288 protein-coding genes, 7 tRNA genes, 6 rRNA genes, 13 pseudogenes and 1 riboswitch (1 of these 315 running past the window's edge) are annotated in these 352,323 nt (G+C 63.4%); of the genes and pseudogenes, 182 read left to right on the top strand and 132 right to left on the bottom strand.

From position 1 onward, the window contains the following. Positions 1 to 859: 859 nt before the first annotated feature. Both BJG93_RS28705 and BJG93_RS28700 read left to right on the top strand, forming a co-directional pair. Entirely contained in the window at positions 860 to 1,048 is a 189-nt protein-coding gene (locus BJG93_RS28705) for a hypothetical protein (protein WP_154671737.1), read from the top strand. Between the two features lie 754 nt (positions 1,049 to 1,802). Next, the gene (locus BJG93_RS28700; RefSeq protein WP_027195434.1) at positions 1,803 to 3,032 is read left to right on the top strand and encodes a DNA-binding protein; all 1,230 of its coding nucleotides are present in this window, start codon (positions 1,803 to 1,805) and stop codon (positions 3,030 to 3,032) included. Between the two features lie 70 nt (positions 3,033 to 3,102). Here the strand turns inward: BJG93_RS28700 and BJG93_RS28695 are convergent, their stop codons facing one another. The 3 genes from BJG93_RS28695 to BJG93_RS28685 all read right to left on the bottom strand — a co-directional run bounded on the left by BJG93_RS28695 (position 3,103) and on the right by BJG93_RS28685 (position 5,483). After that, the gene (locus BJG93_RS28695) at positions 3,103 to 4,185 is read right to left on the bottom strand and encodes a tyrosine-type recombinase/integrase (RefSeq protein WP_027195433.1); all 1,083 of its coding nucleotides are present in this window, start codon (positions 4,183 to 4,185) and stop codon (positions 3,103 to 3,105) included. 115 nt (positions 4,186 to 4,300) lie between these two features. After that, positions 4,301 to 4,711 carry a DUF2471 family protein gene (locus tag BJG93_RS28690; protein ID WP_027195432.1) on the bottom strand — a complete coding sequence of 137 codons (411 nt, stop codon included), beginning with the start codon at positions 4,709 to 4,711 and terminating at the stop codon, positions 4,301 to 4,303. 124 nt (positions 4,712 to 4,835) lie between these two features. Continuing rightward, a complete protein-coding gene (locus BJG93_RS28685; RefSeq protein WP_027195431.1) occupies positions 4,836 to 5,483 on the bottom strand; it encodes a helix-turn-helix domain-containing protein in 648 nt (215 codons plus the stop codon). 137 nt (positions 5,484 to 5,620) lie between these two features. Here BJG93_RS28685 and BJG93_RS28680 point away from each other — a divergent pair, with 137 nt between their 5' ends. Together BJG93_RS28680 and tdh are read left to right on the top strand one after the other, a co-directional pair. Beyond that, positions 5,621 to 6,826, top strand: a complete 1,206-nt coding sequence (locus BJG93_RS28680) for a glycine C-acetyltransferase (protein WP_027195430.1) — start codon at positions 5,621 to 5,623, stop codon at positions 6,824 to 6,826. A 27-nt stretch (positions 6,827 to 6,853) separates the two neighbouring features. Continuing rightward, entirely contained in the window at positions 6,854 to 7,885 is a 1,032-nt protein-coding gene (gene tdh, locus BJG93_RS28675) for an L-threonine 3-dehydrogenase (RefSeq protein ID WP_027195429.1), read from the top strand. Between the two features lie 42 nt (positions 7,886 to 7,927). Here tdh and BJG93_RS28670 read toward each other — a convergent pair whose 3' ends face one another. Next, positions 7,928 to 8,578: a YceI family protein gene (locus BJG93_RS28670; RefSeq protein ID WP_027195428.1), complete on the bottom strand. Its 651-nt coding sequence runs from the start codon at positions 8,576 to 8,578 to the stop codon at positions 7,928 to 7,930. A 122-nt stretch (positions 8,579 to 8,700) separates the two neighbouring features. On the opposite strand from BJG93_RS28670, the pseudogene BJG93_RS28665 reads away from it, so the two are divergent. From BJG93_RS28665 to BJG93_RS28640, 6 genes and pseudogenes are all read left to right on the top strand, one after another. Beyond that, positions 8,701 to 9,356 (top strand): annotated as a pseudogene (locus BJG93_RS28665) (TetR/AcrR family transcriptional regulator); the annotation flags it as partial. A gap of 23 nt (positions 9,357 to 9,379) precedes the next feature. Beyond that, positions 9,380 to 9,859 carry a nuclear transport factor 2 family protein gene (locus BJG93_RS28660; protein ID WP_027195427.1) on the top strand — a complete coding sequence of 160 codons (480 nt, stop codon included), beginning with the start codon at positions 9,380 to 9,382 and terminating at the stop codon, positions 9,857 to 9,859. A gap of 241 nt (positions 9,860 to 10,100) precedes the next feature. After that, entirely contained in the window at positions 10,101 to 10,619 is a 519-nt protein-coding gene (locus BJG93_RS28655; protein WP_027195426.1) for a hypothetical protein, read from the top strand. Positions 10,620 to 10,918: 299 nt separating this feature from the next. Then, entirely contained in the window at positions 10,919 to 11,821 is a 903-nt protein-coding gene (locus BJG93_RS28650) for a LysR family transcriptional regulator (RefSeq protein ID WP_027195425.1), read from the top strand. Positions 11,822 to 12,028: 207 nt separating this feature from the next. Continuing rightward, a complete protein-coding gene (locus BJG93_RS28645; RefSeq protein ID WP_034478076.1) occupies positions 12,029 to 13,237 on the top strand; it encodes a CaiB/BaiF CoA transferase family protein in 1,209 nt (402 codons plus the stop codon). Further along, positions 13,234 to 14,010, top strand: coding sequence for an enoyl-CoA hydratase (locus tag BJG93_RS28640; protein WP_027195423.1), 777 nt, complete (start codon positions 13,234 to 13,236; stop codon positions 14,008 to 14,010). Before BJG93_RS28645 ends, BJG93_RS28640 begins: the two co-directional genes overlap by 4 nt. Before the next feature lie 135 nt (positions 14,011 to 14,145). On the opposite strand, the gene BJG93_RS28635 is transcribed toward BJG93_RS28640, so the two are convergent. The 4 genes from BJG93_RS28635 to BJG93_RS28620 form a co-directional block, all read right to left on the bottom strand. Then, positions 14,146 to 15,792, bottom strand: coding sequence for an NRAMP family divalent metal transporter (locus BJG93_RS28635; RefSeq protein ID WP_027195422.1), 1,647 nt, complete (start codon positions 15,790 to 15,792; stop codon positions 14,146 to 14,148). 40 nt (positions 15,793 to 15,832) lie between these two features. Then, complete coding sequence (locus tag BJG93_RS28630) at positions 15,833 to 15,982, bottom strand: hypothetical protein (protein ID WP_167544169.1); 150 nt, start codon at positions 15,980 to 15,982, stop codon at positions 15,833 to 15,835. Positions 15,983 to 16,652: 670 nt separating this feature from the next. Beyond that, entirely contained in the window at positions 16,653 to 17,033 is a 381-nt protein-coding gene (locus tag BJG93_RS28625) for a BON domain-containing protein (protein WP_027195421.1), read from the bottom strand. A 939-nt stretch (positions 17,034 to 17,972) separates the two neighbouring features. Then, positions 17,973 to 18,731 (bottom strand): SDR family oxidoreductase, encoded by a 759-nt coding sequence (locus BJG93_RS28620; protein ID WP_027195420.1) that lies wholly within the window; start codon positions 18,729 to 18,731, stop codon positions 17,973 to 17,975. A 176-nt stretch (positions 18,732 to 18,907) separates the two neighbouring features. Here BJG93_RS28620 and BJG93_RS28615 point away from each other — a divergent pair. Together BJG93_RS28615 and BJG93_RS28610 are read left to right on the top strand one after the other, a co-directional pair. Continuing rightward, positions 18,908 to 19,102: pseudogene (locus tag BJG93_RS28615) on the top strand (SAM-dependent methyltransferase); the annotation flags it as partial. Positions 19,103 to 19,257: 155 nt separating this feature from the next. Next, positions 19,258 to 19,662, top strand: coding sequence for a nuclear transport factor 2 family protein (locus tag BJG93_RS28610; protein WP_027195418.1), 405 nt, complete (start codon positions 19,258 to 19,260; stop codon positions 19,660 to 19,662). 320 nt (positions 19,663 to 19,982) lie between these two features. Here BJG93_RS28610 and BJG93_RS28605 read toward each other — a convergent pair whose 3' ends face one another. Continuing rightward, a complete protein-coding gene (locus BJG93_RS28605) occupies positions 19,983 to 20,975 on the bottom strand; it encodes an adenylate/guanylate cyclase domain-containing protein (RefSeq protein WP_231337545.1) in 993 nt (330 codons plus the stop codon). A gap of 1,361 nt (positions 20,976 to 22,336) precedes the next feature. Between BJG93_RS28605 and BJG93_RS28600 the strand changes: the two genes are divergently transcribed. Continuing rightward, positions 22,337 to 23,794, top strand: a complete 1,458-nt coding sequence (locus tag BJG93_RS28600) for an NCS1 family nucleobase:cation symporter-1 (RefSeq protein ID WP_027195417.1) — start codon at positions 22,337 to 22,339, stop codon at positions 23,792 to 23,794. A 550-nt stretch (positions 23,795 to 24,344) separates the two neighbouring features. Here the strand turns inward: BJG93_RS28600 and BJG93_RS28595 are convergent. The 4 genes from BJG93_RS28595 to BJG93_RS28580 form a co-directional block, all read right to left on the bottom strand. Then, positions 24,345 to 24,698: a DUF1428 domain-containing protein gene (locus tag BJG93_RS28595; RefSeq protein ID WP_027195416.1), complete on the bottom strand. Its 354-nt coding sequence runs from the start codon at positions 24,696 to 24,698 to the stop codon at positions 24,345 to 24,347. A 173-nt stretch (positions 24,699 to 24,871) separates the two neighbouring features. Next, positions 24,872 to 25,276, bottom strand: coding sequence for a VOC family protein (locus BJG93_RS28590; protein ID WP_027195415.1), 405 nt, complete (start codon positions 25,274 to 25,276; stop codon positions 24,872 to 24,874). A gap of 601 nt (positions 25,277 to 25,877) precedes the next feature. After that, complete coding sequence (locus tag BJG93_RS28585) at positions 25,878 to 26,186, bottom strand: hypothetical protein (protein ID WP_456095374.1); 309 nt, start codon at positions 26,184 to 26,186, stop codon at positions 25,878 to 25,880. Between the two features lie 293 nt (positions 26,187 to 26,479). Continuing rightward, positions 26,480 to 27,265 (bottom strand): IclR family transcriptional regulator, encoded by a 786-nt coding sequence (locus tag BJG93_RS28580; protein ID WP_027195413.1) that lies wholly within the window; start codon positions 27,263 to 27,265, stop codon positions 26,480 to 26,482. A gap of 187 nt (positions 27,266 to 27,452) precedes the next feature. On the opposite strand from BJG93_RS28580, the gene BJG93_RS28575 reads away from it, so the two are divergent. From BJG93_RS28575 to BJG93_RS28560, 4 genes are all read left to right on the top strand, one after another. After that, positions 27,453 to 28,736 carry an MFS transporter gene (locus tag BJG93_RS28575; protein ID WP_027195412.1) on the top strand — a complete coding sequence of 428 codons (1,284 nt, stop codon included), beginning with the start codon at positions 27,453 to 27,455 and terminating at the stop codon, positions 28,734 to 28,736. A 4-nt stretch (positions 28,737 to 28,740) separates the two neighbouring features. Further along, positions 28,741 to 29,187 carry a type II 3-dehydroquinate dehydratase gene (locus BJG93_RS28570; protein WP_027195411.1) on the top strand — a complete coding sequence of 149 codons (447 nt, stop codon included), beginning with the start codon at positions 28,741 to 28,743 and terminating at the stop codon, positions 29,185 to 29,187. A 334-nt stretch (positions 29,188 to 29,521) separates the two neighbouring features. Then, positions 29,522 to 29,875, top strand: a complete 354-nt coding sequence (locus BJG93_RS28565; protein WP_231337613.1) for a GNAT family protein — start codon at positions 29,522 to 29,524, stop codon at positions 29,873 to 29,875. Next, positions 29,791 to 30,093, top strand: a complete 303-nt coding sequence (locus BJG93_RS28560; protein ID WP_322786938.1) for a GNAT family N-acetyltransferase — start codon at positions 29,791 to 29,793, stop codon at positions 30,091 to 30,093. The genes BJG93_RS28565 and BJG93_RS28560 overlap by 85 nt, the downstream gene beginning before the upstream one ends. Before the next feature lie 128 nt (positions 30,094 to 30,221). Here BJG93_RS28560 and BJG93_RS28555 read toward each other — a convergent pair whose 3' ends face one another. The 5 genes from BJG93_RS28555 to BJG93_RS28535 form a co-directional block, all read right to left on the bottom strand. After that, positions 30,222 to 30,611, bottom strand: coding sequence for a VOC family protein (locus tag BJG93_RS28555; protein ID WP_027195410.1), 390 nt, complete (start codon positions 30,609 to 30,611; stop codon positions 30,222 to 30,224). A gap of 158 nt (positions 30,612 to 30,769) precedes the next feature. After that, positions 30,770 to 31,246, bottom strand: coding sequence for a GNAT family N-acetyltransferase (locus BJG93_RS28550; RefSeq protein ID WP_027195409.1), 477 nt, complete (start codon positions 31,244 to 31,246; stop codon positions 30,770 to 30,772). Positions 31,247 to 32,620: 1,374 nt separating this feature from the next. Beyond that, entirely contained in the window at positions 32,621 to 32,995 is a 375-nt protein-coding gene (locus BJG93_RS28545; RefSeq protein WP_154671736.1) for a hypothetical protein, read from the bottom strand. 27 nt (positions 32,996 to 33,022) lie between these two features. Continuing rightward, entirely contained in the window at positions 33,023 to 33,433 is a 411-nt protein-coding gene (locus BJG93_RS28540; protein WP_082194523.1) for a GFA family protein, read from the bottom strand. Between the two features lie 286 nt (positions 33,434 to 33,719). Beyond that, the gene (locus BJG93_RS28535; RefSeq protein WP_051374258.1) at positions 33,720 to 34,136 is read right to left on the bottom strand and encodes a MerR family transcriptional regulator; all 417 of its coding nucleotides are present in this window, start codon (positions 34,134 to 34,136) and stop codon (positions 33,720 to 33,722) included. Between the two features lie 103 nt (positions 34,137 to 34,239). Between BJG93_RS28535 and BJG93_RS28530 the strand changes: the two genes are divergently transcribed. Further along, positions 34,240 to 35,160, top strand: a complete 921-nt coding sequence (locus BJG93_RS28530; protein ID WP_027195408.1) for an alpha/beta fold hydrolase — start codon at positions 34,240 to 34,242, stop codon at positions 35,158 to 35,160. A 289-nt stretch (positions 35,161 to 35,449) separates the two neighbouring features. Further along, the gene (dcm, locus tag BJG93_RS28525) at positions 35,450 to 36,730 is read left to right on the top strand and encodes a DNA (cytosine-5-)-methyltransferase (protein ID WP_027195407.1); all 1,281 of its coding nucleotides are present in this window, start codon (positions 35,450 to 35,452) and stop codon (positions 36,728 to 36,730) included. 449 nt (positions 36,731 to 37,179) lie between these two features. Here the strand turns inward: dcm and BJG93_RS28520 are convergent, their stop codons facing one another. Next, positions 37,180 to 37,911 (bottom strand): GntR family transcriptional regulator, encoded by a 732-nt coding sequence (locus BJG93_RS28520; RefSeq protein ID WP_027195406.1) that lies wholly within the window; start codon positions 37,909 to 37,911, stop codon positions 37,180 to 37,182. A gap of 171 nt (positions 37,912 to 38,082) precedes the next feature. On the opposite strand from BJG93_RS28520, the gene BJG93_RS28515 reads away from it, so the two are divergent. The 4 genes from BJG93_RS28515 (at position 38,083) to BJG93_RS28500 (ending at position 44,579) form a co-directional block, all read left to right on the top strand. Then, entirely contained in the window at positions 38,083 to 39,303 is a 1,221-nt protein-coding gene (locus BJG93_RS28515; RefSeq protein ID WP_027195405.1) for a pyridoxal-phosphate-dependent aminotransferase family protein, read from the top strand. Positions 39,304 to 39,459: 156 nt separating this feature from the next. Continuing rightward, a complete protein-coding gene (locus BJG93_RS28510; RefSeq protein ID WP_027195404.1) occupies positions 39,460 to 40,746 on the top strand; it encodes an MFS transporter in 1,287 nt (428 codons plus the stop codon). A 3-nt stretch (positions 40,747 to 40,749) separates the two neighbouring features. Beyond that, a complete protein-coding gene (locus BJG93_RS28505; protein ID WP_027195403.1) occupies positions 40,750 to 41,499 on the top strand; it encodes a 2-keto-4-pentenoate hydratase in 750 nt (249 codons plus the stop codon). A gap of 47 nt (positions 41,500 to 41,546) precedes the next feature. Further along, entirely contained in the window at positions 41,547 to 44,579 is a 3,033-nt protein-coding gene (locus BJG93_RS28500) for an FAD-binding and (Fe-S)-binding domain-containing protein (RefSeq protein ID WP_027195402.1), read from the top strand. A gap of 25 nt (positions 44,580 to 44,604) precedes the next feature. Here BJG93_RS28500 and BJG93_RS28495 read toward each other — a convergent pair whose 3' ends face one another. Further along, complete coding sequence (locus BJG93_RS28495; protein ID WP_051374257.1) at positions 44,605 to 45,522, bottom strand: helix-turn-helix domain-containing protein; 918 nt, start codon at positions 45,520 to 45,522, stop codon at positions 44,605 to 44,607. Between the two features lie 205 nt (positions 45,523 to 45,727). On the opposite strand from BJG93_RS28495, the gene BJG93_RS28490 reads away from it, so the two are divergent. From BJG93_RS28490 to BJG93_RS28480, 3 genes are all read left to right on the top strand, one after another. Continuing rightward, positions 45,728 to 46,630 (top strand): DMT family transporter, encoded by a 903-nt coding sequence (locus BJG93_RS28490; protein WP_027195400.1) that lies wholly within the window; start codon positions 45,728 to 45,730, stop codon positions 46,628 to 46,630. Between the two features lie 239 nt (positions 46,631 to 46,869). Further along, a complete protein-coding gene (locus BJG93_RS28485) occupies positions 46,870 to 49,053 on the top strand; it encodes an NHL repeat-containing protein (protein WP_027195399.1) in 2,184 nt (727 codons plus the stop codon). A gap of 94 nt (positions 49,054 to 49,147) precedes the next feature. After that, complete coding sequence (locus tag BJG93_RS28480; protein ID WP_027195398.1) at positions 49,148 to 49,405, top strand: hypothetical protein; 258 nt, start codon at positions 49,148 to 49,150, stop codon at positions 49,403 to 49,405. A gap of 76 nt (positions 49,406 to 49,481) precedes the next feature. Here the strand turns inward: BJG93_RS28480 and BJG93_RS28475 are convergent, their stop codons facing one another. The 4 genes from BJG93_RS28475 to BJG93_RS28460 form a co-directional block, all read right to left on the bottom strand. Continuing rightward, positions 49,482 to 51,212 carry an FAD-dependent oxidoreductase gene (locus BJG93_RS28475; RefSeq protein ID WP_027195397.1) on the bottom strand — a complete coding sequence of 577 codons (1,731 nt, stop codon included), beginning with the start codon at positions 51,210 to 51,212 and terminating at the stop codon, positions 49,482 to 49,484. Between the two features lie 116 nt (positions 51,213 to 51,328). After that, positions 51,329 to 52,321, bottom strand: a complete 993-nt coding sequence (locus tag BJG93_RS28470; RefSeq protein WP_027195396.1) for a DedA family protein/thiosulfate sulfurtransferase GlpE — start codon at positions 52,319 to 52,321, stop codon at positions 51,329 to 51,331. Between the two features lie 409 nt (positions 52,322 to 52,730). Then, entirely contained in the window at positions 52,731 to 52,982 is a 252-nt protein-coding gene (locus BJG93_RS28465) for a hypothetical protein (RefSeq protein WP_027195395.1), read from the bottom strand. A gap of 464 nt (positions 52,983 to 53,446) precedes the next feature. After that, positions 53,447 to 54,847, bottom strand: coding sequence for a GntP family permease (locus BJG93_RS28460; protein WP_027195394.1), 1,401 nt, complete (start codon positions 54,845 to 54,847; stop codon positions 53,447 to 53,449). A gap of 326 nt (positions 54,848 to 55,173) precedes the next feature. Between BJG93_RS28460 and BJG93_RS28455 the strand changes: the two genes are divergently transcribed. From BJG93_RS28455 to BJG93_RS28425, 7 genes are all read left to right on the top strand, one after another. Continuing rightward, positions 55,174 to 56,640 (top strand): sigma-54 interaction domain-containing protein, encoded by a 1,467-nt coding sequence (locus BJG93_RS28455; protein WP_027195393.1) that lies wholly within the window; start codon positions 55,174 to 55,176, stop codon positions 56,638 to 56,640. Positions 56,641 to 56,740: 100 nt separating this feature from the next. Next, positions 56,741 to 57,004, top strand: a complete 264-nt coding sequence (locus BJG93_RS28450) for a hypothetical protein (RefSeq protein WP_027195392.1) — start codon at positions 56,741 to 56,743, stop codon at positions 57,002 to 57,004. 500 nt (positions 57,005 to 57,504) lie between these two features. After that, the gene (locus BJG93_RS28445; RefSeq protein ID WP_027195391.1) at positions 57,505 to 57,708 is read left to right on the top strand and encodes a hypothetical protein; all 204 of its coding nucleotides are present in this window, start codon (positions 57,505 to 57,507) and stop codon (positions 57,706 to 57,708) included. 99 nt (positions 57,709 to 57,807) lie between these two features. Beyond that, positions 57,808 to 59,007, top strand: coding sequence for a serine hydrolase domain-containing protein (locus BJG93_RS28440; RefSeq protein WP_027195390.1), 1,200 nt, complete (start codon positions 57,808 to 57,810; stop codon positions 59,005 to 59,007). A gap of 123 nt (positions 59,008 to 59,130) precedes the next feature. Beyond that, a complete protein-coding gene (locus BJG93_RS28435; RefSeq protein ID WP_027195389.1) occupies positions 59,131 to 59,430 on the top strand; it encodes an H-NS histone family protein in 300 nt (99 codons plus the stop codon). Between the two features lie 714 nt (positions 59,431 to 60,144). After that, positions 60,145 to 61,746, top strand: a complete 1,602-nt coding sequence (locus BJG93_RS28430) for a peptide chain release factor 3 (RefSeq protein ID WP_027195387.1) — start codon at positions 60,145 to 60,147, stop codon at positions 61,744 to 61,746. A gap of 176 nt (positions 61,747 to 61,922) precedes the next feature. Further along, entirely contained in the window at positions 61,923 to 64,358 is a 2,436-nt protein-coding gene (locus BJG93_RS28425) for a GNAT family N-acetyltransferase (RefSeq protein ID WP_027195386.1), read from the top strand. A gap of 42 nt (positions 64,359 to 64,400) precedes the next feature. Here the strand turns inward: BJG93_RS28425 and BJG93_RS28420 are convergent, their stop codons facing one another. Further along, a complete protein-coding gene (locus tag BJG93_RS28420; protein WP_027195385.1) occupies positions 64,401 to 64,946 on the bottom strand; it encodes a hypothetical protein in 546 nt (181 codons plus the stop codon). A 102-nt stretch (positions 64,947 to 65,048) separates the two neighbouring features. After that, entirely contained in the window at positions 65,049 to 65,834 is a 786-nt protein-coding gene (locus BJG93_RS28415) for an IclR family transcriptional regulator (RefSeq protein ID WP_027195384.1), read from the bottom strand. A gap of 255 nt (positions 65,835 to 66,089) precedes the next feature. On the opposite strand from BJG93_RS28415, the gene BJG93_RS28410 reads away from it, so the two are divergent. Genes BJG93_RS28410 through BJG93_RS28395 form a run of 4 tightly spaced genes read left to right on the top strand, consistent with a single transcriptional unit; the run spans position 66,090 to position 69,644 of the window. Continuing rightward, positions 66,090 to 67,130 carry an aldo/keto reductase gene (locus BJG93_RS28410; protein WP_027195383.1) on the top strand — a complete coding sequence of 347 codons (1,041 nt, stop codon included), beginning with the start codon at positions 66,090 to 66,092 and terminating at the stop codon, positions 67,128 to 67,130. Positions 67,131 to 67,137: 7 nt separating this feature from the next. Next, a complete protein-coding gene (locus BJG93_RS28405) occupies positions 67,138 to 67,968 on the top strand; it encodes an amidohydrolase family protein (RefSeq protein ID WP_027195382.1) in 831 nt (276 codons plus the stop codon). A gap of 33 nt (positions 67,969 to 68,001) precedes the next feature. Beyond that, the gene (locus tag BJG93_RS28400) at positions 68,002 to 68,745 is read left to right on the top strand and encodes an SDR family oxidoreductase (RefSeq protein ID WP_027195381.1); all 744 of its coding nucleotides are present in this window, start codon (positions 68,002 to 68,004) and stop codon (positions 68,743 to 68,745) included. A gap of 50 nt (positions 68,746 to 68,795) precedes the next feature. Continuing rightward, entirely contained in the window at positions 68,796 to 69,644 is an 849-nt protein-coding gene (locus BJG93_RS28395; protein WP_027195380.1) for an ureidoglycolate lyase, read from the top strand. 97 nt (positions 69,645 to 69,741) lie between these two features. On the opposite strand, the gene BJG93_RS28390 is transcribed toward BJG93_RS28395, so the two are convergent. After that, complete coding sequence (locus tag BJG93_RS28390) at positions 69,742 to 70,176, bottom strand: PaaI family thioesterase (RefSeq protein WP_027195379.1); 435 nt, start codon at positions 70,174 to 70,176, stop codon at positions 69,742 to 69,744. Between the two features lie 283 nt (positions 70,177 to 70,459). Between BJG93_RS28390 and BJG93_RS28385 the strand changes: the two genes are divergently transcribed. Next, positions 70,460 to 72,082 (top strand): methyl-accepting chemotaxis protein, encoded by a 1,623-nt coding sequence (locus tag BJG93_RS28385; RefSeq protein WP_027195378.1) that lies wholly within the window; start codon positions 70,460 to 70,462, stop codon positions 72,080 to 72,082. A 132-nt stretch (positions 72,083 to 72,214) separates the two neighbouring features. On the opposite strand, the gene BJG93_RS28380 is transcribed toward BJG93_RS28385, so the two are convergent. Together BJG93_RS28380 and BJG93_RS28375 are read right to left on the bottom strand one after the other, a co-directional pair. Further along, complete coding sequence (locus BJG93_RS28380; RefSeq protein ID WP_027195377.1) at positions 72,215 to 72,418, bottom strand: cold-shock protein; 204 nt, start codon at positions 72,416 to 72,418, stop codon at positions 72,215 to 72,217. A gap of 301 nt (positions 72,419 to 72,719) precedes the next feature. Beyond that, complete coding sequence (locus BJG93_RS28375) at positions 72,720 to 73,853, bottom strand: AGE family epimerase/isomerase (RefSeq protein ID WP_027195376.1); 1,134 nt, start codon at positions 73,851 to 73,853, stop codon at positions 72,720 to 72,722. A gap of 255 nt (positions 73,854 to 74,108) precedes the next feature. Between BJG93_RS28375 and BJG93_RS28370 the strand changes: the two genes are divergently transcribed. From BJG93_RS28370 to BJG93_RS28350, 5 genes are all read left to right on the top strand, one after another. Beyond that, positions 74,109 to 75,437, top strand: coding sequence for a hypothetical protein (locus BJG93_RS28370; RefSeq protein WP_027195375.1), 1,329 nt, complete (start codon positions 74,109 to 74,111; stop codon positions 75,435 to 75,437). 161 nt (positions 75,438 to 75,598) lie between these two features. Next, positions 75,599 to 75,757 carry a hypothetical protein gene (locus BJG93_RS28365; RefSeq protein ID WP_162842048.1) on the top strand — a complete coding sequence of 53 codons (159 nt, stop codon included), beginning with the start codon at positions 75,599 to 75,601 and terminating at the stop codon, positions 75,755 to 75,757. 493 nt (positions 75,758 to 76,250) lie between these two features. Continuing rightward, positions 76,251 to 76,571: a hypothetical protein gene (locus BJG93_RS28360; protein WP_027195374.1), complete on the top strand. Its 321-nt coding sequence runs from the start codon at positions 76,251 to 76,253 to the stop codon at positions 76,569 to 76,571. Positions 76,572 to 76,784: 213 nt separating this feature from the next. After that, positions 76,785 to 77,660, top strand: coding sequence for a 3-hydroxyacyl-CoA dehydrogenase family protein (locus tag BJG93_RS28355; protein WP_051374256.1), 876 nt, complete (start codon positions 76,785 to 76,787; stop codon positions 77,658 to 77,660). An 87-nt stretch (positions 77,661 to 77,747) separates the two neighbouring features. Beyond that, a complete protein-coding gene (locus tag BJG93_RS28350) occupies positions 77,748 to 78,359 on the top strand; it encodes a flavin reductase family protein (protein ID WP_027195372.1) in 612 nt (203 codons plus the stop codon). Positions 78,360 to 78,464: 105 nt separating this feature from the next. Here BJG93_RS28350 and BJG93_RS28345 read toward each other — a convergent pair whose 3' ends face one another. Beyond that, positions 78,465 to 80,438: a methyl-accepting chemotaxis protein gene (locus BJG93_RS28345; RefSeq protein ID WP_027195371.1), complete on the bottom strand. Its 1,974-nt coding sequence runs from the start codon at positions 80,436 to 80,438 to the stop codon at positions 78,465 to 78,467. Between BJG93_RS28345 and BJG93_RS36145 the strand changes: the two genes are divergently transcribed. Beyond that, the gene (locus BJG93_RS36145; RefSeq protein ID WP_269217465.1) at positions 80,437 to 80,559 is read left to right on the top strand and encodes a hypothetical protein; all 123 of its coding nucleotides are present in this window, start codon (positions 80,437 to 80,439) and stop codon (positions 80,557 to 80,559) included. The genes BJG93_RS28345 and BJG93_RS36145 overlap by 2 nt on opposite strands. Before the next feature lie 42 nt (positions 80,560 to 80,601). On the opposite strand, the gene BJG93_RS28340 is transcribed toward BJG93_RS36145, so the two are convergent. Together BJG93_RS28340 and BJG93_RS28335 are read right to left on the bottom strand one after the other, a co-directional pair. Further along, entirely contained in the window at positions 80,602 to 83,169 is a 2,568-nt protein-coding gene (locus tag BJG93_RS28340; RefSeq protein WP_027195370.1) for a heavy metal translocating P-type ATPase, read from the bottom strand. A gap of 95 nt (positions 83,170 to 83,264) precedes the next feature. After that, positions 83,265 to 83,912, bottom strand: a complete 648-nt coding sequence (locus BJG93_RS28335) for an FMN-binding negative transcriptional regulator (RefSeq protein ID WP_027194960.1) — start codon at positions 83,910 to 83,912, stop codon at positions 83,265 to 83,267. Between the two features lie 240 nt (positions 83,913 to 84,152). Between BJG93_RS28335 and BJG93_RS28330 the strand changes: the two genes are divergently transcribed. Together BJG93_RS28330 and BJG93_RS28325 are read left to right on the top strand one after the other, a co-directional pair. Further along, the gene (locus BJG93_RS28330; RefSeq protein WP_027194961.1) at positions 84,153 to 85,571 is read left to right on the top strand and encodes a DUF1254 domain-containing protein; all 1,419 of its coding nucleotides are present in this window, start codon (positions 84,153 to 84,155) and stop codon (positions 85,569 to 85,571) included. A gap of 212 nt (positions 85,572 to 85,783) precedes the next feature. Continuing rightward, positions 85,784 to 89,518, top strand: coding sequence for a DUF748 domain-containing protein (locus BJG93_RS28325; RefSeq protein WP_027194962.1), 3,735 nt, complete (start codon positions 85,784 to 85,786; stop codon positions 89,516 to 89,518). A 137-nt stretch (positions 89,519 to 89,655) separates the two neighbouring features. On the opposite strand, the gene acnA is transcribed toward BJG93_RS28325, so the two are convergent. The 6 genes from acnA to BJG93_RS28295 form a co-directional block, all read right to left on the bottom strand. Further along, complete coding sequence (gene acnA / locus BJG93_RS28320; protein WP_027194963.1) at positions 89,656 to 92,370, bottom strand: aconitate hydratase AcnA; 2,715 nt, start codon at positions 92,368 to 92,370, stop codon at positions 89,656 to 89,658. A 42-nt stretch (positions 92,371 to 92,412) separates the two neighbouring features. Then, positions 92,413 to 93,864, bottom strand: coding sequence for a bifunctional 2-methylcitrate dehydratase/aconitate hydratase (locus tag BJG93_RS28315; protein ID WP_027194964.1), 1,452 nt, complete (start codon positions 93,862 to 93,864; stop codon positions 92,413 to 92,415). Between the two features lie 24 nt (positions 93,865 to 93,888). Beyond that, on the bottom strand, positions 93,889 to 94,404 hold the full coding sequence (locus BJG93_RS28310) for a hypothetical protein (RefSeq protein WP_027194965.1): 516 nt from the start codon (positions 94,402 to 94,404) through the stop codon (positions 93,889 to 93,891). Between the two features lie 102 nt (positions 94,405 to 94,506). Then, positions 94,507 to 95,694, bottom strand: coding sequence for a bifunctional 2-methylcitrate synthase/citrate synthase (prpC, locus tag BJG93_RS28305; protein ID WP_071336618.1), 1,188 nt, complete (start codon positions 95,692 to 95,694; stop codon positions 94,507 to 94,509). 64 nt (positions 95,695 to 95,758) lie between these two features. Then, positions 95,759 to 96,763, bottom strand: coding sequence for an HpcH/HpaI aldolase/citrate lyase family protein (locus BJG93_RS28300; RefSeq protein ID WP_027195368.1), 1,005 nt, complete (start codon positions 96,761 to 96,763; stop codon positions 95,759 to 95,761). A gap of 192 nt (positions 96,764 to 96,955) precedes the next feature. Continuing rightward, entirely contained in the window at positions 96,956 to 97,939 is a 984-nt protein-coding gene (locus BJG93_RS28295) for a malate dehydrogenase (RefSeq protein WP_027195367.1), read from the bottom strand. A gap of 538 nt (positions 97,940 to 98,477) precedes the next feature. Between BJG93_RS28295 and BJG93_RS28290 the strand changes: the two genes are divergently transcribed. The 23 genes from BJG93_RS28290 (at position 98,478) to purF (ending at position 122,732) form a co-directional block, all read left to right on the top strand. Continuing rightward, complete coding sequence (locus tag BJG93_RS28290; protein ID WP_027195366.1) at positions 98,478 to 99,278, top strand: GntR family transcriptional regulator; 801 nt, start codon at positions 98,478 to 98,480, stop codon at positions 99,276 to 99,278. A gap of 157 nt (positions 99,279 to 99,435) precedes the next feature. After that, positions 99,436 to 99,852, top strand: a complete 417-nt coding sequence (gene sdhC / locus BJG93_RS28285) for a succinate dehydrogenase, cytochrome b556 subunit (RefSeq protein ID WP_027195365.1) — start codon at positions 99,436 to 99,438, stop codon at positions 99,850 to 99,852. A gap of 3 nt (positions 99,853 to 99,855) precedes the next feature. Next, positions 99,856 to 100,224: a succinate dehydrogenase, hydrophobic membrane anchor protein gene (gene sdhD / locus BJG93_RS28280; RefSeq protein ID WP_027195364.1), complete on the top strand. Its 369-nt coding sequence runs from the start codon at positions 99,856 to 99,858 to the stop codon at positions 100,222 to 100,224. A gap of 4 nt (positions 100,225 to 100,228) precedes the next feature. Beyond that, entirely contained in the window at positions 100,229 to 102,004 is a 1,776-nt protein-coding gene (sdhA, locus tag BJG93_RS28275; RefSeq protein ID WP_027195363.1) for a succinate dehydrogenase flavoprotein subunit, read from the top strand. 26 nt (positions 102,005 to 102,030) lie between these two features. After that, positions 102,031 to 102,735 carry a succinate dehydrogenase iron-sulfur subunit gene (locus BJG93_RS28270; protein WP_027195362.1) on the top strand — a complete coding sequence of 235 codons (705 nt, stop codon included), beginning with the start codon at positions 102,031 to 102,033 and terminating at the stop codon, positions 102,733 to 102,735. A 79-nt stretch (positions 102,736 to 102,814) separates the two neighbouring features. Then, positions 102,815 to 103,087: an FAD assembly factor SdhE gene (locus BJG93_RS28265; protein WP_018424116.1), complete on the top strand. Its 273-nt coding sequence runs from the start codon at positions 102,815 to 102,817 to the stop codon at positions 103,085 to 103,087. A 72-nt stretch (positions 103,088 to 103,159) separates the two neighbouring features. Further along, positions 103,160 to 104,461 (top strand): citrate synthase, encoded by a 1,302-nt coding sequence (gltA, locus tag BJG93_RS28260; protein WP_027195361.1) that lies wholly within the window; start codon positions 103,160 to 103,162, stop codon positions 104,459 to 104,461. Between the two features lie 318 nt (positions 104,462 to 104,779). Then, positions 104,780 to 106,189 (top strand): 3-isopropylmalate dehydratase large subunit, encoded by a 1,410-nt coding sequence (gene leuC / locus BJG93_RS28255; protein WP_027195360.1) that lies wholly within the window; start codon positions 104,780 to 104,782, stop codon positions 106,187 to 106,189. Positions 106,190 to 106,194: 5 nt separating this feature from the next. Further along, a complete protein-coding gene (locus BJG93_RS28250) occupies positions 106,195 to 106,353 on the top strand; it encodes an entericidin A/B family lipoprotein (protein ID WP_027195359.1) in 159 nt (52 codons plus the stop codon). Positions 106,354 to 106,438: 85 nt separating this feature from the next. Next, positions 106,439 to 107,092, top strand: coding sequence for a 3-isopropylmalate dehydratase small subunit (gene leuD / locus BJG93_RS28245; protein WP_027195358.1), 654 nt, complete (start codon positions 106,439 to 106,441; stop codon positions 107,090 to 107,092). Between the two features lie 26 nt (positions 107,093 to 107,118). After that, on the top strand, positions 107,119 to 108,186 hold the full coding sequence (gene leuB, locus BJG93_RS28240; RefSeq protein ID WP_027195357.1) for a 3-isopropylmalate dehydrogenase: 1,068 nt from the start codon (positions 107,119 to 107,121) through the stop codon (positions 108,184 to 108,186). A 358-nt stretch (positions 108,187 to 108,544) separates the two neighbouring features. Further along, entirely contained in the window at positions 108,545 to 109,666 is a 1,122-nt protein-coding gene (asd, locus tag BJG93_RS28235) for an aspartate-semialdehyde dehydrogenase (RefSeq protein ID WP_027195355.1), read from the top strand. Between the two features lie 186 nt (positions 109,667 to 109,852). Next, positions 109,853 to 112,387: a FimV/HubP family polar landmark protein gene (locus BJG93_RS28230; RefSeq protein ID WP_231337544.1), complete on the top strand. Its 2,535-nt coding sequence runs from the start codon at positions 109,853 to 109,855 to the stop codon at positions 112,385 to 112,387. After that, positions 112,384 to 113,196: a tRNA pseudouridine(38-40) synthase TruA gene (gene truA / locus BJG93_RS28225; protein ID WP_027195353.1), complete on the top strand. Its 813-nt coding sequence runs from the start codon at positions 112,384 to 112,386 to the stop codon at positions 113,194 to 113,196. The genes BJG93_RS28230 and truA overlap by 4 nt, the downstream gene beginning before the upstream one ends. Next, on the top strand, positions 113,193 to 113,903 hold the full coding sequence (locus tag BJG93_RS28220) for a phosphoribosylanthranilate isomerase (protein ID WP_027195352.1): 711 nt from the start codon (positions 113,193 to 113,195) through the stop codon (positions 113,901 to 113,903). Before truA ends, BJG93_RS28220 begins: the two co-directional genes overlap by 4 nt. Positions 113,904 to 113,963: 60 nt before the next feature. Further along, positions 113,964 to 115,157 (top strand): tryptophan synthase subunit beta, encoded by a 1,194-nt coding sequence (gene trpB, locus BJG93_RS28215; RefSeq protein WP_027195351.1) that lies wholly within the window; start codon positions 113,964 to 113,966, stop codon positions 115,155 to 115,157. 9 nt (positions 115,158 to 115,166) lie between these two features. After that, entirely contained in the window at positions 115,167 to 116,081 is a 915-nt protein-coding gene (locus BJG93_RS28210; protein WP_027195350.1) for a DNA-methyltransferase, read from the top strand. A gap of 80 nt (positions 116,082 to 116,161) precedes the next feature. After that, positions 116,162 to 116,974, top strand: a complete 813-nt coding sequence (trpA, locus tag BJG93_RS28205) for a tryptophan synthase subunit alpha (RefSeq protein WP_027195349.1) — start codon at positions 116,162 to 116,164, stop codon at positions 116,972 to 116,974. 78 nt (positions 116,975 to 117,052) lie between these two features. Further along, positions 117,053 to 117,925 carry an acetyl-CoA carboxylase, carboxyltransferase subunit beta gene (gene accD, locus BJG93_RS28200; RefSeq protein ID WP_027195348.1) on the top strand — a complete coding sequence of 291 codons (873 nt, stop codon included), beginning with the start codon at positions 117,053 to 117,055 and terminating at the stop codon, positions 117,923 to 117,925. 329 nt (positions 117,926 to 118,254) lie between these two features. Further along, positions 118,255 to 119,565 carry a bifunctional tetrahydrofolate synthase/dihydrofolate synthase gene (gene folC, locus BJG93_RS28195; RefSeq protein ID WP_027195347.1) on the top strand — a complete coding sequence of 437 codons (1,311 nt, stop codon included), beginning with the start codon at positions 118,255 to 118,257 and terminating at the stop codon, positions 119,563 to 119,565. Between the two features lie 29 nt (positions 119,566 to 119,594). Continuing rightward, positions 119,595 to 120,533, top strand: a complete 939-nt coding sequence (locus BJG93_RS28190; protein ID WP_027195346.1) for an SPOR domain-containing protein — start codon at positions 119,595 to 119,597, stop codon at positions 120,531 to 120,533. A 7-nt stretch (positions 120,534 to 120,540) separates the two neighbouring features. Then, positions 120,541 to 121,092, top strand: coding sequence for a CvpA family protein (locus BJG93_RS28185; RefSeq protein ID WP_027195345.1), 552 nt, complete (start codon positions 120,541 to 120,543; stop codon positions 121,090 to 121,092). A gap of 89 nt (positions 121,093 to 121,181) precedes the next feature. After that, positions 121,182 to 122,732 (top strand): amidophosphoribosyltransferase, encoded by a 1,551-nt coding sequence (gene purF, locus BJG93_RS28180; RefSeq protein WP_027195344.1) that lies wholly within the window; start codon positions 121,182 to 121,184, stop codon positions 122,730 to 122,732. 225 nt (positions 122,733 to 122,957) lie between these two features. Here purF and BJG93_RS28175 read toward each other — a convergent pair whose 3' ends face one another. Next, positions 122,958 to 123,746 carry an AraC family transcriptional regulator gene (locus BJG93_RS28175; protein ID WP_027195343.1) on the bottom strand — a complete coding sequence of 263 codons (789 nt, stop codon included), beginning with the start codon at positions 123,744 to 123,746 and terminating at the stop codon, positions 122,958 to 122,960. A gap of 19 nt (positions 123,747 to 123,765) precedes the next feature. Next, positions 123,766 to 124,107, bottom strand: coding sequence for an FKBP-type peptidyl-prolyl cis-trans isomerase (locus BJG93_RS28170; protein ID WP_027195342.1), 342 nt, complete (start codon positions 124,105 to 124,107; stop codon positions 123,766 to 123,768). 205 nt (positions 124,108 to 124,312) lie between these two features. On the opposite strand from BJG93_RS28170, the gene BJG93_RS28165 reads away from it, so the two are divergent. Beyond that, positions 124,313 to 125,134 carry a sensor histidine kinase gene (locus BJG93_RS28165; RefSeq protein ID WP_027195341.1) on the top strand — a complete coding sequence of 274 codons (822 nt, stop codon included), beginning with the start codon at positions 124,313 to 124,315 and terminating at the stop codon, positions 125,132 to 125,134. 90 nt (positions 125,135 to 125,224) lie between these two features. Beyond that, entirely contained in the window at positions 125,225 to 126,568 is a 1,344-nt protein-coding gene (locus tag BJG93_RS28160; RefSeq protein WP_027195340.1) for a hemolysin family protein, read from the top strand. A 39-nt stretch (positions 126,569 to 126,607) separates the two neighbouring features. On the opposite strand, the gene treY is transcribed toward BJG93_RS28160, so the two are convergent. The 8 genes from treY to BJG93_RS28120 form a co-directional block, all read right to left on the bottom strand. Then, entirely contained in the window at positions 126,608 to 129,472 is a 2,865-nt protein-coding gene (gene treY / locus BJG93_RS28155; RefSeq protein WP_027195339.1) for a malto-oligosyltrehalose synthase, read from the bottom strand. Beyond that, a complete protein-coding gene (malQ, locus tag BJG93_RS28150; RefSeq protein ID WP_027195338.1) occupies positions 129,469 to 131,667 on the bottom strand; it encodes a 4-alpha-glucanotransferase in 2,199 nt (732 codons plus the stop codon). Before malQ ends, treY begins: the two co-directional genes overlap by 4 nt. After that, entirely contained in the window at positions 131,664 to 133,568 is a 1,905-nt protein-coding gene (gene treZ / locus BJG93_RS28145) for a malto-oligosyltrehalose trehalohydrolase (RefSeq protein WP_027195337.1), read from the bottom strand. The genes malQ and treZ overlap by 4 nt, the downstream gene beginning before the upstream one ends. A 25-nt stretch (positions 133,569 to 133,593) precedes the next feature. Next, positions 133,594 to 135,807, bottom strand: a complete 2,214-nt coding sequence (gene glgX, locus BJG93_RS28140; RefSeq protein ID WP_027195336.1) for a glycogen debranching protein GlgX — start codon at positions 135,805 to 135,807, stop codon at positions 133,594 to 133,596. 116 nt (positions 135,808 to 135,923) lie between these two features. Continuing rightward, positions 135,924 to 138,134, bottom strand: coding sequence for a 1,4-alpha-glucan branching protein GlgB (gene glgB, locus BJG93_RS28135; protein WP_027195335.1), 2,211 nt, complete (start codon positions 138,132 to 138,134; stop codon positions 135,924 to 135,926). Then, on the bottom strand, positions 138,127 to 141,594 hold the full coding sequence (gene treS, locus BJG93_RS28130) for a maltose alpha-D-glucosyltransferase (protein WP_027195334.1): 3,468 nt from the start codon (positions 141,592 to 141,594) through the stop codon (positions 138,127 to 138,129). Before treS ends, glgB begins: the two co-directional genes overlap by 8 nt. After that, positions 141,591 to 145,043, bottom strand: a complete 3,453-nt coding sequence (locus BJG93_RS28125) for an alpha-1,4-glucan--maltose-1-phosphate maltosyltransferase (protein ID WP_063828904.1) — start codon at positions 145,041 to 145,043, stop codon at positions 141,591 to 141,593. The genes treS and BJG93_RS28125 overlap by 4 nt, the downstream gene beginning before the upstream one ends. Before the next feature lie 533 nt (positions 145,044 to 145,576). Beyond that, the gene (locus tag BJG93_RS28120) at positions 145,577 to 146,239 is read right to left on the bottom strand and encodes a DUF1345 domain-containing protein (RefSeq protein WP_027195333.1); all 663 of its coding nucleotides are present in this window, start codon (positions 146,237 to 146,239) and stop codon (positions 145,577 to 145,579) included. A 389-nt stretch (positions 146,240 to 146,628) separates the two neighbouring features. Here BJG93_RS28120 and BJG93_RS28115 point away from each other — a divergent pair, with 389 nt between their 5' ends. The 4 genes from BJG93_RS28115 (at position 146,629) to BJG93_RS28100 (ending at position 151,199) form a co-directional block, all read left to right on the top strand. Next, positions 146,629 to 147,255 carry a sugar dehydrogenase complex small subunit gene (locus BJG93_RS28115; protein ID WP_027195332.1) on the top strand — a complete coding sequence of 209 codons (627 nt, stop codon included), beginning with the start codon at positions 146,629 to 146,631 and terminating at the stop codon, positions 147,253 to 147,255. Between the two features lie 96 nt (positions 147,256 to 147,351). Further along, entirely contained in the window at positions 147,352 to 148,953 is a 1,602-nt protein-coding gene (locus BJG93_RS28110; RefSeq protein ID WP_027195331.1) for a GMC family oxidoreductase, read from the top strand. 20 nt (positions 148,954 to 148,973) lie between these two features. Next, the gene (locus BJG93_RS28105; RefSeq protein ID WP_027195330.1) at positions 148,974 to 150,401 is read left to right on the top strand and encodes a cytochrome c; all 1,428 of its coding nucleotides are present in this window, start codon (positions 148,974 to 148,976) and stop codon (positions 150,399 to 150,401) included. A gap of 60 nt (positions 150,402 to 150,461) precedes the next feature. Further along, positions 150,462 to 151,199 carry a metallophosphoesterase gene (locus BJG93_RS28100; protein WP_027195329.1) on the top strand — a complete coding sequence of 246 codons (738 nt, stop codon included), beginning with the start codon at positions 150,462 to 150,464 and terminating at the stop codon, positions 151,197 to 151,199. Between the two features lie 38 nt (positions 151,200 to 151,237). Here BJG93_RS28100 and BJG93_RS28095 read toward each other — a convergent pair whose 3' ends face one another. Further along, positions 151,238 to 151,939 carry an RES family NAD+ phosphorylase gene (locus BJG93_RS28095; protein WP_027195328.1) on the bottom strand — a complete coding sequence of 234 codons (702 nt, stop codon included), beginning with the start codon at positions 151,937 to 151,939 and terminating at the stop codon, positions 151,238 to 151,240. Beyond that, on the bottom strand, positions 151,936 to 152,298 hold the full coding sequence (locus tag BJG93_RS28090; protein WP_322786944.1) for an MbcA/ParS/Xre antitoxin family protein: 363 nt from the start codon (positions 152,296 to 152,298) through the stop codon (positions 151,936 to 151,938). Before BJG93_RS28090 ends, BJG93_RS28095 begins: the two co-directional genes overlap by 4 nt. Positions 152,299 to 152,484: 186 nt before the next feature. Here BJG93_RS28090 and BJG93_RS28085 point away from each other — a divergent pair, with 186 nt between their 5' ends. Continuing rightward, positions 152,485 to 153,186 carry a hypothetical protein gene (locus BJG93_RS28085; protein ID WP_027195326.1) on the top strand — a complete coding sequence of 234 codons (702 nt, stop codon included), beginning with the start codon at positions 152,485 to 152,487 and terminating at the stop codon, positions 153,184 to 153,186. A 44-nt stretch (positions 153,187 to 153,230) separates the two neighbouring features. On the opposite strand, the pseudogene BJG93_RS28080 reads toward BJG93_RS28085, so the two are convergent. After that, positions 153,231 to 154,080: pseudogene (locus tag BJG93_RS28080) on the bottom strand (LysR family transcriptional regulator). Positions 154,081 to 154,176: 96 nt separating this feature from the next. Between BJG93_RS28080 and BJG93_RS28075 the strand changes: the two are divergent. Continuing rightward, positions 154,177 to 154,566 carry a tautomerase family protein gene (locus BJG93_RS28075; RefSeq protein WP_027195325.1) on the top strand — a complete coding sequence of 130 codons (390 nt, stop codon included), beginning with the start codon at positions 154,177 to 154,179 and terminating at the stop codon, positions 154,564 to 154,566. Positions 154,567 to 154,699: 133 nt separating this feature from the next. Here BJG93_RS28075 and BJG93_RS28070 read toward each other — a convergent pair whose 3' ends face one another. The 3 genes from BJG93_RS28070 to BJG93_RS28060 all read right to left on the bottom strand — a co-directional run bounded on the left by BJG93_RS28070 (position 154,700) and on the right by BJG93_RS28060 (position 156,225). Next, a complete protein-coding gene (locus BJG93_RS28070; protein ID WP_027195324.1) occupies positions 154,700 to 154,888 on the bottom strand; it encodes a hypothetical protein in 189 nt (62 codons plus the stop codon). A 66-nt stretch (positions 154,889 to 154,954) separates the two neighbouring features. Continuing rightward, entirely contained in the window at positions 154,955 to 155,203 is a 249-nt protein-coding gene (locus BJG93_RS28065) for a hypothetical protein (protein ID WP_027195323.1), read from the bottom strand. Positions 155,204 to 155,283: 80 nt separating this feature from the next. Further along, positions 155,284 to 156,225 (bottom strand): LysR family transcriptional regulator, encoded by a 942-nt coding sequence (locus BJG93_RS28060; protein WP_027195322.1) that lies wholly within the window; start codon positions 156,223 to 156,225, stop codon positions 155,284 to 155,286. 140 nt (positions 156,226 to 156,365) lie between these two features. Between BJG93_RS28060 and BJG93_RS28055 the strand changes: the two genes are divergently transcribed. Together BJG93_RS28055 and BJG93_RS28050 are read left to right on the top strand one after the other, a co-directional pair. Further along, positions 156,366 to 157,070 carry an SDR family NAD(P)-dependent oxidoreductase gene (locus BJG93_RS28055; protein WP_027195321.1) on the top strand — a complete coding sequence of 235 codons (705 nt, stop codon included), beginning with the start codon at positions 156,366 to 156,368 and terminating at the stop codon, positions 157,068 to 157,070. Between the two features lie 85 nt (positions 157,071 to 157,155). Continuing rightward, positions 157,156 to 158,001: a TOBE domain-containing protein gene (locus BJG93_RS28050; protein ID WP_027195320.1), complete on the top strand. Its 846-nt coding sequence runs from the start codon at positions 157,156 to 157,158 to the stop codon at positions 157,999 to 158,001. 38 nt (positions 158,002 to 158,039) lie between these two features. On the opposite strand, the gene BJG93_RS28045 is transcribed toward BJG93_RS28050, so the two are convergent. The 4 genes from BJG93_RS28045 to BJG93_RS28030 all read right to left on the bottom strand — a co-directional run bounded on the left by BJG93_RS28045 (position 158,040) and on the right by BJG93_RS28030 (position 161,126). Then, entirely contained in the window at positions 158,040 to 158,750 is a 711-nt protein-coding gene (locus tag BJG93_RS28045) for a sulfate/molybdate ABC transporter ATP-binding protein (protein WP_027195319.1), read from the bottom strand. A gap of 1 nt (position 158,751) precedes the next feature. Next, positions 158,752 to 159,426, bottom strand: coding sequence for a molybdate ABC transporter permease subunit (gene modB / locus BJG93_RS28040; protein ID WP_027195318.1), 675 nt, complete (start codon positions 159,424 to 159,426; stop codon positions 158,752 to 158,754). 21 nt (positions 159,427 to 159,447) lie between these two features. Further along, positions 159,448 to 160,221: a molybdate ABC transporter substrate-binding protein gene (modA, locus tag BJG93_RS28035; protein ID WP_027195317.1), complete on the bottom strand. Its 774-nt coding sequence runs from the start codon at positions 160,219 to 160,221 to the stop codon at positions 159,448 to 159,450. A 203-nt stretch (positions 160,222 to 160,424) separates the two neighbouring features. After that, the gene (locus tag BJG93_RS28030) at positions 160,425 to 161,126 is read right to left on the bottom strand and encodes a phosphatase PAP2 family protein (RefSeq protein ID WP_027195316.1); all 702 of its coding nucleotides are present in this window, start codon (positions 161,124 to 161,126) and stop codon (positions 160,425 to 160,427) included. 358 nt (positions 161,127 to 161,484) lie between these two features. Here BJG93_RS28030 and BJG93_RS28025 point away from each other — a divergent pair, with 358 nt between their 5' ends. Together BJG93_RS28025 and BJG93_RS28020 are read left to right on the top strand one after the other, a co-directional pair. After that, positions 161,485 to 162,663, top strand: coding sequence for an extracellular catalytic domain type 1 short-chain-length polyhydroxyalkanoate depolymerase (locus BJG93_RS28025; protein ID WP_027195315.1), 1,179 nt, complete (start codon positions 161,485 to 161,487; stop codon positions 162,661 to 162,663). A 108-nt stretch (positions 162,664 to 162,771) separates the two neighbouring features. Further along, positions 162,772 to 162,954, top strand: coding sequence for a DUF3563 family protein (locus BJG93_RS28020; protein WP_027195314.1), 183 nt, complete (start codon positions 162,772 to 162,774; stop codon positions 162,952 to 162,954). Between the two features lie 154 nt (positions 162,955 to 163,108). Here BJG93_RS28020 and BJG93_RS28015 read toward each other — a convergent pair whose 3' ends face one another. The 6 genes from BJG93_RS28015 to BJG93_RS27990 form a co-directional block, all read right to left on the bottom strand. Continuing rightward, positions 163,109 to 163,567 carry a TspO/MBR family protein gene (locus BJG93_RS28015; protein ID WP_027195313.1) on the bottom strand — a complete coding sequence of 153 codons (459 nt, stop codon included), beginning with the start codon at positions 163,565 to 163,567 and terminating at the stop codon, positions 163,109 to 163,111. A 189-nt stretch (positions 163,568 to 163,756) separates the two neighbouring features. After that, positions 163,757 to 164,176, bottom strand: coding sequence for an organic hydroperoxide resistance protein (locus BJG93_RS28010; protein ID WP_027195311.1), 420 nt, complete (start codon positions 164,174 to 164,176; stop codon positions 163,757 to 163,759). Between the two features lie 162 nt (positions 164,177 to 164,338). After that, on the bottom strand, positions 164,339 to 164,791 hold the full coding sequence (locus BJG93_RS28005; protein WP_027195310.1) for a MarR family winged helix-turn-helix transcriptional regulator: 453 nt from the start codon (positions 164,789 to 164,791) through the stop codon (positions 164,339 to 164,341). Positions 164,792 to 164,975: 184 nt separating this feature from the next. Beyond that, positions 164,976 to 165,782, bottom strand: coding sequence for a BPSS1780 family membrane protein (locus tag BJG93_RS28000; protein WP_027195309.1), 807 nt, complete (start codon positions 165,780 to 165,782; stop codon positions 164,976 to 164,978). Next, positions 165,773 to 166,768 carry a homoserine kinase gene (locus BJG93_RS27995; RefSeq protein WP_027195308.1) on the bottom strand — a complete coding sequence of 332 codons (996 nt, stop codon included), beginning with the start codon at positions 166,766 to 166,768 and terminating at the stop codon, positions 165,773 to 165,775. The genes BJG93_RS28000 and BJG93_RS27995 overlap by 10 nt, the downstream gene beginning before the upstream one ends. Before the next feature lie 225 nt (positions 166,769 to 166,993). Then, entirely contained in the window at positions 166,994 to 167,389 is a 396-nt protein-coding gene (locus BJG93_RS27990) for a YdgH/BhsA/McbA family protein (RefSeq protein ID WP_027195307.1), read from the bottom strand. A gap of 188 nt (positions 167,390 to 167,577) precedes the next feature. Here BJG93_RS27990 and BJG93_RS27985 point away from each other — a divergent pair, with 188 nt between their 5' ends. Next, positions 167,578 to 169,104, top strand: a complete 1,527-nt coding sequence (locus BJG93_RS27985; RefSeq protein WP_027195306.1) for an AMP nucleosidase — start codon at positions 167,578 to 167,580, stop codon at positions 169,102 to 169,104. A gap of 144 nt (positions 169,105 to 169,248) precedes the next feature. Here BJG93_RS27985 and BJG93_RS27980 read toward each other — a convergent pair whose 3' ends face one another. The 3 genes from BJG93_RS27980 to BJG93_RS27970 all read right to left on the bottom strand — a co-directional run bounded on the left by BJG93_RS27980 (position 169,249) and on the right by BJG93_RS27970 (position 171,289). After that, positions 169,249 to 169,779, bottom strand: a complete 531-nt coding sequence (locus BJG93_RS27980; protein WP_027195305.1) for a chromate transporter — start codon at positions 169,777 to 169,779, stop codon at positions 169,249 to 169,251. After that, positions 169,776 to 170,345 carry a chromate transporter gene (locus tag BJG93_RS27975; protein ID WP_027195304.1) on the bottom strand — a complete coding sequence of 190 codons (570 nt, stop codon included), beginning with the start codon at positions 170,343 to 170,345 and terminating at the stop codon, positions 169,776 to 169,778. Before BJG93_RS27975 ends, BJG93_RS27980 begins: the two co-directional genes overlap by 4 nt. 200 nt (positions 170,346 to 170,545) lie before the next feature. Further along, positions 170,546 to 171,289: an LOG family protein gene (locus BJG93_RS27970; protein ID WP_034478033.1), complete on the bottom strand. Its 744-nt coding sequence runs from the start codon at positions 171,287 to 171,289 to the stop codon at positions 170,546 to 170,548. Between the two features lies 1 nt (position 171,290). On the opposite strand from BJG93_RS27970, the gene polA reads away from it, so the two are divergent. The 3 genes from polA (at position 171,291) to BJG93_RS27955 (ending at position 176,507) form a co-directional block, all read left to right on the top strand. Continuing rightward, positions 171,291 to 174,032 (top strand): DNA polymerase I, encoded by a 2,742-nt coding sequence (polA, locus tag BJG93_RS27965; RefSeq protein ID WP_027195302.1) that lies wholly within the window; start codon positions 171,291 to 171,293, stop codon positions 174,030 to 174,032. Positions 174,033 to 174,189: 157 nt separating this feature from the next. Beyond that, positions 174,190 to 175,545 carry an NAD(P)/FAD-dependent oxidoreductase gene (locus BJG93_RS27960; RefSeq protein ID WP_027195301.1) on the top strand — a complete coding sequence of 452 codons (1,356 nt, stop codon included), beginning with the start codon at positions 174,190 to 174,192 and terminating at the stop codon, positions 175,543 to 175,545. A gap of 89 nt (positions 175,546 to 175,634) precedes the next feature. Next, positions 175,635 to 176,507: a dienelactone hydrolase family protein gene (locus BJG93_RS27955; RefSeq protein WP_027195300.1), complete on the top strand. Its 873-nt coding sequence runs from the start codon at positions 175,635 to 175,637 to the stop codon at positions 176,505 to 176,507. A 79-nt stretch (positions 176,508 to 176,586) separates the two neighbouring features. On the opposite strand, the gene BJG93_RS27950 is transcribed toward BJG93_RS27955, so the two are convergent. After that, on the bottom strand, positions 176,587 to 177,456 hold the full coding sequence (locus BJG93_RS27950) for a sulfurtransferase (RefSeq protein ID WP_027195299.1): 870 nt from the start codon (positions 177,454 to 177,456) through the stop codon (positions 176,587 to 176,589). 148 nt (positions 177,457 to 177,604) lie between these two features. After that, entirely contained in the window at positions 177,605 to 178,711 is a 1,107-nt protein-coding gene (locus tag BJG93_RS27945) for an aromatic ring-hydroxylating oxygenase subunit alpha (RefSeq protein ID WP_027195298.1), read from the bottom strand. A 320-nt stretch (positions 178,712 to 179,031) separates the two neighbouring features. On the opposite strand from BJG93_RS27945, the gene BJG93_RS27940 reads away from it, so the two are divergent. From BJG93_RS27940 to folE2, 4 genes are all read left to right on the top strand, one after another. Beyond that, positions 179,032 to 179,340 carry an exodeoxyribonuclease VII small subunit gene (locus tag BJG93_RS27940; protein WP_027195297.1) on the top strand — a complete coding sequence of 103 codons (309 nt, stop codon included), beginning with the start codon at positions 179,032 to 179,034 and terminating at the stop codon, positions 179,338 to 179,340. Then, positions 179,337 to 180,218, top strand: coding sequence for a polyprenyl synthetase family protein (locus tag BJG93_RS27935; protein ID WP_027195296.1), 882 nt, complete (start codon positions 179,337 to 179,339; stop codon positions 180,216 to 180,218). The genes BJG93_RS27940 and BJG93_RS27935 overlap by 4 nt, the downstream gene beginning before the upstream one ends. Before the next feature lie 88 nt (positions 180,219 to 180,306). Next, entirely contained in the window at positions 180,307 to 182,214 is a 1,908-nt protein-coding gene (gene dxs, locus BJG93_RS27930) for a 1-deoxy-D-xylulose-5-phosphate synthase (RefSeq protein WP_027195295.1), read from the top strand. Positions 182,215 to 182,438: 224 nt separating this feature from the next. Further along, complete coding sequence (gene folE2 / locus BJG93_RS27925) at positions 182,439 to 183,245, top strand: GTP cyclohydrolase FolE2 (protein WP_027195294.1); 807 nt, start codon at positions 182,439 to 182,441, stop codon at positions 183,243 to 183,245. Between the two features lie 94 nt (positions 183,246 to 183,339). On the opposite strand, the gene tsaD is transcribed toward folE2, so the two are convergent. Beyond that, complete coding sequence (tsaD, locus tag BJG93_RS27920) at positions 183,340 to 184,368, bottom strand: tRNA (adenosine(37)-N6)-threonylcarbamoyltransferase complex transferase subunit TsaD (RefSeq protein ID WP_027195293.1); 1,029 nt, start codon at positions 184,366 to 184,368, stop codon at positions 183,340 to 183,342. A 138-nt stretch (positions 184,369 to 184,506) separates the two neighbouring features. On the opposite strand from tsaD, the gene BJG93_RS27915 reads away from it, so the two are divergent. The 9 genes from BJG93_RS27915 to BJG93_RS27875 all read left to right on the top strand — a co-directional run bounded on the left by BJG93_RS27915 (position 184,507) and on the right by BJG93_RS27875 (position 194,382). Continuing rightward, positions 184,507 to 185,742 (top strand): BaiN/RdsA family NAD(P)/FAD-dependent oxidoreductase, encoded by a 1,236-nt coding sequence (locus BJG93_RS27915; protein WP_027195292.1) that lies wholly within the window; start codon positions 184,507 to 184,509, stop codon positions 185,740 to 185,742. 49 nt (positions 185,743 to 185,791) lie between these two features. Beyond that, positions 185,792 to 186,004 carry a 30S ribosomal protein S21 gene (gene rpsU / locus BJG93_RS27910; RefSeq protein WP_027195291.1) on the top strand — a complete coding sequence of 71 codons (213 nt, stop codon included), beginning with the start codon at positions 185,792 to 185,794 and terminating at the stop codon, positions 186,002 to 186,004. Between the two features lie 232 nt (positions 186,005 to 186,236). Continuing rightward, positions 186,237 to 186,683, top strand: a complete 447-nt coding sequence (locus tag BJG93_RS27905; RefSeq protein ID WP_027195290.1) for a GatB/YqeY domain-containing protein — start codon at positions 186,237 to 186,239, stop codon at positions 186,681 to 186,683. A gap of 119 nt (positions 186,684 to 186,802) precedes the next feature. Further along, a complete protein-coding gene (gene dnaG, locus BJG93_RS27900) occupies positions 186,803 to 188,680 on the top strand; it encodes a DNA primase (protein ID WP_027195289.1) in 1,878 nt (625 codons plus the stop codon). Between the two features lie 91 nt (positions 188,681 to 188,771). Beyond that, a complete protein-coding gene (gene rpoD / locus BJG93_RS27895) occupies positions 188,772 to 191,162 on the top strand; it encodes an RNA polymerase sigma factor RpoD (RefSeq protein ID WP_082194522.1) in 2,391 nt (796 codons plus the stop codon). A 151-nt stretch (positions 191,163 to 191,313) separates the two neighbouring features. Beyond that, positions 191,314 to 191,401: transfer RNA gene (locus BJG93_RS27890), tRNA-Ile, on the top strand. A gap of 452 nt (positions 191,402 to 191,853) precedes the next feature. Next, entirely contained in the window at positions 191,854 to 192,024 is a 171-nt protein-coding gene (locus BJG93_RS27885; RefSeq protein WP_167544168.1) for a hypothetical protein, read from the top strand. 893 nt (positions 192,025 to 192,917) lie between these two features. Then, entirely contained in the window at positions 192,918 to 194,060 is a 1,143-nt protein-coding gene (locus BJG93_RS27880; RefSeq protein WP_027195287.1) for a porin, read from the top strand. 118 nt (positions 194,061 to 194,178) lie between these two features. Beyond that, positions 194,179 to 194,382: a hypothetical protein gene (locus BJG93_RS27875; RefSeq protein WP_154671734.1), complete on the top strand. Its 204-nt coding sequence runs from the start codon at positions 194,179 to 194,181 to the stop codon at positions 194,380 to 194,382. Between the two features lie 34 nt (positions 194,383 to 194,416). Here BJG93_RS27875 and BJG93_RS27870 read toward each other — a convergent pair whose 3' ends face one another. Beyond that, positions 194,417 to 195,055 carry a LysE family translocator gene (locus tag BJG93_RS27870; protein ID WP_027195286.1) on the bottom strand — a complete coding sequence of 213 codons (639 nt, stop codon included), beginning with the start codon at positions 195,053 to 195,055 and terminating at the stop codon, positions 194,417 to 194,419. Positions 195,056 to 195,530: 475 nt separating this feature from the next. Here BJG93_RS27870 and BJG93_RS27865 point away from each other — a divergent pair, with 475 nt between their 5' ends. After that, positions 195,531 to 195,797, top strand: a complete 267-nt coding sequence (locus BJG93_RS27865; protein WP_027195285.1) for an H-NS family nucleoid-associated regulatory protein — start codon at positions 195,531 to 195,533, stop codon at positions 195,795 to 195,797. 96 nt (positions 195,798 to 195,893) lie between these two features. Here the strand turns inward: BJG93_RS27865 and pcaG are convergent, their stop codons facing one another. Next, a complete protein-coding gene (pcaG, locus tag BJG93_RS27860) occupies positions 195,894 to 196,481 on the bottom strand; it encodes a protocatechuate 3,4-dioxygenase subunit alpha (protein ID WP_027195284.1) in 588 nt (195 codons plus the stop codon). A gap of 3 nt (positions 196,482 to 196,484) precedes the next feature. Further along, on the bottom strand, positions 196,485 to 197,189 hold the full coding sequence (pcaH, locus tag BJG93_RS27855; RefSeq protein ID WP_027195283.1) for a protocatechuate 3,4-dioxygenase subunit beta: 705 nt from the start codon (positions 197,187 to 197,189) through the stop codon (positions 196,485 to 196,487). Positions 197,190 to 197,300: 111 nt separating this feature from the next. Between pcaH and pcaQ the strand changes: the two genes are divergently transcribed. The 4 genes and pseudogenes from pcaQ to BJG93_RS27835 all read left to right on the top strand — a co-directional run bounded on the left by pcaQ (position 197,301) and on the right by BJG93_RS27835 (position 202,757). After that, the gene (gene pcaQ / locus BJG93_RS27850; RefSeq protein ID WP_034478027.1) at positions 197,301 to 198,254 is read left to right on the top strand and encodes a pca operon transcription factor PcaQ; all 954 of its coding nucleotides are present in this window, start codon (positions 197,301 to 197,303) and stop codon (positions 198,252 to 198,254) included. A 63-nt stretch (positions 198,255 to 198,317) separates the two neighbouring features. Next, positions 198,318 to 199,445 carry a 4-hydroxyphenylpyruvate dioxygenase family protein gene (locus BJG93_RS27845; protein ID WP_027195282.1) on the top strand — a complete coding sequence of 376 codons (1,128 nt, stop codon included), beginning with the start codon at positions 198,318 to 198,320 and terminating at the stop codon, positions 199,443 to 199,445. A gap of 78 nt (positions 199,446 to 199,523) precedes the next feature. Beyond that, a pseudogene (locus BJG93_RS27840) lies at positions 199,524 to 199,640 on the top strand (DUF1338 domain-containing protein); the annotation flags it as partial. Between the two features lie 108 nt (positions 199,641 to 199,748). Continuing rightward, on the top strand, positions 199,749 to 202,757 hold the full coding sequence (locus BJG93_RS27835; RefSeq protein ID WP_027195281.1) for an FAD-binding and (Fe-S)-binding domain-containing protein: 3,009 nt from the start codon (positions 199,749 to 199,751) through the stop codon (positions 202,755 to 202,757). A 23-nt stretch (positions 202,758 to 202,780) separates the two neighbouring features. Here the strand turns inward: BJG93_RS27835 and BJG93_RS27830 are convergent, their stop codons facing one another. The 3 genes from BJG93_RS27830 to BJG93_RS27820 form a co-directional block, all read right to left on the bottom strand. Further along, positions 202,781 to 203,416: a helix-turn-helix domain-containing protein gene (locus tag BJG93_RS27830; protein ID WP_027195280.1), complete on the bottom strand. Its 636-nt coding sequence runs from the start codon at positions 203,414 to 203,416 to the stop codon at positions 202,781 to 202,783. 130 nt (positions 203,417 to 203,546) lie between these two features. Next, complete coding sequence (locus BJG93_RS27825; RefSeq protein ID WP_027195279.1) at positions 203,547 to 203,942, bottom strand: RidA family protein; 396 nt, start codon at positions 203,940 to 203,942, stop codon at positions 203,547 to 203,549. A 68-nt stretch (positions 203,943 to 204,010) separates the two neighbouring features. Beyond that, positions 204,011 to 204,832: an isocitrate lyase/PEP mutase family protein gene (locus BJG93_RS27820; protein ID WP_027195278.1), complete on the bottom strand. Its 822-nt coding sequence runs from the start codon at positions 204,830 to 204,832 to the stop codon at positions 204,011 to 204,013. On the opposite strand from BJG93_RS27820, the gene BJG93_RS27815 reads away from it, so the two are divergent. Beyond that, on the top strand, positions 204,768 to 205,073 hold the full coding sequence (locus tag BJG93_RS27815; protein WP_162162774.1) for a hypothetical protein: 306 nt from the start codon (positions 204,768 to 204,770) through the stop codon (positions 205,071 to 205,073). The two genes, BJG93_RS27820 and BJG93_RS27815, sit on opposite strands and share 65 nt — an antisense overlap. Before the next feature lie 49 nt (positions 205,074 to 205,122). Here BJG93_RS27815 and BJG93_RS27810 read toward each other — a convergent pair whose 3' ends face one another. From BJG93_RS27810 to BJG93_RS27800, 3 genes are all read right to left on the bottom strand, one after another. Next, positions 205,123 to 205,431, bottom strand: a complete 309-nt coding sequence (locus BJG93_RS27810) for a DUF4148 domain-containing protein (RefSeq protein ID WP_027195276.1) — start codon at positions 205,429 to 205,431, stop codon at positions 205,123 to 205,125. A 189-nt stretch (positions 205,432 to 205,620) separates the two neighbouring features. Then, positions 205,621 to 206,715 (bottom strand): aldose epimerase family protein, encoded by a 1,095-nt coding sequence (locus BJG93_RS27805; protein ID WP_027195275.1) that lies wholly within the window; start codon positions 206,713 to 206,715, stop codon positions 205,621 to 205,623. A gap of 34 nt (positions 206,716 to 206,749) precedes the next feature. Continuing rightward, positions 206,750 to 207,970, bottom strand: a complete 1,221-nt coding sequence (locus tag BJG93_RS27800) for a XylR family transcriptional regulator (RefSeq protein WP_027195274.1) — start codon at positions 207,968 to 207,970, stop codon at positions 206,750 to 206,752. A 270-nt stretch (positions 207,971 to 208,240) separates the two neighbouring features. Between BJG93_RS27800 and xylA the strand changes: the two genes are divergently transcribed. The 6 genes from xylA (at position 208,241) to BJG93_RS27770 (ending at position 216,614) form a co-directional block, all read left to right on the top strand. Then, on the top strand, positions 208,241 to 209,563 hold the full coding sequence (gene xylA / locus BJG93_RS27795; protein ID WP_027195273.1) for a xylose isomerase: 1,323 nt from the start codon (positions 208,241 to 208,243) through the stop codon (positions 209,561 to 209,563). A gap of 130 nt (positions 209,564 to 209,693) precedes the next feature. Further along, positions 209,694 to 210,722, top strand: coding sequence for a D-xylose ABC transporter substrate-binding protein (xylF, locus tag BJG93_RS27790; protein ID WP_027195272.1), 1,029 nt, complete (start codon positions 209,694 to 209,696; stop codon positions 210,720 to 210,722). 94 nt (positions 210,723 to 210,816) lie between these two features. Next, positions 210,817 to 212,376 carry a D-xylose ABC transporter ATP-binding protein gene (gene xylG / locus BJG93_RS27785; protein WP_027195271.1) on the top strand — a complete coding sequence of 520 codons (1,560 nt, stop codon included), beginning with the start codon at positions 210,817 to 210,819 and terminating at the stop codon, positions 212,374 to 212,376. Continuing rightward, positions 212,373 to 213,572, top strand: a complete 1,200-nt coding sequence (locus BJG93_RS27780) for a sugar ABC transporter permease (RefSeq protein ID WP_027195270.1) — start codon at positions 212,373 to 212,375, stop codon at positions 213,570 to 213,572. The genes xylG and BJG93_RS27780 overlap by 4 nt, the downstream gene beginning before the upstream one ends. A gap of 280 nt (positions 213,573 to 213,852) precedes the next feature. Continuing rightward, positions 213,853 to 216,123 carry a xanthine dehydrogenase family protein molybdopterin-binding subunit gene (locus BJG93_RS27775; protein WP_027195269.1) on the top strand — a complete coding sequence of 757 codons (2,271 nt, stop codon included), beginning with the start codon at positions 213,853 to 213,855 and terminating at the stop codon, positions 216,121 to 216,123. Between the two features lie 29 nt (positions 216,124 to 216,152). Continuing rightward, the gene (locus BJG93_RS27770; RefSeq protein ID WP_027195268.1) at positions 216,153 to 216,614 is read left to right on the top strand and encodes a (2Fe-2S)-binding protein; all 462 of its coding nucleotides are present in this window, start codon (positions 216,153 to 216,155) and stop codon (positions 216,612 to 216,614) included. Positions 216,615 to 216,636: 22 nt separating this feature from the next. Here the strand turns inward: BJG93_RS27770 and BJG93_RS27765 are convergent, their stop codons facing one another. The 7 genes from BJG93_RS27765 to BJG93_RS27735 form a co-directional block, all read right to left on the bottom strand. Beyond that, on the bottom strand, positions 216,637 to 218,205 hold the full coding sequence (locus tag BJG93_RS27765) for an efflux transporter outer membrane subunit (RefSeq protein WP_027195267.1): 1,569 nt from the start codon (positions 218,203 to 218,205) through the stop codon (positions 216,637 to 216,639). Next, positions 218,202 to 219,230 carry an efflux RND transporter periplasmic adaptor subunit gene (locus BJG93_RS27760; RefSeq protein WP_027195266.1) on the bottom strand — a complete coding sequence of 343 codons (1,029 nt, stop codon included), beginning with the start codon at positions 219,228 to 219,230 and terminating at the stop codon, positions 218,202 to 218,204. The genes BJG93_RS27765 and BJG93_RS27760 overlap by 4 nt, the downstream gene beginning before the upstream one ends. Continuing rightward, positions 219,227 to 219,436, bottom strand: coding sequence for a DUF1656 domain-containing protein (locus BJG93_RS27755; protein ID WP_027195265.1), 210 nt, complete (start codon positions 219,434 to 219,436; stop codon positions 219,227 to 219,229). The genes BJG93_RS27760 and BJG93_RS27755 overlap by 4 nt, the downstream gene beginning before the upstream one ends. 69 nt (positions 219,437 to 219,505) lie before the next feature. After that, entirely contained in the window at positions 219,506 to 221,608 is a 2,103-nt protein-coding gene (locus tag BJG93_RS27750; RefSeq protein WP_027195264.1) for an FUSC family protein, read from the bottom strand. 6 nt (positions 221,609 to 221,614) lie between these two features. Next, positions 221,615 to 222,319, bottom strand: a complete 705-nt coding sequence (locus BJG93_RS27745; protein WP_027195263.1) for a MarR family winged helix-turn-helix transcriptional regulator — start codon at positions 222,317 to 222,319, stop codon at positions 221,615 to 221,617. Between the two features lie 59 nt (positions 222,320 to 222,378). Beyond that, positions 222,379 to 224,037, bottom strand: a complete 1,659-nt coding sequence (locus BJG93_RS27740) for an ATP-binding protein (RefSeq protein ID WP_027195262.1) — start codon at positions 224,035 to 224,037, stop codon at positions 222,379 to 222,381. Positions 224,038 to 224,040: 3 nt separating this feature from the next. Beyond that, positions 224,041 to 225,558 carry an ATPase domain-containing protein gene (locus tag BJG93_RS27735; RefSeq protein ID WP_027195261.1) on the bottom strand — a complete coding sequence of 506 codons (1,518 nt, stop codon included), beginning with the start codon at positions 225,556 to 225,558 and terminating at the stop codon, positions 224,041 to 224,043. 196 nt (positions 225,559 to 225,754) lie between these two features. Here BJG93_RS27735 and BJG93_RS27730 point away from each other — a divergent pair, with 196 nt between their 5' ends. Further along, positions 225,755 to 226,195 (top strand): hypothetical protein, encoded by a 441-nt coding sequence (locus tag BJG93_RS27730; protein WP_027195260.1) that lies wholly within the window; start codon positions 225,755 to 225,757, stop codon positions 226,193 to 226,195. 13 nt (positions 226,196 to 226,208) lie between these two features. Here BJG93_RS27730 and BJG93_RS27725 read toward each other — a convergent pair whose 3' ends face one another. Continuing rightward, positions 226,209 to 226,829 carry a histidine phosphatase family protein gene (locus BJG93_RS27725; RefSeq protein ID WP_027195259.1) on the bottom strand — a complete coding sequence of 207 codons (621 nt, stop codon included), beginning with the start codon at positions 226,827 to 226,829 and terminating at the stop codon, positions 226,209 to 226,211. A 72-nt stretch (positions 226,830 to 226,901) separates the two neighbouring features. Further along, positions 226,902 to 227,050, top strand: a riboswitch (cobalamin riboswitch). Between the two features lie 41 nt (positions 227,051 to 227,091). Between BJG93_RS27725 and BJG93_RS27720 the strand changes: the two genes are divergently transcribed. From BJG93_RS27720 to BJG93_RS36535, 8 genes are all read left to right on the top strand, one after another. Then, positions 227,092 to 227,310 (top strand): CbtB domain-containing protein, encoded by a 219-nt coding sequence (locus BJG93_RS27720; RefSeq protein ID WP_027195258.1) that lies wholly within the window; start codon positions 227,092 to 227,094, stop codon positions 227,308 to 227,310. Positions 227,311 to 227,321: 11 nt separating this feature from the next. Continuing rightward, complete coding sequence (locus BJG93_RS27715; RefSeq protein WP_027195257.1) at positions 227,322 to 228,062, top strand: CbtA family protein; 741 nt, start codon at positions 227,322 to 227,324, stop codon at positions 228,060 to 228,062. 589 nt (positions 228,063 to 228,651) lie between these two features. Continuing rightward, positions 228,652 to 230,184, top strand: a 16S ribosomal RNA gene (locus tag BJG93_RS27710). 76 nt (positions 230,185 to 230,260) lie between these two features. Further along, positions 230,261 to 230,337, top strand: a tRNA-Ile gene (locus BJG93_RS27705). Between the two features lie 53 nt (positions 230,338 to 230,390). Continuing rightward, a tRNA-Ala gene (locus tag BJG93_RS27700) sits at positions 230,391 to 230,466 on the top strand. Positions 230,467 to 230,815: 349 nt separating this feature from the next. Continuing rightward, positions 230,816 to 233,697 (top strand): 23S ribosomal RNA (locus BJG93_RS27695). Between the two features lie 212 nt (positions 233,698 to 233,909). Next, positions 233,910 to 234,023, top strand: a 5S ribosomal RNA gene (gene rrf / locus BJG93_RS27690). Together the 16S, 23S and 5S rRNA genes with 2 tRNA genes alongside form the textbook arrangement of a ribosomal RNA operon. Before the next feature lie 66 nt (positions 234,024 to 234,089). Then, a complete protein-coding gene (locus tag BJG93_RS36535) occupies positions 234,090 to 234,359 on the top strand; it encodes a hypothetical protein (RefSeq protein ID WP_034478021.1) in 270 nt (89 codons plus the stop codon). Here BJG93_RS36535 and hmpA read toward each other — a convergent pair. Beyond that, positions 234,323 to 235,504 carry an NO-inducible flavohemoprotein gene (hmpA, locus tag BJG93_RS27680; protein WP_027195256.1) on the bottom strand — a complete coding sequence of 394 codons (1,182 nt, stop codon included), beginning with the start codon at positions 235,502 to 235,504 and terminating at the stop codon, positions 234,323 to 234,325. The genes BJG93_RS36535 and hmpA overlap by 37 nt on opposite strands. A 135-nt stretch (positions 235,505 to 235,639) precedes the next feature. Here hmpA and norR point away from each other — a divergent pair, with 135 nt between their 5' ends. The 14 genes and pseudogenes from norR to BJG93_RS27610 all read left to right on the top strand — a co-directional run bounded on the left by norR (position 235,640) and on the right by BJG93_RS27610 (position 253,776). After that, positions 235,640 to 237,235 (top strand): nitric oxide reductase transcriptional regulator NorR, encoded by a 1,596-nt coding sequence (gene norR, locus BJG93_RS27675; RefSeq protein WP_027195255.1) that lies wholly within the window; start codon positions 235,640 to 235,642, stop codon positions 237,233 to 237,235. A 218-nt stretch (positions 237,236 to 237,453) separates the two neighbouring features. Further along, positions 237,454 to 238,296 (top strand): FAS1-like dehydratase domain-containing protein, encoded by an 843-nt coding sequence (locus tag BJG93_RS27670; protein ID WP_027195254.1) that lies wholly within the window; start codon positions 237,454 to 237,456, stop codon positions 238,294 to 238,296. Between the two features lie 18 nt (positions 238,297 to 238,314). After that, positions 238,315 to 239,478, top strand: coding sequence for an acyl-CoA dehydrogenase family protein (locus tag BJG93_RS27665; protein ID WP_027195253.1), 1,164 nt, complete (start codon positions 238,315 to 238,317; stop codon positions 239,476 to 239,478). A gap of 16 nt (positions 239,479 to 239,494) precedes the next feature. Then, positions 239,495 to 240,673, top strand: a complete 1,179-nt coding sequence (locus BJG93_RS27660; protein WP_027195252.1) for a CaiB/BaiF CoA transferase family protein — start codon at positions 239,495 to 239,497, stop codon at positions 240,671 to 240,673. A 15-nt stretch (positions 240,674 to 240,688) separates the two neighbouring features. After that, positions 240,689 to 242,077 (top strand): MmgE/PrpD family protein, encoded by a 1,389-nt coding sequence (locus BJG93_RS27655; protein WP_027195251.1) that lies wholly within the window; start codon positions 240,689 to 240,691, stop codon positions 242,075 to 242,077. Next, entirely contained in the window at positions 242,074 to 242,883 is an 810-nt protein-coding gene (locus BJG93_RS27650; RefSeq protein ID WP_027195250.1) for an HpcH/HpaI aldolase/citrate lyase family protein, read from the top strand. Before BJG93_RS27655 ends, BJG93_RS27650 begins: the two co-directional genes overlap by 4 nt. A gap of 165 nt (positions 242,884 to 243,048) precedes the next feature. Next, positions 243,049 to 244,668: a glycoside hydrolase family 43 protein gene (locus tag BJG93_RS27645; RefSeq protein WP_027195249.1), complete on the top strand. Its 1,620-nt coding sequence runs from the start codon at positions 243,049 to 243,051 to the stop codon at positions 244,666 to 244,668. Positions 244,669 to 244,794: 126 nt separating this feature from the next. Then, positions 244,795 to 246,015: an MFS transporter gene (locus BJG93_RS27640; protein ID WP_231337542.1), complete on the top strand. Its 1,221-nt coding sequence runs from the start codon at positions 244,795 to 244,797 to the stop codon at positions 246,013 to 246,015. A 55-nt stretch (positions 246,016 to 246,070) separates the two neighbouring features. Beyond that, positions 246,071 to 246,406: pseudogene (locus tag BJG93_RS27635) on the top strand (LysR family transcriptional regulator); the annotation flags it as partial. A 298-nt stretch (positions 246,407 to 246,704) separates the two neighbouring features. Next, positions 246,705 to 248,087, top strand: a complete 1,383-nt coding sequence (locus BJG93_RS27630) for an MFS transporter (RefSeq protein ID WP_027195247.1) — start codon at positions 246,705 to 246,707, stop codon at positions 248,085 to 248,087. A 114-nt stretch (positions 248,088 to 248,201) separates the two neighbouring features. Then, positions 248,202 to 249,113, top strand: a complete 912-nt coding sequence (locus BJG93_RS27625) for a LysR family transcriptional regulator (protein ID WP_027195246.1) — start codon at positions 248,202 to 248,204, stop codon at positions 249,111 to 249,113. 170 nt (positions 249,114 to 249,283) lie between these two features. Further along, positions 249,284 to 250,783 (top strand): L-piperidine-6-carboxylate dehydrogenase, encoded by a 1,500-nt coding sequence (amaB, locus tag BJG93_RS27620; protein WP_027195245.1) that lies wholly within the window; start codon positions 249,284 to 249,286, stop codon positions 250,781 to 250,783. A gap of 105 nt (positions 250,784 to 250,888) precedes the next feature. Continuing rightward, the gene (locus BJG93_RS27615; protein WP_027195244.1) at positions 250,889 to 252,061 is read left to right on the top strand and encodes an NAD(P)/FAD-dependent oxidoreductase; all 1,173 of its coding nucleotides are present in this window, start codon (positions 250,889 to 250,891) and stop codon (positions 252,059 to 252,061) included. A 617-nt stretch (positions 252,062 to 252,678) separates the two neighbouring features. Beyond that, positions 252,679 to 253,776 (top strand): YjgN family protein, encoded by a 1,098-nt coding sequence (locus BJG93_RS27610; protein ID WP_027195243.1) that lies wholly within the window; start codon positions 252,679 to 252,681, stop codon positions 253,774 to 253,776. A gap of 232 nt (positions 253,777 to 254,008) precedes the next feature. Here the strand turns inward: BJG93_RS27610 and rpoD (BJG93_RS27605) are convergent, their stop codons facing one another. Further along, complete coding sequence (rpoD, locus tag BJG93_RS27605) at positions 254,009 to 256,006, bottom strand: RNA polymerase sigma factor RpoD (protein WP_027195242.1); 1,998 nt, start codon at positions 256,004 to 256,006, stop codon at positions 254,009 to 254,011. A 721-nt stretch (positions 256,007 to 256,727) separates the two neighbouring features. Between rpoD (BJG93_RS27605) and BJG93_RS27600 the strand changes: the two genes are divergently transcribed. From BJG93_RS27600 to rrf (BJG93_RS27580), 5 genes are all read left to right on the top strand, one after another. Then, positions 256,728 to 258,260 (top strand): 16S ribosomal RNA (locus BJG93_RS27600). A 76-nt stretch (positions 258,261 to 258,336) separates the two neighbouring features. Continuing rightward, positions 258,337 to 258,413 (top strand) — tRNA-Ile (locus BJG93_RS27595). Positions 258,414 to 258,465: 52 nt separating this feature from the next. Beyond that, positions 258,466 to 258,541 (top strand) — tRNA-Ala (locus tag BJG93_RS27590). 349 nt (positions 258,542 to 258,890) lie between these two features. After that, positions 258,891 to 261,772: ribosomal RNA gene (locus BJG93_RS27585) — 23S ribosomal RNA — on the top strand. A gap of 213 nt (positions 261,773 to 261,985) precedes the next feature. Then, a 5S ribosomal RNA gene (gene rrf / locus BJG93_RS27580) occupies positions 261,986 to 262,099 on the top strand. 178 nt (positions 262,100 to 262,277) lie between these two features. Here the strand turns inward: rrf (BJG93_RS27580) and BJG93_RS27575 are convergent. Continuing rightward, positions 262,278 to 262,739, bottom strand: coding sequence for a hypothetical protein (locus BJG93_RS27575; protein WP_027195241.1), 462 nt, complete (start codon positions 262,737 to 262,739; stop codon positions 262,278 to 262,280). A 417-nt stretch (positions 262,740 to 263,156) separates the two neighbouring features. Between BJG93_RS27575 and BJG93_RS27570 the strand changes: the two are divergent. The 4 genes and pseudogenes from BJG93_RS27570 to dhaK form a co-directional block, all read left to right on the top strand. Next, positions 263,157 to 263,906, top strand: a pseudogene (locus BJG93_RS27570) (Zn-dependent hydrolase); the annotation flags it as partial. Continuing rightward, positions 263,900 to 264,218, top strand: a pseudogene (locus BJG93_RS27565) (MlrC C-terminal domain-containing protein); the annotation flags it as partial. The pseudogenes BJG93_RS27570 and BJG93_RS27565, both read left to right, overlap by 7 nt. A 93-nt stretch (positions 264,219 to 264,311) precedes the next feature. Continuing rightward, positions 264,312 to 264,388 (top strand) — tRNA-Val (locus tag BJG93_RS27560). Positions 264,389 to 264,671: 283 nt separating this feature from the next. Further along, positions 264,672 to 266,375 (top strand): dihydroxyacetone kinase subunit DhaK, encoded by a 1,704-nt coding sequence (gene dhaK, locus BJG93_RS27555; protein WP_027195239.1) that lies wholly within the window; start codon positions 264,672 to 264,674, stop codon positions 266,373 to 266,375. Positions 266,376 to 266,403: 28 nt separating this feature from the next. Here dhaK and BJG93_RS36140 read toward each other — a convergent pair whose 3' ends face one another. The 5 genes from BJG93_RS36140 to BJG93_RS27535 form a co-directional block, all read right to left on the bottom strand. Next, positions 266,404 to 266,538, bottom strand: coding sequence for a hypothetical protein (locus BJG93_RS36140; RefSeq protein WP_027195238.1), 135 nt, complete (start codon positions 266,536 to 266,538; stop codon positions 266,404 to 266,406). A 36-nt stretch (positions 266,539 to 266,574) separates the two neighbouring features. Beyond that, entirely contained in the window at positions 266,575 to 267,630 is a 1,056-nt protein-coding gene (locus tag BJG93_RS27550) for a permease (RefSeq protein ID WP_027195237.1), read from the bottom strand. A 25-nt stretch (positions 267,631 to 267,655) separates the two neighbouring features. Then, positions 267,656 to 268,723: a tRNA 2-selenouridine(34) synthase MnmH gene (gene mnmH / locus BJG93_RS27545; RefSeq protein ID WP_027195236.1), complete on the bottom strand. Its 1,068-nt coding sequence runs from the start codon at positions 268,721 to 268,723 to the stop codon at positions 267,656 to 267,658. Positions 268,724 to 268,839: 116 nt separating this feature from the next. Then, positions 268,840 to 269,898 carry a selenide, water dikinase SelD gene (gene selD / locus BJG93_RS27540; protein ID WP_027195235.1) on the bottom strand — a complete coding sequence of 353 codons (1,059 nt, stop codon included), beginning with the start codon at positions 269,896 to 269,898 and terminating at the stop codon, positions 268,840 to 268,842. A 205-nt stretch (positions 269,899 to 270,103) separates the two neighbouring features. Continuing rightward, positions 270,104 to 270,487 carry a beta-xylosidase gene (locus tag BJG93_RS27535; RefSeq protein ID WP_231337541.1) on the bottom strand — a complete coding sequence of 128 codons (384 nt, stop codon included), beginning with the start codon at positions 270,485 to 270,487 and terminating at the stop codon, positions 270,104 to 270,106. 220 nt (positions 270,488 to 270,707) lie between these two features. Between BJG93_RS27535 and fdnG the strand changes: the two genes are divergently transcribed. The 9 genes and pseudogenes from fdnG to BJG93_RS27490 all read left to right on the top strand — a co-directional run bounded on the left by fdnG (position 270,708) and on the right by BJG93_RS27490 (position 282,421). Continuing rightward, entirely contained in the window at positions 270,708 to 273,776 is a 3,069-nt protein-coding gene (fdnG, locus tag BJG93_RS27530) for a formate dehydrogenase-N subunit alpha (RefSeq protein ID WP_082194521.1), read from the top strand. Between the two features lie 9 nt (positions 273,777 to 273,785). After that, on the top strand, positions 273,786 to 274,709 hold the full coding sequence (fdxH, locus tag BJG93_RS27525; RefSeq protein WP_027195231.1) for a formate dehydrogenase subunit beta: 924 nt from the start codon (positions 273,786 to 273,788) through the stop codon (positions 274,707 to 274,709). Then, positions 274,706 to 275,362, top strand: a complete 657-nt coding sequence (locus BJG93_RS27520) for a formate dehydrogenase subunit gamma (RefSeq protein WP_027195230.1) — start codon at positions 274,706 to 274,708, stop codon at positions 275,360 to 275,362. The genes fdxH and BJG93_RS27520 overlap by 4 nt, the downstream gene beginning before the upstream one ends. A 122-nt stretch (positions 275,363 to 275,484) precedes the next feature. Continuing rightward, positions 275,485 to 276,483 carry a formate dehydrogenase accessory protein FdhE gene (fdhE, locus tag BJG93_RS27515; protein ID WP_027195229.1) on the top strand — a complete coding sequence of 333 codons (999 nt, stop codon included), beginning with the start codon at positions 275,485 to 275,487 and terminating at the stop codon, positions 276,481 to 276,483. A gap of 46 nt (positions 276,484 to 276,529) precedes the next feature. Further along, complete coding sequence (gene selA, locus BJG93_RS27510; RefSeq protein WP_027195228.1) at positions 276,530 to 277,978, top strand: L-seryl-tRNA(Sec) selenium transferase; 1,449 nt, start codon at positions 276,530 to 276,532, stop codon at positions 277,976 to 277,978. A gap of 13 nt (positions 277,979 to 277,991) precedes the next feature. After that, positions 277,992 to 279,905 (top strand): selenocysteine-specific translation elongation factor, encoded by a 1,914-nt coding sequence (gene selB, locus BJG93_RS27505; RefSeq protein WP_027195227.1) that lies wholly within the window; start codon positions 277,992 to 277,994, stop codon positions 279,903 to 279,905. A 45-nt stretch (positions 279,906 to 279,950) separates the two neighbouring features. Then, positions 279,951 to 280,046, top strand: a tRNA-Sec gene (locus BJG93_RS27500). A gap of 170 nt (positions 280,047 to 280,216) precedes the next feature. Further along, positions 280,217 to 281,468, top strand: a pseudogene (locus BJG93_RS27495) (tyrosine-type recombinase/integrase). Between the two features lie 221 nt (positions 281,469 to 281,689). Next, a pseudogene (locus tag BJG93_RS27490) lies at positions 281,690 to 282,421 on the top strand (IS6 family transposase). A 62-nt stretch (positions 282,422 to 282,483) separates the two neighbouring features. On the opposite strand, the gene eutC reads toward BJG93_RS27490, so the two are convergent. From eutC to BJG93_RS27440, 10 genes are all read right to left on the bottom strand, one after another. Next, on the bottom strand, positions 282,484 to 283,281 hold the full coding sequence (eutC, locus tag BJG93_RS27485) for an ethanolamine ammonia-lyase subunit EutC (RefSeq protein ID WP_034478008.1): 798 nt from the start codon (positions 283,279 to 283,281) through the stop codon (positions 282,484 to 282,486). Next, positions 283,278 to 284,672 (bottom strand): ethanolamine ammonia-lyase subunit EutB, encoded by a 1,395-nt coding sequence (locus tag BJG93_RS27480; RefSeq protein ID WP_027195225.1) that lies wholly within the window; start codon positions 284,670 to 284,672, stop codon positions 283,278 to 283,280. Before BJG93_RS27480 ends, eutC begins: the two co-directional genes overlap by 4 nt. 28 nt (positions 284,673 to 284,700) lie before the next feature. Continuing rightward, a complete protein-coding gene (locus BJG93_RS27475) occupies positions 284,701 to 285,357 on the bottom strand; it encodes an HAD family hydrolase (protein ID WP_027195224.1) in 657 nt (218 codons plus the stop codon). Between the two features lie 82 nt (positions 285,358 to 285,439). Next, positions 285,440 to 286,972, bottom strand: a complete 1,533-nt coding sequence (locus BJG93_RS27470) for a sodium:solute symporter family protein (RefSeq protein WP_027195223.1) — start codon at positions 286,970 to 286,972, stop codon at positions 285,440 to 285,442. Then, positions 286,969 to 287,226: a hypothetical protein gene (locus BJG93_RS27465; protein ID WP_027195222.1), complete on the bottom strand. Its 258-nt coding sequence runs from the start codon at positions 287,224 to 287,226 to the stop codon at positions 286,969 to 286,971. The genes BJG93_RS27470 and BJG93_RS27465 overlap by 4 nt, the downstream gene beginning before the upstream one ends. A gap of 278 nt (positions 287,227 to 287,504) precedes the next feature. Then, positions 287,505 to 288,440 (bottom strand): choline kinase family protein, encoded by a 936-nt coding sequence (locus BJG93_RS27460; protein WP_027195221.1) that lies wholly within the window; start codon positions 288,438 to 288,440, stop codon positions 287,505 to 287,507. 4 nt (positions 288,441 to 288,444) lie between these two features. Beyond that, complete coding sequence (locus BJG93_RS27455; RefSeq protein WP_231337540.1) at positions 288,445 to 289,395, bottom strand: aminoglycoside phosphotransferase family protein; 951 nt, start codon at positions 289,393 to 289,395, stop codon at positions 288,445 to 288,447. 5 nt (positions 289,396 to 289,400) lie between these two features. Beyond that, complete coding sequence (locus BJG93_RS27450) at positions 289,401 to 290,681, bottom strand: Zn-dependent hydrolase (RefSeq protein ID WP_027195219.1); 1,281 nt, start codon at positions 290,679 to 290,681, stop codon at positions 289,401 to 289,403. After that, entirely contained in the window at positions 290,659 to 291,417 is a 759-nt protein-coding gene (locus BJG93_RS27445) for a DeoR/GlpR family DNA-binding transcription regulator (RefSeq protein ID WP_027195218.1), read from the bottom strand. The genes BJG93_RS27450 and BJG93_RS27445 overlap by 23 nt, the downstream gene beginning before the upstream one ends. A 258-nt stretch (positions 291,418 to 291,675) precedes the next feature. Further along, positions 291,676 to 292,977 carry an amidase gene (locus BJG93_RS27440; protein WP_231337539.1) on the bottom strand — a complete coding sequence of 434 codons (1,302 nt, stop codon included), beginning with the start codon at positions 292,975 to 292,977 and terminating at the stop codon, positions 291,676 to 291,678. Between the two features lie 273 nt (positions 292,978 to 293,250). Between BJG93_RS27440 and BJG93_RS27435 the strand changes: the two are divergent. Beyond that, a pseudogene (locus BJG93_RS27435) lies at positions 293,251 to 293,409 on the top strand (DDE-type integrase/transposase/recombinase); the annotation flags it as partial. Between the two features lie 60 nt (positions 293,410 to 293,469). Here the strand turns inward: BJG93_RS27435 and BJG93_RS27430 are convergent. The 8 genes and pseudogenes from BJG93_RS27430 to BJG93_RS27395 form a co-directional block, all read right to left on the bottom strand. After that, positions 293,470 to 294,201 (bottom strand): annotated as a pseudogene (locus BJG93_RS27430) (IS6 family transposase). Beyond that, positions 294,201 to 294,341 (bottom strand): hypothetical protein, encoded by a 141-nt coding sequence (locus BJG93_RS27425; protein ID WP_154671729.1) that lies wholly within the window; start codon positions 294,339 to 294,341, stop codon positions 294,201 to 294,203. Before BJG93_RS27425 ends, BJG93_RS27430 begins: the two are co-directional and overlap by 1 nt. Then, complete coding sequence (locus tag BJG93_RS27420) at positions 294,338 to 294,751, bottom strand: RidA family protein (RefSeq protein ID WP_018420443.1); 414 nt, start codon at positions 294,749 to 294,751, stop codon at positions 294,338 to 294,340. Before BJG93_RS27420 ends, BJG93_RS27425 begins: the two co-directional genes overlap by 4 nt. A gap of 18 nt (positions 294,752 to 294,769) precedes the next feature. Beyond that, positions 294,770 to 295,511 (bottom strand): annotated as a pseudogene (locus BJG93_RS27415) (amino acid ABC transporter ATP-binding protein). Positions 295,512 to 295,519: 8 nt separating this feature from the next. Next, positions 295,520 to 296,479, bottom strand: a complete 960-nt coding sequence (locus tag BJG93_RS27410) for an agmatinase (protein ID WP_027195216.1) — start codon at positions 296,477 to 296,479, stop codon at positions 295,520 to 295,522. A 33-nt stretch (positions 296,480 to 296,512) separates the two neighbouring features. After that, positions 296,513 to 297,175 carry an amino acid ABC transporter permease gene (locus tag BJG93_RS27405; protein WP_027195215.1) on the bottom strand — a complete coding sequence of 221 codons (663 nt, stop codon included), beginning with the start codon at positions 297,173 to 297,175 and terminating at the stop codon, positions 296,513 to 296,515. Further along, entirely contained in the window at positions 297,165 to 297,845 is a 681-nt protein-coding gene (locus tag BJG93_RS27400) for an amino acid ABC transporter permease (protein WP_027195214.1), read from the bottom strand. The genes BJG93_RS27405 and BJG93_RS27400 overlap by 11 nt, the downstream gene beginning before the upstream one ends. Before the next feature lie 7 nt (positions 297,846 to 297,852). After that, on the bottom strand, positions 297,853 to 298,704 hold the full coding sequence (locus BJG93_RS27395; RefSeq protein WP_027195213.1) for a transporter substrate-binding domain-containing protein: 852 nt from the start codon (positions 298,702 to 298,704) through the stop codon (positions 297,853 to 297,855). Between the two features lie 177 nt (positions 298,705 to 298,881). On the opposite strand from BJG93_RS27395, the gene BJG93_RS27390 reads away from it, so the two are divergent. Next, a complete protein-coding gene (locus tag BJG93_RS27390; protein WP_051374334.1) occupies positions 298,882 to 299,787 on the top strand; it encodes a LysR family transcriptional regulator in 906 nt (301 codons plus the stop codon). Positions 299,788 to 299,859: 72 nt separating this feature from the next. Here the strand turns inward: BJG93_RS27390 and BJG93_RS27385 are convergent, their stop codons facing one another. The 11 genes from BJG93_RS27385 to BJG93_RS27335 form a co-directional block, all read right to left on the bottom strand. After that, complete coding sequence (locus BJG93_RS27385) at positions 299,860 to 301,359, bottom strand: amidohydrolase family protein (RefSeq protein ID WP_027195211.1); 1,500 nt, start codon at positions 301,357 to 301,359, stop codon at positions 299,860 to 299,862. A 39-nt stretch (positions 301,360 to 301,398) separates the two neighbouring features. Then, positions 301,399 to 302,247 (bottom strand): ABC transporter permease, encoded by an 849-nt coding sequence (locus tag BJG93_RS27380; protein ID WP_231337538.1) that lies wholly within the window; start codon positions 302,245 to 302,247, stop codon positions 301,399 to 301,401. Continuing rightward, positions 302,240 to 303,091: an ABC transporter permease gene (locus BJG93_RS27375; RefSeq protein ID WP_231337537.1), complete on the bottom strand. Its 852-nt coding sequence runs from the start codon at positions 303,089 to 303,091 to the stop codon at positions 302,240 to 302,242. Before BJG93_RS27375 ends, BJG93_RS27380 begins: the two co-directional genes overlap by 8 nt. A 6-nt stretch (positions 303,092 to 303,097) precedes the next feature. Then, complete coding sequence (locus BJG93_RS27370) at positions 303,098 to 304,156, bottom strand: ABC transporter substrate-binding protein (RefSeq protein ID WP_051374253.1); 1,059 nt, start codon at positions 304,154 to 304,156, stop codon at positions 303,098 to 303,100. Between the two features lie 86 nt (positions 304,157 to 304,242). Further along, entirely contained in the window at positions 304,243 to 305,430 is a 1,188-nt protein-coding gene (locus BJG93_RS27365; RefSeq protein WP_231337536.1) for an ABC transporter ATP-binding protein, read from the bottom strand. Beyond that, positions 305,427 to 306,785: an amidohydrolase family protein gene (locus BJG93_RS27360; protein ID WP_051374252.1), complete on the bottom strand. Its 1,359-nt coding sequence runs from the start codon at positions 306,783 to 306,785 to the stop codon at positions 305,427 to 305,429. Before BJG93_RS27360 ends, BJG93_RS27365 begins: the two co-directional genes overlap by 4 nt. 21 nt (positions 306,786 to 306,806) lie before the next feature. Continuing rightward, positions 306,807 to 307,640 (bottom strand): amino acid ABC transporter ATP-binding protein, encoded by an 834-nt coding sequence (locus tag BJG93_RS27355; protein ID WP_027195206.1) that lies wholly within the window; start codon positions 307,638 to 307,640, stop codon positions 306,807 to 306,809. A gap of 22 nt (positions 307,641 to 307,662) precedes the next feature. Next, on the bottom strand, positions 307,663 to 308,310 hold the full coding sequence (locus BJG93_RS27350; RefSeq protein WP_018421907.1) for an amino acid ABC transporter permease: 648 nt from the start codon (positions 308,308 to 308,310) through the stop codon (positions 307,663 to 307,665). A 13-nt stretch (positions 308,311 to 308,323) separates the two neighbouring features. Beyond that, complete coding sequence (locus BJG93_RS27345) at positions 308,324 to 309,181, bottom strand: transporter substrate-binding domain-containing protein (RefSeq protein WP_027195205.1); 858 nt, start codon at positions 309,179 to 309,181, stop codon at positions 308,324 to 308,326. Positions 309,182 to 309,290: 109 nt separating this feature from the next. Further along, positions 309,291 to 310,781 carry a dihydropyrimidinase gene (gene hydA / locus BJG93_RS27340; protein WP_027195204.1) on the bottom strand — a complete coding sequence of 497 codons (1,491 nt, stop codon included), beginning with the start codon at positions 310,779 to 310,781 and terminating at the stop codon, positions 309,291 to 309,293. Beyond that, complete coding sequence (locus BJG93_RS27335; RefSeq protein ID WP_027195203.1) at positions 310,778 to 311,506, bottom strand: maleate cis-trans isomerase family protein; 729 nt, start codon at positions 311,504 to 311,506, stop codon at positions 310,778 to 310,780. The genes hydA and BJG93_RS27335 overlap by 4 nt, the downstream gene beginning before the upstream one ends. 425 nt (positions 311,507 to 311,931) lie before the next feature. Between BJG93_RS27335 and BJG93_RS27330 the strand changes: the two genes are divergently transcribed. From BJG93_RS27330 to BJG93_RS27280, 11 genes are all read left to right on the top strand, one after another. Next, a complete protein-coding gene (locus BJG93_RS27330) occupies positions 311,932 to 312,705 on the top strand; it encodes a GntR family transcriptional regulator (RefSeq protein WP_231337535.1) in 774 nt (257 codons plus the stop codon). A 244-nt stretch (positions 312,706 to 312,949) separates the two neighbouring features. Further along, positions 312,950 to 314,791: an allophanate hydrolase gene (gene atzF, locus BJG93_RS27325; RefSeq protein WP_027195201.1), complete on the top strand. Its 1,842-nt coding sequence runs from the start codon at positions 312,950 to 312,952 to the stop codon at positions 314,789 to 314,791. 63 nt (positions 314,792 to 314,854) lie between these two features. After that, entirely contained in the window at positions 314,855 to 315,952 is a 1,098-nt protein-coding gene (locus BJG93_RS27320) for a BMP family ABC transporter substrate-binding protein (protein WP_027195200.1), read from the top strand. Positions 315,953 to 315,996: 44 nt separating this feature from the next. Further along, positions 315,997 to 317,130, top strand: a complete 1,134-nt coding sequence (locus tag BJG93_RS27315) for an ABC transporter permease (protein ID WP_027195199.1) — start codon at positions 315,997 to 315,999, stop codon at positions 317,128 to 317,130. Then, on the top strand, positions 317,123 to 318,049 hold the full coding sequence (locus BJG93_RS27310) for an ABC transporter permease (protein ID WP_027195198.1): 927 nt from the start codon (positions 317,123 to 317,125) through the stop codon (positions 318,047 to 318,049). The genes BJG93_RS27315 and BJG93_RS27310 overlap by 8 nt, the downstream gene beginning before the upstream one ends. Positions 318,050 to 318,095: 46 nt before the next feature. Further along, positions 318,096 to 318,788, top strand: coding sequence for a biuret amidohydrolase (biuH, locus tag BJG93_RS27305; RefSeq protein ID WP_027195197.1), 693 nt, complete (start codon positions 318,096 to 318,098; stop codon positions 318,786 to 318,788). A gap of 2 nt (positions 318,789 to 318,790) precedes the next feature. Then, positions 318,791 to 320,425 (top strand): ABC transporter ATP-binding protein, encoded by a 1,635-nt coding sequence (locus tag BJG93_RS27300; protein ID WP_082194520.1) that lies wholly within the window; start codon positions 318,791 to 318,793, stop codon positions 320,423 to 320,425. Positions 320,426 to 320,428: 3 nt separating this feature from the next. Beyond that, positions 320,429 to 321,427, top strand: coding sequence for a formamidase (locus BJG93_RS27295; RefSeq protein ID WP_027195195.1), 999 nt, complete (start codon positions 320,429 to 320,431; stop codon positions 321,425 to 321,427). Positions 321,428 to 321,432: 5 nt separating this feature from the next. Then, positions 321,433 to 322,098, top strand: a complete 666-nt coding sequence (locus BJG93_RS27290; RefSeq protein WP_027195194.1) for a cysteine hydrolase family protein — start codon at positions 321,433 to 321,435, stop codon at positions 322,096 to 322,098. Continuing rightward, entirely contained in the window at positions 322,095 to 322,544 is a 450-nt protein-coding gene (gene hpxZ / locus BJG93_RS27285; RefSeq protein WP_027195193.1) for an oxalurate catabolism protein HpxZ, read from the top strand. The genes BJG93_RS27290 and hpxZ overlap by 4 nt, the downstream gene beginning before the upstream one ends. Continuing rightward, positions 322,504 to 323,334 carry a GntR family transcriptional regulator gene (locus BJG93_RS27280; RefSeq protein ID WP_231337534.1) on the top strand — a complete coding sequence of 277 codons (831 nt, stop codon included), beginning with the start codon at positions 322,504 to 322,506 and terminating at the stop codon, positions 323,332 to 323,334. The genes hpxZ and BJG93_RS27280 overlap by 41 nt, the downstream gene beginning before the upstream one ends. Before the next feature lie 1,747 nt (positions 323,335 to 325,081). Here BJG93_RS27280 and BJG93_RS27270 read toward each other — a convergent pair. Both BJG93_RS27270 and BJG93_RS27265 read right to left on the bottom strand, forming a co-directional pair. Further along, positions 325,082 to 326,116, bottom strand: a complete 1,035-nt coding sequence (locus BJG93_RS27270; protein ID WP_231337533.1) for an oxidoreductase — start codon at positions 326,114 to 326,116, stop codon at positions 325,082 to 325,084. 116 nt (positions 326,117 to 326,232) lie between these two features. Then, positions 326,233 to 327,075, bottom strand: a complete 843-nt coding sequence (locus tag BJG93_RS27265; protein ID WP_082194519.1) for an alpha/beta fold hydrolase — start codon at positions 327,073 to 327,075, stop codon at positions 326,233 to 326,235. Between the two features lie 158 nt (positions 327,076 to 327,233). On the opposite strand from BJG93_RS27265, the gene BJG93_RS27260 reads away from it, so the two are divergent. Further along, positions 327,234 to 327,605: a winged helix-turn-helix transcriptional regulator gene (locus BJG93_RS27260; RefSeq protein ID WP_027195189.1), complete on the top strand. Its 372-nt coding sequence runs from the start codon at positions 327,234 to 327,236 to the stop codon at positions 327,603 to 327,605. Positions 327,606 to 327,696: 91 nt separating this feature from the next. Here the strand turns inward: BJG93_RS27260 and BJG93_RS27255 are convergent, their stop codons facing one another. Then, on the bottom strand, positions 327,697 to 328,104 hold the full coding sequence (locus tag BJG93_RS27255; RefSeq protein ID WP_027195188.1) for a carboxymuconolactone decarboxylase family protein: 408 nt from the start codon (positions 328,102 to 328,104) through the stop codon (positions 327,697 to 327,699). After that, the gene (locus BJG93_RS27250; protein WP_051374250.1) at positions 328,089 to 328,523 is read right to left on the bottom strand and encodes a MerR family transcriptional regulator; all 435 of its coding nucleotides are present in this window, start codon (positions 328,521 to 328,523) and stop codon (positions 328,089 to 328,091) included. Before BJG93_RS27250 ends, BJG93_RS27255 begins: the two co-directional genes overlap by 16 nt. Before the next feature lie 51 nt (positions 328,524 to 328,574). Between BJG93_RS27250 and BJG93_RS27245 the strand changes: the two genes are divergently transcribed. The 8 genes from BJG93_RS27245 (at position 328,575) to BJG93_RS27210 (ending at position 339,314) form a co-directional block, all read left to right on the top strand. Beyond that, positions 328,575 to 328,850: a hypothetical protein gene (locus BJG93_RS27245; protein WP_154671727.1), complete on the top strand. Its 276-nt coding sequence runs from the start codon at positions 328,575 to 328,577 to the stop codon at positions 328,848 to 328,850. A 147-nt stretch (positions 328,851 to 328,997) separates the two neighbouring features. Then, the gene (locus BJG93_RS27240) at positions 328,998 to 331,394 is read left to right on the top strand and encodes a hybrid sensor histidine kinase/response regulator (RefSeq protein ID WP_051374249.1); all 2,397 of its coding nucleotides are present in this window, start codon (positions 328,998 to 329,000) and stop codon (positions 331,392 to 331,394) included. 138 nt (positions 331,395 to 331,532) lie between these two features. Further along, positions 331,533 to 333,089, top strand: a complete 1,557-nt coding sequence (locus BJG93_RS27235; RefSeq protein ID WP_027195186.1) for a methyl-accepting chemotaxis protein — start codon at positions 331,533 to 331,535, stop codon at positions 333,087 to 333,089. Positions 333,090 to 333,155: 66 nt separating this feature from the next. Next, positions 333,156 to 334,262: a lactonase family protein gene (locus BJG93_RS27230; protein ID WP_407675309.1), complete on the top strand. Its 1,107-nt coding sequence runs from the start codon at positions 333,156 to 333,158 to the stop codon at positions 334,260 to 334,262. A gap of 341 nt (positions 334,263 to 334,603) precedes the next feature. Next, complete coding sequence (locus BJG93_RS27225; RefSeq protein WP_027195184.1) at positions 334,604 to 335,731, top strand: sugar ABC transporter substrate-binding protein; 1,128 nt, start codon at positions 334,604 to 334,606, stop codon at positions 335,729 to 335,731. 36 nt (positions 335,732 to 335,767) lie between these two features. Next, positions 335,768 to 337,354, top strand: coding sequence for a sugar ABC transporter ATP-binding protein (locus BJG93_RS27220; protein ID WP_027195183.1), 1,587 nt, complete (start codon positions 335,768 to 335,770; stop codon positions 337,352 to 337,354). Next, on the top strand, positions 337,351 to 338,331 hold the full coding sequence (locus BJG93_RS27215; RefSeq protein ID WP_027195182.1) for an ABC transporter permease: 981 nt from the start codon (positions 337,351 to 337,353) through the stop codon (positions 338,329 to 338,331). Before BJG93_RS27220 ends, BJG93_RS27215 begins: the two co-directional genes overlap by 4 nt. Beyond that, entirely contained in the window at positions 338,328 to 339,314 is a 987-nt protein-coding gene (locus BJG93_RS27210; RefSeq protein WP_027195181.1) for an ABC transporter permease, read from the top strand. Before BJG93_RS27215 ends, BJG93_RS27210 begins: the two co-directional genes overlap by 4 nt. Before the next feature lie 16 nt (positions 339,315 to 339,330). Here the strand turns inward: BJG93_RS27210 and BJG93_RS27205 are convergent, their stop codons facing one another. Then, the gene (locus BJG93_RS27205; RefSeq protein ID WP_027195180.1) at positions 339,331 to 339,933 is read right to left on the bottom strand and encodes a TetR/AcrR family transcriptional regulator; all 603 of its coding nucleotides are present in this window, start codon (positions 339,931 to 339,933) and stop codon (positions 339,331 to 339,333) included. Between the two features lie 130 nt (positions 339,934 to 340,063). Between BJG93_RS27205 and BJG93_RS27200 the strand changes: the two genes are divergently transcribed. Beyond that, positions 340,064 to 340,798 carry an SDR family NAD(P)-dependent oxidoreductase gene (locus tag BJG93_RS27200; RefSeq protein ID WP_027195179.1) on the top strand — a complete coding sequence of 245 codons (735 nt, stop codon included), beginning with the start codon at positions 340,064 to 340,066 and terminating at the stop codon, positions 340,796 to 340,798. 165 nt (positions 340,799 to 340,963) lie between these two features. After that, a complete protein-coding gene (locus BJG93_RS27195) occupies positions 340,964 to 341,563 on the top strand; it encodes an NADPH-dependent F420 reductase (protein ID WP_027195178.1) in 600 nt (199 codons plus the stop codon). Between the two features lie 171 nt (positions 341,564 to 341,734). Here BJG93_RS27195 and BJG93_RS27190 read toward each other — a convergent pair whose 3' ends face one another. Then, positions 341,735 to 342,496: a glucose 1-dehydrogenase gene (locus BJG93_RS27190; RefSeq protein WP_027195177.1), complete on the bottom strand. Its 762-nt coding sequence runs from the start codon at positions 342,494 to 342,496 to the stop codon at positions 341,735 to 341,737. A gap of 47 nt (positions 342,497 to 342,543) precedes the next feature. Further along, entirely contained in the window at positions 342,544 to 343,386 is an 843-nt protein-coding gene (locus BJG93_RS27185; protein ID WP_027195176.1) for a DMT family transporter, read from the bottom strand. Positions 343,387 to 343,540: 154 nt separating this feature from the next. On the opposite strand from BJG93_RS27185, the gene gcvA reads away from it, so the two are divergent. From gcvA to BJG93_RS27170, 3 genes and pseudogenes are all read left to right on the top strand, one after another. Further along, positions 343,541 to 344,527: a transcriptional regulator GcvA gene (gene gcvA, locus BJG93_RS27180; RefSeq protein ID WP_231337532.1), complete on the top strand. Its 987-nt coding sequence runs from the start codon at positions 343,541 to 343,543 to the stop codon at positions 344,525 to 344,527. Beyond that, entirely contained in the window at positions 344,524 to 344,970 is a 447-nt protein-coding gene (locus BJG93_RS27175; protein WP_027195175.1) for a GNAT family N-acetyltransferase, read from the top strand. The genes gcvA and BJG93_RS27175 overlap by 4 nt, the downstream gene beginning before the upstream one ends. A gap of 185 nt (positions 344,971 to 345,155) precedes the next feature. Further along, positions 345,156 to 345,712 (top strand): annotated as a pseudogene (locus BJG93_RS27170) (isochorismatase family protein). A gap of 268 nt (positions 345,713 to 345,980) precedes the next feature. Here BJG93_RS27170 and BJG93_RS27165 read toward each other — a convergent pair. Continuing rightward, entirely contained in the window at positions 345,981 to 347,447 is a 1,467-nt protein-coding gene (locus BJG93_RS27165; protein WP_027195174.1) for a hypothetical protein, read from the bottom strand. Between the two features lie 476 nt (positions 347,448 to 347,923). Between BJG93_RS27165 and BJG93_RS27160 the strand changes: the two genes are divergently transcribed. From BJG93_RS27160 to BJG93_RS27145, 4 genes are all read left to right on the top strand, one after another. Next, a complete protein-coding gene (locus BJG93_RS27160) occupies positions 347,924 to 348,187 on the top strand; it encodes a hypothetical protein (RefSeq protein ID WP_027195173.1) in 264 nt (87 codons plus the stop codon). A gap of 247 nt (positions 348,188 to 348,434) precedes the next feature. Next, positions 348,435 to 348,962 carry a DUF4142 domain-containing protein gene (locus BJG93_RS27155; protein ID WP_027195172.1) on the top strand — a complete coding sequence of 176 codons (528 nt, stop codon included), beginning with the start codon at positions 348,435 to 348,437 and terminating at the stop codon, positions 348,960 to 348,962. A gap of 390 nt (positions 348,963 to 349,352) precedes the next feature. After that, positions 349,353 to 351,779 (top strand): two-partner secretion domain-containing protein, encoded by a 2,427-nt coding sequence (locus BJG93_RS27150; RefSeq protein WP_034477990.1) that lies wholly within the window; start codon positions 349,353 to 349,355, stop codon positions 351,777 to 351,779. A gap of 532 nt (positions 351,780 to 352,311) precedes the next feature. Then, positions 352,312 to 352,323, top strand: the 5' end (the start) of a protein-coding gene (locus BJG93_RS27145) for a phosphatase PAP2 family protein (RefSeq protein ID WP_231337531.1). Its footprint extends 618 nt past the window's final position; the window shows 12 of its 630 coding nt (coding positions 1-12); it begins with the start codon at positions 352,312 to 352,314; the stop codon falls past the right edge of the window.

Below are 352,323 nucleotides of genomic sequence, written 5' to 3'. Positions count from 1 at the left end.
GCGTCGGGGGAGGAGGGGGATTTCGCGAGAGCATACCGGCTGTGGTGATACGCGTCTATAGCGCGCACCTCACCATTGCCGGTGAAGCGAGTTTACGGAGCGCGACTCACCTCGAGCAACTCCCGAAAACCCTCACCTCGGCTGCGTACGGCCAGGATCGGGCTTTCCTTGCCGGTCGCGGCGTTTCCGAATTTGGCGAGTTTTGCCGCGTACGGGAACGGAGAGCCTTTGATCCTGAATCTTCTCACCTCAAAAATTTACGCGGATTTTTTCGAGACCTCATACGGTGCGGCGCACCGACATCGGTCTGTCGATTATCGACCGAGGCTCATTCCCCCGGCGAACCAGCGACTTCGCAGCGGGCCCGCGTCTGCAGCCATCGGGTAGATTGCGTCGCTGCCAAATGCCCACCATTGGGACGCCCCCCGAAAAAGCTCACCGTCGCACCGCCGAACGACACAGCACAACATACGCTCATGCCGCACCGGTATCGCATTTTCGCCATCTCCGCTCCTGAAAAGCCTCACCTTTGAGGTTTCTCGAGGCTTCGGCGCCGCAGTCCAGAGACGCCCTGAAAACCCTCACCTTTGCGGTTGCCCGGGTAAATAATCAAATGATTTCAGCTACTTGCGACGATGTCGGCACACGCTCGAACGACGGCAGTTCCCGTAAATTCTCACCTTATGGCTGTTTTTCGCACTGCAGCACTCTTCATTTCCTCGCTGCGGACCTCCCGAACAGTCTCACCTTTGCAATCGGTGGCTAGATGTACTTGCACCCGCAATCCGCCGTCGCGCGGGCATCTCCAGCCCGCAGCCCCCATTTGGATCCCGAATTTCCTCACCTTAATGCAACGAACATGATCCAACGCTTCCCGAAAAGCCTCACCTTTGACTGGATCGTCAGCCAAACCAGCGCGCTGGCCCGGCCCAACAGCCATTCTCCCGAATCCCCTCACCGCACCGGTCACAAGCGTATCCAGCAGGCCGATCGTTCGAGCGATCGATACGTCGCCATCCACCTTCGCTCCCGTAAACCCTCACCTTAGCGTTGTGAATGCTCAAAAAGGGCGCAAATCGGCCTCCGCGGCCTGTATCAGCTCACCTTCGTTTCACGTTTTCTCCCGCGTTGGCTCACCTAAGTGGTTTACCGGCGCCGAAACGCCCCCAGAAAGCCCGGTCGCGAGCCTCCCGAAAGCGCTCACCTTGGCGCAGGCCGCACCGGGTAAGGACTTTTAAGCACAGTGGGGCGCGTCGCGGCTGCGAAGTCCCGCAAAACCTCACCTTTGCCCAAACCCACCGATACGGCGTTTCCTGAACCCACTCACTTTCCGTCCCGGACCCACTCACCCAAGTCCCCGAACCCCATCACTCGAGCTTCCCGCAGCCCCTCACCACGTCTCCCGCAAAGCTTCACCTTGCCGGGCTGAGAGCCCCACCAGATAAGGGTTTGCCGAGTCGTTAACGTTTTTAACAAGGGTTCAAGGGTGTTTACTTTTATTACTCTCAAGCCTTCCACCCCGCGAGTCCCATAAAACACAGTCCGTGCACCTGCAGCCATTGCGAATCCATCGTGAAACAGTACGCGAGCACGTGCAACGAAGACAAAGCGCTTCTAATACAAAGGCTTAACAGCTATTCTTCGTTTTGTTTCACGGAAAAAAGGCGACGCGCATGTTTCTAGCGCAATAGGGCCGTCTAAAACGCGCTCGTCCGCGCTAATCCGTTCGCGACTCACCAATCGGTAGCAAATGTTACGTAAATTGTTATGATCCATCCAATTCGAGCCACATCGAGGTAAACATGAATCTGGATCAGGAGCGGCAAGCCATTCGCGGTGAGCTTGAATCGATGCGGGCGCAGGGCGTGCGCCGGCAGGAGCTGTCGCTGCATGCATGCAAGCGGCTCTTTTTCGATCTCGGCATCCGGCCATCGATGGCCGCCGTGCGCGATCTCACGCAGACCGGTAGCGCGAGCGACATTCCGAAAGACATCGATCATTTCTGGGAGCGTATCCGCAGTGTGTCGCGGGTCAAAGTCGGAGCGGGTGCGATCCCGAAGGCGCTAGAAGATCGCGCCGGCGAACTGTTGGGCGCGCTATTCGAAGAAGCGCTCCTGCAGGCGAAAGTGGCGCTCGATGGCGAGCGCGAAGAGATCCGCGCCCAGATCAGCGCCGCCGATCAACGCGCCCACGACGCGCAAATCCGCCTCGACGCGGCCGACGACGCCATCCGGCGCAGCGACGCGCGCGCCGAAGCGGCGTGGGAGCGAGTTCGCACACTTGAAGCCCAGCTATTGAGCGCGACTACGCACGGCAGCGTTCACCTCGAAGGCATGCAGGCGACCACGCGCCGGCTCGACCAGGAAAACGAGGCGCTGCGGCAACGGCTCGAAAACGAACAGACCACGAATGCCGCGTTACGCGACCGCATCGACGCGTTGCACGTCGAATTGCGGCAAAGCACCGAGCACTATGCGCAGCAGATCAAGGATGCGGTCGCCGAAGCAGAGCGGCGCGTCAAGCCGATGCTGGTCGAACTCGATTCGCTGCGTAGCATGGCCGCGACGTATCAGTCCAGCGTGCGTGATGCGAGCCGCAAGGAGTTCGAGTTCATCCAGCAGATTGCCGCCGCCAAGGCACGCGCTGACCGGCTCGACGCGCAGCTCCGCGAGCAGTCGGACGAAGTCGATGCGCTGACGAAACAAGTCGCCACGCTGCGTACCCAGCAGGGTATCGATCCGGCCATTGCCGTGCTGCTGTGCTCGCTGGTCAGTGACGGACGGCTCACGAGCGAAGAACTGGGCATGATCGGCACGGCGGCCGATGGCCACGTCACGCTGCCCGCGCGATGCCCGAAATGTCAGGAAGGTGAGCCGGAGCTGTCGGAGGTCAATCACCGGTTCGAGTTGCTGTGCCCCGAATGCGAGCACTCTTCCGGCCCCGGCGAATCGAGGCTCGCGGCTGTGAACCGGTTCCTGTCGAAGGATGCGTCCCCTGCGCCGTCGTCGCGCTCCGTCGACACGGTGCGCTAGCGACAGGCGGCCAACGCAACGGAAAAAACGTCAAAGGTGAGGAAATTCGGGACCCGAAAGGTGAGGTTTCTCAGGATTCTCTGGCTCCCGTTTTCCTCGTCAAACGCCCGTCGCGTCGGGGCTCGGCCAACGGCGCGGCCGCTGGATCCGGCTCATTTGCAGCCGGCGACTCCTGTTGGTCGATCCACGTTTGCCACGCGCGATATAGCCGGTTCGAGGACACTGCCTGCACGAAGCCGAGCCATTGGCCGACCTGTTCGGCGTCCACCCCGCTCTCGAAAAGGTCCGCCGCAAACGTATTGCGCAAGGTCTGCGGACTCGCGCGCGACTGCCGCGATGCGGTAATCCCCGCCGCGTCGACGAGCGCGTCCACCGCGCGCAGCATCGTGGCCTTGTGCATGGGGCGGCCGGACGGCGACGCGGGAAACACCAGATTGCCGGCCAGCTCTGTGTGCCGACGTTCGGCGAGCCAGGCGTCGAGAATCGCCGTCGCGAACGGCGCGAGCCGCGTGCGGCGAGTCAGCATCGGATTCGCGGACTCGATCGTGACCCACGGCGAGCCCTCTCTCACGCAACTAACCATGAGCGCTCCCGCTTCACCCGTCTTCAGTCCTCCGCCCAGAAATACGGCGATTAGCGCGCGATCGCGTCGCTCTCGCCAGCGCCGCGCGGTCGACAGCACCGGCAAGGGCGCGAACAGCCGCGCGGTCAACGCAGTGCGTTCCGCATGCGTGAGAAAACCGGTCGGCTCATTGTCGCGCGCATTGCGCCACGCGGCTTCGCCATCCTGGGCAATGAAACGGGCCGGGTTGGTCGACGCCGATTCGATCTCGCGCACGTGATCGAGTACCCGCTCTATGAGCCGTAAATAGCGGATCCGTTGCGTTCGGCGAATCTCGAGGCTCGCGACGAATTCGGCGATCGCGGCCATCTCGACCGTTGCGAGGCTTTGTTGCCGCGCACGAAGCCAGTCCAGGAACTGGCCCCACTGCGCCTGATAGACCAACGCGGAAGAGCGACGGAAATGCTGCTTCGCGAGCCATGCATCGAACGCGATCTGCGGGTCGCGACGCCAGTCTTCGCGTTGCTGGTCGAACAGGTCGGTGGAGGGGGCGAGGCGTGCAACGGAACCGGACAGATGCGGGGGCGACATGGGCATTCCTTCAGTTAGTTGCACCGCGCGGTCCGCGTATCGTGGGCGTTAGCCGGCGCGAAGCCGATCCCAGCGAACCGACGAGGACCCAGGCGGTTCCTATGCGATGCCCGCATCAGCCGCCCCACGCCCGGGCCCGCCGTAAAGGCGCATCCACGGCCAGGGGAAGCGCCGCCCGGCGCGCCGCTTGCCGTGCGGCTTCCTCGTACGCATTCACCGCAAACGCGAAAACGGCCGGCAGCGCATTGGACGCGCCGAAATCCACGCCGTCATCGGTTTCCGGATAAGGCAGATCGGACGGGCGCTGGAACAGCCCGAGCATCAGTGCGTCATGCCGGCTCGCAAAGCCGAGATCGGCCAGCGCCTCGGCTTCGATGGCATGTAGCAGACGCCACGTGAGCGGCACCTGTTTGACGATATAACGTGCGGCGATGCTGCGCACAATATGCTCGAGATCGCGCGCGGCGGTCTGATAGCGCAGCGCGGCGAGAGTTTGATCGGTAGGGTCGGTTTTCAGGTTGTTCATTCTCGGCTCCAATCGACACTTGATACTGTACAAACATACAGTATCAGACGCAACCTGGCCGAACGGCCTAACGCGTGGCGAACCTGGTGTCCGCGCCGCGCCAAACTTCCGTCATCCCGGCGCGCTAGCCGTGAATCACGACCAGTAGCGCTTTCGCTTCGCTCTTGCCGACGTTGCGGATCGCGTGCGGCTCGTCAGCGACGTAGCGTGCGGTGTCCGCGACCTTGAGCCGCCTGGCCGTGCCGGCTGCCTCGATTTCGATCGAGCCGTGCAACACGGTCAGATGCTCGCGCGTGCCGGGCTCGTGCGCGTTCGACACCAGCGCCCCGCCAGGCTGAAGCGTCAACTCGTACCACTCGAACTTGCCGGCCAGCTCGATCGGGCCCCACACCCGCAACTGGTATTTCGCGTCATGACCGCTTAGCGTAGGGATGTCGTGCGGTCCCGAAACGGCGATTGCTTCAGGCGGCTTCTGCGGCGCAAACAAGGAATCGAGGCTCACGCCGAGAGCGTTGGTCAGCCGCCACGCGACCGCGATCGTCGGATTCGCCTTGTCGCGCTCGATTTCCGACAGCATCGACTTCGACACCCCGGCCGCGCGCGACAGATCGTCGAGCGTCATGCGCCGCTCGGCGCGCAGCCGCTGAATCTGCTCGCCGACGCGCGGCGGCGCCGCACTCGGCGTATTCATCGGTGATGCCGCGGTAGCGGAAGTGGGCGCCGTAGCGGCCACTGCGCGGCGGGTACCGGAACTTGCCATTTTGTGACCCATCGCTTAGAGTTGTTCGATATACCGGATTTTAGTTCGAAAAAACGAAAAAGTCCGATAAAGATGACAGCCGACTATATCAGGCCGCCCTTGCTCCGCCCAGGCGAACGCGGGCGCCATCACCCTCAGGAGTCCCGTTCATGCGTGACCAATACCTTGCCCATCTGCGCGGTACCGTCGAACAAATCCGCGCCGACGGTTTCTACAAGAGCGAGCGCGTGATCGCGAGTCCGCAGTCGGCCGGCGTGCGTCTTGCCGACGGCAGCGATGTGCTGAACTTCTGCGCGAACAACTATCTCGGTCTCGCCGACGACGCGCGGCTGATCGAAGCCGCCAAGCAAGGCCTCGACAGCGACGGCTTCGGCATGGCGTCGGTGCGCTTCATCTGCGGCACGCAAACCGTGCACAAGCAACTCGAAGCGGCGCTCGCCGCGTTTCTGCAAACCGACGACTGCATTCTCTACTCGAGCTGCTTCGACGCGAACGGCGGACTGTTCGAAACGCTGCTCGACGAAAACGACGCGATCATCAGCGACGAGCTCAATCATGCGAGCATCATCGACGGCGTGCGGCTGTCGAAGGCGAAGCGCTTTCGCTACAGGAACAACGACCTCGCCGATCTCGAAGCGCGTTTGCAGGAAGCTGACGCGGCTGGCGCGCGCTTCAAATTGATCGCGACCGACGGTGTGTTCTCGATGGACGGCATCATCGCGAACCTGGCCGGCATCTGCGATCTGGCCGACAGGTACGGCGCGTTGGTGATGGTCGACGACTCGCATGCGGTGGGTTTCATCGGCGAACATGGCCGCGGCACGCCCGAGCATTGCGGGGTGATGGCGCGCGTCGACATCATTACCGGCACGCTCGGCAAGGCACTCGGCGGCGCATCGGGCGGCTACGTCGCGGCGCGCAAGGAGGTCGTCGAGCTGTTGCGGCAGCGCTCGCGTCCGTATCTGTTCTCGAACACGCTGACGCCGAGCATCGCCGCGGCGTCGCTGAAGGTACTGGAATTGCTAGCCAGCGATGAAGGCGCGCGGCTGCGCGCGCGCGTGCGCGAAAACGGCGCGCACTTCCGACGCGCGATGAGCGCGCTCGGCTTCACGCTCGTGCCGGGCGAGCATCCGATCATTCCGGTGATGCTCGGCGACGCACAGCTTGCGGGACAGATGGCCGATGCGCTGCTGAAGCAGGGCGTCTATGTGATCGGCTTTTCGTTTCCGGTCGTGCCGCGCGGCCGCGCGCGCATCCGAACGCAAATGAGCGCCGCGCACACGCCTGAACAGATCGATCGCGCGATCGACGCGTTCGCGCGCGTCGGCCGCGAACTCGGCGTGATCCACGCATAGTCCGCGGGTGTTCGAACGGAGAAGCAGATGAAAGCATTGGCGAAACTCGAACGCGGGCCGGGCCTCACACTCACCGACGTGAAAAAGCCCGAAGTCGGCCATAACGACGTGATGATCCGCATCACGCGCACCGCGATTTGCGGCACCGACATTCATATCTGGAAGTGGGACGACTGGGCGCAAAAGACGATTCCGGTGCCGATGCACGTCGGCCATGAATACGTCGGCGAAATCGTCGAGATGGGGCAGGAAGTGCGCGGCTTTGCGATCGGCGATCGCGTGTCGGGCGAAGGACACATCACCTGCGGCTTCTGCCGCAACTGTCGCGCCGGCCGCCGGCATCTATGCCGCAACACCATCGGCGTCGGCGTGAATCGCGAGGGCGCGTTCGCCGAATACCTGGTGATTCCGGCCTTCAACGCATTCAAGATTCCGCCCGAAATCTCCGACGACCTCGCCGCGATCTTCGATCCATTCGGCAACGCGACGCATACGGCGTTGTCGTTCAACCTCGTCGGCGAGGACGTGCTGATTACCGGCGCGGGGCCGATCGGCATCATGGCGGTTGCGATCGCGAAGCACGTCGGCGCGCGCAACGTCGTGATCACCGACGTCAACGACTATCGCCTGGAACTCGCGCGCAGGATGGGCGCGACGCGCGCCGTGAACGTGTCGCGAGAATCGTTGCGCGACGTGATGCACGATCTGCACATGGCCGAGGGCTTCGACGTCGGCCTCGAAATGTCAGGTGTGCCGAGCGCGTTTACGGACATGCTCGACGCGATGAACCATGGCGGCAAGATAGCGTTGCTCGGCATTCCGCCGGCGCAAACCGCGATCGACTGGACCAAGGTGATTTTCAAGGGCCTTGAAATCAAGGGCATTTATGGGCGCGAGATGTTCGAGACCTGGTACAAGATGGTCGCGATGCTGCAAAGCGGGCTCGATCTGTCGCCGATCCTCACGCACCATTTCAAGGTCGACGATTATCAGCAGGCTTTCGCGACGATGCTCTCCGGTGAGAGCGGCAAGGTGATCCTCGACTGGACCGCTGCCTGAGCGAGCACCGCGCGGCTCGATTTGCCGACGCCCGCATCGCGCTTACGCGCCTGCGGGCGTTTTCACGAACTCGGCCTGGATGAGCACGTGAATATCGTCGCCGACGGCTGGATACCAGGTGGCCAGACCGAACTTCGCGCGGCTGAAATGACCGTCCGCGGAAAAGCCGAGCGTGTCTTTCTTGGTCAGCGGATCGCGCGCGAAGCCGTTGTATGTGACCTCGAGCGTAACCGGCTGCGTGACGTCGCGAATCGTCAGGTCGCCGCTCAGCGTGCCGTGCGCTTCGCTGGTGCGCTCGAACCGCGTGCTGGCGAAGCGGATCTGCGGATAGCGCGCCACGTCGAGCATGCTGTCGCTTTTCACCATCTTGTCGAGCAGCGGCACGTTCGTGTCGATGCTCGCGGCGTCGATCGCGACCGACGCCGTACTGCGATCGAGGCCGCCGTCGTTCCAGTCGAGCTGCCCCTGCTTGCGATCGAAACGCATCGTAAAGCGCGTGTATTTGAAGTGATCGATGTCGAACGTGATGCTCGTATGGTCCGAATCGATCTCGTAGCGCCCAGGCGGCACGCGCGCTTCGTTCTGGCTGACCGAATGCGTGAGCACCTGGATCGGCGTGCAGGCCATCGCGCTGAGCAGCATTGCGCCGAGCAGCGCGCGTACCCACGCGGTGTGAAACGGGAATGGGTTCATCGATGCGATTCCGGTTGAAGGGTAGACAAGCGATCTCCATCAAGATAGCAGCAAGCGTACCCATAGCGCGGAAGCGCATAGGAAAACTTGACGAAGGAGAATGATCGTTCTACCTTTCGTCCATGGCACACGAAACGACCTCGACCGGTCCAAACGACCCGGTCCAGCCCGGCACGGCGCGCGAGCGGCTGCTCGATGCCGCGGAGGCGCTCATTTACGCCGGCGGCATCCATGCAACCGGCGTCGATGCGATCGTGCGGCAGTCCGGCACCGGCCGCAAAAGCTTCTACACGCACTTCGAATCGAAAGACGCGCTGATCGCGGCTGCGCTCGAACGGCGCGACGAGCGCTGGATGAACTGGTTTATCGCTGGCACGCAACGGCGCGGCAACAGCGCGCGCAAGCGCCTGCTCGGCATGTTCGACGTACTGCGTGAGTGGTTCGCATCGGCGGATTTTCATGGCTGCGCGTTTCTTAACGCGGCCGGTGAGACCGAATCCGCCGATGACCCGATCCGCGTCGTCGCGCGCAAACACAAGGCACGGCTGCTCGATTTCGTGCGCGCCGAATGCCGTGCGTTTGCCGCGGAAGCGCAAATCGATGCGCGTCGCGCAGCGCCGCTCGCGCGGCAATGGCTCGTGTTGCTCGACGGCGCGATCGCGGTGGCGCTCGTGAGTGGCGAAGCCGAAGCGGCGCTCGACGCGCGGACGGTGGGCAAGACCTTGCTCGATGCGGCAGCGAAACCCCCGCAATCAAACGGCCGCCATCCCGGCGCACCCCAAACCTGACTGAGGAACCATCATGGCCGATACCGTCGAAACCCGCCCGCCGCTGCCGCCGTTTACGCGCGACACCGCGATCCAGAAAGTGCGCGCCGCGGAAGACGCATGGAACACGCGCGAACCTGAGCGCGTATCGCTCGCCTATACAACGGACAGCGTGTGGCGCAACCGCGCCGAATTCGTGCATGGCCGCGCCGAGATCGTTGGCTTTTTGCGCCGCAAGTGGGTAAAGGAGCTCGACTATCGGCTGATCAAGGAGCTATGGGCGTTCACCGACAACCGTATCGCGGTGCGCTTCGCGTACGAATGGCACGACGATTCGAACAATTGGTTCCGCTCGTACGGCAACGAGAACTGGGAGTTCGACGAGCATGGCCTGATGGCGCGCCGTCACGCGAGCATCAACGACCTGCCGATTCGTGAAGCCGACCGGCTGTATCGCTGGCCGCTCGGTCGGCGGCCCGACAATCACCCCAGCCTGTCCGATCTCGGTCTGTAGACGTTGGGGCCATCGCCGATGGCGCGCGCTGCACACCGCGAGGTTCTTCACCGCATATTCATCACGTCGCCATAGGTTCTCCGTTATCGTGGCGGTTCCGGCTGCGGGGGCACGTTGTGTGCCCGGCCGGCCGAGCGAGCCTTCAACATCGACTGCGCGGCTTCAGGTACAGTGCGCGACGGGCGGCACGCCGATCGCCAGCACACCATGACACCGGCGCTCGACCGGTGACGGAGAAGAAATGCACTTCAGGCAGATGAACAAGAACATCCGACGCGCCGCGGTGGCGCTTTTCGCAAGCTTCGCGGCGGTCTCCACGGCGCACGCGGGCAACTGGTGCGACGGCGGTGTATGGGTTGACGCGATGCTCGGCTCGTATCACATCAATCCCGATCCCGATACGCACTTCGAGCAGTTCAATCCCGGGCTTGGCGTCGAGTGCTGGCTAAACAACCAGTGGGCGCTGACCGCCGGCGGCTTTCGCAACTCCCTGCGTCGGCCGTCCTACTACGGTGGCGGCCTATGGGCGCCGGAGTTCGCGCATTGGGGCATCGTGCGGATCGCGGTGATGGGCGGGATCATCTCGGGCTATAACTACGGCAACTGGGGTCTTGGCAGCAATCACACGATCGGCCCGGTGGTCGCGCCCATCGTGATGGTCGACTACAAGCGCGTCGGCGCGAACTTCATCATCATTCCGCCGATCCCATCGGACAATCTGCCCTTTACGATTGGGTTTCAGGTGAAGGTGAAGTTCTGACGGAGACCAAGCAATGAGGGTGATCGCCCTCAGGTGAGGTTTTTCGGGAGCCGATGGCTCGCGCTTCACCAGCATCGATCGATTGTCGTGGGCGCGAGGCCTCATATGAGGCTGATCTCCTGGAACTCCTCACCGTTGCGTGTCCGCGTCATTCGCTCGACTCCTGGAAATCCTCACCGTAGTGTCATCTCCTGGAACTCCTCACCATTGGCGCGTCGCCGATCTCCGGCTTCACCTGTCTGAGGCAACGGAGTGCGGTAACATGGCGCTCACCCTTGATCCGGTCCTCATGTCAGCGCATGAAAGTCGACACCACCACCGTTCGTCTCGTCGTCGCGATGGTCGAAGAGGGCAGCATCTCGCGGGCGGCCAATCGGCTGGGGCTCGCCGTGGCGGCGGCGTCGCGTCGCCTGACGGATCTCGAGGAACAGCTCGGCACGAAGCTCTTCAGGCGGGTGCCGCACGGTGTGGAAGTGACCGAATCCGGCGGCAAGCTGCTCGGCTATCTGCAGCAGGTCGACACCTTGGTGGACCGGCTCGCGAGCGAGGCGCAGGCGCTCGTGAGCGGGTTCGACGGACGCGTCGTCATCGGTGCGCCGAAAGCCGTGATCATTGAATTTCTTGCCGCGGATATCGCTGCGATCCAGCGTATCTATCCGGGTATCTCGCTGAAGCTCGTCGAAGAGAATAGCCGCATCGTGCAGCAGATGTTGCGCGACAAGACGATCGACATCGGCATCTACGAAAAGAAAAGCGGCTTTCTCGATCTGCCGCAAATGTGCTATCGAGAGGACCGGCTGGTGCTCGTGTACAGCCGCGCACATTTCCACATCGATCCGCAGCCCGTCGCGCTCGACGCATTGCTCGAACTCCCGCTCGTGAGCCTCGGCAAGGGCTCGGCGATCCTTGCCGCCGTGCAACGCGTATTTCACAGCCGCGGCCGTCGGTTCGATTGCGACTATCTGGTCAACGGCTTCGACACGATGCTCGCCGTCGTGCGGCATGGGCTCGGCGTGGGTCTGATGCCGCCCGACGTGCTACGCAGCTTTCATCCCGAGGACGGCCTCGGCGTCGCCGAACTCGCGGGTGACTGGCACCAGCGTAGCTACCTGCTGTCTTGCGCGGAAGGACATGCGCAGGCGCAGACCCTGCGCAACATCGAAGCCGCACTCACCGCCGGACGGCACGTGGCGGGTCGCTGAAGCATGACTGCTGAAGGGCGACCGCAGAAGTCCCGCCGGTCGGTCGTTCGATCGCAACGCGTTGCCCTTTCGTGTTTTGCGAAACCAGCTATGACCGTCGCATTCTTGCGGCGGCACCCTCGCGTGCGCGACAGTTGACGCACGCCACACCGGTGCTGCAACCGCCGCTCGCGCTACGGCGCACCGGCCGGGAAAACAGGAGACGACATGACGCAAAGCTACCCACCCACACCATCCAACGCCCACGCGGATACGGACAACCGACCTTTGCCGTTGCAGGGAATTCGTGTACTCGATGTCAGCCAGGTGATGGCCGGCCCGTTCGCCTGCATGATGCTCGGCGATCTCGGCGCCGACGTCATCAAGGTCGAGCCGCTCGAAGGCGACCAGACGCGCGGCGCCATGGGCTTCAAGATGAAAGGCCCGGACAGCATGGGCTTTCTCAACATGAACCGCAACAAGCGCTCGATCGCGCTGGATCTGAAGACCGAAGAGGGGCGCGAGTTCTTTTACAAGTTGGCGAAAACCGCCGACGTGATCGTCGAGAACTATCGGCCCGGCGTGGTTCAGCGGCTGCGGATCGACTATGAAACGATCCGCGAACTCAACCCGAAGATCGTCTATGCGAGCATTTCGGGCTTTGGTCAGAGCGGCCCATGGTCGCAACGCCCCGGCTTCGATCTGATGGCTCAGGCCATGTCCGGCGTGATGAGCGTGACCGGCTACAAAGGCGGCAAACCGGTGAAGGCCGGCGTGCCGGTGGCCGACATCGGCTGCGCCCTGTTCGCGGTATACGGCGTCCTCTCCGCTTATATCGGCGCGCAGAAGACCGGGCAGGGGCAACACGTCGACGCGTCGCTGTTCGATTCGGCGATGGCCTTTTCGATCTGGGACATGTCGGACTACTGGGGAACGGGTGTCGAGCCGACGCCGCTTGGCACCAGCAACAAGATGAGCGCGCCGTACCAGGCCGTGAAGGCGCGTGATGGTTACTTCGTGATGGGCGCAACCAACCAGAAACTGTGGTCGCGTCTTTGCGAATTGCTGAAGCGGCCGGATCTGCTCGAGTCCCCCGAGTTCGAGACCGTTTCGCTGCGCCTGAAAAACCGCGAAGCGCTGATCGAAGCGCTCGAGACGTCGTTCGGACTGCGCGACTGCGAGGAATGGATCGAGACGATGCTCGCCGCGGGCATTCCCGCCGGACCTATCCTGTCCTATCCGCAAGCGTTCGGCAGCGAACATGCGCAGTATCGCCGCATGTGCATGGAGATCGACCATCCGGTCGAAGGCAAGGTCAAGAACATCGGCTTTCCGGTCAAGATGCTCGGTACGCCGCAGCGCGTGCGACGCTATCCGCCGCGCCTGGGCGAGCACAACGACGAACTCTATGCAGAGATCAACGGGGCGGCGAAATGAGCGAAGCTGAGAGTGAGACAGTCAGGCTCGAACGTCTGACGGAGTCGGTCGCGCAGATCGTGATCGATCGCCCCGAGCGGCACAATGCGATGTCGATTCCGATGTACGAGACATTGCTGGCACTGATCGACCGGTGCCGCGCGGACCAAACCGTACGTTGCATCGTTCTGCGCGGCGCGGGTGGCAAGTCCTTCATATCGGGCACCGATATCGACTACTTCCGCGACTTCACGACAGGCCGCCAGGGCGTCGAATACGAAGCGCTCGTCGAACGGGTGATCGACGCGGTCGAGCGCATTGCAGTGCCCACCGTCGCCGCGATCGACGGTTGGGCCGTGGGTGGCGGACTCGCCATCGCTACGGCGTGTGACTTTCGCATCTGTGCGGAGGGCTCGCGCTTCGGCGCGCCGATCGCAAAGACGTTATCGAACACATTGTCGTCACGCAATCTCGCGCGGCTCGTGCCGGCATTCGGCGTGCCGCGCGTGAAGAAGATGCTGCTGCTCTCCGACTTCCTCAGCGCCGCCGAAGCGCACGCGTGCGGCTATGTGTACGACGTCACGGCGAAGGAACAGGTCGGCAACGCGGCGTGCGCGCTTGCCGAGCGGCTCGTTGCGCTATCGCTCGTCACGCAGCATGCGGTCAAGGAGAGCTTGCGGCGCATCGTGGTCGACCAGAACCTCGAAGACGAGGATCTCATCGAGCAGGTGTACGGCAGTCAGCGATTCCGCGACGCGGTTGCGGCATTCGGCTCGGGAACGCCCAAAGGCTGAACGTGCCGGCTTGCGAGCGAAATCCCGTAGCTTCCAAGGCGCAATCAGTTGTTCCAAGCGCTGCCGACGCTCCGGACATGGCTCCCGTAAAACCTCACCATTGCCCGGACCTCCTGGAACTCCTCACCATTCGCGCTAGTTCAGCAACGCCATCTGCACGACCTTGACGATCACGAGCGCGATCGCGAGCAGCAGATAGCCGCGCAGCACGCCCATCCACACGCGTTTGGTGAGCGTCAGACGCGATGGCGGCAGTTCGTCGAGCGGCGGCATGCGCCACGTGTTGCGCGCGTCCTTCGCATAGATCGGGCTTGGCTCGGCCGCGGACTCGCGTCGCAGCTTGCGTATCCCGATGGTGACCGCATACCCGACGACCGCGAGCAGCGTGCCGCCCGCAAGTACTTCGACGATCGTTTGCGCCGCGATGTCCGGATAGATCACCGACGCGGTCAGGATGATCGACAGCATCACGAGCACCCAGATCACCGCACCGGTAAACAGATTGAGCTGCTTCGAATTGGCCCACGGGCCCAGCACCGCCCGGTCGTTGCACAGCAGCAGAAGGAACACGGTCGCGCTCGGCAGCAGCACGCCCGCGAGCGTCTGCACCGCTTCGGTCAGCAGACCGAGCGGGCTGCCAGGGATCAACACCAATGCCGCGGCGGCCGCGACGATCGCGAAGTACACGACGTAGAAGCCCTTCGCATCCGACACGCTACGGTGCAGCGAGTGGCGCATCTTGAACACATCGCCGATCGCATAGGCGGTGGATAGCGACACAGCCGCCGCGCCGATCACGCACGCGTCGAACAGCGCGATCGCGAACAGCACGGCCGACGTACGTCCCGCGTATCTCTCGAGGCCGGCGATCACGCCACCCGCGTCCGTGAAGTTGCCGAACCCGGGCCGGCCGTCGAACAGCGCCGCGCTGAACGAGATCATCGCGACCGCGCCGATCAGCACGAACACGATGCCGATCCACAGGTCGGCTTTTTCGTAGTTCATGAAGCGCGGCGTGATGTGCTTGTCGACCACATAGCTCTGTTGAAAGAACAACTGCCACGGCGCAACCGTCGTGCCGACGATGCCGATCACCAGCAGCATGACGTCGGACAGCTTCGAATGCGCGGGCCAGTTCGGAATGAAAAAGTCACGCGCGATCTGGCCGACCGGCGGATGAATCGATACGAGCACCGGCACGAGCAGCAGGCTCAACACGCACAGCGCGACCGCGAAGCGCTCGAAGCGGCGGAAGTCGCCGGTGCTGACGGCGGCCATCGTCAGCGCCGCGGCGATGCACACGCCCGCGATCTTCGAGACGCCGAAAAAGTCGAGCACGAATGTGATGCCGATGAATTCCGTCACGATGGTCAGCGCGTTCAGCAGGAACAGATCGATGACGCTGAACGCGCCCCAGAATCTGCCGAAGCGCTCGAAAATCAGCCGCGCGTGGCCCACGCCCGTCACCGCACCGAGCCGCAGCACCATCTCCTGATTGACGAACAGGACCGGCACCAGCAACAGCATGGTCCACAGCAGCGTGGTGCCGTAGTTCTGGCCGGCCTGCGTGTAGGTGCCGAACGCGCCCGCGTCGTTGTCGCCGACCATCACGATCAGACCGGGGCCGAGAATCGCGAGCAACGTGCGCAGGCGCGCCCACCAGCTCGTGCGCGGCGCGGTGTCATGGTGAGCGATCGTGCCGAGCGCGCCTTTGATATCGCCGACGTGTGCCGAATCGAGCACGGCGCTGCGCGCGGACGAAATGTTCGTCGGAGTAGACATGTCGTTCTCTCCTGTTGGTATTTTGTCGAAGAACGGATCGTCAAACGCTACGCCACGTGCGCGACATCAGGCGACGGCAGAAGGCGACGAACGAATGCGGTTCGCGGGTGTGCAGTACGAGCAGGCCGTCGTAATGGGCGCGCGCTTCCTGCACACGCGGGAATTGCGAAAGAAGGAGGCCGAATTGCATGAGGTGTCTCCGTGCGTCGGTTTCGACGCGCTGGTGGAAAGCCAGCAGACGCGGAGCCCGCGTGTCGGTGCGCGGCGGTGGAGGTCTACTCGCTTTCCTCAGTTGGCAGGACGGGGAAGCGGCATAAGGGATAACTGTCACTGTCCGGCATGGCGGCTCCTTGTCGGTGTTAGCGGGTGCTGCGCTCGAGCGTTCGATGCGTTGACTGTGCAGGTTCGCCACCCACGTTCGCTACGCACATGTTAATCCACGCGAGCGCCAGGCTCGCGATGCGACGCCGTATCAACAGACGGACGCGTTCGAACGCGGCGTTCCTGTCATGCGGATACGACGTTACGTTAGGTGCACGGGGAGAGAGACTGCGGCGCGCACCGTCTGCCTGCTGGCAAGACGGCGGCTAATGAAGAGAGCGCGGACGTCCTGCCAGTCAGGCAGCGAATCTTTTCGAAAGTCGGCTACTGCAGGTGTCCAAGGCGTGAGCCCCATGGGTGATGATGCTTGAATTCTAGGAGTCGCCTTCCGTCGAGGTCAACCTGTTTCTTAAGCAGAGCAGAAAAAACGTGCACCGCGCGACGCTGCGCACGCTGAACGACGTGCGGGTCGAAGCCGATGGAAGGACAAACTCGAACAGGCGGCATCGATCCATCCGACCGATGCCGCCACGCCGTGTTCACTGACTGGCGTGCCGACGCACGGTGAGCCGGTTATGCACGCTCCTGACGCCGCGAACTGATCGCGCGGCGTTGCCGGCTCGCGCAACTTGCGATTCCCGCGGCACCGTGCCGGTCAGCGTGACGATGCCGTGGCGCGCGTCGACATGAATGTTCGCCGCATTGAGGTTCGTCGTGCGCGTGAATGCGCGGCGGACGTCGCGGACAATGGCGCTGTCGGTCCGGTTGTCGTTCCGGTTCGAAGCCGCGGGGGCCGCCTGCCTTTGCATCGACGCGTCGCTCGGCATGCCGCCCGTCTGCGCGTTTGCATAGGTCGCGCAACTCGCGATGGCCATCGCGATCATTGCGCCAAGAATTCTGCTCGCGCCGTTTGTTTTCATTCTTCCTCCTTCGCCGGTTTGTCAGAAACTGCCGTTCGAGCCGCGTGAAGCCAGTGGAGAACAGGCGGTGCAACGCACTGCCGCCTCGCAACGATCAATCGACCGTCGGCTCCGATTATATTCTGCGGCGCACGCGTTAATACCGATAGGTGAGAACGTCCGGGAGCCGCCGAGGTGAGAATATGCGCACCTGTGCGCGCACTTCAGAATTGAAGGTGAGGGAATTCGGGAGACGTCTGCACGGCGCGGCAAGTCGCGGATGTTTCCTCGGAAACTAATCGATCACCATGACGACGCGTTTTTCGCCCATCTGCCCGCGCAGCGCAGAACGGCGATCGTCGACGTGATGAAGAACGTCGTCGCGGTACATGGGCTAAAGCACATGCCGATCGGGCGTGCGCGGCGGTTGCGTTGCGCGAAAGGTGAGTGTTTTCGGGGGCCGCGCGCGGGGGCTCTTTTACAACTAGCCGGCCACGCCCAGGCATGGAACAAACCGCACGGCAAGAGCCTCACGGGAATGCGCGCACGTCCGCCCGTTAGCCATAGGTGAGGATTTTCGGGAGCCGTCGATGCTGTGCTGTCGGCCGCATGCATTGTTGGCGTGCAAAGCGCGCTTTGAGCAGTCGCGATCATTGCAGCCGCCGCACTGACTGGTCGCCGGTCGCGTAACGTAAGTCGTTGAATGTCCAGGCGATCTGCCGCATACGCGGCCGGTATTGGCGAAGCGAACCGGCCGCGTTCAATCAAAGGTGAGAACTTTCGGGAGCGGTGTGCGAGAGCAGCAACGCGCGCCCCGAAACATGCCTTCCAGCGCTCTTTCCCCCGCAAAGGTGAGGTTTTTCGGGAGCAATGGCGGCCGTATCTGACGCCGATCCGCCACTGCTCCATGCCTGAGGTGAGGATTTTCGGGAGCGCAAAAACCCGGCAGCAATTGCCCGCTCAGGCCGATTTCGCGATCTCGCGAATGTCCGCGACCGGCATTTGCCCGAACGCATCGCTGAGCGCGTAGTCGATCAGCTGCGCCGCGGATTGCTCGGGCGTGGACAGTTGGCCGTTGCGCTTCAGGTTTTCGAAGCGCGCACGCATCGGGAATTGTTCTTCGCCGCTGCCGCGAATCTGCGCTTGCATGTCCGTATCGATCACGCCCGGTGCGAGGCTGCAGATGCGCAGCCCGCGATTCGCGTCGAGCGCGACGGCGCGCGCGTGATGATCGAGCGCGGCCTTCGTCGCGCAGTAGATGCTCCAGCCCGGATAGGCATTGCGCGCTGCGCCGCTCGAGATGTGCACGATGCGCCGGTCGGTCGCATCGGCGGCCGCGGCGGCAACAGCGCTCGCGAGCATCAGCGGCGTCGCGACGTTCAGGCTTACCGCGTCCGCGACGTTCACCGCGTCCTGTCCTTCGATGGGCCCGATCGGCTGCACCATGCCCGCGTTGTTGATCAGCAGCACGGTCTGCGCGCCGCGCACGAAGTTGCTCAATGCGTCCGAGCCGATCCATTGTGCGACGCGCGCGGGCTCGGCCAGCGGCAGCTCGATCTCTTCGAGCTGCGCGGCAAAGCGCGCCTTCAGCTCGGCATGCCGCGAGCGCGACAGACCCAGCACCGTGACGTTGCGCGCGAGCAATTGTTCGGCGAGCGCCGCGCCCAGACCACGCGTATGGCCCGTGACGATCGCGCGAATCGGAAAGGAGGAAGGCATGTCGTTCCTTGTGATCGTTGGCTAGCAGAGTCGGCGATTTTCTCACGCCGTGTTCAGGCCGGACGAAAACGCTCGCGATATTGCATCTGCGTCACGCCAAGCTGCTTCCCGCACATCGCCGTTCACTTGCCGAAAGAGTCGCGCAACTCACCTTTTCGCGTGTCTCGATCTCCATGTCGGCGAATCCTTCGGCACGCGACGCCGCCACCGCCTATTGCCTGGGCACGCCGCTGCGCAACGAAATCGAGGCGCGCGAAGCCGGCTTGCTTCAGCTCGCTACGGACCGAGCGACGGAGGCGGTTGCCAACCGCCATGGCGAAGGGCCGGTAGCCGGCAAAATTCAGGCGCATGTGATCGTGGCGGCAGGATAGTGGAGTCTCGGTTTGCTCATATCAAATCAACGTTGATTGATCGCTCGATCGCCCGCGAATCTATCGTGTGTCGCCCGACGGTTCGACTATGATGAATTGTCTGCGGCCCTAACTCCGCAGCGCAAGGCCGCGAACCGGCGATGACGGAGGGGACGATGAGCGAGCAAAGCAACGCGCAACTGGTGCAGCAGGCGTACGCGGCGTTCGGCAGGGCCGATATCGACGGCGTGCTGCAGACGCTCTCCGAAAACGTCGACTGGTTCATACCGGGGCCGACGGACATCATTCCGTTCGTCGGCAGAAGACATGGGCCGCAGGAGGTCGCGGCGTTCTTCGGGATCCTTGCATCGACGCAGACCGCGGAACGGTTCGAGCCGCTCGAGTTCATCGCCAGTGGCGACACGGTCGTCGTGCTCGGCACGCAGCGCTGGCATGTCCATTCGACCGGGAGCACGTACGAGGACGAGTGGGCGCACGTGTTCACGATCGAAAACGGAAAGGTCACGAAGTTTACCGAGTACCACGATACCGCGGCTGAAGCGGCGGCGCATCGACGGTGAGGGCGCCGCACGCGCCCTGAGCCGGTGCGCGAGACGCCCGGCTCGCGCGGATGCCGCCGCACCATTCGCTGGTGAACGACGACTCGTTCTGAGGGGCTCCTGAAAGCGGCCTCTCGCGAACGTCCGCAACTGGCCGAACCCGGTCCGATAGCTGAATTGAGAACCGTTTGCCGGCCCGCAGCGGATGATCGTCGCAAGTCGACCCGATGCGGTCGGTCAGGGGGGGTGCAAAGGGCCGCTTTCGCGCTAATACGGTGGCCTTCGTCTCGGACGCGTCAAGCGACACTACGCAGTCTGTGAGCGTGGCGCCGCGGGCGTAGTCAGGCCCGAGGCATCTGCGCCGCCTTGGACAGCACGCGGACGGGCAGCATGTCATCGCGGCCTCTCAAGCGCGCGGCAAGCTGCGGCAGGCCTGCGGCGGGAACGCCCGCATGCTGGAAGACCCGTTCTGAGACGATCGCCTCGCAAGCGATCTCCTTTGTCAACTGCTCAAGTCTCGAGGCCACGTTCAACGGGTCACCAATTGCAGTGAATGTGACGTGCTCGCGAAAACCAATCTCACCCATCACCGCCCGGCCGCAATGCAATCCGATTCCAAACCGAATTTTCGTCTGAAGCTGCTGCTCCAGCACAGCGCTGAGCTCGTCAATATTGGCTGCCACCAGCGGCACGGCGCTGAGAGCCTGACGACAGGCGGTTGACGGCTCGCTGCTTAAGCCAAATATGGCGAGCACTGCGTCCCCCATGAACTGATTTGGCAGGCCGCCCGCCTGGACTACGGCAGAGCTGACCGCACTCAGGAAGCGGCTGGCCAAGAATATGGTGTCGAACGGTAACTGTGCCGCCGCAAGCCTCGTGGAATCCCGCATATCCACGAACATGAACGCCGCGAATCGCTCTTGCGGCATAACGTCCCGCTGGCGCCGTTGCAAGAAGGCAGTCGATGTTGCCGGAGGCACCATTGGCCACACGGTGAGATCATGGGCCGGTCGCAGTTGGCAGGCGAGGCGCACTGTCTGCGAATCAGCCCCCAGCCGCTCCAGAACGCGACGCTCCGCTTCGGCAGGCGCTGGCAGCGGAACATCGCTGAGCACGCGTACCCGGCACAACGTGCATCGGGCTCGCCCGCCGCAGATGCTGGCATGCGGAACACCGGCCATGCGGCTAGCCTCGAGCACCGAAAATCCGCGCGGCGCAAATGCTTTTCGCCCGTCTGGATACAGAACGCTGAAGCGCCCGATTTGGCGTTCCCGCACCGTGCGCACCAGCCGCGCGGCAAGCACCAGCAGCAGCGCACCGCCATCGAAGAGCAAAAAGTCATTGCGCAGCTCAGCGAGCCAAAGTTTTTGCGGTCTCGTTCCGACGATCGTCGGCCGTGTCGCCGCGGCGCGCCAGACAGGTCTCGCGCGAGCGCGATCACTTCCCGTCCGCCCTGCAAGAAGCCTAGCAGCGCGAGCACCGGGAGCAGGACGGCAGCGCAGAGCAGCAAGCTCCGCCACGCTCCGAACCATGGTTTCAATCGCAACCAAAACCAGATGCCGTAACACCCATGCAGCCAGGCGACCACCAACAGCGTCAACTGCACACCGCCAAAGAACGGTGAATCGATCCAGAACGAGTACAGTTCCTGCGCGTAGCCCTTGTTCAGGCCGAACTCGGCAAAGGCGACCCGCGTATTTGCAAGATGGTTGGCTAGCAGCGGCGGTATGCACAAGCCGAGAACGAGTTGCGCAACCTCACCGGGAGTCCAGTGCAACGAGCGCCGTTCGTACAGAGCCCACAGACCCAGGAAGAAATGCGACACGAGCGCGCTGTACAGAACGAACGTTCCAAGCCATCCCTGCCAGACGTACTTCTGCACAAGCAGATCACGCTCCAGCCATGCGAGCGAGATATTCCCCAGCGCGTGATTCAGAAGATGCGTGCCTACGTAGGTGAACATCACCAGTCCGGTAGTCAGCCGGACCGATCGCACACCGGCCGGCCGCAACCATCGGAGGTAGGGAACGTGTGACATGCTCTAGCTCCTCGCGCCTCGATGCGCACCAATTCTTGCACACCGAACGATTACGCTCCCGAATCGCTTTCCTCCGCAGTGCAGGCACGAGCGTGAGCGCATATTAGTGCACGGTCGAATGGTTCATTGATCGACCTCAGTCGTCATTTAAAGCCCAGCCTTGGGTGGCCGCAATGCGGGATTAAGCTGCCTCTCGTCCCACCGCGCTGAACGTCAGCAACTGGCCGAACCCGGTCCGACAGCAAACTTCGGTGAGGGGCTGAGCACCGCCGGTTGCGTTCGGCGGCACCCGATCCACTTCTGCCATTTGAGATCGCATCTGAACTGACGAACGCCAGCTGTCGCCCGATGCGGGACCATCGGAGGTCAATCACACAGATTGCGAGCGGGACGCAGCAACGGTAAGCGTCGCGCAATTTTATTGATTTGCGCGGTCACATGGACAACAACGACGCATTTGCGATTGCGCTCATTGTGCGTGGGATCGGATTGTTGGCTTGCGCCGACATGCCACTCGATTAGGGTTAACCCATTCAGAGCTGTGCCGCAAAGTACATACAGTTCTTGCATACGAGCTTGCTTCAGACGCGGGGGCATCGCCGCCCAAGGTCGTCTGGCGGTGGTTCCTCATTTCCACGAACTCAAAGGAGACGACAGATGGAAATCCGCAACCCTTCCCCCGGCCTCTACAACGAAGATCTCGCACCCGCCAGGGTGCGCAACTGGGGTGCCTTTAGCATTTTCAACGTCTGGACCTCGGACGTGCACAGCCTCTGGGGCTACTACCTCGCCGCCAGCCTGTTCTTGCTGTGCGGCAGCTTTACCAACTTTGTGCTGGCGATCGGGCTCGGCTCACTCGTGATCTTCGCGCTGATGAATCTGATCGGCTACGCCGGCGAGAAGACCGGCGTGCCATACCCGGTGCTTGCGCGCGCCTCTTTCGGCGTGTGGGGCGCTAACCTCGCGGCGCTGGTGCGCGCCGTGGTGGCCTGCTTCTGGTACGGCGCGCAGACAGCAGCGGCTTCGAGCGCGATAGTCGCGCTGTTGATCCGCAGCACCAGCCTGATGGAGTTCCACAAGGGCACGCACTTTCTCGGCCACTCGGGGCTGGAAGTGATCTGCTACTTCATCGTCTGGGCGCTGCAACTGCTCATCATTCAGAAGGGCATGGAAACGGTGCGCAAATTTCAGGACCTGGCCGGTCCGGCGGTGTGGATCGCGATGCTGATCCTGGCGATCGGCCTGTGCGTCAAGGCGGGCGGCTTCTCGTTCGAGCATGGCATTCCGATGGACGCGCTGCTCGAGAAGACCAAGGACGCCGGCGTCAGCGGCGAACCCGGCTCGTTCTGGGCGCTGATGGCCGTAGGCGCGACCTGGATCACCTACTTCGCGGCGCTGTACCTAAACTTTTGCGACTTCTCGCGCTACGCGAAAAACCGCGACGCAGTCAAGAAAGGAAATCTGTGGGGCCTGCCGGTCAACCTGATTGCGTTCTCGCTGGTCGCCGGCGTCACCACCATCGCCGCCTTCAGGGTGTACGGCGAAGTGCTGCTGCACCCCGAGCAGATCTCAGCCAAGTTCGATAGCTGGATACTGGCACTCATCGCGGCGGTGACCTTCGCAGTCGCCACGCTAGGCATCAACGTGGTGGCCAATTTCGTCTCGGCGGCGTTCGACATCTCCAACACGTTCCCCAGGCAGATCAGCTTCAGGAAGGGCGGTTTCATCGCCGCAGCCATCGCGCTGGTGCTCTACCCGTTTGCGCCGTGGGAAGGCAACGCCGCGCACTTCGTCAACGCCATCGGCGCCACGATGGGCCCGCTGCTGGGGATCATCCTGGTGGACTACTATCTGGTGGCCAAGGGCAACGTCAACGTCGCGGCGCTCTACCAGGAGCACGGCGAGTATCGCTACGAAGGCGGCTGGAACGTCAACGCGCTGGCCGCGGCGGCGGTCGGCAGTGTGTTTTCGACCTTCCTGCCCAACTTCACTAACCTGCTGCCGGCCTGGTGGAATACATATGGCTGGTTCTTCGGCGTAGCGATCGGCGGCGGCATGTACCTGATCATGGCGACGCTGCGGCCGCGTACCGCGATCGCACCTACCCGCGTTTAAGCTCTTTCCATCCCGATCAGGTAGGGTCAAGCACTGGCACGGCACCGCCGGGTGCCTCCCGGAAGCGGGCGGTCGGTCACGATAGTGCGTGTGGCTCGCGAATCGCAGATTTGGCCGACGATCCGCCTGATGGCATCGTTCAAAGAATGGCACCTTCGGCCACAACTTGCCGTTCAGCGAGCCGGGAAATCTGCCGTTGGAGCGGCCGAATTACTCCCGAACCTGACGGACGAGGTACCCGCACAATTCGGCCATTGCTGACGTTCGGCTACCGTCCCTCATCGGGCGGCTGCACGGTGCTAACCGGCCGTTCGCCCGAGCCGGATCCGGAGCGGCGACGCTCACATCGGCGAACGCGTACTTACGACCCGTTGGAGTCACTTATGCGTCACGCGCGACCGTCCGCTGCTAACCAGATACCTGACTTCACAGCTTGCCCTGAGTAGCGTAAGTCCGACAGGAGATTCACGCGTTGCATCGCGGATGTTCAATGCCAAGCCGCGGCGCCGGTTCGCGTCTCAACGCGAACCGGCTCCATGTTTTTCTGCCATCACGCGTCGACGATCACTTCGAAACCGCCATAGATTAGCCGCTGACCGTCAAAAGGCATCGGATCTTTTTCCGGTTGCAGCCGCGGGTCGGCCATTACCGCTTTCATTCCTTCGTCTCGCGACTGATGCGACGGCCAGACAACCCAGGAGAACACCACCGTCTCATCATCCTTGCGCTTGATCGCCATTGGAAACGACGTCACCTTGCCCTCCGGCACGTCATCTCCCCAGCATTCGATCACCTTCAACGCGCCGTGCTCCTTGAAGACGGCCGCCGCTCTTTCGGCGAACTGCCTGTAAACTTCGCGGTTGGCTGTAGGCACGGGGACAACAAATCCATCGACGTAGGTCATTCGCAATCTCCTTTTTCCCATACGGACTATAGGTGCCGGTCGGCAGCGCATCGCAACACGACCGCCCATACGCACGACGAGCGGGGAGTCAAGAAATCGACAATAGTCGATTCCCTTGCACCGATAGCCTGCTTTGACCCTAAGCGGCGCTTTGAGGCATGGCGTCGGCCTGCTCACTTAAGCGGTTGCCCGATGCCGAGCAGGTTGCCCTCGCTATCTCGGAACCAGGCAGCTCTTTCGCCTACCCCACCCTTGGACGGGTAATTCCCTTCTATATCAGCGATCCCGTTTATCGTTTTGAGGCCGGGAAGATCGTATTCTTCGAACGCGACTCCACGCTGTCGCAGCTCACTAACGGTTGCCTGGATGTCATCGACCTCCCAGGCCATTTGTGTATGAGTCCCTGAGGCCGACCCAGACGACTGAAAGAGTGTGAAGTAGCCCCTGCCGCATTTGTAGCGGAAGCCACCAGCCCGTTCTTCCACCGGCTCAAGGCCGAGCCTGCTCGAGTAGAAAGATCTTGCGCGAGCGAGGTCTTGCGCTGGGATCCGAGTTGCGACGTCGCTGTCTTGAAGCATGGAATACCTCTGAGGTCAAGAAAGCCCAAAGACTTTGTTCACTCCGTGCCGCGCAACGCTTCCGCTTTGCGGCCACGGAGTTTCTCTTCAGGAACCAGTTAGTCAGACGGGAACGCACTCATCGCCTTGATCTATCGTAGACCATGCGATACACAAAACAGTTGACCCCCGAATCCGCTTGGCGTCGGGCCACCCGCCGTTTCTAGGCGATGCGATTTGGAAGTACACGTGCACCCGACCTTGTTCGATGAAATCGAACCTTCCTTTGAATCACGTTGAACGACATTCGGTACCACGTGGTCCACAATCACGAACATGGTTCCAAACCGAAGGCTCAAGTGCTCGAGGACGCGCCACGCCTTGTGGGCCCGGGAATGAGTCAGCGACGGTCGTCAGTCGCCGCGCCTCGAAGGTCCGCTCGCCGCGAGCAAGCGGACGCTCGCGACCCGATTGGGAAGGACCGTTCCTGGCCGAACCCGGTCCGATAGCTGAATGGAGAACCGCTTCCGGCCCCGCAGCGGATGATCGTCGTAAGTCGACCCAGAGCGTGTGAAAACGCATCGATCGCCTGAACTGAATCAACGCACTGAAACCGGGTGACTCATGAAGCGATTCGTTGAGCGCCGTTGTTGAACGTCACGCTATTGTTCCTGCCGATCGAGAAGCTGTTCCAGTCGATCACACCGCGTGCCGAACCGGGTTGGGTGATCACGAGGCTGTTGCCCGCGCCCGCTATCGTGCCGGTACCAGCGACGTAATGGCCGCCCTGCGGAAGGTTGCCCGCCGCGAACGCCACGGATGTCAGGCAAAGTCCAGTCAGCGAAATGCCAGTGGCAAGCCAGATGCGTCCGTTGGACTGCTCACGATTCCGTGCGCGTCCCGCGGACCGAGGTTGTTTTGGACGTGACATACAGCCCCCTTTCCGCCTGCATGCGGAATGGCCGTCAACGACCCGCGGAGCCGACCGGAGACGCGTGAGTCGCCGTGTCTGAACAATAGCAATTGGCGTCGCGCATGCATGCCGATATGTCAGCGCTTGGCGCCTTCCTATGGGCTTTTTGTGCCACCCTGTTTGCGGGGCGGACTTGGTGAAGAAAAACCAGGTAGTAGAGCACAGCGGCCATTAGTCCTGTTAGTCGCTCGGCGTGTCATCGGCCGAGCAGACCACGTTCACCGGCCGCAGGATGTCAGTCCGGTTCCCCCTCATCCCTTGCCGAGTGGCGGCCGACTGGGGAATCCCGCCATATTGCTCAACTGGGCCAGCTCATTCGCCGCGTCGCGCAGCAATACTGAGTACTCGTGAATCTTCCCGGGGGTCAGCCGCGCCCGCGGACCGGCCAAACTGATAACGCCGACGCAGCGCGAACCACTTACCACGGGCGCCGCCACGGCTGACATGCGCGGGGCGAACACCTCGTCGATCATCGCGTAACCACGCACGCGCGCAGCGTGCAGGAAACCCAGCAGCGCTTTGATCGTCGTCGGCGCATTGGGTCCGAACTCATTCGGCTGTCCGAAGCCCTGCTTGAAAACGAGTGCGATCGCCTGTTCGTCGGTCATCGTCATGAGCCACGCGTGTCCGGTCGAGGTGCATGAAAGTCGCGCTGCCTGGCCCATGTCGGGATCATAGCGAAAGCCGATGCGCTGTCCGTCCGCCTTACCTACCCAGATAATTGCCTCGCCATCCACCAGCGACAGCCGCGCCAGCTCACCGGTCTGCGCTGCGACGCGTTCGATGATTGGCTGGGCGATATCTGCGATGCCCGTCAGGCTCAGGAATTCGAGCCCGTTCGACGTCATCCGCATGGTCAGAATGTAGCGGCTGTGATCGACCAGTTGCCTGACATACCCGCCTTCAACGAGCTCGGTGAGCAGGCGGTGACACGTGCTGCGCGGTAGGGACAAGGCATCGGCAATGGCCACTAGGCCTGCGCCTTCGCCGTGGGACGCCAGCAAATCGAGAATTCTCAAGCCGTTTTTAAGCGACATTTCTCGTCAATTTCCATCATGTGCAATGCAGTTCCGGTGCGGAACGGCCCGTCTTTGCAGCGCAAACAATAGCAGTTGTTCGTCGCCAGAACGAACGTTTCAACATGTCCAGAATTCAGGAGACAACATGTCATTTTTTGCTGATTCAGACCTCGCTGCGGAAAAACAGTCCGCGCAGGCTCACCTGATGGCGCGTCGGGCGGTGGCCGGCGCAACCGTCGGCACAGCGCTCGAATGGTTCGACTTCGCGTTGTATGGGGTGGTCGCGGCCACGATCTTTCCAAAGCTGTTTTTCCCGTCGCTCGATCCGACCGCCTCGCTGCTCGCGTCGCTGGCGAGCTTCTGGGCCGGACTCGCCGCACGCCCGCTGGGCGCGGTAATCTGCGGGATGCTCGGAGACCGTTGGGGACGCCGCAAACTGATGCTGGTCACTGTGTCGGTGATGGGGATGTCGTCGTTCCTGATGGGGTTGCTGCCCACTTACCACCAGGTTGGTATCCTCGCGCCGACTTTGCTGGTGTCGCTGCGCATCATTCAGGGTTTCGCGCTTGGCGGTGAATCGACGGGCGCGCAACTGATGGCGGTGGAGCATGCGTCTGCTAACCGACGTGGGTGGTATTCGGGCCTGCTCGGCATTTGCTCGCCACTCAGCCAGATCCTCGCCAATTTCTCGCTCTTTACGCTGGCCGCCTTGCTTTCGTCGGACGACTTCGACTCCTGGGGATGGCGGATCCCGTTCCTCGCAAGCTTTGTCCTTGTGCTGCTGGGCGTCTACATCCGCAGGAAGGTTAGCGAGACACCGGCCTTCGAGGCGCTCAACAAGAGTGGCCCGCGCGCACGCGCCGCCAATCCGCTCGGCATCGTGTTCAAGTACCACTGGCGCACCGCTCTTCGTCTGACGCTGTTCTTCTGCGGCCCCGCCGCGCTGTTTTATCTGATCGTGGTTTTCTCGCTCAGCTACCTGACGAAACACCTCGGTGTACCCAAGCAGACCGGTTTCATGCTGTTGATGGTTGCGAATGTCTGCGCCATCGGGGGCGCGCTGGTGGGCGGTTATCTGAGCGATCGGATCGGACGCAAACGTGCGCTGATGATCGGCTCGTTCTGCACGCTAATCTGCTGCCTGATCTATTTTCCGATTCTCAACCAGAACTCGATCGCCATGACGATGGCCGTGATGGGCGCGTTCCTCGGCTTCACACAGTTCCAGAGTGGCATCCAGCCGGTCTGGTTCGCCGAGTCTTTCCCGACCGAGGCGCGCTATACGGGGTCCGCACTGTCGTACTCGGGAGCCAACCTGCTCACCGGCGGCCCGATGCCGATCGTCGCCGTGGCGTTGCTCAATGCCTTTCACGGTTCCCCGTGGGCCATCGTAGCTGTTTGTGGCTCGCTGAATCTGCTCTCCTTCCTCATGATCGCCGTATCCCGGGAAACCAAAGGCACTGCCTTGGAACGCTCCTCTACACATTGAAACCATGACTCGCAAACTCTACATCCTCAATGGCTCCAATCTGAACATGCTGGGCGCAAGGGAGCCTCACATCTATGGCACCACCACGCTCAAGGACATCGAACAGAACTGCCTGACACTCGCCGACGCGCTCAAGTTCGACTGCGTATTCCGTCAGACCAACAGCGAAAGCGAGCTGATCGACTGGATCCAGGAAGCGTTCCTGCAGGACGCCGCGCTGATCATCAATCCGGCCGGCTTTTCGTTCGGTCGTATTCCGGTGCTCGACGCGGTCAAGCTCATCCAACGGCCGGTAGTGGAATTGCATATCACCAACATCCACAAGCGTTCGGAAGAATATCGCCACTCGACGATCTCGGTGGCGGCCACTGCGGTGATCTGCGGGGCAGGAGCGAACGGATATTTGCTAGCGATCCGCGCGATTGAAGATCTGTGGGGCAACCAGACTTGAGCCGGTCCCTCAATTGATGAAGCACGCGGGCTCACTGAGGGAGCCCGCTTCGGCCAACATACGCGCATCGGGCATCGGCTGGTTTCGGAGAGCAGACCGGCCATTCGAGTGACCGTTGCATGGTTCTGGCGAGTGGCAGAAATTGGCCGATCCTTGCCCGTCGTCCTGTCGCAGGCGATCGCCGCAGTCACGCCTCGCCCGTCGGACCGTGATCGACCCAAGCAGTCGGCTGGCTCTTCCAGCAGCGGACATTGACTAGTGCGTCGCCAGCCGAACTGTTGACGAAAAATCTCCGACTGAACATACTCGTACGCCCTCATCAACGGAGAACAATGTGGGGAGTGCTCTTCCCGATACGCTACCTCAAATCTCAACGGCACGCCTGAAACTTGCCCCGGCTTGTGAGCAGTTCGTGCGTGAGGTGCAGGGATACTGCACTGAAAATCGCGCTCATTTGCAGCCTTGGGAGCCTCTTCGAGCCGACAGCTTTTTTGAAGCAGAATCAGTCGCGCGGCGGCTGTCCGCGATGGCGCATAACAACGCGTCAGGACACGCAGTGCATCTGTTATTAATCTCGCCGGAAAACGGAGAGATGGTGGGAGAATGCAACTTCACCAACATCGTGCGCGGGCCCTTCCAGGCATGTCACCTTGGGTTCTCGCAAAGCGGTTTGAAGGGCACGGTTTGATGCGCGAAGCATTGACGCCAGCGATCTCCTATATTTTCGATCAAGTCGGATTGCACAGGGTAATGGCGAACTTCAGGCCCGAAAATGTTCGTAGTGCACAGCTCCTAGAGCGGCTAGGGTTCGAGCGCGAAGGGCTGGCTCGGTCCTATCTAAGAATCAATGGGGTATGGGCCGACCACGTGCTCACATCGCTGTTTAACGAAATTGCAGCACATTGAACAGAATTCGCAGCGTTCGTTGCCGCCTTTCGACTTGTAGTTCGAAAAACTAAGCGTGCGGAGCCGTCCGTGAGTGCCGGCATGAATGCTTGGAACGTTAAGCCGGCATCCGGTTGCACTACGGTGCATTACGAGGACCACACCGCGTTTTGCATGACGACTCGATATCCATCGGGGTCTGCGAACGTTTGGCCCGACACGTCCCAATAAGGGTTGAACGACGTGACGCGAACGAAGCCGTTGTCGACAAGCCGGTCGCATGCCAACTCCCACTCTTCTCGGTCCGGAGCATAAAACACCAGCAAATCCTCATGCGTCGGTGAGGCCGCTACCGGGTGTTCGCGGCATTGCGTGAACTCGAAGTGATAGTCCATCCCGGAACGTCCGACCATGACCCCATCGAACCCCTGATGATCTTGGAATCGTGCCAGCACGACCAGGTCGAGGGCCGCGCAATACATGCTTTCAGATCGGGAAATGTCGCTGACAGGTCTGGCGATTCGGAGCTTTGCTTGCATCGAATGGTTAGATAGGTCGTTGGTTTGGGGTTTTCGAACAACTGATTTGCGAGGATACGTCGAACCAAAACTGTCGACAATTTATGCGGCCTTGTCGAATGACCGTTCCTAGCCTACCGCTGCCCGACACGAGTAGCAGTCGTCGGCCCGGGGGCAACCTACACCGGGACGGCGAGACGCTTCGTCATCGGCACGCAAGCCAATTCCAGTCCACGCGCGGTGCGGTACGTCGAAACCGAATCGCCCGACCAACCGCAGCGACGATAGAAAGGTGCCGCGTTCAGCGTTGCATCGAGGTGCATCGTGGTAACGCCGTGATCGCCGGCCAACGATTCGAGAAATTGCAGCATCTCACGCCCAATGCCACGCCCCATGTGAGAGGGCCGCACAAAGATAGCGTCGACTTGGCCATTTGCCGCCGTGAGCATTCCTGTACCAATGACTAGTTCCTCATCCGTGGCAACGTAGAAGTCACGTTCAACGACGCTGGCCCATTTTTCGGTCGGCGTGCCGTTGACCCATGCCGAGAGAGTCGCTGCGGGATAGTGATCGGCGCATGCGGCATGCACCGATGTTTTACGAATATGCCACGCGTCGAACACGTCTTCGCAGGTCGCTTTTCGTATGGTCAACATGGCGCGCTCCTCGACTCGATGGGCCAAGTCGCCACGTCCGAAAGATTCCGAGAAACGGGATTGCGCTTTTTATAATGCATGCATTCACTCCTATTTGCGCCAATGCAATTCGGAGCGAATGAAAAGACGCGGCCCCGTCATGACTGGCGGGGCCGTTGAGAAAGTCTACATGTGATCTTGGAACGTCACGACTCCCACGGCTCGCCGTCGGCGGTCATGGTGCACATCATGAAGTTGAGAGCAGTGCGGTTCATAAAAGCATATTGCCCAACGAAAACGACGCAGTCAATGACGGCCTTCCGATTGTCAACAATCTAGGGGGCGTGCCGAATGTCCCAAATTGGCCGACATCGCCTTACGCAACAGCGGGAAGAACAGCTCGGGGGCGCACGATATGCAACTGGCATAAACCGACCCTGAACGGAACTTCGCAGTTCTCCAGAGCGAACGCCCACTGCGAGCTAAAATGCCAAACGCGTCTTTTTGGAGAACCGCATGAACAGGGGACTTTTGCTTCTATTGGCCTTGAGCGTCCTGCTAGTGATGTTTGGGCTTTATCAATTCCACTGGCAAGGCGTGAATTTTTGTAACGGCAAAGGCGGCAGATTCGTTTGTAGCCATAGCAAATGATGTCCGGATCTATCGCCCCCATTTGATATCGTGCATTCAGCTTTCGATACGCCCTTCTAATCGCCGACGACTTTCCTGAGGAAGTCGAATGACCGAACTGGCCCGGACCGAGTCTTCGGGATGGAACCGATAGCCTTGCCGGTCAACCGCCGCGCCCTAGTAGTATGCTTTTTGTAAGTGATCGTGCGATACGCACTGTCGTTTGTCCAAACACGAACCCGCCAACGCCTGCACCGATCATTCCTCCGACGATCCGATGGCCCGCAAACGCACCGAGTGCCAAACCCAATCCGGTGCACATGACGCAGGCTAGAACACCGGCCCATGTCTGCCAATGCCGCCATGTGCAGCGATAGGCACGTCGCCAATTTATGCGTCGATTGCTTGCGGGTAGACTCGCGAGTTCGGGAATGCTCTTCAACGTCCCAAAAATTGTCATCGCCAATTCCTTCGGTTGATTCGCGGCATGAAATTGTCGACGATCTTCGCCCCGCTGTCGACTGACCGGTCTTGGCCGCACACAGTCCCACGCGCCGGTCGACGTTGTTCGCCCCGGGGCCACACTTCATGCAACGGGCATAATCGACCCGTTACGGCCAGTCAGAATTTCCGGAAGCAGACGTTATGCATGATTTGCGCCTTGATGGGCCGCGCGGACCGAGCTCTCCGATCCATCACATAATCCAGCAGCTGTCGTCAAACCGATCGCGAGCGCCCCATGCAGCGGACATACCGTGGTAGTTGTCATTGCGAGTCAGTGAGGTTTGAAGCCCACATCGATTTCAGCGAGGGCACAGGAAAATGCGACTGTAGCTTCTGCGGCAAACTGCGGCTCTGGCTCGTCCAGGTTGGCCCGGAAAAATCCGTTTTACTTTCCGGCGAAAGCACACTCACGCAATACGAAGGGAAAAACCGGTAGCCCATCATCCGTTTTGCAAACAGTGCGGCGTCCACGTGTTTGACCGCGTCGATATGCCAAATGGAACGGGCGACCCGTACATCAACGTGAACACTATGTGCATCGACGACTTCGACTTGAGCGACGCCTTGAATGCACCGATCTCCTACGCCAATGGTCTGGCGAATGACTGAGCCAATCCGCCTCTGGAAACGCGGCATCTTTGATTGTCCTCGAGGCGCGTAGTCTCAGGGCGCTCTTCCGGAGTGTTGAGCGATTCCAGGTTCCCGGGCGTCTAGCTGATATCGTTCCGAAGTGAACTGAGCGAATTCGGCCCGGAATTGCGAAGGTTCATCGAGTGTTCCGGCATAGATCGTCACGATTTCCGGTGCGTGATGCGGTGTGCCAAAGAGCAGGCTACCGCAATGCGCACAGAAACTTCGCGTTGTAGGCATCCCGCTGCCGCCGGTTATCGTATGAGACCTGACTTCTCCTTCGAACGAGAATTCCGAAGCACGCACGACAACGACTGGCAAGCCCGCTGATCCCGATGCGCGCTGGCAATCCCGGCAATGACAAATGAGCTGCGCCAGCGAGGCGCCGGCAGCCTGATATTGCACGCTGCCGCACAGGCAGCGTCCTTTCCAGGAATTTGACATCGAACTGCTCCCTGACTCGAATTGGATCACGGCGCAATAACAAAGCCATTGTCGCCGATCTGAACGGCCCGGTCGAACATCCCTTGTTGGCCGCGCGCTGCCTCGTGCCGCATGCATACACCGCCTGAACCTCGCAAGGCTGCGATCGACAGCAGGCGACCCTGAACCGCCCTTGGCGTCGCTCGATCGAACGTCGGCTCAGCGGGCGAAAGCCGCCGCCTTTGGCTTCGACTTTGCTAGCCGTACCTGCCGATAGTTCAGCCCGAGACTGTGACGCAAGTATCGCCTAGCGCGGACGCCGTTCTCGCTGCCCCTCTCCGCGCTTTTCCCGATGGTCAAGGTGCAACGTTTCGTTTGTGTCGATCGCATGAAGCAGACTCGCGAGAGCTCGTCTGCTCTCTTCGAGGTCGTGCAGTTTGCCGTCGAGCTTTTCGACTTCACGCCGCAACGCTGAACGTGCTTCGGCGCACGGATGGAAAACTGGCTTCGCACCGAGCACGCAGGGTAGCAACAGGCGGATGCTGCTTATCTTCAATCCTGCCGCGCTGAGCACGCGGATGCGGTGTGCCGCATCCAGCTCTTCAGGACCGTAATCGCGGTAGCCTGAATCGGTCCTCTTCGGTTTGAGCAAACCTTCGTGTTCGTAGTAGCGCAGCATCCGCTCACTAACGCCGACTCGGCCAGCCAGTTCTCCGATACGCATGACATCTCCCAAACGATACGCTTGACCTTGACAACGCTGTCAGAGTTTAGCCTTGTTCGACCGGCGACGTTACTCGCCGCTCCATTTGCGAGGGAACTTGTTTATGACGCCATCCAATGACACGTTTGACGGAACGTTTCCGTTTGCACCGCGCTTTAACGACGCTGCCGGTTTTCGCATGCACTATGTCGATGAAGGGCCCACTTGTGGAGAGGTGATCCTGTGTCTTCATGGGGAACCCACCTGGAGCTATCTGTTCCGCGGTTTGATCGCGGCACTGTCCGGTAGCTACCGTGTGGTGGCGCCCGACCACATGGGATTCGGCAAGAGCGAGACCCCGGTACACCGCACCTACTGGTTGCAGGATCACGTCGACAACATCGAACGATTCGTGCTTGAGCTTGACTTGAACGACATCACTCTTGTCATGCACGACTTCGGCGGCCCCGTCGGCATGGGACTCGCGGCGCGACATCCCGACCGCATTCGGCGAATCGTAAGCACGAATGGCCCGACTCCATTTGGTCAGCGAACGTTATTCGAGAGATTGAACGCGAATGCCGCAGTGTCCCCATGGTTCCAGTGGATCGTTCGCGCAGAGTCGCAAGGCCGCCTCGAGCCCGTGCTTGGCGAACTTGGCTTCAATATCCTAAGTACTCTCAAGCTCAACGGATTCGAAAACCATGCGCGCATCAACGATACGTGGTTGCGTGCCTACGGTTCACGTTTCGCCGTACCGGCCGACAGCGCCGGAGCGATTGGCTGGGCCAAAGGTTTCGCGATCGGCGCGCATCGCTTCGAAGTTCCTGACGCTGCTGCGCTCGCCGCTATCCGGTCGAGGCCGGCGCTTGCAATTTGGGGCGATGCCGACCGAACGCTGGCCGCAGAGCATTTCTTGCCACTGTTCAGCGAACTGTTTCCCCAGGCGTCGATCCACCGGCTCACGGGAGTCGGCCATTACAGCCTTGAGGACGCGCCCCAGGAAATCGCCAACCTTATCGCCGCATTCCTGGAGGCCCACTGACGATGCTCAGACTCACGCAAACCTTGAGCGGCGCGACTGAGCACCGCCACCTTCGCACGTGTCTGCGCTCCCGAAAATCGTCACCTCGCTCTGCGTTTGTCTCCGTGATTGGCGATTCTCGACGACCCTGTCGCGCGTTGCGACACGCCCTGCCGCTCAGCCTCGACGGAAATACGTTGCTTCGGTCTGGCGGTGTGCCGAGCGATACCCGTTCTCGTCATAAAAGGCTGGACTAGCGGAAGGCTGCCGGCCAGAATGTCCGTCAAAATACCCAGCGAGAAAAAGCAACATGACAACGGCGGATTCGCATGACCTGCTCACACAGGCACTGAAGCTATACACACAAGGCGAAATTGCTGAGCGGATCGGAAAAAACGTGCGGACAATCCGCCGGTGGGAGGCGGACAAGGCTCGCTGTCCGGTTATCGCAAAGGCCGCGTTACGCGAGATGCTGGAGGCAAAGAATCGGAAAGCCGGGATCGAGCACGAACCGGCATTCCGGTTCATCGACCTTTTCGCGGGCATCGGCGGTATACGGCGGGGCTTCGAAGCGTTCGGTGGACAATGCGTCTTCACGAGTGAATGGAACGAATTCTCGAAAAAGACGTATCAGCAGAATTACGGTGATAACGACGAGCGCCATCAGTTCATCGGTGACATCGTTTCTTTTTCTGAGCGAGCCGTCCCGGCGCACGATGTGCTCCTTGCCGGATTTCCCTGTCAGCCGTTTAGCATTGCCGGCGTGAGCAAAAAGAACTCGCTCGGCCGTCCGCACGGCTTCGAATGTACGACCCAAGGCACCCTGTTTTATGACGTTGCTCGCATCATCGAAGCGAAGCGACCCGCAGCGTTCCTGCTGGAGAACGTGAAGAACCTCGCCTCGCATGACCGGGGCAACACCTTGAAGACGATCTTGGCAGTGTTGCGCGACGAACTTAAGTACGACGTCAAGTTCAAGGTCATTGACGGGCAGCATTTCACGCCGCAGCATCGGGAGCGCATCGCGATCGTTGGCTTCAGGGAGAAAGCGGACTTCACCTTCGATGACTTGAGGCTTCCGGCTGAAGGGCCGCGCCTTGCGTCGATCCTGCACAAAACTGATCGTACTGAACCTCTGCTTACACACGATGGCGACCGTTTCTTCGATCACGCCGCAGGCAAGGTACAGTCCAAATACACGCTTACCCCGAAGCTATGGGCGTATCTGCAGGCCTACGCCGAAAAGCATCGCGCGGCGGGAAATGGCTTCGGTTTCGGGCTGGTGACGCCCGACAGCGTCACCCGCACCTTGTCCGCTCGCTATTACAAGGACGGTTCGGAGATTCTGCTGTCACAGGGCAAAGGCGAGCGTCCTCGACGGCTTACACCGCGTGAGTGTGCGCGCCTGATGGGATTTCCGGACGACTTCCAAATTCCTGTCAGCGACACTCAAGCTTATCGCCAGTTCGGCAACAGCGTCGTGGTTCCCGTGATGCAGGAGGTCGCCCGCATCATGATGCCGTTCGTGAAGGAGCTTCTTGAACAGGAGCGCAACGGGGCACAGCAAAGGCTTCCACTGCTGGTCGAGTAATAGATGTCGTTGACGGTGCGGCCGCAGCCGGATGATATCCGGCATTCGCGGGCGCAACGCGCGAGCCGTGCTGTCGATGTTGGCGTGGATCACATGACTAGCCGCGCCGCTGCGCGCTCGCGCATCCTCGAACGATAGGCGTGCCGCATCAAACACTTGGCGCGCCTGTGCGCAGGTTGTCCACAAGCTTGTTCCCAAATTATGTGGACAACTGCACGCATAGGTCGGTGCGGGTGAGACGGCATCCTTGCGAAGTCAGCTAGCCAGTAGCACGGACCCCATAGCGACGCGCACTGCCTACGCGTGCACCGAGCGCGGATAGTGCTCACGCTTCAGGCACTTAAGCTCGCTGTGCGGAGGTTGTCCACAGGCTTGCCAACAATTTAGGTGGACAAGTTTTGCTTGCTGGCGCAGTGGCGCGGCGGCCGACGCCGCGTGAATCGTCCGCATCACGCCTTCAACCCGGAGGCCGAAGTCACCACGTCCTTCTGCACCTGCAACTGCAAAACCGCATCCCGCTTATCGAGCAGATGCTGCCGCAAAATCGCGCTGAGCTTCTTGCCGTCGCGAGCCTCGAGCGCCTTCAGCATTTCATCGTGATCGTGAATCGCGCGGTCCCACTTCGGCGTCTGATAGTTCGAGCGAAACCGCAGCGCCTGCAGCCGCCGGTTGATCGACACATACGTCTGCCGCAGCGCCGAATTTCTCGCCGCTTCGTTGATCTTGTCGTGGATCGCCTGGTTGCGGCTGTAGTAGCCCGGCAGATCGTTCTGCGCGCGGCATGCGAGCATCGCGTAATGCAGTGCCTTGATCTCGGCGAGTTCGGACGCGGTGATGCGCTCAGCCGCGAGTTCGCCCGAAAACGCTTCGAGGCCGCTCATCAATTCGAAGGTTTCGCGCACTTCCGCCTCCGACATTTTCGACACCGATGCGCCCCGGTTCGGCGAAATCTCGATCAGACCTTCGGCCGCCAGCACCTTCAGCGCCTCGCGCAGCGGCGTGCGCGAAATGCCGAGCGTTTCGCACAACTCGCGCTCATTCAGTTTTTTGCCGGGCTCCAGCGTCCCCTCGACGATAAAGCGGCGAATGTGCTCCACCACCGTATCGTGCAGGCGCTGACGCTCGACCTTCGGCATCAGCGGGGCAGCGCTTACACCCGCGTCGACATCCGAATTTTGCATACAAAAATCCTCAGCTGTAGTGAGTCGGATTTTATCGGAAACGCATCGATTAGTTAATCGCTGCGCATCTACGCGGGTAAACACGGGCCCACGCCGCCCATTTTTGACTTGGGCGCGTCACCGTTCCTCTGATATAGTTTTTTGCATGCAAAATTCAATCGGAGGAGCCCGATGCTCAAGCTAGATTTTCATCCCGCCGGCCGTCACTTCCTGCAGATTCCGGGGCCGAGTCCAGTGCCCGATCGCATCCTCCGCGCGATGAGCTATCCGACCATCGACCATCGCGGCCCCGAGTTCGGCGAACTCGGTCTGAACGTGCTCGACGGCATCAAGAAGATCTTCAAGACGCAGCAGCCGGTCGTGATCTATCCGGCGTCCGGCACGGGCGCATGGGAAGCCGCGTTGTCGAATACGCTCAGCCCCGGCGATCAGGTGCTGATGTTCGAGACCGGCCACTTCGCGACGCTGTGGCAAAAGATGGCCGAGAAGCTCGGCCTGAAACCCGAATTCCTTGGGCTGCCCGGCATAGAAGGCTGGCGGCGCGGCGTGCAGCCGCAGATGATCGAAGAGCGTCTGCGCGCCGACACGCAGCATGCGATCAAGGCGGTCTGCGTCGTGCACAACGAAACCTCGACCGGCGTCACGTCCGACATCGCCGCCGTGCGTCGCGCGATCGACGCCGCGGGCCATCCGGCGCTGCTGCTCGTCGATACGATCTCCGGGCTCGCGTGCGCTGATTATCGTCATGACGAATGGGGCGTCGACGTGACCGTGTCGGGCTCGCAAAAGGGCTTGATGCTGCCGCCGGGCATCAGCTTCAACGCGATCTCGCCAAAGGCGATGGCCGCGAACCAGCACGCGAAGCTGCCGCGCAGCTTCTGGGACTGGGCGGAAATCGTCGAGATGAACAAGTCCGGCTACTGGCCGTACACGCCGAACACGAACCTGCTGTACGGACTGCACGAAGCGATCGAGATGATTCTCGGCGAAGGGCTCGACAACGTGTTCGCGCGTCACGAGCGGCTCGCGGAAGCGACGCGCCGCGCGGTGCGCGCGTGGGGGCTCGACATCCAGTGCGCCGATCCCGCCGTCTATAGCCCGGTGCTTACGGGCGTGATGACGCCCGACGGTGTCGATGCGGACGCGGTGCGCAAGCTGATCTACGAACGCTTCGACATGTCGCTCGGCACGGGCCTCGGCAAGATGAAAGGCCGCATGTTCCGCATCGGCCATCTCGGCGATTGCAACGATCTGATGCTGCTCGCGACACTGGCCGGCTGCGAAATGGGTCTGCGGCTTGCTGGCGTGCCGCTTGAGCAGAGCGGCATGCCGGCCGCGATGGAGTGGCTGAGCGAGGCACCGAAGACGCCGGGGTTAAAGGCCGCGGCTTGATTGTCGGGCCGCAGGGAGCGCTTCCCTCATCGAGCCGCGCGCAGAACGCGGCCAGAACAACATGCAAGGCGTCCATAGCGGCTCTCGCCGCCGACGGGCGACGGACGCAGCGCGCCACTTCAGGCGCGCCGTCGACACATGCCATGGAGAGAGACGATGAAGCGGTTTCGTTTGACCAGTGCGACCAGTATCGTTCTAGTGATGCTCTGCATCATGTACTTCATCACCTACCTCGATCGCGTGAACGTCAGCACCGCGGCCGCGGGTTTCGGCAAGGAATTCAATCTCACGCATACGCAGGTCGGGCTCGTGTTCTCGGCCTTCGCGTATCCGTATCTGCTGTTTCAGGTGATCGGCGGCTGGGTCAGCGATCGCTTCGGCGCGCGACGCACGCTGCTGTTCTGCGGCGCGATCTGGGGTCTCGCGACGGTGCTCACAGGGTTTGCGGGCGGACTCGCTTCGTTGCTGGCCGCGCGGGTCGTGCTCGGTTTCGGTGAAGGCGCGACGTTCCCGGCTGCAACGTCGGCGATGTCGCGCTGGGTCGCCAAAGAAAAGCGCGGCTTCGCGCAGGGCATCACACACGCGGCGTCGCGAGTCGGCAATGCGGTCGCGCCGGCACTGATCGTACTCGTGATGACCAACTGGGGCTGGCGCGAATCGTTCTTTATCTGCGGCGGGCTGAGTCTGGTGTGGGTGGTCATGTGGGCGGTCACGTTCACCGAGCATCCGAAAGATCATCCGCGCATCACGCCCGACGAACTCGCCGTGCTGCCCGCGCCGAAGCCGAAAACCGCCGGCCTGCCGTGGGGCAAGCTGTTTCGCCGCATGACGCCCGTTACGATCGTCTACTTCTGCTACGGCTGGACGCTGTGGCTGTTCCTGAGCTGGATTCCGCTGTACTTCCTGCATAACCAACATCTGGAATTGAAGAAGTCGGCGATCTTCGCGTCGGTCGTGTTCTTCGCCGGCGTGGTCGGCGACACGCTGGGCGGTATCGTCACCGATGCGATCTTCAAGCGCACCGGCAGCCTCAAACGCGCGCGCAGCTGGATGGTGTCGGTGTGCATGCTGTTCTGCCTGCTGTCGCTGATTCCGCTGATGTTCACGCACGACCTGACGCTGTCCATCGCGTGTCTCGCGTCGGGCTTCTTCTTCGCCGAGATGACGATCGGTCCGATGTGGGCGATCCCGATGGATATCGCGCCGGACTTCGCCGGCACCGCGAGCGGCATGATGAACACGGGGTCGGCGCTCGCCGCGATCATCTCACCGGTGATGGGCGGTTTTCTGATCGACTACTTCGGCAACTGGGATCTGCCGTTCGTCGGCAGCATGTTGCTGATGGGCGTCGGTGTCGTGCTCGCGTTCCGCATGCAACCGGAGAGCCGCTTCGAACTGGGCGCGTCGGACAAGGCGCATGTGTCCACCAGCATGGGCATGTAAAACATGACGCCATCACTGAGCCAGATTCTTGCCGATGCGCGTCGCGCTCGTACTACGCTTGCTAGCTTGCCGCCGCAACAGCTTCCTGCCGATGCCGACGCGGCTTACGCCATCCAGCACGAGATTCTGAGCGCGTGCGGCGCGCGAATCGGTGGCTGGAAGATCGGCGCAAAATCGGCGAGCGGACCGATTCAAGGCGCGCCATTGCCCCATACCGATCTGCTTGCGGACGGTGCGCGTCTGTCGCTTGAAGGCTTCGCGCCTCTCGGGCTCGAACTCGAAGTCGCGTTCCGTTTCGGCCGGCGTTTCGAGCCGTCGGCGACGCTTTACGACGAGGACGAAGTGCTCGCGGGTATCGGCTCGATCGGCGCGACCATCGAGATTGTCGCGAGCCGCTATGCCGCGTGGCCCGCCATCGACAAACTCGCGCAGCTCGCGGACCTGCAGAATCACGGCGCGCTGATCGTCGGCGAATTCACGCGGTATCGCGAGGACTTCCCGTTCGTCGCGCCATCGCTGCGTTTCGAGTTCAACGGGCGCGACGTCGTCGAAACGACGCCCGCGAATCCGGCCGGCGATCCGCGGCGGCTGTTGACTTGGCTCGTCAATCACGCGAGCGCGCGCGGCATTGCGGTGACACCGGAGATGGTGATCACCGCGGGTTCGTACACCGGCATGTTTTTTCCGCGCGAGGCGGGCACCGTGAGCGGGCATATCGAAGGACTCGCGCCGCTTCATCTGACGCTGTACTAGGCAATTCGAGCCGCGCGGTTCAGGCGCGCTCCTCACAGGCCGACGAAATGACGAATCCCACCGCGGGCTTGCTCGTCAAGCCGATCCATCTGGTTCCCTCCGCCGCGCGCTCCATCAGCCCGCTCGCACAGCGTCTGCGCAAATCGTTGCGCGGCGACGTGCTGTTCGATCTCGCCAGCCGGGGCCGTTACGCGACTGATGCGTCGATCTATCAGATCACGCCGGTCGGCGTCGTTGTGCCGCGCGATCAGCAGGATCTACGCATCGCGCTCGATATCGCCCGCAGCGAGAAAGTGCCGCTGCTCGCGCGCGGCGCGGGCACGAGCCAGTGCGGGCAGACGGTCGGCGAAGCGCTCGTGATCGACACGAGCAAGTGGCTCAACAACATCGTCGCGTTCGATGCCAGCGCGCGCACCGTGACAGTCGAGCCCGGCGTCGTGCTCGATCATCTGAACGCCTGGCTGAAGCCGCATGGACTGTGGTTTCCGGTGGATGTATCGACGGCTGCCCAATGCACGATCGGCGGCATGGCCGGCAATAACTCGTGCGGCTCGCGCTCGATCGAATACGGCAACATGGTGCACAACGTCGACGCGATCGACGCGATTCTCGCCGACGGCAGCGAAGCGCGCTTCGCGTCGCTGCGCGAGCCGCCGCAAGGCGAGCGCTTGCAGCAGATCGTCGCGGGGGTCACGCAAATCGCGCAGCGCGAGCGTGACGAAATCGTCGCGCGCGTGCCGAAGGTGCTGCGCCGCGTCGCGGGCTACAACATCGATCTGTTCGACTGCCAGAATCCGCGCGCCTATACCGACGATGGCTGCGCGAACCTCGCGCATCTGCTGGTCGGCTCGGAAGGCACGCTCGCGTTCAGCCGGCAGATCACGCTGAAGCTCGCGCCGCTGCCCGCGCATAAGGCGCTTGGCGTGGTCAACTTTGCGAGCTTCCGGCAGTCGATGGCGCTGACGCAGCACATCGTCAAATTGAAGCCGGTCGCGGTCGAACTCGTCGATCGCACGATGATCGACCTCGCGTTGAGCAATCCCGCGTTTCGTCCGGTGATCGAAAAGGCGCTGGTCGGCGAGCCGCAGGCAATTCTGCTCGTCGAATTCGCGGGCGAGGATCGCGACGCGCAGCTCGCGTCGCTCAAGCAGCTAACCGAGTTGATGGGCGAACTGGGCTTGCCCGACGCGGTCGTCGAGATGGCGGACGCGAATGCGCAGAAGGCGCTGTGGGAAGTGCGCAAGGCCGGGCTCAACATCATGATGAGCATGAAGGGCGACGGTAAGCCGGTGTCCTTTATCGAAGATTGCGCGGTACCGCTCGAACATCTGGCCGACTACACGAGCCGCCTGACCGACGTGTTTCATCGCCACGGCACCGAAGGCACGTGGTATGCGCACGCGAGCGTCGGCACGCTGCACGTGCGGCCGATTCTCGACATGCGCCGCGACGGCGCCACGAAGATGCGCGCGATCGCCGAAGAAGCGGCCGCGCTCGTGCGCGAGTACAAGGGCGCCTATTCGGGCGAGCACGGCGACGGTCTGTGTCGTGGCGAATGGGTTGCATGGCAATATGGGCCGCGCCTGAACGAGGCGTTCCGCGAGATCAAGACGCTGTTCGACCCGGACAATCGCTTCAATCCCGACAAGATCGTGCGTCCGCCGAAGATGGACGACGCGCGCAATTTCCGCTTTGCGCCGGGCTATCGCGAACAGCGCATCGAAACGGTGCTCGACTGGTCGGCGTGGAACGTGAAGCGCGACTCGCTGACGGGCGAGGAAAGCGCGCCAGGCAGCGGCGACGATCTGAGCGGCGGTCTCGCGAAAGCGGTCGAGATGTGCAACAACAACGGCCACTGTCGAAAGTTCGACGCGGGCACGATGTGCCCAAGCTATCGCGTGACGAAGGACGAGCAACATCTGACGCGCGGGCGGGCCAACACGTTGCGGCTCGCGATTTCGGGGCAGCTCGGCGAACGCGGGCTCGCGAGCGATGACGTGAAAGAAGCGCTCGACCTGTGCGTATCGTGCAAGGGCTGCAAGCGCGATTGCCCGACCGGCGTCGACATGGCGAAGTTCAAGGTCGAGGCGCGAGCGGCGCGTGCAAAGACGCATGGCGTGCGGCTGCGCGACAGGCTTGTCGCGTTCATGCCGCGCTATGCAGGCGCGGCGAGCCGCATGCCGGGACTGCTGGCGCTCGCGGACAACGTGCCGCTGCTGTCGGCGTGGTTCAAGCGTTCTGTCGGGTTCGCGACCGGGCGCAGTCTGCCGCGATTCAAGAAGGCGTTTCTGGCCGATGCGGTGTCCGCAAAGTCTGCACGTGGCGCGACGCAAGCGCCCACGCTGAAAGAAGTGCTGCTGTTCGTCGACACCTTCGACAATCACCTGGAGCCCGACAACGCGCGTGCCGCGCAACGGGTGCTCGAAGCGGCGGGCTACACGGTCCACTTCAATGCACGCCCGGGCGAGCGTCCGGTGTGTTGCGGCCGCACCTTTCTCGCGGCCGGTCTCGTCGATGAAGCGAAGCACGAAGCGCGGCGCATGCTCGATCTGTTCGGACCGTTCGTCGAACGTGGCGTGCCGGTGGTGGGTCTGGAGCCGTCCTGCCTGCTGACGTTGCGCGACGAATTCCTGCAGTACGGTTTCGGCGACGAAGCGCGGCGCCTCGCGCAGCACGCGTTTCTATTCGAGGAATTCCTCGTGCGCGAACAACAGGCCGGACGTTTGCGGCTGACCTTGAACCCACTGCCGATGCAGCAGGCGCTCGTGCACGGCCACTGCCATCAGAAGGCGTTCGACGCGTTCACGCCGGTGCAGACCGTGCTCAAGTGGATTCCCGAATTGAAGGTGTCGACGGTCGAATCGTCGTGCTGCGGCATGGCCGGCAGCTTCGGCTATGAAGCGGAGCACTACGCGAGCTCGCAGGCGATGGCCGAGCTGTCGTTGCTGCCCGCGGTGCGCAAGCTCGATGCCACCACGGTGATGGTCGCCGACGGGACCAGCTGCCGCCATCAGATCCGCGATGGCGCGGGTGTCGAGGCGATGCACGTCGCGCGCGTGCTGGCGATGGCGCTGCAATGACGCGCGGCTAACGCAAGCGCGAAACTCAAACCCCGATAGCTTGCCGATAGCTGCTCGGCGTCACCCCGACAGCCTCGCGAAACCGGTGACTAAAGTGACTCGCGTTCGCATAGCCGCATTGCTCGGCGATCTGCGCGAGCGGCAGCGTCGCCGCGCGCAGCAGCGTGCGAGCGCGATCGAGTCGTTGCCGCGCAATCCACGCGGCGGGCGGCAGCCCGAATGACTCGCGAAACATGCGTGCAAGATGAAACTCCGAGAGCGCCGCGACACCCGACAATTCACCCAGCGTCAACGGCTGCGCGAGATGACTGTCGATATAGTCGCGCAGGCGGCGCCGCGTCGCGGCCGAGAGCCCGCCCTTCAGCGCCACGTTCGCGCGCCGCACGGCCTGTCCGCGCAATAGCAGGCTCAGCACTTCGTGCGCCGTCTCGTTGACGCGCAGCCGGCCATCGGGACTTTCCCACGCCTCGTTGACGAGCGACTGACACAGACTCGCGATGCGCGGGTCCTCGAAATAGGTGCGGTCGGCGAGCGTCAGTTCGCGCGGCTCGCGGTCGAGCTCCTGCACCGCGCGTCGCGTGAAGTGCTCGGGCAGGAAGTACAGGTGCATGAAGTGCATGTGGCCGCGCACCCACCAGCGCGATTCGTGATCGCCAGGCAGTGCACACAGCCGCGACGGCGCGCCGTAGTGCCCCGGCATTTTCTGGCGCTCGGTGCGATAGCCGCCGTCCAGATAGCACGACAGCGTGTGATGGCCGGGCCGCTCGTAGACGGTCTCGGCTTCCTTCGTGTCGCGGGTCCAGAGTGCGATCGCGAGTCCGTCGCCGAGCCACGCGAAACGGTCAAGATGCGCGTTCGCACTGGCGAGCGTGTGACAGACCGACTGCAAGCCAAAAGGCGTGCCGGCGGCGGATATCACGGGGACGGACGGGGTAGCGTTCACGGCGGCGGGCGGCGGTTTACCGGTGTAGGGTAATGGTGGAGCGGCCAGTATACGGCGCGCCCCATCTGCCTGCGCATCGGCACGAAAAAGTGCGCAATTTTGGACAACTGCGGGCGGCGGCGCGGTTGCATAGTCGGGCTTTCGTCGATGCCGCGTGTCATTGCAGTCGTCATCGCAGCCCGTCATTGCAGTCTGAGGCCCGACCATGAATCTCCTCCTTTACGCTGCCACCGTGCTGATCTGGGGCACCACGTGGATTGCGATCAAATGGCAACTCGGCGCGGTGCCGCCGCCGGTATCGATTGCGTGGCGTTTCTGGATCGCCGCGCTGCTGATGTTCGCGCTGCTGCGCATCATGCGCCGGCCGCTGTGGCCGCCGCGCGACGCCTGGCGCTATCTGGCCGCGCAGGGTCTCGCGCTGTTCTGCCTGAATTTCCTGTGCTTCTATTACGCGGAACAGATCGTGCCGAGTGGGCTCGTCGCGGTGGTGTTCTCGACCGCGCCGCTGCTGAACTCGCTCAACGGGCGGCTCTTCATGGGCCGGCCGCTGCAGCCGAGCGCGATGGCGGGCGCGGCGCTCGGGCTCGTCGGCATCGTCTGTCTGTTCGTGCAGCAGATGGCCGGGCATCTCGGCGATCACACCGCGTGGCTCGGGCTTGGCGTCGCGTTTCTCGGCACGCTGTGCTTCTCGGCCGGCAACCTGCTGTCGAGCCGCATGCAGTCGATGGGCCTGCATCCGTTCGCGACCAACAGTTGGGCGATGCTGATCGGCGCGGCCATCCTGACGGTGGGCAGTCTGCTCGCCGGCTATTCGTTCGCGCTGGAACCGTCGGCGCGCTATCTCGGCGCGCTCGCGTATCTCGCGGTGTTCGGCTCGGTGATCGCCTTTACGGCCTACCTGATGCTGGTCGGCCGCATCGGCCCGGAGCGCGCGGCCTACTGCACGGTGCTGTTTCCGATCGTCGCGCTCGCGGCGTCGACGCTGTTCGAGGGTTACCGCTGGTCGGCGCTCGCGGTGGTCGGTCTGTTGCTGGTCGTGGCCGGTAATCTGGTGGCGTTCGATCTAACGCGACGGATTGTCGTGCGTCGCCGTGCGGAGCGAATTTGATGCGCCGTATCGCCGAAGGTGAGGATTTACAGGAGCAGAAAAAGCGACTGAATCGTTGACCGGTGAGATTTGCGGGAACTGGTTTTTACCGGTTCCTTGACCGGAAGCTTCCGTTCGAAACGCAATTCAATGCAAACGGAATGATTTGAATCGGCCGGCATTCAATAGCCATTTTTCATCGATTAATTTGCTATTTTTATGTGAGAGGATAAAAACACCAACTCTGATGGAATGCCGCCGTGAAGCCTTTCTCTCGCCTTGGCGTGGCCGTGGTGTTAATCCACAGCCTTATTTCGCCGAATGCCTGTGCGCAATCCCAGTTGAATTACACCACCTCGTGGATCGGTAACAGTTTCGGATTTGGCGACGGTAAATGGATGCAGCAGGACATTCAGGCCATTAGCGTCGGCGCGGATGGCACCGTCTATACGAATTCGCCATGGGACGAAAGCGGCAGCGAAATCGCCGCCTATCGCGCGGGCGACAAGCTAGCGGTCGCCGGTTCGACGCACGGCTGGGGCGCGGCCGGCGGCGACGCGGTGGCGGTCAATCGTACGTACCTGTATGCGGCAATGTCGATCGGCAACGAGAACAATGCGCTGGTCGGCGCCGACTATCCACCGGCCAATTACACCTGGTACGGCATCACGCGACGCACGCTCGCGAATCTCGCGACCGGCGCGCCGTTTTCCGGCGGCATCGGCAATAGCGCGAACGCGACGAAGAACAGCTTCGTCGCGGTGCAAACCGTGAAGACCGGCACCGATGCGAGCATTCGCGGCCTCGCCGCGACCGACAGCGAACTCTATGTGGCCGACACCTACGGCAACCGCATCGTCGTGTACGACGCGCAATCGATGCAGCCGCTGCGCTCGTGGAGCGTCGCGTCGCCGGCCCGCATCGCGATCGACGCCGACTCGACGTTGTGGATCATCAGCGGCTTCGGGACAGCCAACCTCAGCATCCTGCACTACCGCGCCGACGGCACCGCGCTCGCCGGTCCGTTGGCGCTGCCAGCCGGCACCGTGCCGACCGACGTCACGGTCACGCCAGCCGGCCAGCTGCTGGTCGCCGACAACGGCGTTTCGCAGCAGATTCTCGTGTTCAACAACGGCACGGGCGGCCAGATGCAGGCCGGTGCGTCGATCGGCACGCGCAACGGCATCTTCCATCCGGTGCGCGGGGTGCCGGGCGATGCGCGCTTTAACGGCATCACCGGCATCGGCGTCGATGCGGCCGGCAATCTGTACGTCGCGCAAAACGGCGAGGGGCCGCGCGCCCCGGGCTCCGCGTCGGTCGGACAAGGCGCGGTGCTGGAGAGCTACGTGAACGGCACGCGCGTGCTCAACTGGCGGCTCTACGGCCTGACCTTCGTCGATAGCGGCGCGTTCGATCCGGCCACGCCCGCTTCCATCTACACGGGCTCGAAGCGCTTCACGCTCGATTACAGGCAGCCGGTCGGTCACGAATGGTCGTATGCGGCGTTCACGCTCGATCGCTTCGATTACCCCGACGACCCCGCGTTTCACGAGCCGCGCGGCGTGCGCGGCGAACCCATGGTGCGCAGATTCGACGGTCAGCGTTTTCTCTATACGCTCGATCCGGGCGCGCACTATCTGAACGTCTATCGCTTCGATGCCGCGCATGGTGAGATCGCGATTCCGTCGGGTATGCTCGCGCAGAATCCGCTGCCGGGCACATGGCCCGCCGCGCAACCGACGTACGGCGAATGGCTGTGGCGCGACAGCAATGGCAATGGCGCCGTCGACGCGAGCGAGATCAGCAGCAATCTGTCGACCGGCAGCACGGTCGGCGACGGCTTCTGGTGGGTCGACGCAACCGGCAACGTGTGGCTCGCCACGCCATTGAGCGGCGTGCGCGAGATGCCGCTGCAAGGTCTCGACTCCACCGGCAATCCCATCTACACGTATGCGAGCGCGAAGATGTTCGCGATGCCCGCGCCGTTTACGCGGCTCGCGCGGCTCGTCTATGTCGCGTCGACCGACACGATGTATCTGTCCGGTTTCACCAGCGCGATTCCGTGGGACCCAACGCACTGGAAGGAAGCGGGTCCGGTGCTGGCCCGCTACGACAACTGGAGCACCGGCACGCCGACCCAGGTCTACGCGATCTCGCTGCCGTGGAACACGCAAAGCGATCCGCAGACCACCACGGTCGGTGTCGCGGTGGCGGGCAACTATATCTTCGTCGCGGAGCTGTACACCGATCGCATCGACGTCTACGACGCGCGCAACGGCACGGCGCTCGGCTACATGACGCCGGGAGCGAGCGTCGGCGGCACGAGCGGCTGGGTCGACGTATATCTCGGCATCAGCGCGGTGCAGCGCGATAACGGCGAGTACGTGGTGCTGGTCGAAGACGACGCGCGCGCGAAGATCCTGATGTATCGCTGGACACCTTGACGTGAATCGCTGCCGCGCCGAACACGAATAGACGGCGGCGCACGATCGGTATATAACAACTTTACCGATGCACTCATTGGAGCGATGTTCGATCATGACGCAAGACGTTTCTCCCAAGCCGCCCGCTGACGATCGTCCCGAGATCGAGCAGCTCGATGCGGCGCTTAGTCACGTCGATCAGCAGGTGTCGTCGGGCGGCATTGCGTCGGGCGCGGCGAAAGGTATTGTGTACAGTCTGATCGAAACGCTCGGCGCGCTGGTCGGCGATCCCGATCTACCTGAGCACGCGCGCTCCGGTTACGAAGGACTGCTGGAGGCCGCGCGCGAGTTGCGTGCGAAATTGGACCGCTGAGCGGTGCGCAGGGTGGGGCGCCGAACCCGCGGGCCGAGTTACATTGAAGTCGACGCACGCAAGACCGCTCTGCGGCTCACGCACCAAGCGCCACCGCTTCCCCGCTCGTTTGCGCCAGCAACTCGTGAATCTGCGCGACCACGGCCGCGCCTTCGCCCACCGCCGCGGCCACGCGTTTCGTCGACCCGGCGCGCGCATCGCCGATCGCATAGACGCCTTCGACGGTAGTGCCGAGATCGCACGCGGTGGCCGAGCCGTCCGCGCTGATGCCGGTCAGCACGAAGCCTTTCGCGTCGAGCTGCACGCCGCAGGTGCGCAGCCATTCGGTGTTCGGGTCCGCGCCGGTGAAGAGAAACAGATGCCGCGTGGCGAAGCGATCGACGCCATCGGGTAGCGGTCTTTTCAATGTGACCGACACGAGGCCGTCCTCATCGCCTTCGAGCCGGCCGATTTCCGAATGCGGATGCACGAACACGTTCGGCAACGAGCGGATGCGGTCGATCAGATAGCGCGACATCGTCGCCTCGAAACCGCTGCGGCGGATCAGCACGTGAACCTTGGCGGCGTGCGTCGCCAGATAGACGATCGCCTGGCCCGCGGAATTGCCGCCGCCCACCAATACGACCTCCTGGCGCTTGCACAGCTTGGCCTCGACCGGCGACGCCCAGTAATAGACGCCGCGTCCGTCGAAGCGTTCGAGCCCGTCGAGCGCTGGGCGCCGGTACACGGCACCGCTCGCGATCACGATCGCCCGCGCGCTGATGTGGCCGCCGCATTTGAGCTCCAACCGATACGGCGACTGTCCGCAATGCAGCGCCTTCACGTGGACCGGAATCGCGACGTGCGCGCCGAACTTCTGCGCCTGCACGAACGCGCGGCCGGCGAGCGCCTGGCCCGAGATGCCGGTCGGAAAACCGAGGTAGTTTTCGATGCGCGAGCTCGCGCCCGCCTGACCGCCCGGGGCGCGGCTGTCGAGCACGATCACCGACAGGCCTTCGGAGGCTGCGTACACCGCCGCGGCAAGTCCCGCCGGCCCCGCGCCGACGATCGCGACGTCGTACACGTACGTGTCGTCGAGATCGGGCAGCAGACCCAGGCGAGTGGCAAGTTCCGGCATGCTCGGATGACGCAGCACCGAGCCGTCCGGGCAGATCACGAGCGGCAGGTCTTCGCGTTGCGCGGCGAACTGCTCGATCAGCCGCAGCGCGTCTTCGTCGCGTTCGTCGATGACGGAATGCGGATGACCGTTGCGCGACAGGAAGCCTTGCAACATCACGAGCCGCGCGTCGCTGCTATTGCCGATCAGGATCGGCCCGCCCGCGCCCTTTTCGATCAGCGACACGCGTCGCAGAATCAGTGCGCGCATGATGCGCTCGCCGAGTTCCGCTTCAGCGACGATCAGCGCACGCAGGCGCTCGGGCGGAATCAGCAGCGCTTTGACGGCGCCCATCGCGAGGCCGTTCACGAGCGCGGGCTTGCCCGACAGCTGCCCGACCTCGGCCAGAAAATGCCCGGCGCCGCGCTCGCTGATCACGACCTCACGGCCAATGCCGTCACGCTGGTAGACCTTCACGCGTCCTTCGAGCACCACGAACATGCCGGGGCCGGTGTGCCCGGTTTCGAACAGCAGCTCGCCGGACTTCCAGTGACCGATCTCGCCGAAGCGGCGCAGCCGGTCGATCTCGGCGCAGCTGAGTTCGGGAAACATCTGGTGCATGCGCGTCGACAGCGACGAAAACGGCGCGTCGGCGACGACGCCCTGTTGTGCTTCCACTTCTTGAATCGGAACGTCCTGAGTCGAAAGCATTAAACCGCTCCTTCGATGTTCATTGCACGATTGATCGGGAGGCAACGCGATGCGCGCTCGCACCCGGGGGGCGAGCCGTGCCGCGCGCAGGCGGACGATGCCGCCGCTCATTCCAGTTAGACGGCTTTGGGCGCGATGTCGTCGACCGCGACTTCCGGCGGCGGCATTGCGGGCAGCGAGTCGACCGGCTTGCCGGAGTCGCGCCAGGCTTCCATGCCGCCGCGCAGCGGCAGCACGTCGGAGAAGCCGGCTTCGTTGAGTTGCTTGGCCATCCATGCCGCGGAAATCTCGTTCGGACACGAACAGTAGATCACGAGCTTCTGATCGTGCGGGTAGGTGGCGACGATCGCGTCGAGTTGCCGTTCGTCGGCGAATTGCGCGCCTGGAATCACGAAGGGATCGAGCTTGCGCTTCTCCTGCGAACGGATGTCGAACACGACCGGCGCCTCGCCAGCAGCGAACAGCTTCGCGAGTTCGTCGACCTCGATGCGCGCGGACGCGAGCTTCGCGATCAACTGACGGCGCCTGATCCACCGGTACACCGCGTACAGCACCAGCAACGCGACGACGACGAGTGCCGCCGTGCGCCCGAGCCGCCCGGCGATCGCGAACAGCATGTCGATCTGCCGCGCGAACAGCGCGCCGATGATGAGCCCGGTGCCGGACCACAGCGCCGCACCGACGCCGTCGTAGGTGAGGAAGGTGCGATAGCGCGTGCCCATCGCGCCCGCCATCGGGATCGACACGATCGACAGCCCCGGCACGAACTTCGCGACCGCGAGCACACGCACGCCCCAGCGTCCGAAGAAGCGCTCGGTCTTTTTCACGCAGGTGTCGCGCGACAGCGACAGCCGGCAGATCGTCTTCAGCGTATTGCCGCCATAGATGCGGCCTGCGAGGTACCACGCGCTGTCGCCGATCAGCGTCGCGAAGATCGACAGCACGAGGACCGGCAGCAGTTGCGTGCCGACCGAGCCGGGATGCATCGCGGCCATCGCGCCGAACAGCACGAGCGACGGCATGGCCGGCACCGGCAGCCCGAGCGCGGCCGCCAGCACGTTGATGAAAACGAGCGCCGGTCCATATTGCGCGACGAGGTCATGTAGCATCGGCTTAACATCCGCGGCCCTTGCGGGCGCAGCGTGGTAAAGAACGCAAAAGGGGAATGCAAGGATTATGGACGTATTTTCGAGACGTGCAAACGACCCGGAAATCGGCCTGTTGGCTAGCTACGATCGGGCCGGCATAGGCGGCGGCATGCCCCGAGACGCAAGCGTGGCAAGCGCTTGTGACAACCTGCTGAAGGCCAGCTAAGCGAGTTCGGCGAGACGCGCGCAAGCGCGTGCTAAAACCCGTAGGAAAGCGTGGATTGGCGGCGTGAGCGGAACAAACGAAAGCGCGGCGGCGCACGCCGACGCGCCCAATGCGAATAATCCCGTGCGCACGCGCGGAAGTGCGACGCAACCCGCGCGAGAGGTTCAGGAATCACGCGGCGCTCACGCCTGCCGCGCGCCTGCTTCACTGACGATGATTGTGCTGCTCGCCCGGCAACTCGGCGCCATGCGCGCGGATCGCGGCGATCAACTCCGCGGGCGTGATTTCGTAGCGCACTTCCCGATGTATGCCCGGCTTGCGCTCATCGACCTCGATCAGCAGGATGCCTTTGCCGTCGTCGGTCGATTCGAGGCGCAGCGAGCGAAGTTCGCGCGCCGTTGCGTCGTCGTATTCGGTGAGCAGGGCCATTGACCCGGAGGACCCGGTGATGCGCATCGAAGTTGTCCTTGTTGCGTTGGTGATGGAACGATTGTACGGGGCGGATGGCGTGCCGTCTGCCGAGTCGTCGTGCGTGCGTCCGCCTTTGTCTCGCCCCGGACTGAGTCAGTGTTTCGCCGCCGTTCACGCATGCGCGGTGATAGAGCGTGCAATCAGTTTAACGCGACTCCCGATCGTGACCGACGCATTTTTCATGCCCTGCCGTGGGGCACTGTGGGTTCGCGATTTGTCATGCGGATGACTCGGCCGCCGGGCAGCAAGCGTTGCACGGTGATGTGCCGCGCGAGCAAAAAATAGCCCGTCCGGATAGGGACGGGCCGTTAAACGCCGTTGTTACTCGGGTCAGCCTGCCCGCAACGATTTGGGCGCTGACGACTCCATCGTCGTGCTTCGTTGGCGGGCTGTCGAGGTGGGAGTAATGCGGATCTATCAGATCAAAGTACGGTTTTCCGGTTCGACGATCACACGAGGCCGGTCGCGTAGTACATCGCGATCACGAAGAACACCGCGAGCGTCTTGATCACCGTGACCGCGAAGATGTCGCGGTACGACTGCCGATGCGTGAGGCCGGTCACCGCGAGCAATGTGATCACCGCGCCGTTGTGCGGCAGCGTATCCATGCCGCCGCTCGCCATCGCGACCACCCGATGCAGTACCTCGAGCGGAATATGCGCGGCTTGCGCACCCTTGATGAAGGTATCCGACATCGCGGCGAGCGCAATGCTCATCCCACCGGACGCCGAACCCGTGATCCCCGCCAGCGTACTGACCGACACGGCCGCGTTGACGAGCGGATTCGGAATGCTTTTCAGCGCGTTGCTGACGGTGAGAAAACCCGGCAGCGCCGCGATCACGCCGCCGAAGCCATATTCCGATGCGGTATTGAGCGACGCCAGCAGCGCGCCCGCCACCGCGGCCTTGGTGCCGACCGCGAAGCGCTGGCTGACGCGACCGAACGCCGTCACGACGACCATCACGATGCCGAGCAGCAGCGCGCCTTGGACGGCCCAAATCCCCACCAAACTCTTGACCGTCGTCTCGACCGGCGCATGCAGGCCCGGCAGGATGTCGGGCGTGACCGTGAAGGTCGGGCCGTACCAGGCCGGAATCCAGCGCGTCAGCAGGAAGTTCGCGACGCCGACCACGACGAGCGGCGCCACCGCCAGCAGCGGATGCGGCAGATGCTTCGATTCGACGCGCTCCGGCTCGTTGACGAGCTCGGTGCCGTAGCCCTCGCCGGTCGCCATCGCGGCACGGCGGCGCCATTCCAGATACGACAGGCCGACTACGATGATGAACAGCGAACCGATCACGCCGAGCGTCGGCGCCGCCCACGAGGTGGTCTTGAAGAACGTCGTCGGGATGATGTTCTGGATCTGCGGCGTGCCGGGCAGCGAGTCCATCGTGAAGGAGAACGCGCCGAGCGCGATCGCGCCGGGCATCAGCCGCTTCGGAATGTTGCTTTGGCGATACAGCTCGGCCGCGAACGGATACACCGCGAACACGACGACGAACAGCGACACGCCGCCGTAGGTGAGCAGTGCGCACACCGCGACGATCACCGCATTTGCGCGCGAGCGGCCGATATAGCGGATCGCGGCCGCGACGATCGCCTCCGAGAAGCCCGACAGCTCGATCACCTTGCCGAACACGGCGCCGAGCAAAAACACCGGGAAGTACAGCTTCACGAAGCCGACCATCTTGTCCATGAAGATGCTCGTGAACACCGGCGCGACGGCAGCGGGCTCGGTAGCGAGGACGGCGGCGAGCGCCGCGATCGGCGCGAACAGGATCACGCTGTAGCCGCGATACGCGGCGAACATCAGAAACGCCAGCGCGGCGATAACGATGAAAAAGGACATTGAGTCTCCATAGCCTGGTTGTTCTACATGTTTGCCGTGCTGATCGAGCGACGGCGCCGGCGCGGTCGGAACGCAGCTTCCATGCCATGCCGGGCGTGTGCCGGCCAGGCGCCGTGGCGCAAGGCGGAGCCGCGCAGCGCGGCCCGAGGCGACGCCGGCGGATTGTACCCGGCTGTCTCCAAAACGGGACTTCTATCCGCTGAGGATAACGTCAAACCAGGGTAAATCACGATGAATAGGGGCTGTTGCGTGTCTCCGATTGGAGATAAATTCGTCCACACATGGAGACACACGCAAACGCAACGATACGTGGAGACAGCGACAGCATGATGACCGACTGGACGGGCCTGCCCGCCACCTATGACGACGTGCTGCGTCGGGCGATGGATTCGCTGTTTCGCACCTTCGAGAACTTCAGCGAAGGCACGTTCATCGTCGATGGGCAGGCGCGCGTCGTCTGGATCAACAAGCGTTATGCGGCGCGCTTCGGCTTTGCGGACCCGCGGCAGGCGATCGGCCGGGATTGCGAAGCGGTGATCCCGAACAGTCTGATGCGCGAGGTCGTCAACACCGGCAGGCCGATCCTGCTCGACATCATGGAGACCGATCGCGAACCGCTCGTCGTCACGCGTCTGCCGCTGAAGGACGATGCCGGCGCGACGGTCGGCGCGGTCGGCTTCGCGCTGTTCGACGAGCTGAAAGCCCTGTCGCCGCTTTTTTCGCAGTACTCGCGGCTGCAGCAGGAACTGATCGCGACGCGTCAGTCGCTCGCGCAGGCGCGCCGCGCGCGCTACACGTTCGGCAGTTTCGTCGGCACGAGCGCCGCGTCGCTCGAAGTCAAGCGCCAGGCGCGGCGCGTGGCGCAACTCGAATCGCCGGTGCTGCTGCTCGGCGAAACCGGCACCGGCAAGGAGCTGCTCGCGCATGCGATTCACGGCGGCTCGTCGCGCGCGCATCAGCCGCTCGTGAGCGTCAACGTCGCGGCGATTCCCGATACGCTGCTCGAAGTCGAGTTCTTCGGCGCCGCGCCCGGGGCGTACACCGGAGCGGATCGCAAAGGGCGGATCGGCAAGTTCGAGCTCGCCAACGGCGGCACGCTGTTTCTCGACGAGATCGGCGACATGCCGCTGCCATTGCAGGGCAAGCTGCTGCGCGTGCTGCAGGACAAGGAATTCGAGCCGCTCGGCTCGAACCGCATCGTGCGCGCGGATGTACGGATCATCGCGGCGACGTCGGCCGACCTGCCCGCGCTCGTCGCGGCCGGGCGTTTTCGCGCGGACCTGTACTACCGGCTCAACGTGCTGACGATCCATGCGCCCGCGCTGCGCGAGCGTCCGTCCGACATCGAGGCGCTTGCTTACGCGATGCTCGAGGATCTGGCTGCGCAGGCGGGCGGCGGCAGGCACTTCGAATTGCACGACGACGCGTTGCGCTTGCTGGGCGCGTACCACTGGCCCGGCAACGTGCGCGAGCTGCGCAACACATTGGAGCGCGCCGTGATGCTATCCGACAGCGAACGCGTCGATGCGCGCGTGCTCGCGCCGTTCATCGGCTCGGGGCAGGTCGGCGCAGTCGCACCGATGCGCACCCCGCCTGCCGCGCGCGCCAGCGTTGACGCTTCCGTCCCCGTCGAACCGGCTTCATGGAGCGACGCGATGGCCGCGTTCGAAAAGCGTTTTCTGTGCGACGCATTGCGCGCGAATGGCGGCCGCGTCATTGACACTGCGAAACAGATCGGCATGGGTCGCGCGACGCTGTACAAGAAGATCGCGGCGCACGGCATCGAGGTATGACCCGTCGCGCCCAAACCGGCGGTGCCGCGTGAACTGACGCAGCACGAGGGCCGCGTGGCACAATCGCGAGATCGAAAAACAAGACGTGACCGGGGTCTCCATGAAATGCCTTTCCTTCTTCGCACGCCGTACGAGCCTGACGTTGGCCGTCGGCGCGATCGTCGCGCTGGGCGGTTGCAGCAGCAGCGCGCCGCTGTTCCTGCCGGACGGCCGCGCGACCACGCTGGTGCAATGCCCGGTCGGTTCCGACTCGTGCTCGCAGCAGGCGGCCGCGAGTTGCAATGGCGGGTTCGACGTGGTGCGCCGATCGAGCGAGGGCGGCACCTTGAGCCTGATCTACGCCTGCCGCGCAACCGCGAAGTGAGCACCTGATGCCGCGTCGGTGCCATGCCGGCGCGCGCGGCTGACCGTCGGGTGGGCGGCGGTTTTCTTTTCTGTTAGCGGCTGCCAATTGCCATGCCGCCCAATCCACAGGGCTTCATCAATCCATGCGCCCAATGCGTGTCCGATAAGCGATACGCATGCGAATTGGGTTTAGTAGGCCACACGCGGCACTTTTACAACGTTTAGTCGCCGCTCACCGATTATCCTTTGCGCCCTGACAACGATTTCTCTTTACCGTTCGGGGCGTCGAATGCAGTCGGTGCGGCAGCCAACGGAACGCGAAGTTTGACAGCAGTATTCTTTTTAAGCCGCTGGTGCTCAAGCCTCGGCGCGCACAAGCTGCCGGTTTTTCCGACGCAGCACGGGTTCAGGAAGGCTTTTCCGTTACCGGCCGGCATCAGATCGAGCCGCCGGCCAACGCGGCTTCATGCTTTCGATTTTTTTGCTTCAACACTAATCCAATAGAATTCGGGGAAAGCAATGAATCATCAGCAACTCGAAAAAGACATCGAGCATCTCGAGCACATAATTTCCCATATTTCCGCACAAGACCGTATTCCGCTGTCTTACTGGCGAAATCGGCTCCAGCACGTTTCCGGCGCGGTGCTTGTGCCCGCGCAGGCAACGCGCGTCAAACGCCTCAATGCCGCGCTTTGCGCATTGGAAAAACGGCAGAAAGCCTGAATGTCGTCACTATGTCCGGCAATCGGAATCGGCAATCGGGAATTCGTCGTGTGCGCTTTGGCCGGATAGGTTTTATCTTCGGGTTCAAACAGGACGAATATGCAGATGGCTGGACTTTCCGCGGCCCGGCTCGCGACGTTGACCAACGCGATGCAGGGCTACGTGGAGCGGGGCGAAGTGGCGGGGGTCGTGTCGCTCGTATGGCGGCGCGGCGAAATCGGCTACTTTGAACCGGTGGGCCTGCGCGACGAAGCCGCGCAATGGCCAATGCAGCGCGACACGCTGTTTCGCATCGCGTCGATGACGAAGCCGGTGACGAGTGCGGCGATCATGATGCTGATCGAGGAAGACCGCCTCGCGCTCGACACGCCCATTTCGCCGTGGCTGCCCGAGCTCGCGGCGCCGCGCGTGCTGCGCGATCCGTCCGGCCCGCTCGAGCAGACCGATCCGATCCGCGCGCCGCTGACGGTGCTCGACCTGCTCACGCATCGCGCGGGCTTCGCGTATCACTTCACGGCGACGGGTCCGCTCGCCGAAGCCTACGCAGCCGCGTTCAACGGCTTCGAAGCGACCGGCGACAACAGCGCATGGCTCGCGCGCATCGCCGCGCTGCCGCTGATGTTCCAGCCCGGCTCGCGCTGGCACTACGGCGTGGCGACGGACGTGCTCGGCGTGCTGATCGAACGCGTGAGTGGCATGTCGCTCGGCGAGTTTTTCCGCACGCGTATCTTCGAGCCGCTCGGCATGCGCGACACCGCATTCTGGGTGCCCGACGCGCAGCTCGGGCGCCTCGCTACCGCGTACAGCATCGATCCGGGCACGCGGCGTCGTGTGGTCGAGGATCATGCGGCGGCGAGCCGCTGGGCGAATCCGCGGCGCTTTCAGAGCGGCGGCGGCGGGCTGGTCTCGAGCGCCGGCGACTATCTGCAATTCGCGCAATTGCTGCTCGGGCGCGGGCGCGTCGGCGACACACGGCTGCTGTCGCATCGCTCGGTCGATTTGATGCGCAGCAATTTCCTGAGCCGCGACCAACGGCGCCTGCCCGCCTTCGGTCACGTGATGTGGGCGGGGCAGGGCTTCGGCCTCGGCCTGTCGATCGTCGACGATCCGGCGCAGCAATTGCCGCTCGGCTATCGCTCGCGCGGGTCGTTCGGCTGGCCCGGCGCCTACGGCACGAGCTGGTTCGCCGATCCGGTCGAGAACATGATCGGTCTGATGCTGATCCAGCGCCGCTCGATCGACCCCTTTCCGATGGCCATCGACTTCGAACGTCGCGTCTACGATGCGATCGACGATTGAGCGGGTCCGCCGCGCATGCACGCGGACGCGCGATTCACTATCCTGTGATTTATTCGTCTGATAGTGTCCGCCAATCATTCATCGCAATGCATCGCAGTGCGTCCACCGAGGGGGAACACCGGCATGGCCTCTTACAAGCAGTTGACTGCGCAACTCGAAAAACTCCACAAGGAAGTCGCAGCGGCGCGCGAGAAAGAAATCGCGCAAGCTATCGCCGACATCAAACAAAAGGTCGCCGAATACGACCTGACCGCCGAAGAACTCGGATTCACGAGCCCCTCGCCGAAGCCGCGCCGCAAGTCGTCAACGACATCGGTCGCCAAGTACCGCAATCCGAAGACCGGCGAAACATGGAGCGGCCGTGGGCGCTCGCCGGCCTGGCTCGTCGGGAAGAATCGTGAGCGGTTTCTGATCGAAGGTTGAGCTTCGCCGCGGATGCCGAGGCGCCGTGTCCTCTGAAGTGATGCGTTGTTTGTTTCGTTCCGCACCGTTGCGAAGGTCCCGAAAACGCTCACCTTTGCGTGACGCCTGAACGCGTACAGCGAAATCCGCCGAAGCATCCGAACCTTATCGGATGCTTCGGTGAGCCAGGCGTTGTCGCGCGACGCACCGCGGCACGTGCGAGTCGCCATCGCGTCGCGCGGCTTCGCACAGCTCGCTGAAAATCCGCGCCAGCCTTTGCTGGCGGGCGTTTTCAGGCGTCGGCCACGAGCCTTTTGCAGCGGTGCGAAGCTTTTTCGCGGTTTTCCCGAACATCGCATTTGCGGTGCGAGCGCCGTGGTAGGTGCGAGCATGCGCTTCGCGATCCTCACCTTTGGCCGCAAATCGAGATTCGCCGCCGCAAGTCCCGAAAACCCTCACCTTTCGCCGCGAGCATGCGCGGCACCCCTTTCCCCGGCGGTCGCGCCAGACGTGTATCATTCGCACCTTGCGCCGTTTTTGCGCCAGCGATTCCCGCATCGTGAACCTTGGGCCGCGACCCGTTCGCCGCCCGTTTTCGGACGCGGCGCGAGCGCCGGCCGGTCCCCGGCCCGCGCCTGACTCGCGCAACTCGACGCCGCCGCGCCACGCGCGGCATACCGGCCGCCCAACGCCGCCGGGAACCGCTTGAACCCCTTTCCGTGACCGCCCGACCCGATGTCAGTCTCCGAACTCAAACGCCGCCGCACGTTCGCGGTCATTTCCCACCCGGACGCGGGTAAGACCACACTCACCGAAAAACTGCTGCTGTTCTCGGGCGCGATCCAGATCGCCGGTACCGTGAAGGGCCGCAAGAGCAACCGCTACGCGACGTCCGACTGGATGGAAATCGAAAAGCAACGCGGCATCTCGGTCGCGAGCTCGGTGATGCAGTTCGAATACGGCGATTGCGTGATCAACCTGCTCGACACCCCTGGCCACGAGGACTTCTCCGAGGACACCTATCGCGTGCTGACCGCGGTCGACGCCGCCGTGATGGTGATCGACGGCGCGAACGGCGTCGAAGCGCAGACGCTGAAGCTGCTGGAAGTCTGTCGCAGCCGCAAGACGCCGATCGTCACGTTCATCAACAAGCTCGATCGCGAAGTGCGCGAGCCGCTCGAACTGCTCGACGAAATCGAGCGGCACCTCGGTGTGTCGGCGGTGCCGTTCACGTGGCCGATCGGCATGGGCAAGGATTTTCAGGGCGTCTACGACGTCCAGCGCGATCAGGTGCGCGTGTTTCGCGCCGGCCAGGATACCGCTGGCGGCGCGGTCGAAACGCTGCAGGCGCTGGGCGATGAGGAAGGCGAGCGCCGTTTCGGTCATGCCTGGGTGCGCGCGAAGGAAGAAATCGATCTGATCAGCGGCGCGACGCCCGAGTTCGATCGTGAGCAGTTCCTCGCCGGTCAGCAGTCGCCGGTGCTGTTCGGCTCGGCGATCAACAACTTCGGCGTGAAGGAAATTCTCGAGGCTCTGGTCGACCTTGCGCCGCCGCCGTCGACGCGCATGACCGTGCAGCGTCCGGTGCAGCCCGAAGAGTCGAAATTCACCGGCGTCGTATTCAAGGTGCAGGCGAACATGGACCTTGCGCACCGCGACCGCGTCGCGTTCATCCGCGTGTGCTCAGGACGTTTCGAGCGCGGTATGGCCGTGAAGGTCACCCGCTCGAACAAGACGTTCCGCGCGAACAACGTGGTCACGTTCCTGTCGCAGCGTCGCGAGACGGTGAGCGAGGCGTATCCGGGCGACATCATCGGGATTCCGAATCACGGCACGCTGAGTCTCGGCGATACGCTGACCGAAGGCGAGCAGCTACAGTTCGTCGGGCTGCCGTTCTTCGCGCCGGAAATTTTCCAGACCGTCGAAGTGGTCGATCCGATGCGCGCGAAGCAGCTCGGCGAAGCGCTGAAGCAGCTCGGCGAGGAAGGCGCGATCCAGGTATTCCGGCCCGAGGCGGGCGGTCTGATGATTCTCGGTGCGGTCGGGCAGCTGCAATTCGAAGTGGTGTCGCACCGTCTGTCGACCGAATACAAGGTCGACGTGCGCATGGCGCCGGCGCGCTACCGCCTGTCGCGCTGGGTGACCAGCGACGATGCGGCCGAACTGCGCCGCTTCACCGATTCGTACTCGGCGCGGATCGCGCTCGATGCATCCGATGCGCCGACCTATCTGGCCTCGCATGTGTCGGAGATCGAAGTCGCGCAGAAGGCATGGCCGAAGATCGTCTTCAACGAGTTGCGCGAGCACTCGGGCGCGCCGTTCAGGAAGGCGATGTAAAGCCGCGAGTCCGCTGGTTGCGAAGCTAGAAAGCCGCGTCGTTCGACGCGGCTTTTTTCTTTGGGCCGCCGTCGCGACAAGGTCCCGCGCCAGCGCGCGACTTCGCCTATGCTGACCGAACCACCCGCTTCGCCGCGAAGCCGGCTCCAATTCCTGTCCAACCGCATGGAGCGCCCGTGACTGTTCGCAATCTCGACGCCTTGTTTCGCCCGAAATCCGTCGCCGTGATCGGCGCGTCCGAAAGGCCGGGCAGCACCGGCGCGATGGTCTGGGCGCGCGTGCTGGAAGGCGGCTTCGACGGTCCACTGTGGCCGGTCAATCCGAAGCACGCGACGCTCGGCGGCCACGCGGTGATCCGCGACGTCGTCGATCTGCCGCAGGCGCCCACCGTCGCGGTGATCTGCACGCCGCCCGCGACCTGGCCCTCGTTGATCCATAAGCTCGGCGGCATGGGCACGCGCGGCGTGATCATCGTCGGCGAAGTGCGCAACGCTGAAGACCAGCGGGCGCTGCGGCACGCGTTGTCGGCGGCGCGGCCGCATCTGCTGCGCATCGTCGGGCCGGGCAGTCTCGGCGTGGTGTCGCCGGCGCTCGGCGCGCATTTGGGTGCGCCGTCGTGCACGGTCAAAGCGGGCGGCGTCGCTTGGGTGTCGCAGTCGAATGCGCTGACCAACGCGGTGCTCGGCTGGGCGCGGGCGCGCGGGCTGGGTTTTTCGCACGCGGTGGCGCTCGGTGCGGAGGCCGACGTCGATGCCGGCGACGTGCTCGATTACCTCGCGAGCGACGCCAGCACCCGCGCGATCCTGCTCGAACTCGACAGCGTGCGGGCGGCGCGCAAGTTCATGTCGGCCGCGCGCGCGGCGGCGCGCAACAAGCCGGTGCTCGCGCTGCGCACCGGCCGCGACGATCCCGCCGACGGTCTCTATACAGCGGCGTTCCGGCGCGCCGGCCTCGTGCGCGTCGACGCGCTCGACGATCTGCTCGACGAAATCGAAACGCTGGGCGTCGGCCGCGTAGCGGCGGGCGGCACCGCGACGCTGATCACCAGCGACCGCGGTCTCGCGACGCTCGCGCGCGACGCGTTCGCCGCCGCCGGCGGCCCGCTCGCGCCGTGGCCGGCCGCGGCGTCGGAGGCGCTGCGCGAGGCGCTGCCGCAGGCGGTCGGCGGCAATCCGCTGCTGCTGGGCGACGGCGCGCGTGCCGAGCACTTCGGCACTGCGCTGAAGCTGCTCGGCGAGTACCGCGAGACGGGCACCGCGTTCGTGGTGCACGCGTCGACGCATGGCGCGCCGGTCGACGACGTCGCGCAGGCGTTGATCGAGCATCAGCGCTTTGCGTATCGCGGGCTGCTCGCGTGCTTCTTCGGCGGCGTCGATGCGGCGCGGCGCGACGCGCTGCACGCGCAGGGCATCCCGGTGCATACGACGCCGCAGCGGCTCGCACGCGCGTTCGCGCGTCTGGTCGATTACCGGCTGGGCCGCGAGTTGCTGATGCAAACGCCGGAGGGCCTGCCCGCGCAGATTCCCGAGGCGATCGATGCGGCCCAGGCGCAGGCTCGCGAAGCATTGGCGGCTGGCCAAAGCGAGCTTGCCGGGGAGGCGGCGGCGCGGTTTCTGGCGCGCTTCGGGTTGCGGGTGGAGGATGCCGAAGCGGCGGGCGCCGACGCGCAGGGAGCCGATGCGGACGGCGCGGCAACACCCATCGCCGACGTCGCCGTCGACCTGCACGACGATGACAACTTCGGCCCCGTGTTCCGCTTCACCGCGCCGCCGCTCGACGGCGTTTCCAACGGGTTGCGCGTCTATGGCCTGCCGCCGCTCAATCCGATGCTCGCGCGCGACATCGTCACGCGTTCGCACTACGCAAGGCTGGTCGCGCCCGAGCCGGCGCTCGCGGCGTTGACGGCGGTGTCGCAAGCGGTTTGCGACGTGCGCGAGATCGTCGGCCTGTCGTTGACGCTGAGGGTGTACCGGAATCGCGTGACAGTCATCGAGCCGGTGTTGCGGATCGGCGCGCAGCGCAGCCGTCTCGCGATCGTGCCGTATCCGCGGCGCTTCGAGGAAACGATCGACTGGCAGGGCATGCGCGTGACGGTGCGGCCGATTCGCCCGGAAGACGAAAACGCGCATCGCGATTTCGTGCAGGCGATGACGCCGGAAGATTTGCGCCTGCGTTTTTTCGGCGCGGTCGGCGCGTTCGACCACTCGCAACTCGCGCGCATGACGCAGATCGACTACGACCGGGAAATGGCGTTGATCGCGACGGTCGATAACGAAGATGGCGTCGCGCAGACGCTCGGCGTGGTGCGCGCGGTGGCCGATCCCGACAACGAGACGGCCGAATTCGCGGTGGCCGTGCGCTCGGATCAGAAGGGGCGGCGCCTGGGCCAGTTGCTGATGCAGCGGATCATCGCGTACGCGCGGGCCCGCGAGACCCACTGGCTGGTCGGTGAAGCGTTGCGCGAGAACAGCGCGATGATCGCGCTCGCGAGGGCCAGCGGTTTCACGATCACGCGGACCGATGATCCCAGCGTGGTGGGGTTCCGGTTGGCGCTCGATGAAACGGCGCAGGCGGACCCGAAGTCCTCTGCACAGAACCGGTCGGCGCGTTGAGCGGCTTGCATCGCGGCCCGCGCAACGCTCGGCTTCACCACCTCAAGCGGCCAACTTCAGCGCCGCCTCATCCACCTGCGCGCGCGTGACCGACAGCTCATCGAGCCATGCCTGCGCATATACCGCGCCGGTTTCGCGCTCGAGCCGCGCGATCGTGGCCGCGCAGCGGTTCGCGTCCTTCAGCGTGGCAATGAACGATTTCACCGATTCGCCGCGCTTGAACGCATCGAACAGCGGCACGCGGATGTCGTCGGGCAGCGCACGTGTGGTCCATTGATACGGCTTGCCGTTGAACGTCAGCGACGGCGGCAGCATGCGTTCCTTGCGCGCGGCCGGAATCAGGCCGTAGGTGCGCGCGGCTTCGCCGATCTGCTCGGACGAAAACAGCTCGTCGGGGGTGATGTCGAATTGCCGGATAAAAGTCTCGATGCTTTGCATCGCGGCGGCGCGGTCGTCGCGGCGCTTCTGCGCGTGAGCGACGATGTCGCGCAGTTCGTCGGCTTCTTCAACGGTGATCGTGAAGCTCGACTGCTTCTGCTGGAGTTCGGAAAAACGCTGGAATTCGGAATCGGTCAGAAGTTTGGCCATTGCTCAATCGATGCGCGCGCATGAGCCCGTCATGCGGCGCAGTTTTGGAAGGGCCGCCATTCTAAACCATGTGCGCGAGCGCGCTGCTGGGTGGCTTGCCGCTTACGCGGCCTGCTCGTGGAACATCGACAGCGCCTGCACCGTGTCGCGCAGCAGCGTGGTGGCTGCTTCGAGCGTCGGCGCGACGTATTCGTCGATGCGCCGCAGATACGGGCAGGTCAGCACCGCAATCGCCTGTCCCGACGGCGCGAGTATCGGGAAGGTCACGTCGGTGACGCCGAAGGTCTGCTGACTGTCCTTCTGCCAGAAGCCCGCCGCGCGGATGCGCTCGCAAGCCTCCTCCAGCGCGTCGCGATCGAGCGTCACTTCGCCCTTCACCTTCGTGTGCTCGGCAAGCATCTGCTGACGCTGCTCGACGCTCTGAAACGCGAGCATCACGCGACCCGAACCGGTGTCGATCAGGCCGACCCGCGAGCCGAGTCGCACCGACATGCCCCACGTGCCCGGTCCGTCGACCTGGGCGATCACCAGCAAGTTGCCGCGATCGTAGACGACGAGGTGGCACGACTGCTCGGCCGCGTCGGCGAAGCGCTGCATCAGCGGCAGCGCTTCGGCGATCAGCCGGTTCATCGGCGGATGACGATGCCCGAGCGCGAACAGCTTGAGGCTCAGCGAGTAGCGGTCGCCGGCCGCCGAGCGCACCACGTATTGCCGCGCGACCAGACGTTCGAGCATCCGGTACATCTCGCTCGCGTTGCGGCCAAGCTGTCGCGTGATTTCGGCGCGTGTCAGTCCCTCCTTCTGCTCGGACAGCAACTCGAGAATGTCGAGGCCTTTGTCCAGCGCGGGGGCGCGATATCGGTCGTCGTCTTTGTCTTCAGCGTCCATAGTGAAGGTTGGAATCCCGTTTGGAGCTCTGATTATCTGGTGCGCGTGGGCGAATGCGTAACATTTCGCGAACTGGAACGCCATTGCTCGGGAAAACCCGGGCATCCGCGCCGCGTAGTTTTCTTGACTTGCAAAAATTCGAATATGAATAATACGTTCACTGGTGAATGAACGCGGGCCGAGGCGATCTGCGCAATGTTACCGTCGCATCTCGCCGCCGCATGGTAAAAACATCACAAACTTGGAGACACGCTCATGGCGGCATCGATAGGATCGAAGCTCGGCCAGCGGCGCCGTATCGGCCGCAGCCCATTGCAGGTGAGCGGACTGAGTCTCGGCACCGCGCCGCTCGGCGGCCTGTACCGCGACCTGTCCGACGAGGAAGCCCACTCGACGATCGCCGCCGCATGGGATGCGGGTGTGCGCTACTTCGACACTGCGCCGCACTACGGCAACACCAAAGCCGAGCATCGGCTCGGCGCCGCCCTGCGCCACTACCCGCGCGGCGAGTACGTGCTGTCGACCAAGGTCGGGCGCCGCTTCGTGCCGCGCACGTCGCCGTTCGACGACCGCGAAGGCTGGCAGAATCCGCTGCCGTTCGAAGCGATCTACGACTACACCCACGACGGCATCCTGCGTTCGTTCGAGGACAGCCAGCAGCGTCTGGGCATCATCGACATCGACATTCTTCTCGTGCACGACATCGGCCGCGTCACGCACGGCGACCAGCATCCGCACTACTGGCGGCAACTGACCGAAGGCGGCGGCTTCCGCGCGCTGGAGCGCCTGCGCTCGACCGGCGCGATCAAGGCGGTCGGCCTTGGCGTCAATGAAGGCGCGGTGATCCTCGACGCGATGGCCGAGTTCGATATCGATTGCGCGTTGCTCGCGGGCCGTTATACGCTGCTCGAGCAGACCACCCTCGACGACCTGCTGCCCGCCTGCGAAGCGCGCGGCGTCAGCATCCTGCTTGGCGGCGCGTTCAATTCGGGCATTCTGGCGCGCGGCGTCGAAGGCGATCTGAAGTTCAACTACGGCACTGCGCCGCCCGAGGTGATAGAGCGCGTCGCGCGTCTGGAGGCGGTGTGCCGCGCGCATAACGTGCCGCTCGCCGCCGCCGCGTTGCAGTTTCCGTATGCTCATCCGGCGGTGGCCACCGTGCTGACCGGCGCGCGCAGTGTCGACGAACTGCGCGAGAACGTCGCGTCGTTCGAGCAACCGATCCCCGCGGCCTTGTGGTCCGCGTTGCGCGACGCGGGCCTGCTCGACCCCCGCGCGCCCGCGCCCGAGAACTGATCCGACCATGCCGATCGACGCTCACCAGCACTATTGGAACCCCGCGCGGGGTGACTACGCGTGGCTGACGCCCGAGCTGAAAGCACTCTACCGGCCGTTCGGCCCCGACGATCTGAAGCCGTTGCGCGAACAGGCCGGCATCGAGCGGACGGTGGTCGTGCAGGCCGCGCCGACGCTCGACGAAACCCGCTACCTGCTCGACATCGCGCGGCACGAGCCGTCGATCGCGGGCGTGGTCGGCTGGGTGCCGCTGCTGCTGCCGAACGCGCCCGAGATGATCGAGGCGCTCGCGCGCGAGCCGAAGTTCAAGGGCGTGCGGCCGATGCTGCAGGACCTGCCCGACGACGGCTGGATCGCGAACCCCGACCTTGCGCCGGCAATCGACGCGCTGATCGCGCACGACCTCGCGTTCGATGCGCTGATCTACGCGCGTCACGTGCACTACGTCGAGATCTTCGCGCAGCGTTTCCCGGCGCTGCGCATGGTGGTCGATCATGGCGCGAAGCCGCCGATTCGCCACGGCCAGGCGGGCTTTCAGGTGTGGCGCGAGGCGATCACGCGGCTCGCCGCATTGCCGCAGGTGCACTGCAAGCTGTCGGGTCTTGCGACCGAGGCGTCACCCGATTGGACCGAGGACACGCTGCGGCCCTACGTCGAGCATCTGCTGAACACGTTCGGCCCCGCGCGCCTGATGTGGGGCAGCGACTGGCCGGTGCTCGAACTGAACGGCGACTATCTGCTCTGGCATTCGGTGGCGACCACGCTGCTTGCGTCGTTGAGCGACGCCGAGCGCGACGCGGTGTTCGGCGACAACGCCGCCGCGTTTTACCGGCTTTGATTTCGTTAGCAGCCCATTCAACTGGAGTCGTAGATGACACAAAGACTGGCCGGCAAAACGGCCCTGATCACCGCGGCGGGACAAGGCATCGGTCTCGCCACCGCCGAACTGTTCGCGCGCGAAGGCGCGCGCGTGATCGCCACCGATATCCGCATCGACGGACTCGCCGGCAAGCCGGTCGAAGCGCGCAAGCTCGACGTGCTCGACGGCGCGGCGATCAAGGCGCTCGCCGCCGAAGTCGGCGCGATCGACGTGCTGTTCAACTGCGCGGGCTTCGTGCACGCGGGCAGTATTCTCGACTGCAGCGAGGAGGACTGGGACTTCGCGTTCGATCTCAACGCGAAGGCGATGTACCGTATGATTCGCGCGTTTTTGCCGGCCATGCTGGAGAAGGGCGGCGGCTCGATCATCAACATGTCGTCGGCGGCGTCGAGTGTGAAGGGCGTGCCCAACCGCTTCGCGTATGGTGCGTCGAAGGCCGCGGTGGTCGGGCTGACGAAGGCCGTCGCTGCGGACTTCGTCACGCGTGGTGTACGCTGTAACGCGATTTGCCCGGGCACGGTGTCGTCGCCGTCGCTCGAACAGCGAATCGCCGCGCAGGCGCAGGCGCAGGGTGCGGCGCTCGATGCGGTGCAGGCCGCGTTCGTCGCGCGTCAGCCGATGGGCCGCATCGGCAAGCCAGAGGAAATCGCCGCGCTCGCGCTGTATCTCGCGTCCGACGAGTCGTCGTTCACGACGGGCCAACTGCATGTGATCGACGGCGGCTGGTCGAACTGATTCTATTGATTGACGAACCGAACACTACTGAAAGAAAGGGAAGTGCAACGATGAAACTGCTTCGCTATGGGCCGAAAGGCCAGGAAAAGCCCGGCCTGCTCGACGCACAAGGGAAGATTCGCGACCTGTCGAAGGTAGTAGGTGACATCGACGGCGCTGCGCTCAGCGATGAAAGCCTCGCGAAACTGCGCGCACTCGATCCGGCGACGCTGCCGGTCGTCGAAGGCAATCCGCGCGTGGGACCGTGCGTCGGCAAGATCGGCAAGTTCATCTGTATCGGCCTGAACTACGCGGACCACGCGGCGGAATCGAATCTGCCGGTGCCGGCCGAACCGGTCATCTTCAACAAGTGGACGAGCGCGATCAGCGGCCCGAACGACGACATCGAAATCCCGCGCGGTTCGAAGAAGACCGATTGGGAAGTGGAACTCGGCGTTGTGATCGGCAAGGCGGCGAAGTATGTCGACGAAGCGAACGCGCTCGAGCACGTGGCCGGCTACTGCGTCATCAACGACGTGTCGGAGCGCGAATGGCAGATCGAGCGCGGCGGCACGTGGGACAAGGGCAAGGGCTTCGACACGTTCGGCCCGATCGGGCCGTGGGTCGTCACGCGCGATGAAGTCGCCGATCCGCAGAACCTGGGCCTATGGCTCGAAGTGGACGGCCATCGATACCAGAACGGCAGCACGAAGACGATGATCTTCAGTGTCGCGAAGGTGGTGTCGTACGTGTCGCAGTGCATGAGCCTGCAGCCGGGCGACGTGATCTCGACCGGCACGCCGCCGGGCGTCGGCATGGGCGTGAAGCCGAACCCGGTGTTTCTGAAGCCGGGGCAGACGGTGCGCCTTGGTATCGAAGGGCTGGGCGAGCAGACGCAGAAGACCTACGCGGCGGAGTGACGCGCGGGCGGTTCGCGAGTTAAGCCGCAATGAGAGAAGCCGTTCCCGTTTTTTTGCGGGAACGGTTTTTTATTTTGAGCTATGAGCTTGCGCCACGCTAACCCCCCGCTTCTTGCTCCCCATTCTCCCCGATCCGGTTCACGGTCCCCTGCGCGACCGCCACCAGCTTCTCGCGATCCCCATCCATTACGAACACGTTGCACTGGCAGGTCGCCTGATGCCTGCCGGCATAGACGACGCTCGCGCGCGCGATCAGCGTGCCCTTCATCGCCGGGCGCAGATAGTTGATCTTGTATTCACCGGTCACGACTCGCGGACCAAGCGACAGCGCGCCCGCGAACGTCAACGCGTTGTCGGCGAGATAGCTGATGACGCCACCATGCACGAAGCCATGCTGCTGCCGCAGTTCATCGCGAATCGGCAGACACAGGGTGAGCTCGTCGCTGCCGGCGTGCACCAGCTCCGCGCCAAGCAGCATGCTGAACGGCTGGGCGTGCAATGCGCCGCGCGCCCGGTCGAGTAGGTCGGTCATCGTGGTTCCTTCGTGCAGGGTCGGTGTGGTGCATCGGTGCAACGGAGCATCCGCGCGGCGCGTGCCGCGCGGTCCCTACCCACTCTAGGAAGTGCCGCTGCGCTGCGCAAGGTGATTCATCGCAATGAGCGGCGCATTGTTGCGCAAAACAATCGCAATCGCGACGATCGCCGAGGAAACCCGCACGTAGACCGCTTTTTGCGAGAATTGGCCTTAAGCCGTCGATCGATCTGCCGTTAACCCTGGTCTAGCCCCCGTCATGCTTTGTTCCAAGGTGTCCACGATGTTCAGCAAGATCAAGGTCGCATCCGGCCTGCTATGTGTTCTGGCCGCGTTCTGCGTCTTCCAGCTCGTCACGGTAGGGTTGGGCTTCTGGTCGCTGACACGCACGCACGACGACGTCGGCGATCTGTCGAACATCGCGCTGAAGCAGGTCGAGACGGTCAACCAGACGACGCAGCGCCTGATGGACGCGCGAATCAATCTGTCGCGCGCCGGCACGCGCATGGTGCGCGGCGGCACCGAGCCCACGGACATCGTGCAGCACGCTCGCGAACAGCTCGTCGCCGCGGATCAGTCGTTCGCGGCCTTCATCAGCGCGCAGAAGACCAGCGACGACAACAGCGCGCGCGCCACCGCGCTCGCCGAACGCTACAAGGCGCTGCACGGCGCGCTCGCGGAGCTCGTGCAATACCTCGACTCGAACAACATCCAGGCCTTCCTCGATCAGCCGACGCAGTCGTTTCAAGACGCCTATCTGGCCGAAGTGCACAACTTCGAGCAATTCGGCGACGCCGCGAGCCGCGCGTCGCTCGATTCGATTGATGCGCGCGTGGCGGCGTTTCGCATCGTCAGCGTGGTGATTTTGCTCGTACTCGTTGCCGGCACGCTCGCCGTGTATGCGGCGCTGCGCCGTGGCGTCGTGGCGCCGCTCGAGGAGGCCGGCCGCCACTTCGAGCGTATCGCGCAAGGCCGTCTCGATCAGCCGATCGCCGCGCGCGGCAGCAACGAAATCGGCCGCCTGTTCTCGGGCCTCGCCACGATGCAGGCGAGCGTCGCGCGCACCGTCAAGAGCGTGCGTGAATCGGCCGACTCGATTCATCTTGGCGCAAACGAAATCGCGACCGGCAACGCCGATCTGTCGGCGCGCACCGAAAACCAGGCGGCGTCGCTGGAGGAAACGGCGTCGAGCATGGAAGAACTCACAGCGACCGTGCGCCAGAACGCCGATCACGCGCGCGAAGCCAACGCGCTCGCCGAGACCGCGCTCGGCGCGACGTCGCGCGGCAGCGAAGTCGTCAACCAGGTGGTCGACAAGATGCGCGGCATCGCGCAGAGCTCGGACAAGATCGCCGAGATCATCTCGGTGATCGACGGCATTGCGTTCCAGACCAACATCCTCGCGCTGAATGCTGCCGTCGAGGCCGCGCGCGCGGGCGAGCAAGGCCGCGGCTTCGCGGTCGTGGCCGGCGAAGTGCGCGGCCTCGCGCAACGCAGCGCGCAGTCGGCGAAAGAAATCAAGACGCTGATCAGCGAGTCGGTCGCGGAAATTCAGGGCGGCTCGACGCTTGTCGAGCGTGCCGGCGAAGCAATGAGCGATGTGTCGGCGTCGATCTCGCGCGTCACGCAGATGATGGCCGAAATCAGCGCGTCGTCGCTCGAGCAGAGCACCGGCATCGAACAGGTGAACCAGGCGGTCGTGCAGATGGACGAGATGACGCAGCAGAACGCGGCGCTCGTCGAGCAGGCTGCGGCGGCGGCCGCTTCGCTGCATCAGCAAACCGAGCAGTTGAAACAGGCTGTTTCCGTGTTCGAGATTTCGGAAAGTGTGTTGCGGACGCAACAGTCAGCGGCATTGCCTGCCACGAGTTCGGAATTCACCGTAACCCGGATGCAATCGATTTAAAGCAGCGACGCTTAAAAACGAGGCAGAAAATAGAAAATGGCTCGCGCAAAGCGAGCCATTTTGCATTAGACGCAAGGGCCTGTAGAGGCGCTTATCGTAACGTCCAAGTTCGTCTCAAGTACCCGAAGGTACTTAGACCGCCTGGATGTTCGCAGCTTGCTTGCCCTTCGGGCCTTGCTTGACTTCGAACGTCACTTTCTGGTTTTCCTGCAGGGACTTGAAGCCCGAGGACTGGATTTCCGAGAAGTGCGCGAACAGGTCTTCACCGCCGTCGTCCGGCGTAATGAAACCAAAGCCCTTTGCATCGTTAAACCACTTAACAGTACCTGTTGCCATTTTTGATCCAAATAAATGTTGTGTATTGCATCGCGACCCCCTTGCTCGGTGCAAGAGCGAGCGCGAGGGAAGAGTTGTATCACGTCTTTATGACGGACGCCAATGAACCTGCATCCGGGTATTCCCCGGTTTTGGTGTCTTTTCGCGCTTTGAGAACGTCTGACGAGAACTTTTTTGCGTCAGGGTTTACCACCGACATTGAATTTTCTCGCGACAGCGCGGCGGCCTCATCGCGAGACGTGCCGCCTTTCTATCGGGACGATCGAACGTCCAACTTCCTCTATCGCTATTCCAAATTCGACTAATCGCCTGCGCTCGACTCGGCGGCGAGCGGCAGCGCCGCATATGCGGTCGCCAAGTGGTAAGGCGTGGTTGACGGCATATCGGCGCGCGCGATGCCGCCGGCCGACGTCTTGCACTCGAACCAGCCGCGTTCATGCAAAAAGCATTGCTGAAAACGCGCGATCTGTTGCGGCAGCGCCGCGCGCACGGCGGGATCGTCGTGACTGGCCAGCGCGCGCAGATATTCGGTCTGGGCCCAGATCCGCTGGGTCGGGTCGCTGACATTGCCGGCCTCGTCGAGCGCTGCGCAGACGCCGCCGTTGTCCGGGTCCACACCATGCTGTCGCGCGAAAGCGAACGCACGCGCCAGCGCTTCGGTGAGGCCGGTGCCGTCGAACAGCGTGCCCGCCTGCCTGACCAGCCAATACCACTCGAACTGATGTCCCGGCTCCAGACGGTTGCCGCTCGCGCCGATCGGCAACTCGGCGATGCAGCCGCTCGGCGCATGCACGAAGTGTCGCGCGACCGCGCCCGCGAGCCGCCGCAACGCGGCGGCGAACACGTTGTCGCGCGTCGCTTCACAGGCGGCGAGCCACGCTTCGGTCAGATGCATGAGCGGATTCTGCAGCGGCGTACCGGTGACTTTTGAAAAATCGACGTTGAGCGCCGCGTTGAACAGATCACCGTCGGCCGCGAAGTTGGACTGGATCAGCGCGGTCGTGCCGTGCACGAGCTTCAACGCGTCGGGGTTGTCCGAGCGCCGCGCGTATTCCGCGCACGCGAACACCACGAACGCATGCGTATAGAGGTCCTTGGTCGTGTCAAGCGGAGCGCCGAGCGCGTCGACGCTGTAGAACCATCCGCCGTGGTCGGCGTCGCGAAAGGTGCGCGTCAGCGAATCGAACAGCACGCTCGCGTGTTCCATGTCGCCGGCTTGCGCATACGTGAACAACTGTCGCGCGCACGCCATCGCCCGATAGCGCTGCGCGCGCAGCGGCTGATCTCCGGTGGCGTCTAGCGCTTCGTAGGGCAGCTGCAGCGCCTCGTTGAAGCCGGGCCCGTGCCACATCGGCAGCACCACCCTCGCGAAGTGCTCGCGCAGCGCGGTCGCGGCGGTGGTCGTCGAAGGGGAGGCAGGGGTCGTGCTTGGCATGTTCGGATGGTTCGGGCGCGCAAGGTGCGCAGTGTGACGAGGCAAGTGTGCGGCCTAGCATAAAGCAAACCCCTCGCGCTGACAGCAACGCGAGGGCGTGAAAGGCGCGAGTGGGCGTGAACGGGCGCAAATCGTCGGGGAATGGCTTCGGCGCAGGCGGAGCGCCATGCGACAATGCTGGCTCTAAATATTCCACAATGGCAATGACGAGCGGCATCCGGCGCCCCGTTCCCGGCGATGACCGCTCTTTTCTCTATGGCAGACTCAGTAGCATCCCCGCAGTCCAAGCCCCGGCGCGTCGCTTCGAAAAAGCAGCGCCAGGGCGCGCTTTCCACCGAAACCGAAAACAAGCTGGCGCGCGCCGCGCGCTCGGCGCAACACCTTGCGCAACTGAGCGGCATCGCGCGCGACGACAGCACGCTCGAGCTATTCCCTGACGATCCGACTCGCGCGACGCTCGAGGCGATGAACATCGACGTTCGCCAGGGCACACTGCACGGCTTCGAATTGCCGGACGTGGTGCTGCAGGCGGTCGGCGCATTGGACGAACACGCGTCTGTCGACAAGGCGGCGCGCCGCGCACCGCGGGTGGCGAAGCTGGATGCACTGGTCTCGGTGAACGAGCAGTTGAGCGGGTTCGATGCCGAGCCGGTGATGGCGGCTGCCGAGGCGCGCGCAAACAATGCCGCGAACACTGCCCCCGACGACGGAGCGCCGAACGCGGAAGCAAACACTGACGACAAATGCACCGTAACGTCGCGCGAGCCATCCTCACCGCTCAACCCGGCGATGGCCGCCGCGACCGTCGCGCGCAGCGTGACCGCGTTGCGCCAGGCGGCCGAAGCGGAGTCGGCCGCGGCGGCGGGCGCAGGCAAGCCGCAGCAGCGTTTCGCTGCGAGTTTCGCCAAAGCGGCGACGGCATCGCGCGGCGCGTCCGCGGCTCCGGCTACATCGTCCGCCGCGACCGATGGCAGCAGCGCGAGCCGGTCGTCTGACGAGCCCGCGACCCGTACGCAGTCCGCCTCCTCAGAGGCTGCAACCGCGCAACAGCACGACAGGCCCTCGGCCACCCGGCCGGCGTCCGCAGACAACCGCGCGGGAATCGCCGCTTCGTGGCGTGACGCGCGCCGCACCGACGGGGCAGGCGCCGCGCTTCGCTCGGAGCCGGAACTCGACCGCGCGCGTGCCACCGCGTTCGCCGATACCGTCGATGCGCTTTATGGCGTGATCGCCGATCAACGCCGCGCCGCGACGGATCATTCGCGGCGCATGAAATGGATGCTGTCGATCGTGGTCTGTGCGCTGCTGGCGACAGTGGCGATCGGCATTGCGCAGACGCTGCTGCTGATGCGCCTCACGCGCGAGACGACGGCCCAGCAATACCGAACCGAACAGATGATGCAGACCCAGCAAGCCGCGATGGTGAGCCTGCTCGACGCGCGCACAGCGATGGCAGCGACGGCGACAGGAAATGGAGCATCGGCGCCCGTCGCGACGAACACCACCGCGTCGCCGCAGCCCGGCGTTACGCCGACGCATGCGAGACACGCCCGCGCTGCGCACGGCCACTCGTCCAATCGTTAAATCGGGGACGTTGTTTGGATGCAACAAATCCCCGCGCAGCAAGCGTGCGATACCCGCCGCACGGAAAATTGCTGCAGCGCACTAGCATTTGCCTAGGGAAAAACCCTATAATCACGGTTAAGGGAAAACCCTAGCAATGCAGTCACTAACCGGGAGTCGCCATGAGCTACATCTTTGCACTGTTCCAAAAGGTCAGCGACCTCTTTGCGTCGCCCCATCTGCCGCTGGATTCGGACTATTCGTACGCAGCGCGTGCCCGTGAAGCGGAGCGTGTGCGCCGCGCGCAGGCCACGCTGTTCGGCATCAAGCTGACCGACTGATACCAGCCGCACTGCCGTGAGCGCGGGACAACGCGCCAAGGCACGCACCTCGATGTGCGTTCCATTGAGCCACTATTCGCGAATGCGAATGGTGGCTTTTGTTTTGGAGACGCTGCCATGCGACGCACGCCATCTCCGCTGCCAGAGCGGCAATGTCAGCGCTCGACACTCCCGAGGCACAACGCTTGCGAAATATTTCGGGCCCGAAATGAATGTAACCAGCCTTCAGGCCGATGCAGCGAGTCGAAGAAAAGCGTCGCCCCGTTGAGCCTTGCTGAAGGAGGCTCAGAAGCGAAATCGGGTTTCCGTCATCACTCCCCACCTATGAAATGCGCGCTTACAAGTGGTCACGTCTCCGAGCGGTTCAGCCCGCTAAAGTGGCTCTCAAGCGTACGGCGTCCGGTTCAGGTCACTAACGAAGCGAACCAAGCCAATCGTATGACCCAGCAAACGCGGACGCCGGCCTTGAATAAAACTTTGACGGGAGGTCAATATGAAAACCTTGGGCAACACATCTCGCTCGCTTATCGCAACGCTGCTCGCGGGCGGCGCATTCGTCGCGGCCGGTAGCGCATTCGCGCAAGACCGCGTGATCGTCGAAGACCACACGGCGCCGGTCGTGTACGGTCAACCGCATATGATGCCGGTGGGCGTATCCATCAACATCGGCTGGCACGGCGATCGTTATTGGGACGGCCACCGCTACTGGCAACACGATGACTGGATGCGCCACCATCCGCATGACTACGATCCGCACCACCGCGGCGACGGCCGCGACGATCGCGACGATCACCGCCCGCCGCCGCGCTACTAATGCGCGCCTGACGTCGCCGTCCCGCGCGGCGCGAGTCCACGAAGCCGGTCTTCCCTCCGCGGGAAGGCCGGCTTCGTCGCATCTGGGCGGTGCAAGTCCACCCTGGCATTGCGCGTGCTGCGCTATGCTTCGGAGCTTTCATCGACGGCAGCGGGAGCGCGTGTGAACACGACGACGCAGGATGTAGCGATAGGGGTGGTGGGCACGGGGCTGATGGGCGTCGGCATTGCGACGCAGGCCGCGTTGCATGGGTACCGGACGATCGTGCACGACGTCGATCCGGCGCGGCTCGCGAGCGTCGCGCCGAAAGCGGAAGCCGTGCTCGACGAGCTAATCGACGCGGGCCGGATCGATCATGCTGCCAGACAGGCGGCGCTTGCGCGCATCGAAACGCATGCGCAACTCGACGCGATCGCGCGGGCGCGCTTCGTGGTCGAAGCGATTCCGGAAGTGCTCGAACTCAAGCATCGACTTTACGCAAAGCTGGCCGGGCTGCTCGCCGACGACGCGATCCTCGCAAGCAACACGAGCGGCTTTCCGCCCGATCAGCTCGCCACACCGCTGCGCGCGAAAGAACGTTTCGTGATCGCGCATTTCTGGAACCCGCCGCACATGATTCCGCTCGTCGAGATCGTACCCGGCAGCGCGACGGCGCCCGAAGTCGTGCAGCAAACCGCCGGACTGATGAGCGCGATCGGCATGGAACCGGTCGTGCTCGCAAAGGCGATTCCGGGCTTCGTCGGGAATCGGCTGCAGTTCGCGGTGCTGCGCGAGGCGTTGCACATCGTCCGTTCGGGCGCGGCGACGCCCGAGGTCGTCGATCGGGTGATGAAGGCTTCGCTTGGGCGCCGCTGGGGCATCGTCGGACCGTTCGAGGGCGCCGATATGGGGGGACTCGACACGTTCGTCGATATCGCGTCGCATCTGATGCCGCAACTCGCAAAGGACGAAGACGTCATCGATCTGCTGCGTGCGCAGGTCGACGCGGGGCGTGTCGGGGTGCGCAGCGGGGCCGGGTTTCATGACTGGGACGAAGCGCGCATAGCGCGGGTCAAGGCAGGACGCAAGCGCGTGATCGGGCGCGGCTAGTGCGGTATGAATAGCCGTTCCTTGCCTGCTTCTGCGCTGCTTTCGCGCTAACTGTCGCACGAATCATCAGCGAACCCCGAGACCATCATGTCCCACTACTTCTACGACCCCGCCGCCGGTCACGGCCTGCCGCACGATCCTTTCAAGGCGATCGTCGCGCCGCGGCTGATCGGCTGGATTTCATCGCGCGATCCCGAAGGCGCGCTCAACCTGGCGCCGTACAGCTTTTTCGGCGCGTTCGCGACCTTTCCGCCGATCATCGGTTTTAGCAGCGAGGGCCGCAAGGACAGCCTCGCCAACATCGAGGCGACCGGGGAATTCGTGTGGAATCTCGCCACCCGGCCGCTTGCCGAGCAGATGAACCGTTCGTCGGCGCCGGTTGCGCCGCACGTCGACGAGTTCGCGCTGGCCGGGCTCACACCCGCACCGGGCCGCAATGTCGCGGTGCCGCACGTGGCCGAATCGCCGGCCGCGCTCGAATGCAAACTGCTGCAAATCGTGCGTCTGCACGACGTCGACGGCCAGCCGATGGACAACTATTTGTCGCTCGGCCAGGTGGTCGGCGTGCATATCGACGACGCGTATCTGAAGGACGGCCTGTTCGACACGCACGCCGCGCAGCCGATCATGCGCGCGGGTTATCGCGCCGACTATGCGCAGATCGGCGAGATGTTTCAGATGTTCCGGCCGACGGCCTGAACCCGCCGCGCATTAGCTTCACGGATTAGCTGTACCGCTGCTCGATGCTTGCAACTGGCGCTCCACCGCGCCGGTTGCAGCGCCGTTCGCTTCCAGGCAGATCCGTCACCCGCGCTCGCCTTCGAGCCTGAACACGCTGACCAGCTGCGCGAGCCGCGCAGCCTGTTCGCGCAATTCGGCCGCCGCGGCTTCAGCGTCGCCGACGATCGTCGCATTCTGCTGCGTCGCCTCGCCGATCTGCGTGACCGCCAGATTGACCTGCTCGATGCCGCCCGATTGCTCGCGTGACGCGACGTTGATCTCGCTCATGATTGCCCGGATCTGGCCGACCTGCGTGACGATTCCCTGCATCGTCGCGCTCGCTTCTTCGGCGATGCGAAAACCGCTGTCGACGTTCGCGCTCGACGCCGCGATCACCCCCTCGATTTCCTTCACCGCCACCGCGCTGCGCTGCGCGAGCGCGCGCACTTCCGTCGCGACGACCGCGAAACCCTTGCCGTGCTCGCCCGCGCGCGCCGCTTCGACGGCCGCGTTCAACGCAAGAATGTTGGTCTGGAAGGCGATGCCCTCGATCACCGTGGTGATCTCGGCGATCTTCTGCGACGAACGGCCGATCTCGCCCATCGTCGACACCACGCGCTCGACCGCGCGGCCGCCTTCGAGCGCGGCGTCGGCGGCATGCGTGACGAGCGTGTTCGCCTCGGTCGCGTGATCGGCGTTCTGCTGCACGGTCGACGTGATCTGCTCCATGCTCGCTGCGGTTTCCTCGAGGCTGCTCGCCTGCGTCGCGATGCGCATCGCGATGTTGCCGCTGCCGGCGGCGATTTTCTCGGTGCCCGCTGACATGTCGGCCGACGCGTTGCGCACCTGCGCGACGATGCGCGCGAGCCCCTCGCCGATGCCGTCGATCGCCAGCATCAGGCGGCCGATCTCGTCGGCACGCGCGCGGCCGTGCTGCGTGACGCGCACGCTCAGATCGCCCGCGGCGAGACGCTCGGACGCGCGCGCGGCTTCGTCGAGCGGACGGCTGACGAGCCGCCGCACCGCGACGAGGAACACGATCGCGAACAGGCCGGCGAGCGCCAAGCCGAGCAGCAGGAACGCGTTGCGGGTGCGTACGACTTCAGCCATCACTTCGTCGCGCGGCGCGACGCCGCCGACGAGCCACTGCCACTGCGGCACCGTGACGAACGACACGAACTTGTCGCGCGCGTCGCTCTCGCCGAGCGTCGCGTCGGCCGAGCGGTAGTCGAGCTCACCCTGCTTCATATCGAGCATGCGTTGATAGGGCGCGTTCGCGTCGTCGGCTTTCTGGCCCGAGGCGGCCGGATGCACGAGCAGCTTGCCGCGCTCTGCGCCGCCCGACGCGTCGAGCACGAAGTAGTAGCCGCTCGCGCCGATCTTCAGCGCGCGGATGCCGTCCTCGACCGACTGGATCTCCTTGTCCACGTCGACACCGACGAACAGCGCGCCGATCACGCGGCCGCTCGCGTCGGCGATCGGCCGGTACTGCGTGATCATGCGCTTGCCGAACAGCGTGGCGAGGCCGGTGTAGGAGCGGTTCCCGAGCAGCGGCGCATACGCCGGTCCCTTGCGGTCGAGCAGCGTGCCGACCGCGCGAGTGCCGTCCTGCTTCTTCAGCGACGTGGTCACGCGCACGAAGTCATCGCCGTTGCGCGCAAAAATGGTCGCGACGGCGCCGCTGCGCTCGAGGAACTGGTCGGGAATCGTGAAGTCGAGGTTCAGCACCTTGCCGCCGGCCTTGAAAGTCGGCGCCGCGGTGCCGCCGATGTCGACTTTTTGTATCTCGTCGAGCGAGAAATCGGTGGGCAGGAAGCTCGCGAATAGCGCCATCGACCGATCGACTTCAGCCGACAGCGCCTTGTCGAATAGCGCGATCATCGCCGTGATCGAGCGGTCTTTCTCGGTGATGCGTTCGAGTACCTGATCGCGCACCTGCTCGCCGGCGGCGCGCGCGAGCGCCCACGCGAAGGCGGAGAAAATCAGCGCGACCAGCACGCAGGAGAGCACGGCAAGCCGTGCGCCGACGCTGGCGCGGCGCAACAAGAGAAAGTTCATGGGCAAGCGCGTAAAAGGGACAGGCGATGCGCGTGATGCGGCCGGAAACGGCATCGATTCACTGGTTTACGGCTTGCGAGACGGGGCCTTTAATACGCGCGAATGCGAGAAGGTCTTCTAGCGATGCTCAGCGTGCCTGATCGACGGCGCGGCCGGACGCGTTTCACGCGTTTCGCCACGTCCGCAGCAGCAGCGCATTCGTGACGACGCTGACGCTCGAAAACGCCATCGCCGCGCCCGCGAGCATTGGATTCAGCAAGCCGAACGCAGCCAGCGGGATGCCGATCAGGTTGTATACGAACGCCCAGAACAGGTTCTGCTGGATCTTGCGCCAGGTTCTGCGCGAGATGTCGATCGCGTCGGCGACGAGCGCCGGGTCGCCGCGCATCAGCGTGATGCCGGCGGCGTGCATGGCGACGTCGGTGCCGGTCGCCATCGCGATGCCGATGTCGGCGGCGGCGAGCGCGGGCGCGTCGTTGATGCCGTCGCCCGCCATCGCGACGATACCGGCGTGGCGCATCTTCAGGTCGCGGATCACCCGGGCCTTGTCGTCGGGCAGCACGTCGGCGTGGAACTCGTCGATGCCGAGCGCCCACGCGACGCTCGCCGCACTGCCGCGGTTGTCGCCTGTCAGGAGCACGCTGCGCACGCCCATCTGCGCGAGCCGCGCGACGGCCGCGCGCGCGCTCGGCTTCACCGTGTCGCCGAACGCGATCAGCGCGAGCGCTTCGGGAGCGCGAGGCGCGCGCGTCATCAGCCAAGACACCGTGTTGCCGGCCGTTTGCAGTTGGTGCGCGCGGTCGGTGAGCGCGCTCGGCAGCGCGATGTCGAGCTCGCGCAGCCAGCGCGTGCTGCCGAGCGCGAGCGTGCGGCCGTCGACGTCGGCTTCGACGCCCCGGCCGGCGACGGCGCGAGCGGCGGTGGCGCTGAGCCCGCCCTTGTCAGCGCCGGCAATTTGCCCGAACTGAGCCTCGTACGCGCGCACCACCGCCCGCGCCAACGGATGATCGCTATGCCGCTGCACCGCCGCCGCGAGCGCGAGCGCTTCGTCGCGGCTCATTTCGCCGACCGGCTCGAACGCCGTGACGGATGGCTGGCCGAGCGTCAGCGTGCCGGTTTTGTCGAACGCGACGATCGACACGCGATGCGCGATTTCCAGCGCTTGCGCGTCCTTGATCAGCACGCCGTGGCGCGCAGCGACGCCGGTGCCGGCCATGATCGCGGCAGGCGTCGCGAGTCCGAGCGCGCACGGGCAGGCGATCACCAGCACCGCGACGGCGTTCAGGATGGCGGTTTCGCCGCCCGCGCCGGCGAGCAGCCAGCCGATCAACGTCAGCGCGGCGATCGCCAGAATCGCGGGCACGAAGACTTCGCTGACGCGGTCGACGAGCCGCTGGATCGGCGCCTTCTCGGCCTGCGCGCTTTCGACCAGCCGGATGATGCGCGCGAGCGTCGTCTCCGCGCCGATCGCGGTGGTCGTCACCACGAGCGCGCCTTCGCCGTTGATCGAGCCGGCCGTGACGGCGTCGCCGGCCTGCTTCGGCACCGGCAGGCTTTCGCCCGTGATCAGCGCTTCGTCGATATGCGTGCGGCCTTCGAACACCGCGCCGTCGACCGGCACGCGCTCGCCCGGCCGCACGATCACCACGGTGCCGACCCGCACCTGCGCCAGCGGCACCTCGCGTTCGACGGCGCCGTCGCGGATGCGCGCGCGCTCGGGGCGCAGCGCGTTGAGCGCGCGGATCGCGTCGGTGGTCTGGCGCTTCGCGCGCGCCTCGAGCCATTTGCCGAAGCGCACCAGCGTGATCACGACCGCCGATGCCTCGAAGTACAGATGCATCGTGTCGCCCGGATGCATCGCGAGTTCGTAGACGCTCATGCCATACGCCGCCGATGTGCCGAGCGCGACCAGCAGATCCATGTTGCCCGCGCCAGCGCGCACCGCGCGGTAGGCGGCGCGATAGAAGCGCGCGCCGAACACGAACTGCACGATCGACGCGAGCACGAACTGCGGCCACGGCGGCAGCGTCGCGTGAAGGCCGAACCATTCGCCGAACATCGGTGCGACGAGCGGCACCGTCAGCAGCGCGGACGCGACGACGCTTGCAAGCTCGCGGCGGGTTTGAATCCGCTTGCGCTCGACGCTCGCGGTGGTGGGTGAGGTCGTATCGGCTGGGGCGACGGGAGCGGGCGGCGCGCTCAGCGTCGCTTCGTAGCCGGCTTGCCTGACGGCGGCGATCAGCGCGCTGGCATCGGCGGATGCGGCGCTTTGCGGATGCACGGTGGCGGTTTCGGTCGCTAGATTGACCGACGCGCGCGCGACGCCAGGCACCTTCGCGAGCGCTTTCTCGACGCGCAACGCGCAGGCGGCGCAGGTCATGCCGCCGATCTCCAGTTCAGTGGTTCCCGACGTGGTGGCGCGTGTCGCGGTTTGCGTCGCGGTGTGCGCGCCCATATCGGCGTTCGCGACCGGCGTCGCTTCGTATCCGGCTTTGCGCACGGCATCGGCCAGTTGCTGAGACTCGAGCGTCGCGTCGCCTTCCACGCGGGCGCGCTCGGTCGCGAGATTCACCGTCGCGCGCGCCACCCCTGGCAGCTTTGTCAGCGCTTTTTCGACGCGGCTTGCGCACGACGCGCAAGTCATCCCGCCGATCTCGAGTTCGACGATGCGCGTGGGCGAGGAGGAAGAGGAAGCGCCGGCGGGGCGCTGCGGGTTGGCAAGTCCGGTCATGGCAGGCAAGGCTCGTGGCGGCATTGGGCCGCATTGCCAATCCAGTATCGACCTTCCCATGACGGGAAGGTCAAGGCCGGATTATGCGGCCGCCGTCAAAATGCCGGCGGCGCGTCGAGCATTGCCTGTCCCACCGCCTTCTGTTGATCGCTATCGCGCGCGAGCAGCGTTTGCGCCGCGCCGCGCCGGTCTTCTGCCGCCTTGTTTTGGCCGAGCTTCCATTTACCGACGAGCCGCGTCACCTCGATCTCGATACCGACGATCGCGCCGAGCATCTGCGCGATATAGTCGGCCGGCGCGTCGCTCATCTTCCAGGGCACCGGCTCGCCGGCTTCCATCTTGCGCGTGAGCCGCGCGACGAGGCCGCGCACGAACGATTCATCGTCACGCACCACCATCCTGCCATGCGCATGCACGACCATATAGTTGTACGTCGGCACCTGCTTGTGCGTTTCGTGTTTGCTCGGGTACCAGGTCGGCGAAATATACGCGGTCGGCCCCTGGAAGATCACGAGCGCTTCGGGATGGGTCGCGGCTTCCTGCCAGACCGGGTTCGCGCGCGCGACGTGCGCGCGCAGCACCAGATGTGACGAATCCATCGCGTCCGTCTGCGCCTCGAACGGCAAATGATTCGCATCGAGCCCGGTGGGGCCGTTCGTAATCAGCGCGCCGAACGGCTGCTCGGCGATCAGACGGTGAAGAACCTCTGGACGGTTCTCTTCGAAATGGGCGGGCATGTACATTGAAGCGCTCCGAACGCAGGACGACGAAACAGTGGGGCGAATCGGCAAGTCGGCGGGTCGCGCTGCCAGCCACAATTCCCTGCTTTGTGCTTGCCTGGTTAGCAAGGATACGATACAACGCGATGTTGTCGGAATCGCAATCGGCGGAATCGCTGCGCAGTGTTTCGGGAGAACCGCGCATGCACCTGGCGCTGCACACCGGCATCTCCCATACGACTGCACGTTCCGCCCTCTGAACGAATGATAAAAAATCGCCGAGAACTGTTTTTGCTTCAACGAACCTGCGCATCGCTCGCGGCTCTCGCACTGCTGGCAAGCTGCGCGTCGACCCCCACTGCGACACGACAAAGCACCGGCTGGATCAAGGACGAAGTCGCCGACTCGTACGTATTCGGCTATCCGCTCGTGCTGATGAGCGCCGCGCGCGATGCGGCGGTCGGCACCGAGCCGGGCCAGGCGCCTTTCAACACGCTGCGCCACACCCAGGCGCTACCGCCGATCGGCGCGACCAACCCGCCGCAGCCGAGCCTCGACACGCTCGACTCGACCGGCTGGCTCGATCTTGCCGCCGAGCCGGTGATCCTGGCGCTACCCGATTCACATGGCCGTTACGTCGATGCGCGCGTGCTCGATATGTGGACCAACGTCGCGTGGTCGACCGGGCCGCAGCTTGCCGCGGCCACGGGCGCCGCGAAAGGTCTGCGCGCGCAGACGATCGCGTTCGTCGCGCCGGGCTGGAAGGGCGAGCTGCCGAAGGGCGCGACGCGCGTCGAAGTGCCGACGCGCAACGCATGGATCAGTGTGCGCATCCAGTCGAACGGCGCACGCGATCTGAACGCGGTGCGCAAGCTGCAACGCGCGATCCGTCTGGAGCCGCTGAGCGTGTTCGACGGCGACGCGCAGCCGGTGGTGCCGACGCGCGGTTACACAGGCGCCGTCGCGGGCGCGAGCGGCACGCCGGCGCAGCAGGTCGCCGCGCTCGACGCGAGCGGCTTCTTCGGCCGTCTTGCCGACGCGTTGCCGGACAATCCGCCGACACCGGCTGATCCGCACGCGCTCAAATTCCTCACCGATCTCGGCGTCACACCGGGCGATCCAGTCAAGCTGCCGAAATCGTCCGAGGCGCTCGCGGCGGGTCTCGCCGACGGTCGCGAACGCGTCGCCTCGCCGCCGTCAAATCTGCTGAGCGCGAACGGCTGGAGCTGGTTCGGCGACGCCGTCGGCAACTACGGTCCCGATTATGGGCTGCGCGCCTATGCGGCGAGCACGCAGTTGGGCATCGGTACGAAGGACGACGAAGTACGAGCGTTCGTCACGCAGGACAGCGACGGCAACACGCTGAACGGCGCGAATCGCTACGTGATCCACTTCGCGGCGAACCAGTTGCCGCCGGTGCGCGGCTTCTGGTCGATCACCGCATACACGAAGGATGGCGCGCTGAGCGAGAACGCGCCGACACGGCTCGCGGTCGGCGATCGCAATGGCGCGCGCCGCAACCGCGACGGTTCGCTCGACGTGGTCGTGTCGTCGACGCGCAGCCGGACCGGCAATTGGCTGCCCGCACCGCGCGCGGACATGCGGCTGGTGCTGCGCCTGTATGCGCCGAAGCCGCAAGCGACCGACGGCAGCTGGCAGCCGCCGCCCGTCGTGCGGCAATGATGTGAACGGCGCGCGCAAACCGCGCGCCGTCGGTTTTGTTATCTAACGCTCGCGCAAATCTGCATCGCTGAAAAGCGAATCGATCAGCAGCACGAATCGTCAGAGAGCGCCTGACATTCCTGTCTAACGATTGATTCAAGACTTATACTGCCGCTTGCGGGATTCCTGTTTTTTTCGCGGCGGGCTTGCCGCCGCATTCCTCCACATCGAGCATGGCAAGCCTCAATAAAACATCGTTAGCCTCCTCCATGCGGTCCGTGCGAGCAGTCGCGCAGTCGCACCGTACGCGACGGATTCTCGTCGGTCTGCTGATCGTCGTCGTCGTGTTCGGCCTGCTCGGCTTTTTCGCGGCGCCGCCGTTGATTCGCCACATCGCGAGCCAGCAACTGAGCAAGCAGCTGGACCGGCCGGCGTCGATCGGCCGCATCGCGCTCAACCCGTACACCCTTCGTTTCGAAGCCGACAACGTGCATATCGGCGAGCGCGGCGGCGCGGGCGAGTTCGTCGATATTTCGCGGCTCATCGTGAAGCCGTCGTGGAGTTCACTGTTTCGCGGCGCGCCGATCGTCGACGAAGTGCAGGTCGATTCGCCACGCTTTCATATCGTTCGCCTCGATGCGCAGCACTTTAATTTCACCGACCTGATCGAGAAGTTCGCGAATCAGCCGGCAAAACCGAACAGCAAACCGACGCAGTTCTCCGTCTCCAACATTCGCGTCGAAAACGGCCAGATCAGCTTCGACGACCGACTGCTCGGCACGAGCCACGTGATCGATCAATGGAAGCTCGGCATTCCGTTTATCGCGACTCTGCCGTCGAAGACCGATATCTTCGTCGAGCCGCTGCTGCGCGCGCGCATCGACGGCAACAGTCAGCTCGCGATCGACGGCAGGACCAAGCCGTTCGCCGCGTCGCGCGAGTCGGAAGTGTCGCTGCGCTTCGACGAGCTCGACGTGCCCAAGCTGGTGTCCTACCTGCCGTCGAAGCTGCCGGTGATCGTCCAGTCGGGCAAGCTGTCCACCGACCTGAAGCTGAACTTCGAGATGTCGAACGACACGCCGTCGCTGCGCGTTGCCGGCACCGTCGATCTGAACGACGTCGACGTGCGCGATCAGAGCAAGGCGCCGTTTTTCGCGGCGCGCGCGGTGCATGTGGCGGCGGCATCGCTCGAGCCGTTGAAGAGCGTCTATCACTTCGACGATATCCGCATCGACGCGCCGGGCGCGAGTCTCGCGCGCGACAAGGACGGCGTATTGAGCGTCGAGCATATGTTCGCGTCCGCGCCGCAAACAACGGCGGCAAAGGAAACGACTGACGCGAATGCCAACGCCAAAACCGCCGCCGCAAAAGCGGCCCCGCCGTTCGACCTCGCGATCAAACGTTTCACCATCGACGACGGCACGGTGAACGTGCGCGACGAAGCCGCGTCGCGTCCAGTCGAAACCGGTCTGCAAAACCTCGCGGTCACGCTGACCGATTTCTCGACGCTCGCGCCGACGCCCGCGCACTACACGCTGAAGACGAACCTGAAGGACGGCGCGGGTTCGCTCGCCGCCGACGGCACGGTCGGCCTCGCGGCGAAGACGGCGAGCGCGAAGCTCGATCTGAAGTCGCTGAAGTTGCCGCCGTTGCAGCCGTATCTCGACACCGCGACGTCCGCGCAGGCGCTCGACGGCGCACTGTCCGCGACGGCGAATATCAACGCGAACTGGTCCAAGTCGCCGATGGCGCTGACGGTCGCGGACACGCAGCTGGACATGCAGACGGTGAAGCTCGCGGCGCGCGGCGACAAGACGCCGGCCATCGCGCTCGCGCAGGGCAGCGTGGTGGTCAAGCAGGTCGACGTCGCGGCGCGCACGGCCGACGTAACGAGCGTCGACGTAACCGGACTCTCGGTCGACGCGCAGCGCCTGAAAGACGGCAGCATCAATCTGAGCACGCTCGCGGGGGCGCATCAACAGGCGACGGAGCGAACGGCGATACACGCGGCGAAAAAAGCGCAGGCCGAAGGCCCCGCATGGCGCTACAAGATCGGCGAATTGACGCTCAAAGACGCGAGCGCCGATTTCACCGACAACACCACGCCGCGGCCGGTCAAGCTGAGCTTTTCGCCGGTGCAGCTCAAGGTGCGGCAGATCAGTGACGACCTGAGCCGCCCGCTGCCGGTCGACCTGCAAGCGACATTGAACAAAAAGGGCACGCTCGCCGTGAAGGGCGACGTGACCGCGACGCCGCTGAAGCTGGCCGTCAAGCTCAACGCAAACCAGCTCGACGCGGCCGCGTTCGAGCCGTACTTCGGCAGCAACCTGAACGCGACGCTCGCGAGCGCGCTGCTGAACGCGAACGGCGATCTTGCGGTCACCCAGGCAAAGTCGCTGAAAGCGAACTTTCGCGGCGACATGGCGCTCGTCGCCGTGCGCATGCTCGACAAGGTGACGTCGGCCCCGTTCGCGGGCTGGGGCTCGCTCGCGCTGTCGAACCTGAAGGCCGACTACGACGAGCACGGCACCGTGGTCGACGCGGGCCGCGCGACGTTCTCGAAGTTCTATGGACGCGTGCTGCTCGACGCGCAAGGCAAGCTGAACCTGAACGATGTGGTCGCGCACGAGGGCGGCACGCCACCGATTCCGCTGACCCCGCCGGCGGTCTCGGAAGCGGTCGCGGCGTCCGCGCCGGTCGCGGCATCGGCTCCAACGCCGCGGACGGCAGCCGCGGCGCCCGTGGCCACCGTCACGGCCGCGAAGCCGCCGCAAAGCCCGGTCAAGCTGCACTTCGGGCAGCTAGTGTTGCAACAGGGCCGCGTCACCTACACCGACAACTTCGTCAAGCCGAACTACACGGCGAACCTCGTCGGCATTCAGGGCACCATCGGCGCGTTCGGTACGGAATCGATCACACCCGCGCCGGTCGACGTCGCCGCGAAGCTCGCGGCCAACGGTCCGCTGACGATCCGCGGCACCGTCAACCCGCTGATCGCGAAACCGGCGCTCGATCTGACCGCGACCGCGCACGACATCGAGCTGACCAACCTGACGCCGTATTCGGCGAAATACGCCGGCTATCCGATCACGAAGGGCAAGCTCAACGTCGATCTGCATTACAAGCTCGAGAACGACCAGCTCAATGCGAACAACCACCTGTTCATCGATCAGCTGACGTTCGGCGATCATATCGACAACGACACCGCGACCAAGCTGCCGGTGCGTTTCGCGATCTCGCTGCTGAAGAACTCGCGTGGCGAGATCGACGTGAACCTGCCGGTCTCGGGCTCGCTGTCGAACCCGGAGTTCAGCATCGGTGGGCTGATATGGCATGCGGTGCTCAATCTGCTCGAAAAGGCGGTGACCGCGCCGTTCTCGCTGATCGCGCACGCGGTCGGCGGCAACGGCGAGGAACTCGGCTACGTCGAGTTCGAGGCAGGCTCGGCGACGCTCACCGACGCCGACAAGCAGAAGCTCGACACGATCGTGAAGGCGCTCGCCGACAAGCCGTCGATTCGCATGGACCTGATCGGACGCGTCGATCCAAAGGTCGATGAGCCGGCGCTGCGCACGCGGTACGTCGATCAGATGGTCAAGCGTCAGAAGATCAAGGACGCGGTGGGCAACGGCCAGAGCGTCGATCTGTCGACGGTCACGGTCGATCAGCAGGAGTACGACAAATATCTGGCGAAGGCCTACAAATCGACCGACTTCAAGAAGCCGCGCAACTTCATCGGCATCACGAAGACGCTGCCCGACGACGACATGAAGACCGCGCTCGCGGCCCACGCACCGGTCGACGACGCGAGCCTGAGGCAACTCGCGCAGCAACGCGCGCAGAGCGTGCAGCAGTACCTGCAAGGCAAGATCGACAGCAGCCGCGTGTTTATCGTCGCGCCGAAGATGAATGCCGACGACATCAAAGACAAGGGTGCGACGACGCGGGTCGATTTCGGGTTGAAGTGATGAGTGATTGCGTGGCGCGAGCTGTGACGTGAGCCCATAAAAAAAGCCCGACCTGAGGTCGGGCTTGAAAGTCGGCTGCGCCCTCCACAGGACGCAGCCCCTGCAAAACAGCGAGGCTGTATGCGTTGCGGCCAGGCTTAAGCAGCCAGCAGCGAGCGCAGCACGAACGGCAGAATCCCGCCGTGCTTGTAGTAGTCGACTTCGATCGGCGTGTCGATGCGCAGCAGCACCGGAACGCGCTTGTCGCCGTCCTTGCCGTGGATCACGAGCGTGACTTCCTGTTGCGGCTTGAAGTCGTCGCCGAGGCCTTCGATGTCGTAGGTTTCTTCGCCGGTAATGCCGAGCGACTGCACGCTATCCGAGCCCTTGAACTGCAGCGGCAAAACGCCCATGCCGACGAGGTTCGAACGGTGGATCCGCTCGAAGCTGCGTGCGACCACAGCCCTCACGCCCAGCAGTTGCGTACCCTTCGCCGCCCAGTCGCGCGACGAGCCGGTGCCGTACTCTTCGCCCGCGAACACGATGGTCGGTGTGTCGGCGGCGATGTACTTCATCGCCGCGTCGTAGATCGACAGCTGTTCGCCGCTCGGCTGGTGAATCGTCAGGCCGCCTTCGACGCGCGAGCCATCCGCTTTTACCGGAATCATCAGGTTCTTGATACGCACGTTCGCGAACGTGCCGCGCATCATCACGTCATGATTACCGCGGCGTGAGCCGTAGCTGTTGAAATCGGCCTTCTGCACGCCGTTTTCCTTCAGCCAGCGGCCTGCCGGCGAGTCTTCCTTGATCGAGCCCGCCGGGCTGATGTGGTCGGTCGTGACCGAGTCACCGAAGATGCCCAGTGCGCGTGCGCCCTTGACCGGCGCAATGCTGGCAGCCGGCGTCATCGAGAAGTCCTTGCCGAAGAACGGCGGCTCGGCGATGTAGGTCGACTTCGGCCAGTCGTAGACCTGACCTTCTTCGCCTTCGATCTTGCTCCACAGATCGCCCTTCTTCGTGAGCTGCGAGTAGTTCTTGCGGAACGCGTCGGCATCCAGCGCGTACTTCAGTAGCGCGTTGACTTCATCGCTGGTCGGCCAGATGTCGCCGAGGTAGATGTCCTTGCCGCCCTTGCCCTTGCCGACCGGCTCGGTCATCAAGTCGCGCGTGATGTTGCCGGCGATCGCGTAGGCGACGACGAGCGGCGGCGACGCGAGGAAGTTCGCGCGGATGTTCGGGTGGATACGCGCTTCGAAGTTACGGTTGCCCGACAGCACCGCTGCCGCGACGATGTCGTGCTGCGTGATCGCTTCGTTCAGTTCCGGCGTCAGGTCGCCCGCGTTACCGATACACGTCGTGCAGCCGTAAGCGGCCAGCGTGAAGCCGAGCTTGTCGAGGTACTTCAGCAGGTCGGTTTTCGTCAGGTACTCGGTGACGATGCGCGATCCCGGAGCGAGCGAAGTCTTGATGTGCGGAGCGACCGTCAGGCCGGCCTCGACAGCCTTCTTCGCGAGCAGACCGGCGGCCAGCAGCACGCTCGGGTTCGACGTGTTTGTGCAGGACGTGATCGCGGCGATCAGCACGTCGCCGTTCTTGACGTTCACGCCGTTGCTCGTGGTGTATTGCGCGTCGAGATCGGCGGCCTTCTTCGCAAAGCCGTTTTCAGCGACCGGCTTCGAGAACAGGTCCCTGAAGGTCGACTTCACGTGGCCGATCTCGATGCGGTCCTGCGGACGCTTCGGCCCTGCCAGCGACGGTGCGACCGTAGCGAGATCCAGCGTGACGACCTTCGTGTAGTCGATGTCGCCTTCAGCCGGAATGCCGAACAGCTCCTGTGCCTTGAAGTAGTTTTCGAACGCGGAGATTTCGGCGTCCGTGCGGCCGGTGCCGCGGAAGAAGTCGATGGTCTTTTCGTCGACCGGGAAGAAGCCCATCGTTGCGCCGTATTCCGGCGCCATGTTGCCGATCGTCGCGCGGTCGGGCACCGACAGCGAGCGCGTGCCTTCGCCGAAGAACTCGACGAACTTGCCGACCACCTTCTCCTTACGCAGCAGTTCGGTGATGGTCAGCACGAGATCCGTTGCGGTCACGCCTTCGATTAGCTTGCCCTTCAGGTGCACACCGACGACGTCGGGCGTCAGGAAGTACACCGGCTGGCCGAGCATGCCTGCTTCGGCTTCGATACCGCCCACGCCCCAGCCGACCACGCCGATGCCGTTGATCATCGTCGTGTGGCTGTCCGTGCCGACCAGCGAGTCCGGGTAGTACACAGTGTCCGCGCCGTCGGCCTTCTTGTGCACGCCGCGAGCGAGGTACTCGAGGTTCACCTGGTGAACGATGCCGACGCCCGGCGGCACGACCTTGAACGTGTCGAACGCCTGCATGCCCCACTTCATGAACTGATAGCGCTCGTTGTTGCGCTGGAATTCCAGCTTCATGTTCAGGTCGAGCGCGTTCTTCTCGCGGAAGTGGTCGATCTGCACCGAGTGGTCGACGACCAGATCGACCGGCACCAGCGGCTCGATCGACTTCGGGTTCTTGCCGACGGCCTTCGCGACGCCGCGCATTGCGGCAATGTCGGCGAGCAGCGGCACGCCGGTGAAGTCCTGCAGCACGACGCGCGACACGACGAACGGAATTTCGTCGACGCGCGCGGCGGTCGGCTTCCAGTTCGCGAGTTGCGTGATGTGTTCTTCGGCGATCTTCTTGCCGTCGTAGTTGCGCAGCACCGATTCCAGCACGATACGGATCGAGACCGGCAGGCGGTCGATCTTGAGGTTCAGTGCCTTGCCGAGTTGCGGCAGGGAGTAGAACTTGCCTTTGCCGGAACCGCTGTCGAATTCCTTGAGCGTTTTGTGGAGGTTGTGGGCCATGGTGTTTTCCTTGGTTTGGATCGCGGAACTACAGTACTCAACCTAGATGACGTAAAGATCAACGTATTCATTGACCGGCGTCGCTTCGAGCTTGGCCTGGTCGAGCGATACATCGAGAATCGCCCGTTGTTGCTTGACCGCAAAGCGCCGCGCGAGGTTGGTCTTGAACTTCTCGACCAGCAACGGAATACCGTCTTCACGACGGCGCTGATGACCGATCGGGTATGCGACTACGACTTCACCGAACTTCGACCCGTCGTTGAATTCGATCGTCAGTGCGTTGGCGATCGAACGCTTGTCCGGGTCGTGATAATCCTTCGTGAACTGCGGGTCTTCGACGCATTCCATTTTCGCGCGCAACCCATCGATACGCGCGTCGTGCGCCACCCGATCTTCGTAATCGGCAGCCGTCAGACGGCCGAAAATCAGCGGCACCGCGATCATGTACTGGATGCAATGATCACGGTCGGCCGGATTGTTCAGAGGTCCCTTTTTATCGATGATGCGAATCGCGGCTTCGTGCGTGCGAATCGTGATGCGGCGAATGTCGTCGACGCGCCGGCCCTGCGCGGCGAGCCGCGCATGCAGCATGAGCGCGGCTTCCACGGCGGTTTGCGCATGGAATTCGGCCGGAAACGAGATCTTGAAGAGCACGTTTTCCATCACGTACGAACCGTACGGACGCTGGAACTTGAACGGCTTGCCGTCGAACAGCACGTCGTAGAAGCCCCAGGTTTTCGCGCTGAGCACCGACGGATAGCCCATTTCGCCGGTCTTCGATATCAGTGCGAGACGCACGGCGCGCGACGTCGCGTCGCCGGCGGCCCACGATTTGCGCGAACCGGTGTTCGGCGCATGGCGATAGGTGCGCAGCGCCTGTCCATCGACGAGCGCCTGCGATACCGCGTTGATCAGCTCGTCGCGCGTGAGGCCGATCAGCTGGCCGACTACCGCGGTCGACGCGAGCTTGACGAGCAACACGTGATCGAGCCCGACCTTGTTGAACGAGTTCTCGAGCGCGATGCAGCCTTGAATTTCGTGCGCCTTGATCATTGCGATCAGGACGTCTTTCATCGTCAGCGGCGCTTTGCCCGCTGCGATGGCGGTGCGCGAGAGCCAGTCGGCCGTCGCCAGGATGCCGCCGAGATTGTCGGACGGATGTCCCCATTCCGCGGCGAGCCATGTGTCGTTGAAATCGAGCCAGCGGATCATCGCGCCGATGTTGAAGGCGGCCTGAACGGGGTCCAGCTGAAACGAAGTGCCCGGCACCTTCGCGCCGTTGGGGACGATCGTGCCTGCCACGATCGGTCCCATCAGCTTGGTGCAGGCCGGGTAGGTAAGCGCCTCGAGTCCGCAACCGAGCGTGTCGATCAGGCAATGACGCGCGGTTTCCAGCGCGAGCGCGCTGTCGATCCGGTAGTCCAGCACATAGTCGACGATATCGACCAGGACGGCGTCCGGGGCGGGTCGTGCGTTGGAGATCGGGGCGGACATCGGGGGTTTCCCTGGCGGCGAGAATCAGTTGCCGGTCTTGTTGATCGCGTTCGATTGCGTTGCAGCCGGCGCGCCCTGTTCCATGGCGATCGTCTTGCACTCGTCGGCGAGACGCGAGCTGTCCTTGTCCTGGAACAGCATGGCCTTCGTCGGGATCACGACGAGGTCCATACCGGTTGCCGCGTCGTGGAAGCGATCGGCGCCCGTCGTGGTCGATTCGCGCGGCAGGTTGTAATTCTTGTTCGCCCAGTGAACCGTGACGATCTGGTCACGCTTCATGTCGCCTTTCATTTCGAAAGCAAGGCCGTCCTTGCACGACCACTTTTCCGCGCCGTCCGGGATCGGATCGACCTTCGCTTCCTTCGCCGCACTCGGCTTGCGCTTGATCAGGCGGCGCGGCTCCGGGCGCTTGGCCACCGCCTTGGTAGCCGGCTTCTTCGTTGTGGTAGTGGCCGTGTCCGCAGCAGCGGCGTCAGTCGCGACGGACAGCATCGTCGTTGACAGGGCGCCAATCATGGCGGCGATCATCAGCTTTTTCATGGAGAAAACCTTTCTATCTGGATTCAATTAAACAGTGCGCGGACGACCGGTCCGGCGGCCGCGCGGGTTGAACTGCGCGCGCTGTGAAGCGCACAGCGACCGCTATTTTCTCCTATTTAGCGGCACGTACCTCAAATTCTCGGGTCCGGTGTAATTCGCGCTCGGCCGGATGATCTTGTTGTCGACGCGCTGCTCGATGATGTGCGCGCTCCATCCTGCCGTACGCGAGATCACGAACAGCGGCGTGAACATCGCGGTCGGCACGCCCATCATGTGATACGACACCGCGCTGAACCAGTCCAGGTTCGGGAACATCTTCTTCGCGTCCCACATCACCGATTCGAGCCGCTCGGCGATCGAGAACAGCTTCAGATTGCCGGCTTCCTTCGACAGCTTTTTCGCGACTTCCTTGATCACCTTGTTGCGCGGGTCCGAGATCGTGTACACCGGATGGCCGAAGCCGATCACGACTTCCCTGTTCCCGACGCGGCGGCGGATGTCGGCTTCGGCCTCGTCGGGCGTCTGGTAGCGCGACTGGATCTCGAACGCGGCTTCATTGGCGCCACCGTGTTTCGGGCCGCGCAGCGCGCCGATCGCGCCGGTGATCGCCGAGTAGATGTCCGAGCCCGTGCCCGCGATCACGCGGCCGGTGAACGTCGACGCGTTGAACTCGTGCTCCGCATACAGGTTCAGCGACACATGCATCGCGTCGACCCACGCCTTCGACGGCGCGACGCCATGCAGCAGATGCAGGAAGTGGCCGCCGATCGAATCGTCGTCGGTTTCGACTTCGATGCGCTTGCCGTTGTGCGAGTAGTGATACCAGTACAGCAGCATCGAGCCGAGCGAGGCCATCAGCTTGTCGGCGATGTCGCGCGCGCCGGGCAGGTTGTGATCGTCCTTCTCCGGCAGCACGGTGCCGAGCACCGACACGCCGGTGCGCATCACGTCCATCGGATGGGCGGCGGCGGGAATCCATTCGAGCGCGGCCTTCACGTTGGCGGGCAGCCCGCGCATCGACTTCAACTTCGTCTTGTATGCGCCCAGTTCCGCCTGGGTCGGCAGCTTGCCGTGCACCAGCAGATGCGCGACTTCCTCGAACTCGCACGCGCTGGCGATATCGAGAATGTCGTAGCCGCGATAGTGCAGATCGTTGCCGGTCTTGCCGACCGTGCACAGCGCGGTGTTGCCCGCGGTCACACCGGACAGTGCGACGGATTTTTTCGGCTTGAAGCCGCTTTGCGTCTGGTTGTCGCCCGTTGCGCCGGCGTCTTGCGTCGTCTCGCTCATCGTCCGCCTTCTCCTGTGTCCCGGCTCATCGCTGCCATTTGAACCGCGTTCCTCATGCCGCCGACTATCCGTTAGCGCTCACTTTCGAAAAAAGTGGCGCCGCATCTTGCGGAACAGCGCGGCCGGTGGCTTGCGCGCGGCGCAGCACCGACCAGTAGTAGCGATAGCTCGCGCGGTCGTGCAGCGTATCGCCGTGACGCGTCGGGCCCCAGTGCGCGGTTTGCGCGCCCAGCAGGATGTCGGTGGCCGTCGCGATTTCTTCGTCGCGCGGCGCGAACGCGGCGACGATCGCCTCGATCTGCGCCGGGTGGATGCTCCACATGCGCGTGTAGCCAAACTCGTTGCGGGCACGCTGTGCGTCGTTCGCGACCACGCTCATGTCGCGCACTTCGGTGCTGACGTTGTGCGACGGCACCTTGCCGAACGCATGGCAGGCCGCCGAAATCTCGAGCTTCGCGCGCCGCACCAGCGGATGATCGAATTGGCCAGGCGAGCGCATTGCCGTATCGGGGATGGCGCCGTCGTGCGCGGAGACGAAGTCCATCAGGCCGAAGCTCAGCGCCTCGACGCCCGGCAGCGCGGCTAGTTCGAACACGCGCGTGAGCGCGCCGTGGGTTTCGACCAGCAACTGCACCGGCACCGGCTGCGCGATGCCGAGCTCGCGCCGCGTCGCCTCGATGAACGCGATCATTTCGGCGGCATCATGGACGTGGCGGATTTTCGGGAGCGTGATGTAAGCGGGTGCTCGCTTTGCAGCGCGCAGAATGAGGCGTGCGTCGTCGCGCCAGTGCGCGTGAGCGAAGTCATGAATGCGCACGCCGACGCGGCCGAAGCGGTCATGCTCGCTGCCCAGCAGCGATGCGACGAGCTCCGCGTGCTCGGCCTCGCGGCCCACCTGCGCGCCGTCTTCGCAATCGAGCGTGACATCGAACACCGGGCCGAGTTGCTGCTGCAATGCGAGCGACTTCAGCATCAGCTTTTCGCTGCCCGCGTAGTGATCGCAGGCAGGCAGTACGGTGGGCGGCGCTTCGCCCTCAAACAGCACTTCGGCGGGTGTGAGAACGCGCATCTTCGGCGTGTGGGGCGTGGTGAGGATTTGGGATGTCGGATTCGGGCGTGCTCTGCGAGTGTGCCGTCGGGCACCGGCAAAGCAGGTTCGAATCAGACGCGAATGGCGATGATCGCACGGCCATTCGCACGGAAAAAAACCGGAACCCGCGGCGCTGACGCTTCGGCGTTCCGGTTCGTTCGCATCGGGTGCTTAGCCGAGCAGATGCTGAACGCCTTCGCGCTCTTCCAGCAGTTCCTGCAGCGTGCCGTCCATCTTTTCGCGCGAGAACGCGTCGATTGTCAGACCTTCGACGCGCTTGTACTCGCCGTTTTCGCAGGTCACCGGCACGCCGTAGATGATGTCTTCGGGGATTCCGTACGAGCCGTCCGACGGAATGCCCATGGTGACCCACTTGCCGTTGGTGCCCAGCACCCAGTCGCGCACGTGGTCGATGGCAGCATTAGCCGCCGATGCCGCCGACGACAGGCCGCGCGCTTCGATGATCGCCGCGCCGCGCTTGCCGACGGTCGGGATGAACGTGTTGCGGTTCCATTCGTCGTCGTTGATCAGCTTGGTCAGGTCCTGGCCTTCCGCGGAAGCGAAGCGGAAATCCGGATACATGGTCGGCGAGTGGTTGCCCCACACCGCGAGCTTTTCGATCGACGCGACCGGCTTGCCCGACTTGGCGGCCAGTTGCGACAGCGCGCGGTTGTGGTCCAGACGCAGCATCGCGGTGAAGTTCTTCTTCGGCAGATCCGGCGCCGACTTCATCGCGATGTACGCGTTCGTGTTGGCCGGGTTGCCGACCACCAGCACCTTCACGTCGCGGCTGGCGACGTCGTTCAGCGCCTTGCCCTGAACCGTGAAGATTTCGGCGTTGGCCGACAGCAGATCCTTGCGCTCCATGCCCTTCGAACGCGGACGCGCGCCGACGAGCAACGCAATGTCGGCGTCCTTGAACGCGACCTTCGGGTCGTCCGTGATCACGACGCCCGACAGCAGCGGGAATGCGCAATCATCCAGTTCCATCACGACGCCTTTGACGGCGGCTTGCGCTTGCGGCAGATCGAGCAATTGCAGGATCACCGGCTGGTCCTTGCCGAGCAGGTCGCCATTGGCGATGCGAAACAGCAGGGAGTAAGCGATTTGACCTGCGGCGCCGGTGACGGCAACGCGCTTTGCGGGCTTAGCCATTGAGAAATCTCCAGGACGATGCGTTAGACGCTAGGGAAAACGCCATTCTATATGCGCGTTCAGCGAAGCGTTGCGAAACACGGCGGAATTCACTGTTCGCGTGCGGGCTCGGAAATGTGCCGAGACGGGTGGCGCGCTGCGGCGAGACCGCCGTGCGGGAAACCTGTACTGCCGAGCGGGAGGGATGGTCCAAGGCTCGCGCCGGGCGGAGTCGCAACTGCACGGTGCGGGCTCCTGCAAACAGCGCGTTTCGGCAAGCGTCTGGCCAGCGGGTGCAACACGGGTACAGCGCGCGAGTGCAACGGATGGCGGCGAATCGAAACCGGAACTGCGTAGGGGACGGCATAGTGCAGAGTGGCTGCCTGAGCGTCGCGGCGCCGCATCGAACAGCCGCCGCAAAAACCCGCAAACCCTTGCTCGACAAGGAGTGTAGGAGTTGAAAGGGACAAAGTCAACCGTATCTTATGTCTTATATAAGACACATCTATCCCGGGAAAAACCCTAGACGCGCCCCAGCCCTTTATGATGAAATGCGCGCATGAATTCGAACCCGGCGAATCCTGCGAACCCGAATGGCCAGGGGGCCGCGGGCGAAGGTGTATCCGCTGTTTCTCCTGCTGCGTCGCCGACCTTCAGCCCGTTGTATCAACAGATCAAGGGCTTGATTACGCAGAGCCTCGAAAGCGGCGAATGGAAGCCGGGCGAGATCATTCCGAGTGAAGTCGAACTGGCCGCGCGTTTCAGGGTGAGCCAAGGCACCGTGCGCAAGGCGATCGACGAACTGGCCGCCGACAACCTGCTGGTGCGCCGCCAGGGCAAGGGCACATTCGTTGCGACGCACAACGAAGAGCGCGCGCAATTCCGCTTTCTCAGATTGCTCGCCGACGACGGCGCCGAGCACCCGCACGTGAGCCGTCTGCTCGAATGCCGGCGGCTGCGCGCGTCGGCGGAAATTGCTCGGCAGCTCGATCTGAAGCCCGCTGATCCGGTCGTGCTGATCAAGCGTTTGCTGCAGTTCGACGGCGAAGTCACCGTGCTCGACGAAATCTGGCTGCCCGGCGCGGTGTTCCGCGGGCTCACGCTCGAGCGGCTGTCCGAGTACAAGGGTCCTCTCTACGCGATGTTCGAGACGGAATTCGGCACGCGCATGATTCGCGCGACGGAAAAAATCCGCGCGGTCGCGGCGGAGCCTGCGGTGGCGGACCTGCTGCATGTGCCAGCGGGTTTTCCGTTGCTCTCGGTCGAACGCGTGTCCTATACGTACGGGGACCGGCCGGTCGAAGTCCGTCGAGGTTGGTATGTCACAACCGGGTATTACTATCAGAACGATCTGAGTTGAATCGGGCTGAAACGAGGCGCGGCGTCCCACACGCCTGCCCATCGAAAGGCGCTTTCATTGCGCGCGCCGCAAAAGACCCAGCGTGGTTTTCGCTGCAGCGCGATATAAAAAGGCGCTAAAATTGCGGATTAGTGTGACTACATAGTAGGGGTCTAGCATGGCAGAAGCCGTAAAAAAACCGAGGCCGGAATTCCGGAACATCGGTATCGGGCAAATACTGACGGCATACCGTCTCCCGCTGGCGGGGCGCGTGTCGATTCTGCATCGCGTGAGCGGTGCCTTGTTGTTTCTCTTCCTTCCGTTCCTGCTGTTCCTCTTCGATCAGAGCCTGACTTCCGAACTGAGCTTCGAAGTCTTCAAGGGCTTCCTCTCCAATATCATCGTCAAGCTCATCACGCTCGTGCTCGCGTGGGCTTTTCTGTTTCACTTCTGCGCCGGCGTCCGTCACCTGCTGATGGACACCAACCACGATGCCGTGTCGAAGGAGAAGGGTAAGTCGACCTCCATCGTCGTGATCGTCGTGTCGTCGCTGCTCACCATCGCATTCGCGGCAAAACTGTTCGGAGCATTCTAAAAAATGGCAGCCAATAACCGAATCGGTTCGAAGCGTCTCGTCGTCGGCGCACATTACGGTCTGCGCGACTGGCTCGCGCAACGCATCACCGCTTGCGTGATGGCGGTCTACACCGTGATTCTGCTCGCCTGGTTCTTCCTCGCGCGCGACTTCTCGTACGACGGCTGGGCGTCGATCTTCGCGACGCAGTGGATGAAGCTCGCCACGTTCGTCACGCTTCTCTCGCTGTTCTATCACGCGTGGGTTGGCATTCGTGACATCTGGATGGATTACGTGAAGCCCGTTGGCACGCGTCTCGTCCTTCAGGCGCTGACGATCCTCTGGCTGCTCGCATGTGCGGGCTACGCTGCGCAGATTCTCTGGAGAGTATAAAAGCATGGTTGCAATCAAGAATTCTCTGCCGCGTCGCCGCTTCGACGTGGTCATCGTCGGCGCGGGCGGCTCGGGAATGCGCGCGTCGCTGCAACTCGCGCGCGCCGGTCTGTCGGTCTGCGTGCTGTCCAAGGTGTTCCCGACGCGTTCGCACACGGTCGCTGCCCAGGGCGGCATCGGCGCTTCGCTCGGCAACATGAGCGAAGACAATTGGCACTACCACTTCTACGACACGATCAAGGGCTCCGACTGGCTCGGCGACCAGGACGCGATCGAATTCATGTGCCGTGAAGCGCCCAACGCCGTCTACGAACTCGAACACTTCGGCATGCCGTTCGACCGCAACGCCGACGGCACGATCTATCAGCGCCCGTTCGGCGGCCACACCGCGAACTACGGCGAAAAGCCGGTGCAACGCGCTTGCGCGGCGGCTGACCGTACCGGTCACGCGCTGCTGCACACGCTGTACCAGCAGAACGTGGCTGCCAAGACGCAATTCTTCGTCGAATGGATGGCGCTGGACCTGATCCGCGACGCCGACGGCGACGTGCTGGGCGTGACCGCGCTGGAAATGGAAACGGGCGACGTCTACATCCTCGAAGGCAAGACCACGCTGTTCGCCACGGGCGGCGCGGGCCGGATCTTCGCGGCATCGACCAACGCTTTCATCAACACCGGCGACGGCCTCGGCATGGCGGCCCGTTCGGGCATCGCGCTGCAGGACATGGAGTTCTGGCAATTCCACCCGACCGGCGTGGCCGGCGCGGGCGTGCTGATCACCGAAGGTGTGCGCGGCGAAGGCGGTATTCTGCGTAACTCGAACGGTGAGCGCTTCATGGAGCGCTACGCGCCGACGCTGAAAGATCTGGCGCCGCGCGACTTCGTTTCGCGTTCGATGGACCAGGAAATCAAGGAAGGCCGCGGCGTCGGTCCGAACAAGGATCACGTGCTGCTCGACCTGTCGCACATCGGCGCCGAGACGATCATGAAGCGTCTGCCGTCGATCCGCGAAATCGCGCTGAAGTTCGCGAACGTCGACTGTATTAAAGAGCCGATCCCGGTCGTGCCGACCATCCACTACCAGATGGGCGGTATTCCGACGAGCATCAACGGCCAGGTCGTCGGTACGCCGCGCGGCCACGAAGAAGTCGTCAACGGTTTCTACGCAGTGGGCGAATGCTCGTGCGTGTCGGTGCACGGCGCGAACCGTCTCGGCACGAACTCGCTGCTCGACCTCGTGGTGTTCGGCCGCGCTGCGGGCAACCACATCGTCAAGCACGTGAAGGAACTGAAGGAACACAAGCCGCTGCCGGCAGATGCAGCCGACTTCGCGCTGTCGCGTCTGGCGAAGCTGGATAATTCGTCCTCGGGCGAGTACGCGCAGTCGGTCGCGAACGACATCCGCGGCACGATGCAGAAGCACGCTGGCGTGTTCCGCACGTCGGCCCTGCTGGCTGAAGGCGTCGAAGCCATCCGCGAAGTGGCCGCACGCGTCGACCATATCCATCTGAAGGACAAGTCGAAGGTCTTCAACACGGCCCGTATCGAAGCGCTCGAAGTGGCGAACCTGATCGAAGTGGCGCGCGCCACGATGGTCTCCGCCGAAGCGCGCAAGGAAAGCCGTGGCGCGCACGCGCAAAACGACTTCGAACATCGTGATGACGAAAACTGGCTGCGTCATACGTTGTGGTTCAGCGAAGGCGATCGCCTCGACTACAAGCCGGTTCACATGAAGCCGCTGACCGTCGAATCGGTGCCGCCGAAAGCGCGTACCTTCTAAGGCACAAGTCAAAGGAATTCAGAGAAATGGCCAAGCGTACATTTGAAATTTACCGCTACGATCCGGACAAGGACGCGGCACCGCGCATGCAAACGTACGAGATCGAAATCGACTCGCACGAACGCATGCTGCTCGACGCGCTCATCAAGCTGAAGGCGCTCGACGAAACCTTGTCGTTCCGTCGCTCGTGCCGTGAAGGCGTGTGCGGTTCGGACGCAATGAACATCAACGGCAAGAACGGCCTCGCGTGCCTGACGAACCTGAACGACCTGCCGCAGAAGATCGTGCTGCGTCCGCTGCCGGGTCTGCCCGTCGTGCGTGACCTGATCTGCGACTTCACGCAGTTCTTCAACCAGTATCACTCGATCAAGCCGTACCTGATCAACGACACGCCGCCGCCGGAAAAGGAACGTCTGCAGTCGCCGGAAGAACGCGACGAGCTCGACGGCCTGTACGAATGTATCCTGTGCGCGAGCTGCTCGACGTCGTGCCCGAGCTTCTGGTGGAACCCGGACAAGTTCGTCGGCCCGGCTGGTCTGCTGCAGGCCTACCGCTTCATCGCGGACAGCCGCGACCAGGCAACCGGCGAGCGCCTCGACAACCTGGAAGATCCGTACCGTCTGTTCCGTTGCCACACGATCATGAACTGCGTCGACGTTTGCCCGAAGGGCCTGAACCCGACCAAGGCGATCGGCAAGATCAAGGAATTGATGGTTCGCCGCACTGTCTAGTATCAATGAGCCCCGCGCTCCCTGGCGCGCGCTGTCCCCGAGAGGGCGGTCTGTGCGCCGGGGCGCGGGGCGTACCGACATGACCGAAACATCGCATCAGTCCGACCCTCTCCGCCGCGCGCGTCTTCGCTGGCGCGCACGTCGGGGCCTGCTGGAAAACGACTTGATTTTCGAGCGTTTTTTCAGCCGATATGAGCATGACCTCAGCGATGCCGACGTGGGCGCACTCACCCGCCTGCTGGAGTTGAGCGATAACGACCTGATGGACTTGCTGCTCGCGCGCAAGGAACCAGAAGGCGATCTGGCCGATCCGGACGTGGTCCGGGTTCTGGAGTTGCTGCGCAACGCTTGAGCGCCGCCGGTCCGTTGTTCCAGGTGTGCGATTATCGAAACCCTGTATCCATACTTCGATTGAGGATGTGCTATGACCCCGTCAGATGTTAAAGCCACGCTATCGTTCAGCGATAATTCGCCGAGCGTCGAAATGCCGATCTACAAAGGCACCATTGGCCCGGATGTAATCGACATTCGCAAACTGTACGGCCAGACCGGCAAATTCACGTACGACCCGGGCTTCATGTCGACGGCGGCGTGTAATTCGGCGATCACCTACATCGACGGCGACAAGGGCGAACTGCTCTACCGCGGCTATCCGATCGACAACCTCGCGCAAAACGCCGACTTCCTCGAAACCTGCTACCTGCTGCTGAACGGCGAACTGCCGAACGCGCAGCAAAAAGCCCAATTCGTCGGCACCGTCACGAAGCACACGATGGTGCACGAGCAGATGCAGTTCTTCTTCCGCGGCTTCCGTCGCGACGCGCATCCGATGGCGATTCTGGTTGCCGCAGTCGGCGCACTGTCGGCCTTCTATCACGACTCGCTCGACATCAATAATCCGCATCACCGCGAAGTGTCGGCGATCCGCATGATCGCGAAGCTGCCCACGCTGGTCGCGATGGCGTACAAGTACAGCATCGGCCAGCCGTTCGTTTATCCGAAGAACGACCTGTCGTACAGCGCGAACTTCATGCGCATGATGTTCTCGAACCCGTGCGAAGACTACGAGGTCAACGACGTGCTGGTGCGCGCGCTCGACCGCATCCTGATCCTGCACGCGGACCACGAGCAGAACGCGTCGACGTCGACCGTGCGTCTCGCGGGTTCGTCGGGTGCGAATCCGTTCGCGTGTATCGCGGCGGGTATCGCGTGTTTGTGGGGCCCGGCTCATGGCGGTGCGAACGAAGCCGCGCTGAACATGCTGGAAGAAATCGGCTCGGTCGACAACATTCATGAGTTCATCAAGCAGGTGAAGGACAAGAACTCGGGCGTGAAGCTGATGGGCTTCGGCCACCGGGTCTACAAGAACTACGACCCGCGCGCGAAGCTGATGCGCGAAACCTGCCACGAAGTGCTCGAAGAGCTGGGCCTGCACGACGACCCGCTGTTCAAGCTCGCGATGGAACTCGAAAAGATCGCGCTCGAAGACGAATACTTCGTGTCGCGCAAGCTGTACCCGAACGTCGACTTCTACTCGGGTATCGTGCAGCGCGCGCTGGGCATTCCGACGTCGATGTTCACGTGTATCTTCGCGATGGCACGTACCGTCGGCTGGATTGCGCAGTGGAACGAAATGATCGCCGATCCCGAGCAGAAGATCGGCCGTCCGCGTCAGCTGTTCATCGGCGAGACGCTGCGTGAAGCGAAGCCGATCGCACAGCGCTAACCGCTGACCGACGCCGATAAGCGCGCTTCGTCGCGGCATTTGTGCCGCGCAGGCGCGCGAAATCGGAGCGAATGGAACGCCTCAACGGGTCTACCCGCTGGGGCGTTTTTGTTTCTGCCGCCGCTGCCGGTCGCGTAGGCGGCGCATGGGCGCCGCCGGGATCACGCTTGCCGGGTAACCTCGATACAGGTATTGCCACTACCAGCCAACTCCCTGTTTTTTATCGGTTTTTTCGCCGTCCGAGCAGCCCATCGCGGTGCATCGCGTGGCATAATCGATCGACACAGTCAGCCCGCAGTCATTACTACCCCGCATACCATGGCACAGACTCTCTACGACAAATTGTGGAACACACACGTGGTTCACACGGAAGACGACGGCACGGCGATTCTCTACATCGACCGTCATCTGCTGCATGAAGTGACCAGCCCGCAGGCGTTCGAAGGCCTGAAGCTGGCCAAGCGTCCGGTGTGGCGCATCAGCGCGAACCTGGCCGTGTCCGATCACAACGTGCCGACCACGGACCGCAGCCACGGCATCGCCGATCCGGTGTCGAAGCTGCAGGTCGACACGCTCGACTCGAACTGCGACGCCTACGGCATCACGCAGTTCAAGATGAACGACCTGCGCCAGGGCATCGTCCACATCATCGGGCCGGAACAGGGCGCTACGCTGCCGGGCATGACGATCGTCTGCGGCGACTCGCACACGTCCACGCACGGCGCGTTCGGCGCGCTCGCGCACGGCATCGGCACGTCGGAAGTCGAGCACGTGCTGGCCACGCAAACGCTGCTGCAGAAGAAGAGCAAGAACATGCTGGTGAAAGTCGAGGGCCAACTGCCGCGCGGCTGTACCGCGAAGGACATCGCGCTCGCGATCATCGGCAAGATCGGCACGGCGGGCGGCACCGGCTACGCGATCGAATTCGGCGGCTCGACGATCCGTGCGCTGTCGATGGAAGGCCGTATGACGGTCTGCAACATGGCGATCGAAGCGGGCGCGCGCGCCGGCATGGTCGCCGTCGACGACACCACGGTCGAATACCTGAAGGGTCGTCCGTTCTCGCCGCAGGGCGTCGAGTGGGATCACGCGGTCGAGTATTGGAAGCAGTTCAAGTCGGACGACGGCGCGCATTTCGATCGCGTAGTCGAGTTGAATGCTGCCGAAATCGTGCCCCAAGTCACGTGGGGCACGTCGCCGGAAATGGTCACGCCGGTCGACGGCCGCGTGCCGGATCCGGAACGCGAGAAGGACCCGGTCAAGCGCGACGCGATGGAGCGCGCGCTCAAGTACATGGCGCTCGAGCCGAACGCGCCGATCGAGTCGATCAAGCCGGATAAAATCTTCATCGGGTCGTGCACCAACGCGCGCATCGAAGACATTCGCGCCGCGGCTTACGTCGTGAAGAAGCTCGGCCGCCGCGTCGCACCGAACATCCGTCTGGCGATGGTCGTGCCGGGTTCGGGTCTCGTGAAGGCGCAAGCGGAGCGTGAGTGTCTCGACAAGGTCTTTACCGACGCCGGTTTCGAATGGCGCGAGCCGGGCTGCTCCATGTGTCTCGCCATGAACGCCGACCGGCTCGAGCCGGGCGAGCGTTGCGCGTCCACGTCGAACCGGAACTTCGAAGGTCGTCAGGGCGCCGGTGGCCGCACGCATCTGGTGAGCCCCGCAATGGCCGCGGCTGCAGCCATCGAGGGACATTTCGTCGATATTCGCAAGCTTGGATAAATCGCATGATGAAGAACATGAATCGCATCACTGTATTGCGCCGCTTCGCAATCGGCACGCTCGCCGGGCTCCTGCTCGGTCTTGCCGGCTGCAACACGGTGCACGGGTTCGGCGAGGACATGTCGCACCTCGGCAATTCGATCAGCAATCACGCTGAGAAATAAGCGGTTTTTGATTTTTGCCGGCGATGCGGCGCGAAGGTCTCCAGCCGCCCGTCGCATTGCCCGGTCCTGAACAGGCGCAAGCGTTATGGATAAATTCACCGTACACACCGGCGTCGTGGCGCCGCTCGATCGCGAGAACGTCGACACGGACGCGATCATCCCGAAGCAGTTCCTGAAGTCGATCAAACGCACGGGCTTCGGTCCGAATGCGTTCGACGAATGGCGCTATCTCGACCACGGCGAGCCGGGCCAGGACAACTCGAAGCGTCCGTTGAACCCGGACTTCGTGCTGAACCAGCCCCGCTACCAGGGCGCCTCGGTGCTGCTCGCGCGCAAGAATTTCGGCTGCGGCAGTTCGCGCGAACACGCGCCTTGGGCGTTGCAGCAGTACGGCTTTCGCGCGCTGATCGCGCCCAGCTTCGCGGACATCTTCTACAACAACTGCTTCAAGAACGGCGTGCTGCCGATCGTGCTGACCGAGCAGCAGGTCGATCATCTGTTCAACGAAACGTATGCGTTCAACGGCTTCAAACTGACGGTCGACCTCGAAGCGCAAGTGGTGCGCATGGCCGACGGCGGCACCGAATATCCGTTCGAAGTCGCGGCGTTTCGCAAGTACTGCCTGCTGAACGGATTCGACGACATTGGCCTCACGCTGCGTCACGCGGACAAGATCCGCCAGTTCGAAGCGGAGCGTCTCGCGAAACAACCGTGGCTGAACAATCGCCTCGTCCGTTAAACGAACCCATGAGTCAAGGAATTCGCATGAAGATCGCAGTATTGCCGGGCGACGGCATCGGTCCCGAAATCGTCAAGGAGGCCGTAAAGGTCCTGAACGTGCTCGGCGAGCAGTTTGAACTCGAAGAAGCGCCGGTCGGCGGCGCGGGCTACGAAGCGAAGGGCCACCCGCTGCCCGACTCGACGCTCGCGCTCGCGAAGGAAGCCGACGCGATCCTGTTCGGCGCGGTCGGCGACTGGAAATACGACAAGCTCGAACGCGCGCTGCGCCCCGAGCAGGCGATTCTCGGTCTGCGCAAACACCTGGAACTCTTCGCGAACTTCCGCCCGGCGATCTGCTACCCGCAACTGACGGGCGCGTCGTCGCTGAAGGAAGAGATCGTGTCGGGTCTCGACATCCTGATCGTGCGCGAACTGAACGGCGACATCTACTTCGGCGCACCGCGTGGCGTGCGTACGTCGCCGGACGGTCTGTTCGCCGGCGCGAAGGAAGGCTTCGACACCATGCGCTATTCGGAACCGGAAGTGCGCCGCATCGCGCATGTCGCGTTCCAGGCGGCGCAAAAGCGCGGCAAGAAGCTGACCTCGGTCGACAAAGCCAACGTGCTCGAAACGTCGCAGTTCTGGAAGGACGTGATGATCGACGTATCGAAGGAATACGCGGACGTCGAGCTGTCGCACATGTACGTCGACAACGCCGCGATGCAGCTCGTGAAGGCGCCGAAGTCGTTCGACGTCATCGTGACCGGCAATATGTTCGGCGACATCCTGTCGGATGAGGCGGCCATGTTGACCGGCTCGATCGGCATGCTGCCGTCGGCATCGCTCGACAAGAACAACAAGGGCTTGTATGAGCCGTCGCACGGTTCAGCGCCGGATATCGCCGGCAAGGGCGTGGCGAATCCGCTCGCCACGATCCTCTCGGCCGCGATGATGCTGCGCTATTCGCTGAACAAGGCGGAGCAGGCCGATCGCATCGAAACCGCGGTGAAGAAGGTGCTCGAGCAAGGCTATCGTACCGGCGACATTCTCACGCCGGGTTGCAAGCAGGTCGGCACAGCCGCGATGGGCGATGCCGTCGTAGCCGCGCTGTAAGGCGCGTGCAACGCATGCGCTCGCAGCGCGAGGCTAGCGGCAGTCGGCTCGTCAATACTGTCTTTTAAATCGCGAATCGGCCCTTGAAACAAGGCCGATTTGCGCGTCATACGGCGAAGAACGCCGCCAGTTTTCCGTTTTCGTGTATATTGTTTCGATGGCTCAGAGCTCCCAAATCTCCTCGATTTCCAAAGTGCACGGCACAACCGCCCGTGTTATCGAGTTCGCCATTACCATCAAAACGATTACCCCGAAAACGATCACGAAGCGCTGATCGTCCGTCGTGCCCGCCCATCTTCCCCGCGCGGTCACTGCGGGCAAAGATGCGGGGAAGTTTCCATTCGAAGGGTACGAAGTCATGAACGTAGGTCTCGTAGGTTGGCGCGGCATGGTCGGCAGCGTCCTGATGCAACGCATGCAGCAGGAAGGCGATTTCGACTTGATCGAACCGGTGTTTTTCAGCACCAGCAACGCGGGCGGCAATGCGCCGTCGTTCGCCAAAAACGAGACCAAGCTCAAAGATGCGGCTAGGATCGAAGATCTGAAGAAGTGCGACGCGATCATCTCCTGCCAGGGCGGTGACTACACGAACGAAGTGTTCCCGAAGCTGCGCGCGGCGGGCTGGAACGGCTACTGGATCGACGCGGCATCGTCGCTGCGCATGAAGGACGACGCGGTCATCATCCTCGATCCGGTCAACCTCGACGTGATCAAGAACGCGCTCGTCAAAGGCCAGAAGAACTTCATCGGCGGCAACTGCACGGTAAGCCTGATGCTGATGGCCTTGGGCGGCCTGTTCCGCGAAAACCTGGTCGACTGGATGACGGCCATGACTTATCAAGCCGCATCGGGCGCGGGCGCGCAGAACATGCGCGAACTGCTGTCGCAAATGGGCACGCTGCACGGCGCGGTGAAGGACGAACTCGCGAATCCGGCGTCGGCGATTCTTGATATCGACCGCCGCGTGCTTAACGCGATGAATAGCGACAGCATGCCGACCGATCACTTTGGCGTGCCGCTCGCGGGCTCGCTGATTCCCTGGATCGACAAGGATCTCGGCAACGGCATGTCGAAGGAAGAGTGGAAGGGTGGCGCCGAAACCAACAAGATTCTCGGCAAGCCTGCCATGGGCACGCCCGGCTCGATTCCGGTCGACGGTCTGTGCGTGCGGATCGGCGCGATGCGCTGCCACTCGCAGGCGCTCACGATCAAGCTGAACAAGGACGTGCCGCTCGACGAAGTGAACGGGATCCTCGCGTCGGGCAACGACTGGGTCAAGGTGGTGCCGAACGAACGTGATGCGTCGATGCGCGATCTGTCCCCGGCGGTCGTCACTGGTACGCTGACGGTGCCGGTCGGCCGCGTGCGCAAACTCGCGATGGGCGGCGAATATCTGTCGGCCTTCACGGTCGGCGACCAGCTGCTGTGGGGCGCGGCGGAGCCGCTGCGTCGTATGCTTCGCATTGTGCTCGACAAGTAAAGTAAACTACGCGCTCACGACGCGTAGATAACTCAAGAAGCGTCGCGCTTGCGCGGCGCTTTTTTCATTGTGTGCTCCGATTATCTTGTCTCAATTCACTCGCAAAAAAGGCTGCGCGCTGACGCGCCAGGAGTCCCGATGAACTTTCGACGCTCCCTTCTTCGGGCTAGGTCCATTCGTCTCGCAATGGTGCGATTCGGGAGCCGTCCGGCGGCGAGGGCCGTAGGTGCTGCTTTCGTCCTCGCGCTGCTGGGCGGTGGCGCGGGCAATGCGCTGGCCGCGCCGGCTAGCGCCACGAGCGCCACGAGCGCGCCGGAGGCCGCTTCCGCTGGCAGTTCTACTCCCACCGTCGTCGCTGTCGCCGCGGTCACTCAGTTCACCGTACACGCGGGGCAGTCGCTGAACGACGTCGCGATCGCGATCACGCAGTCGCATGACCGGGCCGTGCTCGCGCGCGCGACGCGCGCATTGTTCGACACGAATCCGGCCGCTTTCATGAACCACGATCCGAGCCGGATGCGTGTCGGGGCGGTGTTGAACGTGCCGGCGCTCGACGCGTCGGGCGCCTTGGCGGCGTCGTCGGCGTCGTCGGCGTCGTCGGCTGGGGCTGCGGCGGGGGCGTCGGAGTCGGCGGCGGCGGCCGCCAGCACGGCGAGTGCTGTCGCACAGGTCAACGCCGCCGCCGCGAGTGCGGCCAGCGCCGCGGCTCAAGCGGTCACGCCAGCCGCACCCGCGGTCCCCGGCGCAGCCAGCGCGCCGGTATCGACCGGCGCGGCGGCGGGCGGCGCGGTCTCGTCCGCGCCTGTGGCGGGCTCCGCGCCGGTGGCGGCCAGTGGCACGCAGGAATGGGCGGGATCGATTCGACAGGCGGCGAGCGCGCCTGCCGGACAAGCGCCGTCGGCGGCGAGCGCGCCTGCACGGGCGGCCACCGCCGTGCAGGCGGCTTCGCAGCCGCATCCCCAGGTGTCGAGTCTGCAGCAATTGCTGGCGCTGAAAAATCGCGTGCTGATGGAGTTGCAGAAGCACGGTATCGGCGGGGCGCCGGTCGCTTCGGGTCCGACGCCGACGAGCGCTGCGCAGCCAGCCGCGGCAGGCTCCGCGGCAACCGTGGCCGCGGCGCCGGAGCACGCGAATGTGGCGACGTCACCGTCGAATGACGGCGGCGTGTCCCAGCGCGATCTGAGCATCGCGGCGGCGGTGGGTGCGGCACTGGTCGTTCTGATTGGCGCTCTGCGCATGGGCCGCCGCAAACGCGAAAAAGAGGCCGCGGCGCGGGCTGCCGAGGCAGCTGAGGCGGAAGGGGCGAAATTGGCGCGTGAGGCCGATTCGCGCAACGGCAGCGCAGTGGCAGGGCAGGCGACGGCCATGGAGGAATCGGACGCGCAAGATCCAGAGGCCGCACAGCGGGCTGCAGCGGCGGCAGCGGAACGTGCGGCAGCCGAGCAGGCAGCGGCAGAAAGCGCGGCAGCGGAGCGGGCAGCGGCAGAGCGTGCGGCGGCCGAACAGGCGGCAGCCGAGCAAGCCGCAGCCGAGGAAGCCGCAGCCGAGCAAGCAGCGGCCGAGGAAGCCGCAGCCGAGCAAGCAGCGGCCGAGGAACAGGCCGCGGCGGAACGCGCAGCAGTCGAGCAAGCAACAGCACGCGTCACGGCGGAACGTGCGGAAGCGGAACGCGCAGCGGCGGAACGCACCTCCGCCGAGCGCGCGGCTGCGGAACTGGCGGAACAGCAACGAGGCACGCCTGAACCCACGGCACCGACGGCCCCATTCGCCAGCATCCCGCCAGCGACCGGTAGCGAGCCGTCTACCGAATCACCGGCAATCGCACCGGTTCGCGACGAGACCCTGCGTTCTGCGGCCACAGCCGCCAATCTCGCGGCCGCGGCAGAACTCGGCGCCGACGCGTTGCCACTAGGACCGCTTGAACCGGTCATTAGCGGGACACAGGACGACGGCGCGCATCCCATGCAATCGCAGGACGAATCCGCAGAAAACGCGACGGCAGATGAAGCGACGGGCACCACCGCAACGCCGACGCCAAGCCCAACAGAACGGCCCTCGGTCACCCCGCACATCGCGACGGCCGAACCGCAGCTCCCCTTAAACGTTCCTCCCCCACTGATCGATTTCACGCAACACCAGGTCGAACCGCGCACAACCACGTCGTTCGACCGGCCATTCAGCGACATCCCCGCACCGCCGCAACCCACGCCGCCCGCACCCCGCGAGTTCCCCCGCGATGCCGTCGACGCGGTCGGAAGCCTGAACATGCCGCTGCCGCCGCGCATTGAAGCGCCGGCCGCTGTCGACGCGGAACATCCCACGTCGCTGTCGACGCAACCGGTTGCATCGCCCGACGCGACCGCGCGGCAGGCCTTCGGCGTCGACGGCGCGGACGACGACGCGCCGCACATCGCTGAGCAGATCGCCGCCGGCACAGCAGGCCACGGCGCCGTCGCGGGTCTCGGCGCAGCTGGCTTCGGCGCGCTGAAGCTCGACTTCGACCTCGAGTTGCCGCCAAGCCCCGCTCAGCCGTTGCCGTCCTTCACGCCGGCCGATCTCGGCCGCATTGCGCGCAACAAGCTCGAGTTGGCCTCCGAATACATCGAACTTGGCGATCTGGCGGGCGCGCGCGCGCTCATCAACGAGGTGATCGAAGCGAATGATCCGGCCACGCGCACCGAAGCCCGCGCGTTGCTTTCGACTCTCGCACCGCTGTCGTGAAGCGCATCGCATTAGGCGTGCAGTACGACGGCGCGGCGTTCGCCGGATGGCAGTCGCAGCCGCATGGCAACACGGTGCAGGACGCGCTCGAACGGGCGCTGCGCGAATTCGCGCGCACGCCCGTGCAGACGGTCGTGGCCGGCCGCACCGACCGCGGTGTGCACGGTTTGGGCCAGGTCGTGCATTTCGACACCGAACTCGATCGCGTCGACATCTCCTGGGTGCGCGGGCCGAACGCGTTTTTGCCGAAGACGATCGGCGTGCAATGGGCCAAGCCGATGCCCGACGATTTCCACGCGCGGTTTTCGGCATTCGAGCGGACTTACTACTACTTGCTATACGTAAGTCCGGTACGCTCGCCGCTGCTCACGACGCGCGCGGGCTGGGTGCACACGCCGCTCGACGTCGACGCGATGCGCTCGGCCGCCGAGCACTTGATCGGCGAGCACGACTTTTCGGCGTTTCGTTCGTCGCAATGCCAGTCGAAGACGCCGTTCAAGCACTTGTACCGGATCGACGTCAAACGGCACGGCAACTTCGTGCATTTCCGCTTTCGCGCGAACGCCTTCCTGCATCACATGGTGCGCAACGTGATGGGCTGTCTGATCGAAATCGGCAGCGGCCGCCGCCCGGCCGCGTGGATGGCCGACGTGCTCGCGAGCCGCAGCCGCGATTGCGCGGCGCCGACCTTCATGCCCGACGGCCTGTACCTCGCGCAAGTGGGCTATCCTGAGCAATTCGGCGTGCCGGACCCGTCGACGGGCAGCGTGCCATGGAGCAGCGTATGGACCGAGCAACCGCAAACATGAAAACAGCAGAGAACCCCGCCAACCAGGCCGATGCCACCGCCCTGCAAAGCGTGCCGCACCGCACGCGCATCAAGCTGTGCGGGCTTTCCAAGCCCGCCGACATAGCCCACGCGATCGATCTCGGCGCCGACGCGATCGGCCTCGTCTTCTATCCGCCGAGTGCGCGCTCGGTGAGCGTCGCGCAAGCGGTCGAGCTCGTACATGATGTGCCGCCATTCGTGTCGGTCGTCGGTCTGTTCGTCAACGCGACGCCCGAATGGGTCCACGAAGTCGCGAGCAACGTGAACCTGACGCTGTTGCAGTTCCACGGCGACGAGACGCCGGCGCAGTGCGAGACGCTCGCCGGCGTTGCGGGTTTGCCTTGGTTGCGCGCGTTGAGGGTGGCGACGGATACTCCATCGGCCGATTTGGTAAAATCGGCGTTCAACTATGCGGCAGCCAGTGCTCTTCTATTCGACACGCATGTCGAAGGCTACGGCGGCGGCGGGAAGGTTTTCGATTGGTCACTTATTCCAGCAGGGCTCGCGCATCGGGCCGTTTTGAGTGGTGGGTTGAACGCGCAAAACGTCAGTGATGCGATCCATCGCGTGCGCCCGTACGCGGTCGATGTCTCGAGCGGCATCGAAGTACCGGGCGCCCGGGGCGTGAAGGATCACGCCCGGATGGCGGCGTTCGTACGCGCGGTGCACGCCGCGGACGCTGAATGATTCAGGCTCGCGGACGCTTTCCGACGAAAGCCGCGAGCCATCCTGAGAAGAGTGATCACTATGTACAACTTGCCTGACGAGAGGGGCCACTTCGGCCAGTTTGGCGGCGTGTTCGTCGCCGAAACTCTGTTTTCCGCACTCGACGAGCTGCGTGAAGCGTACGAGAAATATCAGAAAGACCCGGAATTCGTCGCTGAATACGAGCGCGAACTGAAGTACTTCGTAGGTCGCCCGTCCCCGATTTATCACGCGCAGCGCTGGAGCGAATTGCTCGGCGGCGCGCAGGTTTATCTAAAGCGTGAAGATCTGAATCACACGGGCGCGCACAAGATCAACAATGTGATCGGTCAGGCGCTGTTGGCTAAGCGCATGGGCAAGCCGCGCGTGATCGCGGAGACCGGTGCCGGTCAACACGGCGTGGCCACGGCGACGATCTGCGCGCGCTTCGGTATGGAGTGCGTCGTCTATATGGGCGCCGAGGATGTACGCCGCCAGGCGGCCAACGTGTACCGCATGAAACTGCTCGGCGCGACGGTTGTCCCGGTCGAATCGGGTTCGCGCACGTTGAAGGACGCCCTCAACGAAGCGATGCGCGACTGGGTCACCAACGTGGAAAACACGTTCTACATCATCGGCACGGTTGCGGGCCCGCATCCGTATCCGATGATGGTGCGCGATTTCCAGCGTGTGATCGGCGACGAATGCCGCGTGCAGATGCCCGAACTCGCCGGCCGTCAGCCTGACGCCGTGATTGCGTGCGTCGGCGGCGGTTCGAACGCGATGGGTATTTTCTATCCCTACATCGACGATAGTTCCGTGCAGTTGATCGGCGTCGAAGCTGCCGGCGACGGCATCGACACGGGCCGTCACGCGGCATCGCTAATCGGCGGCAGCCCCGGTGTGTTGCACGGCAATCGTACGTATCTGCTGCAGGATGAAGACGGCCAGATCATCGAGACGCATTCGGTGTCGGCAGGTCTCGACTATCCGGGCGTCGGACCCGAGCACGCGTGGCTGAAAGAGATCAATCGTGCGCAATATGTCGGCATTACCGACGAAGAAGCGCTCAAGGCCTTCCACGATTGCTGTCGCATCGAGGGCATTATTCCCGCGCTGGAGTCGAGCCACGCGCTTGCTTACGCTACGAAGCTCGCGCCGACGTTGTCGAAAGACAAGGCCCTGCTGGTCAACCTGTCGGGCCGCGGCGACAAGGACATGCACACGGTCGCCGAGCGATCGGGTATCCAGTTCTGAGCCGCGACGATGCGCGACGAGTTCGACGAGCCGCAGCCGGCGATTGAAACCACGAGTCCGGCCGCCGAGGTACCGGCGGCCGCGGCATCTGCACCGCTGCTCGCGCAGGTGCCGGCCGACATTCAGTTGCTGAACCGCGACTTTCTGACCGATGTAGCGAACATTCCCGACGAGTCGATCGACCTGATCGTCTGCGATCCGCCTTACGGGCTGGGGAAGGACTATGGCAACGACTCCGACATGCGCACGGGCGAGGAATTTCTCGTCTGGACGCGTGGCTGGCTCGAGCTTGCCGTACCGAAGCTCAAGCCGACGGGGTCGCTCTACATTTTCTGCACCTGGCAGTACGCGCCGGAAATCTTCAGTTTCCTGAAGACGAAACTCACGATGATCAACGAAATCGTCTGGGACCGGCGCGTGCCGAGTATGGGCGGCACCACGCGCCGCTTTACGTCGGTGCACGACAATATCGGTTTTTTCGCGGTGTCGAAGGACTACTTCTTCGATCTCGATCCCGTCCGCATCCCATATGACGCAGTTACGAAGAAGGCGCGTTCGCGTAAGTTGTTCGAGGGAAGCAAGTGGTTGGAGCTTGGCTATAATCCGAAGGATCTCTGGTCGGTGTCGCGTCTGCATCGGCAGCACGCCGAGCGTGTCGCGCACCCGACCCAGAAACCTCTGGAAATCGTCGAGCGGATGGTGCTGTCCAGCTGTCCAAAGGGCGGCCGCGTGCTCGACCCGTTCATGGGCAGCGGCACTACCGCAGTCGCTTGCGTCCGTCATCAGCGCGAATTCGTCGGCTATGAGATCAACGAGAGCTATTGCGCAATAGCGCGCGAGCGCGTCAGCGCCGCCGCTACGCCTGCTGTGCCGCGGCGGTCCCGAGCTAAGCCGAAAGTGCAGCGGTCGACCGAGATGCAGTGAAACGCGCGCAATGCGCCGCTAAATTCGCTGAAAAGCGCGCTGCGATGAGTGCGCAGTAGCCCTAATTCGAGAATATTTCCATGTCCCGTATCAAGAACACGTTTGCCGCGCTGTCCGCACAAGGTAAGAAAGGCTTGATCCCGTTCATGACCGCTGGCGACCCGGACCCGGCTCGCACGGTCGAATTCATGCACGCGCTCGCCGCCGGCGGCGCCGATGTGATTGAACTTGGCGTGCCGTTTTCTGACCCGATGGCCGACGGTCCGGTGATACAGCAGTCATCTGAACGCGCGCTCGCAAAGGGCGTGTCGCTGCGCCACGTGCTGGCCGACGTCAAGCGCTTCCGCGAAACCAACGACAAAACCCCGGTCGTCCTGATGGGCTACGCGAATCCCATCGAGAGAATGGGCGCCGAGGGCTTCGCGAAAGCAGCGAAGGAGGCCGGTGTCGATGGCGTACTGGTGGTCGATTATCCGCCCGAAGAGTGCGCTGACTTCGCCGGTCAGATGCAATCCGCCGGTATCGATCCGATCTTTTTGCTCGCACCCACTTCGACCGACGAACGCATCGCGGAGGTTGGCCGGATCGCCAGCGGCTACGTCTACTATGTGTCGCTGAAAGGGGTCACCGGCGCCGCGAATCTGGACGTTTCCAGCATCGCGAGTAAAATCCCGGCCATCAAGTCGCGCGTCCCCCTGCCGGTGGGCGTCGGTTTCGGCATTCGCGACGCGCAAACCGCGCGCGCGGTGGGCGAGGTGGCCGATGCCGTCGTGATCGGCAGCCGTATCGTTCAATTGCTCGAACAGGCAGCGCCCGACGCGGCTGTCGAGACGCTCACGCGTTTCGTTGCTGAAGTGCGCGAGGCGCTCGATAGCGTCGCGACCGCCCGATAACAGTTATTTTTGTCGCGGTAACGTGAGCGGCGGGCTTGTCCCGCCGTTCGCGCGACTGCTGACCCAGAAGGATTCCCTATGAGCTGGCTCGATAAGCTGCTTCCGCCAAAAATCAAACAAACCGACCCGAAGAACCGCAAGGGAATTCCGGAAGGCCTGTGGATCAAGTGCCCGTCGTGCGAAGCCGTGCTATATCGCAACGACGTCGAAGCCAATTTGCATGTTTGCCCGAAATGCGACCATCACATGCGCATCGGCGCGCGTGAGCGGCTCGACGGCCTGCTCGATCCGGAAGGCCGCTACGAAATCGGCCAGGAAATCGTTCCGGTCGACGCGCTGAAGTTCAAAGACAGCCGCAAGTATCCCGAGCGCCTGAAAGAGGCGATGGACGAAACGGACGAAACCGACGCAATGGTCGTGATGGGCGGCGCGATTCACACGCTGCCGGTCGTGGTGGCGAACTTCGAGTTCTCGTTCATGGGCGGCTCGATGGGTTCAGTGGTTGGCGAGCGTTTCGCGCGCGGCGCACAGAACGCGCTCGAACAGAAAGTGCCGTTCATTTGCTTTACGGCTTCGGGCGGCGCGCGGATGCAGGAAAGCCTGTTATCGCTGATGCAGATGGCCAAGACCACCGCGATGCTGACGAAGCTGGCCGAGGCCAAACTGCCGTTCATCTCGGTGCTGACCGACCCGACGATGGGCGGCGTGTCCGCGAGTTTCGCGTTCCTCGGCGACGTCGTGATCGCCGAACCGAAGGCGCTGATCGGCTTTGCCGGTCCGCGCGTGATCGAACAGACTGTGCGCGAGAAGCTGCCGGAAGGCTTCCAGCGCGCCGAGTTCCTGCTGCAGAAGGGCGCGATCGACATGATCGTCGATCGTCGCAAGCTGCGTGAGGAGATCGCGCAATTGCTGGCGCTACTGAGCCATCAGCCGGCGGACGCGGTCGCGTAAAAGCCGCACAGCACCGAATTTGCCGCCCTTTCGCCGCGCTGTCGAAAAGACGCTGCGGCGGCCGGCGAAGCAATCAAAAAATAGCGCGCCGCGTGAGCAATCAAGCGGCGCGCTGTCATTTCCGGGATAATTACGGTCGCCTGCGATGCGGAGGCGGCGGTCAAGCCGAAGCTGGCGCGGCTCGAAGCACGGGTTTGTGCGCATAAACCGCGCGACGGCTTCCGTCCACGATCGTCGGGCGGTGCGCGATCCCCGATCGGAACCGCCTGACCATCACCTCTTGCAGCACAGCAGAACCGAACCACCGCGACTCACTCAAGATGCACCCGATGACGACATTCCCCACCCTCGACGCGTGGCTCACGCACCTTGAATCCGCGCATCCGGTCGGCATCGACATGGGTTTGACTCGCATCTCCCAGGTACGCGATGCGATGCAGCTGTCGTTCGCCTGCCCGATCATCACGGTCGGCGGCACGAACGGCAAAGGGTCGACCTGCGCGATTCTCGAAGCGATCCTGCTGCGCGCGGGCTATACGGTCGGCTGCCATACGTCACCGCATCTGCTATCGTTCAACGAGCGCGCGCGTATCAACGGCGCAATGGCAAGCGACGCAGATCTGCTGCCGCACTTCGAAGCCGTCGAAGCCGCGCGCCTGAGCCTCGCGAAACCGGTTACGCTGACCTATTTTGAATTCACGACGCTCGCGATCATGAGCCTATTCGCGTCGCGCGGCCTCGACGTGGTGATTTTCGAAGTCGGCCTCGGCGGCCGTCTCGACGCCGTCAATATCCTCGATACCGACTGCGCGATCATCACGAGCATCGATATTGACCACACCAACTATCTCGGCGACACACGCGAAAAAATCGCGTTCGAAAAAGCCGGCATTTTCCGCCCCGGCAAGCCTGCGATCTGTGCGGACCCGGTGCCGCCGCAATCGCTGATCGATCACGCGGCCGAGATCGGCGCGCAATTGTGGCTATTCGGCCGGGATTTCCGTTATGAAGGTCAGGCCGGCAGCGAGCGCCAGCAGTGGAGCTATGTCGGGCCGACGCTGCGGCGCTCGGCGCTCGCCTACCCGTCACTGCGCGGCGCGAATCAGCTGATCAACACGTCGGCGGCGCTGGCCGGACTCGAAGCTTTGCGCGACCGTCTGCCGGTGTCGGCACAGGACATCCGGCTCGGCATCGCCAACGTGGATCTGCCGGGCCGTTTCCAGGTGCTGCCGGGCAAGCCGTCCATCGTGCTCGACGTTGGCCACAACCCACATGCAGCCGCAGTGCTCGGGCAGAATCTCGGCAACATGGGCTTTTTCCCGTACACGTACGCGGTGTTCGGTGCGATGCGCGACAAGGACATCGCGGGGGTGCTCAATCATCTGAAAGGCGAGATCGATCACTGGTGTGTGACCGATCTGCCAACCCCACGGGCCGCGTCCGCGCAAGAGCTGGAAACCGCGTTGCGCGAGCTCGGCGTGGAAGACAGCGCCGACAACAGCGTCACGCGTTACCCGACACCGGCACAGGCTTTCCAGGACGCGCTAAAACGTGCGTCAGAGAATGATAGAATCGTGGTTTTCGGCAGTTTCTATACGGTAGCGGGCGTGATGGCCTACCGGAAATCGCAGCAACACTGAGCGGCCACCAGGCTCGAACCAAGCGATTCATGGGAATTTTCTCGTTCGGCAAGAAAGACGACGCGCCCAACCGGCGCGGCGCAAACACCAGTTCCAATCGGCCCGCCCGGGGCGAGCGCGTCGAGCGGCGCACCCGCCGCACCGAGCGCAACGTCGATGCAGACGCAATGCTGCTCGACCCCACGCTGCCGGAAAAACAGCGCGCGCGGCGCCGGCTCGTCGGGGCAATCGCACTGGTCGTTGCGGCGGTGATCATCCTGCCGATGGTGCTGGATTCTCATCCGAAGCCTGTCACCGACGACATCTCGATCGATATTCCCAATCGGCCCGCACCGAAGCTCTCCAAATCCACCGCGAACGAAGACGTGCAAGCCGGCGTCGCACCGGACAATCCGTCGGCCGCCGACACGGGTGTCGCCGCGTCCAGTCTCGCGCCGGCAACGACCGCGGCGTCGGCTTCGGCCTCCACCACGAAGCCGACCCAATCGACTCAATCGACAGCAGCCAAACAGGGCACGACTTCGTCTGCTGCGAACGGCACCGTTAGCGCCGCGACACCCAAGCCCGCCGCGAAGCCGCAAACTCAGTCGCTCGCCGCCAACACCGCGCCCACTGCCGCCCCCAAACCGACCAAGGCACCCGCGCCGTCGGCGTCGAGCGAAGACGACCCGAATGCGGCCACCGCCAATGCCGACGCGAACGCCGCCACGCCGGCCTCGCCGCCGGGCAACCGATTCGCGGTGCAGCTCGGCGCCTTCGCGAACGAAACGAACGCGCGCAATTGGGCCGCCAAGTTGAAAGCGGCTGGCGTACCCACATATACGGAGCGTCGGAAGCAAGCCGACGGCTCGACCCTGACACTGCTGCGTGCCGGCCCGTTCGCCGACCGCGCCGCGGCCACCGCCGCTGTCGCGAAGGTCCGCGAGGCGGGCCTCGTGTCGGGCGCGAACGGCGGCAGCGCACAGTAAGCGAGCGATGTTCACTGCCTTCGACTACGCTGTAATGGCGGTGATCGGTTTGTCGGCGCTTCGAGGCGCCTGGCGCGGTTTACTGTCGGAAGTGTTTGGTTTGATCGGCTGGGTCGCGGCGTTTTTCATCGCTTGCGAGTTCGTGGGCTACGTGGTCCCGTATGTTCCATCCAACTGGCCGGGCGGCGCGTTGACGCAGTGGCTGCTCGCTTTCTCGCTCGTGGTGATCGGCGTGGTGCTGGTCACGAGCGTGGTGAGCGCGCTGCTCAGCCGGCTCGTGCAGGTCACGGGACTGGGCGCTGCAGACCGCTCGCTCGGTTTGATGTTCGGCCTCGTGCGTGGGGTCGTTCTGGTGCTGATTCTGGTCGCCCTCGCAGGCTTGACCGAACTGCCCAAACAGGAATTCTGGCGCAACGCGCTGCTTCGTCCGTACGCGGTTGCGGGCGTTCACGCAATGAAGCCGCTGCTCCCCGGGGCGCTTGCCGCTTACGTCCATGTGGACGATCCGGGTGCCCCGAGCAACGCGCAACAGGACTCCGGCGCATACCGGCTGCCTTGACGTCGTAGCGCGTTCCGTCGCATCAAAGCGCGGGCGCGGTCATACGCACCGGTCGCCATCACGAATTTCGTACCTTTGAAGGACATGCCATGTGCGGCATCGTAGGTGTAGTTTCCCGCTCTCCGGTCAACCAGCTGATCTATGACAGCCTGCTGCTTCTGCAGCATCGCGGTCAGGACGCCGCCGGCATCGCGACGGCGAACGGCAGCAATTTCCACATGCACAAGGCCAACGGCATGGTGCGCGACGTGTTCCGCACGCGCAACATGCGCAGCCTGCCGGGCACCACGGGCATCGGCCAGGTCCGTTATCCGACCGCCGGTTCGGCGTCGAGCGAAGAAGAAGCGCAACCCTTCTACGTGAACGCGCCGTTCGGCATCATCCTCGCGCACAACGGCAATCTGACGAACTGGCAGCAGCTGAAAGACGAGATGTTCCGCATCGATCGGCGCCATGTGAACACCAATTCCGATACCGAAGTGCTGCTCAACGTGCTCGCGCACGAGCTGCAACTGTCGAGCTCGGGTTTGCAGCTCGATCCGGCTGCGCTGTTCAAAGCGGTGTCGGGTGTGCATCGCCGGGTGCGCGGCTCGTACGCGATCGTTTCGCTGATCGCCGGCTACGGCCTGCTCGGTTTCCGCGACCCGTTCGGTATCCGTCCGCTGTGCCTGGGCAAGCAGGAAACGGCAGAGGGCGTCGAGTGGATGCTGGCGTCCGAATCGGTGGCGATCGAAGGCATCGGTTTCGAATTCGTGCGCGACGTACAGCCGGGCGAGGCGATTTTCATCGACGCCGAAGGCCAGCTGCATTCGCAGCAATGCGCGACGACCCCGAGCTTGAACCCCTGCATCTTCGAACTCGTGTATCTGGCGCGTCCGGATTCGGTGCTCGATGGCGTGCCTGTCTACAACGTGCGTCTGCGCATGGGCGACTATCTCGCCGAGAAGATCAGGCGCGAACTGCCCGACGTCGCGATCGACGTAGTGATGCCGATTCCCGATTCGTCGCGCCCGGCCGCGATGCAGGTCGCGAAGAAGCTCGGCGTCGAGTATCGCGAGGGCTTCTTCAAGAACCGCTACGTGGGCCGTACCTTCATCATGCCGGGTCAGGCGGTGCGCAAGAAGTCGGTGCGCCAGAAGCTGAATGCGATGAACATCGAGTTCAAGGGCAAGAACGTGCTGATCGTCGACGACTCGATCGTGCGCGGCACGACGTCTCATGAGATCGTGCAGATGGCGCGCGATGCGGGCGCGAACAAGGTGATCTTCGCGTCGGCGGCGCCGCCGGTGAAATTCCCGAACGTCTACGGCATCGATATGCCGACGCGCGGTGAACTGGTCGCGCATGGCCGCTCGGACGAGGAAGTCGCGCGCATGATCGGCGCGGATCACCTCGTGTACCAAGACGTCGACGCGCTGAAGCAGGCGGTGCGCGATATCAACCCGGCCCTGAAGGAGTTCGAGGCGTCGTGCTTCGACGGCAACTACGTGACCGGCGACATCACGACCGAGTACCTCGACCGCATCGAAAGCGCGCGTCTCGCGCCATCGTCGCAATCTGATCGCGACGCGGCCAGCGACGCGATCGACGGTGGCGGCCCGGCGCGTTCGCAACTGCATCTGCAACTATCGATGAGTTGAACGCACGCACCGCGCGATTTGATGCCGGCTGCGGACGCGGTGCAACCCGACACAGCTGAAGCGAACAGCGCAAAGCCACGGTCGTCCGCCCCGGCGCCAACCTCCTTACACATGAAGCCCGCTTATTGCAGACGCAAAAGCGGGCTTTTTGTTGCTGCCGGAAATGGCCACAGGAGTTTGGAGAGTTGCAGGCAGCAAAGCCTCGGGCAGAAGCCTTCGACGTCCTCAGTGCCGCAACGCGCGCCACTGCCCGGGCGCCAACCCGAAACGCCGAGTGAACGCGTGCGTATAAGCGCTCTGATCGCCGAAGCCGATCTCGAGCGCGATATCGGTCAACGAACGACGCGGGTCCGCAAGCAGCGTGATCGACGTGTCGAGCCTCAGCCGCTGCAAGTAGCGATGCGGCGTCTCGCCGAACGCATCGATAAACAGTTGGTGAAAACGCCGCATGCCGAAGCCGCAGTGCGCGGCGAGATCCGCGATCTTCAGCGGCTCGGACAGATGCGCGCGCAGCCAGCGGTCGATGCGCGCGAAATCGAGGCGAACGCCTCCAGCCTGCGCACCGGCAAGCGCACCGGAATCGGCGATCAGCGCGGCGCCCAGGCGTGCCGCGGCATCCCAATGGAAGCGGCGGTTATCGAAGACATTCGCTGGCGTTTCGTCCGCGCCGTCCGCCGCATGGGCGGCAATCGTATGCACCAGCTGTGCGAGCGATGAATCGACGGCCACGGCCCGCGCGCGCTCGAACAGCCGTTCTGGCACCGCCAGCGACGCGGCCGGCAAATCGAGCACGAGCTGCCGGTTCGCGCCGACGCCCGCGTAATCGTGCCGCGCGCCGGCCGGGATCAGCCATGCGCAGCCGGCCTCGATCTGCCGTGCGACACCGTCCACCGCCATCACCATCGCGCCGTCGAGCCCGAGCACGACCTGGTGGAAGTCGTGCACGTCCGACGCTTCGATCGCGCCATAGCAGCGCAGCGAAACGTTAGGGGCGGTGACGGCGGCGTGGCTCATGACAACATCGCGATGTAACTCAGACGTCGAGCAGTTCGACTTCGAACACGAGCGTCGCATTCGGCGGAATCACGCCGCCCGCGCCGCGCACGCCGTAGCCGAGTTGCGGCGGAATGGTCAGCTTGCGCTTGCCGCCGACCTTCATGCCTTGCACGCCTTCGTCCCAGCCCTTGATGACCATGCCGCCGCCCAGCACGAACGCGAACGGGTCATTGCGGTCCTTGCTCGAATCGAACTTCTGGCCGTCCGTCAGCCAGCCCGTGTAGTGCACGGTCACGGTCTTGCCGGCCACGGCTTCGGTGCCCCCACCTTCCACGAGGTCTTCATATTTCAGGCCGGATTCGGTCGTCACAGTCGACATGCGTTGCTCCTCAGATCAAAACGTAAAAACCGACATTGTAGGCGCGTTGACGCCGATCGCCGAGTCTTGCACGGTGTCATCGGCATTCCCATATGGCATGCCGATTGCGTCCCGTCTGGACGTTCAGCCGCACTCGTCGGCCTGGACGGGATGCCTATAATGAGGCTTGCTTTCATCACCCAGCATTGCCTGGGAGGACTCGATCGTGACTACGTCACCCACCGGAACTGCGGGCGCCCCGCCGGCGTCAGCCGGCTTCGTCATCTCCGAACGCAGCGCGCTTCTCCGAGCGGAAACCGCGTTGTTCTTGCGCGATCATGTGCTGTCGCTGGTGTCGCACGACCTGCGCGGTCCGTTGAATGCCATTCACAGCTGGGCGTACGTGCTCGAGCGCAAGCTCGACGCGAACGACCCCAACTCGCAGCGCGCGATCACCGGCATTCGCAGCGGCGTCGATCAGCAGGTGAAGCTGCTCGAGACGATCGTCGATGCGACGCGCGCCGAAACGAAATCGCTCGCGCTCACGTATGAACCGTTTCCACTGCATCCGCTGCTCGACGAAACCGTCGAGGAAGTCCGCACCGGCCTCGCCCGCGCGCGTGGCGTCGACGTGCGGCTCGACTCGCAACTCGCCACCGAGCAGTTGAACGGCGACCGCGCTCGCCTCGCCGCCGCGCTGTGGCTGATGCTGATGTTCGCCGCCGAGGCGAGCGCGCGTGGCGCCGAGGTCGCACTGGCCGCGCGCGTGGACAACGGCACGTGGCAGGCACGGGTCAGTTACGAGCCGAACCACGCGGCATTGAACGACGCCGCACTGCCGCACGTGCTCGAAGCGTTCGCGCGCAAGCAAGCCTGCGAGCCGCGCGAGGCGAAGCGCATCGCGTGGGTGTTCGCGTTGAGCAAACGCGTCGCGGAGGCGCATGGCGGCAGCTTCGAGCAAAGCGATGCGACCGGAGCGGAGAGCGACACCGCGACCCCCGCCACGCTCGTGCTGCGTGTGCCGTTGAGCGCGGCGACGCCGAAATAAGCGCTGCAGCCCATGCGTTAGCTCGCGAACCATATTTCATCGAGCTTTCAGCCTCTATACTGACAACTTTTGTTGCCGGAGCCCGTCGCTTTGATCCAGGTTGTCGCCCTTATCGGTGCATTGTTTCTGGTTGCCCTCAACGGCTTTTTCGTCGCCGCGGAATTCGGTCTGGTCAAACTGCGGCAGACCCGCGTGCAAGGCCTCGCCATCCAGCATGGCATGCGCGGACGTCTGCTCGCGAAAGTGCACGGGCAGCTCGACGCCTATCTGTCGGCGTGTCAGTTAGGCATTACGCTCGCGTCGCTCGGGCTCGGCTGGATCGGCGAACCGGCGTTCGCGCAACTGCTGAGACCGCTTTTCACGGTGATCGGCGTCGAGTCGGAGAACCTGATCCACGGCATTTCGCTGTTCTTCGCCTTTTCGTGCATTTCCTTCCTGCATATCGTGGTCGGCGAACTCGCGCCGAAGTCGCTCGCGATCCGCGAGGCGGAGAAGATTTCGCTGTGGGCCGCGCTGCCGCTGTACGTTTTCTACTGGACGATGTACCCGGCCATCTGGCTGCTCAACACCAGTGCGAACATGGTGCTGAAGGCCGCTGGGCTCGACAGCGAGCACGGTCACGATTCGCATTACTCGACCGACGAACTGAAGCTGATCCTGCGCGGCCGCCGCGCGAACGTCGCGAACGAACTCGGTTCGTCGACCGGCGCGTACAGCCAGGACGAATGGAATACGATCGCGCACTCGCTCGACTTCTCGCGCATGACCGTATCGGATCTGATGCGGCCGTCGTATGAAATGGTGGGCCTGCGGCGCGATCTGCCGTTGCGCGACAACATGCAGGTGGTCGCGCGGCACCGCTTCAGCCGCTATCCGCTGTTCGAGGATGCATTGGGCGAGCGCGTGGCCGGCATGATCCACCTGAAGGACCTGCTGCTCGCGCGCCAGGCGGGCAGCACGCTCGACGACCTGTCGCGCTACGTGCGGCCCGTGCAGTACGTGAAGCCCGAGATGCCGGCGCTCGAGCTGTTCCGGCGCTTTCGCAAGGGGGCACCGCACTTCGCGTTGGTCGGCCATAAGAACGCGAAACCGATCGGCTTCCTGACGCTCGACAACCTGCTCGGCGCGCTCGTCGGGCAGATCCACGACGAGTTCCGTCAGGGCGACGCCGACTGGACGCGCATGGACGACGGCACGCTGATGGGCAAGGGCAGCTTGCCGGTGGTGTCGCTCGAACGCGCGTTGGGCATCGACATCGACGAAGGCAGGGCCGAATCGGTCGGCGGGCTCGTGATCCAGGCGCTCAACGATCTGCCGGACGAAGGGCAACGCGTCGAGTTCGAAGACTTCGACGTCGTGGTCAAGAAGATGAAGGGGCCGCGCATCGTGCTCGTGCGCGTGTATCCGAAGGTGTTCGACGACGAGGGCGGTTGAGGCCCGAGCCAACCGAAGCCTCAACCGTTTTTTGCCGCCTCAGCTTCGAGGCACCCCATCCTCCATCAGCACCGCGACCGGCATCGCGGCGAGCGCGTCGCGCAGACACAGCAGGCCGTGATCGTCGACTTTCGGCGCGGCGGGGCTTAGCCAGTCGAACAGTGCGCGCGCCGACAGATCGGGTGGCATTTCGATCGCCGTATCCGCCCATTGCGCCGGCTCGACGAGCGGCAGATCGGTGTCAGAGCCAAGCAACCCCGTCGCCAACCGGCTCGCAATCACCACGGCCCATGCATTGCCATGGCGCCGCGCAAACGCGATCACACTCGACGCATGCACGCCGCGCACCGTCAGCGGCAGATAGGTGCCCTGACTCAGCAGCTCCGGCAGATGCGCGCGCAACGCCAGCACGCGCTGGATCACCGCGAGCTTCACGCGGCCGTTGCGCCAGTCCGCGAGAAATTCCGACGGCGGCGTTTGGGTTTGCGGCAGCCACATCTCGCGTGTGGCGAAATCCACTGGCCGCCGATTGTCCGGATCGACGAGGCTGAAGTCCCACAGCTCGGTGCCTTGATAAAGATCAGGGATCCCAGGCGACGCGAGACGCAGCACTGTCTGCTGCAAGCTGTTGAGTGCGCCCGCGCGACCGATGCGCTCGACGAACGCCGACAGTTCCTTCAGAAAGCCGTCGCGCCGTTGCGGCGCGAGGATGCCGAACAGGAACTCGCGGCAGCCGGCTTCGTAGGCTTCGTCGGGTGCGAGCCAGCTGGTTTGCAGCTTCGCCTCGCGCAGCGCCTTCAACTGCCATTGCGCGACGCGCTCGGCCAGCTCGTTGACGCCGGCTTCGTCGTCGGCGCGCAGCGCCGGCGGCCAGCAGCCCACCAGCGTCTGATACAGCATCGCTTCGGCGGCGGGACCGGGGGCCCACGCGTCGCTCTTGTCCTGGCTCACGCTGCTGATCGGCGTGCCGTCGGGCGCGCGACGCTGCGGCGCGTTCAACGTCGACCATGCGCGCAACGTTGCACCCCACTCATCGGCGATCTCGCTGAGCACCGCGAGCCGCGCGCGCACGTCTTCGCCGCGCTTGTGATCGTGCGTGGCGGTCGTGAGCATCGCATGCGGAAAACGTTGCGCGCGCTCGAGGTTGCCCGCGTGAAACTGCTCGACCGACAGCGCGAATTCGCCCGGGTCCGAGCCGACTTCATTGCGCGACAGCAGACGCCCGTAGCGATAGCACGCGGTGTCCTCGATCGCCTTGGCGGCGAGCGGTGCGCTCAGCTGCGAAAACAGCGTTTGTGCGCTGCGCCGGGACGAACCCGCATGCGGCGGCGGCGCACCGCCTTGGGCCTGCTGCGACTGGGCGCCAGGCCGTGCGGGCGGCGCGTCCTCGGTGCTGCCGCCGAGCCACGCGTTCACGCGCTCGAGCGCCGCATGGTCCGAGCGCGGCAGCGAAGCGCGTGCGCCGTCGAGCGCCTGCTCGAAATAGACGTTGTCGGCGGCGCTGCGCAGGCCGTTCTGCGGATACATGCGGTACACGGGGAAATGCACGACCAGTTCGACCAGCACGCGCCGCAGCGTCGTGTAGGTGAAGTCGCGCGTGCTCAGCGAATCGCGTGCGATGCGATGCAGCGCGCGCGCCGCGCGGTCCAGTTCCGCGGAGAGGTTCTCCGCGAGAATCTTGCGGCGCGCGGCGCGCGCTTCATCGGCGAAGCTAGCGCTGCGGCCGGTGATCTCGGCCCACGTGCGCGCGAGCGGTTCGGCGCCGGCCGGATCGTGCAGCAGCGCGCCGACGTCGTTCATGAAGTCGTAGCCGGTCGTGCCGTCGACGGGCCAGTCGTCGTGCAAGGGCTCGCCGCGGCCGAGAATCTTCTCCACCACCACGTACGGTGCGGTGTCGCGCAGCTCGCTGAGCCGTTGGCGCAAACGCTGGCAGTATTCGCGCGGCTCGGCGAGCCCGTCGATGTGATCGATCCGCAAGCCGTCGACGAGCCCTTCGCGATAGAGGCGAAAGATCAGCGCATGCACCGCTTCGAACACCTCGGGCCGCTCGACGCGCACCGCGGCGAGCGTCGAAATGTCGAAGAAGCGCCGCCAATTCACTTCGTCGGAGGCGGTGCGCCACCACGCGAGCCGGAAATGCTGCCGCTCGATCAGCCGATGCAGCCGGTCGCGCGTGAGCGGGTCTTCGGGCGCGTAGGTCTGTAGCACGAACTCGATCGCCGACTCGCCCTCGCGCTCGACGAACTCGCGCAGCGCGTCGCGCGCCTCGGCGGCGCGCGGCTGATCGGCGGGCTGCGTCGTGAGTCCCTGAAAGCGATGGGCGAGCGCGCTCAGATCGGCACGGTCGGCGCCTTGCAGGATCGCCGCGTAATCGACCGGACAGACCGGGAACACGTGCGGACCATAGCCGATATAAAAGCGTCCACCGTCGGGTGCGAAATGCAGCCCGATGCGGCCGGCCGCCAGCTCTTCGCCGTACGACGCGCCGAGCGTCGGCAGCAGCACCTTGCCGCGCAGCGCGGGATCGGGCGAATGCCAGTCGACGTCGAAATGACGCGCATAGGTGCTGTGGCGGCCCCATTCGAGAATGTCGAGCCACCACGCGTTGCTCGAACCGCCGACGCCCATATGATTCGGCACGATGTCGACGATGAGCCCCATGTCGTGCGCGCGCAGCGCGTCGACGAGGCGCTTCAGGCCCGCCTCGCCGCCGTATTCGGCGCTGACCTGGGTGTAGTCGACGGCGTCGTAGCCGTGCATCGAGCCGGGCTCGGCCGTCGTGATCGGTGACGCATACAGATGGCTGATGCCGAGCGCGGCGAAGCATTCGACGCGCCGCGCGGCGTCGTCGAACGTAAAGCCTCGATGGAACTGGAGGCGCAGCGTGGAGCGTGGAACGGTCATGGCGTGTCAGGCTCCGCGGAAGGGTTGGATGACGGCGCGGCGGCGCGGCGCGCGCCGTCGACGGCCAGCAGGCGATCAGTGAACACGGGGTCGTCGAACATCGCGTCGACGGGCAGCGTCATGCGGCGGCGCCAGTTCGGGTGCTCGTCGATCGAGCCCGGCAGATTCGGCTGTTCGGCGAGCGCGAGCAGGTCTTCGAGCGGGAACGTGACGAGCGGCCCTGGCGTCGCGGCGACGAACGCGAGCGCTTCGTCGACCGGCGGGTCGTCGGCGCCCGGCGGCGCGACGTCGGGTGCGGCCACGCCCGCTTGCTGGAACGCGCGCCACAAGTCGGCGCGCTGTTGCGCGCGCTCTTCGAGCGCCGCTTCCTCGGGGTCGCGCCCGTCGCTGCGCGCCATCGTCTGGCCGATGCGGTTGCGCCACATGATGTCGCTGCCGCGCCACCAGCCGGCGATGGTCGGCAGATCGTGCGTGGTCGTCGTGCCGACCGCGTTGCGATCCCAATCGGCTGGCGCCTTGAAGCCGTTGCCGTCGGGCGCGCCTTCGAACCACAGCACGCGAATCCCCTCGATGCCGTGCTCGTCGAGCCGCTCGCGAAAACCGGGCGGCACGGTGCCGAGATCCTCGCCAATCACGATCGCACGATGCCGCCATGATTCGAGCGCGATCAGCCGCAGCAGGTCTTCGAGCGGATAGCGCAGATACGCGCCATTGCGCGCGCTTTCGCCTTCCGGCACGAGCCACAAGCGCCGCAAGCCGAGAATGTGATCGATGCGGATCCCGCCGGCATGGGCGAACGCCGCGCGCAGCATGTCGATGAACGCGGCGAAGCCTTGCGTGCGCATCGCGCGCGGCGAGAACGTAGTGAGCCCCCACGACTGGCCGGCCTGGTTGAAGAGGTCGGGCGGCGCGCCGACCGATACGCCCCGCAGCATGTCGTTCGGATAGGACCATGCGTGACTGCCGGCGCTGTCGCAACCCACCGCGAGATCGGCGATCAGGCCGATCGCCATGCCGGCTTCGCGCGCCGCGTGCTGCGCATGCAACAGGCCGCGCGAGGCCAGCCACTGCAGGAACAGATGGAAGTCGACCTCGGCGCGATGGGCGGCGGCGAACGCCTCGACTTCGGGGCTGCGCGGGTCGCGCAACGCCTCGGGCCAGTTGCGCCAATGGCCGTCCCCGCCTTGCGCGAGCTGCGCGGCCTGCAGTGCTTCGAAGCGTGCGTGATCTTCCAGCGCGCGCCCGGCGCGCTCGCAGAAGCCGTGAAATTCGAGCGCGCGCGGCGAATGTTGCGGGCGCTCGTTCGCGTTGAACTGCTCGTACAGCGCGCGCAATGCCGCGAGCTTCAGCGGTGTCGCGTGGGCCCAGTCGATCAGCGGCAGGTCCTCGTATGTCGACCATGCGTCGCGGGCCTGCGCCGATGCCGACGCAGCCGCGTCCGCGCCGAACACCGCAGCCGGATCGATATGGCTGACGTTGAGCCACAAACGCGATGACGGCGCATACGGGCTGAAGCGCTCCGGTTGCGCGCTGAACATCGCGTGCGTCGGACTGACGGCGAGCGCGTGCGCGCCGCGCTGCGCGCCGTGCCGCGCGAGCTGCGCGAGCGCCGTGTAATCGCCGATGCCGCCGTCGCCTAGGCGGCGCAAGCCATACAGCTGCGCGGCGATGCCCCACAGTGGCGGCGCGGGCGACGCGGCTTCGGGTTCGCCTTCGCCGTCGTGCAGCGTGCGCCACGCGTCGGCGACGGTGTAGCAGCGCGGCGGCGCGACCGCGAGCGTCATGCGCTGGTCGTTGATCACGAGCGTGTGATAGCCCGCTTCGTCGATCGGCGTGAGCAGCGCTTGCTCGCCCCTCGGCGCGGTGAAGCGGCCGTCGATGATCGCGCCGCTTTCCAGTTCGATCCGGTAATGGCTGCCCGATTTGACCGCAGCCGCGGGCAGCGCGATGCCACGCCCGATCACCGCGGTCATCAGCGGCGGTAGCCTGCGGCCCGATAGTTCGGCCTCCAAAGCGGCGGCGCTGTGGCGGATCTCGGTGGCGTTGCCGCACGGCAGACCCATGCGTTCGAGCAGCGTCGCGAGGGTCTTTTCGGGCACGTGCTGCGGCTTGTGGTGCGCGTCCTGCCACTCCACCTCGAAGCCTGCGCGGGTGGCGAGCGCGGCGAGCCTGTCGTTGGGGCGTCGGGTCGTCACGCGCGCTGCTCCTCGTGCGATGCGATGCGCGCATCGTGGCGGCTCGCGAATTCGTTGATGTCGCCGGTCAGCCACGCGATGCACGCATGAGCGGGCAACACCCGCGCGTCGACCCGCTCGCGCGCGCGTGGCGGTGTTTCGAACACGATCTTGCCGTCCGGAATATCGTCGAACGCGACGTTCTGCCGCGCGAGATTCAATGCAATCGACAGCGTCTCGCCATCGCCGAGTATCCAGCGCGCGATCAGCGCGTTCGCGTCGCCGCCGGCGGCATCTCGCAGCACCGTCGCGCCACACGCCTTCGTATGCTTCAAGCGCGGCGTGACCAGCTTCGCGCGCACCGCGAGCGCGGACTTGTAGAAGTGCATCCAGTCCAGCCGATCCGGCGTCGGCTCCGCATCGGGCGCGGGCGGCGACGAGGCGGCGAAGGTCTCGGGGTCGTTCGGATCGGGAATCTGCGCGCGGCGCGCTTCGTCGCTGAACGCGGCGAAGCGTGCAAATTCGCGGCGCCGTCCTTCGCGCACGGCGTCGGCGAGATCGCCGGTGTAATCGGTGAAAAACAGGAACGGTTGCGTCGAGCCATGTTCCTCGTCCATGAACAGCAGCGGAATTTGCGGCGACAGCAACAGCAACGCCGTCGCCGCGCGCAGCGCGTCATCCGAGGTCAGCTTGCGCAGACGTTCGCCGAACGCGCGGTTGCCGACCTGATCGTGGTTCTGCAAAAACATCACAAACGACGTGGGCGGCAGATGCGCGCTCGGCTCGCCGCGCGGCGCACCGTCGTGCAGCGGCGACGGCTCGCCCTGATACGCGAAGCCTTCGGACAACACGCGCGCGAGCCGGCGAATCGGTTCGTTTGCATACGCGTGGTAATAGCCTTCAGTTTCGCCGGTCAGCAGCACGTGCAGCGTGTTGTGCGCGTCGTCGTTCCATTGCGCGTCGAAATGCGCGTCGAGCAGGCTAGCCTCGTTGTGCTCGTTTTCGAGCACCAGGTGCACGTGGCGGCCATGCTGGACGTGCGCGCGGACATGGTCCGACAGCTCGCGCAGCCAGCCGGGATTGTCGATCGCATGCACCGCATCGAAGCGTAGGCCGTCGATGCGGTATTCGTTGATCCAGTAGATCGCGTTGTCGGTGAAGAAGTCGCTGACTTCGCTGCGCTCGAAGTCGATCGCGGGGCCCCACGGCGTTTTCACGCCTGCGCGGAAAAACGGCTCCGCGTAAGTATGCAGATAATTGCCGTCCGGTCCGAAGTGGTTGTAGACGACGTCGAGAAAAACCATCAGGCCGAGGCCGTGCGCGGCGTCGATCAGCGCTTTCAGCGCTTCGGGGCGGCCGTACGCGGAGTCGGGCGCGTACGGCAGCACGCCGTCGTAGCCCCAGTTGTGACGACCGGGAAAGTCGTTCAACGGCATCAGCTCGATGGCGGTGACGCCGAGCGCCGCGAGTTCGGGCAGGCGCTTTTGCACGCCCGCGTAGCCGCCCATTGCTCCGACGTGCAATTCGTACAGCACCGTTTCTTCCCAGGGCCGGCCGTGCCAGGCGGTGTGTTCCCAACGATAGGCGCGTGGATCGATCACTTCGCTCGGGCCGTGCACGTCCTGCGGCTGAAACCGCGAGGCCGGATCGGGCACCATCTGCCCGTCGTCGAGCCGCATGCGATACAACGTGCCCGCGCCGCACTCGACGGTGCTCTCGAACCAGCCGTTGCCGGTCGGCGTCATGTCGTGCGTGCCCTGCGCGTGGCCGTTTTCGATGACCACCTGCACGCTTTTGCACGACGGCGCCCAAAAACGGAACCGCGTGCGCGGTCGGATGCTGCTCGCGCCGATCAACTGCGCGCTGAACGGCAGGCAGTGCGCGTGATGATGCGCGTGAGGATCAATCGGACTTTCAGACATGTCTTCACCATTCGAATCTGCGAGTTCATTGCGAACCTTCACCGTCCGGCGTCTGCGCGCCCGGATCGGGCGGCAGCGCGGTCAACAGCCGTGGGCCGTGCTGTGCGCCAGCCTTCCAGCCGGCTTGCCAGTCGGCATCGCCGCTCGGCTGCGCGGCGAGCATCACGAGGCCATGCGCGGCGACCTCGAGCTCGGCGGTCGCGAGCCGCTGCGGCGCGCGTTCGGGAACGGCCGTGTCTAACAGCACGTGCCATTCCAGGTGCGGCGCGGGAGGAGCGAACTGCAGCGGCTCCTCGTGAGCGTTGAGCATCAATAACAATACTTCGGTTTCGCCATTCAGGCCCGGACCCGCGCGACGCAACGTGAATGCGCGTCCCTCCGGGTCCTGCCACGCTTCGATCGTCAGCGGATCGCCGTGCTCGTCGAACCAGCCGACGTCGAACAGGCCGGGCAGCACTTCGCGGTCGCCGAACAGAAAGCGCGTTTCACGCAGCAGCGGATGGCGCTTGCGCAACGCGATCACACGCGCGACGAATTCGGTCATGCGCTGCCCTTCCGGCGAATCCGCGAGATCCCAGTCGATCCACGATATGTCGTTATCCTGACAGTACGCATTGTTGTTGCCGCGCTGCGTGCGCAGCGCTTCGTCGCCGGCGAGCAGCATCGGCGTGCCGAGCGCGATCATCAGTGTCGCGATCAGCGAGCGCGACACGCGACGGCGCGTCGCGAGGATCGCCGGATCGTCGGTCGCGCCTTCGACGCCCCAGTTGCGGCTGCAATTCTCGTTGTGGCCGTCGTTGTTGTCTTCCTGGTTGGCTTCGTTGTGTTTCTGCTCGTAGGCGGTGACATCGGCCAATGTGAAGCCGTCATGCGACGTGACGAAGTTGATCGACGCCCACGGCTTGCGATGCCGCCGGTTGAACAGATCGGCCGAACCGGTCAGGCGCGCGGCGAGATCCGGCCGCAGCCCGGCGTCGCCGCGCCAGAAACGTCGCACCGTGTCACGGAAGCGGTCGTTCCATTCGCTGAAGCCCGGTGGATGATTGCCGAGCTGATAGCCGCCGGGACCGATGTCCCAAGGCTCGGAAATCAGCTTGCACTGCGACAGAACCGGGTCCTGACGCAACGCATCGAACAGGCCCGAACCCGGATCGAAGCCGTGGCTTTCGCGCCCGAGCGTCACGCCGAGATCGAAACGGAAGCCGTCGATATTGAACGCGGTGGACCAGTAGCGCAGCGAATCCATCACCATCTGCAGCACCCGCGGATGCGGCAGGTTGACCGTGTTGCCGCAGCCCGTGTCGTTGATGTGATGACGCTCGTCGCCGGGAATCAGCCGGTAGTAGCTGGCATTGTCGAGGCCGCGCCATGAAATGGTCGGGCCCATCTCGTTGCTTTCGCAGGTGTGGTTGTAGACCACGTCGAGAATCACTTCGATGCCGGCCGCGTGCAGTTGCCGCACGGCGATGCGCATTTCGTCGAGCCGGTGCGTGCTCAGATAGGTCGGCTCGGGCGCGAAGAACGCGGCGGTGTTGTAGCCCCAGTAGTTGCGCAGGCCGCGCTCCACCAGGAAACGGTCGTTCACGAACGCGTGCACCGGCAGCAGCTCGATCGCGGTCACGCCGAGCTTCAGCAGATGCTCGATGAACTCGGGCGAGGCGAGCGCGGCGAAGGTGCCGCGCTCGTGCTGGCGCAAGTCGGCACGCAGCATGGACGCGCCGCGCAGGTGCGTTTCATAGATCACGGTTTCGCCCCATGGCACGTCGGGACGCTTGTCGTGCGACGAGTCGAACGCCTCGTCGATCACGACGCACTTGGGCATCGCGGGCGCGGAATCGCGTCGGTCGATCGAGAGGTCCGCACGATTCGAATGCACGCGATAGCCGAACAGCGCGTCCGACCAGCGAAATTGTCCGACGAGCTTGCGCGCATACGGATCGAGTAGCAGCTTATGCGGATTGAAGCGATGCCCGAAATGCGGCTGATACGGCCCATGCGCGCGAAAGCCGTACGCGGTGCCCGGATGCGCGTTCGGCAGATAGCCGTGCCAGATCTCGTCGGTGCATTCGGGCATGGCGAAGCGGCGGATTTCCTTACGGCCGGTGGAATCGAACAGGCATAGCTCGATTTTCTGCGCATTCGCCGAGAACACCGCGAAGTTGACGCCCAGCCCGTCCCAGCTCGCGCCGAGCGGATACGGGGCGCCGGGCAGCAACCGGTCGGGCAACGCATGCGACATGATTTCCCTTTCCTGTTCTGTTTGTCGAGCTCAAGCCGGGGTCTGCCTGGGTCTTCATGCAACGGGCGCGCGGCGCCTGCCCTTCGCGCCGCGCGCCCGTGTTACCGCCCGATTATTCAGTCCGCACGCAATACGATTGTCGCGAGCGGGGGCAGGATCAACGCCGCGGAATGCGGCCTGCCGTGGCTCGACACGGGCTCGGTATGAATCAGCCCGCCGTTGCCCATGTTCGAGCCGCCGTACACCGCCGCATCGGTATTCAGTGCTTCCGTCCAACGGCCGCCGCGCGGCATGCCGAGCCGATAGCCGAGCCGCGGCACCGGCGTCATGTTGCACGCCACGACGAACTCCTGGCCCGCGCCGTCGGTGCGCCGATAGGCGAACACGCTGTTGCCGCTGTCGTCGCCGATCAACCATTCGAAGCCGCCCGGTTCGCTGTCGAGCAGATGCAGCGCGGGCTCGTTGCGATACAGATGGTTAAGGTCACGCACCAGCAGTTGCACGCCGTGGTGGTTCGGATCGTCGAGAAGATGCCAGTGCGGCGAGGTGTCATGATCGAACTCCGCCATCTGGCCGAATTCGCCGCCCATGAACAGCAGCTTCTTGCCCGGGTGCGTCCACATGAAACCGAAGTACGCGCGCAGATTCGCGAAACGCTGCCAGTGGTCGCCTGGCATCTTGCCCAGCAGCGAGCCTTTACCGTGCACCACCTCGTCGTGCGAAAGCGGCAGCACGAAGCGCTCGGAATACGCGTACACCATGCCGAACGTCATGTTGTGGTGATGGTATTGGCGATACACCGGGTCTTCGTGCATGTAGTGCAGCGTGTCGTGCATCCAGCCCATGTTCCACTTGAAATCGAAGCCGAGACCGCCGTCCGCGACGCGCGCGGTCACGCCCGGCCATGCGGTCGATTCCTCGGCGACCGCGATCGCGCCTGGCGCGCCCGGCACGTAACGGACTTCGTGATTCAGGCGCTTGAGGAATGCGATCGATTCGAGATTCTCGCGGCCGCCGTAGATGTTCGGCACCCACTCGCCGGCCGCGCGCGAATAGTCGCGATACAGCATCGATGCGACCGCATCCACGCGCAAGCCATCGACGTGATAGCGCTTCAACCACGCGAGCCCCGACGCGATCAGGAACGCGCTGACCTCGTTGCGGCCGAGGTTATAGATCATCGTGTTCCAGTCCTGGTGGTAGCCTTCGCGCGGGTCGGCATGCTCGTAGAGCGGCGTGCCGTCGAAATCGATCAGCCCGTGGGCGTCGTTCGGGAAATGCGCGGGCACCCAGTCGAGAATCACGCCGAGCCCCGCTTCGTGCGCGCGATCGACGAAACGCGCGAACTGCTCTGGCTTGCCGAAGCGCGCGGACGGCGCGAATTGCCCGAGCGGTTGATAGCCCCATGAGCCGCCGAACGGATGTTCGGCGATCGGCAGAAATTCGATGTGCGTGAAGCCCATGCTCTTCGCGTAGGGAATCAGCCGCTCGGCGAGCTCTTCCCAGACGAGACCACGCTGACCCTCCTCGGCGACGCGCAGCCACGACTCGGCGTGCACTTCGTAGATCGTGATCGGCGTGCGCGCGGTCTGCTTGTCGGCGCGCGACTGGATCCACTCGTGATCGCTCCACGGAAACTGCTCGATCTCGTCGACGTGCGCGACGATCGACGCGGTGCCCGGCGGCTTTTCCGTCTGCATCGCGCACGGGTCGGCCTTCAGCGGCAGCGGATGGCCGTCGCGCGACAGCAGCTCGTACTTGTAACGCGTGCCCGCGCCGACGCGCGGCACGAACAGCTCCCAGACGCCCGCCTGATGACGCCGGCGCATCGGATGACGGCGGCCGTCCCACGCGTTGAAGTCGCCGACCACCGACACGCGCCGCGCATTCGGCGCCCACACGGCAAAGCGCACACCCGGCACACCGTCGATGTCGAGCGGCCGCGCGCCGAGACATTCGAGCACCGCGTACGGATCGCCGCGCGCGAGACGCTCGAGCGGCTCGTCGCCGAGCACTGGACCAAACGAATAGGTGTCCTCCACTTCCTGCACGACGCCATGCCAGTCGATCCGCAAGCGGTACGGCATCGCCGACGTGATCCGTCCCGCGAACAGGCCGGGGCGCAACTGCTCGAGCTCGCCGAGCGTCGCGCCGTCGGCACGCGAAATCACGGTGACGTGCGCGGCATTCGGCAGCAGCGCGCGCACGATCGGCCCGGCATCGGTCTGGTGTAGCCCGAGCTGCGAAAACGGATCGGGGTGACGCGCCTCGACGAGCGCGTCGATATCGACGGGTTGAAGGCCTGCGGCCGGATCATGCTCACTCATAGTCGCCCTCGGCCGGGTTAGGCGGCGTGGCGGCGCCACGCGCCTGGGTTGATGGATCGTGGTGCGGCGGCGCGCCGGTGTCGCCGAGCAGACGGCTCGCGAGCGCGGCGAGGCCACGCACCGGCAAGCCGAGCCACGTCGGCCGGTTGGCCGCTTCGTAGCGGATCTCGTAAGCGGCCTTCTCGATCAGGAACAGGTCGAGCAGCGCCTCTTCGGATTCGGGCGCGACGAGCGGCGTCGGCGACTGCGCGGCCGCCGCGCGATACTCGGCGAGGAACGCGCTGGTCGCGTGCGCGCGGAAACGCTCGAACAGCGCGCGCTTGCGGTCCGCCGTTTGTTGCGGCGCGTTTTCAGTGGTCGATTGCGCGGCCGCGCTCGCATACGACAGCGAGCGCATCAGCCCCGCCACATCACGCAATGGGCTCGACTTCTGGCGACGCTCTTCGAGCGACCGCGCGGGCTCGCCCTCGAAGTCGATCAGATACGCGTCGCCGTGCGCGACCAGCACCTGGCCAAGATGGAAGTCGCCGTGGATGCGCGTGCGCAACGCGCCCGCGTCGCCCGGCACCAGTTCGTTGACTGCCTCGACGAGCGCGGCGCGGCGATCGATCAGGCTTTGTACGAGCCCCTTCGTATCCGGGTCGCTGATCTCCGCGAGGCGCGGCGCGAGCAGATCGAGCGCGCTGGCGAGCATCTTCTGCGTCGCGTCGACCCACGCCTTCACCTGTTTCGCGTTGGCCGGTTCCGGCGCGAACGCGGGGTCGTCGCTCGGCGTGGCGAGCGCAACGTGCAATTCGCCGAGCCGGCGGCCGATGATGCCCGCGAGTTCGCCATAACCGTCCAGCAAGATCGACTCGTTCGAGCGATCGGGCACGGTCTGCGTTTCGGTGTCGATCGCGATCGCGAGTTCGTCGACCGAGCGGCGCAGATAATCGAGCGACCAGTTCCATGCATCGCCCTGATTGTCGATAAAGCCCTGCAGGATCGCGAGCGTGTGCGGCACGCCCTCGGGATCGACGCGCACCACTTCGCCGTACAGCGGCGCGGTATTCGCGTAGCCGAGCTGCGTCAGATAGCGGCTGATTTCCGCTTCCGGATGAATGCCGCTGACCAGCCGCCGCACCAGCTTCAATACCGCGGCATCGGCGACGATCAGCGAGCTGTTGCTCTGTTCGGCCGCGAGCCAGCGAATCTCGGGCCGCTCGCCGAGATCGTCGAGTTCAGCGAAGCGCTCGGTCGGCAGGAACCTGATCTCGCTCTTCTGCACGGTCGGCACGACCGCGTGCTCGCGCAGCTTGCGCAGCACGTTGTGCGCGAAGATCGGCAGCGAGAACGCGTCGGTCAGATAGCCGACGTTGCGCCCGCGCCGCACGCGTGCAAGCGCCAATTGCAGGAACAGCGGCGTGGTGGTTTCGCCGCCCCAGGTGAGCGCGATCGGCACCACGTAGCGCTCGGTGTGGTTGCCGACGTCCACTTCGATTTCAGTGAATGCGAAGCCGCCGTTCGGGATCGTGGTCAGTGCGGCGAGCCGCACCGCGTGCATCTTCTGGTCTTTCGACGCGAACCAGCGGCGCCGGCTCAGCCACGACGGCAGCACCTCGGATTCCAGCAGCCGCACGTTTTCGGGTGTCGGCCCGGTTTGTCCTTCGCGGATCACGATCGTGACGAACTCGGGCAGCGGCACGGAATGCGCCTGCGCCCACGTCGGACGCTGGCCGCTTTCGCACAGCATGAACCACAGGAAGCCGTAGGGTGGGAACGTCAGCAGATAGGTCAACTGGCCGATCGCGGGGAATACCGAATCGGCGGTCATCTCGATCGGCACGAAGCCGTTGAACTCGGACAGTTCGAGCTCGACCGCTTGCGGCGCGCGCGACAGATTCGCGACGCACAGGATTGGCGCCTGCCCGGGCATCTCGCGCAGATACGCGAGAATCTTGCGGTTTTCCGGCTTCAGAAAGCGGATCGTGCCACGTCCGAAAGTCTGCTTCGCGCGCCGCGTCGACAGCATGCGGCGCGTCCAGTTCAGCAGCGAGTGCGGATCGCGGCTCTGCGCTTCGACGTTGACCGCGTCGAAACCGTACAGCGAACCCATCACCGGGGGCAGCACCAGTTGCTCGGGGTCGGCGCGCGAGAAGCCGCCGTTGCGATCGGACGACCACTGCATCGGCGTGCGCACACCGTCGCGGTCGCCGAGGTGGATGTTGTCGCCCATGCCGAGTTCGTCGCCGTAGTAGATGACCGGCGTGCCGGGCATCGACAGCAGCAGCGAGTTGATCAGCTCGATGCGCCGGCGGTCGCGCTCCATCAGCGGCGCGAGACGGCGGCGAATGCCGAGATTCAAGCGTGCGCGGCGGTCGCTTGCATAGGTGTTCCACAAATAGTCACGCTCGGAATCGGTGACCATTTCGAGTGTCAGTTCGTCGTGATTGCGCAGGAAAATCGCCCACTGGTTCGACTCGGCGAGATCCGGCGTCTGCTTCATGATGTCGGTGATCGGAAAGCGGTCCTCGCTCGCGATCGACATATAGATGCGCGGCATCAGCGGGAAGTGGAACGCCATATGGCATTCGTCTTCGTTGCCGAAGTACTCCTTGACGTCCTCGGGCCACTGGTTCGCTTCGGCGAGCAGCATCCGGTTCGGATACTCGGCGTCGATGGTCGCGCGAATCCTTTTCAGGACCTCGTGCGTCTCCGGCAGGTTCTCGTTGTTGGTGCCTTCGCGCTCGACGAGATACGGCACCGCATCGAGCCGTAGCCCGTCGATGCCCATGTCGAGCCAGAAGCGCATCACCTGCAGCACCTCTTTCAACACCGCGGGATTGTCGAAGTTCAGATCGGGCTGGTGCGAGTAGAAGCGGTGCCAGTAGTAGGCGCCCGCGACGGGATCGTGCGTCCAGTTCGACGGCTCCGAGTCGATGAAGATGATGCGGGTTCCCTGGTACTTCTGATCGGTATCGGACCACACGTAGTAGTTGCGATAGTTGGAGCCGGGCTTCGCGCGCCGCGCGCGCTGGAACCACGGATGTTGATCCGACGTGTGGTTGATGACGAGCTCGGTAATCACGCGGATGCCGCGCGCATGCGCTTCCTGGATGAAGCGCCGCACGTCCGCGAGCTGACCGTAGTCGGGATGCACGTTGCGGTAATCGGCGATGTCGTAGCCGTCGTCGCGGCGTGGCGATGGATAGAACGGCAGCAGCCAGATCGCGTTGACGCCCAGTTCGGCGATGTAGTCGAGCTTGGCCATCAGGCCGGGGAAATCGCCGACGCCGTCGTTGTTCCCGTCGAAGAACGACTTGATGTGCACCTGGTAAATGATTGCGTCCTTGTACCACAGCGGATCGTCGCTGAGAGCCGAGGGTTTGCCGCGCCGGCGCGCGCGTACCTTCGCCGCGGTGCCGACGGCCGCGGCCGTTTGCGCCTCGTGCGCGGTTTGGGCTGGATCGTCGCGCTTCATGTTCCACCTTCCATCCAGGTTGGGTTGCCAGCGTCTGCGTGATCAGCGCTGTCGGGATCGTGGTCGGTGTCCTCCGGACGATCGGCGGGCAGGCCGCCTAGCGGCGCGATGCGCCAGATCGAGAACGGTTGGCCCGAGCCGAGTCGCACGTGCTGCCAGCGTCCGTGCCATTCGAAGCGCGCGCCGGTCATCTGGTCGATCACTTCGAGCGTCGCGTGATCGTGCAGATGCCAGCGTTGGAACGTGTCCCACGACAACTCGATGTCCGCGCCCTGTTCGTTGAACGCATCGAGATTGATCGCGACGACGATCACGTTGTCGCGCGACTCGGTCGCTTTTTCGAAGCACAGAATGTGATCGTTGTGCGCGGTGAGGAACGTGAGACCGAGATGCGTTTGCAGCGCCGGATTCGCGTGACGGATGCGGTTCAGTGCGGTGATCTCGCCGACGATATTGCCGGGCCGGTGCCAGTCCCACGCGCGCAACTGATATTTTTCGGAATCCAGATACTCTTCGCTGTTCGGCAGCGCGGCGGCCTCGCACAGTTCGAAGCCGCTATACACGCCCCACAGTCCCGCCAGCGTCGCGGCCAGCGCCGCGCGGATCAGAAAGCCCGTGCGTCCCTGCGATTGCAGATGGCGCGGGTTGATGTCCGGCGTATTGACGAAGAAGTTCGGCCGGTAGAAGTCGCGCGCATCGGTCTGTGTGAGCTCGCTCATGTACTCGGTGAAGTCGCGCTTCGACTCGCGCCACGTGAAGTACGTGTACGACTGCGAGAAGCCGATCTTGCCCAGCCGGTTCATCATGCGCGGCCGCGTGAAGGCTTCGGCGAGGAAGATCGTGTCGGGATGGCGCGCGCGCACGTCGGCGATCATCCATTCCCAGAACGGCAGCGGCTTCGTGTGCGGATTGTCGACGCGGAAGATGCGCACGCCCGCGTCGATCCAGAACAGGATCACGTCGCGCAACGCGAGCCACAGGCCGGGCTTTGCGTCGTGCGCATAGAAGTCGGGATTGACGATGTCCTGATACTTCTTCGGCGGATTCTCGGCGTAGCGCAGCGTACCGTCGGGGCGCCACGCGAACCATGTCGGATGCTCCTTCAGCCACGGGTGATCGGGCGAGCACTGAATCGCGAAGTCGAGCGCGATCTCGAGGCCATGCGCATGCGCGGCGGCGCGCATCGCCTTGAAATCGTCGAGCGTGCCGAGCTGCGGATGCACGGCGGTGTGGCCGCCTTCGGCCGCGCCGATCGCATAGGGACTGCCCACATCGCCCGGCTGCGCGGTCAGCGTGTTGTTGCGGCCCTTGCGGTTCGCCAGACCGATCGGGTGGATCGGCGGGAAGTACAGCACGTCGAAGCCCATGTCGCGGATGCGCGGCAGCTTCGCGGTCACGTCCGCGAACGTGCCGTGGCGCGATTCATCGTCGCTCATCGAACGCGGGAAGATCTCGTACCAGCTCGCGAAATGGGCGGCCGTGCGTTCCGCGTCGATCTTGTAGATCACCGGGTCGCGGCTCAAAAACGGGCGATGCCTTGCGGCGGTCATCGCCTTCGCGGTGGCGGGCGCGAGGATCAGTGCGAGCTTCCGTTCGGCGTCCGCCTTCTGGAACTCGCGCACGATGTGTTCGAGCGGCTCCTTCTGAGCGTCATCGGCCGTTTCGACTTCGGCGAGCACGAGCGCGAACAGATGCGCGGCTTCGTCGAGTTCGATCTCGACGGTCTGGTTCGCCTTCAGCTTCTTCTGGATGTGCTCGACGAGCGACGCGAAGTCGTCGCGCCACGCGATCACGGTGAACTCGTGGCGACCGATCCTCTCGAGCGGAATGCGCGCGCTCCACAAGTCGAGCCCGGCCGGCGGTGCGGGCGACATCAACTGTTCGTGCCACGCGGTTTCGTCGGCGGCGCGCCATAGCACGGCGGCGGCGATCTTGTCATGACCCTCGGCGAAGATCGCCGCGCGGATTTCCGCGCGCTCGCCGACGCTGCGTTTCGCCGCGAAGCGGCCGTTTTCCACCGACGGCGACACGCTCTCGATCGCGACGCGCGGCGCGTCGATCGCGTCGAGCACGCTCTTGCGGCCGCTTCGCTTGCTGTTCGCCTTGTCGATCGGTGGCGCGAGGCAGATCGGCTTTTCCGCGAACGCGCGCAGCAGCCGCACCGCACCGGGCGCGAGCGCGAACGGCACGAGCGCCGCGGGTTCGGTCGGGCGGCGTGCATCGAGCGGCGCGAAGCGCGTAAAGCTGCCCGGCACGCCCGCGAGGAAGCGCGCGGGATCGACACGCACCGGCGCACCGAGCTCGGGATTCACGACGATCAGAACGGCTTCGCTTGCGTCGCGCAGATCGGCCGCGTCAGCGCGCAGCAGAACCGCGGCCGATGCGCCGGGTCCGCTCAATGGGCGCAACTCGCCGTTCGCGTGCAGCGTCGGCGTGTTGCGCGCGAAGTCGTTGGCCTGGGTGACGGCGGCACTCAGATCGAAGCGGCGCGACTGCGCGGCACGCGCGAACTGCGCCGCGTCGCCGCGCGTTTGCGACATCGGTTCGGCGATGCCGTATTCGAAGCCCATCGGCATCATCCAGCCGCTGCCCACTGCCACCGACGTGAACAGCGCGCGTCGATAAGCCCGCTCGACGATCGCCGCATCGTGCACGTCGGTCAGTTCGGCGGCGAGGCGCGTGCCGTACGGCGCTTCGGGAAAGGCGATCGGCGCGCCTACGCGGGCCAACGCCGCATGTTCCTCGGCCATCCAGCTCGAACGGAAATCCCACCAGCGCACCGACGAAAACGCGCTGTCGAAGCCGGCTGCTTCGAGACCGGGTAGATCGCCGCGCGACAGGCCGGGCGTAGCGGCGAGAAAGCGCACGTGCGGATGCTTCGCGCGCACTTCGTCGCCGAGGCCGCGCCATACGGCGGCCGGCACGCGATGCGGCGAATCGAAACGAAAGCCGCCGACACCCGCGTCGGCGAGCGCGAGCAGTTGCTGGGTCCACCAGACGGTCAGCGAGGCGCTCGTCGCAGGGTCGTCGAAATTCGCGTAGACGACGTTGTCTTCGCGATGCACGTGGCGCGGATCGAGCCGCGCAAGCTCGGACTCCCGTGCGTGAAACCAGTCCGAATGCTCTGCGTACAGGACGCCGTCGGCGGCGACGCGGTCGATCACGAGATCGACCAGCAGCGTCAGGTTGTTGCGGCGCGCGGCATCGGCGAGCACGCGCACGGCGTCGCGTACCGAATGCTGCGCCTCGAACACCGGATGCAGCCGCGCGTGATTGCCGACCAGCTGGCTGTGGCCGGTCTGGCCCGGCTCGAACAGCCCGCCGATCAACGCATGATCGAAGCCAAGCCCGGCCGCGTGCGCGAACTGCGCGGGCCACGCATCGAGTGGCCCCGCGAGAACAGAATGAAAAAAGTAGATCCGCGGCGCGTACCCGTTTGGAGATTCCATCGGTCGTTTCCAGAGTTGTCCTGCCGCGGTGTGGATGCAGTTGGCATGCGATCACAGCGCTCATTGGGCTTCCCGAGCCGGATACCGCGCGATGCGTCAGCGGGGGCACGTACTGGTCAATGTAGTGCAAAGATCGTCACGCCGCTGGCCAGTCGCGGGTGCTTTGACGCCAGACGCCGGTCCAGCGGGGCTGGGCGGCACTTGCCGCGGAAAGCAGCAAACTGTGTGCCAACGCGGTGGCCCGCCGCGCGGCGCGCTAGCGGAGAAAAGGCGAGGTTAAGGCGAGATCGCGGAGGCCGAAGGTGCGCGCGCGCACGGAGCGCGCGCGATAAAGCGGGCATCGTGACGCACGCTGTGGGCGGCGCCGCATGTAAAACGGGGCGGTGCGGGGTCGCTTTTACACGGCCGGACGCGCGATGCGCCGAATGCGGTTCAAGCGAACCCGCGAAGCCGGCGTAGCGCTCGCGTGGCAAACATGAGGCACGCGCGTGGCATTCGGATGAAATTCACTCGAACGCCGCGCGATAGCCGTGTCACGAACCCAGCAGCCCCGCCGCGATGTTCACGCACAAGCCGAGCACCGCGACGTTGAAGTAGAACGACAGCACCGATTGGGCGAGTGTCGCGCGACGTATTTCGCGCGAGCGCAGCACGACATCGGAGGTCTGCGACGCGACCGCGATCGTGAACGAGTAGTAGAGGAAGTCCCAGTAGTTCGGCAGCAAATGATGATCCGGGAACTTCAATGCGGTTTCTTGCGCGTCGGTGTCGTAGTAGAGGCGCGCGTAGTGCAGCGTGAAGATCGTCGGAATCAGGAACCATGCACCGATCAGCGTCAGACCGGTCAGCAGATAGTGCGAGAGGGTCGACGCGCCCCCCGAGCCCTTGGCCGATGCGAGTTCGAGCACGATCGCCGCGACGCTCGCGATCGTCGCGATGCAGATGACGACTAGCACGACGCCCGCGTTTTCGTCGTCGCGTATCGCATATTCGCGCACACGATGCTCGTCGGCGAGGGCCATGTGCACCCAGATCATCAGCAGGTAGCTCCAGACGGCCGCGTCCCAGCCGATCAGCGTGCGTGCGATCGGACTCGTATGACCGGGGACGAAGAACGCGACGACGATGCCGATCACGAGGCCGATCATCGTGCGGGGCCGATTGCGGAGAATTCGCGGATAGTAGTGGATGGACATGAGACTCGATGAACGACGAAAGTGTAGCAGTGGATGTCGCGGATTCTACGCGTGCAACGCGGACCGATTGTCGAATGATGGGTCACAAGCTATAGTCTTTAGCAGCGGCCTTGCGCGCCGCTTTCAGTTGAAAGGCGATTGGCAGCAATCGGCAGCAATCGGCAATAAAGGCGCCACGTCCGAGGCGCAACGCGCGTCGTCATTTCGCTGTCGTTGCGATCATGCATGCAACACCACACATGCGGCGCGCGTGAATCGCGCGCACGGATACGAGACCGCCGAAGCGGCGTAAGACCAGGTTTTGGGGAAGAGCAAACGAAGCGGCACGCGAACGGCATCATGCCCTCGCCGCGCTGCTCGTCGAGAACGACTCACCATCTGGAGCCCCCATGACAGATGTTCCTGAGAATAACGATGCGCATCCCAACATGACGCATCGGCAAGGAGCGAAGTCCTATCGTAGTGCCACCCGTTTCACCCGCTTGTCCGCGTCGTTTTCCGCTTCGCGCAGGGCCTGGATGCTCGGCTCGTGCGCGACGGCCGCGGCGCTCGCGTTCGCCGGCGCGAGCCGTTCGCTGTCATGGATCGCACCCGCCCTCGCCGATGCGCCGCCAGCCGGCGGCGGACTCGACGCCTTCCTCGCGTTGTCGCAACACCTCACCGGTCGCAGCAGCTTCGATGCCGTGCTCGGCAAGCGTGTCTACGATGCGCTGTCGCATTCCGATAGCCAGTTCACGCAGAACGTCACCGCGCTGAGCACGTGGCTGCAAGGCCACGGCGGTGTGCCGTCCGATACGGTCACCGAGGCGCTGCGCACCGAGCAGCCCGCGCTCGCGAAAGCGGTCGGCGCGATCATGCGCGCGTGGTATCTGGGCCTCGTCGGCGACATGCCGCATGTCCAGGTGATCGCATATGAAAAGGCGCTGATGTTCGATCCCGTCAGGGACGTGCTGACGATTCCCTCCTATTGCCGCGACGTGCCGTTCTACTGGACGCAGAAGCCGACGTCCGCGTGAGCCGCGCGAGCCCGTCAGCGGGCAACGGCAGCATCACCGCGAACAAGCGTCGCACGAACAGAGCCTGCAACAGGCAGGGCAGCTAAGAGAGAAACGATGGCAAATACACAATCCGCCGATATCGTCGTGGTCGGCTCGGGGGTCGCCGGCAGTCTGGTTGCGCATCAGCTGGCACTCGCGGGCGCGTCGGTGATCCTGCTCGAAGCGGGGCCGCGCATCGCGCGCTGGCAGATCGTCGAGAACTTTCGCAACTCGCCGGTCAGATCCGACTTCGCGACGCCGTATCCGTCGACGCCTTACGCGCCGCATCCCGAGTACGCGCCCGCGAACAACTATCTGATCCAGAAAGGCGATTATCCGTACAACTCACAATATGTGCGGCTCGTCGGCGGCACGACGTGGCACTGGGCGGCGGCCGCGTGGCGGCTGCTGCCGTCGGACTTCCAGTTGCACAAGCTGTATGGCGTCGGACGCGACTGGCCCTATCCGTATGAAACGCTCGAGCCATGGTACGTGGCCGCCGAAGTGCAGCTCGGCGTGTCCGGTCCGGATAGTTCGATCGATCTCGGTTCGCCGCGCTCGAAGCCCTATCCGATGCAGCAGCTGCCGCTGTCGTACATGGATCAGCGTTTCAGCGACGTGCTCAACGCGCAGGGCTTCGAGGTCGTGCCCGAACCGGTCGCGCGCAACAGCCGTCCGTACGATGCACGGCCGACCTGCTGCGGCAACAACAACTGCATGCCGATCTGCCCGATCGCCGCGATGTACAACGGCGTGATCCACGCGGAAAAGGCCGAGCAGGCCGGCGCGAAACTGATTCCCGAAGCGGTCGTGTATCGCATCGAAGCGGACGACAAAGGGCTCATCACCGCCGTCCATTACAAGGATCCGAACGGCAACAGCACGCGCGTCACCGGCAAGCTGTTCGTGCTCGCGGCGAACGGCATCGAAACGCCCAAGCTGATGCTGATGTCGAGCTCCGATAAATTCCCGCACGGCGTCGGCAATAGCTCCGATCAGGTGGGCCGCAACCTGATGGACCATCCGGGCACCGGCGTCAGCTTTCTCGCCAACGAACCGCTGTGGCCCGGCCGCGGACCGATGGAGATGACCTCGATCGTCAACTTCCGCGACGGCGCGTTCCGCTCCGATTACGCGTCGAAGAAACTGCATTTGTCGAACGGTGTGCCGACGATGGGCGTCACCGCCGAACTGCTGAAAAAAGGCCTGACCGGCGCCGAGCTCGACCGGCAGATTCGCGACCGCGCGGCGCGCACGCTGAACATCAACAGCTTTCATGAACATCTGCCCGAGCCGCAGAACCGCATCGTGCCATCGGCCGATCACAAGGACGCGCTCGGCATTGCGCAGCCCGAGATCTATTACTCGATCAACGACTACGTGAAGAAGAGCGCCGCCAATACGCACGAACTGTATGCGCAGATCGCGACGCTATTCGGCGGCACTGAGGTCTCGTTCGACGACAGTTTCGCGCCCAACAATCACATCATGGGCACGACGATCATCGGCACCGATGCGGCGAGTTCGGTCGTCGACGCGGACTGCCGCACGCACGATCATTCGAACCTGTTCATCGCGAGCAGCGGCGTGATGCCGAGCGCGGCGTCGGTGAACTGCACGCTGACGATCGCGGCCTTGTCGCTGAAGCTCGCCGACAAGCTGAAGCGCGAAATCTGAGCGCGGACCGGAGAGCCCCAATGATGAAGAACACCTCTCGCGTGCAGCCGGACCCTGCGCTGATGCCCGTCGCCCAGCGCCGCCGTTTCGGCGGCGCGGCGCTCGCGGCCGCGTTTTCGCTGTTCGCGCTGTCGATTGCGTGGCATGAGGCGCACGGCCCGGCCGCGCGTTCGACCGATGAAATGCCGATCACTCAGGCGCACGCCGACGCCGCCGCCCAAGCGTCGGATGGCCAGGCCACGCTCGCCGGCCCGAGCGCGCATGGCGAGCTCGTCAAGCGCGGCCAATACCTGACCCGTGTCGCCGATTGCGCGGCCTGCCATACGGCGGACAAATCGCGCCCGTTCGCGGGCGGTCTGCCGATCAGCACACCGTTCGGCACGATCGTGACACCGAACATCACGCCCGATCCCGACACCGGCATCGGCCAATGGAGCGACGCCGATTTCATGCGGGCGATGCATGAAGGCGTCGGCAAAGGCGGCGAGCGGCTGTACCCGGCGTTCCCGTACACCGCCTACACGCGCGTGACCGATCAGGACGTGCTCGCGATTCGCGCCTATCTGAACACGCTCGCGCCGATTCACTACACGCCGCCCGCGAACGACCTCAGGTTCCCGTTCAACCAGCGCTGGCTGATGGTGTTCTGGAACCTCTTCAACTTCACTGAAGGGCGCTTCGTGCCGGACCCGAAACAGAGCGCCGAATGGAACCGCGGTGCGTATCTGGTCGAAGGGCTCGCCCATTGTGAGGAGTGCCATACGCCGCGCAATTTCATGCAAGGACTCAAGTCGAGCGCGCGCTTTTCCGGCGCGGTGCAAGCCGGCTGGCATGCGTTCAATATCACGTCGGACAAGACGAGCGGCGTCGGCGACTGGCGCGACGACCAACTTGTCGCGTATCTGTCGACCGGCGCGGCGCCGGGCCGCGCGAACGCGGCTGGGCCGATGGGTGAAGTAGTCGCGAACAGCACGCAGTATCTGACGCCGGTGGATCTGCGCTCGATCGTCGCGTTTCTGCGCTCGGTGCCGGCCGTGAGCGGCGGCGACGCGCGGTCCCGTGATCAATGGGGCCGTCCCGCCGACGACGTCACGGCAATGCGCGGCACCACGATCACCGGCGTGAACGGCGCGCAGCTGTTCATCGCCAATTGCGCGACCTGTCATAGCTGGACCGGGGAGGGGGTGGGCGCGAGCGCGCCGGGCGCGTATCCGTCGCTGATCCATAACTCGACGGTCGGCGCGAACGACGCGAACAATCTCGCGTTGGTCATTCTGCACGGCGTGAATCGCACGACCGCGCACGCGGACGTGTTGATGCCCGCGTTCGGCGGCCATCTCGACGACGAGCAGATCGCGGCGATCACGAACTACGTGACGAAGCAGTTCGGCGATCCCCAGGCGACGATTACGACCGGCCAGGTCGCGAAGCTGCGCACCCTGCAGTAGTGTGCGGATACGATAGGCAGCCCGCATACGCGTGCCCATCGGCCGCATTATCATGGGGGGATGAATGCCTCCCCCGCCAACCTCGTTCAGCATCACGCCGCCAACGAGGCCGGCCGCGATTTCGTGGTCGGCGATCTGCACGGCTGCGTCGATGCGTTGCGCTACCTGTTGCATCAGATCGCATTCGATCCGAGCTGCGACCGGCTGTTCTCGGTCGGCGATCTGGTCGATCGCGGCGAGCACTCGGAGCAGGCGCTCGCGCTGCTCGCGAAGCCATGGTTCTACGCGGTGCTCGGCAATCACGAGGACGCGCTGTGCGCGGTCGCCGACGGCCGCTTGCGGCGGCAGTGGTGGTACGGCATCGGCGGCGCATGGGCAGCCGACGTACCCGACGAACGTCTGCGCGACTACGCCGAGCATCTGCGCACGCTGCCGCTCGTGCGCGTGATCGGCAGCGGCAACGCGCGCTTCAATGTTCTGCATGCCGAATTTTTCGGTTCGGATGCGGAGCTCGACGCGGGCCAGTTTTCCGCCGAAACGCGCCAGCAATTGCTGTGGGGCCGCGAACTCGCGCTGGGCAACGGCGATCCGCTGCGGCAGCGGGGACTGTCGCTGACCTATTGCGGCCATACGCCGGTGCGCGACATCACGCAAATAGGCTCGCAGGTGTTCATCGACACCGGCGCGTTCGGACCGGACGGCACGTTGACGATCGTGCAGCCGCAGGCGCTGCGTCGCTGGTCGATCTCAGTCGAGGCAGCGCGCGCGGAGGGGGCGGCGGCACTGGCCTTGCCGTGAGCGGTTGTGGCTCGCCGGGCTGCCTCGCCGCTGTTCTGTCATCCGACCTGATTCAACTCGAACACCATATCCACGCTCGTGCCGTTCCAGTTGTATTCGAGGTACGCCGCGTGATGGCAGTCGCGCAGCAGCGTCGTGCGGAATGCGGCGAGGCATTCGCCGCCGCTGTCGCGCACCGACGGATAGACGATGCCCGGTGCGCCCGCCGCGCGCATCGCGCGTCCGAGCGCCTGGCCGGCGACGTAGTCGTCGGGCGACAGCACGGCGGGATCGAGCTCGGGGTCGCGACGCAGGTCGACCACGCTGCCTTGCGCGAGCACCGTGTAGAGACGCATCTGCTGGCGCATCGGCGGTTCGGCGGTCGCGGCGAGGAACTGGCCGGTGTGATAGCGGGTTTCGGCGATCGCCGTCGCGCGTGAACGAGCGCAGTAGAACACGCCATACGTGCCGTCGGAAAAGCGGCTGCCAAGCGGGTTCAAATGCGTGAGCGCAGCCATGATCGGCCCGTAGCCGGGACCGAAACGGCGCTCCTCGCGCGGCACCAGGTCCAGTTCGCCGATTTCGGTGCGCAGACGGTCGTTGGTCATCGCTTCGAGCGCGTACAGAGCATCGAAATCTTCCGGCGAGGCAACGCGGTCGAACAGATTGATGGCCGGAAAGCGTGTCGGAATCACTCGATATGCGGGCGACCAGTCGAGCGCGGCGCTGGTCCAGCGGTCCTGCCATTGCGGTTGTGTCACGCCCAGCCGCCTCGCATTGCGTCCAGATACTGGCGCACGGCCACGAGATCGCTGATATTGCCCGCCAGCATGCGGTCCAGCGCGCGGCGGCCACCGAACGGCGGCGCGCCGTTGGGGCGTTTGATCCAGGTGTCGGCGGCGCTCGGCTGCGGCAGCAGGATCTGCAGCGCCTTATAGATGCCAAGCAGCAGCGACAGCCGCTCCAGCGTGTCGCGGCTGAGGCGCGCGGTCTCGGGCGTCGCCCTCCACTTGAAGAACGTCGAGCGGCCCGGCTTGCCGAGCAGCACGATCTGCTCGTCGGCGTTCAGGTCCCAGTCACGCGCGATGTTGAAGAATGCACGCAAACCCGCCGTGGACATCTGCGTCAGCGTGGGTTCCGAAAGCGATCTTCGCGGCGATGCTTCGGGCGAGGAAATTCGGGCAGCGTGAGCCATGGTGGGTAAGTCCCTAGGTGTACTTTTTATGGATGTTAGTCCAAATATGGATTTTTGCAAGAGAATATAATCCCGGCTCGTTTGGCAGTCGTCGATCAGGAGAAGCAGCAAATGCGGGTTCGAGCAGTAGCAGCGGCGCTGGCCGTGTGGTGTGTGTCGGAAGTGGCGTTGGCTGGCGGTTATGCGGAAGTGTGGAATCCGCCGGAGGCGAGCGGGCATGTCGCGAACGGACACGCTGCCAGCCAGGCGCACGCGCGCAAAAAGACCGAGGCGGTGAACGTGAAGGCGGCCGCCAAAGGCGCAATTAAGACTAAACCGGGCGCGTATGCGCGGCAGAGTGCGAGCGTCGGGCACGCGGTGTCCCATGTCGCGTCGGCCAGTGCGGGCCACGGCGGCAAGCTCGCGGCGCATCGCGACGGCCCGAAACATCTCGCGGCGGGCGGGAACGTCAAAGGCGGTGCGAAGGGCGGCGTGAAAGTCGCGGGGTCGGGGCAGAACCGGTCGCACACCATCGTTGCCGGTCAGGCCGCGAAGCACGCGCAGCCGCATGTCCAACTGGCGCGCGCCAAGCCCGCTCAGGCTAAGGTCGTGCGTGGCGATGCGGTGCGTGCCGATATGGCGGCAGCTCACCCCGCGCAGGCGCATGTGGACAAGGTCGCAGCGAAGCCGGCGGTTTCCCGTGCGAATCCGATCGGATCAGCCGTGCAGACTTGGCCGGACGCGTCCGCAAACGTTAGCGGCATCGCGCCGATGGGCTCGGTGTCCAATCCGGCGACCGCCAGCAGCGGTTCGCTGCCGCCGATCCTCCACTGAGGCGCCTCCGAGCCGCCCGGCGCGGTGCGGCGCCAATCGTGCTTTCACGCCGCGGCGAGGCCGTTCGCGAGCAGCCGCAGCGTTTCCGCCGAACGCGGCTCGCGCACGCGCGAATGCAGCGTCACGCGCGATTCCGGCAACGCCGGCAGACCGAGCCGCGCGCCGACATCGATCAGGCCGCGCGGCGCGACCCGGCGCGCGAGCGGCGACACGGCGAGCCCAGCGGCCACGGCCGCGCCGACCGCCGCGACGCCGCCGCCGACAAATACCTCCTGCCAGGCGACCCCCGCCGCCGTCAGCGCGCGTAACGCGACGTCACGCACGCTGCACGGCGGGCTCAATAACGCGAGCGCCAGCGGTTCGCCGACTCGCGGTAGCCACGTCGGCGTCGCGAGCCAGCCGAGCGGTTCGCTGAACAGCGTCTGCGCGTCGTCGCGCGGTGGTTCGTCGGCGCCGTAGCGGACGATCGCCGCGTCGAGCCGGCGTTCGTCGAACTGTGCGAGCAGCGCCGCCGACGTGCCCATATGCAGCTCGACCACGAGACCCGGATCGTGCGCGTTGAGTCGGCCCAGCAGGTGCGGCAGGTCGGGTCCCGCCACATGCTCGCTGAGGCCGAGCACGAGCCGCCGCCGCTCCACCGACAGCGCACCGAGCGCGCGCTCGTGCGCGTTCAACAACTCGCGCGCGGCGCCGAGAAACGCCTGGCCGTCGGCGGACAGACGCACGACGCGCGGCGCGCTCCAGCAAGTGTTTGCCCAGATGCGCTTCGAGTCGCTTCAGCTTCAGGCTGACGGCGGATTGCGTGGTGTCGAGCGCATCCGCGGCGCGCGTGAAGCTGCGCAGATCGGCGACCAGCACGAAGGCCCGTACCGCATCGAGATCGAGGACTTTCATTTCGAACGAAAATGGATGAAATAGACAGGGATATCTGTTTATTATGACCGAGCGCGCCTAAGCTGTGTTTAGCCCAACACCGCGAAGGAGTTCATCATGCCGCTCACCCGAATCTCACTGCGCGCCGGCAAGCCGGCCGACTACCGCCACGCGCTGACCGCCGGTATCCAGCGCTCGCTGGTGGACACATTCAACGTGCCGAAGGACGACATGTTCATGCTGATCACCGAGCACACGTCCGACAACATGATCTACGATCGGCAGTACCTGAATGTCGAGCGCGGCGACGATCTCGTCGTGATTCAGCTAACCGTCAGCAATACGCGCTCGATCGAGCAGAAGAAGGCGTTGTACCGGCGCATCGTCGATGAACTCGGGAAGTCGCCGGGCGTGCGGCCCGAGGACGTGTTCATCAGTCTCGTCGAGGTCGAGAAGGAGAACTGGTCGTTTGGGAATGGACTCTGCCAGTACTGCGCACAGTTGTAGCCATGCATTGGGTGGCCGGACGACTTCCAGGCTACAACGGCCAGTTCGGCGGGCGGCGGCTCAGCCAATGCAGAGCCGCCGCGTTTCGTCGCTCAGGCAGCGACGTCAGTCGCGCCTGGGAGCGGACTCTTCGTCAGCGTGCCGCAACGTCGACGGCCACGATTTCGTACCCGGGGTCGGCGTGTTCGTTCGCGACTTTATCTGCTTCCTCATAGGAGCGAAATGACGTGGCTTCCTTAATCTCCGGTGCCATGCCGATATCGCCGTCCTCTGCGGTGCAGAGGAACTTCTCGCCGGTCTTTACGACGTAGACGGTGGTCATGTTTCCCTCCATGGCTTGCAGGGGAACTTCCAGTCTAGCAGGCAGGAAGGTTTGCGACCGGGCCAGCTAGTCCTTACCCCACCGCCAGCGCGGCGGCTCGCCTTTCAGCCAGCACACGGCCACGAACGCAACGGTTAGCAGCGCAACCAGCATCGCGAACATGAGCGGATGACCCGCGGGTCGATATCTGAAAATGACTGTGCCGAGCAACACCAAATACGCGAGCAGCGTCGCCCATCCTTGCCAGCGCACGGGAAAGCCCCAACCCCAGCCATAGCGTTTCGCGGGAAACCAGTAATCATGCGAGGGTGACATCACGTAGTCTCCAGGTCCGGGCGTTGCCGGTGATCCGTCATACGTCCAATAGTTTGCGTTTCCTGCTCATTATCGATGATTCACGAGGGCGCCTTCCGGCGGCACACGTCGAGCACGAGCTGCCGCAGCCAACGATGAACCGGCTCTGCGTCGACGCGCGGATGCCACATTTGCGATACCGTGATTCTCCCCGTCGTCACCGGAAGATCGAAGGCGAACACGGTGGCTGATACCGGGGATTGCTGAGCCTTCGACTGATTTTCCGGCAGACCGAGCAGAAACGATGCAGGCACGAGCGCAATCAGATCGGATGCGCGAGCCACCGCCAGCGCGGCGGGAAAACCGGGCACCACGGCGACGACCTTTCTTTCCAGTCCCAACGCGGCCAACGCGGCATCGACCGGGCCGCTGCTACGTCCGCGTCGCGAAGCGACCACGTGGCCGAACGCAACATATCTTTCGGCGGTGACCTCGCGCTCCGATTCCAGCGGATGCCCTTTTCTAGCGACGCCGACAAAGCGATCGCGGAAAAGCGCTTGAACGCGTATTTCCGGGCCCATCTCAGCGAGCACGCCGATCTCGAGATCCGCCGAACCCTCCCGTAGATGCATCGGCGTTTTCTCGGTTTTCGGTGCAAAACTGATCCGCACGTTCGGCGCATGCGCCGTCGCTTCAGCGATCACCGAGGCACCAAATGCTTCCACGAAGCCGTCGTTGGCACGAATGATGAAGGTCCGCTGGAGCGTGTGGAAATCCGGATCCGTCGTAGAGGGGCGCAGCAAGGCCCGGGCTTCGTGGACCGCATCGCTCGTACGTCGACGCAATGCCTCGGCATGCGGAGTCAGCACCATCTCGCGGCCGGCGCGAACCAGTAATGGGTCGCCCGTCGCCTCCCGAAGCCGCGCCAACGTTCGGCTCATTGCGGACGCGCTCAGTCCCAGCCGGCGAGCAGCGCGAACTACGCTCGCCTCGGCAAGCAGCAGGTCCAACGCAACGAGCAGATTCAGGTCGTGATCAGGCATGGCCGATCGTAGCACGCGACTTTCATACATGGCGTCTGGTGCATTTTATAAGTGCAAGCGTTGCGTCTTCCGCCATGTCTGGCGCGTGACTATATTTCGTGCACGCATTCCAACCGGAATTCATTCGAGGGAAACGACCCATGCAACCCGCAACCCAGCAAAAAACCATGCTTTTGATCGGCGCCTCGCGCGGCCTCGGTTTCGCGATGGTCGAGGCGTACCTGAGGCGCGGCTGGCGAGTCATCGCCACCGGCAGACAGGGCTCCACAGCAAGACTCCTCGAACTTGCGAACGCGTCACGCGGCGCACTTGAAGTCGAAACGGTTGACATCACGATTCCCGCGCAGGTCGCCGCGTTGCGCGGCCGCCTCGAAGCACGTCCGATCGATCTGCTGTTCGTCAACGCCGGCGTCAAGAACGACGATCGCGAAACGATCGCGGATGTGTCGACCGATGAGTTCGTGCGCGTGATGGTGACGAATGCGTTGAGCCCGATGCGCGTCGTCGAGGCCTTGCAGGATCTGGTTCGGCCGACTGGCACGATCGGCGTGATGTCGTCGGGCCAGGGCAGCGTCGCTAACAACGAGAACGGCAACTACGAGGTCTATCGCGGCAGCAAGGCCGCGCTCAATATGTTCATGCGCAGCTTTGCCGCGCGCCATCGAGGCGACACCAAAACGCTGCTGCTGATGGCGCCCGGGTGGGTGCGAACCGATATGGGCGGCCCGCACGCACGTCTGAGCATCGACGAAAGCATCCCGAACCTGGTCAGCACGATCGACGCTCATGAAGGCCGTACCGGCTTGCACTACCTCGACTACCTCGGCAGAGTCGTGCCGTGGTGAGCGGCAACCGTAGGCGCCAGCGGCAGAACAGCGCGTCGATATAATGGGTCGCCGCTCTACCACCTAACCTCGACCGCTGCCCATCATGACCATCGACCGTCCCGATCCGCCTCGCGACCCGCTCGAACTCGGCGGCTCCGTCTGGTTCAAGGCCGGCGCGCAGACGCTCGGCGGTGCGGCCCGCATCGCGCTGCTGGCGGCGATCGGCGAGACCGGCTCGATCACGAGTGCGGCGAAGGCGGTCGGCATCAGCTACAAAGGCGCGTGGGATGCCGTCGACACGATGAACAACCTTGCCGGCGAGCCGCTCGTCGTGCGTCTGACCGGCGGCAAGGGCGGCGGCGGCACGACGCTGACGCCGCGCGCGGTGAAGCTGATCGACACGTTTCGCGCGGTGGAGCGCGAGCATCGACGCTTTCTCGAACGCGCGGGGGCAGCGATCGGCGAGGGCTTCGCGACGGACTGGGATCTGATCGGCCGCATCGGCGTGAAGACGAGCGCGCGCAATCAGTTTTACGGCAGGGTGTCGGCGATCGCGCGTGGCACTGTCAACGACGAAGTGACGCTTGCGCTGGCCGGCGGCCACGCGATCGTCGCGGTGCTCACGCACGAGAGCACCGAAGCGCTCGGGCTCGCGGTCGGCGTGGCGGCATTTGCGCTGATCAAGGCGTCGTGGGTCGTGCTGCTCGTCGCGGGTAACGGCGATGGCGGCGCGCCGTTGAAACTGTCGGCGCGCAATCAGTTGCATGGCACGGTGCACAGCGTGAAGCGCGGCGCGGTCAACGCGCAAGTGTCGCTCGGGCTCGAGGGCGGCGCGGTAATCACCGCGGTCGTGACCAATGCCAGCGTCGACACGCTCGGATTGCAGGAAGGCGCGCGCGCGGTCGCGGTGTTCAAGGCGTCGAGCGTGATACTCGGCGTGAAGGATTGACGGCTGCCCGCAGGTAACGACGGCGCAAAGCCACTCGCTCAACCAGGTGACGCTTCACTGCGCGCATACCCCGCGAACGGATGATTCTCGCGCACGCGGCCGTCGCGGACCTGCACGACCTGGTCGCCGAATGCGGCGACGTCGTCTGGATCGTGCGTGATGAGCACCATCGGAATGTCGAGCCGCGTTTGCAGGTCCGATAGCTCGCGCCGCATACGCTGGCGCAGCGCGCTATCCAGAGCCGAAAACGGTTCGTCGAGCAGCAGCAGGCGCGGCTGCGAAACCAGCGCCCGCGCGAGCGCGACGCGCTGCTTTTGCCCGCCCGACAGTTGCGCCGGATGATTGCCCGCCACGCTCCTCAACTCGAGCGCGTCGAGCCAGTAATCGATTTGCGCATGCGCGCCGCGCGCACGAGGATTGAGCCATCCCTGGCGCAGCCCGAAGCCGATGTTCTGCCGCACGTTCAGATGCGGAAACAACGCATAGTCCTGAAACAGATACGCGATCTTGCGCGCCTGCGGCTTCTGATCGATGCCGATCGCGCTGTCGAACAAGGTGGTGCCGTGCAGTGTGATGGTCCCTTCATCTGGACGCAGCAAGCCGGCGATCGCCTGCAAGGTCAGGCTCTTGCCCGCGCCCGACGGTCCGAACAGCACGAGCCGCTGGGTGCTCGCGCTGAACGCGACGTCGAGCGTGAAGCGCCGCTCGGCGGTCTCGAAGGTCTTGCGGATGGCGACGTCGAGCGGCATGTCAGCGCGCTCTCAGCAGCGTGTGCTGCGGCACGAGGCGCCCCGCGAGCAGCAGGATCGTCACGCACGCGACCGAGGTGACGAGCACGAGGAGGTTGGCGGTGCTGTCGTCGCCAGCCTGCACCGCCGAATAGACCGCCACAGACAGCGTCTGCGTGCGGCCCGGCAGGTTGCCCGCGATCATCAGCGTCGCGCCGAATTCGCCAAGCGCGCGCGCAAACGCGAGCAGGCCGCCGGCGAGGATGCCGCGCGCGGCGAGCGGCAGCGTCACGCGGAAAAACACCGCGGCTTCGCTGACGCCCAGCGTGCGCGCCGCGCGTTCCAGCTGCGGATCGACGCCTTCGAAGGCCGCGCGCGCCGACTTCAGCACGAGCGGAAACGCGACCACCGTCGACGCGATCACCGCGCCCTGCCACGTGAACACGAGCTGGATGTCGAAACGGTCGAGCCACGCGCCGATCACGCCGCGCCGGCCAAGCAGCACGAGCAGGTAATAGCCGAGCACGGTGGGCGGCAACACCAGCGGCAGCATCAGCAGCGAATCGATCACGTCGCGCGCGCCGGAGCGCCAGCGCGACAGGCCGAGCGCCGCCGCGACGCCGAGCACGAGATTGAGCACGGTGGCCCAGCCCGCGACCTTCAGCGATAGCAGCAGCGGAACCCAGGCCTGTTGCATGAGCGTGTGCTCTCCCGTGAATTAATGCGCCGGCTCGAAGCCGTACTTCGCGAGCACAGCCTGGCCGGCCGGCGATAGCACGAAGTCGACGAAGGTCTGCGCGTCGGCTGCCTGATGGCTGCCTTCGACCTGCGCGATCGGATAGGTGATCGGCGTTTGCGTCGGCAGGTTCAGCGCGACCTTGACCTTGTCGGGCATGATCGCGGCGTCGGTGCCGAACACGAAGCCGGCGTCGACTTCGCCGCGCGCGACGTAATCGAGGCTCTGACGCACGTTCGACGCGAGCACCGCCTTCGCGCTGACCGCGTCCCACACGCCTGCGGCCTGCAGCGCGCCCTGCGTGTAGCGGCCGACCGGTACCGAAGCCGGATCGCCGAATGCGACGCGCTTGACGTTCGCGGCCGTCAGCGCGTTGAGGTTGGCCGGTGAGAAATGACTGTCGGCGGGCACGATCAGCACCAGCGAGTTGGCGGCGAAGTCGCGCCGCGTGGACGGCACGATCATCTGTGCCGCCGCGGCCTTGTCCATTGCCTTCTGATCCGCGGATGCGAATACGTCGGCGGGCGCGCCCTTGATTATCTGTTGCATCAGCACGTCGGACGCGCCGAAGTTCAACAGAACCTTGATGCCCGGATGCTGCTGCTCGAAGGCATCGCCGACCGCCTTGAACGCATTGGTCAGGCTGGCGGCGGCCGAGACCACCAGTTCATCAGCGTGCGCATTCGCGCTGGCCACGAGGGACACGGCGGCTGCGACGCACAATGCGTATTGCTTCAGATGGCAAGTGAGTGTCATGAAGGACCTGGAGTCTGACGTGAGCAGGAAGCAACGGCTTAAAATCGCTATCGTAATATATCCGCAGCTATAGCGGTGCGCGCAACGGTCGACCCGGCGCAGCGCTTGACGCACGGCGTCAAGCGCGAGCGATGCGCTGCGAGACTATCAACGAAGCTGAAGAACGCGCCAGAAAATGCGCCAAAACGCGCGGCGCAGCGGGCTCAGATGTCCAATGCGTGCACCGGCTCGAGCCCGTTGCGGGTTTTTGACAGCGGCGCGGCTGACGGACGAATGTCGCGTATGGACTTCCATTTTGCGCGAATGAACGGCCGATCGTGGCCGGACACCTTCAGCGCGATATGCGTGACCCAGCGCTGCGTGGGCACGTGCACGCCGTGCATCACCAGTGCCAGCACCATCATGCTGACGGCGACCGGCAGCGCCGACAGCCGGTCCGGCTCGGCATTCCACGCGATTCGCACGAACAGGAGCGCGGCGAGCGCGCCGACGAGGCAGCCGGTGACTGCTTCGGACGGCGAATGCGCGCTCAGCACGACGCGCGACAACCCCACCGCCAAGCCGGCGGCCAGCCCCGCCAGCACGCCCAGCAGCCGGATGGCGCGACGCGCGGGCAATAACATCAAGAATAGCGCGGCCGGATAGACGGCCGTGGACAGCATGGAGTGACCGCTGACGCCGGTGAAGTCGAGTTCGCGTACGCCGACACCCCAGCCGAGGAAGGCGAGCTTGGTCACGGTCACGACGCCGATCGCCGTGCCGAGCAGGGCGAGCCAGCAGGCCGCGAGCCGCCACGAATAGCCGACCGCCAACCACAGCGCGATCGCGAGCGCGAGCGGCAGCGTCAAGCCGGCGCCGCCGAGGCTGGTGATCGAATACCACAGGTGGATCGGTAAATCGGGCATGGCAGGGGCGCGACGCGGGTCGCGTGAAATCGGGTTGGTGGAAATCGGCGCGCGGTCGGCACGAAACGCCGATGGGGCGCGGATCGACGCGTCGGGAGATCAACCGCCAGTATAGTCGGGTGTCGCGCGACGGTCTCGCGGCGCACAGCGCTTTCGTTCGCCAAGTGTGGGCTGCCGAACGGGAACCGACGTGGTTTGACGGCAGAGCCGCGGCAAGGTTCGCCGCGTTTGAAAACCGCACGACGAGCGGCGCCGGTGTTCAGCAACGCATGAAAAATGATGTTATTGTGCATTGCACAACTTCATATGATCCGCTGTTTTGGGGTCAGCATTCGTCCCTTTTGCGAGGTCATCGCCGATGGCAAAAAGCCTGTCAAAAATCTGGCTGCGGGGCTTCAAGCGCCTGCTCGCGATCCAAACCGAACACGCGCAAAAGACCGCCAAGCGAACGCAGGCGCGGCCGGTTCGCGCGGCCACCACCAAACCGTCGAGCAAGGCTCATTCACTGAAGCCGGTTGCGGCGCTGCGCACGCCCGCGAAACGCGAAGCGCCGCGCGAGTCGCGCGTGCGCCCACGCGCAGCCGCGTGGGCGAGCGGCGCATGGACGCGCTCGTTCCATTCCGCGCCCGCGACGCCGGGCCGGCTCGTCAATCACCTGCAATACGGCCTCTATATCCCGTCCGGGCATGCGCGCGAGGCGATGCCGCTGGTCGTGATGCTGCACGGGTGCACGCAGTCGATCGACGAATTCGCCGAAGGCACGCGCATGAACCTGCTCGCCGACCGCTACGGCTTCGCGGTCGTGTATCCGGAGCAATCGAAGCACGCGCACTCGCACCGCTGCTGGCATTGGTACGATGCCGGCGACAGCGCGGGCGGCGGAGAGGCGCTTGCGGTGGTGTCGCTGGTGGATGCGCTGGTCGAACAACATGGTTTTGACCGCGAACGCGTCTACGTAGCGGGGATTTCGGCGGGCGCGGGGCTGGCGGCGCTGTTGGTCGTCAAGTACCCCGAACATTTCGCCGCAGTCGCGCTGCATTCCGGCCCCGCTTTCGGCGAGGCCCGCTCCGGCATTACCGCGATGGACGTGATGCGGCGGGGCGCGCGTCGCGAGCCGGTCGAGCTCGTCAACGAAACGACGAACGTTGCGCAATATCCGGGCATGCCGGCGCTGATCATCCACGGCGACGCCGACCATGTCGTCGCGCCGGTCAACGCGGACCAATTGGCGACACAGTTTCTGCGCCTGAACCGCCTGATCGACGCGAACGGCGCGCGTAAGGCCGGCGAAATGCGCGAAGACCGCAAGAACGGCGTAGTGATGCGCGATTATCTGCGTGGCGGGCGGCGCGTCGTGCGGGCGTGCCGAGTGCAGGGTCTCGGTCACGCATGGGCCGGGGGCGACGATGCGCTGCCGTTCCATTCGTCTAAAGGCCCCGACGCGAGCGCCATGCTGTGGGATTTTTTCCGGCATCAGCGTCGCACGGACGCTGGCCGCGTCGCGGAAGGATTGGCGACGTCATCGGCCGAGCGGTGACGTCTGCGCAACAACTCGAAAATGAACACTAGCGTGGCATCAGGGTTTTCCCTATAATACGGGTTATCCCTTAGGTCTAAACGCCTAGTCTCCATTGCCGAGGTGACCATGTACCTGATTAGCCGTCTTTTTCTCTTTTTGACCAAGTCGCCGGACCAACTCGCGAAAGAGCGCGCTGACGCGTATCTCGCTGAAGCGACCGATCTCTATGACCTCGAATTCCGCATGCGCAAGCTCGATGGCGAAGCGAACTTGCGTCAGCCGTCCTGGATGAGCCAGCACTACGGCTAAGCCGGCTGCGCAAAAACGGCATCGGGCTGTCGGCAATCCGAACATCGGCGCGCTGAGGCGCCGGTGTTTGGAACTGGCCACCGAGGCTATCGGCCGTGTCGCGCAGTCCGCTTCACTCATCGCGGAGCTTTCGCGCCCGCCTGGAAGGCTCCGCTCAAGCAGCAGGATTCAGCTGCCACAACGTGTAGTTCACGAGTGCTGCGTACGCGACCCACACGACATACGGCACGAGCAGAATGCCCGCGAGTCGATCGCGTCGCCAAAACATATACGTCAGCATCACGATCAGCACCAGCAGGATCAGGATGTCGAGGAGCGCAGCCTCCGGTCGATGCAGGCCGAAAAACAGCCACATCCACGCGGCGTTGAACAACAGCTGCACGACCCACAGTACGATCGCTGCGGTCAGACCGCCGCGCTTCCACACGCGCCATGCGGAAAAGGCCATCAACGCGTAAAGCACGGTCCAGACCGGCGGGAAAATCCAGTTCGGCGGATTGAACGCGGGCTTTTGAAGGCCCGCATACCACGCGTCCGGCAGCGATAGACTCGCGGTCCACCCGGCCGCCAGCGTCAGGACTAGAAATACGAGCAGCGACGGCAGTCGGCGCATCTTGACCCCCTTCAGAGCTTCAATGATGTGAGCGGATGCTCACTTTCCGTTTCCCGCCACTTAGCGCTCGCGCGCCTGTGCGAGCCGCTGTGCGCCAGACCAGCCACGGCGCGTGAATCCATGTTCGCCGGGAGATCGGCGGAGCCGGACGCGATGCACGTTTCGATCGGCGCGACGGCCGAGCGGAACTCAAGCGACGTGCAGACGAACCGCAACATTGCGGCGCGTGGCGTTCGAATACGGGCAGACCTCGTGCGCGGCGTCGACCAGTTCCTTCGCCGCGTCCGCAGCCAGGCCCGGCAGCGAGACGCGCAGATCGATGTCGAGCGCGAAGCCGCCGTTGTCGTTCGGACCGATGCCGACGTCGGCGGAAACCTGCGTGTCCGTCGGCAGAGACTGCTTGCGCTGGCCCGCGACGAACTTCATGGCGCTCAGGAAACAGGCCGAGTAGCCGGCCGCAAACAGCTGTTCGGGATTCGTGCCCGCCGCGCCAGTGCCGCCGAGTTCACGCGGCGCGGCCAGCTTCACGTCCAATGCATTGTCCGACGATACGGCGCGGCCGTCGCGGCCACCAGTGCTCGTTGCGCTTGCCTTGTAGAGGATGTTCATAGTGCAGTTCCTGGGTTAGGGATGTCAGGGTTGGCAGGTTTTCCGCTGGCTGCCGGTTCGCCGATTCTGGCGAAGCGGCATAGGCATACGATAGTACACAAATCATTTGTGTGCAAATTAGTTATCGAATGAAGCGAGGATCAGTGTTTTCCACTTATTGCACTACTGCTCCATGAAATCGTTGAGCGTCGTGCGCAGGCGTGTGAGATCGTCGCGCAGACGCAGCAGGAAGTCCGGCGTCTGTTGCGTTGCGCAGAGGATTTCGCCGGGCACGTCGCGCGCCTGACGCTTGAGCGCCTTGCCCGCGCCCGTGAGGCGAATGTAGACGAGGCGCTCATCGTCGGTGCCGCGGACGCGCTCGACGAGTCCCTGCGCTTCCAGGCGCTTGAGCAACGGTGTGACCGTCGCCGGATCGAGATTGAGGCGCGCGGCCATGTCCTTGACGGTGACGTCGTCGGTTTCCCACAGCACGAGCATGGCCAGATACTGTGGATACGTGAGCCCGAGCTTATCGAGCAGCGGCTTGTACGCCTTCGTCATCGCGAGCGAGGTCGAGTAGAGCGCGAAGCAGACTTGCTCGTCGAGCGTGAAAGGAAGGGCGGGGCGCTGGGTCATGGTCCATCTCGGCTAGAAGAGCGTGCAAATGGATTGCACGCAAATCATTGTGCCGCAAATCGCTTCAGGATGGCGAGCGACGGAACAGTTGCTTCGACAAAGACGTCAAGAAGATGCGCAGGGAAGACGCGGAGGCCGAGCACATGCACGGGCGCCAGAACAGCACCCGCGCGTGAAAGCCGGATCAGGCCGCCGGCGTGGTCGGCAGATCCGGCGTTTGCGGCGTCTGCACGCCGAAGCAGCCGCGATAGGTCGCGTAGAACGAGCAGTACAGCATCGTCGTGACGATCATCGTCGCCGGCATCAGAATCGCGAACGCGAAGTCCGCCGCGCCGAGCGCCTGCATCAGCGCCGACAGCCCGAGCGATACGACCGTCGCGACCGCGAACCACAGCGCCGCGAACACGATGAAAGCGCCGCGATTGCGCCAGCAACTGACGACGCTGAAGAACATCGCCTTGACAGGCGGCACGTCGTGCCAGGCGGCGAGGATCGGCGAGAACCAGAACAGCATCGCGACTGGCACATAGAACGCGAGCGCGGTAATAACCGCGAGCGGGATGTTGCTGTTAGCGATCGTGTTCTCATCCATCGATGCACTGCCGAGCATCACCTTCAGCAGCATGCCGCCGTCGGCGAGCGCCGAGCCCGCCAGCACCAGCGCCATCGCGATCACATACAGGACGCCAAGTACGAGCAGCCGCCGCGCCACGACCGCGCCATACGCATGAAAGCCGTCGACGAGGATCGTCGGAAACACCGGTTTGCCCGCGATCGTATTGCGGCACGCGGCCATGAAGCCGACCGCGACGCCCGGAATGAACAGCAGCGGCAATACGCCGCCGACCACCGGAATCTGCGACACGAGCGTCATCACCAGCAAATAGGTGAAGAACAGCGTCAAGAAGGCGAGCGGATTCTTGCGGAACAGCCAGATGCCTTGGCGGAACCACACGTAGCCGGTTTTCGCGGGAACTTCGATCAGTTGCATGAGGTATGGATGCCTGGATTTGCGACGCCCTGCAGGCGCTCGCGCAGAATGCGTTCGAAATGGCCGGGGTCGTGCGGCTTGAGCAGTTCGGCCGCGCGCGGCAAATGAAAATCATACAGGCGCGAGACCCAGAAACGATACGCGCCCGCACGCAGCATGTCGCCCCAGTGATGGTTTTCCTCGACTGTGAAGGGCCGCACCGTCTGATACGCGCGCAACAGCGCTTCGGTGCGCTCGACGTCGAGCTTGCCAGTCGTGAGGTCGATGCACCAGTCGTTGACTGTCACCGCGACGTCGAACAGCCACTTGTCGCAGCCGGCGAAATAAAAATCGAAGAAGCCGCCGAGTCGCACTTCGTGCCCGGTGTCGGGCGCGGCGTGCGCGAACATTGCGTTGTCGCGGAACAGGTCGGCGTGGCACGGGCCCGCCGGCATTGCCGCGTAATCGGCCGAGGCGAAGAACGCTTCCTGATGTGCAAGCTCGGACGCCAGCAGGTCGCGCTGCTCGCCTTCGAGATACGGCAGGATCGTCGGCACGGTTTCGCGCCACCACGGCAGGCTGCGCAGGTTCGGCTGATAGCGCGGATAGTCGCGACCAGCGAGGTGCATGCGCGCGAGCATCTGGCCGACCTCGACGCAATGCTCGATGCCTGGCGCGAGTTCGGGCGTGCCTTCGAGCTTTGTCACGATGGTCGCGGGTTTGCCGAGCAGCATGCCGAACAGCGCGCCGTCGAGGCGCGGCATCGGATCCGGCACCGGCACGCGATGAGCGGCTAGATGCCGCATCAGGTCCAGATAGAACGGCAGTTGTTCAGCTGTCAGCTTTTCGAAAATCGTCAGCACGTATTCGCCGCGCGTCGTCGTCAGAAAGAAGTTGCTGTTTTCAATGCCGGATGAAATGCCACGAAACTCGACGACATCGCCGAGATCGTAGTGACTCATCCATTCTGCGAGTTGGGATTCGTTGACAGCGGTGAAGACGGCCATGCGCAAGCGTCGGATCAGGTTGTTCGGGCTGGCGCGGTGCGGCCAGTGCGAGGTGAGACAAGTGAAATGTGGCGGATCGGGCGGCGAGTGCGACGAGTGCGGAACGGCGAGGTTGTAAGTGTCGCCGCATTCAGCGCTGGGTCATCGCGTAGCGGCCGCGATCGGGTGCAATCGGGGCACGGCCGCGCCGCGGCCGCCGTTGCCGGCGCGCCGCTTTTGCAACGATCAATAGTGGAGATTCACCGACGGCAAGCGCGTACTGGGCTTGCCGCTGTCGTGGACGGAGGGCGACGTGTCGGGCGACGCGCTCATCTGGTAGCGCGTGCCGAAATTCGATTGCACGTTGATTTCGACCGGCTTGCCCTTGTCGCGGTATTCAGTGATTTCGGTGCCGTTCGGGCTGACTTCGTGAAAGCTGGGCGTGCGCGGAACGTTGATGTCGACCTTCGAACTGACCTCTGCGCCCGGACGATTGATCTTGCCCAGGTCCGGCAGACCGGCCCGTTCATTGGCGGACTGGGGCGCGTCTGCGGGCGGCGGTTCGTCGACGGGGTGGGCAGCCATCGCGGCGTTGCAGAAGGCGAGAGCCAGCGTAACGGCGATGGGAAGGAGCGGCTTCATGGTGATTCTCCGATTGGATGCCCCGATTCTAACAAATCCGGCCTGACGTACGGGCGCGCAGCCTTATTTTGCGCCGCTTTCGCGCAACAGGGCGCGCGTTCTCGCGAGCGTGGTTGCGAGAACGCGCCTGACATTTGGCAACCGCGGGTTCCGTGGTAATGTCGTCTCATCAAAAAGGGTGAACGATGATGAAGAACGACATCAACCAGCGCACGGTGCAGACTCCCGCCAGCAGTTTCCCGTCCGAAGGCTTTGAAGACGCGGCCGAGGCCGTCACCCGCCTCGCTGCGATCTATGAGGCGAACACGTCGTTTCTACGCGATGCGTTCGCACGCTATCGCCGCAACGAGCAGTTCGACCATCGCGTGCGCGCCTGCTATCCATTCGTGCGCGTGCGTACCGAGGTCAACACGCACGTCGATTCGCGTCGCTCCTACGGGTTCGTCGCGGGGCCGGGCGTGTTCGAGACGACCGTCACGCGCCCCGACCTGTTCGGCAACTACTATCGCGAGCAACTGCGGCTGCTCGCGAAGAACCATCACGTGCAGATCGAAGTGGGCGTGTCGGACCAGCCGATTCCGATTCATTTCGCATTCGCCGAGGGCATCCACCTCGAAGGCGATCTCGACCGCGAGCGCCTGTTCCTGATGCGCGACATCTTCGACACGCCCGATCTCGCGCTGCTCGACGACCGCATCGTCAACGGCACGTACGAGCCGCAGCCGGGCGAGCCGCATCCGCTCGCATTGTTTACGGCGGCGCGCGTCGATTTTTCGCTGCATCGGCTGAAGCACTACACGGCAACGTCGCCGACGCATGTGCAGAACTACGTGCTGTACACGAACTATCAGTTCTATATCGACGAATTCGTGAAGCTCGGCCGCGGCATGATGGCCCGTACCGACGACGAGGAGTTGCGCGCCTATCGCAGCGAATACACGTCGTTCGTCGAGCCAGGCGACGTCGTCACGTATAACGACAATCTCGGCGAGCAGGCGCAGGAGGGTACGCCGCCGCCACGTCTGCCGCAGATGCCCGCGTATCACCTGAAACGCGCGGATGGCAGCGGCATCACGATGATCAACATCGGGGTCGGGCCATCGAATGCGAAGACGATCACCGATCACATCGCGGTGCTGCGTCCGCATGCGTGGATCATGCTGGGCCACTGCGCGGGGCTGCGCAACACGCAGCGTCTCGGCGACTACGTGCTCGCGCACGGCTACGTGCGAGAAGATCATGTGCTCGATGCCGATCTGCCGCTGTGGGTTCCGATTCCGGCGCTCGCCGAAGTGCAGGTCGCGCTCGAGCGCGCGGTCGCACAGGTCACACAGCTCGATGGCGTCGAGCTCAAGCGCGTGATGCGCACGGGCACGGTCGCGAGCGTCGACAATCGCAACTGGGAGCTGCGCGATCACCGCGAGCCGGTGCAGCGGCTGTCGCAGAGCCGCGCAATCGCGCTCGATATGGAAAGCGCGACGATCGCCGCGAACGGCTTTCGCTTCCGCGTACCCTACGGCACGTTGCTATGCGTGTCGGACAAGCCGCTGCACGGCGAGCTGAAGCTGCCGGGCATGGCCGATCAGTTCTATCGCGCACAGGTCGATCAGCATCTGCAGATCGGCGTGAAGGCGATGGAACTGCTGCGGATGAACGGGCTGCATCGGTTGCATAGCCGCAAGCTGCGGAGTTTTGCGGAAGTGGCCTTTCAGTAACCCGGGCCGAGCTTGGCTTACCGGCACGTGGTGTTGCAGCGGGAAAGACAGGGCGATAACTGGGTGAGGCGTTCCGGCTGATCGACGCAGCATAGCCATCCTTATCAATCGGCCTGGTTGGCTGTTGCGGTGATGCTTGCTGGTTCAACCCTGCCCGAACCCGGTCAAGCCGATCAGGCTTCCTGCAGCCAGCAGCCATAGTGGATGAATCCGCGTCTTCGTCGCCATCACGGCGGTGAACGCGGTAATCGCCCACGCTATCGCGGTCGGGTTCGACGCGCGCGCGATCAGCGCCGCGCTCGCCGCGACGAGGCCGGCCGTCACCGGCACGAGTCCAAGCTGCGCATAGCGGCGCCATGGGCGGTCCTTGAAGCGGTCCCATGCATGCAGCGCGAGAATCGTCACGAGCGACGACGGCCCGAACTTCGCAATCGAGGTGACGAGCATGCCGGCCCAACCGGCCACGTGCCAGCCGATCAGCGTGACGATCATCAGATTCGGGCCGGGTGCGGCTTGAGCGAGCGCGAACAGGGCGCTGAATTCGCTGGCTGGCATCCAGTGATGCACGTCGACCACCTGCCGCTGCATCTCCGGAAGGATCGTATTGCCGCCGCCGAACGCGAGCAGCGACAGCTGGCTGAAAATTGCCGCGAGAGAAACCAGCGTGTCGTTCATCGCGCGCTCCTTGCAGCAACATAGATGCTCAGCGGCGTGAGCACGAGCATCGTCGGCAGCAGCGGTAGTCGCAGCACGGCAACCGCGACGAAGCCGAGCGCGGCGATCAGCGCGGCGAGCGGCTTGTTGCGCAATGGCAGCACGATCTTGAACGCCATCGAAATCAGCAGGCCCGAGGCCGCCGCGGCGAGCCCCGCGAAAAGATGCCGCACGTGCGGATCGTTCTGCGTGTGCTCGTACAGCACGCCGAGCCCGATCACCACCAGCGAAGGCCCGGCGATCAAGCCGAGCAAACCGGCCAGTGCGCCGGATACGCCGCGAAAGCGCATGCCGATCGCGACGGACAAGTTGATCACGTTGCCGCCCGGCAGGAATTGACAGAGGCCGAGCAGGTCGGTGAATTCGTCGCTGGTAAGCCAACGGCGTCGTTCGACGAGTGCGCGGCGCGCGAGCGGCAACGCGCCGCCGAATGAAATGAGGCCGAGGCCCAGAAAGCCGCCGAAGAGTTCACGCAATGTCGGCGTGGGCGCCAGTGCGGTGTCGGGTGAAGTGAGTTCGTTGTTCATATTGCGAGCTTCGCATTTAGGCTCAGCAGGTTAGCGCCGAACGGCAAGCGTTCAAAACGATTGGTTCGCCAATGCGGTTGACAGTAAACGCGCTCCAAACTTGCCTGCGAAACGAACGCGGGCAGCCCGAAGGCTGCCCGCCATGTGCGCGGCGATGCGCATCGCGCTACGCGTATTGCGAGGCACGCAGCGTCATGCCATCACAGGTAGAACATCCGGTCTTCTTCCGACTTGACCGGATGAACTTCGCCTTCCTCGCGGTCTTCGTAGAACTTGAGTACCGCTTCGAGCACCTGGTCCGGATTGTCGATCACCTGCATCAGATCGATGTCGGTCGGATTGATCAAACCCATCGGGATGAGCGAGCTCTTGAACCAGGCGAGCAGACCCTCCCAGAAATCGGCGCCGACCAGAATGATCGGCACGTGACGCGACTTCTTGGTCTGGATCAGCGTGAGCACTTCGGCCAGTTCGTCGAGCGTGCCGAAGCCGCCTGGCATGACGATCACCGCGTCCGAATTCTTCACGAACGTGACCTTGCGCGTGAAGAAATGGCGGAAGCGCAGCGAGATGTCCTGCCACTGGTTGCCCGACTGTTCGTGCGGCAACTCGATGTTCAGACCGACCGACGGCGCCTTGCCCGCGTGCGCGCCTTTGTTGGCCGCTTCCATGATGCCGGGGCCGCCGCCGGAGATCACCGCGAAGCCCGCATCCGACAATTTTCGTGCGATCTGAGTGGCGAGTTTGTAGTACGGCGAGTTCGGTTTCAGGCGCGCCGAACCATAGATGCTGACCGCTGGGCGAATCTCCGACAGGTACTCGGTCGCCTCGATAAACTCTGCCATAATCGTGAACATCTGCCACGATGCGCGGGCTTTCTTGGCCGTTGCGCGCTCTTGATCTGCGAGCGATCGCAGACTCGGAATCACTTTTCTCTTAGTCATAATGCCTGAAGAACGAAGCCTTGAAGGTAAGACCCTGCTGTTGGTCGACGGTTCGAGTTATCTATACCGGGCCTACCATGCGATGCCCGATCTGCGCGGTCCCGAGGGGGGCCCAACGGGTGCGCTGTACGGGATGATCAACATGCTGCGGCGCATGCGCAAGGAAGTCACCGCAGAGTATAGCGCGTGCGTGTTCGACGCCAAGGGCAAAACGTTTCGCGACGACTGGTATCCGGAATACAAGGCGAACCGTCCGTCGATGCCGGAAGATCTTGCCCGTCAGATCGAGCCGATTCACGTCGCGGTACGTGCTCTCGGCTGGCCGCTGCTGATGATCGAGCGCGTCGAGGCGGATGACGTAATCGGCACGCTGTGCACCGAGGCGGAAAAGCTCGGCATGAACGTGGTCGTGTCGACCGGTGACAAGGATCTCGCGCAGCTCGTGTCGGGCCGCGTGACGCTCGTCAATACGATGACCAACGAAACGCTCGACCGCGACGGCGTGGTCGCGAAGTTCGGCGTGCCGCCGGAGCGCATCATCGATTATCTGTCGCTGATCGGCGATACCGTCGACAACGTGCCGGGTGTCGAAAAATGCGGCCCGAAAACCGCCGTCAAATGGCTGACGCAATATGAGTCGCTGGACGGCATCGTCGAGCATGCGAGCGAGATCAAGGGCGCGGTCGGCGACAATCTGCGCCGCGCGCTGGAATTTTTGCCGATGGCGCGCAAGCTCGTCACGGTCGAGCGTCATTGCGATCTGACCGGGCACATCGTGTCGATCGAAGCAAGTTTGCCGAGCCTTCCCGAGTCGCGCGCAGAGTTGCGCGAGGTCTTCACGCGCCACGGCTTCAAGACGTGGCTGCGCGAAGTCGAAATCGCCGATGCGGTCGAAGGCCCGGAAACCGACGTGCCGCCCGCGTTGTCCGTCGATCACGAACGCCACTACGAGACCGTGCAAAGCTGGGAACAGCTCGACACGTGGCTCGATAAGATCAACGCGGCCGAGCTGACTTCGTTCGACACCGAGACCACGTCGCTCGATCCGATGATCGCGCAGATCGTCGGCTTGTCGCTGTCGGTCGAAGCGGGCCGCGCCGCGTATGTGCCGCTTGCGCATCGCGGCCCCGACGCGCCCGTGCAGCTGCCGCGCGACCAGGTGCTCGCGAAGCTCAAGCCGTGGCTCGAAAGCGCGGACCACAAGAAGGTCGGCCAGCATCTGAAGTATGACGAGCAGGTGCTCGCCAACTACGGCATCGAAATGCGCGGCGTCGAACATGACACGCTGCTGCAATCGTACGTGCTCGAATCGCATCGCACGCACGACATGGACAGCCTCGCGCTGCGCCATCTCGGCGTGAAGACGATCAAGTACGAAGAGGTTGCGGGCAAGGGCGCACAGCAGATCGGCTTCGACGAGGTCGCGCTGGAGAAAGCCGCCGAATACGCGGCCGAAGACGCCGACATCACGCTGCGTTTACATCAGGCCTTGCATCCGCAGATCGCCGCGGAGAAGACACTCGACCACGTATATCGCGAGATCGAAGTGCCGACCTCGCGTGTGCTGCGCAAGATGGAGCGCAGCGGGGTGCTGATCGACGCGGAGAAATTGCGTCAGCAGAGCAGTGAGATCGCCACGCGTCTGATCGAGCTCGAAGCCAAGGCGTACGAGCTGGCCGGCGGCGAATTCAACCTCGGCTCGCCGAAGCAGATCGGTCAGATTTTCTTCGAGAAGCTCGAACTGCCGGTCATCAAGAAGACGCCGAGCGGCGCGCCGTCCACCGACGAAGAGGTGTTGCAGAAGCTCGCAGAAGACTATCCGTTGCCGAAGATCCTTCTCGAACATCGCGGCCTGTCGAAGCTGAAGTCCACCTATACCGACAAGCTGCCGCGCATGGTCAATGCACAAACGGGCCGCGTGCATACGAATTACGCGCAGGCCGTCGCGGTGACCGGGCGGCTCGCGTCGAACGATCCGAACCTGCAGAACATTCCGGTTCGTACCGGCGAAGGCCGCCGCATTCGCGAGGCGTTCATCGCGCCGCCGGGGCACAAGCTTGTGTCCGCCGACTATTCGCAGATCGAATTGCGCATCATGGCGCACATCTCCGGCGACGAAGCGCTGATGCGCGCGTTCTCGCACGGCGAAGACATTCACCGCGCGACCGCGTCGGAAATCTTCAGCGTGACGCCGCTCGAAGTGTCGAGCGATCAGCGGCGCGTCGCGAAGGTCATCAACTTTGGTCTCATCTACGGCATGAGTGCGTTCGGCCTCGCATCGAACCTCGGCATCACGCGCGATGCGGCGAAGATGTATATCGACCGCTATTTCGCGCGCTATCCCGGTGTCGCGCGCTATATGGATGAGACGCGTTTGAGCGCGAAGGCGAAAGGCTACGTCGAAACGGTATTCGGCCGCCGTCTGTGGCTGCCCGAGATCAACGGCGGCAACGGTCCGCGCCGCCAGGCCGCCGAGCGTGCCGCGATCAATGCGCCGATGCAGGGCACCGCGGCCGACCTGATCAAGATGTCGATGATCGCCGTGCAGAACTGGATCGAAAACTCGAAGATCGGCACACGCATGATCATGCAGGTGCACGACGAACTGATTCTCGAAGTGCCCGACGCTGAGTTGTCCGAAGTCCGCAAGCGCCTGCCCGAACTGATGTGTGGCGTCGCCGCGCTGAAGGTACCGCTCGTCGCCGAGGTTGGCGCGGGGCTGAACTGGGAGGAGGCGCATTGACATGCCTGTGACACGCGCCCGATAACGTCGTGCGCATGTCACACATGGGTTTTGTCGACTTGTGACTTCGCGTGCGGGTCGAGGACAATCGGTTCGGGACGGCGCATTCATGCGCAGCGTCGCGACAGATAATTCATCGGCTACACGGAGAAGTGCTATGCATCGATTTATCGTCGTTGGCGGAGGTGCGGGAGGACTGGAACTGGCGACTCGCCTTGGCGATCGCTATGGCACTCGCAAGAAAGGGAGCCGCACGCACGCCCAGATCACGCTGGTCGACCGCTATCCGACGCATATCTGGAAACCGCTGCTGCACGAGGTGGCGGCGGGCAGCATGGACCCGTTCACGCAGGAGCTCGAGTACGCGGCGCAGGCGCGCTGGCATGGCTTCGAGTTCCAGCAAGGCGAGCTGAGCAGGCTCGACCGCGCGAACCGGCGAATCACGCTCGGCACCGTGCTCGACGACGACGGCGCCGAACTGCTGCCCGAACGCGAGCTCGAGTACGACACGCTGGTCATCGCGATTGGCAGCACGACGGCCTTCTTCGGCGTCAAGGGAGCGGCCGAATTCTCGATTGCACTGGATACGGTTGGTCAGGCCGAGCGCTTCCGCAAGCGCCTGATCGCGGCGTGCATTCGCGCCGAACATCAGGTGCACGAGCCCGTCGAGTCGAGACCGGGACCCGGCACGTGGACCTCCAGCGAGCCGCGCATTCAGGTGGCGATCGTCGGCGGCGGCGCGACCGGGGTCGAGTTGTCGGCGGAGTTGCGCAATACCGCGCAGGTGTTGTCCGCGTATGGCTTGCACAAGCTCGATCCGCGGCACGACGTCGGCATCGTGCTGATCGAAGCAGGGCCGCGCATTCTGCCTGCGTTGCAGGAGCGCGTTTCCACTGCCACCGCCGAGTTGCTGACCAAGCTTGGCGTGAAGCTGATGATCGGCGAGACCGTGGCCGAGGTGGCGCCGGGCTACATCCGCACCGCGAGCGGTCATACGGTACGCGCCGATCTGACCGTGTGGGCGGCGGGCATCAAGGCGCCCGCGGTGCTCGGCGAGCTCGACGGGCTACCGGTCAACCGGCTCGGCCAGTTGGTCGTGCGCCGTACGCTCCAAACCGAGATCGACGACAACATCTTTGCGCTCGGCGATTGCGCGGCCTGCGAGTGGCCGGGCAACGAGCGCAACGTGCCGCCGCGCGCGCAGGCTGCGCATCAGCAGGCGACCTTTCTGCTGAAGGCACTGGCGGCGCGCCTCGACAACCGGCCGCTGCCGGAATTCACCTATCGCGACTTCGGTTCGCTGGTCTCGCTCGGGCACTTCAGTGCGGTCGGCAATCTGATGGGCGGGGTGATCGGCGGCAATATGCTGATCGAAGGGCTGTTCGCGCGGTTCATGTATATGTCGCTGTACCGGCTGCATATCGCGGCGCTGCACGGCTATCCGCGCATGGTCCTCGACACCTTCGCGCACTGGTTGCGCCGTACCACGCTCCCGCGCGTCAAGCTGCACTGACGCCGCGGACGTTCTCCTCAGTCGATTCTGCTACGGGATGTGTGCAAGGCGTATTCTGTTGCCTCCAACAATTCTTCGAGGAGCGCCACATGCTGAAGCCTGAAGTCGACTGTCTGGTGCCGCACGTTCCCTTCGATCGGCGCACCTTCATGAAAGCCGCGCTGGGCACCGGCTTCGCGGCGGCGGTGCTGCCGGTTTCGGCGCAAACCATCCATACCGACAGCGACGGCCTCGAAGCCGGGGAAGTGGCTTTCCATTCCGGCGGTACGCTGATACCGGCCTATCGCGCACAGCCGAAGGGCAAGACGCATTCGCCGGTGATCCTCGTCGTGCACGAGATCTTCGGCGTGCACGAGCATATCGCCGACGTCTGCCGGCGCTTCGCGAAGCAAGGCTATCTGGCGATCGCGCCGAACCTGTACGAGCGTGAGGGCGATCCGACCGTCTACACGAGCATGCAGCAACTCAACGAGCAACTGGTCAGCAAGGTGCCCGACGAGCAGGTGCTGGCCGACCTCGACGCGGCGGCTGCATGGGCCGGCGAAAACGGCGGTGACCTGAACCGGCTCGGCGTAAACGGCTTCTGCTGGGGCGGGCGCATCTCGTGGCTGTATGCCGAGCACAATCCGCGCGTGAAGGCGGGGGTCGCCTGGTATGGGCGCGTGACCGGCGCGAAGAATCCGATGACGCCGGCCAATCCGATCGATCTCGTCGCTGACCTGCATGCGCCCGTGCTCGGCCTGTATGGGCGCCAGGATCAGAGCATTCCGCAGGACACGCTCGAGCAGATGAAGCAGGCGATTGCGCAAGGGCCGCAAGCGGGCCGCGGCTCGCAGTTCGTCGTGTACGACGACGCGGGTCACGCATTTTTCGCCGATTACCGCCCGAGCTACAAGAAGGCCGATGCCGAGGATGGCTGGCGCCGCACGCTGGTGTGGTTCAAGCAGCACGGCGTGGCTTGACGCGCTGCTGGAAACCCCGCGGCTCGCTGGACTAGCGACCCATCCTTTCGGTCTGGTTACGACTTGTCGCGGCTTGCGTTCAAGGCTTCGGCCCCGTTGCCACGGGCCGTTTCGGATCCGAACTCCATTCGCTCCATGAGCCCGCGTACAGCGCTGAACCATGCAGGCCGGCAACCTCCATCGCAAGCGAATTCACGCAAGCGGTCACGCCCGAGCCGCATTGCAGCACCACGTGTTCCGGCGGCGTGTCGCCGAGCAGCGCATGGAATTCCTCGCGCAGGGTGTGTGCCGGCTTGAAGCGGCCGTCGGCGGTCAGGTTGTCCTTGAAGAAGCGGTTCAGCGCACCCGGGATATGGCCGCCGACGCGATCGAGCGTCTCGTTTTCGCCGCGATAGCGATCGGCCGCGCGTGCATCGACGACGATCCGTTCCTTCGAGCCGAGGTTGCGCTCGACGGCTAGGGTATCGATGGTCACGGCGAGCGGCGCGGCCGCCTTGAAGTCGCCGGTGTTCTGTGCGGGCACGTCCTGCGTCAGCGGTTGGCCGGCCGCTTCCCACGCCTGCAGCCCGCCGTCGAGCACCGCGACTGCGTCGTGTCCGAGCCAGCGCAACAGCCACCAGACGCGCGCGGCGTACATGCCGCCTTGCGCGTCATACGCGACGACCTGCTGACCTTGCTTCAGCCCACGGGATTCCAGCGTTTCGACGAGCCGCGCACGATCGGGCAACGGATGGCGGCCGTTCGAACCGTTCTTCGGCCCGGACAGATCGCGATCGAGATGCAGATAGTGCGCACCCGGCAGATGGCCGGCCAGCCACGCTTTCTCGCCCGCCTCGGTATCGGCGAGGTCGAACCGGCAGTCGATCACGAACACGCTGCCCGGCGCTGCCGTGAGCCGCTCGGCGAGGTTGGTCGCGGAGATCAAGGTGGTGTAATGAGTGTGGGGCATGAGTGTCTCCTCGATACGGGCGATGGCCGCTGCGGCCATCGCCATTCACGCGGCTGGCGCATGGCCGGTCTATGTGGGTAGTCTAAACAAAAAAAGACGGGTCGAAGCCCGTCTTTCTTGAGTCGATCACGACGCCTGGCGGTGCGGATCAGATCGTGCAGAGCTCACGCCGCAGAAATTCGTGGAAGTGCTGCATGCCATCTTCCATCGGGCTTTGATACGGACCGACCTGCGATTCGCCGCGCTCCATTAGCGCGCGGCGGCCCGCGTCCATGCGCTCGGCGATCTCGTCGTCTTCGCGGGCTGTCTCCATATAGGCGGCGCGCTCGGCTTCGACGAAGTCGCGCTCGAACAGAGCGATTTCCTCGGGGTAATAGAACTCGACCACGTTGGTGGTCTTCTGTGGACCGCGCGGGATCAGCCATGACACGACCAGCACGTGCGGATACCACTCGATCATGATGCCCGGGTAGTACACCATCCAGATGGCGCCGAACTCGGGCGGATTGCCGCCGCGAAAGCGCAGCACTTCGTCGTGCCACTTTCGATACGTCGGGCTGCCCGGTTGCTCGAGCGCCTTGTGCACACCGACCGTCTGCACGCTGTACCAGTCGCCGAACTCCCACGTCAGATCATCGCAATTGACGAAGCTGCCGAGGCCAGGATGGAACGGTGCGACGTGATAGTCCTCGAGATAGACCTCGATGAAGGTCTTCCAGTTGTAGTTGCACTCGTGGACTTCGACATGATCGAACATGAAGCCCGAGAAGTCGAAGTGGCGCCGGGTGCCGAGACGCGCGAGATCTTTCGCGACGTCGCGACCCTGCGCCTCGAACAGCAGCCCCTGCCAGTTTTGCAGCGGCGTGGCACCGAGATTCAGGCAGGGGTTGTCGGCGAAATGGGGCGCGCCGAGCAGTTCGCCGTTCAGATCGTACGTCCAGCGATGCAGCGGACAAACGATGTTCTGCGTCTGGCCGCGGCCGTTGAGCATGATGGCTTGCCGGTGGCGGCACACGTTCGACAGCAGCTCGACCTGCAATTGCTGGTTACGTACGAGCACCCTGCCCTCGCGTTCGCTGGGCAAGGCAAAATAGTCCCCCGCCTCGGGCACCATGAGATCGTGGCCGATGTAGCGTGGACCTTTCTTGAAAAGGGTGTCGATTTCGCGCGTAAGAAGCGCGTCGTCAAAGTAAGCCGTGACTGGCAGCTGGCTGTGAACAGACCGCAACTGCAATGCATTGCTCAGATTGGACATTCCCACTCCCGATGAAGACGTGAAAGCAGTGAACAACCCAACCATCGAAGATTCGATTTAGGGAGCCCGCAATTATACCCGTTTCCCCCTGACAGGGGCACTTAAGTCCCTGATTTGGGTTAAAAATGTCAAGAAAGTTCGGCATTTTCACCGCAGACCTCGCGCTTTTTTTCTGCGAGACTTCAGGGTCGAAGCGGGGCAAAGGTGGGCGTCAGACAGGCTCGAAGCGAGGCGGCACGGCGGCCCGCAGGCTGGCGAGCGGATCGAAAGTGTCACTTTTGCCGTAGAATGTCCGACTTGTTTTAATTTTGCGACCATTCATGGCGAAGACCGCATCGAACAGTTCCGCCGCCGCGCCAGCCGAAAGCGGCGATAGTGCGCCGCTGCCGGATAACTACGAGGCCGCGCAGGCGGAGCTGGAAGCGCTCGTCGCGCGCATGGAAGGCGGTAGCCTGAGCCTCGAGGAATCGCTGGCCGCGTACCGCCGCGGGGCGGCACTTGTCGCGTTCTGTCAACAGCAGCTTGAGAAGGTCGAGCAGCAGGTGCGGGTCCTCGATGGCGAGACACTTAAGCCGCTGCCCATGAATACCGCAGGCACAGCCGCGACTGAGAGCGGGGACGACCTATGACATTCGAACAATGGACGCGCTCGGTGCTCGAACGCGTCGAAACAGCTCTGGAACACTATCTGCCGGCCGGAACGATCGAACCCGCCAGACTGCACGAGGCGATGCGCTATGCGGTGCTCGGTGGCGGCAAGCGGGTGCGTCCGCTCCTGTGCCACGCGGCCGGCGAGCTGACCGGCGCGCGCGCCGAATCGCTCGATGCGGCGGCGGCGGCGCTAGAAATGATCCACGTCTACTCGCTCGTGCACGATGACATGCCGTGCATGGACGACGACGAGCTGCGCCGCGGCAAGCCGACTGTCCACGTCAAGTATGACGAAGCGACCGCGCTGCTGGTCGGCGACGCGCTGCAGTCGCAGGCATTCGTCGTGCTCACCTCCGATGTATTGGGCCAGCCGCAGCAGGCCTCGCTCGTGCGCGAACTTGCGCTCGCAAGTGGCTCGATCGGGATGTGCGGCGGTCAGGCCATCGATCTGGCGAGCGTCGGCCAGACGCTGACCCGCCCACAGCTCGAGACCATGCATCGCATGAAGACCGGCGCGCTGCTGCGCGCGGCCGTGCGCATGGGCGCACTGGCCGGCGAGACACCGGACGCGCAGGCTCTGGTTTCGCTCGACGCCTACGCCGCCGCGGTGGGCCTCGCGTTTCAGGTCGTCGACGACATTCTCGACGTCACGACCGACTCCGCAACGCTCGGCAAGACGGCCGGCAAGGACGCGAAGGACGGCAAGCCGACCTACGTGTCGATTATCGGGCTCGACGCGTCGCGCGCGCTAGCGGCGCAATTGCGCAGCGACGCGCATGCCGCGCTTGCACCGTTCGGCGCTCGTGCACAGCGTCTTGCCGAATTGGCCGACCTGGTGGTGAACCGGGTCAGCTGAACGCGAAAGCCCGCCGCCGCGCACCCGCCATCCTCGGGGGTGAATGTATGAAGTGCGGGCGCGTAAGTTTTCCTACAATGGAACGACGATGTACGACTTGCTGAAAACCATCGACGACCCGGCAGCCCTGCGCCGCCTCGATCGCCGCCAATTGCAACCGCTTGCCGACGAGTTGCGCGCCTTTGTGCTCGACAGCGTATCGCAGACGGGCGGCCATCTGTCGTCCAATCTCGGCACGGTCGAGCTGACCATTGCGCTGCATTATGTCTTCGATACGCCGCACGACCGGATCGTCTGGGACGTCGGCCATCAGACCTATCCGCACAAGATCCTGACCGGTCGCCGCGAGCAGATGCACACGCTGCGTCAGTTGGGCGGCATCTCGGGCTTTCCGAAACGCGACGAATCGGAATACGACACCTTCGGCACCGCGCACTCGAGCACGTCGATTTCCGCTGCGCTAGGCATGGCGATCGCGAGCAAGTTGCAGGGCGACAACCGGATGGGCATCGCCGTGATCGGCGACGGCGCGATGACCGCCGGCATGGCCTTCGAGGCAATGAACAACGCGGGCGTCGAAGACGACGTGCCGCTGCTCGTGATCCTCAACGACAACGACATGTCGATCTCGCCGCCGGTCGGCGCGCTCAATCGTCATCTCGCGCGTCTGATGTCGGGGCGCTTCTATGCTGCCGCGCGCGCGGGCGTCGAACGCGTGCTGCGCGTCGCGCCGCCGGTGCTCGATCTCGCGCGCAAGCTCGAGGAGCACGCGAAGGGCATGATCGTGCCGGCCACGCTGTTCGAGGAGTTCGGTTTCAACTACATCGGGCCGATCGACGGTCACGACCTCGATTCGCTGATCCCGACGCTGCAAAACATCAAGGAACTGCGCGGGCCGCAATTCCTGCACGTCGTCACGAAGAAGGGCCAGGGCTACAAGCTGGCCGAGGCCGATCCGGTTCTGTACCACGGCCCGGGCAAGTTCAACCCGGCCGAGGGCATCAAGCCGGCCGCGACGCCGTCGAAGAAGACCTACACGCAGGTGTTCGGGGAATGGCTGTGCGATGCGGCCGAACTCGACTCGCGCGTGATCGGTATTACGCCGGCAATGCGTGAAGGCTCCGGCATGGTCGAGTTCGAAAAACGCTTCCCGGATCGTTACTTCGACGTCGGCATCGCCGAGCAGCACGCGGTGACGTTTGCTGGCGGGCTCGCCGCGGACGGCATGAAGCCGGTCGTCGCGATCTATTCGACCTTCCTCCAACGCGCGTATGACCAGCTGATTCACGACATCGCGCTGCAAAACCTGCCGGTAGTGTTCGCAATTGACCGCGCGGGTCTCGTCGGTGCGGACGGCGCGACGCATGCGGGCGCGTACGACCTCGCGTTCATGCGGTGCGTTCCGAACATGACCGTCATGGCGCCATCTGACGAAAATGAGTGCCGGCAGATGCTGTACACCGCGTTGCAGCAGTCGCATCCGACCGCCGTGCGCTATCCGCGCGGCGCGGGCACCGGTGTCGCCACCGTCAAGCAGATGACCGCCTTGCCGCTCGGCAAGGGCGAACTGCGTCGCGAGACGTCGGCGCCGGCCGGCAAGCGCGTTGCGATCCTCGCGTTCGGCACGATGGTTGCGCCGTCGCTCGCGGCGGGCGAGCAACTCGACGCCACCGTCGCGAACATGCGCTTCGTGAAGCCGCTCGACGCCGAGCTCGTGCGCAAGCTAGCCGAGACGCACGACGCCATCGTCACTGTCGAGGAAGGCTGCATCATGGGTGGCGCGGGTTCGGCCTGCGTCGAAGCCCTGCTCGCAAGTGGGGTTATGCGCCCCGTACTACAATTGGGCCTCCCCGACCGGTTCATCGATCATGGGGACCCGGCCAAGTTGCTCGCCGCGTGCGGTCTCGACGCCGCGGGTATCGCCAGGTCGATCCGCGAACGTTTCCTCGCGAGCGGCGCGCTCGGCGGTCAGTCGTCGGTGAAGCGCGTCGCGTAAAGCGCTGTCGCCTGTCGTGCCGCCGTCATGCGACGGCGGCTTCGGCAATCCCAAGTTTGAACCGACGGGCGTTGCGGCTCGTCACACAACGCCGGCGGGAGCCGGCGTTCGCCGTTGCGCGCGCCGATCCGCACGGCCGCTGGGCGTTTCAAAGGCGCTGCACGATCGTCCCCGTTGCAGCGAAACCTTGGCGCAGCCCGGCGCTTTCCAGAAAGGACAAAAGAATGAATCAGATGAATCCCGCCTTCGTGATGCCCGACGTGCAAAGCACCCCCGACACGCGCCAGATTCCGATCCAGCGGGTCGGCGTAAAGGGCGTGCGGCATCCGTTGACGGTTCGCACGCAAGGCGGTGAAGTGCAGCCGACGGTCGGCACGTGGAATCTCGACGTGCATCTGCCCGCCGAGCAGAAGGGCACGCACATGTCGCGCTTCGTCGCGTTGCTCGAAGAGAACAAGGCGCCCCTCGAACTGGCCACCTTCCGCACGATGCTGGAGGCAATGCTCGAAAAGCTCGAGGCCGAGGCGGGCCGCATCGAAGTGTCATTCCCGTACTTCGTGAACAAGACCGCGCCGGTGTCGGGTGTCCAGAGCCTGCTCGACTATGAAGTCACGCTGACGGGCGAGACCCGCCAAGGCGCGATGCGGCTATTCCTGAAGGTGCTGGTGCCGGTCACGAGCCTGTGCCCGTGCTCGAAAAAGATTTCGCAGTACGGCGCGCACAACCAGCGCTCGCACGTGACGATCGACGCCGAGCTGAACGGCGACGTCGCTGTGGAAGAGTTGATCCGCATCGCCGAGGAGGAAGCGTCGTGCGAATTGTGGGGCCTGCTCAAGCGCCCGGACGAGAAGTTCGTCACCGAGCGCGCGTATGAAAATCCGAAGTTCGTCGAAGACCTCGTGCGCGACGTTGCGCAGCGTCTGAATGCCGATGAGCGCATCGTCGCGTATGTGCTCGAAGCCGAGAACTTCGAGTCGATTCACAATCACAGCGCCTATGCGCTGATCGAGCGGGACAAGCGCCTCGCCTGATGCGTTCTACGTTGGTCCACGCCGTTTCGTTGCGGGAACATCGAAGCAGAAAAGCCGCTCTCGAGCGGCTTTTTTATCGTCTCCCGGCGGCGCTTCAGTGCGCGAGCGACGTCAGATCCCAGCGCGGCTTCACGGTGAACGCGTAGTCGTTGCCGGCCTGTTCGGGCCAGCGTTGCAGACGCAACGCACCGGCCAGTGCGATCATCGCGCCGTTGTCGGTGCACAGCGACAGGTCAGGGTAGTGCACGTAGAAATTGCGCTTCTGCGCGGCCGCCGACAGCGCTTCGCGCAACTGCGCGTTCGCGCCGACGCCGCCCGCCACCACCAGCCGGTTCAGCTTCGTGCGCTTGAGTGCCGCGAGCGATTTCGCGGCCAGCACTTCGACGGCCGCATCGACGAAACCACGCGCGAGGTCGGCCTTCGCCTGCTCGCAGATGTTTGCGCCGCCGAGCCGGTTCGCGTGCGTGAGCACGGCGGTCTTCAGGCCGCTGAAGCTGAAATCGAGGTCGCCGGAATGCAGCATCGGTCGCGGCAGCACCACTGCGCCCGGTGTGCCGAACTCGGCCATGCGCGAGACTTCGGGACCGCCCGGATAGCCGAGTCCGAGCAGCTTGGCGGTTTTGTCGAAGGCTTCGCCGGCGGCGTCGTCGAGCGTTTCGCCGAGCGTCTCGTAGACGCCGACGTCCGTGACGCGCATCAATTGCGTGTGCCCGCCGGAAACCAGCAGCGCGACGAACGGAAACGGCGGCGGCTCGTCGACGAGCAGCGGCGACAGCAGATGCCCTTCCAGATGGTGAATGCCGACGGTCGGCTTGTTCCACGCCATCGCCAGCGAATTCGCGATGCTCGCGCCGACCAGCAGCGCGCCCGCGAGCCCGGGCCCTTGCGTGTAAGCGATCGCGTCGATGTCGCCGCGCGCGACAGCAGCGCGCTCCATCACCTGTTCGAGCAGCGGCAGCGCGCGGCGGATATGGTCGCGCGACGCAAGCTCCGGCACGACGCCGCCGTACTCCCGATGCATCGCAATCTGCGAATGCAGCGCGTGCGCGAGCAGGCCGCGCTCCGTGTCATAGAGCGCGAGACCGGTTTCGTCGCAGGAGCTTTCGATGCCGAGAACGAGCATGATGAATCGCTTGAGACGGGCGCACGCGACGCGCGCCCGAGAGTGAAAGGTGAGCCAGAAAGTATAGCAGCGCGCACAAGCTGGCGCAGGCGGCCGGCAGCCAAGGATGCGTGGGCCCGGCAGGTACAATGCGGCCCCATGGAATCTTTCGATATCGCGGTGATCGGCGCGGGTGCGGCCGGCATGATGTGCGCAGCCGTGGCCGGGCAACTAGGCCGACGTGTCGCGCTGATCGACCACTCGCAGCGTCTCGCGGAAAAAATCCGCATTTCCGGCGGTGGCCGCTGCAACTTCACCAATCTGCATGCGGGGCCGGCCAATTATTTGTCGGCGAATCCGCATTTTTGCCGCTCGGCGCTTGCGCGCTATACGCCGCGCGACTTCATGGCGCTGCTCAAGCGGCATCGCGTGACGTGGCACGAGAAGCACAAGGGCCAGCTGTTCTGCGATCAGTCAAGCGACGCGATCATCGACGTGCTGAAGCACGAATGCGACGCCGGTGGGGTTACATGGCGTACGCCGCTGTCCGTCGAAGAGGTGCGCCAGGACGCCGAAGGGCAGTTCCTGCTCGGCACGACGGCGGGTACGATTGCCGCCCGTGCGCTCGTGATCGCGACGGGCGGTCTGTCGATCCCGAAGATCGGCGCGACCGATTTCGCGTATCGGATCGCCAGGCAGTTCGGCCACAAGCTGATCGACACGCGCCCCGCGCTGGTGCCGCTGACCTTCGCGCCGGCCGACTGGGAGCCGTTCGCGGCGCTGTCGGGCGTGTCGCTCGAAGTACAGCTGTCGACTGGCACTAAAAAGACCGGCGCCGAGTTCACCGAAGATCTGCTGCTTACGCACCGCGGCCTCTCGGGCCCAGGCGTGCTGCAGATCTCGAACTACTGGCAGCCCGGCGAGCCGATCTACATCAATCTGCTGCCGGAGCGCGATGCTGCGGCCGCGCTCATCGACGCGAAAAACGGCACGAAGCGGCAGATCGCTAATCTGTTATCGGAGTGGGTGCCGCAGCGGCTCGCGCACGTCTGGCTCGACACCCATCAGGTGGCCGCCGAGGCCCGCGTGGCTGATCTGTCGGACAAGACGCTGCGCCGCATGGGTGAGGCGTTATCGCGCTGGACGCTCACGCCGAACGGCACCGAGGGCTATCGCAAGGCCGAAGTGACGCGCGGCGGCGTCGATACGCGCGGTTTGTCATCCACGACGATGATGAGCGCGCGCGTGCCCGGCCTCTACTTCATCGGCGAAGCGGTCGACGTGACTGGCTGGCTCGGCGGCTACAATTTCCAGTGGGCGTGGGCATCAGGTGTCGCAGCGGGCGAGGCGGCCGCCGAATACGCGCGGGGGCTTGACGGCGCAACGGCTTTGTGAGAAAGCTCTGCTATACTCCTGAACCTTTACAAAGTTCCGTTATTGAAAAATGACGACCATCCGCGTAAAAGACAATGAGCCGTTCGAAGTCGCCATGCGCCGTTTCAAGCGCACCATGGAGAAAACCGGCTTGTTGACGGAACTTCGCGCTCGCGAGTTTTACGAGAAACCCACAGCCGAACGCAAGCGCAAGAAAGCGGCGGCAGTGAAGCGTCATTTCAAGCGTCTGCGTGGCCAGATGCTGCCAAAAAAGCTCTACTGATTCTGGCGTTGCCCCGCTGCACGCGGCGCGGCAGCATCGACGCCGGTGGCGGCACGCAGTGCCACCACGGCAAACCCGGCCCATCGGGCCAGCCGGCAGGGTCGCATCCACTACGCAAATTGCGCCAACCCGCTTGAGGAAGAAGTCCCAAGCGGGTTTTCGTGCTGATGCGGCGGTATCGCCGCCGTCGACCGGCCGGTTTTTCAACCTTTCAACGCAATGCAGGTGAGTAATGAGTCTCAAGGACCGGATCAACGACGATATGAAAGCTGCTATGCGGGCGCGCGAGACCGAACGTCTCGGAACGATCCGCCTGCTGCTCGCCGCGATCAAGCAGCGTGAAGTCGATGAGCGGATCACCCTCGACGATGCCGCGGTAACCGCCGTCGTCGACAAGATGATCAAGCAGCGCAAGGATTCGATCAGCCAGTTCGAGGCCGCGGCACGTACAGACCTGGCGGACAAGGAAAAGGCCGAACTGGCCATTCTTTCCGCGTACATGCCTGAGCAGATGTCCGAAGCGGAAATCATTGCCCAAGTGCAGGCGGCGGTCGCACAAACTGGCGCGGCCGGCCCGCAGGATATGGGCAAGGTGATGGGCGTGCTCAAGCCGAAGCTGGCCGGACGCGCCGACATGACCACCGTCTCGGCGCAGGTCAAGGCTGCTCTCGCGAAGTAATTGCGTCGGTTCGTCCGGGTCGCGCGTGCCTTCATGGAAGGCAAGGCGCGGGCCGGTCGCGGTGTCGAGCCCGGACTCCGGGCTTGGATTTCGAAGCTTTCCAGGCAGCGTCATTTACTGTGATCCCACCGTCATTCCTGCAGGATCTGCTCAACCGCGTCGATATCATCGACGTGGTCGGCCGGTATGTGCAGCTGAAAAAGGGCGGCGCGAATTTCATGGGGCTGTGCCCGTTTCACAACGAGAAGAGCCCCTCGTTTACCGTTAGTCCGACTAAACAGTTTTATCACTGCTTTGGCTGCGGCGCGCATGGCACCGCCATCGGTTTTCTGATGGAACACGTGGGCGCATCGTTTCCCGAAGCGGTCAACGAGCTCGCGCAATCGGTGGGTCTCACGGTGCCGCACGAGCCTTCGCCCGGATATGGCGGTGCGGCCACTAGCGGCTCCAGCGGCTACGCGCCCGCGGCATCGAGGGCCGCCACCACTGCGCTGTCCGACCTCATGCAGACCGCCTGCGATTACTACCGCAAGCAGTTGCGCGGCGCGTCGGGTGCGATCCAATACTTGAAGAAGCGCGGCCTGACGGGCGAAATTGCCGCGCGCTTCGGCCTCGGCTATGCGCCGGAAGGCTGGCAGAACCTCGAGGCGGCGTTCCCGAACTATCGCGACGACGCGCTGGTCGAAGCGGGTCTCGTGATCGTCAGCGAAAAGTCCGATGCGCAGGGTCAGAACCGCCGCTACGACCGCTTCCGCGAGCGGATCATGTTCCCGATCCGCAATGTCAAAGGGCAGGTAATCGGCTTCGGTGGCCGCGTGCTCGACGGCGGCGAGCCAAAGTATTTGAATTCGCCGGAAACGCCGCTATTTAACAAGGGCAGCGAGTTGTACGGGCTGTTCGAGGCGCGTCTTGCGATTCGAGAGCAGCGTTACGTGCTGGTCGTCGAAGGCTATATGGACGTGGTCGCGCTGGCCCAATTGGGCTTCCAGAACGCGGTCGCGACTCTCGGCACGGCTTGCACGCCGATTCATGTGCAGAAACTGATGCGCCAGACCGACACGGTCATCTTCAGTTTCGACGGCGACGCGGCCGGCCGGCGCGCGGCGCGTCGGGCACTCGATGCGTGCCTGCCGCATGCAGCCGACAATCGGACGATCCGTTTCCTGTTCCTGCCGACCGAGCACGATCCCGACAGCTATGTGCGAGAGTTCGGCACCGAGGCTTTCGCCGAGCAGGTAGAACGGGCAATGCCGCTGTCGCAATTCATGCTCAACGAGGTGCTGAGCGGCAAGGAGCTCGATCAGCCCGAAGGCAAAGCCCGCGCGCTGTTCGACGCAAAACCGCTGCTGCAGGCGCTGCCGGCCAATGCGTTGCGTGCGCAGATCATGCATATGTTCGCGGACCGGCTCGACGTTCCGTTCAGCGAAGTTGCGGCGCTTTGCGAGGTGGACGCGCGGATCGCGGCCGCGGCGCGCGGGGCGCCGGCCCGCAACGACCGGTGCAGTGTGACCGGCATCGAGGAAAAGACGCTGCGCAATCTGGTGATGTATCCGCGCACGGTCGCGGTGCTCGACGAAGAGGCCGAAGAGGCGTTGCTCAGCGTGACCCGGCACGCGGAACTGTTTGCGGAAGTGACGACGCACGCGCGCGCTCTTGGCGATTCTGCAGCGTTCCAGCTGTTGTCCGATCTCTTGCGAAATGGCGCGAACGCCCCAACTTTCGAGGAAATCTTTCGCAAAATTCTAGACTATGATGAAAATGTCCGGGATTTGCTGCTGAAAGACCCGCAGGACGCGGCTGTCATCGAGGAACGACGCGAGCAGGAACGGATTGTCGGCGAGGAATTGAAGGCTGCGATTCTGAAGATGCGATACGACGCTTATTGCGATCGTCTCGAACAACTTTCGCGACAGTCCCGGCATACGCCGGAAGAATTTGCCGAGTTTTCCGAACTCAACCGGAAGCGGGCCGACATGAAGCGTCGGCTCGGGCTCTAACGGAGAGGCCGAAATCTCGGGTGGTACAATCGAAAGTTTCTAGCGGTTTGTTTTTTCAAGGGTTTTCCTAGCAAAGGCGAAAGGCGATGCGATGGCAAAGACGACAGACGGAAATCAGACAACAGGCTCACGCGCTAAAACGCGCACCGGACAAGTTACCGAAGCCAAGCTGACTGCATCCGCCAGAAGAGCGTCCGCTGTCAGCGTTGCACCGGCTGCCGGGAAGAAGTCGTCGACCACTGCGGCCGCGCGGGCCGCACCGGTTCGGGCGGCGAATGCTGTACCACCGCCGGCAGCCAAGCGGGCGGGTGACAGAAGCGCAAGGGAAGCGGCTGCCGTTCAGGACGATGCGGCAGCGCGCGTGACTTCAGTATCCACGGTTCAACCGGCTGTTGTCCAACAGCCGGGGGTCGAGACTACAGCCGGTACGGCGAACTCCATGACGAAAAAGCTGAACGAAGTACCCGTCGATGACGATGCAACCCACACCGAAGAAACCGCTGCCGCAGCACCGGGCAAGACGGAGAAGGTCAAGGCTCGCGACCGTCGTGCAAAGGAAAAAGCGCTGCTGAAGGATGCGTTCGCGTCGTCGCAGCCGGGCACGGTGGAGGAACTCGAGGAGCGTCGTTCCAAGCTGCGCGCGCTGATCAAGCTCGGCAAGGAGCGCGGCTTCCTCACGTACGCTGAAATCAACGATCACCTACCGGACAACTTCACCGAGACCGAGGCGATCGAAGGCATCATCAGCACGTTCAACGACATGGGCGTCGCGGTCTACGAACAGGCCCCGGATGCTGAAACGCTGCTGCTCAACGACAACGCGCCCGCAGCTTCGTCGGACGATGAAGTCGAAGAGGAAGCCGAAGTCGCGCTGTCCACCGTCGACTCGGAATTCGGCCGCACCACCGATCCCGTGCGTATGTACATGCGCGAAATGGGCACGGTCGAGCTGCTCACGCGCGAAGGCGAAATCGAAATCGCGAAGCGCATCGAAGACGGCTTGAAGCACATGGTGATGGCCATCTCCGCGTGCCCGACCACGATCGCCGACATCCTCGCGATGGCCGAGCGCGTCGCCAACGACGAAGTGCGCATCGATGAGCTCGTCGACGGTCTGATCGACGCCGACGCGGAAGACGCCGACGGCTTTTCCGCGCAGGAAGCAGAAGCGATCGAGAACGAAGACGAGGAAGCCGAGGAAGAGGAAGAAGAGGACGAGGAAGAAGACGATGGCACGGCGCAAGCCACGGCCAACGCGGCGCAGCTCGAAGCGTTGCGGCGCGCGTCGCTCGAAAAGTTCGCGTCGATCAGCGAATGGTTCGACAGAATGCGGCGCGCGTTCGAGAAGGAAGGCTACAAGTCCAAGTCGTATCTGAAGGCGCAGGAAACCATCCAGAACGAGCTGATGAATATCCGCTTCACCGCGCGTACCGTCGAGCGTCTGTGCGACACGCTGCGCGCGCAGGTGGATGAAGTGCGTCAGGTCGAGCGTCAGATTCTGCATACGGTCGTCGACAAGTGCGGCATGCCGCGCGCGGAATTCATCGCGCGGTTCCCCGGCAGCGAGACGGACCTCGCATGGGCCGACAAGATCGTCGCCGAGGGGCACGTGTATAGCGCCATCCTCACGCGCAACATCCCCGCGATCCGCGAGCAGCAGCAGCGTCTGCTCGACCTGCAGGCGCGCGTGGTGCTGCCGCTGAAAGATCTGAAGGAAACCAACCGTCAGATGGCTGCCGGTGAACTGAAGGCGCGTCAGGCGAAGCGCGAGATGACTGAGGCGAACCTGCGTCTCGTGATCTCGATCGCGAAGAAGTACACGAACCGTGGCCTGCAGTTCCTCGACCTGATTCAGGAAGGCAACATCGGCCTGATGAAGGCGGTGGACAAGTTCGAATACCGTCGTGGCTACAAGTTCTCCACTTATGCGACGTGGTGGATTCGCCAGGCCATTACGCGTTCGATCGCCGACCAGGCGCGCACCATCCGGATTCCGGTTCACATGATCGAAACGATCAACAAGATGAACCGCATTTCGCGGCAGATCCTGCAGGAAACCGGTCTCGAGCCCGATCCGGCAACGCTGGCCGAGAAGATGGAAATGCCGGAAGACAAGATCCGCAAGATCATGAAGATCGCGAAGGAGCCGATCTCGATGGAAACGCCGATCGGCGACGACGACGATTCTCATCTGGGCGACTTCATCGAAGATACGAACACGGTGGCCCCGGCGGATGCGGCGTTGCACGCAAGCATGCGCGACGTCGTCAAGGATGTGCTCGACTCGCTGACGCCGCGCGAAGCGAAGGTGTTGCGCATGCGTTTCGGCATCGAGATGAGCACCGATCACACCCTCGAAGAAGTCGGCAAGCAGTTCGACGTGACGCGCGAGCGGATTCGTCAGATCGAAGCGAAGGCGCTGCGCAAGCTACGTCATCCAAGCCGGTCGGACAAGCTCAAGTCGTTCCTCGAGGGGAACTGACGGCGGCGGCCGCGGCTGGCCGCGAATGATGCGATCAAAGGGGCCTCCCGATCGTTTCGCGGAAGCGAAGCGGTTGCGGAGGCCCCTTTTCGTGTAGTATGTCGGCCAATCGACGAAACGGGCCCGGCCTTTAGACCGGGTCTTTTTTCTTGGGCTGGACGCCGTGTTGGTTGCAGGCAGTGGACTCATAATCCACCTCCGAAAGGACATCGTGGGTTCGAATCCCACCCGGCCCACCAAAGTATCGAGAAGGGTTCCGAATTCCGGAACCCTTTTTGTTTTTTGGGCTTGGCGAACAGAGCCGCCGGGCAGCTACGCGCCAGTACGCGTCGCCGACGTGGCGCAGCCTCAACGCCTGCCGGGCGACGCCGGCGAAGACCCGCTGCCGCACCGGTGCGAGCGCTGCTTCGCATGGCTGTTCAGGCTGGAGCCGTTCCTCACGACATCGGCCGACGATGTGGCGGACTCTCGCCTCGAGCGTCACTGACGCCTCGAGCGTTGCAAATTCCGTTTCGAGCCAGCGCAATTTCTACAGGCGGCGTCGCCGGGCGAACTGAGCCATGCGGCGCTCGCACACCGGCGTGGCTGTAAGCGCCGCCCGCCTGCCGGTCGTCACGCGCCGCCTGCGATCGCGGGAATAGCCATTGCGCGTGAAACGTCGGGAGACCTTCCCATTCACCTGGACGCCGTCATGCAAACCGATCCAACCATCGATCCCGCCGCGCCACCTAACCAGCCGCTGGAGGAGCCCAACGGCGAGCCACGTCCGTTGCCCGACGCGCCGCCCGACGCCGACCCGCTCGCGCCGGGTTCGTCGCCGGAGGACGAGGAGGCGCTTAGGCGCGGTCAGCGCAACCCATAGGCAGCGACCGCGCGTAATCAGGGAAACTCCGCGTAAAAACGCCCCCGGCCCGGCCGTTAACTGAATACGGAAGGCTTTTGATGCATGCCATCCGCTTTCAGCGCGGGTCTTGTCACGCGGCGGCCGGCGCCGCAATTCACCTCCGGGCAACGCCCGTGCTGAAGGCTTCTTCGTGTCGCGTGCGAATCTTATAAGACGCGAATGAGAGTGCTCCCTAAAACTAGCAATTAGAAGACCGCCGCAGGGGCGGTTTTTTAATAGTGATGCTGACCAGACGCGGCAGGCTCGGACCGTTGCGCCGCCAAGGAGTGGCAGCCATTGTTTGCATCGGCCAATGGACACGATGCGAAGATGCCGATGCAATTGTTTGGCAGCTTAATCGCCACGCTCAAGAGCGATTAATTTCGGGGCGCGCCGGGAGACTACATTAACTCCATTAAGTTCCCGGACATCCAAAAACAAACTTCAAGTCACGCGGGAAACAAACCCTGCCGAAGCGCTCGATTACAAAATTAATGGCCGCCATTTCGTCAATCTGCTCCGGCCCGATTACGTCGTGCGTATTAAAGAACTGTTGCAACGGCACAACTTCGAATATTGACGCGTTGCAAATTCGATTTGACTGGCGCTAAGGATCCGGCGCCTTGATATTGCAATAAACGTCGGAAAAACAAGAAGTTATCCCCGTTGCCGTCGACATTGTTGCGAATTTCGAAAAACCCTGTTGCGCGAATTGCCGGCGCCGCTACCAGGGTGTCCCCCTACACTCACGCTTCGCTTCGAGGGTGCCCGGTTGATCCGAACGGTTCGGCCAAGCGGGCGGCGGCAGACGCGGATGCGTCGGCTGCTGAGGCAGGTCCTGCTCCCCGTAAATTTTTCGAATTGGAGTTCCCATGAAAAAGAGTCTCATCGTCGTTGCGGCTGCCGCATCGTTCGCTTCGGTCGCTCACGCACAAAGCAGCGTGACCCTGTACGGTCTGATCGACGCAGGCCTGACGTACACCAGCAACGTCGCCCACAACTCCAAGTGGGCAGCGGGCAGCGGCGGCATCAACCAGAGCATGTTCGGCCTGCGTGGCTCGGAAGATCTGGGCGGCGGTCTGAAGGCAATCTTCACGTTGGAAAGCGGCTTCAACGTCAACAACGGCAAGTTCGCCAACAACAACGGCATGTTCAACCGCCAGGCGTTCGTCGGTCTGTCGAGCGCGCAATTCGGTACGGTCACGCTGGGTCGCCAGTACGACGCAGCGCAAGACTACCTCGCACCGCTGACCGCAACGGGCAGCTGGGGCGGCACGTACTTCGCGCACCCGTTCAATAACGACAACCTGAACACCAACGGTGGTCTGTCGGTCAACAACTCGGTCAAGTACTCGAGCGCTAACTACGCTGGCTTCACGTTCGGCGGCACGTACGGCTTCTCGAACCAGGCTGGTGGCTTCGCAAACAACCGTCAGTACAGCTTGGGCGCCGCATACCAGTGGCAAGGCCTGCACCTCGGTGCTGCCTACGCTCAGCAAAACAACCCGGCTGCTAACGCAAGCGGCGCATCGGACGGCGTTCTGGCGAACACCGCGGGCGTGCTGCAAGGCAACTTCCGTCAGCGTCAGTTCGGCGCAGGCGCTTCGTACGGCTTCGGCCCGGCGCTGGTTGGCGTGGCATGGACGCAATCGCGCGTCGACAACCTGGTTGGTGCAGCTCCTGGTCAGCGTCAAGGCCACACCAACAACTACGAAATCAACGGCAAGTACAACGTGACCCCGGCTATGGCTCTCGGCGTCGCGTACACGTTCACCGACGCGCGCGGCTACGGCATCAACGCCGACGGTAACGACATGAAGACCCGTTACCACCAGATCGGCCTGCAGGCTGACTACTCGCTGTCGCGTCGCACCGACGTCTACGCTCAGGCTGTGTACCAGCACGCAATGGGTGACGGCGGCGTGGCCTCGATCTACAGCGGCGACAACACGGTTCCGACCTCGTCGTCGAAGAACCAGACCGCTGCTACGGTCGGTCTGCGTCACCGCTTCTAAGCTTCAGCAGAAGCTGCCTGTAGTACGAGAAGGTGCCGTTCGCGGCACCTTTTTTTATGCACGCGACAGCCCGGCTAGCCGGTTGCCGTATCCGAGGCAAAAAAAAACGGGCGTCCCTGTGGACGCCCGTTTTGCCATGACGATCTGGAACGATTCAGAACGTCGTCCGCAGACCGAGCGCAAAGCCGGTCTGACTCTCGCGGCCCAGCAATTCGGCCAGTGCGACGAACTTGCAGCGACAGCCGCTGCCGAGCTGACCGTCGCCGACCGCCGGCGGATCGGCTTCCAGCTGACGCACGTGTGCGGGCTCGCCGAAACCTAGGGCCCAGCGGCCGTCTGCGCGAATGGTGCTGCCGTCAAATCCCGACCTTGTGCGCGTTCAGAATCAGTCGCAGGCCCAGCGCGGTCACCGCACTGGCGGCGATGCGATCGATCCACGCCTTCCAGCGCAGGTAGATCTCGCGCGGCCGTTTGCTCGAAAAGCACAGTGCGACGACCGTGTACCAGCCTGCTTCGATCGCGAAGATCGCGGGCGGCAGCACGAAGTAGCACCACACCGGCGGATGCTGGGGCAGCAGCGCGGCAAAGATGCTGCCGTAATAGACGGCCGTTTTCGGATTGCTGAGTTGCGTGCTCAAGCCGATCCAGAACGATTTGCGCGGATTGCCACGGCTGCCGGTTTGCATGTCGCTGAATGCGAGCGGCTTGGCGGCGCCGCGCCAGATTTTCGATGCCAGATAGACCAGGTAGACGCCGCCGGCCACTTTCAGCGCGACGTAGAGCCATTCGACCGTCGCAAGCAGCGTATAGAGCCCGAGCAACGCGATACCGCTAAAAAAGACGCCGCCGATACCCATGCCAAGCGCCGTTGCGAGACCATCGCCGCGCGACAGACCAATCGCGTTGCGCGCGACGATGACGAAACTGGGCCCCGGACTCATCGCGCCTAACAGCAACGCGGCGAGGATCGTAACGATGGCGGTCGAGGCGGGCATGGTCGTGTCTCCTGATGTAGGGCCGATGAAGCCGGATGTTGTGGCGAATACCGAGTCTCGGATTCTCCGCCAATCGCGCCGCGCAGGCCATGAATACTGGAAAGTCCGAAGTCCCGCAAAGAGTGCAATTGGAAAAAGTCCTTTGCTGCGGCCAAAATACATCGAATGCTAGAATCAGCTTCCATACGCTGAAGTTCCCTCGCAACAACGAGGCGATCCATCAGGCGAGCACGGGCGCAAGTCAAGCCACGTCGAAGCTACGAGCAGCCGCTTTGCTTGACCCCAGCGCTTCGACTCAGGCGCTTTAATTCAGGATCTGACCGGCATCACTTGCAAATGCGGGTTTTCACACGTTTGCAAGGATCGCGTGAATTCGTCGAATTGCGTCCGTTCAAATTGAATTACACAGTGCCTCGCGTCGTTTGCGAGTTGTCAGTCTGTCTAATGCCAGCAAGAGCTGCGACACCAATACGTTATGAAAGAACGAGAAGCACAACAACGACTGTTCGAACGTGATGAGAACCTGCGCGAGCGCATGATCGCGTGGATCCGCCGACGCATGGACGACCACAACATCACACTGGAAGCGCTGGCCGAATGGCTCGAAGCCGATGCGAACGCCGTCTCTGCGGTGCGGTATCGCGACGCGTTCGGCAACACGTGGGACGGTCACGGCGATAAACCTGCGTGGCTCGCGCGCGCGATTCACGCCGGACAAAGCATCGATCATTTCCGCTGCTAAGTCCTAGCAGGCACGCCGCGAACCGCCCGCGCGAAAAAAAGCCCGCGCAAGGCGGGCTCGATCTTTACTGCTCGGCGTTTCGCGACAAATCGCGCATCACAGGTCGAAAAACACGGTTTCCTTATCGCCCTGCATGTGGATATCGAAGCGATACACGTTGGCCGCGCCCGCATCGCGACGCGCGACCAGCGTGCCACGGCGCTCGCCCGGTACCGACGCCAGCACGGCGTCGTTCTCGTTCGCCTGCGCTTCATCCTCGAAATAGATGCGCGTGAACGTATGCATCAGCATGCCGCGCATCGTGACGATCACGTTGATGTGGGGCGCTTCGTCCGGGTTCGCGCGGCCCGGCTTCACCGTCTCGACGATAAAGCGCTTGTGCGGATCGGTACCGGTGCCGACGCGCGCAAAGCCGTGAAAGCCGGTCTTCAGGATCTCCGCACGCCATTCAGGATAGTGGCCGTTCGAGTCCACCTGCGACATCTCGACCATCGCGTCGCCGACCACGTTGCCGTCGCCGTCGAACACCTGACCGACGATCGTGATGTGCTCGCCGGCCGCTTCCCGGTCGGCCAGGACGTGCGTAAACAGGCTCTTGAAGTCGAAGTCGTATTGCTGCGGGCAAAGACCATAGGCGAAGTACGGGCCAACGGTTTGCGAAGGCGTTTGCTTGAGGGTCGTCATGGCTTAGCGCTCCATCGGGGTTTCGTTCGGCCCGCGCAGCACGATGTCGAAATCGTAGCCGAGCGCGTAGGCCTCTTGCGTAATGTCGAGCGAGAACTTCGAGATCAACCGCTCACGGGCACGCTCGGGTGTGCCCTGAAAGATCGGGTCGAACGCGAGCAGCGGATCGCCGGGGAAGTACATCTGCGTGACGAGACGCGAGCCGAAGTGGTCGCCGAACAGCGAGAAGTGGATGTGCTGCGGACGCCATGCGTTCGGATGGTTGCCCCACGGATACGCGCCCGGCTTGATGGTCATGAAGCGGTAGCGGCCTTCGTTGTCGGTGATGCAACGGCCCGCGCCGAGGAAGTTCGGGTCGAGCGGCGCGTCGTGCTGGTCGGCCTTGTGCACGTAGCGGCCGGCTGCATTCGCTTGCCAGACTTCCACGAGCGTGTTGCGCACCGGGCGGCCGCCTTCGTCGAGCACGCGACCCGTCACGATGATGCGCTCGCCGAGCGGTTCGCCGTTGCGCATCGCGTTGCGGGTCAGGTCGTTGTCGAGCGCGCCCAGGTCGTCCGTGCCATAGACCGGCACGCGCTGGTCGCGCAGCCGTTCCTTCAGCGCAATCAGCGGACGCGTCGGACCGCGCTTGACCGACGAACCGTACGGCGGATAGATGTACTCGGGATGGGACGCGAAATCTCGCGGGGAGAGAATTGAATCTTCCATGAGGTGTCTCCGTTGGAGGAATCGTGGGATGCGATGTTATGCCTCGCACTTTATACAAAGCATGCGGTTATGAAAAATGACGTTTTTGGCCATTTCGTATAACCTTCCGTTATGCAACGCAGTCTCGCGGATAGCCGCGTCAAATTCCGTCATCTCCAGTGCTTTCTGGCCGTCGCGCAGTTCGGCAGCGTCCAGCGGGCGGCCGACAGTCTGTCCGTCACACAGCCGGCGGTATCAAAGACGGTCGCCGAGCTGGAGACCATTCTCGGCGTGAAGCTGTTCGAGCGCGGCCGTCACGGTGCGGTGCCGACGCATGAGGGACAGCTTTTCATGCCGCACGCGAGCGCTTGCGTGAGCGCGCTGCGTCAGGGCGTCGATCTGCTGGCGCGCGCCGAGGGCGCGGCTGCGGCCACGCTCGAAGTTGGCGTGCTGCCGACCGTCGCCGCGGTGCTGGTGCCGCCCGTACTGAGGCACTTCGCGACGCAGTGGCCGCGCGTGATCGTGCGACTCGCGACCGGCGCGAATCCCGAATTGCTCGAACGCCTGAAAGCGGGTGCGATCGAATTCGCGATCGGCCGCCTCGCGGACCCCGAGCGGATGGTCGGTCTGAGCTTCGAGCAACTCTTTACCGAGCCGCTGATCGCGGTCGTGCGGACCGGGCATCCGCTCGCGCAAAGGACCGCCTTGCTGGCCACGTCGCTGGAGGAATTTCTGATCGTGCTGCCGCCGTTCGGCACGCTGATCCGCCAGTCGGCCGAGAGCCTGCTCAGCGCATGGGGCGTACCGCCGTTGTCGGCGTTCGTCGAGGTGTTGTCGGTATCGACAGGGCGCGCGCTGGCGCTCGAAAACGGCGCGGTGTGGTTCGTGCCGCAAAGCGCGGTCGAATATGAACTCGCGCACGGCATGCTGGTGCGCTTGCGGTTGCCGTCTGCGGGCACCGGCGAGCCGGTGGGCCTGATCCGCCGCTCGGATACGCAGCCGTCGGCGGTGGGACACGCGTTCATCGAGGCGGTGCGCGAGGTCGCGCGGGGCAGACGGTTGCGAATGCCTCGCGACCCGGTGTAAAAACACGATTCGAAAGCCGCCGCGGCCCGCTTTTTTCTGCGGCACAGTACAAGGAGATTTGCCATGCCCAGCGACTTGCCCACTTCAGAAGCCGCACAGCGCGCCGTGTTGGCGCCGGAGCACAATCCGCTCGGCACGGCCGGCCTCGAGTTCGTCGAGTTCGCCGCGCGCGATCCGCAGGCGCTCGGCGAGACCTTCACGCGGCTCGGCTTCAAGGCGATCGCGCGTCATATCAGCAAGGACGTGACGCTGTACCGTCAGGGCGAGATGCATTTCCTGATCAACGCGGAGCCGGATTCGTTCGCGTGGCGCTATGCGCAGGAGTACGGCGTCGGCATCTGCGCCATCGGGATTCGCGTCGCCGACGCGCAACGCGCGTTCGAACGCGCGGTGGAACTCGGCGCCTGGGAGTTCGAGGGCGAACGCCTCGGTGCGGGCGAACTGCTGATTCCGGCCATTCAAGGCATCGGCGATTCGCACATCTATTTCGTCGATCGTTGGCGCGGGCGAGGCGGTCAGCGCGGCGGCCTCGGTGATATCTCGATCTTCGACATCGATTTCCGGCCCATCGAAATCGACACGGCCGAAGCCGATCTGAGCCACGCGGGCAGCGGCCTGATCGCGGTCGACCATCTGACGCAAACCGTCGGCGAAGGCCGCATGCAGGAGTGGATCGACTTCTACCGCGGCCTGCTGAACTTCCGCGAGATTCACGAGCTGCACGCGAACTGGCACGTGTCGGCGGAATCGCGCGTGATGGTGTCGCCGTGCGGCGCGATCCGCGTGCCGCTCTACGAGGAAGGCACGCGCCGCACCGATCTGATGCACGAGTATTTGCCCGATCATCCGGGCGAAGGCGTGCAGCACATCGCGCTCGCCACCGACGACATCTTCGCGTGCGTCGAGCGTCTGCTCGCGAACGGCGTCGAATTCGTCGAGCCGCCGCCGCGTTACTACAAGCAGCTCGACGCACGTTTGCGGGGCCACGGGCTCGACGTCGAGCGACTGCGGCGCACGCATGTGCTCGTGGATGGCGAGATCGGCGCGGACGGCGTGCCGCTGCTGTTTTTCCAAACCTTCGTGCGCCGCCGTGCCGGCGAGATTTTCTTCGAGATCGTGCAACGCCAGGGACATCATGGCTTCGGCGAGGGCAATCTCGCCGCATTGGCCCAGGCGCGCACGGGCAGCTGAACGTTGCGCGTAGTCGCATGCGTGAGCGGATCACTCACACATGCGGCTTTCGTCACGTCATGCCCCTCGGGCCGCTGCATGACCGGCCGCGCATGGGCATACGACGACGCGCCCGACGAGATCGCACAGTACTTCGTCAGCGAACTGTATCCCGGAGCGTTTTCGGCGGCGTTGGAGCAGGCGGTGACGAACGTGAAACGCCACGCGAAGCCGATTACGAAGTATCGTTGAAGGTCGATCAGGACGCGCGCCGCCTGAACGCATATGGCGGCGCGGGCGCCGGCATCGCAGACGAGGTGCGCAGTGGGGACGTCAGTGTCACGGGATGAAGAGCGGCGCGCTGGCACGCGGAGTGGCGTCGCAGGAGAGCGCGGCGCATCGAATGAACCGCGTGTCGCTGCGCCTTTCGCCGGCAGCGCCGCGCTATTGCAGGCGCTGGAAAGCGACTTGCGCAAGCACGTGCGCGGCGAAGTGCGATTCGACCGGGGTTCGAAAGCATTGTATGCGTCGGATGCGTCGAACTATCGACAAGTCCCGCTCGGTGTCGTCGTACCGGCCGATATCGACGATCTGCTCGCGACGCTCGCCGCATGCCGGCGCAACGACGTGCCGTTTCTCGCGCGCGGCGGCGGCACGTCGCAAAACGGCCAGTGCGTGAACGTCGCGGTCGTGGCCGACGCGAGCAAGTATGTGAGCCGCGTGGTATCGATCGACCCGCTTGCGGGCGTCGCGATCGTCGAGCCGGGCGTCGTCTGCGATACCTTGCGCGATGCCGCCGAACAGCACGGCCTCACGTTCGCGCCCGATCCCGCCACGCATAGCCGCTGCACGCTCGGCGGCATGATCGCGAACAACTCGTGCGGCGCGCATTCGGTCATGGCCGGCAAGACGGTCGAGAACATCGAGGCGCTCGACATCGCGACCTTCGACGGCGCGCGTTTCTGGGTCGGTCCGACCTCCGACGAAGAGCTCGAACGCATCATCGCGGCGGGCGGCCGTCAAGGCGAAATCTACGCGGGGCTCAAGCAACTGCGCGACACGTACGCGGAACGGATTCGCGCGAAATTTCCGCGGATCAAACGGCGCGTGTCGGGCTTCAACCTCGACCAATTGCTGCCGGAAAACGGCTTTAACGTCGCGCGTGCGCTGGTTGGCAGCGAAGGCACTTGCGCGGTCACGCTGCAGGCCAAAGTGCGTCTCGTGAAGAGTCCGGCGAAACGGGCGATCGTCGTGGTCGGCTTCACCGACATTTATACGGCGGCGGACGCCGTGCCGCATTTCATGCGCTGCGGGCCGATTGCCGTCGAGGGGCTCGACCGCGCGATCATTCGGGGCTTGCAGGCGCGCAGCCTGAAGAAGGAGGAGATCGCACTGCTGCCCGAAGGCGATGCGTGGGTCGTGCTCGAATTCGGCGCGGATACGCAAGGCGAGGTGCTGCAACAGGCACGCGACGCCGCCGCGTATTTTCAGTCGGGCGCGGCGGGGCCGCAGATCTCGACGAGGCTCGTCCATGAGCCCGCATTGCAGGCAAAGATATGGTCGATTCGCGAGACGGGCGCGTCGGCGGTCGCGTTGTCGGTGGATCGCGACAAGCCCGATCCGGTGGTCGGCTGGGAAGACGCTGCGGTCGATCCGCTGCGGCTCGGCGATTATCTGCGTGCGTTTCAGGCGCTTGTCGATCGCTACGGCTACGAGACGAGCCTGTACGGGCACTTCGGCGACGGCTGCGTGCACGCGCGCATAACCTTCGATCTGCGCAGCGCCGCAGGTATCGCGACGTGGCGCGGGTTCCTGCGCGAAGCGGCGCAACTGGTGGTCGAATTCGGCGGCTCGCTGTCGGGCGAACACGGCGACGGCCAGGCGAAGGCCGAGTTTCTGCCGATCATGTACGGCCCCGAGCTGATGCGGGCGATGGAGCAGTTCAAGGCGATCTGGGACCCGGCGAATCGTCTGAATCCGGGCAAGGTCGTGCATGCCTACCGCGCCGACGAAAACCTGCGCATGGGGCCCGCGTACAAACCGGTGACGCTGCATACGAAGCTTGCGTTCGCAAGCCAGCAAGGCGACGGTTTTCAGCGCGCGGTCGAACGCTGCATCGGCATGGGCAAATGCCGCTCGCTCGAAGGCGGGACCATGTGTCCGAGCTATCGCGGCACGCGCGAAGAAAAGTACTCGACGCGCGGACGCGCGCATCTGTTGTGGGAAATGCTGCAAGGCGACGTGATCGCCGATGGCTGGAACAGCCGGGAAGTGAAAGAAGCGCTCGATACCTGCCTCGCGTGCAAGGGCTGCAAGTCCGATTGCCCGACGCATACCGACATGGCGTCGTACAAGGCGGAATTCCTTTCCCACTACTACGAGAATCATCGACGGCCGCGTCAGGCACTGTTCATGGGGCGGATCGGCGAATGGGCGCCGTGGGCCGCCCGTTTTCCGCGCGTGACGAACTTCCTGACGACGGCGCCCGGTTTGTCCGCGCTCGGCAAATGGATGGCCGGTGTAGCGCAGACGCGTGCGTTGCCGCGGTTTGCCGCCGCAACGTATCGACGAAGCGCACCGTCGCAAGGATCTGCGTTTCACGCGGGCGCCAGCGACGCGAAGAAGGCGATTCTGTGGGTTGACACGTTCAACGAGCACTTCACGCCCGAGATCGCGCAGGCCGCCGCTGATGTGCTGACGCAACTCGGCTGGCACGTCGTTCTTCCGAACAAGCGTTTGTGTTGCGGGCGTCCGCTGTACGACTTCGGCCTGCTCGAACGCGCGCGCGAACTGCTTGCGCATATCGTCGACGATCTCGCGGATGACATCGCCGCCGGCGTGCCGCTCGTCGGTCTGGAGCCCGGCTGTCTATCGGTCTTCAAGGACGAGTTGCTGAAGCAGCTCCCCGAGCATGCGTTGGCGAAGAAGCTGTCCGCGCAAACGTATCTGTTCGCCGATTTCGTCGCGCGTCAGCCGTTCGAGTGGCCGACGCTCGCCGCAGATGTGATCGTGCATGGCCATTGTCATCAGCAGGCGCTGTTCGGCATGCAGGGCGATATGGCATTGCTGAACCGGCTCGGCGTCAGATGGAAGCTGCTCGACACCGGTTGCTGCGGGATGGCGGGGTCGTTCGGCTTCAACGTCGAGCATCACGCGTTGTCGGAAAAGATCGGCGAGGACCTGTTTGAGGCCGTGCGCGACGCTATGGCGGCGAATCCGGAAACGATCGTGCTGACCAACGGCTTCAGTTGCCGCGAGCAGATCACGCACGGCACCGGGCAGCACGCGCTGCATATCGCGCAACTTGCGCAACGGGCGCTGGCAGCGCGCTGAGTACGCGCGCATCCTGCCGCGCGCTATTTCCTGGTGGAATCGTTCGGCGACGCCGGCGTGTGCTGAAGGTCCGCGTTGGTCGCCATCCACAACACTTCGGCGTCTTCCTCGCTGGTCGACACCGCCGCGTGGCCCGTCCGGCTGTCGAAGTAGAGGCTGTCGCCTGCGTTCAGATGCGTCGGGGCGTACAGCTCCGAATAGAGGCACACGCTGCCACTGATCACGTAGAGAAACTCCTCGCCTTCGTGGCGACCCCAATCGTCGAATGCGTCGAGTGTGTGCGCCGAGATGCGGATGCGAAACGGCAGCATCGCCTTGTGCGCGAGGTCGGTGGCGAGCAGTTCCATCTGGTAGCCGCGATACGCGTGGCGCTGGCCTTCGTTCTTGCGCGTCAGCGCGCGCCGGCCGCTGGCGCTGACTTTTGGCGTCGAGCCGAACAGTTCGCCGATTTCGATCTTCAGGCCCAGCACGATCTTTTGCAGCACGTCGAAAGTGGGGGACATCAGGCCATTTTCGACTTTCGACAGCGTAGAGCGAGAGACGCCGCACAGACGGCTGGCGGTTTCGAGCGTCATATCCTGCGCCTGACGGGCGGCGCGCACACGCCGTCCGAGATCGGTGGAGGCGGTGTCGGCGGATTTGGTGAGGTGAGTGTCCATGAAGCTTGCCGCTGGTCGGGTATGCGCTTGATCGGGCGAATGAGGTTTCCGATCATAACATTTGGCGCGACTGAAGCCTTGGTGCAGCGCTCGGACGTTCACTCGCATTTCTCATCGGAAACGCCGCCGGCTATCTGACGGCCGCGACGCAATCGATCTCGATGTCGAAATGCCCCGGCCATGCCGGCACGTTGACGAAAATGCGCGCCGGCGGATTCACCGGAAAGTAGCGCTTGTACACCGCGTTGACCGCGGCGAATTTCTCGACCGACGTGCAATAGACGTTGCACTTCAGCACGTGATCGAGCGACGAGCCGGCTGTTTCCAGACACAGCTTCATCTGCTCGAGCACGAGTTCGGTCTGCCGTTCGATTGGCGCGTCGATCACTTCTCCGGTTTCGGGATCGAACGGCGGAAGGCCCGACACGTAGACCGTGTCACCGTGACGTGTGACGGCGCAGGCCGGCGCTTTCAATTTTTCGAGGTACGTGGACAACGGTTCGACGCGGATGATTTCGCGAGCCATGGCGATCTCCTGCTAGAGAGGTTTGCGCGGCGGGGAGGAACCGGCGCAATTGAGGACGTTCGGGCGCTTCACGCGTCGCGAGCGAAAAGTTCATTGAGCTGCTTGCCCGCCGTTGCACTGGCGAAGTCGAAGCGGCCCTCGGCCAGCGCCTGAGCGGCCTGCATGAAGCCGCCCCACGCCGCGCGCGCGAGTGCGCCGCCGACACTGATCCGCCGCACGCCGAGCGCGGCCGCGTCCTGCAACGTCAGAGTCGATGTCGAGCCGATCAACAAATTGACGGGCTTCGGCGCGACCGCCGCGACCACCGCTTCGATCTGCTCGCGCGTCTGGATGCCGGGCGCGTACAGGCAGTCCGCGCCCGCCGCCGCATAGGCCTTCAGACGCGCGATGGCATCGTCGAGATCGGGCTTGCCGGCGACGAAGTTCTCCGCGCGGCCGATCAGCAGCGTGTCGCCGCCGTTCCGATCGATCGCACCGCGCGCCGCGCTGAGCCGCTGCACGGCGACGTCGACTGAAAAGAGCGGCGCAGCGGGGTCGCCGGTCGAATCCTCGATCGACAGACCCGCGACGCCCGTCTCCACCGCGAGCGTCACGCTTTCCGCCACTTCTTGCGGATCGCGGCCGAAGCCGTTTTCAAAGTCCGCATTGACCGGCAAATCGGTCGCATCGACGATCGCGCGCAGGTGCGTGAGGATCGTTTCGCGCGGCAGCGTGTTGTCCGCATGCCCGGTCGACCACGCAAAACCGGAACTCGTGGTGGCGAGTGCCTTGAAGCCAAGCGCAGCCAGATATCGCGCGCTGCCCGCGTCCCATGGATTGGGCAACATGAAACAGCCGGACGAGTGCAGGGAGCGGAAAGCGGCGCGTTTTTCAGCGGCGGTGCGGGGCATCGTATGTCTCCTTGGTGTGACGGAGCGTGGCTTCGTCGTTGAGGGGATGACGTCGGGTCAGCTGGAGCGAGCGAAATCGGCGTTCGCTACGGGAAAGTCTAAGTCCGTATCCGCAATGGCGGGCAGCGGCGCCGTTCTTGACGACCGCAGAAACGCAAAAGCGAGCGCATGCCTCGAAAGCATGGCTCGCTTCATGTCAGATGGAAACGGCGAAAACCGCAACGGCGAAAAAGACTCTTGACTCACCCCTCTTCTCTCGCCAGCACCGCTTGCTATACGTTCCCCAGTCTTCACTGACCGTCCGGATTGACCCACACCGGATGATGGCCCGCTTGCGACGATCCGCCCATCGACGATCCATACCCCGACGTCTCACCCTGGCCCTTCGCGTTCATCGCGGAGACGCGCGCCTCGGCCGCCTGAATGTCCGCTGGATACTGGGCATCGACCGCGGTGGCCGGGTTGTAGCCCGCCTGTTCGAGTTGCTGCAGCTCTGCTTTGACTTCGGCGCGCGTGACCGGCTGTTCCGATTGTGCGAACGACGCGACCGGCGCAGCGATCAAGGCGGCCAGCGCAACTGCCTGGATAAGCGATTTCATGGTGTTTCCCTCCGTAGTTGTGTATCCGGCACCGCAGCCATCGGTGCCATCAACGCAGTCTAGAAGGGAGCGCACTCGGGGAAAACCACTACTCGACTAATTCAGTATTGCCGGGAATGGGCAGTCGGCGAGCTGTAATGTCGGCGTCGCGGGTTTCGTCAAGCAATGAAAAAGCGCGTGTCAGCCCCGTCACACACCTTTGCGCACGTCGATGCGATAAGTCGTGATTTGCCGGTAAGTCTCGCCGGGCCGCACGATCACTTCGTCTTGGCCGGCCATATTGACCTGGTTCGGAAAACCGCCGGCCTCGAGGCACAAACCGGCATGCCGTTGATAGCGAACGCCGCCGCGGCCCGCGTTGCCGTTCAACGCGTTGCCTGTGTAAAACTGGAGGCCCGGCTGATCGGTGGCGACGGTCAGTTCGCGTCCGCTGCCCGGGTCGTAGGCGCAGGCTACTTCGCGCAGCGGCCGCGCGTTGCCGTCGTGCTCGTCGATCGTGCCTGGCTGTGCCTCGCGCAGCACGTAGCAATGATCGAAGCCGCCGGCGCGCGCGAGCTGCGCGTGCGGCCAGTCGAGCCGTCCGCCGATCGGCGCGCTCTGCCGGAAGTCGAATGCGTTGCCCGCGACGTCGGCGAGCTTGCACGGAATCATCGTCGCATCGACTTCGAAAAAACGCTCGGCGTCGATCGACAGCACGTGGCCGCGGATGTCGGTGCCCGCGCGCCCGGTCAGGTTGAAGTACGGATGGCTCGTCAGATTGAGCGGCGTCGGAGCGTCGGTGATCGCTTCGTATCCGATCGTCAGCGTGCCGTCGTCGTCGAGCGAATAGCGCACTTGCACGGTCACGTTGCCGGGAAAACCGGCATCGCCTTCGGGCGACTCGAGTCGCATCAGCAAGGCGCCGTCGTCCTCGCTGACGTCCCACAACGCGCGATGAAAACCGACCGTGCCGCCATGCAGCAGGTTCGGACCTTCGTTGCGATCGAGCGCGTACTCGATGCCGTCGAGCGAAAAGCGCGCGCCCGCAATGCGATTCGCCCAGCGGCCGATCAGTCCGCCCATATAGGTCGAGGCAGCCACGTATTCGGCGGGCGTGTCGTGGCCGAGCAGAATATCGCCGAGACGACCGGCGCGATCGGGCGCATGCCATGACACCAGCGTCGCGCCGAGGTCGCTGATGGCGACCTTCATGCCGTGCGCGTTGCGCAGCGTATAGAGTCGTACGCGATCGCCGCCCTGCAGCGTGCCCCACGGCTCGGAAGAAAGTTGTGCGATGCTGATCATGTGGTCGGTGCGAAGAAAAAATAGAAAAACATGCTCAGCCAGCGGCTTTGGTCTTCGGGCCCGTGCGTTCCTGGTATTCGCGCGGCGTGCAGCCGAGTTCGCGGCGAAATACCGCGTACATATATTGCAGCGACGTGAAGCCGCAACGAATCGCGACCTCCGCGCTCGACGCATCGCGTTTCGCGAGCAGGGACTTCGCGACGTCGAGCTTGTGGCGCAGGATCTCCTGATGCACGGTGCACTGACGCTCACGCCGGAAATACTCTTCGAGCGACGAACGCGACACGCCTACATAGTCTGCCACCTGCTCGGTGCGGATGCCCTGGCACGCGTACTGGCGAATGAAATGGCGCGCGCGCATCACGTAGGGACTCGCGAGCGGCTGATGCCGCGTCGATTCGAGCACGTTGATGCCGACCGGCGGCACCAGAATGCGACGGCCCGGAAAACGCGCGCCGTGCAGCATCTGATGCAGGATGTGCGCGGCGGTGCGGCCCATTTCCTCGGTGCCCTGAATCACCGACGACAGCGGAATGCGCGTCAGCGTACGCGTGAGCGGATCGTTGTCGATGCCGATGATCGCGACTTCCTCGGGCACCGGAATGCCCGCGATCAGACATGCCTGCAGCAAATGCCGTGCACGCGCATCGGTCACCGCGATGATGCCGACCGGCTTCGGCAATTGCCGAAGCCACGCGGTGAGCTGTTCGATGGCCTGGTTCCAGGACGGCGCGCTCGTCGACAGACCGCGATAGATCTCGCTGTCGATCTGCGCCGCGCTGCGTCCGTCCGCGCTGCGCAGATGCGCGAATGCAAGCTCGCGCTGTTGCGCCCAACGGTTTTCCTGCGCCTGCGGCAGGCTGTACAGCGCGAAGTTTCCGAGGCCTGCGCCGATCAGATGCGTGTACGCGAGCGACACGAGCTTGCTGTTATCGGTCGCGATATAGGGTAAATCCGAGGGGTACTGCGTCGGATCCTCGTACGACGAACCGACGGCGACCACCGGTAGCGGACAGTCGCGCAGGGCCTCGTTGACGGCGGGGTCGTCGAAGTCCGCGATGATGCCGTCGCCGTCGAAGCGCTGGATACCCGCGAGCCGGCAGCGAAAGTCTTCTTCGAGGAAGAGATCCCATGCGACGCGGGTCGACAGCAGGTAATTGCCGATGCCGGTGATGATCTCGCGATCGTAGACCTTGTTCGCGTTGAACAGCAGCGCGATCCGATGGGTCGTCTGAGGTGCTTGTGGACGGGTCATAGGGGTAAGCGGCGGGTGGATCGACAGACCACACGCCTTTGTCTCCGTTGTGTCGGGTGCCCGGAAGCAGGCCCGTTTTTAAGCGTCTGGTTATTCTAGGCGCCGAATCGCGCGACGGCAGTATACAAACGCGCGGGCGGTAAGAAACATCAAGCGCGCTGCGAAATATCGCAATTGCCGACACATCGTGCAAGCGGCAGCATGGCGTCACCTTGTCGGCCTGCGCGGCTTCTCGCGCGGATTGCAATGCAGCATACATTGGAGACGCCGATGTCCTACTTCGAACACATTCCCGAGATCCGTTATGAAGGCCCGCAATCGGACAACCCGCTTGCGTACCGTCACTACGACAAAACGAGGCAGGTACTCGGCAAGACGCTTGAGGACCATCTGCGGATCGCCGTGTGCTACTGGCATACGTTCGTGTGGCCCGGTGTCGATATCTTCGGCCAGGGCACGTTCCGCCGGCCCTGGCAGCAACCCGGCGACGCCATGGAGCGGGCGCTTCAGAAGGCCGACGCCGCATTCCAATTCTTCTCGAAGCTCGGCACGCCGTACTACACGTTCCACGATACCGACGTCGCGCCCGAAGGCGCGAGCGTGAAGGAATACAGCGAGAACTTCCTGCGCGTGTCCGACTATCTCGCGCGCAAGCAGCAGGATACCGGCGTCAAGTTGCTGTGGGGCACCGCGAACCTGTTTTCGCATCCGCGTTACGCGGCCGGCGCCGCGACCAATCCCAATCCGGAGATTTTCGCCTTTGCCGCCACCCAGGTGCGTCATGCGCTCGACGCGACGCTGCGCCTCGGCGGCGAAAACTACGTGTTGTGGGGCGGCCGCGAAGGCTACGACACGCTGCTCAACACCGACCTCGTGCGCGAGCGCGAGCAGTTCGCGCGCTTCCTGCACATGGTGGTCGAGCACAAGCACCAGATCGGCTTCAAGGGCGCGCTGCTGATCGAGCCCAAGCCGCAGGAGCCGACCAAGCATCAATATGACTACGACGTCGCGACCGTGCACGGCTTCCTGCTGCAGCACGGCCTCGACAAGGAGATTCGCGTCAACATCGAGGCGAATCACGCGACGCTCGCGGGCCACTCGTTCCACCACGAGATTGCGACCGCGTTTGCGCTCGGCATCTTCGGTAGCGTCGATGCGAATCGCGGCGATCCGCAAAACGGTTGGGATACCGATCAATTTCCCAACAGCGTCGAGGAGCTGACGCTGGCCTTCTACGAGATCCTGCGCCACGGCGGCTTCACGACCGGCGGCATGAACTTCGATTCGAAGGTGCGGCGCCAGAGTGTCGATGCGGAAGACTTGTTTTACGCCCACATCGGTGCGATCGACAACCTCGCGCTCGGCCTCGAACGCGCGGCGGTGCTGGTGGAAAACGAGCGCCTCGAGCAGTTCAAGCGGCAACGCTACGCGGGCTGGGATGGCGAGTTCGGCCGCAAGATCCTGGCCGGCGACTACTCGCTGTCGACGCTCGCGGCGCAGACGCTGGCGCGCGATCTGAATCCGCGGCATGTGAGCGGGCAGCAGGAGCAGATGGAAAACATCGTGAATCAGGCGATTTATAGCGGACGTTGAATAAAGATCGCGCGGCCACGTCGACCGCGCGCACCAGCAAGCTGTGGGTTGTCGCTTGTCCGAGTCTGCGGCTCGCAGCGCAGACCGATACGTCCGGTATTCCGGCTATCACTACACAAAGGAGACAGAAATGAAATTCGCCATGCGTCGTAACGTACTGAGTTCGCTGTTGTGCGGAGCGGTACTCGCCAGCCTGTCGCTCGCCGCGCCGCTCGCGCACGCCAGCAAGGATCATCCGGAAATCGGCTTCTGTATCGACGATCTGCGCGTCGAGCGCTGGTCGCGCGATCGCGACTATTTCGTCGCCGCGGCGGAAAAGCTCGGCGCGAAGGTGTCGGTGCAATCGGCCGATGCGAGCGAAGAGCGGCAGATCTCGCAGATCGAAAATCTGATCTCGCGCGGCGTCGACGTGATCGTGATCGTGCCGTTCAACTCGAAGACGCTCGGCAACGTGGTGGCCGAAGCGAGGAAAGCGGGCATCAAGGTCGTGTCGTATGACCGCCTGATTCTCGACGCCGATATCGACGCCTATATCTCGTTCGACAACGAAAAGGTCGGCGAAATGCAGGCGCAGGGCGTCTACGACGTGCGGCCGAAGGGCAACTACTTCCTGCTCGGCGGCGCCCCGACCGACAACAACGCGAAGATGCTGCGCCAGGGTCAGCTGAAGGTGCTGCAACCGGCGATCGACAAGGGTGACATCAAGGTGGTCGGCCAGCAGTGGGTGCCCGAGTGGAGCGCATCGACCGCGCTGCGCATCATGGAAGACGCGCTGACCGCGAACAACAACAAGATCGACGCAGTCGTCGCGTCGAATGACGGCACCGCTGGCGGCGCGATCCAGGCGCTGGCCGCGCAAGGCCTCGCGGGCAAGGTACCGATCTCGGGTCAGGATGCCGACCTCGCTGCCGTCAAACGCGTGGCGGCCGGCACGCAGACGATGACGGTCTACAAGCCGCTGAAGCTGATTGCCGGCGAAGCGGCGAAGCTGTCGGTCGCGCTCGCCAAGGGCGAGAAGCCGGCCTTCAATGCGCAATACGATAACGGCAAGAAAAAGGTCGATACGGTGCTGCTGCAGCCGACCAAGCTGACCAAGGCGAACCTCGACACGGTCGTGAAGGACGGCTTCTACACGCAGGAACAGCTCGCGAGCAAATAAAACGGAGACGGGCGCGATGTTCGGCCACGCTCCCGGGTCATCGCGCCCGGGAGCGTGGCCGAACATCGGCCCACCTTGCAGCGAGGCATATCGAATGACGCAACCTCTTCTGACGATGCGCGGCATCGTCAAAGCTTTTTCCGGCGTGAAGGCGCTCGACGGCATCGATCTGAGCGTATCGCCGGGCGAATGCGTGGGCCTGTGCGGCGAAAACGGCGCGGGCAAATCGACGCTGATGAAGGTGCTGTCCGGCGTCTATCCGCACGGTACCTGGGACGGCGAAATAAGCTGGGAAGGCCAGCCGCTGAAAGCCGCGAGTGTACGCGACACCGAACGCGCGGGCATCATCATCATTCACCAGGAACTGATGCTCGTGCCGGAGCTGTCGGTCGCGGAAAACATCTTTCTCGGCAACGAAATCACGCTGCCCGGCGGGCGCATGAACTACGCGGCGATGTATCAGCGCGCCGACGAACTATTGCGCGAACTGGGCATCAGCGGCATCAACGCCGCGCAGCCCGTGATGAACTACGGCGGCGGCCATCAGCAGCTGATCGAGATTGCGAAGGCGCTGAACAAGCGCGCGAAGCTGCTGATTCTCGACGAACCGTCGTCGTCGCTGACCGCCTCCGAAATCGCCATTCTGCTAGACATCGTGCGCGATCTGAAGCGGCGCGGCATTGCCTGCGTGTACATCTCGCACAAGCTCGACGAAGTCGCGGCAGTCTGCGACACGATCAGCGTGATTCGCGACGGCCGCCATGTCGCGACCGAGCCGATGGAGGCACTGACGACCGAGCGAATCATCTCGCTGATGGTCGGCCGCGAGATCAAGAACCTGTTTCCGCGCGAGCCGCATCCGATCGGCGACGTGATCTTCGAAGCGCGCAACGTCACCTGTTTCGACGTGACGAATCCGCGCCGCAAGCGCGTGGACGACGTGTCGTTTTCGTTGCGGCGCGGCGAAATTCTCGGCGTCGCGGGGCTCGTCGGCGCGGGCCGCACCGAGTTGATGCAGGCGATCTTTGGCGCGTATGCGGGCATCAGCGAAGCGAGCGTCGTGCTCGACGGCAAACCACTGAAAATTCGTGCGCCGATCGACGCGATTCGCGCCGGTATCGCGATGGTGCCCGAGGACCGCAAACGCCATGGCATCGTGCCGGGCATGAGCGTCGGTCATAACATCACGCTGGCGGTGTTGCAGCGTTTCACGTCCGGCGGACGCATCGATTCGGCAGCCGAACTCGATACGATACAGACGGAAATGAAGCGGCTTTCCGTGCGTGCCGCGAATCCGATGCTGTCGATTGCAAGTCTGTCGGGCGGCAATCAGCAAAAGGCCGTGCTCACGCGCATGCTGCTGACCAACCCGACGGTGCTGATTCTCGACGAACCGACGCGCGGCGTCGACGTCGGCGCCAAGTACGAGATCTACAAGCTGATCTTCCAACTGGCGCAGCGCGGCATGTCGATCGTGATGGTGTCGTCCGAGTTGCCGGAAGTGCTCGGCATCAGCGACCGTGTGCTGGTAATCGGCGAGGGCGAGTTGCGCGGCGACTTCGTCAACGACGGTCTCACGCAGGAAGACATTCTCGGCGCCGCGATCCGCCCCGTGCATCTATCTTCGAACCCAACCGCAGCGAGTGCCGCATGACTCCCGAAGTAACTTCCCAACCCACCGACACGACCGCGCCGCGAAGCGCGTTCGGCGGCACGCAACGGATCCAGCAACTGTTTGCGCGCTACAAGATTCTCGCGCTGCTGATTGCCGTCGCGGTGATCTGGATTTTCTTTTCGGCGCTCACGCATGGCGCATTCGTCACGCCGCGCAATCTGTCGAATCTGCTGCGGCAGATGTCGATTACCGGCATGCTCGCGTGCGGCATGGTGTTCGTGATCATCGCCGGTGAAATCGATCTGTCGGTCGGTTCGCTGCTGGGCTTGCTCGGCGGCGTCGCGGCGATTCTCGACGTGAACCGGCACTGGCCGATCGGCGTGACGATCCCGGTCGTGTTGCTGCTCGGCATCGCGGTCGGCGTGTTCAACGGCTGGTGGTCGACGTATCGGCGCGTGCCGTCGTTTATCGTCGGGCTCGGCGGCATGCTCGCGTATCGCGGCATTCTGCTCGGCATTACCGGCGGGTCGACGATCGCGCCGGTGTCGGACAGCTTCGTATACGTCGGCCAGGGCTATCTGCCGCGGCTCGCCGGCGACACGCTCGCCGTCGTGCTGTTCGTGCTGCTGGCATTCCTGACGATCCGCCAACGCGCGAATCGGCAGCGTTACCAGCTGCGCGTCGTGCCGTTCTGGCAGGACGTCGCGAAAGTGATCGGCGCGGGCGCGATTCTCGCCGGCTTCGTCGCGATGCTCGACAGTTACGGCGGCATTCCGGTACCGGTGCTGCTGCTGCTCGCGCTGCTCGGCATCTTCACGTGGATCGCGACGCAGACGGTGTTCGGACGCCGCATCTACGCGGTCGGCTCGAACCTCGAAGCGACGCGGCTCTCGGGCGTCAATACCGACCGCGTGAAGCTCGCGATCTTCGCGCTGATGGGGCTGATGTGCGCGTTCGCCGGCATCGTCAACACCGCGCGGCTCGCGGCCGGTTCGCCGTCGGCGGGCTCGATGGGCGAACTCGACGCGATCGCCGCGTGCTTTATCGGCGGCACGTCGATGCGCGGCGGCTCCGGCACCGTGTACGGCGCGCTGATCGGTGCGCTCGTGATGGCGAGCCTCGACAACGGCATGTCGATGCTCGACGTCGACGCGTACTGGCAGATGATCGTGAAGGGCGGCATCCTCGTGCTGGCCGTCTGGATCGATGTGGTGTCGGGTTCGAACCGCCGTTGATCCGGTCGCATGATCGATTCAAGCGCAAGCTTCGCGGTGTGCTGGCGGTGGGTCGCGCTTGCACACCGTCGGCCGCGCGATCGCAGTTAATGAAACGCCCCACGACTTTCCCCCGCCGCTTTCGATTCCCGCCTTCGCACGCCGCACGGCCGCTTCAGGTCCGCGCGCGCATTTAAGTCTCACGCTCGCCGATCCGTCTTATTACTATTCGCAGACAAAGACGGGTGCGTCGGCGCTGTCGCCGCTTTCCTGTCGTCGAGCCAGCCGAGCGAGCCATGCCATGTTGACGCGCAGAACATTCCTGCTTGGCGGCGCTAGTGCGGTCGGCGGGCTGCTGGTCGGCTGGGCCGTGGTGCCGCCGCGGCAGCGCCTGATGACCTCGACGCCGCTGCCGACGCAAGGCTCGCAAGTCGCGCTGAACGGCTGGGTCAAGATCGACGCCGACAACCGCGTGACGATCATGATGCCCAAGGCGGAGATGGGGCAGGGCATCCATACCGGACTGGCGATGCTGCTCGCCGAGGAACTCGACGCCGACTGGTCGCAGGTGCAAGTCGAAGAGGCGCCGATCGACCGGATCTACAACGCGGTGCAGAGCATCGTCGACGATCTGCCGTTTCGCCCCGACGACGACAGCTACGTCCGGCGCGGCACCGTGTGGATCACCAGCAAGGCGGTGCGTGAGATCGGCACGATGATGACGGGCGGCTCGTCGAGCATGAACGATTTGTGGACGCCGATGCGCGAGGCCGGCGCGTCGGCGCGGGTGATGCTGATCGAGGCGGCGGCCGGGCGCTGGGATGTGCCGGTCCGCGAATGCCGTGCGGAAAAGGGCTACGTGCTGCACCCTTGGGGGCACAAGGCGACGTTCGGCGAGTTGTCGTCGATGGCTGCGCGCCAACCGCTGCCGCGCAGCGTCGTCTTGAAGCAGGCCGCCGACTTCAGGCTGATCGGCCAGCCCGTCCGACGCATCGAAGCCGCGTCGAAAATCGACGGCGCGGCGCGCTTCGGGATCGACGTGCTGCCCAACGATTTGCTCTATGCAAGCGTCGTGATGTGCCCGACGCTCGGCGGTACGGTCGCGCATTTCGACGCGACGCCCGCGCAAAAGGTGCCGGGCTTCATCAAGGCGTTGGCCGTGCCGCCGTACGCGGGGGGCACCGGCGGCGTGGCCGTGATCGCGGACAACGCCTATCGCGCGATGAAGGCGGTCGAGGCGATCAACGTGAGCTGGCATGACGGCGCGGCCGCGAAGGTGTCGAGCGCGGAGGTGGAGCGCCGCCTCGTCGACGCGCTCGACGATACGGACGCTCACGTGTATTTCCACAGCGGCAACGTCGACAACGCGATGAGTCGCGCGGCGCGCACGATCGAAGCGTCGTATCACGCGCCGTACCTCGCGCATGGCGCGGTCGAGCCGCTGAACTGTACCGTGCAGGTGTCGGACGGCGCGGCGAGCGTCTGGGTCTCGACGCAAATGCCGGGACTTGCGCGGCAGCATGTGGCGAAAGCACTCGGCATCGACGCCGATCTCGTCGATGTGCAGACGCAGTTGTCGGGCGGCGCGTTCGGCCGGCGCCTCGAACTCGATTTCATCGTGCAGTCCGCGGCGATCGCGCGCGAGGCCGATGGCCGTCCGGTGCAAACCATCTGGTCGCGCGCGCAGGACTTCACGCACGACTTTTACCGGCCCGCGTGTGCGGCATGGCTTCAGGCCGGCTTCGACGAGCACGGCAAGCTGGTGGCGTGGCATGCGAAGTCGGCGGGCCAGGCGATCGTGCCGGATGCGCTCGCGCGTTACTACGGCGTGCCGCACATCCCGATCGACAAGACCACCTGCGAAGGCGCGTTCGATCAGCCGTACGAGTGGCCAGCCGCGCGCGTGTCGCACAAGATCGTCGAATTGCCGGTGCCGGTCGGCTTCTGGCGCTCGGTCGGCCATTCGCATCAGGCCTTCTTCACCGAGAGCTTCACCGATGAAGCCGCCGCGGCCGCCGGCCAGGACCCGATCGCCTTTCGCGCGATGCTGCTCGCGCAGCATCCGCGTCATCTGGCGGTCCTCAAGCGTGTGGAGGCGATCTCGGCGTGGGGACATCCGCTCGAACCCGCCGCCGATGGCGCGCGCTGCGCGCGTGGCGTCGCGTTGCACGAGGCGTTCGGCAGCGTCGTCGCGCAAGTCGCGGAGGTGTCGATCGGGGCGAACCGGCAGATTCGCGTGCATCGCGTGGTGTGCGTGATCGATTGCGGCTTGCCGGTGAATCCGAACCTGATTCGTCAGCAGATGGAAGGCGGCATCGTGTTTGGGCTGTCGAGCGCACTGCAGAACCAGATTACGATCGTCGACGGTCAGGTGCAGCAGAAGAATTTCGTGGACTTTCCGGTCGTGCGGATGAACGTGTGCCCGGCGATCGAAGTCGACATCATGCCGAGTCAGCTGCATCCGCAGGGTGTCGGCGAGCCGGGCGTGCCGCCGGTCGCGCCGGCGGTGGCCAATGCGGTGTTCGCGTTGACGGGGCAGCGTTTGCGCACGCTGCCGTTACGGCTTGCATGACGGCTGACGCGGCGACTCAGGAGGCAAGCATGGCGGTACTCAACATCAACGGACGCAAGGTGAGGGTCGATGCCGATCCGGACATGCCGCTGCTATGGGTACTGCGCTGCGATCTCGGCATGACCGGCACGAAGTTCGGCTGCGGCGTGGGCATCTGCGGCGCTTGCACGATCAATCTCGATGACGCCGCGTGCTTCGCGTGTCAAACGCCGATGTCGAGCCTGCATGCGCAGAAGATCACGACGATCGAGGGTTTGCAGGGACGCGAGGCGCAGGCGCTGAAGGCCGCGTGGATTGAACTCGATGTGGTGCAGTGCGGTTATTGCCAGAGCGCGCAATTGATGGCGGCTTGCGCGTTGCTCAAGCGCAAGGCTGATCCGACCGACGCCGACATCGACGACGCGATGACGCCGGTGGTATGCCGTTGCGGCACGTACCCGCGGGTGCGGGCGGCGATACATCAGGCGGCGGCGACGGCCCGCAAGCGCTGAGTCACTCTCGCAGGCATGCCAGTCAAGGTGCTTTCATAGTCGACGCCGTCGACCCTGCCGACTTCGCCGCCGGCTTGGCCGCGACAGGCGTGGCCTTCAACTGCGGCGGCGTTTCGCCCGGCGTGCTCTGCCCGCCAACCTCCCACCCACCGCCAAGCGACAGGAACAGATTGACCTGATCGATCGCCACCTGGCCCTCCGCCGCCGCAAGCTGCGACTTCGCGGCCGTCAGCGTGCGCGTCGCGTCGAGATCGGAGATGAACGACTCGCGTCCGGCGCGATACAGACGATGCGTTTCATCCGCCGATTGCGCGGCCGATTTCAGCGCCGCGCGCAGCGATTCGGCGCGCGCGTAGTCGGACGCGTAGGTCGCGAGATTGGTTTCGGTTTCGCGCAGCGCGGTCAGCACCACGCCGTCGAACTTCGCGAGCGCGACCTGGCTCGACGCTTCCGCTTCGTGTACGCGCTGGCGCGCGCCATTGGTCGGGAAGGTCCAGCTGATGAGCGGACCGAAGGCCCAACGCGCCGTCGGTTGCGTGGGGATGTCTTCGAGAATCCCGGTGAAGCCCGCCGACGCGCCGATGCTGATGCTCGGATAAAGCGCCCCGGTCGCGACGCCGATGCGCGCCGTCGACGCCGCGAGCTGACGCTCGGCTTCGTGCACGTCCGGGCGGCGCCGCAGCAGCGCGGCGCCGTCGCCGATCGGAATCGGCTGGTGGATTTGCGGTAGCCGGTCGCAAGCGAGCACGGCCGGCGGCAATTGGGACGGCGCCTGGGCGAGCAGCATCGCGAGCCGGTATTGTGCGATCTTGCGGCGCGCGGCGTAGCGCGGAATGTCGGCCGTCAGATTCTCGACTTGAGTCTGGCCGCTCGTGACCGCGGTCTGGTTGCCGCGGCCCGCATCGCGCAGACGGCGCGACACATCCACGCGCTGCCTCTGTAACGCGAGCGATTGCTGCGCGATGCGCAGCTCCTCGGCCGCCGAGCATTGCTCGACGTACGAGCGCACCACGTCCGCGACGACGGTGATACGCGCGAGGTCGTCCGCGGCTTCCACGGCCTCGGTGTCCGCCGCCGCCGCTTCGACGCCGCGCCGCAGCTTGCCGAACAGATCGATTTCGTACGAGATGCTGACGCCCATGTCGCCTTCGTTGGCGACCGGCAGTTTCTCGGTGAGCAGATATTGCTCGGCCGATTCCTGCGCGCGCTCGATCGCCACCGACGCCTTGCCCGAAAAGCCGCCCTGCGCTTGGGCGATGCTCAGCGCCTCGCGCGAGCGCGCGAGATTCGCGGCTGCGACGCGCAGGTCGGTATTCGATTTCAACGCTTCGTCGACGAGACGGTTCAGCACCGGATCGTCGTACAGTTTCCACCAGACGGTCGGCGTGTTGAGCGGCGACGTCAGCCTGGAATCGGCGCCCTCGATCGCGCCGTTCGCCAGAGGCGCATTGACGAGCGCCTGTTTCGGCAGCGCGTAGTTCGGCCCGACGTTGATGCAGCCGTTCAGCGCGACGGTGATCGGCAATAACGGCAGCAGTGGCAGCAGCGACAAGCGCGGCGCCAGCGAGGACAAGGTACGCACGAACTTCATTGCGCTGCGCCCGATGGTGCGGAGGCCGTTGCCGGGGCCGACCGGGCCGACCGGGCGGACCCGGACACTACCGACGAACCCGGCGCCACCGGCGCAGCCGAAGCCGCGACCGCGCCGGATGCGCCGCCCATGCCCGACACGGCTCGTGTCCTGAGCGGCGACAGGTCACGCACCGATACGGTCGCGGTACGCCCCGCGATCAGGCGGAAATCAGCGGGTACTTCATCGAGCGCGACGCGCACGGGTATGCGCTGCGCGAGCCGCACCCAGCTGAAGGCGGGGTTCACGTTCGGCAGCAGATTGGCGCTTTGCGTACGGTCGCGGTCTTCGATACCGGCGACGATGCTCTGCACGTGCCCGCGCAGCGGCTTCGGCTCGCCCATCACGATGATGTCGACCGGCTGGCCGATGTCGATGCCGCGCAGCTTGGTTTCCTCGAAGTAGCCGTCGACCCTGAACGAATGCATGTCGACCACTGCGACCACCGCGCGGCCGGCCGTGACGAATTCGCCGGCGCGCGGCGCCCGGTCGTTCAGATAACCGTCGACCGGGCTTTTGATCGTCGAGCGTTCGAGGTTCAGCTTCGCGGTGTCGATCGCGACGTTTGCGTCGGCGAGCGCGGCTTCGCCCGCGTCGACACGCGAGCGGCTTTCTTCGAGCACTTCGGCGGCGACCAGGTTGCCGAGCTGACGGTTGCGCGCGTATTCGCGGCGCGCCTGATCGAGCGTCGCGCGGCGCTGCTGCGCCGTTGCCTCGGCCTGACGCAACGCGAGCGTGTAGCGCGCCTGATCGATCCTGAACAGCACCTGGCCCTGCTTGACCTGCTGGTTGTCCATGACCTCGACCGACGAAATCAGTCCCGACACGTCGGGCGCGACCTGGATCACGTCGGCGCGTACGTGTCCGTCGCGAGTCCACGGCGCGAACATGTAGTAGCTGACGAGTTTCCACAGCACGAATGCCGCGACCACCACGACGATCAGGGTCAGCAGGATCTGACCGATGGAGAACCAGGTTTTTTTCACGTTATGAGTCTGTGCGAAACGACGACGACAAGGCCCAGCACAAGCACATAGATGCCGAGATCGAAGATGGAGCGATGCCAGACGAAGCGGTAAAAGCCGGCGTGGTCGAGCACGGTGCGAATGCCGAGGTTGATCAGATACGCGATCAACATCAGGACCAGCACGGACGGTACGAACACGCCGAAAATATCGATTTCACCGATCATCGCGGCAGCTGGGAAAGTGGGGATTGGGGTGCGCAAGCGGGCGCAAGCAGGGGCGCACGAATGGGTGCATCACGCGGCGGCCTCCGGTTCGGTCGGCGTTGGTTTCGTGAGCGTCGCCGGAAACAGCGAAAGACGCAAGCCGACCAGCGCGTGCAGCGCGTCGCGCAGCAGGCGCGCCGAGGTTTGCGAGGTCTCGGTCGGCGCAGCGGCGTTGGCGAGCCCCTGCGCGGTGACGCGCGCGACGGCCACATCGATCGACGACATCAGGCTGTCCGGCACCGGCTGGCGGTGGCGTCGATCGACGCAGCTCTCGTAGTATGTACGCACTCCATCGAGCACGTGGTCGATCGCGCCGGCCGCTTCGCCGCCGAGCTTGCGTGTGAGGCGCCGCAGATCGAGCGCATTGAACGCGATGCGCAAATCGCGGAAGCTTTCGATCGACGGATGGCGGTAATCGTCGGTGGCCGCCAAGCGTGGGATCAGCTGCATGAGCCGGTCGAGCATGCGCGCGGAGAGATTGCGCTGATCTTCGATCGGCCGCGTCGACGCAGTCAGCGCGACGTCGGCCCAGCTGGAGCGCAGCAGGCGCGCCGCGGCGAGCTCGGCGCCGAACGGGCGCGTCACGCGGGTCCACAGGTAGGCATAGAGCAGGCCGGCGAGGCCCGCGAGGTTGGCGTTCAGGAACGTCAGGAAGTTCGCGTCGTACGCGTCCTGAATGCTGATGAAGGTGGCCGTGTTCACCGCGACCAGCACCGTCACCATATTGAACTGCGGGCGCGGAATCAGCGTGCCGACCAGAATGAACGGCGCGGAGAACAGGATCACCAGCATCGGGAAGTCGTGCACCTTCGGCAGCACGACGAACAGATAGAGGCCCGCGGCCACCACGCTGACGGCTGTCGCGAGGAAGAAGCGGAACACGAACGGCGCGGGCTCGTCGAGCGCGGCGAAGAAGCAGCAGGCCACGGCCGCGAGCGTGACCGCGCTCGCGCCGTCGTTCCAGCCCGAGGTGATCCACAGCGCGCACGCCAACACCACGGCGGCGCCCGCCGACACGGTCGCGAACAGCATCATGCCGCGATCGTAGAAGCGCTGGGTGCCGCCGAGCCGCCAATGACGAAAATGCGGTCGCCACGTACCTTCCTCGCGCGTGATGATGATGCGCAGCGAGCGGCAGTCCTGCCACACGTCGATGACTTGCCCCAGCCGCCACAGCGCATTCGACAGCAGCGCGCCGTCCCAATGCGTGAGCGCGGCGGCGGGCGGCCGCATCGCGGCGATGCGCTGGCGCAGCGCGTTGGCGGTTTCGTCCGCGTGATAGCCCTCGCTCGGCGCGGGCAGCGGCCGGTTGAACCACTTGATCACGTCGTCGATCAGCGTCCGGAGTCCTTCGGGCCAGTGCTGCGGCCCGTTGTTGTACAGCGCGAGCAGCGGATCGGCGAGCGACGACATGATCGGCAGCAGCAACTGCATGCGCCCGCGTAGCTCATGTGCGCGCGCGAGCACGTCGGGGCGGGTGTGATCGTAGGCGAGCTGGCTCAGCAGCAACTCGAGACCGTTGATCGTGCTCGCGAGCCGTTGCCGCGCGCCGGAAATCGCCGAGCTCGCGATGCGGCCCGACAGCGTTTCGGTCGCATAGAACGCGGCGTCGCGAAACCATGCATCGGTGCGCTCGATGATCGTCGGCGCGAGCCGGCTCGGAAACACCGCGCTGCCGACGATGCTCGCGCAGACGATGCCGAGAATGATCTCCTCGGTGCGGCTGACGGCGAGATCGAAGACGCCGGTCGGATTCGTCACCGACGGCAGCGCGATGATCGGCATCGTATATGCAGCCAGCATGAATACGTAGCTGCGCGCGGTGCGGTCCGACACCGCGAGGTAGAGCATCGTGCCGGTCCACGCCGCGACGACCATGCTGAACAGGTACGGCGATTCGACGAACGGCGGCACCAGCAATACCGCGCCCGACGCGCCGAGCGCGGTGCCCAGCGCACGATAGATCGCCTTCGAACGGGTCGCGCCGACGAACGGGTTCGACACGATGTAGACGGTGGCCATCGCCCAGTACGGCCGCGGTAGTTCGAACGCGAGGCCGATGTAGAGCGCGAGCATCGCCGCGGCGAAGGTCTTGACGGAGAACAGCCAGTCGCGAAGAGTGGGATAGACCATGAACCGTTACGCGGAATCGGCGTTGTGCGGCGCGGTGGTTCGCGCGCCGCGCTTGATGGACTTGCGCGCCTTGACGGGGCCGCGCGATTGGCTGGCCGCTTTTACAGCGCTTTTGCCGCTCGTCGGTTTGACTTTGCTGCCAGGCTCGTCGCCTTTGGCGGGCTTGCGCTTCGCCGACGATGTGCGCTTCGTCGGCTGTTGGCTGGCCGATCCCGCGCGCGCCGGCTGCCCGCGTGGGTTGTGCGTGTCGCGCTCGATGCCGCCTGATTCGGCGCGTCCGGCGGCATCGGTCGTGAATGCGTCGAACACGCGCAGGGCGGCTTCGAGATCGTCGCGCGAAACGCCTTTGAGCGCCTGCGCACGCAGTGTCACCAGCTCCTCTTCCATCTTCGCGGTGACGGCGCGGCCTTCGTCGGTCAGTACCACGGTTTTCGCGCGGCGGTCTTCAGGGTCTTCGTCGCGGCGCATCAGGCCGGCCGCGCACAACTGGTCGAGCAGCCGCACGAGCGATGGCCCCTCGATGCCGACGTGATCGGCGAGGGTGACCTGACGTACCGCCGAGCCGAGCCGGCTGGCGGTCAGAAGCGGCGTCGCGCACGCTTCGGAGACGTTGAAGGCCGCGAGCACGCCATGACTCGTGCGCCGCCACTTTCGGGCGGCGACGACCAGCGTGCTGCTGACAGTGCGGCGCAGCGCATCGAGATTCGACATGGCCGGTATTGTATTTCCAAAACATTCGTTAGCAAGCTATTCAATTGGAAATACTTGATTCACGCGGCCAGCCCGACCCGCACCGTGCGCGCCAGATCGTCGAGCTGGAACGGCTTGCGCAGAATCGTACAATGCTCGATCGCGAGATCGGCAATGTCGACGTCGGCATAACCGGTGGCGAGGATCACCGGCAGGTCGGCACGCAGCTTGCGGGCCGCGGCGATCACGTCGATGCCGTTCATGCCCGGCATCGCGAAGTCGACCATCAGCAGATCGGGTTGGTCGTCGACCAGGCGGTCAAGGCCGGCCTGGCCGTCGGCGGCCTCGGTCACCGTATAGCCCAGCATGCGCAACGATTCAACCAGCATCGCGCGCACTTCGCTGTCGTCCTCGACCACGAGCACGCGCTTGTCACCGACCGCGTTCGCTTCCGCGTCGGACTCGGCTTCGCTGTGCGCGGCCACGCGCTGGCGCATCGGTAGCCAGATCTGCACCGTGGTGCCGACGCCTTGTTCGCTGAAGATGCGCGCGGCGCCGCCGGCCTGCCGTGCGATGCCATACACCTGGCTCAGGCCGAGCCCGGTGCCCTTGCCCACCGGCTTGGTCGTGAAGAACGGATCGAATACGCGCGACACGACATCGGGCGGAATGCCCTCGCCGGTATCGGACACTTCGATCACGACATAGCGGCCGTGCTTCAGCGCCCGGTCGGGCGCGTCGCGCAGGCTCACGTGAATGTCGAGGCGGCCGCCGCCCGGCATCGCGTCGCGCGCGTTGATCGCGAGATTGAGGACCGCGAGCTCGAGCTGATTCGCGTCGGCTTGAGTCCACATTTCGTCGCGCTCGAAGTGGTTGCCATAGCGGATGCCCGAGCCGAGCGACACGGCGATGATGTCGCGCATGCCTTGCAACAGCGCGACGACGTCGATCGCTTTCAGGTTCGGGTTGCTGTTGCGCGAGAAGGTCAGCAACTGGCCGGTCAGTTTCGCGCCGCGCTCGGTCGCGCGCTTGACGGTCGCCGCCATGCCGCGCAGGCGTTCGTCGCCGCACACGCGCGCGATCAGCTCCGCGTTGACCATGATCACGTTCAGCAGGTTGTTAAAGTCGTGCGCGATGCCGCCCGTCAGCTGGCCGAGCGCTTCCATCTTCTGCGCCTGCACGAGCACGGCCTGGACTTTCGCGCGCTCGTGGATCTCGGCCATCAGCCGGTCGTTGGCTGACGCAAGCTCATGGGTGCGCGCGGCGATGCGGCTTTCCAGCGAATCGTTCAGCTGCTCCAGCGCGTCCTGTGCCTCGATGCGCTCGGCCAGCAGCCGCCGGGATTCATATTGCCGCCCGCGTGCCCGCAACGACGACGCCACCGCGCGCCGCAATGTTTCTGAATTGAGTGGGCGCTCGAGCACTACCACGTTGCCGAGCCGTTCGAGCACGTCGCGCCCGCGCGCGGATCGATGACCGGCACTGCGCGCGCCGAGCAGGATGATCGGGAAGTCGGACCATGCGGGCTGCCGTTCGAGCCACGCAAAGAGACCCGAGCCGTGGCCGTTCGCCAGCGCTTCCTCGGTCAGCAGCGCTGCGCCCGCGCCGATGTCGAGCTCGGTGGTGAGCGCGTCGGCGTCGTTGCAGGTCACACAGGCGTGAGCGTCGTTGTGCAGCACAGCGGCGATCACGTCGGCGTCGCGGCCGAACGGCGCAAGGATGAGGACCCGCTGCTCCATCGCTCACCGTCCCGATGTATCGATTAGACGGTTCGTCGAGCCGAGCAACGCGGTGCTGCCGCGATACGAGGGCAGGCCCGACAAGACGCCCTCGAAGTCACGCAGCGCTTCGCCGATCTCGATGCCTTCCGCGCGAAGGCGGAACTGGCGGATCGTGCGTTCATGATCGTTCGCGCGGCTCTTCACGGCGGTCACCGCGGTCAGCACTTCGCCGTGGTGCTCGAAATAGCGGAACAGCAGGACCACGTCGCTCAGGTAGCTGATGTCGATCTCGGTCTGCACTTCGCCGATGATGCCGTGCTGCCCGAGCACGAGCATCGTGATCACGCCCTGCTGATTCAGATAGCCGAGCAGCTCGTGCATGTGCAGCAGCAGGTAGCGCTCGCCGGGCATCGCCTGCAGATAGGCGTTCAGGCTGTCGATTGCGACGTAGCGCACGCGCTCGTTTTCGACCGCGTCGCGCAGGTCGCTCGCCAGTTCACCCGGCGAGATTTCTGCGGGATCGATCTGGCGCAGCGTCAGCAGACCGCTGTCGACGTGCGGCGTGAGATCGATGCCGAGCGTCGCGCAGCGCGTGACCAGGGTGCTGAGCGTTTCGTCGAACACGTAGTACGCGCAACGCACGCCGCGTTGGAGCGCGGCAAGCAGACACGACACGACAGTGGTGGTTTTGCCGACACCCGACGGGCCGATGATCAGCGAATTAGTACCGGGGACGAGCCCGCCGCCGAGCAGCGCGTCAAGGCCGGGCGTGCCGGTGCTGATCGGGTTCGTGTCGAATTCGCTGTGATGCTCGGCGGCGACGAGGCGCGGATAGACGCGCAGGCCGCCGGTGTTCAGCGTGAAGTCGTGGTAGCCCTCGCGGAATTTGATGCCGCGCATCTTCGCGATGCGGAGGCGGCGGCGAGTCCCGCCGTAGTCATGGGCGACGTTGTCGAGGCTGATCACACCGTGCACGATGCTATGAAGCTGGATGCCGGCGCTGCCGCCCGTCGTATCGTCAAGCAGCAGCACCGTGCACTCGCGCGTCGAGAAATGGCGCTTGAGCGCGAGAATCTGCCGACGGTAGCGCAGCGGGTTTTCCGCCAGCAGCCGTAGTTCCGACAGGCTGTCGAGCACGATGCGCGCGGGCTTCAGTTCGTCGACGTGCTGGATCACGTTACGCACGCTTTCGCCGAGTTCGACTTCGGCCGGGTGAAGCACGGTCTGTTCGTATTGCGGTTCGAGCCCTTCTTCGGGCAGCTGTTCGAGTATCGTGAAACGGCTTAGATCCCAGCCGTGGCTCGCGCCGATCGCGAGCAATTCAGCACGGGTTTCGGACAGCCCGATGTACAGGCCGGTCTGCCCTTCGTCGAGGCCTTTCAGTAAGAATTGCAACGCGAAGGTGGTTTTGCCCGTGCCTGGCGCGCCCTCCACGAGGTACATGCGGTTCGGCGTGAAACCGCCGCCCAGGATGTCGTCGATTCCTTCGATGCCCGACGAGAGGCGGGCGGGGGTAGGGGCGGCGATAGTGGTCGACATGATGTTCGAAATGACGTCGGCAATGGCTTCGATCGAAATGGCGCGATGTCGCGGCCGGTATGGCCGTCGGCAATTTGTGTGCCGCCCCGCGTCGTTTGAATAAGCGGACGCTCGCGCGCATGGGCATGAAGCGTGCTGGCGAATGCGAGGCTCGCTGCGAGCCTTTTCGGCGGCACTTTAGAGCTTCACGCTCGACATGAAAACCTATCGACTCTCCGCTTTTGCGTTCACCGTGGCATCGCTCGCGGCGCTGCTGTCGGGCAACGCATCCGCCGACGATAGCCCTAGACCTTGCGCCGCGCTGAAACGGATCGTGGCTGCGGCGCCGGACGGCTTCGCCTCGCTCACGGCCGACGACGGCAAAGGCGTCGCGCAACCCTATGGCGACGACGCGCAATGTTCAGGCGCGCATCGCAGTTTCCAGTGCACGTGGACGCCGCATCAGGCGGCGGGCTCGAACGCGGATGCATTAGAAGCAGTCGCGGCCGACATCGCGTCGTGCCTGCCCGACGCGACGCATGATCAGAATTCGCCGGGACGTCAGCACTTTTATCTCGGTGCGAAGGATCGACGCACCGAGATCACGCTGACGCCCGAGGGGTCCAACAGGTTGCGGCTCGTGGTGTCGGGCAGGTAAGCGACGTCTTGGTTCATACCATGGTGGCGGGCCACCATGTCCAGCCGCGTCGTGAATGGCGTAATTCAACGAGCGACAACGGCGCGATCTCGATGCGACAAAACACGACCGGCGATGCACCGACAGCATGCACGATTGCCGCGCGCAGGAGCGGCGTGTGTGTGATTGCGACGATGGTTCGGTGGTGCGTCGAGACGCGGAAGGCTGCTTCGTTGACGGCATTGCATGAACGCACGTCCGCCTGCTGCGCGTCGAGCCATTCTCCAATTCGACGCACGAGTTGACCGAACGATTCGCCGCCGGGCGGCGCAGCGTCGGGCTCGCATGTCCAGGCGGCGAGTTCGTGCGGCGCTTCATCGGCAATATCCGCGAGACGTTGGCCGCGCCATTTGCCGTAGTCGATATCCGCCAATGCGTCGGCGGCCGTTGCGCTCAGACCGAGCGCCGTGGCGGTGTCACGCGCGCAGCGGGCAGGGCTGGTGAATATGGCGGCGTCGGCGGGAAGCGCGAGATGTTTGCGCGCCGCTTCGGCTTCGGCGCGCCCGCGCGCGTCGAGCGGATCGTCGGCGGGGAAGCGGCCCGCGCGCTGCGCGGCCGTTGCCGCATGGCTCACCAGTAATAGTCGCGTATCCATTCTTTGCCTTTGCGCCGTTTCGCACTTGCCTCGACGGCTCCATCGGCTCGCAGCGCGCGTTGAGGGGGCTCGCCGTCGCGGATGCCGCAGTTTAGCGCGTAGAATAGTGGCGCTGCGAAGCACGGAAGCCGGTGAGAACCCGGCGCGGTCGCGCCACTGTAATCGGCATTGCAATCTACAAGAGCCGAAAGCCAGACCTGGGCTTCGCATCATTCCTCTGCAATCGACTTTCGGGGCGCGTTACCCTCAGGAGATGTCCATCATGACCGAAGCTGTCTTCGATCCCGCCGCCCAACCGGCGGCCCAGCCCACTCCCATTCCTTTGCGCGAACTGTTGCCGTGGGCGGCATTCGGCGCTCTGTTGCTGCTCGCGCTTTACTTCGTTGGTGCGGAAGAGGGGGCGACGTCGCTCGTACCCGGCATGGTCGTGCATGAGTTCGTGCACGACGGCCGCCATCTGCTCGGCTTTCCCTGCCACTAACGGAGTTCGGCATGGTAGGTAAATTGTTAGTGCGGGGGATGCTCGCGGGTATCGTCGCGGGCTTGCTCACGTTCTCGTTCGCGCGAATCGTCGGCGAACCGCAGGTCGATCAGGCGATTTCATTCGGGGAAAAAGCGGCCGCAGCGCGCGGCGAAGCGCCCGAGCCTGAAATCGTGAGCCGCGAGACGCAGGCAGGCCTCGGCCTGCTGACCGGCGTCGTTACCTATGGCGCGGCATTCGGCGGCCTATTCTCGCTGGTGTTTGCGTATTCGTATGGACGGGCTGGGACCTTGAGCGTGCGCGCACTGTCAGCGTGGCTCGCGCTCGGTGCGTTCATTGCGCTCGTGATTGTGCCGAATATCAAGTATCCGGCCAATCCGCCGTCGGTGGGCGATCCGGAGACGATCGGCACGCGCACGGGCTTATTCTTTCTGACAATCGCGATTTCGCTTGTAACGATGGTGTTTTCGCTGAAGGTGCGGCGTCGCGCGGCGGCGAAGCTGGGCGCGTGGAACGGTTCGATCGTCGCGGGGCTCATGTTCGCCGCGATCATCGCAGCTGTGCAACTGTCGATGCCGGTGATCAATGAAGTGCCGGCGGCATTCCCGGCTGTACTGCTGTGGAAGTTCCGCGTCGCGGCGATCGGCATGCAGGTGATCATGTGGACGACGATCGGGCTGCTGTTCGGTGCGATGGTCGAGCGCAGCGCTTTTATGCGTACGAATGCGCATGTGACGAGGAAGTCTGTCTGAATAGCAGCGTGACGCGCGGCCGCGCTTTGCGCGCAACGGGCGAGAACGGTTTTGCTTCAAGTACTTGGCGCGGTTGTGGAGCGGTTATCCACAGGCTTGCGAACATTTTCTGTGGAAAAGCTGCTGAGTGGTTTTTCGCAATGCCACTCTTCTCTTCCTTTCCGGCGACAAGCCGGCAAATAGATCGGACGTCTAAGCAATCGAATTTTCGCACGACGTTGCTCAATTTTTAAGCTCTTCAACTTTTTAGAATAAATTGCGAGAAGGGTATTGACGGAACATGGGCCGCTCTCCATAATCTCGCCTCTCTGCTGCTGATGCAGCGACGCCAGACGAGGCGGTGCCGGGTAGCTGTAATGCCGGTACGGCGGGTTGGGCGGACCGATCTTTAAAAACTAACAGCCGATAAGTGTGGGCGCTTGATGCGCAATGCGGCAGCGGGTTCTGCGGAATCTGCTGTCAGGCAGAAGTATCAAGAAGCCTCACACAGTATCAGAGGAAGGTTGATCTGTCGGAAGACGGATTGATCATCGTCAGTACGTTGAGTGAGCGACCGGTTCAGAGATGGACCGAAAACAGTAACAGGTTTGAACTGAAGAGTTTGATCCTGGCTCAGATTGAACGCTGGCGGCATGCCTTACACATGCAAGTCGGACGGCAGCACGGGGGCAACCCTGGTGGCGAGTGGCGAACGGGTGAGTAATACATCGGAACGTGTCCTGGAGTGGGGGATAGCCCGGCGAAAGCCGGATTAATACCGCATACGCTCGGGAGAGGAAAGCGGGGGATCTTTCGGGACCTCGCGCTCAAGGGGCGGCCGATGGCAGATTAGGTAGTTGGTGGGGTAAAGGCCTACCAAGCCGACGATCTGTAGCTGGTCTGAGAGGACGACCAGCCACACTGGGACTGAGACACGGCCCAGACTCCTACGGGAGGCAGCAGTGGGGAATTTTGGACAATGGGGGCAACCCTGATCCAGCAATGCCGCGTGTGTGAAGAAGGCCTTCGGGTTGTAAAGCACTTTTGTCCGGAAAGAAAGCATCCCTGTTAATACCGGGGGTGGATGACGGTACCGGAAGAATAAGCACCGGCTAACTACGTGCCAGCAGCCGCGGTAATACGTAGGGTGCGAGCGTTAATCGGAATTACTGGGCGTAAAGCGTGCGCAGGCGGTGCTGTAAGACCGATGTGAAATCCCCGGGCTTAACCTGGGAACTGCATTGGTGACTGCAGCGCTGGAGTATGGCAGAGGGGGGTGGAATTCCACGTGTAGCAGTGAAATGCGTAGAGATGTGGAGGAACACCGATGGCGAAGGCAGCCCCCTGGGCCAATACTGACGCTCATGCACGAAAGCGTGGGGAGCAAACAGGATTAGATACCCTGGTAGTCCACGCCCTAAACGATGTCAACTGGTTGTCGGGCCTTCATTGGCTTGGTAACGAAGCTAACGCGTGAAGTTGACCGCCTGGGGAGTACGGTCGCAAGATTAAAACTCAAAGGAATTGACGGGGACCCGCACAAGCGGTGGATGATGTGGATTAATTCGATGCAACGCGAAAAACCTTACCTACCCTTGACATGTATGGAATCCTGGTGAGAGCCGGGAGTGCCCGAAAGGGAGCCATAACACAGGTGCTGCATGGCTGTCGTCAGCTCGTGTCGTGAGATGTTGGGTTAAGTCCCGCAACGAGCGCAACCCTTGTCCCTAGTTGCTACGCAAGAGCACTCCAGGGAGACTGCCGGTGACAAACCGGAGGAAGGTGGGGATGACGTCAAGTCCTCATGGCCCTTATGGGTAGGGCTTCACACGTCATACAATGGTCGGAACAGAGGGTTGCCAAGCCGCGAGGTGGAGCCAATCCCAGAAAACCGATCGTAGTCCGGATCGCACTCTGCAACTCGGGTGCGTGAAGCTGGAATCGCTAGTAATCGCGGATCAGCATGCCGCGGTGAATACGTTCCCGGGTCTTGTACACACCGCCCGTCACACCATGGGAGTGGGTTTTACCAGAAGTGGCTAGTCTAACCGCAAGGAGGACGGTCACCACGGTAGGATTCATGACTGGGGTGAAGTCGTAACAAGGTAGCCGTATCGGAAGGTGCGGCTGGATCACCTCCTTTCCAGAGTCGAGCATTGCTCGCGTCAAGTGCTCACGCTTATCGGCTGTGGTTAAGAAAGCAACGCAGACAGGCTCAGGGGTCTGTAGCTCAGCCGGTTAGAGCACCGTCTTGATAAGGCGGGGGTCGATGGTTCGAATCCATCCAGACCCACCATCCTTGTCTGTGGTGCGGGGCCGGGGGAGTGTGCCCGGGTCTGTGTGGGGCCGGGGGGATTAGCTCAGCTGGGAGAGCACCTGCTTTGCAAGCAGGGGGTCGTCGGTTCGATCCCGTCATCCTCCACCAATCCTCAATGCCAAGGGTTCAGCGCGAAGTGAGGCTGAGTACTTGGCATTGGCGATTGAGCCAGTCAGCGCGGTACGCGATGGAATGTGATACCGGCTGTCGTTCTTTAACAATCAGGAAGAAGTAGTAAGGAGATTCACGAAAGCGTGCCTGGAGATGGGTGCGTGAGTAGGTGAATCAGGGTTGTGATTGTATCGATGTATTTTAAAGGTGATCGAGAGATCGCCTTGGAATACGGCGCAACACGAATACTCAACCTGTAGCGAGTGCGTCTATCCCCTGCGGGGATGGGAGCCACGTAAGCGCCAGGGCGCTAGCGTGGGTCGACACAGAGACACACCCGTTATAGGGTCAAGCGAACAAGTGCATGTGGTGGATGCCTTGGCGATCACAGGCGATGAAGGACGCGGTAGCCTGCGAAAAGCTCCGGGGAGCTGGCAAACGAGCCTTGATCCGGAGATGTCCGAATGGGGAAACCCGGCCCGTATGGGTCATCCTGAACTGAATCCATAGGTTCAGCGAAGCGAACGCGGTGAACTGAAACATCTAAGTAACCGCAGGAAAAGAAATCAACCGAGATTCCCAGAGTAGTGGCGAGCGAAATGGGACCAGCCTGTACTCTTTATTTGTAGTGCTAGCCGAACGCTCTGGAAAGTGCGGCCATAGCGGGTGATAGCCCCGTAGGCGAAAGCATTATGAAAGAACTGGGTGTACGAGAAGTAGGGCGGGACACGTGAAATCCTGTCTGAAGATGGGGGGACCATCCTCCAAGGCTAAATACTCGTGATCGACCGATAGTGAACCAGTACCGTGAGGGAAAGGCGAAAAGAACCCCGGGAGGGGAGTGAAACAGATCCTGAAACCGCATGCATACAAACAGTCGGAGCCTTTGAAAGAGGGTGACGGCGTACCTTTTGTATAATGGGTCAGCGACTTACATTCAGTGGCGAGCTTAACCGATTAGGGCAGGCGTAGCGAAAGCGAGTCCGAACAGGGCGTCCAGTCGCTGGGTGTAGACCCGAAACCAGGTGATCTATCCATGGCCAGGTTGAAGGCACGGTAACACGTGCTGGAGGACCGAACCCACTAACGTTGAAAAGTTAGGGGATGAGCTGTGGATAGGGGTGAAAGGCTAAACAAACCTGGAAATAGCTGGTTCTCTCCGAAAACTATTTAGGTAGTGCCTCGTGTATCACCTTCGGGGGTAGAGCACTGTCATGGTTGTGGGGTCCATTGCGGATTACTACGCCATAGCAAACTCCGAATACCGAAGAGTGCAATCACGGGAGACAGACATCGGGTGCTAACGTCCGGTGTCAAGAGGGAAACAACCCAGACCGCCAGCTAAGGTCCCCAAATATGGCTAAGTGGGAAACGAAGTGGGAAGGCTAAAACAGTCAGGAGGTTGGCTTAGAAGCAGCCATCCTTTAAAGAAAGCGTAATAGCTCACTGATCGAGTCGTCCTGCGCGGAAGATGTAACGGGGCTAAGCCATATACCGAAGCTGCGGATGCACATTTATGTGCATGGTAGGAGAGCGTTCCGTAAGCCTGCGAAGGTGCACTGGAAAGTGTGCTGGAGGTATCGGAAGTGCGAATGCTGACATGAGTAGCGATAAAGGGGGTGAAAGGCCCCCTCGCCGTAAGCCCAAGGTTTCCTACGCAACGTTCATCGGCGTAGGGTGAGTCGGCCCCTAAGGCGAGGCAGAAATGCGTAGCTGATGGGAAGCAGATTAATATTTCTGCACCATTGTGAAATGCGATGGGGGGACGGATCGCGGAAGGTTGTCCGGGTGTTGGAAGTCCCGGTCGCTGCATTGGAGAGGGTGCTTTGGCAAATCCGGGCACAGGACTCAAGGGTGTGGCGCGAGCTTCTTCGGAAGCGAAGCAACTGGAAGGGGTTCCAGGAAAAGCCTCTAAGCTTCAGTTTCACAGTGACCGTACCGCAAACCGACACAGGTGGGCGAGATGAGTATTCTAAGGCGCTTGAGAGAACTCGGGAGAAGGAACTCGGCAAATTGGTACCGTAACTTCGGGATAAGGTACGCCCTGCTAGCCTGACTGGCCTGCGCCAGAAGGGTGAAGGGGTTGCAATAAACTGGTGGCTGCGACTGTTTAATAAAAACACAGCACTCTGCAAACACGAAAGTGGACGTATAGGGTGTGACGCCTGCCCGGTGCCGGAAGATTAAATGATGGGGTGCAAGCTCCTGATTGAAGTCCCGGTAAACGGCGGCCGTAACTATAACGGTCCTAAGGTAGCGAAATTCCTTGTCGGGTAAGTTCCGACCTGCACGAATGGCGTAACGATGGCCACACTGTCTCCTCCCGAGACTCAGCGAAGTTGAAGTGTTTGTGATGATGCAATCTCCCCGCGGCTAGACGGAAAGACCCCATGAACCTTTACTGTAGCTTTGCATTGGACTTTGAACCGGTCTGTGTAGGATAGGTGGGAGGCTGTGAAGCGTGGACGCCAGTCTGCGTGGAGCCGACCTTGAAATACCACCCTGATCTGTTTGAGGTTCTAACCCTGGTCCGTGATCCGGATCGGGGACAGTGCATGGTAGGCAGTTTGACTGGGGCGGTCTCCTCCCAAAGTGTAACGGAGGAGTACGAAGGTACGCTAGGTACGGTCGGAAATCGTGCTGATAGTGCAATGGCATAAGCGTGCTTGACTGTGAGACTGACAAGTCGAACAGGTGCGAAAGCAGGTCATAGTGATCCGGTGGTTCTGTATGGAAGGGCCATCGCTCAACGGATAAAAGGTACTCTGGGGATAACAGGCTGATACCGCCCAAGAGTTCATATCGACGGCGGTGTTTGGCACCTCGATGTCGGCTCATCTCATCCTGGGGCTGTAGCCGGTCCCAAGGGTATGGCTGTTCGCCATTTAAAGAGGTACGTGAGCTGGGTTTAAAACGTCGTGAGACAGTTTGGTCCCTATCTGCCGTGGGCGCTGGATATTTGAAGGGGGCTGCTCCTAGTACGAGAGGACCGGAGTGGACGAACCTCTGGTGTACCGGTTGTCACGCCAGTGGCATCGCCGGGTAGCTATGTTCGGAAGAGATAACCGCTGAAAGCATCTAAGCGGGAAACTCGCCTTAAGATGAGATATCCCCGGGGCTTCGAGCCCCTTGAAGGGTCGTTCAAGACCAGGACGTTGATAGGTCAGGTGTGCACGTACAGTAATGTACTGAGCTAACTGATACTAATTGCCCGTAAGGCTTGATCCTATAACCGGTGTGTGTCGGCAGCCGTTAGCGCTTCAGCGCTTATGGATGCCCCACCCTGCGCAACGCGCAGGGTCTTATGCAGACCCCACACGGTTGAGACCGGTGTTGTGCCAGAAACACCACAACCCCCCACACGAATCCCTTACGCTTCTTCCCGATTGGCTGTGGCGCGCCCGGCTGGCTCCAGCCCCGCGACGCAGCAACCCGTCATGCCTGATGACCATAGCGAGTCGGTCCCACCCCTTCCCATCCCGAACAGGACCGTGAAACGACTCCACGCCGATGATAGTGCGGATTGCCCGTGTGAAAGTAGGTAATCGTCAGGCTCCCCAGCACCTCAGAAACCCCACCCGCCGCGGTGGGGTTTTTGCGTTTACGCGGCCGTCACCGGCATGAACGTCGGTGGCATTCCGCTCGCCGAGAACAACCATGGCTCACGGCTGATGGCGCTGCTCGTCGCCGGCTTGACCGGGCTGACAGGCTGGTGGGTGTTTCGCCGCAGTCGATCTGCCCCGTTCTTCACGAGGCAAACCCGCCGGCGTGATTCAAGCCTGAGCATGCCCGTCTTCGAATACGCTTCGCAACGATTCAAAGAGGGCAACTACTCGTCGATTGCTCCAGTGCGTTATTCGAGCGCGGCAGCCGGCCCGAAGAACTCGTAACGGCTCTGCGATTCCGGCACGCCGATCGCCTTCAGGCCTTTCTTGATCGCCTTCATGAACGCGACCGGTCCGAGGAAATACACGTCGACGTCACGAGTTTGCGGCAGCCACTTCTTCAGACTCGCTTCGTCGACATAACCGACTGCGTGCGCATCGGCATCGCCAGTACGGCGCTGCTCGTAGCAATAGAAGCGCTTTAGTTGAGGATGGCGCGCGGCCAATGCATCGATCGCGTCGCGGAATGCATGCGCGCCGCCATGACGGGCCGCATGAATGAAATGCACCGGACGCTCGGTCTTCAGCGCGGCTTGCAGCATCGCCATCGTCGGCGTGATACCGACGCCGCCGCTGATCAGCACCAACGGCTTGTCGCCAGGTTGCAACGTAAATTCGCCGGCCGGCGCGAACACGTCGAGCGTGTCGTTTTCGTTGATGTGCTCGTGCAGATACTTCGACACGGTACCGTTCGGTTCGCACTTCACGCTAATACGATATTCGCGGCCATCGCTCATCGCGGACAGCGAATAGTTGCGACGGACTTCTTCGCCGTGGATCGATAGACGTACGCCAATGTACTGCCCCGGCTGAAACGCGAGCAATTCGCCGCCGTCATCGGGACGCAGATAGAACGACGTGATCTCGTCGCTTTCACGCACTTTGCGCGCGACGCGGAACAGCCGCGTGCCGCGCCAGCCGCCGGCCGCTGCTTCACTTTCGGCGTAGATCTTCTCTTCGAGACTGATCAGCAGGTCGGCGAGTTGTTGATATGCGGCGGCCCATGCTTCGATCACGGCATCGGTCGCGACGTCTGCGCCGAGTACTTCGCGAATCGCGCGCAGCAGGCACTTGCCGACGATCGGATAGTGCTCGGGCTGCACGTTCAGCGACACATGCTTGTTGATGATCTGCGCGACGAGGCCGCCTAGTTGCTCGAGCTGATCGATATGACGCGCGTACATCAGCACGCCGCTGGCCAACGCGCGCGGTTGGGCGCCGCTTGCCTGGTTGGCCTGGTTGAACATCGGGCGCACTTCCGGATGCTCACTGAGCATCAGATTGTAGAAGTGCGTGGTGAGCGCCTCGCCGCCGCTTTCGAGAAGCGGTACGGTTGCTTTGATGATGGCGCGGTGTTCGGCGGATAGCATAATTTGAGTCCTGATGAAAGTCCGATGAGCGTCTGTCTATCAGCCCGTGTCACAGCCGGTTGCGCAGACCGGTTCTATCAACCACGATCCGTGCCAGGTATAAGATGCATTCAAATCAACGATCTGGTAATTAAGATGGTTCATTCGACTCTAGTCGAACCGACTCGTCACGCAGTCGAACTGACTACGGAAGCTGTGCTCGATGTTTTTACCCCACTGATTCTCGACCTGTCGCGCGAGCTGTCTGAGCGCGAGCGTTATCGGCGGCTGCTCAGCGCGTTGCGCTCGCTGTTTCCGAGCGATGCGGCCGCGCTGCTACGCCTAGAAGGCGATACGCTCGTGCCGCTCGCCATCGACGGTTTGAGCAGCGATACGCTCGGCCGGCGTTTTCGCGTCGCCGAGCATCCGCGCTTCCAGGCGCTGCTAGCCCGGCCCGGGCCGACGCGCTTCGCCGCCGACTCCGATCTGCCCGACCCCTACGACGGACTCGTTCAAGGCATGGCGGTCGGACACCTCGAAGTGCACGACTGCCTGGGGTGCCCGCTATTCATCCGCGGCGAGCCTTGGGGCTTGCTGACGCTAGACGCACTCGACCCGGCGCGCTTCAACACGCTCGACATGGCCTCATTACAGGCGTTTCTCGGCTTGGCGGCCGCGACCGTGAGCGTCGTCGAACGCATCGACGCGCTGGCGCGCAATGGCGAGGAGGCGCAACGTCGCGCGGAAGCGTATCGGCTGGCAAGCAGCGAGAGCCGACGCGAGCTGATCGGCAGCAGCGACGCGCATCGCCGCATGATCAAGGAGATCGAGGTGGTGGCCGGTAGCGACCTGACCGTGCTCGTCACCGGCGAGACCGGCGTCGGCAAGGAGCTGGTCGCGAATGCGATCCACGCACTGTCGCCGCGCGCGAACAAGCCGCTGATCAGCCTGAACTGCGCGGCGTTGCCCGATACGCTCGTCGAAAGCGAACTGTTCGGGCATGTGCGCGGCGCGTTTTCAGGCGCGTCGGCGGATCGGCGCGGCAAGTTCGAACTGGCGGACGGCGGCACCATTTTCCTCGACGAAGTCGGTGAGTTACCGCTCGCGGTGCAGGCGAAGCTGTTGCGTGTGCTACAGAACGGCCAGTTGCAGCGCATCGGCTCGGACCACGAACATCGCGTCGACGTGCGGCTGATCGCCGCAACCAATCGCGATCTCGCCGAAGAAGTGCGCGCGGGCCGCTTTCGCGCCGACCTCTATCATCGCCTCAGCGTCTACCCGTTGCGCGTGCCGCCGTTGCGCGAGCGTGGCCGCGATGTGCTGCTGCTTGCGGGTTTCTTCCTCGAAGACAATCGCTCGCGACTCGGTTTGCTGAGTCTGCGTCTTGCGGCTGACGCGCAGGCCGCGTTGCTGCACTACTCATGGCCGGGCAATGTGCGCGAACTCGAGCATCTGATCGGACGCAGTGCGCTGAAGGCGTTGGCGGCCAATCGTGAGCGCCGCCGTATTCTGACGTTGACCGCCGCGGACTTCGCGTTGTCCGATGCGCGGGATCACGAAGCAAGTCAAACCGCCGCGCAGGGCGAGAAAAGCGAGACGAAAGACTTTCGCAGCGCGGTCACGGAGTTCGAACGCAATCTCGTGCTCGAAGCGCTGATCCGCAACAGGCAGAACTGGGCCGCGGTCGCGCGCGAGCTGGGGCTGGACCGGGCGAATCTGAATCGGCTGGCTAAACGGCTCGGGCTCAAATAAGCGAACAGGCGCAGGGGTGCCGTCGCGGCCCGGCACTAAGGTCAAGCCGCATCGAATCGCCGATCGCGCTGACAACAGATCGTCGGCGCCGCTCGCTGGGTTTAACGTCTTAACGAAAAACAAAGGCCCGCTTCGAAAAATCGAACTTCGCGGAACGCAGCGCGTCGGTCATAGTGGGCCCTAACGAGGACCAACACACTGAATCTGGAGACTCCGTCATGTCCGCTGCCCCAGAGAAACTCGACGATTGGCTCAACAAGCAGGCGGTGGCCGAAGACGACATCACCGCGTTTCCATTGAAGGCGCTTGCCGCCACGCTCGATCGCGAGGAAAGCGGTAACACCGTGCCGCCGTTGTGGCACTGGCTGTACTTTCTGCCGGTCACGCCGCTATCCGAAGTCGGTCCCGACGGACATCCGAAGCGTGGCGGTTTTCTGCCGCCCGTGCCACTGCCGCGCCGCATGTGGGCTGGCGGCCGGCTCACGTTTCATGCGCCGCTGAAGATTGGCGAGCATGCGCGGCGCACGTCGACGATCGCCAATATCGAGGACAAGACCGGCCGCTCGGGCCGCCTCGTGTTCGTCACCGTGCAACATACGATCGAAGTCGACGGCGAGTTGAAGCTCGAAGAGGAGCACGACATCGTCTATCGCGACGCGCCGCAGCAGGGCGCCAGGCCGCAACAGCCGGCGCCCGCGCCCGAAGACGAAACATGGCGCCGCACGATCGACGCCGATGCCGTGATGCTGTTCCGCTACTCGGCGCTGACTTTCAACGGCCATCGCATTCACTACGACCATCCTTATGTCACGCAGGTCGAAGGCTATCCGGGCCTCGTCGTGCATGGACCGCTGATCGCGACGCTGTTGGTCGATCTCGTGCGCCGAGAACTGCCGCAAGCGACGCTGCAAAGCTTCGCGTTTCGCGCGCTTCGCCCCACGTTCGCGGACCTGCCGTTCAGGGTATGCGGCAAGCCCGCCGCCGACGGCAAGACCATCGACCTGTGGGCGAAAGACCACGAAGGTTATCTGACCATGCGCGCGACCGCCGCGCTCGCCTGAATTCCGCAAGACTCGACTATGCAAACCACGCAACACGATTCGTTCGAGGACATTCGCGAAGCCGTGCGCGATCTGTGTCAGCAGTTTTCCGGCGAGTACTTTCGCAAGATCGACGAGGCGCGCGGCTATCCGGAAGAGTTCGTCGACGCGCTGACGAAGGCCGGCTGGCTCGCCGCGCTGATTCCGCAGGACTTCGGCGGCTCGGGGCTCGGGCTCACGGAAGCGTCGGTGATCATGGAGGAGATCAATCGCGCGGGCGGCAACTCGGGCGCGTGCCACGGGCAGATGTACAACATGGGCACGCTGCTGCGGCACGGTTCGGAAGAACAGAAGCGCAACTATCTGCCGAAGATCGCGAACGGCGACCTGCGTTTGCAATCGATGGGCGTGACCGAGCCGACCACCGGCACCGATACGACGAAGATCAAGACGACCGCAGAGCGGCGCGGTGACCGTTACATGATCAACGGTCAGAAGGTGTGGATCTCGCGCGTGCAACACTCGGACCTGATGATTCTGCTCGCACGCACCACTTCGCTCGCGGACGTGAAGAGGAAATCGGAGGGCATGTCGATCTTCATCGTCGATCTGCGCGAGGCGATCGGTCATGGCCTGACCGTCCAGCCGATTCTGAACATGGTCAATCACGAGACCAACGAGCTCTTTTTCGACAACCTCGAAATTCCGGCCGAGAATCTGATCGGCGAGGAAGGGCAAGGCTTCAAATACATTCTCGATGGCCTGAACGCGGAGCGCACGCTGATCGCCGCGGAATGCATCGGCGACGGTTACTGGTTTGTCGATAAAGTCACCGAATACGCGAAGGAACGCGTCGTGTTCGGCCGGCCGATCGGACAGAACCAGGGCGTGCAGTTTCCGATCGCGCGCTCGTTCATCAACGTCGAGGCAGCGAGCCTGATGCGCTTCGAAGCGGCACGTCGTTTCGACGCACATCAACCGTGCGGTGCGCAGGCGAATATGGCGAAGCTGCTCGCGGCGGATGCGTCGTGGGAAGCGGCCAATGCGTGCCTGCAATTTCACGGCGGCTTCGGCTTCGCGTGCGAGTACGACGTCGAGCGCAAGTTTCGTGAAACGCGTCTGTATCAAGTCGCGCCGATATCGACCAATCTGATTCTCTCGTGCGTGGCCGAGCATATCCTCGGGCTGCCGCGTTCGTTCTGACCCGCTGACGGACATCATGAGACCACTCGACGGTATCAAGGTCATCACGCTCGAACACGCGATTGCCGCGCCGTTCTGCACACGTCAACTGGCCGATCTCGGGGCGCGCGTGATCAAGATCGAACGGCCCGGCGTCGGCGATTTCGCGCGCGGCTATGACGAACGCGTGCATGGGCTGTCGTCGCACTTCGTGTGGACCAATCGCTCGAAGGAGAGTCTTTCGCTCGACCTGAAGCAGCCCGCGGCGGCCGAGATTCTCGATGCGTTGGTTGCCGATGCCGACGTGCTTGTGCAGAACCTCGCGCCAGGCGCGGCCGAACGGCTTGGCCTCGGCTACGACACATTGAGCCACAAGTATCCGAAGTTGATCGTCTGCGATATTTCCGGCTACGGCGCGGACGGTCCGTATCGCGACAAGAAGGCGTACGACCTGCTGATTCAAAGCGAGTCCGGCTTCCTGTCGATCACCGGTTCGCCCGGCGCGCCAGCGAAAGCGGGCTGTTCGATCGCCGATATCGCGGCGGGCATGTACGCGTATTCGAACATCCTGAGCGCGCTGTTGCAGCGTGGACGCACAGGACGCGGTTGCCGCATCGATGTATCGATGCTCGAGAGCATGGTCGAGTGGATGGGTTATCCGCTCTACTACGCGATCGACGGTCAGTCGCAGCCCGCGCTTGCGGGCGCCGCGCATGCAACGATCTATCCTTATGGCCCGTTTCCCGCTGGCGACGGCAAGACGGTCATGCTTGGCCTGCAGAACGAACGCGAATGGAAGCTGTTCTGCGAGCGCGTGCTCGAACGGCCTGAACTGGCAACCGACGAACGCTTCGCGTCGAACTCGAAACGCACTGCGGCGCGCGACGCCCTGCGCGAGGTGATCGTCGCGGCGTTCGCGAAGCGGAGCGCGGCGCACGTGATCGATCGACTCGATGAGGCAGGCATCGCGAACGCGCAGATGAATACGCTCGCCGACGTGTGGGCGCATCCGCAACTGAAGGCGCGCGAGCGCTGGCAGGAAGTCGGCACGGCAAAGGGGACGATACCGGCATTGCGGCCGCCTGGTCTGCCTTCCGACCTCGAGCCGCGAATGGACCCTGTGCCCACGCTTGGTCAACATACGGAAGCAATTCTGCGTGAGCTTGGCTACGACAATGGGCGTATCGACGCGCTGCGCGCGGCGGGCACGATCTGATTCGGTAACGACCTCATGAACGACCATCCCAGTCTCACGCTTGCCACTTTCGCCGCGCAACTCGACTTCGACCGCATCCCGCACGAAGTCGTCGAGCGTACTGTCAACCTGTACGTCGATTGGCTCGGCTCCGCGCTGGCCGGCAAAGGCGCGCGCCCGGTCGAGACGATCGCGCGGTTCGCACGCACGGCAGTGGGGGCGACGAACGAGGGCCTCTGCGAGCTGCTGATCGACCGCAGTCGCACCACGCCGTATTTCGCCGCGATGATCAACGGCGCGGCATCGCATTTCGCCGAACAGGACGACGTGCACAATGGCTCGGTGTTTCATCCGGCGACCGTGGTGTTTCCGGTTGCGCTCGCGTTGGCACAGGCAAAGCGAGCGTCGGGTCGCGACTTCATCGCGGCGGCGGTGGCGGGATACGAGGTCGGCATTCGCATCGGCGAATTTCTCGGGCGCTCGCACTACAAGGTGTTTCACACTACGGGCACGGTCGGCACGGTCGCGGCAGCGGCAACGGCAGGACGCTTGCTGGGTTTGTTGCCGTCCAAAATGCTCGATGCGTTCGGCTCGGCGGGCACGCAGGCGAGCGGCCTATGGGAATTTCTGCGCGACGGCGCCGACTCGAAGCAACTGCACACCGCGATGGCCGCCGCGAACGGCCTGATGGCCGCGCAACTCGCCGCCGACGGCTTCAAGGGCGCGACGCACATTCTCGAAGGCGCCCAGGGCATGGCCGCGGGCATGTCGAGCGACGCCGATCCGGCGCGCCTCGTCGATCGGCTTGGCAGCCGCTGGGCGACCGCGGAGACGTCGTTCAAGTATCACGCGGCGTGCCGCCATACGCATCCGGCCGCCGATGCGCTGCTCGCCGTCATGCAGACGCATCGTTTCGCGCCGCGCGACATCGCGAAGGTCGTCGCGCACGTGCATCAAGGCGCGATCGATGTCCTCGGTCCCGTGGTCGCGCCGCGCAGCGTACATCAGGCGAAGTTCAACATGGGCACAGTGCTCGGGCTGGTCGCGCATCACGGCTATGCCGGCGTGACCGAATTCGAGCAGGGTTTCGACGCGAGCGAGATCGCCGCGTTTCGCGACAAGGTCACAATGGCGCTCGACGCTGAAGTCGACGCCGCCTATCCCGCACGCTGGATCGGCAAGGTCACGGTGACGACGACCGACGGCCGCGTGTTCGATGGGCGTGTCGATGAGCCGAAGGGCGATCCAGGCAATACCTTGTCGCGCGACGAGATTGCGACGAAGCTGCATCGGCTGGCGGCGTTTACGGGTGCGGCTAGCGAAGAGGAGGCGGCGCAACTGCTTCGCCGCGCATGGCATATTGCCGAAGAGAAGCAGATTGGCTCGGTATTCGATGCAACTTCGCGCACGATGGTGGCGGCATGAGCGCGTTGCCCCGGTCGTATCTGTTCGTGCCTGGGAATCGGCCTGAGCGGTTTGACAAGGCCTATGCGGCCGGCGCGGATGCGGTGATTCTCGATCTGGAAGACGCGGTGCAGCCGGATCAAAAGGTGCCGGCGCGTGCGGCCGTTGTGGCCGCGGTGTCGGCTAACGCATCGCGGACCGCCTGGGTGCGTATCAATGGCTCGGATACGCCATGGTTTCCAGATGACGTTGCGGCGCTCGTTGGGCAGACCGGCGTCGCCGGAATCGTGCTGCCGAAGGCTGAGACGCGCGAACATATCGGCGCGGTACTGGCCAACGCGCATCCGGCGTTGAGCGTGCTGCCGATTGTCGAGACTGCGCGCGGGTTCGCGAATCTTGCGGAGTTATGCAGCGCGCCGCGCGTGCTGCGTATCGTGTTCGGTACGCTGGATTTTCAGATCGATCTCGGCATCGATGGGGATGGCGAGGAGTTGCATCTGTTTCGCTCGCAGATCGTGCTTGCGTCGAGGCTGGCTGGCATTGGTGCGCCGGTGGATGGCGTGTCGACGACCATTACCGATGCTGATGCGGTGCAAGCTGATGCGCGGCGCGGCCGGCGGTTCGGTTTCGGCGGCAAGCTTTGCATTCATCCGAAGCAGATCGAGCCGGTGCATCGCGCGTATGCATGGAGTGACGCCGAGGTGGAGTGGGCGCAACGGGTGCTTGCGGCTGTCGAGGCGAGCCATGGCGCCGCGGTTGCCGTGGATGGGAGGATGGTCGATATGCCGGTGATTCTGCGGGCGCGGAGGGTTGTGGGCGATTCCTAATGCTTCTGACAATGCGGTTTTCCGTCGCGCCTTCATAGCAGGATTCCTATATATCGAGGGAGCGAGCGTGCTCAGGGCATCCGGTTGAGCGGAAAGTTTCGGTGTCGCAACGTTGTCGGTAAAGAAGATCTGTTCCTCTCAGCACGTCAAAAAAATACCCTCCCGATGAGTACTATTCAAAATCCAGTTCTGCGCGGCTTCAACCCGGATCCTTGCGTATGCCGTGGCAAGAATGCCTGGTATATCGCGGTTTCAACGTTTGAATGGTATCCGGGCGTTCTCATTTACGAATCAAAAGATTTCGTCAACTGGGAACTCAAGGCCACGCCTCTCGACAGACTATCGCAATTGAACCTGATCGGAGAGCAGCCGTCCGGAGGCATATGGGCGCCAGCCCTCTCCTATCACGACGGTCTTTATTGGCTCGTCTATACCGACACCAAGGCATGGAAAGGCGAGCAGAAGATCTCCCCGCTTCGTGACATGCACAACTACCTCGTAACCGCCCCGGACATCACCGGACCCTGGTCGGAGCCCGTGCATCTCGTGTCCGGTGGATACGATCCATCACTGTTCCACGACGAATCTGGCAAAAAGTGGCTCGCCTATATCCGGCGCGATTTCAGAGGTATCTACGAAGACCTGTTCGTCGGAATCGTGCTGCGGGAATACTCGGTACAGGAGGAAAAGCTGATCGGCGAAGAGCACGTCGTCTATAAAGGCGCCAACCTGAAGACCGATTACTTCATGAAATGTCAGATCTACGAGGCTCCGCATTTGCTGAAGAAGGGAGACTGGTATTACCTGATCACAGCGGAGGGGGGCACAGGCTATACACATGCAACGTGTGTATCCAGGTCCCGCGACATTTTCGGTCCATACGAGCTTCATCCTGATACGCCGATGCTCACGTCGCGCGACGCGAATGGACGGATTCAGCGGACCGGCCACGGCAACCTGGTCGAGGGTCCCAACGGCCAGTGGTACATGACGTACCTCGGATCGAGACCGATCGATGCGCACACGAAGCGCTCGCCGCTAGGCCGTGAAACCTGTGTCGCACCTATCGAATGGCATGCCGACTGGCCCCGCCTCGCCAGTGGCGGAGTGGTTCCCGCCGAATCTTTTGCGATCGGCGCGGATATTGAGCAAAGGCTCGACAGCAGTTGGACGATCGATTTCGGACAACGTGCCGCGCTGCCCCTGGAACTGCAGAGTCTGCGCATCCCCATCGGCGACGACTGGTGCAATCTTCACGAACGTCCGGGCTATCTGCGGATAAGGGGGCAAGAGTCGCCGACTTCGCGGTTCCATCAAAGCTTGTTGGCTTGTCGCATCCGTGACTGGCAGTTCGAAGTCGAAACCGCGCTGGAATTTTCACCCAAGTCATATCTGCACATGGCTGGGCTCATGGCGCGTTACGACGAAAACACCTTCTACTATCTGTTCGTCACGCGCGACGACGACGGCACAAAAATCCTGTCCTACATGGAAATGGATGCCGGCAGCTTCGCCTACAGCAATCGACTGGCGACGCTGCCCGAGGCCACCGGGATCGACCTGCGGATTCGCGTCGTGGACGCGAAACTGCGCTTCTTCTATCGCTTGACGCACGGTGACTGGAAGGACCTTGAACTGGAAAAGGATTTCACGAAACTCAGCGATGAATATGCAACCCCCATCGGCTTCACGGGGGCATTCGCAGGTATCACCGTCAACGACATGCTTGGCTTTCGCGAGCCTGCCGATTTCAAGTCGTTCTCGTACCGCCAATTGATCGGCTAAAGCTCGGATTTAGTGTCGTCGCTGTCACTTAATAATAAGGAAGATCTCATGCGCTTTCGTTGGAGACATCGCTACCTCGTACTGCTTATTTTGTTCGCAATCTATCTGCTCTGTTACATGGACAGAATGATCATGGCGGCGGCTATTCCATTCATTGCGTCCGAGTTTCATCTGTCCGCGATGGAAATGGGTGGAATCCTGAGCGCGTTCTTCTTTAGCTACGCGCTATGTCAGATCCCGGCTGGCCTGCTTGCAGACAGATTCGGTCCGCGGCTGATGACGACGATCGGCATCACGTGGTGGACGATTTTCACCGCGCTTACCGGACTGTGCAATTCGCTCGGCTTGATGCTGGTGGTGCGGGTCGCGTTCGGTATCGGCGAAGCGCTTTTTCCTCCCGCCGCGTTCAAGGCACTGTCGGCGTGGTTCCCAAAGCGCGAAGTGGGACGGGCAACCGGGCTGATGATGACCACTAATGCGCTGGGACCCGCATTGGCGCCGCTGTTCGTCGCGGCCGTGATGGCCGCGTGGGGATGGCGCGCGATTTTCACGAGTCTGTTCATACCCGGTGTCGCGATGGCCGTATTCGGCTGGATCTATATCAGAAACAGCCCGAAAGACAGCAAGCACGTTTTGAAGATCGAATTGGAGGAAATCGGTACCAGCGAAAAGTCTTTGTCTGCCTCTGCCGGCAAAGCGGATTTTGCTGGTTTGGTGAAAACGCCGCTGGTCTGGTGGTGCTTCGTCACCTTGTTCGTTTTCAGCATCGCCTCGTGGGGCATCATGAGCTGGTTCCCGACATATCTGCTGAAAGCGCGCGGCCTTTCGACGGGCAGAATGGGCATTATGGCGTCGGTGCCATTTCTCGTCGGCACGATTGCCTATTGCATCACGGGCTTTCTTTCCGACAAGTTCTTCCGCAATCGTCGCGAATTGCTTGTCGTCCTCGGCTGCGTCGTGGCCGCTATCTTTGCCTATCTGACGGCCCATGCGGAGACCGCGGAAACGGCGGTGTTCTTTCAGACGATCGGCTACTTCTTCTCAACCATGGCCGGCTGTTCGCTGTACACCATCCCGAACGTCGCGCTGCCGAACAAGGTCGTCGGGTCGGCAATCGGCTTTGTCAATGCGGCGGGTCAGCTGGCAGGATTTCTTTCCCCGCTGATCGTCGGCTACATCCTGACCAGGACGAATGACGACTTCAATGTCGTATTCCACCTCTTCGTCGGCTGCTTCCTGTTGGCTTCGGTTTCCGCCTGGTTCATCAATACGAGGACGGACCGCAGCGACTCTCTCGCGCGGAGCGCCGGCGCAGACGTGCCCGTGCAGAACCGGACAGCGGGATAAATGGCGCGACGGGGCTTGAGCCGGCGATAATTCCGGCTCAGTCACCGGCTTTTGGCAACGACTCGATCAGTTCATGGATGCGCATCCTGAACTCGAAATCGAGTTCATCGCGCCGCAAGCTGCTCGACACGGCCGTGGTGACGGTCGCCGCGCCGTCGTACATCGCGCGACGGGGGCGGCCGGCAAAGCCGGAAGATCTCAAAGGCCCGAGCCACCGATACCTGGAATTCCGTAATTCGGAGACAGGAAAGAGGGGCGGTTGATCAATCTCTTTCCCGACTGGCCTGACGAGCGCTATCCCCTCTACGCGTGCTATCGGTCACGGCATCACATGCCGGCGAAGACGCGTGCCTTTCTGGACTTCGTTGTCGAGTTGGCGAACGCTCACTAGCGAGCGGCCGTTACCCAAACGGCTTGCATTAATCGACCTCGACGCGCTGCCGCCTTTCGGGTCTGCAAATCGCTTTTTTGCCATTCCCTTAATCAAACCGGAACACTCACCTCCAAAAAGCCCAATTCCCACCCCGCGTCACCTGTCGCACTCTTGAAGCCAACGGCCCTGCACGATCCGACAACGGCCGTTCAGCGCTCTGCCCCGAGCCGCCGCATCGGACGAAGGCGGTCTCGCAGAACTGTTCCGCGCTCGCGCCTCTCGCCCGCGCGCAGCCTAAAAAGACAGGAGACACAATTTGCCAGCCCCCATCAACTCCGGCGCCCGCCTCGACCGCCTGCCGATCACCCGCTTCCACTGGAACATCCTCGGCCTGATCGGCGCGGGTGCTTTCCTCGACGCCTTCGACATCTATCTCGCCAACGGCGTGCTCGCGGCGATGGTCAAAACCGGCTTCACCGATCTCCGCCTCGGCTCGTTCTTCATCTCTGCGACCTTCATGGGCATGATGATCGGCGCGGGGCTGGCAGGTTATCTCGGCGACCGCTTCGGTCGACGCTATTCGTATCAGGCCAATCTCGCGATCTTCGGCATCGCATCGCTCGCCGCCTGCTTCGCGCCGAACATCTACTGGCTGATCCTGCTGCGCTTCGTCATGGGCATCGGCCTTGGCGCCGAACTCGTGGTCGCGGCCGGCACGCTGTGTGAGTTCGTGCCACCCGCCACACGCGGCCGCTGGACCGCGCTGCTCGCGCTGATCATCAACTCCGGTCTGCTCGGCGCGACCGCAGTCGGCTATTGGGTAATTCCACATCTCGGCTGGCGCTACATGTTCGCGATCGCGGGGGTTGGCGCGATGGTCGTGTGGTTCCTGCGGCATCGGATGCCGGAGTCGCCGCGCTGGCTCGAAACGGTCGGCCGGCTCGAAGAGGCGGAGGCCACCGTCTCGGCAATCGAGCGACAGGTCGAGGCGCGCGTCGGCAAACTGCCGCCGGTTTCGCGCGTGGTCAGTCACGAGGTGCCGGCCGCGCCGTTCTCGGCGCTGTTCGCGCGCGGCATGATCGGCCGCACGCTGGTCGCCGCGCTGACCTGCATGGCGATCAACATGTCGCTGTACGGTTTCGTCGCGTGGCTGCCGACGTTCTTCGTCAAGGAAGGCCTGACCATCGTGCAGTCGCTCGGCTTCGTGCTGCTGATGTCGTTCGGTGCGCCCGCCGGCGCTGTCGTCGGTTATCTCGTGACGGACCGCCTGGGGCGACGCAACGGCATCGTGCTGTTCTCGCTTGCAACGATCGTGCTCGGCTTCGTCTACGTGCAGATGCGCGCGCCAGTGCCGATCGCGGTCGTCGGTTTCGCGCTCGTCACGACGATCTATACGGTCTGCACGCTCGGCCTGTTCGGCTATATCCCCGAGCTGTTTCCGACCGCGCATCGCTTGCGCGGCACCGGCGTGGCCGGCACGTGCGGCCGCGCGGCGTCGATGTCGACACCCTACGTCGCGCTGCTGCTCTACACGGAGTTCGGCGTGACGGGTGTGCTGACGATGGTCGGTGGCGTGCTGTTGTTGCTGAGTATCGCGATTCTCGCGCTGCGCATCGAAACGAGTCAGCAGACGCTCGAAGAGATTTCGCCCGATGCCGAGCTGATACCGCAAGCGGAGATGATGCGAGAGTCGGCTTAAGCCGTGCGCGCATCAAGGTGATCTGTCGATTCGGATCTTTCCCCAGCTAAATTTTCACTTCACCCGGTTAAGATGAAAGTTTGCTTTGCGCATGCTTCGCTAGCAGCTTTCATCATGCACTTCGATTTCGTCGATTTACGCCTGCTCCTGCATGTCGCCGACACGCGCAACCTCGCGCGTGCGGCGGAGCGTTCGCACCTGTCGGCGCCGGCCGCCAGCAACCGGGTCAAGAATCTCGAGGAGCAGCTCGGCATCAAGCTGCTCTATCGAAGCAGCCAGGGCGTGACGCCGACACCCGCGGGCGAAGCCTTCGTGCATCACGCGCGGCTCGTGCTCGAACGCGTCGAGCATCTGGCCGGCGACATGCAGGAGTATGGCGAGGGCATCAAGGGCCACGTGCGCATCTGGGCCAACACGACCGCGATCAGCGAGTTTCTGCCGGCCGTGCTGAGCCGTTTCCTGCGCGATCACCCGGACGTGAACATCGATCTGCGCGAAGTGCTGAGCGGCGAGATCGTCAAGGGCGTCGCCGACAGCGCGACCGATATCGGCATCGTCGCGGGCAATGTGCATGCCGAGCATCTGCAGATGCTGCCATATCGCGACGATCGGCTCGTGCTGGTTACGTCGTGCGAGCATCCGTTCGCGAGGCAAGCGTCGGTCGATTTCTCGCAGGTGCTGAACGCGAACTTCGTGAGCCTGCCGACGTCGAGCGCGATTCACGCGTTCATCACGAGTGCCGCCGATGCGCTCGGCGCGCGTCTCAAACTTCGCATCCAGGTCGGCAACTTTGAGGCCGCGTGCCGGATGATCGAGGCGGGTGTCGGAATCGGCATCGTGCCGGAGTCGGTCGCGCTGCGGCACAGAAAGACGATGCAGATCGCGATCGTCGGCCTGAACGATCCGTGGGCCGAGCGCAAGCTGAAGATCTGCGTGCGCAGTCTGAAGGACTTGCCGCCGTTCGCGCGTGTGCTGGTCGACCGGTTGATGGCGGTGCTAGAGGAGAACGGCGCGCCAGATGCTTGACGCGCGGGCGTGACACCCGCCCGAAGTCTGACGAAGTTTCCTTCTGGAAACAGCGCCGCCTTTTGTCAACCGGTATTTCACTCCACAAGCATCTTCTTGCGGGCACAAAAACCCGCGTGTATAGTTTCCGAACTTACTCTTGTTTCGTATCGGAAATTAAAGGGGTTCATATGGACGCGTCCACTATCCTCGCCCGTCTCGGCATTGCCCAAGCCGCGCAAGCCGGCGATATCGCCGTTCATTCGCCGATCACTGGCGAGCTCATCGGCCGTGTGGCCAGCCAGACGGCGGTCGAGGTCGACGCGGCGCTCGCCCGGGCCAAAGACGCGTTTGCCGTGTGGCGTAACGTGCCGGCACCGCGCCGCGGCGAGCTGGTGCGGCTGCTCGGCAATCGGCTGCGCGAACAGAAGCAGGCGCTCGGCAGCCTCGTCTCGCTGGAGACGGGCAAGATCCTGCAGGAAGGCATGGGCGAAGTGCAGGAGATGATCGACATCTGCGATTTCGCGGTCGGTCTGTCGCGTCAGCTGTACGGTTTGACGATCGCGTCCGAGCGCCCGGGTCATCGGATGGCGGAGTCGTGGCATCCGCTCGGCACCTGCGTCGTGATCTCAGCCTTCAATTTCCCGGTGGCGGTCTGGTCATGGAATGCGGCGCTCGCGCTGGTGTGCGGCAACGCGGTGATCTGGAAGCCGTCGGAAAAGACGCCGCTCTCGGCGCTGGCCGTAAACAGGATTCTCGAAGACGCGCTGAAGGAATTCGGCGACGCGCCCGCCGGCCTGGCCGCGTTGATCAACGGCGGACGCGACGTGGGCGAAAAGCTCGTGGGGGATCCGCGCGCGTCGATCGTCAGCGCGACGGGCAGCACGGAAATGGGTCGCAAGGTTGGCGTCGAAGTGGCGAAGCGCTTCGGCCGCTCGCTGCTCGAACTCGGTGGCAACAACGCCGGCATCGTCACGCAGACGGCCGACCATGAACTCGCGATGCGCGGCATCCTGTTCTCGGCGGTCGGCACGGCCGGTCAGCGCTGCACGTCGTTGCGGCGTCTGTTCGTGCACGACAGCGTCTACGAGAAGACTGTTGAGCGTCTGAAGCAGTTGTATAGCCGCGTGCCGATCGGCAATCCGCTCGACCAGGGCACGCTGATGGGGCCGCTGATCGACCGGCAATCGTTCGACCGCATGCAGGAAGCGCTGCAGCAGGCGAAGGCCGAGGGCGGCAAGGTGTTCGGCGGCGAGCGAGTCGAAGTGAAGGGTTATGAGGGCGGCTACTACGTGCGTCCGGCTATCGTCGAAATGCCGTCGCAAACGTCGGTCGTGCTGAAGGAAACCTTCGCGCCGATTCTGTACGTGCTGCGTTATGCCGAGTTCGTCGATGCAATCGAGGCGAACAATGCCGCGCATCACGGTTTGTCGTCGTGCGTGTTCACGAACGATCTGCGCGAGGCGGAACGCTTCCTGTCCGCGTCGGGCAGCGACTGCGGCATCGCGAACGTCAACATCGGACCGAGCGGCGCGGAGATCGGCGGCGCATTTGGCGGCGAAAAGGAAACGGGTGGCGGCCGCGAGTCGGGTTCGGATGCCTGGAAGGCTTATATGCGTCGTGCGACCAATACCGTGAACTATTCGTCGGCGTTGCCGCTTGCTCAGGGTATCGACTTCAATCTCGATTGAACGCGCAAGCGCAAAGTTGTGACGCGCGCCGACTCGCGCGCTGTTTGGCAAGCCGTTTGCGCCGCCCGGCGTTGCGCAGCGGCAACGTTACTCGTGGAGTGAGACGTGAGTTCGAAAGTCGTGATCGTCGGCGGTGGGGTGATCGGCAGTTCGATTGCGTATTTCTTGCGGCTGTCCGATCCGACAATCGGCGTCACGGTGATCGAACGCGATCCGACCTATGCGCGTTCGTCGTCGGCTTTGTCGGCGGCATCGATCCGGCAGCAGTTTTCGACGCCGCTTTCCATTCAGATGTCGATGTTCGGCATCGAGTTTCTGCGCTCGATCGGCGAGCGGCTCGAACTCGACGGTACGCGGCCCTCGATCGATCTGCACGAAGGCGGCTATCTGTTTCTCGCGACGGCTGCGGGCGTTGCGACGCTGCGCCGGAATCACGCGCTGCAAAAAAGCCTCGGCGCGAATATCAGCCTGCTCGATGCGCACGACTTGCACGCGCGCTTTCCCTGGCTCAATACCGATGACCTCGCTGCCGGCGCGTATGGCGAAAGCGGCGAGGGCTGGTTCGACGGCTACGGTCTTGTGCAGGCACTACGCAAGAAAGCGCAGGCGCTCGGCGCGCGCTATGTCGCGGCCGACGTCACCGCGCTGCGTCGCGACGGCAACCGCGTGACGCAGGTGCAAACCGCGGACGGCAAGACCTACGGTTGCGACGTCGTCGTCAACGCGGCCGGCGCGTGGTCGCGCAAGGTCGCGCAGATGATCGGTATCGATCTGCCCGTTTATGCGCGGCGGCGCAGTATCTTCAACGTCACGTCGCCGGCAAAGCTCGAACGCTGCCCGCTGTTGATCGATCCGAGTGGCGTGTACTTCCGGCCCGAAGGCAATTCGTATATCTGCGGCGCGTCGCCATCGGCCGATAACGACCCCGACGATCTTCCGCTCGACGAAGTCGATCACGCGCTATTCGACGATGTGATCTGGCCGGCGCTCGCGCATCGCGTGCCGCAATTCGAGGCGCTGCGTGTGCAGAACTGCTGGTCCGGCTATTACGAGTACAACGTGCTCGATCAGAACGCGATCATTGGCTATCACCCGGATGTCGACAACTGCATCTTCGCGAACGGCTTCAGCGGCCACGGTTTGCAGCAAGGGCCGGCAACCGGGCGCGGCATCAGCGAATTGATTCTGCATGGCCGCTATGCGACGCTCGACCTCAGTTCACTAAGCTTTGCCCGCGTGCTCGAAAACCGACCGATCGTCGAGAAGAATGTGGTGTAGCCTTCAAGCGGCAATAAAACCTAGATCGCATCAACACTCTGAATGGAATGCGACGGATTACCCAGCGAGCATTGAAGTGAAGCCGGTTTTCGCAATCCAAATGCCAAAGATTGTGGCGATTTAACAAAATTCACAGCATTCCTTATTGCGAATCGCGTTGCGTGCGAATGCGCAATCGTTTTCCTTGCCGTATGCCGTTCCGTGAGGCCGAACGCGGTACACCGCCCGGACTGCCGCGTCGGACGGTCGGCACGCGGAAGCGGACCCTCGAATGAACGCGCCAATGAAATGGTTATTGCGCACCTTAATTTCGAGATTATGCAATTTGAATAAATTCGCGCATTGCTAAATCTCGTAATGGAAATGGCCGATTTATATGCGGAAATGCCATTTATAAAGATAAGGAACCGTGTAATTATCGTGTTGCCGGTCGGCTTCCGTTTTGCCTGATTTCCTGAGTGTCTGAAAAGACAGCATGGGCTCGCGCCACACGAGCCGGCCTTCGCACGGGAAAGCACCGTCGCCCGTCGCGTCCCGCACGCATGCGGCATACAAGTGCCGCACGAGCATGCGTGAGCGGGCCACAAAAACGTTAAATGAAGAAAGAGGGCAACGCAATGAATTTACTCGACGAGAAGCGGCCGCTGCTGATCTACGACGGCACGCTCGGCGACCTCTACCGGATCTTTTTCAGGAACCTTCTGCTGCAAGTCGTGACGCTCGGTATTTACCGCTTCTGGGCGACGACGAATAACCGCCGCTATGTCTGGTCGCACATGCGATTTCAGGACGAGCGCTTCGAGTACACGGGCACCGGCGGCGAGCTATTCAAGGGCTTTCTGTGCGCGATCGTGGTGGTGTTCAGCGCGGCGTTCGCGGCCGGTGCGCTGAGCGCGGTCTTGCGCATGCTGACAAAAAGCGCGGCACTCGGTGCGCTGCCGGTCATCGCGTTGTATCTGCTGATCGTCGTGTTCGCGGCAGGCGCGTTTTTCGGCGCGCAGCGCTATCGGCTGAGCCGCACGCAGTGGTGCGGTATTCGTGGCGGCACGACCGGCTCGGCGCTCGGCTACGGCGTGCGCGCGTTGCTGTACGCCCTGCTCTGCGTTCTGACGCTTGGCCAGATGACGCCGTGGACATCCATGCGTCTCACGGAGCGCTGCATCAACGCGAGCAGCTTCGGTAGCGTGGCGTTTCGCTTCAAGGGCCGCGCGTGGGCCGTCTACGGTCTCTTCCTGATCACGTTCGTCGGCGTGGCTGTGTTGTTCGCCGTGCTGTTCATGGCGTTTCTGAAGGGCGCTCTAGCATCGATGCATGTCGGCCACGAGGCGAGTACGGCGCCGTCGCGGGCTGCACTCGGATCGCTGTTTCTGTTTTATGCGCTGTTCTCCATCGGCACGATGCTGATCCGCGGCTTTTATGTCGCGGCGCGCACGCGCCATGTAATGGGCAATATGTCGCTCGGCTCGCAATTGCGTTTCGGCAGTAACGTGAGCGTCGCACGTCTGATCGGCTTGCAGTGCGGCAACCTTGCGATCATCGTGTTTACGCTCGGCTTCGGCGCGCCGATCGTGCTGCATCGGCGGATGCGCTTTGCCGCCGACACGCTGCAGGTTTTCGGCTACCTCGATCCGCACATGCTGGGTCAAAGCACCTTGGCGGCGCCGCTGACCGGCGAGGGCATGCTGAACCTGCTCGATCATGGAGGTGCGTACTGAGATTGTTACGCCCGATCAGTTGGCGCAGTCATGCTCAGGTCGCTCACCAGCTTGTTCCGAAGTCCGTGGACCACAGTGATAGAGCGAAGCCGAGAGCTCGCGCGCGTGAAGACTTAGGGCAAGGTACAGCACAAAGCAAAACAGCGGGATTCACCGTCGACCGGTTCATCCCGCTGCTTGTATATGAGGTGGCAGTTGGCCGTGCAGCGCGCACGGCCAACGCGGCAAACGCTTATCGGTCGAGGAACGATTTCAGACGGTCCGCGCGGCTCGGATGCATGAGCTTGCGCATCGCCTTGCTCTCGATCTGACGGATCCGCTCACGCGTCACGTCGAATTGCTTGCCCACTTCTTCGAGCGTGTGATCCGACTTCGTGTTGATGCCATAGCGCATGCGCAGCACCTTCGCTTCGCGCGGCGACAGCGAGTCAAGCGCGTCGTCGATCGCGGCGCGCAGATCTGCCTGCATCGCGGCATCCGCGGGCGAAGAGACGCCAGCGTCTTCGATCATGTCGCCCAGCGTCGCATCGCCGTCGTCGCCGACCGGCGTTTCGAGCGACACCGGTTGCTTCGCGATCTTCAGAATGCCGCGCACCTTCTCTTCCGACAGCTCCATGCGTTCCGCGAGCACGGCCGGATGCGCTTCCTGGCCGGTCTGCTGCAGGATCTCGCGAGAAATGCGGTTCAGCTTGTTGATCGTTTCGATCATGTGCACCGGCACGCGGATCGTGCGCGCCTGATCCGCGAGCGAACGCGTAACGGCCTGACGAACCCACCACGTCGCATACGTCGAAAACTTCCAGCCTCGACGGTATTCGAACTTGTCCACGGCCTTCATCAGACCGATGTTGCCTTCCTGGATCAGGTCGAGGAATAGCATGCCGCGGTTCACGTACTTCTTCGCGATGGAGATCACGAGACGCAGGTTCGCCTCGATCATCTCGCTCTTGGCTTTGCGCATCTTCGATTCGGCCGCGACCATCTGGCGGTTGATCTCTTTCAGATGCTTGAGCGGCAGCGACACCGTCGCTTCGATGTCGATCAGCTTCTGCTGTTCGGACTGGATCGCCGGCAGATGCCGCTCGAGCGCGGCGCCATAGGTCGATGCGCCGGTGCGCGCGGCGCGCTCGGTCCAGCCGAGGTCGGCCTCGCTGCCCGCGAACGTTTCGATGAACTTCTCGCGCGGCATCCCAGCCTTCGAGACGACGATCTGCAAAATGTTGCGCTCGATCGCGCGCACCTGCGCAACCTGGTGCTGCACGTCGCCGCACAGACGGTCGATCGTGCGTGCGGTGAAACGGATCTTCGCGAGGTGCTGCTGGATGTCTTCGCGTGCGCGCAGATAGGCCTTGGAGGTGACGTCGCCGCGCGTATGCGCCGCGTTCATCTGGTCGGACAGAATGCCGACCTGGGCGAAGATTTCGAGGCAGTCGCTCGTGAGCTGCTTCAGGCGAGCTTCGTCCGCCGCCGAGGAATCGGCCGGGGCGGCGTCTTCATCGTCGTCTTCGTCGTTTTCTTCGTCGGCATCGCTGTCTTCGTCGGCGTCCGCATTGGCAGTTGCGACTTCTTCCGCGGGGGCCGTCTCTTCATTCAGACCGTCGACGAGTTCGTCGATGCGCAGCTCGCCGTCGGCGACCTGCTGCGCGCTCGCGAGGATCGCCGAGATGGCGAGCGGACACGCGGCAATCGCCTGCACCATTTCGTGCAGGCCGTCTTCAATGCGCTTTGCGATCGCGATTTCGCCTGCGCGCGTGAGCAGCTCGGTCGCGCCCATTTCGCGCATGTACATACGCACAGGGTCGGTGGTGCGACCGAACTCGGAGTCGACGGTCGACAGCGCGACTTCGGTTTCTTCGTCCGCCTGGTCGTCCGAGACCACGGACGGGGCGTTCGAGTTGAGTAGCAGCGTCTCCGCATCGGGCGCCTGCTCGTAAACCTGCACGCCCATGTCGCTGAACGCACTAACGATGCTGTCGATCGCGGCAGTTGCAGTGAAGTTGTCGGGCAGATGGTCGTTGATCTGCGCGTGGGTCAGGTAGCCTTGCTCTTTGCCCAGCTGGATCAGCGCGCGCATCAGGCGCTGGCGTTCTTCGGCTTGTTGCGGCGGCAGATCGGTTGCCACGGGGATCGCTTTGCCGGCGCCCTTGCCTTTGGCCGAGCGGCCGGACGGAACTTTGGCAGTGAAGGCGGCGGTTTCGTGTTGCGAATCTTCGCGATCAAAAGGGTTCACGTAATTTCCTCTAGAGGCTTCGCTATGAGACGCAAGACGCTACCGTCAGGCGTTTCGAGCAGGGCTCAGCATCACCTGATGTGACTCAACGCGGTTGTTGGGCTGTGCTCTGGGGAGCAAAAAAGATGAGCCCGCTCGAAGCGGGCCGATGGATATGCGAAATTTTGCGCGGCTCGCATTATATACGAGCTTGGGGGTTCGCGCTCATGGATGCACATCAAATCATCGTGGCCGTTGTCGCTTGCATGCGTGATGCTGAGGGGGTGCTTAGTCCGTGTGCATGCGTGCGACCCATCGTAGATAGAGGCGTGTCGCTCCTTGCGCAAGGGGAGCCGTGCTTTTTTTGTAAACTTAAAATCGTAGCCTCGCATGCTGTCCCCAAAAGAAATTCGCAGAAGGGGCTTGACGTGTTGTCGACCGCTCTCCATAATCTCGCCTCTCTGCTGCTGATGCAGCGACGCCAGACGAAGCGGTGCCGGGTAGCTGTCATGCCGGTACGGCGGGTTGGGCGGACCGATCTTTAAAAACTAACAGTCGATAAGTGTGGGCGCTTGATGCGCAATGCGGCAGCGGGTTCTGCGGAATCTGCTGTCAGGCAGAAGTATCAAGAAGCCTCACACAGTATCAGAGGAAGGTTGATCTGTCGGAAGACGGATTGATCATCGTCAGTACGTTGAGTGAGCGACCGGTTCAGAGATGGACCGAAAACAGTAACAGGTTTGAACTGAAGAGTTTGATCCTGGCTCAGATTGAACGCTGGCGGCATGCCTTACACATGCAAGTCGGACGGCAGCACGGGGGCAACCCTGGTGGCGAGTGGCGAACGGGTGAGTAATACATCGGAACGTGTCCTGGAGTGGGGGATAGCCCGGCGAAAGCCGGATTAATACCGCATACGCTCGGGAGAGGAAAGCGGGGGATCTTTCGGGACCTCGCGCTCAAGGGGCGGCCGATGGCAGATTAGGTAGTTGGTGGGGTAAAGGCCTACCAAGCCGACGATCTGTAGCTGGTCTGAGAGGACGACCAGCCACACTGGGACTGAGACACGGCCCAGACTCCTACGGGAGGCAGCAGTGGGGAATTTTGGACAATGGGGGCAACCCTGATCCAGCAATGCCGCGTGTGTGAAGAAGGCCTTCGGGTTGTAAAGCACTTTTGTCCGGAAAGAAAGCATCCCTGTTAATACCGGGGGTGGATGACGGTACCGGAAGAATAAGCACCGGCTAACTACGTGCCAGCAGCCGCGGTAATACGTAGGGTGCGAGCGTTAATCGGAATTACTGGGCGTAAAGCGTGCGCAGGCGGTGCTGTAAGACCGATGTGAAATCCCCGGGCTTAACCTGGGAACTGCATTGGTGACTGCAGCGCTGGAGTATGGCAGAGGGGGGTGGAATTCCACGTGTAGCAGTGAAATGCGTAGAGATGTGGAGGAACACCGATGGCGAAGGCAGCCCCCTGGGCCAATACTGACGCTCATGCACGAAAGCGTGGGGAGCAAACAGGATTAGATACCCTGGTAGTCCACGCCCTAAACGATGTCAACTGGTTGTCGGGCCTTCATTGGCTTGGTAACGAAGCTAACGCGTGAAGTTGACCGCCTGGGGAGTACGGTCGCAAGATTAAAACTCAAAGGAATTGACGGGGACCCGCACAAGCGGTGGATGATGTGGATTAATTCGATGCAACGCGAAAAACCTTACCTACCCTTGACATGTATGGAATCCTGGTGAGAGCCGGGAGTGCCCGAAAGGGAGCCATAACACAGGTGCTGCATGGCTGTCGTCAGCTCGTGTCGTGAGATGTTGGGTTAAGTCCCGCAACGAGCGCAACCCTTGTCCCTAGTTGCTACGCAAGAGCACTCCAGGGAGACTGCCGGTGACAAACCGGAGGAAGGTGGGGATGACGTCAAGTCCTCATGGCCCTTATGGGTAGGGCTTCACACGTCATACAATGGTCGGAACAGAGGGTTGCCAAGCCGCGAGGTGGAGCCAATCCCAGAAAACCGATCGTAGTCCGGATCGCACTCTGCAACTCGGGTGCGTGAAGCTGGAATCGCTAGTAATCGCGGATCAGCATGCCGCGGTGAATACGTTCCCGGGTCTTGTACACACCGCCCGTCACACCATGGGAGTGGGTTTTACCAGAAGTGGCTAGTCTAACCGCAAGGAGGACGGTCACCACGGTAGGATTCATGACTGGGGTGAAGTCGTAACAAGGTAGCCGTATCGGAAGGTGCGGCTGGATCACCTCCTTTCCAGAGTCGAGCATTGCTCGCGTCAAGTGCTCACGCTTATCGGCTGTGGTTAAGAAAGCAACGCAGACAGGCTCAGGGGTCTGTAGCTCAGCCGGTTAGAGCACCGTCTTGATAAGGCGGGGGTCGATGGTTCGAATCCATCCAGACCCACCATCCTTGTCTGTGGTGCGGGGCCGGGGAGTGTGCCCGGGTCTGTGTGGGGCCGGGGGGATTAGCTCAGCTGGGAGAGCACCTGCTTTGCAAGCAGGGGGTCGTCGGTTCGATCCCGTCATCCTCCACCAATCCTCAATGCCAAGGGTTCAGCACGAAGTGAGGCTGAGTACTTGGCATTGGCGATTGAGCCAGTCAGCGCGGTACGCGATGGAATGTGATACCGGCTGTCGTTCTTTAACAATCAGGAAGAAGTAGTAAGGAGATTCACGAAAGCGTGCCTGGAGATGGGTGCGTGAGTAGGTGAATCAGGGTTGTGATTGTATCGATGTATTTTAAAGGTGATCGAGAGATCGCCTTGGAATACGGCGCAACACGAATACTCAACCTGTAGCGAGTGCGTCTGTCCCCTGCGGGGATGGGAGCCACGTCAGCGCCAGGGCGCTAACGTGGGTCGACACAGAGACACACCCGTTATAGGGTCAAGCGAACAAGTGCATGTGGTGGATGCCTTGGCGATCACAGGCGATGAAGGACGCGGTAGCCTGCGAAAAGCGGGGGGGAGCTGGCAAACGAGCTTTGATCCCCCGATATCCGAATGGGGAAACCCGGCCCGTATGGGTCATCCTGAACTGAATCCATAGGTTCAGCGAAGCGAACGCGGTGAACTGAAACATCTAAGTAACCGCAGGAAAAGAAATCAACCGAGATTCCCAGAGTAGTGGCGAGCGAAATGGGACCAGCCTGTACTCTTTATTTGTAGTGCTAGCCGAACGCTCTGGAAAGTGCGGCCATAGCGGGTGATAGCCCCGTAGGCGAAAGCATTATGAAAGAACTGGGTGTACGAGAAGTAGGGCGGGACACGTGAAATCCTGTCTGAAGATGGGGGGACCATCCTCCAAGGCTAAATACTCGTGATCGACCGATAGTGAACCAGTACCGTGAGGGAAAGGCGAAAAGAACCCCGGGAGGGGAGTGAAACAGATCCTGAAACCGCATGCATACAAACAGTCGGAGCCTTTGAAAGAGGGTGACGGCGTACCTTTTGTATAATGGGTCAGCGACTTACATTCAGTGGCGAGCTTAACCGATTAGGGCAGGCGTAGCGAAAGCGAGTCCGAACAGGGCGTCCAGTCGCTGGGTGTAGACCCGAAACCAGGTGATCTATCCATGGCCAGGTTGAAGGCACGGTAACACGTGCTGGAGGACCGAACCCACTAACGTTGAAAAGTTAGGGGATGAGCTGTGGATAGGGGTGAAAGGCTAAACAAACCTGGAAATAGCTGGTTCTCTCCGAAAACTATTTAGGTAGTGCCTCGTGTATCACCTTCGGGGGTAGAGCACTGTCATGGTTGTGGGGTCCATTGCGGATTACTACGCCATAGCAAACTCCGAATACCGAAGAGTGCAATCACGGGAGACAGACATCGGGTGCTAACGTCCGGTGTCAAGAGGGAAACAACCCAGACCGCCAGCTAAGGTCCCCAAATATGGCTAAGTGGGAAACGAAGTGGGAAGGCTAAAACAGTCAGGAGGTTGGCTTAGAAGCAGCCATCCTTTAAAGAAAGCGTAATAGCTCACTGATCGAGTCGTCCTGCGCGGAAGATGTAACGGGGCTAAGCCATATACCGAAGCTGCGGATGCACATTTATGTGCATGGTAGGAGAGCGTTCCGTAAGCCTGCGAAGGTGCACTGGAAAGTGTGCTGGAGGTATCGGAAGTGCGAATGCTGACATGAGTAGCGATAAAGGGGGTGAAAGGCCCCCTCGCCGTAAGCCCAAGGTTTCCTACGCAACGTTCATCGGCGTAGGGTGAGTCGGCCCCTAAGGCGAGGCAGAAATGCGTAGCTGATGGGAAGCAGATTAATATTTCTGCACCATTGTGAAATGCGATGGGGGGACGGATCGCGGAAGGTTGTCCGGGTGTTGGAAGTCCCGGTCGCTGCATTGGAGAGGGTGCTTTGGCAAATCCGGGCACAGGACTCAAGGGTGTGGCGCGAGCTTCTTCGGAAGCGAAGCAACTGGAAGGGGTTCCAGGAAAAGCCTCTAAGCTTCAGTTTCACAGTGACCGTACCGCAAACCGACACAGGTGGGCGAGATGAGTATTCTAAGGCGCTTGAGAGAACTCGGGAGAAGGAACTCGGCAAATTGGTACCGTAACTTCGGGATAAGGTACGCCCTGCTAGCCTGACTGGCCTGCGCCAGAAGGGTGAAGGGGTTGCAATAAACTGGTGGCTGCGACTGTTTAATAAAAACACAGCACTCTGCAAACACGAAAGTGGACGTATAGGGTGTGACGCCTGCCCGGTGCCGGAAGATTAAATGATGGGGTGCAAGCTCCTGATTGAAGTCCCGGTAAACGGCGGCCGTAACTATAACGGTCCTAAGGTAGCGAAATTCCTTGTCGGGTAAGTTCCGACCTGCACGAATGGCGTAACGATGGCCACACTGTCTCCTCCCGAGACTCAGCGAAGTTGAAGTGTTTGTGATGATGCAATCTCCCCGCGGCTAGACGGAAAGACCCCATGAACCTTTACTGTAGCTTTGCATTGGACTTTGAACCGGTCTGTGTAGGATAGGTGGGAGGCTGTGAAGCGTGGACGCCAGTCTGCGTGGAGCCGACCTTGAAATACCACCCTGATCTGTTTGAGGTTCTAACCCTGGTCCGTGATCCGGATCGGGGACAGTGCATGGTAGGCAGTTTGACTGGGGCGGTCTCCTCCCAAAGTGTAACGGAGGAGTACGAAGGTACGCTAGGTACGGTCGGAAATCGTGCTGATAGTGCAATGGCATAAGCGTGCTTGACTGTGAGACTGACAAGTCGAACAGGTGCGAAAGCAGGTCATAGTGATCCGGTGGTTCTGTATGGAAGGGCCATCGCTCAACGGATAAAAGGTACTCTGGGGATAACAGGCTGATACCGCCCAAGAGTTCATATCGACGGCGGTGTTTGGCACCTCGATGTCGGCTCATCTCATCCTGGGGCTGTAGCCGGTCCCAAGGGTATGGCTGTTCGCCATTTAAAGAGGTACGTGAGCTGGGTTTAAAACGTCGTGAGACAGTTTGGTCCCTATCTGCCGTGGGCGCTGGATATTTGAAGGGGGCTGCTCCTAGTACGAGAGGACCGGAGTGGACGAACCTCTGGTGTACCGGTTGTCACGCCAGTGGCATCGCCGGGTAGCTATGTTCGGAAGAGATAACCGCTGAAAGCATCTAAGCGGGAAACTCGCCTTAAGATGAGATATCCCCGGGGCTTCGAGCCCCTTGAAGGGTCGTTCAAGACCAGGACGTTGATAGGTCAGGTGTGCACGTACAGTAATGTACTGAGCTAACTGATACTAATTGCCCGTAAGGCTTGATCCTATAACCGGTGTGTGTCGGCAGCCGTTAGCGCTTCAGCGCTTATGGATGCCCCACCCTGCGCAACGCGCAGGGTCTTATGCAGACCCCACACGGTTGAGACCGGTGTTGTGCCAGAAACACCACAACCCCCCCACACGAATCCCTTACGCTTCTTCCCGATTGGCTGTGGCGCGCCCGGCTGGCTCCAGCCCCGCGACGCAGCAACCCGTCATGCCTGATGACCATAGCGAGTCGGTCCCACCCCTTCCCATCCCGAACAGGACCGTGAAACGACTCCACGCCGATGATAGTGCGGATTGCCCGTGTGAAAGTAGGTAATCGTCAGGCTCCCCAGCACCTCAGAAACCCCACCCGCCGCGGTGGGGTTTTTGCGTTTACGCGGCCGTCACCGGCATGAACGTCGGTGGCATTCCGCAGCGCATCCGCGTAACCCGTCAGTTCCAGATAGGCGCGCCCAATATCGATGTCCTTCTGGTCAGGCGGTCAGCACTTCCTACCAAAAAGGCTAAGCCCGCTTACGCGCCGGCACCCGATCGGCTCCCCCCGCGATAAAGCGGTCGAGTCTTTCACTGGCCTCCGTGATCGCCCAAAGCGGAGCGCGATGCAGTTGCCGATCGTAGCTCGTTGCGATCGATGCAAAGAGCTCGAACCCCGCTTCGTCCAAGTTCCATTCATTGCGTTCGCGACCTGCGTCGAACACCATCGCCGAGGCACGTTCCGCGGCGTGGAGTTCTTCCTGGCTCATCGAGCCGAAGCCGGCGTCGGCTAGGTAGTGGGTCAGCAGCATGATCTGCGTGAGAGTCTGGGCGTCGCTCTTTGTGCCGACGCCGCGGCGCAGTGCGTCGAGCGACAGATGAACTCGCAACGCGAGATCGTCGGCGATCTGTCGCGCGATGGGCAACAGCATGACCTTGGCATGCCGCGCGCGGGCAGCGCCTGTATTGCGAAAAGGAATCGGTTGTGCCATGGAGATCCGAGGGGTTTGCCTGAGCACATGCAATAACGGCGCGCTTCGCAAAAGGTTGAGCCTTCATTGCGGTTACTGGCTTCCTTTGACACAAACGTTTGCTGCCCAGCATTTGCACACAGATTGCCGGCACGTCGCGGCGTGCGTATTCGAAAGGATTCGCACCATACGTCGCCCGCGATAAGCGGTTTCGTTTCGACGAATCCAGTGGCTTTGCCCCCTATGCTTACTCGCCGGACGGCGTCGCCGCATTGCGACCTCGCACCCCCAGCCATCTGTCTCGGCCAAGACCTCTCTATCATGGCAATTGAAAGAACGCCGCCAGGCAGCCGAACCGGGCAAGTCCCCCCGGCAAGCGCCATCCAGCTGCCTTCGACCCGAGGAAGCATCGATGCAAGTTCATTCACCCAACATTGTCTCGACGCCATCGAGAAGATCTTCGCGCGGCGGAGGGCGCCGCGCGAAGATTTGCCGAGCGTAATGAAATTCGACGGTAAATGCGGCGTGCTGGTAGAGCGGGAGTCGCTGCGCATGCTGGTCGAGGCCAACGATGCAGATCATCCCGCCGCTCGAGCATGCGCTAGCGCAATGCGATCGCGACGGCGTGTCGGTGCGCGACGCGCTAGCGGCGATCGGCTATGCCGGCGAGCATCGCAAGCCGTACGCTGTAGGCGCATATTTCGAAACGCATATCGAACAGGACCTGTCTCCATGCGCACAGCAAGGTCATCGGCATCGTGCGCGGGGCGCTCGGGCAGCGCTGCTACGACGCGACCGTGCACGGCATGGAAGTTCACGGGGGGCTGACGCCGATGGCGCTATGCCGCGACGCGCTGCTCATGGCTGCAGGTGCGATCCATGCGTTCAATCGCATCGCGCTCGATAACGCGCCGCATCGCCGCGGCACCGTCGGCTGGGCCGACGTGCATCCAAATTCGCGCGATCTCATTCTGGACCGGGTGAAATTCCGCGTCGACGTACGCGCAGTCGATGACGCATCGCTCACTGCAATGGACCACGCATTGCATGCACCATGCAACGTGCGCGCAAGCGGCCGGCAAGTGGGTCAACACCCCAGTCAATACCGCGGCCAACAGTTGCATCAGCGGCGCACGCCACGACGCGGCCTATCTCGCGTGCGTCGCGCCCTGCGCGATCATCTTCGTTTCGTGACCGACTCCAGATCCGTGATCAGCGGTCCGACTTAGACCGGGCAGCGCGCCCACATTGGCGCGCGGCAGTGCTCGACACCGGCACGGTGAAACTCGTCGTGACCGAGCGCAAGCGCGAGCCATGGGATCTCGGCGTGTTCGAGAGCGTCCGCATCGATCCGCGTCCCGCCGTTTCTTCTGCTCAATCACGCATAATTGCCAGCCGGTTTTCTTGCCGATCGCGGCAGCGTTTGTCGAATACGATAGCCGCGACGTCACGCATTCTGACTACGGTCTCGTTAGCTTCGAGCACCCGCACCCCGAATGAGCCACGACGAACCGATCAACACGCATGCGTTTGGATAACCCGTGGCAAGGCCTTGTGCAGTCCGCGATGAGTCTCTATAATTCGCGCCTCTAAAGGCTCGTAGCTCAGTTGGTTAGAGCACCACCTTGACATGGTGGGGGTCGTTGGTTCGAATCCAATCGAGCCTACCAACGCATCTGTGACGTAGACCAAAGCGGTTCCGCTTTCGTCTACGGTCCAGTCAAATTCATCCAGTCGTTCCCGCAGTTTCGCCGTTCGGCATCACGTCCCTTCGTTTTCGTTGTCTGCCTGGCAGATGAGCTTGCGCACGTTCGTACGCGCTTTTCGCCATCGCGTCGTCGCTCGACAATGCGCGGTACAGTTAGGCCTTCCGCTTTCGCCACCGACCCGACTGCCGTTCACATCGCATCCTTCGCCCCTGCGCTGCCGGCAGCATCCAACGGAGCTGACGCAATGAAGAAGCTCATCAACGATGTATCCACCGTGGTCCCCGATATGCTCGACGGGCTCGTCGCGCTCAATCCCCAACTCTCGCTGTTGCAGGGCGGCACGATCGTTTTGCGCGCCGATGCGCAGGCCGTGGCCGCGCGCGGCGAGGTCGCGCTGATCTCGGGCGGCGGCTCAGGCCACGAGCCCGCGCACGGCGGCTACGTGGGGCACGGCATGCTGAGCGCGGCGGTGGCAGGAGAGGTCTTCACTTCACCCTCCACCGACGCCGTGCTCGACGCGATACGCGCGGTGACCGGACCCGCGGGCGCGTTGCTGATCGTCAAGAACTACACGGGTGACCGCTTCAATTTCGGCCTCGCGGCCGAAATCGCGCGCGCCGAGGGCATCCCCGTCGACATGCTGATCGTCGCCGACGACGTCGCGCTGAGCGCGAGCGGCGATCACGCTGGCCGTCGCGGACTCGCGGGCACGGTGCTGGTTCACAAGATCGCGGGCGCGGCGGCCGCACGCGGTTTGCCGTTGGCCGAGGTCGCGCGGATCGCTCGGGAAGCGGCCGCATCGCTCGGCACGATGGGCGTCGCGCTGACGCCATGCACGGTGCCGGCCGCGGGCAAGCCGGGCTTCGAGCTGGGCGATGGCGAAATCGAATGGGGCCTCGGCATTCATGGCGAACCTGGCGTGGCACGCGGCGCACTCGAGCCTGCCGACGCGATCGTCGGCAAGCTGCTGGCCAGGATTGTCGACGATCTCGCGTTGCAGGCGGGCGAGCGCGTCGCGCTGCTCGTCAACAATCTGGGTGGCACGCCATCGAGCGAGCTGAACGTGGTGGCCGGCGCCGCGCTGCGCGAGCTCGACGGGCGCGGCATCGAAGTCGCGCGCGCGTGGGCCGGCACGTTCCTGAGCGCGCTCGAAATGGCCGGCGTCTCGCTGACGCTGCTGCGTGTCGATGACGAACGGCTGAGCCTGCTCGACGCCGACTCACGGACGAGCGCATGGCCTGCGCTGGACGGGCGCGTCGCGCAGGTTGCAGTGCGCGCCGCACCGCCCGCGCCGCGCAGCGCAAGCGGCGCGACGCTCGCACCTGATGCGACGCTGCGTCGCGCGATCGAAGCGGTCTGCGAGTGCCTGCTGGCAGCCGAGCCGACATTGACCGAAATGGACCAGCGTGTCGGCGATGGCGACCTCGGCATTAGCCTCGCACGCGGCGCGCGCGCGGTGCAGCTCGAACTCGATTCATACGCGTCAGCAGCCAGGCCGGACGCCGTGTTGCGCGGCCTGTCGGCGACGCTGCGTCGCGTGATGGGCGGCACCTCGGGTCCGCTATACGCGGTGATGCTGCTGCGCGCGGCGGCCGTGCTCGAACAGTCGGGCGGGACCACGGCATCGCAATGGGCGGCTGCGTTCAACGCCGGGGTCGATGGATTGATGGAGCTGGGGGGTGCGAGGCCAGGCGATCGCACGATGGTCGATGCGCTGAAACCCGCCGCCGACGCGCTGTGCGACAAGCTGGCTGAGGCCGCCTCGACGGATGCCGTGTTGCAAGCCGTCGTCGATGCCGCAAGCGATGGCGCGTCGCGCACCGCATCGATGCATCCGCGGCGGGGGCGTTCGAGCTATGTGGGCGATCGTGCGCTCGGCCATGTCGATCCAGGCGCGCACGCGGTGGCGTTGTGGCTCGCGGCAATCCGCGACGCGCTGGCCGGTTAGGCGACGGCGAACGCTACCGCGAACGTAATCACGGCCGCAGCAGATCGAACCCCGCGAGCGCCACGACGCCGGCTAGCGCGATCAGCGCGACCGAGTGCTGTCCAACGTACAGCAGCGCGGCGGCGGACCAACAGGCTACCGCGAACGCGGCAATTCGTTTCATGCTTGCTTCTTCTACAACTTGGACTAAAAAACCGCTTCAAAAGCCCAGCGCAACGGCCAGCAAACCACTGACCACACCACACACCATCACTGCACAGGCCACCACCGTCAGCACGCGCCGCGGAAACGACCGCGCCAGCATCGCGAGCGATGGCACGCTGACGAGCGGCAGCGTCATCAGCAGCGCGCCGGCGGGACCGGCGGCCATACCGAACGACAGCATCGCCTGAATGATCGGCACTTCGCCCGCGGTCGGAATCACGAACAGCGTGCCGGCGATCGACAGCGCGATGATCCACAGCAGGCTGTTGTCGATGTCCGGGCCGATGTGCGGAAACAGCCACGCCCGCGCCGCGCCGAGAATCAGCACGAGCACGATGTATTCCGGCACGAGCCGCAGCGTCATGCGCCCGAGAATCGTGATCCAGCGCGAGAACGCGGTGCCCGGATCGTCAGCGCTGACCAGTTGCGCGACGGCTTCCCGCGACGCTTGCGCTTCCCGCGGCGTGACCATGCGGTTCACCAGGTAGCCGAGCCCGAACACCATCACGATGCCGAACGCGAGCCGCAGGCCCATCCACTGCCAGCCGAGCACGAAGCCCATGAAGATCAGCGTCGCGGGATTCAGCGCGGTATTACCGAGCCAGAAAGCAATCGCCGCGCCCGGCGCCGCTTCGCGCGCGCGCAGGCCCGCGACGACCGGCGCCGCGCAGCAGGTGCACATCATCCCCGGCAACGACATCAGGCCGCCTTTGACGACGCTGTTGAAGTCGGCACGGCCGAGAGCGCGCGCGACCCACTGCGGCGGAATCAGCGCCTGCACCGCGGAGCCGAGCAGCAGGCCGAGCACCATCGCCTGCCAGATCGCCTTGCCGTACGCCAGCGCATAGTCGATGGCGGCCTGCCACGAGGCTGCCGGTGCGCTCGCGGACGTGCCCATCAGGATCGACTTGCCGATCGAGTGCTGGCTCGCGGCGACGAACGCGCGGTTGTAGTACGGAAACCACTTCACATAGAAGAGACCGACGACGCCGATCAGCAGGAACACGATCCAGCCAAGCGTGACGCGGGGTTGTCGAAGGGTTGATTGCATGATGGTTGTTGAATGTCGTTGTGGGTCAACCGACGACTAGCGTGCGGGTATCGAGCTGCGCGAGCAGCGTTTTCGCCTGCTCGACGATGTCGGCGTCGTTCGGGCGGAAATCGAGTTGCAGTGCGTTCGGCAGCTGCTCGAAATGCTGGCCGCTGCTGCGCGCGTAGGCGGGATCGTAATGCCGTTCGATCAGTTCGCACGCGAGCTCGGCGCGCCGGTTTTCGTCGACGAGCCGCAGCCAGCCCGTGACCCGCTCGCGGCTGTGCAGACCGATCAGCCGTTCCAGCTGTCCCTTGAAGTAGTCGGGATGCTCGAACAGATGCGCGTAATCCTGCAACAGAAACGCCGCGCGCTCCGCGCGGCTCGAGCGCACCTCGACGCACGCGCCGCGATGAAAGGTTTCGAGCAGCGCGAGCGGCAGCGTGACGGAGCCGATGCGCCGGCTTTCCGCCTCGACGAACACCGGCCGGTTCACGTCGAACTCGCGCAGCGCGGTGACGAGCAGCGTGTCGAAACGCTTTTGCGACGGCTGCGGCACACCCGCAAACGCGCCGAGCAACGAGCCGCGATGCGAGGCGAGCGCCTCGAGGTCGAGCGTTTGCGCGCCGGCCTCATGCAGCGCCGACAGCAGCCGGGTCTTGCCGCTGCCGGTCGGGCCGACGAGTGCGACATAGCTGAAGCGGCGCGGCAGGGTTTCGAGCCTCTCCAGCGTCGCACGACGATAGCTCTTGTAGCCGCCGTCGAGTTGCCGCGCCGACCAGCCGATCATATTGAATAGCGTCGTGACCGAGCCTGAGCGCTTGCCGCCGCGCCAGCAGTAGATGAGCGGGCGCCAGTTGCGCGGCCGGTCGGCGAAGGTGGTTTCCAGATGATGCGCGATGTTGCGCGCGACGAACGCCGCGCCGAGCCGTGTGCCCTCGAACGGCGACACCTGCTTGTAGGTCGTGCCGACCAGCACGCGTTCCTCGTTGCTCAGCACCGGCGCGTTGGTCGCGCCCGGAATATGGTCTTCCGCGAACTCGAGCGGCGTGCGAACGTCGACGATTTCATCGAAATCGCCGGCTTTGTCGAGGCTGACTAGAAGACTTTTCAAGGGAGTAGGGAGAAAACGGACCGCGGGAAGAGCGAAATTATCGCATGGGCGGCTCGTTTGGGCGGTTGCGCGTCCTTTTCCGCGTCCTTTTCCGTGGCGTGGCAGAACCGCTCTTCTCAGATCACCTGGACCCGCGCGTCCCCGCTCACCATCTCGCCGATTACCCGCGCGTCGGCGAAACCATCGGCGTGGAACACGGCGAGCACCTCGTCGACCGCCTCCGGCGCGCACGACACCAGCAGTCCGCCGGACGTTTGCGGATCGGTCAACAACGCGCGCAGGGCCGGCGGCAACGTTGCGGGCAGTACGACGTCGTGGCCGTAGGCATCCCAGTTCCGGCCCGACGCGCCGGTGAAGATGCCGGCCTCGGCGAGGCTCGCGACGTTCGGCAACCACGGCAGGTCCGCATAGCGCACGCGCGCGGTCAGCTTCGAGCCGCGCGCGAGTTCCAGCGTGTGGCCGAGCAGGCCGAAGCCGGTGATGTCGGTCAGCGCATGCACGCCGTCGAGCCGCGCGAGATCGGCGCCGGGCCGGTTCAGCTTGGTGGTTGCGCCGATCATCGCCGCGTAGCCGGCTTCGTCGAGCCGGTTTTTCTTCAGTGCCGCGGACAGAATCCCGACGCCGAGGGGCTTGCCGAGAATCAGCACGTCGCCGGCCTGGCCGCCCGCGTTGCGCTTGATGCGCTTCGGATCGACGATGCCCAGCGCGACGAGGCCGTAAATCGGCTCGACGGAGTCGATCGAATGGCCGCCCGCGACCGGGATGCCCGCTTCCGCGCAGACCGATTCGCCGCCCTTCAGCACGGCCGCGATCACGTCGTGCGGCAGTACGTTGATCGGCATGCCGACGATCGCGAGCGCCATGATCGGCTTGCCGCCCATCGCGTAGACGTCGGAGATCGCGTTGGTCGCGGCGATGCGGCCAAAGTCGAACGGATCGTCGACGATCGGCATAAAGAAGTCGGTGGTTGCGACGATCGCCTGATCTTCGTTGAGCTTGTAGACGGCGGCGTCGTCGGCGGTGTCGTTGCCGACCAGCAAGTCGGGGAAGAAAGGCAGCGGCGCGCTGCGCTTGAGCAGATCGGCGAGCAGGCCGGGCGCGATCTTGCAGCCGCAGCCGCCGCCGTGCGACAGACTCGTGAGGCGGGGCGACTGGCTTGCTTGGGCTTGGGTCATGGGGACAGAAGTTCGGATTCGTCGAATGACCGCATTATGAGGGTTGTTTTCGCCGTGTGCAGCGCCGGCGCGGCGCAAACCGGAAATGCAAATGGCAGGCGAGTACATTCAAAACGCATTCTCACGCGATAGCAATTTTCTTGGCGCCTGGGAAAATCATCCGTATTGACCATTGCCAAACGAATGATCGCGCGATGCCAAAGCCCTATTTATTGCTGCCTGCGCCGGTTCCGTACAAGCCATTGTTAAATCCTCCGGCGCCCTTGGTGTTTTGCCCCTCGCCGGCGGTTTTGCCGCGTGCGTTGCCTTGCCCGCTGTCTTTCGATTGAGGTCGATGCGATTCGTGAACCGCCGATGCGGCCGGTTCGGGCTTCGAACCCATCCCGGACGAACGGCTTTCCATTTGCGAAGAACCGCTCGGCTGGGGAATCTGCGCGAAGCCGGACGGGCTGGTGGCCAACAGCGTGACGCCGGTGAGCGCAAGCGCGGCCGCGCCGCCGGCCGCGCGCCGCAGCGCCGCATGGTGGAACAGGTGCAGGGTGCGCCGACGAGCGCAGGCTGCGGGGCGGGAGAGAGGGGGGTAGTTCATGGGAGCGCAATAATCCGTCGATAAGGTTGATCGATTGCTCGCAGGAGCAGCATGAATGGTGCCCGGCGGTGGGAATAAGTCGTGCGGCCGAGTCGCCGCAATTCACTTAAGTGACGCGCGCATGTCGTATTTAGCCGATTGCGAATGCACCACGATCTCTCTGCACATCCCGAAACCGCACCTATAATCAATTGGTCTCCAAAAGAGCCGAGGGCATGCAATGACGCAAATGACCCGGCGACAATTCCTGAAGGTCTCTGCGACGACGCTTGCCGGATCGAGCCTGGCTCTGATGGGCTTTTCACCGACACCCGCTCTAGCCGAAGTCCGTCAGTACAAATTGTCGCGTACAACCGAAACCCGCAATACCTGCCCGTACTGCTCGGTGGGCTGCGGCATCCTGATGTACGGCCTTGGCGACAACGCCAAGAATGCGAAGACGAGCATCATCCACATCGAGGGCGACCCCGACCATCCGGTCAATCGCGGCACGCTGTGTCCGAAGGGCGCGAGCCTGATCGACTTCATCCATAGCCCGAGCCGTCTGCGCTATCCCGAGTACCGCGCGGCCGGGGCGAACGAGTGGAAGCGCATCTCGTGGGAAGACGCGCTCGACCGCATCGCGAAGCTGATGAAGGAAGACCGCGACGCGAACTTCGTCGAGACGACCGAAGACGGCAAGAAGGTGAACCGCTGGCTGACTACCAGCATGCTCGCGGCGTCGGCCGGCAGCAACGAGGTGGGTTATCTGACGCACAAGACTATCCGTAGTCTTGGCATGCTCGGATTCGACAATCAGGCGCGTGTCTGACATGGCCCGACGGTGGCAGGTCTTGCCCCGACGTTTGGCCGTGGAGCGATGACGAACCATTGGGTCGACATCAGAAACGCGGACGTGATTCTCGTGATGGGCGGCAATGCGGCCGAGGCACACCCATGCGGTTTCAAATGGGTCACCGAAGCCAAGGCGCATCGCAGGGCGCGCCTGATCGTGGTCGATCCGCGCTTTACGCGCACGGCGTCGGTCGCGGACTACTACGCGCCGATCCGCACCGGCACGGACATTGCCTTCCTCGGCGGGGTGATGAACTACCTGCTGACGAACGACAAGATCCAGCACGAGTACGTGAAGAACTACACGGACATGCCGTTCATCGTCCGTGACGATTTCGCGTTCAACGACGGCCTGTATTCCGGCTATGACGCCGACAAGCGCAGCTACGACAAGACCTCGTGGGACTACGAGCGCGGCGACGACGGCTTCGCGAAGGTCGACCCCACGCTGCAGGACCCGCGCTGCGTCTACCAGCTGATGAAGCAGCACTACTCGCGCTACACGCCCGAGCAGGTCGAGAAAATCTGCGGCACGCCGAAGGACAAATTCCTGCACGTGTGCGAGATGCTCGCGTCGACGGCGGTACCGGGACGCGCGGCCACGATCCTGTACGCGCTGGGCTGGACGCATCACTCGATCGGCTCGCAGAACGTGCGCAGCGGCGCGATGGTGCAGCTGCTGCTCGGCAACATCGGGATCGCGGGCGGCGGCGTCAATGCGCTGCGCGGCCACTCGAACATCCAGGGCTTGACCGACCTCGGCCTGATGTCGAACCTGTTGCCGGGCTACATGACGCTGCCGATGGAAGCGGAGCAGGACTACGACGCGTACATCACGAAGCGCGCCACGCAGCCGCTGCGGCCGAACCAGTTGAGCTACTGGCGCAACTATCGCGCTTTCCACGTCAGCTTGATGAAGTCGTGGTGGGGCGACAAGGCGGCGGCCGACAACAACTTCGGTTTCGACTATCTGCCCAAGCTCGACAAGTCGTACGATCTGCTGCAGCAATTCGAGCTGATGAGTCAAGGCAAGATGAACGGCTACATCGCGCAGGGCTTCAACCCGCTCGCGGCGGCGCCGTGGAAGGGGAAGAACGGCGCGGCTCTGGCCAAGCTGAAGTGGCTCGTGATCATGGATCCGCTTGCGACCGAAACGTCGGAGTTCTGGAAAAACCACGGCCCGTTGAACGACGTCGACAGTTCATCGATCCAGACCGAGGTGTTCCGTCTGCCGACCACCTGCTTCGCCGAGGAACGCGGCTCGCTCGTCAGTTCGAGCCGGGTGCTGCAATGGCACTGGCAGGGCGGCGACGGCCCCGGCGAAGCGAGGAGCGACCTCGAGATCATGTCGGGGCTGTGGCTGCGGATCCGCGACGCTTATCGCAAGGACGGCGGCAAGTATCCCGATCCGATCGTGAACATGAGCTGGCCGTATGCGAACCCGGAAAGCCCGACGCCCGAAGAACTCGCGATGGAGTTCAACGGCAAGGCTCTCGCGGACGTCACCGACGCGACCGACAAGACCAAGGTGCTCGCGAAGAGGGGTGAGCAGCTCGCGAGTTTCGCGCAGCTTCGCGACGACGGCTCGACCGCGAGCGGCTGCTGGATCTTCTGCGGCGCGTGGACCCAGGCGGGCAACCAGATGGGCCGCCGCGACAACTCGGACCCGACCGGCATCGGCAACACGCTGCATTGGGCATGGGCATGGCCCGCGAACCGGCGGGTTCTGTACAACCGCGCGTCGTGCGATACCAGCGGCAAGCCGTTCGATCCGACGCGTAAGCTGATCGCGTGGAACGGCAGCACGTGGTCGGGCGCCGACATTCCGGACTTCAAGGTCGACGAGCCGCCCGAAAACGGCATGAATCCGTTCATCATGAATCCGGAAGGCGTCGCGCGCTTCTTCGCGCGCGACAGTATGGTGGAAGGGCCGTTCCCCGAGCACTACGAGCCGTTCGAAACGCCGCTCGGCTACAACCCGCTGCATCCGGACAACAAGCTGGTCGTCAGCAATCCGGCGGCGCGCGTGTTCCCCGGCGACAAGGCCGCGTTCGGCACGCACGAGAACTTCCCGCATACGGCGACCACCTATCGTCTGACCGAGCATTTCCACTACTGGACCAAGCACGTCAAGCTGAACTCGATCATCCAGCCCGAGCAATTCGTCGAGATCGGCGAAGACCTCGCGAAGCAGATCGGCGTGGTGGCGGGCGACCGGGTCAAGGTGAGCTCGAACCGTGGGCACGTGGTTGCCGTCGCGGTCGTGACGAAGCGGATCAAACCGCTGACGATCGAAGGCAAGAAGGTGCAGACCGTGGGGCTGCCGCTGCATTGGGGCTTCATGGGGCTCGCGAGGCCGGGCTATCTCGTCAATACGCTGACGCCCGCCGTGGGCGACGGGAATTCACAGACACCGGAGTTCAAGTCGTTCCTCGTCAAGGTCGAAAAGGCATAAGGAAAAGAGATGGCACTGCAATCACTGGACATCAGACGCGTTTCGGCCACCACCACGCAGCCGCCGGTGATTCGCGAGCCGGCCACGGGCACCGTCGCGAAGCTCATCGACGTGTCGAAGTGCATCGGCTGCAAGGCGTGTCAGACGGCCTGCATGGAGTGGAACGATCTGCGCGACGAGATCGGCGTGAACGTGGGCGTCTACGACAACCCGCCCGATCTCACCGAGCATTCATGGACCGTCATGCGGTTTGCCGAGTACGAGAATTCGGCCGGCGATCTCGAATGGCTGATCCGCAAGGACGGCTGCATGCACTGCGACGATCCGGGCTGTCTGAAGGCCTGTCCGTCGCCGGGCGCGATCGTGCAGTACACGAACGGCATCGTGGATTTCCATCAGGAGAACTGCATCGGCTGCGGCTTCTGCATTGCCGGCTGCCCGTTCGACATACCGCGTATGTCGAGGCAGGATCGCCGCGTATACAAATGCACGCTGTGTTCGGATCGGGTGGCGGTCGGCCAGGAGCCGGCGTGCGTGAAGACCTGCCCGACGGGCGCGATCATGTTCGGCACCAAGGAGGACATGAAGCAGCAGGCCGAGGACCGCATCGTCGATCTGAAGGAACGCGGTTTTCAGAACGCTGGCCTGTACAACCCGGAGAAGGTCGGCGGCACGCATGTGATGTACGTGTTGCATCACGCCGACCGGCCGTCGCTGTATCACGGCCTGCCGGACGATCCGCGCATCAGTCCGCTAGTGTCGTTGTGGAAGGGCATAGCCAAGCCGATCGGGCTCGCCATCATGGGAATCGCCGCACTCGCGGGCTTCTTCCACTACACACGGGTCGGTCCGAACGAGGTGTCCGAGGCCGACGAAGCCGCGGCCGTCAAGGAAGCCGAGGAAGCACGCCGTTCGCGGGAGGATACGCAATGAACCGCTCTGAGCACACCGAGTTCACGGACGTGAAGGGCAACCGCCTGCTCGTGCGCTACACGCCGAACGAGCGCACGAATCACTGGATCACCGCGATCTGTTTCATACTGCTCGCGCTGTCCGGTCTCGCGATGTTTCATCCGTCGATGGCGTTTCTGTACGTGGTGCTCGGCGGCGGGCAGTGGACGCGGATTCTGCACCCGTTCATCGGCTGCGTGATGTTCATCTCGTTCCTGATTCTTGCACTGCGCTTCTGGCATCACAATTATCTGGACCGGGCGGACATCCAGTGGATGAAGCAGATCGGCGACGTGCTGAACAATCGCGAGGAACGTCTTCCCGCAATCGGCAAGTACAACGCCGGGCAGAAGCTGCTGTTCTTCGTGATGGTGATCTGTATGCTGCTGCTGTTGCTAAGCGGCATCGTAATCTGGCGGCGCTACTTCTCGTTCTATTTCCCGATGGACCTGATCCGGCTTGCGGCGCTCGTGCATGCGGCGACGGCGTTTTTGCTGATCGTCGGCATCATCGTGCATATCTATGCGGCGCTGTGGATCAAGGGCTCCGTTGGCGCGATGACCCGCGGCACCGTCACGTATGGCTGGGCGCGCAAGCATCATCCGAACTGGTTTCGGGAAATCATCGGCAAGTAAAGTAAGCTCGAGCGGCGCTACCCAGGCGCGTGTTCGAATGCGCCGCACGCAGCGCTCCGCACCGGGCCGCCGCGCCTCGTCGATGACGGGCGGCGGCTCTTCGGTTTTCAGAGGTCGATATCTTGGCTCAACGCATTCTCGAAGCCGCCGACATCGAGTCGCTCGATCCCTCGGCAATACCCCGCATCCGCACGCCGGAGCGGCTTGCGGTGTTCGCGCCGCGCGCCGCGCGCCTGCGTCAGCTCGCCGCGCGCAGCAATCCCATCGCCGGCTACCTGCGGCTGATGGCGGCGCTCGCCGATGCGCAGCAGGCCATGCTCGCGCACTTCAAGGCGCAGCCGCCGAGCCCCGAGCTGATCGCAAGCGCGCAACAGTACTCGATGCCGCTGATTCCGGCGCTTTCCGGCGCGCGCGATCCGGCGTGGCGCGACCTGCTGCTGCAACTGCTCGACAAGGTCGAAGCGGCGGGCCCGTTGACGCCGCCGCTGGTGGCGCTGTTCGCGCGGCTGCGCTCGCTCGACGCTGCCGCACTCGACGCGCAGGCCGACGCGATCTTCGCGCAACGCTTCGGCGACGTCGATCCGGCGAGCGCGCCGTTCGTCATGGCTGCGCTGCAGGTCGTGTGGACCGATCTCGCCGCCGATATCAATCGGCGCGACGTGCCGTATCTCGACACGCCGGGCCTGTGCCCGGTGTGCGGCTCGCATCCGGTGGCGAGCACGGTGCGCATCGGCGGCGCGTACGACAACTATCGCTATCTGCAATGCGGGCTGTGCGCGACCGAGTGGCATATGGTCCGCACCAAATGCTCGAACTGCGATTCGACCAAAGGGATCGCGTATCACGTGGTCGGCTCGCCTGACGCCGACGCGGCCACGCGTGAAGCCGAATCGAAAAACGCCGCGCTGAAGGCGGAGTCGTGCGACGAATGCCATACTTACCGCAAGATCGGCATCCAGGCGAAGGACTTCGAGTTCGAGCCGTTCGCGGACGACCTCGCAAGTCTCACGCTCGACCTGCTGATGGGCGCGGAAGGTTACCGGCGCGCGTCGCCGCATCCATGGTTGTGGCCGGAGCGGACGGCCGGCGGAACGCAAGCGGAGGACGAAGAGTCCGCATGACGGCGACCTGACCGGACGCAAGTTCGAAACGACACAAGGATTGCTCGTGAGCGATGTGAGCAGCTCGGAACTGCGCGCGCTGATGGCGCGCGTGCCGTCGGTGGACAAGGTGATGGCGTCGGTGGAATTCGCGCCGCTCATCGGCGAATACGGCCGCACGCAGGTGCTGCATGCGCTGCGCAGCGCGCTCGACGCGTGGCGCATCAGCGCGCAATCGGGCGATGCGGCGGCCAATCCGGCGGTGAGCGCGCTCGATGCCGCGCAACTGCACGCGACGGTCGCCGCGGCGCTGCTCGCGCGCAACGCGTCGCGGCTGCGCAGCGTATTCAACCTGACCGGCACGGTGTTACACACGAATCTCGGCCGCGCGCTGCTGCCCGACGAGTCGGTGCGCGCCGTGATGACCGCGCTCACGCAACCCGCTAACCTCGAGTTCGATCTCGCCACGGGCACGCGCGGCGACCGCGATGACCTGATCGACGATCTGATTTGCGAGCTGACTGGCGCCGAAGCGGCGACCATCGTCAACAACAATGCCGCCGCGGTGCTGCTCACGCTGTCCGCGCTCGCGGCAAAGAAAGAAGTGGTGGTGTCGCGCGGCGAGCTCGTCGAAATCGGCGGCGCGTTTCGTATTCCCGACATCATGAGCCGAGCGGGCGCGAAGCTGCGCGAAGTCGGCACGACGAACCGCACCCATCTGAAGGATTACGAACAGGCGATCAACGCGCGCACCGCGTTGCTGATGAAGGTCCATGCGAGCAACTATGCGATCAGCGGCTTCACGAAGGAAGTCGGCATCGAAGCGATCGCGACGCTCGCGCATGCACGCGGGCTCGCGGTTGCCGTCGATCTGGGCAGCGGCACGCTCGTCGATCTCGGCGAATGGGGCTTGCCGCGCGAGCCGACCGTGCGCGAGACCGTTGCGGCCGGCGCTGATCTGGTCACGTTCAGCGGCGACAAGCTGCTCGGCGGTCCGCAGGCCGGCTTGATCGTCGGGCGGCGCGAGCTGATCGCGAAGATCAAGAAGCATCCACTCAAGCGCGCGCTGCGCGTCGGCAAGCTGACGCTCGCGGCGTTGGAGCCCGTGCTGCGGTTGTATCGCGCGCCGGAGATGTTGACGGAGCGGCTGACCACGCTACGGCTGCTCACGCGGCCCGCGGAAGACATTCACGGCGCCGCGCAGCGCGTGTTACCGGCGCTGCAGCAGGCGATCGACGCGCGCTACACGGTGGCCGCCGAGCCGATGTTCAGCCAGATCGGCAGCGGCGCATTGCCCGTCGACGTGCTGCCGAGCTATGGCCTCGTCGTCCGGATGGCCGACGGCAAGCGCGGCGGCCGTCATCTGCTCGCGCTCGAAAAGCAGTTGCGCGAGATGGCGCGACCGTTGATCGGCCGGATCGCGGACGACGCGTTGCGGCTCGATCTGCGCTGCCTCGAAGCCGCCGACGAAACGCAATTGATCGCTCAGTTAGTCGCGCAACCGAAAAGGAACTGAAGGACAGGCACGCATGATCGTCGGTACAGCGGGGCATATCGACCACGGCAAGACGACCCTCGTGAAGGCACTCACCGGCGTCGATACGGACCGGCTCAAGGAAGAGAAGGCGCGCGGCATTTCGATCGAGCTCGGCTACGCGTACGTGCCGCTCGACAACGGCGACGTGCTCGGTCTGATCGACGTGCCGGGCCACGAAAAGCTCGTGCACACGATGACCGCGGGCGCGAGCGGCATCGACTTCGCGCTGCTCGTGATCGCCGCCGACGACGGCGTGATGCCGCAAACGCGTGAGCATCTGGCGATCGTCGAACTGCTCGGCATCCGGCGCGGCGCAATCGCGTTGACGAAAGTGGATCGCGTCGACGACGAGCGCCTGCGCGAAGTGCGCCACGAAGTGAGCGCGTTCGTCGGTGAAAGCGTGTTGCGCGACGCGCCGGTGTTCGATACCTGCGCGACGCGCGCGGACGACCCGGGCGTGTCGGCGTTGAACGCGCACTTGCGCGAGCAGGCCGCGGCATGGCGCATGAAGCGCGACGATGGCCTGTTCCGCCTCGCCGTCGATCGCGTATTCACGCTCGCGGGGCAGGGCACGATCGTCACCGGGACCGTGGTGGCAGGCAGCGTGAGCGTCGGCGACACCATGCTGCTCGCGCCGAAACATCAGTCGGTGCGCGTGCGCAGCATTCATGAGCAGAATCGCCCCGCCGCAACCGGCCGCGCCGGCCAACGCTGCGCGCTGAATCTGGCGGGCATCGACAAAAGTGCGATCGAGCGCGGCGACTGGATCGTCGACCCGCGCTTGTCGCAAGCGAGCGAGCGCATCGACGTCATGTTGACGCTGCTCACCGACGCGCCGCAAGCGCTCGAACATTGGGCGCCATTGCACGTGCATCTCGGCACGCAGCATCAGGTTGCGCATGTCGCGCTGCTCGAAGGCGACACGCTCGCGCCCGCTCAGCGCGCGCGCGTGCAGCTCGTGTTCGAGCGGCCGCTGTGCGCGGTGCCGGGCGATCGCTTCGTCGTGCGTAACGCGCAGGCCAATCGCACGGTGGGCGGCGGGCACGTGCTCGATCCGTTCGCTCCGGCGCGCAAGCGGCGCTCGCCGGAGCGCTTCGCCTGGCTCGACGCGATACAGACGCTGCTCGACACCGGTTCACTCGATGCGCTGTTTGCGCGCGCGCCGCACGGTTTGTCGCGGACGTTGCTGGAACGCTTGACGGGGATGCCGGCGGCCGCGCTCGCGTTGCCGGCCGAGACACGCACGATCGAACTGCCAGGCCACGACGCGCTGCTGGTCGCGGACGCGGCATGGCGCGCGCTCGCCGAGCGGCTGACGAGCGCGCTTGCGCAATACCATGAGCGCTCGCCGGATGAGCTCGGCCCGGACGCATCGCGCTTGCGGCGCATCGCGGCGCCACTGGTCGACGACGCGCTGTGGCGTGCGCTGGTCGACGATGCGGCGGCGCGCGGCGAGCTCGTCAAACGCGGACCGTGGTTGCATTTGCCCGGCCACGCGGTGACGCTCGACGCCGCCGATCAGGCGCTTGCCGCGACGTTGCTGCCCGAGATCGAGGCGGGGCGGTTCGATCCGCCTTGGGTGCGCGACCTCGCGAACGCGCACGCTGTTTCCGAGGAGCGTGTGCGTCAGTTGCTGCGCAAGCTCGCGCGTCGGGGAGAGCTGTTCCAGGTCGTGCATGATCTGTTCTATCACCAGCAGGCGATTCGCGAGCTCGCGTCGATCGCGGCGACCGAGGCGCACAAGAACGCCGGCACCGTGGCGGCCGCGCCGTTTCGCGACGCGACCGGACTCGGCCGCAAACGCGCGATCCAGCTTTTGGAGTTCTTCGACCGGGTTGGCTATACTCGCTTTCACCGTGGCTTGCACCTCGTGCGCACGGATAGTCGCTGGCTCGATCTGCCTTGATCTCGCTGGCGGTCTGTCTGCATCGGCCACGCGTCAATCACCGTAGGAAGGCATTCGTATCCGGTGGTGCGGCTGGGCTTCAAACCCAGTTGAGGGCGTCAGACGCTCTCGGGTCGGTTCGACTCCGGCTGCCTTCCGCCAGACATGGCTTCCGGGCAATTCCGATATCTTCCGAAAACGTCCTCCAGGTCGCTGATTTTAAAGCGGTTTATGGGTAACGACGTGCTTGCCGCTTCCGCCAACGTCCCGCACAATTTCCACACGAAGTATGGGTGGCGACATGGGTTTTGTGGGTAGAAATGGAGGGCAACATGGCAGGACGACAGTTGCATCGGCTCAGCGCGCTGCGGGTCGCGAAGGAGTGGCTCCGGGTCATTATGCTGACGGCGGTGGCCTCTATCTGCTGATCGCGGACAGCGGTGCGCGTTCGTGGGTGTTTCGTTTCAAGCTAAACGGGCGTGTACGGGAAATGGGCCTCGGTCCGCTTTCGCGAGTCCCGCTTGGCGAGGCGAGGAAACTGGCCGCCGGATACCGTGACATGGTCAGAGTCCTGATTGATCCCATCCTCGCGCGGCGTGAACAGCAGCGTAGACAGTTGCTCGATATCTCGTCGGAGGCCAACGTGACATTTCGTGAGGCCGCTGAAGCGTTTATCCGCGTGCAGGAACCTCAGTGGCGAAACCGCAAGCATGTCCAGCAGTGGGGCAACACGCTCAAAACGTACGCGTATCCCGTGATCGGGGAGGTCCGGGTGCGCGACATTGACACCGCGATGATCGTGCGGATTCTCCAGCCAATCTGGACGAAAAAGGCGGAAACCGCGCGCCGTGTGCGTGGCCGCATCAAGGCCATCCTCGATGCGGAGACTGTGCTGGGCATCGCACCGGCAGCAACCCGGCGCGCTACGTCGACCATCTGCAACTCGTCTTACCACGGCCGAAGAAGCGGTCGCAAGTGAAACACCATCCGGCGTTGCCATGGGAAGATATCCCGAGTTTTGTGCGCGAACTGGAACAACGTCCCCGCCGCGCGGCACGGATCCTTCACCTGCTCATCCTCACGGCAACCCGGACGAACGAGGTGCGCTTTGCGCGGCCAGAGGAATTTGATCTGGACAACTGTGTCTGGTCAATTCCCGGCGACCGCACGAAAAGTGGTCGGCCGCTTCGCGTGCCGCTTTGCGAGCGGGCCGTCGACATCGTGCGCAGCGCGCTGCCCAAGGCGAAATACGGGTATCTGTTTCCCGGCTGCAAGGAAGGGCACCCATTGTCGAACATGGCGATGCTGATTCTGCTGAGACGCATGTCGCGGTATGGGATCACCGTGCATGGTTTCCGGTCGACGTTCCGCGACTGGGTGGCCGAATGCACGGAATACCCTGATTCGCTGGCGGAAGAGGCACTAGCTCACGTAATTGTTTCGCAGACGGTGGCGGCCTACCGGCGCGGCGATCAGCTAGAGCGCCGGCGTCTGATGATGGACCACTGGGGAAGGTATTGCGGCAAAAAGCAGGAAGACGCGGTGTCAATGGCGTCGGCCGCATCCCAAGCGTTCGCCGCATAGTTGCTGTCGAACACCCGAAATGCCTGGCCGTTAGACAGGCTTCCTACGATCCGTCATGGGCATTGCGCGCGGGCGGGCGTTGGCGAGGGACGTTGGCTTTGCCGGCAGAACATAGTTCTTGTATGGGGTGCAGGTGGTCGGAGGTTCAAATCCTCTCGCCCCGACCAATAGCTATAAGGGCTCCGTCAGGTTGCTGCGGAAGACGCCGGTACAATGAAGTGATGAAGAAAACCAAATCGCTTTATCACGGTTACCGCTTCCCTGCCGTCGTCATCAGCTGCGCGGTTCGCTGGTATTTCCGGTTCAGCCTGAGCCTGCGCGACATTGAAGAGTTGTTGCTCGAGCGTGGTGTCGTGGTCACGTACGAAACGGTCCGTTGCTGGTGCGACAAATTCGGCGCTGGATTCGCCCGTTACGCCAAAGCGGCGCAGCGCAAGCCGGGCAGCACATGAAATCTGGACGAGATGTTCGTGACGCTGCGCGGCGAGCCGTACCTGTTGTGGCGAGCGGTAGACGAGCATGGTGTCGAACTCGACGTGCTGGTGCAAAAGCGGCGCGACAAGGCCGCGGCCAAGCGCTTCTTTCGGCGGGTGCTGCGATCCAATCCGGTGCCGCGCAAGATCGTTACCGACCAGTTGCGCAGTTATCCGGCGGCGAAGGCCGATATTCCTGAGCTCGCCCAAGTGAAGCACATCTTCGTCAAATCGGCTGCGCGCGTGAACAACCGCGCCGAGAATAGTCACCAGCCAACCCGCAGGCGCGAACGCCAGATGTGCGGCTTTCGCGATGCCCGTCGCACGCAGACGTTTCTCTCATGCTTCGGCCCGATCCGGCAGCACTTCGCGTTGCCCAGACATCGGATGAACGCGGCATGTCACCGCGCCATGTTGCAAGAACGGCTCGCTACATGGCATGACTGGACCGCCTCACTCGCAGCCAACCGGGCTATCTGATAAGGATAACTATTCTTGAGGCCGGCACGTAGCCTGTGCTTCTCAACTTGACAGTGCCTTCGTTAGTTCGCATCCGGTGCTGCGATCGCCGTTGACGCGTCTTTGAGCGCCTCTTCCAGCAATCCATCGCTCTCGTCTTTAAGTCCCACGCCAGTGAGGCCCAAGCGGCGCGCATGCGTCAGCAGATAGTGCAGCTTGTGCGCGGCTGCGCCGTGACTCAATCCCTCGGGGCGCACGTTCGAAATGCAATTGCGTTGCGCATCGGCGCACCCTACTTTAGGCGCATACGTCAGGTAGATGCCGAGGCTATCCGGCGAGCTCAGCCCGGGACGTTCGCCGATCAGCATCACGACGAGCCTGGTCCGCAGAATTTCGCCGATGTCATCGCCAAGCGCCACCCGTGCTTGCCGAGCGACCACCACCGGACCGATTCTCCAATCCGCAAGGCGTAAAGAGACGGCCCTCAAAAGCGGAATGGATTGCTTTGCAGCAGCGCAGGCCGACAGCCCATCGGCAATCACGAACACCACTTCCGGCGCTTCGATGGAGGCTTGCGCAAGCGCCTCGCGGCTCTCCTCCGACAGGCGTCTGCCCAGATCCGGACGCCGCAAGTAATGCTGACGGTCCGGCGCAGCACTATGCACATCGAGCGTGGTGAAGCCGTTCGCACGCAACTGCTCATGCAGCGAATCGGCGTCGAGCGGATGATGCACCGCATCGCGTGCCTGCGCGTGCGATAGATTGAACGCGAGCAGCGGCCCAGTCGGCAGGCTGTTGCCGGCACGCCCTAATGCGATACGCGCATTGGTGAACTGACGCAATGCGCTCCAGGGGTTCTTTTCGAGGAAGTCGTTGCTCATGCGATCCCCATCCATTCGCGCGCACCTTCCAGCAAAGGTTGCCGTATCGCGCCATTGAGCAACACGCCGAGCGCGTCGGCGACCCGCATCGACTCCAGCCACTCTTCGAATTCCGGCGCACGCCTTAGGCCCAATACGTCGCGCACATAAAGCGCATCGTGGAATGAGGTGCTCTGGTAGTTCAGCATCACATCGTCCGCGCCGGGGACGCCCATGATGAAGTTGATTCCCGCGACGCCGAGCAGCGTCAACAGGTTGTCCATATCGTCCTGATCGGCTTCCGCGTGGTTCGTGTAGCAAATGTCGCAACCCATCGGCACGCCGAGCAGCTTGCCGCAGAAGTGATCTTCGAGACCCGCGCGCGTGATCTGCTTGCCGTCATAGAGGTATTCCGGGCCGATGAAACCGACCACCGTATTGACGAGAAACGGATTGAACTTTCGTGCCACCGCATAGGCGCGCACTTCGCAGGTCTGCTGGTCGACGCCATGATGCGCATTCGCCGACAACGCGCTGCCCTGCCCCGTTTCGAAATACATCACGTTGTTGCCGACTGTGCCGCGATTGAGCGAGAGCGCCGCTTCATAGGCTTCCTGCAGCAAAGCAAGCGAAATGCCGAAGCCGGCATTCGCTTTTTCCGTACCGGCAATCGACTGAAACACCAGATCGACCGGCGCGTCCTTGCCGATTGCGGCAATCGTGTTGGTGACGTGCGTCAGTACGCATGATTGCGTCGGCACCTGATAGCGTTGCCGGAAATCGTCGACCATCAGCAGCAGCGTGGTGATCGCGGCCAGGCTGTCGGTAGCCGGATTGATGCCGATCATCGCGTCACCGCAACCGTACATCAGGCCGTCGAGCATCGAGGCGGCGATGCCCTTGACATCGTCGGTCGGATGATTCGGTTGCAAGCGTACTGACATGTGGCCAGACAATCCCACGGTGGTGCGAAAGCGTGTGATCACCGGACGCTTGCGCGCCGCCGCGATCAGGTCCTGGTTACGCATCAGCTTCGACACCGCGGCGACCATCTCCGGTGTGAGGCCGGCGGAGATACGCGTGAGTGCATCGGCATCCGTCCCGCTGCTGAGTAGCCAGTTGCGGAAATCGCCGACCGTCAGATGGGATATCTCGGCGAAAGCTTCGGGCGAGTGATCGTCTATGACAAGGCGCGTGACTTCATCGCTTTCGTACGGAATCAATGCCTCGTTGAGGAAGGTGCGCAACGGCACCTGCGCGAGTGCCATCCTGGCTGCGACGCGTTCTTCCTCACTGGCCGCCGCGGTGCCAGCGAGCTGATCGCCCGAGCGCAGCGGGCTCGCCTTCGCCAGCAACGTTTTGAGATCGTCGAACCGGTAGGTGCGTGTGCCGATCGCTTCGGTATAGCTCATCTCGCGTTGCTCCAGAGTGCCGCGCACGTTAGCGCCATGTCAACACAGGCCACCCACACTCGTTCGCATGCGCTGCCAGCGCCGGGTCCGGATTGACCACATGCGGCCTGTCGACCTCGCACAGTAGAGGTAAATCGTTTCGCGAGTCGGAATAGAAGCTGGCACCGGCCAGGCTTTCGTCGTGCGCCTTTAGCCATGCGCGCAGCCGAACTACCTTGCCTTCCCGATACGTCAGTACGCCGGAGGTGCGTCCCGTATAGACACCGTCCTCCGTCTGGATATCAATCGCCAGAACATGATTGATACTGACTCGCGCCGCAATTGGCTCGACCAGATGCGCGCTCGACGCCGAGATCACCAGCAGGGTGTCGCCACGCTGGCGATGGGCGTCGATCACATTCCGCGCGTCGGGCCGAATTCTCGGCTCGATCACCTGTTCAACAAACGCATCGATCTGATGGCGCACATCAACGACGCGGCGACGGGCGAGCGGTGCGAGTGTTGCTTTCATGTAATCGTCCATCGTAAGCAACCCTTCGCCGTAGGCACGCATCATCTCGTCGTTTTGCCGTACAAATGCATCGGCGTCGCCGACCCATCCCAGGCGTGCCATCTCGCTGCTCCACAAATTCGCGCAATCTCCATTGATAATCGTGTCGTCAAGATCGAAAATCGCTAAAGTCATCCGGCCTCCGTTGAGTCAAATTCTCGATGCCGCGGCAGCATCAAAACGCGAGATCCATGCCAGCCACCGCGGCCGCTTTTCCTTAATGTGTTACCGGTACGGCGACCGTCGAAGGTGCGCGGCCGCGCACAGGCTTCGCGAACAGCCGGTCGAGCCGGGCGATCTCGTCGGTCGACGGTTTGATCGCTAACGCAAACACGACGAACACGACGAAGTTCGCTGCGAGCCCGACAATCCCGCTGGTCAGCGAACCGAGCGCGCGGATGTCGTCCGGATAGACGGAAGTCAGCACGATCGCGATTGCAATGCCCACCAGCATTCCCGCAATCGCGCCCTGCTTGTTGCCACGCCGCGTGAAGATGCCGAAGAACAGCGGGACCGCAAGCTGGATGATCCCTTGATATGAAATCTGCGCGAGTAATTGCAGTCGGCTGTAGTCGAAAGTCAGATATGCAAGGATCGCCGCTGCGACGATGAACACGACCATGCCCGCCTTGGACAACACCATCAACTGGCGATCGGTGCGCGGCGTATTCCACGTCGCGAGGTCGTTGGCGAACTGCGTGCCGCAGACCTGCACACAACCGTCGACATGGCCGATGCTCGCCGCAAGCACAATCACGATTGCCACCGCGAGAAGCCACGGGCCGCCGATATCGGCGAGTGCGACGAACCAACCGTGCTGCGGCTGTGCGGCTACGTTCGGGTCCTGACTCGCGGCAGCCGCGAACAGCATCAGGATGCAATAGAAGCCGCCGACCAGCAGCATCGTCAGCAGCGTGCCCTTCTTGACGGCCCTTACGCCGCTCGCCGTATAGATCCGCTGGAAGCTCATTGGCCAGCACATTGAGCCGATCACACCGGTGAAGATCAGGCTGAACATGTACCAAGGACCGTAACCGGTACGTGAGTCGCCGGGAATCAGCAGCATCTTCGCAGGCAGTTGCGACAGGTTGGAGAATGACGCGTGGTTGCCGAATAGCAGCAGGATGCACAGCACCGCGCACAGCACGTACGCAATCAGCCCCTGGAACATGTCGGTCATGATCAGCCCCCGCATCCCCATGCTGACGGTCCAGTACTGGCGGATCAGTACAATCACAACACCAGCAGTCAGGCAGGCCGTCACGGTCCACTGGCCGAACGTTGCGAACTGGAATAACGTCGCGAGCGCCTGGATGCCCATCACGACCCACGGAAACACCGAGATGATCCCGATGATCGACGCGATTCGCTTGACGACCGGGCTGTTGTAGCGCATGCCGAGGAGGTCCGGCTGCGTCGTCAGGTTGAACTGCCGGCCCCACGACCACGCCCGGTTTGCCATCAGATACATCGCAGTCACGCCGAGCGTCGCGTAGACCATCCCGTAGAAACCGAGCACGCCGCCGACCGACAGTGCGAAGAACGCGGTGAACGTCGAGCCGGGCCACCAGGAGTTCGTGTAGCTCATCGCGACGAACCACGGGCCGTACGAGCGGCCGCCGACGGCATAGTCGGAGAAGCTTGTGCTCCGGCGGTTGGTCGCATACAGCACCGCGATCATCGCAACGAGGAACACGACGATCATGCCGAACGTGACGACCGGGTTGCCGGGATTCGTGAAGTGGGTCATGTCGGTTCTCCTTCGTTGTCGAGTTCGCCGGACACGCCTTCAGCCACGTACAGCGCCCATATGCCGAGCCCGACCAGGACCGCGTTCGCGATCCAGTAGAAGATCGGCAGCGGTACGCCGAGCACGAGTTGCTTACTGCCGCTGACGCCTAGATAGAACGGCGGACACAGCGCCATCAGAAGAAGCAGGAAGAAATAGATGCCGAATACAATCTTCTTCGAATTCGGCATCGAGCTTTGGATCGATTCAGCCATGATCGGCTCCTCGCTAGCGGCGGGTTGAAGGACACGAATGGAACGCGCTGTCATCTCGCGCGCCCAGCCGATAGGCACCGCCTTCGGGGTGCCGGGCCGAAGGTGGCGTCAGATCCGCCCGGACGCGGTCAATCGCTTTTAATTTCGCTCTGGATTCCTTAATAACCATAATGCCTTTCCATCCTGAAAATGAAATCGGGTTCTCAATAGGTCGTCAAGCTCAAGCGTCGGCGCACAACGAGTTTATGCACGGAGCTGTTTTCAAGCGCCTGGCTTCTTCACGCCTGCCTCAGCCATGTCTCCCACTGCGGATCCTGAAAGACGATGCGAGCGCGCATCTGTTTCCAGAACCCGTACTTATAGAAATCGAAATCGAGCCGCGACACCGCACGCTGCACCATCGCCCACGTCGACCATTTCAGATCGGCGAGCGCCTTGTTCAACTGCACACGCGCGACGACCTGGGGCGTCACGCGACCGAAATAGTCCTCGAGCAGCGCAAGTTCCATCCCAGGCGCGAAGAACATCTCGCCAAACCACAGGGCGAGCTCGTAATGCCGGTCGTTGTTCGACGCGTACTCGAAATCGACCAGGCGAATCTCGCGCGCATCGTTCAGCATGAAGTTGCCGGCGAGGGTATCGTTCATGCAGGGCGCGAGATCCAGGCCCGACGCTTCGAGCGCCGCACGGGCACGACGGTATTGCTGGCACAGCCAGTCGTGATCCGGGGGTTTAACCGCGTGCAATGCTTCGACCTGCTGCTGATGTTCGTCGATCATGTCAAACATGGTCTTCGTCTGAGCGAGCACCGGCTGATCATTGAACGCCTTCAGGGCACGCAATGCGTTGTGCCGGACCTCACGCTCGAGGAAGTCGAGGTTTGACGACGCGCGCCAGCCTTCCATGAACTCGAACACCTCGACGCCCAGATCCTCGAGGAACGCGAACACCGGCGCGCCGTAGCCTGTTATCGCGGCCTTCACGCTCGCTTCGTGTGCAGTGCGGCGGTCGATAAACATCTCTGTGCCCTGGCCCGGCACTTTGAAAAAATACGCAGTCTGCGCGCCGTCGACTTCGACGCGCCAGTTCGTGTTCGAGATGCCGCCACCTACCGGTGCGTAGCGAATGTCGTACCCTTTCCATGCAGGCATTGCACGAATCGCTGCTTCAATCTCGTGTTCATGATGGGTCTGAGCCTGACCGAGTGCTTTCATCGAATCATCCCTTCAGCAGATGAAGCCAGCCTTCGAAGCGCGCGTCCTGAATGCCTTGTCGGCAGCGCAACGATGTCCATTGAGCGAGTTTCGTGAATTCGAGACGGCGCGGTGACGTCGTGCCTAGCCACAATCCCCACAGTGTCCAGTACCAGTCGTTGACAAGCGCATACAGACGGCAACGCGCGTAGTCGACTTCGTCGCAACGGCCAGCCCAGCGCACGATGCCCTCCCGCCATTGCGGCTCGAACTGATACAACTCGTTCAGCGTGATAGCCACGTCGTACCAGGGGTCGCCGCAGCCGCCGTAATCGAAATCGATCAGCTTGAGTTCGCCTTGCGGGCCAACCATCACGTTGCTCGCAAGGCCGTCACCGTGCAGTGGCACGACCTCTACGTCCGATGCCTGCAACGCATTCCATGCACGGTCTATGCAGTCGTCGGTCCGCAACCCGTCGATCGGCAATTCCACCGCATCACGTCGACACAGCGCCCGAAGTCGGGCGATGTCGTCCATCGGAGACGAGACAAACATGGGTGCTGGACCGTCATGCACTTGCCGCTTCGCCGCCCACAGCGCGTCGAGACGCTCGGGTGACGCCAGATCGTCAACGCGCGCCCAGCGCCATTCGGAGGCCTCCAATCGATCGAACAGCAGCACGCCGCGCTGCATATCAACGATGCGCAGCGCGACCGTTGCTTCCGCTTGTGCCGCACAGCGGCTCGCGTCGACGGTCCGCGCAACGTCGATCAATTCTTTCATATCGTCGTGCAGCACTTTCGCATACCACGATTGAGCGCCCACCGCGACGACGAAGCCGGCCCATTCGGTCGCGAGCCGCGTTGGCGACGCGACTGCTCCGGTACCGTGCCCAACCTGCGCGTCGTTGCCTAGCCCTACTGCATGCAGCGCGTCGAGCAATCGAAGGGACTCAGGCGATTCCGTCAGCATCATCGCCCTCAAAGGTAGCTCGACGGTTCAGTGCAGATGCGCTCCAGCAACGCGCTCAACAGACGCAGGCCATTGTGCAGATCGGCATCAGCGGTGTACTCGGCTTCGTTGTGCGAGACGCCACCGCGGCTAGGTACGAACAGCAGGCACGTCGGCGTGACGCGACTCATGCTAATCGCATCGTGGCCGGCGACGGTGACGCTATCGCCCGCTGGCAGGTCGAGTTGGAGGCTAACGTCGTGGGCAAGTCGCGACAAGCCATCATGCAGCTTCAGCGGGGCGCGAAGCTGGCGGCTTTCGATCTCGATGCGCGTGCCGGTCTGTTCAGCGATATTCCGCAAGGTCGCCTCGAAGCGTGTTGCAGTGCCGTCCAGCAGCGCAGTGGACGGCGAACGGAATTCAATGTGTAGTATCGTCCTCGACGGCACGACGTTCGGCGAATTCGGATATACGTCGAGGCGGCCAACCGAACTGTGCATTTGCGCGCCGTGCCGCACGGCTTCCGCATGGACCGCGGCGATCGTGTGCGCTGCCGCCAGCAATGCATCGCGCCGGTCGGCCATCGGTGTAGGGCCGGTGTGATTCTGCTCGCCGTCGAAGCGCACTCGCCATTTCAATGCGGCCCACGTCTCGCGGACCACGCCAATTGCGAGCCCCTCGCGCTCGAGATTCGACGCCTGCTCGACGTGCATCTCGACATATGCGGCAATAGGCAGATCGAGCATCGCATCGCCGAGATAGCCAATCTGCTCCAACGCACTCTTCAGCGTGACGCCTTGCCGGTCCTCGCATGCCCACGCGTCGTCCAGCGACATCGCGCGGGTGAACACACTGCTACCCGTCAGGCTCGGCTGGAAACGCGCGCCTTCTTCGTTGGTCCAGTCAACGACCGCCAGATTGCATGGCGCACGGTGACCACTCGCGCGAAGCCTCTGCGCGATGCCGACGATCGCGGTCGCGCCGGCAAGCACGCCGTATACACCGTCAAAGCGGCCAGCGCTCGGCTGGCTGTCGAGATGCGACCCGCACAACACGTACGGCGCGCCCGGCGTCAAAGTCATAAGCCCGAAGACGTTGCCGATTGCATCGATGTGCACATCGAAACCGTGCTCGTCGAGCCAGATGCGGAACAGATCACGAACCTGTCCGTCCTGGGCCGACGCCGCGAGCCGATGCAGACCGCCGGCCGGCGTCGCGCCAATCGCGGAGCTTGCGCTGAACAGCGCGTCGAACGCGCGCAACTCATCGGCGTTGGGTTGAACCAGTTCAGGGATGGACGATATCGACATGAGCTTGTTCCAGGCGGTCCATGTAGTCGGCCGACAGCGGGCGGTTTGTGACGAGCGTCGCGATCGCGTCGAACGGTAGTGTGTTGATGAACGTGCGATGGCCAAACTTGCCATCGTCGGCGAGCACGACGCTACGCACGCAATGCACAACAAGCGTTCTGCGCAGCATGGCTTCGGATTCTTCGTAATCCATCAGCCCGAGCTTCAGATCGACCGCGCCAATGCCCATAAAGGCGATGTCGTAATGGAACTGACGGGCGAATTCGAGCGTGTGCGGGCCGATCAATGCGTTGTCGTTGCGACGGACGTCGCCTGGTGTGACGAGCACGTGGTTGTCGCTCTGCTGCGTCAGCAGTTGCGCAATGTCGAGCGAGTTCGTGACGACTCGCAACTGGCTGAAGCTTGTCAGCTGATGCGCGAGTGCGAGGGTTGTCGTGCCGGTGTCGAGGAACAGCGCCATTCCCTCCTGCACGAGGCCGCTTGCGCATTCGGCAATCTTCGCTTTCGCCTGTGTCCTGATCCGGTTGCGGACCTGCAGCGGTTGCTCCTCGTTAAGCCGCGGCAGGATCGCGCCGCCGTGAACGCGACGCAATTTGCCGAGTTCTTCGAGATATTTGAAGTCGCGGCGAATCGTTTCTTCGGAGACGACCAGCTGCGTAGCGAGGTCGGCGGCCTTCACGCGTTTCTGCTGGCTCAGAAAACGCATGATTTCTTCGAGGCGAGGCTGATTCAGCATAGGTAGATGAGTCCGGCGTACAGGGAAGCAACCAGTGTAACGAGGTTTGCCGCGCGTTCGGATCACGCGGTGGCAGCGCCCGGATTGTGCCAACAGGCGGTGGTGCGTCGGCGTGGCCTCGTCCGCGTCGAGACGTTGCGCCGCTTGCAACTTCGTCTGTTGCTGGAGCACAGGTGTCGGCGGTGCCATCAGCGCGCGCCGTTCTGGCCAGGCACCGACTTGATGTGCGTCGAAATGGCAGATCGTCACGGTGCGCTCCTAGCCGACGAGCAACGGCGGCAGCCGATGTTCCCACGGCGCAATTGCCTCGAACGCCGCGCAGAACTGCAGCACGTCGCCATCTGCGAAGCGCGGCCCGATGACCTGCAAGCCGATTGGCAAACCTGACGGACTCCAGCCGCACGGCACGCTCGCCGCTGGGTTGCCGGACAGATTGAATGGGTACGTGAACGGTGTCCAGCGCGCCCACGGCACCGCGGTGTCGTCGACGCCATCGAGGTCAGATGGCGCAATCCGGTCCGCGTCGAACGGAAGAATTGGCAGCGTTGGCGTCAGCAGCAGATCGAAGCGCTCGAACAGCTTGTGGACCTTGCAAGCGAATGCCGCGCGCTGCTGGACCGCGGTCAGATAGCCGGCCAGATCGTAGTCCGCAGAACGTTCGATTAGCGTCGCGAAGCCCGGTTCGAGCTCCTCCTTGCGATTGGCAAGCGACTTGCCGTACACGATTCCGCGGCCGCCGACCCATAGGGCCTCGAACGTCGGCAACGGGTCATGCCATTCGAGCGCGGGCATATCAATCGTGACTGGCAGCGTCCGCGCAATCTGATTGACCGCCGCTTCAACTGCTGCCGCAACAGCCGGATCGACGTCAACGTTGAACAGCGTCGGACAAAACGCGACGCGCAGCGGCCGCAGCGGCGAATCGCAACGCGCGAGGAACGTTTCAGTCGGTGCTGGCAAAGCTTGGTGATCGCGTGGGTCGGGACCGGATAGCACGTCGAACAGCAGCGCGCTGTCGCGCACGGTCCGTGTGATCGGGCCGGCATGGCTGAGCATTTCGGTCGCCGACCAAGGCCACGTCGGAATCCGGCCGAGCGAGCCCTTGAGCGCAAACGTGCCACAAAACGCACTGGGAATCCTTACCGAACCGCCACCGTCCGAACCGAGCGACGCGGGCACCATCCGTGCGGCGACCGCGATCGCCGAACCCGAACTGGAGCCGCCGCTCGTGAGTTGTGGGTTCCAGGGATTGCGGCCGTTGCCGAATACGCGCGACAGGCTCGCGCCGCTCCAACCGAACTCGGTCGTCGCGGTCTTGCCGACGATGATCGCCCCTGCATCCTTCAGGCGTCGGATAATCGGCGCATCATCCGACGGTACATAGTCGAGCGCGGTCAGCGAACCCCGCGTCGTCCGCAGTCCAGCGGTCGAAAACAGGTCCTTGACGCCGAACGGAATGCCATGCAGTGGCCCTCTAAAACAGCCGCGGGAGGCTTCGCGCGTCAACGTTTCGGCCTCAGCCGCCGCCGTTTCGGTGTAGATGTCGCCGAATGCGTTCAATGTGGGATTGTGGGTTTCTATCGCCTTCAGACTGTGCGCTATCAACTCACCCGGCGTCAGGCTGCCGTTCCTGATCCGATCAGCGGCATCAAGAACCGTCGGCGCAGAGACGCATTTTGACCCGTATGTCATCCTAAATCCTGAATGGGACAGCGCATTGGCTGGTTGGATGCATTACAGGTTGGACAAAAACTGGTGTCAAGCGCGTTTTATTGGTTTTGTTGGATTTGTTGGATATGTTGGGTTCCACCATCCACTCTAATCAAGCGCTTTCTGGTGCAGAGCCGCCGCGACAAGGCGGCGGCCAAACGGCTAATGCGCAAGCTGCTCAGGCGCTACGGCTGCCCACGCGTGATCGTCACGGACAAGCTGCGCAGCTACGCGGCGGCGAACAACGAACTGGGTCTGAAAGTCGAGCATCGGCAACACAAAAGGGCACTGTCAAGTTGAGAAGCACAGGCTACGTGCCGGCCTCAAGAATAGTTATCCTTATCAGATAGCCCGGTTGGCTGCGAGTGAGGCGGTCCAGTCATGCCATGTAGCGAGCCGTTCTTGCAACATGGCGCGGTGACATGCCGCGTTCATCCGATGTCTGGGCAACGCGAAGTGCTGCCGGATCGGGCCGAAGCATGAGAGAAACGTCTGCGTGCGACGGGCATCGCGAAAGCCGCACATCTGGCGTTCGCGCCTGCGGGTTGGCTGGTGACTATTCTCGGCGCGGTTGTTCACGCGCGCAGCCGATTTGACGAAGATGTGCTTCACTTGGGCGAGCTCAGGAATATCGGCCTTCGCCGCCGGATAACTGCGCAACTGGTCGGTAACGATCTTGCGCGGCACCGGATTGGATCGCAGCACCCGCCGAAAGAAGCGCTTGGCCGCGGCCTTGTCGCGCCGCTTTTGCACCAGCACGTCGAGTTCGACACCATGCTCGTCTACCGCTCGCCCACAACAGGTACGGCTCGCCGCGCAGCGTCACGAACATCTCGTCCAGATTTCATGTGCTGCCCGGCTTGCGCTGCGCCGCTTTGGCGCAACGGGCGAATCAGCGCCGAATTTGTCGCACCAGCAACGGATCGTTTCGTACGTGACCACGACACCACGCTCGAGCAACAACTCTTCAATGTCGCGCAGGCTCAGGCTGAACCGGAAATACCAGCGAACCGCGCAGCTGATGACGACGGCAGGGAAGCGGTAACCGTGATAAAGCGATTTGGTTTTCCTCATCACTTCATTGTACCGGCGTCTTCCGCAGCAACCTGACAGAGCCGAGCCACGTGCTCTATCAGCGCAAGATTCGGCGTGCGCGAAATCGTCGGAAAGGCGATCAACGCCTTCAGCAGTTCGGCACTGCGGCTCAGCGTCATTCCGGCTTCACCGCGACCACGTCGATTTCGACGAGCCATTCCGGGCGCGCTAGCGCCTGCACGACGATGCCAGTCGACACCGGGAACACGCCTTTGAGCCAGCGGCCCATTACGTTGTAGACGGCCTCGCGATAACGCGGATCGATGATGTACACCGTCACCTTGCAGATGTCTTCGAGCTTGCTGCCGCACTCGTCGAGCAGCATCTTGACGTTCGCCATCGCCTTCTCGGTTTGCGCGGTGACGTCGCCGATGCCGACCGACTCGCGCGTGTCGAGATCCTGGCCGATCTGGCCGCGCAAATAGATCGTTTTGCCGGCGATCACGGCCTGGCACAAATCGTTGTCGAGCTTCTGTTCTGGATAGGTTTCGCGCGTGTTGAATTTACGGATGCGGGTATGGGTGGTCATGTCGTTATGAACGTGCTGTCAGTGGTGAAGAATCTTTGAAAGGAAGCGCTTGGCGGCGGCGCTGGCGGCGTCCTGGAAGAACACGTCGGTCGGACTGTCTTCGATGATCGCGCCGTCCTCCATGAACACGACGCGGTGCGCGACGCGGCGCGCGAAGCCCATCTCGTGCGTGACGACCATCATCGTCATGCCTTCGCGCGCGAGCTCGACCATCACGTCGAGCACTTCGTTGACCATCTCCGGATCGAGCGCCGACGTCGGCTCGTCGAACAGCATCGCCGTCGGATCCATCGACAACGCGCGCGTGATTGCGACGCGCTGCTGCTGGCCGCCCGACAGTTGCCCCGGATACTTGTGCGCATGCGCCGACAAACCGACGCGATCGAGCAGCTCGCGCGCTTTCGTGCGCGCCTTGACTTCGGCACGACCCAGCACGATGCGTTGCGCGAGCGTCAGGTTGCGCGTCAGATCGAGGTGAGGGAACAGCTCGAAATGCTGGAACACCATGCCGACGCGGTTGCGTAGCCTCGGCAGATCCGTCGACTTCGCGGTGAGCGATGTGCCGTCGACAAGAATGTCGCCTTTTTTGAAACGGCTCCAACGCATTGACCGTTTTAATCAGTGTTGATTTACCTGAGCCCGAGGGCCCGCACACCACGACGATCTCACCTTTGTTCACGTGCGTCGAACATTGCTTGAGCACGTGGTGCGTGCCGTACCACTTGTCGATGCCGCGAATGTCGATGATCGGCGTCGTCATTTGTCGACTCATTTATCAAAGTACCCCGCGCGGATCGACGCGCCAATCAGATTGAGAATCAAACGGCCCGCCGTCACGCACGAAATCAGATTCGCGTCGTCTTTCTCCGGCTGGATTTCGACGATGTCCATGCCGACCACGCGTCCCTTCTTCACCAGACCGTGGATCAGCTTGCGCGCCTGCACGAAGGTGACGCCGCCCGGCGCCGGACCCGCGACGGCCGGCATCACCGACGGATCGAGACCGTCGGCGTCGATCGTCAGGTAGTAGTTGCCGCCGTCCGGAATGCGCGCGAGCACCGCATCCATGCCGATGTCGTGAAGCTCGTACGCGGTAACGAGTTCCGCGCCGTACGCACGCGCGGCGACGAGTTCCGCGGCACGGCCGCTGCCCTGTGCACGCAGGCCGATCTGGAAGATGCGATCGACGTGGGTCATCTCCGACGCGCGGCGGATCGGACTCGACAGGCCTTCGCGCACGCCGTTCACTTCGTCGCGCCAGTCGAGGTGGGCGTCGATATGCACGAGCGTGATTGGGCCTTTCGCATCGAGGCCGCGCAGCACCGGCGTCGTGACGCCGTGATCGCCGCCGAGCACTATCGGCATCGCGCCGCCAGCGACGATGCGGCGCACGGCCGCTTCGGCGCGCGCGTAGTGCTCGCCGGGCCTCGTCAAGTCGGGAATCACGTCGCCGCAATCGACGAAACGGATATTGGTGCGGCCTTGCAAAAGCGGGCCGTCGATGTCGAAGTCGTAGTGCTCGGGCTTGCGCACGACCCGATCGGTCGCCTGACGGATCGCCGACGGCGCGTTAGTTTGATCGTTGCTGTAATCGGACGGCGCATACGGCGCGCCGTACGGCATGCCGAGCACGGCGATATCGGCCTGGAGGTTATCGATATCGAGATCGAGTTCCGAATACAGCAGCGTCGGGTGGCCGATGCGTGGCGCAACGGTGTAGTGGCTCATGCGTGTGTCTCCAGATGAAAGGCGGGATGCGCGTCAAACGTGGCGCGTGCGGCGTCCGATTACGGTCTCCAGTCGGCGACCGACGCCAGCGAGAAGCACGCTGCAGATCCAGTAGATCAATGCCGTCGTGCCGAGCACTTCGACATACGCAAACGTGTTTGCGGTGAGCAGATTGCTCTGGTATGTCATCTCCGGCAGGGCCATCACGGAGAAGATCGCCGAGTCCTTGAACATCATTATCACGAGGCTCGTGGTCGGCGGTGTAATGAACCCGAACATCTGCGGCGCGATCACATGACGCTGCGCCTGCCAGAACGTCATGCCGAGCGAGAAGGCCGCATACGTCTGGCCGCGCTGCACGTTGCGCAGCGCGGCGCGCAGGATCTCGCAAAAGTAGCCGCCGGTGTAGAACGCCGTGCAGCCGATCGCGACCGTCATCGCCGATGCGCCTACGCCAAGCTTCGGCAAGCCGAAGAACGACAGGTAGACGAGGATCAGATACGGAATGTTGCGCACCAACTCAACGTACGACAGCGCGACGGGCCGCAGCCACGTGCGCGACTGCGCCGCATACGCCGCGACGATACCCGCCACGACGCCGAGCGGTATGCCGATCGCGCTGACGAGCACGGTGACGCGCAAACCTTCGAGCAGCGGAGGAATCGCTTCGCGGACGATCGAAAAATCAATGGCCATGGGGCAACATCCTCGAAACGCGGCGCTCGCACACGCGCGAAGCGGCCGAGATCAAAAACAGGATCACGAAGTAGACGGCGGCGGTGATCGTAAACACCTGCAGCGGCAGATCTGTTTGTAGCGTCGCGTTGCGCGCGACCGTAGCGAGTTCGGGCACCGCGATGATCGACATCAGCGACGACGCTTTCAGCAGGATCGTAAATTCGCTGGTGAGCGGTGGAATCGACCGGTAGATCATCTGCGGCAGCAGCACGTGACGCCAGACCTGCGCGGTGCGCATGCCCATAGCGTAGCCGGCGGCCCGCTGTCCCCATGAGATTGTGCCGAGCGCGGCGCGCAGAATCTCGGCGGTGTACGCACTGGTGTTACACGCGAGCGCGGCGATGCCGGCGGCGATCGGCGAGATCGAAATATTGAGCAGCGCCGGCACCAAGTAATACGCGATCAACATGTGTATCAGCGCCGGCGTGCCGCGGATCAGGCTAACCCACAGCACGACCAGCGAGCGCAGCGGCGCAATCGGCGAGATGCGCGCGAACAGAAGCACGATGCCGAGCGCAAGGCCGATCACGAACGCGCAGGCCGATGCGGCCAGCGTGAGCGCCGTGCCGGCGACGACGCCGTCGAGGAACGGCATCATCACGCCGCCTTTAGCGATCCAGTCGAACATGGTGGCGTCAGATAGCGCCGGTCGGCAGATAGTTGCTGCGCGGCGTGTCCATCGGCGCGCCGAACCACTTCGTCTGCAACGCGGCGAGCTTGCCGTTCGTGCGGAATTCGTCGAGCGAATCGTTGATGAACTTGCGGATCTCGAGGTCGCCCGGATTGGCGACCCACGCAAGCAGCTTCGGCTGGCCGATCGTGCCGGCGATACGGAACACGTTGGGCTGGCGTTTCATCTGCACTGCGGCGATGTTCGACGGCATCAGCGCGACGTCGATGGTCTTGTTCGCGAGCGCGTTCGATACGTCCGGATATGCCTGGAACAGCTTGGTGCCCGCGTAGCCCTTACCGGTCTTTTGCTTCAGATCTTTTTCGAACTCGTCGGCAACCGGCTGCGAAGACGAGCCCATCTGGGTGCCGATCGTCTTGCCGCCGATGTCGAGGTCGCGTTTGATCGACGCGTCGTCGGCGCGCACCAGAAGCACTGAACGCACGACACCGACCGGCTCGCTGAACGCGAAACGCCTGGCGCGCTCCGGCGTAATGCCGACGCTGGTCGCGACGAAGTCGAATTTGTGCGACATCAGGCCTGGCAGCAGGCCTTGAAATGGCAGGTTCATCTGTTCGAGCTTGACACCGAGCTTCGCCGCCATCAGCTCCAGCACGTCGTGGCCGTAGCCGACAATCTGCCCGTTCTCGACAAATTCGAACGGCTCGTACGCGGCTTCGGTGCCGACCGTCAGCTTGCCGCGCTTCTTGATGTCGGAGAGCGTGCCGCCTTCGGCGAGCGCGATCCGCGGCAGCGCCAGAGCGGCGCCCGACGCGAGGGCCGCTCTCACAAAAGATCGTCTGGACCAGTTTTTCATTGCTTTCTCCGCGTAATAAACGTGTGGGTGCCGGCCGGGTACCGCGTGGTCGCCGCGACTTCGCGCTTTGGACCTGGCGACCGAATGTACGACGTCATAAGGATGGTGAAAAATGATTTTTTTATCGGTATGGTTTCGAAAAATGAAACCTCTCCGATTTTTCTTAAGGTCCTCAACTTGACCGATCAACGGACTCAACGAGCCGCAGCCGGGACCCGTCCCGACTTCAGCGAACGCGATTTGCGCTCGCTGCGGATCTTCTGCGCGGTCGCGCAGGCGAACGGTTTCGCCGCCGCCGAGAAACAGCTGAACATGTCGAAGGCATCGATCAGCCGCCATATCCGCGACGTCGAGGAAACGCTCGGCGCGCGGCTGTGCGAGCGAGGGCCGTCCGGCTTCGTGCTCACGCATGCTGGCAAGGTCGCACTCGATCTCGCGCGTGAGGCGCTGAAGTCGCTAGAGCGCATTCGTCCGGAGATCGACGCGGTACGCGGCGTGTTGTCCGGTACGCTATCGATCGGCATGGTCGAGCACATCGTCAGCGACGAGGGCTGTCATCTGCCCGAGGCGCTCGCCGCGCTGAAGGAGCACGCGCCGGACGTGAGCGTCGAATTGCGCGTGATGACCTTCAACGAACTCGATCTCGCGATACGCGAGCGGCGCGTGCAGGTGGCGATTCGCGGGATGTATCGGCGCGAAGCGGGCTTTCACTATCTGCCGCTGTTCATCGAGCGTCAGCAGCTGTACGTGGCGCGCCGCCGTTTGCGGGATGCGGCGACGCTGCCGCTCGTCTATCGCTCGCAACCATTCGTGCACGAGGCCCTCAACACGCTCGGTATGCGGCGCGGGCCGACGGCGTCGGGTCTTGAAGCGGTCGCGATGCTGACGCTGTCCGGGCACTATGTCGGTTTGTTGCCGCAATTCTATGCAGCCGCATTCGCAAAGCGGCAGGCGCTCGTCAAGGTGCCCGAAGGTCCGCTCTTCGAGAACAGGATTAGCGCGATCACCGAGATATCGCGGCCGCGAACGCGTGCGCTCGATCTATTTCTCGATCTGCTGCAGCAATTTCATGGCAGTGAGTGACGCGAGCGTTCATATGCCGACGCCGTCGCGCACTCGTCGCGCTCCATATCCATCAAGCCCGCAGGCGCACCGTCAACCGGGCAGCTTCGCCGTATGAGGTTGCCAGTCGGCCTGCAGTAGCTGGGCGCGCGCGTAGACCTTCTCCATCTCCGCGCGCAGCGGCGCGACGGATTCATCCGCGAGGTCGAACTCCGCGCCCAGTGCATGGTAAGCGACGTTGATCTCCCTCAGCAGCGCGCCTTCATCGACACACGTGAGTCGTCCGTTGCGCATGACTGCCTCGCCCGCAACAAACACGCTGTCGATAGCGGCGCCGCGCTCGGCATACACCAGTTGCCGCACCGGATCGGTTAACGGCGTGAAGCTGATCGCGTCAGCCCGGTAAGCGACCAGGTCGGCGCTATAACCCGGCTTGATTGCACCGAGCTTGCTGCCTAGTCCGAGCGCCGTCGCGCCGCCAATTGTCCCCGCATGCAGCGCTTCAGCCGCGGACAACCAGCGCGAATAATCGTCGCCGCGTATCTTCGACACCGCTGCGGCGCTGCCAAGCACGTTGAGCATATTGGCGGTGACCGTCGACGCGCAGCCGTCGGAGCCGAGACTCACGTTGACACCCGCATCGAGCAGCGCTCGCACTGGTTGAATGCCGGAGCCGAGCATTAGATTGCTCCATGGGTTGTGCTGAACGCTCGCACCCGATTGAGCCAGACTCGCGATCTCAGCATCCGACAACCAGACCGCGTGGATCAGTGACGTACCTGGCCGCAGAAATTTCAGTTCGGCAAGGCGCATCACCATGGACTTGCCGTAGAAGGCTTGCGCCGTTACCACCTGCAAGCGCGTTTCCTGAACGTGGATGATGACCGGCAGATCATGCGTATCGGCGAATGCGCGGCAACGCGCCAGAAATTCTGGCGTGCAGCGCTGCGGTGCGGAAGGGGCGATCAGCATGCCCACCCGATCATGCTGGGGATGGCGATGCGCCAACTCGCGTTCCAGCAGCGCGAAGAACGCATCGGGAGAGGGCCGCGGCTGCGCACGTAGTTGCGCAAGCAGCGCGGGCGGGAAAATGCTGTCGACCTCCGGGAAGTTATCGACGATCGCTCGATCCATCATCGAGAACCCCACGAGCGCGCGAATCCCCGCGTCCTCGTATGCCTGGAAGATGGCGTCGACGGCGGCGGGGTCAATGGCCTGACCGAGGCTCACGTCATCGACGAGCGTGGTTGCGCCGCTGCGCAGCGATTCGAGCGCCCCAATCAACGTTCGCAAGTAGACCTGGCGCGGCGTCAGCTTCACGGGGCGCGGCGCGCGCACGTAGTGCATCCACAACTCGAGCGGCAGGTTTTCGAGCCGTCCCTTGTGAAAATGCTCGTGCGAATGTTGATGGCCGTTAATGAGCCCCGGCACCAGCAGGCAGTCGTCGAGCGGTATGCATTCGCCGTCGGTCGCGCTGCCGCCCGGCACGATAGCGGCGATGCGTTCGCCTTCGATCACGACGTCGACGCGTCGCGGCTCATAACGCTGTTCGGTGCCGTGTAGTGCCCTGACGTTAGAGAGTATCTTGCGCACGGTTTCTGACTGATCGAAGGAAGGGGTTGACTGCAGCGGCTAGCGAAACTGCCGCGACAAGCCGGCGAGCCGCTCCATCAGCAGCATGGAAATCAAGGTGGCGATAATCAGCACACCCGAGGCCGCGGCCGCCCGCACGTCGAGGCTGTCCTCGATGATATGCCACAGGTGGATGGGCAATACTTCAGATCGCGCGTCCGACAGGAACAGCGACAGCGCGACGTTATCGAATGAATTCATGAACGCAATGAACGCCCCCGACGCAATGCCTGGCACCAACGCCGGCAGTACGACGCGGCGGAACGTGAACCAGCCGCCCGCGCCGAGGCATGTCGAGCTGTCGAGCAGCGCGGGATCGAGCTGCGCGTAACTGGCCGACGTCGTGTATAGCACATACGGTGCGCACAGCACGATATGTCCGGCGAGCAGACTGTAGAACGAGAGCCCCGCGCTTTCGAGGTTGAACAGGATCAGGATACCCAACCCCAACGCCAGCGACGGAATGGTCAGCGGCGCCATGAAAAACGAATCGAGCAGTCGCGCAGATAACGTGCGGCGGCGCGCGAGCGTCACCGCGGCGGCGACCGCCAGCACGGTCGCGCAGGCGGTCGCGGCGGCAGCGAGCCTTAGGCTCAACAGCATGTCGTCAATGATCTCCGGCGAATCGAAGATCAGCGCCTGATACCAGCGAAATGACAGTCCCGGCGGCGGAAACTTCAACGAGTAGCCCGACGTGAGCGACGTCACCAGGACGATCAGCGTGGGCCCGATCAGCATCAACAGCCCGATGCCGCCCATCAGGGCCATCGCTGCATTGAAAGACAGGCGACCGGGCTGGCTGCGGCGCGCCGGCATGACGCCCGGCGCGGCAAGCGTGGAATTAGCCATGGACAAACCCTCTGGTCTTGCGGCCGAAATAGTTGAGCAAGGTCACCACGAGCAGCACGCTCACCAGCAGAATCACGGCAAGCGTCGCCGCAAACGGATAGTTCTGCGTCTGGATGGCCTGTTCGTAGATGTAGAACGGCATGTACATCAGCTGGCCGCCGCCCACCAGGGTTTGAACCACGAACGCACTGACTGCGCCGGTAAACACCAGCAAGGTTCCGCTGAGCAGACCCGGCATCGCAAGTGGCACGGTGATCTTCCACCAGGTGCGCCAGCTGCTGGCGCCCAGCGCATGCGACGCCTCGGGCAAGCGCGTGTCGAGCGAAGTGAGCGTGGTGACGAGCGGCAACACCATCAACGGCAATTCGATCTGCGCAAGCGAGAGGATCACCGCCAGCGGCGTGTACAGGAGCTTGATCGGCTGGCCCGTATGCCCGAGCGCCATCAGCAGCGCGTTGACCAGCCCCTCATTGCCGAGAATGACGACCCACGCAAACGTGCGCACCACCGAACTGGTCAGAAGCGGCAGCAGGATCAGCACGATCAGCACACGCCGCCAGTGCGGCGGGCTCACGACGTACAGATGCGCGACCGGATAGCCGAGCACGATCGTCACCAGCGTGGTCGCAACCCCAAGCCAGAGTGTTTGCCAGAGGATGCCGCGGTTATAGCTGTCGCCAAAGAAGACCATGTATTGGCGAAAGCCGAAATGCGTCATGGCAGTGTCGTTGTGCAGGCTGATCAGCGCGACGAGCAACAGCGGCACGCCCACAAACGCGATGAAGAACAAGCCCAGTGGCAGCACGAGCAGCCAGTCGCGCGGCATCCGGTGATTCGCGTTCATGATGCGTCAGGCCTTGACCAGACGGTTGAACCGGTCGATATATTCAGCGCGGCGCGGATTGATGCGTGCCCAGTCGACCTGCACGAACGACGTCATGTCATTGGCGTTATGAGCGACAGCGGCGAGCGCCGCACCAAACGGCACCTTCGTGTTGGTCGGCGCGACGTAGTAGGGCGCGCTCGTCATCTGCTGCTGCACTTCGACGCTCAACGCGGTGTTGATATACGCCGCGGCGAGATCTGCCACCTGGGTGTTCTTCACGATATTCATCGTGCTGCGCACCATGCCCCAGTTGCTTTCGGGGCGCGCGAGCGCCACCGGCACGCCCTTGGCCTTCAGCGATTCCACATTGTTGATGTAGTGGCAGGCAATATCCACCTGAGCTTGCTGGAACAGCGTGCCGAGTGCGCCCGGATTGGCGGCAACCGCGCCGACGTTCGGCATTAGCCGCTTGATGTAATCGAAGGCCGGGTCCATATGATCCTCGTCGCCGCCGAGCATCTTGGCGAGCGCCACCATCCATACCGTGCCCAAGGTGGAGTCGAGACTCACGAGGCCGACGCGGCCCTTGAATTCCGGCTTGAGCAGATCATTCCAGGTTTTCGGCGCGCTCTTCACGCGCTCCGTGTTGTACGCGATGCCATAGACCTGCGCGGACACATAGACGCCCAGACCCTTCGGGTCGACGAAGCGCGCGGGCAGATTCGCCAGGTTCGGCACCCGGGCTGCCGGAATGGGTTCGAACACGCCCTGCGCGATGCCCTGCAGGTAGGGACCCTCGTCCATCATGACCACGTCGAACGGCGGGTTGTTGCGCGCGGCCACCAGCTTGGTCAGCGTATCGACCGCTTGCGATGCGGTGAGCACGGCGCTCACGCCCGCAGCCTTGCGAAACGCGGGCAACAGGATCTTGCGTTGCGACTCTTCCCACGCACCGGGAAACGTGGTGGCGGCGAGGGATTGGGACGCGGCCATGGCAAGCGGGCTGCCTAGCGACAGGCCGACAGCCCCCGCGGCTCCCATCAGTTGCAGGAGCTTGCGACGTTGGTGGTCGATCAGCGACATAGAACCTCTGGATGGATAGTTAAAGAGGATGAACCGGCGATAACGAAGCGGGCGGCAGGTTGGACCAGGACGATCGTGACCATGCGCTAAACACCTGCGGTACTGGATTGCGCTGCCTTGAACGTGCGCACTCGCGCACCCGGCTTGAAATCGAGCGCGACGCGCATGCCAGGGCGCAAGTCGGCACCCTCTGCGCGTGACACGGAAATCTTCACGGTTTGTCCGGCATCGGTCTGCAGATCGACCACCAGCGTGGGACCGATAGGCATCGCCAATTGCACTGTAGCCAGCAGCTGACGCACGCTGTCGCCGGGCTGCGGCAACTGCCACGCCCATTGCTCGGGGCGAACCGCCAGCAGCGCCGCGCCGGCGTCGCGCCACGGGCCGGGCTGGGCAACGGTCAGCACCGTGCCATCGTCGAAGGTCGCCAGGCACTGGTTGCCGTGCACGCGCAAGGTGACCGGCAGCAGATTCGCCGTGCCGACGAAGGTGGCGACGAAGGGGGTTGCGGGCTGATCGTAGATCGCGACCGCCGGGTCATATTGTTCGAGCCGCCCGCGATTGAGCACCGCGACCCGGTCGGCCATGCTCATGGCCTCCTCCTGATCGTGCGTCACCATCACTGTCGTGATGTTCAGTTCGCGCTGCAGACGGCGGACTTCGATCTGCATATCGAGCCGCAGGTTTTTGTCCAGCGCCGCAAACGGCTCGTCGAGCAGCAGGATGCGCGGCTCGACGGCAAGCGTGCGGGCCAGTGCGACGCGTTGCTGTTGACCACCCGACAACTCGCGCGGATAGCGTTTCGCAAATGCCTCCATACGCACCATCTCCAGCATCTGCATGGCCTTCTGAGCAGCATCCCGACGCGCGACGCCGTTGGCTTCGAGACCGTAGGCGACGTTGGCGGCGACCGTCATGTGCGGAAACAGCGCGTAGTTCTGGAAGACGATGCCCACGCCGCGCTGGCGTGGCGCGAGGCCGTCCACGCGTTGCCCGCCGATATGCACTTCACCCTCGGACTGAACCTGCAGACCGGCAAGGATGCGCAACAGGGTGCTCTTGCCGCAGCCCGATGGGCCGAGCAACGCAACCAGTTCGCCTGCGGCAATTTCAAGCGTGACGTCTTCGATCACCGGCACGGCGGCGAAACGATGCCGGATGCCGCGCATCTGCACGGCGGCACCGGTTTGCAAGGTGCGTGCTTGCGAAGCTGCAAGGTGGGCGCCCGCTGCGGCGCGCTTCGACTGTGAAACGACAGTCTGCGGGGTGCTCATGCGCTGGCCCTTTTCCATAGTTGCGTGGCGGCGTGCTTTCCAGCCGCGATGACGGCATCGGCATCGCAACGGGTGGGGGCGCCGCCGTCCACCACGATCTCCCCGTCCACGATGACCATCTCGACATCGCGCCCAAGTCCCGTGTGCACCAGCGTGCCCAACGGATTGGGGTGCGGAGTCAGATGGGCGCGCTGGAAATCGAATATGGCGAGGTCGGCGAGCCAGCCTGTCTTGAGGCAGCCGAGTTCGTCGCCAAGCCCCATAGCGTGCGCGCCGTTGTGCGTCGCCATGGCGAGCGCATCGGCGGGTTGCCAGTCCGCGCCGACTTCGCCCAACTGGATGCGCGCGATGGCCAGCGCCCAGCGCATGACCTCGGTCATATCCGCGTGCATGTTGTCGGTGCCTAATGCAATGCGCGCGCCGGCGGCGCGCAGACGCGGCGTGGGCGCCATGGTGCCGCCCGTCGCGTTGCCCTTGGGGATGTGCGCCACCGTGATGCCGGCCCGTCCGACGCGTGCGATGTCGTCGTCGTCCAGATACAGACAGTGCGCTGCCACGAGCCTTTCGTCGAGCAGCCCGACCTCGTCTAGCAACTGCGCGGGACTCTTGCCCGAACGCTTCTTCACCACGTTGACTTCGGTGCGGCTTTGCGCAAGGTGAGTCGTCACGCCGAGCTCATGCGTACGTGCCGCCTCGGCGATCAGACGCAGAAAGTCGTCGGAGCAGGTGTCGGGCGCATGAACGGCGAGTTGGACGCCCGTGCGCCCGTTGCGCTTGCGATGCCAGCGCCCGGCCAGCGCCAGTGCTTCGTTGAGCGTGCGCTCGCCGGTCGCGACATGGTATTCCCAGCGTCCGTCCGCGACGCCGGAGAAATCGACGTCGTGCAGGCGACCGCATGAATACACCCGCAGGCCGAGGTCAGCCATGGCATCCATGGTCAGATCGGCGTGGACGTAGCTGTCGTTGATCAGCGTCGAGCCGAACAGCATCGCTTCGAGCGCGCCAAGACGCGCCAGCGCGATAGCCTCGTCTGGGCGCACGTCATGGCCGTGGGGAATCCCCGGCGTGTAGGCGGGCGCGAAGCCCAGGTCTTCGGCGACGCCGCGCACCATTGTCAGAATGGCGTGGGTATGGACGTTCACGTAGCCGGGCACGATGACGCGTCCGGCGAGCCGGCGCGTGGTCCGCGCGCGTGTGCGCACCGGCAGATCCCGCGCGCGGCCGACAAAGGCGAGCCGGTTGCCGCGAATGCCGATGGCCGCATCGTGCAACAGCGGTTGAGCCGGGTCCATCGTCACGACGGTGGCGCCCAGTAGCAACAGGTCAAGGTCAAGCTCGATAGGCGGGGCAGTCATCAGCCAGTGGTCCGGTTCGGTTCAGGTGTGCAGGTGCTGCAGGAAGCGCCGCGTGCGCTCTTCGCGCGGACGGCCGAAGACGTCGCCGGGCGTGCCTTGTTCGATGATGGCGCCGGCGTCCATGAACACCACCCGATGCGCCACGTTGCGCGCGAAGCTCATTTCGTGTGTCACCACCATCATCGTCATACGGGCCGCGGCGAGATCGCGCATCACGTCGAGCACTTCGTTGACGAGTTCCGGGTCGAGCGCCGACGTCGGCTCGTCGAACAGGATCATCTGCGGCTCCATCGCGAGTGCGCGGGCAATCGCCACGCGTTGCTGCTGGCCGCCCGAGAGTTGCGCTGGCCGCTTGTTGACATGCTGCGCGAGGTGGACTTTTTCCAGGGCAACTTGTGCGCGAGCGCGGGCCGCGTCGCGCGAGAGTCCCAGCACGCGCTGCGGGCCGGCGGCGACGTTATCCAGCGCGCTTAAATGCGCGAACAGGTTGAAGCGCTGAAACACGAAGCCGAAGCGGCTGCGCTGCCGCGCCAGTTCGGCTTCGGGCAGCGCGCGGCCTTGCTCCGACAACCCGATACGCTGGCCGCCAAGGCGGATCGTGCCGCCATCCGGTCTTTCCAGGAAGTTGAGACAGCGCAGCAGCGTGGTCTTGCCCGAACCCGACGGCCCGATCAGCACCACGGTCTCGCCGTGCCCGACGTCCAGTGTGACGGAGGGCAGGATGACCTTGTCGCCGAAGCGCTTGTGCAGCCCTTCTATGGACAGCAGCGTTGCAGCCCCCCCTTCATGCACGCGCGCGGCGGCGTCCTTAGCGGACGCCGCGGACAGGTCAGAGACGGTAACTGTGGAAGACATGCGGGAACCCGAGCTCATGAAGTCAGTATTGCGGCAGTCGCCGTTCGAGGTAGCGCGACAGCCACGCCAGCGCCGAGATCAATGCGTAGTAGTAGAGGGCGATCAGCAGGAAAATCTCGAACGGCGAAAAATACGTTGCGATGATTTCCTGACCGGCGTGCGTGAGTTCATACACGGAGATCGCGGACAGCAGCGCCGAGCCCTTGATTAGCGAGATTAGTTCGTTGGTGAGCGGGGGCAGGATGCGCCGCCACGCTTGCGGAAAGAGCACGTGCAGAGCGATCTGGCCGTGACGCATGCCGATCGATTGCGCGGCTTCAGTCTGGCCGCGATCGACCGACTGCATGCTGGCGCGCACGATCTCGCAGATGAAACCTCCCGCGTTCAGACTGAGCGCAATGACGCCGGCCCAGTACTCGTTGAAGTTGATGCCGATGACGGGCAGCGCAAAATAGACGAGAAAGATCTGCACGAGCAGCGGTGTGCCGCGCACGAAATCTACATACGCCAGTATGGCGATGCGAACCGCCCTGAAGCGGCTGAGCGCACCGAAACCCAGCGCGAAGCCGAGCACGATGCCAATCGCGATGGCCGCGAGGCAAACCTTCAGCGTGGCGAGCAGGCCGACCGCGAGGATCGGCAACGCCATGACGATAATGCTCCAGTCCATGGACGCCGCGCTCTCAGGACAGCACCGGAATCGCATCCGGCAAGTTCATGTCGAAACCAAACCACTTCTGCTGCAAAGTATGCAGCGTGCCGTCTGTTCTGAACTTGCGCAGCTGCTGGTCAATGAAGCCGATCAGCGCGGTGTCATCCGTACGTGCCGCGATGCCTGCCCAGTTATCCGCGCCAATGCCCTTGACGATAGCGTATTTGCCCGGCGCATTCTTCAGAACGAGCGAAAGCGTCGGCAATGTGTTGAGCACGCCGTCCACTTTGCCTTCTGCCAGCGCGATATAGGCGGCCGGATGGTCGTCAAAGGTCTTTACTTCCTTGAAACCCGCCCCGCCCGCTGCTTTCAGTTGCGCATCGAGCTTCGGTTGGAGTATCTGCCCCGGCGAGCCGAGCTTGAGTCCGAGCACCTTGCCGTTCATGCCGCTGAGGCTGGCGACGCTCTTCAGATCCGCCGCGCGAATCAGCAGCGCCTGCGAGGCCTCGACGTAAGGCACGGAGAAGTCCACGTGTTTCTCGCGCTCGGCCGTGTAGCTCAGGCTGCTCATCACCAGATCGAACTTCTTCGTGTAAAGCGACGGAATCACACCCGACCAGACCGTGTCGATAAACTGCGCCTTGACGCCGAGATTGCGGCAAAACGCGTTGGCGAGATCCACGTCGTAGCCGATCATGGCGCCGCTCGCGTCGCGATACGTCAGCGGCGGATAGGTCGCTTCGCAGCCGATGCGCAGCACGCCGGCCTTCTTGATGTCGTCAAGCGTGAGCCCGGCGGCCATCGCAAAGCGGGGCAGGCCAATCGACACCATGGCTGCAGCCGCGCCGGCACGATGGAGGAATTGGCGACGCGAAAATCGTTCGGACATCAGGCTCTCCAGAGAAAATAACAGTACGTACGTTACAAAGACAGCGTGTAAGGCGGCGCGGAAGGTGCCGAATGCACTGCACGTTTCGCGCGAGCCCGCAGAGCCATTCCTACTTGCGATAGACGGCGGGAAAGTCAAAGCGCGGTAGCACCCGGTGCGCGTCAAGGCGTGGGTTCAACGGCCGATGCGGTTGCGCCTGTTGCGGGCGCAAGGCCGGCAGAAACTGGCCGCGGCCGCGCGTGCCGCTGGGCTGCACGCCGTCCCACACTACGTCACCACGCGAGAGCGTCAGCGCTGGCCACGCTTTCATCTGCCAACCCTCGTACGGCGTGTAGTCGACGTTGTGGTGCAGCGCATCGTTGGTGAGCGTGAAGGCACGATCCGTGTCCCAGATCACCAGATCGGCGTCGCCGCCGATAGCGATTGAACCCTTGCGCGGATAAAGGCCGTAGAGCTTCGCCGCATTGGTTGCGGTCAATGCGACGAAGGCGTGAATGTCGATGCGTCCGTTCATGACGCCTTCGGACATCAGCAAGGCCATGCGCGTCTCGAGACCCGGTATGCCGTTGGGCACCTGGTCGAAGCGCGGGTTTTCGCCGGCCACCTGCTTGCCGTGCGGACCGTCGAAGCGGAACGGCGCATGGTCGGAGGAGAGCACCTGAAACGTACCGTTCATGAGACCGTCCCAGACAGCCTGGCGGTTGCCTTCGTCGCGCGGCGGCGGACTGCAGATACATTGATAGCCGCGAGGGCCATCTTCGAGCATGTCTTCGGTCAGCAGCAGATAGTGCGGACATGTCTCGGCGTAGACGGCGAGGCCTTGTCCTTGCGCCCAGCGAATCTGCTCGATCGCCTCGCGGCCGGAGACGTGCACGATCAGCACGGGCGTGTCGACCAGCTGCGCGAGACTGATGGCGCGATGCGTCGCTTCGCGCTCAACCAGCATCGGGCGGGACAGCGCATGCCCGATCGGCGCGGTAATGCCTTGCTCCAGCAGCGCTTCGGTGAGCCACGCAATGCAATCGGCGTTTTCGGCATGAATCATCACCATGGCGCCGTGGACGCGGGCCAATGCGAGCAGTTCGATTAACTGACGGTCGTTCAGCTTGAGCGCGTCATACGTCATGTAGATCTTGAACGACGTATAACCCTCTTCGATCAGTTGCGGCAGCTCCTGTTCGAGCACATGCGGCGTGGGATCGGTGACGATTAGATGGAAGGCGTAGTCGATCACCGCGCGGGCGTCGGCGCGTCGGTGGTACGTATCGATCGCCGCACGCAGCGTATTTCCCTTCTGCTGGCACGCAAAAGGAATCACCGTGGTGGTGCCGCCGCAGGCAGCGGAAACCGTGCCGCTCAGGAAGTCGTCGGCCATCACGCTGTCGTCGCCGGTGTCCTGATCGAGGTGGCAGTGGCTATCCACGCCGCCTGGAGTGACGAGGCGGCCGCCTGCATCGATCTCGTTGGCGCCCTGAGCCAGTCCGCTGCCCAGCGCGACGATGCGCCCGTCGCGCACGCCGATGTCGGCGGTGAAGCGGTCGGCCGCCGTGGCGATATCCGCGTCGCGGATCACGAGGTCGAAGGCCGCCGCGTCGCTCATGCGACCTCCCGGAACAGGCTGCCCCAGCCGGTGACGCGCGACGTATCGATGCCGCTCGTCCGCAGTGCTTTCCAGACCACCGTCGAGATGGTGTCGTACACCGGAATGCCGAGTTCGGCTTCGAGCTCTTCAGCGAGCGGCGCGCCGCGCAGATTGGTGCAGAAAATCGTAATCGCGTCGGGTTTGCTCTTTGCGACTTCACGTGCCATCTCACGCAACGTGTCGGCACTGACTTCCGAAAACGAAAAATTGTCCTGCTTGTTTAGATGACGTTCACCGACACATTCAAAGCCCGCGCCGGCATACGTCGACATGACCTTTGCCTGCACGTCGTCGCGATATGGTGTGACCAGACCGAAGCGACGCACGCCCGTCATGGCGAAAACCTCGTTGAGCGCGAGCACGGAGGTGCAGGCGGCAATGCCGGTGCGTTCTGTGATGCTGCGGCACAGACGCTCGTCTGCCTCAAACCCGAGCCAGCCCGACGATGTCCCGTTCCAGCCGATTACGTCTAGCTTGGCATCGGCGAGCAACCCTGCCGCGCCGAGAATTTCCTCGTCGTCGAACTGGGCCAGCGCCTGTTCGGACAGTGCGATCTGGGTCACCCGAAAGCGTCCGAAATGCGCACTGACGTCGGGCAGTCCCACGAGCATCGCCGAAGTGACCGGCTCGAGAACCGTGTTGGAAGACGGGGTCAACATGCCAATCAGAGTGCGTTGCGTCATGATTTCCATATCAAGGGGTTGCTTCTGGCGGACCGCGCCAGAGAAAGATGCTTGCTGGATCTTTTGACGCAAGCTTTGTGCCAACATAAATCTGCGAATTTGTACGCAATAACAATGAGATTGTATGCAACGCCGGACGTGCGTTCGACAGCGGAAACGGCTGCTTCCTGAGCACCTTCGCTGGAACGAACGGCAATGGATCATGGCGGAAACTACGATAAAAGCGCATGGGGGAAGCCGGTGCATATGCGCACCAAAGTTGAATCATTGGCACCAAACGAGGGTTGTCGCACGGGCCAAAATGCGCCTGCGAAAGAGGTGCAGGTTGTCAGACCCGACAAGCGCCAATGAATGTTTGCATACAACAAATTTGCGGTTTCCTCCGTATGAACATGGTTTCGATGCGAATGCTCCACGGAATTTTTGTGTACAAAATCGCTCGTGATTGCTCTATCATCGATCCATTTCCCAGTTGCGAGAAACCTTTGAGCCGAGCCTCCGCCATGCCTGCCAGTAAAGTTGCCGCGCCCAAGGCGCCGTTTACGAACGAGGAAATCTATGGCCGCATCCAGAAGGCGGTGCTTGAACATCGCCTTGCACCCGGGACAAAATTGATTGAGGAGCGGCTCGCGGAAGTCTCGGGCGTGAGCCGGACCAAGATTCGCGAAGTGCTCAACAAGCTTGCGCATGAGGGGCTGGTCGAGCTGGTGCCGAATCGCGGAGCCTTTATCGCCAGCCCGAGCGTCCAGCAGGCGCGCGACGTATTTGTCACGCGGCGCATGATCGAGCCGGAAATGGCCAGGCTGTTGAGCCGCACCGCGACGTCGGCGCAAGTGCGTGCGTTACGCAAGCACGTGCGGCAGGAAGGCGACGCGCGCAAGCAGAATGACCGGCCTGCCATCATCCGGCTTTCAGGAGAGTTTCATGTGCTGATCGCGGAGATGATCGGCAACGAAATCCTGTTGCGGATGATGCGAGAACTCGCGCCTTTGACGTGCCTCGTGATCACGCTTTACGACAAGCCCAACGCCCCGGCGTGCCCGCATCACGAGCATAGTGATCTGATCGATGCGATCGAAGCGCATGACGAAGCAAAGGCTGCGGCGAGCATGCTGGAACACCTGCAGCATATCGAAGCGACACTGAACTTCGACGAGGTGAAAGACGCGTCGCCGGATATTGAAGCGATCTTCTCCTGAGATAGCCTGGCTTCCGTGAAGCAAGCGGCTGCGCCGTGCACGGCCTCCGTGAATCAGTGCACCGAAGCACACCGCGAAACGGCCCACGATGAAGCGCGCCGGGTTCTGCGCCGCCCGACCTGCGCCGTCGGGAAATAGTCGTCGATAGTCGCAAAGCCTTTCCGGGTAAGCATTGCGGTCTGTGCCGGCAAATCTGGCACAAAGTCTGCGTTCCATCGCTCGACTTGTATTCAAGATTGAACTCATGGAACGCATTGCTCCCTTCAAGGTTCGCGCGCTGCTGGACGCTTATCGTCAAGGCGAAACATCGCCATGCGACACGGTCGCCACAGTGCTGCAACGTCTTGCCACCACGCATCGTCCGGAAGCGTGGATCCTTCGCGTGTCCGAAGCCTCGCTCGTCGCGCGCGCCACCGAACTCGAACGTCTACTCGCCGACGAAGGCCCGGCGCTCTTCGCCCGCATGCCGCTCTTCGGCGTGCCGTTCGCGGTGAAGGACAACGTCGACGTCGCCGGCCTGCCGACCACCGCCGCATGCGATGCCTTCGCCTACACGCCGGACGAAACGGCGTTCGCGGTAGCGCGTCTGCTGGACGCGGGCGCGATTCTCGTCGGCAAGACCAATCTCGATCAGTTCGCGACGGGTCTCGTCGGCACGCGTTCGCCGTACGGCGCGGTGCGTCAGATCACGCGCGATGAATACGTGTCGGGCGGATCGAGCTCCGGTTCGGCGATTGCGGTCGCGACGGGCATTGCCGCGTTCTCGCTCGGCACCGATACCGCGGGTTCCGGACGCGTGCCTGCGGGCTTCAACGGGCTGGTGGGGCTCAAGCCGTCGCTCGGGCTCGTCAGCAAGCGCGGCGTCGTGCCGGCGTGCCGCACGCTCGATACGCTGTCGGTGTTCGCGCACGACGTCGCCGATGCGTGGCAAGTGCTCGACCGGCTCGCGTTCTACGACCCGCACGACGGTTACTCCAGGCCGCTGCCCTCGCGCGGTTTGCAACACGCGCCATTGCGCATCGCGATTCCCGACACGCTCACGTTCTTCGACGACCATCAGGCATCGGCGGCCTTCGCCGCGACCATGGATGGCATCGCCAGGCATCTCACGTTGACGCCGTCGACATTCGCGTTCGCGCCGTTGCAGCAGGTCGCCGCGCTTCTTTACGACGGCCCGTGGGTGGCCGAGCGTCGCGCCGCCCTCGGCACGTTTTTTATCACGCATCACCACGATATCGACACAACCGTCGCGAAGGTGATCGGCCAGGCGGAGCGTTTCGATGCGGCCGCCGCGTTCGACGGGCAGTACGCGCTTGCGAGGCTGGGGCGCCAAGCCGCAGCGCTTTTCGAGCATGCCGACGTGCTGATCGTGCCGACCACGCCGACGCATCCGACCATCGCCGACGTGCAGGCCAATCCGGTGGAGGTGAACAGCCGTCTGGGCGTCTATACGAACTTCGTCAATCTGCTCGACCTGTGTGCGCTCGCCGTGCCCGGCGTGCCGCGCGCCGACGGTCTGCCTGCGGGCGTGACGCTGATCGGACCATCGGGCGCGGACCAGCAGCTCGCGGTGCTCGGCGCGCGCATTCAGGCGCTGTTCAGCGAAGCCGTCGAGCAACGCGATGCCGACGCGATCGCGAGCCAGCCGCTGCCGATCCAGGAACCGGTCGTCATGCTCGCCGTGGTCGGTGCGCATCTGCGGGGCGAGCCGTTGAACTGGCAACTGAGGCAAGCCGGCGCGCGCTTCGTCGAAGCCACGACGACTGCGCCTTACTACCGGCTCTATGCACTCGCCGGCACATTGCCGCCGAAACCCGGCCTCGTGCGCCGGACGGACGACACGGCAGGAGGCGAAGCCATCGCTATCGAACTGTGGGAAGTGCCGCTGCGCACCTTCGGCGCGTTCGTCGCCGCCGTGCCCGCGCCGCTCGCCATCGGCACGCTCGAGACCATCGACGGACGCAGCGTGAAGGGCTTCGTCTGTGAGCCCGCGGCGATCGCGCACGACGGGGGCGCTCTCGACATTACCGCTTACGGCGGCTGGCGCGCGTATCTCGCGCACCGCGCGCCACAGCCGAACGCCTGATGCCCGTTATCGGAAATCGAGCATTCAGAACGCAGTGATCGACCAACTCAAGGAAACCACACCATGACTCAACGTCGCGACTTCATCAAGCAGGCGGGCGCGTTCGCGCTCGGCAGCCTGCTGCCGCTCGAAAGCGTGTTCGCTGCCGAAAAGCTCACCGTCGGCGTGATCTACGTCGGCTCGAAGGGCGACTATGGCTACAACCAGGCGCAGGCCCAGGCCGCCGCGGTCATCAAGAAGATGCCGAACGTGAAGGTGGTCGAAGAAGAGAATGTGCCGGAAACGGTGGCCGCGCAGAAGTCGATGGAAGCAATGATCGAACAGGACGGCGCGACGCTCGTGTTCGCCACCTCGTTCGGCTACTTCGATCCGCACGTGCTGAAGATGGCGGCCAGGTATCCGAAGGTGCGTTTCGCGCATTGCGGCGGACTCTGGAAGCAGGGCAACCCGTCGAACATCGCGAGCTACTTCGGTTACATCGACGAATGCCAGTACCTGAACGGCGTCGTCGCGGGCCACATGAGCAAGAGCAAAAAGCTCGGCTTCGTCGCGGCCAAGCCGATTCCGCAGGTGCTGCGCAACATCAATGCGTTCACGCTCGGCGCGCAGTCGGTCGATCCGTCCATCACGGCACACGTCATTTTCACGGGCGACTGGTCGATGCCGGTCAAGGAAGCCGAAGCGACCAACAGTCTCGTCGATCAGGGTTGCGACGTGCTGACCTGCCACGTCGACGGTCCGAAGGTCGTGATCGAAACGGCGGAGAAGCGCGGCGCGATGAGCTGCGGCTACCACGCGAGCCAGGCGGCGCTCGCGCCGAAGGGCTATCTGACAGGCGCCGAGTGGGACTGGGCAACGCCGTACAAAACGCTCGTCAGTGACGCGCAGACCGGCACGCCGCAGCCCAATATTCTGCGCGGCGGCCTCAAGGAAGGCTTCGTGAAGATGTCGCCCTATGGCGCCAGGGTGACGGCCGCCGCGAAGACCAAAGCCGACGCCGTCAAGGCGCAGATGATGGCCGGCCAGTTCGTCATCTTCAAGGGCCCGCTGAAGGACAACAAGGACGGCACCGCGATCGCGTCCGGCACGGCCTACGCTCAGACCGACATCACGCTCGAAAGCATGAATTATCTCGTCGCGGGTGTGGTGGGCCAGATCTGATCCAGCGTGCTGACAGCGCAATTCGCGCAACTGAAGGAGAGACCATGCGTGCTCATGCTTCCACGGTGACGTCGTCCGGCATTGCCCGCGCGCTGCTCGGCGTGCTGCCCGCACTGCCGACGCTCGCGGCGCTCGCCGGCACGCTGCTGCTGTTCGCGATCTTTCTGCTCGTGCAGGGCCAGCCCGCGGGCGACGCGATCGTGCTGATCGCGCAAGGCGCATTCGGCTCGGCGTTCGCGTGGCAGAGCACGCTGCTGCGCGCCGCGCCGTTGATGCTCACCGCGCTGTGCGTGGCGCTGCCTGCGCAGGTCGGCCTGATCGTGATCGGCGGCGAGGGCGCGCTCGCGCTCGGCGGACTCGCTGCGGCCGTCACGCCGCAACTGCTGCCGCACGGCACGCCGTGGTTCGTCGCGACGCCCGCGATGGCGCTGGCGGGCATGATCGTCGGCGGTGCGTGGATCGGCACGGTCGGCGCGCTGCGGCAGTGGCGCGGCGTGAACGAGACCATCAGCTCGCTGCTGATGTCGTATATCGCGATTGCGTTGTTCAAGCATCTGGTCGAAGGGCCGTTGCGCGATCCGGCGAGCCTGAACAAGCCGTCGACGCTGCCGCTGCCCGATGCGTTCACGATCGGCTCGCTGCCGGGACTCGATGTGCATTGGGGACTCTTCTGGGGCGCGCTCGCGTGCGTCGGCGCGTGGATCTTCGTGCGTCACAGCACCAAGGGTTTCGCGATGCGCGTGACGGGCGGCAACGCGCGCGCCGCGCGCCTCGTCGGCCTGCCAGTCAACTCGCTCGCGTTGACCGCATGCGTGCTCGGCGGCGCCGCCGCGGGACTCGCCGGCATGTTCGAAGTCTCGGCGGTGCAGGACAGCGCGAACGCGTCGCTGCTCGCGGGCTACGGCTACGCGGGCATCCTCGTCGCATTCGCTGCACGGCAGAATCCGCTCGCGATCATCGCGTGCGCGCTGATGATCGGCGGCATCGAGGCGAGCGGCAGTCTGCTGCAACGCCGCCTCGATCTGCCCGACGCAACGACGCTCGTCTTGCAAGGACTGCTGTTCGCAAACCTGCTCGCGTGGGAGGCGCTCGGCGGCCGGCTCGCCGCGTGGCGCGTGAAGTTGCAGGCGGTCGCGCAATCCGGACTGCCGCATCCGTTGGAGCAAACTCATGCCTGATCTGCACTCGCCCGTTGCCGTGTTGCTGCTCTCGCTGTTTGCGGGCGCGATTCGCGTCAGCACGCCGTATCTTTTCGTGAGCCTCGGTGAATGCCTGACCGAGAAGGGCGGTCGCGTGAATCTCGGGCTCGAAGGCATTCTCGTGTCGGGCGCGATGAGCGGTTACGCAGGCTCGTACCTGACCGGTTCGCCGTGGCTGGGCGTGCTGATTGCCGGATGCGCGGGCCTGCTGCTCGGCTGCCTGCACGGACTCGCCTGCTCGCTGCCGCGCGTGTCCGACATCGCGTTCGGTATCGCGTTGATGCTGTTCGGCACCGGCCTCGCGTTCTATCTCGGCAAGCCGTTCATCGAGCCCCAGGCGGCGATGCTGCGCTCGTTCGACTTCGGCGCGTGGAGCGCATCGCCGCAATTGCATAACGCGCTGCATGTGAATCCACTCTTCCTGATCGGCGTCGTGCTTGCGTTCGTTCTGCAATGGGGTTTGCGCTCCACACGCTGGGGCATGACGCTGCGGCTCGTCGGCGAAAACGCGGAGAGCGCGCGGGCGATGGGCTATCCGATCACGCGCGTACGCATCGCGGCGACGGCGCTCGGCGGATTTTTCGCGGGCGTCGGCGGCGCGTATCTGTCGCTCGTCTATCCGGGCAGCTGGAACGAAGGCCTGTCGAGCGGTCAGGGGTTGATGGCCGTCGCGCTCGTGATCTTCGCGCGCTGGCAGCCGCTGCGCTGTCTGTGGGCGGCGCTGCTGTTCGGCGCGGCCGGCGCACTCGGCCCCGCGCTGCAGGCGATCGGCGTAACGAGCGGCTACTACCTGTTCAACGCCGCGCCGTACGTGCTCACGCTCGCAATCATGATCGTCAACTGCCGGCCGGATCGCACGCTCGCAGGTACGCCCGGTGAACTGAGTCTCACGCGCTAAGAACGCCGTAGCGATCCACCTACTTTTCGTCTCACCGGAGTCCGACATGACCCGTTTCATCGAAGCCCGACCGTATCCGTGGCCCTACGACGGCGCGCTGCGCGCCGACAATACGGCGCTCATCATCATCGACATGCAGACGGACTTCTGCGGCATCGGCGGCTATGTCGACAAGATGGGCTACGACCTGTCGCTGACGCGCGCGCCGATCGAACCGATCAGCCGCGTGCTGGCAACGATGCGCGAGCAGGATTTCACCATCATTCATACCCGCGAAGGACACCGGCCCGATCTGTCGGATCTTCCCGCCAACAAGCGCTGGCGCAGCCGCCGCGCGGGCACGGAGGGCATCGGCATCGGCGACGACGGTCCGTGCGGCAAGATCCTCGTGCGCGGCGAACCCGGCTGGGACATCATCGACGAGCTCACGCCGTTGCCGGGCGAGATCGTCATCGACAAGCCGGGCAAGGGCTCGTTCTGCGCCACCGATCTCGAACTCATTCTGCGCACGCGCGGCATCGTCAATCTGGTGCTGACCGGCATCACGACCGACGTGTGCGTGCATACGACGATGCGCGAAGCGAACGACCGCGGCTTCGAATGCACGGTTCTCGCCGACTGCTGCGGCGCGACCGACAAGGGCAATCACGACGCGGCACTGAACATGGTGCTGATGCAGGGCGGCGTGTTCGGCACGGTGTCGGATTCCAGCGCGCTGATTGCGGCGCTCGGACGCTGATCATGTCGACGCTCGCCAGCATGAAACCGCTGCCGTCACACACCGGCGCGCTCGGCATCGAGGTGCTCGGCGCGAGCAAGCGCTTTGGTGCTTTCCGCGCGGTCGACGACGTGACGCTCAAGGTGCGCGCAGGCACGCTGCACGCGCTGCTCGGCGAGAATGGCGCGGGCAAGAGCACGCTCGTGAAAGGTCTCGTCGGTTATGGCGTGCTCGACAGCGGCCAGATCGCCGCGGACGGCCGCGAAGTGCGCATTGCTTCGCCCCGCGATGCGCAGGCGCTCGGCATCGGCATGGTGTACCAGCATTTCACGCTGGCAGCGGGTTTGTCGGTGGAAGAGAACCTGCTTCTCGCGCGTGGCCGGATGCCGTGGAAAATCGACTGGCAAGCCGAGCGCAAGGCGCTCGGCGCGTTCATGCGCGGCATGCCGTTCCGGCTCGCACTCGACACGCCGGTGTCGAGTCTCGCGGCCGGCGAAAAGCAGAAGCTCGAAATATTGAAGCAACTGTATCTGCGTCAGCGCTTCCTGATTCTCGACGAACCGACTTCGGTGCTGACACCGCAGGAAGCGGACGAAGTGCTCGGCCTCATGCGCGATCTCACGACGCGCAGCGAACTCACCGTGCTGATGATCACGCACAAATTCCGCGAAGTGATGGCCTACGCGGACGACGTCACGGTCCTGCGCAAGGGCCGCTTAGTCGGCAGTTGCGCGGTGCGCGACACCGACCGCGACCGCCTCGCATCGTGGATGATGGGCAGCGACGCCGGTTTCGACGCGCGCGCGACAGCCGGCATCGACGACGTGCGGCCTGCGCGCCGGCCGCTTGTCGCCGATGCGCCGGTGGCGCTCGAACTGTCGGCGCTGACGGTGGTGGACGATCGCGGACACGTGGCGGTGCGCGACGCGTCGCTTGCGGTGCGCGCGGGCGAGATTCTCGGCCTGGCGGGCGTGTCGGGCAATGGCCAGAAGGAGCTGATCGAGGCGCTGGTCGGCCAGCGGAGCGTGCGATCGGGCGACATGCGCGTGAAGGGAGAAGCGTACCGCGCGACGCGCGAAGCGATGACGCGCCTGAAAGTCTTCGCGTTGCCCGAGGAGCCGCTGCGTAATGCGTGTGTCGCGAATCTGAGCGTCGCGGAAAATCTCGCGTTGCGCGACTTCGATCGCGCGCCGTTGCGCGCGGGCGGCTGGCGGCTCAACCGTCGCGCGTTACGCGAACGCGCCGAAAAGCGCGTTGCCGAGTTCAACGTGCGGCCGCCGGTGCCGGAGCGCGCGATCGGCACGCTGTCGGGCGGTAACGTGCAGCGCGCGGTACTGGCTCGCGAACTCGGCCAGCCGGTCGATGTGCTGATCGTCGCCAATCCGGTGTTCGGCCTCGACTTCGCGTCGGTGGCCGATATACACGCGCGCATTCTCGCGGCGCGCGACGCGGGCGCGGCGGTGCTGCTGGTGAGCGAAGACCTCGACGAATTGCTGGAACTGGCCGACCGCATCGCAGTAATCGCGGAAGGGCGGCTCGTTTTCCAAACCGCCGTGGAAAACGCGGACCGCGTGGTGCTCGGGCGCCACATGGCCGGCCACGGCGACGATTGGCAACCCGCAGCGGCGGACACTGCCGCCGCCTTTCATGGAGCATGACAGATGAGTTCGAGTGGACTCGGCGGATTGAACCGCTCGCCCGCAGGCGTCGTAATCGGCCTAGTGCAATTGCAGAATCCCAATGTAGAAACGCCCGCGCAACTCGCGGCGCAGACGCAGCGCGTGGTCGAACTGGTCGGCAAGGCGCGGCGCAACAACGCGGCGATGGATCTCGTCGTGTTTCCAGAATACGCGTTGCATGGCCTTTCCATGCGCACCGACGACGCCATCATGTGCAGCCTCGACGGCCCCGAAGTGGCCGCGTTCAAGGCGGCGTGCGTCGAGCACCGCGTCTGGGGCTGCTTTTCGATCATGGAGCGCAATCCAGGCGGCAATCCATACAACAGCGGACTGATCATCGACGACCAAGGCGTGATCCAGCTCTACTACCGCAAGCTGCATCCGTGGGTGCCGGTCGAGCCGTGGGAGCCGGGCAATCTCGGTGTGCCGGTCTGCACCGGGCCGCGCGGCGTGAAGCTCGGCCTGATCATCTGCCACGACGGCATGTTTCCGGAGATGGCGCGCGAAGCCGCCTACAAGGGCGCAGAAGTGATTCTGCGCACGGCGGGATACACCGCGCCGATCCGCCACGCGTGGCGCATCACCAATCAGTCGAACGCGTTCCAGAATCTCGCGCAGACGGCGAGCGTCTGTCTGTGCGGCAGCGACGGCACGTTCGATTCGATGGGCGAGGGCATGTTCTGCGATTTCGACGGAACGGTGCTGGTGGAGGGCAGTCATCGCCCGGACGAGGTCATCGTCTGCGAGATGCGGCCCGATCTCGTGCGCGAGGCGCGTATCCATTGGGGCGTCGAAAACAACATCTATCAGTTCGGACACCGCGGCTACGTTGCGGTGAAGGGCGGCGCGCAGGATTGCCCCTATACGTTCATGCATGACATGGTGCGCGGCGAATATCGTTTGCCTTGGGAGGCCGAGGTGCGCGTGACCGATGGCACTCCTTGCGGCTTCGCACCGCCGGAACGCACTTACAAGGGGTGACTGCCATGCCGACCGTCAACCTGGCGTTACCGTCGCCGTTCGCGTTCGAGCCGTCGAAGACGGCGCTCGTCGTGATCGACATGCAACGCGATTTCATCGAGGCGGGCGGATTCGGCGCGGCGCTCGGCAACGACGTGTCGCTGCTCGCGGACATCGTGCCGGATGTCGCGCGGCTGATCGCGCATGCGCGCACGCACGGCTGGCACGTCGTGCACACGCGCGAATCGCACGTGCCTGATCTGTCCGATTGTCCGCCGGCGAAACGTCTGCGTGGGCAGCCGAGCGCGCGCATCGGCGACAAAGGGCCGATGGGACGCATACTCGTGCGAGGCGAACCGGGTAATGCAATCATCGACGCGCTTGCGCCGATTGAAGGTGAACTCGTGATCGACAAGCCGGGCAAGGGTGCGTTCTACGCGACCCGGCTCGGCGAAGAGCTTGCGATGCGCGGCGTCACGCATCTCGTGTTTGCGGGCGTAACGACTGAAGTGTGCGTGCAGACCTCGATGCGCGAAGCGAATGATCGCGGTTACGACTGTCTGGTGATCGAAGGCGCGACCGCGAGCTACATTCCCGCGTTCAAGGAAGCAACGCTGGCGATGATCCGTTCGCAAGGCGGCATCGTCGGCTGGACTGCGACGCTCGAACAATTGCTGGAGGCCGACGCTTGACCACATCGCCTGTCATCAACGACCCGGCGATCGTCGCCGAAGTGACCGCCGTATTCGAAGCCTACGAACGCGCGCTGGTCGATAACGACATCGACACGATGAACGTGTTGTTCTGGGAGGCACCGGAAACGGTACGTTATGGAATTGCCGAAATCCAGCACGGCGGCGAGGAGATTCGCGCGTGGCGGGAATCGTGCGTGCCGGTGCCGGCTTCGCGCAGACGGCATCGCACGGTCGTGACGACGTTCGGCCGCGACTATGCGACGGTCAGCACCACGTTCACCAGCGACGCCACGCCGCTCGTCGGCCGTCAGATGCAGTCGTGGGCGCGGCTTGGCGCGCACGATGCGCCGTTCGGCGGCTGGATCGTCGTTGCTGCGCACGTGAGCCTGATCGATGCGCCCGATGTGCCCGACGTGCAAGCCGCTCACGGGAAACGCGGATAATGTCGGGACGATTCGCAGGAGACTGGTCATCGAACCCAAACGGCTGACCGAAGCTAAAGACCCGATCGACGAACCCCACGACGTGGCGCCTGATGCGTCGAAAGTCGTCTATGGCGCGAATCCGCTTGCCGAGCAGGTGTATCTGCAACTCAAGCAGGACATTTTCGACTTCCGGCTGTTTCCGGGCGATCGCTTCTCGGAGACTGACATCGCGCAGTATTACGGCGTGTCGCGCACACCGATGCGCGACGCGCTGTTCCGTCTGCTACGCGAAGGCTATCTGGAAGTCGGCTTCCGGCGCGGCTGGAAAGTGTGCAACATCGACTTCGAGCGGCTCGATCAGCTGTACGACCTGCGCATCGTGCTCGAACTGGCTGCTATAGAGCGTGTGACGAGCGGCTCGAACAATCGCGCGATCGACGCGCTCAAGGCGATCTGGTGCGTGCCGCGCGACGCACGCGAGACCGATCCGGCGCGCATGTTCCGGCTCGACGAAGGCTTTCATCGCGGGCTTGTGGAAGCGACGGGCAACGCCGAAATGCTACGCGTGCACGACGAAGTGACCGAGCGCATTCGCATCGTGCGACGACTCGATTTCCTCAAGCCGCATCGCACCGACGCGACCTACGACGAGCACGCCACGATGCTCACGCTGATCGAACGCGGAAAGCTCGCCGAAGCGGGCATTATGCTGCGCGCGCATGTCACGCAGAGCAAGCTCGAAGTCCGCAAGATCACTGTTTCGATGCTCGCGCAGGCGCGGGACAGCAAGTTGCCGTTTGTGAGTTGAGGTAGGACCGGGAGCCGGCAAGAGGCTTTTCGGCTTTTGCTACTGTGGTCCTACTGTTGGATGTGGGACGGGTCGTGACTGATATTCACGTCGCGAGCACTAATTTGACATAGAAGAAATTGATCCAACATTAAGGCTGTAGAGGCTAAGTTGTAATGTCCGCTTTTAGCCAAGTTCAAATGTCCGCTTTTTCGCAGCGCAAGCTGACCGGCCGCCTGCGTTTCGGCGCGGGAGGCTTCCATGGCTGCGACCGAACGAATAACGATGACGATGCGCGAACTGGACAGGTTCGAGGTAGTTCAGGACGTCGCCGACGGCAGGCGGCGGCGGGCACAGGTCTGCGCTCCGCACGGATGGGTTTAGCCGGCACCAGCTCCGCGGCGTCGAGGTCCGCCACCGACAAGCGACGCTTCGCCTGCGCAAGCCGTGCGGCCGAGACACCCAGCAGCACGAAGTGCCGTTCGACATAGGCTGTCACTTCGTCCTCACCCGGAAATGAGTGCACCGCATGTTGACCGGGTATCGCACGGTCTTCCGCTGTCGCGGGGCGTTCACTTTTCGATACGGCGTCGCAGATGCTCCAGCAGTTCCTACTTTAGCGCGCCGCGGGCCTGTATATAAAGGCTCCGGTAGATACCTGCACCGATGAGCGACTGACCGATAGCCATATCCGATGTCGTCCTTTCCCCAGTTGAAGAAGCGCGCCTAGACCGGCGGCGCATAGAGCTCACAGAAATGGAAGACGAGCAGGATGCTAAGGCCTACAGGCCAGCTACGCCGGCGAGCAAGGATGCCGATGTATCGGATAGCGAGCTTAAATCTCTTTTCACAACGCTGCGTTTCGACGGCGTATCTGACAGCGGATAGGCGCTGGTTGCATCATTTCAAGGAAGCGCAGTCTACGGTGGCCCGTTCGTGTGGTGTAGTTGGCCGTCGCGATCGAGTGCAGGAGTCCGATCTGGAATTAGGGATACGACGTGTCGGATATTTTGGACAGAGTTGAAGATCGCGGTACCGGTTGGCTTTGATCGTACCGTGCTGGAAAGAGCCTGAGGGTATCGATAACGGTATCAGCTTCACAAATCGCCTTGGGGTATCCCGTCCTCATAGCAATTTAAACAAAAGGGGACATTGGTTTTCCATTGCGATCCACAGAAAGTCGCGAAGTGCTGGCAGGATTTTTCGGTATCACTGGCGGTATCATCGTCACGCGAACTGGCGGAACCATTGTCCCATAAGGGTTCCGGCCATTGATTGACGATCGAGTGGGGATATTTTCATTCAGGCGATTGATGGCGAATGCTATCAGCATAACGAAACACGAAACACGAAACGCGAAGAAGTCGAGCGGAGAATGGATTTCAAGGTGGGCGGCCCGGTGACCTTGTCGCTGGCACGGGCCGGTCGCGCGTCGCGTGGTCGACCGACGCACTCATGAGAGTGGGTGGTGCCGGCTGATGCGGTGGAGACCAGCTTAGATGCCGCTCTGGGCATGTCGCCGCGAAGTATGGGTAGGATGATGGGTATGTCGTAGTCGGGCAGAGTGGGAGTCAAACCTGGCGGCGCTTTGCGGGCAACTGTTGGAGTTGGCTGCCTTCCGCCAAACAAGCCTTTCGGGGCATCCGATATCTTCCGCAGACATCCTGAGGTCGCTGATTTCAAAGCGGTTCGTGGTAGCGACGGGCCTGCTGATTCCAGTACGCTTTTTCAAGTCGGTGAAAGATCGTGGTTGCCGTGAGAGGACTGGTCAACGCAGCGTAGCGAACGCTTCAGGCGTGAAATCGGCAATTGCGTCGAAACGATTTTGACGAACCTTCTCCAGCCACGCGGCGTCCTGCAGCAATGGGCGGCCGACGGCGACTAGGTCGAACTCGTCGCGCTCCAGCCGTGCTAGCAAGTCATCGATCGACGTCTTTTGCGCGCTTTTGCCTGCGAACGACTCATACACGTCACCGGTCAGACCGACGGCGCCGACTGTGATCGCGGTGACGCCCGTCAGCTTCTTGGCCCAGCCTGCCAGGTTCAACTCCGAATCGAACTCCGGGAAGGCCGCCTGCCAGTACCTCTGTTGGGATAGATGGAACGCGTCCGTACCGGCGTCGACGAGCGCACCGAGCCATTGTTCGAGCACTTGCGGCGTCGGAGCGAGCCGTGCATTGATATCCTTCGGCTTCCATTGCGACAGGCGCAGAATGACCGGAAAGTCATGACTCACGACCGCGCGGATCGCTTGCAGGATCTCGATCGCAAAGCGCGAGCGTTCGAGTAGCGTGGAACCGCCATACTGGTCGCTACGCAGATTCAGGTCCGCTGCGAAAAACTGGTTGATCAGGTAGTTATGCGCAGCGTGCAGCTCGACGCCGTCAAATCCGATCCTTTCGGCATCGGCGGCGGCACGCGCGAACGCATCGATGGTTTGCGCGATGTCAGCGTCAGTCATTGGCTGGCCCACGGGCTGACCGGTCAACGAAAGACCCGACGGGCTTTCATAAGGCGAGGACGGCGTCCAGTCGGACGCGGCATTCGAGCGTTTCTGTCCCACGTGGATGAGCTGCGGCACGATACGTCCCCCCGCAGCGTGCACTTCGTCTGCGACTATCTTCCAGTTCGTTAGCGCCGCGTCGCCGTGAAACTGCGGAATGTTGGGCTCATTGAGTGCGGCGGGACGGCTGATTCCCGTGGCCTCCGTGATGATGAGGCCAACGCCATGCTCGGCGCGGCGGCGGTAATACGAGGCCATTTCGGCCGTTGGCACACCCGCCGGCGATGAGGATCGTGTCATTGGTGCCATCACCACGCGGTTCGGCAAATCGAGTGCATTCAGACGGTACGGACGAAATAGAACGTCAAGGTTCGACATAGCAATTCTCGAGCTCAGAAGAGGTAATCGGCAATCGGCTACAGTGAATCGATCCACGTGGCCACGGCAGCGTTCACATCCACATTGCGGTCTTGCATGATCCAGTGTCCCGCATTGGACCATGCCTGTACTTTCGACTTCGAATGGGAAAACCACGGCCCCATGCGATCGGCCTGCGACGGATCGAGACACAGGTGATAGAACGGTACGGTGAGGCGTGCGCAGAACTTTGCGCTCGCGTCGCCGATACCCACTTGACCGGCGCCGAAGAACAAAGGCGCGAACGACTCGCGAATGACGTGCAACGGCACTTGCTGAAGGCGGCTCGCGTGTAAGCGTTTATGAGCCGGATCGGTCGCGATCCCGTAGACCCGTTCGAACAGCGCGGCGACCACGGCGCGAGGATCGTCCGCCTGCAAATCATGTGCGGTTTTTTCGAAGGCCTTACCGGTATCCTCGGAAAATCCTAGCGCGCCGTCGACCGAGACGACGGCATCGACCAGGTCGGGTCGACGCGCAGCGAGACGGGCCGCAATCTGGCCGCCCATCGAATGGCCAATGAGGACGAATGCTTCTCCTCGGTAGCGCGTCGTGATCAACGACTCGACGTCGGCCACATAGTCCTCGGGCGAATAAGCACCGGACGGCATCACTTCCGACTTGCCGTGCCCCCGCAGGTCGACGGCTACCGTACGGTACCTGCTTTCGAAGAAGGGCAATTGGCCGCTCCAATCGCCGGAGTCACAGGTCCAGCCGTGCAGGAACATCACATTTCGGCCTGTGCCCACATCAGTGGAAAAGAGGCGTGCGGTGGATCTCGCTGCTGCGCCGTTGCAATCGGCTATCTCGCGTAACGATGAACTGCTCTGGTCTGTTGCCATTCTGTTCTCCGCGGTGATCGGGCCTGTCTGGATCTGCACGCCGGAGGGCGTTTGCGATTTCAGGCTCGAATCGATTGACGTGATACCTATGCTATACGTTAGCTATCTACGGTCAATTACGCACCACGAAGTGCGTAGATATACACGAGGATATCGGCATGGCATGTGAGGTTGACGCAGTGTTCTTCGCGGACTGCGCCGCGCGCTCCTTTTTTGATCAAGTAGCCAATAAATGGTCGGTGATGATTCTCACGCTGCTCTCAGAGGAGCCTGCACGCTTCAATGAAATGAGGCGGCGGCTGGAGGGCATCACACACAAGGCGCTCACACAGGCCCTGCGGCGTCTCGAGCGCAACGGTCTGATCGCGCGGGAAGTGATCAACTCTTCGCCGGTTGCCGTCGAATATTCGATCACCGAATTAGGGCGCACGCTGCAGGTGCCGTTCCGCGCCGTCTATGACTGGTCGATCAGGCATTTGGACGAGATCGAGCAGGCAAGAGAGACCTACGACAGAAAGCAAGCCCGATAAATAGCCGGTCATCTGCACGTTTCCGGAGACGGGCCAACATGTCTGCGATATTCGCGGCTGAACTGCCCGGCGCGCGCAGCGCCGGCTGGCACTATGTCGCGCTTGTCGCGGCAAACACTTCCTGTGCGGCGAATAGCGCATTCAGCGCAGCAGGAAAGCCCGCATAGAGCGCCATCTGCATGAACACCTCGACAATCTCGTCGCGCGTGCAGCCGACATTCAGAGCCGCCTCGATATGAATCTTCAATTGCGGTTGCGCGTTGCCGAGCGCGGCCAGGGCCGCTATCGTCGCGATCTCGCGAGCGCGCAGATCGAGTTGTGGTCGGCTATAGATGTCGCCGAAACCGAATTCGATCAGCATGCGGCCGAAGTCCGGCGCGATTGGCGCGAGCGCCGCGACAACCTTCTCGCCGACCTCTCCATCGATCTGCTTTAGCTTTTGCCAGCCCCGCGCGTAGCGGTCGTGATTCGCGTGCGCTGCATCTAATCCGGTATCCATGGCGAGTCCTCTTTCTGTCGATGTGGTTGGGAACTATCGTCATATCGCTCCGCGTCCCGCTCTGCCGTCTCGTACCAGGCGATCTTGTCAGTGATGGCAGCAAGATTGGCCTGCAGTTCGGCCATACGTACGAGGACTCTGTCCCGATGGGCGGCGAGCATCTCGCGCCGCGCATCGTACGTCGAATCGCCCTGCGCGCGTAGTTCCGCGAACGCCTGTATGGCGGCTATCGGCATCCCCGTCGCCTTCAGGCGCATGACGAATTGCAGCCAGTCCAGATCGGCAGGCGAAAACAGCCGGTGTCCCGCCGCGGTGCGCCCAACCGGGCGTAGCAACCCCGCTTGCTCGTAGTAACGCAGCGTATGGGCGGTGATGCCGGTGGCTGCCGCCACCTGACCGATAGTTAGCGATTTCGACATGACGGATCTCAGGTTAGGACTTCGAGTGCACTCTAAGTCAAGCGCATCGCCATGTCAGCCCGTTCGAACCCACGGCGATACGCGGTCGGTGCGGCACGCGCCGATCGAGCTTTGCCGCGAGTCGACACCGCGGCCAAAATTGGTGACAATTTCGGCAACGGTTTTACCTCGTGTCCGTTCGCGGATGCTGAACTGACGATGGATAACAGCTCTCATCCACCACGCATGAGCAATCCCTTGCCAGTCGTCTTCATTCATGGCTTCATCGGCACATTGGATGTCGCCAGCTATGAGTCTGCGCACGCCAGCCCCGATCTGCTCGGCTAGGGCCAGTACCGATCCGCGTCCATGGATGTGTATCTGCTTTCCGGTGAGCATTCACGCAAGGGTGGGAACGTACCGGCTGCTGGGGCTTGGTCAAACTAACTGGAAGGGGTTGACCCGGATCGGACCGCTATACACAACGGGAGTCTCATGCACGGCAACGAGGACGATATTGAAGCAAGGTGGCCGCCGCTGCTGATCGCGGCCGTATCGGAGTATGCAATCTTCAGACTGACCGGAAACGGTCATGTTGCCAGCTGGAACCTTGGCGCGAGGCGCATCAAGGGTTACGAAGCCGATGAAATCATTGGCCGACACTTCTCCGTCTTTTACGCGGACGAGGACCGGCGCAACGGCGTTCCGGACGCGGCACTACGCGCGGCGCGGGAGCACGGCCAATACGATGCCGAAGGGTGGCGGGTACGCAAGGACGGCACCAAGTTCTGGGCCAGCGTGCTCGTCACGCCCCTTTACGCGGCCGACGGAAGCTTCGTCGGCTTTGGCAAGATCGTGCGCGACACAACCGACAAACGCATGGCCCATGAAGCCAAGATCGAAAGCGAGCGACGGTTCCGGCTGCTGGTGCAAGGGGTAACCGATTACGCGATATACATGCTGTCCCCCGAGGGATACGTGACGAACTGGAATCTGGGAGCGGCACGCATCAAGGGCTATCAGGCCAGTGAAGTGGTCGGAACGCACTTCAGGCGGTTCTATTCGGCCGAAGACGCGGCTCAGGGCCTGCCGGAACACGGCCTGCGTATAGCTGCAACCGAAGGGCGGTTCGAGACCCAAGGCTGGCGGGTCAGAAAGGACGGTAGCCGGTTCTGGGCCAACGTCGTCATTGACGCGATCCGCGACGAAGACGGGGAACCGATCGGCTTCGCCAAGATCACCCGGGACGTCACGGAACGCAGGACCGCGCAGGCACAACTGGAAAAGTCACGGGCGGCATTGCTCCAGTCCCAGAAGATGGAAGCGCTCGGCAAGCTGACGGGCGGCGTCGCGCACGATTTCAACAACGTACTTCAGGTGTTACGCGGCAACCTCGAACTGCTGGAAGGCCGTCATGGCCGCGATGCCTGGACACGTGAGCGTCTAAACAAGGCGATTGAAGCCGTCGAGCAAGGCGCCAATCTCGCCTCGCAGCTGCTCGCGTTCGGACGCCGCCAGGCGCTGCAGCCGATCGTCGTGAACCTGGCTGTCATGCTGCGGGGCATGGACGATCTGCTCAGACGGGTGCTAGGCGAAGTGATCGATATCGAAACTGTCATTGGCGGCGGCCTGTGGAACACGCTGGTCGATCCGAACCATCTCGAAAACGTGGTGTTGAATCTGGCCATCAACGCGCGCGATGCGATGCCCGAGGGCGGCAAGCTGACTCTCGAGCTGTCGAACGCCATGCTCGACGAGCATTACAGCGCGCTCGCCGCCGACGTTCGCGAGGGGCAATACGTGCTGCTCGCCATCACCGATACCGGAACGGGCATGAACCGCGATGTCCTCGAGCGCGCCTTCGAGCCGTTTTTCACGACCAAGCCGGAAGGCCAGGGCACGGGGCTGGGCCTGAGCATGGCGTACGGTTTCATCAAGCAAAGCGAAGGCCACATCAGGATCTACAGCGAGCCTGGGCACGGCACAACCGTGAAGATCTACTTGCCCCGTTCGATGGAGAAGGCTGTCGATCTTGACCCCGCGCAGCCGGTCGCCCCCACCGGCGGGGCCGAAACGATTCTCGTCGTTGAGGATGACAGACGGGTTCAGGCCACCGTCGTCGAAACGCTCGGACAACTGGGTTATACGGTGCTGAAGGCGGACGACGCCCCGAGTGCGCTCGTGATCGTGCAAAGCGGGATACATATCGATCTGATGTTCACGGACGTGGTGATGCCCGGTACGATGCGCAGCACCGAACTCGCAAAACTCGCGACGAGGGTGCTGCCGAAGCTGAAGGTCCTGTTCACGTCGGGCTATACGCAGAATGCAATCGTGCATGGCGGCCGGCTGGACGCGGGTGTGCATCTGCTGAGCAAGCCCTACAGCCGGGAGCAGCTCGCATCGAAAATCCGCCGGATGCTGGGGCCGGCCGGCACGGCTGAGGCGCAGCCGCAGCTCGCACCGTCGTCGGCAGCGTTGTCGTCGTCCGAGCCGTCGTATGTACCAGCAAGCCTCGCGATCCTCGTCGTAGACGATGACACCGAATCGCGGGAGGCGGTCAGCGAACTACTGATCAGCATGGGCTATGAGGTGCGTCGGGCTGCGAATGCGCAAGCAGCAATGCGTGCCTTGATGACCGGGAAAACCGATGTGCTTCTCACCGACATCGTCCTGCCGGGGCAGTCGGGCGTTGAACTGGCGAGGGCGGCTATCGAGCGCCATCCGGGCATCAGGATCATTTTTGCGTCGGGTCACGACGCACCGACGCCGCAAGAGCTCGGCTTCGATTGCAAGTCGCTTCGCAAACCATTCACGATCGAGCAGTTGCATGCGCTCATCGCGGCGATGCACGGATCGGTCGCTACGGGTCAGATAGTGGGAGAGCGATGAGCCGGCCCGCTCCGCGATGAAGCGCCTCACCAGAAGTCTGATGTCCCGCATCAAGCCCATCGGCATGGCTGTTTCCTAAAGAGATTGCGTAATTTGCCGATAACAAGTCATCGTACAACAACGGGTTGAAAAAGCGGCATGAGAAACGTATCGGTTCGAAATAGTCTCCTGGCTGTTTTTCTGATCTTTGCGGCGATGATTTTGCTGGGCGGCGTGATCGGTGTCGCCACGCTCAGCCGCGCGAATGCCAATCTCAACCGCATCCACCAGATTGCGACCCAGGAAATTCTCGTCAACGACGCATATAAGGACTCGACACGCACTCGAGCCGCGTTGACGCGAGCCTACTCGGCTCTCAAGGAGCGCAACGACGAGACGACGCGGGACTCGGCATTGAAGAGCGCCGAAACGACGATGAACCGGGCGGCGGCGGAAACCGAGTCGTTTCGAAGCGCCGCCGCATTTCGTGGCCAGGACGACGGCTTGAAGCAGCAGTTGATCGAATCGTCAGTCAACCTCGCCGCGATTCTGAAGAAAGCCTTCGATGCGTTGCGTGCCGGCGATACCAACGCTTACGCCGCTATCAACGACCACGACATTACGTCAACCGGTATCGCGTATTCGGTGAATGTTGAGAAATTCCAGAGCATCGCTAACACGTTGTCGAACGACGCCATCGCGCAGGTCGATCGCGAATATACGTGGGTCGTCAGTCTGGTCATCTTCGGCGTGAGCGCGGCGCTAGCCCTGATCGTCGCTTCGCATTTCGCGCTGCGGCGCATCGTGACGGCTCCGCTGAAGGACGCCGCCAATCTGCTCGATCGAATCGCGGCGAACGATCTGACAGCGCGCATTCCCGAGGCGAGCGGCAACGAGATCGGTCAGCTATTCGCGGCGATGCAGCGGATGCAGCGTGGTTTGGCGCAGACAGTGGCGAACGTGCGCAACAGTTGCGAGGCCATTTACGGCGGCGCGCGCGAGATTGCCGCGGGTAATCTGGATTTGTCGAGCCGCACGGAGCAGCAATCAGCGGCACTCGAAGAAACCGCGGCCAGCATGGAGCAATTGACGTCCACCGTCAAACAGAACGCGGATAACGCGCAGCAGGCAAGCACCCAGGCTGCGAGCGCAGCCGATGTCGCCGAGCATGGCGGCGAAGTGGTCGAGCGCGCCATCCAGACAATGAATTCAATCAGCCAGAGTTCGCGCAGGATCGCCGAAATCACCGGGATGATCGACAGCATCGCATTTCAGACGAATATCCTTGCGCTGAACGCGGCGGTCGAATCGGCGCGGGCGGGTGAGCAGGGACGCGGCTTCGCCGTGGTCGCAAGCGAAGTTCGCAGTCTCGCACTGCGCAGCGCGGACGCCGCCCGGGAGATCAAGGCCTTGATCGGCGCCTCGGTCGAGGACGTGGCTAACGGCAATAGCCTGGTCGCGCAGACGGGTCAGTCGATGAAGGAAATTGTTAGCGCCGTGCGCGGCGTGGCCACCATCATGAATGAAATCAAGGCAGCAACGATCGAGCAGAGCACGGGCATCGAACAGGTCGGCCAGGCGGTAACGCAGATGGACCAGGTGACTCAACAGAATGCCGCACTCGTCGAACAGGCCGCCGCTGCCGCGAGCGCGCTCGAACAGCAGGCGCAGTCAATGACGGATGCGGTCTCGGCATTCCGCCTCGCCGCGCAATAAAAGCGCCGACTGACCGAGGCACAGCGCTGGTCGATCTAGACAATTGAAATCATTTCTAACTGGAGTATGAACATGAATGTTAAAGGCGTCCTGGGCGCCACCGCAATGCTGATTGCCGGTGCTTCCCTCTCCTGCATTTCACAGGCCGCGACGTACGCATATGTATCGAATGCAGATAGTCAGGATATCTCGGTTTTCAGTCTCGACAAGTCGAACGGCTCGCTTGCGCCCGTGGAGACTGTGCCGGTCGGTGCAACGGTGATGCCGATGTCGTTTTCGCCGGATCATCTCCGGCTCTACGCAGGACTGCGCTCGAAGCCTTATAGCGTGGTGAGCTTTGCGGTCAATCCCCTCGATGGCCGGCTGATCGAACTCGGCAGGTCCCCGCTTGCGGATAGCATGGCGTATATCTCGACGGACGCAAACGGCCGTTACCTCTTTTCCGCGTCATATGGCGGCAACCTTCTGGCGGTGAACCCGATCGGCGCGGACGGTGTGGTCGGCAACGTGCAGCAGACTGTCAAGACCGGCCCGATGGCTCATGCGATCCGCAACGCTCCGGACAACCGTTTCGTATTCGCGTCGGTACTGGGCGCGGATGCCTGGCTTCGTCTCAAGTTCGACGCCTCGAATGGGCACTTGACCGAAGACACCGCGCCCGCCTATTCGTTGCCGCCGAAATCGGGACCGCGCCACTTCGTATTCTCGCCGGATCATCGCTTCACGTACCTGATCGATGAACTCGACGGCAAGCTGCACGTACTCGCCTTCGATAGCACCCGCGACGCCGTCAAGCCGGTCGAAACTGTCTCGATCCTGCCGCCCGATTTCTCCGGCGGCAAACCATGGGGGGCCGATCTCCACCTGACCCCGGACGGGCGATTCCTGTTTGCATCGGAGCGCACATCGAGCACGCTCGCGGCGTACAAGGTCAACGCTGCCTCGGGCAAGCTGACGCGTATCGGTACATACCAGACCGAAAAACAACCGCGTGGATTCAATATCGATCCGTCCGGCAAGTACTTGCTGTGTGTCGGGCAATTGTCGACGAGTCTTAGCGTTTACAACATCGATCGTCAGACTGGCAAATTGAGCGCGATCGGACAGTATCCGGTCGGCAAGGGCGCGAACTGGGTTGAAATCGTTGAGTTCGACGGCACAAACGCCGATTGAGGTTTGATTCCGGAATCACCGTGCAACGCCGCCTCCGTTCACGGTAGCCCGGTCCTTATCCACCAGGGGTTTCGGTCCGGTCGCCGCGCGCGCCGGACTCACTGGTAAACCACTATCGCGCGCGGATTGGTATGCCAGTACTGTCAAACGGGAACGCGTTTGCGCATGCCGTCCTTGTCGCTTCGAGCAGGCGCCGTTCAAAAAGTCCTTCTGCAAGTCCGATCCAGTCCCGCTATAGCAACTCCGTAAGTTTTCGTGCGTCACGCACACCGTGCCGGCCATCCACGACCAGCCATGTGCGCCGGCAATCGGTACGTCCAATCGAACGAAAAGGAGACATCATGCTTTCAGGAATCCACGTGCTTCGAGCGGCGGCGAGCGCTGCATTGGCGCTGTGCGCAAGCGCGGCATTCGCGCAGGCTTCGATCGTTTCAGGGCCGTCCAGCGATCCCACCTGCCTGGTCCCGTGGAAGAGCGACACGAAGTTCATCAAGTATCCGAAGAAGAACGGACCCTACCGGATCGCACTCGTGAACGGCTATATCGCGAACACCTGGCGTATCCAGATGATCAAGACGGCCAAGGCCTACACGGCGCAACCGACCGTCGCCGCCAAGCTCAAGGAATTCAAGGTCGTGTCGACCGGCGAGGACGTCCCGGCGCAGATCTCGGCCGTCAACAACTTCATCGATGCCGGCTATGACGCGGTCATCGTGGACGCGCAAAATCCTTCCTCGTTCGGCCCCGCGATCCGCCGCGCGAAGAAAGCCGGCGTCGTGCTGATCGCTTTCGACAACACGCTCGACAGCGAAGACGCGATCAACGTCAACGTCGACCAGTATGGGCTCGGCGTGCTGTGGGCGAAGTGGCTCGCGGCACATCTGTCGAACGGCGGCAAGGTGCTCGAGGTTCGCGGGGTGGCGGGCACGTCGGTCGACACCGACCGGCACAACGGTTTCGTGAAAACGTTGGACGACACGGGCAAGAAGTGGAATGTCGTCCAGGTCTACGGCAAGTGGGACGACGGGGTCGCGCAAAAGGCCGTCGCCGACGCGATTGCGGTGCAGGGTCATTTCGATGGCATTTCGGCGCAAGGCGGCGACACCGGCGTCGTGCGCGCGATGCTCGATGCGAAACATCCGTTCGTGCCTTTCGGCGGCGAGACGGAGAACGGCTTTCGCAAGTTCTGCGCGCAGTATGGGAGCCAAGGCCTGAAGTGCACGTCGGCGGGCACCGGTCCTGCGCAGGTGGCCGTGGCGATCAAGACGGCGCTCGCTGCGCTGGACGGCCAGACGATCCCAGTCGCGATCAAGCTGCCGCTCGACGTGACCGACGATTCGAAGCTGAAGGCGAACGTCAACTATTTCCCGAACGACTCGGATAACTTCTTCGTCGGCAACTCGTTTCCGAGTTGCGGCATCAATTTCTCTGCGCAGGAAATCATGAAGCAGAGCCAGGGCAACCAGTGATCGGACGATGACCGGCGCTGTGACGGGAGACGAAGCATGCTGCAAGGTGCAGAGCAACCGTTCTTTCAGATGTCTGGCGTGTCGAAAAGCTACGGCGGCGCCGTCGCACTGGATCACGCCGAGCTCACGGTGCGCCGGGGCCGCATTCACGCGATCCTCGGCGAGAACGGCGCGGGCAAGTCCACGTTGCTAAAGGTGATGTCCGGCGTCGTGCAGCCGGACGAAGGCACGATGCAGCTCGATGGCCGGGAGGTATCGTTCGCGTCGCCCGCGGAGGCGAATGCGGCCGGCATCGTCTGCGTGTATCAGGAGCTGTCGCTGATCCCCGACTTGAGCGTGGCGGACAACATCTTCGCTTCGAACCCGCCGCGACGTTTCGGGATGATCGACCGGCGGACCCAGCGCCGCCAGGCCGAGGAGGCGCTCGCCCGAGCGGGCGCTGCCGACATCGATCCACTGGCGAAAGTCCGGGACCTGCCGCTGTCGCGCCAGCAGATCGTCGAGCTCGCCAAGGGGCTGGCCCACGCGCCGCGCATTCTGATCCTCGACGAAGCCACTTCTGCGCTGACCGCGGCCGACGTCGCGCGCGTGATCGAGGTGCTCAAGCGTCTGCGCGAAGAGGGGCTCGCGCTGCTGTTCATCTCGCACCGGATGCACGAGGTGAAGGCGCTCGCGGACGAATGCACGGTCTACCGCAACGGTCGTCATGTGATGAGCTTCGAGGCAGGCATGCGCTCAGATAATGAGGTCGTCGAAATGATGATCGGCCGGAAGTACCAGCATGCGTTTCCCGCCAAACGCGCTGCCAAACCCGCGGCCAACCCGGCGAACCAGCCCGCGGACGACCGCACCACCGCCCCGGTTCTCGCCTGTCGTGAGCTCGCGTGGAACGACACGCTGCAGGGCATCAGCTTTTCGTTGAGGGCCGGTGAAATCCTCGGGCTAGGCGGGCTCGACGGACAAGGCCAGCGTGAACTGCTGCTCGCGCTGTTCGGCGTGTTGCGCGGGTGCGCGGGCAAGATCGAGATCGACGGCAAAGCGGTGTCGATTGGGAGCCCGACGGCCGCGCGCGCGAATGACATCGGTATGGCGCTGATACCGGAGGACCGCAAGACCGAAGGCTTGATGCTGCCGATGTCGGTACGCGAGAACCTGTCGTTTGCCGCGCTCGATCGCATGTCCACCGCCGGCGTGATCAATCGCGAGCGCCAGCAGTCGCTCGTCGACCGGATGATGGAGCTGCTGGCGATCAAGGCATTCAGCGTCGACGCGCCGGTGGGCTCGCTGTCGGGCGGCAACCAGCAGAAGGTGGTCATCGCGAAGTGGCTGATCCGGCAGCCGAGGATTCTGCTGCTCAGCGATCCCACGCGCGGTATCGACGTCGGCACCAAGCAGGAGCTCTATCAGCTGCTCAGGCGCCTCGCTGATGAAGGCGCGGCGATCGTGTTTTATTCGACCGACTATGACGAGCTGATCGGCTGCTGCGACCGCGTGCTTGTCCTGTACGAAGGCAGGATCAAGAAGGAACTCGTCGGCTCGGCGATCACCGAGCAGAACCTGATTGCCAGTGCGCTCGACCTGTCTGTCGGACAGATTTCGCCTTCCACGGGAGTCGCGCTATGAGCGGGCTGCGCTACTGGTACGTGGAGAATCGCGGAGCGCTGTTCGCGTTCGGCCTGTTCGTGCTGATGTTCGCGATCTATCTCTTCAACTACCCGTCGGCGTTGTCGGCCAACGTGTTTCAGACGGCAGCGAACAAGGCGGTCCTGCTCGCGCTCGTCTCGATGGGGCAGGCGCTTGTCGTGCTGACCGCCGGCATCGACTTGTCGATCGGCATGATGCTGGTGCTGACGAATTGCATTGGATCGTGGATCGTCACCGGCGGCGCGCTGCACAGCGCGCTCGGCATCGCCGGTGTGCTCGCGGCGGGCGCGCTGTGCGGCGCGCTGAACGGCGTGATCATCATTTTTGGGCGGCTGCAGCCGATCGTCACCACGATTGCGACGGGCGCCGTCTACTACGGACTGGCGCTGCTGCTGCGCCCTGTGCCCGGCGGATCGATCAACGAGGACCTCGCCGACACATTGACCGGCAAGGTCGCCGGCGTCCTGCCGGCGAGCCTGCTGATTCTGCTCGCAGCGATAGTGATCGTCTGGATTCCTTTCAAACGCTCGGCGGTCGGGCGTGCGGCGTACGCGACCGGGTCGTCCGAACCGGCGGCTTTCCTGTCCGGCATGCCGATCCGCCGCGCGAAGTTTGCGAGCTATACGCTGGCCGGCCTGCTCGCGGCAATCGGCGGCCTGTTTCTGACGTTCTTCACCGACACCGGCGAAGCGAGCCTCGGCAGCGCCAACTCGTACACGCTGTTTTCGATCGCTGCGGTAGTGATCGGCGGCGTGTCGCTGCTTGGCGGCAAGGGCAGCGCAACCGGCGCGATCTTCGGCGCATTCGCGTTCCGTTCCATCGGCGACCTGCTGTTCGTGTTCAACGTCGACGCGCTGTGGCAGCCGCTATTCCAGGGCGTGATTCTTCTGCTTGCGGTTTCGATCGGCGCCTGCGGGTTGTTCAGGGTGCGTAATCGTCTGGAGTGGTTTCAATGAGCCACCTTTCCGCAACCGGCTGGACCGCGTTCGTGTCGAAGCTCACGCGCAGAATCGACAAACCGATCGTGATCGCATTCGCGTGCATCGTCGCGCTGCTGTTGGTGGGCGGCATGTATTCGCGGAACTTCACGTCGCCGGAATACATCCTGCTGCAACTGAAGGTCGGCGCATTCCTCGGCATCATTGCGACGGGCCTGATGATGGTGATCCTGCTCGGCCACATCGACCTGTCGCTACCATGGACGATCACCGTCGGCGCGATGATGGCGTGCGCGGTCGCGGGGCACGGCGAACTCGGGCGCATCCTCGCGATTCCGGTCGGGATCGGTTGCGGCGTGCTGATCGGCATCGTCAACGGCATCCTCGTCGCGCTGCTGCGGATTCCGTCGATGATCGCCACGCTCGCGACCAATGCGGTCGCGCAGGGCATCATGATCGTCTATACCGGCGGATCGTCGCCGCAGGATTCCGCGCCCCAGGTGATGCGATGGTTGGCGGCGGGCTGGCTCGTACCGGGCGTGCCGAATGCCGTCGCGCTGTGGCTGGTGATCGGCGGCGCCACGGTGTTCCTGCTGACGCGCACGACCTTCGGCCGCACGCTGTATGCGATCGGCAACACCGAGCGCGCGGCGTATCTTTCCGGGATCGATACGCGGCTCGTCACGGTGACCGCCTTCGCCGTGTGCAGCGCGTTCGCGGCATTCGGCGGCGTGCTGCTGGCGGGCTATGCGTCGAAGGCGGCACAGTCGATGGGCGATGCCTACCTGTTGCCGGCGATCGCGGCGGTCGTGCTCGGCGGCACGTCGATTCTGGGCGGACGGGGTTCATATCTCGGCACGGTGGCCGGCGCGATCCTCATCACACTGCTGCAGTCGATCCTCTCGGTCGCGCAGATGCCGGAGGCGGGGCGTCAGATCATCTACGGCGTGGTGATCGCGGCGATGCTGCTGCTGTATGGGCGGAGCAAGCGGGAGGCGTAGGGATTCGCCAACAAAATCATCGGACAGGACCGCCGGGCGATTCAACCGTTGCCTCCTCGACGTCGTTGCTCGGCCGCCTGGTCAGGATGGCGCTCGCGATAATGTCAAAAAGATGATCGGCCCGTGACTCGAATGAGGACTGGTCGACGACCCAGCCGAGTGCCGACATCAGGGCGAACAGGTCTACCCCATCCATATCGGCGCGCGCCGTTCCGTCGGCCTGAGCGCGTTGCAGTAGTCGCTCGCCCGCTGAATGCACCGCTGCGCATGAAGCGTAAAGCGCGGACTCCGGGTCCGCGTGGGCGCTCGCCATCAGCGCGACAACGCCGCTATAGCTATGGACGAATGCGACCCCTTCGCGAAACCAGGACACGAGCGCTTCGCCCGGCGGACTCGACGTTTCGAGTTCGCCTGCCTTTTGCGTCAGTGCGTCCAGATTCGCGCGCAGCAACGCTTCGAACAAAGCTTCTCGCGTCGGGAAATGACGCAAGACGGTGGCCAATCCCACGTCGGCCCGGCGGGCGATGTCTCGCATGGACGCATCGGCGCCATTCTCGTTGACGACGTCACGCGCGACGGCAAGCAGGTGGTTGTAGTTTTTTCTGGCGTCGGCTCGCATGGCTTTCCTTGACAAGTGGATCACTGATCCATATATTGCAGTTCAGGATATGGATCAGTGATCCACAAGATACAGCGGATTTGTGCAAATGGGAACAGAGCCGCTGTCCGACACCGCGAAAGGAGAAGTCATGGGAAAGCTTGAGGGCAAGGTTGCAGTCATTACGGGCGGATCGAGCGGCATGGCGCTGGCAAGCGCCAAGCTGTTCGTTGAAGAAGGCGCCTATGTTTTCATCACGGGTCGCAGGCAGGAGGCGCTGGACGAGGCCGTCAAGCTGATTGGCCGGAACGTGACCGGCGTGCGCGGCGACGCGGGCAATCTCGACGACCTCGACCGCCTGTTCGATACGGTCAAGCGGGAAAAGGGCAAGATCGACATCCTGTTCGCGAGCGCTGGCACGGGCGAAGCCGTCCTACTGGGCGAGATTACCGAGCAGCACTTCGATGCGACCTTCGACCTGAATGCGCGCGGCACGCTGTTTACGGTTCAGAAGGCGCTGCCGCTGTTCAACGATGGCGGATCGATCTTCATGACCGGGTCAATTGCTTCGGTGAAGGGCTTTCCTGGTTTCAGCGTGTATTCGGCGAGCAAGGCGGCGTTGCACGCGTTCGCACGCGGGTGGCTCAACGAACTGAAGGGCAGGAAGATTCGGGTGAACGTGCTGAGCCCGGGACAGATCGCCACACCGATTCAGGAGCAACTTTTCGATGAGGAGACGAAGCGGTATTTCGAATCCCTGGTCCCGCGCGGAAAAATGGGGAATCCCGAGGAAATCGCGACGGTCGCACTGTTTCTTGCTTCGGACGATTCGAGCTTCGTGAATGGGGTGGAGTTGTATGTCGACGGCGGCACCGCGGCTATCTGACGTCGCGCCGAAACGCAGGTAGAAGGGCCTTTCAGCTTGACAGAGTTGATTCGATATCTGCTGATCGATATGGAATCCGTATCAATAGACGGGATTGATTTCGGTGCTTGTCCAGCGGTTTCGTGACATGGGTCCGCAGTTGATCCCCTTGAATGGAGAGTTCGCATGAGTTATTCGATTATTGGCTTTGGCGCGGTGGGCCAGGCGCTCGCCCGGGCGTTTGCACGAAAGAACATTGACGTGACCGTCGCCAGCCGGCGCCCTCCCGAGACGTTGATTCAGCAGGCACGAGCGATCGGCCCCACCGTTGTCCCCAGGACGCTGCAGGAGGCCATCGCGTCCGACACGATCTTCCTCGCGGTTCCGTTCTGGGAACATCGCGAAGTCGCGAAGCAGATCGCAACCTGGCAGGGCAAGACGATCATCGATACGACCAATGCTTACGGTGTTGCCGTTGCGGACCTGGATGGTCTGCCGTCGTCCGCCGTGGTCGCCAAAGCGTTTGCCGGCGCGAGGTTCGTCAAGGGCTTCAACCATCTGCCCGCTGCCGTTCTGGCCGCTGATCCGAACGTGAACGGCGGCAGCCGCGTCGTGTTTCTGTCGAGCGATGACGAAACTGCGGTGGCGCCGGTCGCGGCGTTGGCCGAACAACTCGGTTTCGCACCGGTTGCGCTAGGACCGCTGAAGGATGGCGGCTTGCTGGTCCAGGCCAAGGGCAATAGCTGGGCTCAACTGATCTTCAAGGATCTCGTCAAGTTCAGATAGCAGCGCGTGCCGGATTTCCAGGCTTTTTCGCGGCCCGCGAAGGAACGTGTTCTTTCGGGCACAGCTAGGCCCGGGTCGTGTACGCATCCCTTCCGATGCTGCAGGGAACGCGAAGCTGCGGGTTATGCCGCGTTCCCGCAGAGCACCGCTTGCCTGGCCTTCGCCTGCTGCTCACTTACCGCCAGTCACATCGAGAAACGCGCCGGTGACGAACGAAGCCTCGGCGCTTGCTAGCCACAAAATGGCCCGCGCTACCTCGTCGGGCTGCCCGCCTCGGCCCAAGGGGATCGAATCCTTGACGCGATCCACGCGTTCCGGCTCGCCGCCGCTTGCGTGCATTTCGGTATAGATGTGCCCGGGGCGAACGCAGTTCACGCGTATCCCGTCTCGCGCGACCTCTTTGGCAAAACCGGTCGTGAATGTCTCGACGGCGCCCTTCGACGCAGCGTAGTCGACATATTCGTTTGGACTGCCGAGCCGGGCCGATGTCGACGATACGTTGATCACGACGCCGCCCCCTCCGTTGTGACGCAGGGACATCCGCTTGGCGGCTTGCTGGGCGCACAGGATCGGGCCGATCGCGTTGACCGCGAAGATGCGCTGCATCCGCTCGAACGCGAGGCCTTCCAGCCGGGACTGCCGCGCGATGATTGCAGCGTTGTTGACCAGCACGTCGATGCGGCCGAAGTCCCGATCGATTGCGGCGAACAGGCGCGCGACCTGCTCCGGGTCCGCGCTATCCGCACGCATCGCTAAAGCGCGACGGCCCAGCGCTTCCACATCGGCGGCCACCGCACGCGCAGCGGATTCGTTGGAGACGTAGCTGATCGCCACGTCGTAGCCTTGTGCGGCAGCAAGACGGGCCGTTGCCGCGCCTACGCCGCGGCTTCCTCCGGTGATCAGAATGAGCGGTGCCTGCGAGACGGTATTCATCGAGCGAACCTTCATGGGGAATGGAAAGACGATTCGGGGCCGGGACCTCAAAGCCCCAGACAAACCGCGCCGGCCGCGACAACGAGGCAGGCGAGCCAGCGCGTTCCGCTGACCGTTTCGCGCAGAAACACGCGTCCGATCAGCAGCGCGAACACCACGCTGGTCTCGCGCAATGCCGAGACCGCGCCCATCGCGCCCGACTGCAGCGCCCAGATCACGATGCCATACGCGGCAAGCGAGACGAGGCCGCCCACGAGCGACAAGCCGACCGAAAGCCGCTCGGCGCGCACGGGTGTCCAAAGCGCGGCGAGCCCGCGCGTTGCGATGAACAGCACGGGCATCAGCGCGTAGAACAGGAACATCCAGGCGGTGTAGCTGAGCGGCTCTGAGTTGGACAACCTCACGCCGATGCCGTCGATCACGGTATAGAGCGCAATGGTCGCGCCGGTCGTCAGCGCGGCGAGCGCACCCGCGCGCGATACCTGACGCCCCAGCAACGCCATGGCGATGATGCCGCCCGACACCATCGCGATGCCGAGCGCGTGCAAGGGGCCGATCGCCTCATGCGCGAAGAGCGCCGCGCCGAGTGCGACGAGCAGCGGCGACGAGCCGCGCGCGATGGGATAGGCCAGCGCCAGGTCGCTGCGGCGATACGAGCGCACGAGGCTCACGTTGTAGAAGAGGTGCACGAACCCCGACGCGACGATGCAGGGCCAGGCGGCGCTGGCCGGCCGCGGATTGAACAGTACGACGAGCACCGACACTGCCGCGATGGCGATGCTCATCCAGGTCATGGACCAGAACCGGTCGCGGTTGCCGTGCAGCATCGCGTTCCAGCTGGCGTGGAGCACGGCCGCAAAGAGCACGATACCGCCGGTGTAACTGAGCATCTGGGTTTCGGGCCGATAAGGCAGACAAGCGGAGCGGGAGAGGAGTCAGCACTACACCGAGAAGAATATCTCTCTTGTTGGGCCCTAACAAACCAGATAAATTGGGAACTCGCGTTAGAAAAACTCTTGCCACGGTCTTGCCAACGTCTTGTCGATGAAAAGGGTCTTGCCTCCACTCAATGCCCTGCGCGCCTTCGAGGCAGCGGGCCGCCTCGGCAGCTTTAAGGAAGCCGCCGCGGAGTTGCACGTGACGCAAGGCGCCGTGAGCCAGCACGTGCGCCTGCTCGAAACGTGGCTGGGTGCCTCGCTGTTCGAACGGCACAACCGGTGCGTGAAGCTGACGCCGGCGGCGAAGGCCTATCTGGAGAAAGTCGGTCCGTTGTTCGAACAGCTCTCGCAGGCGACGGCGCGCTACGGTGTGCCGGAAACGGTGTCGCGGACGCTCTCGATAAACGCGCCCGCCACGTTCATGTTGCGTTGGCTGGTGCCACGGCTCGCGAAGTTCCGCGCCGCCCATCGGGACGTGGAGGTCGACGTTCAGACGTCGAACGAGCCACTCGAGAGTCTGAAGGAGGACTACGACGTCGTGATCCGTGGCGGTCCGGACACGTTCTACGGCTACTCGATGCGCCCCTTTCTCTCCGAGGAGCGCTTGCCAGTCTGTAGCCCCGCGCTGTTGGAGCGCCTGCCGCTTCGAGTGCCGGAAGATTTGCGGCAACACACGTTGCTGCATACGTCGAGCCTTCCGCGGCTCTGGCCCGACTGGCTGGCGAGCGCGCAGATTCCCGCGTTGCGGCCGGCCGCCACCTTGACCTTCGATCACTTCTATCTCACGTTGCAGGCGGCCATCGACGGAATCGGCATCGCGATGGGGCCTACTGCGCTGGTATCCGACGATCTCGCCTCTGGCCGGCTTGTGGCACCGTTCGACGGTCCTCGGCTGCCGTCGCGCAGCTATTGCACTTATGTCGCCGACGCCAAGGCTGGCGATGAACTCGTCGTGCTGTTCCGTTCGTGGCTGGAGCAGGAGGGCATGTGTTCATCAACGCGGAGGGCGGCTCAGGGCCACTGCTCTGGCGTGAGCACTCGAAGAGGCAAGGATCGCCGACGCATTCCCTTGCTCAGCACGCGTTCCCAATGAACATCTCTTTCGCAACTACGACCCAATCCGATGCCGAGACACTGGTTGCTATTCGTATCGCAGCGATGCGCGAGAGTTTGGAGCGAATCGGTCGGTTCGACCCGCGACGAGCTCGCGAGCGCTTCCTCGCGTCGTTCGACCCTGCGCTGTGTCGATTCATAGCGGTCGATGGCGTCCAGGCAGGTTTTATCCTGATTCGCCCACTGGCAGACCACTGGCTCCTGGACCACCTGTACATCCTGCCGGAGCACCAAGGGAAAGGAATCGGCGCAGCGGTCTTGCGGGATGTCTTTGCGAACGCCGACGCGCACCGCATGCCAATCCGCCTGAGTGCTTTACGCTGCAGTGATTCGAACCGCTTCTACCGGCGGTATGGTTTCATACAGACCGACGAAGCTGAATGGGACGTCTACTACGTGCGCCAGCCAAGCGCACCAATCTAGACAGCCAGGTTGCATTGGCTGACGGGCACGGCCTGTCGCTGGTGTCGGCTATAGAAGTTCGAATGATCATGTTCGCGATCCACCTTATCACCTGCTCGGCTATGCTATCGAGTCTCTCGGAGACGACGGCTTGCGCGACTGCCGCCGTCGGATTCCCCCGTTGACCAACCCATTGCGAGGCTCGCATGTCCGGTATTGCCGTCATCGTCATCGACGTACAGCAAATGTTCTTTAGCGGCCCGGCGGCCGCCTATCGCGCGAGCGAAGTGATCATGGCATTAACTCGGTCACGGACGCAGCGCGCCGGGCGAATGCGCCGGTCTTTTTCGTGCAGCACGAGAGCGACGCGGACGGGCCGCTGGCCCACGGCAGCGACGCGTGGCAATTGCCTGCCGCGCTGGTCCGCGAACGGCGTGACGGCTCAATCTATAAAATCGTCGGCGATTCGTTCCATAACACCTCGCTTGCCGAGCAACTCCGGCAAAAAGACATCGACAGCGTGCTGTTGTGCGGCTATGCAACGGAGTTCTGCGTGAACGCGACTGCACGTCGGGCCGAACTGCTGGACCTGCGCACCATTGTTGTGTCCGACCTTCATACGACGCATAACAAGCCCCATCTCGCCGCAGACAAGATCGTTGAACACCAGAACTTCGTCTGGGCGAACTCGTCGATGTCCGGCAGACGCGTTAAGGTGCTTCCCCTCGCCGACGTTCTGCAGACGGAGTTCGCAGCAGCTTGATCCAGTACTGCGGTGAAGGCTCGGCATGTTGAAGCCTGAGCGCAGTTTCGCCCTCGTGGGCCACAGCAGCATCGTGGCCATAGCACTCCAGCAGGAAAGCGAGACTGTCCGCGACCGACTCTTTTCCGTTGAATGATGAGCATCAACGGAAGGCGGACAACAATAGGGCCGCCTTTTGGGCAGCCCTATTCTCTACCTGGAGAGCGCACGATACGGTTTGAACGCCTCTTGCAGCTCAGAAGACAGCCCGTCAGGTCGACGAGTTGCTTCAACGGTCGTCGGCGTCGCGACCTGCAGACGCCGGCCGAGGCGGGTTGACGGTCATGGCGGCACCAGTCAGTACCCAGGCCCGCTGGCTGGGTGCGAACCGCGGTGCCAGCAAACCGTCATTGATTTCGCGCGTCACGGCAAAGCGACGGAACGAAGTCGCCGGTAAGAACAGGCGGGAATTGTCCGGGAACCCATCGCTGGCAGTATCCACGTCTCCCTCGCGTGCCGATATGACGCCGTCGCCATTGGTATCGACCCGTCTGACTTCGGCCACATAGGCGTCGTACAAGCGCTGCGGGAATGGCGTGCCAGGCTCGAACGATGCCACGCGTACATAGGTGTCCAGGTAAATTTCGTGGGCCAGTCCGCTCGGGATGAAGCGCTGACGGTATTCCCGCTGGTTATCGACGTCCGCGTCGAATCGGTCGGGGTCGCGCGGACCCGCACCACCCAGCGGAGCCGCATTGTTCGGATCGTCACCATAGTCGATCGGACTGTTCTTCACGCCTGCCGGTCCTGAGCCCGGAATCAGTGACGAGAGCGCGCCAAGTTTGCCCGCCTCAAAAGTACCGGGGATACCGCCGGTAAAAGGCAACTCGTAGAGTGGATGGATCCAGTTGGTCGTGTAATTGAATTCCCAGTAGCCGTGACAATCAGACTGCTGCATGCAGTTAATCGCCCCCATGCTTAGCTGGATCGGCACGACATTGGTCTGGCGGTCGGGAAAGTGATCAGAAGCGTCGGGGAAATGCGGTGCCCTGCCATCCATTGTGAATAGCCGGTCTGGCACGTTGTTGTGTGTGCCCATCGCATGTAAGGCGGCCGCGTCCGCGGTTGTCATCGTGCCGAACTGGGCGTGCCCGTCGGGTCGGGGTGGTGCGATATCCGGCACGTGTAAATCGTGGATCATCCAGCCCTCATACCAACCGCTTTCGTTGTTAATCACAAACAGATATGAGAGGTCGGTAAATACATCGATGAAGGCGCGAACGTTGTTCGGATCAGTGGGCAGCCCAGGCTTCGGTTCGACCACGACGCGCACGGCACCGATGGTTGGCAAGCCGCAGTCGGCGCCACTTGCCGTCAGCATCGCCTTGTCGTTGATGCCGGGGAATCGTGCCGTGAACGGATTGGGTTCGAATCCTGCTGTGGACAGCAGGTAGTACTGGAACAACTGGCTCGGTTTGTCGGCCTCGGCAAAGGCCTGAATGGGCAAATAGCTATGGGGCCGCTCGGCCATCCTTTCGAGAAGATCCTGAAGCGAATCCGGCAGGTGCGCGATGTCGCCGCGCTGACGCACCAGCGCGCCGTCAGCGGCAGCGTTCGGATTCGGATGGCAAGGTGGCGGCGGCTGTTCCGCGCGTGCCTGGCCTGCGGCCAACGCGCCGATGAAGGCGGCAGCGGACAGACTGGCAGCTCGAGAAGCCAGTGGTCTAAAGCTGCGGGGCTTGAATAGCGATTTCATGATTGCTCCTGAGGTTGACCCGCTTCGACGGACAGATCTGCAGTTAGGTATTGATGCGTGGCTTAACCTCCTTTGAAAGTTGAGCAGCGGGTTGTCCATGGCCGGGCAGCGGGTCGCCTGTCTCGACCATGACGCTGCCTCGCGGTGGGCAACCCGCGAGGCGATGCGACTGGGTGAAATCGGCAAATCGGATGCCGCGAGAGAAGTGTCGAGTAAACGGGTTGGAGGAAGAGATATTCCGGGCGCAGCTGAAGAATGCAGCGGCAGTCATGCCTGTCGGATCCATTGCGCGCGTACTAGCCGCAACATCCGGCTGTATTCGCGCACTACCTTGAGGCAGGCTGAAGAAGTCGCCGTTCGTCGTTGCCGCAGCAGCGAAGTTATCCAGGCACGACGCCGATAGCCGCGTCGGTCCCGCCGATGCCCGGCCTTTCTGGCCTAAGATATTTCAAAGGAGCATCCGTGCGAGGGACATCATGAAAGCACTTATCGTTGCTGCGACATTGGCGGCTGGCTGTTCCATCACCTACGCGCAGACTTATCCGCAGGGAGCGCTGGCTGACCCAAGCATGGGGGCCTATAGAGCGCAATTGGAAGCGCAGAAGCAACAGATCGAACTCCAGAACGAACAACTCCAATTACTGAAACAACAGCGCGACCTGGATTTGCTGAGGCAGCAGCGCGAACTGAATTCGCTGAGACAACAGCGCCAATTCGACTTGCTCAGACAGAAGCGCTAGATCGCTGTGAGGCGCGGCACACGCCTCAACATCCGGCTGAGGCGACTCCCGGCCATCAAGAGGCGTTCGTCCTTCCTACAGCCGGGACGTTCCAACGTCGGTTCCGCCATTGAGACAGGCCACTCGACTGCGCGTCTCGGGCGCAAAATGGGACCTTGGAAAGCAACGGCTACAACGGTACGGCAACCGGTCACTGCAGTACCGCAGCAGACATGTCCGTTCAATGGTTCGAACCCGGAGGCGAAAGATGATCCCGAGCCGCAAAGCCGCCGCGCTGGTGTTACTCGCTGCATTGTCGCTGCGCATGTATGACGTACACGCACAACACACTGACCAGCAAATCGCCGCCATCCTCATGGTCGCGAATCGAGCCGAAATCGAGGCGGGCAACCTCGCGCTAAGCCGAAGCCAGAGAAGAAGCATCCAGAATTTCGCTGGACAAATGATTGCAGAACACAGGGACTTGTATCAATCAGCCGTCGAATTGACGCAGAGGCTGATGCTCTACCCCGAAAATAGTAGGATGAGCGAGGCGTTTCGGAACGAAGGGGATGACAACCTCGCGAGGTTGAATGCGGCCGATGAGTACGCGTTCGACGGAGACTACCTTTATCAACAGGTTACATATAACCAGCAATTGGTTCATGCGGTGGACAACACGCTGCTTCCCTCCGCGAAAAACGCGGAACTGAAGGCGCTGCTCGTCAGAGCGCGGGTGATTTTCATATTGAATCTCGACCATGCGATTCGACTGCAATCGGCACGGGTCTGGTAATCCCCATGGGGTCCGGGTGAACCAGCCTCGCTTGCGGGTGCACCTTCGTCGATGCCGACAATGCCGGCTTCGAACCGATGTGCGACGCGCTCGATACTGCGCACGTGGCGATGCATTTCAGGCGGCGTCCCTGATTAAGTAGTACCCGTAGGTACATTTTTTGCGCACGCCTTGACGCAATTTTGCCGTCGGATCTTGTCGACGCGCAGCATAAGTCCCGCCACCAACAGATGGCACAAAAGCGCCTCACAGGAAGGCGCAAAACGTTGAGATATCGGCATGCATGCGCGACGCCGACTGCTATTCTTCAGACACAGCGACTCACGCGTTTCCGCTAGGTGCTGCGGGTCGTTGGCAGCCATTCCGCACGCACGCGGAAAAGGGGGCTGTATGTCACATTCAGGACTACCTCGGCCCGCGCGACGCGCACTGCGTCCACAGCAGTCGCGCGGACACCGCGGACACATCTGGCTCGCCATCGGCATTTCGCTGACTGGACTATCCCTGACGCCCGTGGCCTTCGCGGCGGGCAGCCTTCCGCAAGGCGGCCGTTATGTCGCCGGCGCGGGCACGATATCCGGCCAGGGCAACGGGCTGGTAATCACCCAACCAGGTTCGACGCGTGGTGTGATTGACTGGAACAGCTTCTCGGTCGGCCGGAATAACAGCGTGATGTTTGACAACGGCGCCGGCGCGACCCTGAACCGGGTAACGGGTGGCTCGCCCTCGGCCATTCTTGGCAGCCTTAGTGCAACGGGAAGCCTCTATGTGATCAATCCGCAGGGCATCGTCGTGGGGCGGTCGGGCGTGATCAGCACGGGTGGCCGCTTCGTCGCGTCCACCCTGGATGTCTGCAACTGTGCATTCATGACCGGCAGCAGCGCGCTCACACTCTCGGGCAGTTCCGATGCAAGCGTGATCAACCTGGGCAGGATCAGTTCGAGCGGCGGCGATGTGTTCCTGATAGCCCGGGACGCAGTCGTCAACCACGGCACCGTGGCAGCGCCCAACGGCACGGCGGAGCTGGCCGCAGGCGGGCAGGTGCTCTTGCAGGATTCGGGCAGCAGCAGGCAGGTGTTCGTGCAGACGGGCAGTCAGGGCACGGTCGTCAACAAGGGGCGGATAGCGGCCGCGCAGATCAGCCTGCAGGCCGCCGACGGCAACGTGTATGCGCTCGCGGGCGGCGGCACGCGCATCCGTGCGACAGGCACGGCCAGCCGCGACGGCCATGTGTGGCTGCTCGCCGACAGCGGCCGTGTCGAGCAGATCGGCAAGATCGCCGCAAGCAATGCGGACGGCAGCGGCGGAACGGTCGATACACAAGCGGCACAACTGACGTTCGGCCAGCACGCAGCGGTTCAGGCAGGCCAATGGAATCTCTCGACGCCCGCCTTCACGATCGATGACGCCGCCGCGCGTGCGTTGCGGCGCAGCCTGAACGCGGGCACCTCGGTCGGTGTCACCACGACCGGCGCCAACGGCGCGACGGGCGACCTGGGCGTTGCTTCGAACCTGCGCTGGTCCGGTCCGGCTTCGCTCACGCTTGCCGCGTACCGCCACGTCTCCCTGGCGACGGGTACAACCATCGGCAACACCGGCGCGGGCAACCTGACCTTGCGCGGCGACGCATCAGGCATCGACAACGGCGGCAGCGTGACTAGCGATGGGACCATCGACTGGTCGAAAAGTACCGGCATCGTCAGCGCGCTCTACGACATGAACGGCAGCTACAATCCCGGCACGATCGTGGCGAACAGCGCGTGGACAGCAGCTCCGTATAGCGGTCTCGTCACCCAGGTGACCGGCTACAAGCTGGTCAATTCGGTCGGCGATTTACAGAACATCGCGCGCGATCTCGGCGGCGCGTATGCGCTCGGCAAAGACCTCGACGCCAGTTCGACCGATACGTCTTTCGCTTTCTCTTCGCTCGGCAATGCGACCACGCCATTTTCCGGTCAGTTCGACGGGATGGGCCACGTGATCGACAGGTTCACCCAGTTCGATCAGAGCTCGACCGAGCAGCCGGCGACGGGACTGTTCGGCACGATCGGGCCGACCGGTGTCGTGCGGAATGTCGGGATGACCAACGCCCGGGTCGTGACCAATATCTATTTTCCGAGCGGGATCCCGCTTGGCATTCTGGCCGGCGAGAACCAGGGCTTGATTACCTACGCCTATACTACCGGCGAGCGCGGCTCTGGCGCGTTCGAAGGTGCGGTGCTCGGCGGCCTGGTGGGACGCAACGTCGGCCTCATCGAGCGCTCTTGGAGCAGCGCGTTCGTCGGGTCGGCCGGCCTGCTCGGCGGCCTCGTCGGTGGCAACGGCGGTACCATCGTGCAATCTTATGCGACAGGGACGGTGAGCGGCGGCAATCATGGCTCCGGTGGCGGTCTGGTCGGCGCTAACGACGGAACGATTTCGCAGTCGTATGCAACGGGGCTAGTGTACGGCCCATTCAGCGCTGGGGGACTGGCTCTTTCGAATACCGGCCTCATCGAGCAGTCGTTTGCGTCGGGCGAAGTCAGAGGACCAACGTTCCAGGGCCCGGATTATGGCACTTATGGCGGCATCGTCGCCTTCCAGGGCTTACCGGCTGGAGTGCCGCTCGCGTCCAACGTCTACTGGGACAAGGAGACGACAACGCGAACGAAGAGCAGCGGGTACGGCGCGCAGCTATCGGCGTCCAACGGGCTCACGACCGCACAGATGAGCAATCCGGCCAGCTTTGACGCCTCGTGGGATTTCAGTGAGACCGGGACGTGGGTCATACCGGCGGGCGCGACTCACCCGGTCCTGCGCTGGCAACCGAGCCATTAACCGATCCGTTGACCGCTAGCTGCTCACGCGGACATCAACGGTCGTTGGCCCCTGCGGTCATACGGACGATCGAACGTCGGGTTTGCGTTCGGCAACAGACAAAGCAAACCTACCACCACCGCACCACATGTCGACCCTACCAGTCGATTTCTGCCCTTGGCGTCGATAGTTATCCCAAAGCAGACCTGGGAGCGCCGCAGTGACGGTAGGAGCAAATCACGCTTCCTGGCTGAACCCGGTGATGGCACCGAAACGCGGACACCGCTCGCACTGAGTGACCGGGCAAGCGGCGAGAACGAGCAAGTTAGTGCGTATGCGGCTCGCCTAATGTGATCCCGTTGGAACTTCCATTGGTGCACATGGGCGACCCGGCCACGAATATCAGAACCGATTCGCCGCCAGGCCGGTTTCCTACGGTTCGAGCTGTGGTTTATCGCCCGGGCATATGCGTTGCGCGCGGCACGTTGGCTTGTCTGGCAGTTCCTCTCTTTGTTGGAATGCGTCAAGGGCTGACGTTTCGCGCGAGGTCCATATGAGATTGTCC

The sequence above is a fragment of the Paraburkholderia sprentiae WSM5005 genome, from assembly GCF_001865575.2.
Classification (GTDB): Bacteria; Pseudomonadota; Gammaproteobacteria; order Burkholderiales; family Burkholderiaceae; genus Paraburkholderia; species Paraburkholderia sprentiae.
This window is presented reverse-complemented; position numbering and strand designations above follow the sequence as displayed.

Coding starts and splice junctions, on each gene's coding strand:
- BJG93_RS28705 (WP_154671737.1), top strand. CDS start 860: ATGATCCAACGCTTCCCGAAAAGCCTCACCTTTGACTGGATCGTCAGC.
- BJG93_RS28700 (WP_027195434.1), top strand. CDS start 1,803: ATGAATCTGGATCAGGAGCGGCAAGCCATTCGCGGTGAGCTTGAATCG.
- BJG93_RS28695 (WP_027195433.1), bottom strand. CDS start 4,185: ATGTCGCCCCCGCATCTGTCCGGTTCCGTTGCACGCCTCGCCCCCTCC.
- BJG93_RS28690 (WP_027195432.1), bottom strand. CDS start 4,711: ATGAACAACCTGAAAACCGACCCTACCGATCAAACTCTCGCCGCGCTG.
- BJG93_RS28685 (WP_027195431.1), bottom strand. CDS start 5,483: ATGGGTCACAAAATGGCAAGTTCCGGTACCCGCCGCGCAGTGGCCGCT.
- BJG93_RS28680 (WP_027195430.1), top strand. CDS start 5,621: ATGCGTGACCAATACCTTGCCCATCTGCGCGGTACCGTCGAACAAATC.
- tdh (WP_027195429.1), top strand. CDS start 6,854: ATGAAAGCATTGGCGAAACTCGAACGCGGGCCGGGCCTCACACTCACC.
- BJG93_RS28670 (WP_027195428.1), bottom strand. CDS start 8,578: ATGAACCCATTCCCGTTTCACACCGCGTGGGTACGCGCGCTGCTCGGC.
- BJG93_RS28660 (WP_027195427.1), top strand. CDS start 9,380: ATGGCCGATACCGTCGAAACCCGCCCGCCGCTGCCGCCGTTTACGCGC.
- BJG93_RS28655 (WP_027195426.1), top strand. CDS start 10,101: ATGCACTTCAGGCAGATGAACAAGAACATCCGACGCGCCGCGGTGGCG.
- BJG93_RS28650 (WP_027195425.1), top strand. CDS start 10,919: ATGAAAGTCGACACCACCACCGTTCGTCTCGTCGTCGCGATGGTCGAA.
- BJG93_RS28645 (WP_034478076.1), top strand. CDS start 12,029: ATGACGCAAAGCTACCCACCCACACCATCCAACGCCCACGCGGATACG.
- BJG93_RS28640 (WP_027195423.1), top strand. CDS start 13,234: ATGAGCGAAGCTGAGAGTGAGACAGTCAGGCTCGAACGTCTGACGGAG.
- BJG93_RS28635 (WP_027195422.1), bottom strand. CDS start 15,792: ATGTCTACTCCGACGAACATTTCGTCCGCGCGCAGCGCCGTGCTCGAT.
- BJG93_RS28630 (WP_167544169.1), bottom strand. CDS start 15,982: ATGCAATTCGGCCTCCTTCTTTCGCAATTCCCGCGTGTGCAGGAAGCG.
- BJG93_RS28625 (WP_027195421.1), bottom strand. CDS start 17,033: ATGAAAACAAACGGCGCGAGCAGAATTCTTGGCGCAATGATCGCGATG.
- BJG93_RS28620 (WP_027195420.1), bottom strand. CDS start 18,731: ATGCCTTCCTCCTTTCCGATTCGCGCGATCGTCACGGGCCATACGCGT.
- BJG93_RS28610 (WP_027195418.1), top strand. CDS start 19,258: ATGAGCGAGCAAAGCAACGCGCAACTGGTGCAGCAGGCGTACGCGGCG.
- BJG93_RS28600 (WP_027195417.1), top strand. CDS start 22,337: ATGGAAATCCGCAACCCTTCCCCCGGCCTCTACAACGAAGATCTCGCA.
- BJG93_RS28595 (WP_027195416.1), bottom strand. CDS start 24,698: ATGACCTACGTCGATGGATTTGTTGTCCCCGTGCCTACAGCCAACCGC.
- BJG93_RS28590 (WP_027195415.1), bottom strand. CDS start 25,276: ATGCTTCAAGACAGCGACGTCGCAACTCGGATCCCAGCGCAAGACCTC.
- BJG93_RS28585 (WP_456095374.1), bottom strand. CDS start 26,186: ATGTCACGTCCAAAACAACCTCGGTCCGCGGGACGCGCACGGAATCGT.
- BJG93_RS28580 (WP_027195413.1), bottom strand. CDS start 27,265: ATGTCGCTTAAAAACGGCTTGAGAATTCTCGATTTGCTGGCGTCCCAC.
- BJG93_RS28575 (WP_027195412.1), top strand. CDS start 27,453: ATGGCGCGTCGGGCGGTGGCCGGCGCAACCGTCGGCACAGCGCTCGAA.
- BJG93_RS28570 (WP_027195411.1), top strand. CDS start 28,741: ATGACTCGCAAACTCTACATCCTCAATGGCTCCAATCTGAACATGCTG.
- BJG93_RS28560 (WP_322786938.1), top strand. CDS start 29,791: ATGCAACTTCACCAACATCGTGCGCGGGCCCTTCCAGGCATGTCACCT.
- BJG93_RS28555 (WP_027195410.1), bottom strand. CDS start 30,611: ATGCAAGCAAAGCTCCGAATCGCCAGACCTGTCAGCGACATTTCCCGA.
- BJG93_RS28550 (WP_027195409.1), bottom strand. CDS start 31,246: ATGTTGACCATACGAAAAGCGACCTGCGAAGACGTGTTCGACGCGTGG.
- BJG93_RS28545 (WP_154671736.1), bottom strand. CDS start 32,995: ATGCCGCGTTTCCAGAGGCGGATTGGCTCAGTCATTCGCCAGACCATT.
- BJG93_RS28540 (WP_082194523.1), bottom strand. CDS start 33,433: ATGTCAAATTCCTGGAAAGGACGCTGCCTGTGCGGCAGCGTGCAATAT.
- BJG93_RS28535 (WP_051374258.1), bottom strand. CDS start 34,136: ATGCGTATCGGAGAACTGGCTGGCCGAGTCGGCGTTAGTGAGCGGATG.
- BJG93_RS28530 (WP_027195408.1), top strand. CDS start 34,240: ATGACGCCATCCAATGACACGTTTGACGGAACGTTTCCGTTTGCACCG.
- dcm (WP_027195407.1), top strand. CDS start 35,450: ATGACAACGGCGGATTCGCATGACCTGCTCACACAGGCACTGAAGCTA.
- BJG93_RS28520 (WP_027195406.1), bottom strand. CDS start 37,911: ATGCAAAATTCGGATGTCGACGCGGGTGTAAGCGCTGCCCCGCTGATG.
- BJG93_RS28515 (WP_027195405.1), top strand. CDS start 38,083: ATGCTCAAGCTAGATTTTCATCCCGCCGGCCGTCACTTCCTGCAGATT.
- BJG93_RS28510 (WP_027195404.1), top strand. CDS start 39,460: ATGAAGCGGTTTCGTTTGACCAGTGCGACCAGTATCGTTCTAGTGATG.
- BJG93_RS28505 (WP_027195403.1), top strand. CDS start 40,750: ATGACGCCATCACTGAGCCAGATTCTTGCCGATGCGCGTCGCGCTCGT.
- BJG93_RS28500 (WP_027195402.1), top strand. CDS start 41,547: ATGACGAATCCCACCGCGGGCTTGCTCGTCAAGCCGATCCATCTGGTT.
- BJG93_RS28490 (WP_027195400.1), top strand. CDS start 45,728: ATGAATCTCCTCCTTTACGCTGCCACCGTGCTGATCTGGGGCACCACG.
- BJG93_RS28480 (WP_027195398.1), top strand. CDS start 49,148: ATGACGCAAGACGTTTCTCCCAAGCCGCCCGCTGACGATCGTCCCGAG.
- BJG93_RS28475 (WP_027195397.1), bottom strand. CDS start 51,212: ATGCTTTCGACTCAGGACGTTCCGATTCAAGAAGTGGAAGCACAACAG.
- BJG93_RS28470 (WP_027195396.1), bottom strand. CDS start 52,321: ATGCTACATGACCTCGTCGCGCAATATGGACCGGCGCTCGTTTTCATC.
- BJG93_RS28465 (WP_027195395.1), bottom strand. CDS start 52,982: ATGCGCATCACCGGGTCCTCCGGGTCAATGGCCCTGCTCACCGAATAC.
- BJG93_RS28460 (WP_027195394.1), bottom strand. CDS start 54,847: ATGTCCTTTTTCATCGTTATCGCCGCGCTGGCGTTTCTGATGTTCGCC.
- BJG93_RS28455 (WP_027195393.1), top strand. CDS start 55,174: ATGATGACCGACTGGACGGGCCTGCCCGCCACCTATGACGACGTGCTG.
- BJG93_RS28450 (WP_027195392.1), top strand. CDS start 56,741: ATGAAATGCCTTTCCTTCTTCGCACGCCGTACGAGCCTGACGTTGGCC.
- BJG93_RS28445 (WP_027195391.1), top strand. CDS start 57,505: ATGAATCATCAGCAACTCGAAAAAGACATCGAGCATCTCGAGCACATA.
- BJG93_RS28440 (WP_027195390.1), top strand. CDS start 57,808: ATGCAGATGGCTGGACTTTCCGCGGCCCGGCTCGCGACGTTGACCAAC.
- BJG93_RS28435 (WP_027195389.1), top strand. CDS start 59,131: ATGGCCTCTTACAAGCAGTTGACTGCGCAACTCGAAAAACTCCACAAG.
- BJG93_RS28430 (WP_027195387.1), top strand. CDS start 60,145: ATGTCAGTCTCCGAACTCAAACGCCGCCGCACGTTCGCGGTCATTTCC.
- BJG93_RS28420 (WP_027195385.1), bottom strand. CDS start 64,946: ATGGCCAAACTTCTGACCGATTCCGAATTCCAGCGTTTTTCCGAACTC.
- BJG93_RS28415 (WP_027195384.1), bottom strand. CDS start 65,834: ATGGACGCTGAAGACAAAGACGACGACCGATATCGCGCCCCCGCGCTG.
- BJG93_RS28410 (WP_027195383.1), top strand. CDS start 66,090: ATGGCGGCATCGATAGGATCGAAGCTCGGCCAGCGGCGCCGTATCGGC.
- BJG93_RS28405 (WP_027195382.1), top strand. CDS start 67,138: ATGCCGATCGACGCTCACCAGCACTATTGGAACCCCGCGCGGGGTGAC.
- BJG93_RS28400 (WP_027195381.1), top strand. CDS start 68,002: ATGACACAAAGACTGGCCGGCAAAACGGCCCTGATCACCGCGGCGGGA.
- BJG93_RS28395 (WP_027195380.1), top strand. CDS start 68,796: ATGAAACTGCTTCGCTATGGGCCGAAAGGCCAGGAAAAGCCCGGCCTG.
- BJG93_RS28390 (WP_027195379.1), bottom strand. CDS start 70,176: ATGACCGACCTACTCGACCGGGCGCGCGGCGCATTGCACGCCCAGCCG.
- BJG93_RS28385 (WP_027195378.1), top strand. CDS start 70,460: ATGTTCAGCAAGATCAAGGTCGCATCCGGCCTGCTATGTGTTCTGGCC.
- BJG93_RS28380 (WP_027195377.1), bottom strand. CDS start 72,418: ATGGCAACAGGTACTGTTAAGTGGTTTAACGATGCAAAGGGCTTTGGT.
- BJG93_RS28375 (WP_027195376.1), bottom strand. CDS start 73,853: ATGCCAAGCACGACCCCTGCCTCCCCTTCGACGACCACCGCCGCGACC.
- BJG93_RS28370 (WP_027195375.1), top strand. CDS start 74,109: ATGGCAGACTCAGTAGCATCCCCGCAGTCCAAGCCCCGGCGCGTCGCT.
- BJG93_RS28365 (WP_162842048.1), top strand. CDS start 75,599: ATGAGCTACATCTTTGCACTGTTCCAAAAGGTCAGCGACCTCTTTGCG.
- BJG93_RS28360 (WP_027195374.1), top strand. CDS start 76,251: ATGAAAACCTTGGGCAACACATCTCGCTCGCTTATCGCAACGCTGCTC.
- BJG93_RS28355 (WP_051374256.1), top strand. CDS start 76,785: ATGGGCGTCGGCATTGCGACGCAGGCCGCGTTGCATGGGTACCGGACG.
- BJG93_RS28350 (WP_027195372.1), top strand. CDS start 77,748: ATGTCCCACTACTTCTACGACCCCGCCGCCGGTCACGGCCTGCCGCAC.
- BJG93_RS36145 (WP_269217465.1), top strand. CDS start 80,437: ATGGGCAAGCGCGTAAAAGGGACAGGCGATGCGCGTGATGCGGCCGGA.
- BJG93_RS28345 (WP_027195371.1), bottom strand. CDS start 80,438: ATGAACTTTCTCTTGTTGCGCCGCGCCAGCGTCGGCGCACGGCTTGCC.
- BJG93_RS28340 (WP_027195370.1), bottom strand. CDS start 83,169: ATGACCGGACTTGCCAACCCGCAGCGCCCCGCCGGCGCTTCCTCTTCC.
- BJG93_RS28335 (WP_027194960.1), bottom strand. CDS start 83,912: ATGTACATGCCCGCCCATTTCGAAGAGAACCGTCCAGAGGTTCTTCAC.
- BJG93_RS28330 (WP_027194961.1), top strand. CDS start 84,153: ATGATAAAAAATCGCCGAGAACTGTTTTTGCTTCAACGAACCTGCGCA.
- BJG93_RS28325 (WP_027194962.1), top strand. CDS start 85,784: ATGGCAAGCCTCAATAAAACATCGTTAGCCTCCTCCATGCGGTCCGTG.
- acnA (WP_027194963.1), bottom strand. CDS start 92,370: ATGGCCCACAACCTCCACAAAACGCTCAAGGAATTCGACAGCGGTTCC.
- BJG93_RS28315 (WP_027194964.1), bottom strand. CDS start 93,864: ATGTCCGCCCCGATCTCCAACGCACGACCCGCCCCGGACGCCGTCCTG.
- BJG93_RS28310 (WP_027194965.1), bottom strand. CDS start 94,404: ATGAAAAAGCTGATGATCGCCGCCATGATTGGCGCCCTGTCAACGACG.
- prpC (WP_071336618.1), bottom strand. CDS start 95,694: ATGAGCGAGACGACGCAAGACGCCGGCGCAACGGGCGACAACCAGACG.
- BJG93_RS28300 (WP_027195368.1), bottom strand. CDS start 96,763: ATGCGCGTTCTCACACCCGCCGAAGTGCTGTTTGAGGGCGAAGCGCCG.
- BJG93_RS28295 (WP_027195367.1), bottom strand. CDS start 97,939: ATGGCTAAGCCCGCAAAGCGCGTTGCCGTCACCGGCGCCGCAGGTCAA.
- BJG93_RS28290 (WP_027195366.1), top strand. CDS start 98,478: ATGAATTCGAACCCGGCGAATCCTGCGAACCCGAATGGCCAGGGGGCC.
- sdhC (WP_027195365.1), top strand. CDS start 99,436: ATGGCAGAAGCCGTAAAAAAACCGAGGCCGGAATTCCGGAACATCGGT.
- sdhD (WP_027195364.1), top strand. CDS start 99,856: ATGGCAGCCAATAACCGAATCGGTTCGAAGCGTCTCGTCGTCGGCGCA.
- sdhA (WP_027195363.1), top strand. CDS start 100,229: ATGGTTGCAATCAAGAATTCTCTGCCGCGTCGCCGCTTCGACGTGGTC.
- BJG93_RS28270 (WP_027195362.1), top strand. CDS start 102,031: ATGGCCAAGCGTACATTTGAAATTTACCGCTACGATCCGGACAAGGAC.
- BJG93_RS28265 (WP_018424116.1), top strand. CDS start 102,815: ATGACCGAAACATCGCATCAGTCCGACCCTCTCCGCCGCGCGCGTCTT.
- gltA (WP_027195361.1), top strand. CDS start 103,160: ATGACCCCGTCAGATGTTAAAGCCACGCTATCGTTCAGCGATAATTCG.
- leuC (WP_027195360.1), top strand. CDS start 104,780: ATGGCACAGACTCTCTACGACAAATTGTGGAACACACACGTGGTTCAC.
- BJG93_RS28250 (WP_027195359.1), top strand. CDS start 106,195: ATGATGAAGAACATGAATCGCATCACTGTATTGCGCCGCTTCGCAATC.
- leuD (WP_027195358.1), top strand. CDS start 106,439: ATGGATAAATTCACCGTACACACCGGCGTCGTGGCGCCGCTCGATCGC.
- leuB (WP_027195357.1), top strand. CDS start 107,119: ATGAAGATCGCAGTATTGCCGGGCGACGGCATCGGTCCCGAAATCGTC.
- asd (WP_027195355.1), top strand. CDS start 108,545: ATGAACGTAGGTCTCGTAGGTTGGCGCGGCATGGTCGGCAGCGTCCTG.
- BJG93_RS28230 (WP_231337544.1), top strand. CDS start 109,853: ATGGTGCGATTCGGGAGCCGTCCGGCGGCGAGGGCCGTAGGTGCTGCT.
- BJG93_RS28220 (WP_027195352.1), top strand. CDS start 113,193: ATGAAAACAGCAGAGAACCCCGCCAACCAGGCCGATGCCACCGCCCTG.
- trpB (WP_027195351.1), top strand. CDS start 113,964: ATGTACAACTTGCCTGACGAGAGGGGCCACTTCGGCCAGTTTGGCGGC.
- BJG93_RS28210 (WP_027195350.1), top strand. CDS start 115,167: ATGCGCGACGAGTTCGACGAGCCGCAGCCGGCGATTGAAACCACGAGT.
- trpA (WP_027195349.1), top strand. CDS start 116,162: ATGTCCCGTATCAAGAACACGTTTGCCGCGCTGTCCGCACAAGGTAAG.
- accD (WP_027195348.1), top strand. CDS start 117,053: ATGAGCTGGCTCGATAAGCTGCTTCCGCCAAAAATCAAACAAACCGAC.
- folC (WP_027195347.1), top strand. CDS start 118,255: ATGACGACATTCCCCACCCTCGACGCGTGGCTCACGCACCTTGAATCC.
- BJG93_RS28190 (WP_027195346.1), top strand. CDS start 119,595: ATGGGAATTTTCTCGTTCGGCAAGAAAGACGACGCGCCCAACCGGCGC.
- BJG93_RS28185 (WP_027195345.1), top strand. CDS start 120,541: ATGTTCACTGCCTTCGACTACGCTGTAATGGCGGTGATCGGTTTGTCG.
- purF (WP_027195344.1), top strand. CDS start 121,182: ATGTGCGGCATCGTAGGTGTAGTTTCCCGCTCTCCGGTCAACCAGCTG.
- BJG93_RS28175 (WP_027195343.1), bottom strand. CDS start 123,746: ATGAGCCACGCCGCCGTCACCGCCCCTAACGTTTCGCTGCGCTGCTAT.
- BJG93_RS28170 (WP_027195342.1), bottom strand. CDS start 124,107: ATGTCGACTGTGACGACCGAATCCGGCCTGAAATATGAAGACCTCGTG.
- treY (WP_027195339.1), bottom strand. CDS start 129,472: ATGACCGTTCCACGCTCCACGCTGCGCCTCCAGTTCCATCGAGGCTTT.
- treZ (WP_027195337.1), bottom strand. CDS start 133,568: ATGTCTGAAAGTCCGATTGATCCTCACGCGCATCATCACGCGCACTGC.
- glgX (WP_027195336.1), bottom strand. CDS start 135,807: ATGTCGCATGCGTTGCCCGACCGGTTGCTGCCCGGCGCCCCGTATCCG.
- glgB (WP_027195335.1), bottom strand. CDS start 138,134: ATGAGTGAGCATGATCCGGCCGCAGGCCTTCAACCCGTCGATATCGAC.
- treS (WP_027195334.1), bottom strand. CDS start 141,594: ATGAAGCGCGACGATCCAGCCCAAACCGCGCACGAGGCGCAAACGGCC.
- BJG93_RS28125 (WP_063828904.1), bottom strand. CDS start 145,043: ATGGAATCTCCAAACGGGTACGCGCCGCGGATCTACTTTTTTCATTCT.
- BJG93_RS28120 (WP_027195333.1), bottom strand. CDS start 146,239: ATGTCCATCCACTACTATCCGCGAATTCTCCGCAATCGGCCCCGCACG.
- BJG93_RS28115 (WP_027195332.1), top strand. CDS start 146,629: ATGACAGATGTTCCTGAGAATAACGATGCGCATCCCAACATGACGCAT.
- BJG93_RS28110 (WP_027195331.1), top strand. CDS start 147,352: ATGGCAAATACACAATCCGCCGATATCGTCGTGGTCGGCTCGGGGGTC.
- BJG93_RS28105 (WP_027195330.1), top strand. CDS start 148,974: ATGATGAAGAACACCTCTCGCGTGCAGCCGGACCCTGCGCTGATGCCC.
- BJG93_RS28100 (WP_027195329.1), top strand. CDS start 150,462: ATGAATGCCTCCCCCGCCAACCTCGTTCAGCATCACGCCGCCAACGAG.
- BJG93_RS28090 (WP_322786944.1), bottom strand. CDS start 152,298: ATGTCCACGGCGGGTTTGCGTGCATTCTTCAACATCGCGCGTGACTGG.
- BJG93_RS28085 (WP_027195326.1), top strand. CDS start 152,485: ATGCGGGTTCGAGCAGTAGCAGCGGCGCTGGCCGTGTGGTGTGTGTCG.
- BJG93_RS28075 (WP_027195325.1), top strand. CDS start 154,177: ATGCCGCTCACCCGAATCTCACTGCGCGCCGGCAAGCCGGCCGACTAC.
- BJG93_RS28070 (WP_027195324.1), bottom strand. CDS start 154,888: ATGACCACCGTCTACGTCGTAAAGACCGGCGAGAAGTTCCTCTGCACC.
- BJG93_RS28065 (WP_027195323.1), bottom strand. CDS start 155,203: ATGTCACCCTCGCATGATTACTGGTTTCCCGCGAAACGCTATGGCTGG.
- BJG93_RS28060 (WP_027195322.1), bottom strand. CDS start 156,225: ATGCCTGATCACGACCTGAATCTGCTCGTTGCGTTGGACCTGCTGCTT.
- BJG93_RS28055 (WP_027195321.1), top strand. CDS start 156,366: ATGCAACCCGCAACCCAGCAAAAAACCATGCTTTTGATCGGCGCCTCG.
- BJG93_RS28050 (WP_027195320.1), top strand. CDS start 157,156: ATGACCATCGACCGTCCCGATCCGCCTCGCGACCCGCTCGAACTCGGC.
- BJG93_RS28045 (WP_027195319.1), bottom strand. CDS start 158,750: ATGCCGCTCGACGTCGCCATCCGCAAGACCTTCGAGACCGCCGAGCGG.
- modB (WP_027195318.1), bottom strand. CDS start 159,426: ATGCAACAGGCCTGGGTTCCGCTGCTGCTATCGCTGAAGGTCGCGGGC.
- modA (WP_027195317.1), bottom strand. CDS start 160,221: ATGACACTCACTTGCCATCTGAAGCAATACGCATTGTGCGTCGCAGCC.
- BJG93_RS28030 (WP_027195316.1), bottom strand. CDS start 161,126: ATGCCCGATTTACCGATCCACCTGTGGTATTCGATCACCAGCCTCGGC.
- BJG93_RS28025 (WP_027195315.1), top strand. CDS start 161,485: ATGGCAAAAAGCCTGTCAAAAATCTGGCTGCGGGGCTTCAAGCGCCTG.
- BJG93_RS28020 (WP_027195314.1), top strand. CDS start 162,772: ATGTACCTGATTAGCCGTCTTTTTCTCTTTTTGACCAAGTCGCCGGAC.
- BJG93_RS28015 (WP_027195313.1), bottom strand. CDS start 163,567: ATGCGCCGACTGCCGTCGCTGCTCGTATTTCTAGTCCTGACGCTGGCG.
- BJG93_RS28010 (WP_027195311.1), bottom strand. CDS start 164,176: ATGAACATCCTCTACAAGGCAAGCGCAACGAGCACTGGTGGCCGCGAC.
- BJG93_RS28005 (WP_027195310.1), bottom strand. CDS start 164,791: ATGACCCAGCGCCCCGCCCTTCCTTTCACGCTCGACGAGCAAGTCTGC.
- BJG93_RS28000 (WP_027195309.1), bottom strand. CDS start 165,782: ATGCAACTGATCGAAGTTCCCGCGAAAACCGGCTACGTGTGGTTCCGC.
- BJG93_RS27995 (WP_027195308.1), bottom strand. CDS start 166,768: ATGGCCGTCTTCACCGCTGTCAACGAATCCCAACTCGCAGAATGGATG.
- BJG93_RS27990 (WP_027195307.1), bottom strand. CDS start 167,389: ATGAAGCCGCTCCTTCCCATCGCCGTTACGCTGGCTCTCGCCTTCTGC.
- BJG93_RS27985 (WP_027195306.1), top strand. CDS start 167,578: ATGAAGAACGACATCAACCAGCGCACGGTGCAGACTCCCGCCAGCAGT.
- BJG93_RS27980 (WP_027195305.1), bottom strand. CDS start 169,779: ATGAACGACACGCTGGTTTCTCTCGCGGCAATTTTCAGCCAGCTGTCG.
- BJG93_RS27975 (WP_027195304.1), bottom strand. CDS start 170,345: ATGAACAACGAACTCACTTCACCCGACACCGCACTGGCGCCCACGCCG.
- BJG93_RS27970 (WP_034478033.1), bottom strand. CDS start 171,289: ATGACTAAGAGAAAAGTGATTCCGAGTCTGCGATCGCTCGCAGATCAA.
- polA (WP_027195302.1), top strand. CDS start 171,291: ATGCCTGAAGAACGAAGCCTTGAAGGTAAGACCCTGCTGTTGGTCGAC.
- BJG93_RS27960 (WP_027195301.1), top strand. CDS start 174,190: ATGCATCGATTTATCGTCGTTGGCGGAGGTGCGGGAGGACTGGAACTG.
- BJG93_RS27955 (WP_027195300.1), top strand. CDS start 175,635: ATGCTGAAGCCTGAAGTCGACTGTCTGGTGCCGCACGTTCCCTTCGAT.
- BJG93_RS27950 (WP_027195299.1), bottom strand. CDS start 177,456: ATGCCCCACACTCATTACACCACCTTGATCTCCGCGACCAACCTCGCC.
- BJG93_RS27945 (WP_027195298.1), bottom strand. CDS start 178,711: ATGTCCAATCTGAGCAATGCATTGCAGTTGCGGTCTGTTCACAGCCAG.
- BJG93_RS27940 (WP_027195297.1), top strand. CDS start 179,032: ATGGCGAAGACCGCATCGAACAGTTCCGCCGCCGCGCCAGCCGAAAGC.
- BJG93_RS27935 (WP_027195296.1), top strand. CDS start 179,337: ATGACATTCGAACAATGGACGCGCTCGGTGCTCGAACGCGTCGAAACA.
- dxs (WP_027195295.1), top strand. CDS start 180,307: ATGTACGACTTGCTGAAAACCATCGACGACCCGGCAGCCCTGCGCCGC.
- folE2 (WP_027195294.1), top strand. CDS start 182,439: ATGAATCAGATGAATCCCGCCTTCGTGATGCCCGACGTGCAAAGCACC.
- tsaD (WP_027195293.1), bottom strand. CDS start 184,368: ATGCTCGTTCTCGGCATCGAAAGCTCCTGCGACGAAACCGGTCTCGCG.
- BJG93_RS27915 (WP_027195292.1), top strand. CDS start 184,507: ATGGAATCTTTCGATATCGCGGTGATCGGCGCGGGTGCGGCCGGCATG.
- rpsU (WP_027195291.1), top strand. CDS start 185,792: ATGACGACCATCCGCGTAAAAGACAATGAGCCGTTCGAAGTCGCCATG.
- BJG93_RS27905 (WP_027195290.1), top strand. CDS start 186,237: ATGAGTCTCAAGGACCGGATCAACGACGATATGAAAGCTGCTATGCGG.
- rpoD (WP_082194522.1), top strand. CDS start 188,772: ATGGCAAAGACGACAGACGGAAATCAGACAACAGGCTCACGCGCTAAA.
- BJG93_RS27885 (WP_167544168.1), top strand. CDS start 191,854: ATGCAAACCGATCCAACCATCGATCCCGCCGCGCCACCTAACCAGCCG.
- BJG93_RS27880 (WP_027195287.1), top strand. CDS start 192,918: ATGAAAAAGAGTCTCATCGTCGTTGCGGCTGCCGCATCGTTCGCTTCG.
- BJG93_RS27870 (WP_027195286.1), bottom strand. CDS start 195,055: ATGCCCGCCTCGACCGCCATCGTTACGATCCTCGCCGCGTTGCTGTTA.
- BJG93_RS27865 (WP_027195285.1), top strand. CDS start 195,531: ATGAAAGAACGAGAAGCACAACAACGACTGTTCGAACGTGATGAGAAC.
- pcaG (WP_027195284.1), bottom strand. CDS start 196,481: ATGACGACCCTCAAGCAAACGCCTTCGCAAACCGTTGGCCCGTACTTC.
- pcaH (WP_027195283.1), bottom strand. CDS start 197,189: ATGGAAGATTCAATTCTCTCCCCGCGAGATTTCGCGTCCCATCCCGAG.
- pcaQ (WP_034478027.1), top strand. CDS start 197,301: ATGCAACGCAGTCTCGCGGATAGCCGCGTCAAATTCCGTCATCTCCAG.
- BJG93_RS27845 (WP_027195282.1), top strand. CDS start 198,318: ATGCCCAGCGACTTGCCCACTTCAGAAGCCGCACAGCGCGCCGTGTTG.
- BJG93_RS27830 (WP_027195280.1), bottom strand. CDS start 203,416: ATGGACACTCACCTCACCAAATCCGCCGACACCGCCTCCACCGATCTC.
- BJG93_RS27825 (WP_027195279.1), bottom strand. CDS start 203,942: ATGGCTCGCGAAATCATCCGCGTCGAACCGTTGTCCACGTACCTCGAA.
- BJG93_RS27815 (WP_162162774.1), top strand. CDS start 204,768: ATGAAACAGCCGGACGAGTGCAGGGAGCGGAAAGCGGCGCGTTTTTCA.
- BJG93_RS27820 (WP_027195278.1), bottom strand. CDS start 204,832: ATGCCCCGCACCGCCGCTGAAAAACGCGCCGCTTTCCGCTCCCTGCAC.
- BJG93_RS27810 (WP_027195276.1), bottom strand. CDS start 205,431: ATGAAATCGCTTATCCAGGCAGTTGCGCTGGCCGCCTTGATCGCTGCG.
- BJG93_RS27805 (WP_027195275.1), bottom strand. CDS start 206,715: ATGATCAGCATCGCACAACTTTCTTCCGAGCCGTGGGGCACGCTGCAG.
- BJG93_RS27800 (WP_027195274.1), bottom strand. CDS start 207,970: ATGACCCGTCCACAAGCACCTCAGACGACCCATCGGATCGCGCTGCTG.
- xylA (WP_027195273.1), top strand. CDS start 208,241: ATGTCCTACTTCGAACACATTCCCGAGATCCGTTATGAAGGCCCGCAA.
- xylF (WP_027195272.1), top strand. CDS start 209,694: ATGAAATTCGCCATGCGTCGTAACGTACTGAGTTCGCTGTTGTGCGGA.
- xylG (WP_027195271.1), top strand. CDS start 210,817: ATGACGCAACCTCTTCTGACGATGCGCGGCATCGTCAAAGCTTTTTCC.
- BJG93_RS27780 (WP_027195270.1), top strand. CDS start 212,373: ATGACTCCCGAAGTAACTTCCCAACCCACCGACACGACCGCGCCGCGA.
- BJG93_RS27775 (WP_027195269.1), top strand. CDS start 213,853: ATGTTGACGCGCAGAACATTCCTGCTTGGCGGCGCTAGTGCGGTCGGC.
- BJG93_RS27770 (WP_027195268.1), top strand. CDS start 216,153: ATGGCGGTACTCAACATCAACGGACGCAAGGTGAGGGTCGATGCCGAT.
- BJG93_RS27765 (WP_027195267.1), bottom strand. CDS start 218,205: ATGAAGTTCGTGCGTACCTTGTCCTCGCTGGCGCCGCGCTTGTCGCTG.
- BJG93_RS27755 (WP_027195265.1), bottom strand. CDS start 219,436: ATGATCGGTGAAATCGATATTTTCGGCGTGTTCGTACCGTCCGTGCTG.
- BJG93_RS27750 (WP_027195264.1), bottom strand. CDS start 221,608: ATGGTCTATCCCACTCTTCGCGACTGGCTGTTCTCCGTCAAGACCTTC.
- BJG93_RS27745 (WP_027195263.1), bottom strand. CDS start 222,319: ATGTCGAATCTCGATGCGCTGCGCCGCACTGTCAGCAGCACGCTGGTC.
- BJG93_RS27740 (WP_027195262.1), bottom strand. CDS start 224,037: ATGGAGCAGCGGGTCCTCATCCTTGCGCCGTTCGGCCGCGACGCCGAC.
- BJG93_RS27735 (WP_027195261.1), bottom strand. CDS start 225,558: ATGTCGACCACTATCGCCGCCCCTACCCCCGCCCGCCTCTCGTCGGGC.
- BJG93_RS27730 (WP_027195260.1), top strand. CDS start 225,755: ATGAAAACCTATCGACTCTCCGCTTTTGCGTTCACCGTGGCATCGCTC.
- BJG93_RS27725 (WP_027195259.1), bottom strand. CDS start 226,829: ATGGATACGCGACTATTACTGGTGAGCCATGCGGCAACGGCCGCGCAG.
- BJG93_RS27720 (WP_027195258.1), top strand. CDS start 227,092: ATGACCGAAGCTGTCTTCGATCCCGCCGCCCAACCGGCGGCCCAGCCC.
- BJG93_RS27715 (WP_027195257.1), top strand. CDS start 227,322: ATGGTAGGTAAATTGTTAGTGCGGGGGATGCTCGCGGGTATCGTCGCG.
- BJG93_RS36535 (WP_034478021.1), top strand. CDS start 234,090: ATGAACGTCGGTGGCATTCCGCTCGCCGAGAACAACCATGGCTCACGG.
- hmpA (WP_027195256.1), bottom strand. CDS start 235,504: ATGCTATCCGCCGAACACCGCGCCATCATCAAAGCAACCGTACCGCTT.
- norR (WP_027195255.1), top strand. CDS start 235,640: ATGGTTCATTCGACTCTAGTCGAACCGACTCGTCACGCAGTCGAACTG.
- BJG93_RS27670 (WP_027195254.1), top strand. CDS start 237,454: ATGTCCGCTGCCCCAGAGAAACTCGACGATTGGCTCAACAAGCAGGCG.
- BJG93_RS27665 (WP_027195253.1), top strand. CDS start 238,315: ATGCAAACCACGCAACACGATTCGTTCGAGGACATTCGCGAAGCCGTG.
- BJG93_RS27660 (WP_027195252.1), top strand. CDS start 239,495: ATGAGACCACTCGACGGTATCAAGGTCATCACGCTCGAACACGCGATT.
- BJG93_RS27655 (WP_027195251.1), top strand. CDS start 240,689: ATGAACGACCATCCCAGTCTCACGCTTGCCACTTTCGCCGCGCAACTC.
- BJG93_RS27650 (WP_027195250.1), top strand. CDS start 242,074: ATGAGCGCGTTGCCCCGGTCGTATCTGTTCGTGCCTGGGAATCGGCCT.
- BJG93_RS27645 (WP_027195249.1), top strand. CDS start 243,049: ATGAGTACTATTCAAAATCCAGTTCTGCGCGGCTTCAACCCGGATCCT.
- BJG93_RS27640 (WP_231337542.1), top strand. CDS start 244,795: ATGATCATGGCGGCGGCTATTCCATTCATTGCGTCCGAGTTTCATCTG.
- BJG93_RS27625 (WP_027195246.1), top strand. CDS start 248,202: ATGCACTTCGATTTCGTCGATTTACGCCTGCTCCTGCATGTCGCCGAC.
- amaB (WP_027195245.1), top strand. CDS start 249,284: ATGGACGCGTCCACTATCCTCGCCCGTCTCGGCATTGCCCAAGCCGCG.
- BJG93_RS27610 (WP_027195243.1), top strand. CDS start 252,679: ATGAATTTACTCGACGAGAAGCGGCCGCTGCTGATCTACGACGGCACG.
- BJG93_RS27575 (WP_027195241.1), bottom strand. CDS start 262,739: ATGGCACAACCGATTCCTTTTCGCAATACAGGCGCTGCCCGCGCGCGG.
- dhaK (WP_027195239.1), top strand. CDS start 264,672: ATGAAGAAGCTCATCAACGATGTATCCACCGTGGTCCCCGATATGCTC.
- BJG93_RS36140 (WP_027195238.1), bottom strand. CDS start 266,538: ATGAAACGAATTGCCGCGTTCGCGGTAGCCTGTTGGTCCGCCGCCGCG.
- BJG93_RS27550 (WP_027195237.1), bottom strand. CDS start 267,630: ATGCAATCAACCCTTCGACAACCCCGCGTCACGCTTGGCTGGATCGTG.
- selD (WP_027195235.1), bottom strand. CDS start 269,898: ATGACCCAAGCCCAAGCAAGCCAGTCGCCCCGCCTCACGAGTCTGTCG.
- BJG93_RS27535 (WP_231337541.1), bottom strand. CDS start 270,487: ATGAACTACCCCCCTCTCTCCCGCCCCGCAGCCTGCGCTCGTCGGCGC.
- fdxH (WP_027195231.1), top strand. CDS start 273,786: ATGGCACTGCAATCACTGGACATCAGACGCGTTTCGGCCACCACCACG.
- BJG93_RS27520 (WP_027195230.1), top strand. CDS start 274,706: ATGAACCGCTCTGAGCACACCGAGTTCACGGACGTGAAGGGCAACCGC.
- selB (WP_027195227.1), top strand. CDS start 277,992: ATGATCGTCGGTACAGCGGGGCATATCGACCACGGCAAGACGACCCTC.
- eutC (WP_034478008.1), bottom strand. CDS start 283,281: ATGAGCAACGACTTCCTCGAAAAGAACCCCTGGAGCGCATTGCGTCAG.
- BJG93_RS27480 (WP_027195225.1), bottom strand. CDS start 284,672: ATGAGCTATACCGAAGCGATCGGCACACGCACCTACCGGTTCGACGAT.
- BJG93_RS27475 (WP_027195224.1), bottom strand. CDS start 285,357: ATGACTTTAGCGATTTTCGATCTTGACGACACGATTATCAATGGAGAT.
- BJG93_RS27470 (WP_027195223.1), bottom strand. CDS start 286,972: ATGACCCACTTCACGAATCCCGGCAACCCGGTCGTCACGTTCGGCATG.
- BJG93_RS27465 (WP_027195222.1), bottom strand. CDS start 287,226: ATGGCTGAATCGATCCAAAGCTCGATGCCGAATTCGAAGAAGATTGTA.
- BJG93_RS27460 (WP_027195221.1), bottom strand. CDS start 288,440: ATGAAAGCACTCGGTCAGGCTCAGACCCATCATGAACACGAGATTGAA.
- BJG93_RS27455 (WP_231337540.1), bottom strand. CDS start 289,395: ATGATGCTGACGGAATCGCCTGAGTCCCTTCGATTGCTCGACGCGCTG.
- BJG93_RS27450 (WP_027195219.1), bottom strand. CDS start 290,681: ATGTCGATATCGTCCATCCCTGAACTGGTTCAACCCAACGCCGATGAG.
- BJG93_RS27445 (WP_027195218.1), bottom strand. CDS start 291,417: ATGCTGAATCAGCCTCGCCTCGAAGAAATCATGCGTTTTCTGAGCCAG.
- BJG93_RS27425 (WP_154671729.1), bottom strand. CDS start 294,341: ATGACGCTGAGCCGCAGTGCCGAACTGCTGAAGGCGTTGATCGCCTTT.
- BJG93_RS27420 (WP_018420443.1), bottom strand. CDS start 294,751: ATGACCACCCATACCCGCATCCGTAAATTCAACACGCGCGAAACCTAT.
- BJG93_RS27410 (WP_027195216.1), bottom strand. CDS start 296,479: ATGAGCCACTACACCGTTGCGCCACGCATCGGCCACCCGACGCTGCTG.
- BJG93_RS27405 (WP_027195215.1), bottom strand. CDS start 297,175: ATGGCCATTGATTTTTCGATCGTCCGCGAAGCGATTCCTCCGCTGCTC.
- BJG93_RS27400 (WP_027195214.1), bottom strand. CDS start 297,845: ATGTTCGACTGGATCGCTAAAGGCGGCGTGATGATGCCGTTCCTCGAC.
- BJG93_RS27395 (WP_027195213.1), bottom strand. CDS start 298,704: ATGAAAAACTGGTCCAGACGATCTTTTGTGAGAGCGGCCCTCGCGTCG.
- BJG93_RS27380 (WP_231337538.1), bottom strand. CDS start 302,247: ATGGCTAATTCCACGCTTGCCGCGCCGGGCGTCATGCCGGCGCGCCGC.
- BJG93_RS27375 (WP_231337537.1), bottom strand. CDS start 303,091: ATGAACGCGAATCACCGGATGCCGCGCGACTGGCTGCTCGTGCTGCCA.
- BJG93_RS27370 (WP_051374253.1), bottom strand. CDS start 304,156: ATGTCGCTGATCGACCACCAACGTCGCAAGCTCCTGCAACTGATGGGA.
- BJG93_RS27365 (WP_231337536.1), bottom strand. CDS start 305,430: ATGAGCACCCCGCAGACTGTCGTTTCACAGTCGAAGCGCGCCGCAGCG.
- BJG93_RS27360 (WP_051374252.1), bottom strand. CDS start 306,785: ATGACTGCCCCGCCTATCGAGCTTGACCTTGACCTGTTGCTACTGGGC.
- BJG93_RS27355 (WP_027195206.1), bottom strand. CDS start 307,640: ATGTCTTCCACAGTTACCGTCTCTGACCTGTCCGCGGCGTCCGCTAAG.
- BJG93_RS27350 (WP_018421907.1), bottom strand. CDS start 308,310: ATGGACTGGAGCATTATCGTCATGGCGTTGCCGATCCTCGCGGTCGGC.
- BJG93_RS27345 (WP_027195205.1), bottom strand. CDS start 309,181: ATGTCCGAACGATTTTCGCGTCGCCAATTCCTCCATCGTGCCGGCGCG.
- hydA (WP_027195204.1), bottom strand. CDS start 310,781: ATGAGCGACGCGGCGGCCTTCGACCTCGTGATCCGCGACGCGGATATC.
- BJG93_RS27335 (WP_027195203.1), bottom strand. CDS start 311,506: ATGACGCAACGCACTCTGATTGGCATGTTGACCCCGTCTTCCAACACG.
- atzF (WP_027195201.1), top strand. CDS start 312,950: ATGGAACGCATTGCTCCCTTCAAGGTTCGCGCGCTGCTGGACGCTTAT.
- BJG93_RS27320 (WP_027195200.1), top strand. CDS start 314,855: ATGACTCAACGTCGCGACTTCATCAAGCAGGCGGGCGCGTTCGCGCTC.
- BJG93_RS27315 (WP_027195199.1), top strand. CDS start 315,997: ATGCGTGCTCATGCTTCCACGGTGACGTCGTCCGGCATTGCCCGCGCG.
- BJG93_RS27310 (WP_027195198.1), top strand. CDS start 317,123: ATGCCTGATCTGCACTCGCCCGTTGCCGTGTTGCTGCTCTCGCTGTTT.
- biuH (WP_027195197.1), top strand. CDS start 318,096: ATGACCCGTTTCATCGAAGCCCGACCGTATCCGTGGCCCTACGACGGC.
- BJG93_RS27300 (WP_082194520.1), top strand. CDS start 318,791: ATGTCGACGCTCGCCAGCATGAAACCGCTGCCGTCACACACCGGCGCG.
- BJG93_RS27295 (WP_027195195.1), top strand. CDS start 320,429: ATGAGTTCGAGTGGACTCGGCGGATTGAACCGCTCGCCCGCAGGCGTC.
- BJG93_RS27290 (WP_027195194.1), top strand. CDS start 321,433: ATGCCGACCGTCAACCTGGCGTTACCGTCGCCGTTCGCGTTCGAGCCG.
- BJG93_RS27280 (WP_231337534.1), top strand. CDS start 322,504: ATGTGCCCGACGTGCAAGCCGCTCACGGGAAACGCGGATAATGTCGGG.
- BJG93_RS27270 (WP_231337533.1), bottom strand. CDS start 326,116: ATGACACGATCCTCATCGCCGGCGGGTGTGCCAACGGCCGAAATGGCC.
- BJG93_RS27265 (WP_082194519.1), bottom strand. CDS start 327,075: ATGGCAACAGACCAGAGCAGTTCATCGTTACGCGAGATAGCCGATTGC.
- BJG93_RS27260 (WP_027195189.1), top strand. CDS start 327,234: ATGGCATGTGAGGTTGACGCAGTGTTCTTCGCGGACTGCGCCGCGCGC.
- BJG93_RS27255 (WP_027195188.1), bottom strand. CDS start 328,104: ATGGATACCGGATTAGATGCAGCGCACGCGAATCACGACCGCTACGCG.
- BJG93_RS27250 (WP_051374250.1), bottom strand. CDS start 328,523: ATGTCGAAATCGCTAACTATCGGTCAGGTGGCGGCAGCCACCGGCATC.
- BJG93_RS27245 (WP_154671727.1), top strand. CDS start 328,575: ATGTCAGCCCGTTCGAACCCACGGCGATACGCGGTCGGTGCGGCACGC.
- BJG93_RS27240 (WP_051374249.1), top strand. CDS start 328,998: ATGCACGGCAACGAGGACGATATTGAAGCAAGGTGGCCGCCGCTGCTG.
- BJG93_RS27235 (WP_027195186.1), top strand. CDS start 331,533: ATGAGAAACGTATCGGTTCGAAATAGTCTCCTGGCTGTTTTTCTGATC.
- BJG93_RS27230 (WP_407675309.1), top strand. CDS start 333,156: ATGAACATGAATGTTAAAGGCGTCCTGGGCGCCACCGCAATGCTGATT.
- BJG93_RS27225 (WP_027195184.1), top strand. CDS start 334,604: ATGCTTTCAGGAATCCACGTGCTTCGAGCGGCGGCGAGCGCTGCATTG.
- BJG93_RS27220 (WP_027195183.1), top strand. CDS start 335,768: ATGCTGCAAGGTGCAGAGCAACCGTTCTTTCAGATGTCTGGCGTGTCG.
- BJG93_RS27215 (WP_027195182.1), top strand. CDS start 337,351: ATGAGCGGGCTGCGCTACTGGTACGTGGAGAATCGCGGAGCGCTGTTC.
- BJG93_RS27210 (WP_027195181.1), top strand. CDS start 338,328: ATGAGCCACCTTTCCGCAACCGGCTGGACCGCGTTCGTGTCGAAGCTC.
- BJG93_RS27205 (WP_027195180.1), bottom strand. CDS start 339,933: ATGCGAGCCGACGCCAGAAAAAACTACAACCACCTGCTTGCCGTCGCG.
- BJG93_RS27200 (WP_027195179.1), top strand. CDS start 340,064: ATGGGAAAGCTTGAGGGCAAGGTTGCAGTCATTACGGGCGGATCGAGC.
- BJG93_RS27195 (WP_027195178.1), top strand. CDS start 340,964: ATGAGTTATTCGATTATTGGCTTTGGCGCGGTGGGCCAGGCGCTCGCC.
- BJG93_RS27190 (WP_027195177.1), bottom strand. CDS start 342,496: ATGAATACCGTCTCGCAGGCACCGCTCATTCTGATCACCGGAGGAAGC.
- BJG93_RS27185 (WP_027195176.1), bottom strand. CDS start 343,386: ATGCTCAGTTACACCGGCGGTATCGTGCTCTTTGCGGCCGTGCTCCAC.
- gcvA (WP_231337532.1), top strand. CDS start 343,541: ATGAAAAGGGTCTTGCCTCCACTCAATGCCCTGCGCGCCTTCGAGGCA.
- BJG93_RS27175 (WP_027195175.1), top strand. CDS start 344,524: ATGAACATCTCTTTCGCAACTACGACCCAATCCGATGCCGAGACACTG.
- BJG93_RS27165 (WP_027195174.1), bottom strand. CDS start 347,447: ATGAAATCGCTATTCAAGCCCCGCAGCTTTAGACCACTGGCTTCTCGA.
- BJG93_RS27160 (WP_027195173.1), top strand. CDS start 347,924: ATGAAAGCACTTATCGTTGCTGCGACATTGGCGGCTGGCTGTTCCATC.
- BJG93_RS27155 (WP_027195172.1), top strand. CDS start 348,435: ATGATCCCGAGCCGCAAAGCCGCCGCGCTGGTGTTACTCGCTGCATTG.
- BJG93_RS27150 (WP_034477990.1), top strand. CDS start 349,353: ATGTCACATTCAGGACTACCTCGGCCCGCGCGACGCGCACTGCGTCCA.